We start from the raw sequence: 461373 nt of genomic DNA, 5'->3' as shown, positions 1-461373 counted from the left end.
TTGCTCTTTGGGTAAAAGCTCCCACCATTGCGGCCGTCAGTTCGTTAAACACCTTGCCAAAGGCAAACTCGACCAGTCTGTTGGAGAACTCAAACTCCAGCTTTAACACCACCTTGCAGGCTTGTTCGTTTAAAGGCACAAAACTCCAGCCACCACTTAACGCTTTAAAAGGGCCGGACTCCAGCTGCATACGAATTTCGCTGTTGGGAACCAAGGTATTGCAGGTGGTGAACTGCTGACTGATCCCGGCCTTTTTTACTTCCAGACAAGCCCGCATCTGCTGCGCACTTTGCGACAATACATCCGCTTTACTGCAACCTGGTAAAAACTCAGGATAGCTGGGTACATCGTTTACCAGATTGTACATTTGCTCGGCGCTGTAAAAAACCAGTGCGCTGCGCTCAATTTGTGGCATACTCTCTCCCCTTAATGCAGGCGGCGATTGTAACAGATCTGCGCCTTGCCTCAACGCCTCTGACTGGCAACAGCCATTGCGATGGACTCTTCAGCTTCTTTTTATTTCTGAGCATGAGCAAAAAACAGAACTCTAAAAATCAGGGCGGCACCATAGCCCTGAACCGAAAAGCCCGGCACGAGTATTTCCTTGAAGACAAGTACGAAGCCGGCATCAGCCTGCAAGGCTGGGAACTTAAAAGTATCCGCCAGGGCAAAGTGAACCTGTCAGACAGCTATGTCATTTTAAAAGATGGCGAAGCCTTTCTGTTTGGTGCACAAATTCAGCCATTAAACAGTGCGTCCAGCCACGTCATTTGTGACCCGGAACGTTCACGTAAGTTGTTACTGAATAAAAGGGAAATCAGCCGGCTGATTGGCGCCAAAGAACGTGATGGTTACACCATGGTGGCAACAGCCATGTACTGGAAAGCCTGCTGGGTCAAGCTGGAGTTCTACCTGGCCAAGGGTAAAAAATCCTTTGATAAGCGCGACGACATCAAAGACCGCGACTGGTCTCGTGAAAAAGAACGTATGATGAAGCACACAGCCCGTTAAGCTGCTGTGCTTGAAACTGGTGATTTCATCACCATATAGACTTTAACTGCAGGCCTAAACCAAATTATTGGTTGTGGCCCCTGCAGTGGCGGCGTAAAATGCCGCTGTAACTTTAGTGTTTTATGAACACCTGAATTCGGGGCTGATTCTGGATTCGACGGGATTCACGAACTCTGAGGTGCATGCCGAGGTGCGGTAGGCCTCGTAAAAAAGCCGCAAACTAGTAGTCGCAAACGACGAAACTTACGCAATCGCTGCCTAATAAGCAGTAGATGCTCTCCCCCCCGCGCATGCCTGTAAGCCGGGACTTTGGGAGATCACCCCTAACAGGATCGCATGGAGGCTTTGTCCGGAGCCAAGATGCTAAAACCAATCGGACTCGCCCGACGATAGCCTGCCAGCTGGCGCTCATAGGGTTAACCAAATAACTGGCTAAGCATGTAGTACCAATGGGCTAGGTTTTTCGGACGGGGGTTCAAATCCCCCCAGCTCCACCACATCGAAGACTAAGCAAGTCTATAACAGGCTACGAACCCCGCGTCACTGCGGGGTTTTTTATTGCCTTGTGTTCTGTAGAGGTCTATTCTGGGTTAGCAGATACCCCCGACAATTAGGGGTATATCTGGGGGTTCATTGGGGTATCAGTAAATCAGTACCCCCAAACAGATACCCCCTCACGTTTTTAGCCCAGAACCAGTACACCGGAGCCAGCACATGCCGCTTTCAGCTACACAGGTAGACAAAGCCAAACCCCAGGACAAGGACTACAAGCTTTCCGATGAAAAGGGGCTGTTCCTGCTGGTCAAACCGTCCGGCTCCAGATACTGGCGCATGAAATACCGTTTTGTTGGCAAAGAGCGACTACTGGCTTTAGGTGTATACCCTGACGTATCGCTAAAGGATGCTCGGCTTGCCAGAGACGAAGCTCGCAAACTGCTGGCCCAGGGTATCGACCCCAGCGCAGAAAAGCAGGCACGTAAACTGGCCAGCCACCAATCGGCCACGAATAGCTTTGAAGCCGTAGCCAGAGAATGGCTGCTGGTCAAAATGACAGACAAGAGCAAGACCCATCAAGATCGGACGCGCAGTGCTTTGGAAAAAGACCTGTTCCCGTATATCGGCAGCAAGCCTATAGCCGACATTACCCCGCTTGAGTTGCTTTCCACCCTTCGACGCATTGAGCGCCGGGGTGCCATCGAGACAGCACACAGAGCCAAACAGACAGCTGGCCAGGTTATCCGCTTTGCCATTGCTACAGGCCGGGCTGAACGCGATATCAGCGCTGACTTGAAAGGCGCACTAAAGAACCCGGTCGAAACTCATTTTGCTGCCATCACAACCCCCGCTGACGTTGGCCACTTGCTAACGGCAATAGACGGGTACAGCGGCACCAGCATTGTGAAATCCGCATTACAGCTATCACCTTTGCTGTTTTGTCGCCCTGGCGAACTGCGGCAGCTGGAATGGGCCGAGGTAGACTTTGAGCAAGCACGAATTGAATTGCCTGCCGAAAAGATGAAAATGCGCCAGCCGCACATCATCCCACTGAGTAAACAAGCGCTGGCCGTGCTGGAAGAATTACGGCCATTAACTGGGCACGGCAAGTACGTGTTCCCATCCCCCCGTGGGGCAAGCCGGCCACTATCCGAAAACGGAGTCAGAACCGCGCTCAGAGCGCTTGGCTATGACAATGACACCATGACCCCACACGGTTTTAGAGCAATGGCCAGAACGCTACTAGATGAAGTTCTGGGAATGCGCGTTGAATGGATAGAGCAGCAGCTGGCTCACGCCGTTAAAGATGCCAATGGCCGAGCCTACAACCGGACTAAACACTTACCACAGCGTTTTGAAATGATGCAGCAATGGGCCGACTACCTGGACACATTGCGGATCAGCGCCAGCAGTACCAACGTAATTCCGGCTAGATTCGGCCAGAAATCCAACTAACTCAGAGAGGCTATAGCAATGCAGACTATTGATAACAATGTCAGTCGAATGGAGGTTGTGTCCTTTAATCCGGCAATCAACCAGCGAAAAGAAAAGGTAGCTTTGCAAATGATTACAGAGCTGGCCGAAACCACACATATTGCTCAACAGGTAGAAGCCTTATTTTATGTTCGCCAGATAGAGCAAGGGTGTTTGCCTGGCTCTTTGCTGGCAGGCCCATTTAATGACGAACAAACAGCAAGGCAGCACCAGCAAAACCACAGTAAGTCTGGTGTTTTTCGCGAGACGATAATCTGATGCGCGGTAGTTCTGCCAAGAGGCGAAAGCTGCAACCCCTGTTACCTGTGGAATATTGCAGGCTTGATCGTGCGGCCAGAATGCTTGAGTGTGAAGTGGAGGACTTGCTTCACTGGGGGGCGACCTACGCAATAAAGCTGCATTATCAAGCAACCGGCTTAAAGGCTTACACTACCTTTAATAGTGATCAAATGAATTACATAAGGACTATTGACGGCTTCAACCAAGGAAATGAAATCAATTGGAAGGTTACAGATAAGCATACTTTCCGCTTCCAGGATTTTTACAAAAATATTAACCCAGCGAAACTAGCCGCTTCACAACAAAAACCTGGCTACGAAAGTGAATTAATGCAATTCGTTAGCTTATTTGGTTTGTTTGAAGTGCTTGAAAACTGCTTAGATGAACTATACCGACAAGGAAGTGTTGATCTAATTTTTTTGATTTTGACTAAGCCAGAGACAAAAGAAGAGTTTTTATTTTTTGCTCCTTTCACCATTGAACCCTCCCAACTTTTTATTACAAAAAGTGAACTGGACAAGATTTATCAGTCAATAACAACAGGTAGCCAATTAATTAAGAACAAAGGAACGACAATCTCACCAGCGGCAATGCAGCTCATTTCTAATGCCAAGGCAGCAGCAGAACGAAACAGCGCGCCGAGGGCTGAATTAGTGCTTTCACTGCTGGAGCTGGTGCTGGGCGAAGACAGCTCGCTAATTGATAACCCTTACAAGTTATATGAATGGGTTAACCAGCAATTGCAAAAAGCAAAGATCATTGAGCCGGAAATCACACAACAAGCCTTTGCTGACATTTTAAGCAAAGCAAAGTCGGCAAGAAAAACCAGGCTCAAAAACCCAAGTTAAGCCACTACACAAGTTAAGCGTATCTTTACCCACTAACTTTGGGACTTAGCGTCAGCAATCACAGCACCATACCCATGAAGGCTAAACAAACCTAAAGGGGTTTAATATGAACAACACGCAAGACAAACCACGCCTGATCCGCCGCTCAGAAGTGCTGCAACGAGTGAGCCTCTGTAAAGCGACCATCTACAACCACATGAACGCTGGCACCTTTCCCCGCCCGGTATCCGTAGGTGGGCGTCGGGTCGCATGGCTCGAAAGTGATATTGACCTGTGGATAGCAGAACGCCTGGCCGAAGCTGGCCGGGTTGCGGCATAAGGGGGCGGTATGACAGACAAAAATAAGGCCGCCAACGGCAGCCCAATCAATCAAAACGAAAAGCACCAGCAGTTTACCCACATCAGCCCAGAAACAGCAAAGGCATTGTTGCCCACCCAAAATGAACGGGTGTTGCTGGCCCTGCTCAGCCTTGGCCAGTTAACCTGCCAACAGGCAGAGAAGCCACCTATTAATGCCCGGCACCTTAACAGTGTGATCAGTGAGCTGGCCAACCGCCACCACCTGAACGTTGTGCGGGAAAAGACGGACGCAACAGGCTACGGCGGGGTGAGCTGCCAGTTAACCAGCTACAGCTTGCCGCAGGCAGAGCTTGAACCAGGCTTACGCCTGCTGAATAACTGGCGCACAAAGCGAAAAGCGGCCCCGCTCCAACTAAGTGACATTGAGCATGAACCTATATCGTCACTACTCAACGTAAAAGCGGCGTTCTATGTTCGCTCTATGACCAAAGGACACCGGACCATTGCCGGGCCATTCACTACAGCCAGTGCAGCCAAAGCAGCGGCTATGGCTTCAAATGGCGTTGTTTACTTCGAGCAATGGCTAAGCGATGGTGCCTGATGATAAAAGCCCGACAACGGCCTGATGTGCTGTTTGTTCAGGAACCCCACGTTTCACAGTTTGGCTTACTCCCGGCTTTAATCGCAGCAGACCTGTATTTCTGGCTGGTGCGTCTTGAAAAGCCGGAGCGCTGGGTTGAGCAAGCATACTGGGGAGAACTGTTTGCGGTGTCCTGTGACACGGTAGCCCGCAGCATAGGCAAACTCAGGCCCATAATTAACAAGGCGCGCACCCGGCGCTGCTTACATGGCAGGCTGGTTGCTGGTGCAAATAAATACACACTCAATCCGAAGGGGGATAGTTTCATGGCTGGCGGCAGCAGCAAAAAACTGAACAACCTAGACCCACCCGATCCTCAGGTGTTCCCTATTAGCTTTATCGGCGTGGCTAAGCAACTTAATGCAGGTGTCAGAGTTCCAGAGCTTGCTTGGTTTCTATGCCGGTTAGCCTGGAGAGTTCATATTAACGAACGTAAGACCGGGGAAAGTGGCTGGGGGTATTTTCAAAGCGCAGCGGAGCTGGCCAGGTATTGCGGTGTTGGTTCTGACTCATTGCGTAAGTTCAGCGCTATCGCAAAGAACGCGGGGCTGGTGCTGGTGAATGTGGAGCGAAAATCCATTGTTATTCCACCTGGGCCACCGGAAAGGCTGTTACTGGCTCCCTTTCGCAGCTTGGAGGAAAAGCGCAAAAATGGGCTGAATGCAGTTTTAGAAGACCCGGACTGCTTTTGGCAGTACGACTATGTAGAAGACCAATTGGATCAACTCAAACGGGGCTAGGTCCGCCTGCCCCACTACCGCAATATTAACCCCAAGCACCACAGCAACAGGGTCAAATGCACCAGCCGTTAGGGTCAAATGCACCAACTGTCTGGAGCAAAAGCGCCAGCTTCCACAAAGTGACAGTTTCCAACACCACAACATAAGACAATCACACAAATGCTCAGGGGAAAGTGATCAAATGCTCAGCCCTTTGCCATACGGACGCTGTTAGCAATCCGTCCAGACTGCTCAGCATCACTCCAGAATTATCTGGATTAATCCAGAGTGCTCAGGGCATTAACGGTTAGTTCACGGTTAAATGCCACCACCGGCACCAGCTCAAACCAGCCGAGCACACCAGCTCAAACCAGCCGAGCGCACCAGGTCAACAGCGCAACCAATACGAGGTAAAAGCAGCTACCGCGTATAGCACGCGTGGACCACGCGTTATTGACGCGATAAGCACGCCAGAGCTGTCAGGTTGCCATGTTAACCCGCACGAACAACAGCAGCCGCCACAGGTACTATACAGGTATTGGCGAAATCACTGATTGCTTCCAGCCCACGCGCAGCAAGGCTTACAGCGATTTGTGAATTGTACTAGGTGAACAATTTAAACAGGCAGCGCCCCCCGTTACTCCCGGCACCTGTCACACAAATGCTCAGCCTTTATCGATGCCGATTTTTGCGGTGTTGAAGTGCCGATTTTTGCGGTGTTGAAGTGCCGATTTTTGCGGTGTTGAAGTGCCGATTTTTGCGGTGTCATAAGATAAATAAGTAAGATAGATAAATAAGATAGATAAGTAAGATTGTGTCCAAGAAAAATTAAACAAACGCTCAGCCTTTCGGTAACGACCATCGTCAGCCCTATACAACAAAGAACCCTATCTATCTGCTGATTAACAGCTGGAACATTTTTCATTACAGGCACCCTACACCTGCCGCGCCAGCCTGATCTGAGAGCAAGCACGGCTTGTCATATTTCGTTCTGCAATAACAAACCCGGTCTAACACAAGGCAACCCAGCAGCAGTAATGGCACAGGACATAGAACCCAGGCCCGACCGCAACAGCGTAAGGCTACTTAAAGCGCAGGCAGTATGCAGGCATTGGCGAAAACCCAGAATCGCTGCAAGCTCTGCTACGTGTGGCTTATAAGGCTAATTGGAATTTTACATTGTGGAATATTCGGAACCTCAATGAGAAGGCGCACACACTCCACCACCAGAGGCAACACACTGAGAGCACCGAGTCAGGAGCCGGTGCAAATGCACCGACAGTACGGAGCAAATGCAGCACGTAGCCACCAGGTAAAAAGGTACTGTGACAACCCCCCTTCAAACCGCGGGTGCAAAACGCGCACGGTTTCACACGTAAATGAATTTTAATGTTTTGGGGCTTTTCGTTTTCGCCAAGTATTGCGCAGCAGAATGCAGCACCAGCAAGGGGGGCAGAGGTTCAGTAACACGAAATCACCAGCGCCTTTCGGCCTGATTGGTGTATGGCCTAGGCGCTCAGGTGTGAGTGCATCGAAGGGGCATCAAAGGGGCTTAGAAGCTCGTATGGCCTAGGCGCTCAGGTGTGAGTGTCGGAGGCGCCACGCCGAAGCCTGGGGGTAAGGGGGATCTGATTCTCTGGGAGCTATAGGCCCGGACACCGACCCTTCCATCAGATTTTCATTTTCGCGAAAAATAAAATTAAAACCTGCCCCAGCACCAGCACCTGACCACTCAGCGTATATTGGCGTTACCCTCAACACAGGAGAAAGCAACGGTGAAGCAACTGAGAAAACAGTTAACAGCCTGGGGCACGTTCTGGAGAGAGCGGGAGCAACCAAAAGGCTTTAGCAGTACGTCACCCACTGCCAGTGTTATTGAGCAGGCTAAAACCGGGATATGGGCCACTACAAACCAATATAACGGCCATAGCCTCAGCTCCAGGTTACAAACCCCGCTATGGGTTCAGTTAATCGACGAAATGACAGAGCAGCTTTCCCAGGAACAATGTCGGGTACTCAACAAGCGTTACATTAAGGGCGGTGTATTAACGAACAGCGAAAAGCTGGTGCTGCTTTATGCTGAAATCTCACTCCAAGAAAAAATATTTTTGGCCCTGAATTAATGGTAACACCGTACAGATGGGGGTACTTTTGGGGGTACACAACAGAAAGACAACAACACAAACCACAATAAAACAATCACTTAAACGCAAAGTTCAATAGACCCCAGCCCAATGCAAAACCCCTGTCAGATGACAGGGGTTTTTGTTTTTAACTAGCGCTGCAATGGCGCTTTGTTAATAACACCAGGTGACTGACGCCTGTTATTGGCAGGGAGCACCGTCGGCGTCAACGGGCATCAGAGCCGTACAAGGAAGTGGCATAAGCCGCAGCGCCACTGGCCAGTGTCAGCAACGATAATTGCACCTGGCATGCCGCTGGTGCCCGCTAAAAATCAAGCTTCCTTTTACTCTCTCCCTCTACCCAGAGCTCTGACAAAATGTGCAGGATACGAAGAGCAAACAACACCAATGCAAAACATTCGCAATTGCATGACTTCAGGTTTCAGCGTCCCGATTTTATCCAGCAAAAACAAAAACTTTTTCTGCCGAAGACCTAAGCAGCTGCCCCTAAGCGAAAATTTGACGTTACACTGAAAACACCTTGTAGTTATGAGCTATGGTATGCGGGCAAGTCTCCCCCCCAATGAAGAACAACGCCTGTTGCGTCTGAAAGCACTGAACATTCTGGATTCCGACCCCGAGCAGTCTTTTGATGATCTGGTGCAGCTGGCGGCCTCCATATGTGGCACCAGCTCAGCCCTGATTGGATTTATTGACGAACATCGTCAGTGGTACAAAGCCAAGGTTGGAGTGGAATCAAGTGAAGTCGCGCGGGAACTCAGCTTCTGCAGCCATGCACTGCTGCAACCTAACTCCTTAACCTATGTCAGTGACGCCCGCACCGACAGCCGTTTTGCCGATAATCCAGCGGTGACGTCAGAGCAAGGCCTGAGATTGTACGCCGGTGTGCCACTGCTGCTGGAGCAGCACTATGCCGTGGGCACTTTATGTGTTTTTGATAGCGAAGCCAAACCGCTGAGCCCGGCTCAATTGTCGGCATTGCAACGGCTGGCCAATCAGGTGGTGCATCTGCTTAGTGCCCGGTTACTGGCACACCAAGCTGAATTGCAACGCCGGACATTAGAAACCATCACCAACAATGTACCTATTTTGATTAGCCAGCTCGACCAGCACTACCGCTATCAGTTCTGCAATGACAAATACCGTGACTGGTGGGATCTCGACCCGAAATCACTGATAGGAAAAACACCGGCAGAATTATTTGGCCATGAAAAATTCGCAGAAATTAAAGGCCGGATGGACGCGGCTCTGGCTGGCGAGATCCAAAAGTTTATTGTGCAAATGGACGACGAACGGATATTACAGGTCAGCTATGTGCCTCATCGTGACCAGCATCAGACCATTGCTGGCTTTTTTGTGGTCGGTACCGATATTACCAACGAGCAACAGCAAGCTGAATTAATTAAAGCCGACCGCAACCGCTTCGAATCCATTATCGACAGTACAGGTGTGGGCACCTGGGCCTGGAACTTACAAACCGGCATCAGCCAATTGAACCCACGTTGGGCGCAAATGCTTGGGTATACGCTCTCCGAGCTGGAACCCATGACCTACCAGACCTGGTTAAGCTTGGTGCATCCCGACGACCTTGCTGACACGGAGCAACGGCTACAGGCGCATTTTCGCGGTGAACAGCCTTACTACGACAGCATTTACCGGATGCGCCACCGCAAAGGTCACTGGGTCTGGGTCCATGCCAAAGGTCAGGTAAAACAGTGGGAAGAAGACGGTAGCCCACTGCTGATGTACGGGGTCAATACCGACATCACTGACAGCTTTCAAGCCGAAAAAGAACTGGCGCAAACCAAAGCCTTGTTACAGGCGGTCATCGACTCGTCAACGGAAGCTGCTTTAATTGCGACCAACCTCGAAGGGGAAATCTGGCTATTCAATACCGGAGCCGAGCGGATGCTGGGTTACAGTGCCGCAGAAGTTCTCGGCAAAACACCAGCACGTTTCCACAAGAACAGTGAAATCCAGTACCGTCAGCGGCAAATCCGTCAGTTGTATGGGGTGGAAGTCTCCGACTTTGACAGTTTTGTGTTTACCGCCCGCCAACAAGGCAGCGAGACACTGCAATGGACCTATCTCTGTAAAACCGGCGAAGAAAAGCAGGTACGTATCAGCGTCAGCTCTATTTGCGATCCGGACGGCAGTCCTCAAGGCTATTTGGGCGTCGCTATTGATATCAGCCAACTGGAACAGCTGAACCAGGCATTGCTAAGTAGCGAACAGCGCTACCGTTCCATGGTCGACAACCTGCCCGGCGCCATGTACCGCTGCAAAAACGACGACTACTGGACCATGTTATTTATCAGTGATGAAGTGTCCCAGTTAACGGGCTTCCAGGCGCATCAGTTTGTATTGAATAAAGAGCTTAACTTCGCCACCTTGTATCATCCGGAAGATGTTGTCAGAGTGAATAGCGCGGTGCAGCAGGCATTGCTGCAACAGCAGCGCTTTAGTGTCGAATACCGGCTAAAACACAAAGATGGCAGTTGGCGCTGGGTGCAAGAGCTTGGCCAGGGCGTGTTTGATCGCCAGGGCGAACTGCTGTTTATCGATGGTTTTATCTGGGATGTCACCAGCCAGCATGAAGCCATGCAGGCCTTAAGTGACAGTGAACAAAAACTGTCCTCTTTATACCAGCTTGCGCCGGTGGCTATTGTGCTGCATAGCCTGTCTGATGGCAGTTTTATTGAAGCGAACCCGGCCTTTTTCCGGCTTTATCAGGCTGACTCCGATGCAAAATCCATGTTGGATTTCCAGGAGTTGATCCAATCGCATTATGAGCATTGGCAACAGGACTTACTGCAGGACAGACGCTTCGGCCCGGTAGAAACCGAGCTGCTGACCAAAACAGGTCAAACGATCCCAATCACCTTGTCCAGCGTGTTGATGGATACAGCCACAGGCAAACAACAAATCTGGACTTTACTGCAGGACATGACTGAACAAAGGCGGATTGAACAGTTGAAAAATCAATTCGTCTCGACCGTCAGTCATGAACTGCGGACGCCTTTGACCTCAATTTCGGGGTCGTTGGGACTGATCAGTGGTGGCGCCTTGGGCGAAGTACCACAAGGCATGACTGCCATGCTGAATATTGCCAAAGAAAACAGTTTGAGGTTAAGCAAACTCATCAATGACTTGCTGGATATCGATAAGTTAATAGCCGGGAAGATGCATTTTGACATGCAGTTGTGTGACCTGCCTTCGCTATTGAATGAAGCGCTGCTCAGCATCGAGCCCTATGCCAGCAAATACCAGGTGCATTTCACCGCGTCCCAGGTCGAAGCAGGCTTTATTCTGGTCGACCCACTGCGCTTTCAGCAGATCATGTTGAATCTGATGTCCAATGCAGCCAAATTCTCACCCCCGGGTTCCACTGTGCTATTGCAATGCAGCACTCAAGACCAGCATTGTCTGATTGAACTGCTGGACCAGGGGCCTGGGATAGACCCGCAGTTCGAACAGCGTATTTTTCAGAAGTTTTCCCAAGCCGATAGCGCCGACAGCCGGCGAAATGAGGGCTCTGGTTTAGGGCTGGCCATTGTCAAAGAGCTGACCGAACATATGCACGGCGAAGTCAATTACCGCAACAGACCTGAAGGCGGCTGCTGTTTTTACCTAAGCTTTCCAAAAGCGTCCAGTCTGCCACAGAGCCGGTTATTGGTTGTTGAACCTGACAGCCAGGTGGCAGACTACATGATGCAGCTGCTCAAAGACCAGGATTACCTGTTGGACTGGGCCCGGACTTTAAGCCAGGCGGTGAAAGCCTTGGAGCAACACAACTACCAGGCCATCACGCTGGATTTAAACCTGCCAGACGGCCATGGTTCAGCCCTGTTTGATGCATTGCGGAAACTGGAACTCAGCACGCCGGTCATCATCGTCAACTCAGAGCATCAGGGCGAAAAAGTAGAGCTGTCGGGCGGTTTGGCCACCTTGGATTGGCTGGAAACACCGGGGGCCACCAAAGTATTGCTGGATAAACTGCAGCATCAGCTGTTTAAACGACGCTCGCCCAAACCCAAGATCCTGCATGTGGAAGATGACCCGCATTTAAGTCAGATCCTGCAAGTGCAGTTGGCCAGCGTAGCCTGGTGCCAACAGGCGGTCAGCCTGAAATCGGCCAAAAGATTGTTGCTCAGTGAACCCTTTGACTTGGTGATCCTGGATATCGGTCTGCCTGATGGTTCAGGATTGGAACTGCTGCCCGAGCTGGCAAGCGCTCATTCAGAGGTTCCGGTGATCATTTGGTCTGCGCAGGAACTCAGCCATGAACAGCGAAAACAGGTGAATGCAGTGCTGGCCAAAAGCCGGGTCGATATGGAAACTGTGCTGGCGCAAATTAAAACGCTGCTAAACGGCCGAAACGACGCTAAAGCGCCTTAGCATCGAATATCAGCGTCTGATTGCGGCCCGAACGTTTCGCCTGATATAAGGCCTGGTCAGCTTGCTCAATCAGCTGATCAGTGTCCATGCCATGTTGCCATTCGCTGATGCCGGCACTGAAGGTACAATAAAAATGGCTGTCGCCACAACTGAATGGGATAGCGGCAAAGGCCTTACGCAGCTGCTCAACCACGGTAAAGGCATGCTCTTTTCCACAATCGGACAAAATAACCAGATACTCTTCCCCACCGTAGCGGCCGACAATATCGATTTTACGCAGTTGCTGCTTCATCAGATTCGCTAAGCTGCTGATCACTTGATCACCCACAGGGTGTCCATAGTTGTCATTCACCTTTTTAAACAGATCGATGTCGATCATGATAGTACTGACGACCCCGCCGGTCCGTTCCGCCCGCTGCAACTCATAGGTCAGGCGTTCTTTCACCCTGGCATGTTGCAATAAACCGGTAAGACTGTCTTTGGTCATCATATCCACAACCTGACGCGCCCGTTGAGCCCGGGCAAACACAGCAACAATCAAAGCGGTATCGGACATAGGCTTCGTCAGAAAATCGTCCCCACCTTTCACCAACGCAGCCAACTGTCGGTCACTGTCAGTTTCTGACGATAAATAAATAATAGGGACGCTTAACCATTGATCATGAAGACGGATCAGCTGGGCCAGTTCAGGGCCTGAACAATAGGGCATATTCACGTCCAGCAGCACCACGTCGGGATGAAAGCGGGTCAGACTGTCGTAAATTTTGCTGGGGTCGGACAGAATTTCTGCTCTTAAGCCTGCGCCTTGCAGTACCAGCGCGTAGTGTTCAGCCAGTAACTGATCGTCATCCACAATCAATACTCTGAACGCTTCACGGCTGCGAACAGCCAACAAGCGTTGCAACCGGGCTTCCAGCGCTGTGGTATTCAGCGGTTTCACAAAATAGCCCTGGGCGCCTATGCGAACCGCAGCCAGGTGCTGTTCAAAACTGTCTTCGTCTGCCAGGATCAGCACAGGGATAGGCGTGCTGAGAGACGCTTGTAGTTTGGCAACAAAATCGAGCCCCTCACCTACTTCTGTGTCCGAGCTAATATCCAGCACCAATGCGTCCGGACTTTGGGCGTCTACCAGCTGTTTTAACTCAGCCATCGTGGTTGCTGCATTTACCTTGTAACCAAAAGACGTCAGCGTCAGTTCGATATAACCCGAGGTTTCCTGATTCGATTCGAGCACGTAAATAGCTGCATGACGTTCGGTGTGTTTTTGTTGGCTGGATGACGTAACACTAAGAACCTGATGACTGGCCTGGTGGGTCTGCTGAACCTGCTGGAACAACACGATAAAGTCGCGGATTTGATCCGCATCAGGTGCCGCCGGAGATTCCATCCAACTACGCAGTTCCAATTCAAGATTTTTGGCCAGACGGCCAAGAGCGGGCAAACCAAAAGTACCGGCAGAGCCGGCCAAAGTGTGTAATTTAAATTTCAGGGCTTTGACTTCATCGCGCCAGTTTTGCTTCTGTGACAAAGTCGCCAAGGCCGACACCTGAAGAGCAAGCTCGGGAATTTCCGACTGCAGTCGGGTCAGATACTGTTGGTGCAGCAAAGCGAGTTGCTGCTCAAGTGTGGATTGCTCTGTACTCATGACCTAAAACGTGATTTTCTGGACTGAATTCACTATAACAAAGGCAGCCATAAAACCTAGAAATTTCTTCAAGATTGATAACAGAACCAACCACATAACTACAGCTGGCTCTGCATCGCTTACAAACGGACCGTCAACCCTGATGCCAAGGTGCGCCGGTAAGCCAGATACGCCGGAATAGCCCCCAATAACAGGCTCAAACCGACCACAGCCCCCAGTAAAGCGGCGGTATGAGAGTGCCAGGGCCAGACACTGATAAAGAGGCCATAATCACTGGCCAATAATTCCCGAAAACCCCACAAAGCCGCACTCAGACCAGCCAGCGCCAGCGCTACAGACAACAGCACCAGCAACAACAACTCCAGCTCAATCAGCAGGAAGATGGTGAGAGGTGGCGCGCCAACCGCCCTTAGTATGGCCATTTCACGTTGCCGCTCTTTTAAGCCTGCCAGCAGTGTGGTCACAATACCGACCAGGCTGGCCAGCAGCACCAGCGCCGTGATCACCAGCAACATGCTTTCCACCATACTGAGCATTTGCCAGAGCTCAGCCAGCGCGACCCCGGGTAAAATGGCTGATAGAGGTTCTGCTTTAAATTCATTGATTTGACGCTGCAGCACAAAGGTCGCAATTTTGCTTTTCAGCCCCACCAAAAATGCGGTAATGACCTTGGGCTGTAAGTCCATTTGCAGGCTCTGCTCTGCGCTGACCGTTTTGCCCGGCCGCGGCGCTCCGCTTTCCCAGCCTAAATGAATAGCTTCAATCCCTTCGAGTGGAATATGCACACTTTGGTCTACTGGCGTGCCGGTTGACGCCAGAATTCCCACCACAGTAAAAGGCTTGTCTTTGTGCTGAGTAAAACTGATGCTGCCCACCCCATGCGACAAGGTGATTTGGTCGCCGACTTTGTAGCCCAGCTTGGCAGCCACCACAGAGCCCAAAACCGCTTCATACACAGACGCAAATTCGTTACCTTGCGCCAGCGTCAGCGGCTGCTGCTCGCCAAAGCGGTAGAACTTAAAGTAATCGGTATTGGTGCCAATCACCCGGTAACCGCGATGAGAATCGCCAAGCGATAACGGAATGGTCCACTGTACCTGCGGGTTTTGCTTTAACTGCTGATAATTGACCCAGCCAATATTGTTGGTGGCATTGCCTATGCGAAATACGGTATAGAGCAATAAATTCAACTGGCTGGAACGGGCACCGACGATCAAATCAGTGCCGGACACTGTGCTGGTAAAGCTTTGTTTCGCTTCCTGCCGGATATGGTCAATGCCCAATAACAAACCAATACTGATCACCAAAGACAGCAGCGTCATCAGCACTGTGCCTTTACGATTTAACAAACTGGCTTTGGCCAACTGCATTAACATGGCTGCACTCCCTGGGCTAACTGCTCCATATCCAGCTGCAAGTGAAAATGTCGTTTCAGCGTGGGGTCATGGCTGACAAAGATCACCGTGGTGCCATCGTGCCCGGCTTCGGTCAGCATCAACTGCATAAAGGCGTCGCGGTGTTTGTGGTCAAGCGCAGAGGTGGGTTCGTCGGCAATCAGCAACGCCGGCTTGTTCAATAAGGCCCTGGCTATCGCCACCCGTTGTTGCTGGCCGACACTGAGCTCAGTGGCTTTTTTCTGCCAGAAAGCTTCTGGCAAACCGAGACGGTTCAGCAACTCACCGGCCCGTTGGCCCACGTCAGCCTTAGGACCGCCAAATGCACTGATCAGCAGCACATTTTGCAGCACTGTTAAATAGGGGATCAGGTTTAATTGCTGGAATACCACACCTATTGCGCTGGCCCGCAGCGCATCTCTTTTGCGGGCAGTTAACGCACTGGCCTGTACGCCGTTGACCCAAATTTCCCCTTGTTGATTCGGGTAGATACCACAAAGCAGATTCAGCAAGGTAGTTTTACCGGAACCGGAAGGGCCATACACAAAGAGGTGTTGTCCTTGCTGCAGGGTCAGTTGTGGGATCTGCAGCAATGGGGCCTGGCCAGGCCAGCTGAAGCTCAGATTTTTGAGTTCAAGCGCAGGAAATTTCGGGTTGGTGTGCATTGTCAGCAAAAGGCTCGTGTTATGATAACTGGCAGAATTTGTTACCTTATAACACAAGCAAAGGGCCTGTCTCCAATGGTACGAGCGTTATACATAGCGTTATTTACGACATTAATCGCATTTGCAGCGCCAGCTGCCGTTGCCGATGATTACAAAGCGCTGGAATGGACCGATTTATTACCGGCAGAAGATCTGAAGAAAATGGAAGCACTGCCTGAAATCAGCCATGAAGGTGGTGAAATGGCCGCCAGCAGCCCACTGAACCAGAGCTACGCCAACCAGGATCCAGCCGCAGCGGCCTGGAACGAAGTGCTGCAATCGGCCAATGTAAAAGCCGAGCTGAATAATCAGAAAGTGAAAGTGCCGGGTTTTATCGTGCCGGTGGAATACGATGCGGAGCAAAACGTGACGGCGTTTTTCCTGGTGCCTTATTTTGGTGCCTGCATTCACGTACCACCACCGCCACCAAACCAAATCATCTACGTCACCAACAAACAGCCAATCAAGGCGGATATGATTTACTCGCCATTCTGGATCAGTGGCACCCTGACAACCAACGCAATGCGCCATGATTTAGCCAATTCTGCATATTCAATGAAAGCGGATAAAATCGAAGAGTATGTCTACGAATAAGACCTTGCTCAACGCATAAAAAAAACCGGCTGCAGGCCGGTTTTTTTTATGCTGTGTTTGGTTATTGCAGCTTCACAGGCCCGCTGGCAGCTGTCCATTCAGCGGCGCCCTGCGTGCCGTTAACAATCCACTGCACCGACACCTTTTCAACCCCCTGCCCCAACTCACCAAATTGGATGGTCAGTTGCTGCAGTTGCTCCGGGTCCTGACACAGCAGGCTATAACTGGCATTCAGATCGGCGTGGCCCTGTTCCGCCCCCCGCTCCAGCTCAGAATTGATTTCAGCCGTGCTGACCGCACAACCTGCGGCACTGTCAAAACTAAACCAGGCGCCCGCCCTAAAGCCATCCAGCACCTGCTGCAGCTTTAACTGCTCGGCCTCATCTGCAGGTTTGTGTTCAAAACCAAATACATTCACCGCCGGGCTGTCAAACGCCAACTCTGCTTCATTGCCTTCCAGCACAAAGGTCAGCGTGGCCACACCGTGCTGATGGCTGCCATGGCTTTCATAACCTTCGTCATGTTGATGTTGGTCTGCCATAGCCTGACTTAGCATCACCCCAGACAGCATCAGTATCCCTGTAACCCACTTCATACCCAGACTCCCGCTCTAAAGATCCCACCTAAGATGAACTCAATTCTATCAACGGATTGAAATAAAAATCTGTGAGACTCGCCCCGTATTTTCTGCATTTAAACCTAACTTTTGTGCAAGGACAAGGCTAACGCCTTGATCCACTTTTGCTGCGCTTTACGTAGCAAACAAAAAGCAAAGTGAGCTGGAAGTAAGCTACCCATGGCAACATTAAGAGTCATCTTAGGCGACCAACTCAGTCCGGCGCTGCCAACCCTCAGTCAGGTGGCTGAGGACGATTGGATCCTGATGGCAGAAGTGCAGACAGAAGCTCACTACTGCCCGCACCACAAGCACAAAATCATCGTCATCTTCAGCGCCATGCGTCATTTCGCCGAGTCGTTACGCGGACTTGGTTACCAGCTCAGGTATATCCGTTTTGACGAACAGGTCCGTAGCCTGACTGACGCTGTCGCACTCGCTCTGACTGAAATCCCTGGTTTACAACACATTCTGCTGACTGAACCTGGCGAATACCGGGTCGGGCAGGAAATTGCTGGCTGGGCAGGCAGATTTAATCTGCCGGTCACCAGCTTAGAGGACAGTCGCTTTTTAATCTCCCGTGCTCAGTTCAGCGGCTGGGCTGCGGGGAAGCGGCAGCTACGGATGGAATACTTCTACCGGGAAATGCGCAAACACACTGGCTTGCTGATGCAAGACGGCCAGCCTGCTGGTGGGCAATGGAATTTTGACAGCAGTAACCGCAAAGCCTTACCGGCAGAACTGACTATCCCTGCGCCTCTGAGCTTTGAACCCGACCTGGTAACCCAAGAGGTGCAGGCACTGGTGGCCCGCCATTTTCCAACGAATATGGGAGACGCCAGCCAGTTCAGGCTGGCAGTTAGCGGAAAACAGGCACGCCAGGCATTTCTGCATTTCCTCACCCAGCAATTGCCCCTTTTTGGTGATTATCAGGACGCCATGCGTATCGACCAGCCTTTTTTGTTTCACAGTGTCTGCTCCATCTACCTCAACTGTGGCCTGCTGGACGCTCGCTGGATGTGCAGCAAAGTAGTACTGGCGTGGCAACAAGGCCTGGTGCCACTCAACGCAGCCGAAGGGTTTATCCGGCAAATTATAGGCTGGCGGGAATATGTACGTGGCCTGTACTGGCTGCAGATGCCTGGCTATAAAACGCTGAATAGCCTCAACGCTGCTACAGCATTACCTGAGTTTTATTGGCATGGCCAAACGAAAATGCGCTGCATGCAGCAAGCCATTGAACATACCAAACGCTATGCCTACTCACATCATATTCAACGGTTGATGATCACAGGTAATTTTGCCTTGCTGGCCGGGCTGGACGTGCAACAAGTCTGCAATTGGTACCTGGCTGTCTATGCCGATGCCTATGAGTGGGTTGAATTACCGAACACATTGGGCATGGCCTTGTTTGCAGACAACGGGATCCTGGCCTCCAAACCTTATGCTGCCAGTGGAAAATACATCGCCAGAATGAGTAATTACTGCAAACACTGTCACTATGATGTCAATGACACGACAGGCGATAACGCATGCCCCTTTAATGCTTTGTACTGGGATTTTCTCGCCCGTAATCAGTCTCAACTTCAGACGTCTGCGCGCTTGCAGTTCAGTTATAAAAACTGGGACATGAAAACTGATGCGGATAAACAACGTATCCGGAATAAAGCGCAACAATTGCTGATCCAGTTGGAACAGTTATGAAAACGGCGCAGGTCTTGCTGAAATCACGCCACTGGCTGACACAGTCATTGAACCGGCGACCTCAGCTGGCCCAGCCTGATCCTGTTGCGGTTACACTTTAACAGGCCTCATTTTATTCACTTTTTGCCTGGCAAACTAAGGTATGCTGGGTCAGACCACTTTCAGGGAGCCAACAGATGAAACTCGAACTGACTCAGGATCAACCCGGCCTGTTACGCCAACGGATCCAGATCCGCGACCATCAAATCATTGCCGACCTGGAGACCGCGGCTGGCGGCACAGGCCAGGGGCCTGACCCGCATGATCTATTTGACGCCTCCGTCGCCACCTGTAAAGCCATGACATTGCAGCTTTACGCCAAACGCAAAGAACTACCGCTGGAGGCGGTCAATGTGCTGCTGCGCCGCGACGACAGCGAAGAGCGTAAAGGCATCTACAAACTGCAGATAGAGCTGGAGCTGAAAGGCCCGTTAACGGCAGAACAAAAACAACAGCTGCTGGAAATTGCCGACAAATGCCCGGTGCACAAACTGATGACGCAGGCAGAAGTTCAGGTCAGTACCAGTCTGAAGGCGGAACCGACCCCCGCCACCGTTAATGCGCCGTTGCTGATTGAGCCACAAGTCAGAAACATCGGCTTTGATATTAAACGCCTGCTGCCGTCCAAAGTGCAGCGGCGGGTCGGGCCCTTTATTTTCGTTGACCATATGGGGCCGGCGACCTTTGCCGCAGGCTCCACTGAAGGCGATGTACGGCAACACCCCCATATAGGCCTGGCGACCCTGACCTGGTTGTTCCAGGGGGCGATGATGCACAGAGACACGCTTGGCAGTCTGCAACGTATTGAACCCGGTGCCGTGAACCTGATGCGCGCAGGTTCAGGCATTGCCCACTCCGAGCGGATCCCGGCCGACATCCGCGAACAACAACAGGTGGTGGAAGGCATGCAGGTCTGGCTGGTTTTGCCGGAAGCCGAAGCCGAATCAGCACCGGATTTTCAGCACTACCCTGCCGCTTTGTTTCCGACCATGCAGGTTCCCGGCTGTTCGGTCCGGGTGATCCTCGGCGAATACTTCTCACAAAAATCTGTGGTGAAATTCCCGCTGCGTTGCCTCTATGTTGAACTAAACTTGGCGCCTTGTGCCCAGCTCACCTTGCCTTTTACCGAACAGCAACAGGCAATTTATCTGGCGTCCGGTTCATTAAAACAGCCAGAACTTCAAGCCGGTCAGATGCTGGTGGTGGACGAGGATCTGCAGGTCACTGCAGGTGATGAGGGCGCACAACTGATGCTGCTTGGCGGTGAAGCGGTGCCAGATCCGGTGTTACTGAACTGGAACTTTGTCGCCCGCAGCCAGGAACGCTTGCAACAAGCTAAAGCCGACTGGAATGAAGGCCGCTTTCCCCGGCTGCAGGACGACCCAGAATGGATTGAAGCGCCCTGAGCCTTTAACTGCCATCGCGTCGCGCCGCCAGAAACCAGGCTGGCGGCTGCTGTTCCAAATGCAGAATAATCGGCTGTAGTGTCTGAAATACCCGCTCAATCAGTTCAGGCTTAATGGCCTGCCAGTCGTCGGAGGGACTGTGGTAGTCCTTGTGCATCGCGGTGGCAAAATACAATACAGGGTAACCCGCACGATAAAAAGGCGCATGGTCACTGGCAGAGGCCCAGTCCACTTTGCCGCGGATATAACGGGATCCTTCGCTGCGACGCCACCGCAGCGGCAGTGCCAGTTGTTGCTGAACTAACCAGTCTTTAAAACCGCTCAGCCGGGTTGAACCAAACCAATACAACCGAGGCTGCTGCTGATGCCGCCCCAGCATGTCCAGATTGATCACCAACGCCAGCTCGGCAGGCATCCAAAGTTGAGACGCCAGCAAGGCTTTGGCCCCATGCAGGCCATTTTCTTCTGCGTCTGTCGCGACAAACCAATAGTGATAAGGCCGGCAGCCGGGACTGAGCCAGCGCATTAACGCCAGCAACATCGCCACTCCTGAGGCGTTGTCATCGGCACCATTATGAATTTTTCCGCCGACGACCCCTAAGTGATCATAATGAGCGGAAATCAGTATCACAGGCGCCTGTTCGCTGCAGGCCGGTAACACGCCAATCAGGTTTTCACCTTGCCTGGTCGAGAATCCGGCACTGTAGTCGAAGGGGTGGCTGAATTTTTGTTGCAGCGGCTGCAGCCTTGCAGCGAGAAATTGCTGGCGGATATAGTCCCGCGCCAGCGCGGCACCCGCTGAGCCAGTTTTACGGCCTTCTAACTTATCTGACGCCAGGTACTGCAAATCGGCCATCAACTGATCGGCTGGGGCTGCTGCACTCAAAAAACTCGCCATACCGCAACAAAGGCCGAACCACCACCTCACAATTTGGCCTGCAGTGTCATCAGTGCATCCAGCTTTGCGTTAAAACGTTCCTTGTCGCGCAGGCTTTGTGCATGACGTCCTGCCAGTTTCAGGTATTTCTCAGACTGCTCCAACCGGCCTTGCTGAAAATACAAAGTCGCCAGCCCCGCCATGGCTTCAGTCAGTGTCGGTTCTAACGCTAATGCATGTTGAAACGACTGTTCTGCCTTGCTGATTTGACTGTCACGCATCGCTTCATGACCTAACATCACATGATAATAAGGGTTAGCCAACCGTAAATCCTCAACCTGACGCTCGTACCACTGAGCTTTCTCTTCCATGCCCCTGAACCGGTACAATACTGCCAGATTCGCTTTCATATTTATAGACTTAGGATGCAGCGATATCCCATGCAGATAGACAGCTTCGGCCTCCTCCAGGTAGCCGGTTTGCCGGTACAAAATGGCCAGGTTGTTCAGCGCATCGGACGCCACGCTGTAGAGCGTCAGCGCCTGGCGCAGGTAAGCGTAGGCCAGGTTAAAATTCTGCTCCAACATTGCCTGTGCACTTTTGTTGGCATAAAACATCGACACGATTTCTTGTTGGCTGATGGTGCGCACCGGAAAATGGGACTTGTTGGTTTCTAAATCAAAATCAATAACGTAGCCAGGATTTTTAAACCAGGTGGAGCCGTAGGTGCTGGGGGATTGAAGCTCTTTCACTTTTAAATTCACATGACCATTGAGCAAACTAGCGCCGCGAATTTGCGTCCAGTATTCGGGGATTTGCACATCCTGAAAGGCCACAGTTAAATCTGCCGCTTTCGCCAGACTATAGGACAACACCGTCAGTGACAGGCAATTGGCCTGTTGCATACGCAAGGTTTCCCGGGCCGTTAAGGTCGCGGCATTGTCGTAGTTCAGCCGTTTGCCTTTTAAAAAGAAAATGTAATTCAGCAGCGTATCGGTTTTTTCTTTTGCACCAGGCAGCGGCCTGACCATCTGCTCCATATCCCGCACCACGTCGTCCGGCAAGGCAAAAATGTCTTCTTCGGTTTCCACCGGCTGGCTTTGGTAATTAAAGGCATTGTCGATAAACAACGGCGTTGGGTCGGGTAATTGGTGATTGGCTGTCGTGACACTGCTGCAGCCGATCAGGGAGTAACTCAGGACAAGCAATAAACCGCAATACCGCATTCTCATCACAGCAACCTCAATTGCGTAGCTAATGCAAAAAGTATAATGCGGATTTAAGTAAGAGCCCGGCCCGGCCGCCCCGCAAACGCTTCCACTTATACCAAAGCAGCAACGTTAAACGGACAGCAGGACCGGACTAAGGGTCAATCTGAAGATTAAGACAAATTAGGCGCCAGCCAGCTTTCAGCGGTTTGCTGGCTCCAGCCTTTTTTCGCCGCATAGTCGGCCAGCTGATCCTGGCCAATTTTGCTGACGGCAAAGTATTTGCTGTCCGGGTGAGCGAAGTACCAGCCGCTGACGGCAGCCCCAGGCCACATGGCATAACTTTCGGTCAGTTGGATGCCGGTTTGCGCTTCGACATCCAATAACTGCCATAAACTGCCTTTTTCGGTGTGTTCCGGACAGGCCGGGTAGCCAGGCGCAGGTCGGATCCCCTGATACAACTCACGGATTAACTGCTCGTTATCCAGGTTTTCATCCGGCACATAACCCCAGTACTCTCGGCGCACCTTCATATGCAGGTACTCTGCCAGCGCTTCGGCCAGACGGTCGGCCAGTGCTTTCACCATAATGCTGTTGTAGTCGTCATGGGCTGCGGCAAACTCAGCCGCCAGTTCGTCGGCACCAAAGCCGGTGCTGACCGCAAAAGCGCCAATATAATCGGCCACGCCACTGCCAGCAGGCGCGATAAAGTCTGACAAAGCGCAATTGGGCGCGTCGTTACGCAGCTGCAATTGTTGACGCAGGTTGTACAGGCGACACCGCTCTTCACTGCGGCTCTCGTCGCGGTACACCACTATGTCTTCGCCGTCGCTGGCCGCCGGGAAGAAGCCAAAAATGGCTTTGCCTTTCACTTTGCCCGATTGAATCATCAGATCCAGCATTGCATTGGCGTCGGCATAGACTTTGCGCGCTTCAAGGCCAACTTCCGGGTGGTTCAGAATGGCCGGGAATTTGCCGGACAATTGCCAGGTCAGGAAAAATGGCGTCCAGTCGATGTAATCGCGCAGCGTCTGTAAATCCACGTCCGCCCACAAATGCACACCAGGCTGTTTAGGCGCTGGCGCCACTTTGGTTAAATCCAGCTGAAATTTATTCTGCCGCGCTTCATCAAAGGTAAGTAAGCGCTCACCGGGGCGACTGCGGGCGTGCTGAGCCCGGGCCCGCTCGTATTCGTCATTGACCCGCGCCAGGAAGTCCGGCTTTTGTGCCTGGCTAATCAGCGCCTGTACCACAGAAACACTTCGTGACGCATTGGGCACATACACCACCCCATGCTGATAATGCTGGGCAATTTTAATTGCGGTATGGGCTTTGGAGGTGGTGGCGCCACCAATCAGCAGCGGTACCTCAAAGCCCAGGCGGGTCATTTCTTTGGCCACATGCACCATTTCATCCAACGACGGCGTGATCAACCCTGACAACCCTATCACATCGACATTTTGTTCTTTCGCCACCTGCAGTAACTGGGCGCACGGCACCATCACGCCAAGGTCAATCACTTCAAAGTTGTTGCACTGCAGCACCACACCAACAATGTTTTTGCCGATGTCGTGCACGTCGCCTTTAACGGTCGCGAGTAACACTTTGCCCTGACTGCTGGCGCCGGTGCCGGCTTTTTCCGCTTCGATATACGGCTGTAAGTAAGCGACCGCTTTCTTCATCACCCTTGCCGATTTGACAACTTGCGGCAAAAACATTTTGCCTTCACCAAACAGGTCCCCGACCACGTTCATGCCGTCCATCAACGGGCCTTCAATCACATGCAGTGGCCGTTCGGCCTGCTGACGGGCTTCTTCGGTATCCTGGTCAATAAAGTCGGTAATGCCTTTGACTAAGGCGTGTTCCAGCCGTTTATTGACCGGCCAGCTGCGCCAGGCCTGGTCTTCTTTGACCACCACAGCACCATCGCCTTTAAACTCAGCAGCAATCTCCAGCAACCGCTCTGTGGCGTCTTGCCTGCGGTTGAGGATCACATCCTCCACCCGCTCCCGCAGCAGCGCAGGAATATCGTCATACACCGCCAACTGACCAGCGTTAACAATGCCCATATCCATACCAGCGGCGATGGCGTGGTAGAGAAATACCGAGTGAATGGCTTCACGCACCGGGTCATTACCACGGAAAGAGAACGACACGTTTGATACACCGCCAGAGATTTTGGCGTAAGGGCATGTGGCTTTGATTTCGCGGGTGGCTTCAATAAAGTCCACCGCATAGTTGTTGTGCTCTTCAATACCTGTGGCGACGGCAAAAATATTCGGGTCAAAAATAATATCTTGCGGCGGGAATTTCGCGGTTTCCACCAGTAACTTATAAGCGCGCTGGCAAATCTCCACCTTGCGGGCTTTGGTGTCGGCCTGGCCTTTTTCATCAAAGGCCATCACCACCACAGCCGCGCCATAACGACGCAGCAGTTTGGCCTGGTGCAGGAAAATCGCTTCGCCCTCTTTCAGCGAAATGGAGTTCACTACCGGCTTGCCCTGAATGCATTTGAGAGCGGCTTCAATCACTTCCCATTTCGACGAGTCGACCATAATTGGCACCCGAGAAATATCAGGCTCAGAGGCCAGCAGGTTCAGGTAACGCACCATAGCGGCTTTGCTGTCAAGCATCGCCTCATCCATGTTGATATCGATAATTTGCGCGCCGTTTTCAACTTGCTGACGGGCGACGTCGAGCGCTTTTTCGTACTGACCTTCGAGGATCAGCTTCTTAAAGCGGGCCGAACCTGTGACGTTGGTGCGCTCACCGACGTTGATAAAACGGGCCTGAACTTGTTGCATTACCACTCCAGACTAAAGGCTTCAAGGCCAGACAAACAAAAACGATGCGAAGACGGCTTCGGCTGGCGCGGCTTCACGCCTGCTACCACCTTACTGATGGCCTGAATATGCGCCGGTGTACTGCCGCAGCAACCACCGACAATATTTAAAAAGCCTTGCTTGGCCCAGTCAGCAATTTCTGCCGCCATTTCATTGGCGGTCAGATCGTATTCACCAAATTCGTTCGGTAACCCCGCGTTCGGGTGCACTGAGACATGGCATTCCGCCAGGTCCGATAAGGTCTCAACATAAGGGCGCAATAAATCAGGCCCCAGCGCACAGTTCAGACCAAAGCTGACAGGGTTCACATGAGACAGCGAATGGTAAAAGGCTTCGGTGGTCTGCCCCGACAAAGTACGGCCAGACGCATCAGTAATAGTGCCGGAAATCATCACCGGCCATTCCTGGCCCAGCTCATCAAACACGGCCAGCACGGCAAAAGCAGCGGCTTTGGCGTTCAGGGTGTCGAAGATGGTTTCCAGCATTATGATGTCAGCCCCGCCTTTAAGCAGCGCATGGGTGGATTCTTTGTAGGCACTGACCAGCGTATCAAAATCGACATTGCGGTAACCGGGGTCATTCACATTGGGTGAAATCGACGCCGTCCTGTTGGTCGGCCCTAACACCCCGGCGACAAAACGTGGCTTCTCAGGGCTGCTGTATTCGTCACAGGCCTGACGCGCTAACCGAGCCGATTCGTAATTAATCCGGGCCGATAACGCTTGCATCTCATAATCAGCCATCGCGATAGGCGTGGCGTTAAAACTGTTGGTTTCCAGAATATCTGCGCCAGCCGCCAGGTATTGGCGATGGATGTCGAGGATCACTTCAGGTTTACTCAGCACCAACAGGTCGTTGTTGCCTTTCACATCCACCGGCCAGTCGGCAAATTCGGCACCGCGGTAATCCGCTTCCTGCAGTTTGTATTGCTGGATCATGGTGCCCATGCCGCCGTCCAGCACCAAAATGCGCTCAGATAGCAGAGCTGCCAGCTGAGCCGGCGTAACAGAGGAATACGTCATTTACTGTGCTTGTCCTATCTGTTGCAGATCAAAAGGCGTCGCCTGGTAGACATAATAATTCAGCCAGTTGCTGAATAACAAAAAGGCATGGCTTTGCCAGAGTTTCAGCGGCGCTTGTTGCGGGTCATTCTGCCGGAAATAATTCTCCGGCACTTTAGGGTTCAGTCCTGCCGCCACATCACGTTGGTATTCGTCATTCAGCGTGGTCAGATCATACTCCGGGTGGCCGGTGACAAAGACCCGGCTGCCTTTACTGTTCTGCAGCAAATAAGCGCCGGTCTGGTCGGCTTCGGCCAGCACGTGTAAATCGGGGTGGGACTGATACTTTTGTTTCGGCACCTGAGCGTAACGTGAATGCGGCACCAGAAACTCGTCATCGAAACCACGGACTAATGGACACAAGGGCTGCACCACTTGCTGCCAATAAACCCCTGACAGCTTCTCGCCTCGGATTTCCCGCTGCAGGCCATAGTAATAATACAAAGCCGCATGCGCCGCCCAGCATAAGAACAAAGTTGAGGTGACGTTGTTATCGGCCCAGGCCAGAATTTCCGACAGCTGAGGCCAATAGCTGACGTCTTCGTAGTCCACCAGACCCAGCGGTGCGCCGGTAATAATCAACCCATCGTATTTATGTTGCTGCACGTCAGAAAAATAGCGGTAAAAACAGTTCAGATGACTTTCCGGCGTGTGTTTGCTGACATGGTTGTCCAGCCGGATCAGTTCAATGTCGACCTGCAACGGGCTGTTTGCCAGCAAACGTAATAATTGGATCTCTGTCGCCACTTTGTTCGGCATCAGGTTCAAAATCGCAATTTTCAGCGGACGGATATCCTGCGACGCCGCCCGGCTCTCGGTCATCACAAAGACGTTTTCCACCGATAAAGCTTCTACCGCTGGCAATTGATCGATGACTTTAATCGGCATACCTACTCCACGCCCATGCTTAAATTCCGTTAGTCTGGCTTGCAGACTTAGATATGTCAACTTCTATACGTTTAGACGGCCAAATGAAATCCAAATAACGACAAGCCGCAGCAGGCAGCCTATGCTGTAAACATCAAAACGGCCGCGGAGTGGACGAAGTGCGAGCTATCTGGGCAATGCTGTTCTGCCTGGCGCAACTGCGGCAACTGACCGCGGTTTCCACCCCCAAATGGCACACCGATTGGGCGACCTTGTCGGCCTTACCGCTGAAGCAACTGTTCCGCGAGGATGAATGGTTAAGTCAGGCCAGAATGGTGCATCTGCAATGGGCCGACTTGATGCTGATGCCATTTTTCCCGAATAGCGATCAAAGCTACAGCTTAAAAAGCATTGAATTAAAAGCGGTGCCAGGCATTGCAGTACTGCTGAACGACAGCCGGCACTTTGTGATTAGCCGCAAACACCCGGACGGTGAAGCCGCCTTTGCCGCGTTAAACAAAGGTTTGCAGCAAATGAAACGCCAAGGCACAGTCAACCGCTTGTACTTACAAGCTGGCTTTCTGATTGATAAAACGCAGGTGCATATTTTAAACCCGCCATAAAGCACGCGGTTTTGCGCCAGTTCCCTGTAAAAACAACAACACCCGGGCCAGCCGGGTGATGTTTTGTGTATTTGCTACGAAAGCAATGGTCAGATTACAGATCGGCCTCAGCATCTTCCGGCATCATACCGAAGTCTTCACCACCTGTTGGCGCGCCTTTGCCAGGTTCCAGCAATAACTGGCGACGGATTTCAGCTTCAATCTCCTGAGCTACCGTTGGGTTTTCTTCAAGGTACTTCATCGAATTGGCTTTACCCTGGCCAATCTTGTTGCCTTTATAAGCATACCAGGCACCTGATTTATCAATCAGTTTCTGTTGCACACCCAGGTCAATTAATTCGCCGGTTTTGCTGATACCGGCACCGTACACAATGATAAATTCAGCTTGTTTGAACGGTGGGGCCACTTTATTTTTTACCACTTTGACGCGGGTTTCGTTGCCTGTTACTTCGTCGCCTTCTTTGACTGAACCGGTGCGACGAATATCCAGACGCACAGAGGCATAGAACTTCAGCGCGTTACCACCAGTAGTGGTTTCCGGGTTACCAAACATCACACCTATCTTCATCCGGATTTGGTTGATGAAAATACATAAAGTGTTAGAGCGTTTGATATTACCTGTCAGTTTACGCAGTGCCTGAGACATTAAACGTGCTTGCAGACCCACATGGCTGTCGCCCATATCGCCTTCAATTTCAGCACGAGGTGTCAACGCCGCCACCGAGTCGACGATAATCACGTCAACAGAACCAGAGCGGACCAGCATGTCACAGATCTCCAGCGCCTGCTCACCTGTATCCGGTTGCGATACCAGTAAGTCACTGACATTCACGCCCAGCTTGGCAGCATACACAGGGTCTAACGCGTGTTCAGCATCGATAAAAGCACAGGTCTTGCCCATTTTTTGGGCTTCGGCCACCACTTGCAGCGTTAAGGTGGTTTTGCCTGACGACTCAGGGCCATAAATTTCAACAATACGGCCGCAAGGCAGACCGCCGATACCCAGTGCAATGTCCAGGCCCAAAGAGCCGGTAGAAATGGCTTCGATATCCAGTGCCTGAGTATCACCGAGACGCATGATAGACCCTTTACCAAATTGACGTTCGATCTGGCTTAACGCTGCGCTCAATGCTTTTTGTTTATTGTCGTCCATCTGTGTCTCCGCTGAATTCTGTGAATGCACCAAAGTGCTGTATGCTCATACAGTAGTCTTTTTCATTTAGGCTGTCAATAACAGGCCTGGTTATTTAAACAGCATTTAATCAGCCAGCATCAGAATGAGCTGATCAAGGGCAAAATCGATCGCTTGCTGGCGAATGCCGGCCCTGTCACCGGCAAAGAGTTGTTGGATGCTGACCTGATGACCGTGCAGATGAAAGGCAAACCAGACCAGACCTACAGGCTTAGTGGCGGTCCCACCGCCGGGACCGGCAATACCCGACACGGCTACCGACACCTGACAACCTGCCGCTTGCGCCGCGCCTTCGGCCATCTCCAGCACGCAAGCCTCGCTTACAGCGCCATGCTGCAGTAAGGTTTCTGCTTTGACGTTCAGCAGTTGCTGTTTGGCTTTATTGCTGTAGGTAACGAAGCTGCGGTCCAGGTAGCCTGAACTGCCGGGCACTTCGGTCAGGCTATACGCAATGCCTCCGCCTGTGCAGGATTCGGCGGTGGTGATAGTCAGATTTTTCCGTAATAATAGCGCTCCTAAATCCGCAGCCAGTTGATAGGTAGAAGCCGGAATAGTCATTGTGGACCCCTATAGGAATAAGAAACGTATTATGCCGTCAGAAATTTATGCCGGGCAAGCCGCCAGTCCGCACACCCCGATGATGCAGCAGTATCTGGGCCTGAAAAGCCAGCATCCCGACATTCTGTTATTTTACCGGATGGGCGACTTTTACGAGCTGTTTTATGACGATGCAAAAAAAGCAGCGGCTTTACTGGATATTTCTCTGACCAAACGTGGTCAGTCGGCTGGCCAGCCCATTCCTATGGCCGGAGTTCCGCATCACGCGGTAGAAGGTTATCTGGCCAAACTGGTGCAGTTGGGCGAGTCCGCCGCTATTTGCGAACAAATTGGCGACCCGGCCACCAGCAAAGGGCCGGTTGAGCGCAAAGTGGTGCGTATTGTTACGCCGGGCACTGTCACCGACGAAGCCTTGCTGCAAGAACGACAGGACAACCTGATTGCGACGGTCTACCAGCACAAACAGCAGTATGGTGTGGCCTGGCTTGACCTTGGCAGCGGCCGCTTCCTGACCAATCAGGTCGGCCATATCGACGACTTGCTGGCGCTGCTGCAACGCTTAAGCCCGGCCGAGCTGCTGTACAGTGAAGATCAGCCGTGGCCGGATACAGTGCTGCAGCGCAAAGGCACCCGTCGCCGCCCAGAATGGGAATTTGATTTACAAAGCGCCCAGCGCCTGCTGACTCAGCAATTTGGCACCCGCGATTTAACCAGCTTTGGCGTCGAAGAAGCGCCGGTTGCGCTGATGGCGGCCGGTTGCCTGATGACCTATGTCAAAGACACCCAACGCAGCCAGCTCCCGCATATTCGTGGTATTGCGCTGGAACGACATCAAGACAGTATCATTCTCGATGCGGCTACCCGCCGTAACCTGGAGCTGACCTTAAGTTTGTCCGGTCAGACTGAACACACATTAGCTGCGGTATTGGACCGCTGCCAGACCGCGATGGGCAGTCGTTTATTAAAGCGCTGGATCCACGCACCGCTGCGGGACCAAGCCCGCGTGCGGGCCCGCCACCAAGCGGTGGCCGAGCTGCAAAGCTACTATGGTGAGCTGCAGCCTCAGCTGAAACAAATCGGCGATTTGGAACGTATTGTGGCCCGTCTGGCACTGCGCTCAGCCCGCCCGCGCGACTTTGCCCGTTTGCGCTCGGCGCTGCAGCTGTTGCCAGAATTTAGCCAAAGCCTGCAGCCACTAAGCTCAGCGCTGCTTGGGCAGATTAAACTGGCCACAGTACCGCAACCCGAACTGTGCGCTTTGCTGGAGCGGGCTATCGTCGACAACCCGCCAGTGCTGATTCGGGACGGCGGCGTCATTGCCGATGGCTACCATGCTGAGCTGGACCAGTGGCGGGCATTGGCCACAGGCGCCACCGACTATCTGGAACAACTGGAGCTGCGTGAGCGCGAACGCACAGGCATTGCCTCACTGAAAGTCGGCTACAACAAAATCCATGGCTACTACATTGAAACCGGCCGTTCGGCCTCTGATCAGGTACCCGCCGACTACCAGCGCCGCCAGACCTTAAAAAACAACGAACGCTACATTATTCCGGAACTGAAGGAATACGAAGACAAGGTACTTGGCAGCCAAAGCAAAGCGCTTGCGCTGGAGAAACAGCTGTACGAGCAGTTATTTGATCAGACCGCCGCCTATCTGGATGACTTGCAAAACCTGGCGCAGGCCATTGCTGAACTGGACGTTCTGGCCAACTTTGCTGAACGGGCGCAGCAACTAAACTACTGTCAGCCGACGCTCAGCACAGAGCCGGGTATTGCTATTGAGGCGGGCCGCCACCCTGTGGTGGAACAAGTGATGACAGAGCCCTTTATCGCCAACCCGCTGCAGCTGTCGCCAGAGCGCCGCATGCTGATGATCACAGGCCCCAATATGGGCGGTAAATCCACCTATATGCGTCAGACCGCACTTATTGTGCTGATGGCCTATATTGGCTGTTTTGTGCCAGCGCAAAGCGCCTCGCTTGGCCCGGTAGACCGCATTTTTACCCGGGTTGGCGCCTCGGATGATTTGGCCTCTGGCCGCTCGACTTTTATGGTGGAAATGACCGAAACAGCCACTATTTTGCATCACGCCACGGCGCAAAGCCTGGTGCTGATGGACGAAATTGGCCGCGGCACCAGCACCTATGACGGCTTGTCGCTGGCCTGGGCCTGTGCCGAATACCTGGCGCAACAGCTCAAAGCCATGACCTTATTTGCCACCCACTACTTTGAACTGACTGAACTGGCAGGCCAACTGCCCGGCCTGGCCAATATTCATCTGGATGCGGTTGAGCATGACGAGCACATTGTGTTTATGCATCAGGTGCAGGACGGTGCAGCCAGCAAAAGTTATGGCCTGCAAGTCGCCCAGCTAGCCGGGGTGCCACGGGTAGTGATCCAAAAAGCTAAACAGAAGCTGCAACAGCTGGAGCAACAATCGGCCAGCTCAGCAGCAAGCCCGCAGCCAGCGCCGGTCCAACAGGCATTATTCAGCGAACCGGAGCCACATCCTCTGCTGGAACAACTGGAGAAACTTGACCCAGACCAGCTTAGCGCCCGCCAGGCACTGGATTTGCTCTACCGCTGGAAGAGTTTAGTGTAGGGGTGGGTCTTGACCCACCCGTTCTCTTGATCGGCCCTAAAGCCGCCCCAAGCAAAACTTGCTACACCAAGGCACCAGTGCTACCATAGCGCGCTTTTTTCCGCCAGCCTCCGGCTTGCAGAGAAAAAACCTCCCCAAAACCAGGTCGCGGGTTTTGGGATTACCTTTATTTTGGAGATTAAAATGTCTGACATTTATGTATTAAATGCCGAAGTCCGTACAGACCTGGGGAAAGGTGCGAGCCGCCGCCTGCGTCACGCGGATAAAGTACCAGCCATCATCTATGGCGGTCACCAAGAAGCGCTGTCTATCACTCTGGAACACAACAAACTGATCCAGGCTCAAGCTCACGAAGGTTTCTACACTCACATCCTGACGATCAAAGTTGGCGGTGAAGACGTAAAAGCTATCGTGAAAGCAATGCAGCGTCACCCGTTCAAGCCAAAAGTAATGCACGTTGACTTCCAACGCGTTGAAGCTGGCCATGAACTGCACACTGTGGTTCCAGTACACTTCATCAACGAAGCTGCTGCTGCGAAGAAAGGTGGTATCGTTGCTCACCACATCAACGAAATCGCTATCACTGTGCTGCCACAGAACCTGCCTGAGTTCATCGAAGTTGACCTGGCAAACGTTGAAGTAGGTCAAACTCTGCACCTGTCAGACCTGAAAGTTCCAGCCGGCGTCACTATCGCTGAACTGGCTAAAGGCGCTGGCCATGACCAAGCTGTTGTTTCTGTAAACAAACCAGCTGGTAAAGCGGAAGAAACTGCTGAGTAATGTCTGACTTTGTTCAGCTGATCGTGGGCCTGGGTAACCCAGGCCCCGAATATGAGAAGACCCGCCACAATGCCGGCCAATGGTTTGTTGAACAACTGGCCCGCCGCTATAACGTCCCGTTAAAAGCCGACCCCAAGTACCACGGACTGACCGGCAAATTTTTGCTGAACGGTCAGGAAGTGAAGTTATTGATCCCCACGACCTATATGAATGTCAGTGGAAAAGCCGTGGCCGCGATGGCGCAGTTTTTTAAGATCAATCCGGAGCAGATCCTGGTTGCGCATGACGAGATGGCGATAGCGCCAGGCGTAGCTAAATTCAAGCTGGGTGGCGGTCATGCTGGTCATAATGGTTTAAAAGACATCACCAGCAAATTAGACAATAATGCCAACTTCTACCGGCTGCGCTTAGGTATTGGCCATCCGGGCCATAAAGATTTAGTGACAGGTTATGTGTTGGGTAAAGCCCCACAAACCGAACAACGATTAATTGAGGACGCGCTGGACGAATCCCTGCGCTGCCTCGAGCTGTGGCAAAAAGACGGCCTCGTCAAAGCCCAGCACCGTTTACACAGTTTCACCGCCACGGCCTGAGGGCCCTAGGCATACAGGGCGCTGCAACACGGCGCCAACTCAGTTGTGGCTCAGCACTTAAGGAATACGTCCATGGGTTTTAAATGTGGCATCGTTGGTTTACCAAACGTCGGTAAATCCACTCTGTTCAATGCACTGACCAAAGCAGGTATTGAAGCAGCGAACTTCCCGTTTTGTACTATCGAACCAAACACAGGCGTAGTACCGGTGCCGGACCCACGTCTGAACCAGCTGGCTGCTATTGTCAACCCGCAGCGTATTCTGCCCACCACCATGGAATTCGTCGATATCGCTGGTCTGGTGAAAGGCGCATCCAAAGGTGAAGGTTTAGGCAATAAATTCCTGGCCAATATCCGTGAAACCGACGCTATCGGCCACGTGGTACGCTGCTTTGAAGATGACAACGTCATTCACGTTGCCAACAAAGTGGACCCGGCGGATGACATCGACACCATCAATATGGAACTGGTATTGGCCGATATGGACAGCGCAGAAAAAGCCATTTTCCGGGTCAGCAAAAAAGCCAAAGCCGGTGACAAAGACGCCAAAGCTGAAATCGACGTGCTGGAAAAAGTCAAAGCCCACCTGGAACAAGGCCTGACCTTACGCCAGCTGGAATTAAGCCCAGAGCAGAAAGCGCTGGTGTCTTACATGAACTTCCTGACCATCAAGCCAACCATGTACATTGCCAACGTGCTGGAAGACGGCTTTGAAAATAACCCACATTTAGACGTGGTGCGTGAAATCGCCGCTAAAGAAGGCGCTATTGTGGTGCCGGTCTGTGCGGCGATTGAATCAGAAATCTCTGAACTGGAAGACGACGAAAAAGCCGAATTCTTAGAATCCATGGGCTTAACAGAGCCAGGCTTAAACCGCGTCATTCGTGGTGGTTACTCTCTGCTGAACCTGCACACCTACTTCACCGCCGGTGTGAAAGAAGTGCGCGCCTGGACTATTCCTGTTGGCGCCACTGCACCACAAGCGGCAGGCGTGATCCACACCGACTTCGAGAAAGGTTTTATCCGCGCTCAAGTGGTGTCATTCGACGACTTTATCGCCTGTAACGGCGAAGCCGGTGCCAAAGATGCCGGTAAACTTCGGGTGGAAGGTAAAGGCTACGTCTGTAAAGACGGCGACGTGATGCACTTCCTGTTTAACGTCTAAGCCGTTTCGTTTGATAAAAAACCGGACCTCGAGTCCGGTTTTTTTGGACGGGGTCAGGTCTTGTATTTTGCATCGCGATGCAAAATACAAGACCTGACCCCTTTTAATTAGCAGCAGACCGTTGTTGCGGCAGGACGCTGCTGGCGGCTGCGCATAAACCACAGCACCAGGCCGGTCAGTGCCGTGGCAGCGCCAGCCAGTGGCACATAGTTCAGACTCAGGCCCGCTTTGATAATAGCGGCGCCCAGCACAGCACCCAGCGCATTACCGAGGTTAAAGGCTCCGATATTCATCGAGGCCGCCAGGTTTGGTGCTTCTTTGGCTTCCTGCACCACTAACGACTGCAATGGTGGCACCAAAGCGAAGCTAGCGATACCCCAGAAGAAAATCACTGGCGCAACCAGCCACATCGACGAACTGATCATGGAGAACAGTGCTAATAACATGGTCACTGCCACTAAAGACACAATCAGCGTGGCCGCCAGTGAGCGGTCAGCAAAACGGCCACCCAGCACATTGCCCGCGGCCAGACCCACGCCGTACAGCACCAGCATGCTGGTGACAAAAGCTGTCGAAGCCTGAGTTTGGTCCTGCAAAATCGGCACTATGTAGGTAAACACAGTAAACATCGAGCTGGAGCTGACCACTGTCAGCAGCAGCGCGGCCAGTACAGGCCCTTTACTCAGCACTTTCAGCTCCTGCCGCACATTGGCTTTGCCTTCATTGGCCAGTGGCGGTAATGACAGCCGCAGTGCCAGCATAGTCACCACACCAATCACAGCCATCGCAAAAAACGCCGGACGCCAGCCAATCACTTCGCCGATATAGGTCGCCAGCGGCACCCCACCAATAGTGGCAATGGTCAGGCCTGAGAACATTGCGGCAACGGCCCCTGAGCGTTTTTCTGGCGGCACTATACTCATCGCCACCACAGAACCGACACCAAAAAACGCACCATGATTAAACGAGGTGACTATCCGGCCAATCAGCAACAGATTGTAGCTGTCAGCCAAGGCCGAAATTAAATTGCCGACCGTAAAAATACCCATAGACAACAGCAATAAATTACGACGGCTCATATTGGCGAACAGCAAAGTCATCAGAGGCGCGCCGACTAACACACCAAAAGCGTAAGCGCTGATCAGCATACCCGCAGTCGGAATAGAGACCGCCAGGTCATTGGCAATCACCGTTAACATTCCCATTGGAGAGAATTCGGTGACACCTATACCAAAAGCCCCTAATGCCAGGGCCAGTAAAGGAACATTGATTTTCATACAAAGTCTCGCTAATTTGTGACGGTGCGGAATATAAACAATTCAGAAACTTTGAAAAAGCCGGATCCAGTACATTCACCTTTGCATTTAAATCACAAATGGAGCCTGGTATGAACCTTGGAAAGACGGATCGGACCGCAGAAATGCAAGCGTTTTTGTCGGTGGCCTGTACCGGCAGTTTAAGTGCGGCCGCCCGTGAATTGGACCTGACGCCCTCGGCTGTCAGCCGGATGATGACCCGACTGGAAAAACGTCTGGGAGTGCGCTTGATTGTGCGCAGTACCCGTAAACTACGGCTGACCAGTGAAGGTGAAGCCTATGCACTGGCAGCCCGGCGCATTTTAAAAGACTTAGACGATACCGAAAGTAGCATTGCCAGCCGGGGCAGTCCCAGTGGCACCATTAAAATCACCACCGCCACGGCGCATAGCCGCCTGACCATAGTGCCGCTGCTCAAAGAGTTTTTGCAGCGCTACCCGGATATCCAGATAGAAATTGACGTATCCGACCAAATCCGCGACGTGCATGCAGGGCAAGTGGATGTCGCTATCCGCTTTGGCCCTTTGCCTGATAGTGGCCTGCATGCGCGCCGTTTAGGGGATACCGGCCGGGTGGTTCTGGCTTCACCTGAGTACCTGGCCCAAGCTGGGGTGCCGCAGACGCCAGGGGATCTGGCGCAGCACAATTGCCTGGATTTCAGTTTCCGCCGGCTGGAACCTGGCTGGCCTTTTCGGGAACAGGAGCAGAACTACCTGCTGGCAGTGAAAGGCAATGTGCTGGCGAACAATGGCGAAACTTTGGTCGAGCTGGCGCTGCTGGGCATGGGGATCACTCGTGTCGGACGTTTTCATGTGCATCAGTTGCTTGCGAGCGGCCAATTGGTTGAGCTATTGGAAGACTACAACCCACAAGACAGGGAAGCCATTCATGCGGTGTTTATTGGTGGTCAGAGTATGCCAGCCCGGGTGCGGGTCTTTGTCGATTATCTGGTGGAGAAGATGACCAATGCGTCCAACACAGAAGGCGGCGCTTCACCCTAGCGCCGCCCTGCATCTGTATTAAACTGCCGCTCTGTAGTTATCCAGCATGGTGTAACTGCGGGCGTACAGCGCAAAAACCGCAGCAGCCAACAAAGCAAAACCCGCAAAGAAAAACATCAGGAAGGCGGTTTGCGACAAACCGGTGGCCGCCACATGAGATAAAACGCTTTCACTGCGAATGCTGTTGTTCGCCAGCAACACCCACAGGTTGCCGACAGTGACCGACAACTGCCAGAAACTGGTGATGGTGCCTTTCATCGCTGCCGGAGCCTGGCTGTAAGCAAACTCTAAGCCTGTGGCCGACACCAGCACTTCACCAAAGGTCAGCAGCGCATAAGGCAGCACCTGCCAGACAATGGACATCACAGTACCGCCATCCATCATCAGCTGCACGGAGCCAATCACTATCCAGGCCAGGCCAGCAAAAGCAATGCCTGCTCCCATCCGGCGCAGCGCCGTAATACGCAAACCGCCACGCTCTAACAGCGGGAATAACACTAAATGGTTAAAGGGGATCAGCAGCATCACCAGCAACGGATTCAGCGCCTGCATCATCGCTGGTTCAAACCAGTGCGGTTTGCTCATCTCATTGGCCTGTAAAATCCAGGTGGAGGCCTTTTGGTCGAACAAAGACCAGAACGGCGTCACCAGCGCAAATAAAATTAAAATACGCAAAACAGAACGCACGCCATCCACGGCAGCATCAGGGTGATGACCACGGGCACGTTCCAGTTGCAGTGCAGCTCCCGCACCACCAAAGCCCATCACCAGCACTAAAGCTAAACAGAAAGCGGCCACAAAACCCAGCGTCGGTGCCTGACTTAAACTAAATAACGCCAGCGCGCCGCCGACTAAGGCCAGATACAAACCAGGATTAGCCTGGCCTTGTTGTTTGCTGACTAAAGCAGTTTTCACCACTTTTAAAAAACTGTGTGGGTCTTTTGGCTCTGGCGGTACATGCACGTACTTGTGACGGCCGAGCCAGAAGCAAAATACCGCCAGCGCCATCAGCATACCCGGAATACCAAAAGCCCAGGCCGCGCCCAAATACTTCAGGGTCAGCGGCATCAGTAAGGACGCAAAGAAGGAGCCGAAGTTAATAGTGAAATAAAAGATATCAAAGGCTTTTTGCGCCAGCTGCTTATTGCTCTTATCAAACTGATCGCCCATAAAGGCCGACACCAGCGGCTTAATACCACCGGAGCCAAGGGCTATTAAAAACAACCCTGTGTAAAACCCCTCTTTACTATGCTCAAACAACGCCAGAAACAAATGGCCTACCACATAAATAATGCTCAGATATAAAATAGTGCGGTACTTGCCCAGCACACGGTCTGCCAGCCAGCCGCCCAATAAAGGAAAGAAGTACACGCCAATGACAAAAGAGTGAAACACGTCTTTGGCTTCACCTGAGCGCAGATGCTCTGGCACTGACAACAGCAAGGCGGTCATCAGGAATGGCGTCAGAATATTGCGCATGCCATAGAAGCTGAAGCGTTCACAGGCCTCATTGGCAATAATAAAAGGAATAGAACGCGGCCAGCGCGCTGTGATGGTACTCATGGACTTTTCTCTTTTTGGCGCCTGTAGGGCGTCTTGGTTTTTTTTACTGCACCGGATGCTATAAGAAAAATCAGCATTCACCAAAAGTTAAGCGCTCAAAGCCGTCATTTTTGCTTGTAACAGCAGCAACATGGGCAGAAAATCAGCAAACGATCGAATCAGAGCAGATTGTGGCAAAAAAACGGTTGACGCAAAAAAACCGCATGAGCATAATACGCGCCACTTGCTTAGGACGACTAAGACAACGTGGCTACATAGCTCAGCTGGTTAGAGCACAGCACTCATAATGCTGGGGTCGCAGGTTCGATTCCCGCTGTAGCCACCACTTAATCCTCGTCCAATAAGCCGATGCGGAAGTGGCGAAATTGGTAGACGCACTGGATTTAGGTTCCAGCGCCGCGAGGCGTAAGAGTTCGAGTCTCTTCTTCCGCACCAAGCAAGTAAGATTTCTGCAGTTTGCTGCAGGGGTGTAGCCAAGCGGTAAGGCAGCGGGTTTTGATCCCGCCATTCTGGGGTTCGAATCCCTGCACCCCTGCCATTTAATTAAGTGGCAGTATGGTCATCAAATCATACAAATTAGTCACCTAGTTACTGTAGGGGTGTAGCCAAGCGGTAAGGCAGCGGGTTTTGATCCCGCCATTCTGGGGTTCGAATCCCTGCACCCCTGCCATCATTAAGAACCCAGCCTTTGGCTGGGTTTTTTCTTTTCTGCTTCCCCAAAAAAGAAAAGGGGTCAGGTCTTGTATTTTGCGTTTCAATGCAAAATACAAGACCTGACCCCAATGCATTGCTTTAACAAATTATGGGTTTTTCACCGCCCATAAACTGCGACCCTGATCGGACAATACCGTGAAGGTGACTGCCCAGTTCGTGCGGCCCTGATGCCATTGCTTCGACACCACACCATCAAACTGCCCTGTCCCATCCAGCACCAGTTTTAATTGCTGATTGGAGCCAAGCAGCCAGCTGCCGGTCTGGCTGCCGCTGACTTTGCCGTCAGCACTCAGGGTAAGCGTACTGGCCGTTTTGACCGTGGCAGAAATATCTTTGCCATGGTCGATCAGCTGGTAGGTGCCGGCGACTGCGCTGCTGGCCACACTGGCATCAGCTGGCGGGGCATACCGCAGTGGCGCTACCACAGGCCAGCCCTGACTATTGATAAACATCTGGTGCACCCGCACCTCATGCTGCTCACCACGGCCAGGAAAGCGGCTGTGGAAAATCAGGAAGTACTGCTTTTTCGCTTCGTCGTACCAGGCCGAATTATGGCCTGGCGACACATAACCTGGCGCCGTTGTTTCACCAGTCAGCGCAGTAAACTGGTGGTTCCCCATCAGCTTTTCGGCATAAGGTGCGATGCTGGCGTCATCGAACAAGGCTTTGGTCGGATCGGATTTCACTGACGCCATATCATTGCCCAGCGCATCAAAATAAGGTCCTTCAGGGTTACTGGAGCGCGCCAACCGCACGTTGTAGCCACCAGCCGCGTCCAGGCCGCCGAAGGAGACAAACAGGTAGTAGTAGTCAGTGTCTGGGCTGTACAACACATAACCGCCTTCAATCCGGCTGTGATTACCACCCATTAAATGCTTGCCGTAGCCTTGATCCGGCAGCGGTAAGCCGGTCGCTTTGTCCAGCTCCATGATAAACAGGCCGCCGGAATAAGAGCCATACAGCATCCAGAGCCGGCCGTTTTTATCGAAAAATACGTCCGGGTCGACCACATTAGGATGTTTCTGCGCGTCATACACAGTGCCATCCGGGCTGGCTTCACCCCACATGCCGGACTTCAGTAAAATCTGTTTGTTCTTGTACGGCCCTTCCACTGAATCGGCTACCGCCACACCCAAGGCTGAGCGCGGCGAATCGCCTTTGCAGGCGTTGTAGTACATATAGAACTTGCCATCGGCCAGTTGAATCACATCGGTCGCCCACAAGGTGGTGGCTTCTGCCCAGTCAAAGGTTTCTTTTAATTCGGTCAGCACATTGCTGATCAGCGGGTTCGTATTGTTGACACCGTCCGCCACTTTGGTCCACTTCATCAGGTCGGTGGATTTGGCCGCCGCGAGGTGTGAGCCAAAGATATAAAACTCCGAGCCGACTTTCAGCACTGACGGGTCATGCACCGATACTTCAGTAAAGCCGGGTGCATCTGTCGGTGCTGTCGGAGTTGTTGGTGTGGTGGGTGTCGTTGGGGTTCCGCTGCCGCCGCCCGTGGTGGGTGTGGTCGAGCCACCTCCACCGCCACCACAGCCGATAAACAGGCAGGCGCTGACCGCCAGCACCAAAGGTTGGAACTTCGTCTTCATACTTATCCCCTGTCGTTTTCAAAGACGCGGCTGCTATGCTGCAGCCTGCAATTAAAGTCAGGGTAAGTATTAGATCAACTTATTTGTATTACAATACTATTTTAATAAAAATAAACAAAAGGGGTCAGGTCTTGTATTTTGCGTTTCAATGCAAAATTCAAGACCTGACCCCAAAACGAAGCTCACCAACGGTCCGGTAACTGTTGACCAAACTGCAATTCGCCGTTTGCGGAAATGGGTAACTGGCGCAGCCGGGTGTGGCGATTGCCATCAGCCAGTGGGTTGCCTTGAATGTCTTTGTAACTGCGGGCGTGGTAAAGCATCAGCCAGTGCTGACCACTTTCATCCAACACAAAGCTGTTATGACCTGGGCCAAAACGTTGCAGTTGCTCATTGCTGTAAAACACCGGTTGCGCCGCTTTGTGCCAGTGGCTCGGGTCGAGCAGGTCGGCATCAGCTGACGCCGTTAACAGGCCCATGGCATAGTTGTGGTCGGTGGCGCTGGCGGAATAGCTGATATACACCTTGCCGTGGCTTTGCAGCACAGCCGGGCCTTCATTCACTTTGTAGCCAATGCGCTCCCAGTCCAGCACGGGTTCGGTCAGCAGCACAGGGACTGTGGCCAGTTCAGTCGGGCTTTTTAGCCGCGCTATCCACAGCGCGCTGTTGTAGCTTTTTAATTTATCCTGCTGCGCCCACACCAGATAGTGTTGGCCATTGTGCTGAAAATGGGTGGCGTCCAGATTAAAACTATCCCAGGGCAATTGCAGTGGCCCCAGCTCCCGCCACTCGCCTTGCAGTGGGTTTGCTGCAGTGTTTTTCAGCACGTAAGTGCGGATATGAAAGCTTTCCTCCACCTGCCCTGCGGCAAAATAGATGTACCAGGCGCCGTTTATCCGGTGCAGTTCAGGCGCCCAGATATTCAGGCTCATCGGCCCTTTGGCTTTTTTGCGCCAGACCACTTTAGGTGTGGCCTGAGCCAAACCTTGCACCGAGCTGGCATGGCGCAGCTCAATACGGTCAAATTCTGGCACTGAGGCGGTGAAATAATAAGAATCGCCAGACTCACGGTACACCCAGGGGTCGGCCCGGTTTAGGATCAGCACTGGTGCATCGGCAGCTTGGGCTAAAACACTGCCAAACATCAACACGGCAATCAGTCCTGCAAACAACTTAGGCATTGGCAGCCTCCTCAACCTGGGCCATTAGCTTCTGCCAATGCAGTGACTGCAATGCCGATTCAGGCAAACCGTTGCTCTGGCTCTGGTACACCAGCAACGCGCCGGCCAAAGGCTCGGCGGCACGCTGCTCAGCACTGAGGCCAACATGGGCTGTAGTGACAAAAATAAGGTCCAGCTCAGGCCCACCAAAAGCGAGGCAGGTTGGCTGCGACACCGGCAATGGGTGCAGCTGCAGCAGCTCACCATTTTGCTGGTACTGCGCAAGCGCACTGCCACCCCAAAGTGCGACCCAGAGGTTGCCTTGTGCGTCTATCACTGCGCCATCCGGCTCGCCTTGTGGCACTTGAGCAAAGAGTTCGCCATCCGTGACAGCCGCGCTTGCTGCATCAAAGGCGTAGCGGCGAATGGTGCCTGTCGGAGAATCGCCGTGGTACATCACACGGCTGTCCGGGCTCCAGCATAAGGCGTTGGGAATAGCTAAACCGGCCAGAACTGCCTTAGCGCCAGTTTGGGTTAAACAATACAAAGTACCGCGCTGGCCCTGGTCCTGTTCCACCATAGTGCCAGCCCAAAACCGCCCCTGCCTGTCGACGCGGCCATCATTCATTCTGTTGTCTGGCAGCGTAAGCTCTGGCCTCGCCAGCCAACGCCGCGCTTTGGTCACAGGGTGATACAAGGCAAAACCACTGGCAAAAGCCACCAGCAGCGGAAACTCCGCAGCCAGGCTGTCGTTTTCTGACAGGTGAGCGAAACAGCTGATGCGCTCGTCCAGCTCAAATTTCTGCAGTTGCTGTGACGGCCAGCCCAGCTGATACAAGGCTTTGCCATGAATATCTGTCCACCACAGGCTCTGGCTGAGCGGATGCCAGACCACGCCTTCACCCAGCAGATTGTCCAGACGAAAGCTGGCAACTAACTTCAGCTCAGCCATGTGTTTTGCCCCGCTGTAATACTTTTTGTAATGCAATAAAACCAAACAGCAGCAGGCCAATGACAATTTTGCTCCACCAGCTGCTTAAGCTGCCATCAAAGGTGATGTAGGTTTGGATCAGCCCCATCAGCAGCACGCCAAGCACGGTGCCCAGCACAAAACCGACGCCGCCACTTAATAAAGTACCGCCAATCACCACAGCGGCAATGGCGTCCAGCTCAGTGCCCACTGCCGCCAGCGCATACCCCGAATAGGTGTACAGGCTTAACAGCAAACCTGCTGTTGCCGCCAATAAACTGGACAAGGCATACAACTGGATAGTGGTACGGGCCACCGGCACCCCCATTAACGCGGCCGATTGCGCATTGCCACCCAGTGCATAAATGCGGCCACCAAAGCGGCTTTTATGCGCCAGCAGCGCCACCAGCAACACCAGCAGTAACGCCAGCAAGGAACTAGCCCCTAACCAGCCGCCATCGGGCAGGCTCAGGCCAAATTCAGACAGCTGATCATAAAAAGGATGCTCAATCGCCACCGACTCTTCACTCAATAAAGTCGCGATACCACGGGCCAGAAACATGCCCGCCAGCGTAACAATAAAAGGCTGCAGCTGGTAATAGTGAATAAGCGCGCCCATGCCTGCACCAAAGAGCGCAGCACAGGGCAAAATCAGCGCAAAAGCCAGCAGCGGGTGCCAACCCAAAGGACCAATCAACAAAGCCGCAGCGACGCCAGACAGCGCAATCACAGAACCAACCGACAAATCGATACCACCGGATAAAATCACCAGCGTCATGCCAAGGGCTGTCACCAGCAAAAAGGCATTGTCGCTGACCAGGTTGGTCAGCACGGCCAGGCTGGCAAAGCCATCAAACTGCGCGGCTCCTACCGCAAATAACAGCAGCAACAGTACAGAGCTGACATACAAAGGCAAATAACGGGAGGTCATCACAAGGCTCCTTTGGCTTTGAAGCGGCCAGTCAGGGCACGGAGCTGAACGCGGAATAAAGGCGATTGCAGCAACAGCACCACCAAAATCACCAGGGCTTTGATCAACAAGTTAAATTTGGCCGGCAAGCCACTGACAATAATGGTGGTGCTCAGGCATTGAATAATCACAGCGCCGAGTACCGAAAGCGGCAAACTAAAGCGGCCGCCGGTCAGCGCCGCGCCACCGATCACGACGGCCAGAATGGCATCCAGCTCCAGCCATAAACCGGCGTTATTGGCGTCTGAGCCCTGAATATCGGCGGTGGCCACCACGCCAGCCACAGCAGCGCAGGCCCCGGCCAGCAGGTAGACCATCAGTTTGATTTGCCGATCCGGCAGGCCCATATAACGGCTGGCTTTGCTGTTGCAGCCCACGGCTTCAATAAAAAGCCCCAAGGCGGTTTTGCGGGTCAGCCCCTGCAGCACCACTAACATCAGCAACACTAACCAGACAGGCAGGGGCAGACCCAACCAGTCGCCTGTGCCCAACGCAGCAAAATCCGGGTTCTGAAAGGTGACAATCTGGCCCTGGTTCAACAGCTGCGCCACACCGCGCCCGGCCACCATCAGCAGCAAGGTAGCCACTATCGGCTGAATGCCCAGATACGCCACCAGCACGCCATTCAGTGCACCACACAGCAGACCCGTCGCCAGCGCAGCCAGCAACACCAGCGGCAAAGACCAACCGCTGGCCAGCAACAAGTTGGCACAGACAGCACCACAAATCGCCATCACAGCACCGACCGATAAATCAATGCCGCCTGTGGCAATCACCAGGCTCATCCCAAGCGCCAGCAGCGCCACAGGAGCGGCCCGGTTCACAATATCAATCAAAGGCCCATAGAGCCGGCCATCCTGCCACTGCAGGCTAAAAAACGCCGGGTCTATCACTAAGTTCACCAACAACAGCAAGCCCAGGGCTGCGACTGGCCACAACCACTGTTGCCAGCTTCGGGTCGAGTGGCCTTTGCTGTAACGGGCCGCTTTGGCAGCATCCAGCGGCGGCGTTTTTGTTTCATTCATGGGGCATTCTCCACTGCTCATGCCTGCGCTCCCTGCCCAACTGGCGACGTCCGCGCCGACGGTGCTATACCGGCAATAGCCGCCATAATGGCGTCGGGCCGGATTTGCTCAGCCGTCAGCTCCGCCACTTTTTGACGGTCACGCAGCACCACCACCTTATGGGCAAAAGCCACCAGCTCCTCCAGTTCTGAGGACGTCACCAGCAAGGACATACCCTGCTCGCACAACTCATGAATTAGCTGCAAAATTTCGGCATGGGCACCAATATCAATACCGCGGGTGGGTTCATCCAATAACAACAGCTCAGGTTGAACCGCCAACCAACGCGCCAGAATGACTTTTTGCTGATTACCGCCACTGAGCTGGCCTATCGGCTTGTCGGCGTCCGGCGTGGCAATCTGCAGTTTGTCGATATACAGCTGTGCGAGCTGTTGCGCTTTGTGTTTACTGATAGGGCGCCACCAGCCTTGTTTAGCCTGCAGCGCCAGCTGAATATTTTCCCGAATGGATAAAGGCGCAATAATGCCTTCGGTTTTGCGGTCTTCCGGGCACAACGCAATGCCTGCGGCGATCGCATCGGCAGGTTGCTTCAGACTGAGAGGCTGGCCTTTCCAGCGAATTTGGCCTTGCTGCAGTGGGTCTAGCCCAAACAATAAACGGCAGACTTCGGTGCGGCCCGAGCCAAGCAGCCCCGCCAGCCCTACCGCCTGACCTTTAGGTAAATCCAGATCCAGCTGCTGCACTGAAGCGGCAGCACAGGCTTGTTGGGTTTGTAGCAACGGCATGCCTAAACTGGCTTTTTCTTTGGCGGCACAGGCCTGATGCGGCACCAGTTCACGCCCCAGCATAGCGGCAATCAGCTGCGCCCTTGGCAGCGTATTTGTCATGTACTCGCCGACCAAAGCACCATTACGCAGCACAGTAATACGTTCACACAGCTGATAGACCTGATCGAGAAAATGGGTAATAAACACAATGGCCACGCCCTGCTGCTTGAGCTGATTCAACAGGCGAAACAGCTGCTGCACCTCACCGGCATCCAGGCTGGCGGTGGGTTCGTCCAGCACCAACACCCTGGCCTGTTGCGCCACACCACGGGCTATTGCCACCAACTGCTGCACCGCCATCGAATAGCAGGCCAGTGGCATGTTGACATCAATATCCAGCGCAAAACTTTGCAGCAATTCGCGCGCTTGCAAAGCCATTTGCTTGTGGTCTATCAGGCCCCAGTGTTTAGGCTCGGCGCCTAAATACAGGTTATGGGCCACCGACAGGTTCGGTAATAAATTTACCTCCTGGTACACAGTGGCAATACCAGCCTGCTGCGCATGCAAAGGGGTAGAAAAATGGCAGCTGTGGCCGCCCAGTTGCAACGCGCCGCTATCGGGCTGATACACCCCAGTCATCACTTTCACCAAAGTGGATTTACCGGCACCGTTTTCGCCCAGCAGCGCATGGGCTTCACCGGCAAAGAGCCGCAGGCCGGCGCCTTGCAGTGCTTTGACACCAGGAAAACTTTTGCAGATAGCCTTGAGTTCCAGCAGAGGCTGACTCATTGCAGCCTCCTTAGTTTAAGCGGCGTTTTTCGTATTCCGCAGCCGCAGTGTCCTGGGTAAACAGGCCACCAGTGGTGCGGATAAGCTTAGGAATGGCTTTGTCGCCGTCCAGCACTTTGCCTACCACATCAAAAGCCGGGCCTCCCAGATGCGGGTTCAGCTCGACTGTGGCATTGGCATCACCATCGGCCATGGCTTTAAAATAATCCGGCACGCCGTCCACCGACACCACCCACATATCTTTGCCTGGCGCCAGGCCCGCTTCTTTAATGGCCTGAATAGCGCCGAGCGCCATTTCATCGTTATGGGCCCACAAGGCACAAATGCCTTTGCCGCCGTTTTCAGCTTTGAGCAAAGACTCCATCACTTCTTTGCCTTTGGCGCGGGTAAATTCGGCGGTCTGGCTACGCACAATTTTGGCGTCAGGGTACTGCGCCAGCACTTCGTTAAAGCCTTTGGCGCGGTCAATAGCCGCCGTGGCCCCAACAGTGCCCTGCAGTTCGATAATGCTGCACTGGCCTTTGCTTTGCTGCATCAGCCAGCGCGCCGCGATGCGGCCCTCTTCGGTAAAATCGGAGGCAATACGGGTGACGTACAAGGAGTCGTCGTTCAGCGCCACATTGCGGTCAAGAATAATCACCGGAATACGCGCCCGCTTGGCTTCACGCAGCACTGGCATCCAGCCGGTCTCCACCACAGGAGCGAGCAAAATAGCGTCCACCCGCTGTGCGATAAAGCTTCTGACCGCTTTAATCTGGTTTTCTTGTTTTTGCTGGGCGTCGGCAAACTTCAGCTCAATGCCCCGCTTGGCGGCTTCGGCTTTGACCGATTCAGAAAACTGGGTACGCCAGCCACTTTCAGAGCCCACCTGAGCAAAACCCACAGTGGTAGCCCATGCCGTGGCGGAACAGACAGACAGCGCCAGAGCGCTCAGTACGAGTTTAAAATTCATCACAGTCTCCCCTGTTAAAACCGGCGTCTGTAAGTCTGATTATGGCGGCGCCGGTGCGATGTTAAATTGTTTAGCTGTAACCCAAACGGAACCTCGTCAGATGCCGGTAGGTCTCGCCTTTGCGCAGCAGCACAGACGGAAAGTCCGGCTGGTTTGGCGCGTCCGGGTAGCCATGCGGTTCCAGGCATAAGGCAGCGTATTGCCGGATCAGCTGGCCATTCTGGCCTGGCAACCTGCTGTCAAGAAAGTTTCCGCTGTAAAACTGAATCCCCGGCTGGTCGGTAAACAACTGCAAGGTTCGCCCCGATTGCGGGTCTCGCAAAATAGCGGCAGGTAATTCGGCACTGCGCCCTTGGTTCAGCACAAAATAATGATCATAACCACCAGGCACTAAACCAATGTCCTGCCCTATGGTTTTGCTGATACGAAAATCCATCACGTCGCTAACGGCACGAACCTCACCTGTCGGCAACTGGTCGCTGTCGAGCGCCAGATAATGCGACGCCGAGAGCCAGAGCTGCTGGGTCAGCACTGTGCTTTGCAAAGCGCCGGACAAATTCCAGTAGGCATGATTGGTCAGGCTCAGAGGTGTGTCGGCCGAACTGACAGCGCTGAAACTCAGCTGCACTTCACTCGCCAGCACTTTGTACTGCACCACAACATCCACAGCACCAGGATAGCCTTGGTCGCCGTCCGGGCTATGCAGGTGGTAGTCCACCAGCACCGCATCCGGAAGCTCTGTGGTCTGGCATGACCAAAAGCGCGAGCCAAAGCCATCGGGCCCGCCATGCAATTGTTTTTCGCCTTCATTGGCCTGCAATTCGACCCAGCCTGTTTCTGCCGGATAACGCGCCTGGCGGATCCTGTTGGCGACCCGGCCAATACAGACAGCAAAAAAATACGGGTTGCGGGCAAACTCCGCCGGGTTTTGGTAATTCTGCAACAGCTCGACTTTGCTGTTGCCATCAAATGACGGCATTTGCGCCGACCAGAAACCAGCGCCCAGGTTAGAAAAACCAAAACGGTAACCGGCCGGCGTGTCCACCCAAACCAGCTCCAGTGGCTGCTTCAGCGCAGCCACCTGCAAAGTTTCAGTCTGCAGTACAAAGCTCATGGTCAGGCCTCAACCGCCGCAGTGGTTTTGACGCCATTGATCAAACGAGGCAACTGCCATGGGTTGCTGTTTTGCAGCTCTGCAGGCAGCAGCGCTGCCGGGTAATTCTGGAAACAGATAGGCCGGACGAAACGTGCAATGGATGCAGTGCCTACCGAGGTAAAACGGGCGTCAGTCGCGGCCGGGAAAGGCCCACCATGCATCATGGCGTCACAGACTTCCACACCGGTCGGGTAGTTGTTGACCACCAGTCGGCCGACTTTTTGCCGCAGCTGTTGCACCAGCTCCGGATAAGCCGCCAGCTCGTCAGGCGCCGCCTGAATAGTGCCGGTCAGCTGCCCTCTCAAACTGCTCACCACTTGCAGCAGTTCGGCCTTGTCCTGACAGACCACCAACACCGAGGCATGACCAAAGACTTCTTCCTGCAGATGCGGGTTTGCTAAAAAGGCCTGGGCCTGCACCTTAAACAGCTGCGCTTGTGAGCAGAAACCGGCTTTACCGCCGATCGCTTCGCCAGCAGCCACCAATTCGACGCCCGCTTGCCCGGCCAGATGCGCTGTGCCTTTATGGTAAGCCGCGGCTATACCTTCGTTCAGCATCACACCGGCTGGCACTTTGGCTAAAGCTGTCGCTGCAGCGCGGCAGAACTGATCCAGCTCAGGGCCTTGCAGTGCAATCACCACCCCAGGGTTGACACAGAACTGGCCAACACCCAAGGTCAAGGAGCCCACAAAACCTGTGGCTACCGCTTCTGCGTTCTGCGCCAATGCCTGCGGCAATAACACCACAGGGTTCACACTGCCCATTTCGGCAAATACCGGGATAGGTTCTGGTCTGTTATTGGCCAGATGAAACAGCGCCATGCCGCCGGCTTGCGAGCCGGTAAAGCCAACTGCTTTAACCGCTGGAGCCAACACCAGCTCAGAACCCACTTCACGGCCAGAGCCCATAATCAGAGAAAACACCCCACCAGGTAAGGCAGCTTTTTGCACCGCTTTGGCCAGCGCCTGCGCCACCAGCTCACAAGTTCCTGGGTGGCTGTTATGGCCTTTAACCAGCACCGGACAACCTGCTGCCAATGCAGCGGCGGTGTCACCACCGGCCACCGAAAAGGCCAACGGAAAGTTACTGGCGCCAAACACCACCACAGGGCCAATGGGTTGATTGGTAAAACGGATATCTGGCCGCGGCAGCGGCTGACGATCTGGCAAGGCGGTATCGATACGGATATTCAGGTACTCGCCTTTGAGGATAGTGCTGGCGAATAAGCGCAACTGGTTGCAGGTCCGGGCGCGTTCGCCTTCTGCGCGCGCCTTGGGATAACCGGTTTCTTGCGACAAACGGTCCAGCAGCTCATCACCCAGCGCCATAATCTCGTCAGCGCAGCTGTTTAAAAAGGCAGCACGTTGGGCTAAGGAGGTAGCTGCAAAGATTGGCGCTGCAGCTTCAGCAGCGGCCACTGCAGCAGCCACCTGCACCTTGCTGGCATAACTCATCACCGGCTCAATGGCGGCAGCTGTCGCCGGATTGATGGCCTGATACTGGCCGGCTTCGCCCTGCACCCAGAGCCCGTTGATTAATTGTTTGCCGCTGATGGCCATGTTATTTCCCCTGCAACTCACTGACTACATTTAATAAAAAAGGTGGGGGCCAGCACGGCCCCTGACGCTGAACTAAATCCAGCCACCATCCACGATAAAATCCTGCGCCGAACACATAGCGCTGTCGTCCGACGCCAGAAACAGCGCCATAGCGGCAATATGCTCCGGCATCAGCCGCTGCTTCAGGCATTGGTTTTTCTCAATATCTTTGGCCGTTTCTTCATTGACCCAATGGGTCAACTGACGTGGCGTCATCACCCAGCCCGGAGTTAACGCATTGACGCGAATATTGTCGCCCCCCAAATCACGGGCCAGGCCACGGGTTAACCCAAGCACTGCGGCCTTTGAACTGGTATAACCCGGCATACCGCCCTGACTTTCATGCCAGCTCATCGAACCAAAGTTAATCACTGAGCCCCCCCCCAGTTCCAGCATCTGCGGGTACACCGCCTGAATGGCAAAGAATTTATGCCGCAGGTTCACATTGATACGCTGGTCCCAGTACTCCGGAGTGACGTCACGAAAATCATGGCGGGTGTCGCTGGCAGCGTTATTGACCAGCACGCCTATAGGGCCTAAATCCTGACGGACCTGCGCAATCACCGCTTTCAGCGCAGCAATGTCGAGCAAATCGCAGTGGTAAAACTTCAGCTGCGCCTCTGGGTAGGCAGCCTGCAGACGGTTGACCAAGGCCTCGGATTCCTGAGTCAGAATATCGACAAAGGCCACTTTGGCCTGCTGCGCCACAAAGGCCTGCACCAAAGTTTCCCCTATCCCCGAACCACCACCGGTAATAAACACGGTTTTGCCAACCAGGCTGGGGTAATTGTTGGTTAAATTCATGGTCTTGCCTCGTACAAAATAACCGGTCAGGCTGGCACCACCCACCTGACCGGTCCGGCCTCTTCTGCATCAATGTCATTGATGTTGAAGAGCTTTGCCTAAACCTTACAAATATTCGCCAGACCTAGTGCGAGTGAGCCGGTACGGCCGCACCGCGACAGCCGACCAGGAAATCAAAATCGCAGCCCTCATCGGCCTGCAATACGCGTTCACGGTACATTTCCAGATAACCACCAGTGCGGAAAATCACCTGGCTGGCTTTCAGTTTTTCCAGCCGGGCCGCCAGTTCTTCGTCCGACACTTCCAGCTGCAAAATGCCGTTGTGGGCATCCAGCTGAATCATGTCGCCGTCCTGCACCGCCGCCAGAGGACCTAACTCCATGGCTTCCGGGGTGACGTGCAACACCACAGTGCCGAAGGCGGTGCCGCTCATGCGGGCGTCCGAGATACGCACCATGTCTTTGACGCCTTGTTTCAATAACTTAGGCGGTAAGCCCATATTGCCGACTTCAGCCATGCCTGGGTAGCCTTTCGGACCACAGTTTTTCAGTACCATCACACAGCTGGCATCGATATCCAGCTCCGGGTCATTCACCCGCTGTTTGTAATGGTCAAAGTTTTCAAACACCACAGCACGGCCACGGTGTTTCAGTAAGGCTGGAGTGGCGGCAGACGGCTTCAGCACAGCGCCGCGTGGCGCCAGATTGCCACGCAGCACACAAATACCACCGCTGGCGACCAGCGGATTGTCGACCGGGCGAATCACATCATCGTTGTAGCAGGCCGCCTCTTTGACATTGTCCCAGATGCTGCGCCCGTTCACTGTCAGTGCATCTTTATTCAGCCAGTCGTTTTCACCCAGTCGACGCAGCACCGCCGGTAAACCGCCTGAGTAGTAGAATTCTTCCATCAGGTATTTACCTGACGGCTGCAGATTCACCAGAGTCGGCACCACTTTGCCGTGGTTCCAGTCGTCCAGCGACAAATCCACGCCGATACGGCCAGCAATGGCTTTTAGGTGAATCACCGCATTGGTGGAGCCACCAATGGCTGCGTTGGTACGAATGGCGTTAATAAAGGCATCGCGAGTCAGCACTTTCGACAGTTTTAAGTCTTCATGCACCATATCGACAATACGCATACCGGACAGGTGCGCCAGCACATAACGACGCGCATCCACAGCCGGAATAGCGGCATTGTGCGGCAGGCTGGTGCCCAAGGATTCAGCCATACAGGCCATGGTAGAAGCCGTACCCATGGTGTTACAGGTGCCGGCTGAGCGCGACATACTGCCTTCCATCGCCATAAATTCGTCCAGCGAAATGCGGCCGGCTTTGTATTCTTCGTGCGCCTGCCAGACCAGGGTGCCTGAGCCGACATCCTGACCATGGTGTTTGCCGTTCAGCATAGGACCACCTGTGACCACAATAGTCGGCAAGTCACAACTGGCGGCGCCCATTAGCAGTGCCGGCGTGGTTTTGTCACAACCGACCAGCAGCACCACGCCATCAATAGGGTTACCGCGAATGGCTTCTTCGGTATCCATCGCCGCCAGGTTGCGGGTCAGCATGGCCGTTGGACGTAAGTTGGATTCGCCATTGGAGAACACCGGAAACTCGACCGGAATACCACCGGCTTCGCGAATACCGTTTTTCACCCGCTCAGCGATTTGACGGAAATGCGCATTACAAGGCGTCAGTTCAGACCAGGTGTTGCAAATACCTATCACAGGTTTGTTCTGAAAATGGTGATCCGGAATGCCCTGGTTTTTCATCCAGCTGCGATACATAAAACCGTTTTTGTCGTTGGTTCCAAACCAGCTGGCAGAACGGAGCTGCACTTTTTTCTTATCGTCATTGGCCATAGCTGAATCCACTAGCAACTAATAAAATAATATTGTATTACTAATACATCAAGACAGCGTAGCTCAGCAAGGCCTGTTGAGAAAAATTTTCACCAAAGCAGTGCGTATACTGCACTTGATGATTGATTTAACTCAGATTTTTCTTTGCCCTGCCATTGTGCACCTTTTGCACTGCTGACCTGTTTTGGTTAAATTAGTCATACTATAAGATAATTTAAACAAAATCTCGACAGGGGAAAATGATGAAAAAACATCTCGCTATTACGGCATTTCTGCTGACCAGCACCAGCTTGCTGGCTGCCAACCCGTTGTTTCCTGAAGTTCGCACCGCCGACCCGGCGGCTTTAGTGGTTGGCGATACTGTGTATCTCTACGCTGGTCAGGATGAGGCCAAAGACAACAAGACATTTTTCGTGATGAACCAGTGGCTGGGTTTTTCCAGTAAAGATCTCAAAACCTGGCAACGCCATGGCCCATTGTTAAAGGCCAAAGATTTCAGCTGGGCCAAAGGCGACGCCTGGGCCTCTCAGGTCATTGAAAAAGAGGGCAAGTTCTACTGGTACGTTACAGTGCGCCACGCCAGTATCAATGGTTTTGCTATAGGGGTCGCGGTCGGCGATTCACCGCTAGGGCCTTTTAAAGATGCTCGGGGCAGCGCACTGATCACCAACGACATGACCACCGACACGGAAATTGACTGGGACGATATAGACCCGTCGGTTTTTATTGACGATGACGGCCAGGCCTATTTGTTCTGGGGCAACACCAAACCGCGTTACGCCAAGCTCAAAGCCAGTATGACCGAACTGGATGGCCCCATTCAGAAACTGGATTTACCGAATTTTACCGAAGCCATCTGGGTGCATAAAAAAGCCGACATGTACTACCTGTCCTATGCGTCTGGTTTCCCGGAAAAAATTGTCTATGCCACCAGCAAATCCATCTCAGGACCCTGGCAATACCGTGGCATTCTGAACGAAGTGGCCGGTAACTCACCAACCAACCATCAGGCCATTATTGAGTTCAAAGGTAAAGATTACTTCTTTTACCACACGGGCGCAGCGCAGCCGGATGGTGGCGAATTCCGCCGCAGTGTGGCTGTTGAGCCGCTGTATTACAATCCGGATGGCAGTATCAAGCGCATTATCATGACCAGCGAAGGGCTGGATGCTGTGCAGTAACACCCGCTTTTGCGCTGACGCCACTGCGCCTCTTTTGCACAGCAGTGGGGCTGCCGCCTCTTGACAGTGCAGCTAATTGCCCTCATATTGATCTTATTGTAATACAAATAAGATCGATACGAGGACAAGAGATGCGACTGATCCAATTTCTGACCACCGCCGGCAGCCGGGCTGTCGCGTTGGTCATATCGAACGAACAAGTCCAACTGCTACAAGGTGTCAGCACTGTCTACCAACTGGCACAGCAGGCGCTTAGCACCAACACCCCTATCCAGGCGCTGGTTAGCCAACTGGCTGGCGGTGAAATGGCCGACTATGCCGCGATTCGTAGCCAGGGCCGCTTATTAGCCCCCTTTGATCATCCGGATCCGGCGCATTTGCTGGTGACAGGCACAGGCTTAACCCACTTGGGCAGTGCCGATACCCGCGCCAATATGCATGCCCAAACCAGTGGCAAAACTCAGGCTGAACTGACCGACACCATGAAAATGTTCAAACTGGGTGTGGAAGGCGGCAAGCCGGACGCAGGCCAGACAGGTGTGCAACCTGAGTGGTTTTATAAAGGGGATGGCAGCATAGTGGTCCCCCCCGGTACTGCGTTGCCGTCCCCTGTTTTTGCCTTAGATGGCGGCGAAGAGCCGGAAATTGTCGGAGTTTATATCAACGACGCCGAAGGTCAGCCCTGGCGTATTGGTTTTGCGTTGGGTAATGAGTTTTCCGACCATAAAACCGAGCGGCTGAATTATTTGTACCTGGCGCATTCCAAACTGCGTCCCTGCTCCTTTGGCCCGGAATTATTGCTGGGTGAGCTGCCGGCCCATATTGAAGGGGTATCGCGGATTTACCGCAATGGCGAGTTGCTGTGGCAGAAAGCCTTTGTCAGTGGTGAAGACAATATGTCGCACAGCGTGGCCAACTTAGAGCATCACCACTTTAAATATCCGTTATTCTGCCGCCCTGGCGATGGCCATCTGCATTACTTCGGCACCGCCACCTTAAGTTTTGGTGACGGCATTGAAACTCAGCTTGGTGATGTGTTTGAAATTGAAGCTGTAGCCTTTGGCGCACCGCTGCAAAACAGTCTGGGCCAGGAGCAACAACCGCTTCGCAGCGTTAAAACCCTGTAAAAAGCAAAGGGGTCAGGTCTTGTATTTTGCATTGAGATGCAAAATACAAGACCTGACCCCAATCTATTAGTCCTGCCGCGCCAGGTTCTTCAGCGCGTATTCCAGATTCTCTTTTGACTTGGCCAGTAACTGGAACATTTCAAGTTTGGCTTTAGTGGCGTCACCGCTGGCAATCGCCTGATACACACCCTTATGGCCTGGCAATGAGTCGGTGTACTCTTCGCTAATCGAACTACTTAAGCGGAACAGGCCCATTAATGCCGTCTGGATGGTCATGCCCAAAGAAATCATAAATTCGTTATTGGTCGCATCCAGCACCGCCATATGAAACTCCAGATCACTGGAGAACACCGCATCAGTGCCCAGCTCTGCCTGTTCCATGGCTTCATAGGCTTTGGCCAGCACCAACACCTGTTCTTCGGTGCGGTTGCGTGCCGCCAGTTCTGCTGCAGCAGGTTCGAAAATTTCGCGGATTTCAAACAACGAGATAAAAAACTGCGGTGATGGTTTAGATTCAAAGCACCAGCTCAGAATTTCACTGTCAAACATATTCCAGTGCTTGCGTGGCCGGATGCGGGTGCCCAGTTTAGGTCTGGATTCAAGTAAACCTTTGGACGTCAGAATTTTAAAGGCTTCACGCAGCGCAGTCCGGGACACGCCAAGTTCTTCGCCTATGCTGGTTTCATTTGGAATGTATTCGCCAGGCTGATACACACCACTGACAATGCGGGTGCCTAATTCTTCAGCCACCCAGCCATGAATACTTTGAGGCCGGCTTTTTAACTGATTGGCCATTGAGTTCCCCTGCGCGTCTCACTCAGCCTGAGCGTAATTACTACTACAATAATAGTTATAATATCTTATTTTCAATGCCAAAGTGGAATAAAGACCAGATTTTATTAGCTTTTTGTAAAAAACAGCAAAATCATAGGCATTGGTCTATTAAATAGCAATACAGCTTGGTCGCCATGCATAAGCTGCTGAGTTTATTTGATAAAAACTGCAATTTATTGCTGTAGAGGGTAGAATGCATTTTTTGCGCTTTGATCCGTTCTGTTTTGGAGTTTATTGAATTGCCGGTCAAAATCAGCCCGGCCGACGTGAAAGTCGGTTATGCCATTAAATTACCTGTTGGCTGGATGAAACACCCTTTCCTGACCAATAAGCTGGTGGTAGAAAATCAGCAGCAAGTCCGGATTATCCAGTCGCTGGATCTGGAGTTTGTCTATTTCTACCCGGAGCGCAGCAGCGTGGCGCTGGACAACCCGTCTGAGCCGCAAGAACAAGCCAGTCTGGATATAGCCGATATTCAGGCCAAAACCGAAATGCAACACGAGAAAATGCGCCGGATTGAGCAAGCCAAAGCGCAGCGTCGTGAATTACAGAAAACTGAAAAAGCCTTTGCTCAGTCTGTGGTGCAAGTTCGGCAACTGATGAGCCAGATTGGCAGCCGCCCACTGAATGCGATTCAGGATGCCGATATGCTGGTGGGCCAGCTGGCCGACACTATTCTTGGTGCAGATGCCTTGGTGCTGCACCTGATCTCGCAAGCAGGAAAAGAGCAGGAAGGTTTGTACTACCATGCACTGAACGTATCTATCCTGTCGATGATGCTGGCCAAGCAGCTGAAGTTCAGTGCCGAGCAGGTCAAGCTGGTCGGGTTGGGTGCTTTGTTCCATGACATAGGCAAACTGAAAGTACCGGCGCAAATTCTGCGTAAAACCACAGCACTGACGACACCAGAGGAAAACTTTCTCAAGTTACACGGCAAACTCGGACTGGATTTGTTAAAACTCAGTGACCAGTTTCCTGACGCCGCCAAAACTATTGTCGAGCAGCACCACGAATACCTGGATGGCAGTGGCTATCCTGCAGGCTTAAAAGCGGAGCAAATTGACAAACTGGCCCGGGCTGTGGCGGTGGTCAATGAATTCGACAATTTATGCCACCCGGTCGATCCCAGCAAAGCACGCTCGCCGCACCATGCACTATCGGCGATGTACAAAAGTATGAAGGGAAAGCTCGGCGATGTGGAGATGAAGCTGCTGATCAAAATGATGGGCATCTACCCGCCAGGCACAGTGGTGCAATTAAGTGACCAACGCATTGGCATCGTACTGTCGGTCAACGAAGAAGCCATGCTCTACCCCAATATCCTGATTTATGACCCGGATGTGCCACGGCTGGAAGCACCAGTCATTACGCTGGCTGCAGACGGGCTGAAGATTGAAAAAGCAATACGGGCGAAAAGTTTGCCGCCGGAAGTTTATGGCTATCTCAACCCAAGAGCACAGATCAGTTACTATGTTCAGCAAAAATAATTTTTTAGCTTTCAGTTAGTTAAATAAGAAGTCAGACCTGTTAGCAAAAAACTGCTGCTCTAGTGGCCCTCTTTTGCTATGATGCGCGGCCATTTTTCGTACGAAAAGTGACCGATTGTTGCAGGATTCAGGGATTCAAACTGCAGAATTAATCGCTTTGCACCCTGGCAGGCACCCTGGGGGGAAAGCAAACTGATATTTTGTTATGACCCCAAACCCGCAAGCACAATTATTGATTTGGTTCGTCTTTCTGCTGGCGATTATTGCCGGTATTGCCTGGGCGCTGATGACCAGGCCTTTGCGTGTTGCCCCTAAAGCAAGCGTGCGCTTTTTCATCACTAACGTCTTGCTGGCGATCGGCGTCTATTTACTATTGCTTGGTCAGAATCACAGTTACTGGGGATTCTGGCTGGCTTCTGATCTGTTTATTTTATCCAGCTTCGCCACCTTAGGCTGGGGTATCCAGCACTTGTTTAAACAGCCAACCTCTGCTTTGCGTGACAGCCTGCTGCTGTCAGTCTGTGCCGCTCTGATGCTGATGTTGCATTTAACTGCAAATATAGGTACGGAGCTCGGCGTGTCGTTTTGTGTCACCGCCAGCTACCTGCTCGGTCAGGCTGGCCGCAATAAGTTTATTGCCATTCGTCACCACTTTAATAGTCTGGCCGCCAGTTTGATGGCCATTCCTCTGTTGTTAACCGCCTTACTCTTTGTGGTGCGGGCCTTGCTGTTGCTGGTGTTACCAGCAGATAACCAGGACATGTTAAACCATGCCTCGGAGCAAGGCCTGCCGATGCTATGGTGTTATGTGGTGCTGATCCTTGCGGTCAATGCCACTGTATTTGGTGGCGCTTTGGCCCGCTTAGTCGCCAAAATCCGCACCATGGCGGAACATGACCCACTGACAGGCCTTTACAACAGAGGCGCTGTGTTAAAACGCTTGCAGCAATGCCATGAAAACCTGCAGAAACAGCAAATCCCTTACGGTCTGATCCTGCTGGATCTGGACCACTTTAAACAAATCAATGACAGTTATGGCCATGACGCTGGCGATGCGGCACTGCAACAATGTGCAGCGACGCTGCGCTCGTCGGTGCGGCCCAACGATATTCTGAGCCGTTATGGTGGCGAAGAATTCCTGCTGGTATTGCCAGACTGTGCCGAAGCTTATGTCTGCGCCGTCGCAGAGCGCGTCTGCCTGGCCATAGAGCAATCCCCTTTACAGTGGCAACAACAGCAACTGCAACTTTCAGCCAGTCTGGGACATATCTGGGCCGACCCGGATCTGACCGTCGACCAGCTGCTGTCTCTGGCGGACAAAGCCATGTACCAGGCCAAAGGTGCCGGTCGTAATACCAGTGTCAAAGCGGCACAGCACCACAGCGGCAGTTCAGGTCCGCTCTGAGCTTGTTTCAGATCAAAGCCTGTTGCATAAATTCCGGTAGTCTGTGCGCACTTTATAAGCACAAAAGCCAGTCGGTCCGCACTGACAGAGACCAGCTGGTTCAGTGCCGGATGCGACAGGACCCTTATGCCAGCCACTCCAACCCCGGATCTGACCCAACTCAGCTCCAGCCAGCCTTTAACTGAACTGCTGAGCCGGCAACCTCTGATCTGTTGCCCGCCAGAACAATCAGTGCAACAGGTCGCCTGCCTGATGGCCAGCCGCAATATCAGCTGTGTGCTGGTGGAACAGGGCCAGCGGATCATCGGGATCTGGACTGAATCCGACAGCAAAAAACTGCTGTGCCGTGACCCCGATTGCCTGGACCTGCCGATCAGCCAGGTGATGAGCAGCCCGGTGCTGACCATTAACCATCAGGCCAGCGCAGCTGACGCCACAGAACTGATGAAACGTACTGACATTCGCCGTTTGCTGGTGGTCGATGAACAGCAACAGGCCATTGGTATTCTGACCCAAACGGATCTGATCCGGCAGCAACAGCTGGAGCATTATCTGGTGCTGCGCGATATCGCTTCTTTGCTGAACGATGCGCCTTTAGTGCTGCAAGGGCATCAAAGCCTGTCGACGGCCGCCTATGCCATGGCCGAAAGCCGCACCGACGCCGTGCTGGTCCAGCTGGAAAGCGGTGAATACGGCATAGTGACAGAACGCGATCTGGTCCGGTTAATCGCCGCCAAACGCACCCGGCTCAACCTGCAGCAAGTGGCCAGTTTTCCGCTGTTAACCTTACCGGCCCATGCCAGCCTGATGCAGGCGGTGCAAACGCTGGAACACAATGGCTACCGCCATCTGGGGGTGACTTCGCCCAGCGGCCAGCTCTGTGGTTTGCTGTCGTACAGCCACTTGTTACTGAATATGGAGCACCTGTATATCCGCGAACTACGGGCCGCACTGGAGGCGCATAATCTGGCGCTGCGCAGTTCGGCCGAACACCTGAAGCTGGCCTATCAGGTGATTGAAGCGTCGCAGGACGCTATTATGATCACCGACCGGCACGGGGTGATCCAATCGGTCAATCCGGCGTTTTGCCAGCTGACCGGCTACAGCGTCAGTGACGCCTTGGGCCAAACCCCACGCTTACTCAGCTCTGGGCTGCACAATGGCCACTTCTACCAGCAACTGTGGTTGCAGTTGCAGCAACAGGGCCACTGGCAAGGCGAAATTTACAATAAACGTAAAAACGGCGAAGTGTACCCGGAGTGGCTGTCCATCAGTGCAATTCGCAGTGAAGATGGCATGGTCAGCCAATACGCCGCCATTTTTTCTGACATGACAGAGCGGAAAAAACGCGAAGAGAAAATTCACCAACTGGCGTTTTTTGACGAAATGACCGGCCTGGCCAACCGGCGCTTGTTCCATGACCGGCTGGCACTTAGCCTGGCCAATGCCAAGCGGCACCGCCATTTACTGGCCGTGCTTTTTCTCGATCTGGATTTATTTAAACGTATTAACGACACCCTGGGGCATCAGGCCGGCGACCAGGTGCTGATCCAGGTAGGCAAACGCTTAAGCCAGGTGGTGCGGACCGGCGAATCTGTCGCCCGGCTGGGTGGCGATGAGTTTACCCTGCTCATGCCGGAGTGCAGCTCGGTGCAGGATGCCGAACAGCTGGCCCGCCGCATAGTGCAGCAATTCAGCCTGCCGTTTTTAATTGGCGATCAGGAGCTGGTACTGACCACCAGCATTGGCATCGCCTTTTACCCGGAAGATGCCGACAGCGCCGACGAATTGCTGCGCTGCGCCGATGTCGCCATGTACCAGGCCAAATCGTCCGGCCGTAATCACTACGCCTTCTACCACCACAGTCTGGGCAAACGCCACCGCGACGCACTGGAACTGGAACAGGCGCTGCGCCGCGCTATGGCCGAACAACGGCTGGAGGTGCATTACCAACCGAAAATCTGCCTGGCCGACGGCCGGGTTGACAGCCTGGAAGCCCTGGTCCGCTGGCACGACCCACAGCGTGGCCAGGTACCACCTGATTTATTTATTCCGGTGGCAGAAAACCTTGGCCTGATCCAACAACTGGGGGCTTATGTGCTGCAGCACGTCTGCGCCCAGCTGGCGCAGTGGCCAGCACAGACCAGGGTTGCCGTCAATATTTCTGCCAAAGAGCTGAGTGCCAGCAGCTTTCTGCCCATGGTGCGGCAGTTGCTGCAGCGTTATGGCATTGCACCCGGCCAGCTGGAGCTGGAAATTACTGAAAGCTGTCTGGTGCCGGAGCAGGCAGAGCAGACCTTACGTTTGCTCAGCGCCTTGCGGCAGATGGGTATTCGAATTGCCATTGATGACTTTGGCACCGGCTATTCGTCGCTGTCTTATTTGCGTCATTTGCCTATCGACAGCATCAAAATCGATCGCAGCTTTATCCGCGCCCTTCCCGCAGATGTCAGTGATTGCCAGATCACCAGCGCGATCCTGGCCATGGCCAAAGCCTTGGGTTTGCAAGTGGTGGCCGAGGGGATAGAAACCCCGCAGCAGTTGGAGTTTCTGCTGCAGGCCGGTTGCGATTTAGGCCAGGGCTATTTATTTGCCCGACCCCAACCGGCTGCAGCTCTAAAACTCTGATCGAAGGTGCTGAGGGTCAGTGCTGATGAGCCGCCTCTGGTTGTGGTGGAACAGGCACGCCTTTGCTTTGCCATTTCATCACGACAAATTTCAGCGGCACCTTGCCAGTATTGCGGATGCCGTGCGAATCCCAGGGCGCTGCATACAAAATGTCACCGGCTTTGGCTGGAATTTCTTTGTCGTGCAACGACCAGACGCCGGAGCCTTCAATCACCATCAGGTATTCTTCTTCAGCATGCACATGCGGTGGATGGATTTCCTGACCTGGCTCAATCACCGCCACGCCAGTCAGCGCGTCTTGGGTACCAAAGGTCTGACCGGAAAAATAGGTGCTGAATACATAGCCTTTGCCATGTTCTGCTTTGGCTTGCTCTGCGCTGACAATAGCCGACGGCACAGCGGCGGCAGGCTTCGCCGCGGCCAGGTCCGCAGCGGCAGCTGTACCGGCGGCTAACGCCGTTAGCAGGGTGAAACTCGGGATCATTCGGTTCATGCTGTTGCTCCTTGATTGCAAGTACTGGCTTTACTTTGCCTTCAAAGCCACAGGGAGAACAGGTCAAAAGCGCTGAATACCAATTTTCGTAACATGGTTGGCAGCTGGCTTACAGAGGCCGTATCGCGACTTTACGGAATTTAATCACCCCTTTGCCCCACTGCAGCGCCAACGGGCCCTGCTTGAATTCACTGTCGTCCAGGTCCGCTGTGACCTGACCATTCAGCACCACCTTTAAACGTGTGCCTTTGGCGCTGATCTCAAAGCGGTTCCAGTGGCCGCCCGCTTTGGGCATCGGCTGCAGTGCTTTGGCCACCCGCACTATGGCACCTGTGCCGTAACTGGGGTCTGGCCGCTGGTCAAAAATATTCACTTCGTAGCAGCGCTTGTCATTGATGAGAGTGCTGTCCAGGCAACGCAAAAACACGCCGCTGTTGGCATCCTCACTGGCCCAGAATTCCACCACCAGTTCAAAATCGGCGTAGCTGGCCGGGCTCAGTAAAAAGGCACCGTCGCTGTCGCCTGCACTGGCCTGAACCGCACCGTCCTTTAACTGCCAGTTGGCCACGCCTGAGGGCTGCAGCAGGTTAATGCCGCTCTGACCGTCCAGTAAAACCTGCCAATCAGGCTCAGCCTGAGCCAGTGCCTGACTGCCACAAAGGGCAACACTCAGGCTCAGGCCAAGTCCCTGAGCAAATCCTTTGATCCTGTTCATGTTATGTCCTTTGGTTGTGCCAGAAGGCGGTAATGGTAAAGCGGCCCGTCCAGGGGTTTTCGTCATAGGCATAATCCGCCGGGATATCGCCTGAATGCAAGGACGAACAGCGGTACAGCAGCAGACGGTTTTTTCGCGCCGGAATTTGCAGTACGCGCTGGTACAGCGCGGTATCACCATTGATATAGCCTTTGGGCTCAGGGCTTTGCTGCAATTCAGCGCTTAATTGCTGCTGATACTGCCCAAGGCGGGGCTGGTCGACATACTCAAAACCACTGCTGCGGTGCCGGTAAAAACTGGTGCCGCCATGCTCGGCACCACATAAATACAATACAGCGGCCAATTCCTGCTGCTGCGGCCGGTCAAAGTGCGGCAACCGCTGGGGCAGGCTCAGTTGGTCAGCGGCTGTAGTCACCAGCGAATAAAAGCAGTTCAGCTGACTCAGCCCGGTCGCCGGCAAGCCAAATACCGGTTGCAGCACTGCGGCCAGTCGTTGCTGCATCCACTGCGCAAAACCCGGAGGCGCTGCAGAACGCAGGCCTGGGTACAAGCCGCCAGCCTGTTGCACGTCCTGCTGAGTCAGTGCATAGTCAATCAGCGAGTCCGGTTCGGGCACAAAGTCGTCCACCAGCAGCAGCGGTTGTTGCTCCTGACCAAAACGCATCGCCTGACATTTCACGGCCCACTCCTTATTTCATCGCTGCTTTGCAGTGCTGATTAATAAAGTCCTGATGCGAGGGCATGTAATCCACCGACTTGCGCACCACTGCGCGGATACTGTCCATCCGTTTGGCCAGCTCGTCGTCGCTGAACATATCCGCCAGCGGGTGATAAGCCGTTGGAGTAATGCCCTGCCCCAACATCACTTCGAACCAGCTTAAGTCGCTGAACATTTCCTGGTTAAAACGGAAGATGCGGCCAGAGGCACGGAACTGCTCTATTTTCTGCGTCAGCTCCGCAGGGACGTCCATAGTGCGGCAATGGCGCCAGAAAGCCGAATCGTCGCGCTCAGTGGCGTGGTAATGCAAAATCAGAAAATCGCGGATGCGCTGGTAATCAAAATCCATCTGGCGGTTAAATTCGTCGATATCGGCCGGCTCAAAACGCCGGTCCGGAAAGAAACTAAACAGCTTGGAAATAGCCGCCTGCACCAGATGCAGACTGGTGGACTCCAGCGGCTCCATAAAGCCGCTGGCGAGGCCAATGGCCAGGCAGTTTTTCGACCAGAACTTTTTTCGTTTGCCGGTGGTGAATTTCAGTAGACGCGGTTCGGCCAGGGCTTCGCCGTCCAGCTGCTGCATCAGCAATGAGGTGGCTTCATCGTCCGACATAAATTTGCTGCTAAACACATGACCATTGCCGGTACGGTGCTGCAGCGGAATACGCCAGATCCAACCGGCTTTTTGCGCCGCCGCCCGGGTAAAAGGCCAGGGGTCGCCAACTTTGGCGCAAGGCACCGCCACCGCGCTGTCGCACGGCAGCCAGTGACTCCAATCCTCATACCCGGCCTGCAGTGTTTTTTCTATCAACAGCCCCTGAAAGCCAGAGCAATCAATAAAAAAGTCGGCTTCATGCACGCTGCCATCGTCCAGCTGCAACGAGCGGATAAAGCCATTGTCCCATTGCTGCACCGACTGCACCTTGCCTTCGGTGCGCTCCACTCCCCAGCCTTGCGCCAATTCACGCAAATACAGCGCAAACAAACCGGCGTCAAAATGAAAGGCGTAAGCAATGTTGGATAACGGCGAATTGCCGGCGTCAATCGAACGCATAAAACGTCGCTCATCGCAGGCCAGCGAGGTTAAGGTGTACTCATCCAGCGGAGCTGCTTTACCTTGCAGATGCTGGCGCAGCCAGTAGTGATAAAACTGGATGCCTTCCATATTTTTGCCAACTTCACCAAAGGCGTGGTAATAACTGTGGCCCGGTTTTAACCAGTCTTTAAATTGAATACCCAGTTTAAAGGTGGCCTGGGTGCGGCGCATAAACTCGTCTTCATCCAGACCAATCAGCTGGTTATACAACATAATTTGCGGAATGGTGGCTTCGCCGACCCCAACAGTGCCTATCTGGTCGGACTCAATCAGTTGAATGTGACAAAACTGGTTTTTAAGCACCTTGCCAAGGGCCGCCGCCGTCATCCAGCCGGCTGAACCTCCGCCTAATACGATGATTTTTTTTAGTTTATTCATCTATGTTCCAACAGCGTCTTCAATAGAAAAATGCGCTTCTGTTTTCACAAAAGCGCATTTGGCTTAGTGGCCACACCACAATGTCAGAAATTCGCCCGCATCACCAGCGCCAGGCGGCGGTCAGACACGAACCAGGAACGTCCTGCCTCCATCCCTTCATCGTTCAGCATCATCAGGGTTTCCGACTGCGAGTTGGTCAGGTTGGTCGCCTGCAAACCGACACTGAAATTGTCGCTGATGTTGTAGAACACTGAGGCGTCGACCTGGCCATGATCGTCATACCACAGCGGCGCTTTACTGATCACGTCGCGGGTGGTCAGCAGGTACTTCGAGCGCCAGTTGTACGCCACCCGGGCACTCCAGCCATTTTTCTCGTACATACCCACAATGTTAAAAGTACGGTCGGACTGGCCCTGCAACGGAATGTTGTCCAGGTTGACCCGAATACCGGTGTCGGTGAAATCATCCCCCACCCAGGTTTCGTCATCGGCATCAATCTGGTTGTTTGGCACACCGCTGGCGTCAATGTAGGTAAAGCTCGCCTGCATGCCTAACCCATTCCACGGCTCTGGCAGCATGTCGAAAAACTGCTGATAGGCCAGTTCCAGACCGTCCATTTTGCCGTCACCGGCGTTGGTGGTCGTCGTGACTAACGCCGTCTGACTGGCGCCGGTCACCGGGTTGGTAAAGCTCTGCGGGAACGCGCCCTGCACAAAGTAGTTTTTCAAGTCTTTGTGGAACAAGGTGGCACTTAATTGACCGACGTCGGCAAAATACCATTCCAGTGCAAAGTCATACTGCACCGACTCCATCGGCTTCAGATAAGGGTTGCCACCACTGCCGGTCCAGATCGGTACATAAGCCCGTTGGATCAGGTTGTCCTGCGGAAGTGGCGGGTTGTCCTCATCAATTTCCATAATAGGCCGCACTGTCATAATAGGCTCAGTGCCTAAAGACACTTTGTTGATCACGTCGCCCATATCCGGCAGAGCCACAGCTTTGGACGCAGCAAAACGACCAATCAGCTCGTCGGTCAGCTCCACTTTGATGTTAAAGCTCGGCAAGGTCATAGTGAATTTAGTTTCTGCTTCCAGCCGGCTGTCGGTGTCGTTACCAAAAGCCCGGTCATGGTCTGGCAGGTAGTTCACTGCATCGCTGATCCAGCGGTTTTCAGAGGCGCGCAGCGCATCTTCCACCGTGGCATAGGTACCAGCTGCCACTTGCTGGTTAACATAGTTCAGCACTAATTCCGGCGTCAGCTGGCGGTTTTGCAGTTCAGCCGGCGGCAGGAAATCGGGCAGCAGATCCGGGAAATTGACATAACCATTGGCTTCGCGGGTCAGCTCGACATAACGCAGACCAATATTACCGCTGTAACGCAAATCCCCCTGGCCTTCGAAATTCAGCTTCAGGTACACCGCTTTGTTGGTTTCTGTGGTGTCATTAATTTCACCCGGCTGGAAAATACCGAACTCATCATCCACGCCATCCCGCTGTGGATAGGGCGTCCAGGTGCCACCAGCTGATTTATAGGCCTGCCGGGCCGGGTTGGCGCCCATAATGGAACGGACATAGGCTTCCGTCATCGCAATGGTTTTGCCGCCCTGGATATTAACTACACCACCATTATGAAAATCGGACCAGTCCACCAGCTCATAATCACCCTCTAACTCAGACAGCGTATCCAACCAACCGGCCGGCGCTGCACCGCTGTATTCAGGCGCTAAAGCCCCCCAGTTCCAACTGGTGGCCCGCACTGTCTGTTCACGTTTGGCGTATCGCACACCGGCTTGCAATGAGGTCAGCACCCCCTGACCTTCAAACTCATAGGTACCGTCCAGCCGCACTGCAACAGAGTCGCCTTCGGAGCGCTCATAGTGGTCCATAGCGCTGCGCAGGAAATAAGAGCTTGGATCCTGGAAGTAATTGCTGTCCCCCGCCGGATCACCGCTAAAACCTGGGTAACCGGTGGCAAAATTGGCCGGGTTAGCATCACGATAACCAAACCAGGGCTCCAGTAAGGTCATGCTTGGCGTACTGCCGGTCACATCATACTGCTGGCCAGCGAAAGCGCCGGTCATCACCACCACGTCATCATCCTGAGTATTGGCTTTCACCACCTGAATATCGCCAACCAGCTTCAGTTGGTCTGTGGCTTTCCATTCCAGGTTTAACGAAAAATCTTCCACTTCGGTGTTGGTGTCTTTCACCCGGCTGTCAAACTGGGTGACATAACCAAACTGGTTACGGGCATTGGTGCCCCAGCCACGGGCGACCCGGTCGACGTTGCCATCCGCGGCGCGCCAGCCATCCACACCTTGGGTGATAATGCCGGACTCGAACAGACCGTTGTCGTCAAACTCAAACTCGGTGCCTTCCAGCGGACGGGAACGACGACCGTCAATATTGTAATAACCGCCCTGGTATTTGATGGCCTGTTCATGCCAGGACAAGCGCGCATCGGACCGAATGTACTGGAAGGTGCCGAGGAAAGTATCGTCCGCATTCTGGAACTGGAAGGCGGCAGAAGCGCCATTGCGTTCGCGGTCGTCAAATTTTTTCAGCGCGTTGGCGGCATTCGGCATCCAGACCACGCCTTTGCCATCATCACCAACGAAATCTTCCGCACCGGCCAGGGTATTGGCGTAATACGGCACATAAGCGTCGGACTGGATCCCATGCGATTCACCGTACAACTGCGAATGCGCCAGGTTAAATAACATGCCAAATTCAGCGCCGCTGTCCAGCGTGTAGCGGTCGCTGAATAAACCAGAAATCGTCGGGCTGCCTTTTTCAGCGATATCGCCATAGGACCAGTCACCGCTGATGGCGACCACCCGGCCTGCCGAGTCAAACGGCTTACGGGTGCGTAAACTGACGGTGCCACCAATACCGCCTTCAATCATATCGGCGGTCTGGTTTTTATAAATATCGACGCCGCCCATCAGTTCAGGCGACACATCCTGAAACGACAAGCCGCGGCCTGAGTTGGCGGTGAAAGAATCGCGACCGTTGAATTCACTGCGGGTCTGCGTCATACCACGGATAATGGCGCCACTGCCCTCGACGCTAAAGTGGTCCGGGTCATCCGGGCCGGCAAAACGTTCTACAGATACGCCAGGCACCCGCTGAATAGCTTCCAGCACGCTGCGATCCGGCAATACGCCGATGTCTTCAGCTGAGATGCCATCGACCACAGTGTCGGCTAAACGCTTAATATTTTGCGCGCTTTGCAGGTTGGCTCTGGTGCCCCGGACTTCAATAACTTCGGTTTTATCGTCGGTTTTCGCTGCCGCTTTTTCAGCTTCAGCTTGCTGTTGGGCATAGGCCTGAGCAGAACAACCCAGCATGGCCATTAGCAGCAAGGACGGCCTGAACGCAGGCAAACGAACACTGGTACGGTTCGCAGCTTGTGCAACCATAGTAATCTCCCCGTTGTGTGTTTGTACCCCGGTTAAGTTGCGGCCTGTAGCCTGCTGTTGTTATGGCAACCGGGTCTGTTTTTTTGCAGCTGAGCCTTTGCCAGGACCTCAGATCCCTGAAAGGCAGAAGCTGTCGGTATAGATACTGGAGTGAAGTGTTCTTTAGGTCCAGCCCTCTGAAAAAAAACGGAATAGCGAAAACAGAATTCACACGAAAAAAAATTCACCTGTCCGGCACAGTGGCATTATCTTTCTGTTTAATAAAGAAAAACCTGCTTACCTTCCGGCAAGCAGGTTACTCCGGGTGCGGCAACACTCAGTGCTCTGACGAGTGTTTCTCGGCAGCAAAGGCCGCCAGCAGGTACAGCAGGGGCGCGTTCCAGTTAATGGCAATTTCGTTACTGGCATAACTGCAATAGTCATCCAGGTAAGACAAAGCAGGCTGCCTGCTGGTGTAATTGCATTTATCCTGCTGGCCCGGGTTGGGACCACCAGCCAGCCAGCCGGGTACTGGCGCCTTCACACCGTCCGCTTCCGAGGGTCTGTGGTGGATGTGCTGAGGCGTTTGGCTGCCAACACCTGTCACAAAGGAATAACCGGTTGGGTTACGACCAAACAGATAATCCAGCAAGTTCAGCGCTGCCTGTCGGTACTGTGCTTGACCGCTGAGCAGATAACTCTGATACAACAACACCGCTTTGCCAGCTGCCACCGAATTACTGCCCCAGATAAAGTCTGATTTGATCAGGGCCACCCGATAAGGCGACTGCTGTTGCTGATGCAAAAACAGTTCAGCCTCCGCCAAAAAAGCGGTTTTTAGCGGCTGCTTCTGTGATTCGGTCAGCGTCTCCGAGCGCAACAATTGCCAATAGACCAGCGCCACCGGGTTGTTCCAGGACGCGACCTGCATCGGCACATTGAAGGCGCTGAATTCCAGCCAATACGCCGGGTCCCCGGTCAACAAAAACAGCTGGGCGGCGGCGGTCGCAAACTCATCGGTCAGCTTGTCGTCACCATAGGCACCGGTACTGACATCACTCGGCTGCTGATAAACCACAGCCGGGTTGGCCTTGGCCCAGTGCCAGGCCTGAACTGCGCTTTGGGCATAATCGGCGGCCAGCCCCGGCAACTGGCGGTCAAACTGCTGCAGCACCTGGCTGGCTTTGGCCATCACCGCAGCGTAGTTCAGCGCGGCCGCGGTGGTTTTTTGCACCAGATAACGTGGCGAGTTTGCCTGTGCAGGCATCACAGTGCCGTCAAATTTCAGGTTGGTCAGCTTGTGGTACACCCCACCGTCGGCCGGATCCTGCATGGTGCGCAGCCAGCGCAGATTCCACAGGGTTTCGTCCAGCAGGTCCGGTAACGTATTGCCGGATTCAGGAATAGCCCAGCGCCGCTGCTGATAAAACCCGGCGAAGTCAGTCCAGGCCTGCAGCATCGTTAACAGGGTGACACCTGAATTCACCACATACTTGTTGTAATCACCGGCGTCGTACCAACCTTGTGGCGACGACAGCACAGTCCCTGCTGGCCGACTGGCCGAAGCGGCCGACGCATGAATGCGTACCTGGTCGTCCGGATGCCCTGCGGCCCGGGCCCAGGGCCCTGCCAGCTCTGCGGTTAATGCGGTGGAGGCGCGGTTAAAGTAATAGGCTTTGGCGACGGCATCATGCGCTGCCGCCCATGGTGCCGGGCGGACTTGCACCAGCTGCGCGGCTTGGCAGCCCTCCAGCAGTAAAGAGTAATCTCCTGCCGTTTGCAGCGCCGACAGATCGAGCACTGCGGCTTTACGGCCTGCCTCAGCCCAGAATTCTGGCGTTGCAGTGCGGCCGGACAACAGCAGTTTGCCCTGGCTGTCCAACGCCTGATAACGCACAGCGGACGACGCTTCCAACACCAGTAACTTGGGCTGCTCCGGCGCAAACCCCAACTGATTCATCCGCACTGCCGGGCAACTTGGGCTTGTTGTCGCACAGCCACAAAGCCAGGCTGCCGATGCCAGCGCCAGCAGGCCACGTGCATAACGCCAGGGCTTCATCGGGTGGCCTCCGCCGCCAGCTGCAGCAAGGCGTTAACGACGGCTTTCGGTTGATTCTGCCGGTCAAATAACAAGGCGTAGTCGGTACGGCCTTGCATTGGCCAGCCATTACGCCAGCTTTGTTGATCGTTCACGCCCCAGAGGGTCACCCGGCTGATTTTGTCGCTGTGACGTAAAAAGATGCGGAACAGCCCGCTAAAACGCTCTTGTTGCAACGCAGCCACCTCCGCAGGTAAGCCCTGGCTATAGGGATTAAATTGCTGCTGCAGTTGTTGGTTTAGCGAAATATCTGCGCCTATCGCCTTGTCATCCACCCGTGGCAACACCGTAATATCCAGCTCGGTAATCATCACCTGAACACCTGTGGCGGCAAAAGCCACAATGGAGTCTTCCACTTGCTGTAAGTCGGGATAATCCAGCCCATAATGACCCTGCATGCCAATACCGCTGATCGGAATACCAGCTTTTTGCAGCTGCTGCACGATACGGATAGCGCCCTGCCGCTTTTCTGGGTTATACAGGTTGTAGTCGTTGTAGTACAGCTCAGCTGCCGGATCGGCGGCATGCGCCAGCTGATAGACAGTGGCAATGTAATCGTCCCCTAAAATTTGCCGCCATGGGCTGTCGCGCAAAGTGCCATCTTCATTCAGCGCCTCATTCAGTACATCCCAGCCTTTCACCTGACCTTTGTAGCGCCCCATGACCTGATTGATATGGCTGGTCAGCCGCTGCAACACCAGGGCTTTGGACGCCGGTTTGCCGTCAGGGCCGGTAAAAACCCAGGCCGGTGTCTGCTGATGCCACATCAGGGTATGGCCAATCAAACTGGCATTATTCTGTTTAGCCAGCCTGAGCAGCGCATCGGCCGGACCGAAGTTAAATTGGCCTTCTGCAGGCTGCAACTCTTCCCACTTCATCACATTTTCAGCGGTCAGCGCATTAAAGTGTTGCTGCACTACCTCACGAGCCGCCAGAGCTGCCTGGTCTTGGCCTTCAATCTGGCCCTGACTAAGCGCAGTGCCAATTAAAAAATGACTGGCATAGGCTTGTTTTAAGCCAGGTTGTGCTGGCTTGGCCTGTGGTTCGGCCAGTACCGACTGGCTGAGCACTAAGGCACTTAGCAGACTAATAAGCAATTTCATCGTCGCGTCTCCCTGTGGGGGTATTGTTAGTTTTTAGTTGTTGTACTGCTTTGGGCCCGGTATGGGCTGACCGGTGGCCCGAGATAACTGGGTTTAAGCGCGCCTGTGTTGATCAGAATACGCTCAATCACCACTCCGGGGTCAACCAGATAAATCTTCAATTGATGACTGCCTGCTGACGGTACCTTCAGGCGGCTTTTCACCAGTCGGATCCCGTCCAGCACCCCCTGTTGCCAGGCGGCATTGCTGCGATCCGTCAGGGTACTGAGCAGAACCGGCTCCTGGTCATCCAGGGCCAGCGCCAGGCGCAGCGTGCTGCCAGGCACAAAATCCAGGCTGGGTGCCAGCATCAACTGCAATTCAAACTCACCGGCACGCTGAAAATAGACAGGGTACTGCAGATAAGGCGCCTGACTGACGCTTTGTGGCTGATAGTCGGCTTTAGTGGTCGCCACCATAGCGCCACCGCCCCGGCCATGGCCAGGCAACAGCTGCCAGCGCGCATCCGCTTGCGGGCGTTCGGCACTGCCACTGCTGCCATCCAGCGCTATATAGCCATCGGTATCGAGATAACCGCTGCCGCCAGAGGCCGCTTTGTTCGCCAGCACCGTTACCCGGGCGCCGCCCCAGCCAATGCCTTTAATCTGCACTTCGCCCTGATTTAATCCGTCCGCGGCTTTCGCCCAGTTGACCCGTACCTGGATCACCTGCTGCTGCTTCACGGTACCAGCGCTGTGGCTGAGTTCTATCCAGTCGGCAGAGGCGTTGGCACTAAAGTCAAACGGCGTCTGGCCGCGGTTAAAGACTTCAATGCGTCGCTCTGCCTGACCATCCGGATAGAAGGTGTCGAGCGCCAGCGGCTGCTGACGGTATTCGCTTTCGGGCCAATAAAAGGCCGCCCCTTCGGCCATCACGCCCATATCCGCGCCAGGTGGAGTTGTACGCTGCAATAACGCAGGGAGCTGGTTTTGCGCCGGGTCGTTCCAGTAGTTATACCCCAGGTGCGGCTGCGACATCAGATGGTTCCAGCGGCCGTTGCCAAGTGCGTGATAGGCAGCGGTCAGCTCGGCATCACGGGCAAACCAGAACTGCGCCTGCGCTGCCCAATCATTGGTGCTGGCCCGGCCTTGTTGGCCATGCAACTGATTCATCGCCACAGCGCGGTTAATTTCAAACACCGCCTGACTGGCTTTGAGCGGATGTGCAACCAATTGCACAAAGGCATCCTGATACGCGCTGCCCAGTTGTTGCTGCACCTTGTCAGAGCGCTGCACTAAGTCAGCCAGCTCACGGCTGACCCGTTCGGCTTCGTTATAATGCAACAGGCTGTAAGTGCCGGGTTCAATCGCTTCCGGTTTGCGCCGGCCATTGTGTTTGGTATAGCCCTGTAATAAAGCGGCGATGGTGCTGGCATGGGCCGGGCCAAATTGCTGAGCCGCCCAGTCTGTGGTCCATTGCTGCAGGTTATCAGCGCTAAAGCGTTCCGGGTCCCAGGCCATGCGCAGGAAGAAGTCGGTCGGCAGTTCCATTGGCTTTAAATCGCCGACATTGACTATCCAGATACGATCAGCGCCATAACGCCAGGCCAGCTCCATTTGCTGCCAGATTTTGCTCAGTGGCACTGTGTTAATCCAGCGGTACGAACGTGGCTCACCAACGTAATCAAAATGGTAATAGACGCCAGCGCCGCCGGCACGGTTGCGCTCTGCAGCTGTGGGCAGGCGGCGGATATTGCCAAAGTTATCGTCAGCCCACAGCAAGGTGACATCGTCCGGCACCCGCATGCCGCGCTCATAAAAACCCTGCACTTCTTTATACAAAGCCCAGACTTGCGGCACCTGTGTCAGCTTTGCTGCGCCAAAGGTGTCGCTGAGGATCTGCCGCTGATCGGCCACTATTTGCTCCAGCAGTGCGATGTTCTCGCCTTCCTTCATCGGCTCATCCTGCTGACCGCGCATGCCGAGGGTAAAGATGCTCTCCAGATTTTTGTGCCTTTGTGCGCCCTGCTGCCAGAACTTATACAGTTCTGCTTTATTGCTGGAGTATTCCCAGGGGCCTTTGCCGTAGCGGTTCCATTCTTTGTCAGCCCGCAGCATCGGCTCGTGGTGGCTGTTGCTCATCACAATGCCCATTTCGTCTGCCAGCAGCGGGTTTTGCGGGTCATCGTCGGCAAAGGCATTATTCCACATGGCTGGCCACAAGAAGTTGGCTTTCAGCCGTTGCAGCAACTCAAACACATGCAGGTAAAATTTATGGTTGTAGCCGCCAAATTTTTCCTGCACCCAGCTGCTCAGCGCCGGCGCTTCGTCATTCAGGAAAATGCCGCGGTATTTCACTTTGGGAGCGTCCAGCACTCGGGTGCCCGCCTTTACCCAGAGCGCGGACTTTTTCGTCACCGGCACATCCGCCCACCAGACCCAGGGCGACACACCAATCTGCTCGGCCAGGTCATACACCGCATAAATAGCGCCGCGTTTATCGTTACCGGCCAGCACCAGCGCTTGCTCCACACCGGGCAGCGGCTGTTGCACCAGCTCTATCTGGTAGCCATCCCAGCGGCCACGCAATTGGCTGAAATCCAGTTTGCCGCGTTGTTCCAGCGTGGTGAGCAACCGGCTTTTATCGAGACTGCCAATGATGAGCGCCAACGGCTGGTCTGGTTTGGCGCTTTGCACCAGCCTGACCCCACTGACCTTTTCAATATCCTGCTGCAGGCTTTGCACCGCACGCAGCAGGCCCGGATGATCCTGGGTGTCTATCACAATCTGTGCCTGTTGCGCCGGGCTGACCAAGGCAAAATCACCTGGACCCTGGCCGTCACCAATATACGAAGTGGCCGCCAGCGCCTTGGTGCTAAAGCTGCCGGCCAGCAGCAGATAAAAACCAAACATCAGCGCTTTCATGGTTTGTCCTCCAAACGGCTGTAGAGCCCAAGCGTGCTGCCAACAAAACCGCCAGCCACCTGAGTGCTCAGCACTGTGCCATCCTGCACAGGCCCGAATGCTTGCCAGCCCTGGCCTGGCAGCTGGTAGTAGAAGCTCAGCTCTGCGCCCGCGCCTGTCACTTTCAACTGCAGCTCCTGCGGGCCTGCGGGCAGCTGTTCAGCCAGCAGCTGCGTCGCTTTGGCTCCTTTGGCCTGCTCTAAAAAAACTTCCGCGCCGCTGGCGGTGCGGCGCGCGCCGATATAGTAGTGATGCAACTCGTTTTGCAGCAGTACCAAGCCAGCCGATTGACCAGCCGAAGGCAGCTGAAGCGCCGTACTGGCGGTAAAATTTAAATGCTGCAAGCGACGGCCGATAAAAGCCGGTTGCCCCGAAGACTCCAGCCGGTCGGCTTTGGCCCGCAAGTGCAAAGCCCCATCCTTTAACTGCAGCCAGGACTGGTCAAACTGACGCAGCCAGTTCCAGTTCAGATCCAATACAGTTGAGGCAAACTCATCCCGCCAGACAAAGTTGCCCGTTTGCGGCACAGTCACTGGCTGTGGCTTCAGGCTAGCCGGGCTGGCCAGTTGATAAGGAATAGCCAGGCCTTGGGTTAAAATCTGCGGCCAGCCATCCTGCCAGTGCACCGGCAACAGATAAGTCTCTCGGCCGACATTGGAATACCGCTGCTGATAAGCTCGGGCGGCCAGAAACACCGCCCACCAGCTGCCGTCGTCCAGTTGGATAAAATCGGCATGGCCTGCGGTGGTGATCGGGCTCGCTCGGTCCGGTGCTAAATCCCGTTGGGTCAGAATTGGGTTTTGCACTGCCGGCACAAAAGGTTCACTCAGGCTGCGCGAGCGGAAAATCACCGCCGAATGCTGGTCCGCCGTACCGCCTTCGGCGCACAGCAGATAGTACCAGCCATTGTGTTTATACAAATGCGGCCCTTCAATCCAAATCGGTTGTTGGCGGATATCCACACCACCATTGACCAGCAGGCGTTTTGACTCTGGTTTTACTTTTTTGGCCACAGGGTCAAACTGCCACAACCAGATAGCCCGGTGCCCTTCGTACAAAGGTTCACCCGGTGGCGCGTCATTGTGGCTGATATACACCTTGCCATCCTCATCAAAAAATAAGTCCGGGTCTATGCCACCCACTTCGGGTAACCAGATTGGATCCGACCAGGGCCCGGCTGGATCCGTCGCCGTCAGGATAAAGTTGCCACCCTGATCCACCACAGTGCCAATCAGGTAAAAGGTGCCCTGGTGATAGCGCAGCGTTGGCGCGTAAATACCGCGCGACAAACCGGCACCGGCAAACTCAAACTGCGATGGCCGGGTGAGTGCATGGCCAATCAGCTGCCAGTTCACCAGGTCTTTGCTGTGCAAAATGGGCAAACCGGGCAGGTAGCTGAATGAGGAGTTCACCAGATAAAAATCATCGCCTCTGCGGGTAATACTGGGGTCGGGAAAAAAACCAGCCAGCACCGGGTTGCGGTAGTGCCCGACCTTGAGCGGCACAGCAAACACCGCATCCTCACCCTGATACTGAAACCAGCCAAACCGGGCACTGGCGGCTTCTGCCGCCCAGCTGGACTGCCAAAAACTGCAAAGCAAAGCGCATAACGGCCATAGATGTCGCATTGGATCCCCTGTTGTGTTTTTTTGCTTTCAGCGGATTAAAAGGAAAAACACCCGGCAAGACAATGGGTTGAGGCTTATGAAAACTGGGGGGCGCTGTGCGTTTTTTGGCATCTACCCTGCGTACTTGACGCTGCAGCTTTGTTGGCAGCGCCTTCTCGCCCAGGTGACAAAAAACAACCCCGACTGGCTTGGTTCAGCTGCAGCGGAAAAGGCAAAGCCCACGCAGCCACGCCGTAAACCCATCCCTGGGGGGCAGCGTAGCGTGTTGTTCGGCATCCGGCTCTTTGCAGAGCAAAGGGCGTTCTTGCGGCGATAAGCCAAATTATTGGCTTATCGAAATCCCGCAATCACCCTCACAGGGGCGGCTTAGTTCTTTGCCTTCCCTCGCTTTGGATAGACTCCGTTAGTTTACTGTTTTAGTTCAGGGAAATTTTGATACTGCACCGTAAAAAGTAATGCCAGTCAGCTTAACTGACTGGCATGAATCCCGGCTGGCTGGCCGGGGTTGTGCTGGTATCAAAGTGAGGTTATTCGTTCACCGCCATCGCATTGACTGCAGCGCCCTGACCTTCGCGGAACTCTTTCGGTGTCTGACCGAAGTGGCGTTTAAACACAGCATACATATATTGCAGTGACGGGTAACCACAGATATTGGCAATTTCGGTCGGGCTAACCTGAGTTTCCAGCAGCATTTTGCAGGCGCGGGTCAGTTTCTGATTATGCAGTTCGGTATGAATAGAATGGCCACGCTCCGCCCGGAACCGTTGCTCCAGATTGGAGCGCGAAATGCCGACATAGTCCGTCACCTGCTCCACCTTGACACCCCGGCTGGCATGGCGGCGAATGTAGTGCATCGCCTGAATCACATAAGGGTCACGTAGTGCTTTGTAATCTGTCGATTGGCGCGAAGCCACGCCCACCGGTGCCACCAGCGTGCGTTTTTTGCCGACATCAATATTGTTCAGTTGGGTGTGCAGCAGCTTGGCGGCCTGATAACCCATTTCAAAGCAGCCTTGGGTGACTGAGCTTAAGCTGATGCGGCTTAAGAGGCGGGCAATGTCGTCATCGTCGATGCCGATAATGGACACCTGATCCGGCACAATAATGCCAAGATGCTCACAGGCTTGCAGCAGATGGCGGGCGCGCGAGTCAGTGACGGCAATAATACCGACCGGCTTGGGCAGGCTTTGCACCCAATCGGTCAACCTGTTCATCGCGTATTGCCAGGTTTCAGGCCGGGTGCAGTGCCCCTGATAAATCTGGCAGTCAAAGCCATCCTGGGCTGTTAGTTTGCGCACCGCATTTTCACGCTCTCTGGCCCAGCGGTGGTTGTCGTCTACCGGCACTGAATAAAAGGCGAAACTGTCGAGGCCTTTGCGCTTTAAATGCTCATAAGCCGCTTCAACCAACGCTGCATTGTTGGTGGCGACATAAGGAACAGCCGGGTAGTCTTCCGCATTGGCGTAAGAGCCGCCGACACCGACCACAGGTTTATTCCAGAGCGCCAGCGCCTGCTGAATATTGATGTCATCAAAATCAGCAATGATGCCGTCGCCGCCCCATTCGTGGATATGTTCCAGCCGGCAGGAGAAATCTTCTTCCAGATAGATATCCCAGTCGACTTTGGAGGATTGCAGATAGTGGCCTATGCCTTCAATGACTTGACGGTCATAGACTTTATTGGCGTTAAACAGCAGTGTGATGCTGTGTTTGGCTTTGAACATGATTTCACCATTTTTGTTTTTTTAATTTTGGTGTAGCGACTACCAGAAATAGCTTCGCCCCTGTCGTCCAAAGCCACCTCTCTGATGCACCAACTTGTATCAAATCTGTTCAATCTTAGATCGGTTCAGTTTTTTTCTGAAACGAAAAAACATAATTCAGCAAAGAAATGTGAATTTTCATAATTGCCGCTTAGGCCTGCCGTCACCAAGGATGAATCCAAAGTTCAGCCGCAACACAGAAGGCACCCCATGAGTTACTTAGGCATAGATTTAGGCACATCCGGCATTAAGGTGATACTGCTGGACGAACAAGGCAAAGTCACAGACAGCGCCAGCGCTGAGCTGCAGCTCAGCCGGCCGCAGCCACTTTGGTCAGAGCAGAACCCGCACCACTGGTGGCTTGCACTGCAAAAATGTCTGGACGAACTGGCAGCTAAAAACTATTTGGCTGAAGTCAAAGCTATTGGTTTAGCAGGCCAGATGCATGGTGCCACTTTGTTGGATGCCGCAGGCGAAGTGATACGACCCGCCATTCTGTGGAACGATGGCCGCTCCTTCGCGCAGTGCCAGCAAATGGAAAACGAAATTTCGCAATTGCATGCGCTGACAGGCAATCTGGCAATGCCTGGTTTTACCGCGCCAAAACTACTGTGGTTGCACCAGAATGAACCAGAGCACTTTGCACGGGTGGCCAAAGTGCTACTGCCAAAAGACTACCTACGGTATTGTCTGTCGGGCGATTATGCATCGGATATGTCTGATTCCGCCGGCACCTTATGGCTGGACGTTGGCCAACGCGACTGGAGCGATGCACTGCTGACCGCTTGTGACCTGAACCGCTCACAAATGCCAGCCTTATTCGAAGGCAATCAGATCACCGGCCACTTGAAGCCGGAGCTGGCCAGCCGCTGGGGCATGCAACCTGTGCCGCTGGTCGCTGGCGGTGGTGACAATGCCGCAGGCGCTGTCGGTGCCGGTTTGGTGCGACCAGGTCAAGCCATGTTGTCACTTGGCACATCGGGCGTGTACTTTGCCGTCTGTGATGGCTTTAAAGCCAACCCAGAGTCGGCCGTGCATGCCTTTTGCCATGCGTTGCCAGGCAGTTGGCACTTAATGGCGGTCACCTTAAGCGCGGCCAGTTGCCTGCAGTGGTACGCCGAACAGATTGTAAAAGCCCCGGTCGCCGACTTGCTGCAGCAGCTGGAGCAAGGGCCAGACCCTGTGGCTGATGCGCCGCTGTTTTTACCTTACCTGTCTGGCGAACGCACCCCCCATAACAATCCAAATGCCCAGGGCGCCTGGTTTGGTTTAACGCATAACACAGACCAACGCGCCATGACCTATGCCGTGCTGGAAGGAGTTAGCTTTGCATTAGCGCAAGGCGCTTATGCGCTGCATGACTCCGGTCTGGTGCCGGACGAAATTAACCTGATTGGTGGTGGCGCCCGCAGCCCGTACTGGCGGCAATTGCTGGCGGATGTGCTGAATAAACCGCTGACTTTCCGCGAAAGCGGTGAAGTGGGCCCGGCACTGGGCGCAGCGCGACTGGCCCAGCTGGCGATGAACCCGGATAAGCCACTATCGGCCCTCTGTCCGCCGCCGCCAGTCGTCAGTCAGCACCAGCCGGATGCGACGCGTCATGCCGTGCTCAGCCAGCGTTACCAACGATTTATTGCTTTGTATCAGGCGGTGTCGCCGCTTTTTTAAGCCGCAGCGGCTGTAAAAATTCACTTTTTGCCGCCCTTAAGCAAAAGCACAAACTGGCTCTGAAAAAACATAATTGTTCAGAGCCGCAACCCTACCCAAACTAACGCCATAGCAAATTTTTATCAGCGGTAGTAACAGGAGAGCAGCGTGGCTCAGTATTTTGATCAACTTCAGAAAATTGCCTTTGAAGGGGCGCAAAGCAGCAACCCTCTGGCCTTTAAACATTACAACGCCAGCGAAAAAATACTGGGCAAAACCATGGCAGAACACCTGCGCATGGCGGCCTGCTACTGGCACAACTTCTGCTGGAATGGCCAGGACGTGTTTGGCCAGGGTACCTTTGGCCGGCCATGGCTGGAAGCCGGTGACGCGATGGAAATGGCTAAATTCAAAGCCGATGTGGCCTTTGAGTTTTTTAGTAAACTGACCATTCCTTATTACTGCTTCCACGATGTGGATGTGTCGCCGGAAGGCCGTAACATCCAGGAATATGTGAATAACTTCGCCGCTATGGTGGATGTGCTGGAACAGAAGCAAGCTGAAACCGGCGTGAAACTGCTGTGGGGCACCGCCAACCTGTTCAGCAACCCTCGCTATGCCGCTGGTGGTGCCAGCAACCCGAACCCGGAAGTGTTCAGCTATGGCGCGACGCAAGTGTTCCACGCGATGAACGCTACCAAACGCTTGGGCGGTGAAAACTATGTGCTCTGGGGTGGCCGTGAAGGTTACGAAACCCTGCTCAACACCGACCTGCGCCGTGAGCGCGAGCAATTAGGCCGCTTTATGCAAATGGTGGTGGAGCATAAACATAAGATTGGCTTTACCGGCACCCTGCTGATTGAACCCAAGCCGCAAGAGCCGACTAAACACCAGTACGATTACGACTCAGCGACTGTGTACGGCTTCTTAAAGCAATACGGCCTGGAAAAAGAGTTTAAGGTGAATATTGAAGCCAACCACGCCACCCTGGCCGGTCATTCATTCCATCATGAAGTGGCCACCGCCATTTCGCTGGATATTTTTGGCAGCATTGACGCCAACCGCGGCGACGCGCAAAACGGCTGGGACACCGACCAGTTCCCGAACAGCGTGGAAGAGCTGAGCCTGGTGATGTACGAAATTTTAAAAGCCGGCGGCTTTAGCACAGGTGGCTTTAACTTTGACGCCAAACTGCGTCGCCAAAGCGTAGACCGTTACGATTTATTCCACGGCCATATTGGTGGCATGGACCACCTGGCGCTGTCACTGAAAAAGGCCGCAGCCATGATTGAAAAAGACTTTTTAGCCAACGCCAAACAGCAACGTTATGCCGGTTGGAATGCCGATTTAGGTCAAAGCATTCTGGCAGGTAAACAGTCGCTGGAAAGCCTGGCTGCACTGACACAGCAACAGCAACTGGACCCGAAACCCGTCAGCGGCCGTCAGGAGTTGTTGGAAAATCAGGTGAACCTGGTGCTGTTCAGCTAAACCGAACCCTTGTCCTGTAATGTTCGTAGAGGTAAGTATTGCCCGGCTATTGCCGGGCTTTTTTCAGATAAATTTTTGATTTTTAAATCAAATGAATTGATAAATGAACTTAGGTTTTATCTCACTCGATACTTTAAAGCCTCACAAACAGCTTGGTCATATGAGGCAAGGCCACTAACAATTGTATTCAGGTCAGTATCGACTGCAGTTAGAGTATCTGTCCTTTGAACTTTAAATTTGTGAGCAACATCTCCGCGTTTTGCGCCAAACGAGTGCAAGTTATTCATTAGAACGACATCTATTGCCTCAGGATTCACACCAATAGGGATGAGTAGCTTTTTTTGGTCTCGATCTACTATTCCATTATTTGAAGTCACTACAGAGCGGTACCGATTAAATGCTTCTTTAGAAAACTCTTCAATATCAGAGGATAAATCAGCACTCAATCTTGACTTACTTTTTTCAGAGATATCATCAATGAGTTTTGATGATATGAGAGCCACTAAGGTTTTCGTAATTATGCCGGACCGAGAGTAAATTGCTCTAGCCTCCTGTGCAGCAGCTAATCCAAGATCCTCAATATATTGTTCTAATGCTGAATGACACAGCAATATGTATGATTGCAACTTTAAGTGCTGAAGATCTGTCTCACAGCCAAGCTTGTTTATTCCTCGAGTTATTTTATTAGCTTTTCTCAATGAACTTATCAAAGTTCTATAGTATTGTGTTGGCGACTTCATTTAATTATCGGCAAGGGCAAATTTATACCCGTTAACTGGTTGATTGCACTATACCAAACGTTAAATCTACGTTGAGTAGCCTCTTTAGACTTAGTCGTAGACTCAACTGATTTAACAAAGTCAGGGTTATGCCTACAAATATCTTCATACATCGCTTTCATGGCCCCATTATTGCTATTCACCCAAGCTCGAATACTCGGGTAAGAAAGTGCACCAACAAGGACATCAAACACGGCCCGATTAAACTTATTCTCATAGCCTCCACTAACATATTTTTTACTAAAATCACGTTCTCCAAACTCGACAATGCCAACATTAATAGCTTCGTCCATTTCAGCCAGTAGGCTCATATAACGCTGATGTTCTGAAGGGTTAGAGGAAAAATCAATATTCTTTTTCCTACAAAATTCATCAAGAAATAGTTTTAAGTCACCAACATAAGCGGTCTGCTGATCTCTAAACGCGAGATACCTGATTGCAAGTTCGACATCTGCCATTCGCGGATCGGGCTGCCTCTTTTTGAGCAAGTGATGTATTTCTCCTAAGTTCTCAGTCCACGAAATAATGAACTTTAAAAAGTCGCCAGGATATAACGACATTCGAAGCTCCATCGGAGAAAGCTTTACACTACCTGAGTTTAATCTGTAGAAAATTTCGTATAGCACTGATTCATTTTCCCAGCCTCGAAGAACGGTAGTCCTTAAAGGTTCATGACGTAAACGGTCAGCCAAATCACTATTTTGTTGCAGGTCCGTCCATGTTTTTCCTTCTAGCGAAGTCAAAATCCTTAAACCTTTAAGTTTAAAGACTCGCCCATCAGAAAATTTCCCGTCAATGAACTCTTTTATGGTTGTTAGTCTCTGCTTTCCGTCGAGAACCAAAAATGAGTTTTTCTGACCAGCCTTTGACGCTAGCAATATCTGAGGTATTGGAATTCCAAGCATCAATGATTCAATAAAATGTGATTTTGCTTTAGCCGGCCAGACATTTCGGCGTTGATATTCAGGGTCGAGGTGGAGCTGCTTGCCGATTAATTCGTATATTGTGCTGACAGTCCAATCACTTGGAGCTATTAATAACCGCTCAAAATCCGAATCAGTAACTGTAATATCATCTTCGTTTTCTATAGAACTTTCATCTTCAAACTGGTCACGGTCTTCCCACAAAGCATTAGCAGGCGTGGTATTCATAGATACTCTCTTATATCAATCTTAATTGTCGGCTTCTACAAAACGTGTGTTATGTTCAACAAAATTAGAAAGAACTAAACTTTCGAACATAATTGTAGGTTATTCATATCGGTGGACATATTATTAACGTGTACTTGCCTTCTCGTCTACCTTCGGGACCATTGAAACTAGGCGGCACAGATGCCGCTAGCCTAGTAATTCATTTCAATTATTAATCAATTATTTCAACACCTGAGCTGATAACGAATATGGGCGTGAAATGGCTGGTCCGGTCTGGTGTAGTGAAACGGAAAACAGGGTTGATTGGGGGAGTCGGGGAAAAACTGCGGTTCCAGACAGATGCCTTGCCGGGCTTGAAATGGCGCCGCCAAATGCTCGCCGGTATAGACCTGCAAACCAGGGTAGTCGGAGCTGACTAAAAGCTGCAGCTGGCCGTCCGGGCTGGTCAGCACGGCTGACGCCTGGCGCAAATCGCCCGCCACCACAAAGTTATGGTCCAGCACAGCGCCCGCCAATGTGCGGGCCTGCTGAAAATCAAAGCCTGTGCCCTGCACTTTAGCCAGCTCTCCGGTTGGAATGCAGTCGGTATCGACCACCGCATAATGGGCGGATTTCAGCTGTAGCTGATGCTGATCAATACGCGGTGGCACCTCAGTTGCTGTAACCGCCGCCAGATTAAAATACGGATGCAATGTCGGCCCGACCACAGTGAGCTGCTCAGTGCTGGCCTGAAAGTAGGCTTCCACGGCACCATCGGCGGTTAACTGGTACAGCAGAGTGAACTGCACCGGACCGGGGTAACCGCCCAAAGCGTCAGGCCGGCTGCAGACCAGTTGTACCGCATCTTTGTACTGTTTTTCCAGTTGCCACTGCTGGCAATGCAAGCCGTCCCGACCGCCATGCAGGTGGTGTTTGCCTTCGTTGGCATCCAGCTGGTATGGCTGCTGCTCCAGCTTAAACGACGCCAGGCCAATACGGTTGGCATAAGGCCCGGCCACAGCGCCAAGGTAGCAGCTGTCCTGCAGGTACTGCGCCGGGTCTGGGTAGCCCAAAATCAGCGAACGCTGCTGGCCAGCCACTTGAGCAGACCACTGCTGCAAGGTGGCGCCATAAGACAATACCTGAAGCAGATCGCCTCGGGCATTTTTCAGCTGAAACTGCTGCATCTTTTTGTTCCTTAAATGCTTTGTGGTAACACTAGCCTGCAGCACGGCGCAACTGTATAGCTTTTGTTCCTGCGGCTATTACGGAATTTGGCAGCGGCAATGAAAAAAAATAATTGGCTCTGTACATTCCGTTAGCCAAAAACAAGCGCGGACCTAGTATGGTAAGGCCATAAAAAACATAAAGATGAATCAACAGGTATGACGACACTCACCCGCAACAACAGCCTTTCTGCCAATGGAAGCCAAGTAATGCCACAGACCAGTGCCCGACTCAGCGTGACCGAAAAAATCGGCTATAGCCTGGGCGACCTGGCGGCCAACCTGATTTTCCAAACCTTAATGACCTTTCTGGCGTTCTTTTACACCGACGTGTATCAGATCCCACCCGGTGCTGCTGCCAGCATTATTTTTGCTGGCGGTTTAATAGGCGCCTGTTTTAACCCGGTGATGGGCATGATTGCCGACCGCACCCACACCCGCTTTGGCAAGTTTCGCCCCTGGGTGCTGTGGACCGCCGTGCCTTTTGGGGTCATTGCACTTTTGGCCTTTAGCACACCGGATTTCGGTCCGGACGGCAAGCTGGTATACGCCTTTGTGACTTATGTGCTGCTGGTGTTGGTGTATTCCGCCAATAATCTGCCGTATTCAGCACTGAGCGGCGTGCTGACCGGCAATATGGCTGAGCGCAACAGCCTGTCGAGTTACCGTTTTGTCGCCGTGATGGTGGCGCAGTTTATTATTCAGGCGCTGTTACTGCCGCTGGTGTTGCTGATGGGCGATGGCGACAAAGCCGTTGGCTTTGAGAAAACCATGACGCTGTTTGCCTGGGTCGGCATTGTGTTTTTCCTGATCACTTTTATCACCACCAAAGAGCGGGTGAAAAGCTGCGAAAAAGAAGGCAGCATCCGGCAGGACGTGGCCGACTTACTGCACAACAAACCCTGGGCCATTATGCTGAGCGTGACCATTCTGGTGTTTATTACGCTGGCGCTGAAAGGCGGCACTTACATTTATTATTTTGAGAATTATCTGGACCAGCAGCAAATTGCACTGTTTTTACAGGACATAGGTTTTAACCATTTTATTGCTGGGTTAAACCAGAGCTTAAATGCACTGGGCCTCACCAACTTCAGCTGGCCGGAAGATGCCGCGACTTCGGGCTTTAGCCTGTTTAATGCCGGTGGCATTATTTGCATGATTATTGGTATTGGTTTTTCCAAACCCTTGGCCGACCGCTTTGGCAAACGGGATGTGTTTGCTGTGGCCCTGTTGGTGTCCACCTTGTTTGTACTGGCGTTTTATGTTTTTCCGGCGGACGCTATTGGTCTGGTGTTTTTGGCGCAAATTCTGCACGGCTTTTTTTACGGTATCACCATTCCGCTGTTGTGGGCCATGATTGCCGACGTGGCGGATTTTTCGGAGTGGAAAAACCACCGCCGGGCTACCGCCATTATTTTTTCCGCGATGATTTTTGGCCTGAAACTGGGCCTGAGTATTGGCGGCGCTTTGGTTGCGGCCATTCTGGCCAGCCTGGGTTATGACGCCTCCTTGCCAGAACAAAGCATAACCACAGCCGAAGGCATTAAAACCGCCGTCAGTCTGTATGCCTCGCTACCATTTTTACTGGCGGTGGGTGTCATTTGTCTGTTTGAAATTAATAAACAAAAAGAGCTGCAAATTGAGCGGGAATTGCAAAGCCGCCGCATTGCCGCTGGTGTCAGTGAAACGGAGTAGTGATGACTGAGCCTAATTACCAGGAATTAAAAGCCAAAGCGATTTCCCAGCCTTTGGTGGAGCATATTTATACGGCGGACCCGTCTGCCCATGTGTTTGAAGGCAAAATTTATATTTACCCGTCGCACGACATTGAAGCGGGCATCCCCTTTAATGACAATGGCGACCACTTTGGCATGGAAGACTACCATGTGTTGTCGCTGGAGCAGCCGGGCGGCGCTACTACAGACCATGGTGTGGCCTTGCATGTGGCGGATGTGCCCTGGGCTGAGCGGCAAATGTGGGCGCCGGACGCAGCGAAAAAAGGTGACACTTATTACTTTTATTTTCCCGCCAAGGCGCCAGACGGTTTATTCCGCATTGGCGTGGCCACGGCCAAAACCCCTTACGGCCCGTTCAAGCCAGAAGCAGAAGCCATCGCAGGCAGCTATTCAATAGACCCGGCGGTGTTTGCCGACGACGACGGCGCTTATTATATGTACTTTGGGGGTATTTGGGGTGGCCAGCTGCAAAGCTACCGCGACAACAGCTATAGCTCTTCACACCAGGAACCGAGCGCAGAACAACCGGCGCTGGGTCCACGGGTTGCGCGTCTTTCCGACGATATGCTGCAATTTGCCGAAGCGCCGCGAGAAGTGCAGATCCTGGACTCCGATGGTCAGCCGCTGCTGGCTGGTGACAATGACAGGCGGTTTTTTGAAGCGTCCTGGCTGCATAAATACGACGGGACCTACTACTTTTCCTACTCCACCGGCGACACCCACTTTTTGTGCTATGCCACAGGTGACAACCCATACGGGCCTTTCACCTACCAGGGCCGCATTTTGGAGCCAGTGGTGGGCTGGACCACCCACCACTCCATTTGCCAGTTCGAAGGCAAGTGGTATCTGTTTTACCACGACTCGATTTTATCCGAAGGTGTTACCCACCTGCGTTCCGTCAAAATGACCGAACTGGTGCACCAAGCCGACGGCCGCATCCTCACCATCCAGCCCTATCGGGATTAGGGGTTGAAAAGCCGGGGGAGGCGATTTTGTTCATAATCCGCTCCCCCAAATGACGGAAGGGGCGCACCTTGGTGCGCCCTTTGTTTTAATCTGCATATTGGTTTGGATAGAAGGTTAATCGACAACAGCCAATTCGCCGGTAAGCAAACCTCTGGCGGAATTCCAGAACAAAAACAGTGGTAGGCAACCCAGCCCCCGGAGACTACTGCGTTCGCCCGTTCGCGCCTCCCGCGCTCACTGTTATATCGCTCACTACGCAGTCACCGGGAGCTGATTGCTGAAATTTCAGCCTAATCACTCCCCTTATGCCTATGTATACTCAACATCGCAAACGTCATTTGCAAAATGATGATTTATCGTAAACATCAGTTAAAAAAGGTGATTCAATTCCATGAATACACAAATGAACGAATTTCATCTAAAAATTTATCTAAGTGAAATATCTTTTCAATGCCAACTAGTACTGCAAGCGAACGATGGCGTAATGCATTTTTTGAAACAATTACCCAACGCAAACAGAGTCGATGCATCTCAATTTTTGCAAAATGAAGTTTTCAGAAACTTACATAGCTTGTTAACACATACAAGTAATGTGTCTCGCTTGTTATGGCATCCAAACAAAAAGGGGAAATCAAAAGATCGAGCTGAATACTTAAGGAGCTATCTAGGGCTCACCGAACATCATGTGGTTGCCGATCGGAGATTAAGGGATCACTTAGAACACTTTGATGAGCGGCTAGACAACTGGAGAGAAGGTAGTAACGCAACTATGTTTGCTGATGCCACCATAGGACCGCAGGGGAAGACATTTGGCGGTATTGAGGAAAAGAGCATCATGCGATTCTTCGATCCTTACTCTTTTATTTATGTTTTCAGAGGTGAACCTTTCAGCATTAAAGAGATATCAAAGTCAGTTTGGGAACTGAATCAGCTGATTCGTTCCCAAATCCACTAGTCGCGGTAACTTTGAGATGCATCTAATACACCAAAACCCCCAGCCCCTTATGCGCCACTAAATTCAGCAGCTTTAACGAAGCACCTTTGGGGCTTTTGCCGCCTTGCTCCCAGGCGCGCACTGTGGATGGGCTGGTATTTAAGTAGGCTGCAAATACGGCCTGACTGACGCGGGCACTTTCTCGGATGGCTTTGATGCGGGCGGCATCGAAATGCTCAACCTCTGGCAAACAGAGCGCATCGAACTTGCGCATGGTTTGCACGTCCATCACGCCAGCCTTGTTTAACCCTTGAGCTGTTTGGTGTACTGCATCTAAGATGCTGTTACTCATCGATTTTCACCTCTATAAGCTCGCCAGCCTGTATGGCTCGATTTAACGCCACGGCAGTGTAAGCCAATAAATTTTTTGCCAATAACTTTAAAGCGTTTAGTTCTTTTCGGCTGATATTGTCTTGCTGGCTCTTTGCAAAACCAAAGATAAAAAAGGCTTTGTCACCATGCTTAACGGCTAGCAAAGTGCGGGCCCCGCCCCTTTTACCTTGCCTTCGCAGCCCAACCCGCTTTTTTATCACATGGCCGCCGAGGTCAGCATCCATCAGTCCTGCTGTAATTTCTTGCACCGCATTGTATAGATCGCAGTCCGTCAGCCCTTCTTGCTCAGCCCATTTACTAAACCATTTTGATTTATAGGTCTGCATAGCGTCCTCGCCTTTCAAAACTATACCACCAAGTGATACAGATTGCATCCTGCAATAAAGGTTAGAAGTATAGTTGCAGGAGAACGTGAGCTGCTGTTTCAAGTTTTTCCAGCAGCCATAGAGCTATGAAAAAGGCGACTTGACGTCGCCCATAAGTTTGCAGAAACGAGCAAAACTACCAATTAAACAAGGTGCCATCTTCCAGCCGGTTGACCGGCAGGTAGGCGCGTTGGTAGGGGTATTTAGCCGCCAGCTTTTCGTCAATAGTCACACCATGGCCCGGAGTTTCGCCGCAGTAGAGGAAACCCGCGTTAAAGTGGTAGTCGTGTGGGAAGACTTCATCGGTCGCTTCGGTGTGACGCATGTATTCCTGAATGCCGAAGTTCGGCACCCAGCTGTCAAAATGCAGCGCCGCGCCCATAGTCACTGGCGATAAGTCGGTCGCACCATGAAAGCCGGTCCGCACATGGTACAGCTCCGCCAGTGCGGCAATACGGCGTAAATGGGTAATACCGCCGCCGTGCACCAGGGTCGTGCGGATGTAATCAATCAACTGTTCGCTGATCAGCTGCTGACAGTCGTAAATGGACGAGAACACCTCGCCCACAGCCAATGGTGTGGTGGTGTGCTGGCGGATCAATCGAAAGCCTTCCTGCAACTCGGCCGTGACTGCATCTTCCAGCCAAAACAGTTTAAAGGGCTCCAGCTCTTTGCCAAGCCGGGCCGCTTCAATGGGTGTCAGCCTGTGGTGCACGTCGTGCAGCAGGTGAATATCGTCCCCCACTGCGTCACGCACCTTGGCAAATAACTTCGGCACATGGTTCAGGTACTTGGTGGTGGACCAGAGGTTTTCCGTTGGCAGGTCGGCATCGGCAGGTTCATAAAACAGTTTGTCTTTCGACACGCCATAGGTTGAGGCCAGACCCGGCACCCCAGACTGCGCCCGAATGGCGACATAACCCTGCTCTTTGTAGCGCAGCACCGCCTCGACCGTGTCGTCAATGTCCTTGCCGTTGGCATGGCCATAGACCATGACTTTTGAGCGGCTGCGCCCACCCAATAACTGATAGAGCGGCATACCGGCCGCCTTGGCTTTAATGTCCCACAGCGCCATATCCACTGCCGCGAGCGCGGTCATGCCGACAGGCCCACGCCGCCAGTAAGCGCCCCGGTAGAAAAACTGCCAGATGTCTTCAATTTGCGAGGCGTCTTTGCCAATCAGGCAAGGGATCATATGCTCGGTCAGGTAACTGGCCACGGCCAGTTCGCGACCATTGAGCGTCGCATCGCCAATGCCGGTCAGGCCTTGGTCCGTCTCAATCTTTAAGGTGACAAAATTGCGGCCCGGGCTGCAGACAATCACGCGGGCAGAGGTAATTTTCATCGGTGGATACTCCTTTAAACACAATGTTTTACAGCATACCCAACTCGTCTTTCGCCACAATTCTGAAAGCTGGTAAGGCCGTTATGCTTTGTGCTCTGCAGTGCCCGGCCGTGCGGCTGACCTTATGTTTTTTCGTATCAGCCTCACCTTTACTGGCACCCGGCTTTGCCATAGCCCTAAGGCACAGTAGGCTGGACAAAAAACCACAACAGGGAACTTCGTGATGCGTATCCTCTTGTTTGCTCTTGCTTTTGTGTCTGGCCCGCTGCTGGCCGAGGTCTCATTGCCGCGCCTGATCAGTGACGGCGCCGTGCTGCAACGTGATAAAACCATTCCACTGTGGGGGTATGGCGCCGAAGGTGAAGCGGTTGAGCTTCGGCTGGACAACCGCCTGATTGGCCAGGCGGTGACCCGCAATGGCCGCTGGCAAGTACAGCTCCCAGCACAAGGTGCCGGCGGGCCGCATCAAATCAGTGTGAAAGGCCAAAATGAAGTACAGGTCAAGGACCTGTATTTTGGTGATGTCTGGGTGGCGTCCGGTCAGTCCAATATGGAGATGCCGATGGCCCGGCTGGCGGAGGCGTATCCGGCCGATCTGGCCGCCGCCCATTTTCCGCTGATTCGCCAGTTTGGCGTGCCGCAGAAGTACAATTTCAAAGCGCCGCAGCAGGACCTGACTGATGGCCGCTGGATGCAGGCCACCGCCGCCGACATCCAGCATTTCTCGGCGCTGGCCTATTACTTTGCCCGCGACTTGCAGCAACAAATTAATGTACCTGTGGGTATTTTAAATAACGCGCTGGGCGGCTCGCCGGTGGAAGCCTGGCTCAGTGAAGAAGCGCTGCAGGCCTTCCCGGAGGCGCTGGCCGAAGCGAAAAAGTTTAAAGATGATGCCTATATTGCCGAAATCACAGCGGCGGATGCGGCAAAAAACCAGGCCTGGTATGGCGATTTAGCCGCCCGCGACCAGGGCCTGCATGCGGCCACGCCATGGTTTAGCCAGGACTTTGATGACAGCAACTGGAAAAGCATCACCCTGCCCGGCTTTTTACCAGAGCCCTTTACCGGCGTCTGGTGGCTGCGCCAGGCGATCACACTGAGCGAACAGCAAGCTAAACAAGCCACCGTATTGCGCCTGGGCAGCATAGTGGACGCCGACGAAGCCTATTTAAACGGCCAGAAAATTGCCGAAACCACTTACCAGTATCCGCCGCGTCGTTATGAAATTCCTGTCGGCTTACTCAAAGCGGGCGTGAATCAGCTGGCGGTGCGAATCACCTCCACTCAGGGCAAAACCGGCCTGATGCCGGACAAGCCCTATTGGATTGGCAGCGATCAGCAGCAGATAGCACTGAGTAAAACCTGGAAAATGCAATTGGGAGCCGCTGCCAAACCTTTGCCTGGCGATACCTTTATCCGCTGGAAACCGCTGGGGCTGTATAACGGCCTGACCGCGCCTTTAACCTGGCTGCCAGTGAAAGGCGTCATTTGGTATCAGGGCGAATCCAATGTCGGGGCTTATGCCCAGTACCAGCAACGTTTTGAGCGGATGATTGCGGATTGGCGCCAGGCCTGGCAGCAGCCCGACTTACCTTTTTTGTATGTGCAGCTGGCCAATTTCCTGGAAAAAACCAACCAGCCAACCGACAGTAGCTGGGCCGGCCTGCGTGAAGCGCAGCGCTTAACACAACAAGTGCCACACACTGCTATGGTAGTGGCGCTCGATACCGGCGAGTGGAATGATATTCACCCTGTGGATAAACGCACCTTAGGACAACGTTTGGCGCTGGCGGCCCGGGCAGTGGCTTATCAGGAAAAACTGCCTTATCGCGGGCCAGAGATTGCGTCCGTCACCGCCGAGGCTCAGCAACTCAGGTTGAGCTTTCAGTTTGCCGAGCAAGGCTTAGTGCTGAAACAAGGCGGCAATGCTTTTGCCATTGCCGGCAAAGACGGCCGTTATGTGTGGGCCAAGGTGCAGCAACAAGGCGATCAATTGCTGTTATCTGCGGCAGAAGTCCCACAACCTGTGACGGTGCGTTACGGCTGGGCAGATAACCCGGACGCGGTGCTGTATAACGGAGTGGGTCTGCCGGCCAGCTCTTTTGAAGCCAAGCTTGGGTTTAAGGCAAGCAATCAATAAAACTGCTGATGGTCAGCCGGCCCTGTCGTGGGTCGGCTGATAAGCAGGTGTCAGGCCCTATCTGAGCGCTGTGCAGCAATTTGCGCCGGTACAGCACCAGACGGTTAAAGCAACCGTCCACCCGACCCAACTGACTGAATAAGGCGGTGTCCCCCTGAATATAACCGGCATCGGCTGGCGGTAAATCCGGCCCGCCATTTTCACTTTCCAACGCGCGGTAATAGGCCTCTGTGCGCGTTTCATCAATAGTTTCAAAACCTGTCTTGCGATGGCGGTAAAACGCTGTGCCACCCTGGTTGCCCTGAAACAAATAATGCACTGCCGCCAAGGCATGCGGCTCTGTGGTATCAAAATGCGGAATACGCTGCAGCAGTTTCAGCTGATCTGGTGCTGTGGTCACCAGCGAATAATGGCAAACCGAAAAGTGCAAATTAGCCGACGGCAAGGCAAAGACCTGGCACAACGTACTCTGCAGGCTTTGCAAAAAGCGCTGCCGGTAAGCCTCTGGCGCGGCTGCCCGCACGCCGGGGTAATACGGCGAATTGGCGGCAAACTGCTGGTTACCGGCATCCTGCAGCAACAGGTCTGGCCGAGCATGAAAATGATCCACCACCAGCACAGGCTGTTGCTCCTGGCCCAGCCTTAACACCTGCAACTGCATTTGTGGTGCAAGTTTTAACATCAGCCCGCCATAGCCCGTACAGGTTTGGCAAAACCAGAAGGGCAATACTGACGGATAAACTCCTGATGCGACGGCAAGCGCTCGACCGCCTGGCTGATGCTGCTACGAATTTGTTGCAAGTGCGCGTTCATCTCGGCGGCTGGCACGCTGGCCACTAGTTGATGGTAGCTACGCGGCTGCAGCCGCTGGCCCAGCATCACATGGGTCCAGGACTCCAGCCGGAACATTTCGTCGCCGGTCTGAAAGGCCAAAGCGCTGTCACGGAACAGCTCGATACGGTGCGCCAGGCTGTCGGGGATGGGCATAGTGCGGCAGTAATTCCAGAACTCGCTGTCGCTGCGTTCAGTTTGGTGGTAATGCAAAATAATAAAGTCACGGATTTTCTCCAGCTCACGAATGGACTGCTGGTTGTATTCATCGGCCAAAGCGTCGGTCACCCCGGCAAAAGGAAACAACCGCAATAACCGAATGACCCCATTCATAAACAGGTAAATACTGGTCGATTCAAGCGGCTCAATAAACCCACTGGATAAGCCAAGCGCCACACAGTTGCGGTGCCAGAACTTTTTCCGCCGCCCAGTGGTGTAACTGAGCACACGGGGCTCCATCAAGGGCGCCGTTTCCAGGTTGCCGAGTAGCTGCTGGCGGGCCTGTTCATCCGACAGAAAATCGGCCGCGTAGACCAGGCCGTTACCGACCCGACTTTGCAGCGGAATACGCCACTGCCAGCCTGCCTGATGCGCCATGGCTCTGGTGTAAGGGGGCAAGGTCGCTGCGGACTCCGTTTGCACCACCACAGCTTTGTTACACGGCAACCAGTGGTCCCAGCGCTCAAAGCCGGTTTTTAACGTTTGCTCGATCAGCAAGGCGCGAAAACCGGTGCAGTCAATAAATAGATCGCCGTCAATGCGCTGACCATCGGCCAGCACCAACGCGCTGATATCGCCATTGGGGTGCTGCTCCACCTGCTGAATGTTACTTTCAATTCGCTTCGCGCCCAAAGCCTCACTGAACTGGCGCAAAAAACGCGCATAGCGGCCTGCATCCAGATGATAGGCGTAGCTCAGGCCACCTTGGCTGCTTTTGCCAAATTTATGCGCCAGCGCCGCCTGCAGCTCATAGCAATAGTCACCAAAAGGCGCCTCGATGCCTAAGCGTTGGCCATGCAGGTAATAATGCTGAAAATCGGCCAGAAAACTGCCGCGACCTGTGGTGCCAAAAGGGTGCATATAACGGTCGCCCTGCAGCCCCCAATGCTCAAAGGAAATACCGAGCTTAAAGGTCGCGTCGGTCGCCCGCATAAACTCCTGTTCATCAATGCCCAGCAGGTTGTGGAACAAGGCCACAGGCGGAATGGTCGACTCGCCTACCCCGACTGTGCCTATCTCTTCCGATTCCACCAGTACCAGCTCAATCTGGTCCTGTAAACGTTTAGCCAGCGCCGCCGCCGCCACCCAGCCGGCGGTGCCACCGCCTGCCACCACCACTTTTTTTACGTTGTTTTGCATGGTGAAAATCCCTGTCGATTGATTGGCTTAACGGTTCAGCCGTTGCAGCAACATAGCTCGCAGCTGCCTGGCCTGTTGCTCGTCCAGTTCGCCGAGCAGCCCTTTGACCGCATCAGGTAAATGCGCCACCGACTGCTCAGGCTCAAAAATGTAGTAATCGAGAATGGCGCGCCAGGCGCGGCGCTCATGCTCTGGTTTGTCTTTTAAGGTCAGCAGCGCATGGTACAGCAGGTTAGAGCCAGAGCCGGTGTAACGTGGCGCTTCACTCCACCAGTAATTCAGCAGCAGGTTAAAGGGCTGCAGCGCTTCGACCTGATGCCACCACATGGCTGGTAAATACAAAGCGTCGCCCGGCTCTAACTCCACCACCTGCGCCACTTGCTGCGCTTTGGCAAAGTTAGGAAAACGCTGCAGGTCCGGCTTGGCAAAATCAACCAGGCTAATCACCTGACCGCCAGGCGTTGGCTCCAGAGGCCCCGGGTATAAATTGGCAATTTGCTCAGGCGGAAATAAGGTAAAACGGCGTTTGCCGGCAATACAGCAGGCCAGGTTGTCGGACGAGTCATAATGGCAGGCCGCCAACGAACGATTACCCAGCCACAAACTGACCCGCTCCGCTTCAGTGGCATAAGGCAATGCCGTTTTCGGCCAATCCAGCTGGTTTTGCTGCAGCAGCAATGGAAAATGACTTTGGATTAAATTGGAGGCGATATAAAGCGATGGCGGCTCTGGGTCCTGTTGCCACTGCAGCAGTTGCTGCAGCACATCATCAACCCGGCCAATCCGGGCTTCAAAGTTCAGCGCCGTGTAATCGTCATTGTAAAAATAGCGGCCATTCAGGCCAGGCTCGCCGTAATACACCTGAGTGCTGCGGCCGTTGTAATGGGTCAGTAAATAGTCGGCTACGGACGCCGCACTGTGCTTGCCAGCCTGCAGTAAAGGCCAGTGGCTAAGCAGCCCTTTGATCAGTACCGGGCCCTGACCATCCAGCAAATCGACCGGCACCTGACCCGGATCGCACTGGACTTGCCGTACGGTGATGAGTGTCGCCGCACTCATCCGGCAACCCGCGTCGCCAGCGAGCCTTTGCTCAAGTCGTTCTTCCGCTCAATTAAGGTCTGAATGTTACTCATCGAACTGACTTGGGCAAACAGCAGCGCCAGCGCTCCGCTCTGGTTCAGGCGTTCCAGCTCAGCACCACTGAGCTGTGCCAGCCGCTGCTGGTCGATGCAGTAATTACCGAGCAGGCGGTGTTTTTCGCCATTATCCAGACTGAATTCAATGCTGATTGGCCGCAATAAACCCAAAGGTTCAATGGCGGCGAAAAAGGCCGGTTGGCTCTGATGGCCCAGATGCAAGCGCTGCAACAGGTCAATCATATGCTCCAGATAAGGGCTGTGGCCGCCTTCTGGCAAAAACAGCGGCTGACCCCGCTGCGTACTGACTTTCGGATGCGCCGGATCCACATGGATCACCGGCGTCGGCTCAGCCTGGCCAGGCTGGCGCTGAAAACCAATCAGAAAGGGGCCTTTTTCAATGCTGGCTGGCAACTGCCTGGCGTCCCAGCCGGAGGGCAACTGATCGTTCAGGTACAGGTTTTCACCCGCAGCAAAACCCAACAATACGGTGGAATAGAACTGGCCGTCCTGCTGGCGAAATAAAATGGCGTATTCTTTTTGTAACTGCAGAAATTCGGAGGGATAAACCGCGACCGCGGGCTGATTGTCACCAAAAGCGGCGGCAAAACGATGCTGTACCCGAAGATCCTGATGCTCGAGATTGTTCAGTAATACATGGCTGTGCATAGAGTTCGTCCTGTTACTGCCAAAAGGTCATAGCGGACCTGGGTCTGCCGACCCAAGCCCGCTCAATTCAGACCGACCAGGTTAGAAACTATACCTCATGCCAATCTGATAACGGGCATCCAAATCAGTCAGATACCACATCATCGCTTCGTTACGGGCATGCGAACGGCTGTCTTCACCGGTCAGGTTCAGTCCTTCAAACGACACCGTCAGCCGTTCGTTGACCGCATAACTGACGCTGGCGTCGATTTGCCAGTAAGCTTCTTCGAAGCGAGGGTTATTGGAACCGCCTTTGTTCACCTCGGCCAGGTATTCGTCACGCCAGTTCCAGGCCAGACGAGCCTGCCAATCGCCGTTTTCGTAAATACCAACCAGGTTGGCAGTGTCACTCAGGCCCACCAGAGCAAACTGCGACTGGCTTGGGTCTGCGGCCACATCGAAGCCAACATCACCGCGCACTATGGTGTAGTTGGCCTGAACACCAAAACCACTTTCGCCGAAGAAATGTTGCATCGCAAGCTCTGCCCCATAAATCTTCGCTGATCTGTTGTTGTCTGGCGTACTGGTACGGAACACCACTTCAGGATCATCCGCAGTGGCGCGCAGGTCGAAGCCGGCGTGGTTGGCCAGGAAGTCAATTTGCGCCTGGCTGCCGGTAAACTGCGGGTTATTACCATACTGTGCAATCATATCCGGATGGCTGCGGTACTCATTAAACACCATCATGGCGTACAAGTAGGTGTCGTCGATTGGGTAACCGCCAGCACGTAAGTCTTCCACCGCCGCTAAAGCGCGTGGCCCTGAGGTGACATCCTGAATGCCCAGCAGTGGCTGATCCACCTGACGGCTGCCGATAAAGTTAATCACGTCTTTCTGGAATAAACCGATAGCGGCGTAGCTGTCGTCTTTGTAGTACCACTCCAGTGACAGGTCGTAGTTGGATGATTCCAAAGGCAACAGGCCAGGGTTGGACGCATTGGCTGTGGGCTGAGCACCAAACAAGGTGGATCCACCGCCACCACCGAAGTTAGACGCTGACACCCCTAAGCTGCCTAAACCAGCGCGGGCCAGGGTTTTACTGAAGGAGAAACGGCTGATTAAATCATCCGACAGGTGCAGGGTGACGTCCAGGCTGGGTAACAGGTAATCGTATTTGTTATTGGCAGTAAAAGGTGCGGCTGGCACGCTGCCGTCGACATACGACACGATGTCGTTGTTATCTTCCCATTGGAAGTAGACTTTACTGACCAGTGAGCTGGATTCGGTTTTGGTCTCTTCGTAACGCAGGCCGGTTAACACATCAAATGGCATTTTGCCCAGCTCGCCTTGCAACGCCACCTGGAAGTAGGCAGCCCTGGTGTCTTCTTTAACAATATTGTCAAAGGACAGCGTCGATTCGGATGCGGTCGGAATACCAGAGTACAAACCCAGAGCTGCTTCATACAAAGCGCGTGGGTCAGCCGTAAAGCCATAACCGCCTGGTTTGGCCGTGTAATCGTCAAATTCACCTGGCACGTCAAATGGCTGAATTAAGTCACCAAACTCGCCCGGATTGCCAACGTTCCAGTTGCCCAGTGCAATATTGTTACCGGCGGTTTGCATGGAGCGGGACTCCATATTGCGCGCTTCAATACCAAAGTCAAAGTAACCGGCATCCAGCGCATAACGGCCATCAAACTTCACCTGAGTAATGTCGCTGCGCTGGCTGGCGTTGCGGATACGGGCAATGGATGAACCCACATCACCACTATCCACCATGCCATTGGCATTGGCGCCTTTGCCCGGCACTGTATCGTCATACACATTGAGATAAGTAGGTAAATCGGCCCCCCAGAACCATTCACGTGAGGTGACAATAGGCGCACCTAAACCCACCGCCAGCTCACCGGAGTTGCGTGGACCCGTACCGCGGCTGAACATGCTGGAATCATGCGCATCCAGCTTCAGGGTCAGCTCGTCGTTAACGTCATAGTCCAGGTTCAGACCGGCAGATTTCAAGGTGTTGGTTTGTTCACGCCACTGCTGTTCATAACCTTCGTCAACCGCACCGCTGTACACCTCTTTGATGTAAGTCGGCGTTTTGACGATATTGTTGTCGAACTCGACGATTTTGGTGTTGCTGCCAGTTTGCATCCAGTTACCCACTTCACCACGATGTTCGGCAATTTCGTTTTCAGCAAAGGTGTAATCGGCGGTGACTGTAAAGTTTTCTTTCGGTCTGTACTGCAAGGTCAGCTGGGCATTATCACGTTCACGTTCTGTGTTGGAAAACGCATAACGGATGTCATTCGGCCGTGCATACAGCTGGCCTTGGGATGGCGCATTAATCACTTCAGTGCTGGTATTGTTCCAGCTGCGATCCAGATCAGCAATATCATCCCAATAAGCCACTTGCCAGTCGTTGACCGTTGCTCCTGTATAGCCGGAATCCCGCTCCTGGTGACTGGCAGACAAGCTGACACCAAAGGTGTCGTCGGCCGTGACTTTGCTGAAAATACCGGAAATTTCCGGCGTGACATCATCACCTGTTCTGTTGGTGGTGTCGTGTGCCGCTTTGACGCCTATGCTGGCCACGTCCTGATCACTGTCCAGCGGACGGGCGGTTTTAATGTTCAGCGTGGCGCCGATACCGCCTGTAGCAATATTGGCTTTACTGGTTTTATAGACTTCAACACCACTGATACTTTCAGAAGCCAGGTTGGAGAAGTCGAATGCGCGGGCACTGCCGCCGCGGGTAGTGCCGTCTGCGCCAGAACCCGCCGCATAGGTAGTGGCAGAAGGCATGGTACGACCATTCAGCGTCACCATATTGTTGTCGCCGCCAAAACCACGCACTGTGACCTCGGCGCCTTCACCATTGGTGCGGCTAATCGACACCCCGGTAATGCGCTGTAAGGATTCAGCCAGGTTGGTGTCTGGGAATTTACCTATGTCTTCAGCCGAAATGGCATCGACCACACCAATGGATTCTTTTTTGATGGCGGTAGCCGCCTGCATACTGGAGCGCAGGCCTTTGACCTGTATTACTTCAACTTGCGAAGTGTCTGAATTGTTTGCCTGTTGTGCGAGAACCGGAGTCACCACTGTCCCACCGAGCAGCAGAGACAAAGCTCTGGCTACCGCAGTCTGGGTGAACCTGCGTTGATTTGTCATTATCGTACCATCCCTATTGATTTGTGCTGGCGAAGTCAACCAACTACCAGGCTTGCCGGCTTGTATTTACTGCCTGCGCCGGTTTTTACCTGGAGCCTGTCGGTCACCGATGTAAGGCCTTACATAAAGCCATTTCAGAGGTGACCGCCACTGATTGTAGTGGGGGAAATTGCAGCGGGAAGTTGCCAAAATACGTTAGCTTTTTGCTTTTTTTGGTAGCGCAACCATTGAGGGATGAACACCTAAGCTGAGACCAAAGGCGCCACCAGCGCGCCGAATAGCCGCGCAGGGCTTTGTTTTGTTACACTAGAGGTGTCTTCTGTTATGGCTGTTGCTTTATGAAATATTGTGCTTTGCTGGCGTTCTCTTTGACTTGTTTGCAAATTCTGGCCGCGCCGTTGCCAGACCGGCTGCTGACTTCAGAAAAACGCCCTTACAACTATCAGCAGCAGCACACTCAAGGCCTGACCATTGATCTGCTGCACAGCATGTACCCTCAGGGGTTACCAGCAGAGGTGGAACTGATGCCCTGGCCTCGCGCCCTATACACAGCGCAAAGCACCCCGAATGTGCTGCTGTTTACCATGGGAAAAACTGCCGAGCGTGAACAACAGGGCTTTCATTTTATCGGCCCGGTATCGCGACGGGAGCACTGGCTTTACAGTGCAGAACCAGGGTTTCAGCCGCTGCTGAATCTGGCACAGCTGAAAAGCCGTAAATTATTGATTGTTGGCTTGCGGGCCGGCTGGCTTAGCGAACGTCTGCAACAGGAAGGCATTGCCGTAGAAACAGTCGGAGACTACGAACAAGGTATGCAGATGCTGATGAAAGGTCGGGCCCAGCTGTGGTTGTCGACTGAACTGGAAGAGCAGGTTCTGAAACAAAACAGCGACATTGGCAAGACATTGCGCCCTGTGTTCAGACTTGGCTGCTCGTACAACTATCTGGCGCTGTCCCCTGGCAGTAAACCAGAGCTGATTGCCGATACCGAAGCACGCTATGAACAAGCGATCCGTAGCCCACACTTGCACCAGCAAAAACAAAAGTGGCAACAGCAGCTGGGATTGGCGCTGGGGTTATCCGCCAGCACCGGTTTTTATCTTTTGTCTGAAGCAGGTACACACTGCGCTATGGGGTTTTCTGCCACATCAGAGATGTCGATAGCGGCAGCACGGTCGCAGAGCGAAAAATAAAGTCGCTGCAAAGATCAGGCTTTGCGAAACACCACCTGCACTGTGCTGGTGGCCCGTTCCAGAAAGCCGCCTTCACAATACGCCAGGTAATACAGCCACAAGCGTTTAAAGCGTTCGTCGTAACCAAACTGTGGCAACTCAGGCCAGCTCTGCAAAAAATTGCTGCGCCAGTCGGCCAAAGTCCGGGCATAGTCCAGGCCTATATCCTGTACCGCTTCAATCACCATGGCACTGTTGGCTGTGCTGGCTTTGGCCAGTTCAGTCATGGACGGCAGGAAGCCCCCCGGGAAAATATAACGCTGAATAAAGTCGACATTATTGAGGTAATAGCCAAACCTCTGGTCGGCAATGGTAATGGACTGCAGCAGCATTTTACCGCCTGGTTTCAGCAGCTGATTACACTGGCGGAAAAAGCCGGGCATAAACTCGTAACCCACAGCTTCAATCATTTCAATTGACACCAGCTTGTCGTACTGGCCGGTTAAATCGCGGTAATCCTGTTTCAGCAAGGTGATTCGGTCCTGCAAACCGGCGTCCTGCACCTGTTGCTGCGCATACTGATACTGCTGCTCAGAAATAGTGGTGGTAGTGACGCGGCAGCCAAAATGCTGTGCAGCATAAAGAGCCAAACCGCCCCAGCCGGTGCCGATTTCCAGCAGATGGTCCTCCGGGCTTAATTGCAGTTTCTGACAAATCAGCTCCAGCTTGTGCTGCTGCGCCTCGGCCAGACTGGCAGTGGCATGCGGGTACACAGCGGCCGAATACATCATGCTTGTATCGAGAAACCGGGTGTACAGCTCGTTGCCTAAATCGTAATGGGCTTCAATATTGGCTTTCGAACCGGTTTTGGTGTTGCGGTTGGCTCGGTGCAAAAAGGCGTTTTTCAGACGGCTCCACCAGCCCTGATGCTGTTCCAGTTGGTCGGTCAGTTGCTGCGCTCTGGCAAACAGACGGATCACGGCGGTCAAATCCGGTGAGTGCCATTTTCCGGCAATAAAGGCCTCAGCCCCGCCTATGCTGCCGCCCAGCACTATGTCTTTATACAGACTGGCATCGTCCACTAACAAAGTCGCCTGCAGCAGATCGGGCTCGGATTGGGCGCTGCGGCTTTGACCAAAATAAAAAGTGCCGTCTGGCTCCACCAGTTGCAGGCTGCCCTCACGGATCTGTTCCAGTGCCTTGAAAACCAGGCTGCGGCAGCGTTTTTCAAACCAGCTCAGCGGCTGTGCTGTCGCTATACGTGTGATTTGTTCCACCTGTCACTCTCCGTTGTTGCTTCGTTGGTTCTGGCTTTGTGCTGATTTTTGATAAGGTACAAAAGGCACGCGCTTGGCAAACAGCTTTAACGCCTGCCAGTAAATAGCTGCGACGACTTTGAGCGTCATCAGCGACAATGACCATCTGACCTGCAGCTTTGCGGCGTCACTGAGTGGCCGTCTGGTCATCGTCAGGGTGGCATCGAACAGCTTAGGGCCACGCAGCTCTTGTTCTTTGGCTGGCCGTCGGTTTTCTATATGGATCAACAGCCTGTCACTGTCGGGCTGCGGAGCTTTCAATTGCCAGTGGTAATTCATTAACAAGTCCATAAATGGCGACACGTGAAACGCCTTGACGGTCACAGGCGCCGCTTCCTGCATAGACAACAGGTAATAATGCTTTTCCAGCCAGGGTGTATTACTGACTTCTACCAACACAGACTGACACTGCTGTGCATCGTCATAACAGAAATAAAAATTGGCCGGGCTGAAATAGAAACCAAAACAGCGGACCTGCACCAGCATCAGCACTCTGGCGATGTGGCTGTCGCCGCCAAGTGTCCTGACTTTTTCAGTAATACGCTGCTTCAGTGGTGCTGGATCACCCGGCAGATAATCTTGCTCTCGAAAACGCAGCGGCGACCACCACTGGCGGCCCAGTAATCCCGCTGGCAACTGGCCTGCGCTCAACTCATCTGCATCCAGCGCCAGCATCTGCAGCTGATAAGCAAATTGGTGATCTATAGGGCTAAAGCGACGATGCCGCACCTCGCCGCTATATAAACAGCTGTGCAGTGGCTGCAGCTCTGCGCCCGCTTTACCAACATCAGCCATGCTATGACGACTCCGGCGCGGCGAAATCACAATCAAAACGGCGGGCAACGTCCAGCGCACTGCGAACCCCGTCTTCATGAAAACCGTTGTACCAATAAGCCCCGGCAAAGTGGGTCTGGCCTTGGCCACAAATCTGCAGCCGTTGCTGTGCTGCTGCCAGCGACTGCACCGAATAGACCGGGTGGTGGTAGACGAAACTGCGCAGGATTTTCTCCGGAGCTATCTGCTCAGTTTGATTCAGCGTGACACAAAAAGTGTGTTCCGATTCAATGCCTTGCAAAATATTCATGTTGTAGGTCACACAGGCGGGTCTGTCCTGATCAGCACCCAGTTGATAATTCCAGCTGGCCCAGGCTTTACGCCGTTTCGGCAAGACGGATTCATCGGTGTGCAGCACCACCTGATTCGGGCTGTATTGCAGGGCAGACAGGATGCGCTTTTCATCCTCTGACGCATCTGCCAGCAACGCCAGTGCCTGGTCGGAATGACAGGCCAGCACCAGCTCATCAAACAGCTGCTCCGAACCATCAGCAAAACAAAGACGAACCTTGCCCTGCTCGCGGAAAATCTGCCGGATGTTGGCGTTGCATTGAATGCGGTCTGCAAAAGGCCGGGTCAAAGGCCCCAGGTAGCTGCGCGATCCTTGCGGGATCACGTACCACTGGGGTCTGTCTGTCACATTCAGCAAGCCATGGTTATGGAAAAACCGGATAAAAAACTGCAGCGGGAACAACTCCATCGCCGTTAAGGAGCTGGACCATATGGCGGCCCCCATCGGCAAAATATAGTTTTCTGCAAAAAAACGTGAAAAGCCCTGCTGCTGCAAAAACTGCCCTAAAGTGGCGCCGTCTTGCAGCGAAGGCCCCTGATACAAGGCTTTGCATAACGAATTAAAGCGCAGGATTTCTCTCAGCAAGCTCCAAAATTTCGGATTGAGCCAATTGCGTTTTTGCGCAAACAGCGTCGACAAGCTGTGGCCGTTGTACTCCAGACCAGTCAGGGTGTTTTTTACCGAAAAACTCATTTCAGTGGCCTGACGGCCTACGCCAATTTCGGCCAGCAACGCCAGAAAATTGGGATAAGTTTTGTCGTTAAACACAATAAAGCCGGTATCGATAGCGTACTGGCGTCCCGCCAGCTCCACATCGACAGTGGCGGTGTGGCCGCCAATCGCGGCGGCCTGTTCGAACACCTGCACCTGATGCTTCTTCGACAACAGATAAGCGGCGGTTAAGCCAGAGATTCCTGCTCCTACAATGGCTATCGTCTTCATAGTCACCCACGTTGAATGGCAGCAGCTCGCCTTGCTGGATTACTGCTTGCCGAGGTTAATGCTTTTGTGTGGCCTGTCCCATCCTCAGTGCCAACCAGAACCAAAGGCGTTCCGGCAGCAAGGCCATAGTCTTCAGTAACAAGGTCAGTCGCTTTGGAAAATGCAGATAACGCTTGCGCTGCAGCACGCCTTGATAAATCCGTGCCGCTGCCTGTTCAGCACTGAGTAAAAACGGCATGGAAAAATCATTTTTATCGGTCAGCGGTGTTTTGATAAACCCAGGATGCACCAAGGTCACGCCTATGCGATGTCGCACCAAATCCAGCCGCAAACTGGCCGCCAGATAATCCAGACCGGCTTTGGACGCGCCATAGGCCTGAGCCCGGGTAAAAGGCAACAAGGTGGCGCTGGAGCTGACCAGCACCAGCTGGCCACCGGGTTTTAATTTCGGTAGTAAATACTGCAGCAGGTAGCCGGTGGCGACGAGATTGGTTTGCAGCACAGATTCAAACAGCGCGCCGTCAAACTGCATCACGTCATCCATATAACGGCAGTCCCCGGCGTTGAGGATCAACAGATCAAGTTCGCTGACTTGCGACGCCGCCTGAGCGATCTGTTCAGGCTCTGTGATATCAAACAGCAGCGGCTGCACCGCCGTATTCGCCAGTGCCAGTTGCTGTAGTTTGGCGGCATTGCGACCGCAGGCCAGCACAGTAAACCCGTGCTGCAGGTACTGGCCAACTAAAGCTTCGCCAATGCCAGAGCTGGCGCCAGTGATCAGAACCCGTTTCATTGGCTGGCCCGCCGTTTTACCCAGCGGATCAGCGCACCAACCGCTGGCAAATGTTCGTATAACATCTGCCCTGCATCCAGGTAATCCCGGTGATAATGCACTTTGTCTGCCTCACCGCGGATCAGTGAATGCCCTTCCACCCGAATGGGCAGGCCCTTATTGAGCTGCGGATGGGCATAGGTCATGGTCCAGTAGAGCGCTGCACTGTTGCCTTGATAAATCACGGAGTCAATCTGGAAATCACATTGGCTCAGCTTGCTGTATAAGCCCGAAAAGTAGGCCAACAGCGCGTCCAGTCCCTGCAGCTGATGCAGTGGATCCCGAAACTGAATATCGGCACGGTAGAGCTGCGCCAGAGGCTCCAGAGAGGCAACCCCCAGCGCTTGATAAGTTTCGGTAAAGCGTTGTAACCACAGTGGGTAGGCTGCCGACTCAGTATCGGCGGCGTCACTGGTCTGAAACTCTGCAGGCATGATCTCTCCTTCGCACCATCATTTGACACATTAACATAACAATACGCTCAATGATTGGAGTCAGATCAATTAATAGATAAAATTACCTATTGGATTCAATAATCTGTTCATTCCCTGGGTAAAACGCTGCGGTGCATCTGCCACGGTGAAACACAGACAGCCGGTCGCTGACACGGGTTGGTGAGTGTGGCTACCGTCAAGCAAAATAAAGTCACCCGGACCATAATCACCATCAGCGTCACTGAAATGTCCACTGAGTAACAAGGTCAGCTCAAACCCTTTATGACTATGCTGTGGCACACCACCGCCTGGTTGGATGTACAACAAGCTACTGTGCAAAGCTCCTTCATCCAGCCCAAAACGTGCCCTGGATAACTTGCCAAACTGGCTGAACGCCCCTAATGGCAGGGAATGCAAGGCTCTGGGTAACTGATACTGCTGCCCTGCCACCGCAATCTGTTTTGCTTTTGGCTTCTGCTCTGCAGCAGGCGCATCGTCCAGCACCATCGCATCCAGCATTTGCTCCAGTTCCGGGTCCAGTGTTTCGGCTGACCAGTCGGGCTCTTCGCTTTGCGGCCGGGCTGCATCCAACCAGCGGTTGGCTTGCATTTGGGTTAGCTGTTCAATACGCAAGGCGCAGCAACTGCACATTTCAGCATGCACAGCCACCGCAGCCGTTAAAGAAACCGGCAGCTCTGCTGCCACAAAAGCAGTCAACATCTGCTCTGTCGGGTGATGGTTAATCATGGCCTTCTCCCAGTTGCTGTTTTAACTTCGCCAGCGCTAATCGCAATCTGGACTTCACAGTGCCCAAAGGCAAACCAAGCTGCTCAGCCAGCTGCTGTTGGGTCAGTTCCATAAAGTACACACCGTGCACCACCTGGCGCTGTTGCTCAGACAAGCAGTCGAGTCCGGCAAGAATAGCGTCTTTGGCCAGATGGTCATGCGCGGCAGGATCGGCACTATCGTCATCGTCCAACAAAGGCCAGAAATCGTCGCTGATGCTGTCTTCCTGATTGGCTTTAATTTTGCGCAGTAAATCGAAGGTCACGTTACGCATCACCCGGTACACCCAGACAGTGGCGGAGCCTTTGTCCGGATCAAACAGGTGGGCTTTACGCCAGATGTTGCTCATAGTGTCCTGCACCACGTCATTGGCCAGATCCGAATTAATCAATCTGGCAGCCGCCATCCGCTTTATCCGGGGTGCAAAAAAACGAAACAGTGCAGTAAATGCCTGCTTGTCCCGTTTCAGTGCAACCGCGGTAAGCAGTTGACTTAATTCCTGATTATCTGAATCTGCGCTCATAAGCCTAGATGTAATGCATCCTGCGGCCTTTTGCAATTCTGCTGTGCTTTGCAACATAGTTCGCGCCCCGTTGAACTCCTTCTTGCAGTTACGTTGCCTCTCGCAAGTTGGATCACTGAGCGCTACTTTTTGTCAGCAAAATTTCTGCCAGCAAGGTCACGGCATTGGCATAACTGTCGGCAGGGTAAAAAAGGACTTTGTAGTGATTGGCGATTGGCGCCAGCTCCAGCCAGCGGGCGACCACCCAATTTGCCTGATCCAGTAAAGGTTCTGGGTAAAGCGTGCTGAGCAGCTCGTTGTCCCGCAAGCATTGGCCTAAGGCGTCAGCAAAGGCCTGGCTTTCAGCACTCTGTGCTTCTGTAGCCCAGTGATCCGTCAGCTGCGCCCGGGCCCAAAGCAGTTGGTCAGCGTCACGCGTCGCATCAGTGAGCCGCACCAGGCCGCGGCACTGCACGTCAATTTGCAGCAGGCCGTTTGGGCTTTGGCCGAAATTGCTGATCATGACCCAGGCACCCAGCTCCGACAAGGCTCCTGAGCTCGTAGTCGTCTGGATCACAAAGCCCTGGCCCTGACTGGCCAGTCGGACCATTTTAAGGTAACGGGGCTCAAAGATATTAAGCCGCGTCATACCACCTGGCAGTAAAAACACCGGTAACGGAAATACCGGTATCTGCATGGCCTCTGTCAACGGGTCTCTCCTCAGCTCACAACGCTGTGCTTTGGACAGTGGCAGGCTGACACTGCCGGAGCGGCGCTTCTTTATCAAAAAACAGCGTAATTTCGGCCACTGTCACACCAAACTTCTTCATTTTGGTGCGGTTAAACAGCCGGTATTGATCCAACTGATACATCCAGTCATCCAGGTCAAACTGGTAATCCTCACCGTCAATCGCCACCATCAGCTGATACTGCCATTGCAGCGCAAAGCCCTGCTGCTGACCGACGGCAGTGCCGACCACATCGTCGGCTTCCCCTGTGTACTGGTTCGGTGCCACCCTGGTCAGACGCCAGGTGCGTTGGTCTGTCTCACCGTCATCAAAGTAGAAGGTCTCCGCCAGCGTGCCTTGCTGCTGTTGCCATTGGCCGTTCAGCTCAACACAAAAACGCCGGGTCACTTTTTGGTTGTAGTCCTGCACCATGCCCCAGGCTATCGCCGGACCGTCAAAATAAGCGGCCAGGTCAAACCCAGGTTCAGTCCCGCGGTACTGCGAAATGGACGTACTGCAGCTGCTCAGCATCAAGCCAGCAGCGCCCACCGCAGCCAGCAACACCCAGTTAATTTGACGCATTTTTCACTCCCAGTAATTGCTGCCGCAGTTGAGGTTCAGAGGTCTGTGGCGATAACCAGATATCGAGAAACAGCGCCGCAAAATCAGGACTGGCGATCACCCCGGCTGGCTGTTGATTAAAATAGAATTCTGTGTGACCGGCCCCGACCTTCAGCGTCAGGACGTCTCCTTTGCGGATATCCGGCCAGACCTGTTGCAGCTGTGGCAGATACGCTTGATACCGCTCTGGTGGCACCTTCAGGTGTTGCCACTGCTTCACCGTATTCTCTATCAGATCGTCTTTGCTGATTGTGCGTAAGTAGCGGATTTCAAACAACAGGCCCGGCTCCACACCAGTGAACCGACCGCTCGGACTGTACAACCAGCTTTGATACAGATCCCAAAACAGCACACTGAACTCTGCGCTGCCAATGAGCTTAAGTCCGGCTTTGAGATCTGGCTGTTTAGCGGAGTCTGCCACTGCCGAGTGACACAGTACCGACAGCAGCAAAAGACTGCACAGCCGTCTAGCCTGCGCCAAAAAGAGTCTTCTCATGCGTCACTCCATACACTCGTTGATTAAGTAAAAATAAAGCTGGTAACAAAGCGGCCCAGGCCAGACTTAACATCAACAGTACCCAAGGCAAGGGCGCACCAAACTGCACTGCGCCCAGCTGCTGGCCAGCCCAATAACTGAAAGGTCCAGCTAGCGCGCCGGCCAGACTCTGCAGCCAGACACGGCCTTTGAGCACAGACAGGTAGCCATTGAGCGTCATCGCAAACGCCAGCCATAGCATCAGTAACCAAAAAGGCAGCAACCAGGGCTGACCAGGGAATATAAATACTGCCGTCAGCATCCACAGCGAATCCAGCAAGGCGCCGCCGACCATCACACTGATTAACAGCAAAGCTTCGGCCTTGGGCCTGGCGCTCTGCCACAGGTGCAGGCCAGCCCAGACAGGCACCAGCAGCGCGGCCCCATTGCCCCAATACACACAACCAAACCAGGCCAGGTTAAATAAGCAGGAATTGAGCAGTAAGCGCATCTGGTCATACTCCGCAGCGGATACCAGCGGGCAGGCTGGCGCACTTTAAATTTCGTGCGATTCAATACGAAGCAGATCAGAATTTGGTTCACCTGATGCCGGCTGGTCAGCAGAAAGTGCGTTCTTTTTCGGTTGCGGGTGAAAACAGAAAGGCGACTAAATGGGTTAACTTAAAGCGCACAAAAACATCTGGAGTGTTTTTGGACGGCCGAAGGCTGGTCCCGCAGGGATTTTTTGCAAGGACGCAAAAAACACAAAAACATCTGGAGTGTTTTTGGACGGCCGAAGGCTGGTCCCGCAAGGATTTTTTGCAAGGACGCAAAAAACACAAAAACCAGCACTTGGCTGGTAATGCCAGTCAGTTAAGCTGACTGGCATTATTTTTTACGGTGCAGTATCAGGCTCCCCTGAACTAAAACAATAAACTAACAGAGTCTATCCAAAGCGAGGGAAGGCAAAGAACTAAGCAGCCCCTGTGAGGCATGGAGCCGAACAGGAGCCCCCAGGGATGGGTTTACGGCGTGGCTGCGTGGGCTTTGCCTTTTCCGCTGCAGCTGAACCAAGCTAGTGAATAGATAAGCAGTTTTTGCATAAAAACTGCTTATCTGACTGGCATTAGCACTTGGCTGGTTCTTGTTTTACTGATTGTTCAGGTCAGTAAAGTGGCGGAGCGGACGGGACTCGAACCCGCGACCCCCGGCGTGACAGGCCGGCCATGCTTTAACAGAGAGCAACCGACTGAACTGCTGTCATCAGACAGCCGAATAAAAGACGTAAAAAAACCAGCGCTAGGCTGGTTGTTTTGATTACCGAGTCACAAACCCAGTAAAGTGGCGGAGCGGACGGGACTCGAACCCGCGACCCCCGGCGTGACAGGCCGGTATTCTAACCGACTGAACTACCGCTCCGCAGAGTGAGCTTTCTGCTCAAGGGCAAACTTACTGAAGTGGCGGAGCGGACGGGACTCGAACCCGCGACCCCCGGCGTGACAGGCCGGTATTCTAACCGACTGAACTACCGCTCCGGATCAGGAAGCTTTATCGATGCATGTGGCGGAGCGGACGGGACTCGAACCCGCGACCCCCGGCGTGACAGGCCGGTATTCTAACCGACTGAACTACCGCTCCGGTGTGCATCGAAAATTGGCGGAGCGGACGGGACTCGAACCCGCGACCCCCGGCGTGACAGGCCGGTATTCTAACCGACTGAACTACCGCTCCGCGCCAATACACTACAGATTTCAGAAGGGTATCCTGTAGTGCGGCGGGAATAATACGGATAAGGCCCAAGTGCGTCAAATCTTTTTTTGTCGCTTTTGCCTATTCCTTAATCATCCGGTAATGAAAGTTCCAGAATGTCGTCTGACTTGCTGTTTTTTTGCGCCGGTTTGGCTGTTTTTGCAGCGGGCATCTCTGACTGATTCAGCGCAGACAAATCCATTTGCGACTTTTTAGCTGGCAGCAAATCTTTAAACGAACGCTCCGTCATCACCATCCAGACAGCCATGCCCCCGCCGCCCAGCAAGACTATATTCAGCACCACAATTAATGCCCAAGGTGGGCCGCTTTCAGGTTCAGGCTGTGGCTTGTTGACTACGACTTCCGCTTTGGCTCCGGTTTTTGGGGCGGCAGTCTGATCGGGGCCAGCCGCAGGGTCTGCTTCCGGCTCTTTGGCGATAGCTTCGGCTAAAAAGGTGGTTTCAGGTAAGTTGATCACCAGGTCTCTGCCATTGATAGTCTGGGCAAACAAGGTACTTTCCACTTTGTAATAACCCGGGGCAAAGTTCACGATCTTTAGTAACCGTTGATCGCCGGCAGCTTCACCTAAAGTGAAACTTTGGATCTCGTTATTCGGAAAACGGATCTTTCCTTGTAAGGCCAGCGACTGAGGCACAATCTCCGGGTCAGCCAGTTTAAACACCAATTGGTGCATCTCGCCTTCCAGGGCTGCCGGGGTTGCAATAAATTCGATTGGCGATTTGTGCAACACCACAGCGTCCTGTACCAGCTCACGAGTGTAAAGAGGCGTTTTGACGATGTATTTAGGCACCCATTGTCCAGGCGCCATCTGCAAGCGGAATTCACCGGTGAAAATGCCATCTCTTGGCCGCTCATCAAAGTTACGGCCATCGTCAGCCAGTGTGGTGACTTCTACGACGCCAGCGCCAAAGTTGGCAAAGTCAGAATTGTTGCTGCTGATAAACAACACATCCAGTCGCAACAGATCTCGAAAATCTTTCGCCACAATAGGCTGACCGCCGTTAGTCAGACGGGCAGTCACTTTAATGGTTTCACCAACCATCAGGTGCTCGGGCAACGGGTCAACCTGTAACTCAATATCGGTCAGCACCATAATCCGGCTTTCTGGCAAAATCTGTCCCACAGCCTGCCAGGGCCCCGGCGTTGGGTTCTTAATTTTAATCAGGTCGTAGCTTTGATCGTCGTACCAATCCACGCCTTGCCGCGACGCATTGGCGACATTAATTTTGCTGCCATCGGGTTTGACCAGAACCACGGAAGCTGAGCCACGTTTGCGGAAAAACACCAAAGTGATTTCAGCCACTTCGTAATCAATACGAAATCTGTTGTCCAGCAGCGGGATCTGATTTTTATCGTTCAGCGGAGGTAACAGGCTCAGGCCCGTTGGATCAGGTTGAGATTCAGTTTGTTGGGCTAGTGCCGGAAACAGCACCAGCAGGAACAGCAGTATTAGTTTCGCCACAGACAGGATCCTCCTTTTTTCTGCACCAGATCCAGTCGTTTTTCATGTGCCGCCAGCTCATCATCGCCGGCAAAAATCACAGGTAAGGCGCCAGTACGTTTCAACTGGCCTACTTCTGTCGCCTGCTGCCCTGAGCTCTCTTCAGTCGCAAGATTCAGACTGACCTGGCCGCCCGTCATCGCCAGATAGACATCCGCTAAAATTTCGGCGTCCAGTAAAGCGCCGTGCAGTGTGCGGTGGCTGTTATTAATGTCGTAGCGGCGACACAAGGCATCCAGGTTATTTTTCTGGCCCGGATGGCGTTGGCGGGCCAGCATCAGGGTATCCAGCACGCCACAAATGCTGTCGACTTTGCCAAGCGGCGGCGTCAGCAGGTTAAATTCGTGATTGATAAAACCGACGTCGAACGCCGCATTGTGGATCACCAGCTCAGCGCCTTGAATATATTGGTAAAATTCTTGCGCCACCTCACGGAATCTGGGTTTATCCAGCAGATATTCATTGGTGATACCGTGCACCGCAATGGCCTCTGCGTCGATCAGACGGTCCGGCTGCAAATAGACATGAAAGTTATTGCCGGTCAGTCGTCTGTTGATCAGCTCAACACAACCAATTTCGATAATACGGTGGCCTTCCTGCGGGCTTAAACCTGTGGTTTCTGTATCCAGAACGATTTGGCGTTTTAACATTATTCTTCGTATCAACAGCTGTTTTACGTTAGATTATACGCCGTTTTAGTTTGTGGGAAGCGATGATGCAGAAAAGTGTAACTATCTATACCGATGGCTCGTGCCTGGGAAATCCCGGGCCAGGTGGTTACGGAGTAGTCCTTATCTATCAGCAACATCGTAAAGAATTATCCGCCGGTTATCAGCAAACCACCAATAACAGAATGGAGCTGATGGCAGCCATCGCCGGGCTGGAATGCCTGACGCAGCCTTGCACCATAGATTTAACCACCGACAGTCAATATGTCCGGCTCGGTATCACCCAATGGCTGCAAAACTGGAAACGCAACAACTGGAAAACCAGCCAGAAAGAACCGGTGAAGAACAAAGACTTATGGCAACGGCTGGATGCGGCCTGCCAGCGTCACCAGGTCAGCTGGCATTGGGTGAAAGGCCACGCCGGGCACCCGGAAAACGAACGTTGTGATGAACTGGCCCGAGTGGCAGCGACAGAACAAGCCACCCTGCCCGACGAAGGTTTTGTCAGCACAGTCTGAACAGGCAGCACTGTTTCAGACGAAAAACAGCGAACCGGCAAGCAACAGCAATACCACAGCAAACACGCGTTTGAGCAGCTGCTGTGGTAAGTGCTCTGACAACAGTACGCCCGCCAGACTGCCTACAGCCCCCAAGCCACCTAACCAGAAAATGCTGCTCCACGGCAGATGAATGCCCTGCTGTTGTAACAAATAGCTATGGCCGGCAAAAGCCAACCAGCTTTGCAGGCAGATTAACGCCAGGCTACAGGCCACTGCAGACACTAGCGGCAGGCTGGTGACTGTCAACAGTAAAGGCACAATCAGGAAACCACCGCCGACACCTACCAAACCGGTTAAACCACCTAAGGTGAAAGCCACGGCAGCAAGCGCCCAGCCAGAGCTGATCGGCCACTGCCATAACTTCTGTTGCCACATATTCAATGCGCTCAGCAACATCAAGGCTGCCAGAACCAGCAATTGCCAGTCTGCCGACAGATAGCCAGATAACCAGGTGCCCGACACAGTACCCGCCAAAGCTGGTGCCACAAAGCGTTTCAATAAGTCGAGCGGAACCCGTTTACGCAGCAGGTAAGGAATTAGTGCAATCAGACTGATTTGGCCAACCACTCCCAGCGAAGCGGCTATCGCAACTTTTTCCGGCAATTTAAGCATATGCAGCAGCACAGGCACAGTCAGAATGGAGCCGCCAGAACCAAGCAGGCCAACAGCAGCACCAATAATCAATGCAGCCAGCAAGACCCAAATTGTCATAACACCTCCGCCCCACTAATAACTAAAAGAAATAATATTCTTCAATTTAGTAATAAGCAATGTCCAGCGGGAATGTGCCATAAAAAAACCGGCTTGATGCCGGTTTTTTTATGCGGAGCTTGTTAAGGCTGAAGCATAGCTTCAACCTCTTTGACAAAGGCCGCATCATCCGGCGCTGTCTTGCTGCCAAAATGTTTCACGGTTTTTTCGTCGGCACTGACCAGGTACTTATTAAAGTTCCAGGACGGTTTTTCACCGGTTTTAGCAATCAAGGCTTTAAACACCGGGTTCACGTCTTTACCACGCACTGCCGTGGTGGCGAACATCGGAAACTTCACACCGTAATTGATGTAACAGACCTCTGCGGTTTTTTCTTCGTCATCGTATTCCTGCATAAAGTCGTCAGACGGAAAACCTAACACTACCAGACCTTTATCCTGGTATTTCTCCTGCAGCGCCTGCAAGGCCTTAAACTGAGGAGTGAATCCACACTTACTGGCGGTGTTGACGATCAGCAGGGTTTTCCCCTGATAAGCGTCACATAAATCAACGGTTTCTTTGCTGCGCAATTGTGGCATTGAATGGCTGAGAATTTCGCCGCAGCTGTTCGCCAGCGCATGTGCACTAAAGCCCAAAGCTGCGATAAGCAGTACTAATTTCATCATGGCTCCTTGTTGTTGAGTCTGCAGTTTAGCTACGCAAACACCTCGCCTTTGGATCTGTTGCAACGGATGTCGTTATTGCACCAACGCCAGGGCTTCCAGAATTTCACGCGGTTCCACTTCCGGGCCGTTTAACTGTTCGTCCCAGTTGGTGCCGATCAGCACGCCGTCGTCATACATTTCCTGCAGCCAGCCTTCAACAAACACATCCAGCGGCACCGCTTCCGGATGGTATTCCGACCATTCTTCACTGCAGTGCGCCTGTGCAGCTTCTTTGGTTGACCAGACTGGCATCACATCCGTGTCTTCAAAATCGACCGACTCCACCACCAGTAAGTCTTCACCGTTGGCCAGCACATACACCACTGCGTGAGTTTTCGCATCGGCAATAAACCCCTGAAATACCGGATCGTGACTGAATTCACCCATAACTGATTCCCTCAAAAGCTGTTGTTGCCTGGGCGCTATTACAGCAGATTTGCCTGGCAAACACGAATTTAATCTGGCGCGGGCTGCCGCATTTGAGAAAATCACGTACAATCCCCGCATTCTTATTCACTTGCACACAGCAGGAACTGATATGGCTCAGTACATTTACAGTATGTATCGGGTGTCGAAAGTGGTGCCGCCAAAACGCACCATTTTAAAAGACATCTCTTTATCCTTTTTCCCTGGCGCAAAGATCGGTGTTCTCGGTCTGAACGGCGCCGGTAAGTCGACCTTATTACGCATTATGGCTGGCGTAGACACCGAATTTGAAGGTGAAGCCCGCCCGCTGGCCGGCACTAAAATTGGTTACCTGCCACAGGAGCCACAGCTGGACGAACAGAAAACTGTGCGTGAAGTGGTGGAAGAGGCCGTAGCCGACGTGAAAAACGCCCTGACCCGTCTGGATCAGGTGTATGCCGCTTATGCCGAAGAAAACGCCGACTTTGACGCCCTGGCCCGTGAGCAAGGCGAACTGGAAGCCATTATTCAGGCCAAAGACGGTCACAACCTGGACAACATTCTGGACCGCGCTGCTGACGCGTTGCGCCTGCCGCCTTGGGATGCCGTGATCAAACATTTGTCGGGTGGTGAACGCCGCCGTGTCGCCATTTGCCGCTTGCTGCTGGAAAAACCAGACATGCTGCTGCTGGACGAACCGACCAACCACCTGGATGCTGAATCTGTGGCCTGGTTAGAACGCTTCCTGCACGACTACCCAGGCACAGTGGTGGCCATTACCCACGACCGTTACTTCTTAGATAACGTGGCGGGCTGGATTTTGGAACTGGACCGCGGTGAAGGTATTCCATGGGAAGGTAACTACTCCAGCTGGCTGGAGCAAAAAGATGCCCGTCTGGAGCAGGAAGAACGTGCCGAAAACGCCCGTCAGCGCTCCATCAAGCAGGAACTGGAATGGGTTCGCACCAACCCGAAAGGTCGTCATGCCAAATCCAAAGCCCGTATGGCACGTTTTGAAGAACTGCAAAGCCAGGAATTCCAGAAACGTAACGAAACCAACGAGCTGTTTATTCCGCCAGGACCTCGCCTGGGCGACAAAGTGCTGGAAGTCAGCAACCTGCGTAAGTCCTTTGGCGACCGCGTACTGATTGACGACTTAAGCTTCAGCATTCCGAAAGGCGCTATCGTCGGTATTATCGGCCCGAATGGTGCCGGTAAGTCCACGTTGTTTAAGATGATCAGCGGCACCGAACAAGCCGATGGCGGCACTATCTCTGTCGGTGACACAGTGCAGCTGGCCAGTGTGGATCAGTTCCGTGACAAGCTGAACCCGAAAAATACCGTGTGGCAGGAAATATCCAACGGTCAGGACATGCTGCAAATCGGCAGCTTCACCATTCCAAGCCGGGCTTATGTTGGCCGTTTTAACTTCAAAGGCAACGATCAGCAGAAGTTTATCGGTGAGCTGTCCGGTGGTGAGCGTAACCGTGTGCATTTAGCAGCGCTGCTCAAAGCCGGTGGCAACATGTTGCTGCTCGACGAACCAACCAACGATTTAGACGTTGAAACCCTGCGCGCGCTGGAAAACGCTTTATTAGATTTCCCAGGCTGTGCCATGGTGATCTCGCACGACCGTTGGTTCCTCGACCGTATCGCCACCCACATCCTGGACTACCGTGACGAAGGCAAAGTGAATTTCTTCGAAGGGAACTACTCGGATTACGAGACCTGGATGAAAGCCACTTATGGTGCCGATGCGATGCAGCCACACCGGATTAAATACAAGAAAATCTAACGGCCTCTAAGGTTGGATAGAGCTAAAGGCGGGAGTTCAAACCTAATGCCGATCAGATAAGCAGTTTTTATTCAAAAACTGCTTATCTATTCACAAGTTGATTCAGCTGCTGCGGGAAAGGTAAAGCCCACACAGACCCGCCGTAAACCCATCCCTGGGGGCTCCTGTTCGGCCTCCATGCCTCACAGGGTCTGCTTAGTGCTTTACCTTCCCTCGCTTTGGATAGAATGTGTTAGTTCACTGTTTGCGTTCAGGTGAATCCTGCTACAGCACCGAAAAAAGTAATGCCAGTCTGATTAACTGACTGGCATTAGGTGTTCAAACCCGCTTTTTATATTTATTTTTTACAGACAAATGCCAGTTGTGTGGCGGTGCTATTAAAGGCAAAACGGCTGACTTCGGTTTTACACCAGGCGGATAAATCCAGGTACGGCTGCCAGCCTTTGGCGTTCTCTGCCCATTGAGATAACGATTCGCCGGAGCTTTGCAGCCGGTAGATACGCTGCCCCGCAGACACCAGTAATTGATCCGCTGTTAACCAGAGCAAATCCTGGCCGCCCTTTGGCAAGGCCAACTGCGTCGGGTATAGCTTATTCGCGTCTGAAGCAAAAAACGTCAGCCGGCTTTCCCCCTGCTGCTGAGTCACAAAAGCCGCAACCTTGCCACCTTCTCTCCAGCTGATGCCTCGTCCGACATTGGTCGCCAACACGGTCAGACTGCCGTTCGGAGCCAGATAGCGCATGGTGTGGTTGTCTTCTTTGTCACCGAGGATAAACAGCAAGGCGCTGTTCTGTGCTCCCCAGGCATGATAACCGACGCCTTTGACTTCGGCGTTCAACAGCGACGCTTTGCCATGCCAGTCGATTTTCCATAAACGCTGTGAGCCGTCCGCCTCCACCACCACAGTGGATAAACCGGAACCATCCGCCAGCAGCGTTGGTGAATACTCACTTAAACTGGTTTTGGCCAACACGCCATGCTGACGGTCAGACAGCTGATAATAGCCAATATCAGTTTTATCTTCGGTTTGTTCCAGCGTGTAGTACAACCGGCTACCGTCTTTGCTGAAAGTCGGCTGGTTAATGTAAGCCGCTTTTGGGCTGATCAACTGAGCAGAACGGATGGCGCCCTGACTGACATCAGCCAGATAGAGGTCAAATTGTGGCATGGCGGCCTGAGCTGCAGTAGTCAGCAAGCCGGTCAGCAGTAATGATAAACGCATCGGTTTTCCCTGTTTCCTTTCTTGTGTTCAGTCCACTTTATCCTTTAAGGTAAAGCCCTGACAACGATAGAAAGTGACGGCTATGTCTCATAAGAATCCAATTATTGCCGTGACAGGCTCGTCCGGCGCTGGCACCACCACCACCACAGGTGCCTTCTCCCATATCTTCCGCTCTTTGGGAATGGATGCAGCTTTTGTCTCGGGGGACTGCTTTCACCGCTACAGCAGACCGGAAATGGACCTGGCGGTACGTAAAGCCAAAGAGCAAGGCAAACACATCAGTTACTTTGGTGTAGAGGCCAATGACTTTGGCGCTTTGGAACAACTATTTGCCAGTTATGGCGAAACCGGCACCGGCAAAGTGCGGCAGTACCTGCATACCTTTGATGAAGCGGTACCCTATAACCAATTACCCGGCACCTTTACGCCCTGGCAGGATTTACGGCCGAACACCGACCTGCTGTTTTATGAAGGCTTGCATGGCGGCGTGGTCACCGAACAGCACAATGTGGCGCAGCATGTGGATTTGCTGATAGGCATGGTGCCGATCGTCAACCTGGAGTGGATCCAGAAAATTATCCGCGACACCAGTGAACGCGGTCATAGTCGCGAAGCTGTGATGGCCAGCATAGTGCGCAGTATGGACGACTACGTTACCCACATTACGCCGCAGTTCTCCCGCACCCATATTAACTTTCAGCGGGTTCCTACTGTTGATACTTCGAACCCGTTCAGTGCCAAAGATATTCCGTCACTGGATGAAAGTTTTGTGGTAATCCGTTTTCGAGGCATCAAGCATGTTGATTTCCCGTATTACCTGCAAATGATCAATGGTGCTTTTATGTCTCGGGTCAATACACTGGTGGTGCCGGGTGGCAAAATGGGACTGGCGATGGAGCTGATCCTAACGCCCTTAATTGAACAGTTACTGACCAAAAGACGGCAGGCACGCGGCCAAATTAACTGGCTGGAATAACACTGTCGTTGTGCGAAAAATGCAAAAGCCAGGCTAGAGCCTGGCTTTTTTGTCTGTAGGAAACAGCGTCTTAATTCATTTCCGGCAAATTACGGCCATAAAAGATTTCGCGCATTTCACGTTTCACCTTTTTATTAATAACCCGACGCTCTTCGTCATTTAATGACTCCACGCCGGTGCCAAACAGGTAGTTGTTCAAATCATACTCTTTGAGCATCATTTTGGTGTGGAACAGGTTTTCCTGGTACACATTCACATCCACCATCTGGAAGGCCTGCTTGGTCTGCTCATCCATAAAATTCTGGATCGAGTGGATCGGGTGATCGATGTAATGCTTCACCCCATTCACGTCTCGGGTAAAACCGCGCACCCGGTAGTCGATGGTGACAATGTCGGATTCAAAACTGTGGATCAGGAAATTCAGCGCCTTTAACGGCGAAATCAAACCACAGGTCGACACTTCAATATCGGCACGGAAAGTACAGATGCCATCGTGCGGATGCACTTCCGGATAGGTATGCACACAGATATGGCTCTTATCCAGATGCGCCACCACAGAATCCGGCAGCGGACCCGGGTTTTCTGAGTTATCCGGAGAACCTTCAATCGGCTCTTCGCAGACCAGAATGGTCACACTGGCACCTTGAGGGTCGTAATCCTGGCGCGCCACATTCAAAATGTTAGCGCCGATGATATCCACCACTTCACTTAAAATATCGGTCAGCCGGTCCGCATTGTACTGTTCATCGATATAGGAAATATATTCCTGGCGATGCTGTTCGGTTTTGGCATAACAAATATCGTAAATGCTAAAACTCAGGCTTTTAGTCAGATTGTTAAAGCCATGCAGTTTTAATTTTTCAAAAGGTTTAACCACTTATTCTTACCCTAAGTTGGCCGGTAAGGCTCCGGTATATGTTCAAATCAAACCAGCCGCTGGCTGGTCCTCGTTACTCAGCCTGTGGCAGGAAATCAGCCTGCTTCACGCTGAACGAATGCGTCACGTCCACTGCTTTGGATAACATAATAGACACTGAGCAGTATTTTTCCGCCGACAGGTTCACTGCACGCTCCACATGCTTTTCACTGACATCAAAACCAGTGACTTCAAAGTGCAGGTGAATTTTGCTGAACACGCGAGGTACGGTGTCCACGCGCTCACCCGTTAAGGTGACTTCGCAGCCTGTTACTTGCTGGCGGGCTTTTTTCAGAATGCTTACTACGTCCACAGAAGAGCAGGTTCCTGCTGCCATCAGCACCATTTCCATCGGGCTTGGCGCCGCGCTGTCTTCTTTGTTGGCGTCAAACACCACGTTGTGACCACTGGCAGAACGGCCGATAAAGGTCTCATCACCTGTCCATTTCACTTTGGCTTGCATAAAAATCCCGCTATCTGCTGCAGAAAGAGGGGCGTATTCTACGGAAAACAAGGGGGGTGGAAAAGAAAAATCTCAGCAGGGTGCGATCCGTGGCGGGGATTAATCCATCAGATCGGCAATCGCATTGTCGAACAGGTTCTTAATTAATAGCGCCACTTCCTGAATCAATTCTGTCTGCTGAGCTGTTGCAGGGCGTTTTAGCACGGACGCCAGCACTTCCTGAAAATCATACATAATGCCATCGACTTCCCGCACAATCAGGCTGCGATGGTTCATTTCAAGTTCGGTATGCTGGGTACAGAGCTGGATAATTTGTTCAGCAATGGCTTCTTCCAGTACTTCGCCTAAGGTTTTACCAGAAGCGCTGTTGTCGCCGCGCTCAAATAAAGCCAAGTTTTCTGTCAAAAACTGGATCAGATGTTCGTACCCTGGCTTATCTGTCACCATAAAACGCTGCTACCCCTGAGCTGGACTGACTGAGCAAAATCCGGTTTGTCGTGCAGACAATAGGCTGGAAAACTCGGATAAGTGAGTGTCATTTAAGCAAATTTTAGTTTAGAAAACAAATCGGGCTCTACGACCCCGACAATTAAATTTTCAGTCAGTGTCAGAACTCCAACCCCGGAGACAAGGTCGCCGGAAGCTGCACCGAATCAAGTTCCACTGAAGCCACAGGGTAAGCACAATAATCCGCAGCGTAATAGGCACTGGCTCTGTGGTTGCCACTGCCACCAATACCACCAAAAGGTGCGGCTGAGCTGGCGCCTGTAATGGGCCGGTTCCAGTTCACAATACCAGCGCGAATTTTGCTGAAGAAGCGCTGATACACCTCAGCATTATCTGACAACAAACCTGCGGACAAACCATAACTGGTTTGATTGGCCAGACGCAGCGCTTCGTCAAAACTGGCATAACGGAACACTTTTAGTAAAGGACCAAAATGCTCCTGATCGGGCATCTCCCGGATGGATGTGCAGTCCAGAATACCAGGGCTTAACATCGCAGGACTCTGCGGCAAAGGTTGCATCTGCAGCAATGCAGTGGCGCCCAAGTTCACCAGCTGTTGTTGCGCTTGCAACAATTGGTTAGCGGCCCGTGCAGAGATCAGCGTGCCCATAAAAGGCTGCTCTTCATCATCGTAGCCGCCCACTTTGATCCGTGCGGTTACATCCAGCAGACGGGCCAATACCGCGTCGCCTTCAGCCGTTTTTGGTAAATACAAACGGCGCACACAGGTGCAGCGCTGGCCAGCCGACAAAAAGGCCGACTGAATAATGTCATGCACGGCTGCATCGATGTTGTTGACCTGCTCGACAATCAATGGGTTATTGCCGCCCATTTCCAGCGCCAGAATTTTATGTGGCTGGCTGGCAAACTGCTGATGCAGGTAATGGCCTGTGCCAGAGCTGCCGGTAAAAAACAAACCGTCAATGCCCGGATGGCTGGCAAGCGCCTTACCGGTGTCCACTTCCCCTTGCAGTAAGTTCAATACGCCGGCAGGCAAACCGGCCTGTTGCCACAATTCGACCGTCAACTGCGCCACTTTCGGGGTCAGCTCACTTGGCTTAAACAGCACCGTATTGCCCGCCAACAAAGCCGGCACTATATGACCGTTTGGTAAGTGACCAGGGAAGTTGTAAGGACCAAACACCGCCACCACACCATGAGGCTTATGCCGCACCCAGGCTTTGCCTACCGGCATCGGGTTTTCCCGCACACCAGTGCGTTCCTGATAAGCTCTGGCAGAAATCTCGATTTTGCCAATCATCGCCGCTACTTCGGTGCGGCTTTCCCATAAGGGTTTGCCAGTTTCACTGGCAATGCAGTAGGCCAGTTGCTCTTTATTCGCCTCTAACTGGCGGCCAAACTGGCGCATCAGCTCAAGCCGTTGCTCGAAACTCCACTGCGCCCAGCCCTCAAAGGCAGCTCGGGCCGCCTGTACCGCCAGTTCAACCTGATCAGCACCTGCGCTCTGTCCCTGCCAGATCACCTGCTGTTTGGCTGGGTCCAGCGATAAGAATTCCTGGCCAGTGCCTGCGTGCCACTGACCATCAATAAATTGTACCTGTTGCATAGTGTTATCCTGATTAAATCCGTGCGAGACGCACCCAATCGCCGTTTTGCACCTGCAGCAGCTCGGCTGCCGCCGCCGGTAAGGTGACGACGGTGTCGTCCTCACGCAGTTGCAGGTAGAGCCAGGTGGCGCGGAAATCCTGCAACTGCGTGTTGCTGATCATCCAGGGCTGGCCCCCCTGCACTTCGCCAATCTGCACCTGTACACGACGGCTATTGCGGACACTGCGAATATGTTCAACTTTGGCTTCTACCGTTGGGCCTGCATCAAAAATATCGACATAACCGGTATTGGAGAAACCTTCAGATTGCAGCATCGCCAGCGCAGGCCGGGTTTTGTCATGCACTTTGCCAATCACGGCTTGCGCTTCTTTGCTCAGCAGGCTGACGTAGATTGGGTACTTCGGCATCAGTTCAGCAATAAAGACTTTCTGACCTATGCCAGTCAGGTAGTCTGCAGTTGGGAAGTCCACCGAAAAGAAACTGTCTTGCAGCCACTGCCAGAACGGCGAATTGCCGGCGTCATCGGAAACACCGCGCATTTCAGCAATCACCCGCTCAGCAAAACGCTGGCGGAATTCGGCCATAAATAAAAAGCGGATTTTGGATAATAGTTTGCCGGCGTTGTTTTTACGGCTGTCTTCACGGACAAACAAGGTACAGAGTTCGGAAACTCCGGTGTAATCATTACAGAGCGTCAGAATATCCACGGCTTTGTATACACCCAGTGCCCGCGAGCTATGCACCACCTTGCCCAGATGGTAATGATAAAAGGCATCATCCAGCCCGACCGCCGCTTCAATAGCACTGGTGCCGAGCACCCTGCCGGTTTCGGCGTCTTGCAGGACAAATAGATAGCCTTCATCGCCAGGGCTCTGGATAGTTTTGGCGAACGAGTTCTCAGATCGATTGATTTTACGTTGCAGCAATTCTTCGTTCACTGGCAACGAGGTAAAACCATGCCCCGACTCGACCGCAATTTGGTAGAGCTCGGGGTAATCTTCGGCTCGGATTGGGCGAATCAGTAACATGGTCGCTTACTCCAGTTTTTTTGCTTCATAGGCGCTTTCTCGCGCCGTTATTTTTGCTTTAAATTTTATCGTACAACTCGGTTCCCACCGCCCCAGCCTCGTTGTAGCAAGGACGGCGGGTAAAAGCTTGGACAGCCCAGTCTTAGTGCTGGTTCAGTACCTGTGCCACAGCTTTGGCAAAACGTTGCATGCCTTCCACAATATCCTGCTCTGGGATCACCAGTGATGGCGCAAAACGGATCACGTCGGGGCCGGCGACCAAAGCTAACAAACCTTGATCAGCCGCTGCCAGGAAAAACTCGCGGGAACGGCCTTTGAATTGATCATTCAGTACAGCCCCCAACAACATGCCTTGGCCACGCACTTCACTGAACAGCTGATACTGCTCGTTGATCGCGGCCAGCTCACGCCGGAAGAGTTGATCACGTTGCAGCACACCGTTCAGCACTTCCGGGGTATTGATAGTGTCCAGCGCCGCTTCTGCCACAGCACAAGCCAGCGGGTTGCCGCCATAGGTACTGCCATGAGTCCCCACTTTCAGGTGGCTGGCGATCGCCGTGCTGGTCAACATGGCGCCGACCGGGAAACCTCCACCCAGAGATTTAGCCGTGGTCAGAATATCCGGCGTGACGTCGCTGTGCATATAAGCGTAAAGTTTGCCGGTACGGCCCACCCCAGTCTGCACTTCATCGTAAATCATCAGTGCATTGTGCTGGTCGCATAATGTACGCACACCACGCAGGAAGGCCGGATCGGCCGGAATAATACCGCCCTCACCTTGCAAAGGCTCGAGGATCACAGCACAGGTGTTGTCTGACATCAGTGCTTTCAGGCTGTCCAGATTGTTGTATTCGGCGTGATCAATAGCTGCTGGCTTAGGACCAAAACCATCAGAATAAGACGACTGGCCACCGACAGTAACGGTAAAGAAAGTACGGCCATGGAAGCTTTTACCAAAAGAGATGATTTGCTGCTTCTGCGCACCAAAGTTTTCCAGCGCCCAGCGCCGCGCTAACTTCAGCGCCGCTTCGTTGGCTTCGGCGCCTGAGTTGGCAAAATAGACTTTTTCGGCGAAGGTGGCGTCAGTCAGTTTTTTCGCCAGCCGCAGCGCAGGCTCATTGGTCATCACGTTGGACAAATGCCATAACTGGTCGGCCTGATGTTTCAGCGCAGACACTAAAGCCGGGTGGCAGTGGCCTAACGCATTGACGGCGATACCACCGGCAAAATCGATGTACTCACGTCCCTGTTGGTCCCAGACCCGCGATCCCTGGCCACGTACCGGGATCATCGGTGCTGGCGCATAGTTAGGCACCATCACCTGGTCAAACAGTGCTCTGTCAACCTGCATATATTCAGACATATTCACATTCCTCTGGCTATGTTTTGGCGGATCGCTCAGGCGCAACTCTTGGCATCCGCAGTGCTACTGTTGCAGGCATTATTGCAGATAAAAAATGAAAAGTCTTGCAACGGAAAATCACGCTAAGCCTTGAAAATTAAGGCTTAGCGCTAGATTTGCAGGGGTTTTGAATAACTAGGCAATTTGCGGAAACAGTGGGTTTTCTGAATGTTTCAGGTCCAGCCTTAGCGTGCCGCATGACGGCTTAAAATGAAATCAGCAGCAGCGCATCACTAGAACGCTGAATGGTTATTCAAACTGTAATTTTCGTAAATCCGTTTGCGACAACACTTTACGCAGTGCGGTATGAATTTCAACCTGTTCAAGGTAGCGAACGGCATCTTCCATCGCCAGTTTGTTGTCGTTCAGTAAAAACTTAACCTGCACAAAGCAATTGGCCTGCAACAAAATCCGGGTTAAATCCATGCCGCTCTGATAGGCAGTGCCGTCTGCCAGTTGGTCGAGGATGCCTGCCAGCGGCATGCGTTTGAGCTGCCAGCGGGAGACCAGATCGGCGCTGATGATTGCAGCAAACTCTTCAATACCGCTGGACAGGAAACCGGCATCGGCATCCAGAATTTCCAGCGCGTCGATCAATTCTACATCCCGGGCATCCTGTGCACGCATCTGTTCATTCAGTTTGACTTGTTTGTAGCTGCGCAGGTAATTGCGGATCACCACCATATGGCCCAGGGTCTGGAACAAAGCGGCGCAAAACGCCACAAAGGCATTATGGCCCTGCTCTTCAGCAATTTTTTTGGCCGCTATAGCTGTTGCCAGTGAATAATCCCAGATCTTGGTTTTAAACTGGACAAAAGGCTCAGTTGAGTGAGGAATACAACGGCGAAATGCATAGACTGGCACCAACGACTGCAAGGACTCAATGCCCAAAAACCGCAGTGCCGTTTTGACATCTTTGACCAGGTTGGCACTGCCAATTTTACTGCGGTAACGCGGTGAGTTAATCAGCCGCAAAATGTCTTCCGTCAGCCAGTCAATGCCGGAGATCAGCGGGTCCAGTTGGTTTAACGTCACCGCCTTCGCACTTAAAGCGTCAAGCAGTGCCGGAAAACCAGGCCCCAAATCAAACAAGGAGCTGCTGATGACCTCAATGCTACTTAAGCGCTGCAACATCTCCTGCGCCACTTCGTCATGCAAATGGGCCTGAGTGAAATCCAGAAACATGCTTTTGGCATTGGCGTCCGACTGACGGGCTTCCATCGCCTTACGTTCGATATCCAGCATGGGTCGGTGATTTTGCTGCTGCGCCAGCTTTTGGCTGTAGCGCAGCTTTTTCTGGTTTGGATCCACTCCAATCAGGTTGTCGATAAAAAGTTGCTCTAACGGACTAAACGACATGGGGCCTCAGATGGTTTCAGTGCAGTGGCTGCAGTTTTTATCATTATGCGTCAGTCTATCTGTATGTGTCAGAAAATTCTGTAATAACTGATGTCCTTGCTCCGTCAGTATAGCCTCAGGATGAAATTGTACCCCTGCCAGCAACAGATGTTTGTGCTGCAAGCCCATGATATCGCCGGAGTCAGTCCAGGCAGTGACTTCAAAGCAATCAGGCAGGCTCTGCCGCTCAACAACTAAGGAATGGTAACGGGTGACGCTCAACGGGTTGTTCAGACCGCGGAAAAGACCTGTCCCCAGATGCCCGATAGCGCTGTTTTTGCCATGCATCACTTCAGGCGCCCGCACCACTTTGGCACCAAACACCTGGGCTATGGCCTGATGGCCGAGGCAAACTCCGAGGATGGGGATCTGGCCGGCAAAATGCCGGATGGCATCCAATGAAATGCCGGCGTGATCTGGGCTGCAAGGGCCAGGTGAAATCACCAGATAGTCGGGCTTCATAGCCGCTATTTGGGTCAGACTGACTTCATCGTTGCGACGTACCACCACCTGTTGACCCAGTTCAGCAAAGTACTGAACTAGGTTGTAGGTGAACGAATCGTAGTTATCCAGCAGCAGTAACATCAGGCAGGTAACACAAAACCTACAGCGTCATACACTTGTTTCAGCGTGATGGCAGCTCGAGCTCGCGCTTGCTCAGCACCTTGACGCAGCACTTGGTTCATCAGGCTCTGATCCGCACGGATTTCTTTGAATTTCTGCTGCACGGGCTCCAGCAGCGCCACTACAGCATCGGCCACATCAGTCTTCAGATGGCCATACATTTTGCCTTCATATTCAGCAACCAGCGCGTCAATGGATTTGCCGGTCACACCACTTAAAATACTCAGCAGGTTGGCAACACCGGCTTTATTTTCCAGATCAAAGTACACCCGGGGCGGGTCTTCTGAATCCGTCATCGCCTTTTTGAATTTTTTGCTGATCATTTTCGGGTCTTCCAGCAAGCCAACGAAATTCCACGGGTTTTCATCCGATTTGGACATTTTTTTCGTCGGGTCCTGCAAGCTCATCACCCGGGCAGCCACAGGCGGAATATAAGGTTCTGGCACCACAAAGGTATCGCCATGCAAGGCGTTAAAACGCATGGCCACGTCGCGGGCTAATTCCAGATGTTGTTTCTGGTCATGACCGACAGGCACCTGATGGGCGTTGTACACCAGAATGTCCGCCGCCATCAGCACAGGGTAAGTAAACAAACCGGCGTTGACGTTATTGCTGTGACGCTCCGATTTGTCTTTAAATTGGGTCATCCGGCTCAATTCGCCAAATTGGGTGTAGCAGTTCAACACCCAGTTCAGCTGACTGTGCTCAGGCACATGGCTTTGCATAAAGACGGTAGAGCGCTGAGGATCAATACCGCAGGCCAGGTACAGCGCCAGACTGTCCAGTGACGCATTGCGCAGCGCTGCAGGTTCCTGCCGCACGGTAATAGCGTGCAAATCGACAATGCAGTACAGGCAGTCATAGTCGTCCTGCATTTTATCCCATTGCCGCAAAGCACCCAGGTAATTACCAATGGTAAGCTGGCCTGAAGGCTGAGCCCCGCTCAGTACTGTAGGTTTAGAGGCTGAAGAAACTGCTGACATTTAACATTCCTGTACATATTGCCGGATCGCTTGGGGTAACTGGCGAAAATCATCCAGTACCAAATCCGGTTGACTAAGTTCGATAGATTGGCCGTGATTATACCCGTAGCTCAAGGCAAAAACAGGCAAAGCAGCCGCTCTGGCGGCAAATATATCGTTTTCTGAATCCCCGACCAGCAACAACTGAGTAGGAGCTAACTGCTCAAGCTCAGCCAGTTTCAGCAGCATATCCGGCGCAGGTTTGGCTTTGGCCACCTCATCGGCGCAGACCAGTTGAGAAAAATAAGGTGCGATGCCAAGGCTTTCTAATAAAGGCAAGCTGAACTGACGGGGTTTGTTGGTGGTAACCGCCAGCCGGTAGCTCTGACTCAGTTCCGACAGCACTTCTTTGACTCCCGGAAACAACACTGTGTGCTGACCATTGGTCTGATGGTAGTGCTCAATAAAGTAGCCCTTCGCCTGCTCCAGCAACTGAAGATCTACAGAGCACGGTTGCATCTCGCCAGTTAAAGCTCGTTTGAGCAGCATCAGCATGCCGTTCCCCAACCAATGCTGCACTTGCTCCAGCCCGACCGGCGCCAGACCGAGTTGGGCCAAGGTCTGGTTTAATGCAGGCAAAATATCCGGCGCACTGTCGACCAGGGTGCCATCCAAATCAAAAGCTATACAACGAAGCGCCGTCACGACAATGACACCTTAGCCAGCTCAGCCCGCATTTGTGCGATGACCGCCTGGTAGTCGGGCTGACCAAAAATGGCCGAGCCCGCCACAAAGGTATCAGCCCCAGCCGCGGCTATTTCAGCGATATTGTCAACTTTGACCCCGCCATCCACTTCCAGCCGGATAGCCAGGCCGGACTGATCAATCAGGGCTCTGACTTGTTCCAGCTTCTTTAAAGTCGACGGAATAAATGACTGGCCACCAAAGCCCGGATTCACCGACATCAACAACACCATGTCTACTTTGTCCAACACATAATCCAGATAACTTAAAGGCGTGGCTGGGTTAAATACCAGCCCCGCCTGACAGCCGTGCTGGCGGATCAACTGCAAGGTCCGATCTATATGCTGAGAAGCCTCAGGATGGAAGCTAATCATCGATGCTCCGGCTTCGGCAAAAGCAGGCACCAGACTGTCAACATTCTCCACCATCAGATGCACATCCACTGGTGCCTGAATGCCGTACTGACGCAACGCCTGGCATACCATCGGGCCAAAAGTCAGGTTCGGCACATAGTGATTGTCCATTACATCAAAATGCACTACATCAGCGCCAGCGGCCAACACCGCGGATACATCCTGACCCAGGCGCGCAAAATCGGCAGATAAAATAGAGGGTGCTATCCAGAAAGGCTGACGCATCTGATTTCCATACTAAAAGAATGAACTGGCCGAGACTTTACTGAATTTGCAGAAAAAAATCACCTGATTGCCCTGCCCCATTTCTGCACAAAAAAAAGCGACAACGCACCAAAATTGGACATTATTTCATCGCACAATTAATACATTCATGTCATCTAAATGATTTATAAAGGTTTTTAGCTATGGCACAAAAATGGAATAGCTTGATCGGGAACTATCAGATAAGGGCATATAAAATGACAAAAACATCCAGTATGGGAAAACACGCAACAAGTCGTTGGTTGAAACTGAGTTTACTAGCCACTGCATTAACCGCCAGCCTGACTGCACATGCAGCCACCATTAGCGGTAACGTGGCTTTTACAAACGATTATTTATTCCGCGGTATCTCGCAAACCAACGAAGGCCCGGCTATTCAGGGCGGTTTTACTCTGGCTGGCGAGTCAGGTTTCTACCTGTCGACCTGGGGTTCCAATATCAAGTTTGGCGAAGGCAGTATGGAGCTCGATGTACTGGTTGGCTGGACTGGCGCATTAAACGACGAATGGAATATTGACGTCGGGGTCATGGAATACATGTACCCGGAAGGTGACAACGGCGAAACTGAGTTTAACTTCTACGAAGGTTATGCCAAGTTCTTCTATGACAAATGGACTTTAGGTCTGGCTTACTCACCGGATTATTTTGGTGCTGGTGTTGAAGACTATTACTACCTGTCTGCGGACTACAAATATCCATTAGTGGAAAGCATGGCGCTGGATCTACATTTCGGTTACAACTCTTTTGAAGATGCTGGCGAGTTTGAAACTTTCCTGGCCGCAGGCCCCACCACAGATGACTCCTATATTGACTGGAGTGTTGGCGTCAGCGGTGAAATTTTGGGTACAGGTGTTGCGCTGAAATATGCGGACACCAGTGTAGATGATTCAGCCGAATGCTACCTGTGTGACAGCCGTATTGTGCTGACCATCAGTAAAAGCTTTTAATCGTCCTCCGAAGCTGGCCTGCCTACAGGTCAGCTTCGCTGTGTTGCCTTTTCTTTCTGCACTGCGCATAAGTTAACCAGTTGTATACTTCGCGAAAGTTGAGTATGATTCGGCACACTTATTGACCAGCGAGGACCGCAGATGAATACCCGAAGCAAACTCCGTTGTGGTGCCCTGGTAACCATCGCTGCGACCGCCTTTCTGCTGATCCATGTCAAAAATCCTCAGCTGGCTCCTTGTGTGACCCAGTTTTCGACTGACAGCAATGTAACCACTCAATGCCAACCGCAACAAAGCTGGTTCAACTGGTTACAGGGCAACAGCCGCTCAACCCAGTTTCACTTTGTCGATTTATTAGAGTTGTTGAATCGGTTCGGCCACAACAGGAATTAACGTGGCAGGCCCGACGCTGAAACAGCTGGGTAAAGCGATCATCGGTGCACTGATAGGTGTGCAATCAGAACAACAGCGTCAGGCTGACTTCCAGCAACACTCGATGTGGCCTTATTTAATTGCCGGGATCCTGGCGACTGCACTTTTTGTTGGCATGCTGCTACTGATTGTCACGGCTGTGTTGTCCTGACACGCCGGATACAAGGCAAACAACTCCGCCACTTTGCCTCTGCTGCTGCCTTTCTGACTGATCGAACGCCCCACCTGAATCGAACTTAAGGTCGAGTTTTCATAAAGCTTGCGGGTCAGCGTGGTGTCATGGTTGCTGATCATCACCGTCATGCCATCGCGCTGTGCCTGTTCAGCCAGATTCGCCAGTTGCGCCTGGTCGTCCAGGTTAAAACTGTTTTTGGCATAAGAGGTAAAACTTGCCGTGCGGCTAAGCGGCACATAAGGCGGGTCACAATAGACCACAGCAGGTGCCGTTAAACTGGCAAACAGCTGTTCGTAAGACATGCAGACAAAACGGGCCTTCTGCGCTTTTTCGGCAAAAAACCACAGCTCCTGCTCCGGGAAATAAGGCTTTTTATAGCTGCCGAAAGGCACGTTAAACTTGCCACTGCTGTTGTAACGGCACAGACCGTTGTAGCCATGCCGATTCAGGTACAGAAACAACAACGAACGTTCGTAGCTGTCCTGGCTTTGGTTAAATTGTTCGCGAAATGCCAGGTAACTGCTTTTCTGGTTTGCACTGTCATTAAACAAACCGGCAGCATCCCTGATAAAGGCTTGCGGCTGCTGCTGCAACAACTGGTACAAATGGATCAGATCCGCATTGATGTCATTGAGCAGATAAGACGGATAGTCTGTATTGAGAAATACCGAGCCGGCGCCGACAAATGGCTCCACCAGCAATGGGCCTGCCGGCAACTGCAGGCTGATGGCATCCACCAGATTAAACTTGCCGCCTGCCCATTTCAGAAAAGCCCTGCTTTTTGCGTGACCTGCTTTATCTTTGGTGCTTTTACTGGCCGGCAAAGTTTCGGATCTCCCGCTGGATGTCGGTCAGGCTCTTCACAAAAGGGGTTTGCTGGCGTAGCTCTTCCGGCAGGGTTTTCACTTGCTGCCGGGCCGCAGTGCCATTGACGTAAGAGGCGGACACCACCACAAACTGGTTTTTGCCCTGCTGCTGACGCTGGTACATCTGCAAATTCAGGTTTCTGTATTTGTTGATAAAGTTCTGCGCTGCGCTCAGCTGAGAGTAAACCCCCAGTTGAATGGCTACAGTGTCCGGTAACATCGCCAGCAACACTTGTTCATCCAGTGCGGCAGCCTTTGCTGGAGCCGCGGTGACCTGAGCAGGTTGAACTGCGTTTTCTTCTGCCATCTCAGCCAGCAATTCATCGTTTTGGGCCGGGCTGGCTGGCTGCTGAGCTACAACTTTGGATTGCTCCCTGGCCACCGTCTCAGGAACAGATTGGGCGGTCGGTTCTGGCTCTGGCTTGGAAACCACAGGTTCGGCTTCTGTGCTTTCCGGCTGTTCATGCTGCGCAGTATCATCCGCCACAGGCTCTGGCAGCACTTCAACAGCAGCAGGTTCATCGGCAGCTGCACTCGCTACTTGCTGTGGAGCCTTTTCAGCGTTCACTGACGTTTGCTGCACTTCACTCACCACGTTGTCCAGCTCTGTCTTCTCGGTAGCCGGTGTCACGGTTTTTGGCAACGCCATTTGTGGCATTGCATTGTCACTGAAGGCTGGCCTGCTAATGGTGCCCACTTCGGTGCCAGCCACTGCTTTCGCTTGTTCCAGCTGATCCTGCACATCAGGCCCTTTGCTGACGGCCGCAGTAGAGGCCAGACGCTGCTCTGACGTACTGTTGGCACTGGTGTTCGGGTAATAAGGGACTAAATCGGGAGCCACTGGCTGACGGAACTGTTGCTCCGACCATAACCAGAACATGACGACCGCTGCAATCAGGCTGAAGCCAATGCTCATCACCAAAAAGGGTGAAAAGAACTGACCGGACGCAGTGGACGCTTTCACTGGCGCATGGGCGGTTCTGGGTGGCCGCACTTCGGCTTCAAACGATAGGCTTTGTTCTTGCTCGGTGCGCATCGCTCTCAGACCTACAGGGTCCGGACTGTCATTGCTGCTAATAAAGACCGGCACGGCTTCGTCATCCTCCACCGAACTAAACCCCTTGGCAGCAGGCGCTTCGGCCGCTTTGACTGCAGGTTTGAACTGGCGTTTTACCGGGTTACGGGAAAGGCCGACAAACAGCAAATGCAAGTCTCCGGCACAGTCATCGATGCGTTCCAGCAGCTCGCGCTCAGGCAAGCTATATGGCAGCAGTAAATCGCGACACTCCTGCTCTGTCACCGGCAGTAAATGCATCGCCAGACGAACTTCCGCCTTGGGCTGCAACACAGAGATAAACACGCTGACCGGTAATTGTTGCACCAGTTGCCAGCATTCATCCGACAACTGGTCGGCATCATCAATCAGCAGTAAAAAAGATTCTTTCGGCTGCAACTGCGCAAAAAACTCAGGCAAAGCGCGGGGCAATGGCTGCACACCAAACCAGTGCTGCTGCATTACTTTAAGCATATCCACTGGTTTGAGGCCAGGTTCAGCCTGTAGCAGCGCCAGATTAAAATGCTCGGAGCAAATCTCTGCCAGCGCCAACATCAGTGTACTTTTGCCACTTCCGCTGCTGCCAACCAGTTGTAAGCGTTCCGGCCGGTTAAATTCCAGTTGCAACAATAAGCGTTGCAGCAACTGACGCTGAGAGTCCAGCAAACCGGAGTGCTGAGTCAGACGCTGTTGAAGTGCAGGTTTGTTCATAAACTGAAGATAGTCAGTAGTTCAGATTCAGTGACGTTGTCGACAATAGCACTTTGCCCTAAAGCAACAGGTAAAATAAAGCGCATTTTACCTGCCAGTACTTTTTTATCGGTTTTCATATAAGGCATAAAATCCTGAATGCGCATGGCTTCAGGTGGGGAAACAGGTAAATCAAAAGCTTGCAACAGATTCGTCACTCGTTTCAACTCGTGCGTGTTCAAGTCACCACGGCTGTGCGCCACTCTGGCCGCCATCACCATGCCGGCAGCAACGGCTTCACCGTGCAGCCAGTGGCCATAGCCCAGATGCGCTTCAATGGCATGACCAAAGGTGTGCCCCAGATTCAGCAAAGCACGCTCGCCCTGCTCAGTTTCGTCCCGGCTGACGATATCGGCCTTCATCTGGCAGCAATGACGGATCATTTCCGCCAGCACTGCTTTGTCTCTGGCCTGAATCGCCTGCTGCTGCTGTTCCAGCCAGTTAAAAAAAGCCAGGTCGGCAATTAAGGCGTACTTCACCACTTCGGCCATACCAGCGGCAAATTCACGCTTCGGCAAGCTGTCCAGCACCGAGGTATTAATCAACACCAGATCCGGCTGCTTAAACGCGCCGATCATATTTTTACCCAACGGATGGTTCACAGCGGTTTTACCGCCGACAGACGAGTCGACTTGCGACAGTAACGTGGTCGGGACCTGGATAAAACGCACACCGCGTTGATAGCAGGCCGCAACAAAACCCGTTAAATCGCCAATGACACCGCCGCCCAAGGCAACCAGCACCACGTCACGGTTAATTTTATGTTCAAGCAAAAAGCAAAGCGCCTGCTCAAATGAACTCAGGGTTTTGTAGGCTTCACCATCGGGGATCAGAAAATGTCGTACGTCAGCCTGGCTGAACAGCGCCTGCACCTGGGCTAAATACAATTCAGCGACGAGCGGGTTGGAAAGAATCACCACCTGTCGGGCGGGCGGCAGAACCTGCTGCAGGTTCTGTTGAAATAACTCAGATTGGATCAGGATAGGGTAGCTGCGCTCTCCAAGTTGGACTTCAACTTTTTGCATTCACAGCTCTCCTTTCCTGTCAGTAGTCGTCGTTAAAAACCCAGTTGATCAACAATCTGGTTGGCCACGGCACGGGCACTTTGCTCGTCGGTGCGAATAGTGAAATCGGCGATTTCTTCATATAGCGGGTTACGTTCATCCGCTAACCGCACCAGCACTTCACGTGGTTCTTCTTTGGTTTGCAACAGTGGACGGCGCTTATCCCTTTGGGTGCGGGCCACTTGTTTTTCGATCGGGGTTTCTAAGTAAACCACGATACCACGTGCCGATAAACGGTTACGTGTTTCTTTGCTTAATACTGAACCACCACCTGTGGCCAGCACTATGCCTTGTAATTCTGTCAGATCCGAAATCACGTTCTCTTCGCGGACACGGAATCCGGCTTCACCTTCCAGGTCGAATACCCAGGCAATGTCTGCACCTGTGCGGCGTTCAATTTCCTGATCAGAGTCGTAGAATTCTAAATGAAGCATTTCTGCTAAATGACGGCCAATTGTACTTTTACCTGCACCCATTGGGCCTACAAGGAAGATATTGCGTTTTTCTGCCATACGTAATGCTGCTGCGCTAACTTTGAAGGTTAATTATCAGGACGCGAAAGCTCCCACGAAAATTTGAAGCGGTGAATTATGTCAGCAATGGGTTTGGCTTGGCAAGTGAATTTTGGCGCAGCCCACGCCGTTGGCAGTGCCGGTTCAAGGCTGCTCCGTCAGTATTCTCGGGGTGACAAAAATCAGTAATTCGGTTTTTTCATTGAAGTCACTATTACGTCGAAACAGTCGGCCCATCACAGGGATATCGCCCAGTACCGGCACCTTGGACGTGGTGTTGGTGTATTGCTGCTGATAAATGCCACCCAGCACGACAGTGGCCCCATTGTCGACCAGCACCTGGGTCTGAATACGTTGGGTATCGATGGCCTGTGCCGGTCCGTTGCCTGTCGATACCGTCTCGCCTCTGGTATCCTGAGTGATTTCCAGGTCCAGGATAATTTTGTTATCCGGCGTCACCTGCGGGGTCACTTCCAGGCTTAACACCGCCTTTTTAAAGGTCACCGTAGTGGCACCGCTGCTGGACGCTTCCAGGTAAGGGATCTCAGTGCCCTGCTCGATGCGTGCTTTTTTCTGATTGGCCGTGGTAATACGAGGGCTGGCAATAATCTCGCCTTTATTTTCCTGCTCCAGTGCAGACAGCTCCAGATCAAGCAAGGTGCCGTCGGCAAACTTAGTGACATGAAAAGCCAGACTACCGGCTGGATTGGACACAGGTAAATTCACATTCCAGCGATCGGCCAAATCAGGCACAGTGCCGCCGGCCAAATCATTGGCGCCACTGGCATTACCCGACCAGGCTTTGTTGTTTTGCTGATCGCTGAAGCCCCAGCGAATGCCTATTTCGTCCCGGACATTATCGCGCACCGTCACCATACGCGACTCAATCAGCACTTGCTTGACCGGCACATCCAGCCGTCGCAACAAACGGCGAATATTGTCGATACTGCGCCGGGTGTCTTTCACCAGTAAGGTATTGGTGCGCTCATCAACAGACACATTGCCGCGTTCGCTCAATAAGGTCGCATCTTTGTTATTCAGCAAAGCGGCCAAATCGGCTGCTTTGGCATAATTGACAGTCAGAAACTCGGAGGACAGAGGCTCCAGCTGCTCCACCTGTTGTTGAGCCTGCAGCTCACGCGCTTCGCGTGCAGCCAGTTCGTCAGAGGGCGCGATCAGCAGAATATTGCCTTCCAGCCGTTTATCCAGACCCCGCACCTTCAATACCATATCCAGCGCCTGGTCCCAGGGGGTGCCATCCAGTCGCAGCGTGATATTGCCAACCACAGAGTCACTGGTCACCAGATTAAAGCCGGTATAATCAGCAATGATCTGCAACACAGTACGCACAGGAACATCCTGAAAATTCAACGAAATAGCTTTACCAACATAAGGCCCTGGCGCCGAAGCTGAGCGTTCGGACTTTTTCTTCAGAATCAGCTCAAAATTCCGGTCCAGTTGCTGGTAGCTGTATTCCACCTCAGCCAGATTACTGATCACCAGCCGGGCCACCTCCCCCTGACGGAAGGTTTCAATGCCTTGCACCACAGTGGCAAAATCCAGCACATCCAACTGATACAACAACTCATCCGGCAAAGCGGTTTGCTGGAAATCCAGCTGGACCCTGCTGCCGTCCGAGCTGACATCCACTGCAGCAGACGCATTGGCCAACAGCACCAGCACCTTGCCTTCGCCTTCCGCGGTGCGGCGAAAATCAATGGCTTCAATCTGGTTCAAAGGCTGCGCCACGGCTGCGATGCTCAGCAGCAGCGACAGGGCCACCATCCATTTGTTCATGCTCCCCTCCCGTTCGTCTGCGGCTCGGGCTGTGCCGCAGGTAACTGCAGTTGCAGCTCGGTTTCACGCCGGATAAAACAACCTGAACCGTCAGGCACCAGCTCACGAATTTGAATTTTGTCTGGCCTGACCCGGCTGATTTCGCCATAAAACAAACCCAGTTTGTCACCCGCAGTGACCCGGTGCAGTTTCTGACTGCCATCCAGCAACAGGGCCCACAGCTGACCATTCGCACCCAGGGTGCCTTTCATGGTCAGGGTATCCAGCGCCACCAGCTCCAACGGCTGTTTAGTTTGGCCTGGTTCCGGCTGCAGACAGCCCGCCCGGCTTTGACTGCTCTGTGCCCCTTGCACCGGTTCAGGCATCACAAAAGGGCTGCGACCTTGTTCGCTTTGGTAAGGCTGATGCACAAAGGCATTCACAGGTTTGAGTGGCGGTATTTTCGCCACCGCCTGTTGTTGCACTTCTTGCATAAAAAACCGGATATCGTCGCTGTTATCAAAGCACGCGCTCAGTGTCAGGCTGATCAGTAACAACACAGCAATCCTCATAAGCTGCTCCCGCCTTTGGCAGGCGCACTCACCGCGGGAGCTTTGGCCTCTTTGTATCTGTAGGTTTTTGCTACCACCGAAAAATTAAGTTGTTCAGTCTCTGTGGTTTTCAGCTGAAAATCATGCAAAGTGACAATTCTGGGCAAAGCCGCCACCGCACTGACAAACAAGCCGACCTGGTGATAGGTACCCAACACTTCAATTTGAATGGGCAACTCGGTATAAAACTCCTTTTCAATCTCCGGTATCCAGTGAATACGGACGAAACTTAAGCCCACCGAGGTGCCAGCAAAGGTAATGTCGTCCAGCATGCCCGGAGTTTCCCGGCTACAGGGAAGCTGTTGCAGCAAGCCCGCCAGCATCTGCTCCATTTGCTGCATCTGCTGCTGGTACAAGGGTAAATTCACTGCCATCGAGTATTTGCTGCGATAACTCTCCCTGAGCTCTTTTTCTTTTTGCTGCTCAGCCTGTAACTGCACCAACGCCGGGTCCACCAGAAACAGATAACTGCCAATCAGCACTAACAGAGCTAACACCACAGCCACCACAACACGTCCAGCCTTAGGCCAGGATCCCATGTTGCTAAAATCCAGCTCAGCTAAATCCAGTTCAGACAAGTTCATCTTCAGATTCATGATTTGCTGCCTGCTTTTTTCGCTTTAACGCCTTTGCCTTTCACTGGCTCTGGCGGAGGCGCTACGGGTTCGGCGCCCAGGATCAACATATGCATTTTGAAATCACTTAAACCACGCTGGTCATCGGCATCGGCCTGAATAAACTCCAGCAATGGCTGACGCAGCAAACCAGACTGCTCCACCTGACGTAACATGGTCGATAATCTGTTGTTGGATTCACTGCGCCCGGTCAGCAACAACTGATTGGCTTTTTTATCCATGCCGGTTAGATAGACGCCATCCGGTACCACGTGCGCTATCTGGTCGAAGATTTGCGTACCCAGGTTGCGACGCTGTTGTAGCTGCTCGATAAGCGCCAGCCGCTGCTCCAAATCCTTTTTCTTTTGATTCAGCAAGCGAATTTCATACAGCTTTTTATCCAGCAACTGATTTTCCGCTTCCAGCACGCTGTTCCGCACTTTCTGGCCTTCTGTTCTGGCCTGCACCAGCCACATCAGCAAAAACATCAGTACAAATGCCACTAACGCAACTTGCGCCAGCTGCTGCAGATACTTCAGCTGGCGCTGCTTGCGGGCGGCTTCACGCCAGGGCAACAGGTTTACAAATGACATGGCGAAAACCCTCGCAATGCCAGACCGCAGGCAATTAACAAACTGCAGCTCTGCCCGGCAAACCGGCTCTTGTCGGCCGCAGCGCCCCATTGCATCTGACCAAGCGGGTCCGCCAGTACCGTATGAATAGCCAGTTCATCCGCCAACAGCTGGGCCAACCCAGGCAGGCAAGCGGAGCCACCGGACAGCAGAATATAATCCACCTGCTCCACCCCACTGGTGGTCAGGTACATTTGCAATGCCCGTCGCAGTTGCTGCAACAACTGGGTCTGAAAGGGGGCGGTGACTTCAAAACTGGCACTGGGCGGAAGGTCAAACAATTGCTTGGCACGCTCCGCCTCTGCCGGTGTTTTGCCATAAAAAGCGGCAATGGCATTGGTGTAGTGCAGCCCGCCAAAAGCCAGGTCCCGGCTGTATAACAACTGATCGCCCTGCACAATGCATAACAGGGTCAGGCTGGCGCCTATATCCAATACCGCCACTCGCTTTGTCATTGCATCTGCCGGTAGCTGGGCATAACACAAAGGCACAGCTCGGCTTAAACTGGCACTCTCAACATCGACCACTTTGGTGACAAAGCCTGCCTGCTCCAGCGCACTGACCCGACTTTGCACCGTCACAGTGCGGGCAGCAGTCAGCAGCACCTGCGACTGCCCGGTTCTGCTGTCGCTCCCCTGCACTTCAAAATCCAGGCTCACTTCATGCAGCGGGTATGGGATCAGGCTTTCCGCGTCCAGTTCTATCTGTCGCCAGAGGTCGTCATCATCCAGCTCTGGGTTCATCAGAATCACCTTGCTGATCACCTGAGCACCGGACACCGCAGTGGCCACGTCCCGAATCGATTTATCCAACTGACGCCGCAGCCGTCCGATAGCCTGACTGACGGCTTCAATGTCACGAATATCCCTGTCGACCATCACATCTGCAGGCATAGGTTCTATTGCAATGGCTTCTACTTTATAATGTCCGGCTTGCTGGCTGAGCAGTACAGCTTTGATGCTGTGGGAGCCGATATCGACACCCAGCATCAGGTTTTTTTTAGGTGGAAAAAGCCGGTTTAGCATAAGCTCAGGTGATACAGGTGAATGATTTATCTGGACTTGTGAACTGAGCTTAGTCGGTTTCTGCCAAAGTAGCGGCCTTGTTGGCTGAAGTTTGCTGAAAAACATTCCGTTTCAGTGCAGTTGCCTGAAGTGGCCTGACAGAGGGTACTGATGTCCTGGTTTAAAAAAATAACACTGCTGGTTCTGGCGGGTTTGATGTTTGGCGTGCTGGCCGTTGCTGGTGCTTATCTATATGTCAAAGACGATTTACCCAGTGTGGCCACCTTAAAAGAAGTCAAACTGCAAACCCCGATGCGGGTCTTCAGTCAGGACGGCCAGCTGATTTCACAGTTTGGTGAAAAACGTCGCATCCCGCTAAAGCTGGAAGAAATGCCAGAGCTACTGATTAAAGCCGTGCTGGCCACCGAAGACAGCCGTTTTTATGAGCACCCAGGTATCGACATCATAGGTATGTTCCGTGCCGCTACAGTTGTGGCCCTGAGCGGTGAAGCCCGTCAGGGTGCCAGTACCATTACCCAACAGGTGGCCCGGGAGTTTTTCCTCAGCCGGGAAAAGAGAATTCTGCGTAAGGTCAAAGAGATTTTCCTGGCGATCCGGATTGAACAACAACTGAGCAAAGACGAAATTCTCGAGTTATACCTGAACAAAATTGAACTGGGCCAACGTTCGTTTGGTGTCGGTGCAGCCGCACAGGTGTACTTTGGTAAAGCCATTCAGGACCTGACCTTATCCGAGATGGCGATTATTGCCGGTCTGCCGCAGGCGCCTTCGGTATTAAACCCGGTCCGTTCACCCAGCCGCGCCCGCACCCGCCGTAATATAGTGCTCGGCCGGATGCTGTCTGAAAAATACATCACTAAGCAGCAATACGAAGAGGCCGTGCAGGAGCCTATTATTTCTAAACTGCACGGTGCCCAAATTACCGCTTCAGCACCTTATGTCGCCGAAATGGTGCGGCAAGAAATTGTCGCTAAGTACGGTGAAGAAGAAGCTTATTCCAAAGGCTTCCAGGTCTACACCACTGTAGACTCCCGCTTGCAGGCCAAAGCAGTGGAAGCCGTGCAGAAAAACGTGGTGGGTTACGATGAACGCCACGGCTATAGAGGCCCGGTGGCTACCCTATGGCAAGCCAATGCCGAAACTCAGGCAGACGGTTCAGTGCAATTTGCCGAACAAGGCCGGCTATCCGACGCAGAAATTCTCGCCTACCTGGATGAACAGGACGGACTGGAAGATTTAACCCCTGCAGTGATCACTGCAGTGTCAGGTCGCGAAGCCAGTGCCATCCTGTCTGGCGGCCGTGCCATTCAGATCAACTGGCAAGGATTGAGCTGGGCCAGAAAATTTATCAGTCACGATCGCCAAAGTCATGCCCCTAAATCGGCCGCTGAAGTGGTGGCACCAGGTATGCACGTACTGGTAAGGCCTCAAGGCGCAAACTGGCGCTTAGGCCAAATCCCGAATGTCAGCAGTGCTTTGGTGGCCATCAACCCAACCGACGGCGCACTGCAGGCGCTGGTCGGTGGTTACAGCTTTGCCATGACCCAGTTTAACCGCGCCACTCAGGCCAATCGTCAGGTCGGCTCCAATATCAAACCTTTTATTTATTCAGCTGCGCTGGACAACAAGCTGACGCTGGCCACTGTGATGAATGATGCGCCAATCCACGAATGGGATGAAGGGGCCAACCAGGCCTGGCGGCCTAAAAATTCTCCTGAGGTGTACGACGGCCCAATCCGGATCCGCGAAGCGCTGGCCAAGTCGAAAAACGTAGTGGCAATCCGCTTGTTACGCACTGTGGGTATAGAAAAAACCCGTCAGCATCTGACCAAGTTTGGTTTCAGAGACAAAGATTTACCGCACAGTGAGACTCTGGCCTTGGGTTCGGCCTCCCTGACACCGCTGGAACTGGCCACCGGCTATGCGGTCTTTGCCAATGGCGGTTACCTGGTCAAACCTTATTTCATCAGCAAAGTTCTGGATGATGAAAATAACCTGATTTTTGAACACAAGCCGGTTCCGGTCTGCGCTGAATGTGAAGCCCGCGATCTGGCTGGCCAGCAGGCCGTGTTGCAGGCAAGGCAACACGAAAAAGCGCAGCAGCAAGCAGCAGCCGAAGCACTTGCCGCCGATCCGGAAGCTCAGCTGGAGGCTCAGTTTGCTGCACCAGTAAGCCCAAACCAAACCGCGATTGCTGACTTTGTGTCGGCAGAAGTCCCGTACGCACCACGGGTAATTTCAGCGCAAAACGCCTTTCTGGTCGCCGACGCCCTGAAAAGCTCCATTTGGGGCGGCCGTGGCTGGGTGGGGACAGCACACAGATTACGTGATCTGAAACGGCAGGACTTGTCAGGCAAAACCGGCACTACCAACGACGTGAAAGACGCCTGGTTCTCTGGGTTCTCACCTGAATTGGTCGTGACTACCTGGGTGGGTTTTGATGACGCCGAAAGCCGGTTAGGCAAAACGGCCTGGAACAGCAACCTTGGTAAAGATCAGACCACTGGCAGCGAAGCCGGCGCCAAAACCGCCCTGCCGGCCTGGCAGGAGTTTGTTGGTTTTGCGCTGGAAGGAAAACCGCAGATCATTACACCGCCTCCGGTTGGGATCAGCTCAGTCCGCATCGACCTGGCCACAGGCTTACTGACTCAAGCGACCGATAACAGCAGCACCTTTGAATACTTTATTCAGGGCACTGAACCCAAGACCTATGCCAATTCCTCAGTGTCACCTGTTCCGACTGAGTCGAAAGAAACTCAGGAAGACATAGAACTGTTTTAATCACTTGTCTTGCCCTCCGGTTTTGCTGACTATACTTCAGCAAAACCGGAGGTGTTATGCGTCTGATTTATCTGGTCTGTCTGAGTTTTCAGCTGTCAGCACAACCCGTGCTGAAAGCTGGTTATCCAGATCGCTTCAGTGACGAGTTGCCCGGTTCTGCAGGCAAAAGCCTGCGCTCTCAACTACTTTATTGCATTGAGCAGCACTCCAGGCTGCACTGGTCCTGGCAATCCTACCCTACCACCCGCTTATTTCATTCCCTTGAATCCGGCGATCTGGACCTGGTGTACCCGGCTATTTTTTCACCCGAACGAGAGCAGTACGCGATCGCCAGTGACGTGCTGTTTTATGTTCGTAATCTGTGGCTTAGCACAGCTAAAGCACCGAGTCCGCTAGCAGAGCACAGTATTGTGGTTAAACGGGGGGCCTTGCAGGTCGAACAGCTGAAGGCTAAAGGGTTTGACCAACTTGTGCTGGTGGAAGATTTCCGTACCCAGCTCGACATGTTGGATGCAGGCAGAGTGGACTTCGCCTTGATGCCCCAGGAAACTTTCCTCATTTTGCAATCTCAGCGCAAGCAGCAGTACTTCAGCAGCGAGTTCAATAAAGTGCCGGGGGGCTTTTACCTGGGCAAACAGGCCAACCCCACCTTTTTACCCGCGCTGAATCAAGCGCTCCAACTCTGTTTAGCTCAATTTAATCCAGGAGAACTTTGATGTATGTCGACGGCTTTTTAATTCCTGTTGCCAGCCACCGTCTGGAGGAATACAAACAAATGGCAGCGGACGCTGCAATAGTGTGGAAAGAATACGGCGCTTTGGATTATGTCGAAACGGTTGGCGATGATATGCAGATTGACGGCGTGGACAGCTTTTTAAATAAAGCCGGCTGCAATGCCAACGAAGTGGTGGTGTTCAGCTGGATCAGCTACCGGGATAAAGCCCACCGGGATGCCGTCAACGAAAAGGTGATGGCCGACCCGAGGTTGCAGCAGATGATGGAGCAGAAAGACCCGGTATTTGATTGCCGCCGTATGGCCTACGGCGGCTTCCGGTTACTGGTTAAAGCCTGAGATTAAGGCCGGACAGCAATCACTTCAATTTCAACCAGCATGCCTGGTGCCACCAAACCTGCTATTTGAAAGGCAGAGCGGGCTGGTAAATTAGGCTGCGCTGCAGTACCAAAAAACTGCGTGTAGCCTTTCATAAAGCCGGTGAAATCCATCTTGCCTTCCAGCGCAGGGTCACCGACCAGGAACACCGTCATTTTCACCACATCGCCCATGCCCAGGCCTTTGGCTTTCAGTGATGCTTCAATTTGTGACAATACGCTGACCGTCTGCTGCTCTGTGTTGCCCCAATAGGCCGCGGATGTTTTGTCTGCCTTTGGATCCGCCGGCGCAGGCACTTTACCACTTTCAAACACCAGTTTGCCGACTTCGACTGCACTGGCGATAGGGAAAGTACTGTTGCCAGGTAACGGATAGCGCTTCACCTCTGCCTGCGCTGAGGCTGCGACCAGCAACAAAGCCGCCGTGGTTATCACTGCTTTCATTGATTATCCTTCTGTTGATTGATTGAACTGATATAAGCCACTACATCCTGAACATCCTGGCTGCTGGACAAACCAAGCGCCATTTGCCGCATCAGCGCACCTTGCTGATCGGCAGCATTGACACCACGCTCCCCGGCGCGGAAAGACTCCAGTTGCCGGCTCAGGTACCAGGCATGCTGCCCCGCCAATGGTGGCGCTTTCATCGTCTCATTGCCTTGCGCCTCAGCGCCATGGCAGCTCTGACAACTCTGGTACAAAGACCGGCCTTTGGCGATATCACCGCTGGTTTCCGCGACAGCCGCCACCGGCTGCAAACCTTTGATAAACGCCAGCGCCATGTCGACGTCCTTTGGCTCCATACTTTTGGCAACCGCCATCATCTCTTTGCTGTAGTTATCTTTGGCATGGTCACCACGCCAGCCAGCCTGAAAACTATGCAATTGCGCTTGCAGATACCACTCTGGCAACACCGTCAGATTAGGCGCCTGAATAGCCGCATTACCCTGCGCATTGCTACCATGGCACACCAGGCAGTACTGCGCATTGGCCTGAAAGGTTTCGGCGGCCAGTCCATAACTGAACAGCGCGCCTATCAGCAAGACCAGTCTTTTCATACGGCGCTCCTTTTCTTCAGTTCCTGCTGCTGAATATGCTCCAGCGCGAACCAGGCCGAACGCACAGCCCCTTCTTGCCAGCCGGGATGGAAACTGACCTGATCGCCCACCAGATAATGCTGGCCGACCGGTTGCTGCAACACGCTGAAACTGCGCTCCAGCAGCTCGTCACTCCAGACGGCACCACAGCCCAGCATATGGTTCATCCGCTGCCAGCAGATACTGTTGCCTTGTTCGATATACTGCCGGTAGTTCGGATGCACCGCTTCGCCCTGACGCAACGCCAGTTCGATCCGCTCTTTGTGCGGCAAGGCTGAGATCCGGTCAACGATATCCGGATCCCAACTGTAAGCGCCAAGCAAAATGCCTTTTTGTTTGAACACGCCATGCGGCGGGTACCAGATTTGCGTAATGTCCTGATTGGTCCAGGAAATACCGGCATAAATCTGCTCACGCTCCCAAAAACGCTCTTTGGCCTGCAAAGCAATTTTGGACAGCTTGCCGCGCCGCAATTGCCGCATCACCTGCAGATAAGGCTCAGGGAAGTTATTTTCGATGCCACAGAGCAAGTGGCTTGGAATGCAGTTCAGGCAATAATCGGCCCGCACTGTCTGCTGCTGCCCGTTGGCAAAATAACTGACCTCCACCCCTTGTGGCAGTAACTGCACCCGTTTGACCTGAGCCTTCAGCTGAACCAAAGATCCCACCTGCTTCAGCAAGGCGTTGACAATCTGGTCCATGCCACCAGTCGGGGTCATCAATGCCGACGATTGATCGGCAATTTCAGCAAAATGCATGGCGCCCAGCACAAAGTTACTGCGCAATAAATCGGCCAGCGCCCGCGGTTGTTTCAGCTTGCCATGCGACAGAATGCCACCACTTAAATAACCGGCCCGCTCTGTGCCCTGATAGGTCATATCGGCCGACAAGTCGCCAAAGGCCTGGGTAAACTGCAGCAACTGCTCAATAGCAATGTCATCAAAGGGTTGGTCCAGCTGCGATTTGCCTTGCACCGATTTAGCCACCAGTTCGGCGTAAAGCCCACGCACGTCGGCTTCGTATTCACGGATCCGCACTGGTTTGCCGTCAAACACGGCCGGGTCCTGGGCGTAGCAGTTTTTATTGTGGTTGGTGAAGAGTTGCATCTCCACGCCCAGTTCTTTGCAGTAATGCAAAATGGCCGTGTGATGCGCCGGGATCCTGGCCGCGCCGGCGTTAAAGTACAGGTGCGGTTCGTTATCAAACTGGCAATGCTGCGGATTGCCCAGCTCATCAATTAAATCGCCATGGCGAATGGTGAAGTTACGTCCACCAGCCCGGTGCGAAGCTTCGAGGATCTGGCACTGATAACCCGCTTTGGTCAGCTCATAAGCGCTGATTAAACCACTGATCCCAGCCCCTAAGATCAGTACTTTCGGTCCACCTTGTCCGGCAGGTTTTAATGCGGTTGGCTGGCTGCTTTCATTGGCGTTGGCAGGCCTTGCCAGTCCGAATAAGGCGGCCCCTTGCATCAAGGCCGCACTTCCTCCCAGTTTACCCAGCAAGGCCAACGCCTGACGCCGGGTCATCTGATCTGTTGTCATACCCTGTTATCCTGAATTCTGAACCGCAAAAGGCGCGCAAGCGCGCCTATCAGAAGGTGTATACCGCACGAATGTAGTAATAACCGCCGTTAAAACCATACGGAGAGGTGGTTGGGTATTTCGCCCCAACCGAATCACCGTAAGGGTTCAGACCCGGATAGGTATCAAACAGGTTTTGTGCACCAACACTGACTTCCAGTTGAGAAGTCAGCTGATAGCCCAGCTCGACATCCACCAGTACCTTGCTGCCTTCGTTCATACCTGTGGTGATGTCATAGTCGTCGTCCACTTCCCACCAGGAACCGAAGTAATTCAACCGCACCAGACCACGCCAGCTCTCTTCACTATGGTTAAAGGTGACGCTGCCACGAGTCTTCGGCAGATTCTCTTCCAGTGTTTTAATTTTGACGTCGTCGATATTGGTGGTTAGCGGATCGGCCGAGACTTCGGTTTTGTTGTAGTTCAGTAACAAGGACAATTTGGACTGGCCGGTACCAATATCCACATCCTGACTGACCACTAAGTCAGCCCCTGTGGTTTTGGTATCAAAGTCGTTGGTAAAGAACAGGATGCTTGAATAGCTGAGCGCATCGCGAATACCCATATCCAGCAGGGTCTGAATATCGTCTTCGCTCAGGGTCAGTGGTGAGGTCTGGCTCAGACGGTCGGACACGTCAATACGGTACATATCCAAAGACACATGGGTTGTGCCCAGGTCCAGCACAGCACCAAAAGAGTAGTTGTCCGATTCCTCCGGCTTCAGCGGTTTGCCGCCTTTGAGCACGGAGATTGGGTTATCCGGTGGCAGGGTCGCCTGGTCTTCCAGACCATTCACACCAAAAGCAGTGGTCACGTTCAGCACTTTGGTCTGGCCAACCGTTGGCGCACGGAAACCTGTGCCCGCCGCCGCACGCAGTGACAGCGCGTCAGTGACTTTATACAAACCGGACACTTTCCAGTTGGTGGTGTTACCAAAATCGGTGAAGTCTTCATACCGCACAGCACCGGTTAACATCAGTTGCTCAGTCACCCAGGCCGATACATCGCTGTAGAACGACAGGTTGCTGCGGGAGAATACACCGGCGGCTTCCGGCTTAAAGCCAGGGAAACCGTTGGAGCCGATGCCAAAGCCCTGATCGGCCAGCACACCAATTTCATAAGACGCCGGGTCGCCTGCTTTCACTTCAAAGGTATCCTGCCGCCATTCCACACCACCGGCCAATACCAGCGGTTCGTAAAAACCAACGGCAAATTCACGATAAACGTCAAAGTTCACCCCCACTTCGCTTTGCACATAAGTACCAGGTTTAAAGCTGGTTGGGCTGTCGGCGCCCATTGAGGCGTTCACAGTATTGTTAATTGCAAAGGCGGCTTCGTTACGGCCATAGGAGGTGCTGAAATCAAAAAACACCTCTTCCACCAATTTCCCTTTCACCCCACCGACTATCGAACTGTCGGTGACGATGCCGCCAAAGCGTGGCGTGAAACCACCAGGGAAGAGTTCAGCAAAGGTCCAGCAATTTGGATCGGCGGTTACTACAGCCAGATCAGACGCAATAGGAATACCGTTGGCATCCAGCCGCACTATCGGGCAGCCAGCAGCATCGTCAGGCGTCATATCGCCCACCAGCAATGTGTCGTAAACCGTGCCGCCGACATTGACCTCAGGGCCATTGTACACGCCGCTACGGTTGGTTGGGTTGCGGTAATAAAAACCGCCTTCCACTTCACGCTTGGCATAGTTACCAAAACCATAAGCTTCTTTTTCGTTGCCTAAATCCAGTTTCAGGTTGGCAAAGAGTTTGAGGTCGTCCTTAATCTCAGGCGAACCCCAGATTTGCGCAGGATCAGCAATAGCTGTGTTACCTGCGGCAATCAGCGCTGCGGCGTCACCGCGCTGGACGCTGCGATCGGTAGGGTCTGAACTTTTGTACTCGAAGCTGAAGTTGGCCGAACCGTTTTGCGTCAGTGGTAACCCAATATTACCGGCCACCTGTTCAGCAGCACCGTCGCCCTCGTAATGCTGACCCCATTTGGCTTCCAGCATGCCGCCGTCAGCGTCATCTTTCAGCTCAAAGTTCATCACACCGGCAATGGCGTCTGAGCCGTACTGAGCCGCGGCGCCATCTCGCAGTACTTCCACCTGTTTAATGGCCGCTGACGGGATCACCGAAATATCTGGCCCCTGCGAGCCATCTGCCAGACCACCACCCAGGAACGAAATAACCGAAGCGCGGTGACGGCGTTTGCCGTTGACCAGCACCAGCGTTTGGTCCGGGCCCAGACCCCGCAGGTTTGCCGGCCGGATCAGGGTTGCTGCATCACTGATCGGCTGTGTATTGACGTTAAAGCTGGGCACCAGGGTGCTCAGCATATTCAGCATGTCTGAGTTGCCTTGTTTGGCGAATTCTTCTGAACCGATAATATCCACCGGCACAGGGGATTCACCCACCGAGCGCGGCGCAGCGCGGGAACCCACCACCGCAATTTTTTCGACATCTTTGTCTTTTGCTGCGGCATCATCTTCCGCCATAACCAGAGGTGAATGTGCTGCCATTCCCATGCAGCAGGCTGACACTAAAGCCGATAACCATGTTCTTTTTGTTTTTAGTTGCATTCTTGTAGTCTCGTTTCTGATTCTGTTTTTAACTAAGGAAAGGCGACTACCCGCTGACTCTCAGCTGACTGCCCACACACTCTTAATCCGAAGAGTTAACCCACAATCACCCAGCAGACAAAAAACCGTCAATTGAAAAAAAGTCACCTTTAAGGGTTAACTTTTTTCATCTATTTCAATTAGTTAGCTAATTAAAATTAAGTCTCATCTGATGCACCAGCACAAGGCAAAACAGCGATAGCAAATGGCGCTGCAGGCAGCTTGGTGTGCAAAAATGAGGCGCGTCGTTACAAAAGAGGGCGCTAATGTGCGCAAAAAACGTGCAGTAAGTTTCGGAGAGTTTCAGGGCCACGCCGGGCAAAATTAAAAAAAGAAAACCGGCACAAGGCCGGTTTTTTTAATCAGAGTCCATCAAACCAGAGTTTGGCGCTTGCCAATGCCTCCCCGACCCGAACCGGGCAGGTGCCCCCCAAGGCGGCTCGTTTGGCTAAGCCTGCTTCAATGGTCAGTGCCGGGTAGACATCGTCGCCTATCAAGGGGCAGACTTGTTGCATTTGCGTGAGGCTCAGCGCCTCCAGCGGCTTTTTCTCCCGTGACGCCAGCAGCACTAACTCACCAGAGATTTCATGGGCGTCACGGAACGCAATGCCTTTGCCCACCAGGTAATCAGCCAGATCAGTGGCGTTGCTGTAGCCCAGTTCAGCAGCTTCACGGCAACGTTCGATATTCACCGACAAATGCGGCAGCACGGTGGACAGCACCAGCAAAGATTGCTGCCAGGTGGCTATCAGGTCAAAAAAGCCCTGTTTGTCTTCCTGCATATCTTTGTTATAGGCCAGCGGCAGGCCTTTTAAGGTATGCAGTATAGCCACCAGGTGGCCCAGCACCCGGCCTGTTTTACCGCGTAGTAACTCAAACACATCAGGGTTTTTCTTCTGCGGCATTAACGACGAGCCAGAGCTGATGGCGTCACCCAGTTTAAAGAAGCCAGCTTCACCTGAGCAGAAGAAAATCACGTCTTCTGATAAACGCGATAAATGCGTCATACAGATGGATGCAGCGGCAGACACCTCGACGACATAATCGCGGTCTGACACCGCGTCCAGGCTGTTCAGCGCGGCGCTTTGAAAACCCAGACGCTGTGCAAGTGCCGTACGGTCCATCGCCACACCGGTTCCGGCCAAAGCACCGCACCCCAGCGGACAAACGTCCAGCCGTACTAATGCATCATCTAAACGGCTTAAATCCCGTTTAAACATTTCCACATAAGCCAGCGCCCAGTGGCTGACCAGCACAGGTTGCGCACGCTGCAGGTGAGTGAAGCCCGGCATCACGGCGCCCTGAAAGCGGTCAGCAAACTGAATAAGCGACCCTATGGCCCCCACCAGCAAGCGACGGACTTGTTGGCTGTTCAGTTTGGTCCAGAGCCGTAAATCAGTCGCCACTAAGTCATTTCGGCTGCGGCCAGTGTGCAGCTTTTTCGCAATCACACCAATTTTGGCCTGCAGCTGCGCTTCCACCCAACTGTGAATATCTTCTTCCTGAGTTTCCAGTGGCAACTTAGGATTCGACTCCAGCGCCAGCGCCAAATCGGCCAATGCATGATCCAGCTGAGCCGCTTCATCGGCGTTAATAATGCCCGCTTCCAGCAGGCCGGCAGCCCAGGCGCGGGAGGCCGCAATATCCTGCTGCGCCAACTGGTAATCAAAACTTAACGAGTCGTTAAAATCACGGAACTCGGCCAGACTGGCTTCGGTAAAACGTCCACCCCACATTGCCATGGTTGTTACCCTCTGAGAATTCATAAAAAAGGGCCGGACTAAAACCGGCCCTGCAGTCAGACTACAACAAAGCCTCTGTTAGTCGATACTGCCTTTTAAGGCACGGATGCGGCTGGCCAGGCTGTACAGACGGATAAAACCGGCTGCATCTTTCTGGTTGTACACTTCGTCCCCTTCGAAGGTGGCGAAGGCTTCCGAGTACAGGCTGTTGCTGGAACGACGTTGCGTCACCGTCACGTTACCTTTGTACAGTTTCACCACGATGTCACCGCTCAGTTGATCGGCCAGCGAAGTCGCCGCCGCTAACAGGGCATCTTTTAATGGGGTGAACCAGCGGCCGTCATACACCAGCTGAGCGAACTCCAGACCCACTTCTTCACGGTATTTCAGTGAGGTACGGTCATAGACTAAAGATTCCAGCGCACGCAGGGCCGCCACTAAAATGGTACCGCCAGGGGTTTCATAGCAACCGCGGGATTTCATGCCCACTAAACGGTTTTCGACGATGTCGATACGACCCACACCGTGCTCTGAACCAATGGCGTTCAGCTGTTCAATGGCTTTGACCGGATCCACAGCTTCGCCATTTAATTGCGTCAGTTCACCTTTTTCAAAACTCAGCTGAATATATTCTGCTTTGTCCGGCGCCTGCTCTGGTGATTTGGTCCACATCCAGATTTGGTCAGACGGTTCATTCCACGGGTTTTCAATCTCGCCACCTTCGTGCGAGATGTGCCATAAGTTGGCATCGCGGCTGTAAATTTTGGTCGCTGAAGCCGTGGTAGGAATGTTTTTCTCAGCCAGGTAGTTCAGCAATGACTGACGGGAGTTGAAGCTCCATTCACGCCAAGGCGCAATCACTTTTAAGTGCGGAGCCAGCGCAGCAAAGGCGCCCTCAAAACGAACCTGGTCATTGCCTTTACCGGTACAGCCGTGACAAAGCGCGTCCGCGCCCAGCTCCAGCGCCAGTTTCACCTGGGCACGGGCAATCACAGGGCGGGCCATTGAGGTACCTAACAGGTACTGGCCTTCATATACAGCGCCTGTTTTCAGCGTTGGGTAAATCACTTCTTTGATCAGCTCTTCGCGCAGATCCACCACGTAGCAGCTGCTGGCACCGGATTTAATGGCTTTTTCTTCCACACCGACCAGTTCTTCATCGCCCTGACCCACATTGGCCACAAAAGCAATGACTTCACAGTCATAGTTTTCTTTTAACCAAGGCACAATGGCCGAGGTATCCAAACCACCTGAATAGGCCAGCACAACTTTTTTGATACTCATCTTCAACCTCAACTGAATAAACTGACTAACACCGCGTTTTGCGCATGCATGCGGTTTTCCGCCTGCTGCAGTACCAGCGAACAGTCGCTGTCCAGCACTTCGCTGGTCACTTCCTGGCCGCGGTGAGCTGGCAGGCAGTGCATAAAATGTTTCACGGCCAGGCGTTGCATCACGGCCGTATTAATCTGATAAGGGGCAAACAGCTTTTCGATCAGCGCAGGGTCCGCCCGGCCGCCCATCGACAACCAGGTGTCAGTGTAGATGGCGTCAGCGCCTGCTGCTGCAGACACATGCTGACTTAAGGTCAGCTTGGCACCGCTTTGTTCCGCCAGCGCCTGGGCTTTTAGCAGCACATGCGCATCCGGGCCAAAGCCCTGCGGCGTCACCACTGTTAACGTCATGCCCAGAATAGCTGCACCTAACATCAGTGAATGGCAGACATTATTGCCATCGCCGACAAAGGCCAGATGCACTTTAGACAAGTCGTCATACTGCTCTTTTAACGTCAGTAAATCGGCCAGCGCCTGACAGGGGTGATACAAATCACTTAAGGCGTTAATCACCGGCTTTTTACTGCTTTGCGCCAGCTGCACTAATGTTTTTTGTGAATAAACCCGGGCCACTATGGCGTCTGTCCAGCAGGCGAGGTTGCTGCCAAAGTCTTCCACCGATTCCCGCACGCCCAATGCACCGTTTTGCTGATCCAGATAGACCGAATGACCGCCCAGTTTGTGGATGCCGACATCGAAGCTGACACGGGTACGCAGCGAAGGTTTCTCAAACAGCAGAGCAATGCTGCGGCCTTTTAAGGCAGTGGAGAATCGGTCTGGGTCACGTTTAATTTCGAGGGCTAAATCCAGCAGGTGGGTCACCTGTTCCTGACTTAAATCAGCTAAGCACAGCAGCTGGGTCAATTTACTCATAAATCACACTTTATGCGCTAGGCGCTTTCCTTTTTAAAGGCCAGAGCCCAATGCTCCGGCGTCTGTTGAACCTTACTGTTAATACTGAATGCAGGTGCCAACCGGCTCATTGCGCATCAGCTTTAATAAATTGTCCGGGTCCTGCCAGCCTGCCACAATAATGGTGCGTTTCAGGGCTGCCGCAGTTTCCAGCGCCGCATCCAACTTCACTTTCATACCGCCTTTAATCACACCAGCTTGCACCAGCTGGTCTGCCGCTTCTGCGGTTAAGGTTGGGATCAGTTGCATCTGGGCGTCCAGAATGCCTGGCACGTCGGTTAATAAAATCAGTTGTCCCTGCACCAGCTGACAAATAGCCGCAGCAGCAATATCGGCGTTCACATTCAGTAACTGGCCTTGCTGGCCAATACCGATGGAGCTGAATACCGGCGTAAAACCTTGCGCCAACAAGCTGTTGACCAGAGTGCCATCATTCGGTTTAGCAATGCCTACTGCGCCAAGCCTGGTGTTGACGTCAAAACTTAAGCTGCCACCAGCAGCCAGGTTTAAGCCGACAGGCTTTAACCCTGCCAGTGTGGCGCGACTGACCATTTCAGCGTTTACGGCGCCGTCCAGAGCCCCGGTAATCACCGGCATTTGTTCGGCCGGAGACACGCGCTGCCCATCAATTTTTTCGGTGGTAAAGCCAAATTTAGCCAACCACTGATCCACCTGATCGCCGCCGCCATGCACCAGCACCAGCGGGTGTTTTTGCTTAAGTTCAGCACAAACGGCTAACAGGGCGTCCAGAGCAGCCTGGTCTTGCAATAAGCGGCCACCCATTTTGAGTACATAGACGTTATTCATTCGGCACCCCGGCGAATAAACCAGCGGTTTCTGCAAAACCGAACTTCAGGTTAGCGGCTTGCAATGCCTGCGCAGCAGCACCTTTGAGCAGGTTATCAATCGCCGACACAATCACCAGTTGCTCAGCATCCTGCTGCCAGTGGATATCACAAAACGGGGTACCGGCCACATCGGCGACATTAGGCGAATGACTAACCAGGCGTACCAGCGGCTTACCGGCATAGGCGCTGTCAAACGCCGCTTTCACTTGCTCAGCAGTCACACCAGCTTTTAGCGTCACTACAGAAGTTGCCAGAATGCCGCGTTTGAAGTTACCTAAATGCGGGGTAAACACCACTTTGCGGCCTAAGTTCTGCTCAATCTCAGGTCTGTGTCTGTGTTTAAAGAAGCCATAGGCATTCAGGCCCACTTCACAGAATGAGGTATTCAGCGCCGCTTTACGACCGGCACCAGACACGCCACTGGTGGCATTAATCACAGGAATGCAACCATCCGCAACCAAACCGGCTTTTAACACTGGCAGCAAAGCCAGCGAACAGGCTGTCGGGTAACAGCCAGGCACAGACACCAGCTGTGGCAGCGGCTTATCCAGCCACTCCACCAGTGAATACACTGCTTGCTCCAGCAAATCTGTATGCAGATGCTCGTAGCCGTAATACTTCGGATACAAAGCAGGGTCTTTCAGACGGAAGGCGCCGGATAAATCAAATACAGCAATGCCTTTGGCCAGCAGTAACGGCGTAACCGCCTCACTGACTTCATGGGGTAAGGCCAGAAAAGCCACGTCGGCGTCCAGCGTTTCGGCTCTGTCATCGGTCCAGGGTTCTACCTGAATATCCACCACGGCTTGGTGACGTGGGTAGAGTTTAGAAAAAGGTTCTGCCGCGCGGCCTGCGGAAGCAAAAGCATAACTCAGTTCAAAATGTGGGTGGCGTGACAGCATCACAGCCAGCTCTGCACCACTGTAACCTGCCGCACCCAGTACTGCAGCTTTGAGTTTGCCTGAAACAGATAAAGTCGTCATAAACAGCGAAATCTCCGCGACTTAAAACAAAAAATAAGGCCACGCCCGAAAAAGTGAGGCCAGTGTAGAGGGTTCAGCATGCACATTCAAGAATTTTTATGCTGAATTTATGAATTTTTATTGTCATAAAATTCATTTTCAACATCCTGACTGCAGTCACCCAAGGGTGGGGACAGCTTAGACCAAGTCGCGGACAGACTAAAGTAAAAAGCCCTTTTTACTGCCCGCTGTTTTGCCAGCCGGGTTCAGATGCAAGGCCCGGCAACTGCTGCAGCGCGTCAGCCAGCCCAGAATAAAAACTCAGGATCCCGGGCAGCGGCAGAACCCCGGCCTTGGCCAGAGTACGCAGCGGCTGGAACTGCAAATCCGTCACCAGCAAATGCACCTTTTGTTTTTCCGCCAAACTGATCAATTTGTCGAAAGCCGCCAAGCCACCGGCGTCCATTAAGGTCACCGCATCCATCATCAGAATAGCCCCCTGCTGGCCCTTAAGTTTTTGTGATAGCTCACCAAAGACCCGATCGGCAGCTGCAAAAAATAACGGGCCACTGATGCGAAATACTTTCCAGCCTTCGGGTAAAGGCGTGGACAAAAACTTGCGGTTGTGGCTGATATCAACAGCGCGGGTCATATCGGCCACTTGTTTAACGAATAAAAAGGCCGCAATCACCATGCCCAGACTAATCGCTACCACCATATCAAACAGCACAGTGCAGCCACAGCAAATGCTGAAGATCCAGATATCATTACTCGGCGCTGTTTTTAGCAGATGCACAGCTTTAGGGGCTTCACTCATAGTCCAGGCGACAACCAGTAACAAAGCGGCCATTGCAGCCATTGGCAAATACGCCAGCGCGGGCGCCAGCAGCACTAACGCCAACAACACAGTGATTGCATGAACCATAGCTGCGACCGGAGACTGAGCACCAGAACGCACATTGGCCGCCGAACGGGCAATAGCTGCAGTGGCTGTAAAGCCACCAAAAAAAGGCGTGACCAGATTGCCGATGCCCTGCCCCAACAATTCACTGTTGGCACTGTGGCGTTTGCCCGTCATGCCATCGAGCACCACAGCACACAACAGGGATTCAATAGCGCCGAGCATGGCCATCGCAAAGGCTGCGGCCAGCAAGTCTTTCGCCATTTGCATGCTCCATTGCAGTGGCTGTCCGCCCGGCCCAGACTGCAGCCAGGGCAACTGCAAGGCAGGCAGCTCTGACGGAATACCAAAGCCAGTCGAACCATCAGGAAGCAGATAACTGAAACGCGAACCTATAGTGTCCAGACTGAACCCCAGCTGCTGCAGTGCAATGGCCAGAAAAGTCGCCAGCGCCAGTGCTGGCAAATGCGGAGGCGCAGGCCAACCCAGCTTAGGCCAGTACAGCATCACGGCCAATGTGGTCAGCGCAACCAACAAGGATGGCCAGTGCCACTGTGGCAGGTTCATCAGCAGCAACTGCAGTTTTTCCAGGTAATGCTCCGGCATCGCTGCCAGCCCAAGACCCAACAGGTCATTGAACTGCAAGGTGGCAATCACAATGGCAATACCGCAGGTGAAACCCAGAGTGACGGCTTCAGGAATGTATTCGATAAAACGGCCAAAACGGATCACTGCCATCAGTACTAAAAGTACGCCCGATAACACGGTGGCCAGCAACAAACCGGCCAGCCCATAGTGCTGAGCCACCGGATACAGCACCACCACAAAGGCCGCCGTAGGGCCGCTGATGCTAAAGCGGGAACCGCCACAGAGTGCAATGACAAAACCAGCCACCACCGCAGTGTACAAGCCGTATTGTGGTGGAACCCCAGAGGCAATGGCCAGCGCCATCGCAAGCGGTATCGCGATAATGCCCACTGTAACGCCTGCCAGCAGATCCTGCTTCAGGTGCCAGAGCCGGTAGCCTTCCGCCAGGCTTTGTCGCAGGGCATGACCAATACGCAGTGAAAACAGATAAGAACGATGTGACATAGCCCCTCCCTGAATCAAAGCTTGAGTGTAACAGAGCAGACAGATAATTTTTTTGTTTCAGAGCAAGGTGTTAGACCAAAGTCTGACGCTCTTTACACAGATAGCGCACACCGGAGACTGTGCTGACGGAATGGTAAAATCCCACTTCAGTGCAGCGAAGCCGGACTGGGCCGGCCGGCTGGCGGAAGCTGAACTCCGGCCGGATTTTGCGGGCCAGGGTGACATGAGGGAGAAACTGTTCCGGCTGAGGACCGGTTAAGACCGGCTGGCAAAGCGCTGATAGCTGTTGTTGCAACGTCATTAATGCTGGGACTTCCGTCTGCAGCCCCAAAAACAGCACTTTGGCCTGATGAAATTGCGCCAGATGGTCAAAACAGAGTTCAAAGGCCGGGGTATCGTTGAGCAAAGGTAAGGCGTTCTGCCACAACTGCTGCTGGGTTTCTTCGCTTTGTTGGCCCAAAAATACCAAGGTCAGATGTAAATTAGCAGGTGGATGCCATAAGGCTTCGGGGTACTGGTCGACGGGCTGGCAGGCGGCCAGCTGCTGTTGCTGTGCCGCATCAAAACTCAGACTGAAAAAACAACGTTGCATCACTCATACCAACACAAAAAGCAGTTCAGTGCTTAGTATGCCAAGCCCCAGTCATTCAGACTACCGCTACCTCAGGCCGGACCCCTAATAAATGGCAAATGGCGTAGGTCAGTTCACTGCGGTTTAAGGTGTAGAAGTGGAAGCAGTTTACGCCTTCCCGGCTTAATACCTTGACCATTTCCATCGCAATATTGGCTGCCACCAGATTACGGGTGGTTTCGTCTTTTTCCAGCCCTTCATAGGCTTTGTGCATCCAGGATGGGATAGCCACATTGGTCATGCCGGCAAACTTCTGTAATTGCTTGAAGTTGGTCACAGGTAAAATGCCCGGCACAATTTCCACATCAATGCCGACCGCAGCGCAGCGGTCGCGGTAACGCAGGTATTTTTCCGGTTCAAAGAAAAACTGGGTAATAGCCCGCGACGCCCCGGCGTCCACTTTGCGTTTTAAATTCAGCAAATCGAATTGCGCATTGGGTGATTCCGGATGCACTTCCGGATAGGCCGCTACCGAAATATCAAAGTCAGCCACTGAACGCAGAATTTCTACCAAATCAGCGGCATACAAAGCCGGCTTTTCCGTGGTGCCTGGCGGTAAATCACCGCGCAGGGCCACAATATGGCGAATACCATTGTTCCAGTAGTCACGGGCAATAGCCTCAAGCTCGGCACGGCTGGCGTCAACACAGGTTAAGTGCGGCGCCGCAATCAGCCCGGTCCGCTGCTTAATGGATTTAATAATTTCGTGAGTACGGTCACGTTCGCCTGAATTCGCGCCATAGGTCACAGAGACAAAGGACGGCGCCAACGGCGCCAGCCGCTCAATGGACTTCCACAGCGTTTGCTCCAGCTGCTCGGTCTTTGGCGGAAAAAATTCAAAACTGACATTCACCTTGCCCTGCACATCCTGCAGGTTGCGGTTAATCGACTCTAAATACTGTGCGCTGACAAAAGACATAAAATTCTCACTTTACCCAGGCTGCGGCCTGTGCCTGACTGTGTTGAGCGGCTTTGGCCGCGGCTATTTTTTGTTTGGCCAACAGGGCCAAATCGGCATGTACGCCGCCGGCCGTCACCTGACGACCCGCACCAGGGCCTTTGAGCACCAACGGGTTTTGCTGGTACCAGTCACTTTCAATCACAAAAACATTGTCGCAAGGAATAATAGCGGCCAGCGGATGCTCAGGCGCTACGGACACCAGACGGACCTGCGCCTTCGCCTGCCCTTGCTCTATCCTTAACTCTGCCACATAACGCAGCACCTTGCCTTGTTGCTGCGCATCGGCCAGCACAGGCGCAAAGGCCAGGTCCAGTAATTCAGCTTGCTGCCAGAACGCCTCAACAGAGCCCTCAGCCAAAGCTGCAGGTAATAACGGCTCCAATGCAATCTGCTCCAGTTCCAGTGGTAAATCCAGTTCACGTGCTAACACCAGCAGTTTACGTTGTACATCTTTGCCGGATAAATCGTCGCGCGGGTCCGGTTCGGTAAAGCCTAATTGCTGCGCTTGTTTAAGCAATGCAGAAAACGGCACCGAACCATCAAACTTCGCCAGCAACCAGGACAAGGTACCAGAGAAAATACCGCTGACCGCATGCACTGTGTCGCCACTGCTGCGCAGCTCCTGCAACAAACGTTGCACCGGCAGACCAGCCCCAACTGTGGTGTTGCTCAGCCACTGCACTTGCTGCTGGGCCGCCAGTTGTTTGATCTGCTGGAACTGCGCTAGCGGCAAGGTCACACCTTGTTTGTTGGCGCTGATCAGATCAAAGCCGGCCTGAATAAACTGCGGATAACGCTCGGCAAAAGCGCGGCTGGGTGTCAGGTCAATTAATACTTTCGGCTCGGCCAGCTCTTGCAACGCCAGTTGCAGGCTTTGTTCGGTGTAAAGTGGCGCCCGCTGCAATTGTTCTGCCCAGTTATCCAGGCTCAGGCTTTCAGCAAACAGCGCCTGGCGTGAATTTAATAAACCGGCCAGATTCAGTTCAATCTGCCCGGCCAGCGCCTGCTGCTGGCGCTCGAGCAGCTGCAAAAATTCAGACCCGACATTACCGGTACCTGCCACCACCAGGTTCAATTGCACCACGGAGGGTAACAAGGCCTGATGCAATTCTGTCAGCTCCAGTGAGCTCAGCGGTTGTTCAAATAACCAGACCGCCAGTTGCTCATCATTAAATACCGCCGCAGGCGCCTGACGCTGCAACCAGTGCTGCGCTTGAGTACTGACCTGCTTTTGTCGGCGGGCAGCCGGTTTTACCCAGGCCACCAGGTGATACAACTGCGGGCTGACCCGGGCGTACACCTGCTGACTGGCCAGTAAACTTAACAGCGGATCCACAGCAGCAGCCGGTACTAACCACTGCTGCGCCTGACCCGGTGCCGCTATCACTGGTTGCTGCAGCTGTGCCGCAACCTCATGGGCATTCAGTAGGCAATTGGCTGGCAGACTGACCAGCGCAGCCTGCTGAATATCGGTTAAAAACTGCACTTCAATGGCACTTTGCTGGCTAACTTTGCAGCCCGGATGCTCTGGATTAAAACTGCTGCGCACCACCAAATCGGCCGGTGCATCCAGCAGCGGACTTAAAGTTTTGGCATGCAACACCGGGTTGCCTAAGGCCGCCAGGGTTAACGCCTGCTGCCATGGCACTTGTTTATAAGCGCGGGCAGACGGCACTTTGCGTGGGTCTGCACTGTAAATCGCATCTACATCTGTCCAGATATGAATGGCTTCAGCGTTTAGCAAACGGCCCAAAATAGTGGCGGAATAGTCGCTGCCATTGCGGCCCAGCGTAATGCTCTGGCCTTGAATAGTACGGGCTATATAGCCAGTCACCACATTCAAACCAGGCTGCTTTAACGGCTCCAGCAATTGTGCAGACAAATGCCAGTCCACCACGGCAGCATCCAGACGCAGAAAATCACGGGCGTCCAGTGCCTGACTGCGCAGACCACGTTCGTTCAGCAATGCTGCAAGCAGCTGACTGGAGAAACGCTCTCCAATCGCCAGCACATCATTCAGCTGCTGTGCCGCCAGAAAGCCTGCTATCTCGGCAATCCAGCTGTCGACTAACTGCAGTAAAGCCTCAGGCTGCTTCAGCGTGCGCCGGGCCAACAAATGCAGTTTTTGCTGCAGTTCGCTTAATTGCGTACGAAAGCATTCTGGTTGCTCACGAAGCTCCGCCAGCGCTAACAATTCATCTGTGGTATCGCCAGGGGCCGACACCACCACCCAGGCGGTGGGTTCTTTTTGCAAAATATCCGCCACAGCAGCAAAACGCTCTGCGCTTGCCAGGCTGCTGCCACCAAATTTATGGACTACCAAACTCATAAACTCACCATAATGCCGTGAAGGCCGGGTTTAATCGAAACTGGGCGTCAGAGCCCGCTGTACTTTGCCCGCCTTGCGCTGCAGCTGCTGACGCCTGAGCAGTCGGATCAGACTGTTGCTGCACTGCAGCAAAACCTTGCGCCAGATCGGCAATCAGCTCTGCGGCATCTTCAATCCCCACAGACAGGCGGATTAAGGTCGGGCCTATGCCCGCAGCTTTTTGGGTGGCGGCATCCAATGAGGCATGTGTCATGCTGCCTGGGTGGCAAATCAGGCTTTCAATACCGCCTAATGACTGCGCCAGCGTGAAGCACTTCAGTGCGCTGAAAAACACCGGCAATAGCGCCTCGTCGGCGGCCAAATCAAAACTCAGCATGGAGCCAAAACCAAATTGCTGCGCTTTGGCAATGGCGTGACCTGGATGGTCTGGTAACCCAGGGTAATACACCTTATTGACCAGCGGTTGCTGCTGCAGATAATCCACCACCAAAGCGGCGTTATGCTGGTGTTGTTTGATGCGGGGTAACAAGGTACGCAGGCCACGTAATGTCTGATAGGAATCGAATGCACCTGCGGTCACGCCCAGGCAGTTCGCCCACCATTTCAGCTCATCACCAACACTTTGTTCTTTGGCAATCAGCGCACCACCAATAATGTCGCTGTGGCCATTAATAAATTTGGTGGTGCTGTGCACCACAATATCTGCGCCTAAATCCAGCGGCTTTTGCAGCACTGGCGATAAGAAAGTGTTGTCTACCACCACTTTGGCACTGAATTCTTTCGCCAGAGCCACCACCGCCTGAATGTCGGTAATTTGCAGTAATGGATTACTTGGCGTTTCCAGCCAAATCATCGCCGGCTTAGCCGCGCGCACTTCCTCGGCCCACTGCTCCAGCTGAAAATTGACCACTTTCAGCTTGAACGCTCGCTTGCGGCTGGCCAGGTTAAAAAACAACCGGTAGCTGCCACCGTAACAATCATGCGGGATCACCAGCGTATCATCCGGACCTATCAGCTGCAGCGCCAGTAAACAGGCTGACATGCCAGTATTGGTCACCAGCCCTTTAGCCCCACCTTCCAGCTCAGCCAGGGTTTCGCCCAATAAATCACGGGTCGGGTTATTGGAACGTGAATAGTCGTACTGGCCGGGCTGCTTAAAGGCCTTTAATTCGTAAGTAGAGGTCAGGTACAAAGGGGGGGTCACAGCCCCAAAAGCCGGGTCTTGCGCTATCCCCGCTCGGGCTGCAATGGTTGCTGAATGACGCTGGCTCATATCAAGACCTTTAGATGTTTAGACGTCCAAAAGTATAACTCCCAAAAATAAGATGTCAAAACATTTAGACGTCTGTATGATGAATTACTGTGCAACGTTTGTAGTGCGCAGCAATAAGAAGTAAAATTTGCGACCTTGCGCCAGGCAACAGCCTGACGCTCTTCAATCGATAATTTCAAGGTAACCCTATGGCAAAGTGGAATGGTGAATACATTCACCCTTATGCGGAGCACGGTAAAAAATCTGAACAGGTCAAAAAGATTACCGTTTCGATCCCGCTGAATGTACTGAAAGTGCTCACTGACGAGCGCACCCGTCGCCAGGTAAACAACCTGCGGCACGCCACCAACAGTGAATTGCTGTGTGAAGCGTTTTTACACGCCTTTACCGGCCAGCCGCTGCCGGCAGATGAAGATTTACGCAAAGACAACCCACACCAGATCCCAGCGGAAGTCCGTGACATTCTGGTCAGTATGGGTAAACCAATTCCTGATATTCAGGAAGCTGAAACAGACGAAGAATAAACCAACAACATTCAGTCTGCTGAACCACGTACGACCGATTAAAAACAAAACCCGCTGTAAAGCGGGTTTTGTTTTGAGGGCTTAGCCTTTCAGGTAATGCTCAGGCAGCGGCAGGCGCGCCACACCTGAGGCCACCGCCGCTTCCGCCACCGCTTTGGCCACCCGTTGCAATAAACGGGGGTCCATTGGCTTAGGAATAATATAACCAGGACCAAATTCCAGATGACTGACCTGCGCCGCATCTAACACTGCCTGAGGCACAGGCTCTTTGGCGATAGAACGGATGGCATGCACAGCGGCAATTTTCATCTCATCGTTAATAACCCGGGCCCGCACATCCAAAGCACCACGGAAAATAAACGGGAAACAGAGCACGTTGTTCACCTGATTCGGGTAATCCGAACGGCCGGTCGCGACAATCAGGTCGGAACGCTGTGCCAGTGCCAGTTCAGGTTTGATCTCAGGGTCCGGGTTGGAACAGGCGAAAATCACCGGCTTATCCGCCATCAGCTTCACCGCTTCAGGCGGTAAAGCATCAGGCCCAGACACCCCGACAAACACATCGGCCCCTTCCATCGCCTCTTCCAGCGTGCGTTTGTCCGTGTTATTGGCAAACAGCTTTTTGTACTGGTTTAAGTCATCACGGCGGGTGTGGATCACGCCCTTGGTGTCGAGCATATAAATATGCTCACGGCGGGCGCCACATTTAATCAGCAACTCCATACAGGCGATAGCAGCAGCACCAGCCCCCATACAGACAATCACCACTTTGCCGATTTCTTTGCCCTGAATTTCCAATGCATTGAGCAAACCGGCCGCAGTGACAATAGCGGTGCCATGCTGGTCGTCATGGAACACCGGAATATTGCAGCGTTTGATCAGCTCTTTTTCAATTTCAAAGCATTCCGGCGACTTGATGTCTTCGAGGTTAATACCACCAAAGGTGTCGGCAATATTGGCCACTGTATTGATAAAGTCTTCGGTGGTTTTGTGGCTGACTTCAATATCAATGGAGTCCAGTCCGGCAAAACGCTTAAACAATAAGGCTTTGCCTTCCATCACGGGTTTAGACGCCATAGGCCCTAAGTTACCCAGCCCCAGAATGGCGGTGCCGTTCGAAATCACCGCCACCAGATTACCTTTGGCGGTGTACTTGTACACATTGTCGATGTTGTCGGCAATTTCCCGCACCGGTTCAGCGACGCCCGGGCTGTAGGCCAGCGCCAGATCTTTCACCGTTTCAGCGGGTTTACTGATCTCAATAGATATTTTGCCCGGCTTGGGCTCGGCGTGATACTTCAGCGCCTGTTCGCGTAGGTCTGACATGGTAAGAGGTTCCTGCTTTTTTATAGGGTTGCCCTGTGGGCTATAGATTTTTTTATTGGTAGTTATGGCTGTGGTGCCGGCCGAAAAGGTGCCTCATTCTAAAGAGCGCAATGCAACTTTAGTACAGGAAATTTTCAGATCGTACCAGTGACCCGTCCGACGCGGACAAACAGAAGGATCACCGAGCCACTAGTGGTTATAACAAGTTTTTAAACTAACGCCAAGCAGCAGGTCGGAGCAGTGAGAAATATCGTGGCCTTTTGGCAGAAAACGCAGGCAGCGGGTGACAGCAGATGCGGACGGTACAAAAAAAAGAAACCGGGCCAACACCCGGTTTCATCTCTGACACTCTTCTTATAAAGACGGCGTATTTTCGCCTTCTTTTTCAATCACCTCAGGCAGCAAGTCTTCACGGCTTGCCCCCAGGATCACCGCCACTGAACTGGCGACGAAAATAGACGAGTAGGTACCAATGCCGATACCGAATAACAGGGCTGCCGAGAAGCCTTTTAACAGTGGGCCGCCCAGGAAAAACAAGGCCACCAGCGACAAGGCCGTGGTTCCGGACGTGATCACAGTACGGCTCAAGGTCGAGGTCACCGCATCATTGACGGTTTCTTCCACTGTCGTATCCCTTAATTTGCGGAACATTTCGCGGATACGGTCAAATACAACGATGGTATCGTTGATGGAGTAACCCACCAAGGCCAGCAAGGCTGCCAGTACCGTCAGGTCGAACTCCATACCGGTCAGCGAGAACATGCCCAAAGTGATAATAACGTCATGCACCAAGGCCATCACCGCCCCCACCGAGTAACGCCATTCAAAGCGGAATGCCACGTACATCATGATACCGATAAAGGCGGCGAGCAGTGCCAGCATCCCGTCTTCTTTCAGTTCATCCCCCACAGCCGAACCGACCACATCGACCCGGCGTTGGGTGACGGTGCCCTGCTCGACCGTTTGCACCGCCTGCAGAATTTGTGCGCCCACCTGAGCCTGATCTTCCCGTGGTGTAATACGGATCATCACATCTGTCGTGGTGCCAAAGTACTGCACCACCGCATCAGGGAAGCCATTCTCAGACAACGCAGTGCGGATCTTATTCAGATCGGCCTGCTGCTCAAAGCCCAGCTCCACCACAATGCCGCCGGTGAAATCCAATCCAAAGTTAATGCCTTTAGTGCCAATACTGATTAAAGACCCCAGAATAAGCAGAGTCGACAGCACCATGGCTGGCCACTTCAGCTTCATAAAATTCAGCGGCTCTTTAAAATTTAAAATTTTCATCAGCTGTCCTTAAATTGGTAAGCGGTCAATTTTACGACCACCCCAAATCATATTCACAAACAACCGCGACACTGTTACCGCCGTGAAAATGGAGGTCACAATACCCAGAGCCAGAGTGACCGCAAAACCTTTCACCGGGCCTGAACCTAAACCAAACAGGATCAGCGCCACCAGGAAGGTGGTCAGGTTGGAGTCAGTAATAGTGGCAAAGGCTCGGTTGTAACCTTCGTGGATGGCTTGCTGCACTGAACGACCTGAAGCCAGCTCTTCACGGATCCGCTCGTTAATCAGTACGTTGGCGTCAATCGCCATCCCTATGGTCAACAGGATACCTGCCATACCAGGCAAGGTCAGTGTGGCGCCAGGCACCATCGACAGTACACCAATCAACACCACCACGTTACAGGCCAGCGCCAGGTTGGCCACCAAACCGACGGCTTTGTAGTAGATACCCATAAAGATCACAGTGACAATCATGCCCCACATAATCGCATTGGTACCCAGTTCAATATTTTCCTGACCCAGGCTTGGACCGACAGTACGCTCTTCCACAATCTGGATAGGCGCAATCAGCGCACCAGCACGCAGCAGCAGCGCCAGGTTCTGAGCTTCCGCCGGGCTGTCTACACCAGTGATCCGGAAAGAACGGCCTAAACGGGCCTGAATAGTCGCCACGTTAATGACTTCTTCTTTCTTCTCCAGGATGGTACGGCCAGTCTCGTCTTTTCTATCGGTTGGCTTGTATTCAATGAATACGGTCGCCATGGACTTCCCAATAGCTTCTTTGGTGGCTTGAGAGAAGGTGTTACCCCCTTTGGCATCCAGGTCGATATTCACCTGAGGACGGCTGTATTCGTCGAAGCTGCTGTTGGCACCGATAATATGGTTACCCGTCAGCATCACACGTTTTTGCAGCAACACCGGGCGGCCCTGGCGGTCATGGTACAGTTCGGCATTCGGCGGTACACGGCCTTCCAGCGCACTGGCTAAGTCAGCATTTTCATCGACCATGCGGAATTCCAGCGTGGCTGTTGCACCCAGAATCTCTTTGGCTCGTGCCGTGTCCTGAATACCAGGCAACTGCACGACAATACGTTCAGCGCCCTGGCGCTGTACCAGCGGCTCTGCCACACCAATGGCGTTCACCCTGTTACGGATAATGGTAATGTTCTGTGCGACAGCATCTTCACGTAACGCCTTGATTTTGATCTCGCTGAAGGCTGCAATCAGAGTCAGCTCATCTGAAGCCGTAAACTGCATATCGCGGTCTTTGACAGACAAAGCTTTTTCGGCAGCCGCCAGATCTTCAGCATTACGGAAACTCAGTACCACCCGCTGGTTAGCCAGGTCGGCCGTAATAGCGCGGTAGCGCACTTTGGCTTCACGCAAATCCGTGCGGTACACCGCCACTAAATCGTTAACGTTCTTTTCCATCGCGGTTTTCATATCCACTTCCATCAGGAAGTGCACGCCACCGCGTAAGTCCAGACCCAGCTTCATCGGCTGAGCACCAATCGCATCCAGCCAGGCTGGAGTGGCAGGGGCCAGGTTCAGTGCGGTCACGAAGTTATCACCCAAAGCAGCAATGGCGACTTCACGCGCTTTCAGCTGGTCTTCAGTGCTGAGAAAACGCACCAGTAACTGGCCTTTTTCCAGCTCAGCTGCTTTGGCCGTTAAGCCTTCTGCCGCCAGCGCTTTGGTCAGCTGATCGACATTTTCCTGTGTCACTTCGCCACCGCGGGTGGCATTAATTTGCAAGGACGGGTCATTGGGGTAGATGTTTGGCAGTGCGTACAACAGACTCACCACCAACACACCTATCACCAACAGATACCGCCAGATTGAATTCTGGTTTAACACGGGTTGGTCCTTATTACAGTGATTTCATGGTGCCTTTCGGCAGCACTGCAGCAATAGAGGCTTTTTGTACTGTCACTTCCGTGGTGTCATTCAGTGCAATCACCACAAAGTCTTTGTCATCCGCAATTTTGGCAATACGACCTACCAGACCGCCCTGGGTCAGCACTTCGTCACCTTTACCAAGCGCAGACATCAGGTTTTTGTGGTCTTTCACCCGTTTGGCCTGTGGGCGGTAGATCAGGAAGTAGAAGATCAGACCAAAGGCCACCAGCATAATCAGCAGGTCCCAGCCACCACCTTGTGGAGCAGCTACTGGTGTGTCGGCGTAAGCATTGGAAATTAATAAACTCATTACATGTCCCCTAAAGTTAAAACTAAAAATTTATTCTGTTATTGCAGTGTCCAGCGCAGGAACCTGCATACCGCGTTTTTGATAAAACTCGTCGACGAAGGCGGCCAGTTTGCCATCTGCAATGGCCGCACGTAAGCCCTGCATCAACTTTTGATAATGGTGCAGGTTGTGAATGGTGTTCAGCCTGGCGCCCTGTATCTCATTGCAACGGTCTAAGTGATGTAGATATGCACGGGAATAGTTTTTACAAGTGTAGCAATCACATTCTTTATCCAAAGGCGAGATATCGTCTTTGTGTTTGGCATTGCGGATCTTAATAACCCCGGTACTGACAAACAAATGGCCGTTACGGGCATTACGGGTTGGCATCACGCAGTCAAACATATCAATACCACGGCGCACCGCTTCAACAATATCTTCCGGTTTGCCGACGCCCATCAGGTAACGCGGTTTGTTGGCCGGCATTTTGTCTGTGGTGTGGTTGAGGATTTTAATCATATCCTCTTTCGGTTCGCCCACCGACAAGCCGCCGATGGCGTAGCCGTCGAAGCCAATCTGCTCGAGGCCTTCTAACGAAATGTCACGCAGGTGCGGGTACATACCGCCCTGAATAATACCAAACAACGCCGACTTGCTGTCGCCATGTTCGTCTTTACTGCGTTTCGCCCAACGTAACGACAGCTCCATCGACTTTTTCGCCTGCACCTCAGTGGCTGGGTACGGCGTACATTCGTCGAAGATCATCACGATGTCAGAGCCAAGGTCGCGCTGCACCTGAATGGATTTTTCCGGCGTCAGCAGAATTTTTTCACCGTTCAGTGGCGAGCGGAAATGCACACCTTCTTCTTTGATTTTGCGCAGCTCACCCAGGCTGAACACCTGAAAACCACCAGAGTCGGTCAGGATCGGTTTATGCCAGTGCATAAAGTCGTGCAGATCGCCGTGTTTTTTAATGATTTCGGTGCCAGGACGCAGCATCAGGTGGAAGGTATTGCCCAAGCAAATCTGGGCACCAGTGGCGTCCAGTTCTTCCGGAGTCATGCCTTTGACGGTGCCGTAGGTTCCTACAGGCATAAAGGCCGGAGTCTCGACCACACCGCGGTCAAAGGTCAGACGGCCACGACGGGCCTTGCCGTCTGTGGTTAATAATTCAAATTTCACGTTGTTACCTCATAAGGCCAGAAAAACAGTCCGGCTCGACGGGCGATTGTAGCAGAAGGCAAGGCCAATCCCTACCCTGCTTCAGCGCATCAAATGATCAGCATGGCGTCGCCATAAGAGTAGAACCGGTATTCCTGCTGTATCGCATGTTGATAAGCCGTCATCACATAGTCTTTTTGACTGAATGCACTGACCAGCATAATCAGCGTCGACTCCGGCAGGTGGAAATTCGTCACCAGGCCATCAATCACCTGGAACTGATATCCGGGGTAGATAAAAATCTGCGTGTCGCCCTGATAAGGTTGCAACGATACACCCTTGGCTTTGGCAATTTGCGCGGCAGACTCCAGTGAACGCACCGAGGTGGTCCCTACAGCAATTACCCTGTTGCCACGCGCTTTGCAGGCGGCAATGGCGTCCACCACCTCTTGTTCCACTTCGATGTACTCGGCATGCATTTTATGCTCAAGCACATTGTCGACCCGCACCGGCTGGAAGGTTCCGGCGCCAACATGCAGAGTGACAAAAGCGGTATGCACGCCTTTGGCTTTCAGCGCCGCCAGCAAGCTTTCATCAAAGTGCAGTCCAGCCGTGGGTGCCGCCACGGCGCCGGGCTTTTCGTTGTACACCGTCTGGTACCGTTCTTTGTCTTCTTCGCTGTCAGGCCGGTCGATGTAAGGCGGCAGCGGCATATGCCCTAAGCGCTCGAGCATGGTCAGCAACGGCTCATCACCTTGCAGTTCCAGCTCAAACAAGGTGTCGTGCCGCTGTAGCATACGCACCACGGTCTGCTCGTCCAGCAAAATGTCGACGCCCGCTTTGGGGGCTTTACTGGCGCGGCAATGCGCCAGAAAACGTTTATCGTCGAGCATACGCTCCAGCAAAATTTCGACTTTGCCACCAGAGGCCTTCTGACCAAATAACCGGGCAGGGATCACGCGGGTGTTGTTAAACACCAGCAAATCACCGGCCTCAACCTGGTCCAGTAAATTGGTGAAGACTAAATCCTTTAACTCGCCACTACGGCGGTCCATTTTCAGCAAACGGCTGCTGGAACGTTCAGATTTAGGGAAACGGGCGATCAGCTGCTCGGGCAGCTCAAAAGAAAATTCTTTGATGTGCATTGGGTTCAGTCCGCTTTACCGACAAACTAAGGCCCATACCGGATGCATGGGCGGGCGCAGTGTACAAAGCTCAGACGGGAACAACAAGCCTTTTACCGGGCAGTGTCGGCACATTTCACCTGCAGAACGTCGGCAATTAATTGCGCCATCTGGCGATAACTGCGCAGTTTGCTGGATGTCGGCCGCCAGGCAATGCCGATATCTCGGTGCGCCTGGCTGGCCCCAGGGTTCTGCGCCACCAGTTCAGTGCCAGCGAGCAGGCCACTGTTGATGGCCATTTGCGGCATAAAAGTCACGCCCAGTTTGTTGTTCACCATCTGGGTTAAGGTATGCAGACTGGTGGCAAAAAACGGGTTCACTTTGCGATTGTCTTCCAGCTCGCAAGCTTTCACCGCATGACCTGTCATGCAATGCTCACGCTCCAGCAGGAAAATACTTTCATCCGGCCACTGGCTGATATCCTGCTCAAAGCCGCGGTCCAGCCAATCCTGGTGCAACACCAGTTTAAATGGGTCTTGTGACAGCACCTGGGTATGCAGAGTGCCAGTATCATAAGGCAGCGCCAGCAGCACCATATCGAGCCGGCCTTCAATCAGGGAGCGTAATGAATTCTCAGTGGTGTCTTCACGCAACAACAATTGTAATTCCGGGAAACGTTCACGGGCCAATGCCATGACTTCACTGAGCACAAAAGGGGCAATGGTTGGAATACAGCCCAGCCGCAGCGGCCCGGCCATAGGTTTACCCTGGCATTTGGCAAATTCAGCCAGCTCCTCACACTGCTCAACAATGTATCTGGCCTGGCGTACCACATCCTCCCCTAACGGAGTGAAGATAAAAGTCTTGTGGTCACGCTCCAGCAACTGAGCATCCAGTGTCTCTTCCAGGTTGGCAATGGCCGCACTTAGCGTAGACTGACCTATATAACAGGCCTCGGCGGCTTTACCAAAATGCTGATGTTCGTGCAGAGCTAACAGGTACTGCAACTGCTTAATACTGGGTACACGCTTCATCTTTAATTCCAATCAGAAACTGGCTTTTCTGCAATTTAATCGAATACAAACTAAATTGCCAGCGCTCTGTCGCTGCCATCGGCTGCGGTTACCTGCTACTGTGACAGCCAAAAAAAAGCCCGGACAATGCCGGGCTTTTTCAATCAGTGCGCTTATGCACCAACGATCGTTTTAATAATGTAGAAGAACACTATCGCCAGACCAGCGCCCACAGGCAAAGTGACCACCCAGGACACGAAAATATTGCGGATCACGCTCAGGTTCAGCGCAGCAATACCACGGGCCAGACCCACACCCAACACAGCGCCAACCAGCGTCTGAGTGGTTGAAATAGGTAAGCCTAAACCAGAAGCGATCACCACAGTGCTTGCTGCGGCAATTTCAGCCGCAAAACCACGGCTTGGCGTCAGGTGTGTAATGTTTTCGCCAATGGTGCGGATCACTTTCGCGCCTAAAGTCGCCAGACCCAGCACGATACCGATGGCACCTAAAGGCAGGATCCACCAATCCAGTGCCACTTTATCCAGAATTTGACCACCAGATTGGATAATACCCACCACTGCAGCCAAAGGACCAATGGCGTTGGCTACATCGTTTGAACCGTGGGCAAATGCCATACAGCAAGCGGTGAAAATCATCAGAATACCGAAGATTCTTTCCACGTTGTTGAAATGCATTTCTTTGTCGGCTTCAGGGTCAATCTTCAGGCGGCTAATCGCCAGTTTGCCAACCAGACCAACCACCAGCGCAATACCTAAGCACAGCAACAGGCCTTCGCCGGTACTCAGCTTCAGACCGACGTGTTTCAGGCCTTTGCTGACGGTGACAAACGCCATAATAAAGGCCGCAAATACCATATAAAAAGGCACGTACTTCTTCGCGGCCGCTAATGGATTATCGGTATCGAAGATTAAGCGTTGTGCGCTCATAAAAATCAGGTACGCCAGAATACCGGACAATACCGGGGTCACGACCCAGCTGCCGACGATGCTGCTGACTTCTTCCCAGTGCACATATTCAGTGCCCACACCAACAGAAGCGAAACCAATAATGGCGCCGACGATAGAGTGCGTCGTCGACACAGGCCAGCCGAAGTGGGTAGCCACCAGCAGCCAGGTACCGGCGGCCAATAAGGAACCAATCATGCCGTAAACCAGCAGTTCAGGCACAGCTTTAAAGGCTTCAGCATCCACAATGCCACTACGGATAGTTGAGGTCACTTCGCCACCAGCTAACCAGGCTCCCGAAGCTTCGAAGATGGCCGCAATCACCAGCGCTTGTTTCAGCGTCAGTGCTTTGGAGCCCACAGAAGTACCCATGGCGTTGGCAACGTCGTTCGCGCCCACACCATAAGCCATAATAAAACCAAAAAACGCGGCCACCAGCATCAGGATGAAGCCGTACTGAGATAAAATTTCCATCGCTAAAAATTCCCCGGAGTTAACGCGCTAACATGATTTCAAGGCGCGATCCCACTTTCAGTGCCGTATCCGCCAGATCACCGACCCATTCCAGGGTGCGGTACAGGAACATCACGTCAATAGGGTTCAGTTGAGCTTCGGCTTTGCGCACAAACTTACGCAGGCTGATTTGCAGTTGGTCGGTGTCGTGTTCAATTTCATCGATACGCTCAACCATCTTGATGACCAAATCAACTTCACGGCCACGGAAACCAGTTTCCAGTAACTCGTCCAGCTCGTTGATGGCTTCACTTGCCAATGCCACCGCATCTAAGCAGCGTTCCAGGTAGGCTTTAAACTCAGCCTGAATAGGGGCAGGAATTTCCAGCTCACGGCCTAATACACGGCCTGTGATGTCTTTTGCCTTGTTGGCGATTTTGTCCTGCTGGGACACCAATTCCAGAATATCCGTTCTGTCGACTGGTAAAAACAGGCCACGTGGCAAATGCACACGAATATCCCGTTTTAATTTGTCGGCTTCTTTCTCCATAGCAACAATAGCTTTACGTACTTCAGCCGCCTGGTCCCAGTCTTTGGCATAAGCTGCATCAAAAAACGGAACCAATAATTTACTGGCTTCATGGACTTTACGAATGTGTTCCTCAATAGGTTTTATCGGGGACTTCGCAAAAACCGCCAAAAAATGATTTGGCATAAAAAAGTGCCTCATGTTGTTAGGTTGACCAATGTCGGCGCGCATTGTACTGCAATCAAACCGCAATAAAAACGTCAAAAAGCATGCCTGATTTAATTTAGCTAAAGTCAATGCTTTTGCTGTTTGTATACATGTTTTATATGACAAATTGACGGCAAAGAAACAAAAAACGCCTTGAAATCAAGGCGTCTTTTTAAACCAGACAGATTAACTGCGGGCGTCTTGTTCTAGCTTTTCATCATCGGCATGGCGTACGTCTTTGCCTTTGACCAGAAACACGATGTACTCCGCAATGTTTTTACAGCGATCGCCAATACGTTCCATCGAGCGGGCAGACCACAACACATTCATAATTTTCGGAATAGAACGTGGGTCTTCCATCATATAGGTCATCAGCTGACGGGTGATAGCTTCGTACTCGCGGTCGACTTTTTTGTCTTCACGGTGCACAGCCAACGCCGCTTCCACATCCATCCGGGCAAAGGCGTCCAGCACATCGTGCAGCATTTGCGCAACATGACGGCCCATATTGTCCAGATTCACCAGTAAATCCTGCTGGGCACTGTTAAAAGATTCCAGTGCCACTTTGGCAATACGCTCAGCTTCATCACCAATGCGTTCCAGATCTGAAATGGTTTTGATAATGGCCATGATCAGGCGCAAATCGCTGGCCGCCGGCTGGCGTTTGGCGATAATGCGGGTGCATTCATGGTCAATTTTCAGTTCCCAGTCATTGACCATCAAATCATTGGTGATCACCTGACGGGCTAAATCCGAATCACTGCTCGCAATCGCATTCAACGCATCGGCCAGCTGCTGCTCAATCAAACCGCCCATGGCCATGACGTGATTGCGAACCTGCTCTATCTCCTCATTAAACTGGCTGGAGATATGTTTTGTTAAATTCATCTTATCCATCGCGCTCTCCTTTAAACAGGCTCAGACCTTAACCAAAACGACCTGTGATGTAATCTTCGGTTTGCTGCTGCGATGGGTTGGTGAACATCTTATTGGTCGCATCAAACTCAATTAAATCACCCATATACATAAAGGCAGTATAGTCAGAGACTCGGGCTGCCTGCTGCATATTGTGGGTAACAATAACAATGGTGTACTTATCTTTGAGCTCATAAATCAGCTCTTCAATTTTCAGGGTCGAAATCGGGTCCAACGCTGAAGCTGGTTCGTCCAGCAGCAGTACTTCTGGTTCAATCGCAATAGCGCGGGCAATCACCAGACGCTGTTGCTGACCACCCGACAAACCAAAGGCGTTGTCATGCAGACGGTCTTTCACTTCGTTCCACAGTGCAGCACCCTTCAACGAGTTCTCCACCACTTCGTCCAGAATACGTTTGTCTTTCACACCTTGCAGACGCAGGCCATAGGCCACGTTTTCGTAAATGCTTTTCGGGAACGGGTTTGGTTTCTGGAACACCATGCCCACCTGACGGCGCAACTCAGCCACGTCCACCTTCGGGTCATAAATGTTCTGATTGTCCATCAGGATCTGGCCTTCAATGCGGCAGATATCCACCAGGTCATTCATCCGGTTAAAGCAGCGCAGCAAGGTAGATTTACCACAACCTGACGGGCCGATAAATGCGGTGACCCGTTTCTCAGGAATTTGCATATTGATGCTTTTCAGTGCCAGCGAGTCACCGTAGTACAGCTTCAGGTCGTTGACCTGCAGCTTAATTTTTTCGTCCGCCAGACTGATTTCTTTTTCTACCGGTACTGTCAGATTGTCTTGTGTCATGTTGTTTACCATCTAAAAAGTCGTTTAATTCGGGTCGTTTTCGGCGTATCTGCGCAGTTTAATCTGAATCGCTGCGGTATTTTTCACGCAGACGGTTACGCATATAAATGGCCGACATATTCAAAATCACAATCAGCAACACCAGCACCAGGGCTGTGGCATACAGCAAAGGCCGGGACGCTTCCACATTCGGGCTCTGGAAACCCACATCAAAGACATGGAAACCCAGGTGCATAATTTTTTGCTCCAGGTGCACAAAGGGGAAATTGGTATCTATTGGTAAAGTCGGGGCCAGTTTGACCACCCCCACCAGCATCAGCGGCGCCACTTCGCCAGCAGCACGTGCCACCGCCAAAATAAGACCCGTCATCATCGCAGGTGTTGCCAGCGGTACCACCACTTTCCATAAGGTTTCGGACTTGGTCGCGCCCAGTGCCAGACTCCCCATCCGGATGGTGCTTGGAATACGGGATAAACCTTCTTCGGTCGATACAATCACCACAGGCAGAGTTAACAACGCCAGGGTTAATGAGGCCCAGAACAAACCTGGCGTACCAAAGGTTGGTGATGGCAAGGCTTCCGGATAGAACAACTGGTCGATACTGCCGCCCATAATGTACACGAAGAAGCCCAGACCAAAGACGCCGTACACAATGGACGGTACACCAGCCAAGTTATACACGGAAATACGGATAATCTTCAGCAGTGGCCCTTGTTTGGCGTACTCACGCAGGTAAATAGCGGCCAGCACACCAAAAGGTGTGACGATAATCGACATCAGGATCACCATAGTCACAGTACCGAAAATAGCAGGGAAAATACCGCCTTCGGTATTGGCTTCACGTGGCTCATCCCACAAGAAATTCCCCACTGCCACAAAGTAATCCAGCAGTTTTTCAGTTACCGACATATCGTTTGGCAAATGCGCCCGCACAATATTGGCCAGAGAGATAGTCACTTCGCGGCCATCACCGGTACGGGCAATCAGCTGATCCCGGTTTGACTCTGTGCGCAGCTCATCCAGGCGTTTCTGAATCACTTCATAGTCGGCATTTAACGCTGCACGCTCTGCATCGGCTTCGGCGCGAAACGCCGCCAGTTCCGCTTCACTGGCCTTACTCAGTACCAGCTTGCGGTCTTTAAGGCGTAATTTTTCGATGTCGTTGTTAATCTGCGAAATCTCATTTTTTTCAATGGATTTCATTTCATCAAAAATCTTATTTGCCCGCTCAATACGTTGTTGCAGCTGCGCCCATAACGCAGAACCTTCAGCAACCAGCTGGCCATTTTCGGTCAGGCGCAGCGGGAAACCATAGAAGTTGCCGCGCTCACGACGTTCCAGCGCAATAGCGCCTTGTGGAATGGTCCAGCCACTGATTTCGTAATCCATGTACCAGGCAAAGTCGCGGCCATAAATGTCCCGGTTGCCCACTTTCACCAGGTAACGGGTCACGCTGTCGCGGCCTTCTGGCACGCTAGCACCAGCTTCACGCACCATAGTGGCAGACACCAGCTCAGAACGCACCAGCTCACCTAAAATGGTTTTTTTCTCGCCTTGCTCAGGTGTCCATTCGGTCTGCTGTAAGTCGGCAGGCCAGAAATGGCTGCCACCTCTGACCGCGATCAGTCCGAGAATACCGATCACCATCACCAGACAAAGTGCAATGGCTCCGCCATTTAACCAGATCCAGGGGGTTCCTGATCTAAACCAAGCTCTCATGAATGCGACCCCTTACAGATTGCTAAAACGTTGGCGTAAACGTTGGCGAATGACTTCCGCCAGCGTATTAAATACAAAGGTAAAGACAAACAGCACTAAGGCGGCCAGGAATAACACCCTAAAGTGAGTGCTGCCCACTGCAGTCTCAGGTAATTCCACGGCAATATTGGCCGACAAAGTCCGCATGCCTTCGAAAATATTGAAGTTCACGACTGGGCTGTTACCTGTGGCCATCAGCACAATCATGGTTTCCCCGACTGCACGGCCAAAACCGACCATCACAGCGGCAAACACACCCGGGCTTGCCGTTGGCAGTACGACACCCACCATGGTTTGCCAAGGCGTTGCACCCAGCGCCAAAGAGCCCTGAGTTAAATGGCGTGGCACGTTGAAGATAGCGTCTTCAGCAATAGAGAAGATGTTTGGAATGACCGCAAAGCCCATCGCAATACCCACAATCAGCGCGTTACGTTGGTCGTAGTTCATGCCGTTGTCGGTAAACCACTGGCGCAGGCTGCCATTAAAGAAGGCATGGTCAATCACCGGGCTTAAGGTCACGGCCAGGTAACCAAACAGCATAATCACCGGCACCAGAATGGCGGCTTCCCAGCCTAAGCCCAGCTTGTTGCGCACGACTTCCGGCATATAGCGCCACAGGTAAGCCACCAGTAACATGACTATTGGCATCAGGAATAAAATGGCGAACACCGCGCTTAAATACTCTTCAACAAAAGGCGCTAACCATAAACCAGCCAGGAAACCCAAAATCACGGTTGGCAGCGCCGCCATAATTTCAATGGTCGGCTTGACCTTGCCACGCAGGGCCGGTGTCATAAAGTAGGCGACATAAATCGCGCTCATAATGGCCAGCGGTGTGGCAAACAGCATGGCGAAGAACGCCGCCTTTAAAGTCCCAAGCGCCAGTGGAACCATACTCATTTTGGCTTCAAATTCGTCCGAACCAGCCGATGCCTGCCAAATATAGCGGCCACTGTCACGACCTTCGTACCAGACTTCGTTCCATAAGGCTTTATACGACACATCCGGATGCGCATTTTCTAAATCGTAATTGATGGTCTGGCCTTTTGGCGTCATCACCAGCAGGCTGGTGTTGATTGGCGACACCGCAATGCGACTGGCCTGCACATCACCATCCAGCGCGTCTAAAAACAAAGTGCGGGCTGAGGTGCCATAGTGAATACCTAAAGTGCCTTTGGCATCAATGGCCAGAAAGCCTTTACGCGAATACTCAGGTTCAATTTGTGTAATAGCCGCCGGGTGCTGCTCAAAGCTGCGGATATGCTTTAAATCAAAATTGTTGTGCTCATCACGCACCAAAAACCACTGGCTCAGCTGGCCATCCGACGAGCCGACAATCATCGACACTGTGCCAACTAAAAACTCCAGTGCGGTAATTTTCTGGCCTGAGGCCACCGCAGCGATAGTCTGCACCAGCCGGGCATGAGCCGGATCCTGAATGCTGTAATAGTGAATTTGCCCTTCCTCATCGGCAACAAACAGACTTTGGAAGGTGCTGTCGATCAGCATTTTGCTGGCCGATGCAGGCGCGTCCGGTAACTGGTAATCAGTGTTGACCACTGTGGTCTCACCGGTCAGAAACGCGGTTTCAGCCACCAGCGTGGTCAGTAACAAACGACCGTCAGCAGTGTAGGCCGCCAGCACGCGGTTTTCGTCTTTTTCCTGAATCGCGACTGTAGTGATGGCCTGGCCAGCCGCATCCAGTTGAACTGGCGCTTCACCCAGCGGGTAGCTGACTTTCGGATTGATCTGACGCTGGTCATTCGGGTAGCTCAGCAAGTACTCGTGCTTCACCACAAAGGCTTTACCGTCCGATAAACCCAACACCAGAGTGCCGGTTCTTGGGTCTGCTTTGCCAAAAGCGGTCACTGTGACACCAGCTGGCAAAGGCAGCTGGACTTTCTGCTTCACTTCACCGGTTTGCGCGCTGTAGAACACCAGCTCAGCCTGCTCTGTCACCGACAAACCAATTTCGCCGTAACGCTCAAGGCTGCTAAACAGCGGCTTTTGCACCGGGCTTTGGTATTCCTTGTTTTGCTCCACCGAAGCAGAAGAGAACATTGGGCCTACCTCAGAAAACAGGTAGACAAATATAGTAGCAAAAGCCAGCACCACACTGATGCCGGCAAAGCTGATACCGTATTTGGAAATTTTATCTTTGGCCGAGCGCCAGCGCCGTAAACGGGCCCGGCTCTCCCCTTTGGGCAACAGGGACTGCACAGAAGCCACTTCTGTCTGGCCCTGATTAGCTTGGGTTGAATGCATAGTTGCGATACCACCAGTGACTAGTTTAATGGTCGCAACTATAGTTCAGTTTTGTGTCAGAAATATTACATAGGGGCATTTTTGTCACACAACTGACATCTAACTGAAATATTAACCGCCCGCGCCAAAAGCAGCGCAGCGGCCCCATCTGTCCGTTGTAAAAAAGCCAGCTGGGAACGCAGGTGGCTTTGCCGCAAACCGGTAGCCGGGCTTTTTTTACCGGGTACGCTCGAGGAATGTGGCGACAGCCCAAAGGTTGTCGCCTCAAGGACCTCGCTCAGTTACCCGACGAACTGCAGGCTTCAGCAAAAAAGCGGCTGTGCTTTTTCAGCACTTCTGCGCTTTGCCCGTCGGTCAGCAGCAGCTGAAAATCTTGCTGCGCCGGGCTTTCACACTCAGGCAAGGTGATAGTAACAATAAACTCTTTATCTTCCATCGGCTGCAGCTGCAACGCACTACTGAGCAATAAAACAGCCTGCTCAGGCAAACCTGCTGTCTGCAGTTGATAACTGCGCACCGAACTGGTCTTGTTGCTTAAACGCAGGACAAAGGTGTTTTCAATGTCCCCTTGTGCACTGAACCTGTACAGCTGCTGGCGGTCCCGGCTAATGCTCATGTCAGTGCTGCTTAGTTGTGTCAGCCAGAGCGCCATCGCCACCAGCACAGCGGCAATAGCGCTGCCATAGGCCAGATGATAAGGCAGGCCGCTGGCCGCCGTTGTGTCGCTATCTCCGGCATAAGCAATTAACTGAGTCGGGTAATTAAACTGCCGCATGGTGTCGTCGCAGGCATCAATACAAAGGCCACAATTAATGCATTCGTACTGAAGGCCATTGCGGATATCAATGCCCACAGGGCATACCTGCACACAGAGTTTGCAGTCGACACAGTCGCCCAAACCCTTCACAACCTCATGTTTTTTTCTGGCGCCGCGCGCCTCGCCACGTGCAGCATTGTAGCTGACCTGGCGGGTGAACTTATCAAACATCGATGACTGAAACCTGGCGTACGGGCACATGTGCTGACAGACTTTTTCCCGCACCAGGCCGGCATTCAGGTAAGTGCACAAGCTAAAAAGACTGAGCCAAAACCAGACTGCACCGGATAACTGGCCCGCAAAGAAGTCGGGGTACAGGCTTCTGGCCGGCACAAAATACGAGACAAAGGTCAGTGCAGACAGCAAGGCGACCAATGCCCAACTGCCGTGTTTGGCAGCTCTGAGCAGCAGCTTGTGCCCGCTCCGCCAGGAGGTGGCATCCAAAGCCCGGCTTTTGGCCGGTGGCCCTTCAATGCGCCGCTCTATCCAGATAAACATCAGGGTCCAGATGGTTTGCGGGCAGGTATAACCACACCAGACCCGACCATAAAATTTGGTGACGTAAAACAGCACAAAAGCAGCCAGCGCGAACAACAAAGCCAGAATGGCAAAGTCCTGCGGCAGGATCAGCCGGCCCAGAACTTCAATGGCAAAACGGTCGGTATCAATCCGAAAGGCTTGCCGCCCCTGATACTGCAACCAGGGAATACCGACAAAAGCCGCCATCAGCAGCCAGCTCAGGGAGCGACGGAGCCGCTGGTAATAACCCGTTTGCTCGCGGACATAAAGCTTTCCGCTGGTGTCCTTGGTGGTCATGATGATCAGATCAGAGGATGGTTGTGGCATAACTCAGCTCGGCTGCAGTATGAAAATTGGCAGGAGCGAAGTCTAAAGATGCAGAAAAATAAATACAGACACAGATTTGATACTTAAAATAGATACAGATTTTCACTCATGACTGTGCGCGATGGCATTTAAATACCAACATCTGACTAAAGAACTTCGCGACAAAATCAACCACAACTGGTGGGCAGCGGGCGAGCGTTTACCGTCCATCCGGCAGTTGTGCCAGTCTTACCAGGCTTCACTGGCAACGGTCCGCCATGCGCTGGCCGAACTGGAAGCCCAAGGGTATCTGGAGGCACGCGACCGCTCCGGCTATTTCGTGCGGGCACGGCAACGTCGTGTGCCGGTGACAGCAGATCTCAGCCCCCTGCCCGGCCAGCCGCAGCCGACTGCGGTGACCCTGCCAGATTTGCTGTACGACATTATGCAGCGCAGCGCCGCCTTTGATTTTTATCCACGTGGCCCGCTGGTGCAGTTGCCGCAGTTAAAAACACTGCAGCAACTGCAAACAAAAGTGACCAAACAGCTTGGGGCCGCGCCAGCGCTGCAGTATGAAGAACCTTTTGGTGCACTGGAGTTACGCCAGCAACTGGCCACCAGCTACCAAAGCCATGGTTTAACCCTGGATGCGCCTGACTTGTACCTGACTGCCGGCTGTCAACATGCTTTATTTTTGGCGCTGCATGCCATCTGCAGCCCAGGCGATATAGTGGTAGTCGAACAGCCTGGCTTTTATGGCGTGCTGCAGCTATTGCAGCAGTTACAGCTTCAGGTGATTGAAGTGCCGACCGATCATGCCGGCATGGACATCAGCGCGCTGGAGCTGGTGGTTGCGCGCTGGCGCATTAAAGCCTGCATAGTCAGCCCGTCTTTTGGCACCCCTTCCGGGCAACTGATGCCTGAGGAACGCAAACAACGGCTGGTCGAACTGGCCAACAGTAACGATTTTGCGTTGATTGAAGACGACATTTATGGCGACCTGGGTTTTTACCAGCGCCCTACGCCGTTAAAAGCACTGGATACCGAAAACCGGGTGGTGCTTTGCAGCTCCTTGTCCAAATCCCTGTCACGCGATTTGCGCATTGGCTGGATAGCGCCAGCCCGCTGGAGTCAGCAGATTGGCCGGCTGAAGCTGACCAGTCAGCTTGCCGGCAGCCAGGGCAACGCCATTGCTGTGGCCCGTTTTATTGCAGAGGGCCATTACCGGCGCCATTTGCAGCAGTTCCGAACCTTGCTGATCCATCATCACAATCAGTTGCATCAGGCGTTGCAGCAGCTGTTTTTACAAGACCCACAAGTGCAGCAGTTGGGCAGTATTGACTGGAACAGCCCTCACGGCGGCTTGTCGTTGTGGCTAAAACTGCCTCCGGCCATTGATGCACTGCAGTTATACAATAGGGGGCTGAATCAGGGGCTGGTGTTAACTCCGGGAGCGTTATTTACCGCCAGTGATCAGTTTAAGAACTACCTGCGGGTTCCTTTTGTCAATCCGGTCGCAGGCCCTCGCCTGGACGCTTTGCAGCAACTGAAGCAATTGATCCTCGCCGTCTGAGTCAGTCAGCAAAGCGCAGGAACCAACAGGCTTTATGTGCTGAACATAAAAAAGGCGCCATCAGGCGCCTTATTATCAATCCAGTCGAAACGGAGCTTAGTTGATGCCCAGTTCTTTCAGTGCTTTTGCCGCTACTGAGCTTGGAACCGGTACATAACCGTCATGAGCCACTACGTCCTGACCATTTTTAGACAGGATAAAACGGACAAACTCACGCTCTAACGGCTGCATTTCTTTGTTTGGGTGCTTGTTCACGTACACATACAGGAAACGTGACAGTGGGTACTTACCATCCAGAGCGTGCTCTGCGTTAGGTGCGATAAATGGCTCGCCATCTTTCTTCGACAGAGGTAATGCACGTACGCTTGAGGTCACATAACCGATACCAGAGTAGCCGATACCGTTGATAGACTCGCTGATGCCCTGCACGACTGAGGCAGAACCCGGTTGTTCATTGATGGTTGATTTAAAGTCGCCGCCACACAGTGCAACGTCTTTGAAGTAACCATAGGTCCCTGATACGGCGTTACGGCTGTACACGGTAAAGTCGCGGTTAGCCCATGCGCCTTCCAGACCCAGTTGACCCCAACGGGTGACGTCTTCTTTGTAACCACATTTGCGGGTTGCAGAGAAAATAGCGTCCACTTGTTGCAGGCTTAAACCTTTGATTGGGTTATCTTTGTTGACATAAACAGCTAACAGGTCAATCGCCACTGGAATAGCCGCTGGCTTGTAACCATATTTGGCTTCAAATTCCTGCACTTCAGAAGGCTTCATTGCACGGCTCATTGGGCCAAAGTTTGAGGTGCCTTCAGTCAGCGCTGTTGGTGCTGTAGAAGAACCTGCACCCTGGATTTGAATGTTCACGTTTGGATACTGCTTGCGGAACTCTTCAGCCCATTTGGTCATCAGATTGTTCAGCGTATCTGAGCCAATGCTGGAGATATTGCCGGACACCCCAGTCGCTTTCACATACGCAGGTAATTTCGGATCCGCTTCAATAATAGCAGCCTGAGCGGTCAGACCAAAAGCGGCGGCGATCAAGCTCATAGACGTTAATAATTTTGCGACTTTCACGTTGCACTCCTCACAACAGTGGACACTGTTCGTGGTTCAGGTTGTTGATGCAGGCATAGTAAGTAAGAAATATGACACTAATATGACTGAGAGCAGGCAATACAAAGATATTTTTGTTTAGTTTTTAACCGGAAGGTACAAAAATGAGACCAGCTGGCTGTTAAAACAGAAAGCGAAGTCTACAATGGGGTTGTTGTTGTTTTCGTTGCATTTTTTTAATTTTTTGATGAAGGGTTTTCTATGAAGCAGTTAATTTTAACCTTGATTGGCCGGGACAAAGCCGGATTGGTCGAACAACTGGCGACCGTGATTGCCAGTCATCATGGTAACTGGATGGCCAGTAATTTGAGTCACTTAGGTGGCTATTTCGCAGGCATTCTGCAAGTCGAAGTCGCAGAAGAACATTTAGCCTCACTGACCACTGAACTTGAACGCATGACGGATTTGGATATTCGGATCCAGCATGGCATGCAGTCAGAGCATGCACCGGAGCAACAGCTGCAGTTTGTCATCACCGGCAATGACAGGCCTGGCATAGTGAAAGAATTGTCCGCAGTGATCAAACACAAAGGTGCCAATATTGTGCACTTTGAGAGTAATAAGCAAAGTGCACCGAATTGGGGAGTGCCGCTGTTTCATGCCATCGCGACCGTCGAGCTGCCGCAAGGGCTGAATAAAGACGACGTGGTGGCCGCACTGGAAGCCATCGCCTCGGATGTGATGGTCGATATCGAACCGTAACGGATCAGAAGAAGTTGTACAGCTTCATCCGGCTGTCATAAATCTGCCATAGAGTAACGACATTCCCAGGATCCGGAGTGCCCTATGGTTGTGTCAGAGCTTAAGAAAAATATGAGTCATGTCATGCATTTTCCCCGAGAACTCAGTTGGTTGTCTTTTAATGGCCGGGTGTTACAGGAAGCCGAAGACGAACGTAACCCGCTGATTGAACGTTTACGTTTCCTTGGTATTTATTCCAACAATATGGATGAGTTCTTCCGTGTTCGGGTGGCCGATGTGAAACGCCGCATCCTGCTGAAAAAATACCATTCGGATGAGCAGGAAGATGCTGAGCAATTGCTGCAGGACATTCAGCATATCGTACTGAAGCTGGGCGAACGTTTTAATAAAATTTACGACCATCTGCAGCAAGAACTGAAAAAGCACAATATTGAGCTGATTGATAACTACAAGCTGACCGAAAACCAGGCCGCCTGGGTAAAAACTTTTTACCGCCAAGAAGTACAGCGGCATATTTCCCCTATTATTTTGTCGTCCGATGAAGTGGATTTAGGCAAGCAGCTGGAAGATAACGCCACCTACCTGATGGTAGAAATGACCGGCTCGGGCAAACCGGAATACGCCATAGTGCAGGTGCCGACCGACGCCTTGTCCCGCTTTATCGAATTGCCGGTGCATTTGAATAAAAGCAAAAAACGCGGCCGCTTCCGTCGTCAGATTATTTTACTCGACGACATTATCGTGCACTGCCTGACCGACCTGTTTGCCGGTTTCTTTGATTTTTGCGAAGTGCAGGCCTTTTCGCTGAAACTGACCCGCGACGCGGAATACAACATCAGCGACACGTTGGACCAGTCCTTGATCGACAAAATGTCCAAAGGCATTAAACAACGGCTGAAATCTGAACCAGTGCGGCTAGTGTATGACGCCCATATGCCGGACCATATGCTGAAAATGCTGAAAAAGCTGTTGGGCTACAGCTCGAACGATGCGTTAATTCCTGGCGGTAAATACCGCAACTTTAAGGACTTTATTGGTTTTCCCAATATCGGCCACGCCTCGCTGGAATTCCCGCCGATGCCAGCGCTGAAAAGCCCGCAGTTTGAGGCTCACACCACCAGTTTTGATGCCATTCGTTCTGGCGATATTTTGCTGCACTACCCCTACCATAGCTTCGGTTATTTTACCGAGTGGATCCGACAGGCCTCGTTTGACCCGAAAGTCAGCAGCATTAAGATGACCATGTACCGGGTGGCCAAACACTCACGGGTGATCCAGTCGTTGATCGATGCCGTGCGCAACGGCAAACAAGTGACAGTGGTGGTCGAACTCAAAGCCCGCTTTGACGAAGAAAATAACATTCATTGGTCACGGCGGATGACCGAAGCTGGTATCCAGGTCATTTTTGGTCTGCAGACCTTAAAAACCCACTCGAAGCTGTGCCTGGTGAGCCGGCAGGAAAAAGGAAAACTGGTAAAGTATGCCCATGTAGGCACAGGTAATTTCAACGAAAAAACTGCCCGTATCTATACCGATATGAGTTTATTTACCTGCCACAGCGATATTTGTGATGAAGTGGACCAGGTGTTCGAGTTTATTCAGTACAGCTACAAACCCTATCAGTTTAATCATCTGATTGTGTCGCCGACCTGGAGCCGCCCCAAACTGGTCGAACTGATTGAACGCGAAATTCGTTATGCCACCTCCGGACGCAAGGCAGAAATTCTGTTAAAGGTGAACAACCTGGTCGACCAGCAAATCGTCGATCTGTTGTATAAAGCCAATATGGCTGGAGTGAAAATTCGCATAATTCTGCGCGGCATGTGCTCACTGATCCCGGGCATCAAAGGCCGCAGTGAAAATATTCAGGTGATCAGTATTCTGGACAGATTTCTTGAGCATGCCCGTGTGTACGTCTTTCATAATGGCGGCGAAACCGATCTGTATTTATCATCAGCAGACTGGATGACGCGTAACCTGGACCAGCGGGTCGAAGTGGGTGTGCCTATTTATGATGCCTCAATTAAACAGCAGGTGTTGACCATGCTGGACATTCAGTGGCATGACAATGTAAAAGCCCGGGTTATTGATCGCGATCAGAGCAATCATTATGTCAAACGTGGTAATAAACGTTCGATCCGCAGCCAACAGGAGATTTATGATTACTTTGCCAGCTTGCATCAGGACCTTAGCTAATGACTGAAACCTGGACAGCGAGCCCGGACGATTCCGGCTACATGGCCGCAGTGGACCTGGGTTCCAACAGCTTTCATATGGTGATAGCCCGGGTGGTGGACGGCGCACTGCAGCTGCTGCACCGGGAAAAACAAAAGGTGCAGTTGGCCGAAGGCCTGAATGACGAACTGATTTTATCGGAAGACGCCATTAACCGGGGCCTGGCGGTGCTGGCCCAATTTGCCGATACCTTAAAGCCTGTACCAGCACAGTCGGTGCGGGTGATTGCCACCTACACCCTGCGTCGGGCTAAAAACAGCGCGGTGTTTTTACACCGGGCTCAGGCGATGTTTCCTTACCCTATTGAAGTGATTTCAGGCCAGGAAGAAGCCCGCTTTATTTATCAGGGTGTGGCCCATTTTGAGCATTACGACAGCCGCCGGCTGGTCATGGACATTGGCGGTGGCTCGACCGAGTTCGCCATAGGGGAAGGCTTTAGCCCGCTGCGGCTGGCCAGCCGTAATATGGGCTGCGTCAGTTACGCCAATCAGTTTTTTGCCAATGGCAAAATCAGTAATAAACGCTTCGAACGCGCCATCATTCAGGCTGAACAGGAACTGGAGCCTATTGTTTCTGCGTATCAGGAGACCGGTTGGCAACAAGCTGTCGGCACCTCCGGCACTATTAAAACCATTCGCGACATGATTGTCGGCCTTGGCTGGCATCCGGTCTGTATCACCCTGCCCGATTTAATCCGCTTGCAAGAGTTGCTGGTGGCCCAGCAAAACAGCTTTCAGCTGGATTTACCTGGCCTGGCAGACGACCGTAAACCACTGATTTGCTCAGGGTTGGCCATACTGATTGCCGCCTTCCAGTTGCTGGGCATAGAGCAGATGTATTATGTAGACGCCGCTCTGCGTGAAGGGGTGCTCTACGAAATGAGTGACCGGCTGCACCACCATGATATTCGCGAACACACAGTCCACAGCCTGATTAAACGCTACAGCATTGATATTGCTCAAGCCGGTCGGGTCCGGCAGACCGCACTGGAATTATTCAGTCAGGTCCGCCTTGACTGGCAGCTGGAAGACGAACATGCCGATTTATTAGGATGGGCAGCCACTGTTTATGAAATAGGCCTGCATATCAACTCGTCCAGTGTTCAGCGCCACAGTGCGTACATTTTACGCCACGCCAACTTGCCCGGTTTTAACCAGGAACAACAACTGCTGTTGTCGGCTCTGGTGCGGTTTCATCGCCGTAAAATCAAAGCCGATGAACTGCCTGCTTTCCATTTGTACCAGATGCCTGCAGTGTTAAACCTGCTGGTGTTATTGCGACTGGCGGTGCTTTTAAACCAGAAGCGACAGGATGATTTTTTACCCCCTCTGTTGGTGTGCGCCCGGCCACACCAATTAACGTTGGACCTGCCAAAAGACTGGCTGCTGCAACAGCCTTTGTTGCTGGCGGATCTACAGCAGGAACAACAATTGCTGAAAAAAATCACCTTCCATCTGGATTGCCCGGTGCTAACCGAATGCGCCGCTCTGGCCGATAGCTTTGATCCCACCGATCAGGACGACTGACGCGCTTCATCTAAAAATGCTTTGCAAATCAACATACAGACTCTAAGGTGGTAAAAAAGGTCATTTTGGAGTCTGTGATGCGTTTCTCTCTGTTCGCGCTGGCGATGCTGACGTTACCTGCGGTTGCCGCTGATTTAAAACCTCAAACCGAAGCCGCCATTGCCGCTATCCAGCCGCAAATGATCCAGTGGCGACGGCATTTCCACCAACACCCCGAACTGTCCAACCGTGAAGTGAACACCGCTAAAACAGTGGCGGCCCATTTGAAATCTTTGGGTTTAGAGGTTCGCACCGGCATTGCCCATCATGGTGTATTGGGGGTACTGAAGGGGAAAAAGCCAGGCCCTGTAGTGGCGCTGCGTGCAGATATGGACGCCTTGCCGGTAACCGAAAAAGTGGACCTGCCTTTTGCGTCAAAAGTCCGCAGCACCTTCAATGAGCAGGACGTCGGTGTCATGCATGCCTGTGGTCACGACGCGCACACTGCCATGCTGATGGCGGCCGCTTCAGTGCTCACATCGATGCAGGAAGACCTCAGCGGCACCGTGTTATTTGTATTCCAGCCAGCAGAAGAAGGTGCACCGGCCGGCGAAGAAGGCGGCGCCATGCTGATGCTTAAAGAAGGGGTCTTTGCCGACTACAAACCAGACGCCATTTTTGGTCTGCACGTCTGGCCTGGCCCTCCAGGCCAACTGCAAGTGAAAAGTGAAGGCATTATGGCCGCCGCCGACAGTTTCAGCATTACAGTTAAAGGCAAGCAGGTGCATGGCTCCAGCCCATGGCGTGGCATAGACCCTATCGCTGTCACTGGCCAGATGATTACGGCGCTGCACCAAATTCCGGCCCGTCAGCTGGATGTCACCCAGGCACCAGCCGTGCTGTCGATTGGCCAGGTGCATGGCGGGGTACGCTGGAACATTATTCCGGATGAAGTGAAACTTGAAGGCACAGTTCGTACCTTTGACCCACAAATGCGCGAACAATTACTGAGCAAAATGCAGCACACCGCTGAGCATATTGCCGCCGCCAGCGGCGCCACCGCTGATTTCCACCTGCATGGTGCAGCTGCTGTGACCTGGAACGATCCGGTGCTAACCGAATGGGCGATGCCAAGTCTGCGCTGGGCAGCCAGAGATGCCGGAGTGACCAGCACCAAACCTATTACTGCGTCAGAAGACTTTTCGTTATTCCAGCAGCAAGTGCCTGGGGTGTTTTTCTTTTTGGGCATAGCACCGGAAAATACGCCATTGGATGACGTCGCACCTAACCATTCACCGTATTTTGCGGTGAATGAAGCTGCGCTGGAAAACGGCGTCAGAGCCCTGACGGCACTGACACTGGACTACCTGCAACAGCCAGCCAAACAAAAAACCAACTAAATAACAGCAGCAACAACGACAGCGCCAGCAGCAGTACCTTCACACTGCCCTGGCGCATCGCCCGCCAGTCAGTCTGCACGCCGGCCAACCAGATCGCCGACACCAGCAAAGCTTCAGCCGTGCCTTTACTCAGCGGCAGTAAGAGCGCAGGGACCCAGCCGGCCTGAGACAGTCCGGCAGCGACTAACACCGCCAGCGGAAACCAGGGCAATTTGGTTTTCACCTGACCTTTGGCCTGTGACCACGGCAACCAGACTAAAAAGGGTATCAGGAGCAGCACCCGGCTGAGCTTCAGCACTATCGCGAGCAGCGCACAACTCGCCGGTAACAGGCTGCTGGCCGCCACCACCTGCGAGACTTCAGGCGCCGAGGCACCAATCAGCAGTGCCGTGGCTTCAGGCGCCAGTGGCAGCAACCCGTAGAGCAGCAACGACAATAAGCCCATCAACAGCACAGCCGCCAGGCTCTGACTCAGCTCGCCTGGCGATGCTTTGCGAACCGTCTGGGTCGCAAACAGTGCCGAGGTGCCGCAAAACGCCAAACCGGCACTGACCAGCCAGCTGATATTGGCGCTCAGCCCCAGTTGGCGCCCAAACCAGACTCCACTCAGCAGCATCAAGGGCACAGCAAGCAATAATGGCCACAAGCGCTGTAACAAGGCCAGGTCCAACACGCCGGCAGGCAATTGCAGGCAAAACAGCACCAGCCCGGTGCGCAGCGCCCATGGCTGATAACGACTCAACCAGCCCGGATAGCTGGTGCTGGACGTCCCTCTGTGTTGCCAAAGGCTCCAGAGCATGCCACTGACCAGCGCCAGTAACACAGGGCTCAACCCTATTGCCGGTGCCACGCCAAAAACCAGCGCCCCTAACCAAAACACAGTGCCCAGCACAAAACGCATTGTTGCTACTCCGCAAATTCAACAAAGAGATTGTACTGGCCAGAAAATATAAGAATAATGGATTTACTCAATAGAAAAAATTCAAAATAATTATGAATCACCCAAGCCCCCGCCATTGGTTGTTGCTGGATGCGATATGCAGGTTGCACAGTTTGAGCAAAGCGGCCGAAGAGCAGCACCTGAGTCAACCCGCAGCCAGCCAGGCGCTGAAAGAGCTTGAGCAACGACTTGGCACGCCGCTGTTTTTGCGCCAGGGCCGTCAGCTGGTACCAACCCAACACACGTTGGATCTGTTGCCAAAGCTGCAGCAATTGCTCGACTTGCAATCGGAGCTGATCCAAAGCTCCGGCCAAACCACTGAATTACGGCTGGTGGCCAGCGAAACCACCGGCTGCTATTTGCTGCCGCAATTGCTGGCAGAGTTCAGCCAGTTACAACCGGGCTTTGAGTTTAAACTGCAGCTTTGCAACAGTTCCGAGGTGCTGCAATACATGACAGCGCAGCAGGCTCAACTGGGGTTTATTGAAGGGCCGGTACTGACCGACGCTTTTGATATCCGGCTCTGGCGCGAGGATCTGACGGTGTTATTTGGTCAACCTCAGTTGCACCAGTCACTCAAGACGGAGCAGCTGCTGCAACAACGCTGGATAGTAAGGGAGCGTGGCTCGGGCACCCGGGCTGTCTTGGAACATGAACTGGCACGTCTTGGCTGGTCACCGGCCAGAATTCTGGAGTTACAACGGCCTGAAGCGATCAAACAAGCGGTTTACCATGGTTTGGGGATTGGTTGCCTGCCCTTGCTGGCGATAGAACAGGAACTGGCTTCAGGCCAGCTGATCCGGCTGGACAGTCCGCTGCGACTGCAGCGGCATTTTCGAATTGTGCAGCACAAGGGCTACCAGAGCCCTGTACTGACAGGCTTTATTGAGTTTTTATTTTCAGCTTCGGCGTCTTCGCTTCGCGCACCGGCTCCAGCGGCAGGCTAAAAGAGAAGGTGCTGCCGTGTTTAGGTTCGCTGAAAATCATCAGCTTGCTGTTATGGCGCTGCAATACATGTTTCACGATCGCTAAACCTAAACCCGTGCCGCCGGTGGCGCGGGTACGGGCCTGGTCCACCCGGTAGAAGCGTTCGGTCAGACGTTTCACATGCTGCGGTGCTATCCCATCGCCATTGTCCTGCACCGAAAATACTGCTTTGTGGTGCTGACGCTGCCAACTGACTTTGATATGGCCGCCTGGCGGGGTGTATTTAATCGCATTGGTAATTAGATTGGAGAAGGCGCTGCGCAGCTCATCCGTGATGCCATTGATGCAAAGGCCCGCCTCAATAAGAAACTCGATCTGGTGCTGCTTTTCACGGTTCAGGCTTTGCGCTTCCTGTTCCAGCATCGCCAGCATGGCTGGCACATCCACTTTTTCATCAAATTGCACTTTGGTGGCCGCTTCAATACGGGACAAGGTCAGCAGCTGTTGCACCAGCGCATCCATACGTTTGGTCTGCTCCAGCATGACAGTATGCGCCTTTTGCCAAATCGCCGCCTGTGGCAACTGCTCTGGTTCCATTACTTCCAGGTAGCCCTGCAAAACCGTCAGTGGTGTCCTTAATTCATGCGACACGTTGGCAACAAAATCCTTGCGGATTTGCTCCAGCTGTTTGAGTTGGGTGATATCCCGCACAATCATCAGGTACTGATTATGGCCATAAGAAAGCACACGGTATTCCAGCGTCAGCTCGTCATTGACCGGTGAGCTCAGTTCCAGTGCCTGACTGAATTGCTTTTGCTGCACATAAGCCAGAAATTCCGGATTGCGGATTAAATTGTCGATACGCTGACGTTCGTCCAGCGGCCAACGTAAACCTATCAGTTGTTGCGCCAGCTTGTTACACCAGATAATGGTCCAGTCATTACTCAGCACCACTAAGGCATCAGGCAAGGCTTCAGCACCATCGCGGAAACGACGGATCAGCGAACGTAATTCTTTGTTTTTCTTGCGGGCTTTACGCTGACGGTAATAAATACCATCGTAAATCTGCCGCCAGCTGCCATCACCGGCGGGCGGAGAAAGCTTTTTATCCCGCCACAGCCATTTATCCAGCATCAGCAGGTGTTTGTAATGCCAGCCCAGCAGCACCAGACAGGTCAGAAATAATAACGGGAACAGCAGGTCAACTAACCAACCCAGCAGGGTCACCAAAAAAAACAAAAGGAAGATTTTGCTGAAGATCTCCCTTTTGGACAATAACAGTCGCATAGCACCTACTTGGCTGAAAAGCGATAACCTGAACCCCGGACTGTCTGCACCAGACGATCATGCCCTTCCACCGAAATCGCTTTGCGCAAGCGGCGGATATGCACGTCAACAGTACGGTCTTCTACATAAACATTGGTGCCCCAGACATGATCCAACAGTTGTTCACGACTGTAAACCCGTTCCGGGTGCGTCATAAAAAAATGCAATAAACGAAATTCTGTTGGCCCCATATCCACCGGCTGCTCTGACGCCGTGACACGGTGTGAGACCGGATCCAGTTTCAGGCCCTGCACTTCAATCACTTCGTCCAGTGACGTCGGTGCAACGCGGCGGATCACCGCTTTGATCCTGGCCATTAACTCTTTAGGTGAAAAAGGCTTGGTGACGTAATCGTCTGCGCCCACTTCCAGACCACGGACCTTGTCTTCTTCTTCGCCCCGGGCCGTAATCATAATAATAGGAATGCTTTTGGTCAGATCATGACTTTTCATTTTCTTGGCAAACTGAATACCACTGCCACCAGGCAACATCCAGTCTAACAAGACAAGATCAGGGTAAGGCTCGACCAGCATATTTACAGCGGAATCAAAATCTTCTGCTGTACTGGCCTGATAACCGTTTTGCTCCAGCACAAAACACAACATGTCGCGGATTGGCGCTTCGTCCTCGACCACCAGGATCTTTCTTGACATACCTTCTACCCAAATTAGTGAATATTTTATGCGAGCCAGTATGGGTGAAGTTTATGACAGTTTTATGAAATAAACAGTGTAAAAAGCGATGAGCAGACCAGACTTTATTCTGCTTTGCCGCATATCGATAACAAATTAATAACCTGAAAAAAGTCAGTTACATGACACTTCAATGAATGTTTTTTGACATGACAGGCTACAGGCCGCGCCATTGCTGCATGCTTCAGAATAGTTCCCTGACAGGACCAGTCACTGTAATAAAACAGTCATCATCCCCACTTAAGGTATCCGCCCAGCTTCTTATAACAACAGCATTTTTCTGCTTACGGAGACTGAGTGATGGCTTTACGCAAGTTTTTACAACTGAGTGCAGTAGCAACAGCCCTGGTTCTGGCTGGCTGCGGTGGCGGCGATATCAACATCAACACTGGTAGCGGTGGTGATGATGGCGGTGGCACCACTCCTCCTCCAACCAGCGTGTGTCCTACATTCGCGACTCAGGGCAGCAGCCTGGCCGGCGTGACTTTACCTGTCTGTGAAATCACCGGAACCATTACCTCGAACATCACGCTGACCACAGACGCCGTATGGGCCCTGTCAGGTAAAGTGGTGGTTGGCGGCGACAACGTCAACAGCGCCACACTGACGATTCAGCCTGGTGTAAAAGTATTTGGTAAGAGCGGCGCGGATTACCTGGTCATTTCCCGCGGTTCGAAAATTCAGGCGGTAGGTACAGCATCTGCACCAATCGTCTTCACCTCAGTGAACGATATGCTGGGCCTGTCCGACGAAGAATCTGCCGGTCAATGGGGCGGCATGGTGTTATTGGGGAATGCACCCACCAATAAATGCCCTGACTTAACCAACTGTGCAGTGGAAGCAGAAGGGGAAGCCGGTAAATACGGTGGTAACAATCCGGAAGACAACAGCGGCGCCCTGAAGTATGTGCAGGTGAAATACGCCGGTTATGAAGTGATCCCTGACAACGAATTAAACGGTATCACCTTTGCCGGTGTAGGCCGTGGCACCACAGTGGAATACATCCAGGTGCACAACAACGTCGACGACGGCGTTGAGTTTTTCGGCGGCACCGTCGATCTGAAACACGTGGTGCTGACAGGCAACCGCGACGACTCGCTGGACTGGGCCGATGGTTGGACAGGCCGTATGCAACACGTGCTGATCCGCCACAACCCGAATGACAGCAAAGCCAACCGTGGTATCGAAGCGGACAACCAATCCAGTAACTTCACTGCCACACCAGTGTCGAAACCACAAATCTCTAACCTGACCATTATCGGCAACAACTTTGACGGTGACGAAGACTCTGAAGGTATCCTGCTGCGTGCCGGCACCAACGCTGAGCTGTACAACATTATCGTGACTGGCCCGGAAAAAATGGGCGAATGTTTCGAAATCAACACCTCAGAAACAGCGGCTTTTGCTAACAGCGGCCAGCTGATTTTCCGCAACTCGATCATTGATTGTGCTGAGCCTTTTGCCAATATCAAAGACTCTGCCGGCAACGTCACGTTTAACGCCGGAGACTGGTTCCGTGCTCAGCCAGGCAACATCGTCGGTGATGCCTTATTGGGTGGTTATATCCCGGCACCTAACTCTGTGGCGCTGAACAACGGCTACAACGTGGCCAACAACGTCAACGGTTGGTTCGACGATGTAACTTACATTGGTGCTTTTGACGGCACAACCGACTGGACCAAAGGCTGGACTTATGGTCTGCACGCCACTTCAGGTTCAAACCTGACTCAATGTCCGACAGGGACTACAGAAACAGCCAGCTTAACTGGCCGTCTGAACTGTCAACTGACCGGCGATATCACCAGCAACGTCACCTTACAGGCCGGCGCTGACTACGTATTAAGCGGCCGTGTCCGTGTCGGTGGTGATAACACCAACAGCGCCACCCTGACCATTCAGCCAGGTGTCACTGTGTATGGTAAATCAGGTGCTGATTTCCTGGTGATCAGCCGTGGTTCAAAAATCAATGCCAGCGGTACTGCAGCCAACCCAATTACAATGACCTCTGTACAGGACGTGATTGGTTCACCAACTGCTGCTGGTCAATGGGGCGGCCTGGTATTACTGGGTAACGCCATCACCAACAAGTGCCCTGACATCAATAACTGTTCTGTTCAGGCCGAAGGTGAAGCCGGTCCATACGGTGGCGCTAACGCAGCAGACAGCAGTGGTACCCTGAACTATGTGGTGGTGAAACACGCGGGTTACGAAGTGATTCCGGATAACGAATTAAACGGTATCACTTTCGCTGGCGTCGGTTCAGGCACTCAGTGCTCCAACATTCAGGTGCACCAGAACGTGGACGACGGTGTGGAGTTTTTCGGTGGCAGCGTGAACTGTAAAAACGTGGTGTTGACCTCAAACGGCGACGATAACGTCGACTGGGCGGACGGTTACAACGGTAAACTGCAGTTCGTGCTGGTAAAAATGGATCCAAACAATGCCAAGGCCAACCGCGGTATTGAAGGTGATAACCAGGCCGGTAACCTGACCGCAGCTCCGGTGTCGAACCCGACAGTGGCCAACATGACTATTATCGGTAACAGCTTCGACGGTGACGACGATTCAGAAGGCGTGTTATTGCGTGCGGGTACCAATGCGCAACTGGCTAACTTTGTCATCACTGGTCCTGCCGGTATGGGTGAGTGCCTGGAAATTGAATCCAACGAATCACGCGCCTTTGCTGCAGCGGGTCAACTGACCATGACCAACTCTGTGATTTCCTGCCAGACCGAAGCCGTGAAAGGCACAGTGGCGACTGGTGTCACCACTGAAGCCTGGTTCCTTGGTCAGACAGGTAACAAAGTGCTGAAAGACGGTACTGCAGTGCTGAACGGCATCTTCACTACCGACACCACAGCAGCCAAAGATATGAAAACTGTAGATTCATTCTTTGACACTGTGAACTTTGTTGGTGCGGTATCACAAAGCAATAACTGGACAGCTGGCTGGGCTGTAGGTTTAGACGATTAATCAGCCTGAAGCTGTCGGACACCAGTCCGGCAGCTTTTTTTATGGGCCGGAATTGACCGGCCTTTGATGTAGCAAAAAGATTCCGCTGATAGGACCCAGTTCAGATGAACACTAAACAAAAATTTCGTATCAGTCAGTTAGGTCTCCAGGTGATGCTGGCTTTGACCTCTGCTTCAATGCCGTTGCTGGCCACTGCACAAGAAGCAACTGCCTCTGCAGCTGAAGCAACGCCAAGCAAAGAACAGGACGTTGAACGTATTTCCGTCTCAGGTCGTCTGATGAGCTCAGCGGCGTCTGCTGCGGCCGAACGTCGTGAACAGCCTTATGTGGCTGAATTATTGGGTATGGAACAAATCTCGCGTGCTGGCGACAGCAACGCAGCTTCTGCCCTGCGCCGTGTCACAGGTCTGACACTGGTCAAAGACAAGTTTATTTATGTGCGTGGTTTGGGTGAACGTTACTCCAGCACCCTGCTCAATGGCGCCATGGTGCCAAGCCCGGACCCAACCCGTAACGTGATCCCGCTGGATATGTTTCCGGCCGGTATTATTGAAAGCTTAGTGGTGCAAAAGGCCTATTCACCTGAACTGCCGGCCGCCTTTGGTGGTGGTAGTGTAAATATCCGCACTGCGTCCATTCCACTGCAGGAAAGCTTTAATGTTGGTTTCGGTTTGGGTTACAACAGCCTGAACAGTGACGACGCTTACACTTACAACGGTGGAGGTGACGACTGGCGTGGCAGTGACGACGGTAAACGTGGCATGTCGCCTGAACTGCGCACAGCGCTGGATCAATACGGCACCATCAGCCAAATCAATATTGCCGAAGCCTTAGGTGGCATCACCGCCGGTAACCTGGCGCAGGCCAGTACCATTGTGCGTGAGCTGGGCCTGGCCTTTAACCGTGATATTGATGTGCAGCGTGAGAACATCAAACCGGATTTCGACGGCAGCCTGTCGTACGGCAATAAATTCGATATCGGCAGCTCAGTCTTTGGTGTGATGGCGGGCGTCAGCTATGACCGCTCAACTCAAAACATTGAAGAACAAGAACGTTACTTCTCAGTGTCAGGCGACAGCCTGGTGCCGCTGAATATCTGGGACGATATCAAAGGCACTGAGCACCAGGTCAAACTGTCAGGCATGCTGAACTTTGGTCTGGAACTGAACGAAGATCACCGCATTGAAACTTCGACCATTTACCTGCGTGATACCAAAGACGAAATCAAAGTAAAAAACGGTGAAAGTATCGAAACGGTGAATGAAGAAAACCGTTACAACACCGACACCTCCATTCGTTACGAAGAACGCACAATGCTGTCCAACCAAATCCGCGGTCGTCATGACCTTCCCTGGTTATATGACATCAGCGTCGACTGGCAATACACAGACGCCAAAGCTGAACGTTACGCACCTGGTGAAGTGGAATACCGTTATCTGAACGAAATTGGCGATGATGGCTCTGTGACCCGCTTTATGCGCCGTAACCAGAACGCGGTGAACTACAGCTTCGCCCGTATGGATGACGAAACTGAAAACGGTAGCTGGAATGCCAAACTGCCACTGACCTTCGGTAAAGCCGAAGTGGTGCTGAACGGTGGTTACTCTTACTTTGAGCGTCAGCGTGATTCCAGCACAGACTTCTTCAACTTCAGCACTGTAGGTTACAGCCTGGAAGAACTGGGTGGCAGCTTCTCGCAAATTTTCTCTGACGCCAATATTCTGGACGCCAGCAAAGGCTTCCAGGTGTCCAACGTCACCACTCAGGCGGACGATTACCTGGCCGCACAAATGATTGATGCTGGTTATGTCGGCATGGAGATGAACTACGACTACCTGTTCCGTCTGAATCTGGGTGTGCGCTATGAAGACTTCCGTCAGGTATCGCTGCCACTCAATGCTGACGGTGATATCAGTGGCGATCCAGCAGACTCAGTGCTGATGGAAGATGGGTACTACCCATCACTGTCGTTCACCTACTTCGTGACCGAAGACCTGCAGGCCCGTTTTGGTTTCAGCCAGACCGTGGTTCGTCCGGACTTACGTGAAGTCACCCCTGTGCTGTTCGTCGACCCGCTGACTGACTTTAAAGTGACTGGTTATTCTGGCCTGAAGAGCACAGACGTGACCGCCTATGACGCCCGTCTGGAATGGTACTACGACGACAGCAACTACAGCATCGGCGTATTCTACAAAGACCTGGAGAACCCGATTGAATCCATTGAGCTGAGCGGCTCGGACGGTAACCTGCTGATGTCCTTCCGTAACGCGCAAAGCGGTGAAGTGTATGGCGCTGAAGCAGAATTCCTGCAGCAGCTGAATATCTTTGATGGTGACAGCCGCAGCTGGCTGAGCAATTTCTTTGTGGCTGGTAACTTCACCTGGTCTGAATCCGAAATTAACATTCAGCCAATCACAGGGGCTGACCTGACCAACCTGGTGCGTCCGTTAAACGGTCACTCGAAAAACGTGGTCAACTTCCAGTTGGGCTTCGACTCGGATAATGACAAACACAACGCCACCCTGACCTACAACGTGTTTGGGAAGCGTATTGCGTTTGCCGGGGTGAACTCGAAAGATGACGCGTACGAGCAGCCGTTTAACTCACTGGACTTCGTCTATTCCTACACACCGTGGGAAGCGACGTCAGTGAAATTCAGCATGAAAAACATTCTGGATGAAGATGTGGAAATTATGCAACAAGGTGAACTGTTGCAACGCCGCGTTGAAGGCCAGAGCTTCGGTTTAAGCTTCAGCTACAAATACTAAGCGGAACCACCGTGAATCAAAGGGGCTGCAAGGCTCCTTTGTCATTTCTGTTGCTGTCTCACAATTCCGGCTGATAACGACCCCATTTCGCCAGCATAGGCTCCAGCTCGCCCGCCTTTTTCATTAATTCAAACTGCTGTTGAATTGCAAGCACCAGCTGAGGTTTGGCCGGATTCAGGCCACAGTACACCGCAACAGGTTCGGCCCACAGAGGATCCGCCTCCAGCTCCGGATCCGGAGCAGTTTTTTGCAGATAACCATAACTCAGATCGACCGACATCACTAAATCCACCCGCCCCTGCTTCAGCCGTTGCAAATTACTTTCCAGTGACGCGGCGTCATCCCGTACGGCCTGACCTGTGCTGAACGACAGGCTGAGCTCTGGATAAACAAAACCCCGGGTGGTACCAATACGTTTGCGGCGCAAATCGACGGCGGTATACACCCTGGCGCTGCCTTTACGGCGAATGATCAGTTGTTGGGTATGAAACAGCACAGGCGTCCAGGCCAACCCCGGCACCCGGACCCAGTCTGGACTGAGGAAACAGCCAATATCCGCCCGCCCATCCAGCAACCAGTCGGTCACCCGGCCGCGAGGTAAATTCAGATAATTCAGCCGGGCATCCAGCCGGACTGCCAGCCGGTCGAGCAGATCTTTGGCCAGGCCCGCAGTCAGCGTGCCGGACTCAGAAAAGATGGCATAAGGGGCGGTGTTGGTCTCACTGACGGCCGCATTCAGGGTCAGGTCTGCATAAGCACTGCCGGCCAAACCAAGCCCCAACAGCAGGCTTAACAGGTCACGGGCGCGACGCTGAGTCATCCATTTCTTCCCCAAAAAACAGCCTAATTTTCTATGCTACTGCGTCAAGATGAAACTTCAATCGCTTCCCCCTGGTGCTGGTCGCTCAGGAAGGGACATCGGCCGAATCGCCGTTGCCCGGTAGAAAATGAGCACCAACCCCCTGAGTCGCCAGTTGATCGTGCGGATTACGCAGCGGGCAATAATGCAAAGACAGGCAGCCGCAACCAATGCACATACTGAGCTGATCGCGCAGCTGGCTCAGTTGCTCAATGCGACTGGTCAAGTCCTGATGCCATAACTCAGACATCTGCTGCCAATGATGCTGCAGCGCGGGTTGCCCTTGCGGCAATACGGCAAAGGCCTGCTTAATTTGCTCCAGACTGATGCCGGTGCGCTGGGCTACTTTGATAATGGCAACACGGCGCAAGACATCGCGGGCATAACGCCGCTGATTGCCCTGATTACGAACACTCTGGATTAAACCTTTTTGCTCGTAAAAATGTAACGCCGATACTGTCACACCAGTGCGGTTCGCCACATCACCGACAGACAGCCAGTTTTTTTCAGCAACGGATGCATTCATCACTTGACCTCAAGTTAACCTGAGGTTTTAGCATAACGGCAGTTCAACTCAGGGAGCAACCCAAATATGTCCGCACTTGTTCAGGCTGTCGCCACCCCAGTCATTCAGTCCAATCCGGTTCCTGACGCTGTCGGTCTGCTGTTAACTCAGCTGGCTGACGCCATAAATCAGCAGCACTGGCTGAGCCTGGCCGGTTTATTTGAACCGGATGCGTTATTGGTGAATTTGTTAGGGCAACGGGTGTCCGGCGACAGGGCCATAGTGCAATACCAGCAAGGCATGGCAGACTTCTACCCACAGCGTCAGGTGCACTACCGCCTGCTGTCCTGTCAGCCACTGGGCAGCGCCTTGTATTTATTAAATGTGCAGCAGATATGGCTGAGTGCCGAACGCAAACAACCTGAAGGGGTCAGCAGCTGCCCGCTCTTTGTGGTGCGTCTGCATGGCGATCATGCCCGTATTGTCGGATGCAACAGCCTTTAAGGCCACAAAAAAACAGGCCGCTGAAGCGGCCTGTCCGGAGTTCTGATCGTCGACGATCAGAACTTATGTTCTAAGCCGATGGCGACATAGTTACTGTCAGTGGCCGTGTCAAAATCAAAGCTGCTGTACCAGCCATAAAGCTTGGTATTTTTACCCAGCTTGTAATCGGCACCTACAGAGATACCGTTATCATCTTCCTGCACCTGATACTGGGTTTTCAGCTCGACGTTATTCAACGGATAAGCCAGGCTGGCCAGGTAGCCGTCTTTTTCATCGCCAGTGGCAACATTCTTTTGCTGTTGCAGCATGGCACCCAGTTTGAAGCCGGCCAGTTTGGTTTGCACGGCCAGACGGGTCGCGTCGTAGCCGTTCACGCGGTTATCCAGTGCCACAGCAGCATACCAGGCGGATTCTTTTAATTCTTCGTCACCATAACCAATGGCATAGGATTGGGCGCTGTCTGCGTCCGGCTCATCAGCCATAATTTGTTGTGCGGTGAATTTAAAACCCAGAATAGATGGGCTTTGGTAGATCACCGTATCGCTGACCCGGTTTTCACCTTTCCACAAGCTTTTCACATCGCCTTCGTAGTCATTGAACTGGTCAATTTTGCCCTGAGCTAACTTCAGCGCTGTATCGTGGCGGCCAGCCAATACAGTACCAAAATCACCTTTTAAACCGATAAACTGGTTACGTGACTTCAGGTTTTTTTCGTTGGCTTCGTCGGACAGATCCACTTCCCATTCCAGCTGATAAATCAGGGTCAGGTCATGTTCCAGCGCATAGTCGCCTTTGACACCAATACGTGAAGCATTGCTTTTTAACTCACCAAAGGATCCTTCCCCCTCATCGGACTGCTGAGCCGACACATTAATTTTGCCGTAAATTTCCCAGTCCTTTGCTTCTGCAGCCGAAGTGGCCGCCACAGTCAACGCCATAGCAACGAGAGTTCTTGCAAACATAATTCAGTTCCTGATCCGGGCCAAAGCCACCGATAGTGTTTACTATTTTTCAGTGATGCCACCCACAGCCGTCAGGCTGCGATGGCATTGCTCAATGGTGTGTGCAGAGTGCAAAAAGAATGACATTTTCATGTCTTCTTTATGACCATTTGAAGGCTATTTTATGACTATAATATTTCAGTATCATGACAAGCTAAAATACTGCCGAGAGTTCTTTGCAGACGGGATCGCGTTTGGCGGTATCAAAATTGATGCCCTGCTGCAGCACGCGCGGGCCAGGCTGCCAGAGCGGGTTCACCCAGCTTTGCTGCAGTTGCTGCTCCGGATAACTCAGGTTGGCTAAATCCAGCAAGGTATCAAAGACTTGAGTTGTCATCAGTGGTTGCTGCCGGCGGCTTTGCGCCAATTGGGTCTTTTGTGGTTGCTGTGCTTTCAGCGCTTCAGAAAACCACAATAAGGCCGCTACCCGGTAATCAAATTCGGTGTTGTGGCCATGGCCGCTTTTGCCGCACTGGCCATCAAAAATATTTTCACCATGGTCAGAAACAAACAACAGCGCCGAGCTGGCCTCTGTCTGCTTCAGCTGATTAATCAGATTAAATAACACAAAGTCGGTATAGGCGACGCTGTTGTCATAGGCATTGTTCAGCAGTTGCCGGGCGGAACTGTCGTGCATGCTGATGCTTTGTCCTTTGCCCGACGGTGTGAACAAATCGAATTGTTTTGGGTAACGGTCAGCGTAACTGAAATGGCTGCCGAGCGTATGCAATACGATCAGCTGTTTCTGCTCATCTTGCGCCAGTACCCGCTCTACCGCTGGCAATAAAATTTCGTCGTAGAAGCCTTCCTGCCTATAACCGACCGGGTTCAGGTACTGCACCTGGTCCGCTTCACTGGCGTGCAGCGCAATGGACGAATCATGCACACCCAACGGGCTTTGCGTCGACAACCAGTAGGTGCTGAAACCAGCTTCTTTAAACGCAGTCACCAGCGAGGCCTCCGCTGGAAAGTAGCGCTGGTCGGTACCGGCTTTGCGCGACAAAATCACCGGCACCGACATTCGGGTCCAGGCCCAGGGACTGATCATATCCGGGTAGCTGATCAGGTTGTCCGTGCCAGCCAGTCGTGGCGTAGTGGAGCGTGCATAGCCATTGAGCTGCAGCCGGTCAGGCCGCAGGGTTTCTCCAACGACTAAAACATAGATTTGTCGCCCAAACAGCTCCGGCTGTTGTTTGGCGCCAAAACGAAAGTGTTCCATTTGGGATGCCACCTGAGCTGTGGCTTCGCGCTGCACCCTGAACTCATTCAGTGCCACCAGCAAATTCAGTGGGTAGGTCGCATGAAACTTTTCGTAGCTGTACGGCAAAGGACGGCTGGCAAACACCGTTTCCTGTGGGTTCTTGCGCTCTGCCGCTTTGTTCAACTGCTGATACTGCCACTCATGCCAGCTGGTCGACGCTGCCAAACCGGCAAAGACTAACCACAAACAAGGCCGCCAACCCGGCCCCCACTGCCATTTCTGCAACCAGGCAAAACGTAAGGTATACCCCCACAAAGCGATTAGCCCAACCACCAGTGCAGCTAACAGCAAGCCGATGCCGGTCAGGTACCCGGCGGCTTCGGCTAAATCCGTTTCGGCGACTATCGCCAGTGCATGGGCATCGGTGGATTTCTGATAGGTATAGAGATAAAACACTTCCTGCGGCACCAGCAGCAAAAACGGCAGGAGCAGGATCAACCCCCAGCGGATTTTACTAAACAAACTGCATAAAAACAGATAAAACGCCGCTGCCGGCAGTAGCTTCCAATACAGATAATCCCACTGCCAGACCGCTGGCCACTGCACCAGCACTGGCGCCATCAAGGCCAGCAGCAACAGCAGAACCACAAGACCACGACAACAGAGCAAAACCAGTGGGTGAATCATTTTCGTTTCCCGTTTACAGCCAGGGGGTTGAGGGCGCGTATTCTGAGGATTTCATCAGGCTAACGCCATAGGTCTGCCGCCAAAATCTGCTCACAGGCGCCTTAACCATTCATTACAAAAGTAACACTTGATTGCAATTTCTTCGCAGAAATTAGCCCTTGCTTATTTACAGGCAATTGCCGCCTGTACTATATCTGGTGCACCAACACTGTTGGTTTATTAATAACTTATAAAGAATGCAACAAGAAAAATCCAGTTAGGAAGGTAACACATGAAGAAGAATAAAATCCGGGTGAGTCCCTGCGCTTTGGCCATAAGCGCCGTACTATTCAGCCAACCTCTGTTTGCACAACAAGACGAAAAAACCGCTGACGTGGAACGTATCCAGGTGACGGGTTCGCATATCAAACGTACCGATCTGGAAGGACCATCGCCGGTCACTGTGATCAGCCGGGATGATATCGACAAATCAGGTTTTGATAACCTGCAACAATTACTCGAACGTTTACCATCATCTGGTGCCGGTACCTTCTCTACCCGGGGTAACAGCCAGGACTCAACCGCCAACGGTGCGGCCGCTATCAGCTTACGTGGTTTTGGCGCTGATGCCACTCTGGTGTTAATCAACGGTCGTCGTGTGGCCAGCAGTCCATTCGCCGAAGGCATCGTCAACAGCTTCGTTGATATCAACAGCATCCCGATGGCCGCCATTGAACGTGTCGACATATTAAAAGACGGTGCGTCCGCCATTTACGGTTCCGACGCCGTCGCCGGTGTAGTGAACATTATTCTGCGTAAAGATTACCGCGGCACCGACGTGACCCTGGGTTACGGTGGCACCACAGGGCCTAACTACAACGAAAAAACCTTTTCGACCGTCTGGGGCACCGGCGATGATAAAAGCAACATCACGCTGATCCTGGATTACTTCAACAACTCGCAAATTGATAACTCTGAACTGGGCCGGTTTGGCACCGCCAACCAGACGCCTTACGGTGGTGAAGATTTCCGCTCCTCCCGTGGTTACCCTGGCCGCTTTATTGTCGATGGCGAGCCAACAATAGACCCTGGTTGCCCTGCAGGCAGTCGCAATGGCGCTACCTGTCTGTATGATTATGGTCCGTCCTCTATCGCAGTACCGGAAGCCGAACGTATCGGTGCCATTCTGTCACTGAACCGGGAAGTCAATGACAACGTGACTCTGTTTGCTGAACTGTCAGCGCAGCACAACACCTCAACCGCAGGCGGCGCAGCGACACCGCTGGATGAAGGCGCCGGTTTAACGGTGTCTGCGTCTCACCCAAACAACCCCTTTGGTAAAGATATACAAATCAGCCGTTACCGTACGGTTGACGCTGGCAACAGACGCTGGGATATCAGCTCTGACACCCTGCGCGCTCTGGTCGGCTTACGCGGCCAGGTCAGTGGCTGGGATTGGGAAGCTGCAGCTCAAAAAGGCCGCAGTGAATCCAGCCAGACTGGCGATAAATCACAGGGCTGGGTACGCACCGACTTCCTGCAACAGGAAATTGATGCTGGCCGTTACAACCCATTTGGAGGAGTGCAAAACCCTCAAAGCGTGATTGACGCCATTACCACCAGCCTGGTGCGCCAGGGTAAATCCCATATGACCTCAGCCGACGCCCGCATCAGCGGCGAGTTATTTGACGTCAGCCATGGTGCCGTATCACTGGCCGCAGGTATTGAATACCGCAAAGAAGACGCCGTCGACGAGCCAGACGATCAATTCAAACGCGGTCTGATTTTCGGTACTGAGTCTGTATCTGCCGCCGCCAGCCGTTCACAAAAAGCGGCTTATGTGGAAATCTCTGTGCCACTGCTGGAACATCTGGAAATGCAACTGGCCGAACGTTATGACCACTACAGCGATTTCGGTGGCACCGCCAATCCGAAAATTGCCTTCCACTTCACGCCAACGGATGAACTGTCGTTCCGCGCCTCGTGGAGCCAGGGTTTCCGCGCGCCATCACTGGCTCAGGTTGGTCTTGGCCCATCGCAGGAATCTCAATTCTTCGTCGACACCTACCGCTGCCCAACGCCAGACGCGAGCAACCCAGCCTGTGCGTCAACCGACTACACCATAGTGTTTGCCGGTAACCCGAACCTGGAAGCGGAGGAATCAGAAAGCTGGAACGTCGGTACTATCTGGCAGGCGACCGAAGACTTTGACATCAGCCTGGATTTCTGGAGCATTACGCAAGACAACAAAATTGATGAAGTGCCATTCGGCGACGTCTACATGGCCGAATGTAACAACCAGGCCAGTACCATCTGTGTGCGTCGTGCACCACTGCCAGGCCAGACGCTGGGTGAACTGGATCAGCTGAACAATACCTTCTTTAACGTCAGCTCACAGGAAGCTTCAGGTGTGGACTTAAGTGCCAACTACAAATTCGACCTGAGCAGCATGGGTCTGGTCAAAATGCGTGGTGAATACACCTACCTGAATAAGTTTGAGAAAGATGGCCAGGATTACACCGGTGAATACCGTTATCCACAGCACCGCTGGACAGCGACTGCGGACTGGTCGTTAAACGATTGGGGTCTGGCCACAGTACTGACCTATACCGGCGAGTTTGAAGACACGCCGGATATCGACTTTGACGGTGTACTGGATTTCGAAGAAAACTCCTCACGCAAAGTCAAAGCTCAGCTGCTGGTCGACTTACAGGGCTACTACAACCTGAACGCCAACACCAAGCTGACCTTAGGTGTGAACAACCTGTTCGACGAAGATCCACCATTTGCTATCGGTGATGGCGACGGCGACCTGTACGGTTATGTCACCAGCATGTACAACCCTCGTGGTATGTATATCTACGGTAAGCTGAACTACAAGTTCTAATCTGTTGATTGCCAAAAAGGGCCTGCGGGCCCTTTTTTATTCGTCGAGCATTCTGTACAGCTCCACCCGGTTACGACCATTGCGTTTGGCCTGATACAAAGCCGAATCCGCTTCAATATACAGCGCTTCAAAACTGCTTTGGCCCTGACAAAAGGCCACGCCGATGGAGGTGGTCATACAGAGCTCAACGCTGCCGGCTTTCATCGGGTAATCGGCCAGTAAAGAGCGAATGCGTTCGGCCACCTGCAAGGCAGTTTTCGGTGTAGTTTCCGACAAAAACACCGCAAATTCTTCGCCGCCGATGCGGCCAACAATATCGTATTCCCGCAAAGCCTTTTTAAAACGAACCGCTGTGGCTTTGAGAATTTCATCACCAGCCTGATGACCATAGGTATCATTGACTGATTTAAAAAAGTCCAAATCAAGCAGCAGCAAGGCTGATGGTTTGTGCTGGCGTTGACAACGCGCCAGTTCGGTATCCACCGATTCGACAAAGCTGCGCCTGTTGGCCACTTTGGTCAGCTCATCCGTTAATGCCAGCTCACTTAAAGTCGCGACTTTGGAATTGAGCTGGTGTTCCAGTACTTTTTGTTTGGTAATTTCTTTGGCTTGGATCAGCATTTCCCCGCTGTCCAGCACCTGTTCGGAAAACAAAAACCAGCGACCATCCAGCAAATCCACTTCAAACAACCGAAATGGGTTGTGCCGGCGTTTTTGATGCGCTTCCTGCAACCACTGTTCGATGTCATTGGTCTCTATACGAATGCCTTTACGCCTGGAATACGACTGCCGCATCAGGTCATCAAAACGGATGCCCTGCATCAACGCCATATCCATGTAAAAGATGTCACAAAAGGCCAGGTTACAGCCCATCAGCCGATCATCGGCATCCAGAATGGCGTAACCGTCTTTACAGACTTCGATAAATTCGATGAGTTTCAGTTGGAATTTTTGGTCAACAAAAGTCATGAACAACATGCTCAATACAGACATTTTGTTAACACTAGCAGAGACTTAAGCCGCTGCCAGCATTCAGGAAGAACTTTGTCTGGCCAGAACAGACAGCCAAAGGTTGAGCTGTCTGCTCCGCCGAAGTGGTCACCCGGTATTACTTTTTACCAGGCCAGGCCTGCAGCACAGTGTCTGCCACCATCCGCAGGTCGGTGCAACTGGCACCGCTGGTGGCCTGAATGGCCATGCCTTGCAGTACAGCACCAATATAACGGGCGAGCGCCGCCGGATCGGCGTCTGCCGGTAAGTCACCTTCAGCTTGCGCTTTTTCCAGCCGTTCACGCAAAGCCACTTCGCCTTTCTGACGTTTTTCAATCAAGGCCTGTTTCACCGAAGCTCCGGCCTCACTGCAGGAAATGGCACCTTGTACAATGACGCAACCCGGTGGGCTGTTCGGATCGGCATTGGCTTTGGCAGCGCCACAAAGCATATGCTGCACCACCTGATAAGAGGTTGGCAGCTCAAGCGCCGGGTAGAAAAAGGCACAAGGCCGGTTTTCATACAGCTCAATGGCTTTTAAAAACAGCTGTTCTTTGTTGCCAAATGCCGCATACAGGCTGGGCTTGTTAATGCCCATGGCTTCGCATAAATCAGGCAACGAAGCGCCTTCATAGCCTTTCAGCCAGAAAACTTCTAAAGCCTTTTGCAAAGCGGTGTCCATATCAAAAGCGCGCGGGCGTCCTACAGATGGCGCTGCAGTAGAGGCAGTAGCTGACATCTCATACTCCGGACTATTAAAGTGGCTACAGGATAAACAGCTTTACAGCACTTGTCCAGCAAGGGATATTTACTACACGGTACATTATTGTATAGAATAGCAACCAGCTCAGTGCGTCTTCGCCTTGGCATATAACGAAAACCTGTTGTCACGTCTAAAAATGGTCTATTAATTTTTTACTACCCAGTACAAAAATAAATTGACTTCTTTTTCGCCTCCCATATATTTACCGACCAGTACAAAATTAAGTTGTATTGTGCCGCATCACCTCAAGGTAAATTTATTAAGGAGCAGGCCATGAGCCAGAAACACCGCATTCGACCCTTTTTACTGGGAGCTTTGGCTGCCGCAGTGTTAAGCGCCTGTGGTCAACCAACAGAGCAAACCCCCGGTGCCATGCAGGCCCCTGCGGTGCAGGTGGCTGAAGTAGTGTATGAAACCATCACCCACTGGGATGAATTTACCGGTCGCCTGCAGGCACCACAGACTGTCACCCTGATGCCACGCGTCTCTGGGTATATCGAAAAAGTCTATTTTGAAGAAGGCGCCCTGGTGCAACAAGGCGACCTGCTGTTCCAGATTGACCCTCGCCCGTTTCAAGCCGAAGTCAGCCGGTTAAAAGCCGAACTGCAAAGTGCCCAAACCGCTGAGCGTTTAGCCAGCAATGACTACCAGCGTGCCGCCAAACTGGAACGCAAAAGTGCCGTGTCTGAAGAAGTACTGGACACCCGTCTGGCCCGCAAACAACAAGCCATTGCCACTGTGGCTTCGGTCAAAGCCGCACTGGATAAAGCCGAGCTGGATTTGTCCTTCACCGCAGTGAAAGCACCCATCAGCGGTAAAGTGTCTTATGCACAAATTACCGCCGGTAACTTTGTCACCGCAGGCAGCAGCGAGCTGACCCGCTTAGTCAGCACCAGCACTATGTATGCGTATTTCGATGCCGACGAACAAACCTTCTTAAGTTATCAGCGCCAGGCGCAGCAAAGTAAAAACGCTGCCGGATCCGGTACTGTCTATATGGCTCTGGCCGGTGACAGCAATTTCAGCCATGTCGGCCGTATCGACTTTATCGACAATGCGGTGAACCCGCAGACCGGCACTATCCGTGCCCGCGCCAGCTTCGATAATAAAGATCAACAGCTGATCCCAGGTTTATTTGCCCGCATCAAACTGGCCGGTCAGGCCAGCAGCCAGGGCGTACTGATTGATGACAAAGCCATTGGCACCGACCTGTCGAACAAGTTTGTGCTGGTGGTGGACGCGAACAATCAGCTGCAGTACCGCGCTGTCACTCTGGGTGAAAAGATCAATGGCCTGCGTTTGATCAAAGACGGCCTGAATGCCAAAGACCGCATTGTGGTGAACGGGCTGCAACGGGTACGCCCCAGCATGGCCATCAGCCCACAAACAGTGCCTATGGCCAGTGACGAGCAGATAGGCCAGTTGCGTACCGAGCAGCAACAACTGGAACAGCATCAGAAACAACTGACTGCTGCCGCCGCCAATCAACCTGAACACGGGTAAGCACCAGCATGTTTTCGCAATTTTTTATCAAAAGACCCATCTTTGCCGCTGTGCTGTCGCTGCTGATTTTTATCGGCGGCGCGATCAGCGTCTGGCAATTGCCAATTACTGAGTATCCTGAAGTGGTGCCACCTACTGTGGTGGTCACCGCCAACTACCCTGGCGCCAACCCGAAAGTCATCGCCGATACCGTGGCATCACCTTTGGAGCAGGAAATTAACGGCGTGGAAAACATGCTGTATATGTCCTCCCAGGCCACTTCAGATGGCCGCATGACGCTGACCATCACCTTTGCCATAGGCACCGACGTGGACCGCGCTCAAACCCAGGTGCAAAGCCGGGTTGACCGTGCCAAACCACGTTTGCCACAAGAAGTGCAGCGACTGGGTGTAGTCACCGAGAAGTCCTCACCGGATTTAACCATGGTGGTGCACTTAACCTCACCGGACGATCGTTACGACATGCTCTATCTGTCGAACTATGCCGCGCTGAATATCAAAGACGAGCTGGCCCGGATTAAAGGTGTCGGCGAAGTCCGTTTATTTGGTGCAGGTGAATACAGCCTGCGGGTCTGGCTGGATCCCGATAAAGTGGCTGCGCTTGGCTTATCCCCGGCTCAGGTGGTGGCGGCAATTCAGGAGCAAAACCAACAGGCAGCTGCAGGCAGTCTGGGCGCTCAGCCTAGTGGTGACAGCGAATTCCAGTTGCTGATCAATGTCAAAGGCCGCTTGAGCACAGAACAGGAATTTGCCGACATTATTGTTAAAGTTGGTGACAACGGCGAAGTCAGCCGCCTGCGTGATATTGGCCGGGTTGAGCTGGGTGCGCAAACCTACGCGCTGCGCTCTTTGCTGAATAACAAAGGCGCTGTGGCCATTCCTATTTTCCAGGCCTCGGGTTCCAACGCTATTCAGATCTCTGAAGACGTGCGGGCCACTATGGCTGAACTGGCCAAAGGTTTCCCTGAAGGCCTGAATTACGACATCGTTTACGACCCGACAGTGTTCGTGCGCGGTTCGATTGAAGCCGTGGTGAAAACCCTGCTGGAAGCCGTGTTATTGGTGGTATTGGTGGTGGTGCTGTTCCTGCAAACCTGGCGCGCCTCCATTATTCCATTGGTTGCAGTACCAGTCTCGCTGGTCGGTACTTTTGCCATGATGCATCTGTTTGGCTTCTCGTTAAACGCGCTGTCGCTGTTTGGTCTTGTGCTGGCCATAGGTATTGTGGTCGACGACGCGATCGTGGTGGTTGAAAACGTCGAGCGGAATATTGCCGATGGCTTGTCGCCAATGGCGGCCACGCAAAAAGCGATGAAAGAAGTGACTGGCCCTATCGTCGCCACCACCCTGGTGCTGGCAGCAGTCTTTGTGCCTACGGCCTTTATGTCTGGCCTGACCGGTCAGTTCTATATGCAGTTTGCGCTGACCATTACCATCTCTACCTTTATCTCGGCTCTGAACTCACTGACCCTGAGCCCGGCCTTGTCTGCCCTGCTGTTAAAACCGCATGGTGCGAAACCGGATGCGCTGACCCGTGTACTGAACAAAGCTTTCGGTGGCTGGTTATTTGGTCCTTTTAACCGCCTGTTTGCCCGCGCGTCCAACGGCTACCAGCTGATGGTGCGTAAAGTGATCCGCATGGGCGCACTGATTGCGGTGCTGTATGTCGGTCTGGTTGGCTTAACTGCGGTGCAGTTCCAGCAAACGCCAACAGGGTATGTACCTGGACAGGACAAACAGTACCTGGTGGCTTTTGCTCAGCTGCCCGACGCGTCCTCTTTGGATCGCACTGAAGCGGTGATCAAAGAAATGTCGCAAATTGCTTTGGACCACCCAGGTGTGGCCAACTCCATTGCGTTCCCTGGTCTGTCGATTAACGGTTTCACCAACAGCCCAAGTGCAGGCATTGTGTTTGTCGGCCTGGATGACTTTGACCAGCGCACCAGCCCTGAGCTGTCGGGCAATGCGATTGCGATGCAGCTGAACCAGAAGTTTGCCGGTATTCAGGACGCCTTTATTGCGATTTTTCCACCGCCACCTGTGATGGGTTTAGGCACCATAGGCGGCTTCCGTCTGCAAATTCAGGACAGAGCGAATCTGGGTTATGAAGCCTTGTTTGGTGTGACCATGCAAGTGATGCAAAAAGCCTGGGCCACCCCGGAACTGGCTGGTGTGTTCTCCAGCTATCAGGTGAATGTGCCGCAACTGGATCTGGACGTGGACCGCACCAAAGCCAAACAACAGGGAGTGGATCTGGACGAAGTGTTCCAGACGCTGCAAGTGTACCTGGGCTCGACCTATGTGAACGACTTTAACCAGTTTGGCCGTACCTATCAGGTCAATATTCAGGCCGACGAGCAGTTCCGGCAAAACCCTGAGCAAATCCGTCAGCTGAAAGTGCGTAACAACAAAGGCGAGATGATCCCACTGGGTTCTTTTGTCAGCGTGAAGCATGTGGCAGGCCCGGACCGGGTGATGCATTACAACGGCTACACCACAGCTGAAATTAACGGTGGCCCGGCCCCTGGTTTCAGTACAGGTGAAGCGCAGGCTGCTATTGAGAAAATTCTGGCAGAAACCCTGCCACCAGGCATGACCTATGAGTGGACTGAGCTGAGTTACCAGCAAATTCTGGCTGGCCATACCGAGCTGCTGATTTTCCCTCTGGTGATCCTGCTGGTGTTTATGGTGCTGGCTGCGCAATACGAGAGCCTGACTTTACCACTGGCGATCATTCTGATTGTGCCTATGACCCTGCTGTCGGCGATGACTGGTGTCTGGATCTACGGCGGTGATAACAACATTTTCACCCAAATTGGTTTGATTGTACTGGTGGGCCTGGCGACCAAAAACGCCATCCTGATTGTCGAGTTTGCCAAAGAACTGCAAGACCACGGCATGAAAACCATGGATGCCATTCTGGAAGCAGCGAGGCTGCGGTTACGCCCCATTCTGATGACGTCTATCGCCTTTATCATGGGTGTGGTGCCTATGGTGTTCTCTTCAGGCGCCGGTGCTGAAATGCGTCAGGCTATGGGCGTGGCGGTATTTGCCGGCATGATTGGGGTCACTATTTTTGGTCTGATTTTAACCCCACTGTTTTATTACGCCTTAGCACGTCGTCGTGACCGTCAACTGGCTCAGGCTGACACTTCGGAGGAATCTGCCCATGCGTAACAGCATCCGACTGACCAGTCTGAGCCTGGCACTGGCGTCCACCCTGTTTGGCTGCGCCTCAGTTGGCCAGCCTTATCAGGCTCCAACCCTGTTTGCAGCACAAAGCCTGCCGCAGCGGTATCAGGTGGCTGAACAGGCCAGCGACTGGTTTGCCCAACTCGGTGACGCTGAACTGAACCGACTGATAGAACAGGCACTGCTGGCCAGCCCGACCCTGGCCGCCGCCAAAGCCAATGCTGATCGGGCTTATGCGGTGTTTCAGGATGCAGACAATGACGACTGGGCCCGGATGGACCTGGTCGCCAGTCAGCAGAACCAGCAAATTCCGGACAGTGCGGCGCAAAACGCCGGACAAATCCAGCGTCAGGCCAGCTTAGGTGGCCAGTTAAGCTGGGATCTGGACTTATTCGGTAAACTGGAGCAGGCCGCGGTGGCGGCCAATGCCCGGGCCGAAGCAGCAGGCTTAGCCTGGCAGCAGGCGCGTATCGCGCTGCTGTCTCAGGTGGCCAGTAGCTACGGCGATTACCGCGGCGCTGAACTGCGCCTATCGGTCGCCGAGCAGGACCTGCAGAACTTAAAACGCACCAAGCAGATTATTCAGGCCCGTCGCGACGCGGGTGTGGCTTCGGATTTGGAGCTGAGCCGTATTGATGCGCAGATTTACCAGCAACAGGCCTTTTTACCTGCACTGCGTCAGTTGAAAACAGCAGCACAGGCCACGCTGGCCGCCCTGCTGGCACAAAGCTCGCAGCAGTTGGTCGTCGCCAGCCAGGCCACTCCGGCCTTGCCGGCTTTTGATAACCCGGTGCAGCTGGACAGTCAGCTGAACTACCTGCAATTCCGGCCTGAAGTGGCGCAAGCCGAACGTGAGCTGGCCGCCAGCCATGCTGACATTGGCGTGGCCACAGCCCAGCTTTACCCTGAATTGTCGTTAACTGGCTTTTTGGGCTTTTTAGCCGCACCAGGCCTGAGCCTTGGCAGCGCCAACGAAAGCTGGAGCATTGCGCCAACCTTACGCTGGCAAGCCACTGAACTCAGCTCGATTCAAGCCCGCATTCGGGGTGCAGAAGCCTCGCAGCAACTGGCCGTCGCTAACTTCCAGAAGGCGGTGTTTGATGCGCTGGCCCAAATGCAAACGGCAATTCATGGCTACAAGAGCAGCCGCGAACGCGAACTGTGGCTGAGCCAGCAAGTGGCGGCAACCCAACATGCGGTGGAGCTGACCCGGGCGCAATACGACGCCGGTACTGTGGAATTTCTGCAGTTATTGGATGTGGAACGCGACTGGCTGCAAAGCCGGGATGCCCAGGCGCAACAAGCGCTGACCCACTACCAGCAGTTGGTCAGCCTGTACCAGGCTTTTGCCGGTGCCTTGCCACTGGCCGGCAGCCAGCAAGTGGCGATGCTAAAAGATTAACTTCAGGCCATCAAGCCTTGATGTTGTACCACCAGTCAGCCCTGCTGACTGGTTTTTTTATCTGAGAAACTGAATGGGGTCAGGTCTTGTATTTTGGGTCAGTTGGGGTCAGGTCTTGAATTTTGCGTTTCAATGCAAAATTCAAGACCTGACCCCAGCCCCCCAGACCTGACCCCAATATAGCTTTTAGACCGCTTCTTCGTCTTCTTCGCCGGTACGGATGCGGATCACCCGCTCCACATCGAACACAAAGATTTTACCGTCGCCAATGCGGCCGGTCTGGGCTGTTTTCATAATCACGTCGATGCAGCGGTCAACCTGGTCGTCCGACAGCACCAGCTCCAGTTTTACCTTTGGCAGAAAATCGACCATGTATTCGGCGCCGCGGTACAGCTCGGTGTGGCCCTTCTGACGGCCAAATCCTTTTACTTCGGTCACTGTCATGCCGGTGATATTAATTTCCGCTAAGGCTTCGCGTACATCGTCCAGCTTGAAAGGTTTGATAATGGCTTCAACTTTCTTCATAGGGTCCTCACCGCTGTTTCCGCATCCATGATGTGATGGGATATCGTCTGTCCTTGCCAAAGTTACGACGGGTCACTTTCGGACCAACCGCCGACTGGCGTCTCTTATATTCATTAATATCAATCAGATGCAGCACCCGGCGCACCGTTGCTTCATCATAACCCAAAGCGACAATCTCCGGCAGCGATTTGTCCTGCTCGACATAAGCGTCGATCATCGCGTCCAAATCGTCATAAGGCGGCAGGTTGTCCTGATCGGTCTGATCCGGCGCCAGCTCGGCAGAAGGCGGCCTGTCTATCACCCGCTGCGGGATCACAGGTGACAGGCTGTTGCGGTAAGCCGCCAGCCGGTACACCAGGGTTTTCGGCACGTCTTTAATCACAGCAAAACCACCACACATATCGCCGTACAAGGTACAGTAACCCACGGCGTTTTCACTTTTGTTGCCTGTGGTCAGCAACATACGGCCGGTTTTGTTCGACAGCGCCATTAACAGCACACCACGTAACCGCGCCTGCAGGTTTTCTTCGGTGGTATCTTTACCGCGGCCGGCAAAAAGTGGCGTCAGCTGCTGCATAAAGCTGTTGTACATAGGTTCAATCGACACCGAGCCAAACTCAATACCCATGGCTTTGGCCTGAGCTTCAGCGTCTTCCACACTCATGCCTGAGGTGTAAGTAAAAGGCAGCATCAGTGCCTGTACTTTGTCTGCGCCGAGCGCGTCCACCGCGATGGCCAGGGTTAACGCCGAATCGATACCACCGGACAAGCCCAACACAGCACCGGGGAAACCGTTTTGCACTACATAGTCGCGGGTGGCCATTACCAGCAGTTGGTACACTTCGGCTTCCAGACTAAGTGCCGCCCGCGGCTGAGGTTGTGGGTACAGGGTGTCGCGTGGCAACAGCTCCTGGGTATGTAACTCCGCTTCCGCATTGGCGCCACGGAACAACACCTCTGCACTTGGGCTGACCACCAGCGACTGGCCGTCGAACATCAGTTCGTCCTGGCCCATCACCTGGTTCACGTAGACAAAACCAAGCTTTAAGCGTTTGGCCAGCGTGGTCAGAATTTGCTCCCGCTGCGCCGGTTTACCCACACAATAAGGCGAGGCATTGAGCACCAATGCCCATTCTGCCCCTTCGCTTTTCGCTAGGGCAGCCGGGCCACCGTGCCAGATGTCTTCACAAATCAGCACCGCAAAGGTCTGGCCTTTCAGCTGGAAGGTGCAAGCCTTGTCACCCGGCGTGAAATAACGCAGCTCGTCAAACACACCATGGTTCGGCAATTCCTGCTTGTAATAACGGGCCAGCAACTGGCCGTTCTGAATCACTGACGCCGCATTGTACAGCGCTTCACCGTCACGCCATGGGTGGCCCACTACTAAAGTAACGGCCAGTCTGGCGTCCAGAATTTGCTGCAGGCCCTGCTCGACCAACTGCTGAAAGTCCTGCCGTAACAACAAATCTTCCGGCGGGTAACCTGTTAAGGTCAGTTCAGGAAACAGCAGTAAATCGGCACTGCTGGCTTTGGCAATACTCAGTACTTTTTCGGTGTTTTGTGACACAGCACCCACAGTAAAGGGCTGCTGCACCAGCGTGACTGTAACAGCGGAGGACATCTGGACCTGCCTGGATGGCTAAAATTGCGCTTATGGTAACTAGTTTTGCCTGCTGGCTCAATGAAGACAATGAGCAACAGCGCTTGCTGGATCCACGGACGCGTAAATTTTTATCCCGCTGGCGTCATAACCTCTAAACTTAAGCTCTGCCTGTCTCACAAGGAGTGTGAAGCCATGCAAGCCGCCACTAAATCTACTGCCGCCTTTAGCCTGATTGAGCTGTTGCTGGTGATCGTCCTGCTGATGTTGCTTGCGCTGTCAGCCAGTCCAAACCTGCGCGAACTCTGGCTCAGGCACAAAGCCCAGAGCTTTATGCATCAACTGGAGCAGCAACTGCGCTACAGCCGGGTCTATGCCATCAGCCAGCAGCGTCAAGTGCGGGTCTGCCCTCAGCTCGGCTCTGTCTGTTTAAACAACTGGGATTTAGCGCCACTGACCAGCACTGTACTGGCAATGCCTGGGGTCAGCGGTTTTGCGCTGCAGCAACTGGCGCCGGACCCGGCGCAGTTCAGCTTGAGTTACAGCAGGGAGCAACTGATTTTCCGGCCGGATGGCAGCCTGGACCTGTTGGGCTCAGGCAGTTTTATTCTCTGTGCCCGTCAACAGATGCCCTGGCATTTTCGCCTGAGCCTGTCGCAGGCCGGGCGCTACCGTGCCAGCCTGGTGCAAGGCCTTTGCCCGCGCTAAGGCGCCACCCCTTCGTCACCTGTTCGGCCTGACGCCGAGCCTAATGCATCCAGCAATTGCTGCGGGGGGCGCTCTGTTTTTGTCCCAGGCTGGTCAGCGAAAACCGCTGGCAATCGAGGTCCTGCTGCTGCACCGACACCGCCAACGCTTCCAGTTGATAGCCTTGTTCGGTCAGTTCAGCACTGATGCGGTAACGCCCCGAACTGGTGGTAATGACTTTGGCGGCTAAACCAAGCTCCGTCAGATCCGGGGTGTAGCGCTGTTGGTCGGCCAGCAGCAGCTCCTGCAAACCAGCCACTTTTAGCAGCTCCTGTTGCGCTTCCAGCCGGTAGCTGCGCAGCACATCCTGCTGGTACGCCGGCAGCATCACCGACGCCAGAATACCCAGCACCGCCAGTGCAACTAACAATTCAATAAGCCCGATGCCCTGCGCTTTCATCATTGGCCTCCTTGCTCTGTCTGGTACACAGCGAGCAACTTCTGCCGCGGAAAATGTTCGCGTAACAAGGGGCTGGCGCACTCAGCGCAATGCGCTTTTATCTCCAGCAATTCAGGCAACAGCACCAGCCCTGAGCTGGCATCCTGTAGTGAAAAGCCGCTATCCGACAAGCGCACTTTCAGCTCCCTCGCGCCATGTTCCATGTTCAAACGCCTGTTGCTGTACACTGCAGTACCATAGTGCAAATGCAGCGCCAGCAATGCGGATGTTACGGTTTGCCCACTGCAAGAGGGCCCGTTATCCAACCTCAGTTGCTGGTACCAAACACCGGCCGCCAGGGTAAAACGGCCATACAAAGGCTCGGTGAATTCTGCATACCAGCCGTCAGCATCCAGCAACTGCTGAAATGCAGCGCTTTGCCCCAGCTGCTCTTGCTGTTGATGCAGCAACAAAGGTGAATCAGCATGCTGTGGGTTCAAACGCAGCATCAGCAGCAAAGCCCCGCTGTCTTTTTCTGCACTGAGCAATAACAATGGCTGTGGTCTACGCCAGTGCATGCCGGCCGAAGGTTGCAGTGGCACCAGTGCCTCAATCAGCTGCAATTGCTGTAACCGGAACGCCCCCAGCTGACTCAAATTCGCCAGCAGTTCAGCCTGCGATAACTGGGTCGGGCTGTCATCGAGTAGCCAGATTTTCTGGTCGGCACTGGCCAGCAGTAAACCGGATGACGAGTGCTCAGCCCAGACCAGCGGCTTTGCAAATTGCAGCTCGCCAAGCGATTGTCCGGTCTCGGGGTTCAGCCGCAGCAATAAATGCTGCTCGGCCAACCACAGACTGTGCGGCGAAGCGGCCAGCAAACGAAGGTCCGACCCGGCTGACTGCCACAATGGCTGCAGCTGGTCTTGCTCCAGCCTGAGCGCATAAACACCAGCAGCATGTTCAGCAAACAACAGCCCCGCCGCGTGCTTTAAAGGCGCCGCAACGGCCTGGTGCGGGTTCGGCGCCTGATCCAGCAAAAACCAGGGCAGATACCACCAGCTTTGCGACTCACCTTTTTCAATATGCAACAAGCCCTGCAGGTTGGTTAGCCGTGTCCGCTCTGGCTGCAGCGGCAATTCAAGACTGGCGGCTTCCGGCTGACAAGGCGCAGTCTGCAAAACGTGCTGTAACTCCGACAACCAGTCCTGTGCCGCGGCATCGCTTAACCGCAACTGGGTAGCCAGTTGCTGATGCTGTGCCTGACTCAGCTGGAATAAATCCTGCCAGCCTGTCTCTGGCCAGTGGGTGTAAAGCGACAGGCTGCAGGCTGGCCAGCTCAGCAACAGCCACAACCAGCTAAGGGATTTCATCTGTGGCTCCGCTCAGTTGCTGGATTTGGACCAGACTCACCACCGCAAATTGTTGCTGTTGTTGCGTCAGGCTGGTGGTGGCGCAGCGAAATACCGGCTCAGACCAGGGGGCATAATCAGGCGGACATTGCTCAAAAACCAGAGCTGCTGGCTCGCCCTCCAGGGCCGCAGTTTGCTGATACAAACGAAAGATTTGCTGCTGCGCACTGATCCCAGCGCTGGCCATTGCCAGACTCAGTCTCGATTGATACAAGACAGCGCCCGCCATCATGATCAGCACAGCCCCTAACACCAACGTGCAAATCAGTACAAACCCCTGTTGTTTCATGATCCACTCCTTGTCATAACCTGCTGTTGTGAACCAATACCGCGCTGCTCAGCTGCAAACGGCGGTATGGGTCGCCCGGTGCTTGAAAACGCACCGCCCCTAACTGGTACGACACTGTGTTGCGATACCCCGGGTCCGGCTGCAGGCTTCGCAATAACAGGTAATAGCGCACACTAATGACAGGCTGCTGCCACAGCTCTGGGGTCATCTGGCTGCTGCTGAGCCATTGGTCGGTCTGCCCATCGGCGTTCAGGTCCAGCCCAAGTTCCAAATGCAGGCGCTCGACGCCATCCAGCACCGACTCCGCCGCCATCACCAGTTGACCGCTACTGCTGCGCAGCAGCCGTTTCCTCATCAGCACCGGCAGCTTGCTGCCATTCCAGCTTTGCTGCTGGATGTAATACACCACATGGTGATAGGGCCACAGCAGAAGCGCAGCCCCGGCCTCCCGACTGGGGACAAAGCGGCCGCGGCCTGCCGGGTCAAAATACACTTTGTTGGCCAACAACTGAGCAGAGGGCTCCGGGGAGCCCAGCAAACGGCGGATTTGCACCAGCTCAGAACCCGGGCTGGCTCCGGGCAAACAGTCCGGTGGCGTCAGCCCCACCATAGCGCTGTACAAAGGGCTGAACCGCTTGTCTGGCTGCGGAAAACTGCCCGCCTGATCGGCCAGCGCACAATCTGCCGCCGGAGCTTCGGCCGGCACCTGAGCCTCCTGCAATTCAGCCCAGCTTTTGCCAGCGACAAACCACAGGTTTTGCAATTCATTCTGCAGCAGCCGGTGTGCCAGTTGAGCCTGATGCTGCAGTTGCACCAGCTGTTCGGTTTGCAGCGCCGATTTACAACCTGTGACCACAGCCCCAATTAAAAAGCTCAGCAGGACCAGCGCCAGCCCCATGCTGATGCAAAGTTCGATCAGACTATATCCGGCACTGGACCTGTTCATCGGGTGCTCGTCAGGCTGGTACTCAGCCGCATCGGGGCAAGTGGGCATAAGTCCGTGGAGCGGGCCAGTTTCAACTGGCTACGCCAGCTCAGCTGCAACCCTGTTGGCCGCAGACAAAGCTGAGGATCCGGCAATAACGGCAATTGGTTGGGATCGAAACGTTGCTGCACGGCTTGCTGCACTGCGGCACTGGCTCCGCAACCTTCGTCAGCACAGGGGCCCATAGCCTGCGACGCTGGTTGCCAGTCACGGCCAGCCGCAACGCTGTCGGCATACAGAGTGGCCAAATCGGCCAGCGCAGCACTGGCCTGAGTGTATTGCGCAGCCAGCATCACCTGCTGACGGGCGGTTAACAAGGCGAGTAAGGAGCCCAACGCCAGCACAGCAGCCAGTGTCAGGCTGATCAGAAGTTCAATCAGAGTAAAACCAGAACTGCACGGCATATCCTTTGCCCCTGTTCACGATCCACTCAACTAAGCCTACTTCGGGACAGCTAAAGATCAATAGCGGATCCGATGGTCACACCTCGGAGCTTACCAACAGGCGTTGACCGCCTCGGCACTGCCGGAGCCATTAGCGGTTTTAATCCCGGCCTGGTTGTAGCTGAATGAAGTGCAGCTGTCGCTGGCCTGATGGCCTTCGGCAGCGGCATTGAGAGTAAAAGTGCGGCTATCCAGATTCGTCAGTTCAAAGCTGAATTTGCCCGCCAGGTCACGGCTGCACTGCAAGTCGGGTAAGGCGGTGTCTTCGCCGTTGTTGCTGGCATAGGTCAGGTTGGCACTGTACACCTGCTCCATAAACTGCGCCTGCTCCAATAAGCAGGCGGTCACAGCAGCCCGGCCGCCGCGCAGCACATAGTCGGTATAACTTGGATAAGCGATAGCGGCCAGCATCCCCACTATGGTGACGGCCACCAATAACTCGATCAGCGAAAAGCCGCTGACCGGCCGCTTTATTGTTCCACTTCGCGCCATGACATGCGGCCCCTTCGCAGCTGAGTATTGACGTCCAGATTCACCACATTGGTGTCGGCCAGCCCTACCGCCATCTGGTTTTCGAAAAATAACGGTTCGGTCGGCATGCTGTCAAAACGCAGGCCGGACAACACCCAGACCTCGTCGCCCTGCACCACGCCGTCGGCGTCGGTAAATTCGGCATCGTCGGTAAAATCAAAAAAGTGAATCTTCAACCGGCTGCCACTAAAGGGATCCACCGTCATCACATAACCATCGCCTTGTGGATTACACAGGTTGCTGTCTGGAATAATGCTGGTGACCACCAGCGCATCCCCAATTAAACGCGGCGACGCGACTATGCGTTCGCGGTCGTCCGGCAGGTTCATGTACCAGCCACGCAAACCGGCCATATCATTGGCGCTGGCAGGTGATACCAGACGGGCGGCCGCGCCGGACGAATGCAAGACATTGGTCAGGGTACGCTCTTTTAGCTGGGCCCGGCCGGACAGCACTTCACCGTCCATAATGCCGTACCAGCTTTGCTCGCTGTCCAGCTGCGGGTCTTGCTCTTCCAGATAACGGCCAGTGCCAAAAAAGGCCCACAACTGGCCGCTGGCAGGCTCTGTCGCTAACACCACTCCGCCGGTAATAGGCTGGGCATTATTCAGGCTGTCCCGCGCCCTGAACAGCGGTTGGCCACTGTAAGCCACAGACCACTGCGCTGGATTGCTGGCCGACAGATCGAATTTCCACAAATTGCCCTGCAAGTCACCGGCAAAGAACCAATCGGTATTGCCGTTGCGGTCATAGTCCCAGCCTTCTGCTGCGCCTAAGCCATTGTCCCCGCTGCTGCTGGCTTCCAGGCCATTCACTATCGGCTGGCCTGTCGCCAGGTCCAGCACCAGCAAACCCACTGTGCCAGTACTGCTGTTGTAACCATAGCCGGTCACCAGTGCCCAGCTGCCGTTGTTCAGGCGGGTAATCAGTGCTTTGCTGGTACTGATCCCGAGCTGACTGAAGCTGCGGTCCCACAGCAATTTACTGCCGTCAAATTGCGACGGGTCTGTCACATCCAACGCGAATAAGTGCGAGCCCCCCCGGCCAGCGGAGCCAATCAAAATAGTGCGCCACTGGCCATTGATATAGACATCGGCGGTCACTGAGGTGCCATCCACATAGTAATCCTTGCGCACCACGCCACTGACATTAGGTTCGCTCAACTGCTTCAGGTTGGCTTCTGCGGTCAGCATGGCGCGTGGCACATAGGCAAACAGTTCACTGCCGCTGTCAGCAGAAAATGCGTGCAAAATGCCGTCATTGGCCCCCACATAAATCACCGGGGTCCGGTTGCGCTGTGCGGCGACAAAAGCCCGGTAACTGCTGGCTTCCGGCCAGTTGTACTGGTGGTAGTTGTAATTCACCGCCGCCCCAACATAGACAGGGGACGAGTTGGCAATGTCGCCCAGCGGCGTGCTGCGGTTGCGGAAGTTGCCGCCGTTTTGCTGCTCATTGCTGCGGTCTCCCTTCAGGTAATCCAGCACCAGACTGCTGCCAAGCGCCGCCTGCTGGCTGTTGGCACCGGAACTCAGGTTGGCCCAGCTAAACTCTGCGGCCGCGGTTTCGGTGCGGCCAAAATAAATCTGCCGGTCTTGCCAGTCGGGCAACTCTTCAGCGGCGCTCCAGACATAAGTTGTGGTGTCATCAATAGTGAAGTTCACCAGGTCGCCACTCCAGTCGCCGCTGTTAAAGCGGCCCTGATACACGTTTTGTTCGGCCTGCAGTGAGGTGGTGGTCCCGGCCAGATTAGAGCCCGATGCCACCCTGGCGATAATGGCTGACAAAGTGTTGGATAAACCAGCCGCAAAAGTGTCCGGGTCGGCGGCACTGAAAAAACCGCCCCGGCTATTCACGGCGGCATGCAATAGATCATCAATTTTCGCCGGCTGAGAGTTCAGCGGATTAGGCCAGGCAATGCTGCTGGCTGCGCCAATCGCATTAAAGGCAGTCGAACTACTGATGGTGCCTTCCACGCCAAGCCCGACACCAAAAGTCACCATGTGCTGCCAGAAGGCTGGGTTCACCGGGCTGGTCGGCACCAGATTATCCAGGTCGGTGCGCAGGTCGCGCTTCCAGTAATACATCGCCACATCGGCCAGCGTATTGCTGTAACTGTCAGAAAAAGGCCCGGCCACGCTGTACTGATAGGACTGGCCGCCAGGCTTGCTGATGGTCTGGTTATTGCTGGTACTGCCGTCGTTATTGCTGCGGGCTCCTGACGTATCCGCCTGTGACGCCGAGTCTTCACTCCAGTAGCCGTCCGTCATCAGAATGCTGTAGCTTTGCCGGCACATAATGTGTTCCGAATCGTCGTTACTGCCTGGCGTTTTGCCCCAGGGGCCGGCGTTGTCAGCGCGGGAAAAATACAAGCCGGCGTTGTTCAGCGCTTTGCGCAGCGGCGTGCCCTGATAGTCATAAACCCGCTCGTACAGCTGCTGATAAAAGGCACTGCGCTCAGCACCACTGAAGTTTCTGACGCCGGACACCAGGGTGCTCATACTGACCCCATCCACAGAGGAGCTGCCTTTATTAATGGCACCAAAGCCAACCCGCAGTGCTGCCGTTTGGGTCGAAAATGCCCGGCCTATACCTGCCTGAGCGGCCAACAAACGCGAGCGGTAATAGGTGTACCAGTTAGCAAAGTTCTGAATTTCTTCGGCATAAGTGCAGACTCCGGCACTGCAATCGGTGCGGTTGTCCCTGCCCTCGCCGGAATAACTGGCGGTGCCAGCTGTGATATCCACCCGCGTATAGTTGGTGTAAGTGAATAAACTGCCCCCAGTGTGTCGGTAATACACCGCAGGATAAAAGCTGCGGCTGCCGCTGCTATTCTGGCAATTGGTTTTACTGGTGGCGCCGATGGTGCAGTAGCGCCAGGTCACGCTCTGAGTTTGACTGGTTGTCAGGTTGCGGCTGCCCAGTGAGGTGCGTACCGGATGATGATAGGCCGCCGTCGGGCTGGCATTGGGGTAAGAGCTGCCGTCTGCTTTAATCCAGGGTCTGTAAGTGATGGCCGGGTTGTAGTAGGACTTGTTCAGACTGAATGAACGCATCGCTCTGGCATACAGCGCTTCATTGCTGTTGGCGGCGTTGTAAGTGCCGGTATCACTTTCATCCCGGAACGACACCACCACATTACTGGTATCACTGGCGCCATAGATACCATCGGCGCGTGGGTAGAGGTAATACGGATTATCCGTGTACAAATCCGGGGTGATCTCCCAGTGCATCGAACCGGAATCATCAATCAAAAACAAAATATTCGGTTCAACCGAGCTGCCGGTTTGCAGCGGTGGCGAGGTTAAATCCAATGCCGCGCGGGCAATCGGCATCTGCAGCAGCAGGGTCAGTCCAACGAACCTGGCCCTGCGCGTCCATGATGAATAGTGCGGCATCTATCCCTCCTCAACGCCTGAACAGGCTTTGCAAGGTCACAGCGGAGCGTCCCGGGCTGCTGACCGAACGCGCGGTGATCCGAAAGGTCGGTGACAGGCAGCCGACCGAGATCCGATCTTTACTGGCGACATTGGCGCAATCCGGCGGGTGTGGCCAGTCTCCGAGGTATTCAATCAGGTACTGCGCCTGTTCCCCGACACCTTCAGCAGGCGGGGTTGCCGCAATCCACACCGAATCAGCATCCAGCCAGCGCTCCACAGCACCTGGCAGGGCCAGATCATAGATCCCGGCGTTATCAATCAATGCCACCGGATCCGCCACATTCAGCCGCTGCTCAGCCTCCAGCAAGGCGGCTTCCACTTGTTGACTTGTACTGAGCTGGTCGTACAGATTGGCGGTAATTTTTTCCTGAATTAAGCCCCCTTGCATACTGGAGGTCGCCACCACTGTGATCGCCAGCAGCAGTAACAACACCACCACTAAAGCCACACCTTGCTGCTTGCCATGCTTCATCGGCTCACCCCCGGTTTCGCAGCGTGATGTTGTACGACAAGGTCCGGCTGGCCGGAGCGAGCTCTGCGCCTGCTGGTGGCTGCAGCAACAGACTGACCCGCACCGCCAGCACCTCAGCCCAGTCCGCAATGGCATCCGCGTCTTGCCAAACGTCATCGGGCCCGGCCAGAAACTGCAGCTGAAAATCTTCCACGCCGTAAACCACCTCTTCAGCCTCTGCATCGTCCTGTGCGCGGTACAGCGACAAGGTCAGGCCATCAGCACTGGTGGCGACATACCAGCTGACAGAATCCAGCCGCATCAGGCTTGCATTGGTGGAAAACTGCCTGATATTACCGGCCGTCCCATCACACAGCCGCGGAAAGCCCAGGCCTGAACTGCAATTCACCACCCCGGCCTGATGCTCCACCCTGTCACCTGCCACGGCACTGGCAACAAAAATACTGCTCAGGGTTTCATCGCACAGTAGCAGTAAGTCACCGGCGACAAAACCGGTGTCGGCATTGAGCTGCAGGCTGGCAGCTGCCGCGTCATGAGCCACCACCGCGTAGCTGCGGCCAGCGGCAAACATCAGCCTCAGCGCATCCGAGTTTGGCTCTGGCGTCACCCCATTGATGGCCGGAGCCGGTTGTTCAAACCCCTGAATGCCCAGGTTCCAGACCGCCCACGGCTGACCCGCCACCGCATTCAGGCTCAGATTCACCAGCCGCACTGAATTGCCACAACCTGAATAGCCGGCACGCCGGATATCCTGCGCCAGCAAGGTATAACCTGAGCGGGTCGCTTCATTCAGTGTGGTCAGTTGCTGATTCAGCTGACTGGTTTTATCGCCCGACAGATACAGGCTAAGGGTCACGCCGGTTAAAAACAGCCCCAGCACCAAAGCAATCATCAATTCCGTCAGGGTGAAGCCGCTGGCCTTTTGTGTCATGGCCGCACCTGCACCACCAGTTGCTGACTGGCCTGAGTCCGTTCGTCCTCCCAGCTCAGCGACACAGTGTAAAAGCCGGAGGCAGCATCCCAACTCAGTTCAGGGCAAAGCGATGAAGCTGAGGCTTGCTGCAATTCGGCAACCCAGTCTGCCAACAGCTCTTGCTGGCAATCTCCGGCGTATGCCCCGGTTCTTGCCCTGCCAGCGTCCGCCCGCAATAACTCGGCCAAAGAATTCACCGCCAGCAGCAACTGGGTTTTCTGTTGAGCGCTTTGGTTCAGCCGCACCGAGCTGCTTTGCAGCGCCACCACACCCAGTACCCCGGCAGCCAGCACCAGCATCGCGACCAGCACTTCCACCAAAGCCACCCCGGCACTGCGTTGGCTGCGTGCTGTCATCAGGAACCTCCACAGGGATTCAGGCTGATTTCGGTCCGCCCAGCGGACCAAAGCCGCAGCATCCGGCCCGGACCATTGGGCGTTGGGCAGAGTTCGAACTGGTCATTCAACGGCTGGTTGGCAGCGGTGCGAAAAAAGCCTTGTGGGTTGAACCTGAGCTGAGCGGGCGCAAAAGACACGCTGGCATGGGTACTGAAATGACCAGCGCTCAGCACTGTGGCAGGTTCAGCCATATCGGCCAGCACAAACCCCTGCCACTGGCCGCCTTGCCCGGAGCAGGCAGTCAGCTCCGCATTGGCGTTACAAAGCACCAGCGTCTGATTTTGTTTAATGGCCTCGGAGCGGCCAAGCTGAAGTGCAGAGGCCAGCAGATGGGTATCGCTGCGGATGCGATTGCTGGCCACCAAGTCGTTAAATGCAGGCACTGCCAGCGCCAGCAGCACCAACGCCACTGTCACAGCGACCATCAATTCAAGTAAACTAAAGCCATGAACCTGACGACTCAAAACTCCCTCCAGTTCATACCGCTGAAGCACAAAGCTGGCTCCAGACTTAACTGTAGCAATAAAAAAACCGTCAGCAACCACAGGGCTCTGGTCGCAAATTCATTGAGCATCTATTGATAACTATTCGTATCCGCACTACTATCTAACGCCTTTTTCTGTGAGTGGTGCCTTGTTTATGTTCAAGCTGAAACAACGTTTCTGGTTTATGTTGCACGGTTGGTTGTCGTTGCCTGTCTGGCTGATCTTCTGCGCCGTGTGTCTGACCGGAACTATAGCGGTGTTCAGTCATGAGCTGACCTGGCTGACCAACCCCAATGCCCGCGCTGAAAACCCACAGCAATTGCAGGCTAAAGCCGTACCGGAACTGATCCGGGCTGTGCAACAAAAAGTACCGGACGCCGAAGTCAGCACAGTAATGGTAATGGAACCTTACCTGGTCAATGCCGTGCTGTTCTCCACCAAAGGCATGCCACCTGGCATTGCTTATGTCAATCAATACACTGGCGAAGTGCAGGAGCTGAATTACGGCCTGAACTTCATCAGCTTTATGCGTGCTCTGCACGGCTGGTTATTGTTTCCATGGGAAGCCAGCTACAGTGTCGGTTATTATCTGGTTTGCGCCATGGCGGTGGTGATGCTGGGTGCGTTAATCACAGGCCTGGTCATTTACAAAAATTTCTGGCGTGCTTTTACCGCACCTAAAATCCGCCTGAACCAAGGCCGTAAAACCCTGCTGACCGACCTTCACCGTTTGGCTGGCGTCTGGTCCATCTGGTTTTTACTGCTGATGAGCCTGACCGGCTTGTGGTACCTGGTGCAGGCTATTTTGTGGCACAACAGCGTGGAGTTTTATAAAGAACCGCCCATGCTGACCCAGCAACAATTACCAGCCGCCGGTCAGCAGCACCCGCGCTTCAGTCTGGACGATGCGTTGCAAAGTGCACAAAGCCAGTTTCCGCAGATGAAACCCTCCTATATAGGGATGCCGGAACATCATCGCGACGTGTATAAAATTTCCGGTTCAGGCGACTCTGTATTTTTTGATCAGTATTCCTGGTCTGTTTATGTCAGCCCATGGACAGGTGAAGTGCTGGACACCTATAGCCCGGAACAAATGACTGGCCTACAAACAGTGATGCATATTGCCGACCCGCTGCACTACGGCACTCTGGGGGGGATCTGGACCAAGGCCATCTGGTTTCTGTTTGGCCTGATTTTATCCGGCATGTCGATCACCGGCTTTATGATTTGGGGCAGTCGCACCGTGCGGGCCGCCCGTCACTCCACCGAGGCGCAAGCCACCACACAAGAGGTATTGTCCTGATGGCGCAACGTGAGAACAGCTGGTGGCAACGCCACAAATTTAAACTCAATGGCCTGGTGCTGATCCTACCGTTCTGGTTTTTGTATGAGTCGATGAATATGACCTTCCCTGCTGCCTTACCGCAGCAGCAAGTGGGGCCATTTACCGTCACCCCTTCCCCACTGACCAACAAAGCACCTTATCAGCATGACGGCGACTGGGTGAAAGACTTTATGCTGCAATTCTGTGATGACTGTGTGCCGCAAATTCGACAGGCCTATATGACCATTGCGGCTGAGCAGCCGAGTCTGGAACAGTTTGCCGAAGCCCATCTGGGTATTTTGCATGGCGACAACCATATGCAGCATGTGCATGCGTTGGTGCAATCGCCGACAGCCGCCAACCAAAAGCTGTGGTTATTGATTGAAGACTGGCAAGGTGAGCAACACATCGCCAGCTGGGAATTCACACTGCCTCAGTCCTGATCGTTTTTAAGCGGGTCTGCCGTTCACCGCAGGCCCGACAAAAAAATTTCCTCCACTGTCGATTTCCTTTTGCCCCACCCGACTAAGCTCTGAATCATCACTGAAACAGGAGCTTTACCATGTCAGCTACTCATCCGGTTTATGCGTTGCAACAAGCCTGGGCTTTAGCGGCCAAACGCCAGGACTTGCCACAAATCCAAAGTTTTTATCAATCAGAGTTCCTCGCTTTTGACGCCGTCAAACAGCTGCAATTTAATGCCAGCGACTACTTTGTGCATTGGGGCCAGTGCATGGAGTTCTGCCCGCAGCACAGCCACTTTGACCTGCATCAGGTGCAGCTGCACAGCAGCGGCGACCTGGCGGTGGTAACAGCACTGCTGTATTGCGCTGGGACCGACGAGCAAGGCAACACCCAAGGCTGTTGGTTGCGACTGACTCAGGCCTGGCAACTGCAGCACACTAACTGGCAGATTATTCATGACCACTTTTCAGTGCCTTTTGATATGGTAAGCACTCAAGTGCTGTTCCAACTGACACCCGAGCACGGAGAGTCCGCATGAAATACCTCTGCCTGGTCTACAGCAACGAACAGTTGCTGCACAGCCTGCCGGAAAGCCCACAGGACAGTGAGTGCATGGCTTATGCCCAGTCGGTGCAACAAAGTGGCCGCATGCTGGCTGCCGAAGCATTGCAAGGGGTAGCCACCGCCACCACTGTGCGGGTACGTCAGGGTCAGCTGCTACTGACCGATGGGCCTTTTGCAGAAACCAAAGAGCAGCTGGCCGACGCCGGTGTGCTGCTGGATTTAAATGGTCTGCACCCGCCCGCAATGGGCGCCCGGGTCAGCTTTGACAGTGGCAAGCCCGTGGTCACGGACGGTCCTTTTACTGAAACCAAAGAAGTGCTGGGTGGCTACTGGATGCTGAAACTGAACAGCCGGCAGGAAGCCATTGACTGGGCCTGCCGCTGCCCGGCCTCCGCCAACGAAATTATCGAGATCCGCCAGGTGCAGGAGCTGGAAGATTTCCCGCCAGATATTCAGAAAATAGCCGCAGATTTCCCGGATCTGCAGGCACAATGACCCCAGCCCATCTGCAAATAGCCCAGCTTTATCAGCAGCATCAGCGTGCCGTGCTTGCCACGCTGATCCGACTGCTGGGCGATTTTGATCAGGCCGAAGACGCCTGCCACGAAGCCTTTATTGCTGCGTTGGCCCAATGGCCGGAACAAGGAGTTCCGGCCAATCCACGCGCCTGGCTGGTCAGCACTGGCCGCTTTAAAGCCATCGACAAATGGCGCCGTCATCAGCATGAACACAGCATGGCTGAACTGCCGGAACTGGCCGACGAGACAGAAGAGCAAGACAGCACCTTGCTTAGCGATGACGAACTGCGGCTGATCTTTACCTGCTGTCACCCGGCGCTTTCGGTCGAAGCCAGATTGGCGCTGACCTTGCGTGAGGTCTGTGGCCTCACCACAGAGCAAGTGGCGCGGGCCTTTTTACAAAGCCCGGTCACTGTGGCGCAGCGTATCGTGCGCGCTAAACAGAAAACTCGTGCCGCCGGCATTCCTTATCAGGTGCCGTCCGATCAGCAATTACCTGAGCGGCTGGATGCGGTGCTGAAGGTGCTCTACCTGTTGTTTAACGAGGGTTACCATCAAAGCAGCTGAGAACAGCTGCTGTCGTCTGAACTGACAGTGCAGGCGATCCGGCTGGCCGAACAACTGCTGCAGCTGTTTGCCGACGCCGAAGTCAAAGGCCTGCTGGCATTGATGTGGCTGCAGCAAAGCCGCAGTCAGGCCCGGCTGGATGCCGCCGGTGATGTGGTGTTACTGGCCGAACAAAACCGCGCCTTGTGGGACCAACAGCTGATCCGCCAGGGCATTGAGCTGATCGAGCAGGCGCTGCAAGCCGGCCGGGTGGGCCCTTATGCGCTGCAGGCCGCCATCGCCGCCGTGCATGCTGAAAGCCCGTCCGCCGGGCAAACCGACTGGGCGCAGATAGTGGCACTCTACGATCTGCTGTATCGCCTGCAGCCCAGCGCCGTCGTTGCGCTGAACCGCGCTGTTGCCATCTGCCAGCAGCAAGGGGCTGAAGCCGCATTGGCGCTGTTGCTGCCACTACAACCGCAGCTGGCCAGTTATCACCTGTATTATGCCGCGCTGGCCGACTGTTATAAAAAGAGCCAACAACCAGAGCAGGCGCAACAGGCGCTGAGCCAGGCACTGGCGTTATGCCAGCAAGAACCTGAACGGCGCTTACTGCAACGCCAGTTGCAGCAGCTGCAGCGCTGACAAAGCCGCGCTGGCGCAGTACACTCTGGCCATCACCAGGCCACAGGTAAACCACCATGTCTTATACACTGCAGGACCAGGCGCTGCTCAAGCACAGCAGCTTTATTCAGGGTCAGTTCTCCCCCGCCTTCGCCGGGCACTTTGCCGTGCACAACCCGGCCGACGGCAGTCTGGTTGCTTTGGTTGCCCAGGTGGACAGCAGCCAGGTGCAACAGGCTATTCATGCCGCCGACCAGGCCTTTGCGCTTTGGCGTGAGACGCCCGCCGCACAACGCGCCGCATTGTTGCGGCGCTGGCAGGCGCTGATGCTGCAGCACCAGCAAGACCTGGCCATTCTGCTGACCCTGGAACAAGGCAAATCCCTGCAGGAAGCCACAGCGGAAATTGCCTATGGCGCGTCTTATGTCAGCTGGTTTGCCGATGAAGCGCTGCGGATGAATGGTGCAGTTCTGCCGGCACTGCAATCCAGCCAGCAAATTCTGGTGCTGAAAGAACCAGTCGGTGTGGTCAGCGCCATCACGCCGTGGAACTTCCCCAATGCGATGATTTTACGCAAAGCCGCTGCCGCATTGGCCGCCGGTTGCAGCTTTATCGTCAAACCTTCTGAGCTGACACCGTTGTCAGCGCTGGCGCTGGCTGAACTGGCACAGCGCGCTGGTCTGCCCTCCGGTGTGTTTCAGGTGCTGGTCGGCACTCAGGCCGCCATGATAGGTCAACACCTGACCAGCGACGAGCGCATCGCCAAATTCAGTTTCACCGGCTCCACCGCCGTCGGCAAACTGCTGTTGGCACAGTGTGCCAGTACAGTCAAAAAAGTCTCGATGGAACTGGGTGGCAACGCGCCTTTTATTGTGTTTGACGATGCGGATCTCGACGCAGCAGTCAAAGGCCTGATGGCAGCCAAATTCCGCAACTCAGGCCAGACTTGCGTCTGCGTCAACCGGGTTCTGGTGCATAGCGCCGTCTACGAAAGCTTTTTGGCCAAACTGGTGAAAGCCACCGCCGCTTTGGTGCTGGCGCCAGGGCTGGACCCGAACTGCCAGCTCGGCCCGCTGATCAACCAGGCAGCAGTCGACAAAGTGCACCGCTTGCTGGATGACGCACTGGAACAAGGCGCCGAACTGCTGCTCGGCGGTACTATTGATGCAGACCTTGGGCCTTTGTTCTTCCAGCCGACTATTCTGGCCGACGTTACGCCGGATATGGCCGTCAGCCAGCAAGAGATCTTTGGTCCTGTGCTGGCCTTGACGGTGTTTGATACCGAGCAGGAAGCCATCGAGCTTGCCAATAATAGCCCGACCGGTTTGGCCGGTTATTTCTACAGTCAGTCGGTCGCGCGGGTGTTCCGGGTGGCCAAAGCCTTGCAGCTGGGTATGGTTGGCGTCAATGAAGGCCTGATCTCAAACGCCGCCGCACCTTTTGGCGGCGTGAAAGAATCAGGTTTGGGCCGGGAAGGTTCAGTGTACGGGCTGGACGATTATTGTGAACTTAAATACCTCTGCCTTGGCGGGTTGTCTTAACGAAACACATCGTGCAACACATCGGCCACCACTTGAGTGGCGACGGATACCAGAATTAAATCGGTGCCTACCAGTCGCCATTCATAGCCCTGATGCACAGGCAAACGGGAAACAAATTCGGCCGGCACGGCTTTTTTCTGGATACCAGGCGGTAAAGGTTTGCCTTTGGTCAAATTCTTGCGAATGCCCGCTGGTAAATCCTGCTGGCCCACCAACTGAAACTCCACCGCCAGTTTACGGGCATCAGCCTGAGCCAGACCACCGCCGACCAGCGCCGGGCTGTACTCTTTGTGTTTAGCTTTCGCACTTTTTTCCCATTGCTGGGCCTGCTGTTTTTCCTGCGATTTGTCGTTGCCTTTGTCTTTGTCAGGCCCTGCCAGCGCTGGCGCGGTCAGCATAGGAACAATCAGTAATGCCCAGAGTTTATGTCTGTTATTCATAACCAGTCTCCTCTGTAAGAACTCTGGACCAGTATAAACCGGCTTACTGAACCTGACCTGACTCCGTTGTTTCTGGCTCTTTCATCTCAGCAGAAGCAACCTTATTGGTTTCAGCGGCCGCCTTGCCTGTCTCAGTCGCTGGCTTTATCGTTGCAGGTAGCGGTAAGAACAATTGCACTGGGTTTTGCCTGGCCTGTTCCAGCACTGACTTCAGCAGGGCAGGAATACGGCTGAGGCGGCTGCCTCGGGCCCGCAGCGCTACCGCCAGCGCCAGAGTGAAGCTGACCCATAAATTAACAAAACCAATCAGCAGCACCAGCAACAGATGCATCACAAAGCTCAGCACAGACAAATCACCACTGACGGTGCTGTAGCCCAGATTCGCCGACGCAAAGGCCACATGGCGGATGTCCAGCGGCAGGCCACTCAGGTAACCGATATAGCCGGTCATGCCCAATAAAATGCCAAAGAAAAAGTTACCGGCCAAGGCGCCATAGTGCTGATGCATATAAGCCGCAAAGCGTTTGCGTGCGCGTTCCGGCAGGATTTGTTTCAGGCCGGGGTGCTGGTACAAGCGCACCCGCAAATCCAGGTAATTGGCTCTGTTCTCAAAAAAGCCGGCGATCAGACCGGAGCAGAACAACCAAACCCCGGCAATAGCAGCAAAGAATAACGATCCGGCCAACGGCGAGACCGCATTGAGCTGATAGCGAACCTGTTCAGCATTCAGCAATGGCTGGCCTTGCCACCACCAGGCCAGCCCGGCAATAGCGCAGGCAGTCAGTACCGCAATGGTGACGTTGCCCCAGACCGCCGCCCACTGTGAACGGTTTACGTCTATCAGCAGACCGGCCAGCTTTTTATGCACAGCGCGGCCATTTTCACCACGCTCTACCTCCGAGGCAAAACTGGCCGCCGTCATGGCTGGCTGTTTGGTTGCCACAGTAAAACCCAGCATATGGATCAGCACAAAACCCAGCCCGTAGTTCAGGCTGACCAGCGCCGCATTGTGAAAGGGGCTGTAACCCTGGCTTTCAATGCAGATCTTCAGCAGTGCCATCAGTGCAATAATGACGCCGGCCCCGGCGGCAGATTTCACCAAATGAAAAAACTGAGACTTGGTGCGGGCAATGTAGTGCTCGCCATGGCCGCTTTTATTCACCGTAATACTTTTGGACAGCATCTGACTGCTGCTGCGCCACAGAGCAGACACCGAGTTCTTTTCAATACCTGCAGTCACCAGAGTACGCAGCACCACAAAGAGTTTTTGTTGCCATAACTCAGGGTCGGCTTCGCGCCATACCGCCACCAGCAGTTCAATCCGATCCAGCGTCTGCTCAAGGCGCTCCAATAAATGCGCGACAGACACCGAGCTGCCCACCCCGGCGCCACGGCGCCGCAAACGGTCAACCTGGTCGCGGCACTGGCGCAGCATCACGTCAAAATGCGCCAGGTCGTAACAGGGCAATTCCGTTTCAGCCAGCTGGCGTTTGCCTTGTTCGACAAAAAGCGTCATTTCACGGTGCAAAGCAATAAAAGGCGAATCGATGCTGATCAGGCGTTTATCCATCCGCATCAGCTCGGGTTCAATTTCTTCCGCCGCCACCCAGATCCCCAGCATCTCTAAGGCGTACAGGGTTTCTTCCCTGCAATGCAACTGCAGGTTTTGCATCACTTCTGCCGGGCAATAACTGGCCAAATCCAGTAACACCTGCACCAGTTCATCGGCACCACCACGCTCCAGCCACTCTTCATGGTCACTGGACTTAAACAGCTGCACCAACACATCTTTCAGGTCGGCAAAGTCCTTGGGAGCTGGGTTCATTTTTTCATAAATGCGGGAAGCCATTTCACGGAAAAAACCACGGCGGGAGAAGATACCCAGGCTGACCAGCGCTGGGTACAAATGGGTCTGGCAAATCCACTGGAATAACAGCGCGGCTAACTGCGCGGCATGTTTAGGATTGGACGCCATCGCCTCTTCAAATTTGGCGGCCCGACTTTTCTGTTCAAACCCAAAGTGCTGCTCACTGAGCCAATGCACCAACTGGCTTGCAACCAGCTGGCCATCGGTTTGCCCGGCCAGGCTGCGCAGCACACTGACTGCGCTTGATGTAGTCATACTGAATCCTCTTCACTGCAGCAGACACTGCTGGTCATTGGATGAAAGACAGGTCCGCTTTTGGACACCATGCCGGATAAGAGGGTAAAAAGTAAAGCAGAGTTCCGTGAAGGCACAATGAAGTCAGGCATGCGGCGAAAACGGCAGCAACGGCTGCCGGTTAAACCGGCAGCTCGGGCTGTCGCCTCAGGATTTAGTGGTTTTCAGGTACTGGAACAACTCTGTGGCTGGCATGGCCTGAGCGTACAGGAAGCCCTGCCCTTCCTCACAGCCCATAGCGGCTACCAGCTGCTGTTGCTCGGCGGTTTCTATACCTTCGGCAATAGTGGCCAGCCCCAGCTTTTGCCCCAGGTGTACAATGGTTTCGGCAATCAATGACCCTGTCACGCCCTGAAAATCTTTGATAAAGGTGCGGTCAATTTTAATACGGTCCAGCGGTAACTGCTGCAGGTAACTCAGCGACGAGAAACCAATACCAAAATCATCAATCGCCACTTTAATGCCAAAGGCTTTCAGTTGCTCCAAAGCGGCAATGACCGCTTTCGGGTCGTCCATCACCACAGATTCAGTGATTTCCAGCTCCAGCCGGGCCGGTTCCACCTGGTACTGTTCAATGCAGTCGATCACTGACTGCACAAAACGGTGGTGGCGGAATTGCGGCATCGACACATTGACCGCAATACGCACCCCGGTGTAACCGGCATGCGTCAGTTGCTGCAGCATCAGACAGGCTTGTTGCAACACCCAATCGCCAATTTCAATAATCAGGCCTGAATACTCGGCCAGCGGAATAAACGTGGCTGGTGAGACAAAACCGCCTTCGGTCTGAGGCCAACGCAACAGCGCTTCCAGGCCAATCACCTTGCCGGTTTTCAGGCAGACTTGTGGCTGATACCACAACTGCAGCTTGTTACGCTGAAAATCAGAACGCAGGCTACGCAGCATCACCAGACGTTCCATCATCATGGTTTCCATCTGGGCGTCGTAGTATTCAAAATTTTGTACCAGGTGTTTTTTCGCCCGGTTCAGCGCAATGTACACCTGCTTCAGAATACTGATGCCTTGTTTGGCACTGTCTTTCAAACGGCAGAAACCAAAAGTCGCATTCACCTGCAGCGCATGCTCAGAACACTGGAATGGCATATCAAAAATGCTGGTCAGGCTTTCTGGCGTCAATGCCGATTGCGGGCCAATCAAGCCAAATACGTCAGCGCCAATGCGGCCAATTTGAGCAATTTCACCAAACTGGGCGACCAGACGATGGGTCACCGCCACCAACAGCTCGTTGCCAATTTCCTGGCCCAGGCCGTCGTTGACGTCAGAGAAGTGGTCAATATCCACCAGCACCGCCACGGTTTGCTCCGGGTCCAGCCGTCGGGTGTCCTGCAGCAACACAGTAAACTCGTTACGGTTTGGCGTTTTAGTCAGCGGGTCAATAAAAGCGGCGTGCTTGAGCTGCTGAAACAAGGTGACGTTTTCATAACCAATGGAGATATTGCTTAAGAACACTTCAATCAGCTGACGGTCGAAATCCTCCACCGGCCTGTTAGTTTCCAGGTAAACCGCCGCCGCATGTTCAGAATTGCCCAGGTAGAGCACGGTATCGCGGTCGGTGAAAATATGCTGGCGCTGGTCCAGACACCGGGTAATTTGCTGAATAATACGGTCGTTATTCAGCCGCTCCAGCCGGCATTTAATGTAAGGCGCATAGTTGCCTGCAGCCCCCAACACGTAGATGTTGTCACTGGCGCTGCCATCGTCTTCAATCTGGGCGCACAACACCCCTTCGGCATGCAGGCCAATCAGTGACGAAATCTGCGTCACCACACCTTCAGAGAATTCGTGTAACGAATGCTGTTCCAGCAGGTTGGAGCCTGCATTGATAATTTTCTGCAAACCCAGCCGGTTTTGATTAATGGTGCGAATTTGCTGGTAAGAACGAATAGACGCGATGATGGTGGTGACCAGCTTATTGCGGGTCAGCTCGGTTTTGGTTTTGTAATCATTGATATCGTACTCTTTGATCACACTTTCTTCCGGCGCATAACCAGGTTGACCGGTGCGCAGCACAATCCGCACTTCATCCAGCTTCAGTTGCTCACGGATTTGTTGCACAACCTGCAGCCCGGCGTTGTCGGATTCCATCACCACGTCAAGCAGAATCACGGCTATGTTGGGATTGGTTTTCAGAAAGGCCAGTGCTTCCTTGCCGGAATACACATGGTGAAACACCAGTTTGCGGTTGAGCACCAGCAGATCGGACAATGCCAGCCTGGTAACGGTATGAATTTCTTCATCATCATCCACGATCAGCAGGTGCCATTCGCCGCTGTGTGGTGATTCTGGTGCTGCTTCCTGCTCTTCTTCTGCCAGAAACAGGAACTCTTCCTCTGTCGCTTTTGACACCATTTTCCGACCATCTACTACTCTGCCCAGGGGGAGAACCGGTCTGATTGAATAGCGCCTTGCTCCATGTGAGCAACCGCAGCTTTTCCCGCCCCGTCCAGCATCCATTGCAGTTTTTTTACCCAGTCAGCTTACACTATACCCTTAGCTAAAAAAAGCAATTCATTTTGTTAAAGTTCTCTTAAATCATGCAGTTAACATTTCAATATCATGACGGTCACTGTCCAGGTACAAAAGTGCGTTATGGTAGAGATGATGGATTAACAATCAACGCACAACGCAGTGGAGTAAAACCGGATGCAGCGCATTGGCTCAGGTCGGGGTTTTGAACGGTTACAACGGCTGGTTCGTCAGCAGTTGGGGCATGAGCTTGCCGCTGAATCAGACAAAACCAACACGACCGCCAAAGCTGAGGTTTCTGGCGCAGATTTCAGTCAACGCCACCAGCAACTCGCCAGCCGCTCAGGTGCCGAGCTGGAGCTGCAAACAGGCTACCAGCAATTAACTGTGCTGCAGCGGGCGCAGCGGCGCGAGCGCATGCAAAAAGAACGGCAACAGAACAATCTGGAGCAAGTGATGCGGCTGACCCAGGATTATTGCCCTGAACATGTCGCGTCATTGGAAGTCGACCCGGACTGGTTCCAGCAGTACTGCGACCTGGTGCTGAATATCTCCAACCCCGGCATGCAGCAACTTTGGGCGAAAATTCTGGCCGGTGAAATAGGCCGGCCCGGCAGCTTTTCACTGCGAACCTTATTTCTATTGCATCAAATGAGTTACAAAGAAGCGCTGGCACTGCAGCGGGCCGCCAGCCTGACCTGCAAAGTGCGGCAACAAGACAGTGGCCATATTTATTTTGGTTACCTGCGTAGCCCTTCGGTCTGGCAGTTTTTAACTGGCCGCAGCAAAGCGGTGCTGAACCTGAGCCAGTTTGGCCTCACCTACCCGCAAATCCTCAGTCTGATTGAAGTGAATTTATTGCACCCCAGTGAAATTGAAAGCGGTGCGTTGGACCCGGCCACCTCACTGGATCTGTGGTATCACCAGCAGCAACTGCAGTTAAAAGCCAAAGTGCCAGGCCTGGTGCTGCAGTACTATAAATTCACCCCTATGGGCACCGAATTGCTGCCACTGCTGAGCAGCCAGCCCAACAGCAACTACTTACAGGCACTGAAACAGCTGCTCGGCCCGGTGATCCAGTTCGACTAAGCGACGACCTGGTTCAGGCCATCTCAGCCAGCGCTTTACAGCGCTGCAGCAAGTCGGCAATTTTATGAATATCCAGAGGTTTAAGCACCACATCATCCATGCCTGCCGCCAGAAAGCTGTCCCGCTCTGCCGGTAATGCATGCGCAGTAAAGGCCAGGATCAGGCTGTGCTGATGATGCGGCAACTGACGGATCTGCTGAGCCACTACAGTGCCTTGCATATCCGGCAACTGAATATCCAGCAGGATCATCTGGTAATGGTTGGTTTTGGCCAGCTGAACCGCTTTCTGGCCTGTGGTGGCGGTATCCAGTTTTAATGACTGTCGGGCCAACAGCGCCTGCACAAAGGCCAGATTGGTTTCGTTGTCATCCACCAGCAGAATTCGCGGTTGGTGCTGCTGTTGTTGCGGTAACTGCCGCACAGGCCGGATTTGCAACGGCTGGCTCAGCACAGGGCAACTCAATTCAGAACGCCATCTGGCCTGGTAGTGAGGAGAGGCAAAAGCCACCACAGGGCAATCCAGCTGCAACAGCACCTGACGCAACTCTTCACCGTCACCGTCATCCGGCAGTTGGATCACCACCAGGTCTAATAAACGCAGTTTACGCTCCAGCAAGAGTTCGGCCGGGCGCTGCACCTGAAACACCTGCTCCGCCAATGCGTACAGCGCAGGTTTTAAAATAGCGCTGCGGGCTGGCTGCGCGTCCAGATAAGCCATGGTTTGTGTAACGTCAGACGGTTGCGGCCAGACTTTGTGCAGCGGAATTTCCAGCACCAGCGAGCAGCCCAGCTCTTCCAGGCAAGACAAACGCACCTTGTAACCCGCTTGCTTAATCAACTGCAGCACCAGTCGCTGCGCCGGTAATAAGGGCTGCTGCGGGTCGTCAGACTGTAAAAATTGCAAAGCAGTGCTGCGTCCGGCGAAATCCCATTGCAACAGCAGACTGTGGTCCTGGAAGTTCTGCACATACCAGTGCCAGGTCAGTGACTGGCCCTGCATACCAGTGCAGACCAGCTGCATAATGGCGCGGCAGGTCCAGGTCAGTACGGGTACATCCAGTTCAAAACCGGCCTGATGCAGCGCCGGGTCTTCCACCAGCACCAGCTCGGCGGACGCTTTTTGCAAATAAGGCCGCCATTGCAGCGTTTCGGCCTGAAACCAGTTGCCAGGAGACCAGAGCTCGGGCTGTGCCTGGCGCTGTAAAAAATGCAGCTGCATCTGGCCAAATTCCAGCTGGCTTTTCAGCTCCGCCTCTGCCACACCTTGCAGTAAACCCAGGCTGTGCTGCCACTGCCGCTGCCAGGCTAATTCCTGTTGCTGCAGCTGCTGGCTTTCGCTCAGTTGTGCTGCCAGCGCAGTGCAATGCGCCTGCAATTCGTCAAATTGTTCTTTGCTGGGCCCGGCCAAGGCCAATCGTTCAGCTACCTGGCCTTTTAAGCTGTGATGAGTCCAGTTCAGTTCAGTCAGCGCATTTTGTAATTCGGCCCACAGCGCGTCGCCAGCCACCGCAGGGGCTGGCCGTTGCAGCAACAAGTGCAGCTCACGGTTCAGGTCCATCATCATACGCTGCTGGTTTGTTTTGTATTTGCGCGCCATCAGCGCCAGCATTGCAGCGGTCAGCAATAGCGCAACCAGCCAGTACGCACTTTGGTGGTACCAGCTGGCATGCAGCTGCAACGGCGCGATTTGCAGCGCCACATAACCCAGCACTTCGCCTTCGGCTTTGGCGGCGCCGGGTTCAAAAAACACCATGCTGGCCGGACTGACCAGCACCGCAGACCAAAGCAAGTCGGAGCCATCCGGCAACGACTGCCGTCCGGTCATGTTTTTCGACAACGACCAGGTCACGTTCGAGGTATAGCCCTGACTGGCGGCAAATAACTGGCCACCGGCGTCAAACACCAGAATGGATTTCAGCGGTAAGGTACTGGCAAAACTGGAGGACAGCAGGTTGGCTTTAATCTGTTCGGCCGCGCCTTTGACCAATAACGGCTCCACCATTAACGACAGGCTGGTCAGTAATTGCTGCTCGGCTTCACTGCGACTGCGCTCCTGCTGTTGCCATTGGCTGTGCCAGCTCAAAGTCCCTGCCAGACCAATCAACGCCATGGCAAACAAAGTAGTCAGCAGTAAAGCACGGAGTTTCATCAATAAGTTCTGCAAGGAAAAATACAGCAGCCACTATAGGACGGACCTGAATGCAGAACAACAGGAATTCTGCATCAGGTGAGTCGGGTCGTTAAAAATGCAGCTGAATACCAGCAAAAAACCCTTCGAAGCTCAGATCGGCATCCACATCGTCGACGTCATCCAGTTGCATTTTGCTGATTTTGTAACCAGTCTGCAGCTGCAGGTCGAACGCCAACACGTCAATCAGCTCATAGGACAAACCGTATTTGAGATCCGACACGGAGCTACCGTCATAACTGGCGTAGTTCGCTTCGGCAAACAGCGTTACGCCGGTACCTAACAAACCAAAGCTGCCGTAGCCGTACAACATGGGGACGATCGTCGAAATATCCTGACGGCCACTCTGGCCATTTTGCAGGCTGGTCACACTCAGCTCACCATCGATGTACTTAGCCGTTACACCTAAATCGAAGGCAAACAGCTCGTTATCCAGCAACTCGTAATAAAAGGTGGCGTCGAAATTGCTCAGGTCCGCGTCCTGCATCACTCTGCTGGCTACAGCAAACTGCTGACCATCAAACATAAAAGTGCGGTTCAGTTCTGTACCGCCGCCAGATTTCAGATTGTTGTACTGCAGACGGATATTCGGCATCAGCGGCAGCGGGTGCTCTATTTTCAGCCCATAGCTGCTCAGCGTTTTATTGAAAAACAGAAAATCCTGCTGCTGACCTGGCTGGCCAAAACCGCCGTCTACCGACGCATCCATCACTTCTGCGTTCAGGTACAGGCCACCTACTGTGTCGGCCCAAACCAGTGGGGACATCAGCGCAGCGCCACAAAGCCATGCCTTCATCGAAAATTTCATCGTAGAATCCTTATTCTTTTAGTGAATACGTCAAAGGTCGTTATTGTGTCACTGCAACCACATCGGCTTGCTGCTGCGCCGAGCTACCGTCACTGAACTGAAAACTCAGCGACACCTTGTCACCTGCCTTCAGCGCACTTTTGGCATCAAACATCATCAGGTGTAAACCGCCTGGCTGAAAAGTCACGCGCTGGCCAGCCGCCACTTCCACCTGCTGCAGTTGCTGCATTTTCATCATACCGTCCTGGTGCACATGTTCGTGCAGCTCAATCTCAGCAAAAGCCGGACTGGTCACTCCGGTCAGCACAACGGCTTCTTTGCCGGTGTTTTCCAGTGTCAGATAACCCGCCGTCATCATGCGGCCAGGTAACAGCTCACGCACTTTGACGTCAGTCAGCTGAACTGTGGCTGACAACGCCGACGCAGAAAATACCAAAGCAGAAAAAAAGCTCAGCGCCGCAGTCAGGCTTCGTTTATTCATTACAGACTCCATCATCAAGGGCTGTGGTCATTCTAACGGAAGCCGCCGCCGCGTCGTCAACGCCTTTTTCCTGCCGAGCAGTGATGCAAAAAGCAACACCAGTACAATTATCTATAAAAGCATTTGCTGATTTTGCTGAGGTTTCGCTTTTTGAAAGTCGAAATTTCAGCCCTTTAGCGATTGTCAACCCAGCAAACCACTATAAAACAGAAATTTTGTTTAAATAATAACCTTTGCATTGTTGGCAAAAATCCGTAAACTTGGCGCCCCTTCAGGGTCGAGCCTTGGTTTTAGCGGTGCGCATAGGTCCATACCAACTTGAAAACAATGTCATTTGTGCTCCGATGGCCGGAGTCACAGATTACACTTTTCGTGAGCTTTGCCGACGTTTTGGCGCAGCTTTAGCTGTGTCAGAAATGATGTCGAGCAATCCTTTGGTCTGGCAAAGCGAAAAGTCGCTAAATCGAATGACACATCAGGATGAAAGTGGCATTCGCTCGATTCAGATAGCAGGAGCGGACCCGGAACAGATGGCCGAAGCGGCGGTGTTTAATGTTGAACACGGCGCCCAGATCATCGACATCAATATGGGATGTCCGGCAAAAAAGGTGAATAAAAAACTGGCGGGCTCTGCCCTGCTGCAATACCCGGAGCTGGTCGAGCAAATCGTCCGAGCTGTGGTCAATGCAGTGAAAGTACCAGTCACCTTAAAGATCCGCACCGGCTGGGATCCGGAGCACCGCAACGGGGTGCACATAGCCCGGATAGCACAAGACAATGGCATACAGGCGCTGGCTGTGCATGGTCGCACCAAAGCCTGTATGTATAAAGGGGAGGCGGAGTACGACACGATCCGCACTATCAAACAAAATGTGTCCATTCCGGTGATCGCCAATGGCGACATCACCACAGCGGAAAAAGCCAGGTTTGTGCTGGATTACACTGGGGCCGACGCCATCATGATTGGTCGTGCGGCTCAGGGGCGTCCCTGGATTTTCCGTGAAGTGGTGCACTATCTGGCCACAGGCCAGACGCTGGCGGCTCCGGCCATCAGCGAAGTGCGGGATATCATGCTGGAGCATGTCCGCGGTTTACACCAGTTGTATGGAGAGGTGTTAGGCCCGCGTATAGCCCGCAAACATGTGGGTTGGTACCTGGCAGAACATGACAGCGAAGGCGTGTTCCGCAGTGAGTTTAATGGCATCGAGCAGGGCAATGTCCAGCTGGATGCACTTAATGTGTATTTCGAACAACTAGCAGCAACCTAACGTAAAAGAGAATAGGCAATGTTTAATCAAAACGTGACTTCGCCATTTATCACCAATGCCCATGTACAGACTCAGGAAAAACCGCAGCCTCTGAGCAACGCGGTTCAGAAGGCAGTGGCGAACTACTTACAGCAATTAAATGGTCAGGACGTCAACGACCTGTACGAGCTGGTGTTATCTGAATTAGAAAAGCCATTGTTAGAAGAAGTGATGAAGTACACCCGCGGCAACCAGACCCGCGCCGCCAACCTGATGGGCATCAACCGCGGTACGCTGCGTAAGAAGCTGAAACAGTACGGCATGAGTTAATGCCCCTGCGGGAGAAGTCCCGCACTGAAAGCACCTTCGGGTGCTTTTTTGTTTTTTCCCGTCGTACTTGACACTGCAGCGTTGTTGGCTGCGGATTCTCGCCCCAGTCACATAGTGGACTATGCTCCTGGGGACTCGAATCCTTGCCGCCTTGCTGCAACGCCAGTTACTTAGGGAAAAGCCTGCAGTAGCAGATTAAATAAGGGATGTCACCAGCGATCCCAGCGACACAGCAAAGCCTTTTTCTCTATGCTTATGTCCAGGCTGTTTTGTTGTCCCAAAGCTGTGAAACACAGTAGCGCTGGTCCGAATTAACCATTACAGCGGAGAATGATCCAATGAACGCAGCTCGTCCAATCCGTCGCGCTTTATTAAGTGTGTCTGACAAAACCGGTATTGTTGAGTTTGCCAAAGCGCTGCACCAGCGCGGCGTGGAATTACTGTCCACCGGCGGCACCGCCAAACTGCTGGCCGAACAAGGCATTCCAGTGATTGAAGTATCTGACTACACAGGCCACCCGGAAATTATGGATGGCCGGGTGAAAACCCTGCACCCGAAAGTGCATGGCGGCATCTTAGGCCGTCGTGGTACTGACGAAGCTGTGATGAACCAACACCAAATCGCGCCTATCGATTTAGTGGTGGTGAACCTGTATCCCTTTGCTCAAACCGTAGCGAAACCAGGCTGCAGCCTGGAAGACGCGGTCGAAAATATCGATATCGGCGGCCCGACTATGGTGCGCGCTGCCGCGAAAAACCATAAAGACGTCACTATTGTGGTGAATGCCTCTGACTACGCCAAAGTACTGGCCGAGCTGGAAGCCAATAACGGTGCCACCACGCACGCCCTGCGCTTCAGCCTGGCCATCAGCGCCTTTGAACACACAGCCCAGTACGACGGCATGATTGCCAACTACTTTGGTACTATGCTGCCAGCTTACGATGTAGCCGACGCACAGCCAACTCAGTTCCCACGCACCTTTAACGCGCAGTTTGTGAAGAAACAAGACCTGCGTTACGGCGAAAACAGCCACCAGGCCGCAGCCTTTTATGTGGAAAACCAGATCCAGGAAGCCTCTGTGGCCAGTGCCACTCAGCTGCAAGGCAAAGAGCTGTCGTACAACAACATTGCCGACACCGACGCCGCGCTGGAATGCGTCAAAGAATTCGCTGAACCTGCCTGCGTGATCGTCAAACACGCCAACCCTTGTGGTGTGGCCATTGGCGACAGCATTCTGGCAGCTTATGAGCGCGCTTACAAAACCGACCCAACCTCAGCCTTCGGTGGCATTATTGCCTTTAACCGTGAGCTGGACGCGACCACGGCCGAAGCCATTGTCAGCCGTCAGTTTGTTGAGGTGATTATTGCGCCAACAGCCACTGCCGAAGCCGCTGCTGTGGTTGCGAAAAAGCCAAACGTGCGCCTGTTGGTTTGTGGCGAGTGGAATAGCAAAACCACGGGTTTTGATATCAAACGCGTGAACGGTGGTGTACTGGTGCAAGACCGTGACCAGAAGATGGTCAGCGCCAGCGACTTAACAGTCGTAACCAAACGCCAGCCAACCGCAGACGAGCTGCGTGATTTAATGTTCTGCTGGAAAGTGGCCAAATACGTTAAATCCAACGCCATTGTCTATGTCAAAGACAGCATGACCATTGGCGTCGGTGCCGGCCAGATGAGCCGCGTTTACAGCGCGAAAATTGCCGGTATCAAAGCCGCGGACGAAAATCTGGAAGTGAAAGGTTCAGTGATGGCGTCTGACGCCTTCTTCCCGTTCCGCGACGGTATCGACGCCGCAGCTGCCGCTGGTATCACAGCCGTGATCCAGCCAGGTGGTTCCATGCGCGACGCGGAAGTGATTGCCGCAGCCGACGAACACGGCATGGCGATGGTATTTACCGGCGTGCGCCACTTCCGTCACTAATCCTGACGTAAAAACGAAGGGCAGAGTTAAACTCTGCCCTTTTTTATTGGCGCTCAGACCTCTCACAGCCTGGCGGCGGCCTCTAACTCAGCACAATCAAAGCGTTGTACTGCCCCCACATAAGGCCCTTTACTGCCGGTATTGCCACCTATCAGGTACAGGCTGTTCTTCACCTGCACTGCGGCGGCATGACGCGCCGGTATCATCGAAACTGGCAGTTGGTGCCAGCCGGCAGTGCCCGGCTGCCAGAACAGGATCCTGTCCATCTGCTGATAATCACCAAAACTCACCAGCGCATTGTCACAACTGGCCACCGCATTGGCACTGGTGGCCTGCGGCAATTCAGGCTCGGCATGCCAGCTTTGGCTGGATGTATCCAGCCGCTCGACCGTCTTTAAGCCCGTCTTGCCATTAAAACCGCCGACCAGATACAGCTGACCATTCAGTGCAGCCAGTTCTACATCCTTGCCAACCGACATGGCGGGGCCACGTCGCCAGCTGCCGTGCTGTAAATTGTACACGGCCACCAAATCGCGCTGCGTTATCCCTTCTGCGCTGGCCACTGCACCACCAAAGACCCAAATCTCGCCGTGGCTAAGGGCAGCGGCATTCATCCGGGTTGGTTCTGGTAAATTCGGCGCAAAGCTTACGTCGCCGGTGCGGATATTCAGTACTTCAACCCGCCGCTCTAAGTGCAGGCCGTCTTTGCGCTGCACCTCGCCACCCAGAATATAAATGGATTCTTTACCATCCCAGACCGCAGAAAAATAGCGCCGAGGCAACAATGTGCTGCTGAGCTGGCGCACCTGGCCGTTCTGGGTGTCTATTACTTCCACATCGCCAAGAAAACCACTGTCGTTGCTGCCCCCCAGCACATAAATCTGGTCGCCAATGGGCACAGCGGCGTGACCCATGCGGGCCCTGTGTAACTGACTAAAGTGTGGGTTGGATTGCGGCGTACTGCTACAGCCCGCCAGCAGAAACAATACAAGACAAAACGCATACAGCTTTTGCATCTAGATATCCTTATCAGAGGTAAAATGTTAACAGCGCGTAACTTAACACAAGACTCGGTCACAGCAACAACCAATCAGCCCATTAAGCGTGCCGGAATGCTCCAGGCCAGGCGCACTGGCAAACCGGGTTCAGTCTCAAACTCCAGGCAACTGAGTGAGGCTTTTTTCAGCTCAACAAAAGCTGCCGACAAGCCCAGCAGTTGCTGAATTAACATGGCAAGTTCAGGTTCATGCCCGACCACCAGCAGCGCCTGGCCATCAGCAAGCTGTGCTTTCAGCTGCTCGGCCATTTGTGTGGCACTGGTACCCGGAGCCAGCCAGTCCTGTTCGGCCACGGCTTCGGCCAGCTCTAAATCTTTGCGCAGCAAAGCTGCCGTCTGCACAGCCCGGGCAAAAGGGCTGCAAAGAATTTTGTCCGGGATCAGCTGGTGTTTGTGCATAAAAGCCGCCACCCGCCGGGCCTGCAAGCGGCCTTTTTCATTCAGGCAACGGTCAATGTCTTCCACCAGGCCGGAACGTACATCGGCAGTCGCATGCCGCATCAGGTACAACACAGATTTCATTGTGCTTTCGCCTCCAGTTTTGCTGCGCGGCACTCTAACCAAGCTAAATGACAGCCGTATGACCAGCAAGGTTTCGGTTGCCTCTGCGACTTTTTGCCGCATTCCCCCGGCGCGTTGGATCCGCTAGACTGCTGTCAGTTGTGACCCACTGTGTTTTCGGAGCCCGGCTTTCGGCATGCCAACCTCAGATCACCCGCTACGACCTTTGATCCGCTTTCGCTGGGGCCTGCTGGCACTGGAAGCGGCCGCCTTGCTGTTTGCCTGGCTGATCCAGCAACCCATCTGGTCCTGGCCTTTGATGCTGAGCCTGGCGGCGCTGCATTTGCTGTCAAACCCGCTGCTGGACCGGCTTAGCCGCCACGCCAGTTATCCGCTGCGGCTGGCGGCTCTGGCACTGCTGCTGGATATTGCAGTGATGACCTTACAGCTGGCACAAAGCGGCGGTGCCAGCAATGGCTTAACCGCAGTATTGCTGTTGCCCGTTGCGGTCAGCGCCATCTTGCTGCCGCCGCTGTCCAGCCAGCTGTTTGCAGCGCTGGCCATTTGCTGTTACAGCCTGCTGACCCAATGGCAACTCAGCAACGACCCTCACGCCGCCCATCATCAGGCCGACGCCATGGCCCAGCATTTACAGCAAATGTGGTGGGGTTTTACCTTTTCGGCGCTGATTGTCAGCTGGTTTATCAGCTCGCAAACCCAGCAAATTCGCCGTCAGAACAGCCAGTTGGCGCAGTTACAACACCAGCAGGCGCAACATGAACAGGTGCTGGTGGTGGCCACTTATGCCGCCAACGCCGCCCATGATCTGGCTACCCCGCTGCAAAACCTCACCTTGCTGGCCGACGAGCTGCAGGACCACCCTCTGCCCACTGAGTTGAAGCAAGATATGCTGGCCCAGCTGGATAAATGCAGCGCACTGGTGCACCAGCTACGCCACAGCGCCCAGCAGCTGCGGGACGAACAATCGCAGGATCTCAGCCTGTTATTGTCACACAGCCTGCAGCTGTGGCTGGTCAGCCGACCGGAAATCAGCAGCAGCCTGAACTGCCAGACCGATGGCAGCCAGCTGCCGGTCAGTGAGGCATTAAGCATTACCGCAGCACTGTTTAATGTGCTGGATAACGCCGCTGCCGCCAGTGCAGCACAAGGCAGTAACCAGCTGGAGTTTGCGCTGCAAAGCCAAAACGGCACAGTACTGTTGCGCATCCGCGACTTTGGCCCCGGCTTGACTGAACAACAGCTGCAGCAGCTGGGCCAGGTGGTGCAGCCCAGCGAACAAGGCCTGGGGCTGGGCCAGTTTCTGGCCACAGTGTCATTGCAGCGCCTGGGCGCACAGGTAAAGCGCTACAACCTGCCGGACGGCGGCAGCTGCACAGAGATCCACTTTGCCGGAGCCAGGCTGGGATGAAACTGGTATTAGTGGACGATGATGAAACCTTACTGCGCACCTTAAGCCGCCGGCTGGAACAGCAGGGCCACCAGGTGCTCTGCTTTAGCCAGCCGCAACAAGCGCAGCGCCTGGCCGATTGCCAGGCCGACTGTTACCTGCTCGACTTACGTTTTGGCCCGCAGTCCGGGCTGGATTTTATTGCCCCCCTGCGCCAGGCCTTACCGCACTGCCGCATAGTACTGCTGACCGGTTTTGCCAGCATTGCTACCGCAGTGCAGGCGGTAAAAGCCGGTGCCGACGATTACCTGACCAAACCGCTGGACTTTTCACTGCTGCTGGCCGCGCTGCAAGGCGCACCGCAGCCAGACGACAGCACCGCATTGTTGTCGCCCGAACAACTGGAGTGGGAGCATATTCAGCGGGTGCTGGAGCAGCAACAAGGCAATGTGTCGCAAACCGCGAAATTACTGAACATGCACCGCCGCACCCTGCAGCGAAAACTGCAAAAACACCGCCCCTGAATTTGCTTTACTTTTTGTGCTGAGCCGCTACAATACGCGCCGCTCTTTTGACTGTTCTTTATACAATAAGGTAATCGCTTATGCATCCGATGTTAAACATCGCCATTCGTGCTGCGCGCAGCGCGGGTAATATTATCGCCAAAGCTTATGGCGAACTGGACCGGGTACAGACCAGCCAAAAAGGCACCAACGATTTTGTCACCAACGTTGACCAGGAAGCAGAGCACGCCATTGTGGCCGTACTGCGCAAGTCGTTCCCAGACCACGATATTATCGGCGAAGAGTTTGGCGAACACAGCAACAACAACAGCGATTACCAATGGATCATCGACCCGCTCGATGGTACCGCCAACTTTATCAAAGGTATTCCTCATTTTGCCGTTTCTATTGCTCTGCGTGTCAATGGCCGCACCGAGCAAGCTGTGGTATTTGACCCACTGCGCGGCGAAGTCTTTACCGCCAGCCGTGGTGCCGGTGCCCAGTTAAACGGCCGCCGTATTCGTACCACCAACCTGCCAGACCTGAACGGCGCCCTGTTAGGCACAGGTTTCCCGTTTAAACAAAAGCACCATATGGATGCCTACCTGGCCACCTTTAAAGCCTTTATGACAGACGCTGCCGACGTGCGCCGCGCTGGTTCTGCCGCGCTGGATTTGGCTTATGTGGCTGCTGGCCGTATGGATGGTTTCTGGGAAATTGGCTTAAAGCCATGGGACATTGCAGCAGGCGATTTACTGGTGCGTGAAGCTGGTGGCCTGGTGAGCGACTTTGCCGGTGGCAACAACTACCTGCGAAGCGGCAATACAGTAGCAGCCAGCCCGAAACTGCTGGGCAATATGCTGAAAACCATGCGTCCGCATTTAAGCGATTCTCTGCTGAAGTAATTCGGCGTCAGTTCGGGAGGGTTAAAACCCTCCCCTACACGCCCGCTCTACAGTCGTTACGCCCCAGGCTGATGCAAAGGTAAACCGGCGGCAACCCAGGCGCTGTAACCTCCGGCCAGACTGAGCACGTCTTTGTAACCCATTTTTTGCAATACATCGGCCGCTAAGGCCGAGCGGAAACCACCGCCGCAATACAGCACCAGGGTTTGCTGCATATCAGGCACTGCCTTTTCAATATCGCGTTCAATAATGCCTTTGCCTAAATGCAAAGCGCCGGGTAAGTGCCCGGCTTGCCATTCATGGTCTTCGCGTACATCCACCAGCACATAAGGCCGGTTAAATTGTTGCAGCTCCGTAATGCTAAGCTCAGTCACCCGGTTTTTGGCGTCATTCACCAGCGCCAGAAACCCGGCAGAATGTTGTTTACTCATCAGAAGGCCTTGTGTATTACCCCAAAGCCTTCGATTGTAACGGCCCGCCTTTATTTGGCAACAGGCGCTATTTAGCAACAGCTGCAGCACGACTTGGCAGCGCTGGCTGTTGCCAGGCTTGCTAGCAGCTTTGGCCGATCCGGTCGCGGCCTTCGCTTTTGGCGCGGTACAGCGCGGTGTCGGCCGCTGCCAGCAAGGCCTGGGCGTTGGGGTACAAACCGCGGCTTTCAGTGGCAATCCCCTGGCTGACCGACACAGTGACATCGGCGGTCAGGCCCTGCTCGCAGAAATCCAGTTGCTGCACCTGACGCTGCACATTCAGCGCCACCTGCTGCGCCATTTCGGCATTGTGGTGCGGCAGCAGCATGGCAAATTCTTCACCGCCATAACGGGCCACTAACCCCACCCCGGCCGGTAAGGCCAACGACAAGGCCGCCGCCACCCGGCGCAGGCATTCGTCGCCCTGCATATGGCCATGTTGGTCGTTAAATTGTTTAAAAAAGTCGACATCAATCACCAGCACACTGAGCGGGCTTTGTTTGCGCTGGCATTCCTGCCACAGTTGCTGCAATTGCTGGTCAAAGAAACGGCGGTTTGGCAGTGCGGTTAACGCGTCGGTAGACGCCAGCATATGCAGCTTCATACATTCTTCTTTGTAAAAGCTTAAATCGCGCATCAGCACCAGCCAGGTTGGCTCGGCAAGCGGCAACCGCGACACACTCAGCTCTACATCTTTCAGCTCGCCATTGACTTTAATCAGGCTAACTTCGGCCAGGCCATGCTGTGGCGACGACAAGTCTTTTAACGCCGAATCGACCAGGCTTAAATAGCGCGGCTGGTGACGCTTAATCATAAAGTCTGGCCAGCAGTGGCCCATTAACGCGTCTGGCGTCGTGCCCAGGTAACGGGCGGCAAAGCGGTTAATACCTAAAATTTTGCCTTTGGCATTCACCAGCACTGCCGCGTCCACCATGGCATGCACCCACAGCAATGCAGTGTTTAGCTGCTGTTGGGCTGGGCTGACCGGCTGTTGCGGTGCCGGGCCAGGTTGCGCTGCAACAGCTGCTGTGCTGGCGGTGGTTTTGCCGGCTGTTTTGCTTTTAGGCTCTGTTGGTAAATCGGCCAGGCTGCCTTGCTGCGGATGAAAAGCCAGCACATTGGCGCCGGCATCGGCGGTGGTTTTTTCCGGAAAGGGTGGAAAAGTTTCTGTGGATGTTTTCATCTGCTGTGCTCCCTGGGCCCTGTTGGCCTTGTGTTGATAAGCACACTATAAAAAATATCCCCCCTTTCTACCTTCTGGTTACCTTCTAATTTAAAATATTGATTTTAAATGATAAAAAATGTGACCTCCACACTCCCGACGACACTTTCACCTGACAGCTGTATCTCTTCAGCTAAATATCACTCATGCGAACCAATAAAAAAAGCCCCGGCTGGGGCTTTCAAAAACTACTTATGACAGCGGAGGTTGCTCATCTTTATTGATAACCTGCGGATCTGGGCTTAATAACAACAGGCTATTGGTTGGGTTGGTAAAAATCAGCTGGAATTTGGTTATGCCTTTCACCTGATCTTCATCCATTAATATCAGTTCCTGACCATCAGGAGAAACCTGTACTGCATCAATAATATTGTCATAAGGAGTTAAAAACCCCGCGCCTTTAAAAGCATAACCAGGTGAATTGACTAAACGATAAGTAATGGTTTCACCACAAGTCACAATAATACTGCCTGAGGCGACCGCACCATCCTGCATATAAGTGATCTGCGGTTCCTGGTTGTCGTTCAGGCTAATAAGAACCTCAATAACTGGGCCTTGAATTAAGTTGATTGGATTCATTATGTTCTCCTTGGGTTATAAAAAACTAAAGCTCGCCTAACACCAAGCCTGATTGCTGGACAAGCTGCTGCACATCAGAATGCTGATCCAATTCATTCAAACACTTAAGGGCTGTGGCATATGGCTGAATAAGATGCGGCTTTTTATCTTTTTGCTGCAAAGGTGCAAGTAATTCTTTTGCTCTGGTACAGGACTCTTGGCGTTGTTTTAATTGCTGTTGTTGCTTGTAATTGAATGCTGCTAACAATTCAGCCTCGGCCAAAGCAACTGCTACACCTTGGTTTTCAGAATCATCAGCATAAAGCTGCCGGTATATAGCGACAGCCTGCGGCACTAACTCAGTCCCCTTCTGCCGCAGCCCCTTTGCAAAGTAATAGTTTATAGACTCCATTAGCAGGCTATTTTTAAGCCTACGGTAATGTCGTTCGTTGCTAAATTTGTTTCTTTTCATTTCTAGCTCATTCTTGAGCAATTCTGGTGTGTAGTTGATTCGAAGATCATTCACACCTGCATTTAGAACCATTAACTTAATTTTTTGATTGAAAAAGTCATTTTGCCAACCTTGGTTCTGTGGATCCTGAGAGAGGGCCTCCCCTAGCAGTTCGTGCGCTTTATAAAGTAATTCAATAGCGTCTTTCGTAAGCCCTTGATAGGTGTAGATCGTGGACAATATTTCATAGCTGTTAAAAGCTCTTTCTAAGACGTAAGGATCAACTTTAGCTTCATTATTACGCTGTTCGAATTCCCCTTGAATATATCGATGCTCTGTAATCGCATTTCGCAAATCCCCTTTCGCCATAGATGCGCCAGCCAACCAAGAGCGGGTATCAGCAATATCTCCAACTAAGGTTTTATGGTCAGGTGACAATTGCTGTGCTTTTAGCTTTAACTCCAGTGATTGCTGAAAATAAGCCTCGGCCAGATCAAACTGCTGTTGCTTCATTGCCACTGAGCCTAATGAATTGGTGGCGTAGGAGAATTCCATTATTGCATCCAAATCATTGGGGGCCAGCTGGTACATACGGGCACTATAATCATGATACAGCGTAAAATAGGGCAAGGTTTTCGCCCAATCTGACACATCGTATTTCATTTGCCCCAACCAAAAGGCATTAGCACCAAGGGTTTTTAGCAAAGACAGGTTATTGGGTTGCTGCGCCAGTACAGCAGTCAGTTGCTCGCGCGCTGCCAATAAAGCTGTGGTGGCTTCGTCGGTTTTGCCGCGGGAATAGGCCACTTCGCCCATGGCTTCCAGCGTTTGGCCGTGCAGCAGGCGTGATTCCAGGCTTAAATACTGGCCCGAGCCTGCGCTGGTAAAGTCGGTAAAATACTGCAGCGCTTTATTGCTGATACCGTCGAGCAAGTCCATGCGGCCTATTTGTCGCAGCTTGTCGGCAAAACCACCCACCATAAACCCCACCAGGTTTTCGGCCGCCAGCCGCTTTTGCTGGGCGTCTTTTTCAGCCTGAAAACTGCGCAGGCTCATCAGCACCGCCACCAGAGTTAACAGCGACAACAGCAGCACCAGGCCACGCCGGGCCCAACGTTTGTTGTTAGCTTTGCTGGCGGAGGCCTGAATATAACGGCGAATGTCGGGCTCCAGCAGCACTGAGCCCTGCGCCTGCACCCACTGCGCTTCCTGCAAAGGTTTGCCTTCAGCCAGCAAATAGGCGCTCTGTTGTTGCTCTTGCTGCCAGCGTTTGCTTTGTTGCACCAGCCGGCTTTTTACTGCCAGCGCCTGGTAATGGGCAGCTATCCAGTCGCTGGCGCGCGGCCAGCGCCGCAGCAGCGCTTCATGAGCAATGCTGAAACTGGGGTTGTTGTCGTCCAGGTGTGACACCAGCAGGCGCTGATTCACCAGCGCCTGCACCAGCTGCTGTTGTTCAGTGTTTTGCAGGGCTGACCAGGGCGCGCTGCGGCTGGTGACCACCTGCTCGTCGTCACGTAAGGTGACCAGCAGCGACAACACAGTGGGCAAGGCGGCTTGCTGGCTGCTGCTGAGTTCACTTAACACCTGCTCGGCGGTTTGACCAATAGCGCCTTCAATACCGCCCAGCTGTTCGTACACAGCCCATAGCAGCTGGTTGTCGCTACTGCGCTGTAAATACAGCTGTTGCAGCAGGTATTGCAGCATCGGCAGGCCGTCCGGGTTGTCGGCAGCTTCGTTGCACAGCTGTTCGTCCAGTGCAATGCCGCTCACCGGGTCGGTTTGCCAGCTAAGCCCGGCCGCCAGCGCCGGCTGGCGGATCATTTGCTGCAGTTCCAGCGTGCTGGGTGGCGCTAAGTCAAAATGCGCACCGCGCTGTTTGTCGACCATCAGCGCCGGATAGGTGGCAAGCTCTGGGTAAAATTCGTTACGGCAGGCACTTAGCACCAACACAGCGCCACTTTGCGCCAGTTGGTCCAGCAGGTTAACCAGCTGCTGGCGCTCGTCGGCACTAAATTGCGGCGACGCCAACAGCACTTCCAGCCGGTCAATAAACAGCGCCAGCCGGCTTTTATGCTGTTGGTAAGGCTTCAGCGCCGCCTGACAACGGTACAGCACCTGTTCGGAGGAGAACGCCAGTTTTTCCGCCAGGCTGTCGGTGCTTTCGCCAACAAACACAGGTTTGTCGTCCAGCTCCCAGTCCAGCATGACGCTGGCCAGTTCGGTCAATAAACGCCCTGGCGCTACGTCGGCTAAATCCAGACTGCTGGCCGACAATACCCGCACGCCGTTGTAGCCGGTTTCCTGCTGCAAATTGGGCAGCACACCGGCCTGAATTAACGACGATTTACCGCTGCCGCTTGGCCCCAACACCAGGCAAAACGCCCGGCCTAAATTGACCTGGCGGGCTATGGCCTGCAACACGGCTTCTATGGCTTTGCCGCGGCCAAAAAACACCTGGGCCTGGCTGGCATTAAAAGCCTGTAAGCCAGGAAAAGGCGAGCCTTGTTGCCAGTGGTTGTCGGGTGCCAGTTGCAGTTGCCCCACAGGAAAGCGCACTGGCGCCAGAGTGCGGTAGCCGCGTTTACGGATGGTTTCGATATACACCGAATTGGTGGCACTGTCGCCCAACGCTTTACGCAAGGCGGTAATGGTTTTGTGCAGCGGGTTGTCGCCGGTCACGTCAGGCCAGCAGTGTTGGGTAATTTGCTCGGCGCTTAACACCTCGCCAGCATGACGGCATAAAAACACCAGCACATCCATGGCCTTAGGCTCAACGGGGATTTGCTGTTTACCGAAGCGGATTGTGTTGGCTTTGGGGTCTACCTGGCAGTCACCAAAGAAAAAAGTTGTATCCATACCGTCATTATTATTGCTGTTGTGCTTTTACTATATCGGACTGAACCGCCGAACACAGCAGTAAAAATGGTAAAGATTTGATGAAAGTTTCAATTTGGATCAAAAAATTCGGCAAAAATGAACATTTTTGCGGCCAATGTCGCACGTCCCTGGGCGCAGCAAGCTACGCCCCTACGCCGTTGTATGCTGAGGTTCGAATGCTGGTTGTAGGGGCGGGTCAAGCGAACAGCTGGCGCAGGTTCAGACTGCCGCGCACTTGCGCCTGGCATAAATAAGACCCCACACAGGCAACAGGGACACCAAACAAAACAGCACGAGGAAGCCGATTAAACTTATTAGCTGGTAGTAAGCCAACAGGCCACTAAGCGCCATCAACAGGCCGGATAACATCATGCTGTTGCCCAGAATGCGGCCAAATTTATTCACGTCTGTCAGACTGGAGAAATCAACGCCGTTGATGAGCTGATGCTGACGCTTGACCCCAACCAGATAACCAAGACCTGCAACCACCAAAGCGGTGCTAAGGCTAACCAGCAGAACGATCAAAAGCACATTCATCTTCGACTCCTTGTCCGGCTGGTTACTGAGCTGCCGGTTTGTTCCTATTTAATCAAGCCCTCAAACTACTGGTTGGCTTATTGATTTTCAAGCAGTTTTTTTAACCGATAATTCACAACAGGTGGCAAAGTGACGACGTTACTGATGATCTTGAATGGGCGCAGCAAGCTACGCCCCTACGCCGTTGTATGCTGAGGTTCGAATGCTGGTTGTAGGGGCGGGTCTTGACCCGCCCGCTGCTGTCTGCCAGGGATGGCAGACATAAAAAATCGTCAGGAACGATTTTTAACAACGCAACGCGTTGGCCCGGAGGGTTGGCGCCATGGACGGCGCAAATAAAAAATCATCTGGAATGATTTTTAACAGTGCGAAGCGCTGGCCCGGAGGGGGTCTGCCAGGAATAGCAGAAATAAAAAAAGCACCTTGCGGTGCTTTTTTTATTTCGGTCGCCAGTATTAACGGGCACCCAGAACGCTGAAGCGTTTTTTGAAGCGGTCAACACGACCACCAACGTCAGCAACTTTCTGCTTACCAGTGTAGAACGGGTGGCAAGCTGAGCAAACGTCCAAGTGGATGTCTTTGCACAGAGCTGAGTGCGTTTTGAAGCTGTTACCGCAAGTACAGGTTGCAGTGATTTCTTTGTATTCCGGGTGGATACCTGGTTTCATGGCGTTACCTCGTTAGGCCGTATCGCTATCTGATCACCCATGTGTCAGACACCATACGTATTACAGTTAATTTAGGGCGCGTAGCTTAATGGATAGCTGTTGAAGTTTCAACCTAAAAAACAACGCCGCCCGGCATTTATTTTCGATGGCGTTCAGAGCGCAGCCTCAGTAGACTAAACGCCTGTTTTTAGGCGGGAAAGCTGTTGTGATTGTGCTTAGGGTGGCGTTACCGCTGCCGCTGCGTCAGCATTTTGATTATCTGTTACCAGAGTCTGAACCTGTCAGTCCGGGCTGTCGGGTGCTAGTGCCTTTTGGCAACCGCGAGCTGATCGGCATTGTCTGGCAATTGCAGCCAGCCGACCACTACCCTGCCGAACAATTAAAAACCGTGCTGAAGGTGCTGGACAGCGCCCCGGTGCTGGCGGCTGATTTACGCCAGTTATTGTCGTTTGCCGCCGATTATTACCATCACCCGCTGGGCGAAGTGCTGACCAGCGCTTTACCAGCGCTGCTGCGTGAAGGCAAAAATGCCGACCCCATCCGCACTGTGCGTTACCAGCTCACCGAAGCCGGGCGTGCCCTGGACGAACAGCAATTTAAGCGCGCCCCGAAACGCCTGGCACTGTGGCAGCTGCTAAAAACCGCGCCTGAACAGGCACAACTCAGCGGCCAGTTCAGCCGCACTGACCTGAATTACTTTTTAGAGCTGCAGTACGCCGACGCAGTTGCGCTGCCTTATGGGCCTTATACACCCCAGCCTGAAACGCAAAAAGCGCTGCCGCTCAACCCGGCGCAGGCGCTGGCGGTCAGCCGGGTCACCCAAAGCCTGGGCCAGTTTGCCAGCTTTTTATTGGACGGAGTGACTGGCTCGGGCAAAACCGAAGTTTACCTGCAAAGCATTAGCCCTGTGGTAGCCGCCGGCGGCCAGGTGTTGGTACTGGTGCCAGAAATTGGCCTGACGCCACAAACTCTGGCGCGTTTTGAGCAGCGCTTTGGCGTGCCGGTTGGCGTCTGGCATTCCAATATGACGGATCTGGAGCGTTTTACCGTCTGGCAGCGCTGCCAGACCGGCGATTTAGCTATTTTAATTGGCACCCGCTCGGCGTTGTTTTTACCCTTTTTAACGCTGCAACTGCTGATTTTGGACGAAGAACATGACGCCTCTTTTAAGCAGCAGGATGGCTTTCGTTACCATGCCCGCGACTTAGCCATTAAACGCGCAGCGTTACTGAAGCTGCCGGTGCTGATGGGCTCGGCCACACCCAGCCTGGAAAGCCTGGCCAATGTGCAGGCCGGCCGGTTTTTCCCGTTGCCATTGCCTGAGCGGGCCACAGGCCAGGCGGTGCCGAAAGTAGAGCTGGTGGATTTAAAACAACAGGTGATGCAGGCAGGTCTGGCCGGACTCACCCGCCAGCGTATTCAGCAAAGCCTCGACAAAGGCCGCCAGGTACTGCTGTTTTTAAACCGGCGCGGCTTTGCTCCGGCACTGATCTGCCATGAATGCGGCTGGCTGACCGAATGCCAGCGCTGCAGTGCCTTTATGACCTACCACAAACAAAGCCGCCAGCTGGTGTGCCACCACTGCGGCACTATTAAAGCGGTACCACGCCAGTGCGGCGGCTGTGGCAGCACTCAGTTATCCACCGTCGGCCAGGGCACAGAGCAATTGGAAGAGCAACTGCAGTTGTTGTTCCCGAACGTCACTATTACCCGGCTGGACCGGGACTCCACCCGGCGCAAAGGCAGCCTGGATCAGGCATTACAGCAAATTCAGCAAGGTGAGCCGCAGCTGATTGTGGGCACTCAAATGCTGGCCAAAGGCCACCATTTTCCCAATGTGGCACTGGCGGTGATTGTCGATGTGGATGGGGCCTTGTACAGCAGTGATTTTCGCGCCCCTGAACAACTGGCGCAGCTGCTGACGCAGGTGGCTGGCCGTTCTGGCCGCGGCGTTGAAGCCGGCACCGTGTTGCTGCAAACCCACTACCCCGGCCATGCGCTGCTGCAGGACGTAATTCAAAACGGCTATGCCTCCTTTGCCCGCAGCGCCTTACTGGAGCGGCAGTACACCCAGTTGCCTCCTTATATACATCTGGCGCTGTTTCGCGCTGAGTCGCTGCAACTGGAACTGTGCCAGCAGTGGTTACAGCAGCTGACGCAGCTGCTGGGCGCTTTCCCAGCCCTACAGTTACTCGGCCCTTTGGCTTGCCCAATGGAGCGCAAAGCCGGCAAATATCGCTGGCAGCTGCAACTGTTTTGCAAAGACCGCAAGGTGCTGCATCAGGCCTTAGCGCAGGCCGTAGCGACAGTGAAAGACTGGCCGCTGTCGCGTAAACTGAAATGGCAGCTGGATGTCGATCCGCTGGATTTAAGTTAATGCGACTTCACCAGGCGTGATCGGATAAAGGCACACAATAGACCGCTGACCTGTCTTTTTCATAAAACTTCAGTAGAATGCCTGTTTTAGGTTGTTTTAGTAGTTGTTATGCCTCAACGCGATTATGTCAAAGCTGGCCGGGCCAAGCCCAGGCCAAAGAAAACTGCACCACCGCCAAAAAACTATCCCTGGCCTTTGATGGTGCTGGCTGCTGTTCTGCTGCTGGCGTTCGCCTGGTTTTTGTACCATTTAAGCACCCGCGACCCTGTGGCTATTCCGGAACCGGAAAAAAGAGCCGCCATTACGCCGCAAAAAGAGCTGCCACCTAAGCCAAAAGCTGAGCCTTACCAGTACATTAAAGAGCTGGAAAACAAAGAAATTCAGGTGAAAGTGGAAGAGCTGGAAAACAAAGGCCCCTTTGAAATGTACTGTGGGGTGTATCGGGTTGAAGAAACCGCTGAGCAGTTAAAAGCCAAAATTGCCTTTGCCGGTTACCCGTCCACAGTGCGGCGTATTGAAGGTAAAAACGGCGTGTTCTACCGCGTGACCTTAGGGCCTTACGCCAGTAAGCGCCAGGCCGAAAGTGAAAAGAACCGATTGAACCGCCAGAAAGTGGCCGACTGCCGCATTGCGGCTATTTAACCGGCAAAGCCACCGCGTACAGCTCTCGCCTGACCGATAAATAGCGCCGGCCGCCTTGAAAAGCGGCTGGCCCTGCCCCACTAACCCGGTATTGTTCTGTCCTTACCGGATTTGTTATGACCACTATTGTTTCTGTACGTCGCAACGGCCATGTGGCCTTAGGCGGTGATGGCCAGGTGTCACTGGGCAACACTGTGATGAAGGGCAATGCCCGTAAAGTACGCCGCCTGTACCATGGCAAAGTGCTGGCAGGTTTTGCTGGCGGCACCGCCGACGCTTTTACCTTATTTGAACGTTTTGAAGCCAAACTGGAGATGCACCAGGGCCACCTGATGCGCGCAGCAGTAGAGCTGGCCAAAGACTGGCGCACCGACCGCATGCTGCGCAAGCTGGAAGCCTTGCTGGCGGTGGCTGACGCCAATTGCTCGCTGATCATCACCGGCAACGGCGATGTGATTCAGCCCGAGCACGACCTGATTGCCATTGGCAGCGGCGGCCCGTACGCTCAGGCCAGCGCCACGGCACTATTGCAGAATACTGAATTGTCAGCACGCGACATTGTCGAAAAGAGCCTGACCATTGCCGGTGATATTTGTGTGTTCACCAACCATCACCAGACCATCGAAGAATTGTAAGAGACTGCCTTATGTCTGATATGACACCCCGCGAAATAGTACACGAACTGGACCGCCATATTATTGGTCAGAGCAACGCCAAACGCGCTGTGGCCATTGCGCTGCGTAACCGCTGGCGCCGGATGCAACTGGAGCCGGCACTGCGCCAGGAAGTGACACCGAAAAACATTCTGATGATTGGCCCAACAGGTGTAGGTAAAACTGAAATTGCCCGCCGCCTGGCCAAACTGGCCAATGCGCCTTTTATTAAAGTGGAAGCCACCAAGTTCACTGAAGTGGGTTATGTGGGCAAAGAAGTTGAAAGCATTATCCGCGACCTGACCGACAGCGCGGTGAAAATGTTCCGCGAGCAGGAAGTGGCAAAAAACAAGTTCCGCGCCGAAGAAGCCGCCGAAGAACGTATTCTGGATGTATTACTACCACCAGCCCGCGACAGTTGGGGCCAGACGCAAGCGTCCGACACCGACAATTCAACCCGTCAGGTGTTTCGTAAAAAGCTGCGCGAAGGCCAGCTGGACGACAAAGAAATTGAAATTGACCTGGCCGTGCCACAAATGGGCGTGGAAATTATGGCGCCACCGGGCATGGAAGAAATGACGTCGCAGTTGCAGTCGATGTTCCAGAACCTTGGCAGCGACAAAAAGAAAAGCCGCAAACTGAAAATTAAAGACGCCTTTAAGCAGCTGGTGGAAGAAGAAGCTGCCCGGTTGGTGAACCCGGAAGAGCTGAAACTGAAAGCGCTGGATGCGGTGGAGCAAAACGGCATCGTCTTTATTGATGAAATTGACAAGATTTGCAAACGCGGCGAAAGCAGCGGCCCGGATGTGTCCCGTGAAGGGGTGCAGCGCGACCTGCTTCCGCTGATTGAAGGCTGCACCGTGACCACCAAACACGGCATGGTGAAAACCGACCATATTCTGTTTATTGCCTCTGGCGCGTTCCAGCTGGCGAAACCGTCGGATTTAGTCCCAGAGCTGCAAGGCCGTTTACCTATCCGGGTCGAGCTGGAAGCGCTGAGCGCAGCCGATTTCGAGCGTATTCTGACCGAGCCTAAAGCCTCGCTCACCGAGCAGAGCATTGCGATGCTGGCCACCGAAGGGGTAAGGATCAGCTTCACCAGCGACGGCATTTCCCGTATTGCCAATGCCGCCTGGCAGGTGAATGAGCGGCTGGAAAACATTGGTGCGCGCCGCCTCTATACCGTGATGGAAAGGTTGCTGGAAGATATTTCCTTTGACGCCGCTGACCATCAAGGCCAGCAGATCACCATAGATGCCGCTTATGTCGAAAGCCACCTGGACAGCCTGGTGCAAGACGAAGACTTAAGCCGTTTTATTCTGTAATGAGCCAGGCACCTGCACATGCAGTCGTGACCCGGCTGCATTACCACCGCCAAAGCAAAACACTGGACCTGCAGTTCAGTGACGGCCAGCAATTTTCCTTGCCGGCCGAATTGCTGCGGGTGTTTTCGCCCTCAGCCGAAGTGCGGGGCCATGGCCAGGCCACTTTGGTGCTGCATAAAAAGCAGGTGGGCATCCAGTCGATTGTGCCTGTTGGGCATTACGCGGTAAAACTGGTGTTTGACGACGGCCACTATACCGGCCTGTACAGCTGGGCCTATTTACGCGAACTGGCCGGGCAGCAACAGCAGTTATGGCAGCAGTACCTGACGCAGGTAAAACAGGCCAATGGCAGCCGCGACGACCAGATCGCGGTGAAGTTTATTCCATAACTTGCTGGTAAGCCTGTTGCAAGCGCTGCACCAGCGCCGGTGAGGTGGCCAGACTGGCGGCCAGATAGGCACTGGAGCTCAAATCTGCAATGGTCATATCCACCACCAGCGCGCCTTTGTCCAACTGAGTACGCCGTTCAATTTCCGGCAAAAAGCGCGGGTTCTCCACCACGTAATCCACTTTGCCGTTAGCCAGCAAGGCCCAGCTTTGCTCGGAACTGGCGGCGACTATCAGTTGGTTCCCTTCGCTAAAACCAGCTTTGATTAACCATTGGTAAACGGAATCGTCCCGCTGCACCGCGATGGTTTTGCCTTTCAGTTGTTCCAGTCGTTGGATCGGCTCGCCGCGTTGTTGCAGCCGCACCAGCCCCAACTTAAACTCCACAAGCTTGCCTATCCAATAGAAGCGCTTTTCCCGCTCCGGCGTACGCGCCATCGCAAAGATCAGGGTATTAGCTTGCTGCTGAGCCATTTTGTAGGCGCGGGCCCAGGGATAAAGCCGGAACTCAGCCGACAACCCGGCTTTGCTGACAATCTGCTGCACCAGCTCGACATTTTCGCCGCACACCTGCCCATCCAGCTCCTGCTGCATCGGGGGCATGGATTCAGTGACGGCAATAAAATCTGCAGCCTGACAGGTCAGGCTGCAACACAACACGAGGATACAGAGGGTTTTCATACTCAGGCTTTGAACCGGTCGACCGTTTGATGCAACACACTGGCCTGGCTGGCCACCTCTTCGCTGGTTTGCGCATTTTGCTGCGCCAGCTCCAGTGAGTGTTCGGAGATATCGCGAATGCGCACCACGTTTTTATTCACGTCGGCGGCTACCAGGCTTTGTTCTTCCACCGCGGTCGCGATTTGGCTGGTCATGTCCATGATCAAACCAACGTCGGCAGTGATCTGGCGTAGCAAGCCAATGGTGGAACCAGCTTGTTCAGCACTGTCTTTGCCCTGCTGCTGACAGCGCTGCATCACCTGCACTATATTGCCGGTGCGTTGCTGCAGGCCGAAGATGATCTGCTCTATCTGGCCTGTCGACTCCTGGGTGCGCATGGCGAGCGAGCGCACTTCATCAGCCACCACGGCAAAACCACGGCCCTGCTCACCGGCCCGGGCCGCTTCAATAGCAGCGTTCAGCGCCAGCAGATTGGTTTGTTCAGCAATACCGCGGATCACGTCCAGCACCTGACCAATGGTGCTGCTGTCGCGTTCCAGCTCAGCCAGCACTGTCGAGGTTTGCTGCAACTGTTCCGCCAGTTGTTGAATACGGCTGACCGTCTGCTCCACTGCGTTTAACCCCTGCACCGCATTTTGGTTGGTGTTTTGCGCCTTCAGTGCAGTCTGCTCTGTATTGGCGGCAATTTCGTTCACCGTCGCGCCCATCTCGGTCACTGCAGTGGCGACCATATCGCTTTCCAGTTGCTGCTGCGACATGCCTTTGCTGGTGTCTGCGGTGGACTGCGCCAGTTCAGCTGTGGCCTGATCCAACATAGTCAGTGCCTGGTTCACACTGCGCACCAAGTCCTGTACGTCGGACAACATATGGTTCACGTCGCGCGCCAGAGTGGTCATTTCGTCCTGACCTTCTTCGTCAATACGCAGGCGGAAGTCGTTGTCCTTGCGCACCAGGCCTATGGTGGCACAGACTTTTTCGATAGGTTTCAGAATGCTGCGGCTGGTCAGCAGCACCAGACTGATCACCGCCACCAGCACCAGCACAAACAGACTGATCGCCAGGTTTTTGCTGGCGGCAGTGGCATTGTCCACCGCGGTTGAAGACTGCAGCGACATTTGCTCCAGACTTTGTTCGGTCTGGTGAATGGCCTGACGCATTTGTCCCATCAGGCCTGTGTCATGTGCCAGGCCTATTTGCTGCTCGCCCTGCACCAGTTGCTCAAAGGCTTTGCCGTAAGACGCGGCTTTTTCCACCAGGCTGGCCGCCTGCGCCGGATCGGTAATTTTCTGCTGCAGCAGTTGGTTAAACTGGCTCAAGCCCTGCTGAAAGCTTTGCAGGTACTTTAAGTCCAGCCGCAACATAAAATCTTTTTCGGCGCGGCGCAGTTGCAGCAGCTGAGTGCTCAGCTCGAAATCCTGCGTGCTGGCAAAGGCTTGTTCCAGCTCATGCGCACTTTTGCGCAGCGCCCCGTACAAGCCTGATTGCGGGTCCAGCCCGACTTGCTCAGACACTGCCACCAGTTGGTTAAACAAGGTACGGTAGTTGTCAGTCAGCTGCAAAAAGTTCTGTAACGCGGCCGTGTCCAGCCCCAGCGCCTGCATGTCCTGCATTAAGCTGTTGCCCTGGCTGGCGAGCAGATCGGCCTGCTGGTTAAAGCTTTGCTGGTACTCCAGTTCAGAGCGCAGCAAAAAGTCTTTTTCAGAACGGCGCAATTGCAGTACCGACAGTTGCAACTGTTCCACCTCCAGCCGCAGCCCAGCCAGTTGCGTCAGTTTTTGCCCTTGAAACAACAGCAGGGCCAGCATCACCAACATGGCGACCCCAACAATCAGTGCATTCAGTAACAGGCGCTGCCGAATACTAAATCGACGTAATGCAAGCATGAGGCTTCACTCCAGGTAAGTGTCGGGGCTAACTACTTTGATTATAGAGAGGAATTTCAGTAAAGCAGGTGGCAAGCAAGCCAGAAATGAAAAAAATGGCACCAAGCAAAAAAACGGCCCTGTTAGTGCAACAACTGCAGAGCCAACAGGCAACTACTGCTGCCTAACAAAGCACCAGCCAGGATATCCAACGGAAAATGCACCCCGAGCAGAATGCGCGACAGGCCAATCAGGCAAGCCCAACCAAACAACATGCCACTCCAGAGCGGGTAATACAGACTCAGGCCACAGGCCATCACAAAAGCCGCTGCGGTATGGCCAGACGGCAGGCTGAATTTATCGGACGCTTCAATATGTGCCTGAATGCTGGCCGCCAGACGCTGGTAAGGCCGTTGCCGGCGAATGGAGTTTTTCAGCAGAAAATACAGCGGCAGCTCAATAGCGAAACTGAGCAGCAACAATTCGGTTAAGGCCGAAGCATGTAGGGCATCGGCCAGCCAGAAACTGCCGACGACGATCAGGTAAAGCGGGCCGTCGCCGGTTTTGGAGCACCACAAGCTGAACTTGTGCACCGACTGACGCTCACTCCGGCTAAACACCCAGTGAAAGTATTTCTGATCCCAAAGACGGACACGTTCAAGCCACATAACTCAGCCGCCACTCTGTAGAAGTTATCAGCAGCTTAAAAGCCTTGGGTGACAAAACTATGACAGCAAATTATCTGTTGCTAATAAAGCCAGCGCGTCCTGTTCAGGTAAAGGTTTGGCCAGCAGGTAGCCCTGAATGGCGTCGCAGGACAAGGCCCGCAGTACTTCCAATTGCGCCTGATTTTCCACCCCTTCAGCCAGAATGCGTTTACCCAGCCCATGCGCCAGCGTGACCATGGTTTTGATAATCATCATGTCGGAGTCGTTGGTGGCCATTTCGGTGACAAAACTGCGGTCGATTTTAATTTTATCGATAGGCATTTTGCGCAAATACCCCAGTGACGAATAGCCGGTGCCAAAATCGTCAATGGATACCCGGATTCCCATTTGCTGCAGCTCAGCGACATAGTTGGAGCCTTTTTCCATGTCGTTCATCGCGGTGTTTTCGGTGATTTCCAGCTCCAGCATGGCCGGCGATACCTGGTAGCGCAGCAACAATTGCTGCAGCCGCTTTTTCAGGCCGTCCAACTGAAAATTCACCGGCGACATATTGACCGCCAACGGCACCGTAATACCCTGCCGTTTCCAGTCAGCCAAAGTGGCCACTGCTTTTTCCAACAGCAACAGGTCCAGCTCCTGTGACAAGCCAACCTGCTCGACCAGCGGTAAAAATTGCCCTGGCATCAACAAGCCTTTGTCCGGATGGATCCAACGCACCAGCGCTTCATAGGCTTCAATACGGCCGTCACGCAAATTCCACTGTGGCTGGAAGTAAAAAATAAACTGGTCTTGCTCCAGCGCTTGCAGCAGGTCTTTTTCCAGGCTCAGCAGTCGGGCCGATTCCTCCTCCATGCCAGGCTGGTAAAAGCTGCAGTTCTGCTGGTGGCGCTTGCAGTGGTGGAAGGCAATATTGGCGCGACGCAATAACAGTTCGGCATCGTCACCATGCAAAGGCGCTTCGGCCACGCCAACACTGGCAGTCAGTTTGATCAGGCCTTGTTCAGAGCTAAAGGGTTTTTCAATCAGCTGCTCCAGGTGCTGCAGCAGAAATAACTTTTGCCGATCTGTCGTGCAGTCCTGCACCACCAGGGCAAAAATATCGCCGCCGGTGCGGGCGACCAGCACAGGTTTAATAATGGAGGATTCCAGCCGCCGGGTGACTTCGCGCAAGATACGGTCGCCTTGTTTAAGCCCGACGGATTCATTGACCACTTTAAAGCTGTCGAGCCCAATCATCAGCAGCAAACAGGGCTTTTGCCCTGCCAACAACGGGCCCAGCTGCAGCAATAAAGCATCGCGGTTCAGTGCACCAGTCAGCGGATCATGAGAATCCAGGTACTGTGTTTTCGCGGCGAGCTGCTGATTGGCCTGACGTTCGTCTTGTTGCAGCCAAATGACCAGCCCCAGGCTCAGCACCATTTGGACAAAGAGCTCCAGGTATTTGATCACAAAGCTGACTTTGATGGTCTCGGAGGGCAACAGTTGTAGCAGCAAGGGCGTCAGTAAAAACAGGCTGCCCCATAACAGCATGGCACTGGCGACGATACGCACCGCCAGTTGTTGTTTGTTTAAGGTCCAGAGCCAGGCCCCCGACACTGTGACTGACAACCCAATCAGCAGCAGCCGCAAGTTGACCTGTAAAAAACTGGCCCAGTCGCGGGTGACAGACCACCATTGCACAGGCCAGACGGAAATAAAGGCCAATAGCGCCAGGCCAGCCAGCAATTGATTAACCCGGCGGCTGGACGTGCGCTGCGCGGTCACGGTTTCATGCACCCCGACCAGCAACCAGACCGCAAAGGCGTAACAAAAGCCAATATTAAAAAAGCTGTTGAGCTGGCGCAGCCACAGCGGTGCCTGTTCGGCTGCCAGTTGCACACCGGTCAGAATAAAGCCCACAAACAACGCAAAGCAGCTAAAGGCAATGGCCCAGGATTTCAGGTAGTGGCGCTGATAAATGGTGTAAAAATGCCAGAGCAGACCCGCCATCGCACAAGCGAAACCAATTTGGGTGAAATAAAGCAGAAACCTTGCAAGTAGTTCAGTGCTCAACAGATCCTGCCCTGTGACAACAAATCCAGCCGATGAATTTTCACCTTAGCACCGCCAAGGCTGCATAACAACTGCGGCCGGATTGGAAAATTCAGAATGAGAGCAAAACCAGAATCCGCTTGAGCTTAGCCGCGATAAAGTTATACTCTTTTTTTGATCAAAGACTTATCTAACGGAGCCCGCCATGGAATACAACACCTCAGAATTATGTGACTTGTACGCCGATATGATTGATGTGGTGGAACCGATTTTTGCCAACTACGGCGGACGTCGTTCTTTTGGTGGCCAAATCCTCACCGTGAAGTGTTTTGAAGACAATGGTCTGGTGCGTAAGGTACTGGCGGAACCAGGCGTCGGCAAAGTGCTGCTGGTCGATGGCGGTGGCTCAGCCCGTCGTGCGCTGATTGATGCCGAACTGGCGTCACTGGCGGCCACCAAAGGTTGGGAAGGTATTGTCTGTTATGGTAGTGTGCGCGATGTCGATACGCTGGAAGATTTCGATATTGGTATTCAGGCGGTGAACGCCATTCCGGTCGGCGCTGACGATCAGGGCTTTGGTGAAACTGAGGTTCCTGTCAATTTTGGCGGTGTCACCTTTTTGCCAGGTGACCATTTGTATGCGGACAGCACAGGCGTGATCCTGTCACCTGAACCTTTGGATCTGGAATAAACATCTTGCTTCCATTCACTTTTTATCAGGCCGCCGATTTGGCGGCCTTTCAACAACTGCGTGCCGGCGAACAACGTATAGGTGAAGCCTTGTTCTGGCCTGAGCCACACCTGGACCTGACCCAACGCTTGCAACAGGCCAAAGCCGCCGGGGTACGTATTGTGCTGCTGGGCGTGCCGGAAGATATTGGCCCACGTGCGAATTTGGGCCTGGGCGGCGCCACTCAGGGCTGGACCGCTTTTGTCCGCAAGTTTATTAACCTGCAAGCCAACCGCTTTCTGGACGCCAGTCAGTTGATGCTGCTGGGTGAACTGGACTGTGCCGATTTGCAGCAACAAAGCCAGTCACTGGACCCGACAGACCCAGTGCAACTGCAGCAACTGCGCCAGTTATGTGCGCAGTTGGACCAGCGGCTTGAACCTGTGCTACGGGCTATCTTCGAGACAAAACTGCGGCCTGTCGTGATAGGCGGTGGCCATAACAACGCACTGCCGTTACTGGCCGCGCTCAGCCAAAGCCGTCAGCAGGCCGTCAATGCGATTAACCTGGACCCGCATGCTGATTTTCGTCTGCAGGAAGGCCGCCACAGTGGCAATGGATTTAGTTATGCCAAAGCCCAGGGCTACTTGCAGCACTATCTGGTGATGGGGTTACACGAGCTGAAGAACTCGGCAGCCGCGCTTGCCAGTATTGCCGCCGAAGGGGTGGATGTGCTGAGTTACCAGCAGCTGTTTGTGCGACAGCAAGCCGACTGGCCAGCTTTGTTGCAGCAATGGCAGGCGAAACATCCTGGGCCTTTTGGTATTGAGCTGGACACTGACGCCATTACCGGCATGCCGGTCAGTGCCTATAACAGCTGTGGTGTGTCGGTGCAGCAGGCCGAACATTTTGTCTACCTGCTGGCCAGCTCATCTGACAGTCAGTACCTGCATTTGGCTGAAGCGGCCCCTGAGCGGCACCCGGCAGGCGTAGCAGCCGGAATGAACGACGCGGGCCAGATCCTGACTGCATTGGTCTGTGCTTTTGTGATGGCAAAACAGCAACGTCAGTAATTGGCTTTGCTGTAACCCCACTGCTGCATCCAGGGCACAAAGGTGTCCAGCGCAAAAGGTTTGGCATACAAATAGCCCTGGCCACGGCTGCAGCCCATTGCCAGCAGCTTTTGCTCCACTTCCTGCTGCTCTATCCCTTCAGCCACCACGGTAAACTGCAGGTTTTTCGCAATGTCGATAATAGCGCCGGTAATGGCGCTGTGGGTGTCAGAGCGGTGCAGGTCAAACACAAAGGAACAGTCCACTTTCACCTGTTGGATCGGCAGTTCGCGCAGATACGCCAAAGACGAAAAGCCTGTGCCAAAGTCGTCCAGCGCCAGCTCAATGCCAAGCTGAGACAGATGATGTAAGGTACGCAGCGCCAATTCAGGCTCGGCCACCAGGGCGCTTTCTTTCAGCTCCAGAATAAGCAGGCTGGCAGGCACCTGATACTTTTTCAGCAGTAATTCGACGGTATCGACCAGTTCGTCCTGCAGCAGATCTTTGCTCGACAGGTTGACGGCGATTTGGCAATGCAATTGTTGTTGCTGAAGCTGCGCCAGTAACTGCACTGCCCTTTCCAGCACCCAGCGGGTTAGCGGATAAATCACGCCCATTTGTTCGGCCAGCGGTAAAAACTGGTCGGGCCCCAATAAGCCACGTCGTGGGTGATGCCAGCGGATCAACACTTCGCCCGCCAGCACTTTGTGGTCAGTCAGGCTCAGCTGCGGCTGAATATGCAGTTTCAGTTGCTGCGCGTCGATGGCCTGTTGCAGTTCGGCCATCAGGCTGAGTTTGTCCTGATCGTATTGGGTCAGTTCAGGTTGATACACCAGGCTGTGGCTATGACCAAACTGGCGGTGTTGCAGCACCAGCAGCGCTTTGTCAAGCAGTTCGTTCAGTTGCTCACCGTGGTCCGGGTACAGCGCAATACCACTGATCAGTTGGTAATCGATGGCACAGCCATGGATCAGCAGCGACTGAGGTAACTGGTACTCCAGTTTATGCGCCAGCTGCTCTGCACCATGCTGTTTTTCGGAGGCGTCCAGCCAGAGCGCGAAATAAATGCCGCCCAGATGCGCCACCTTACTGTCGCCGCCGACCAAGGTAGCTTGCTCTTCTTGCGCCAGCCGTTGTTGCAAACGCTGGGCAATTTGCACCAGCAATAAGTCGGCGTTTTGCGCGCCTATCGCCTGATTAACCCGGTCGAAATGCTGGACCTTGCACACCAGTAAGGCGGCTTTTTTTCCTCGATGCTGTTTGGCCCAGCGCTTCACCACCTGGGTTAGCCGGGCTTTATTAGGTAAACCACTGAGCTCGTCATGCAATGCGTCTGAGGTTTCAGGCCGTGCCTGCATCCCTTTCGGCTGCTGGGACTTGGCCTTACGAAGCAGCCATAGGCTCCAGAGTAGCGCCAGCGCCAATACAGCACTAAGCCACCAGCCAAGCTGCTGTGGCAGATCCTGTTGGGCCAATGCAGGTGCCGACCAAAGCGATACCAGAGTAACAGCCATAAAAATACGTCGCACAGCCACCCCTTATAAGACGCTAACTTCTTAATCCTACTTTAGATTTTACTATTGTCTAGACAGTTAAAGGCAGTACCCGGCCATCTTTCACCAGCTGGCGCAGTGGATCCACCCCAAACTGGTAACAGAGCTCTGCCGGCTGGCTGATCGCATAGAGACCAAAATCTGCTTTTTGCCCCACCGCCAGCTGGCCCCGATCGGACAAGCCCAATGCCGCCGCCGCGTGACGGGTCACCCCAAGCAAGGCTTCTTCCGGCGTCAGACGGAATAAGGTGCAGGCCATATTCAGCATTAACGGCAAGTTGCAGAAGGGTGATGTTCCCGGGTTTAAATCGGTCGAGATAGCGATAGGCACGCCATGCTGGCGCAGCAAGGCAACCGGAGGTAACTGGGTTTCACGCAGGAAGTAATAAGCACCAGGCAACAACACCGCGACTGTACCCGCCGCTGCCATAGCGCTGACATCCTGTTCGGTGAGGAATTCAATATGGTCAGCCGACAGGCCACTGAATTCGGCGACCAGCTTGCTGCCGCCCAGGCTGGACAACTGCTCGGCATGGGCTTTGACCGGCAAGCCAAGGCGGTTGGCTTTCTCGAACAACAAACGGCTTTGCGCCACCGAAAAACCAATGCCTTCGCAAAACACATCCACCGCATCCACCAGCCCTTGGGCCGCCAGCTCTGGCAGCATCTGATCAACGACCAGTGCCATATAGTCGTCCGCCCGGCCCTGGTATTCCGCAGGCACCGCATGAGCACCAAGGAAAGTTTTTTGAATATCTATCGGGTGCAGCCTGCCCAGCTCAGCCGCCACTTCAAGAATTTTCTGCTCTGTGGCCAGGTCCAGCCCGTAACCGGACTTAATTTCGACTGTAGTAACGCCCTGACGCAGCAGCGTATTGAGGCGGTTTTTCGCCAACACAAATAACTCTTCATGGCTGGCCGCTCGGGTGGCCGCCACTGTGGATTTAATTCCGCCGCCTGCCTCAGCAATTTGCTGGTAGCTGGCGCCATTGAGCCGCATTTCAAATTCATTGGCGCGGCTACCGGCATAAATCAGGTGGGTGTGACAGTCAATCAGGCCCGGCAGCAGCCACTGACCCTGTCCGTCGTATAACGGCGTGCTGAGCAGGTCAGTTGCTGGCAAGTCGGCCTTTGGACCTAACCAGGCAATACGACCCTCTTTGACCGCCAGCACACCATCCGCGATAGTGCCGTACGGCTGGCCATTGTCGGTCATGGTCGCCAGTTGCACATTGATCCACAGTGCATCAAACACCTGCATAATCACCCCAATTAAAAAGCTGTGTTGTTGCGCTTAATTCTAACCGAACAACTTGTCTATACAAGAGATAGCTTCTAGAGTAAGGCGAAATTGAGTGCAGCAGGTGTCCTAATGGCTAATCCGGGTTCCCACAGAAAATTTGCCACCATTAAAGATTTTATTCTGGCTCAGGTGGAAAGTGCCGCCTGGCCCGAGCATAGCCGTATTCCGTCGGAAAATGAGCTGGCCAGTCAGTTTGCTGTCAGCCGGATGACTGCGCGGCGGGCACTGCAGGAACTGACCGAACAAGGCGTGTTGTACCGTACTCAGGGCGTCGGCAGTTTTGTCGCCTCGCCCAAGTCACAGTCGTCCTTACTGGAGATCCGCAATATTGCCGACGACATTAGCCGCCGTGGCCATTTTCACAGTGCAGAACTGGTGCAGCTGACCAGCCTGCCTTGCCCGGCGGTGGTCGCCTCTGCACTGGGTATGCTGCGTAACCAGCCGGTGTTTTTTTCGCTGATTGTGCATTACGACAACCAGACGCCATTGCAGCTGGAAGCCCGCTATGTGAACCCGGCGATGATCCCCGAGTACCTGGCACAGGATTTTCGTTACCAGACGCCACACGAATACCTGAGTGCGGTGTCCCCTCTAACCGATGCCGAACACCTGATTGAAGCGGTATTGCCGGATGAACTGTGCCAGAAGCACCTGAAGATCCCGCCGTCAGAACCTTGCCTGCGTCTGACCCGCCGAACCTTCAGCCGCGGCGGAGCCGTCAGTTTTGCTTATCTGACATCAGCAGGCAGTCGTTACCGTTTAGGTGGCCAGCTGAATGTGACGCCCAAAAAAACCGACTGATTTTCCTGTTGAAGCACCAAACTGGTGCTTTGACTGGAGCGGGCAGGCCAAACTTTAGCCAATTGTGTTAATTGGCCGCCCGAACGCTGCACTTTATCGCAACTTTAAGCCATCAGCGCTGCTCCAATCTGGCTAGACCAGTTCTAAAAACTCTGTTAGTGTCCAAGCGTTGTTATCGTCTGCGACATATTCTAAAACTAATAACAAGAACAGAAGTTGAGAACGATTTATGAAACTCAGGGTGGCTCACAAGATTTATCTGGGCTTTGGCTTTATTGCCTTGCTGTTACTGATTGCCAGTTTGTCGTCGTTGTGGAGTTTTGCTGTGGTCAGCAGCTCCAGCAGCCAGATCAATGAAACCGCCGTGCCGGTGCAACAGCAGAGCAATAAAGCTCAAATTCAGTTGCTGCGCTTAGCCAAACTATCTGCCATGGGCTTTACCGTTGAAAAAGCTGACGAAATTAAAGCCATTCAAACCGATTTCACCAAAACCGCGGAAAGCTACCAACAGCTGATCGATACGCTCACGCAACTGGTCCAGCAGGATGTGCAGTTGAAAAGCCAGCTGAGCTCCGCCACTGCGCATTACCAGAACTACCAACAAGCGGTCGCTGCGTTATTCAGTGCCCGCCTGGCTGCCCTTGAGCAGGGTGAGCAGGCCCAGGCCGAATTAAAAGAACTGGAACAGCTGATCGATACCGCTGGCGCTACTCTGGTGGATTTGTCCTTTCTGGAAGTACCGGGCAAAGCGGCCCAGGTGGAGCTGATCGCAGGAGCCGCCAGCCGGGTGGATGGTCAGATGTTACAACTGCTGCAAACGGTGCGGGAAACCGCGACTTACACCACGGCAGAACAACTGGCCAGCAGCCAGGAGAACCTCAGTTTTACGTTCAGTGATATGCAGGGCAACCTGGATTACATTGCCAACCTGATCCCGCAGGTGAAAGCCGGTGATTTATGGCAAGATTTTCTCAGCCAGCTGGAGGACACCAAAGCCCGCATTAACGCCACACCGAACCTGGTCAGTATCAAACAGCAACAAGCGGTGCAGTTACTGCAGGCCCGCCAGCAGTTTACCCAATCGGAGCAGGACGTACGGGAAGCCATTGCCGCGCTGGACCAGCTGATTTTGGGAGCGGAACAGCAATTTAACAGCCTGCAGCAGGACCTGTCCTCTTCGGTTAACTCTGGCACAGTGCGCACTATTTTAATGATGGTGGTGCTGGTGGGCCTGGCGCTGGCCGCTGCTTACCTGACCATCAAAGCGATGATCCAGCCCCTATCTGGCATCAACAAAGTGCTGGCCGATATTGCGTCTGGCAATTTGAGCCGCGAGCTGGATATTCGCTCACAGGACGAGTTTGGCGAGTTGTCGGCCAATGTGAACCGGCTGACCAGCGCTTTACGGGTACTGATTGAGCAAATTCAACAGGGCGTGCTGGAGCTGAACCATAGCGCTCACCGCTCCAGTGAAGAAATTACTGCCATTCACCAGGCATTGAGCACCCAGAACCAGCAAGTAGCGACCGTGAACCAGATCACTGTGCAGCTGGCCGGCCAGACCGAACAAATCGCTTCACAAGCCGATCAAGCCCAACAACAGATGCAGCAAGCGCTGACCCAAAGCCAGGCCATTGACCGGATTTCAGCCATGAATAACCAGGCGGTAATCCAACTGGCAGGCCAGCTGGACCAAACCAGTCAACTGATGCAGCAGGTCAACAGCCAGTCCAATAATATTGGCGGCATTTTGCAGACTATCCGGGGCATTGCGGAACAAACCAATTTACTGGCGCTCAATGCCGCCATTGAAGCCGCCCGGGCCGGTGAGCAAGGCCGGGGTTTTGCCGTGGTGGCCGACGAAGTCCGTTCCCTGGCCGTACGCAGTCAGCAGGCCACGGATGAAATTCGTGACATGATTAGCCAGTTGCAGCACCAAAGTGTGGAAGCCGTCAGCTCTGTGGAAAAAGGCCAGCAGGATGCCAACCTCTGTGTCAGCCAGAATGAGCTGCTGATGCAGGCGTTGCAGGAGATTAATCAGGCGATCAACAGCATGCACCAGATCAGTGACCATATTGCCACGACCAGTTCGAAACAACGGCAGTTGGGTCAGGCGATAGAGCAACGAATGCATAGCATGGTGGAACTGGCAGAACAGAGTACGACACGGGCGACCAGCACGCTGGAGCAAAGCCAGCAGGTGGCTACGGCGGCTGACCGGCTGGAAGCTTCGGTACAACACTTCAGTTTGCACTAAACCTATTCCCAATTCGCCACACTTTACCTGCCAACAAAAAAACGGCCAGAGTAATTCTGGCCAGGCAGGAAGTGTGTCATCCTTTATCTTTGTGTATTCCGTTAATCAGATTGGTAACTACCTGAACATCATCATATTTTTAGTCTAAAAAAACATGACGAAAGCCTTACTTCGCCGTTATATCAGCGCTAGCTGGCCGCTTTGCTCCGTGCTCAGGTACCTTTTCAATTTTTGATGGTCAAACAATTCGATGCCGGCTTCATTGGCAAACAGCCGCACCTGACTGTTAATGCGCTGGCAGCTGACAATCAGGCCACGCTGACAATTTTGCATCAGCATTTGCTGAAACACCGAACGCACCAGCGACACCGTCAGCGGTTCTTCCGCATCTTGCTGGATATACACCAGCAGCGCCTGATGGCGGTTACGGACCAGATAATGCGAGTCATGCCGCTCCAGGGAATCCATATCCCGTTGCAGGTGCTCCAACAATAAATCCGTACTGTATTTGTACTGCTGCTGCGACCGTGCCCCTTTGCCTTCATTCAGCCAGGCCATTGGGTTCAGCAAATCTTCCTGCCGCTCCAGTTCAAGAAACGCCAGTACGTTGAACACCAACGCCATTAAGAACATCACGACAAAGGTCCAGAGCAGTAAGTTGGACCAAAAGCTGCTGAGTACCCAGTCCTGATAACCGGATAACACCGAATACTCAGAAAACATCAGGTAACCTGCGCCGGCGAGAATACCGACACCTGTTGCAATACAGGAGCAAATCAGCCACTTGTTGTTCATCACCAACTCTCCTCAAAAAACGAGGTCTAAGTCTGGCTTTGGCAAGGGCTGATTACCTGATCAACTGTTGATAAAGGATTAATAAGGCGGTGTTTCTGCTTAATTGTTAGGCAACACCGCAAACTGGCCATGAAACTCTGCGGCCAGCACTGCGTCTGACCAGAGCTCAACTTTGACTGGAATGCGCACCTTCCTGCCCTGACCCAGCGCCGACCAATCGGCCTGATGCAGATAGCGGTAACAACGGGCTGTGGCGTTGCCAGTCACAGGTTTGAGGTAACGGATTTGCGCGTCGGCCAACACAATGTTGCCTTGCAACCCGGCTTCACGCAGCAGCAACCAGACCATACCCCAGCCTGTCAGAGTGGCGGTGGTGTAAATACTGCCGGCAAACATGGTGTGATGCAGATTGATATTAGGAGCCAACGGCGACTGGGTTTCCAGCAGCCATGGGGTCAGCTGCGAAATGCTTAACTGCATATAGTCAGACAACGGAATGGTCTGATGCCAGGTTTGTTGCAATTCAGCCTGCAACGCGCTGTGTTGCTCTGGAGCAAACTGGAAACTTAAGCTTTTGCCGTACCTGTCATGCGCAATGCCAAATAAGGCCTTGGCTGGCTCCAGGTACTGGTAACCCAATTTGCGGTAAAAACCGGCCGCGCTTTCTCTGGCATTGAGCACCAATTGCTGTATCTGCCACTGCAGTGCCTGCTGCTCCAGTTGTTGCAGCACCAAGGCACCTAACCCATGGCCCTGCCAGTCCGCAGACACTGCCATATAACGCACTTGGGCCTGCTGCTCATTGAGTTTGTGCACGCGCCCCACAGCCACCACTTCCCCTTGATCTGTCCAGGCGGCGGCATGAAAAGACTGCTGTTCCAGTTCGTCCTGCTCCGAACCTTTGGGTTGTTGCCAGGGGGCACGCAGGACCTGCCAGCGCAATTGGTAATAGGCTTGCCATTCAGCAGGAGTTTGTGGAGAGCGTAATTGCCATTTCATCAACTCACCTCAGCTTTGCAGTAAAAAGGTGACAGGGCCGTCATTGGTCAGACTGACCTGCATATCGGCAGCAAACTGACCGGTTTGTACTTCCATCCCCTGGCTACGGCAGTACTCAACAAACTGCAGGTACAGGCTGTTAGCCAGCTCAGGCTGCGCCGCCGGCGTAAAGCTGGGTCGCAAGCCTGACTGGGTATCGGCCGCCAGGGTGAACTGCGACACCACCAGCAAGGCACCACCTGCCTGCTGTACATTTAAATTCATTTTGCCGTTTTCGTCAGAAAACATTCTGTATTTCAGTACTTTATCGGCCAGCTTTTTCAGCTGAGCTTCGCTGTCTTGCTGCTCTACACCAAGCAGTACCAATAAACCAACCCCAATTTGCCCAACGATCTGGCCCGACACTTCCACTTTCGCCTGCCGGACCCGCTGCAATAACGCTTTCATTTAGTCTCCCAACTGCTGTGCCATCCGCACCGATGCCTGATACAAAGCAGCGGCAATGCCAGGCTCTGACGCCGAATGCCCGGCATCTTCCACCCAAACCAGCTCAGCGGCAGGCCAATGTTGTGCCAGTTGCCAGGCATTTTCCGCTTTACACACCATGTCGTAGCGGCCATGCACTAAAATGCAGGGCAAATGTGCAATAGCACCGACGCCCTGCAACAACTGGTTTGGCTTTAAAAAGCTCTGGTGCATAAAGTAATGGTTTTCAAGCAGTGCCAGCGCCAGAGCGGCGTCTTCTTCCTGCTCACCGGCAAAGGCCGCCGGATGAGTGCGCAGGCTGGCAATTCTCGACTCCCATAAACTCCAGGCTAAGGCCGCATCCAGCCGGACCCGCGGCTGGTCCGAATGCAGCAACTGGTGATACGCCGTCACCGGGTCAGGGATCTCAGCGTTTTCAATCTGCCGATAAAAATCGCGATAAAAATCCGGAAACACCTGAGACGCACCACCATCTGGCCCATAAAGCCATTCAATATCTTCATCCCTGCCAAGAAAAATGCCACGCAGAATAAAGCCAAGGCAACGCGAAGGGTGGGCCTGACCATAGGCCAGCGCTAAGGTACTGCCCCAGGACCCACCACAGACCAGCCAGCGTTCAATACCCAGCGCTTCACGGATCAGCTCCATGTCGGCCACCAGGTGCTGGGTGTCGTTATTGGTCAGACTGTACAGAGGTTTTGACTGGCCACAGCCACGCTGGTCAAACAAAATAATGCGGTAACGACGGGCATCGAACAGGCTACGATGAAACGGCGAGCTACCGCCGCCAGGGCCACCATGGCAATACACTACCGGAATACCGTCCTGCGCCCCGCTTTGTTCCAGGTACAGCTGATGGCCGTCCGCAGTAGGTAACCACTGCACTGAATAAGGTTCAGGAATTTTCGCACTCATTGACCGCACCTTCCCGTTGTTGCTGTTGTTCCGACGAATTCAAAGGGTAAAGCTGCTGCAGCAAGGCGGTAAACTCGACGCCTGCCAGCACCAGCAACCAGACCAGGTAAACCCATAAAAACAGAATAGGCACCAACGCCAAAGCACCATAAATGGTCTGGTACGACGGAAAATAGGTAATGTACAAGGCAAAGCCTTTTTTCAGTAGTTCAAACAGCAGACTGGCCAACACAGCACCACCCAACGCATGGCGGTATTTCACTTTGGTATTTGGCACCAGTAAATACAGCAGATAAAAAGCGGCAACCGAAAAGAAAAACGGCGTGAGTGCCAGCAGCAGGCTGCTCAGGCCCGGCGTGTAGTCCTCAGCATAGGCCGACAAGGTCAGCAGATAGGACGACACGGCAATGGAGGCTCCCAATAAAATAGGGCCAAAGGTCAGCAACATCCAATAAATGGAAAACGAGATAATCAGCCGCGGCCGCTTTTCAATACGCCAGATTTTATTGATGGTTTTGTCGATATTGTGGATCAGCATCAGCGCCACCACCACCAGAGCACCAATGCCCACAGCAGTCATCCGGCCTATGTTTTCGACAAAACCGGCAATATAAAGCCGCAGTTCATCGCCTTTGGACGGCACCACATTGGCATAAATAAAGGCTTCCAGCTCACCTCGCCATTCAGTAAACATCGGGAAAGCTCCCATCACCGAAAACATCACGGCAATCAGCGGCACCAGCGATAACAACGAGATATAGGCCAGATACCCAGCCACCACATTAATTTGGTCTTGCTGGCAGCGCTGCAGATACAAAGTAAGTACGCGTTTGCTGGTTTCCAGATGCTGTTGCCAAAGCGGCTCGGCTGACGTCATTGGTTACTCCACAAAACTGAATGTCTTTTTGGATGCCAGAGCTTCGGTCAGCGCCCGGCTCGGTTTTTCGACAAAATCGTTCCCTTGCTGGTCAATAAACAGCACCGGCAGTTTTAATTTGTTGGCCAATGGCAGGCCTTGTTCACTGCCCAAACATAAAAAAGCAGTGGACCAGGCATCGGCCCAGCTGGCGTCTGGGATCAGAATGGTGGTGGATACCGTATGGTGCGTGACTGGGGCACCGCTGCGGCCATCCAGCACATGGCTGTAGCGTACTCCGGCATCATCATAAAAATGCCGGTAGGTACCTGAGGTCATAATGGCAAGCGGTTCCGCTTGCTTGACCTCGATAATTTTCTGCAAGCTTTGCGAATCTGGCAGCGGTTTTTCTATCGCAATGCGCCAGGGTTTCTGGCCAGGTTTATGGCCACGGCTGATCAGCTCGCCACCCACTTCGACCAGGTAATTTTCGACACCAGCTTGCTCCAGCAGTTTAGCCAGTTGCGCCACTGTGTAGCCCTGGGCAATAGACGACAGATCAATTCTCAACTCTGGTTGCAGTTTCGCCAGCTGATGTGTATTGACAGTCTGTACTTTATCCAACCCGACCAAAGCTTTGGTTGCCCTGATTTGTTCAGCGGTTGGGATTGTCAGTTTGTCACCACGAAAACCCCAGAGCTCAAACAAGGGTTTAATGGTCAGATCGTAACAGCCCTGACTCTGTGCCGACACCTCGCGGGCTATCTGCACCAGCTGCACCAGCTCGGGCCCAACCTCTTTGGTGGCGGTACTTTGTTGCGTGTTAAAGGCTTCAATGACAGAGTCTTTTCTGTAGTTCGACATCAACAGGTCGATACGGTCCAGCTCCTGCTTTAATTGCTGCTCCAACACGGTATTGTCGGCCTGCTTATCCGACCAATAGCTGACCATAAAGGTGGAACCTTGCGCCGGACCCGAGATACGCTGAATGGGATCCGGCTCAGAACAGCCGGCCAGCAGTATCAGCAACACAGTAAAACAACTTAGTCGATTCAATAACATAGCATCAGAACTGACAAAAACAGGATGGGGCCAGTGTAATTTATCAGTCCGCTAAAATCCAGCCGAAGCCCAGGCCAAACACCGGATTAGCCGCCTGTAGCGGGGAGCTGGTCGCTGTGCTTATGGGCAAATGCCCCACTCTGAGTTAGGGTAAGCAGGATTATAAAAATACCGAGGTTTCTTCTATGCAACACCCTGTTTTGTTCCGTCATGCCCTGCTGGGGTTAAGCCTGCTTGCGGCTTTGCCTCAAGCCGCTGTCGCCAGCAGCTCCAACTACTTTGAGTCTGAAGATATTTTTGCGCTGGAGTATGCGGCGGATCCTCAGGTTTCGCCGGACGGCCGTTATGTGGTTTATGTACGCAACAGCAATGACATTATGACCGACGGCACCCATAGCAGTCTGTGGCTGATTGATGTCAAAACAGGTGCACAAACGCCTCTGTTTGCCGACCAGTTTAACTATGGCCAACCACGCTGGTCAGACGATAGCGCGCGCATTGCCTTTATTTCTGACCGCAGTGGTTCGCGCCAAATCCATGTGCATTACCTGAAAGAAAATAAAACGGCGCTGGTCAGCCAGTTACAGAAAAGCCCGGGCAACCTGAGCTGGTCGCCTGACGGCAAACAGCTGGCTTTTACCATGAGTGTGCCAGCCGCACCGACCGCGCTGGTCAAAAGTGCCAAGCTGCCGAAAAAGCCTGAAGGTGCCAAATGGTCCCCCGCCTTTAAGGTGATTGAACGCGCCAATTACCAGGCCGACGGCGCTGGCATTCTGAAATCCGAATACCGGCATTTATTTGTGGTGCCTGCCATTGGCGGCAAAGAGCGTCAGCTGACCGAGGGTGAATTCAACTATGGCGCAGACCTGACCTGGACACCAGACAGTCAGGCGCTGGTGTTTAGCGCCAACCTGAATAACGACTGGGAATACCAGCCACGTGACAGTGATTTACATCAAATCAACCTGCAGACCGGCGTGCTGACCAGCCTGACCTCGATGCCTGGTCAGGAAAGTGCAGCGGTATTCTCTCCAGATGGTAAAAAGCTGGCCTTTGTCTGGGGTAACAACGAGAAAGTACCTTACACCAATGGCAAACTAAAAGTAATGGACCTGAAAAGCGGCAAAGTGACCGACCTTCAGGCCGGGCTGGACCGCGACATTGAAAACCCGCAATGGCTGGGTAACGACGAGCTCGTGGTACAGTATGACGACAAAGGTAAGCGCACGCTGGCCAAAGTCAGCCTGTCGGGCAAGCTGAACCAGCTTACTGACGAATTGTCCGGTGCCGGTTTGCCGCAGCCTTATTTAAGTGGCGAGTACAGTCTGAACAACGAAGTCATCGCCTTTACGCGCGGCACCGCACAACGCCCTGCTGACGTTGCCCTGCTGGTGAATGGGAAGACCCGGGTGCTGACCGACCTGAACGAAGACCTGCTGGGTCATAAAAAGCTTGGTCAGGTGCATGAAATTAACTACAAATCGTCCTTTGACGGTGAGCCGATCCAGGGCTGGTACATTACCCCGCCAGACTTTGACCCAAGTAAAAAGTACCCGCTGCTGCTGGAAATTCACGGTGGCCCGCACTTAGCTTATGGCCCACATTTCAGTGCCGAGATGCAGCGTTTTGCCAAAGAAGGTTATGTGGTGTTTTACGATAACCACAGAGGCAGCACCTCCTATGGTGAGCGTTTTGCCATGTTATTAAACGGCAAATACAGCTCAAAAGAGGATTACGCTGACCACGACTCTGGCGTAAACGCAATGATTGAACTGGGTTTTGTCGACCCGGATAACCTGTTTATTGCCGGTGGTTCTGCCGGTGGTATCGCGTCCGCTTATGCCGTTGGTTTGACCGATCGTTACAAAGCCGCAGTGGTAGCCAAACCTATTATTAACTGGCTGAGTAAAGTGCTGACCGGTGATTCCTACCTGTACCAGACTTACCATCAGTTCCCTGGCGCGCCATGGGAAAATGTCGAGCATTACTGGCAGCGTTCGCCGTTATCTCTGGTCGGCAATGTGAAAACCCCGGTGATGCTGATGACTGGTGAAGAAGACAGACGCACGCCTATCAGTGAATCAGAACAGTTTTATCAGGCACTGAAGCTGCGGAAAATTGACACTGTCATGGTACGCATCCCTGGATCGCCTCACGGTATTTCCAACAAACCAAGCCGGATGATCGGCAAAGTGGAATACAGCCTGGCCTGGTTCGCCAAGTACCGCACTCAAGACTAACAGCGATTATTACCAGGAAAAAGCCCGGTATCCACCGGGCTTTTTTAATGATGCACCACTCAAAGCTTTAACACTGAGTCGCTGGCATCATAAAAGAACCTAACAGCTGCTGCTGTTGATGAATTTCCACCACACAGAGCTGGCTTGGCAATAACTCGTCGCTGAGTTTCAGCTGCTTCACCGCTTTGCCTGCTACTTTAAGTTCCACCTGCTCGGCTTTCATTGCTGCATTCAGCGTGGTGACCAGGCAAGGGTTGTTCACCATCCGCTGGTTCAGCGCCAGGTCTAAATCTGCCACACCGGCGACCCGGCTGAGATCTTTATTTAAACGAATGCGTAAGTCCGGCGTTTGCGGGTTAATAAAACCAGCAAACTCCATGTCAAACACCAATACATCCGGAAACGCCAGATTGGCCTGTTCAGACTGGTCAAATTCATACTGATAACGGTAGTTGTCGCCAAGCCGTGCCGCTTTTTTCAGCCGGTGCTGTTGCGGAAACAACTGATGCTCAAAACGGCTTAACCAGTCCGGACCATAAACCCAATGGTAAAGCGCCGACTGCCGATCGCTGGCGGCCTGCTCCTGCCAGTAGTGTTGCCAGAGTTGTTGCTTTTCAGCATCCAGTAACACCGACAACGCGGTGTCGTCCGGGCAGGTGCTGATTGACGTGGGCTTAAAAGGTTTCGCCACTTTCAGCGCATACGACAAGGCATTGCCTTCTGCATTGGCCTGACCGGTTTCTTCTGCCATCAGCACTGCACTGCACAACAGCAGAGGGAGCAAAAAAATTCGCATCAATAAGTATCCAGCCTGTGGTTAGGGTTGGGGTTAGACAGGCAGCCAGCCAAAAGGTGCCGTCTGTCCGGATATCGTCAGAGGGGCGGCAGTGTAGCAAAAACACCGCGCCGGGCCTAATTCTGCGTTTCTCAGGCTGTACCGCAGCTGAAGCAGCGTCTTAAAAAAACAAAACCCGGCACATGGCCGGGTTTTATAAAGCGCGTAAACAGCAGGGCTTACATCATGCCCATGCCGCCCATGCCACCCATATCTGGGGCAGCTGGCGCATCTTTCTTCGGTAACTCAGTCACCATTGCTTCGGTAGTGATCATCAGAGAACCGACTGAAGCAGCGAACTGCAGCGCAGAACGGGTGACTTTGGTTGGGTCCAGAATACCCATCTCCACCATATCGCCGTAAGTGCCGTTGGCTGCGTTGTAACCGTAGTTACCTTCGCCGCCTTTCACAGAGTTCACGACAACTGATGGCTCTTCACCAGCGTTATCAACGATTTGACGCAGTGGCGCTTCCATCGCGCGCAGCGCAATTTTGATACCGTGCGTTTGGTCTTCGTTAGCACCAGTCAGGCCAGCGATCTTCGCAGCCACGCGAACCAGCGCTACACCACCGCCAGGCACCACGCCTTCTTCAACGGCAGCACGGGTCGCGTGCAGCGCGTCTTCAACGCGGTGTTTCTTCTCTTTCATTTCGATTTCAGTGGCTGCGCCTACTTTAATTACGGCCACACCGCCAGCCAGTTTGGCCAGACGCTCTTGCAGCTTTTCTTTGTCGTAATCTGAAGTGGCTTCTTCCACTTGCTGACGGATTTGTTTGATACGACCGTCAATAGCGTCTTGCTCACCAGCACCATCGATAATGGTGGTGTTGTCTTTAGTCACTACTACACGTTTGGCAGTACCTAAGTCTTCCAGTGTGGCCTTTTCCAGGTCCAGACCGATTTCTTCAGAAATCACCACACCACCTGTCAGTACAGCAATGTCCTGCAGCATGGCTTTACGGCGGTCACCGAAACCAGGAGCTTTCACGCCTGTCACTTTAACGATACCGCGCATGTTGTTCACAACTAAAGTCGCTAAGGCTTCGCTTTCGATGTCTTCAGCGATGATCAGCAGTGGCTTGCCAGATTTAGCCACGCCTTCCAGTACTGGTAACAGTTCACGGATATTGCTGACTTTCTTGTCTACAGTCAGGATGAATGGGTTGTCCAGTTCAACCTGGCCCGCTTCCTGATTGTTGATGAAGTACGGAGACAGGTAACCGCGGTCAAACTGCATACCTTCAACCACAGCCAGCTCGTTCGCCAGGCCCTGGCCTTCTTCAACAGTGATCACGCCTTCTTTGCCCACTTTGTCCATGGCGCTGGCAATGATTTCACCAATTTCAGTGTCAGAGTTGGCAGAGATAGTGCCCACCTGAGCCACTGACTTGCTGTCTGCACACGGCTGAGACAGTTTCTTTAACTCTTCAACAGCGGCAACAACAGCTTTGTCGATACCACGTTTCAGGTCCATCGGGTTCATACCAGCAGCAACAGCTTTGACACCCTCGTTGATGATGCTTTGCGCCAGTACTGTGGCCGTAGTGGTACCGTCACCGGCTTCGTCGTTGGCTTTAGAAGCAACTTCTTTTACCATCTGCGCGCCCATGTTTTCGAACTTGTCGTCCAGCTCGATTTCTTTGGCTACGGACACACCGTCTTTGGTGATCAGCGGAGCGCCGAATGATTTGTCCAGAATTACGTTACGGCCTTTCGGGCCTAAGGTAACGCGAACGGCGTTCGCCAGAATGTTCACGCCTTTTAACATCTTATTACGGGCGTCATCGCCAAAACGTACGTCTTTTGCTGCCATGATTACTAATCCTCAAATTTGGTTTTCAGACTGGAAATTCAGTTATTCAGTGATAATGCCCAGGATGTTGTCTTCTTTGGTGATGACATATTCCTGACCGTCGATTTTTTCTGAGCGTTCTACATAAGCGCCGAAAATTACTTTGTCGCCTACTTTGACGTCGAGGGCTTTCACTGTACCGTTTTCCAGAATACGGCCGTTACCTACTGCAACCACTTCGCCACGGGTCGACTTTTCAGCAGAAGCGCCAGTCAGCACAATGCCACCAGCGGATTTGCTTTCAGCTTCCAGACGCTTGATGATCACGCGATCGTGTAATGGACGAATGTTCATGCTTTTTTATCTCCTAAAAGCGAGTTTGTTTATAAATTAGCTGACGCTAAAAATTGGTTATTGGCTATATGGGGCAAAGCCCTTACATTCCCAAGGGCTGTTGCTTGAAAAAAATGTCGGCATTGCTCTGATTGCACATTTTTCGAGCATCCTGCACGCTGCGTTGCAATAAAAAGTCGCCAGCCAGGGTCTGTTAATGCAAATCCATCTGAGGACCACCTGATGTTACTTATTCTGTGCAACTGCCCTACCGCAGCATTGGCTGAACAGATCAGTCACCAGTTACTGCAGCGTCGATTAATCGCCTGTGCCAATCTGTTGCCGTCAGTGCGCTCCATTTATAGCTGGCAAGGTAAGATAGAACAGGCTGAAGAAGTGCCTCTGCTGCTAAAAATCCGGCAACAAGATTATACCGAGGTGGAGCAAGCCATTCTGGCCTTGCATCCATACCAGGTACCGGAGATCATCGCTTTACCTGTAGAATCGGCACTAACGTCGTATCAGAATTGGCTGTATGAGGTAACTCAACGTGATTAAGCATCTGTTTTTTGTCTTTCTTTTGAGCTGTTCCTGGCTGAGCCATGCTCAGGCGCAACCAGGTGGAGTGCTGGCTCAGCTAACTCAACAACCGCAGTTTTTACCTGTTGAACAAGCCTTTGTGGCCGATTTTCGTCAGGACGGCAATCAGCTGAAACTCAGCTTCACCATTGCCGATGGGTACTACCTGTACAAAGACAAATTTAAGTTTGCCGGCGTCGATTTAAGTTTCTCTCATCCACAGTTCCCACAGGGCCGGATTATTACCGATGAGTACTATGGCGAATCGGAGGTGTATTTTCATCAGGTCATTCTTGAGTTTCCGCTCAGCCAGGTCGGCCCGGACGGCCTGCTTAAAGTGCGCTATCAGGGCTGTGCGGAAGCCGGTCTTTGTTACCCGGTGCAGACCCTGGAAATTCCGCTGACCGCAACCACTGCGGCCACCACAGCGCCAGCTCAGGCGACAAGCCCGGCGGCAACAGAGGCCCCAGTGTCTGAACAACTACAGCTGCTGGGTCAATTGCAGGGCGATAACCTGCTGACCACGCTGGCGCTGTTTTTCCTGTTGGGCTTGGGTCTTGCCTTTACGCCTTGTGTGTTTCCGATGTACCCCATTCTGACCAGCATTATTGTCGGTCAGGGCCAGCAGCTCAGCGGCAAACGGGCCTTTAGCCTGTCGATGGCTTATGTGCAGGGCATGGCGATCAGCTACTCATTGCTTGGTTTGTTGGTGGCCAGCTTGGGCCTGCAATTTCAGACTTACTTTCAGCACCCCGTGGTGTTAGTGGCAATCAGTGTGCTGTTTGTTGCTTTAGCGCTGTCGATGTTTGGCGTGTTTAACCTGAGCCTGCCGGAGCGCTGGCTCAGCAAAGTGAATCAACTGTCGAATAAGCAGCAAGGGGGCAGCCTGAAAGGGGCTGTAGTAATGGGCGTATTGTCCGGCCTGGTCGCCTCGCCTTGCACCACAGCACCACTGACCGCGGCACTGCTGTATGTGGCGCAATCTGGCAATCTGGCACTTGGCGCGTTGACGCTGTACATCCTGAGTATGGGCATGGGCTTACCTTTATTAGTGCTGGGCAGTACTGGCGGTAAATTCTTACCTAAAGCCGGAGCCTGGATGAACGCCGTCAAAACCATTTTTGCGTTTTTGCTGCTGGCAGTGCCGGTCTGGCTGTTATCCCGTTTTGTGCCGTTTTCCGCCGTGGTGGTTGCGTCGAGCCTGCTGCTGTTGATGCTGGCGGTGTATCTGCATGCGTTATCCCGTCAGTTACAGCAGCCTCTGGCTCAAAGCAGCAGCTGGGTGCTGGCCCTTAGCCTGGTGCTCGGTAACGTCGGCGCAAACTTATGGTACTGGCTGCCAGCACCTGCTGTGACCGCCGCTCAGCCTGTGGCGCAAGCCGGCTTCCGGACACTGGATACGCTAGAAGAGTTGCAGCAGGCCGTCCAACAAGCATCACAGCAAGGCAAACCTGTGCTGGTGGATTTGTTTGCCGAGTGGTGTGTGGCCTGCAAAGAATTTGAACACATTACCTTTGCTGACGCTGAGGTAAAAACCCTGATGAACCAGTTTGTGCTGCTGAAAATCGACGTGACAGAAGCCAACGAGATTGATCAGCAAGTGCTGGATCATTTTCAGGTGATTGGCCTGCCTACCCTGCTGCTTTTTGACAAAAATGGCCAGGAACTGACCCAATCCCGGGTCACCGGCTTTATGGGACCTGCAGATTTTCAGCGTCATTTAACCGCAATACTGAACCAATAATCTGGGTGTTGGTCTGAAGCAAAGTCAGTTCTGTACTGGCTTTGCGCTCTTTTAGCTGCCATCGTCCAAAACCAGCCAAAAAAGTTCCGCTCTGCTGATAAGACCAGTATTTTGCTGCCATTTGCAACGATTTCACTATAATAAGGCGCAAAACTGCAGGACCACCCGGTCACTGCTTAAAAAAGATGCAATTGTACAGCTACTCTGGCAGGATAAACTGCACAATAAGAATTTTTGGGGAACTTCGCGTATTATGGCGTCAAAATTAAAGATTTTGCTGCTCAATGGCCCAAATTTGAACATGCTCGGAAAACGTGAGCCTCAGATCTATGGTTCCCAGACTCTGGCCCAGATTGTCAGCCAACTGACAGAACAGGCTGCCAGCGTCAATGTCGAGTTGTGCCACCTGCAATCCAATGCCGAGCATGAGCTGATCGATGCAATTCACCAGGCGATGGGCGAGCAGGATTACATTCTGATCAACCCGGGCGCTTTCACTCATACCAGTATTGCACTTCGTGATGCGCTGCTCAGTGTCGCTATCCCTTTTATTGAAGTGCATTTGTCCAATGTACATGCCCGCGAAGCCTTCCGGGCGCATTCGTATTTATCCGATATAGCCAAAGGGGTGATCTGTGGTTTTGGCGCCATGGGTTACCAGTTTGCTTTGCAAGCAGCTGTATCGCAGTTATCAACAAAATCAACCATTTAACTATCCACTACTATTACAGGCACTCATGTCATGGATATCAGAAAAATTAAAAAATTGATCGAACTGCTGGAAGAATCAGGTATTAACGAACTGGAAATCACCGAAGGTGAAGAGTCCGTTCGTATCAGCCGCAACGGCCCTGTGCAGCAGTACGCTCCGGTTCAATATGCTGCAGCTCCTGCCCCTGTTGCAGCCCCTGTAGCCGCCGCTGCAGCCCCGGCTGAAGCAGCAAAACCAGCCATCACTGGTTATCAGATGCGTTCACCTATGGTCGGTACCTTCTACCGCGCCGCTTCTCCAACAGCCAAATCTTTTGTGGAAGTAGGCCAGAGCGTCAAAGTCGGCGATACCCTGTGTATCGTTGAAGCAATGAAAATGATGAACCAGATCCAGGCTGACAAAGCGGGAACTGTGACGCAAATCCTGGTCGAAAACGGCGAGCCGGTTGAGTTTGACCAGCCACTGTTCGTGATCGAATAACAGAAGGCAGTCTCATGCTAGAAAAAGTCCTGATCGCCAACCGGGGAGAAATAGCGCTGCGTATCTTACGCGCCTGTAAAGAACTCGGTATTAAAACGGTGGCGGTGCATTCGACTGTCGATCGCAACCTGAAACACGTGTTGCTGGCCGACGAAACCATTTGCATCGGCCCAGCACCTTCACCACAAAGTTACCTGAACATTCCGGCATTGATTGCTGCCGCAGAAGTGACCAACGCCCAAGCGATTCACCCAGGCTACGGCTTTCTGGCAGAGCGTGCAGACTTCGCGCAACAAGTGGAAGAAAGTGGCCTGATTTTTATCGGCCCACGCCCTGAATCCATCAGCCTGATGGGTGACAAGGTATCTGCCATTGAAGCGATGAAGAAAGCTGGTGTGCCTTGTGTACCAGGTTCAGACGGTGCAGTTGGTGACGACCCGGAAACCAACAAAACCATTGCGAAGCGCATTGGCTACCCGATCATTGTCAAAGCCGCGGGTGGCGGTGGTGGCCGTGGTATGCGGGTGGTGCGTGCCGAAGAAGAGCTGGTGTCGTCTATTGAGATGACCAAGGCAGAAGCCAAAGCCGCATTCGGCAATGACATGGTGTATATGGAGAAATTCCTGGAAAACCCACGTCACATCGAAATTCAGGTACTGGCCGATGGCCAGGGCAATGCGATCCACTTAGGTGAACGTGACTGTTCTATGCAACGTCGCCACCAGAAAGTGGTGGAAGAAGCGCCGGCTCCGGGTATTACCCAACAGCAACGTGACTTTATCGGTGGCCGTTGTGTGCAGGCCTGTATTGATCTGAATTACCGCGGTGCGGGTACCTTCGAGTTCCTGTATGAAAACGGCGAGTTCTACTTCATTGAAATGAACACCCGTATTCAGGTTGAACACCCGGTGACAGAAATGATCACTGGTGTGGATCTGATCAAAGAGCAACTGCGTGTTGCTGCCGGCGAGAAACTGCGTTTAAAACAAAGTGATGTAGTGATCCGCGGCGCCGCAGTGGAATGCCGGATCAACGCTGAAGATGCCAAGACCTTTATCCCGTCGCCTGGCACCATCACCCGCTTCCACCCACCAGGTGGCAACGGTGTGCGTTGGGATTCACACATCTACGCCGATTACACAGTACCGCCGAACTACGATTCAATGGTCGGCAAGCTGATCACCTACGGTGAGAACCGTGACATTGCGTTAGCCCGCATGCGCAACGCACTGAGCGAGCTGGTGGTCGGTGGTATCAAGACCAATATCGAGCTGCATAAGCTGATTATGAACGACGAGAATTTCAATAAAGGTGGCACCAATATCCACTATTTAGAACATAAACTCGGCCTGAAGTAATAGGGCACACAGGGGGCAGAGCAGAATTAAAATATGCTCTGCCTCCTTTTTTATTGCTACAATTCTCCCCCTGCTTTTACCGCTGAACGAGTTTTTGTATGCCTTGGATCCAACTTCGTGTGCACAGCACAGAAAAACAAGCTGAACAGGTCAGCGACATGCTGATGAGCTGGGGAGCCCAGGCCGTCAGTTTTGTTGACGCTGCAGACACCCCGATTTACGAACCTATGCCTGGTGAAGTGCTGTACTGGACCAATACGGTTGTAGTGGGTCTGTTTGACGCTGAACACCCGATGCCCAAAGTGATCCGCCAGCTGGAACAAGCCGCCATTTTTAAACAAGGTGTGCAGTACAAACTGGAGCAGTTGGAAGACAAAGACTGGGAACGCGAATGGATGGACAACTTCCACCCGATCCAGTTTGGCAAACGGCTGTGGGTCTGCCCAAGCTGGCGTGATATTCCAGACCCGGCTGCGGTCAATGTAATGCTGGACCCGGGCCTGGCCTTTGGTACCGGCACCCACCCGACAACAGCGCTTTGTATGGAATGGCTGGACGCACAGGACTTAAGCCAGAGCACTGTGGTCGACTTTGGCTGCGGCTCCGGCATTTTAGGCATAGCCGCACTGAAGCTGGGCGCTGCCCGGGTGATTGGTATTGATATCGACCCTCAGGCCATCGAAGCCAGCAAAGCCAATGCTGAGCGCAATGGTGTTGCAGGACAAATTGAGCTGTACTTACCAAAAGACCAGCCAAGTCTGCAGGCTGATGTGGTGGTGGCAAATATTCTGGCGGGGCCTTTGGCGGAACTGAGCACTATTATCAGTGCTTATGTACGCAGCGGAGGTTTACTTGCATTATCCGGTATTCTGGAAAGCCAGGCAGAGTCAGTGATTGCTGCCTATCAGGCTGAATTCGACTTTGACCCTGTTGCGGTAAAAGAAGAATGGATCCGGCTTACAGCCCGCAAGCGTTAATGTATTTGGCAGGTGGCCACAGCCACCTGCTGTACCGCACATCATGTTAAATTACCCAGCGAGCCGGCAAAAACACCGCGGCCGCTACATAAGCTACCAGCACAGCCACTGGAAAACACAGCGCCAGCAGCACTACCAGAGCTCTGACTAACCAAACAGGTTGGTCATAATAACTGGCAAAACCAGCACAAACCCCAGCAATTTTCCTGCGTGCTTTGTTGATAAACCACGAGCCATCATTGATTGTTTTCATTTGTCTTACTCCCCGGTCCGTTGCCTGACCTTCTGGTCCAGATACCACATTACAGCTGCCAGAGCCCAGACGACCGCAATGTTAAGCATTACCAATGTCATCGTATTTGCCTGCAGTCGTTAACTTATTAACACTCGTCGTAAGCCCAAACAGCCACAACACTTAACCAAGCCATCACCACAGCGAATGCAACCATTTCCATTTTATCTCTCCTCAAGTTAGTCGGTTTAGTCATCAGTAATTTACTGATATCTATACAATTCAACTCTTGTGCCAGATCTGATAATTATTTATTTTTGTTTAATTTTAATAACTTACAAATACGTGATTCTGTGTCGGCTTTGAAAAATGCATGGCCAGATATCGAACAAAAGTAAATTTGACCACTTTTTAGTCAAAAATAAAAACGGGCTAAATTGAGTAGGTTCGGCGGACTTTGCGCGAGGAAATCGTCTTGATCAAGGCCTTTAAAGATGAAGCTTGCTGCAGAACAGAAGAGGACGTAACAGAACGTTTAGAGGAGAAGCGGCAATAAAAAACCCGGTACTGCTAAGACCGGGTTACCGAGGGAAGTTTAAGCGGATGGCTGAGCCAGTGCCACAACAAGGAGATCACTCCGACACTGGCGACTGGCAATAAAAACAGCCCTAACAACCAGACAGTAAGTATCAGCATCCATTAGTCTCCGGTTTGGTCGATAATTTTGACCACCGGCGCTTTTTCACTAACCTGCTGTTCGTTTTGCTGTGGCGTAGCAGCCGCAGTTAGCTCAGCCAGGCTTTGTTCAGCTTGCATCAATACTGAATATTTGATGTCGGTAATTTGTCTGGCAATAAAATCGGCTGTCAGTGCTTTCACGCTAAAGTCGGTGAAGGTTGCTAAATCGACTTGAGTAGCCTGAGCTGGCGCAGCCAGAGCAGAAACAGACAATACAGCAGCAGCAATTAAAGTTTTCATCATGATTCTCCATTGGGTTAAGGACAATCAGGTATTTCAATTGCTGTGCCAAACTGAAAATAATTTTAATCACTTAAAAAACAACAACTTACAAATAACTGAAAATACTGCGTACCGATAGAAAAACTGAGGCATAAAAAAAGTGGTGAAATTCACCACTTTTTAGTTATCTGTTCGGCACTTTGGCCAAAGCATCCAGCAACACTTGCGGTCCGCTCTCTGACAAGTGGCCCACTTCACTTAAATGACGGCGCCATAAGCGGGCACCTGGTACGCCCTGAAACAGGCCCAACATATGCCGGGCAATGTGCCAGAACCGCGCACCTTGCGCCATTTGCCGCTCGATATAAGGGATCATCAGCTCTACGACTTCATGTGGTGATGGAATAGCCCGACTGTCTTGATAAACCGCATGGTCAATTTCTGCCAGCAATAACGGGTTGGTGTAAACCTCACGCCCTACCATCACCCCATCTACATGTTGCAAATGAGTCAGACAGTCGTCTACCGTTTTTACACCGCCATTAATACTGATATCCAGCTGCGGAAAGTCCTGCTTTAACTGGTACACACGCGGGTAATCCAGTGGTGGAATTTCGCGGTTTTCTTTCGGGCTTAACCCGCTAAGCCAGGCTTTACGGGCATGCACAATAAACTGCTGACAACCGGCTTCACTGATGGTACCGATAAAGTCGACCAGAAACTGGTAACTGTCGAGCTCGTCAATGCCAATCCGGCTTTTCACCGTGACCGGAATATCCACCACATCCGACATGGCTTTCACGCAGTCGGCAACCAGCTGCGGTTTCGCCATCAGGCAGGCGCCAAACATACCGTTCTGAACCCGGTCTGACGGACAACCAACATTGATATTAATGGCGTCATAGCCACGCTGCTCCGACAATTTGGCACAACGCGCCATATCCGCCGGGTCGGATCCACCCAATTGCACCACCAACGGGTGCTCTTCTTCGTTGAAACCCAGGTAATCTCCCTGGCCATAAATAATGGCACCTGTGGTCACCATCTCGGTATAGAGCACAGCATGCTGCGACAACAGCCGGTGAAAATAACGGCAATGTTTGTCTGTCCAGTCCAGCATGGGTGCAACGGAGAAACGGTGGGAAATGGGCTTTGGTGTATTGGTCATCAGTCGGCTCGTATCATTCACTATCACTGCGGCCCCGATGGGGACAGCAGGGCGGCGATTCTAGCCGATTTTCACAAAAGTTTCAGCTGTGCTGACTAGCCAGCAATAGACTGTAGCGCTTAAACAATCGCCAGCAGGCCACCAGATGCTCCCCGTGCAGTAACGGCAGCTGACCGGATCTGACTTTGTTCCGCTTCAATAACGCCAGGCTGTATCCAGTCATACTGAACAGCGGCTTGCGCTCGTATTCCGGAAACCAGGAGCCATTGAAGTGGTGAATAGCATAGTTTGGCAAGCCAGCTTCCGGAGTGCAGAAGTAATGGCTGGGGTAAATGACGGCGCCTGGTTCCAGCTGCGTCGGGTTCGCGCCCTGATAAGGTGGCTGCAGGCCAAACTTTTGAGCAAAGTGTTGGGCAATCAAGCCGGTATTGGGCGTTAAATCAAAAGAGCCGTCGCTGCGGATAAATGAACGCTGTTGGTACATAGCCAGCATATCGCTGATCATTGAATGCCCTGCTTCAGCGCCCATCAAGGCGGTAAGCGGCGCGTAGCGGTTTTTAAAGCGCTCATAGCCTGTAACAAACTGGTGTTGACGGAATGGCTCCAGATCGCCGGTCAGTTCCAGGTCGGTATCCAGGTAAAAACCACCCTGAGTCGCCAGGGCATAGAGGCGCAGGTAGTCGGAAACAAAGGCCCACTTATTGGCGGCAAAAGCCTGACGGGCATACTGGTTGTCAGTCTGGTGAAATTTTTCGTTATTCCATTCAACCAACTGGTAGTCCGGGGCATAACGCCGCCAGCTGGCAATGCAGCGCTCGACCAATTCAGGCTTTTCGCCGTCACCTACCCAGACATAATGAATAATCTTTGGAATAGCCATAATTCGCTCCTTTGCATCATCGCTATGGTATAAAACTGCCGTGCGGCCAGGAGTGAACATTGTTTACTTGATGTGATGAAGTGTTACTGAACAGTGCCGCTGCAACCCACAGCAGCAGGGCTCTGGCATCAGCAGTCATCTGTGTTACACTGCCACAGGTTTTTATGGAGTCTGTTATGTCGATTGAGTCTCTCGTCAGCCGGGCCCGCCATATCTGTGAAGTGAATGGCGCCCGTTTTACCAGCATTCGCGAAAAGGTGTTCCGTTTGTTGGCAGGCACTCATGGTGGTATTGGTGCCTATGAATTGCTGGATCAGCTCAAATTAACAGAACCTGCCGCCAAACCGGCGACCATCTACCGGGCACTGGACTTTCTGACCGAACAAGGCTTTATCCATAAGATTGAATCCAGCAATGCGTTTTTGCTGTGTCATCATTTTGAAGAGCATCACCCGGCGCAATTATTGATCTGCGATCGCTGTAACCATGTGGAAGAATTGCACTCCACACCACTGCAGCAAGAGTTCCATCGGCTGGCGTCTGAAAAAGGCTTTTTAATTCAACGGCAAACTATAGAAGCCCATGGTATTTGCCAACTTTGCCTGAAAAAAGAGGCAAACGGCTGAATATGCTTGACGCTGCTTGGCGTCAGTCGTTATTTTAGTGAACAGTATCGTATTTTTTTGTAAACTGACGCGAAAAATTTCATACCAAAACAATAAGCTAGACTTGAGTTCTGATTGAGACAGACCTAACCTTTCTGAGAAGCCAGAGACAAGTCCGGTTCTGAACAGGCAAATTACATGAATGTTGAGTATGTAAACCCATTTCTTTCTTCGCTGGTCAATGTGCTGGCGACTATGGCCAGTACCAAGATTGTTCCAGGTCAGCCTCGCCTGAAAAAAGACGAAGTGGCCCGCGGTGAAGTGTCTGGTTTAATAGGTATGATTGGCCCCACCACCAAAGGCTCATTTTCAGTGACGTTCGAAGAGTCGCTGGCACTTGAGATTATGGCCAGAATGTTGGGGGAGCGCCCTGCAGCCATTAATGAAGAAGTGACCGACATGGTGGGCGAAATTACCAATATGGTGACTGGCGGCGCCAAGCGTATTCTGGGTGAAAAAGGCCACGAATTTAATATGGCTACGCCTGTGGTGGTGTCTGGTAAAGGCCATACCATTACCCATAAAACCACAGGTGCCAAAATTCTGATGCCGTTTGACTCAGACCACGGCAAAGTCTTTATTGAAGTCAGTTTTGACGAATAAATCACTCAAATAAAAAACCGGCTACTGCCGGTTTTTTTATTGCGGTATTGTCTCTGGCCAAAATGACCAAATCCGATTCTACAGGTAATGCATTTCCACCCGACTGGTGATATTGCACAGCAGCTCATACGGAATAGTCTGCACTTTGGCGGCAATTTCTTCCACCGGCAGGCCCTGCCCCCACAACACCACTTCATCACCTTGTGATATCGGATCGTCCCCAATATCTATGGTAGTCATATCCATCGAAACCCTGCCCACGATAGGGTAACGCTTACCGTTGATCAGCACTTCACAATAGTTGCCAGCGTTGCGTGGGTAACCGTCACCATACCCTATCGCCACCACGGCGAGATGGGTCGGTTTGGTTGCAGTCCAGCTGCCGCCATAGCCTACTTTATCGCCTGCCTGCACCGCGCGAATAGCAATCACACTGCTGCAAAAAGTCATCACTGGGCGTAGCTGCAGGGCCGCAGCATCGCCGTCCTCTAATGGAGAAACACCGTAAAGCGCCAGACCAGGCCGCACCCAATTGCCATGGCTTTGCGGCCAGGCAAAAACGCCGGCTGAATTGGCCAGACACAGCTCGCCATCCAGTCCTTCTGTGGAGTTGAAAAACTGCTGCATTTGCTGGGCTGTCGCCGGGTTTTCCAGCTCATCTGCACAGGAAAAATGCGTCATCAAGCGCATAGGTTTGATCACATTCGGGCTTTGCTTTAACTGCTGGTAGGCATCGGCAAATTCATCCGGTAACAGCCCCAGGCGGTGCATACCCGAATCCAGCTTCAACCAGACTTGCACCGGCGCATCCAGCTGAGCCTGTAAAATGGCATCCACCTGGGAAGGATGATGCACCACAATTTGCAGATTACTGGCGACCACTTGTGGCAATTCATCGGCGTGGAAAAAGCCTTCCAGCAGTACTATGGGTTTTACCACGCCGCCAGCACGCAGCAGCAAAGCCTCATCAATACGCGCCACCCCAAAAGCATTGGCGTCTTTTAAGGTCTCCGCCACCTTCAGCAAACCGTGACCATAGGCATTGGCTTTCAGGACAGCCAGAATTTTTGCAGCAGGCGCAGTGTCCCGCACCCGTTGCAGATTATGCAGTAAGGCCGCTGTATCAATGCGGGCCTGAGGACGACGACTCATTAATACTCATCCTCAAAACGCGCGGTACCTGCGTAGTTGTCAAAGCGGGAAAAACGGCCGTGGAAGGTTAGACGAATACGGCCGATCGGACCGTTACGCTGTTTACCGATAATGACTTCCGCCGTGCCTTTGTCCGGGCTGTCGTCGTGATACACCTCGTCACGGTAAATGAACATAATTAAGTCAGCATCCTGCTCGATAGAACCGGATTCACGCAAATCCGAGTTGACCGGTCGTTTATCTGCCCGTTGTTCCAATGAACGGTTCAGCTGCGACAGTGCGACTACCGGCACTTTTAACTCTTTTGCCAGCGCTTTTAATGAACGGGAGATTTCGGCAATTTCCAGGGTACGGTTGTCGGACAAACCAGGCACCGTCATCAGCTGCAGGTAGTCGACCATGATCATGCTCAAACCGCCATGTTCACGCGCAACCCGTCGGGCCCGTGAACGCACTTCGGTCGGTGTCAGGCCTGAACCATCATCGATATACATTTTGCCTTTGGCGTTTAACAGCTCAATAGCGGATGAAAGCCGGGCCCAGTCTTCATCGTCCAGCTGGCCTGTCCGCACTTTGGTCTGGTCAATTCGGCCTAGGGACGCCAGCATACGCATCATAATTTGTTCGGATGGCATCTCTAAGCTGAAGATCAGCACCGGCTTGTCGCTGGTTATCGCGGCATGCTCACAGAGGTTCATCGCAAAAGTGGTTTTACCCATGGATGGACGGGCAGCCACAATGATCAAATCCGACGGCTGCAGGCCATTGGTCATTTTGTCCAGGTCCATATAACCTGTTGAAACACCGGTAATACCGCCATTGCTGGGGTTACGGAACAGCTCGTCAATTTTGTCGATAGTTTTGGCCAGAATGTCGTGAATAGGCTCTGGCCCTTCATTGGCATTGGCGCGCTGTTCGGCAATTTTAAACACTTTGGTTTCAGCGAAATCCAGCAGCTCAGCGCTATTGCGACCTTGCGGGTCGTAACCGGCATCGGCAATATCATGCGCGACCGCGATCATATCGCGCACCACGGCCCGCTCCCGCACTATGTCGGCATAGGCCAGAATGTTAGCAGCACTTGGGGTGTTCTTGGCAATCTCCCCTAAATAGGCGAAACCACCTACGTCACTGAGCTGTTGATTGCGTTCCAAATCTTCAGAGACCGTAATCAGGTCTATCGGTTGATTGGCTTCCGCTACACGCGCCATCGCAGAGAAAATAAAGCGGTGCGAGCGCAGGTAGAAATCCTGCTCCACCACTTTTTCCGCTACTTTGTCCCAGGCGTCATTGTCCAGCATCAGACCGCCCAGCACGGACTGTTCGGCTTCAATAGAATGAGGCGGCATTTTAACCGCGGCGACTTGTTTGTCTTTTTGTTTGTCCATAGACCTGAAGTTCAGGCAAAACGCCCGATAACGAAGAGTCAGTAAAGGTGCTTAGCCTACCATAGGCAGAGGGCGGCAGCAGAGAGATTTTCTAGCGGATATTTCGAAACAGAAAAAAACAGGCCGGGTTGCCCCGGCCTGTCTTGGCAATTACGCCTCAGCAACAACAACCAGTTTGATGGTTACTGTTACTTCTGCGTGTAATTGCAGGTCGATGTCGAACTCACCAACTTCGCGCAGAGCGCCATTTGGCAGTTTAACTTCAGCTTTGCTCACTTCAACGCCAGCTGCAGTTACAGCGTCAGCGATGTCACGAGTGCCCACTGAACCGAACAGCTTGCCTTCGTCACCGGCTTTAGAAGCAACAGTTACGTCAGTCAGAGCAGCCAGCTTCTCAGCACGGGCTTGAGCAGCAGTCAGGTTAGCAGCCAGTTTGGCTTCTAACTCAGCACGGCGAGCTTCGAATTTTTCGATGTTAGCTTTGGTTGCTGGAACTGCTTTTCCTTGTGGGAATAAGAAGTTACGGGCATAACCAGATTTAACAACCACTTTGTCGCCTAAACCACCCAGGTTAGCAACTTTATCCAACAGAATAATATCCATTGTTTAATCCTCTCTGTATCGTTGAACCAGGCTTATGCGTGTGAATCGCTGTATGGCAGCAGAGCCAGGTAGCGTGCACGTTTGATAGCGCGGGCTAACTGACGCTGATACTTAGCGCTGGTACCAGTGATACGGCTAGGAACAATTTTGCCACTTTCAGTGACATAATTTTTTAAAGTAGCGGTATCTTTGTAGTCGATCTCTTGCACGCCTTCGGCAGAGAAACGGCAGAATTTACGGCGACGGAAATAACGGGCCATGAACTTTCTCCTAACTTAAAATTTCAATCTGTTGGGCATGCAGCACCAGTTTTGACTGACCGCTGCGGTTCTGATGCCGGTTTAAAAAGCCTGACACCCGAACTGTATTCCCCACTGTCAAATTGTGAGTGACTGAACTGAATGCCTGCCCTGCGCACACGACCTGTAGTCGGACATAGGTTTGGCGATTCATGCCGGCTTCCTGCTGTATGGAGCGGTGCTCCAAGACCAGATAACTGTGCGGGATACCGGCCGGACTTTCGCTGTGCTCCACCTGACGGCACAAAGTGCCTGTGAAGACTAAGCTGTTGTCCATTCAATTACTCGTCGTTTGCTACCTGCTCTTCAGAATCACGAGGAGCACGTTCACGACGTTCTTCACGTACTTTAGCCATTGGTGATGGCTCAGTCACAGCACCGTTAGTGCGCATGATCAGGTTACGTAATACCGCGTCGTTATAGCGGAAGTTAGTTTCCAGCTCATCGATCACTGCTTGTGGCGCTTCTACGTTCAGCAGAACATAGTGAGCTTTGTGCAGCTTCTCGATTGGGTAAGCCAGTTGGCGACGGCCCCAGTCTTCTAAGCGGTGAATTGAACCACCAGCTTCTTTGATCGCGCCAGTGTAACGCTCGATCATGCCTGGAACTTGTTCACTCTGATCAGGGTGAACCATAAAAACGATTTCGTAATGACGCATGGTAGCTCCTTACGGTTAATTAGCCCCGGCTGAGCTCGACCAGACTCGCATAGAGGCAAGGAACATTCTTGGGTGGTCGAAGGGGGCATATTCTAGGGAGTTTGTGCAAGCAGCACAAGGCATTGCTGTAAAAATACACGACAGCAATGCCGGATTAGCGCACAAAGCTGGAGTTAGTTGGCATTACTGCGCTGACGTACCGCTTCAAACAAGCAAATACCAGTGGCGACGGACACGTTCAGACTGGAGACAGAGCCGGCCATTGGGATTTTCATTAACGAATCACACAGCTCTTTGGTCAGGCGACGTAAACCATCCCCTTCAGCACCCATGGCAATAGCCAAAGGCCCGGTCAGACTGGTCTGGTAAATGCTGCTGTCGGTTTCACCGGCTGCACCTACCACCCAAACACCTGCGTCTTTCAGTTCACGAATAGTCCGTGCCAAGTTGGTCACTGTAATAAAAGGTACCACTTCAGCAGCACCGCAGGCCACTTTGCGTACCACAGGGGTTAGTTTGACCGAACGGTCTTTGGCCGCAACCACTGCATGCACGCCGGCGGCGTCGGCACTACGTAAAATAGCGCCGAGATTATGTGGATCAGTAATGCCATCAAGAATTAACAGCAGCGGATTGGCTTGCTGCTCAATAATCAGCGCCAGGTCTTTTTCATCGCCGCTTTGCTGCATCCGCGCCTTGGCAACTACGCCCTGATGCTGAGCGCCGTCGACTTTGTCATCCAACACCCGGCGCTGGCAGAACTGCACCGATACACCAAACTGACGGGCCAGCTGCAAAATAGGCTGCAACCGCTGGTCGTCGCGGTCCTTGAGCACAAAGAGTTCCAAAACATCTTCCGGGCTGCGCTCAAACAGGGCCTTGACGGCGTGAATACCAAACACAAATTCTGCGCTCATGATGTCCTCAGCTTTGGGCGCCTCTGCGCCTCAGAAACAACAAGGCCCGGAGCTCCGGGCCTGAAATGTCGGCAAGTTTAGCAAATTTCAGTAGTGAATGCTGTTACTTGCGTTTACGGGCAGGTTTGGCCGCTGGCTTTTTGCCTGGTCGCTTGGAAGCCGCTTTAGGCACACCGCCGGATTTTTCCGCTTTACGGGCGCCTTTTTTGCGCATCTGCGCTTTTTCTTCCTGCGGGCTTTGTGCAGCTTTTTTGCTGGCTTTGATTTTGCGGCCCGACACTTTGGCTGGCGCACCGACTACACCCAAATCAATTTTGCGTGCTTCCAGGTTCACAGCCAGTACTTTCACTTCCAGCAGGTCGCCCATCCGGTAACCGGCACCACTGTGTTCACCAATCAGCTGCTGCCGCTCCGGATCGAAACGGTAATAGTCATTTGGTAACGAAGTCACATGCACCAGGCCTTCGATATACAGGTCCACCAAGCGCACAAAGAGACCAAAGTTGGTGACCGTAGACACCACGCCTTTGAAGCTGTCGCCGACATGGTCTTGCATGTATTCACACTTGAGCCAGTCCGACACTTCCCTTGTAGCGTCATCAGCCCGACGCTCGGTCATCGAACACTGTTCGCCCAAAGGCGCAATTTGCTCGGCACTGTAACCGCGAGCACCGGTCACCTGCTGGCCTTGCCCTGCCAAAATAGCTTTGATGGCACGGTGCAGAACCAAATCCGGGTAACGACGAATAGGCGAGGTGAAATGCGCGTAGGCTTCCAGCGCCAGACCAAAATGGCCCAGATTGTCGCCCTGATACACCGCCTGCTTCATCGAGCGCAGCATGGTGGTTTCAATCAGTTCTTTATCCGGTCTGTCTTGCAGTGTCTGCAGCACTTGCATCAGTTCCAGCGGCGTGGGTTCGTTGGAGATATCTGCGGTGACGCCCAGCTCCGCCAGAAAACGCTTGAAGTTGGCAAAACGATCGCCATCCGGCCGCTCATGCACGCGGAACAGAGCATGCGCTTCATGTTTTTCAATCAGCTGTGCCGCAGCCACGTTGGCCAAAATCATACATTCTTCAATCAGCTTATGTGCTTCGTTACGGTGCACCGGCACAATCTGTTCAATCTTGCGGTGGCTGTTGAAAATAAAGCGGGTTTCGACGGTTTCAAATTCAATAGCGCCACGCTCCGCTCGCGACTTCGCCATTTGTTTGTACAGCGAATTCAGCGTCTCAATATTGGTCAGGTTGGCTTCGTACTGCTGACGCAGCTTCGGGTCGCCTTGCAAAATGGCGTGTACTTTGTTGTAGGTCAGCCGCGCCGACGAGTGCATGACTGCTTCATAAAAACGGTAACCTTCCAGTTTACCTTTGGCACTGATATGCATATCCGCGACAAAACAGAGCCGGTCAACATGCGGGTTCAGTGAGCACAAGCCATTCGACAGCTGCTCAGGCAGCATCGGCACAACATGGTCCGGGAAATACACCGAGTTGCCGCGGTCCAGCGCTTCTTTGTCCAGCGGCGTATTCGGCTGCACGTAAGCACTGACATCCGCAATAGCGACCCATAAATGCCAGCCGCCATCTTCTTTGCGCTCACAATACACGGCGTCATCAAAGTCACGGGCATCTTCACCATCAATGGTAATAAGTCCGAGCTGGGTCAAATCGACGCGGCCCACTTTGGCTGCAGCCGGCACTTCCGGGCCGTAGGCACTGACCTGTTGTTCCACCGCAGCCGAAAATACATGGGGGATTTGGTGATTACGAATAGCGATTTCGATTTCCATACCAGGCGCCATATGCTCACCCAGTACTTCAATCACTTTGCCCACGGCGTTAATGCGTTTGCTTGGACGCTGTACCACTTCGGTCAGTACCACCTGGCCATGGCGGGCGCCATTTTCATCGCCCGGCGGGATCACAATATCCTGGCCAATGCGCGGGTCGTCCGGCACCACCACACCTAAAGCGAAATCTTTAAAATAACGTCCGACCACGGGTTCAGTACGAGGCTCCAGCACCCGGACCACACGGGCTTCAATTTTATCTTTACCGGAAAACTCCGACACAGACGCCAACACCACGTCACCGTGTAATAAGCGTTTCATTTCGAACTGCGGAATAAACCAGTCGGGCCCGCCTTTTTCCATTTTCAGAAAGCCGTAGCCTTCACGGTGGCCAATCACTGTGCCTTTGTGTAAATCCAGATCATCGACCAGGCCATAACGTTTGCTTTTGTTAAACAGCAACTGGCCGTCGCGCTCCATAGCACGCAAACGCTTTTTCAGCGCAAACAATTGGTCTTCGTCGGATAATTTCAGCTCAGAGGCCAGCTCTTCAAAATAAGCCGGCTGTTGACGCTGTTTTAAATGCTCGAGAATAAATTCCCGGCTTGGGATAGGGTTTTCGTATTTTTCCTGCTCACGCGCAAGATGCGGATCATTGACCGTCATGGTATCTCTTTTTGTTTATTTCAGAGCGCAGTGTAGCAGGGGCAGGTGAAATTTTCACTACAGTGGTTTTTTCGCCCTCTCAAGCACGGCACCCGGCATTTTTTCAGCCAGCTGGGTAAGCAAGTGCGTAACCTGCGCATGTTTTTTCTCATCAGCAATGACAGTGTGGTGTAACCAGCGGTACGCTTGTTCCATATCCACCGGGCTGGCATCTCCTTCCACCAGCATCTGGCCGAAACGCAGCTGGGCATTTAAATTGCCCAGGCCTGCGGCTTCGCGCAGATAGAGGATGGCTTTCGCCCTGTCCTGCTGCACAAATTTGCCGGTGTGATAATAGCGCCCCACCTGCTCCAGCGCTTCCGGCAACCCTTGAGCCGCCGCTTGTTGCATCAGATCCCAGCCCCGCTCCACGTCTTTACGCACGCACACACCATAAGCCAGCATGTCGCCATACAGAAACTGGTAAGCCGGAACTTTCATTACATCAGAGCGGGCCTGAATGTCGTTCACCAGCTGACAATCATCAGCCTGTACCCGCTGTAAATGCCTGTTTTGTTTAATCAGGTCGAGTAATTCATCCTGAGTGTACAGCTGCACCACTTCCAGCTCTTGAGCCTGGACAGAGTGCAGGCCAAACAGCAGTGTGGCTATCAATACCAGTTTGTTCATCAGTGCCGTGGGTCCTGCTAAGGGTGATTCAGTATCTGGCAGTTTTTATACAAAATCTACGCCAATCTGACTGTCAACAAACTGGCAGGCCATGAAAAGTAAAAACGCTGCCGAAGCAGCGTTTTTTTATCAGACGTCGTACGGATGACGCAGGGTGATGGTTTCCACCCGGTCAGGTCCAGTGGACACGATGTCGATAGGCACGCCTGTGACCTGCTCCAGTCGCTGAATGTAATCGCGGGCAGCCTGAGGCAAGTCTTCCAGCTTCTGCACACCAAAGGTGGTGTCGCTCCAGCCTGGCATTTCTTCGTAAATAGGAGTGACGGCTTCGTAGCCTTCAGCAGCCATAGGTGGCACGTCTGTCACTGTGCCATCAGCCAGCTGATAGCCAGTACAGATCTTCACTGTTTCCAGGCCATCCAGTACGTCCAGCTTGGTTAAACAGAAACCAGAGATGCTGTTCAGCTGCACAGCACGTTTGACCGCAACTGCGTCAAACCAGCCACAACGGCGTTTACGGCCGGTCGTCGCGCCAAACTCGTGGCCTTTCACACCTAAGTGTTCACCAATAGCGCAATCCAGTTCTGTTGGGAACGGGCCTGAACCGACACGGGTGGTGTAGGCTTTGACAATGCCCAGCACGTAGTCGATGTAACGTGGGCCAAAACCAGCACCTGTGGCAACGCCGCCAGCCGTGGTGTTAGACGATGTCACGTATGGATAGGTACCGTGGTCGATGTCCAGCAGCGTCCCCTGGGCACCTTCAAACATGATTTCCTGACCTTCTTTGCGGGCTTTGTCCAGCAGGTCAGTTACATCCACCACCATTGGCTTCAGAATTTCAGCAATAGCCAGTGCATTGTCCAGAGTGGTCTGGTAATCCACTGCATCCACTTTATAATACTGAGTCAGCGTGAAATTATGCAGGTCCATCAGGGTTTTCAGCTTTTCAGCGAACAGCTCTGGATTGAACAGATCGCCAACACGTAAACCACGACGGGCCACTTTATCTTCATACGCAGGACCGATACCACGACCTGTAGTGCCGATTGGCTTGTCGCCACGCGCCACTTCTCGGGCTTTATCTAAGGCCACATGGAAAGGCAGGATCAGTGGGCAGGCTTCGCTCAGCACTAAACGCTGTTTTACTGGAACACCTTTTTGCTCCAGCATGCTCATTTCTTTCAGTAAAGCTTCTGGTGACAACACCACACCGTTACCGATCACACATTTGACGTTGTCGCGCAAAATGCCGGACGGAATTAAATGCAATACTGTTTTTTCACCGTTGATCACTAAGGTGTGACCGGCGTTGTGACCGCCCTGATAGCGTACGACAAAGCTGGCTTTGTCAGTTAACAGGTCAACGATTTTACCTTTACCTTCGTCACCCCATTGGGTGCCGAGCACTACTACGTTTTTGGCCATGGTTCCTACATCATGGTAAAAAATTAGGCGGGGATTCTAGCAAATTCGCATTCAAACTGCATCTGGACGTCCGAAAAAAAAGCAGAAATTTTGTTTCTGCTTTTTGATCAGTAAGTTAGCTCCGGTGTCTTTGTCACAGCAAAAAGAAGTACAACAACAAAACCCCGGCCAGCACTAAAACTCCCCCCAGTTGCTGCATGGCTGCACTGTCCTGAGCCGCTATTTTCAGCAGGTAGCGACGCCAGCGGTTGGGAAACAACAAGGGCCCAATGCCTTCCACCAGCAGCACCAGACCCAAAGCAGCCAACCAGAACTCAGACATGACGGAGCTCAGCCAGACAAGATAAATCCAGCTGCTCCGGCCTTTGGTAAAGTGCAAAGCCAAAACGCAGCCGATCACCACGGTAGTCTGTATGGATGCCGCGTTGCTTCAGCGCATCGGCCAGTGCGGCCACTTTATCTGCCGCAAAACGGAAGGTGAGGAACTGGCCTTGCACCTGCCCGTCCGGAGCCAGCAAATGCTGCCGGTTCAGCAGCGGATGTTGCAGCTGCTCCAATTGCTGCAGGAATTTCTGCTGCAGTTGCCTGATGTAAGCTTGTGTCACTTCGACCGTTAAACCTTCGCGCTGAAACAGCTCAAACACTGACAGAACCCGGTACAGCGCCGAACAATCCATTGTCGCACCGGCAAACCGCTGACCATTGCTGGCGTACTGCACTTCACCGGCTTTGGCCTGACTGAGTTCACCAAACTCAGCAAACCAGCCGGTGTAATAAGGGCGCAATAAACAACCTGCCGGTACCGCCATAAAACAGCCACCTTCGCCGCCCTGCGCATATTTGTAGCTGCCCGCCAGATAAAAAATCCGCTCAGCAATGGCCGACAAATCAGTCGGAATGGCCATAAAGCCATGGTAACCGTCCACCACAATCATGGCGTCAGTCAGTTGATCTAAACGCTGCACTAATCCGGTTAAATCAGCAATGCCGACCCCGGAGTTAAAAAACACCTGGCTGAAAAACACCAAATCGGTGTTTGCGGCGGCGACCGCTGCGCAGAGGCGCTCAGGCAGGCTGGCAAAAGGCTCACTTGGCACCCGCACCAGCTCAACCTCAGCATATTCATTCAGTCTGTTGATCTGACGGGTAAAGCTGTGAAACTCGCTGTCAGTAGTGACCACCCGCAGCGGCTGGCCGGGTTGGAAACAACTTAACAACCGCATTACAAATTCATGAGTATTGGGTGCAAACACAATTTGGCCAGGCTCAGGCAAGCGCAAAATGCGGGCGATATGCCTTTGTACTGCCGGCATTTTTTCGCCAAATACCAGCTCCCACTTATCATCCACCAGCCGGGCACTGTCGTCCCAATAGGCCAGCATGGCGTCGCGGGTGACGTCCGGCCAATAATGGTGCGAATGGCAGGCAAAATGCTGGACCCCGGGGTTGGCTTGTAAAAATCCTTGGTATAAATGCTGGTACATAACGGCCCCATAGAAAAAAGGCCGGAACACAGTGCACTGTACGCCGGCCTTTGATATCGCTGTTTAAGTTAGTTTTGTACTTTGTCTGACTTCATGTATTTAAAGAAGTCATTGTCTGGCTGGATCACCAGCACATCATTTTTGCTCTGGAAGCTGTTTTTATAAGCATCCAGACTACGGACAAAACTAAAGAACTCGCCATTTTTGTTGTAGGCATCTGCGTAAATTTTCGCAGCTGACGCATCCCCCTCACCACGTACGGTACGAGAATTACGTTCTGCATCGGCCACCATAACGGTCACGCGGGCATCCACGTCAGCACGGATAATTTCAGCTTGCTCCATACCGCGGGCACGGTGTTCTTTTGCCACTGCAGTACGTTCCGCCCGCATACGTTGGAAAATTGAGGTGCTGATTTCGTCCGGCAGGTTAATTTTCTTCACCCGCACGTCGAGGATTTCAACACCCAGTTCCTGCGCACCATCTGAGGCCTGGGCCATAGCCCGCACCATCAGTTGAGTCCGTTCACCAGAGACGATCTCCTGGATAGTCCGGCTACCAAACTCTGTACGCAGCCCGTTGTTAATGTATTGCTTTAACAGGGTTTCTGCCTGATTCAGGTTGCCGCCTGTGGACAGGAAGTATTTGCCAAAATCGGCAATACGCCATTTCACGTAGCTGTCGACCAATAAGTCTTTTTTCTCAGCGGTCACAAAACGGTCTGAACCTTCGCCCAAGGTTTGCACCCGGGCATCCAGCAAACGCACGGTTTCAATCAATGGCACTTTGAAATGCAGGCCAGGTTCAAACACTGTAACGGCTTCCTGAGTATCGCGTTGGATTTTACCAAAGCGAATCACAATACCGCGCTCACCTTCCGGCACCACAAAGACCGAAGAAACGACCGCAATGCCGACCAGAGCGGCGATAGCTATTACTAAATTTTTCATCGCTTATCCTCTGCCTGTTCTGCTGTTATCACCGCGACCAGAGTCACTGCGACCGGCTGGCACACTGCGGGTATCCAGCGGCGTCACTCTGTTGTCAGGCAGCACAGGATTAGTCACCGCACCTTTGGCGTCAGACTGGTTCAGCATTTTATCCAGTGGCAGGTACATAATGTTGTTGCCATTTTTCACGTCCACCAGCACTTTAGAGGTGTTGCCATAGACCTGTTCCATCGTTTCCAGATACATCCGGTCACGGGTCACTTGCGGAGCCGCCAGATACTCAGGTAACAGTTTGTCAAAACGAGCCACTTCACCCTGAGCCTTTAAGGTGATTTGCTGTTTATAGGCATCCGCTTCCTGCATCATCCGGTTCACCTGACCACGGGCACGCGGTTCGATTTCACGGGCATAAGCTTCGGCTTCACGGATAGAACGCTGTTCATCTTCCTGCGCCGCTATCGCGTCATCAAAAGCTTCTTTCACTTCTTCTGGCGGACGGGCATCACGGAAGTTAACATCCACCAATGCCAAACCCAGATTGTAAGGTTTGATAATGGATTCCAGTTCAGTACGGGTATTCTGACGAATAGACTCACGGCCTTTGGTCAGCACGTCATCCATCAGTGAATGCCCCACTACGTAACGCAGTGCGGCGTCTGTGGCTTCACGCAAACTGGTGTCCGCATCGACCACGGAGAACTTGTAAGCGCGGGCGTCAAAGACCCGGTATTGAATCTCAAAAGTGACCCGTACCAGGTTTTGGTCCTGAGTCAGCATAAAACCGTCTGTGCGCAGCGAGCGCACCGAAGTAACGTCTACCGGGATTACTGAGTCAATAAAGGTTGGTTTCCAGTGAATACCAGGAGTCACTTCGGTATGGTACTGGCCAAAACGCAGCACCACACCACGTTCAGATTCTTTAATGGTGTAGAAGCCACTGAACGCCCAGACCAGCACTGCAACCAACAGGATCAGTACCAGAGCAGCCGAACCGCCACTGTTACTGCTGTTGTTGCTGCTTTTGCCTGAACCAAACAGGCCTCCGAACTTCTTGCTTAAGTTGCGGAATACTTCATCTAAATCGGGCGGGCCATCGTTACGACCACCACCGCTACGCCAGGGGTCGTTATCTTTGCCATTATTGCCCGGCTCATTCCAAGCCATGCTTCACTCCATCTCACGTTGTGATATTGAAACTAATGTACCAAAAAAAATGTTTGGCTGTCTGGTCACTGGCGCTATTTATATCGCTGATCGTCTTAACTTTATACAGCAGCCTGCAGATAGTTTTGTAACAAGCCGTCACTTTGCTTCAGCAGCCGCGCCCACTCAGTGCGGTGCAGCGCCAGCTTCAGTACAGCTTCTCCTTGTTCAGTAAATTGCTCTTGTTGTACTGCACAAAGTTGATGCAGACGGGAGCGCCAGACACTGAGCTCTGGCGGTAATATGAGGGTCAGGCGGATAAAATCAACCGACAGGCGTTGCCGGATGGCCTGACGCAACAGCTCCATGCCCTCGCCGGTTCTGGCCGACAGCCATACGGCAACAGGCTGCAACTGCTCGTTGTATTCAATACGGGCCGGTTGCTGATTCTGATCAATTTTGTTAAAGACCTTCAGCTGAGGAACCTCCGCAGCGTCAATCTCTTCCAGCACCAGCTGCACCTGACGGATATTGTCATCCAACCGTTCATCCGCACAATCAATCACATGCAATTGTAAATCGGCGTCACGGCTTTCCTGCAAGGTGGATTTAAAGGCCGCCACCAGATCATGCGGCAAATGCCGGATAAAACCGACCGTATCCGCCAGCACTAAATCACCAAATTCAGCTAGTTGAATTTGCCTTAAGGTCGGGTCCAGTGTGGCAAACAGCTGATCGGCGGCATACACATCGGCCTGGGTCAAACGGTTAAATAAGGTGGATTTGCCAGCATTGGTATAGCCCACCAGAGAGACCACCGGCACTTCGGCCTGCTGCCTGGCTTTGCGGCCCTGTTCACGCTGCTGGCTGACTTTAGACAGCCGCAGCTTCAACACAGTGATCCGTTCTCTTAACAAACGCCGGTCGGTTTCCAGTCGGGTTTCCCCCGGCCCCCGCAAACCAATACCACCCTTTTGCCGTTCTATATTGTCCCAACCGCGCACCAGACGGGAGGCTAGGTGTTTGAGCTGAGCCAGCTCAACCTGCAACTTGCCTTCGTAACTGCGGGCACGTTGGGCAAAGATATCCAGGATCAGACTGGTGCGGTCAATGACCCGGCACTGACACAGACGTTCCAGATTGCGGGTTTGAGCTGGGGATAACGCGTGATTGAAAATAATCAGATCGGCTTGCAGCTCAGCGACAGCTTGCGCTAGTTCTGCCGCTTTGCCACTACCTAAAAAGAACTTGGCGTCAATACTGTTACGGCTGGCGGTAATCACCGCTTTATTCTGCACTCCGGCAGACGCCACTAACATAACCAGCTCATTTAAATCTTCGCTGGCACTGTCTTGACTTAGATAGAGATGAACCAGGATCGCTTGTTCGGCTACCTTTGTATGTTCAAACAAGCTGTCTGACCCTGTTACTCAGTCTCTTCACCTTCAGAGCTACCTGCATGACCTGCCATGGTGTTTACCGCACGGGCTGGTACCACAGTAGAAATTGCATGTTTGTACACCATCTGGCTGACAGTGTTTTTCAGCAGAATAACAAACTGATCAAATGATTCGATTTGGCCTTGCAGCTTAATGCCGTTCACCAGATAGATAGAAACCGGGATGCGCTCACGTCTCAATGTGTTTAAGAATGGGTCTTGCAACGATTGGCCCTTTGCCATTTTCGCTTTCCTTATTTTTTATTAGTCTTGCCGGATATTGTGATTATTATATTATTTTCAAGTCGTTAAATAACAACTTTTTTTCAATTACTTTCTTAGCGTAGCGAAGTTAAAAGCAGTTGCAAGTTTTGTGCTGTGCCCGCTTCGGTTTTTAACCAGCATAAATCAGGCCAGCTTCGCAACCAGGTTAATTGGCGCTTCGCCAACTGCCGGGTCGCGGCAATCCCCTGCTCTGTCATTTCCGCTTCGCTGATTTGTCCACTCAGATACAACCACATTTGCCGGTACCCAACACAGCGCATTGAAGGAAGATCCAGATGCAGATCGGGACGCTGCATCAGCCTTTGCACTTCGTCCGCAAAACCCTGCAGCAGCATCTGCCGGAATCTGACCGCAATGCGCTGATGAAGTTCAGCTCTGTCATCCGGTACTATGGCAAATTGCTGCACCGGATAAGGAAAAGCTTCGCCTTTGTCTGCAGTCAATTCGGTCATGCTTTTGCCGCTGATCCGGAACACTTCAAGGGCTCTGTTAATCCGCTGCGGGTCGTTTGGATGAATCCGAGCTGCAGACACAGGATCGATCTCAGCCAACTGACGATGCAATGCGGCCCAGCCCTGCTCGGCCGCTTCCTGCTCAATCTGCAGACGGATCTGCGCGTCTGCTTCAGGCAAAGGCGATATCCCCTGCAGCAAGGTCCGGTAGTACAGCATGGTGCCGCCAACCAGTATCGCGGTTTTTCCTCTGCTGTGGCTATCCGCTATTAGTCGAAGAGCGTCGGTACGAAAATCAGCGGCGGAATAGGCCTGCACCGGGTCAAGAATATCAATCAGCTGATGTGGCGCCAACGCCTGTTCTTCTGCCGTTGGTTTAGCGGTACCAATATCCATGCCCCGGTAAATCAGCGCACTGTCGACACTGATAAGCTCGGAAGGAATACGCTGATACAACTCCATCGCCAGCGCAGTCTTGCCGCTGGCCGTTGGCCCCATCAGAAAAATTACACCAGGCCGGTTCATACAAGCTCCTGCAATTGGGCCAATGCGCTTTGCAGATCCAGCTCGACTGCGCCAGCGTCAGGTTCAGCCGTCAGTAACTCAGGAAAATAGCGGCCCAGACCGGCTGCGTCCAGGTACTGCTGCTCCAGCAACAGCCGAAGCAGCTGGGTGACCAGCTCGCCGGCGTCCTGCCCAAGCCCCTGTTGCCACCACAAAGGTAACCAGCTTGCTACGGCACTTTGCCGCAAAAACGCCGGTACAGCGCGCACAATCAGTTGCTGATCAGCGACTAATAAATCAAAACCAAGCCCTGCCATCAGGTCGGCATGACCGAGCAACATCTGTTGCTCGGCCGCTTTAACGGTAAAACGAACCGGCATCAGCAGTGGCAAGGCCTGTAAAGCCTTCTCCTGCCATAAGCGGCCCAGCACAGGCAGCAAATCCTGCAGGTAGAGCTGCTCACGCACAAAACACAGCATAAAACGGTTTTGCAGCACCCAGAGCCGGGTTTCAGCCGGATTAGCCTGCCCGCTGGCATCCGTTGTCGGCGCGGAAAAAGGCGCAGGCTGGACTGGCGCGGCAAACTGCATCGTCCAATTCTGCCCTGCCGGACGCTCAGGCCTGGCTGCAGCGCGATACACAGGGCTGGTGTAGGGACCAGGCCGGACCGCAAACTGCTCTGGCAGACTGTAACGACTGCGGCTGGCAGGTGCGGTTTCATGCACCATCGCCGCGTTGGGCAGCAGCTCAGGCTCGGCAGCAGCCTGCAGTTGCGACAAGGCGTTTTGCAGCGCACTGACCACAAAATCATGCACCAGCCGGGCCTGATGGAAACGCACTTCATGTTTCGCCGGATGCACATTGACGTCCACCTGGCGCGGGTCGAGCTGCAGATACAACACAAAGGAAGGTTGCTGCTCAGGGCGCAGTAAATGGCCATAGGCTTGCCGAATCGCGTGGTTCAGCAACTTATCCCGCATCATGCGGCCATTGACGTAACAATACTGCACCGCCTGCTCACTGCAGGCCGCTGGCTGCACTAGCCAGCCGTGCAATGACATGCCATCGTAATCCACATTGACCCGGGATGCGTGCTGCGCAAAGGCTTTGCCACAAAGCGCGGCAACCCGTTTTTGTTGTTGGTCAGTATCTGTCGCCTGCCGCAGCTGCCGCACCGGCTGGCCGTTATGTACTAAGGTCCAGCTGACATCAAAGCGGCTCAATGCCAGGCGTTTGACCAGCTCATCAATATGAGAGAATTCGGTCTTATCGCTGCGTAGAAATTTGCGCCGTGCCGGGGTATTAAAAAACAGATCCACTACTTCAATACTGGTGCCAACAGGGTGAGCTGCAGGTTTAATCTCCACCTGCATATCCCGGCCTTCGGCGCTGGCTTGCCAGGCGTTGTCCTGATGCGCAGGTTTAGAGGTGAGGGTCAGGCGGGAAACTGAACTGATACTGGCCAGCGCTTCACCGCGAAACCCCAGGCTGACAATTTGCTCCAGGTCGTCCAGTGTGCTGATTTTACTGGTGGCGTGGCGGCACAGCGCCAGTTGCAACTCATCCCGCGCGATGCCACTGCCGTTGTCCCGGATCAGAATTTTTTTACAGCCGCCTTTTTCGATATCAATCAGCAGCTCAGTGGCACCCGCATCTAAGCTGTTTTCGACCAGCTCTTTGACCACGGAGGCTGGGCGTTCAACCACTTCACCAGCCGCTATCTGGTTCGCCAGCTGAGGCGATAAGATCTGAATCGGCATCAGGGGATCCTCAGCACCTGACCAATTTGGATGTTGTCGTCGCGCAGCTTATTGTACTGGCGCAGTTGCGCCATACTGACACCGTATTGTCGGGCTAACTTAGATAGAGATTCGCCCGCTTTCACCCGGTGAATACGATCCGCTGTGGCCGCCGTTTGACCGACAGAAGCACTTTGCGTTGGCACAGCACGGCCTTGCTGCTTCAGCGCGGCAAACATTGAATCGGCCGGCGGTTGCTGTTCAAAATAGCTTTTGACCGCACCAAATATCGCACTGGCCAGCTTGCGCTGGTGGCCGCTATCTTTAAGCAACCGTTCTTCGTTGTAGTTAGAGATAAAGCCGGTTTCAATCAGAATGGACGGGATATCCGGCGCCTTCAGCACCGCAAGACTGGCCGCCTGAGGTTCCTTTTTATGCAGGTGTGCCACTTTATCCAGTTCACGCAGTACTTCTTTGGCCACTTCAAAGCCTGTCACCATAGAGTGGTTCATCGACAAGTCCAGCACGGTTTGCGCCAGGTAACGTTCGTTGGCGGAATCCTTTATGACTTCGGCGACACCGCCCAATAACTCTGAATGCTGCTCGGTCTGTTCCAGCATCCGGCCGACTTCCGTAGTTGCCCGTCGCATTGATAAAACCCACACCGAAGCGCCATGCGCTTTACGGTTTTTGACTGCGTCGGCGTGCACCGAAATCAGCAAATCAGCTTGTTTTTGCCGGGCTACATCCGGCCTTTTACCCGGATGAATGTAGTAATCACCGGTGCGGGTCAGCACCGCCTTCAGGCCAGGCTGCTGATTGATCATTTGCATCAGCATCTGAGAAATCGCAAAGGTCACTCTTTTTTCGTGAGTGCCATTAGGACCAACGGCCCCGGGGTCATTGCCACCATGGCCAGCATCAATGGCAATCACAATATCGCGGCCTGTGGCGTGGCTGGGGGTGACAATTTTTGGCGCCGGCAGCGGCGTTACTGACTTCACCTCTGTTACTGGCGCCGGTGACTGACTGCGGTACGCCTGAGGCTTCAAATCGATAACCAGCCGATGGCCATAAGGTGGCGACGGCGGCAGGCTGAAAATACTCTCTGCAGCCGATTGACTCAGCTCAATCACAACGGCAGTGGCCGCACTGGGTGTGCGGGTGGCGTAGACCCGCTTTACCAAGGCCGCCGAGCCACTGACCGGGCCCAAATTAAGACTGCTGACGTCCGCCAGTTCAATTTCCAGCCGCTCCGGGTTCGTCAGGCGCCGGCTTTTATGCGAAGGCGCTGCAGACAAATCCAACACCAGCCGGGTATTGTCCGGGCTGGCCCAGATCCGTACACCTTTGACTGTGGTTGCAGCCTGTAACCAGGGGCTGAGCAGTACACAACAGACAACAAGAGCAGCAGGCCATAGCCTCATGCTTGCAACTCCTGCTGCAGCTGTTCAAGCCAGGCTTCAGCTTTTGCCGTCGCTGCGGTCAGGCAGACCGAGCGCTGGCCCTGAATTAGTTGCAGTTTCAACTCCAGATCCGCAGGCGCAAGCAAGCCATAACCACGTTCAGGCCATTCAATCAGGCATAAAGTTGATGCGGAAAAATAATCGCGGATCCCCATAAACTCCAGTTCTTCCGGGTCACGTAACCGATATAAATCAAAGTGATAGGCTGTTAACTCACCCAACTGATACGGCTCAACCAAGGTATAAGTCGGGCTTTTGACATTGCCCTGATGACCGAGCGCCTGCAGCAAATAACGACTGAAAGTGGTTTTGCCGGCACCCAAGTCTCCATGCAGGTAAAGCACCGCGCCTGGTTGCACCAAAGGAGCCATAGCCCGGGCCAAAGCCGCCGTGGCCTGTTCATCATCAAGAGCCAGAGTCAGTACTGAAGTTGTCATCTCTACCTGTGCCGGGTTTAAGTCGTCGGGCCGGACCGCAATGCGGAAGTTAAATTGCCACCCATGCTACCAAAAGACGTGTTAGGCAGCCAGTTTCTTTGCCCAGCTTGCGCCACGGCTCTGTGATAAACTGCCGCCAGTTTTTTCTGCAATTGACTGACATGCAACCAGATTGGTCCGAACTCGCTGCACAAATAAAGACCTGGGGTCTGGAACTTGGTTTCGGCCAGGTCGGTATTTGTGACACCGACCTGCAGGCAGAAGAACCTAAACTGCAGGCCTGGCTGGACGCAGGCTATCAGGGTGAGATGGCCTGGATGGCCAGCCACGGCATGAAACGGGCCCGCCCCGCGGAACTTGTGCCAGGCACCTTGAGGGTGATTTCGGTCCGCATGGATTACCTACCGGAAGATGCCGCCTTTGCCTCCAACCTGGCCGACCCGGACAGTGCCTACATTAGTCGTTATGCGCTGGGCCGTGATTACCACAAACTCATTCGAAACCGGCTCAAACAATTGGGTGAAAAAATTCAGGCCCATGTTGGCCCTTATGGTTTCCGGCCTTTTGTCGACTCAGCGCCGGTATTGGAGCGGCCTTTGGCGGCCAAAGCGGGTTTAGGCTGGCAAGGTAAACATTCATTGCTGCTCAATCGCGACGCTGGTTCACTGTTTTTTCTCGGTGAGCTTTTTGTCGATTTACCCTTACCTGTCGACGCCCCCATAGACGACAGTTGCGGCACCTGTGTCGCCTGCATGACCATCTGTCCAACTCAGGCCATTGTGGCTCCTTACACAGTGGACGCACGTCGTTGCATTTCCTACCTGACCATCGAGCTGCAAAGCGACATTCCACAAGAGCTGCGGCCACTGATCGGCAACCGGATCTATGGCTGTGACGACTGCCAGCTGGTGTGTCCGGTCAATCAGGCATCGGCCGTCAGCGCAGAAAGTGATTTCCAGCGCCGGCCGGTCTGGCTGAACAAAAGCCTGGTTGAATTGTGGCTATGGACGGAACAAGAGTTTTTGCGCCACACCGAAGGCTCAGCTATCCGGCGTATTGGCCATGAACGCTGGTTACGCAATATAGCGGTGGCTTTAGGGAATGCGCCGTTCAGTGAATCTACTGTGCAGGCGCTGCAGCAGCGTAATGGCTGCGTCAGCGAACTGGTCCAGCGGCATCTGGAGTGGGCGCTGGCACAGCAGCAGGACAAACAACAGAAGCAACAGTGGCAGCAGCAAAACTTGCTTAGTCGTCAGACCGAGCGTTTAGTCCGGGTGATCCAAAAAGGCTTGCCGGATCATGCCTGAGCTGTTGTTTGCGCTGTTGCTGTCTTAGACTGGCACTGTCGAGGATCTGTTGCTGCCGCTGCTCGTCGGCATTGCTCCAAGCCTTAATTTCATCCAGAGAACGGCCACAGCCCAGGCAAATATCCTGTAAATCCAGGCAACAAATCCGGGTGCAGGGGGAAGGCAGCATCACAAGTCTCTTCGGTGGTGACTGCCTTTAGTATGACTTAGTTACGCTTTTTCGGCACCCAGGCCCAGACAAACTCGGCCAATACGGGTTCCACGTTCACCGAATCGGTGATCTGCACTTTGATGCTGATTTCACCTTTTTCTGTCGAGCGAATAAATTGAATTTGCTCTTGTGTCAGCTGAGCCTGCGCCGTTAAGTCACCGCTTGCGCGCTTTACATAGTCCAGGTGCATTGATTTCAACAGCGGAATACGGTCATCTGGCACATGCACACCCACTAGGAAGCCGCTGGCCGATTCACCTAATAACGACATGGCCGCGGCGTGCACAGAGCCAATATGGTTCTGTACCTTGGTTTTGTTTTTTAATTTCAGCAGCGAATGCGAAAAATCCAGCTCTGCCACCTGCACCGAGGCCGTGCCGGCGAATTTAATGGCGCGGCCAAATAACTGGGTCAGCAGCCAACTGCGCAGCCAGGGGCCCTGCTGATTGATTTTGTGCACATAACGGCCAAGTTTATTCACTGGACTCATACTGGTCATACCTCTAAATGCAATGCTGCAAAACTAGCAGTAAAGCGCCCGGCAGGCAAGCCGTTCAAGGCATGAAGCTGAAAGCAACAAACGAAAAAATCCGCTAACTGCGGCTGGGTCATCAGAAAATTCTTTGTGTAGTGAATCAGTGTTCCAACCGAAATTGGAGCGGGCAACGAGGCTCGAACTCGTGACCTCGACCTTGGCAAGGTCGCGCTCTACCAACTGAGCTATGCCCGCACTGAAGATGTCTTGCAGAACTGTACGTGGAGCGGGTTACGAGGCTCGAACTCGTGACCTCGACCTTGGCAAGGTCGCGCTCTACCAACTGAGCTAAACCCGCGTACAGTGTCAAACCGCTTCTTTCAGTTTTCCGTCAGAAGCGGCGCGCATTTTACAAAAAAAATCGTACTGTGCAACAGCTTTTATTCAGGAATTTTGAAAAAATGCTGCCGATAGACCATTAATTCAGCAATGGATTCACGGATATCATCCAGCGCCAGGTGAGTTGATGATTTCTTCACCAACTTAGTGACAGCTGGTGCCCAACGTTTGGCCAGCTCTTTCACTGTGCTCACATCAAGATTACGGTAATGGAAATAGGCTTCAAACTCGGGTGCGTACTTCACCAGAAAACGGCGGTCCTGGCCGATACTGTTACCACACATCGGCGACTTCCCTGCGGGCACATAGTCGCTTAAAAATGCGATAGTCTGACGCACGGCTTCGGCTAAGTCAGTCTGGCTGTCGCGGCAACGCTGCGTTAAGCCACTTTTGCCGTGAGTTTCTGTGCACCAGGCGTCCATCCCATTTAACACCTCGTCTGGGGTTTTAATGGCAAAGACCGGACCTTCCGCCAGAATGTTCAGGTCACTGTCGGTCACTATTGTCGCCATCTCCAGAATGACGTCGGTTTCCGGTTCCAAACCTGTCATTTCCAGATCGATCCAGATCAGATTGTTTTCATTTGCTGCCATAGGTCTGCCTTCTCCTGCAGGTAATAAGCTCTGCGCTTTGTAACTTAGCTGAATAGCGGTATCATACCAAGCCCCGGTGCCAACAACCAAGTCAGCACCGAACTTACAGCAGACAGTAACAGCGACATTACGTGACCAAAAAGAAACACCTGACAGAACGCCAGCACCAACGCATTGCGGCGAACCAGAAAAAACGCTTTGTGCGGGCTGAAAAGCCAGAAGCCGCAGAGCAGGATCTGGATTTATTTGCTGAATCTGAGCCTGGACTGGTGATCAGCCGTTTTGGCCAGCATGCTGATATCGAAGCCACAGATGGCAGTGTGCACCGTTGCAGCCTGCGTCGGGTGATTAACAGCCTGGTCACAGGCGATAAAGTCATCTGGCGCCGCGCTAAAGCAGCAAACAGTACGCCGGCTGGTGTAGTGGAGGCGGCAGCAGATCGCGAATCTGTGTTGGTCCGGCCGGATTTCTACGACGGTTTAAAGCCAGTTGCTGCCAATATTGACCTGATGATTATCGTCTCTGCGGTACTGCCGGTGTTTTCCAGCAATATAGTGGACCGCTATCTGATAGCGGCCGAAGCCATGCATATCAAGCCTTTGTTGTTGTTAAACAAAGTCGATTTGCTCACTGCTGAAGAGCGCGCTGCGCTGGAACAGCAGCTGCAGATGTACACCAGCCTGGGTTACGACTTTTTGCTGCTAAGTGCGAAAACCGGCGAAGGTACAGCGCAACTGAATAATTACCTGCAACAGGGCTGCAGCATTTTTGTTGGTCAGTCTGGTGTCGGTAAATCATCGTTATTGAATGCCGTGTTACCCGGCATTGACGCTATTACGAAGGAAGTTTCTGAAGTGTCCGGCCTGGGCCAGCACACCACCACCACAGCACGGCTTTACCACTTGCCGCAAGGCGGTGATTTGATTGACTCACCGGGGATCCGCGAATTTGCCTTGTGGCATTTAGAACCGGAGCAGGTGGCAGCCGCCTATCCGGAATTCCAACCCTGGTTAGGCCGCTGCAAGTTCCGCGACTGTAAACACCAGAATGACCCTGGCTGCGCGCTGCAGCATGCAGTCAGCCAAGGCGACATTCACCCGGAACGTTTTCACAACTACCATAAGATCCTGCTCAGCATGCAGCAGGACAAACCTAATTACTTTTCTAACTGAGGTGTTTCCTGCCATGGACAAACTGAAAATTGCCCTGCAATACATTCTGCCTAAGCATTTAATTTCCCGTCTGGTGGGCTATCTGGCGGCGGCCAGACTGGGTTTTATCAGCCATGCGCTGATTAACCTCTTTATCAAAGCCTTTAGAATTAATATGGCGGAAGCGCAGTTTGAAAAGGCCTCAGACTACAGCAACTTCAACGAGTTCTTTACCCGGCCATTAAAAGAAGGCATGCGCCCGTTAAACCAGGATCCAAGCATTGTTGCCCATCCGGTGGACGGCGCCATCAGCCAGTTGGGCGCTATTGTTGACGGTAAACTGATCCAGGCGAAAAACCACAATTATTCACTGCAGGCTTTATTGGGCGGCGATGCCGCGACTGCAGCGCCTTTTGCCGGTGGCGAGTTTGCCTGTATTTATCTGGCACCAAAAGATTACCACCGTATTCATATGCCGGTTGCTGGTACCTTACGTGAAATGATTTATGTGCCGGGCGATTTATTCTCGGTGAATCCGCTGACCGCGGAAAACGTGCCGGATTTATTCGCCCGCAATGAACGTGTAGTGACCATTTTTGACACCGAATTAGGCCCGATGGCATTGGTGCTGGTCGGTGCCACTATAGTCGCCAGTATCGAAACTGTTTGGGCAGGCACAGTCACACCTCCGGCAGGCAAGGATGTGTTCCGCTGGACCTACCCGGCCTCAGGGCCGCAGGCTATTCAGCTTGAGAAAGGCGCAGAAATGGGTCGCTTTAAACTGGGTTCCACCGTGATCCTGGCCTTCCCGGCTGGACAGGTTGAGTTTTTACCTAATCAATACCCCACCAGCGTCACCCGGATGGGCGAAGCCTTTGCGCGGATTTGCAAAAACAGCTAAAACTGCATTTACTCCCAGTTCAAGCGAAAGAGCGGCCCTGAAAGCCGCTCTTTTTTTAAGGATGCGTGTTATGAAAGTTATAGCGCACCGCGGCTACAGCGGTCATTACCCGGAAAACACCTTGCTGGCCATCGCCAAAGCACTGGATGCGGACTGTGACGGGATTGAAATCGATCTGTACCGGGTGGAGGATACGTTAGTGGTGATCCACGACTCAGATGTCAGCCGCACCACCAATGGCAATGGCTTATTGAGCCAGTTCAGTCTTCAACAGTTACTGCAATTGGACGCCGGTAACGGCGAATCGGTGCCCACCTTATGGCAGGTGCTGCAACTGGTAAACAATCAATGTCTGTTAAATATTGAACTGAAAGGCGCAGATACCGCTGAATTATTCCTGCAGGAGCTGGCTCATGCTGAACAGCAATTGGGGGTCAACCCCGGGTTACTGCTGATTTCCTCGTTTAATCATCATCTGCTGCGGTTGATTCAACAGCACAGACCAGACCTTAAACTTGGCGCGCTGACCGCCAGCCTGCCATTGGATTACGCCGCATTTGCCAGCGCACTGGGGGCTTACTCGATCAACTGTGATAAAGATTTTATTAATGAAGCCTTGGTGCAGGACGCGCATCGCCGAGGTCTCGAAGTCTGGGTGTACACGGTCAATTCAGTACAACGGGCGCTGCAACTGCAGCAGATGGGAGTTGACGCCATATTCTGCAATTACCCGGCAGAAGCCAGAGGCTGGTTACAGGCGGGAAATTAATGCTGTTCGCAGCTATGGCAATGATTGCACAACCGTAAATTCAGCACATGCGCCAGAATCACAAAAGCAGCACCGACAATCAGAATTGCATGTTCATAATCGTGGCCAAACACATCTTTGTGCCAGTAAATAAAACCACCTAAAAACAGCGAATAAAATGGATAAAGCTTTTTATGGTAGCGGTGAAAGCCAGCAAAAATGGTGATAAAACCCAATACCATGGATGCCAGCAGGATCACCCGCTCCATGGCATGATTATGCCAGGCTGTCAGGCCAAACAAAGGTAACACAGGCAGCAGGACAGGCAGCATGATGCAATGAATGGCGCACAATGATGTAAGCGCAATGCCAGCTTTGTCGAGCGTATTTCGCAGAAAGTCCACGGCCTGTAACTCCAGCCAATCAAAAGGGTCGTTATAATATAACAAATCGGAAAAAACTCAAGACTTCGCTGGGGCGCCTCGTCACCTTATGGCAAAATGGCGGAAATTTTTCTGAGGTGAGTTATGGATCAATTACTGGAACAACTGGATCAGAACTTAAAAGAGTTGTATCGCAAAGCGTTGGATGCGGACGCGCTGCTGGAACAACTGCAACAACAAGGCCATGCCAAACACCAGAGTATTTTCGCAGAAGAGCTGTTTACTGTGCAGAGCAACAGGTTTATGCCCTATCTGAGCGAGACCGCAGAACAAATTGCCGCAATGCGCCAGACTCAACAATTTAATACCGCCACCCTGCAGCGGGTAGTACAGCAATTACAGCAGTTACATAAAACCTTGGCCGAGTTCAAAGCCGCGCTGGCTAACTGATTAAATAATCTGGCAAGTCTCAGGCGGTGCGCTAGTCTAACAAGCATAAGGGGTGACTTATGACTGAACTGACCAGCACTAGCCTGACATTCAATCAACCTGCCGAATTTCGCCAGGCCACCAGTCGTCTGACCCCAACCCAGCAAGCCAGCAATACCCTCGTCCGGCAAGTACAGCTACAAAACACCACCCCTACCTTGCCTGGACCTGTCGAACAGATAGCAGAAACGGATGTGGTAAGGGTTAGCAGCACTATTGGTAAAGCAGCTTCCAGCGGCCGCTTAAGCCGCGAGGAAGCTTTGGATATCTACCGGGAGATTGCTAGCCTGCTGTAGAGGAAGTGCTGGTGGCGGCAACAAAAGCAGGTTCAAATTTCTCTTTAAACCAACGCTCAAGCATCTCGCGCTCATAAGAAAGGACCTGGCTCCGGTTCAAATGAGTGCGGCTCATAAACGCCATATCACGCAACTTCAACTCTTCTGTTAATACCACTTTTTGACTCTTATCAAGCAACTGATAACTGAAGTTAACCCGGGGCGCGAAGATTTCTTTAATGACCCGAATGTCCTGCCCACTTTGAGTGAACATGTAATTGACATCTCCGGCCAGATCGATGTCCGTAACTGTGATTTTCCAGACATAACCATCAGGCAGTTTGGCAGCCAAATCAGCGAAAATTTTATCGAAACCAGCCAGAGTCCTTTTTTCGAAAGAACCTCTGGGTTCGTTGGCAGGTTTAATATCGGTAAATTTCTTCTGATTGACGTAGTCGACTTTGACGTCCGCGGCCTGCACTGTCGCCACAGCACAAAACGCAGCAGCAACCAATGCCCTATTCAGTTTACGCATATCTACCTCCGGTTTTTAATGCATTGCAGTGTGAACGACCATGCGATTCAGTACTGCTGTTTGTACTATAGACCAGCCCCCCTGTGCAATTGAAGTGAAGATTTGTGCCCTCTGGTGTCATTCTGTAACGACACACTGACTTCAATTGACATTGCCATACCTGGCGGTAAAACAAGCCGATAAAAAAGCCAGCGACTAGCGCTGGCTTTTTCAATCAAGTTAGCTATTACTCACCGGCTGCACGGCTGGCACGCTTACGGTCATTTTCTGTTAAATGACGTTTGCGGATACGAATAGACACTGGCGTTACTTCTACCAGTTCGTCGTCATCGATAAACTCCAGCGCCTGCTCCAGTGTGTAACGGATTGGCGGAACCAGGTTGATCGCTTCATCAGTACCAGAAGCACGCACGTTAGTTAACTGCTTACCTTTCAGACAGTTTACCGTTAAGTCGTTGCTACGGCTGTGAATACCGATCACCTGACCTTCGTACACTTCGTCGGCGTGACCGATAAACATACGACCACGTTCCTGCAGAGAGAAAATCGCATAACCAGCAGCTTTACCCATTGCGTTTGAAATCAGTACGCCGTTGTTACGCAGACCGATAGTGCCGCCTTTGTACGGACCATAATGGTCGAAGCTGTTGTACATCAGACCAGTACCTGACGTCAGCGTCATAAACTCAGTACGGAAACCGATCAGACCACGGCTTGGCATCTGGAAATCCATCCGGATACGGCCTTTACCGTCTGGCTGCATATTGGTCATTTCAGCTTTACGCTCACCCATTTTCTCCATGATAGAGCCCTGGTGTTGCTCTTCCACGTCGATGGTGACGTTTTCCATTGGTTCCATTTTCTCGCCGTCGATCACTTTCATGATGACTTCAGGACGAGATACGGCCAATTCGAAGCCTTCACGGCGCATGTTTTCGATCAGAACGCCTAAGTGCAGTTCACCGCGGCCTGATACTTTGAATTTGTCACCGTCTTCTGTTTCTTCAACACGCAGAGCCACGTTGTGCTTCAGTTCGTGTTGCAGACGTTCCAGAATTTGACGTGAAGTCACGAACTTACCTTCTTTACCAGCAAATGGCGAAGTATTGACCTGGAAAGTCATAGTCACTGTTGGTTCGTCAACTTGCAGAGCTGGCAGTGCTTCTAACTTGGTTGGAGCACAGATGGTGTCAGAGATTTTCAGCTCACCCAGACCTGTAAACGCGACGATGTCACCAGCGCCGGCTTCAGCAGCTTCAATACGCTCCAGACCTAAGTAACCAAACACCTGGCCAACTTTACCGTTACGTTTGCTGCCGTCAGCACCGATGATGGTCACTTGTTGGTTTGGCTTTAAAGTACCGCGCTTGATACGACCGATACCGATAATGCCCAGGTAGCTTGAGTAATCCAGCTGAGAAACCTGCAGCTGAGTTTCACCATCCAGTTCTACCTGTGGCGGAGCCACGTGCTTCACGATAGCTTCGAACAGGTCATTGATATCTGTTTTTGGCTCGTTGTAGTCCAGTGATGCCCAGCCGTTGATGGCTGACGCGTACACGATTGGGAAATCTAACTGCTCGTCAGTGGCACCCAGGTTGTCGAACAGGTCAAATACCTGGTCAATCACCCAATCCGGACGTGAGCCAGGACGGTCAATTTTGTTCACAACAACAATTGGTTTTAAACCGTGTGCGAAGGCTTTTTGCGTCACGAAACGAGTCTGAGGCATTGGGCCTTCTACGGCGTCTACCAGCAGTAATACAGAGTCAGCCATTGACAATACACGTTCAACTTCACCACCGAAGTCCGCGTGACCTGGTGTATCCAGGATGTTGATATGGTAGCCGTTCCAGCGTACTGAAGTGTTTTTCGCCAGGATGGTAATACCCCGCTCAGATTCCTGGGCGTTAGAGTCCATCATACGTTCCTGCAGTTTGGCGCGGGCATCAAAAGTGCCTGATTGCTGCAGTAACTTGTCTACCAGGGTGGTTTTACCATGGTCAACGTGAGCAATAATGGCGATATTACGCAGTTTTTCGATAGCTGAAGCGGTTCCGCTCATCTGTATTTCCTCTGTGGCGCTAGCTGACCATAACCTGACCACTAGGCATTGACTAAAAGTTGTCCGAATTCAAGGGCGCGTATTCTACTCTTTTTTTCAGCAGAAAGAAAAAAATCCTTAAAGCGCTTCTATTCGCTGTCAGTCTGGCAGGCCAACTTTAAATAATGATGAACAGCATCACCGAATCTTCACGTGATTAATTTTTCAGCAACTCTCGCATCAGCCGCACCGCAGAAGGGGCTTGCTGCTCCAAACCACTGGTACGATAAGCAACTTTCTCCAGTCCACGGACAAAATCTACCACCACTCCGTCCCCTGCATTCTGCCCAGCAGACTCCCGGTAATGACCTGCATAGCTCGAGCTCCAATAATCCCCGTTGTAAGCAGACGGAAATACCATTTCATTCAGTGCAGGTGACCAGCAACTGTGTTCAACCAATGACAATAACTCTTTAGCATTGGGCAAACGCCAGCCCGTCAGGCCCTGGTATTCATAAGTTTCAGCGCTTTGCAATGCGGACTGCCACTGTGCAAACAATGTCGCATCACCCACACAAGTAGTGCCGTCCCAATTTTGCCCCAGACTGCAACGCATCCAAAGCAACCCTTTGGCAGGGTCCGCAACCAGGCCGGACCGGGATAAATCAAAGTTGCTGGCCGCAGTACTTGGCACCATCGCCATATTCTGATGATCACATTGCACTTCTGCCGCCTGCGCACTGGCAAGCCCCACAAACAACACACCACAAACTAACTGGCTTATTGCTTTCATCTGCATCATCCTCTGCAATACATTCAGTGCCGCAGTCACTGAAGGTCCTCTCTGACTAATACAACACCGTTAAACACTGTGGTTTTAGTGGCCGTGCCAAAATCTGTTTTGATTTGGTCCGGGCTCGCAGCAACACTGGTCGAGCTCGGGACCGCCATCAAATACCAACTAAAGAAGAGCTGGGGATCTCTGCGGGCGGGGCCACCTGGTGAAGCGTAACCCACCCGGTCATTGATACTCACAAGCTCCTGAAACGAAGGTAGTCTCCAATCAGAAAATCCCCCCAGAGCCTGCAGATTTGCACTCTCAATCAGGTGATTCGTATCGCATGGGGCATCCAGACATTGACCACCATTCGCCACCCCGGCATTGCCGCCATTGCTTGCAGAATCGGGATTGTACCAGGTGTAGGTACCTTTCAATCCTGAGGCTGAATCGATGTACAACCACACCAGACCTGTGACGTTATCTCTGACCGAATGCCATTGAGTGCCAGCACTTTCGCTGCCTGCGCTACGATCAACGGCTAAATGCTGAATAAACAGCGGCTTACCATCCGAACCCAGCTTGGTGAAATCAAAGCCAGCGCTGCCAGTTCCTTGCTTGACTAATTGGCCAGTCTGCGCAGCATAATCACGGCCTGATTCAGCGTCTTGGCCGGGAAAACCCGCGACGGGGCATGCTGAACTCAGCACCAAATTAAAGCAGCGGCCAATCCCGGTATCGTTCAACCCTCCGATCTTCTTAAATACCGGATAACTGCTTAACTCTTTACTTTCCGCACTTTCGGTCTGTACTGTCACGGCAGTCAGCACAACATAGTAGTTCTTCGCCTTGTCCAGGCCAGTTACCACATAAGGCAATTGCAAGCCATCCAGCTTTTTGCCTTCTGCTTTGCTTTGATAATTTTATTTTGTGAGGCCAGCTTCGGTAGCCAGGTAGAGGTTGTAACTGACTGCACCAGCGACAGCATCGGCACTAATCAACAAGTCACCGTGATGCGCCTGAACTAAAAACCGCTCAGGTCCTGCAACTTCAGGAGCGGGAATGGCCGCAAATGTGGCACTCAGCTGGCAATCGGCATAAATAGGTGCAGTCTCAAATTGCAGCCCGGTTAAACTCCCCTCACAGCCGGTCACACTGTCCAGCTGATAACCAGCATCAGGCGTTAACGCAAAGGATGCTTTGCCACCATAGCTGACCGTTTGCTCTGTTGGCGAAACCAAGCCCCCTGAGCTTGCCAATGCCGTCACTTTGAATTGCACCGCAGCAAAACTCAGGCTAACCACGCAATTGGCTGTCACCGCATTAATCTGGTAACCAGTTCCTGATAAAGACCCGCCACAACCTGTGGCACCAGTCAATTGATAACCTGGGTTAATGTTGATGCTAAGGCTGAGTGGCTTGTTTTCTTCCACTTGGGAGCTTGACGGGCTAACTGTCCCTGCTGCGGGGATATTAACCTCAGTAGACACTTGGTAAAACTGAGTCATTTGCGGGTCGCCACCTTCGGTCCCCCCGCCACACCCCACTGACACAACAACGACCAAAAGGTACAGTAGATGTATTCGAATCCATTGATAGAACTTCATAACTAACCATCCATTAGTTAAATAATGACGGCGAAACCCTCATACAGCTCAGGATTTTACCTTTTAAAGGAAATATCATTAACATAAAGAAATTATCAAAACAATTATGTTGCGGCTGTTATCTTTAATGGCGGATAAACGGAAGCACCAGCTTGGTGCCATAACGCCACAATGGTGCAGAAGAGCTCCAAATTGGTGCATAAAAACAATTCATTTCGCCAGGCGATTGAATAAATTCTATAGAGATCAATGCTATACATATCTGGCATAAGATTAGCATTACTGAGCGCAACGCTATGGCGAATGCCAGCAACAAAAAAAGTGGCCGCAGGGCCAGTCAACAGACAAACCGGAGGAATGCATGTCTGCTTCTACAGTTATCAGTTACATGAAAGAGAATGACGTTAAGTTCGTTGATTTACGCTTCACCGATACCAAAGGTAAAGAGCAGCACGTGACTATTCCTGCCAGCCAAATCAACGAAGACTTCTTCGAAGACGGCAAAATGTTTGACGGTTCTTCCATCGCGGGTTGGAAAGGCATCAACGACTCTGACATGATCCTGATGCCTCAGGCTGACACCATGGTACTGGACCCGTTCTCAGAAGAAACCACGGTGAACATCACCTGTGACGTTATCGAACCAAGCACTATGCAAGGTTACGAGCGTTGCCCACGTTCTATCGCGAAGCGTGCTGAAGAGTACCTGAAATCAACTGGTATCGCTGACACCGTACTGTTTGGCCCAGAGCCAGAGTGGTTCATGTTTGACGACGTACGTTTCAAAAACACGATGGGGACTGCTTTCTTCGCTATCGATTCAGCGGAAGCGGCCTGGAACTCAGACAAAGTGTACGAAGGTGGTAACAAAGCGCACCGTCCTGGTATCAAAGGCGGTTACTTCCCGGTACCACCAGTAGACCAACACCATGACATCCGTAGCGCCATGTGTGTGGTACTGGAAGAAATGGGTCAGACCGTTGAAGCACACCACCACGAAGTAGCCACAGCAGGTCAAAACGAAATCGCAACCCGTTTCAATACGCTGACCAAAAAAGCGGATGAAATTCAGGTCCTGAAGTACGTTATTCACAACGTTGCCAATCTGTACGGCAAAACCGTGACCTTCATGCCAAAACCAATGGTTGGTGACAACGGTTCAGGTATGCACTGCCACCAGTCATTAGCAAAAGACGGCGTGAACCTGTTTGCTGGTGATAAATACGCTGGTCTGTCTGAAACTGCCCTGTACTACATCGGCGGTATCATCAAACACGCCAAAGCAATCAACGCCTTCACCAACCCAAGCACCAACTCGTACAAGCGTTTAGTGCCACACTTCGAAGCTCCGGTAATGCTGGCTTACTCAGCCCGTAACCGCTCTGCTTCTATCCGTATCCCTCTGGTACCAAGTGCGAAAGCACGTCGTATCGAAGTACGTTTCCCGGATCCGGCTGCGAACCCGTACCTGGCATTCGTGGCTCAGTTAATGGCTGGTCTGGACGGTATCCAGAACAAGATCCACCCAGGCGATGCGATGGACAAAGACTTGTACGATCTGCCACCGGAAGAAGAAGCACTGATCCCTCAGGTTTGCGGTTCTCTGGACGAAGCTCTGGATGCTCTGGACGCCAGCCGCGCTATCTTCACCAAAGGCGGCGTGATGTCAGACGCGATGATCGATGCCTATATCGATATGAAACGCGCTGAAGCTAAACGCGTTTCTGTGGCTGTACACCCACTGGAATACGAACTGTACTACAGCGTGTAATACCGGCTGCTTTGCCAAAAACCCGCGCCTGTCGCGGGTTTTTTGTTTGAGGGGGTCAGCACTCTATTTGGCAAAAACCGGCAGCAGGTTTAGAGTTAACAGGACATCTCAAAGGGTTGCTTATGCGCTTGCTGCTTACACTTTTGTTGCTCAGCCCGCCACTTGTCGCCCAGCAAGTGTATCTGTCCTATGACAAAGACGGTACGCCGGTTTATTCAGATCAGCCCACGGCAGGCGCGCGTTTAGTCGAGTTGAATGTCAGCCCGCCTTCGGCAAGCGCAGCTCCGGCAAATCCACCTGCCGATTTGCAGCTCAGCCAGGCCCAGACCCAAATCCGGTTGCAGATCCTGGAACCTGTCGCCGAGCAAAATCTGCTGTCCAACTCGGGCGAACTCAGAGTGCAAACCCGGGTGGAGCCTGAACTGCCAACCGGACATCAGTTACGCTTAGTTTTTGACCAAAACCAGCTCAGCCCACCACAACGGACCTCTGGTTTTTTGCTTAAAGGCATAGAACGTGGTGAGCATCAACTGCAACTGCAGCAGATTGACCAAAACGGCAAGCTAATTGCAGAAAGTCCTGTCACACGCTTTTACTTGCGTAAAAGCTCATTATTTTCACCAAATTAGTGCAACATCACTAGTCACAATACAAAGTTACAGTAGACTGGGGAAAAGAAAGCACTAAATTGGTGCATTGACGTAAAAGGCTTTGTAATGGAATGGACAGCGGCCAGTCTGACTGATCAACTCAGCACCGCCGTATTGGTACTGGATACGCAACTGCAGGTTCAGTATTTCAATACCGCCTGTTGTGCTTTGTTTGGTATTGGCGAAAAGAAATTAAACCAACAATATTTCCCGACCCTGTTTCAGCACACTGATCTGTCAACCAGCTTTTTTCTGACCGCGATCCAGAACCGGCAAGGTTTTGGTATCAGCGATGTTCAGGCCGTGTTGCTTGATGGTCGGCATATGCTGCTGGATGTGACCGTCAATCTGATGGAAGAACCCACTTTGTTGCTGCTGGAGATCCGTCAGGTCGACCAACAACGCAAAATCAGCCAGGAAAGCCTGCAGCAGCATCAGCACCTGGCAGCCCGTGAATTGATCCGCGGTCTGGCGCATGAAATTAAAAACCCCTTAGGTGGTTTGCGTGGCGCCGCGCAGCTGCTGGAAGAGTCCCTTAACGACGAACAAAAAGAATACACCCAACTGATCATCGCGCAGGCTGACCGGCTACGAAACCTGGTCGACCGCTTATTGGGCCCCTACAAAGCGCCGCAAAAGAAAATGCAGAATGTGCATCAGGTGATTGAACAGGTGGTGCAACTGGCGCAGATGGACAACCCGCACCAGGTGTTGTTTATCCGCGACTACGACCCCAGTATTCCGGACTTTCAGTTTGACCCTGAGCTGATAGAACAAGCACTGCTGAATATTGTCGGCAATGCCCAGCAAGTGCTGGAACAGGCTGGCGGCCAAATTACGCTGCAAACCCGGGTGCTGAACCAGCATACCTTGCATGGCCGCCGTCACCGGCTGGTGGCGGCAGTCAAAGTCACTGACAATGGTCCTGGTATACCACCTGAAATTAAAGACACCTTATTTTTCCCAATGGTCAGCGGCAAAGCCGGTGGCACAGGCTTAGGGCTATCCATTGCCCAAACCTTAATTCATCAGCATGGCGGCTGGATTGATTGCGAAAGCTGGCCAGGCCAAACCTCATTTACTTTGTATCTGCCCCTCAATAACTCTGGAGATTAATATGCAACAAGTGGTCTGGATTATTGATGACGATAACTCGATCCGATGGGTGCTGGAAAAAGCGCTGGCACGAGCCGACATCGCCTGTGAAAGTTATGCTTCAGCCGACCTGATGCTGCAGCGTTTACAGTACGAGCAGCCCACTGTGGTGGTGTCCGACATCCGGATGCCAGGCACAGATGGTATGGCGCTGTTGGGTAAATTGCAGGAACTCAGCCCTGAATTACCCGTGATTATCATGACCGCGCATTCCGACCTGGACAGTGCGGTGAATGCCTTTAAAAAAGGCGCTTTTGAATACCTGCCGAAACCTTTTGATGTGAACGAAGCGGTGGCGCTTATTCAGCGTGCGCTGGAACATGCCAAAGCCAAACAACCCAAACATCAGCCAGTGCAAGCGACGGAAGTGCCTGAAATTATTGGTGAAGCTCCGGCCATGCAGGAAGTGTTTCGTGCTATCGGTCGTTTGTCACGCTCCAGCATCAGCGTGTTAATTAACGGCCAGTCCGGTACGGGGAAAGAGCTGGTGGCTCATGCGCTGCATAAACACAGCCCACGTTCCGAGCAGCCCTTTATTGCGCTCAACATGGCTGCTATTCCGAAAGACCTGATTGAATCAGAACTCTTTGGCCATGAAAAAGGCGCCTTTACCGGCGCCGCCAATCAGCGTAAAGGCCGCTTTGAGCAAGCTGACGGCGGCACCTTGTTCCTCGATGAAATTGGCGATATGCCGCTGGATGTACAAACCCGGCTGTTGCGGGTGTTGTCGGACGGCCAGTTCTATCGCGTCGGCGGTCACCAGGGCATCAGTGTTGACGTGCGGATCATTGCCGCCACTCACCAGAACCTGGAGCAACTGGTGGCAGAAGGCAAATTCCGTGAAGACTTGTTTCACCGCCTGAACGTGATCCGTATTCATATTCCGGCGCTGAAAGACCGCCGTCAGGACATTGCTAAACTGGCGCAGCACTTCTTACGCCAGGCCGCCCGCGAACTGAACGTCGAAGCCAAAAGCCTGGCCTCAGACACTGAGAAGTTTCTCGCCTCACTGGACTGGCCTGGCAATGTGCGTCAGCTGGAAAACATCTGTCGCTGGCTCACCGTAATGGCCAGTGGCAAACAGGTGCTGATGTCAGATTTGCCCCCGGAACTGACCCAGGCACCGAAAATTATTCATGCCAATAGCGCAGGGGTGGCGCAAAGCTGGCAAGATGCGCTGGCAACTTGGGTGCGCGACAAATTGCAGGCAGGCGAAGAAAATATTCTGGCCGAAGCCAGCCCTGAGTTTGAAAAAATTGTGCTGAAACAGGCGCTGCATTTTACCCATGGCCATAAGCAAGACGCTGCCCGCCGTTTAGGCTGGGGTCGCAATACGCTGACCCGCAAACTAAAAGAACTGGATATGGAATAAAGCGAAACCTGGAGAGGGTTAGTACCTCTCCAGTGCCAGTTCAATGCGACGGTAGTACAGCTGGGTCAGACCTTCATAGCCCGAATCAGTGCCAAGAAAAACCCAGACCGCGCCTGTGGCGTCGGTGTGCAACTGCAGCCGCTCTGAGGTCGAGGTCTGAATGGTTTTTTCTGCAAAGCGACTGCCATCACAAAGCGCATCTTTACTGCCCACATGACCAATCACAGCCGCCTGGCTGCCACCTTGTGACTGCTGTCCCTTATCAGCATTCAGGTAATAACCTTCTTGCTTAGGTTCAGATTGGTGGTAGCCCAACTTCATATAGACGCTTTCCCCTGGCGCACCACCAACCCCCATACAGTTTTCACCTGCATTGGTCAGAAAGCTGACGCGCAGACGAGCGTAATACCGGGTGGAAGGCTCAAGCCCAGTCAGCCGCTGCTTTAAAAACATAAAGAGGTCGTCACTGCGGTTCATGCCGGACAACAAATACCCTTGACCGTTAAATCCGGCAGGTAAAGTGCGAATACCGGACTCAAGCTGATAAATCGGCGCGTTATCAACAGGATAATCCGAAAAACCTGCAGTCCACCCCGATTCTCCTTGCTGGAAATCTGAGTTAAAGCCTTTGCCATCTCCATTAATTAATTCCACATCACAGCCACTGAACAGCAACGCTGTCAGGGCCAGGCTTATTCCGCTTACTATTTTCATTGCTGCTTTTCACTCCAGGCAACTGTTGACTCAACAGCGCTTATTGTAAAAAGCAGCATGGCCGGGGCTGTGACCATTTGTAATGCTTCAGTGTGAAAACGTCACCGGAGTGTGAAAGCCGTCAGAAGCCGAACGGGTTCTCAATGCTATGTGCCGGTTCGCTAAACCAACGAGGCCCCTGCGCCGTCATATAGAAGTGATCTTCCAGCCGCACGCCAAAATGGCCGGGTACACAAATCATCGGCTCATTGCTAAAGCACATACCTTCGGCCAGCGCAGTCTGTTCGCCGCGCACCAGGTAAGGTCCTTCGTGGATATCCCGGCCAATACCATGCCCGGTACGATGGGGTAGACCCGGTAATTGATAGTCAGGCCCCAAACCATGGGACATCAGCACCTCACGCGCTGCATAGTCAGGGAGCTCACAAGGCTGGCCCAGCTTTGCGGCGGCAAAGGCGGCAGCCTGCGCCTGCTTTTCAATGTTCCAGATACGGCGCTGCTCAACCGTCGGCTCGCCAAACACATAACTGCGGGTAATATCGGACACATAACCCAGCAAGCGACAACCAGTGTCAATCAACACCATGTCCCCTTGTTCGAGCACCTTCGGTGTTTTCACGCCATGCGGATAGGCCGAATCCGGACCAAATAACACAATACAAAAATACGAACCTGAGGCGCCGACCGCCTGGTGAGCCTTATCGATAAAGGCTTCAACCTCAGCCGTGCTGATGCCCTCATATAAAATGCTGGCAACAGCCTTGTGCACTTCCAGCGTCATGTCCATCGCCCGCTGCATAATGGCCAGTTCAGCCGCCGATTTTTGCGCCCGGCAGCCCTGAGTCACGGCTTTACCACTCTGGATCTGCCAGTCCGGTACCTGTTGACGTAAGCCTTCAAAGATAAAGAAACTGCTGCTGTCATCCAGTGCCAGCCGGGGATTCGGCAGGCCACTGAGCCGGCGGGCTTGTTCAACCAATAGTTGATAGGGGTTTTCATGTTCATGCCAGCCGGCAATCTCGGCTTTGACCTGCTGGTAGCCCTGTAACGTCGGCACTTCAAACACCGGGCTGATATACAACAGTTGCCCTGTTGCCGACAGCAAAGCGCCGACCAGGCGTTCACTGGGGTACCAGTCGGTGCCGGTAAAATAACTTAAATTAGTGCCTGCATTCAGATACAACAGGTCCAGCCCCTGTTGCTGCATCAATTCGCAGGCTTTGGCCAGTCGTTGCTGGTATTCAGCCAGCTGAATTGGCTCCACAGCTGTTGTCATTACCGTCAAACCGGCCAGAGCTGCCTCTTGGCTTACGCCGCCTATACCTTTCATGTATGACCTCAAAATTGCCACGTGGGCCGCCACTCATCTGCATGACCCGCCACTGTGGTTTGGATTATTAACTGTTGTTACCTGGTTTGTTTTCACCGCTCTTTTCACAGCGGCCTATTAACGGCAACTGCCGTAGAATCAGCATCTGCGGATCCAGCAGCAACTGGTTGTCTGCTGGCAGCCAGACATCGCCCTGGCTGAAATCCAACCACTGCATCTGCCCATTCACCTGTGCGGGTACTGGCATTGGGAACGGCAGATTGCCCGGTACTTGCCAGTGCAAACGAATTTTCCCTTCTTGCTGTTGCTGTACCAGCTCAGGCAATTCGGCCTGATACAAATACACATCAAACATCCATTGGTAATCTTTGCCGGTCAGGCGGTTTACAATGGCAATAAAGTCTTCTGTAGTTTTGTAGGACGGCGCGATAGGATAAACCAGTTTGGCGGTGTCCGCTGTACCGTAGAGTAACTCGCGGGTGGCTTGCCAGAACAACTTGTCGCCAATCAATGCCCGCAAGGTATGCAGCACCCAGCCACCTTTGCCGTAAATGTCCGAATTAAACGCCTGCTCCGAGGTCACAATACCACTTCGTACCACAGGGTCGCAGTTTTTCAGCCCCAGATAAGCTTTATACATCTGGTAGCGGTAAGCCGCCTCACCCAGTTTATCCAGTGCATAGGCCGGTTGCATGTACAGTCCAAAACCTTCATGCAACCAGGCGTGATTCAGCGTTTTATGGGTCAGCAAGTTACCAAACCATTCATGCGCCAGTTCATGTTGTGCCAGCCAGTCATAGCCATTTGGGTCCAGCCCGTAGCCTTTGCCATAAGCATTGATGGTCTGGTGTTCCATGCCCAGATGCGGGGTTTCGACAAAACCTATTTTTTCGCTGCCCCAGGGGTATGGACCCAGTGTTTTTTCATACCAGTGAATTTGCTGCTGTAAATCATCCAGCCAGAGTTTGCGGGCAGCCTCTTTATTTTGTGGCAAGGCCCAGAACTCGACAGGAATGTTACTGCCATTAATACCGTTAAAGCTGAAGCGCTCCAGCACATAAGGGCCAATATTCAGCGCAATATTGTAATCGCTGGCTGGGACCGACAGCAGCCAGTCAAACTCAGTGCGGCCATCCGCCAGACTGCGCTGGTGCTGCAACACTCCATTGGTCGCTGCAGATAACCCTTTTGGCACCCGCAGTTTGATGCGCATGGAGTCAGCTTTATCGGCAAAATGATCTTTGCACGGCCAGAATAAATCACAACCTTCGCCTTGCACCGCGGTCGCTATCCATGGCTCGCCTGTCGGGGTATTGGCCCAGACAAAACCACCGGACCAGGGTGCTTTCAGCGCAATATGGGGTTTGCCCTGATAATACACCTGCACCCGCACTTGCTGACCTGTTTTATACAGAGCAGGCAAGGCCATGGTCAGCACACCAGCGTCACGCTGGTAACTGGCCACCTTGCCATCCACCTCAATGCGATCGATGTGGAAGCGGCTGTCCAGCTTCAGCTCCACACTGGCACTGTCAGCAACCAGCTCAAACACTGAGGTACCAGAGCCGCGGATCGACTGATGCTCCGGGTCTATATCTAAATCCAGTTCATAATAACGAACATCTGTGGCCTGAGCCGTCGCCGATAGAGGCTGGCCTGTGTCTCCAATAACAGGATCAAGTGGTGCCGGGCTCTGACAGGCACCCAGCAGACAGGCAGACGCAATCAAGGTCAGACGGGAAAAAACAGAGGGGACGTAAGTCAACATAAAGCGGTCATGCCATTGTGTTTTATCGGAAGCCGATCATGGCAAGCGCTCAGCGGAAGCACCAGAGGACCCATCGGTTCAAAGCTGCCGTTAATCGCGTTTCACTGATAAGAAAAAAGCACTGGGATCAGTGCTTTTTCATGGATACTGCAGTTATTCCTGCATGCGCGCTTCACGTTTCTGCTCACGCTCAGCCAGTTTAGCTTTTTGCTCGGCAGTCAGCAGCTGATAAATATCGTGCTGCAAACGGGAGCGGCTAACCTCCGCTTCAAGGCGTTGGCTTTGTTGACTTTGCAGCACAGTGCGGACTGCTGCTTCATCAAAGTTCTCAGCCTGGATCAGCGTTTTCAGCTGTTCGTGCTGCGCCTGCATATCTGCTTTGGCTGGCATCGAGGCACGAGCCTGCTCCATCAGAGTTTTTACTTGTTCTTTTTGCGTATCGGTCAGGTCCAGACCTTTCAGTTGCATCATGGCACCAGGCATGGGGCCGTGATGACCACGATCCTGGCCTGCAATGGCTGTCAGGCTGGTTGCAGCAACTAAGGTACTGAATAATAATGCGGTCAGGGTTTTAGCTTTCATCGTCAATCTCCTGTGTTGGGACCATTACAGCTTACCCAACCCAATGCAAAGCAGCGCAAAGCCTACGTAAAGATTGAGTAAAGCCCTGCAAGCAATTCTGTCCGGCTTTTACAATGGCGAAAAAACAGGAGGCACAATGACCGCAATTCTTATGATTGATGATGATCAGGCGCTGACTCAGCTGGTCGCCGAATACCTGCAACCTGAAGGTTATCAGTTCACTGCAGTGCACGAAGGTGTCGCCGGATTGGAACGCGCCAAAAGCAATGAATTTCAGCTGATCCTGCTCGATATTATGTTGCCAGGCCTGGATGGGTTAAGTCTGCTGCGGCAGTTACGCCAGCATAGCTACTGCCCGGTATTAATGCTGACAGCGCGCGGCGACGAAATTGACCGGGTGCTGGGCCTGGAACTGGGTGCAGACGATTACCTGGCCAAACCTTTTAGCCCACGTGAACTGGTGGCCCGCATTAAAGCCATACTGCGCCGTGTTGAACTGCTGCAACAGCAGCAACAAAGCCAACCCGCGATACTGACCATCAATCAGCTGACTCTCGACAGCGCGCGCCGGCAAATCAGCGTGGCGCAACAGGCACTGACCTTAACCGCCACCGAATACCAAATTCTGGAACTACTGATGCGCCATGCCGGCGAGGTCGTCAGCAAAGAAGACTTAAGTCAGTTAGCTTTGGGCAAACGACTGCAGATTTATGACCGTAGCCTGGATATGCATATCAGCAATATCCGGAAGAAAATCAGCCAGTACGACAGCGCGGAAAAAATTCAGACCTTACGTGGCTTAGGCTACTTGCTGCTGCAAGGCAGCCCACTATGAACTGGCACAGGTTTCATCCTTTTAATTATCTGGCGGGCCGGATTTTTCTTTGGTTCTGGCTGGTGCTGTCGGTCGCCGTTGCTGGCACTATGCTGCTGACGGAAAACTGGTTGTCTCAAACTGAACTGCACAGGCCGCCGCCGCATCTGGCCGAGCCAATGCGGCAAATCAGCCGGCAGCCGCCGGTGTTTACCACAGAAGCAGAGCTACAACGTTTTCTGAAACGCCAGTTTGATGGCGTCTGGCTGCTGGTGCGGCTCAGCGACACCAAAGTACTGAACCGCGAAGCCATTCCACCCAAGCTGGATCCCAGCTGGATCACTGAACTTGCTCAGTTGCAACGCCCCCGTTTATTGACGCACAGAAACTACCTGCTGCTGGGGCCAGCCCTCGTGAGACTGGGAGACGAGCCTGTCGCAGCCTTTCAGTTGCGACAAAAGCCGGAGCGGCCCTGGTGGCACCTGGCTGCGCTGCCGGAAGAGTTGCTGGTGCCGTTTTTAATTGCCGTCTCCGCCATTGCCAGCCTGATTCTGGCTTTTTCGATCACCAGACCGCTGCGTGAACTCAGCCAAAGCCACCTGGATTTTGCCCGCGGTCAGTTGCAAAGCCGGGTGGCCGATCTGGCAGCTCGCCGTGACGAATTAGGTGCGGTCGGGCGCGGTTTTAATACCATGGCCCAGCAAATAGAAGCTCTGATAGAAAACCAGCAACGCCTGCTCCGCGATGTGTCGCACGAGCTGCGCTCCCCGCTAACCCGCTCGCAACTGGCGCTGGCATTGCAACAACGTCAGCAGGACAGCCCGCAGTTACAGCGTATTGAGCAGGAACTGCAGTTGCTGGACCAGTTACTGGACGAGCTGCTGACCTTTAGCCGGCTGGACGCAGGCCAGTACCCGCTGGATAAACAACAGTTGGATTTAACGGAGCTGGTGCAGGCAATACTGGAGCTGAATCAACTGGAGGCGGACGCCAAACAGCAGCAGTTTGTGTTTAATGCTCCTGAACAGGCACCTTATTGCGCTGACCAGCGCCTGCTTGGCCGGGCCATTGAAAATGTGGTGCGTAATGCCATGAAGTACAGTCCGGCGGGCAGCCAGATCCAGCTGGATCTGGCTGCTGACGCTGGCGGATGGCAGCTTCGCATCAGCGACCAGGGGCCAGGGGTTCCGGCAGAACAACTGCAACAAATCTTTGCGCCCTTTTTCCGGGTGTCACAAGTGCGTGAACATCAGCAAGGCACAGGTCTGGGTCTGGCCATTGCGGCCCAGGCCATGCGACAACATCAGGGCCTTGTCAGCGCCAGTCTGCCGCCAGAAGGTGGTCTCTGCGTGCGTTTTGAGTTCAGATAACAATGAGCGCCTGGCAACTGCAAGCCCAGTTCTCCGAGCAAAACCTGCTGCAACGCCAGCAGGAATTGCGGCAATTCTGGCGCTCGGGACACCATCAGCACTTTGCCGCTAAAGATGGAACACAACTGGCCTGCAGCCAGTTTATTCAGCCGAATGCAAGGGCCGATTTAGTCATATCCCCCGGGCGGATCGAAGCGGCTGAGAAATACATGGAAAGCTGCTTTGACCTATATAAAGCGGGCTTTAACCTGCATTTGCCCGATCACAGGGGTCAGGGCCGCTCGGCCCGGCTTTGTGCCGACCCGCATCTGGGTTATGTCGCAGACTTTGACGATTATGTGCAGGATTTAGAACTGTTTATTCAGAGCAAAGTGCGGCCTTTGGTTCGCGGGCCTTTGCTGGCGCTTGGCCACTCCATGGGCTCAGCCATCCTTTGCCGTTACCTGCAAAGCACTGCACAGCATGGCATTCAGGGCGCCGTGTTCTGTTCGCCGATGTTCGGCCTGCCGATGGCGTCACTGCCCGAACCTGTCGCACTCTGGCTATGCAAGGCGTTACGCTGGTGGCAAGGCACACCGCAGTATTTCCCCGGGCAAAAACCGTACAGACCAGTGCCTTTTGCCGACAACCATTTATGCCAGAGCCAAGGCCGCTATCAATGGTTCCGTGATTTGTATCAACAACAACCTGAACTGCAGTTAGGTGGCGTCTCCAGCCACTGGTTGGTACAGGCATTGCTGGCCTGTCGACAGATCCAACAAGCGCCACCACTGCGGTTACCCCAGCTGATTTTACAAGCCGGAGCCGACGATGTAGTGGCCAATCCGGCACAAAACCTTTATGTCGCAAGGCAACCCGGCGCCCGACTGCTGCGGATCGACAGAGCAAAGCACGAGCTTTTTCTGGAAACCGACAGCATTCGCGCTGAGTTGTATCAGCAGTTGCAGTTATTCTGGCAACAGCTCGGCATCTGATCGCGGTTCCGGGTGGATCATCACTTCGGCACCCACATAAAGTGCCTGCAGTTTCAGCTCCACCTCGTCGACAATCTGATGTGCCTGCTTTAAAGTCCAGTGGTCGTCTAACACCAGCACACATTGAATAAAGACTTTAGGCCCGGCTCTGCGCGTGCGTAACTGCAGACAGGCCAGCACATGAGCGTGCTGCAGCACCAGTTGCTTAATCTGCAGCAGCTCTTCAGGCGGCAATTGCTCGTCGAGTAAATGCTGTAAGCTCTCCCGCGCCAGTTGCATCGCGTTCCACAGCAAATAAAGTGCAATCAGCACGGCCATCAGCCAGTCTGCCCACAGCCAGCCGAGCCAAACCATGCCCAGCGCCAGCAGCACGGCGGTATTCATCAGTAAATCACTGCGGTAGTGCAGTGAGTCGGACTTCACCGCCAGTGACCCAGTGCGGCGAATAATCCAGTGCTGCGCCAGCACTAACAGTAAGGTCAGCGCCATGCAGCTCAGGGTAATCACCATACCAAAGCCCGGCGCCTGTGGTGTCACCTGCCCTTTGGCGCCACTGATCGCTTGCAACAACACCAGCAGCGCCGCTCCGGCTAAAAAAGCGGCCTGCAACAGCGCCATCACGGCTTCCGCCTTGCCATGGCCAAAGCTGTGGTTGTCATCGGCTGGCCGCAGTGCATAACGCAGCACAGCAAAATTAAGCACCGAGATCAATAAATCCAGTGCGGCGTCGGTAAAAGAGGCCAACATGGCGCTGGAGTCCGTCAGCAGCACGGCCCAGAGTTTCAGCACTAAAATCAACACCGCAACACAAAGTGTCAGGTAAGCTGAGCGTTTAACCCACAACTGATAGTCAGCCTGCATAGGATCCTCTTGGTGGCGGATAGGCACCCGATATGAAAATTGCTACACTCTGCGGCCTTTGTCTGGCCTTCTGGAGTCTTTGATGCTTGATATTGTGTTGTACGAGCCTGAAATTCCCCCCAATACCGGCAACATCATCCGGCTTTGTGCCAATACGGGTTACAGATTGCATCTGATTGAACCTTTGGGTTTCGCCTGGGACGACAAGCGGATCCGTCGGGCCGGTCTGGATTATCATGAGTTTGCTTCGGTACAACGTCATGCCAACTATCAGGCCTTTCTGGACAAAGTGCAACCCAAGCGCCTGTTTGCCTGCACCACCAAAGGCCAACGCCATCATTCAGACGTCAGTTACCAGGCTGGTGATGTATTGATGTTTGGCCCGGAGAGCCGTGGCCTGCCGGTTGAAGTCCGTGAAAGCCTGCCACTGGAACATTGGTTGCGCATTCCAATGGCACCAGATAGCCGTTCGATGAACCTGTCGAACGCGGTTTCTGTTTTTGTCTACGAATCCTGGCGTCAGCTTGGGTACGAGGGCTCCGTCTAACCGGCCGAACCGGGTTTGCCTGCAAACCTTAGTTATGGCTATAGTGTGCGTTTAGCATTCTGATTTTTAGTTGTTTTTTGCGTAAGAGCAAAGGAATGAGTTTATGTCAGCCTGGACAAAATTCTGCGTCTGTTGTGTATGGATGCTCAGCCTGCAGGTTCAGGCTTACATCTCTATCCAACCTATGGTGCAGGCCAGAGACAATCAGCACCTGAGAGCTCAGCTGTTCAGTCAGGACACAGATGGTTACCTCTGGTGGACCACCAGCAGTCAATTGCATCAGTTTGATGGCCATCTGCAGCACAGTGTCGCGCTGCCGCCAGCGTTGCACCACCCCTTAACCGCCTTAGGTCAGGCCGGTGCCGACTTGCTCTGGCTGGCTGATAAACGGGATCTGTGGCAGTTTCAACCTTCCACCGGGCAATTCCGGGAGTTGTGGCAAGCCGATTTCCCAATTCTGCGGCTTTGGTCCACGGCGCAATCCAGGCTGATCCTGACCAGCCACAGCCTGTGGAGCTGGCCAGCCGGCCAACAGGCCCCCACCCTGCTGTGGCAAAACCCGCCAACTGCAGCGCCCTGGTTACAGGCCAGTGTCCACCAGGATGCACTCTGGCTGTGGAATCAGGAAGGATTGCAGCAGTTTTCACTGGCCAGTCAAAGCTGGCAACGCATTAGCCTGCCGTTTCAGGGCATGCCGTTGTTGCAGGCCGGTCCAGACCAGCAACTGTGGTTACTCAGCCCACAAAAGCAACTTTACCTGTGGCAGCACAGCCAGCTGCAGCCGATCGCCGCTGAACAACCATTCGCCGCCAGCCAGCTACAGCTCGATAGCCTGGGTCAGCTCTGGTTATTGCAAGCCAACCGCCTCAGTCTGTACCAGCCAGATCAGCAGCAATGGCAGCATCAACGCCTGCAAAAAAACTGGTCCGGGCTCTTTGCCGACCGGCACCAGAATTTATGGTTAAGCGATCCGGCCGGCAATATCGCGCTGGCCAGTCAAAGCGCGCTTGATGCACAACCGGATGCGCAGCTGCAACTGCCCGCTTCAACACTGGTGTGGCAACAAGGTGTACTGGGCAACGCAGATCAACAATGGCAGGCCCCGGCAGAGGCCAGCCAGGCTGAACAGGCTGGTGTGCAACAAAACAACCCCTGGTTCCTTACCAGCCAGCAGTTATGGTTCAAGACCCCGGAACAGCCGCAGTGGCAAGTACTGCCGCAGCGTATCCGCGCCTTGCAACCTGGGACGGCTGGCTTATGGTTTGTTGACGAAAAAGGCTTATGGTTACTGAACGTATTGGGGCAGGCACCTGAATTAATTCAACAAAACGCCGGCTGGTATTTTCTTAGCCTGAACCAGCATCAGCTCTGGCTGGCCGGTCATGACCAATTGTATTTGTACGACCTGTCCGCACAGGAATTAAGTCGCTGGTCCGCCGAGTGCGGAATGCAGAGCTGCCCTGCACTCAGTCAGCTGATTGCGATGCGCGCAGGAGACCGGCAACTGGAATTACTGCTGACCGGCAGCTTAGTTAATTTTAAACCAGATGAACAAGCGCTGGTACTGCGCCAGCAATCGAAACTGGCAGTGCCACCACAAACACAGCAATTCTGGTCCAAACCCGATCAGCTCTGGCTGGTCAGTCAGGACAAACTGCAACTCTTTTCAGCCAACACGGGCTCCAACCCAAGCTGGACGTTGAATGAAGGTGAGTTTTTTACCGCAGCTCCCTGGCTGTCGCCGCAAGGCGGGCTGCGACTGCGGACCAATCAGGCTAGTTACCAGGTTGTGCCGGGTCAGGACTCAGCCAGACTGCCCGTCAATCCGGTGCGCTTGCAGCTGATTGCAGACCCGGGCCAGCATTTACGCCGTCATGGCAACGAGCTTCGTCTGGACAGCAAAGGCAGCAGCAGCCGCTGGCAACTCAGCCACTACCCGACGGCAGGCAAACAATGGCAGTATTTCCGCTACCAACTGGACCAAGAACCCGCGCGGTTGCTGGATTACCCGACGCAACAGTTTGTCCTGGACTTACCTGCTTCAGGCTCACATCAACTGAAGCTGGAAGCCAGCTATGACGGCATTCACTGGCAGCAGGCGGCTCAGTACCAGCTGCAACTGCAGCGGTACCTGAATCTGCCGACCATTTGGCTTGGCCTGCTGCTGCTGTGCTCCGCTGTCACGTTATGTTTTGTGTTGTGGCGGGTACGGCGCTACCAACAACATCTGGCCAGCACCAATGAGCAACAGTTACTCATTGGCTCACTGTTTAACAACACGCAGGACGCCGTCTGGCTGGCCGATCAGGAGCTGCAAATCCAGAAAGTAAACCAGGCCTTCACTCAGATCACTGGCTATCCGCAGGGGACTATTGAAGGCAGGGTGATGCCGCTGTTTACCGCCCAGGGCCACCAGACCGAATTACTGAAAAGCATCCGTGAGCAGTTGCAGCAGTTTCAGTTCTGGCGTGGCGAAGTCTGGAGTCAAAAAGCCAATGGTGACCGGATTGCCGTGTCATTAGCCATTACGCTGCTATCCCCCACAGGAGCAGGTAAAGACGAGCTGTACCTTGGCATATTCTCTGATGTGACCAACCGTAAACTCAATGAAAAAGAACTGCGTAAACTCAGTACCCGTGACGCCCTGACCCAATTACCGAACCGCTCCTTGTTTCTGGAACACCTGGAGCGGGCGATCAGCAGTTGTAATAGCCGCTTCCCGCAGTTCGCCGTAATACTGCTTGATCTGGACCGATTCGCTAAAATCAACGACTCGCTGGGCCATCAGCAAGGTAATCAGCTACTGCAATTGGTTGCCGCCCGCTTACAACAACAACTGCCGGCCGGTTATATCCTGGCCAAAACCGGCATTGATGAATTCGCCATCCTGGTGCCTTCCCATTTTTACACTGAGCAGTTTGACGCGTTATTAAACCGGCTGGCGAATCAGTTGCTGCTACAAATACGGGAGCCGCTGCAACTGGCTGAACTGCAAGTCACACAGACCGCCAGTGTGGGCATTGCCGTGTATCCGGCTGACGGCGAAGCCAGTGATTCGTTGCTGCGCAGCGCCGACACCGCATTGCACCATGCCAAACATATGGGACGAAATAATGCACAGTTTTTCAACGATAAAATGCTGCAGCGCACCCCTGAGTACCTGGCGTTGGAAAGCGATTTATGGCGTGGCCTGAATCAGCAGGAATTCCATGTGTTGTACCAGCCAAAATACAACATCAGTCAAAACCAGATTGTCGGTTTCGAAGCCTTGTGCCGCTGGCAAAACCCGCAGCGCGGTCTGGTATCGCCGGCCGTTTTTATTCCGATTGCCGAAGAAAATGGCGTGATTATTCAGCTGGACCGGCTGGTGTTCAGCCAGGTCTGCGCGCAAATCCGCCTCTGGCAACAACAAGGTGTGATGCGCGGCCGCGTCGCCGTGAACTTGTCGGTGCAGCAGTTGCAACAAAAAGACTTGCCTGACTTTTTAGGCCAGCAGTTGCGCTTGCATGGTGTGGATGCCCAATTTATTGAGCTGGAAATCACTGAAACCGCCATGATGCGGGATGCTGAACATTGTCTGCAGATGATGCATCAGTTAAAAGCACTGGGCTTTACGCTGGCACTGGATGACTTTGGCACCGGCTATTCGTCTTTGGGCTATCTGAAACGCTTCCCAATCGATACGCTGAAAATTGACCGTGCTTTTGTTAAAGACATGGACAGCTCAGAGCAAGACCGCAACATCACCTCCACCATTATCCGGCTGGCTGGTTACCTGAATATCGCGATAGTGGCCGAAGGCGTCGAAACTGAGATGCAGGCTTACCTGCTACATGTAATGGGCTGTGAAGTGGCGCAAGGTTATCTGTTCAGCGCCCCGGCAAGCCCGGAGCAAGTTAGCCTGTTGCTGCAGAAAGAAACAGAAAAGGCGTAGTCTCCTACGCCTTTTTATCTGAACCAGAACTCTGGTTTACTCGTCGCGCTTTTCACGCCCCAGCAAATCAAGTGCCGCCAGTTTGGCATCTTTGCCCTGGTACAACACCTGGTAGATTTGTTCGGTAATCGGCATTTCCACCCCGACACGGGCTGCCAGATTGAATACCTCTTTGGCATTGCGGTAGCCTTCGACCACCTGACCAATCTGACTCATGGCCTGCTCAACTGACTGACCTTCGCCCAGCAACAGACCAAAACGGCGATTACGCGACTGATTGTCAGTGCAGGTGAGCACCAAATCACCCAAACCAGCCATGCCCATAAAGGTTTCTTTTTTGGCACCCAAAGCGCAGCCAAGCCGACACATTTCGGTCAGGCCTCTGGTGATCAGCGCCGTACGGGCGTTGGCACCAAAGCCAATGCCGTCGGCCATACCGGCCCCTATAGCAATCACATTTTTCACCGCGCCACCAAGCTGCACTCCGATAAAATCAGGGTTGGTATAAACCCGGAAGGTTTTGGTGCAGTGTAGCTGATCGGACAAAGTCTTAATAAACTCTGGGTCTGTGGACGACAATGAAATGGCGGTCGGCAGCCCTTTGGCCAGCTCTTTTGCAAAAGTCGGGCCTGACAGCACCGCCAGCGACACTTGCTCACCGAGGATCTCTTTGGCCACATCCTGCAGCAACCGGCCTGTTTCCGGCTCCAGGCCTTTAGTGGCCCAGGCCACCCGGGCATCAGGCTGTAAATAAGGTTTGATCTGTTGCAGGGTTTGAGCAAAGGCGTGGCTTGGCACCACCACTAAAATATCGCGGCAGGAACGGACAGTTTCAGCTAAATCGGCACTGACCACCAGCGCATCCGGCAAGCGGATATCCGGCAGATAGCGCTGATTGGTTCTGTCGCTGGCCATCTGCGCAATATCATCGGCATTCCGCCCCCATAACAGGGTTGGATTGCCATTACGGGCCAGAGAAATAGCAAGGGCGGTCCCGTAAGAGCCCGCCCCTAAAACAGCGATAGCCGCTTTCATTTACGAATGCGTCACTGCGCCCTGTTGGGCCTGCGCTTCTGCCTGGCGTTTCTGCAGATATTGGGCAAACAGAGCATCAAAATTAACAGGTGACAGGTTCAGTTGTGGGAAAGTACCACGGTTCACCAGGCTGGCCACAGCTTCACGGGCATAAGGGAACAGGATGTTCGGGCAGAACGAAGCCAGCATATGTGCCATTTGAACTTCCTCTTCCACTGCTGGCAGAGCGAAAATACCGGCTTGCTGCACTTCACACAGGAAGGCCACTTCTTCACCTAAACGGGCAGTCACGGTCAGTGACAGCACCACTTCAAAACTACCGTCATCCAGCTTTTCGCTGCGGGTGTCTAAATCCAGCTGAACCGCAGGTTGCCATTCTTTACGGAAAATTGCCGGAGCCAGAGGCGCTTCAAAAGAAACGTCTTTTACATAAATACGCTGAATGGCAAATTGTTCAGTAGCTACGCCGTTGGCTTGTTGTTCTGACATGATAAATCCTTAGTTATTCTTAATCTATTTCAGGCGCTTAACAGCGCATCCAGACCACCTGCTGCGTCCAGCGCAACCAGGTCGTCACAACCGCCAACGTGGCGGTCACCAATAAAAATTTGTGGCACTGTAGTACGGCCGTTGGCACGCTCAATCATTTCCGGCCGGCGCTCAGGCTGACGGTCAATCTGAATCTCTTCAAACTGCACGCCTTTGCTGCTGAGTAGCGACTTTGCGCGGACACAATAAGGACAATAGTCTTTAGTGTAAATAGTGACGTTTGCCATCTGTACCTCGTTATTTCTTCACCAGCGGCAGGTTCGCACCTGTCCAGCTATTCATCCCGCCCTGTAACACAAATACCTGGCTGAAGCCTTGTTTATTCAGGCTGTCTGCCACACCTTGTGCTGACATGCCGGCCTGACACACCACAATAATGGGGTTGTCTTTCTGGTTTTCAAGACCAGGCAAGCCCGCCGCCTGAATTTGGCTGGCGGTAATGTTACGGGCACCGGTGATATGGCCTTTGCGGAAATCTGCGTCTGAGCGGATATCCAGCACAGTGGCATCTTTACGGTTGACCAGCATCGTCAGTTCAGTCGGGCTGATTTGTTTGATTTTAGAGGTTAAAGATTTCATCCAGCTGACAACCAGCGCCAGAAACAAAACGACCCAGGCCGCCGTCAGGTAGGGATGATTCGATAAAAAGTCGATATATTGCTGCATAAAGAGCCATCTGGTTAGCGGAAAACGGGCCCGAGTATACCCAGTTTCAGACCGGATTACAGCCCTGGACTCCCTTGTGTACTATTCCAGCACTGTTTTCACCGATAAAACAGGGTAAGATAGCCAGATTAGATGATGCAGAACAGTCGGTTGCGGAGAGCAGGTATGGCGCAGAAAAAACCTTTAGTGTTAATTATTCTGGATGGATGGGGTTACCGCGAGGAGCGGGACTATAATGCTATAGTGCAGGCCCGCACCCCAGTGATGGATAAACTCTGGGCCAGCTACCCTCATACCCTGATCTCCGGTTCTGGCATGGACGTGGGTCTGCCGGACGGTCAGATGGGTAATTCTGAAGTCGGCCACGTCAACCTGGGCTCTGGCCGGGTGGTGTATCAGGACTTTACCCGCATCACCAAATCAATCAGCGACGGTGACTTTTTTGAAAACCCTGTGTTGACCGACGCCTGTCAGGCGGCTGTTCAGGCGGGTAAAGCGGTGCATATTATGGGCTTGCTGTCGCCAGGTGGCGTGCATAGCCATGAAGATCATTTAATTGCGATGATTGACCTGGCCAAACAGCAAGGTGCCAGCCAGATTTACCTGCACGCCTTTCTGGATGGCCGTGATACGCCTCCCCGCAGTGCTGAAGCATCATTGGCGCGGGTTGAAGCTCACTTTAAAGCCATTGGCACCGGTCAGATTGCGTCTGTAATTGGCCGTTATTATGCGATGGACCGCGACAAACGCTGGGATCGGGTGCAGGCCGCCTACGACCTGCTGACGCAAGGCAAAGCTGATTTTCAGGCCGACAGCGCCGTTGCCGCGCTGCACAATGCATACAACCGTGACGAAAACGACGAATTCGTTAAAGCCACCGCCATTCTGACCCCGACAGGCCAGGTGGTCAGCATGAACGACGGCGACAGCCTGATTTTTATGAACTTCCGTGCCGACCGTGCCCGCCAGTTCAGCCGCGCTTTTACTGACGCGAACTTTAATGGCTTTGTCCGCAGCAAGACCCCTGCCCTCAGCCGCTTTGTGATGCTGACGGAATACGCTGCCGATATCAAAGCGCCTTGTGCCTACCCGCCTGAGAGCCTGAATAACGTATTGGGTGAGTGGCTGGCCAAACATCAGAAAACCCAGCTGCGGATTTCCGAGACTGAAAAATACGCTCACGTCACCTTCTTCTTCAGTGGTGGCCGCGAAGAGTTGTTTGACGGCGAACAACGCATTCTGGTCGAGTCACCCAAAGTAGCAACCTATGATTTGCAGCCTGAGATGAGCTCTACTGAACTGACCGACAAGCTGGTTGGTGCTATTCAGGGCGGCGAGTTTGATGTGATTATCTGTAACTACCCGAATGGCGACATGGTGGGCCATACTGGCGTGCTGGACGCCGCCATTGCTGCGGTTGAAGCGGTAGACCACTGCATCGGCCGGGTGGTGGAAGCACTGCAGCAAGTCGGTGGTGAATGCTTGATCACCGCAGACCACGGCAATGCCGAGCAGATGATGGACCCTGAATCTGGTCAGGCCCATACCGCTCATACCAGCGACCCTGTGCCGTTGATTTACGTTGGCCGCGCAGCCGAAGTGACGCAGGGTGGCATTTTAAGTGACATAGCTCCAACCATGTTGCATCTGATGGGCATGCCGGTGCCGGCAGAAATGACTGGCAAAGTGTTGATGAAAACCCACTGATGCAAAAATCCTTTCGACATGCAATGACACAGCAGAGCCTGGCTCTGCTGTGTTGCTTTGGTTTGCTTGCACCTGCTGCTGCCCAGCAGCAACAAGAAGTGCAACAAGAGCTCAACCAGCTGAAGGATCAAATCCAGCAAACCGAAAAAGAGCTGAAGCAGCAGCAACAAGCGTTTAGCAAAGCACAGGAGTTGCTGAAATCAGCTGACCAGTCGTTGGCGAAACTGGCCGCGGCACTTCGCAGCAGCCAACAGCGCCTGGCGGAGCTGAATCAACAGCAGCAACAACTTGAATTGCAACAGCAGCAGTTACAACAGGAATTTGAACGACAGAAGTCATTGCTCAGTCAGCAATTGCGCGGGGCTTTTGTCGCAGGCCAGCATGACTACAGCAAGTTGCTGTTAAACCTGAACGACCAACAGCAACTGGAACGGGTACTGACCTATTACCAGTACCTGAATAAAGCACGCACCACTGCCTTAACAGGGTTGTCGACCACGGCAACAGAACTGAAGCAAGTGCAACAAGAGTTGCAGGTTCGCACAGAGCAACAACAGCAGGCTCAGCGTGAATTGGAAGAACAACAAACGGATTTACAACAGGCTCGGGTCAGTCAACAGGCGTCAGTGAAGAAAATACAGGCCTTCCTGGTCAGCAACAAGCAGCAACTGGATTACCTGAAGCAGAACGAGCAAAGTCTGCAAAGCACCCTGAGCAAGCTGAAAGCGGCCGCGCTTGCCGCCAAACAACGGCTGGATATTCCAAAAACCAAAGGCAACCTGCCCTGGCCTGTGCGCGGCGACATTCTGCAAAGCTATGGTGAACAGCGCCTGGCGGGTGTCAGCTCGCGCGGCATCCTGATAGCCGCCGCTGAAGGCACCCAAGTGAAAACGGTTGCCGCCGGGCAGGTGTTGTACGCCGACTGGTTAAAAGGCTATGGCTGGGTAATTATTGTCGACCACGGCAGCGGCATCATGAGTCTGTATGGTCACAACCAGGCTCTGCTGAAGAAACCCGGCGACGCAGTCCTTGCCGGTGAAGCTGTTGCTTTAGTCGGTGCCAGCGGAGGTCAAACCCAAAGTGGCCTTTATTTTGAGATCCGGCAAAAAGGCAGCGCCATTAATCCGGTCAGCTGGTTACAGAAAAAGGCTGGTTCTTAGATGAAATGGTTGTTGGTATGGTGTGCCCTGTTGTGCTCTTCCTCTCTGCTGGCTCAGCCCCGGCTGGTAATCGTGATTGATGATATAGGTTATCACCAGACCGATTACCGCCTGCTGGAGCTGAAATACCCGCTGACCTATGCGGTGATCCCGCATACCACCCACAGCAAAGCGATGGCGCAGGCAGCCATGCTTAAAGGCCGGGATGTCATTCTACACATGCCGATGGAATCGGCCCGCCGCGCGGATTTAAGCAAAAATGCACTGAAAGTCACGATGGACCGACAGCAAATAGAGCAGATGCTGGATGCCGCTTTTGCCGACGTACCGCAGGCCATTGGCATGAACAACCATATGGGCAGCTACTTCACTGAGCAGGACCAGGTGATGGACTGGACCCTTGCGTACCTGGGGCAGCGTAAACTGTTTTTCCTCGACAGCAAAACCACAGCCAAAAGCACCGCAGCCCGTTATGCCAGCCTGCATCAGGTGCCGTTGCTGACCCGACAGGTGTTTTTGGACAATGACCGCAGTTATGCGGCACTCGACAAACAGTTTAAGCAGGCTTTGCAGCTGGCGAAACAGCATCAGCAGGCCATTGCCATAGGCCACCCTTACCCGGAAACTTATCAGTATCTGCAAAAAAACCTGGCGACTATCGCCAAAGCGGGAGTTCAACTGGTGCCGTTGTCGGCCTTACTACCAGCAGATTACCCTTTGGTGAGAGCGGATCAGAGCCTACCATTGCACGCCATTGTGCAAACAAAGCCGTCACCAGCAGAACACAACTCAGAGCTTGCAAAGGTGTCCAAACCTGCAGAGCAAGAGCTGATGACTCCAGCCATGGCCGAACAGCTTATCCTGCAGCAGGAACAGGCGCTGAACCGCGATTACGTTATTCCTGAGTGGCTGAATCCGCTGACGTTGCCAGCCGAACAAAGCCCGAGAGTGCCACTCTATAAACACTACCAGCCGCAACAACAGCCGAAACCCGTCACGCCACCATTCTTTCAGCTTGGGCGCAGCCACAGCCGCTAGTAACAAAAAAGCCGGAGCATCAGCTCCGGCTTTTTAAATTCAGCACTGCTCAGGCTGCCATAGCGGCCTGCAGTTTTTTCATTGCATTTTTTTCCAACTGACGCACACGTTCGGCAGACACCTGATAACGGTCAGCCAACTCTTGCAGCGTCATTTTGTTCTGGTCCAGCCAACGGGCACGGATAATGTCCTGGCTGCGCTCATCCAAAGTGCGGACTGCAGCTTGCAGACGATCAACTGCGGCATTGTCCCACTGGTCTTCTTCAATCCGGTTGGCTAAATCAGAGCCTTTGTCTTCCAGAAAGTAGACAGGTGCAGTGTAGCTTTCGTCGTCATCGTCCGGCGCATCAAATGGCATATCGTGGTTGCTCATCCGGGCTTCCATCTCCAGCACTTCGTGCTCAGGAACCCCTAACGACTCCGCGACATTTTTCACTTCTTCCTGACTAAACCAGCCTAAGTGTTTTTTCGCCTTACGCAGATTAAAAAACAGTTTGCGTTGTGCTTTGGTGGTCGCCACTTTGACGATACGCCAGTTCTTTAACACAAACTCATGAATTTCTGCTTTGATCCAGTGCACAGCAAAGGACACCAGGCGAACACCCACTGCCGGGTCAAAACGTTTGACTGCTTTCATCAGGCCTATATTGCCTTCCTGAATTAAGTCGCTGATTGGTAGACCGTAACCTGAGTAGCTGCGGGCAATGTGCACAACAAAACGTAAGTGCGACATAATCAACTGGCGGGCAGCTTCCAGATCACCATCCTGATGTAAACGTTCGGCTAAAGCGCGTTCTTCTTCGGCGCTAAGCATAGGGATGGTACTGACTGCATGAGTATAAGCTTCCAGGCTACCGCTACCGGCCACTGTCAGCGTCATCAACTGTGCTGTTTGCGTCATCTTAAACCCCTTTCATTTCTGAAGTGCGACTGATGTTAGCACTCTTTACCAGAGAGTGCTAAATGTTTTTTTCAGGCTTTTAAGATCCAAATTTTCTAATACTGCTATTTTAATAATATCTGCTCATATAGAGTGGTCAGGCAACAAAATAGGATAAGTTTAAAGCTCGGATCAGCAGACTCAACGAATAAAAAGAACAGAGGCGGTACGATGTATTGTTATGTAGCCAGGCAACCCATTTTTAATCTGCAAAAAGAAGTGATGGGTTATGAGTTGTTATTCAGGGATGGCGTAGACAACAGTTTTCCTAATATCAACGCCGATGAAGCCACCTCAAAGTTAATTACCCAACACCACTTAATGTTGGGCGTCGAGAAAATAACTAGCGGTAAACAAGCTTTTATTAACTTTTCGGCAGATACACTGATCCACCATTTTCCAACCTCCATCGACCCCAACGCCATCGTTATTGAGATCCTGGAAACAGTAACGATCAGTGATGAGCTACTGCTTGCCTGTAAAGAGTTACATAAAATGGGCTATCGTCTGGCGTTGGACGACCACGATTTTGATCCAAAGTGGGATGTGTTCTTACCCTATATACATATTCTGAAAATAGATGTCCGGCAATTTAATGTGCTGGAAATCAGCCGTTACCTGCGCAGGGTCAGCCCCTACCCTGTCACCTTGCTGGCAGAGAAAGTAGAAACCGCAGAGGAATATGCTCAACTACAAACTCTGGGTTTCACTCTATACCAAGGCTATTTTTTTGCCCGCCCAGAGATGATTAAACATAAACAGCTTGGGTCCAATAAGCTGAATTTACTGACTCTGATTGGGGAGTCCAGCAAAGTACAGCTGGATTTCGATAAGCTCGCAGGCATTATGCAGCGTGACCTCGACATGTCGTACAAGCTGCTGCGTTTTATTAACAGTGCCAACTTCGGCCGTAAACAAAGCATCGGCTCGTTAAAACACGCCATGGTGTATATGGGTGAGGCTGAACTGAAGAAGTTTATCTCGCTGCTGGCGCTGGCTAATCTGGCCGAAGGCCAATCGGATGAATTACTGGTGATGTCGCTGATCCGGGCACGTTTTTGTGACCAGTTGGCATCCATTCGTGGTGATCACGACAACCCGCCCGCAGCCTTCCTGACCGGTTTGTTTTCCCTGGTAGACGCACTATTAGAACAACCTCTGCCTGAATTGCTATCCCAACTGCCATTACTGGATGAAATCAAAAGCGCATTACTGGAAGGCAAAGGTATGTTAGCGCGTTATTTAGCATTGGAAGCCACCTTTGAGCAGGGGCAATGGAAGCAACAAATCGAATTGTCGGCCAGCCTGGTGGCTGCCGACGTCGACCTAAACAGAATCTATCTGGACGCCGTCGAATGGGGGCAAAGCCTGCTTAATGCACGCTGAGCTCAAACCCCGACGGCATCGATCTGCGCTATGGTACGGCGCACCGCCAGGTAAGATCCCAATAAGCCCAAGAGTATCGCACCAAGCAATAAGTAACCCAGTTCAGCCAGGCTCATCGGTTGCAATTGGAAGCTGCCTTCATACAGCTGAGTGACGGTCGCAATACCTTGCTCCAGCCACCACATCAGCACTTCTTCAATCAGAAAGGTTAACACGCCACCAAACAAGCCCAGCCAAATCCCGGTATAAAGGAAAGGCCGCTGAATATAAGAGTCGGTCGCACCAACCAGCTTCATCACTTCAATTTCGCCTTTTTTACTCAGCACCATCAGCCGTATGGTATTGCCCACCACCAGCAACAACGCCAGCACCAACAACACAGCCACAGCGATAGCGGCCTGCCGCACCAGCGACACTATGGCATCCAGCCGCTCCAGCCAACCTATATCCAGCTTGGCGATGTCGATGTACCGTTCTTGCTGCAACTGCTTCAGCAACGCAGAGGCAGCAGCGGCCGAGGTGTCAGCCGGTGTCACCAGCATCACATGAGGCAGCGGGTTTTCATCCAGGTAATCCAGCGAATCGCCAAAGCCCGAGCTTTGTTTAAACTCATTCAGCGCCTGGCCTTTATCAATAAATTCAACCTGGGCTATTTGTGGGTCTGCTTGCAGCAATGCCAGCAGCTCAGCAATTTGGGTTTCATTGGTGTCTTGTTGCAAAAACAAACTGATTTGAGCCGCTTTGTCGACGCCCTGCCCCACTTGTTGCAGGTTTTTCACCATCAAATGCAAGGTGACTGGCAAAGTTAAACTGACGCCAATTACGGCCACGGTCAGTAATGAGGAGGCCGGCGTCAGCCAGATTTCACCCAGGCTGGTCACAGCCTGGCGTAAATGCGCCACCCAAAACATGACAAACTTGCGCCAAAGGCTGACTTTTGCTGCGGTTGCACCTGTGGCACGGCCCTGAAACAGAATGCTCATTCGTCGGCCCCCCAGCTCAGGCCGTCATTAATCATCCGGCCATTACGCAGTGTCAGAGTACGGTAACGCATCCGGGCCAGCAGGCTTAAATCGTGGCTGGCAATCAGCACAGACACACCAACCTGATTAAAAGCTTCGAACACACCCATAATTTCTTTGGATAATTCCGGATCCAGGTTACCTGTCGGCTCGTCCGCCAGTAACAAAGGTGGCCGGTTCACCACGGCGCGGGCAATGCCCACCCGTTGCTGTTCACCACCAGACAAGGTGTGTGGCAAGCAACGGACTTTGTCGAGCAGGCCCACTTTATCCAGGGCAGCGTGCACCCGCTTGGCCATATCTTTGCCACTAAAACCTTCAATCACCAAAGGCAAAGCCACGTTGTCAAACACCGTATGGTTCATCAGCAGTTTGTGATTCTGAAAGATCATGCCGATATCCCGACGGATGTACGGCACCTGGCGTTGACGAATTTTGCTTAAATCCACGCCGTTGATAAAGACTCTGCCCGCACTGGGGCGTTCGATCAGGCTGATCAGACGTAACAAGGTACTTTTGCCAGCCCCGGAGTGGCCAGTCAGAAAGGCCATCTCGCCTTTTTCCAGTTCAAAGCTGACCCTGTCTAATGCGACAAAACCACCACTGTATCCTTTGGTCACCTGTTCAAAACGCAGCATGTTCAGAGATCCCGGTTAAACAAGGCTTTAATAAAGTCATGGCTATGAAACACCCGCAGGTCATCAATGCCTTCGCCCACCCCAATGTAACGGATAGGCAGGCTGAACTGGTCGGCGATGGCGAAAATCACCCCACCTTTGGCGGTGCCGTCCAGTTTGGTCAGACTGATACCAGTAATATCCACCGCTTCTTTAAATAAACGGGCCTGACTTAATGCATTCTGACCTGTGCCAGCGTCCAGCGTCAGCATCACTTCGTGTGGTGCGGCGCCGTCAATTTTTTTCATCACCCGGACAATCTTTTTCAGCTCTTCCATTAAGTGTGTTTTGTTTTGCAAACGGCCCGCGGTGTCAGCAATCAGCACGTCCACATTGCGCGCTTTTGCTGCCTGGTAGGCGTCAAAAATCACCGAGGCACTGTCGGCGCCGGTCTGCTGGGCAATCACCGGGATCTGGTTACGCTCGCCCCACACCTGCAGTTGTTCAACCGCAGCGGCACGGAAGGTATCACCGGCTGCCAGCATCACAGTTTTGCCTTGCTGTTTGAATTGCTGGGCCAGTTTGCCGATGGTGGTGGTTTTACCTACGCCGTTCACCCCCACCATTAAAATCACATATGGGCCATCAGCGCCGTCCAGCTGCAGAGGCTGCTCCACTTTTTGCAGCATGTCAGCCATTTCCTGCTGCAGCTTGTCGTACAAGGCTTCGGCGTCACGCAGTTGTTTTCGATCGGCATGCAGCACCAGCTGCTTAATCAGTTTCTGGCTGGTTTCCACACCCACATCAGCCAGTAACAGCTGGGTTTCCAGCTCTTCATACAATTCATCATCAATTTTTTTGCCACGAAACAGACTGGCCAGGCCATTGCCAAGGTTCTCGCTGGTTTTGCTGAGTCCCTGGCGTAACCGGGTAAAAAAACCCACTTTGGCTGTTGTTGCTTCGATCACTGCGGGTTTTGCGCCGACTTCGGGCTGTACAGGTGTATCCAGCTCAGCAGCAGGTGTTGGCAGAATCTCGGTTTCAACGGCGCTTTCCATCGGCGCCGTCACCGCAGCTTCTTCTAAAGTTTCCTTTGCAGCCACAACAGGCTGTTCTGTTGGCACATCGGCTGCGACTGTGGTTTCTTCTGCAGCGTGCTCCTTGCTTGACGCTTGCTCTGGCTGAGCCACTGCTGGTAATTCTTGTTCTGCAGGCGCAGGCTGTTCGTTTTGAGACTTTTTGCCGAAACCCAGCCAGGAAAACAGTTTATTTTGCGTAGTCATAAAGCTCGATGCCAGAAGATTGGAAACTAAGGTAAAATCGCCGCTTATAGTACCATCTTTAAGATGCAGGGCAAAAACTCAATGAAAACAGCTCGTCAGAAACCAAGCCCCTCTCACAATGGTCCGGGTTATGTGCGCCTGATCAGTGGCCGCTGGAAAGGGCGGCGCTTACCCGTACTTGACACGCAAGGGCTGAGACCCACGTCAGACCGGGTGAAAGAAACCTTATTTAACTGGCTGATGCAGGATGTGGCCGGTGCTGCTGTACTGGACTGCTTTGCCGGTTCAGGCAGCCTGGGGCTGGAAGCCTTGTCACGTTATGCGGCGTCCGTGCTGATGCTGGAAAAAGATGCGTCAACCGCCACCCTTTTGAAAAAGCACCTGCAAAGCCTGAACACCACTGAAGGCTCAGTGCTGCAGACCGATACCCTGCTTTGGCTGAATAAGCAGGCCAACCAGCAGTTTGATCTGGTGTTTATCGACCCGCCATTTCGCCAGCAGCTGGCACTGCCGACCTGTCAGGCGTTGACAACTAACGGTTGGTTAAAACCGGGCGCCTTGGTGTATCTGGAAACCGAAAAAGAATTAGCACTGCAGGACATACCAGCAGGCTGGACACTGCTGAAAGAAAAAATTGCCGGGCAACTGGCCTACCGTTTGTGGCAGACCGCTGGCTAATCAATAAAAAAGCCATGCAGTTGCATGGCTTTTTTAACAAAGAATTCTGAATTAGCTGGCGCTACGAGCCTTGATCACTTCCAGGATTGGAGAGGCTGCGAAACCATTGCTGTTCGCCCACTCGATATCACCTGACTGAGCAACCTGGCTACCTGGTAACTGCTTGATGATGAATTCTGCAGTGTCAGCGGCGTTGTTTTTAATCGCGAAACGTACCAGAGGTAAACCATCACAGCTGATGCCATCGTACACAGCTTTTAAACGCAGACGGTTGTCTGACAGTGTCTTACGCAGGTTGTTTTTGTTGTTGTCAGCGACATAAGCACAGATAGACTGAGCTAACTGGTCATTGGCAGAAGCAACAGGGGCAACGAATTGGGCGGCAACAGCAGTAGCAACTAAAGCAACAAATTTGAATTTCATGTCAAAAGCTCCGGGTTTAGCTAAGCCTGAATTCAGGCAGAATCATGGTTTTTCAGGCTGACTACCACCACAGCAACAACGCTACTGTCATATCAGCAAACACGAAAGAAGGAGCTTTGAACATCAGTATTCTGATGGGTGCGCGTCCTACGTAACCTGACCGGTTACGGCAGCCCAGCTATCATAGGTTTCCCCTTAGATCTGAAGCTTTGCGTGTGCTCCTTTTCAGGAGACTTGCCTTTCGAGCGGTGCGCATTGTAAATAGCGAATAAAAATCGCGCAACACAATTTTTTAAGGTTTTTTAATTAGTTAAACTAATAGTACCGAAAACTCACTGATCGGATTGATTATTTTCTGAACTAAACTCCATCCCTAAATTGGTCAGACCTTGTTCTTTCACCCAGGCTTTCAGCTGCTGCACATCGTTTTTTTCAAAGCTTTGGATAGGCCGTACTAACTCAATCAGTTCAGCAAGACAATCCATTTCATACTGCATCAGTTCGTGATCGCGCACATGTTTCTTCAGCTCCGCTTCTGAACTGATGTCCAGCTCTTCTGCTTCCCATTCAATCAACCGGGCCACTGTTGCCTGCGAAATTTTTGCCACATTAATAAATTCAGCCGCGTCCTGGGACGAAATACCATTGAGCATAGTGTCCAGTGCTGTCGCGGTATCAATGGCCGGAAACACCCCAAAAACATCAAAATTGGCCTGGTCTGGTGTGGCCAGCTCCAGCTCTTCTGCCAGCCGCTCGAAGTTAATCTTCACCCGGCGTACAAACAACCATTCCCACACCATATTCAAAATATCGCGACACAATTTGGCATCACCAAATTCAGTGACTTCGGCAAATAGCTGGTAATTCGGTAACATACGCTCGAGCAAAGCGGCCGCAATTGCCGCTTGCTGGTAGTACCCAAGTTCACGCATCATCTGGAAATTATTGGCTTTTTGTTTCATGCTGGAGACTCCGTGCGGCTATCGGCTGGCATCATACACAACAGCCGGAGTTTATGCCAAACCCTCAGACTGACAGGCTGGCAGGTTTTCGTTCTGAACTGGAGTTTTTATGGATTTATCATTGATGACAATCACCACCCCGGCATTATTATTTCCGGCCATCTCCCTGCTGTTACTGGCCTACACCAACAGGTTTCTGGTGCTGGCGCAATTAATCCGCCAACTCAACACCCGGGAAGGCGATCAGGTGCGTGAGCTGGCAAAACGTCAAATCGAGAACCTGCGTAAACGGGTCTTTCTGATCCGCTCCATGCAGCGCTGGGGCGTGATTAGTTTTGTGCTCTGTACCTTGTCGATGTTTTGTCTTTTTATGCAGTGGCAGCTCGCCGGTCAATGGAGTTTTGCCGCCAGTCTGGCCAGTTTAATGGGCAGTTTGCTGGTATCACTTTATGAAATTCAGATCTCCTGTAACGCCATTCAAATTGAACTGGAATCACTGGAGCATCAGGAGCAAACGGCTCATAGCCCGCTCAATCTGCCCTAAAGCTGCTATCAGACTGAGGGAAACTGCACCAAAAAGTAGCGCCCTCGCCAGGCGAGGAGCTAAAGCCAATTTGCCCGCCCATGCTTTCCACCAGTTCTTTGGAAATCGCCAGACCAAGGCCAGTGCCGCTGCTGTGCCTGCTGTCTGATGAATCTGCCTGTGAGAAGCGCTTGAACAAACGCTGATGAAATTCAGCGGCAATACCGGGGCCCTGATCCGTCACCGCAATGCGGGCGTTGCCGTAGTGTTCTTCAAGCCGCACCAGCACCTGAGCACCAAGGGGTGAAAACTTAATGGCATTGCTCAGGAAGTTCGACAGGACCTGGATAAAACGCTTTGCATCCAGGTCAACACGCAATTCGTTGTTGTCGGCACAAAACTCCAGCCGGATTTGTTTGTCTTGTGCCATCAGCCGGTTCAGCTCCAACGCCTGATGCACCAAAGGCAGCACTAACTCAGTCTTTTGTTCAAACTGCATTTTGCCCGCCGCAATTTTTTCGATGTCGAGTAAATCGTTGATCAATGAGGTCAGGCGTTGACTGTTTTTATGCGCAATACGCACCAGTTCTGCCGCCTGTGGCTCCAGCACTCCAACAATGCCATTGTCTAGCAGGCCCAAAGCGCCAGCAATAGATGTCAGTGGGGTTCTGAGTTCGTGGCTGACGGTAGAGACAAACTCATTTTTCAAGGTTTCTACCCGTTTCCGATCGGAAATATCCCGCAGCGTGCAGATATAAAGCAACCGGCCCTGACGGCGTATTTGTGAGACCGCCAGTTCCATTGCAAACAACTGGCCGTTGGCTTTTTGGCCTTCCAGCTCCCGGCTTTGTCCCAACACTGGCGCCTGGCCAGGCAAAGGGAAAAACGCCGCCTGCTTTTGCTGCAATCTGGCATCAGCCGACAACAACTCAATGGCATAGCGTCCGGTAAGCTGGTCCGTACTGCTGTCAAACATCTGCTGAGCGGCTGGGTTGACGCTGGCGATCCGACCACTCTCATCAATGGTAATAATGCCGTCCACCACGTTGTTCAGTACGGTTTGTGTGTGCTGTGCGTGTTCTTTGCTGATTTGCTCAGCGTCTTTGCGTTGTGCCACCGTCAGGGTTTGCGCCATCACTGCAGCCACCGCACTGACAAAAGCTTCTTCATCACTGTGCCACTGTCGTGGCGGACCTATATGCTCCAGACACACCACCCCAACGACTTTGCCTGCCAGCAGAATGCCACCGTCCAGCATGGAGGTGATCCCCAAAGGTTTTAAATAGACCGAACTGAACTCACTGGTGGCTGGATCAGACTGAGCATAGTCAGCGCAAATCCAGCCCTTGGCCGCAATGGTATCGAAGTACACAGGGAAATCACTTTTTCGAAGCACCATCTGATCCTGCCGCACCGAACCACCTTGCTGATACAGTGCCAGGCAAAACATTTCGTCCCCTGCATCTGACAGCATCCAGACACTGACTCTGTTACACAGCACAGCGACAGAGGTACTTTTGGCCAGCACCTGCGCAAACACCTGGCGATCACCCAAAGACACAGCTTCATTCAACACCAATTGGGTGAGCGCACTGCGTTGTCGTTCGGTCCGTTGCTGCCCTTCCTGTGCGGCCGCTTCAGACTCCTTACGGCTGTGAATATCCTGACAAAGGATCACAAAACCGCCCGGCTCGCCCTGCTCATTCTGCACCGCGTCGCATTCCAGGCTCAGCCAGCGCGCTTTGCTATGGCCCAGATTACACAGGCATTCCAGCGTAAAACTTTGGCCTTTTGCCAACGACTGCTCCATCAGCATAAGCTTGCTGTCGGCATCAATCCATTGAAAACTTTGGCTGAATCCCCGCCCTTGTAATTGAGCCAGACTCTGACTGGCCAGCCGTTCAAACGCCTGATTCACCCATTCAATCTGTCCAGAGGCGTTTAGCACCACCACGCCATTACTGGTGCGGCTTACCGCCAGTGACAAACGCTGCAATGAAAGGGAATCGACCTCAATACGTTGTTCCAGCTGCATAAAGGACTGATCCAGCCGCAGCGCCATCTGTGCCAGGGCCTGACTGAGAATATTCACTTCCCGTACTGCACTTTCCGGCATAGGGACATGCGCTGTCGAGCCTTGCTCCAGTTGCTGCGCCCAATCTTTTAAGGCCAGCACAGGCTGTGACAGTTGCCGGCTTAACAGCCAACCCAATACGGCAAATACCGCTACGGCGCCAATCATCAGCATGCCGCTCTGACGCTGGCTGGCATAGGCCTGTTGCATCAAATGCTGATTATTCACCAGCACAAGAATGGACAAGGTTAATCCGGCAGGGTCCTGAAATGATTGAAAAAATGTCTGATAATCCTGCTGCTGCCAGCGCAATTGACGCTGACCTGGCTGACCGTCTGCGAAGGCAGCCAGCAACGGCACCACAGATTCAGCGGCATCCGTGCTCTGACTGCTGGCCAGCAACCGCTGGTCAGCACTGACAATAAAAATACTGGCCTCAACCTGTTGCGCCAGCTTGGCTACAAAATTCTGCAACAAGTCCAGACTGATATCCGCAGCAACCACTCCCTGGAACTGGCCATTCAGACTGTACCAAGGGGTAGCCAACCCAATCCCCTTGCCACTGAAATGACTGTAAGAATACAAGGGATACCAGCTGGTTTTACCTAGCCGCAGCGCCTGCTGAAACCATTCCCGCTGGCGCACATCGTAGAAGGCCGGGGCTTGCAGTCTGGCCTGCGCTTTGCCTGTGGCATCCAGCTCATACTGACTGCGCTGCAGCTCTGGATTGTCCCAGGACGAAAGTAGGGTCACAGAGCCTTTCACCGGATTACGTTGAATTCCCAGATAACGGCCGTCAGCAGCGCCGAGCGACAGATAGGTCAATTGGGGGTAATGCTGCATTTGCCAACTGAAAAAGCCGGATAACAACTCAGTCTGTTCGGAGGAGATCAGGCCGGACTGCAGCATTTGCCGGCTCGACTCGGCAGCCAGCCGGGGCACGGACAGCAACTGATCCAGTTGGTCCTGTACTTGTGCCGTGGTTTGCCGGGCCAATTGAGAGGCGTAACTGGTTGCAGCCTGATTGGCGTTGTAATAAGAAATCAGGATTAATAAAGCGCCGAAGAGTACAAAAAGCCCAAGTACAGGCCAGGAAAAAAAAGCCCGCAGCGGCACGCCAGCTAATGATTTGGACTCTGAACTCAACCGCTATACCCTCATTTCCCTGGTTGCCTTTGATCCGATACAGGACAGTCGGCATCCAGTATAGCGGGTAAAACGTATTCAAGAATAAAATTCAAACAAAATGAGCGGCTTAGCGCTGCTGGATTAGCCCCAATTCCAGGCCGAGCAACACAGCTCTGGTTCGGTCTCTGACCCCTAATTTCTCCAGAATGCTGGAGATCTGGTTTTTAATGGTGCCTTCCGATTTATACAGTGCGCTGGCGATTTCTTTATTGGAATAACCACCAGCCATCAATTGCAGTATCTCCAGTTCTTTCTCCGACAATGCGTCAATGCCATGGCGCACAGCCGGCTGTGCCGCAGGTTTGATGCCAGCCAGCAAGCGTTCCGTCACGCTGCTTTGAAAACAGCTGCCGCCCTGCGTCAGAGTGACAATAGCCTGGGTCAGGGTCTGCAAGGACACGTCTTTGAGCAGATAGCCTTTAGCCCCCAGTTGAATACTTTGCAACACCAGCTCGTGCTCCTCGAAGGTGGTCAGGATCAGTACCGGCACTGTTAATCCTGTTTGACGCAATAAACGCAGAGTGCCGATGCCGTCACAGACAGGCATCGATAAATCCAGCAGAATTAAGTCTGGCTTATGCTGCCGGACCGCAGGCACAACCTCAGAACCGTCTTTGCATTCGGCCACCACAGTCACCTGGCCGGACAATGCCAGCAGGCTTTTGATCCCTTCGCGGATCAGCGTCTGATCGTCCACCAGCAGAACCCGGATCATACAGCCTCCAAAGGCAATCTGAGCTGAAGCTGCATATGGCCCTGCGCTTCTTTACACTCTAGTTCAGCTCCCAGCAAAGCCGCCCGCTCCTGCATACCCAGCATGCCATTGCCAGCCACCCAATCTGAATGAAGCTGACCATTGTCACTGATTTGCAGCAGCACGCCTTGCGGCTCCTGCCGCGTCAGCAACTGCACTTGCGTGGCCCCGCTGTGTTTCAGGCTGTTGGTCAGTGCTTCCTGAATAATCAGCAGCACCTGTTCGGCCTGCTGCACGGACGTCAGCGGCAGTTCGGCCTGCCAGTCGCTGTGCAGTTGCAACCGCGGCAAAGCGGTTGCCAGCTCAGTGACCGCCTGTTGCAAGTCCAAAACCCGGTGCTGCCTGAGCTCCGACACGGCTTCACGCACATCGGCCAGTAACAGCCGGGCCAATTGCTGGCAGGTCGCCAGTGTCGGCTGACTCTCTGAATTGCTCTGATGTTCTGCCACCTGCAAATGAATGATCAGGCCGGTTAAATGGTGGCCCAGCACGTCATGCAAATCCCGCGCAATCCGGCTGCGCTCCTGCTGCTGCGCACTGGCTTTCAGTAGCTGCTGCGCCAGCACCAGCTGTTGATGCTGCTGTTCCAGTTGCTGGCGCGCCTGCTGCTCTGAACGCGCCTGTTTAGTCATCAGCAACGCAAACAGATGAAAGCTGCCATACAGCAGTGCCGGGATCAACAGTGAGCGCTGCTCCAGGTAGGCATCCACACTAAACCACAGTGCCAGAACCAGCACAGCAATCAACAGGGCCCGGCTAAAACGGACCAGATGAGGCAATAAAGACACCCAGATAATGCTCAGAATGGCCAGGTAATCTAAAGGCAACAACCAGTTCAGTGCCAGCGCACTGCTTAACTGCAGCATATAAATGACCAGGCCAATGCCTTGATCCGCGGCTAACCGCTCACCAGGTCTGGTGATCAGCAGAAAGCAGGCGCCATAAAGCAGAAATAGCGGTATCGCCCAAGGCAAACGTGCATTGAGTGCAGGATCCGGCCAACATAAATACAGGCTTAAACCAAAGACCAGCAGCCAGGTTAATACCCCGGCCAGCACATCCCAGCTCAGACGTTGTTGAAGTTTCATCAACGCAGTATGCCTGATACCAGCCGGTACTCAATAGGCCAAAAGTCACAATGAAAAATCCTCACTTTTGGCACCTGCATCACATCCACTGTGCGAGCTAACCTGAGCAGGTCTAACAACAAGGAGATTTCCTATGCTGGCCTCTGTGTATCAATCGATCAGCCTGACACATATTATTCTGGGCAGCCTTGCGCTGCTGCTGTTCTGGGGCCCGCTACTCAGTAAAAAAGGCGGCCCTGTGCATCGAAAAACAGGTCGTTATTACAGCCTGTGCATGCACCTGGTCGGCGCATCCGGCATCTTAATGACGGCGCTGGTCTGGGCCATGCCGATGGCGGTGAAACCTGAGCTCATGAGCCGTGCGGTGTCAGACCCGGCACTGTATCAGCGGGTGATGGATCAGAACGCTTTTTTGTTTCTGCTCAGCCTGCTGAGCTGGGTGACTATCCGGCATGCCCAGCTTTCGCTGAAAACCAAACAGGAACGCTCCGTTCTGCGCCATTGGTCAGTGTTGGGTCCGGTGGCACTGTTGCTGGCGGTCAGCCTGAGCGAACTGGCGTATTTTGGCTTTAGCCAGCCGCTGGTCCTGGTGTTTGCCTTCATCGGTATTGGCACGTCCACAGGGATTTTACGTTACAGCTTTGTCACCACTGTAGATACGCGCGCCTGGTTGGTTGAACATGCCGCCTCGATGCTGGGTTCAGGCATTGCCGCCTACACCGCCTTCAGTGCATTCGGTGGCCGGGCACTATTCAGCGCCATATTGCATGGCTACTGGCAGTTGTTGCCCTGGTTGTTACCCACCCTGGTTGGATTTCCGTTGATCCTCTGGTACCGCCGCACACTCAGCAAATAATGTTATCTTCAGCCCGGTTGATAAAAGCCGGGCTCTATTCAAATATTTTTTTGTTTACTTCTCAGTACCTTAATAAATATCCTTTCATTATTTTGTAATTTATCTCTCCCAGAGCAAACTATTTACCACACCAGTCCGACTTACTAACAACTTCAGCGGATCCGAAAAACAACGTGTTTAAACGCAGCGACGAAACATTAATAGAAAAGGCCATAGCGGGAGACGCCAAAGCCTGGCAGCAGCTGGTGTCCAGATACCAGGCGCCTTTGTACTACTACGCCCTGCGTTTGTTAGGCTCGCCGGACGACGCCCGTGATTTGTTGCAGGACGTACTGATGGTGCTATGCCGCAATCTGGCGCAGTACCGCGGTGACAGCAGTTTTAAAAGCTGGTTGTTTGGCATTGCCAACTACAGAGCCATGGATATGCTACGCAAACGCAAGAATCACCAGGAACTGGCGGAAGATTACGATTGCCCGGACGAGGACACGCCCAGTTATGAGCTGCAACTGTACGGTCAGCAAACTCAGCGGCTGGTGCAGCAACAATTAAGGTTATTACCGCCGGAACAACGGCTGGTGGTTGAATTGAGGTTTTATCAGCACTTTACCTTTGATGAAATTGCTGAGCAGCTGGCTTTGTCCAGCAATACCATTAAATCCAGGTTTTATGCGGCCTTAGATAAACTGCGTACGCAGTTGGAGTTAGCAGATGTCGAACAGTCAGCAAATTTTTGAAGCCTATCTGGCGGGGAAAATCACCGCCGACGAATGTGAGCAACAGCTGCAGCAGGAGCCTCAGTGGCTGGCCCGGCTACAGATGAGCCGGATGCTGGAGCGTCAGGCCAAAGCCCCCTTTTATGCGCCGATACCTGAAGTGGACACGCTAAGCATGTTCCAGCAGCAGTGGCAGCGCAACAGCCCGGCGAAAAAGGACTGGTGGCCGCGTTTGAGCGTGGCGTTTTCCAGCCTGGCTCTGGTGGTGAGTTTATCGCCGCTGCAATTTCAACTGGGAGAAACTGGCCTGACGCTGAGCTGGAACAACCAGCAACAAATTCAGCAACAACAGTTGGAAACCCTGCTGGCCAGCTACCGTAAAGAACAACATGACTATCTGCAGCAGCAGCTGAACTCCACGACGCAACAACAGGCCTCGCAGCTGATTCTGCTGAAAGATTATTTAACTGAGCAACAAAACAAAGATCGCCGAACAGACATGCTGGAACTGGTGGAATACCTGAACCAGCAACGTCAGGCCGACTGGAACTACTGGCAGGAAAACTACCAGCCGAGCCAGGCACGGCTGGATGTCAATGCGATCTACCCGAATCAACAGCGTAACGGAGCGGTAAACCGATGAGAACTTTGCGCACTATCAGCCTGATGGCTGCTGCAGCTCTGGCAGTTCCTGCCATGGCTGCCACTGAAGTGAACCCCAAACTGGGGCAAAACCTGAGCATTATGCAGGACATTCTGAAAAAGTCCTTAGGCGGCGAAGAGCACAGCGTCGGCCGGGTCAGCCACAGCTACCTGCTGGGCCAGGGCGTTGCCTTTAAAATTGACAGCAGCGGCGGCTGGTTCCGGCATATGCTGCTGGCGCCGACTGCGCCTGTAGCGCCGGTTCCGCCACCAGCACCTGTGGCCGCGGTCAGCGCTCAGGCCGCCAAAGCGGTGACAGTCATCAGCACCGGCGACAGCTTCAGTTTCAGCATCGACGAAGACGCTATTGAAGACATGGCCGAAGCCGCTGAAGCGCTGGCGGAACAACAACGCGACCAAAGCGACAAACTGCGTGACCTGCGTGATCAGCGCCGCGATCTGGAACGGGAGCTGCGCGATTACGAGCGCACCAAACGCGATTACGAGTTCCAAAGCAAAGTCGGTAAACTGGACAGTGAGCAACAAAAAGAGCTGAATGAAGCCAATCAGAAAGCGCAGCAAGTGCAAAGCAAGCTGGTTGAACTGCAAAAAACACTGGCGGTTCAGGAACAGGAATACCAGAAGAAGCAGCAGGAGCAGCAAAAATTGGCGGCCCAGCGCCAGGCGGAACTGGTGGCCAAAATGGGCACTGTGTTTACCACCACACTTTGTGATTACGGTGCCAGCCTGCGGGAGCTGAAAGAAGACGAGTTTGTCTCCTTACAACTGAGTTTGTCCGGCCGCAGTAACGCCAAGGATCACTATTGGCTGGTGCGTAAAGCCGATATCAACCAATGCGTCACAGGCCGGATTAATGCAGCCGACTTGCTGAAGAAAGCCAGTTACTACCAGTACTAGTTGACAGCGCTGTACAGACTGAGTAAAAAGCCGCCATTAATCCTGGCGGCTTTTTCATTCCTTATGCACAGCACCCCGTACCATTGGCCCACCTCCGACAACTGGCTGGACAGCCTCAGCACGCCTTTTTATCAGCAAGGTTATGTGGTGCTGCCGCAAGCGCTGCCAGCGGACTTGTGCTGGGCCTTGTATCAGGACGTGCAACAGCAGCCGCTGACGCCAGCCGGAGTTGGCCGCAGCGGTCAGCATCAGCTGAATAACGAGGTACGGCGCGATCAAACGCTCTGGCTGTCTGAGCAAAACCCTGTGCAGCAGGCGTATCTGGCCCGCATGGCAGAGCTGCAGCAATGGATGAACCGGCGGTTTTTCCTTGGACTGGTCGATTTTGAAGCCCATTACGCCCGTTATCAGCAAGGTGATTTTTACCGCACCCACCTGGATGCCTTTGCCGGCCGTTCCAACCGGGTACTGTCCAGCGTCTGTTACCTGAATGACTGCGACAGCGGCGGTGAGTTAGTGATCTATGATGGACAACAGCAGCAGCTGGAAGTCGTGCAACCGAAAGCCGGTACCCTGGTGTTGTTTGAAAGCTGCCGTTTCCCGCATGAAGTGAAAGCAGCGGACAGCCCTCGGTTCAGCATTGCCGGCTGGTTCCGCCATAACACCAGCATTCAGGGCCTGATTGACCCGTCCCGTTAATCGCTGCTGGTTCCGCGAGCTGCGACAACATGACGCATGTCGACTGCCGCCTCCTGTTATGGAGTTTTTAGTTCCACTCAGGCACTCTGGGGAAAAAACACTGGGGTGATCAGATGAAGTTAGGGTTACGTGCGCCCTTATGGCGCACTTTGCATAAATATCTGGGCTGGCTGTTGCTCTTCCAGTTGTTGGCCTGGTTTGGCAGCGGCCTGATCATGACCCTTCTGCCTATCGATCAAGTCCATGGCGACCATCTGCGTCAGGCATTGCCTGCAGCCAGCTGGCAGCAGGCCGTAGCTCCAGCGGCCATATTGGCTGGCAAGGCGGATGCCAGCCTGAGCCTGAGCCAACGTGGCACTGAACCTGTGTATTTGCTGAATCGCCAAGGAGAACAAAGCGCTTATTCCGCACTGACCGCAGAGCCATTGGCTTTACTGACGGAAGCTGAAGCATTGCAGCTGGCGCAAGCGCAGTACAAGGGCCCGGCACCCGCAGCAACGCTGGCCTTACTGCAGCAGGCACCTTTTGAAGTCCGCCACTTGCGCGGCCCGCTGTGGCAAGTAAGTTGGCAAGACCAAGAGCACAGTGCGTTTTATCTGCACGCCTTTACCGGTACTGCACTGAGTGTGCGGACTGACAACTGGCGCTTATTTGATTTTGTCTGGATGTTGCACATCATGGACTACCAGGAGCGGGAAAACTTCAACAGTCCGCTACTGATGCTGTTCTCCGCCACTGCCCTGCTGTTTACCTTCACCGGCCTTGTTTTACTCTGGCCCAGAAGCAGGAATCAACGCGCCAGACTATCTACAGCAATGGCCAGAAACAGCAGCAGGCCGCTGTAATGGTTATTTAAAAACGCCTGAAAGCAGCCAGCCCGGCCTTGAGTAGAGGCCTGCCAGTGCTGATGGGCGAAACTTAACGCCACCAGCACCAGCCCTGTGTAATACCAAACGCCAGCAAACGTTTCCGTCCCTACCCAGGCCATCAGCAACAAAAACGCCACTTGCAACAACGCGATGGCCTGATGGCAATAAGGGCCGAACAATAACGCAGTGGATTTCACCCCGATCCGGATATCATCGTCCCGGTCGACCATGGCGTAGAAGGTGTCGTACGCCACTGTCCATAACAAGTTGGCCAGGTAAAGCGCCCAAATCCAGCCAGGGATTGTGCTCAGGCTGGCCATAGCGGCCATCGGAATGCCCCAACTGTAGGCCGCCCCCAATACAAATTGCGGCAGGTAGGTCACCCGCTTCATAAATGGGTAGGCAATCGCCAGCACCACAGCCACCAGCGCCAGTAAGCGGGTTTGCCAGTTCAGCCACAACAGCAGGCTGGCAGCGACCAGCAATAACAGAATAAACAACTGCAGCGCTTCGGCAGCCTGCACCCGCCCGGCGGCCAGCGGCCGTAGCCGGGTGCGCTCCACATGGCCATCAAAGTTACGGTCTGCGTAATCGTTAATCACGCAGCCAGCTGAACGCATCAGCACCACACCCAGACTAAAAATGATGACCAAGTACCAGTCAGGCTGGCCTGCAGATAACAGCCACAAAGCCCACCAGGTTGGCCAGAGCAGCAGGTAACTGCCTATCGGCCTGTCCAACCGCATCAGTAACTTGTATTCGGGCCAATGCGACAGTTGCAACATCCATTTCATAGGTCTTTGACTCCGGGTAAAAACACCTCTTGCACCAGAAAAGGCTGTTGCAACAGACTGAATACCGAACGTCGCCCCCACAAACCATGCTGCAAACCCAGCCGGGGCAGCTCTAATTCTGGCCAATAGGCGACTTCGATCGGACCACGTTGCAAGGACGGGTGCTGGAAAATCACATCGCCCAGCGGTTGCTGGCCCAAAGCAGCCAGATACTGCAGTTGAGCAATAGTGGTTGCTGGTAACCAGCTTTGGGCATAGACCACCGGCTGATGGTCACAGTACAGAATCACCTCGCGGCACAAGGCATGCTGCTGTTGCCATTGCTGTTGCCATTCAGGCGGTAAAATGCTCTGCCGCTCTGTCACCACTTCCAGCGCAAAGTGCTGGCAGTGCAGACGCAATAAAGCCGTCAGCGAACCGGCTTCCAGCAACCAGGGTTGGTAATGGGGCGGAAGTAATTCAGTGTGGGCAGGTGACCATTGTCCCTGCAATAAAAATTCGGGCTGCTGTTCCAATGCCAGGTTCCGGACCAGTCATGATGGCGCGCATCATAACAAGGCCAGCAGGCGGAACTCAAAAAAACTCTGCAAATGGCTGCACTTTATGCGATAGGATGAACAGGTCTACAGCTCAGGCTGGTAGCTTCTGATGTTGTTACAGCAACTTGCAGCTTTTCTTAAGACTGGAAAAATGCACTTACAGCGGCTTAGATTAGCAAAAGAATTCGCGGTGCTGATAGCCTAAGTCAATGTCATCAGGTAAGATCACCGCAGTTATTTGATAAAAATGAAAGAGAAACCGGAATGAAACGAGCGCTGATTTTTGCGGTTTTAATGGCAGTTCAAGGCCCGCTGTTCGCGCAGGATGCGGCACCAGCAAAACCTAAAGCGGAAATTGCTTATTATCCTTTTGACCCGGATATAGTCACCAACTACGTGACACCCAGCACCGAAGAGCTGGGTTATGTGCGGGTGTCTATGCAGCTGATGCTAAGTGACAAAAAATACATCGAAGTGATTGAGCACCACGAGCCACTGCTGCTCGACATTATTGTGGATATTCTGAGCAAAGAAACTGCGGACAAACACAAATCACTGACTGGCCGTGAAGAAATCCGTTTAAAGATTTTAAGCGAGCTGAAAGATGCAATGCGTCGGGAGACAGGTCAGGACGTGATCCGTGACGTGCTCTACAGCAAATACCTGTACCACGGACCGGTATAACTCAGCTTCTGCCAGTAGAAGGGCGGAGTCAGCGCCGCCCAGTCAATGCCAGCACAGCAGCCAGCCCCATGCCGCCGAGCAATCCGCCTAAATGCGCCCAGTTGGCCATTGGGATCCACAACAAATCCGCAAAGCCAATCACCAGCCACAGCAACATAAAGCCGATTAATCCCGGACTTAACTGATACCCCCAGGCCGGTTTTAACCAACCGCAAATCCAGTAAAAGCCAAACAGCCCGTACACCAGGCCGGATAAACCGCCAAAGTTCGAACCGGCCAACACAAACTGGAGCAGGTGTGATGGCAACAAAGCGGCCAATACCAGTGCGGTGGCCAGCAGTTTGCCGGAGCGTTTTTCTACCGGCCCCAGCAAGTACCAGACCCAAATCAGGTTAAATACCAGGTGAGCCCCGGAGAAATGCAGCCAGGCTGGGGTCAGCCAGCGCCAGCCTTGCGCCAGCGACAAGCCATAGTCCGCCTGCAACTGCAGCGCCGAAACGGCCTGCCAGGGCGCCAGTTGCTGCCAGCCAAACACCAGCACAGCAGCCAGCCAAATCAGATGGGTCAATACGCCCCCCTGAGCCCATAACTGCTGCCAATAGCCGGATAACCCTGAACGCCCGGAGCTAAGTGCAGGTTCCGCCTGCTGCCAGGCGGCGGCCTGATAACGCGGATGGCCAGGCTGCTGGATAAACTCCAGCCATAGCTGCTCTACCTCGGCTTGTTGCTGCTCATCACACCAAAGCTCAGCCTGTTGCGCTGACTGCACCACCACACTGACCTGCAACTTCAGGCTGTGGCAATAACTGGCAAAGAGTTGGGCAGCCTGAACTGAGTGGATCTCAAGCAGCTTAATCATTGTGGCCTGTGACATAAGGTTGCGTCTGGCGCCAGGCTTCAAAACCACCGTCCATGCTGTATACCGTATCGAAGCCTTGCTGGGCCAGGTACTGTGCAGCCCCCTGACTGGAATTACCGTGATAACAAACCACCACCACTGGTGTGCTGAATTCAGTTTTTTGCATAAACTGGCCCAGACTGGTATTGGTCAGATGAAAAGCGTCTTGCATATGGCCAGCTGCAAAACTTTGTTCGTCCCGGATATCCACGACAACCGCTTGGTCTTGCTGGATTTTTTCGATGGCCTGCGCCACAGAAATACGCTGAAACTCAGTCATAACTCACCTTCAAAGCAAAATATTTGCCCGTATACTAACCCAGACCCAGGCAAAACCCGAACCATTCATTTACTCCTGCCCGCCAGATTGCTCAAATTTTACCTTTAGCTCAGCCCCACAGTCGTATAGAATAGCGGCCCGTTTTTACCGAGGACACCGGCCCATGTCAGACAGCTCACTCATACTTATCTACGATCCTGCTTTTGATGATATGGACGCAGAGGGCTGCCCGGGTTTTGGTTATGTGCTGCTGTTCAGTGACGAACATGCAGAGCAATACGAGAGCGGTGACAACCCGCCGTTTCCTGCGGTGTCTATGCTGTTTACCGACCATGCAGAAGGCAGCATCAGCGGTGATTTATTAGGCTGGGCTCATCTGGACGCGCCTATTTTCCAGAGTTTTCCGTTAGGGCAGTTTTTCCAGTTGATGGAACAGGCTGCGCAAGTGGCAATCAATGCCTACCGCCAGGTCGGCCAGGTGCCAGACCGGCTGATTGCCGAGCTGATGCCGGACGAAGATTTAATTCAGTTTGATGTGCAGTTTGGCCAGCTGGAACTGTCGGACGCCGAAGCCGAACAGCAACTGGCCAAACAAATGATGGCTGGCCGGCCTTATCTGGACTCCTAATCCCAGAGTTGTGACTTCCGGCCTATTGCTGTTCACCTTTCGTTCACATCTAATACGCTTCCATAGCCTGTCTTCAACCCAATGGAAACTACGATGCGAACTCTTGTTTTGTTATGTGCCCTGCTGATTGGCAGTACAAAGGCCTCCACCTTAACCCCTTACCAACTGGCGTTTGAGCAGGATAAATGGCAGTGGTTAGCCGAACAGCTGGCCTCAGACACCGAACTGAGCAACACCGAAAAACTGCAATGGCAGGCCAGAATCCAGCTGGCCAACAACAGAGCCGGGCAGGTGGTTGAGCTGCTCGGGCCCAGCCTGGATGCCAACAGCCCCGATGCAGAACTCTGGTATCTGGCAGCGATGGCGAAACTGCAGCTGGCACAAAGCAGCAGTATCTTCAGTAAAGCCAGCCATGCCAAACAAGGTCTGGCCTGGTTGCAACAAGCCAATCTGCGCGCACCGGATCGTCTGGACATACTGACCACCCTGATTGGCTTTTACCGACAGGCACCGGCCATTGTCGGCGGTGATGACGAAAAAGCCGACGTATTCATGCATGAGCTGGAAAAAAAATCCCCGGTACACGCGGTAGTGCTGCAAGCCGGGTTACTGCTGCCGGACCACGCCCAACAGGCGCTGGTGCTGTTGGAACAACAGCCTCAGCCACAGCAAGCCCGCTGGCAGGGCGCTATGGCGCAGGTCCGACTGGCTCTGAAACAACCCGAAGTTGCATTCAGCCATTACCAGCAGGCTGCCGCCCTGGAAACGGATTTGTCCGACCAGCAGGGTTATCTGTATCAATTGGGCCGCCTTGCGGCTACAGAGCAACAAGATCTGCAGATCGGTGCCGAAGCCCTGCAGCGTTACCTGCAGTTTTATCAGGACAGCCAACACCCAAGGCTGGACTGGGCCAAACTGCGCCTGGCCGAAGTTCTGCTGCGCCAGCAACGGCCTCAGGCCAGCGAGCTGTTGGGGTCACTGAAAGCAGGGGAGGATAAAAAGTTCAATGCCGAACTGAAACGGGTCAAAAAGCTGCTGAACAGTTGAAAGAAACAGCCCCTTGAGCTGCTGGCTTTTGCTTTTTCAAGGCGGCCCTTTTACTATAAGCGCTTTGTTTCATTCAATCGTCAGAACAGGTTTGTGGTATGGCCAAAGCAATCAATATGGCAGTGGTAGAGCAGGCGCTGAGTGGTTTTACTATTCCGCCTCAGCCAGGCGTGTTACTAGCGATTAAAGCTGAAATAGAAAGCGACGATCCGAATATCCACCGCATTGCCGAACTGATTAATCAGGACGTCGGCATCGCCGGATTTACGCTGAAAGTTGTAAACTCGGTGTACTTTGGCCTGCGCCGTAAAGTCAGTTCTGTTGAGCATGCCTGCAAGTACCTGGGCCTGAACCGGGTGATCAAGCTGGTCAGCTCGGTGGTGCTGCGTTTTACCCTGAGCCAGGGCAAAACCGACAGATTCACCACAGCCCTGTGGCACAGTGCCACTCAGGTGGCCAATGCCGCCATGTTGATTGCCCAGCAATTGCGACTGGGTTCAGACACAGTGGACGATGCCTACAGCCTTGGGTTATTCCACAATGCCGGTATGGCACTGATTGCCGGTCAGTTCCCGGATTACGCCAAAGTACTGAAGCAAGGGTTACAACAAGGCCACAGTGTGCCAGAAAGTGAGCAGCAGCATTTTGAAACCAGCCATGAGTTGCTGGGCTATATGATTGCCCAGTCCTGGGGTCTGGCGCCTGAGCTGGCCAATGTGATTGCTTACCACCACAGCCCGGCGCTGATGCTGGTGTCGGACGACTTGTATGAAAAACGCCTGTTTGCGCTGCTGAAACTGGCCGAACATATGACCGAAGAAAACCGCATCCTGCTGGAATCGGACCAGGATCCGGAATGGCAGCAGTACAAAACCACCCTGCTGGACCTGCTGGAACTGGATGAGCTGAGCCTGCACGATTTAGGCGATTACCTGGCCCAACATGAAGTGCCAAACTGTTACCACCACTGAGTGTCCCTCAGCCATCGAGCCCTTATGCGAATAGTCTTAGCCCCCATGGAGGGCGTGGTCGACCACCTGATGCGGGACATGCTGACCCGTATCGGTGGCTTCGATTTATGTGTCACTGAATTTGTCCGGGTGGTGGATATGAAACTGCCACGCCGGGTATTTTACCGGCTTTGCCCAGAGCTGGGCCAAGGCGGAAAAACGCCGTCCGGGGTGCCGGTGAAAATCCAGCTGTTAGGGCAAGATCCGAACTGGCTGGCAGAAAATGCGCTGAAGGCGGTGGAACTGGGGTCACCCGGCGTAGACTTAAACTTCGGCTGCCCGGCCAAGATGGTCAATAAAAACAAGGGTGGCGCCGTACTGCTGAAAGAAACCGACACCCTGTACCAGATTATCAAAACAGTGCGAGCCGCTGTCCCCGCCGCTTTTCCGGTCACCGCCAAAATCCGGTTGGGCTTTGATGACACCAGCCTGACACTGGACAATGCGCGCGCCTTGTATGAAGCCGGTGCAACTGAGCTGACGGTGCATGCCCGTACCAAAGCAGACGGCTACCGGCCACCGGCTTATTGGCCCTGGATTGAAAAAATCCGTGCCGTGGTGCCCATCAATGTGATTGCCAATGGCGAGATCTGGACACCGGCCGATGCCGCTTTGTGCCAGCAACAATCTGGCTCGGCCGATATTATGCTGGGCCGTGGTGCGCTCGCCAGGCCAAGCTTAGCCAAAGAGATAGTGGCTGCACGCTCAGGCACAGCGGAACAGGCGATGCCCTGGCCTGAAGTGCTTGAATTGTTGTTGCAGTATTCCGACTACGAAATTGCCGGCGACAAAGGCCTGTATTATTCCAACCGGATCAAACAGTGGTTCAGCTACCTGAAACTGCAGTACCCGGAAGCTGAGTTGCTGTTCAGCGAGCTGCGCTTGCAGCGCAAAGCGGAAGAAATTGTGCAGACATTGCAGCAGGCGCTGCGCCAGTTAGAGTGAAAAGAACCAGCCTAGGCTGGTTCTGCTTTAGTGAGCGGCGGTACCGGCTCACTGACCACCTCGGCCTCAGCGTCAAGGCTGGTCAATACCAAAGCAGACGTTGGCTGAATGCAGCACGCCAGCACTTCATCATCGCCACAATGCACAGCAGCATCCAGCACCTGTTTATACTCACCACTGACCACCCGCACTTTGCACAAACCACAGGAGCCACCTTTGCAGTCATAACTCAATGGCACAGACGCGGCAATCAGCGCATCCAGCACAGACCTTTGCCCCATGCTGTCGGCCTGCTGACCATCCATCTCAATACTGAAACTCTGGATACTGGCTGCGGCACTGAAGGGTTCGTTAAAGCACTGATGCGCCCCCAGAATGGACAAATCGCAAATCAGTTTTTCCGTCATCAGGGCTTTGCAGCAAAAATAATACTGGGCAGAAACACCACCCAATTTAAACAACAAACCAGCATCAATACGACCCGCTCTCCCTGCCCAGCCCGCCTCAGGCTGGCTCAGACAAGGCACCAGTGTGAATGCCGGTAAACGCCGCAGCATTGGATAAAACAACAAATCAGCCTGATTGCGCGCCTGGTACACCAAGGTCACATGACGGCGCTGGCGAATGGCCTGAAATGCCATTGCGAGCAGCGGCGTAATACCAACCCCTGCCGCCACCAGCACCACAGGCGCGCGGCCCGGTTTCAGGCTGAAATGGCCACGGGGGTAAGAGCACAGCACGCTGTCCAGCCGCGCCGCTTTTTGGAATAAGGCCTGGCTTAACCGGCCATCTGGCTCGGCTTTAATTACCAGCTGGTAATAACGTCTCTGGTTGCAGTCGCTGGCAATGGAATACGCGCGGGACACCGCTTTACCAGCCAGATCCGTGCCATACAACAGCAGATGCTGACCAGCCCCGGCTTTGGGCAACACCAAGCCATCCGGCTGCCGCAGCCACAGTTTCAGGTAAGCACCCTGCCGTTTCACCCGGTACAGTTGCAAATTCAGACGCCGCGCTTCGGCATAAGGCTCATACCAATGCCACCAAAGCCCACGACCCAACCAGAATAACGCTAGCAACGACAAGGCAAATACCAGACCCCACATGCCCGGGACTCCAAATACGAATAATTCTCAAATGATAACTTATCTCAGTGACGCCGCCAAGTCGTTCTGTCTTATCTGATATTTCATTCGTCAAAAACTTATTTTATTTAACTTTTCTTCGGATAAACTTTCGCTCAGTAACTCAAAAAGGGGTTGATGATGAAACGTATCTTCTTGTTCCTGGTCACTAACCTGGCGGTCATGCTGGTGTTAAGTGTGGTGCTGAGCATTGTGTTCAGCGTGTTTGGTCTGGACCGCAGCAGCATGAGCGGCTTGTTGGTGATGGCTGCAGTGTTTGGTTTTGGTGGTTCTTTTATTTCGTTGGCGATGTCCAAGTGGATGGCCAAACGTTCTACCGGTGCCGTGGTGATTGAACAGCCACAAAATTCAACTGAGCACTGGTTGGTCAATACAGTCCGCCGTCAGGCAGAGCAAGCCGGTATTGGTATGCCAGAAGTGGCCATTTACGATTCACCGGAAATGAATGCTTTTGCTACCGGCATGAACCGCAATAATGCGCTGGTCGCGGTCAGTACCGGCCTGTTACACAATATGAGCCAGCAGGAAGTAGAAGCGGTATTGGCGCACGAAGTGTCACATGTCGCGAACGGTGATATGGTGACGCTGACCTTAATTCAGGGCGTAGTAAACACCTTTGTGATCTTCTTTGCCCGTCTGGTGGCCGGTGTAATCGACAACTTCTTCCGCTCCAGCGACGACGAAGAGAGCGCCAGCGAAGGTGGCTTCAGCTTCAGCTATATGATCACCGTATTTATCCTGGAAATGATTTTTGGTGTATTGGCCAGCATTATTGTGATGTGGTTCTCACGCCAGCGTGAATACCGCGCCGACGCCGGAGCTGCCCGCCTGGTAGGTGCGCCAGCCATGGTTGCCGCACTGGAGCGTCTGCGTCATAACCATGAAAGCCAGTTGCAAGGGTCGATGATGGCTTTTGGTATTGCCAGCAAAACCGCCAGCACTGAACTGTTTTTAAGCCACCCTCCGCTGGAAAAACGCATTGCCGCGCTGAAAGGTACCTCCAGCGTTTAAAAGCGCAGCCCCGCGCACGGGGTCATGCACTCAGGGGGTCAGGTCTTGAATTTTGCATTGAAACGCAAAATTCAAGACCTGACCCCATGGGAGTAAATATGACCCCGAGCGGTTAAGTACTGACCCCGAGCTGTTTTTATCTGAAATTCAGGGAATTATCCGAAAACTGACCAGTCCAAGCTGCATTCGTTAACAGGAGCAGTGGTATGAAAGGATGGTTGGTTTCGGTTGGGGTGCACCTGCTGCTGTTGTTGGTGTTGTGGTGTTCCACCTACCCAACCTCCCCCAAAATCATCCCGAAAAAATCCATTCAGGCCTTTACCTACACGCCGCCCAAAGCTGCTGTGCCCGAACCGCTGCCACCGCCGATGAGTGCAGCTGAACCTGCTACACCATTGCCGACACCAGCAACGCCAGTAAAACCCAAAACCGACGCGCCTTCCCGAGCAAAAACCACACCGGCGAAGCCAGCCAGAATCGCGACAGAACCAAAGAATGAAGCTGCGTCACCGGTGCAGACCACGCCCGTCACGCCACCAGCCAAACGCGGTTCTTTGGCCAGCCGGGCTTTGTCTTCTGCCACAGGAGCTGCGCCGATACCAGCGACCAGCTTCAGCGTACAGCAAGCGAAACAAGACGCCCGGCTGACGGAGCCATCCAAAGCTCCGGCAAACCAAACACCGGCCAAGACCATTAAAAAGCTGAGTAACGGCGCAGAGCTGGTAAAAACGGCCGATGGCAGCTGCTGGCAACTTCCCTCAGCAGAACAGCGTAAATCAGGGATCTGGACTCGCAGCAGCATTCCCTGCGAGCCAGACACCACTATAGAGCAGTTAAACGAAATCTTTAAAAAGCGCCGCGAGCTGCGGCGGGATTAGTAGCAATTACCCCTGAACCGCTGCCGGGTCCATCCAGAAAAACTCCCAGATATGGCCGTCCAAGTCCAGCGCGCTGCGGCCATACATAAAGCCCAGGTCCTGTTTTGGGTTCACGTCCGCTGTGCCACCGGCTCCACTGGCGGCGGTGCAAAGCTGATCAACTGCAGCTTTGTTAGCACAGTTCAGAGCCAACATCACTTCGCTCGAGCTTTTGGCAGGAATAGGCCGCTTGGTAAAGGTTTGCCATTTCGCATGGGTCAGCAGCATGACAAAAATGCTGTCACTCCACACCATACAGGCCGCGGTGTCGTCACTGAATTGTGGGTTTTTTACAAAACCCAACGCTTGATAAAACTGAATTGACGCCGCTAAGTCCGCGACGGGTAAATTGACAAAAATCATTTTCGACATCCGTATTCTCCGTTTGATAAATCACTGAGCTTTATCAGAATGATGCAGCAGTCTTCCATAGTCGACAACAGAGACGCATTTTCGACAACTGCCTGAAAATTTTTTTTGCCGCCAAAACACAAAGGGGTCAGGTCTTGAATTTTGCGTTTCAATGCAAAATTCAAGACCTGACCCCCAACCTAAACCCAACCTTAGCTCCAGTTCAGTACCACTTTGCCGGATTGGCCTGAACACATAATTTCAAAGCCTTTCTGGAAGTCTTCCATCGGCATTTCGTGGGTAATGATCGGGCTTAAATCCAGACCAGACTGGATCAGGCTGGCCATTTTGTACCAGGTTTCAAACATTTCACGGCCATAAATGCCTTTGATCACCAGGCCTTTGAAAATGACCTTGTTCCAGTCCACCGCCATATCAGACGGCGGAATACCCAGCATCGCAATTTTGCCGCCATGGTTCATGGTATCCAGCATATTGCGGAAGGCTGAAGGCACACCGGACATTTCCAGACCGACGTCGAAGCCTTCCGTCATGCCGAGCTCTTTCATCACGTCCTGCAGGTTTTCTTTGCTGACATCCACAGCGCGGGTAGCCCCCATTTTACGCGCCAGCTCTAAGCGGTATGGGTTTACGTCTGTGATCACAATATGACGGGCACCCACGTGACGGGCCACGGCCACAGCCATAATGCCTATAGGACCAGCGCCGGTGATCAGCACGTCTTCACCAACTAAATCAAACGACAGTGCGGTGTGCACGGCATTACCGAATGGGTCGAAAATCGAGGCGATATTGTCAGGAATATTGTCTGGAATTTTAAACACGTTAAAGGCCGGAATCGACAGATATTCAGCGAAAGAGCCTTCGCGGTTTACACCCACACCAATGGTGTTGCGGCATAAATGCACCCGGCCGGCACGGCAGTTACGGCAGTAACCACAGACCAGATGTCCTTCACCAGAGACGCGGTCGCCTTTGACAAAACCACGGACTTCCGAGCCCATGTCCACCACTTCGCCGACGTATTCATGGCCAACCACCATGCCGTGCGGAATGGTTTTCTGAGCCCATTCATCCCATTTGTAAATATGCACGTCGGTGCCGCAAATGGCGGTTTTCTTAATTTTGATCAGCACATCATTGGGACCAACGGTTGGCATCTCAACTTCGGTTTGCCAGATCCCAGGTTCGGCTTTTAATTTGGCTAATGCTTTCATCATCATTCCTTACGCAATAATGCCCATGTCTTTGCCAATACGGATAAAGGCATCAATGGCTTTGTCTAAATCGGCTCTGCTATGTGCAGCAGAAATCTGGGTACGAATACGGGCCTGACCTTTTGGCACCACAGGGAAGGAGAAACCCACCACATAAATGCCTTCGGCCAGCATGCGCTGCGCCATCTCAGACGCCACTTTGGCATCACCTAACATCACAGGAATAATAGCGTGGTCTTTACCCGCCAAGGTAAAACCGGCCGCACTCATGCGCTCGCGGAAATAATTGGCGTTTTCCCACAGCTTGGCGCGCAGCGCATCGCCGTCGGCCAGCAGCTCCAGCACTTTAATCGACGCAGTGACAATAGAAGGCGCCAGGGAGTTGGAGAACAGATAAGGCCGTGAGCGCTGACGCAGCCATTCAATAATTTCTTTTTTGCCCGAGGTGTAACCGCCTGACGCGCCACCTAAGGCTTTGCCTAAAGTACCAGTGATAATGTCGACCCGGTCCAGCACGTCGCAGTATTCGTGGGTGCCGCGGCCGTTTTGACCGACAAAGCCAACGGCGTGGCTGTCATCCACCATCACCAGTGCGTTGTACTTGTCGGCTAAATCGCAGACAGATTTTAAGTCGGCAATCACGCCGTCCATCGAAAACACACCGTCGGTAGCGATCAGCTTAAAGCGGGCGCCATCGGCGTCGGCCTGTTGCAGCTGAGCTTCCAGCTCTGCCATATCGTTATTGGCGTAGCGGTACCGTTTGGCTTTGCATAAACGCACACCATCAATAATGGAGGCGTGGTTTAACGCATCTGAAATCACTGCGTCTTCCGGGCCTAAAATGGTTTCAAACAAACCACCATTAGCGTCAAAGCAGGACGAATACAAAATGGTGTCTTCAGTGCCTAAGAAGGCGCTGATTTTGGCTTCCAGCGTTTTGTGAATATCCTGGGTACCGCAGATAAAGCGCACTGAGGCCACGCCAAAACCATGCGAATCTAGACCTTGTTGCGCCGCTTGAATCAGTTCTGGGCTGTTGGCCAGGCCTAAATAGTTGTTGGCACAAAAGTTTAAAACCTTGTCACCGGCTACTGTCACAGAAGCCTGTTGTTGCGAGCTGATAATACGCTCGCCTTTGTATAAACCCTGGGCTTTCACGTCGTCGATTTGTTGTTGTAAGTGTGCCAGGAATGGGGTGGTGGACATGCGACCCTCCGCTTGGGTAGTAGGACTTTGGTAAAAAGCGGGCCTATTGTAATCAGGTTTGTATCGCGGTGCAGCCCTTTTGCGTTGGGGCTTGCAGCAGATCGGACTAGTCAAACATAAAAGGCTGCGGGCGCAGCCTTTCGAAAGGTGCCCAGCTTACAGCGGAGCTTCACCCGCTAATTCAGTAAAATGGCGCTGCAGACGTTCGAAACGGGGCAAAGCTTGTACGGTGGCATAAGGTTTCACCAGCAGTAAAACTTTTATTACCCCCCAATAGGCATGTTGCTTATCCAGTTGATGCTCAGGGCATTGGGTTTTCAGATAACTGACCCAAAACGACACCACCATCTTAATGGTATGGGCCAAATCCGGAATGTCGGCTTCAGAAATCGCCACCACCTGCGCCTGGTTCAATGCCTGCAATACCGACACTACCCGGCTTTGCACCACCTTTTGTACGTTCAGATAGTCCTGCTGCAAAGCAGCGTCGCGCGACAAAATATCCGGCAGGTTGGCGTAAAAAAAGTGGAAGCGCCACACCAGCTCAAACACTACATCCAGGTACTGCGCCAATGAATCCAGCGCTTCAGACTGGCCTTTGGGCGGCTGTACCCGGCTTTCCAGCAACTTGGCGTATTCCTTAAAGATATGACGCACAATGTCTTCTTTGTTGCGAAAGTGGTAATACAAATTGCCCGGGCTGATGCCAAGGTGGGCGGCGATATGATTGGTGGTGACTGCACGTTCACCCTGTTGATTAAAGAGCTCAATACTGGCTTGCAGTATTTTGTCTCTGGTCCTGAGTTTCTTGTCCATCCGCGTTGTTCTGTTTTGTTTTATGTTATTTTTTTCAGTCTGGTATAGTAACGCCAATTGGATTAAAAACTCTAGTCATGCAGACAATGCGCAAGGATCCAGACTAAACCCATGAAAACTAAAGCCATTTACCCAGGTACCTTTGACCCAATCACCAATGGGCACAGCGATTTAGTGATCAGAGCCTCTCGCCTGTTTGACGAAGTGATTATGGCCGTTGCAGCCAACCCCAGTAAAAAACCCTTGTTCAGCCTGGATGAACGGGTTGCACTGGCCAGCGCCTGCTTTGCCGATTTACCCAATGTTAAAGTGGTTGGTTTTTCTGGTCTGCTGGCCGATTTTGCCAAACAGCAACAAGCCCAGGTGCTGCTGCGCGGCGTGCGCGCCGTGGCCGATTTTGAATACGAATTCCAGCTGGCCAGTATGAACCGGCAACTGAACCCGAATCTGGACAGTCTGTTTATGACCCCTTCGGAAAAAAATACCTTTATCTCTTCTACTTTGGTGAAAGAAGTGGCCCGGCATGGCGGTGACGTCAGTAATTTTGTCGCAGACCATGTCCGCCAGGCGCTGATCCAGCGTTTCACCAGCCAAGCTGACTAACACAGGATTTGTTGTGAGCCAATTCGCTAAATTATGTTTGCTTTCGTTGTCGCTAGCAGCGGCTGTTGCACAGGCCACGCCTTGGGTGGATACCCAGGATAACTATCTGCGCCAGTCGCTGCAGACTTTATCCCATGCTGGCTTGTTGTCCGGCCCGGTGAATACCTACCCGCTGATGTGGAAAAACATCGCCGCCGATTTACAAGCGTTGAAGGACGATGACTACAACAACGAAGTACGCTTTGCACTGGCCCATGTGCGCCATGTGCTGCAAACCAACAAAAGCGACAAGACGTCTGGCGTTAAACTCAAAGCCAACACCGAAGTAGCCGGTATTCAGAGCTTTGGTGAAACCTACCCAGATCAGGCCGGTGTAACGGTATTTAATGAGTTTCAGGACACCTTGTTTGCAGGGCGGATGGAAGTGAGTTACCGCGACTTAAATGACACCAGCACTGAGCAGGATGTGGTCTATGACAACAGCTACCTGGCCGCCTTGCTGGGCAATTGGGTGCTGTCGGTCGACCAAATCTCCAACTGGTGGGGCCCTGGCCAGCAAAGCAATTTATTACTCAGCAATAACGCCCGGCCTGTGCCTTCCTTGCGTGTCAGCCGTCATGGCTGGGACGCCATTGATCTGCCAGTGCTGAACTGGCTCGGCCCCTGGAGTTTCAGCTCTTTTGTCGGCATTGGTGAACACAGCAGCGCGGTGCCGCAAACCCGTTTCTGGGGCGCGCGCTTTAACTTTCGCCCTGCTGCCGCTTTGGAAGTGGGTGTATCCCGTATCAGTCAATGGGGTGGCCAGGGCCGTGGCAACGATTTTTCCGACTGGTGGGACATGGTGCTGAATAATGACGACCAGCAGCCCAACAGTGACCAGCGTGCAGGACTCGACTTTAGCTACCATCTGCATCAGTTGCCTTTACCTCTAACCTTGTACGGCGAAATTGCCGACGATGACAACGCCGACGGCTGGCCGGAAAACCCGTTGCTTTTGTTTGGTGCCCGCAGCTACTGGGGGGACGACAACGCCATTCATACGGTGAACCTGGAATACTCAGACACTTACATTGATTGTGATGGTACGGATATCAAAGGGGAATGCGCTTATCAGGGCGAGTTGTACCCGCAAGGCTATACCCGCTACGGCCGGGTGATTGGCAGTGGTTATGGCCAGGACGCCCGCGTGATCAGTGCTGGCTACCATTACCAAACCTTCGACGGCATCAGCTGGTCTGCGCATTTGTACCGCGCCACCTATTACGACCAGGGTGCTGGCAGCAGCAGCTGGCAACTCAAAGGCGAACACCGCCGCCCGCTGTTTAACGGTTTGCTCAGCCTGCAACTGCGTTACCTGCAAGATTCGCCATTATTGGTGGCAGGTGGCGACAACCTGGCCGCCGCTGGCACCTGGGAATACCGCTTCTAAGCCTGGCTTTGTGAGCTGGATTTAGCTTGGATGTCTTGAATTTCTTGGATTTGTTGGATTTGTGTAGGGGCGCAGTTTACTGCGCCCGCTGCACCTGAGCAGAACTGACGTATCTAAATTCTCATCAGGTGGCAAGCAAACCAGCCACCGGCAACTACTGCGTTCGCCCGTTCGCGCCTCCCGCGCTCACTTTTGATTGCTCACTACGCAGTTACCACTATCTGTTTTGCTCTAAGTTGGTTTTGACGCGATATGCCAATTAATGAGTTGCACAGACGCTCATATTGGCAATATCTCCCCAACCATAGGCTTAAAATTGTGACACTTTGTTATATGCATTCGTCAAACTTAGTTCTGGCGTTTTTGTAGCTTCCATTTATGTCCAGGAAACTCTGATCGATTCACCGTTTATCTCACACTTGAATGATGAGAGACGCTCTCTAACCTTTCTGCCAACCAGATTTTAATGATTGATTGACGTGTTACACCAATACGACTCGCTTCTCTGTCCAAGGACTCAAGCATCCATGCCGGAAAATCTACATTGACTCGTTTTTGCTTATGCATCGGTCTTTTGGCTTGCGATAAATCCAAGTCCATTAGGACATCATCGTCGTCACTTTCAAACTTGGCATCAAATTCATGCGCTTTCATAAAGGCTTACCTCCGCTTTCCGTGAACGCCGAACTGAGATGATCCTGATATTCGTGCCTCGGTAGGTAATTACTCCTGACCAATGCATGCCGTTTAGCAACCCGACAACCAAATATCTTGGCTCATCACTCGTGTTAGCAGGGATCTCGATAAGATCTGAATCATTCCACAGCCCTTGAGCTGTATGAAAATCAATACCGTGCTTTTTGAGATTAATTCTGCTTTTGTTTTCATCAAATTCAAATTTAATCATGAGTAAAAATTACACCTTTTTTACTCTTTAGACAAACTTTGTTTATTGACGACAGCCAACGCCGCCAGCAGGGGCCGCAGTTTACTGCGCCCTTGGAACCTGCGCAGAACTGCAAATATCTGAATTCGCTAAGGCGGCAGGCAACGCAGCAAGTATCTAAATTCTTATCAAGTGGCTTGCAAACCAGCCACCTCAATCGAATTCCGATAGAACCCTCGACTGGTTTGCCTGTCACCTCAACCGAATTCAGATAGAACCCACGGTTGGTTTACCTGCAGCCTTAGCTAAATTCAGATTGGGGCTGGATCATTTAATAAGCCGAACATATAATAACGTCACGTTATTACTTTGCGAGCCAGCCGATGAACGACTTATCCACTCACAGTTGCCTGGACGGATTGCAGCACAGGCCAGAATGGCGCGACAGCGTTGGCTTGTTGATTGCCGAGCTTGGCCGGTTATTCCGTGTCAGTTTTGCCGAGGAATTAGGCCAGGGCTCATTAACCTTTGCGCAGGCCAAAGCACTGATTGGCGTGGCCCGAATGGAAGGTGCCCGGCAAGTCGATTTAGCGCAGCGCGCTGAACTGCAACCGATGACCATGGCGCGGCTGATTGACGAACTGGTTCAGTTACAACTGGTCGAGCGTCGCCCCTGCACGCAGGACCGGCGCGCCTACCGCATTTATCTACTCCCAGCGGCCGAAGCCGAATTGCTGAATATCCGCCAGTGCGGTGAACGTATTCAGCAAAAGGCATTACAAGGCCTCGACAAGACCCAGGTGCTGCCACTGCTGCATCTGATGCGACAAAACATGCTGGAGACTGGCAATGATGCAGACTCCTCAGCACAGGACAATGCAGTATGACTACCAACTCAAATGCCTCTAAACGCTGGATCCTGATGGGTCTGATCCCTGCTATTGCCGCTGTTGCCGGTGGCTTTTTCTATTTACAGGGCGGCCGCTTTGTCGAAACCGACAATGCCTATGTCAAAGCCGATAAAATTCCGTTAAGCGCCCAAATTGCCGGTCCGGTGACCCAAGTGCTGGTCGCCGAAAACCAGCAGGTACAGGCGGGCGACCTGCTGTTTAAAATAGACCCAGCGCCTTTTGAACTGGTACTGCAAAAAGCCGTTGCGCAGCGCTCGCAGGTAAAAACCGAGCTGCTGGCGCAAAAGGCGTCTTACCAGGAAAAGCTGGCCGAAATCAGCCTGGCCAAAACCAAGCTGGAATATGCGCAAAAAACTCAGCGCCGTCAGGCCGATTTGCTGAAAAAGCATTATGTGGCCACCAATAACTTTGATGACGCCGAGCAGCAGGTGCGGTTGGCCGAACAACAAATTACCGCGCTGCAACAGGACTTAAACCGCATTTCGGAAAGCCTGGGCGGCGACCCGACCCTGCCGGTTGAGCAGCACCCAAGCTATCAGGTTGCCGAGGCCGCTATCGCACAGGCACAACTGGACCTGAACTACACCCAGGTGACAGCCAGTGTGACAGGTGTGGTCAGCAACCTGCCAAAACCTGGCCAGTATATTAAAGCCGGTCAGAGCACGGCTACCCTGGTTGCCAGCGAGCAGCTGTGGGTGGAAGCCAACTTCACCGAAAAAGAGCTGACCTATATGCAGCCAGGCCAAAGCGTGGAAATTACCATCGACCGCTTTCCGGACCGCACCCTGACCGGCCAGGTACAAAGTTTAAGCCCGGCGACAGGCGCAGAGTTTGCGTTGATCCCGGCACAAAATGCCACAGGCAACTGGGTGAAGATCAGCCAGCGCGTACCGGTCCGTATCGAACTGCAAGGCTCTCAGTCCGCCGATCTGCTGGCCGGTTTAAGTGCTGAAGTGAAGGTGGATACCGGTCACCAACGTCAGTTATTTGGTCTGCATTTATGAGCCAGGCCCAAGCAGTCTCAGGCAGTGAGGCTGTCCCTAACCGGCTTTGGATCACCCTGGCCGTGATGCTGGCTACCATTATGCAGGCGCTGGACACCACCATCGCCAATGTGGCCTTGCCGCATATGCAAGGTTCGGTGGGTGCCAGCCAGGACCAAATTTCCTGGGTGCTGACCTCCTACATAGTGGCGGCGGCTATTTGTATGCCGCTGACAGGCTTCTTGTGTGCCAGGCTTGGCCGCAAACGGGTGTTTGTCTGGTCGGTGATTGGCTTTACCCTGGCGTCCATGCTTTGTGGCGCTGCGCAGGACTTAAACCAACTGATCCTGTTTCGCTTACTGCAAGGGGTGTTTGGCGCCAGCCTGGTGCCGCTGTCCCAATCGGTATTGCTGGACAGTTACCCGCCGGAAAAACATGGCTCGGCCATGGCGATGTGGGGCGTGGGGGTGATGGTTGGCCCTATTCTTGGCCCTACGCTGGGTGGCTGGCTGACCGAGTATTACAACTGGCGCTGGGTGTTTTATATCAACCTGCCGTTTGGCATTCTGGCCTGGTATGGCATCAGCCGTTATGTGAAAGAAACCACACTGGATAACAGCCGCCGCTTTGACCTGTTGGGGTTTGCCTTACTCAGCCTGGCCATTGGCGCGCTGCAGATGATGCTGGACCGTGGCGAAAGCCAGAACTGGTTTAACAGCCCGGAAATTGTGGTTGAAGCTTTGTTGGCCGTCGGCGCTATGTATTTATTTGTCAGCCATATTCTGACCAGCAAAAAACCTTACATAGACCCGGCCATGTTTAAAGACCGTAACTTCAGTGTCGGCCTGGTGTTTATCTTTTTTGTCGGTATCAGCCTGCTGGCCACCATGGCGCTGTTGCCGCCTTACCTGCAAAATCTGATGGGCTACCCGGTGATTGATGTAGGCTTGGTGATGGCACCGCGTGGCCTTGGCACCATGACCGCCATGATGCTGGTCGGCCGGTTGGGCCAGAGAGTAGACGCCCGCAAAGTCATTTTTGTCGGTTGTATGCTGATGTGCCTGTCGCTGCATATGATGACGCAGTTTGGCCCGGACGTGATTCAGGCCGACATTATCCTGACCGGGGTGATTCAGGGGCTGGGGCTGGGGCTGATTTTTGTGCCGCTGACCACAGTAGCCTTTACCACCCTGCCCGGCCATTACCGTACCGATGCGTCGTCCTTGTTCAGCCTGCTGCGCAATATTGGCAGCAGTATCGGCATTTCGGTGGTGGTCAGTTACCTGACTGAACACACCCAGGCGAACCATGCGCATTTTGCTGACTTTATTCAGACCGGCAATCTGGCGCTGCAACAACTGACCGATCAGGGTGTGCTGAGCACAGAGACCACCGAAGGCCTGGCGCAGATTAACCAACAGGTGACCCGACAAGCGCTGAATATGGCGTACCTGCAGGACTTCCGGTTGATGATGTGGCTGACCGTCGTGGCAGTGCCGTTGTTGTTTTTACTCAAAGCGCCGAAACGCCAGGCCGCCGCTCAGGCCCAGGCACCGGCAGCTGCGATGGAATAAGCATATCCCTGAGTCACTTGAAGTTGCTGGAAGGCGACAAGCCAGTGAACCCCCGGCCACAAAGCCGCAGCTGCAAGTACGATCGCAATAAATACGCCGGACTGTGGCCGCCGCAGGACAGAAATTGTCAGCACTGCGCTGCGCCATGCTAAGGTGGTGGCTACTTACACCACCATAGCTTCCGGAGCCTTTTGTGTTTCATTTGCGCCACTATCTTTGCATTTTATCCATCACGCTTTGTGGCTGGACTGCCTCGCTGCAGGCCGCCACCGCCACAGAACAGCTAAAACAAGTCATTGACGACCACTGGCAATACAGCTTGCAGGAAGACCCAATCACCGCCGGCCGGATGGGGCTGAGCGGCTACAATAACCGCTTACCTGGGGTAACGGCACAAGACCGCAGCCGCCGGCTGAAAGCCGAACAGCAGCTGCTGAGCCGGCTGAATGGCATCGACAACAGCAGCTTAAGCGACGCCGACAGGGTGAATCAACAACTGCTGGCCTGGGTGCTGAAAAACTCCATCGACGCCAACACCTTGTTTCTGGACCGTATTCCGGCCAATACCTTTTACAGTTTCTGGAGCGCGGCTCTGGACGCCAGTAGCGGCCTGCGCATGAGTAAAGTCGCCGACTATCAGGACTACATCGCCCGTATTCAGGACTTTGGCCGTTACTTTGACGAGAATATCGCCAATATGCGTGCCGGTATCAAAGACGGTTTTGTGCTACCGAAAATCGTGGTGCAAGGCATAGCGCCAACGGTTCGGGCGCAAGTGTACGCCGACCCAACCCAAAGCAGCCTGTATGAGCCCTTTAAAAAGTTGCCAGCCAGCTTTAGTGCGGCTCAGCAACAAGAGTTGCAACAAGCCGGCCGTGACGCCATTGCAAAAAGTGCCATTCCGGCCTTCGCCCAACTGGCTGATTTTCTGGAAGGCGACTACATGAAAGCAGCCACTGACAGCCTGGGTGCAGAGCAGCTGCCTGGCGGCAAAGCCTATTATCGCCATACCATTAACACCTATGTGACGCAGGACCTGGACCCGGCCAGCATTCACCAGACCGGTCTGGCGGAGGTTAAACGCATCAGGGCCGAAATGGATGCGCTGATTAAGCAAACCGGCTTTAAAGGCAGCTTTGCTGACTTCACGCAATTTTTACGGACAGACCCGCAGTTTTACGCCAAAACCCCGGTCGACTTACTCAAAGAAGCCTCGTACATTGCCAAACGTATTGATTACCGCCTGCCTGAGTTTTTTGGCAAGCTGCCCCGCCTGCCTTATGGCGTGGTGCCAGTGCCCGACGAAATAGCGCCCAACTACACCACAGCTTCGTACAACCCGGCCGCTATAGGCGGCATTCGTGGCGGTGCTTATTGGGTCAATACCCATGCGCTGGACCAACGGCCATTGTACGAGCTGGTAGCGCTGACCCTGCATGAATCTGTGCCTGGCCACCATCTGCAAAACGCCATTTCGCAAGAGCTGGACAATGTGCCGCAGTTTCGTCGCAACCTGTATTTAAGCGCTTATGGCGAAGGCTGGGGCTTGTATGCCGAGCGTCTGGGCGTGGAAATGGGCGTGTACGACACGCCTTACCAGCAGTTTGGCCGCCTGAGTTACGAGATGTGGCGCGCCTGCCGTCTGGTGATCGACACTGGCATTCACTCGCAAGGCTGGAGCCGTCAACAGGCGCTGGATTTCCTTGCTTCCAACACCTCCTTGTCACAGGCCAATGTGCGGGCTGAAGTAGACAGGTATATTTCCTGGCCGGGACAGGCGTTGTCCTACAAAATGGGTGAAATCAAAATCCGTCAGCTGCGCGCCAAAGCCGAACAAGAACTGGGCGAGCAATTTAACCTGCGCGATTTCCACGACGCTTTATTGGCCAACGGCGCCTTACCGCTGGAAGTGCTGGAAGCAGAAATGGACAGATACATCCGCAAAGCGAAGCACCACTAATTCTTAAAAAGGGGTCAGGTCTTGTATTTTGCATTGAGACGCAAAATACAAGACCTGACCCCTTTTGTTTGACCCCTTTGTTTAACTTAACTGCTTTTGCGCCAGCAGCTGTTCAATCTCCGCTAGACAGGCCGGGTCGTCGATCGTAGACGGAATACTGTAGCTTTGGCCATCCGCAATTTGCCGCAGCACTTTGCGCAGGATTTTGCCGGAGCGGGTTTTCGGCAGTCGTTTAACCAACACCGCTTTTTTAAAGCAAGCCAGAGCGCCAATTTCTTTGCGCACCAGAGCGGCCAGTTCCTGCTCCAGCTGAAGCTCACTGATGCTTTCGCCATTTTTCAGCAGCACCAGCGCTAAAGGTTGCTGGCCTTTGATCGGCTCTGCAACCCCAATGACACAACATTCCGCCACCGCCGGATGCGCGGCCACCACCTGCTCCATCTCGCCGGTGGATAAACGGTGCCCTGCCACGTTGATCACGTCGTCGGTGCGGCCCATCACAAACAAGTAGCCGTCGTCATCCAGGTAACCGCCGTCGCCACTGGCGTAATAGCCGGTAAAAGTGCTGAGGTAGCCATCAACAAAACGCTCATCATTGCCCCAAATGCTGATCAGGCAGCCCGGCGGTAACGGCAGCTTCAGTGCGATATAACCTTGCTGGCCAGTTGGCACTGGCTGACCGGACTCATCGAGAATATCCACCTGAAAGCCCGGTACCGGCACAGTCGACGAACCAGCTTTGGCAGGAAATAGACCTAAACCTGCCGGGTTACCAGCAATAGGCCAGCCGGTTTCAGTTTGCCACCAGTGGTCGATCACAGGTTTGCCAATTTTATCCGTCACCCACTGGTAAGTGGCCGGATCCAGCCGTTCACCCGCCATAAAGATGTAGCGCAGTGCAGACAGGTCATACTGCTGCAGCGTCGCCTCAGGGTCTTCTTTGCGAATAGCACGAAAGGCAGTGGGCGCTGCAAACAGCACTTTGACTTTGTATTCGGCACACAGACGCCAGAAGGCACCGGCGTCGGGCGTAAAGACGGGTTTGCCTTCATACAGCACTGTGGTGCAGCCCGTCAGTAAAGGGGCATAGACAATATAGGAATGGCCGACCACCCAGCCGACATCAGACGCTGCAAAAAACACATCGCCGGGCTGCACGCCATAAATGGTCTGCATGCTGTAACGCAGTGCCACGGCATGGCCACCGTTGTCTCGCACCACGCCTTTGGGTTTTCCTGTGGTGCCTGAGGTGTACAGAATATACAAAGGGTCTGTGGCTTTGACCGGCACAGGTTCTGCCGGGCTGGCACCTTGCAGCAGTTGCTGCCAGTCCAGATCGCGACCGACAGTCATCTCCGCCTGCAGCTGTGGCCGCTGCAGTACCACGGAATGCTGCACCTGATGCTGCGCTTTGCTGAGTGCTTCATCCAGCAGTGGTTTATAGGCAATCAGCCGGTTGACTTCGATACCGCAGGAGGCTGACAGCACCAATTTTGGCGTGGCGTCGTCGATACGCAGCGCCAGTTCATGCGCTGAGAAACCGCCAAACACCACCGAATGCACGGCGCCCAGCCGCGCCACTGCCAGCATGGCGATCACCGCCTCGGGCACCATGGGCATGTAGATCACCACCCGGTCGCCTTTTTCCAGCCCCAGTTGCTGCATCGCCCCCGCCAGCAAGGCGACTTCGTCGCGCAGCTGAAGGTAGCTGTACTGCTGCTTGTGGCCTGTGACAGGGGAATCGTAAATCAAGGCCGTTTGTGCCCCTCTGCCCTGAAAAATCTGGCTGTCGAGAGCGAGAAAGCTGGTATTGAGTTCGCCGTCAGCAAACCACTGGTAATGATGGGCATCCTGCTGGTGCAGGATGGAAGCCGGCGCTTTGTACCACTGCAACTGAGCAGCCTGCGCCGCCCAAAACTGCTCAGGCTGTTGGCTGGCCTGTTGGTACTGCTGAAGGTGAGAGGAGCGTTCTGGCCTTGTCATGGGACACCTGTTGTTTTGCTTGTTATGCAGATACTTTAGTCAAACTGCTCAACAAACAAACTTAGACATAAGGTGTAGAGACTTTAGTTGTACAAATAACAAAAGGGGTCAGGTGTCAAAAGGGGTCAGGTCTTGTATTTTGCATTGGAACGCAAAATACAAGACCTGACCCCAAAGCTCATCACAGCTTGATAATGATATTGCGTTTATAGAGCCATAACGACAGCGCCCAGAAGCTGGCTACATGGCCCAGTGCGAACACCAGCGAGGCCAGTTTTTCCGGCATCAGGCTGGCCAATTTCAGGAAGGTCCACTGGTAAGCACTGACCGCTCCGTCTGTGCTCTGCTGCATTGTGACCAGGCCAAACAGCACGGCCCAGACCCAGGACAACACATAGATAAACAGCGGGTTGGTGCCATAGACAGTTAAAGGCGACGCCAGTTGATGGTGGCCTTTGATATCCACCAGCCAAATCAATGCCGCCAGCAACCACAGAATAAGCCCAGTGCTGAGCGCCAGATAAGAGCCGGACCATAAAGCTTTATTGATAGGCCACAGCCAATGCCAAGCCAGCGCAAGCAGAATCAGCCCAAGCCCAGCCAGACTCAAGCCTTTTACCGCCGCCTGCTGCGACTGGCTCTTCAGCCACAGCACAGTGGCATACCCCAGTATGACTGCAGTCACACAAGGCAAAGTGCTTAATAAGCCTTCAGGGTCAAAGGGCATACCGAAACCATGGTAGATATGCGCCGCGCCAAACAGCGCTAAATCCAGCTGGCGCACCAGATTGTGCTCCAGGCTGTATGGCTGGTCTGCACCCAGCACTAACAGCGCCCAGTACCCCAGCACTAAGCCAACAGCCGTCAACCACAAGGCACGCTTGGGCAGGTAGACCACCAGTAAGGCCGCCGCCCAATAAGCCAGACCAATACGCTGCAACACACCAGGCAAGCGCAGCTCGGCCAGTGGTTCAGTAAAAGGCAGGTAATTCAGCAGAATACCCAGCGCAATCAGCTTCAGCGCCCGTTCGCTGATCCGCCAGACGGCCGCAGGACCGGGCTGCAGTTTGCTTAATGAAAAATACATCGAGGCGCCGACCACAAATAAAAAGGTGGGAAACACCAGATCGGCAAAGGTAAAACCGTCCCAGGCCGCATGCAATAACGGGCTGTAGACATGGGACCAGGAACCAGGGGTATTGACCAGGATCATCAGTGCAATGGCTAAGCCACGCAAAGCGTCCAGAGCGTAAAAGCGGGAAGAAGCCATATCACCTCAACAAAATTCGGCAGGCCACTAAAAAACAAACTCCGGCCAAGAGTTTACCTCAGCCGGAGTGCGTGTAGCTGTCAGTTCCAGCGTTGCAGCTTATGGCCTTTGACGGCATAAAACAGAATAAGCAGATAACAAGGCAGCATCGCCAGGTAAGCGCCTTGTTGGCCCAGGCCGGTGCCGCTCAGTAAACCCCAGAACAGCGGGCCAAAAGCACCACCAGCGATGCCCATAATCAGCAGCGCCGAACCAATGCTGGTCAGAGCGCCTAAACCCGACAGCGCCAAAGGCCAGACCGCAGGCCAGACAATGGCGTTGGCCAGGCCCAGTACCGCAATAAACAGCAAGGTATCTGGCAAGGCAGTACCACCAAAAGGCACCAGCAGTGCATTGGAAATAGCGTAGGAGCTGCTGTCGCCAAAGGCCACTATTAGCGTTAACACCAAGCCCAATACGGCAGAGATCGCCAGCGCTTTTTGCTGCGACAACACCTGGGGGATCAGCACAATACCCAGCACATACCCCAGCACCATACAGACCATGGTGTAAGACGTCATCACGGTGTAGCGCTCTACTCCCAGTGACAAAGCAAACAAACCAATAGTGTCACCGGCAATCACTTCCACCGCGACATAGACAAATAACGACAGCACACCCAGCACCAGCGACGGTTTGGCCAAAGCCGCCTTTAACTGCGCCATACCACGGGTACCGTCTTGCTCTTTTGGTAACTCAGGTAATGGCGAATACTTCACCGCCAGCGCCAGTAAGGCCAAAAAGGTAGCCAGCCCCAGGTACGGACCAACTAAACCAGAGGCCATGTCATTAATTTGCTCTGGAGTTAACACCGTGTCGGCCGGGGCCGAGAAACCACTGACAATCAAGGCGGTAAAGACCAATGGCGCTACCACACCGGCGGTTTTATTCAGAATCCCCATAATGCTGATACGCACAGCTGCAGTGTGTTCCGGGCCAATTTTTACCACGTAAGGATTAACCGCTGTTTGCAGCAAGGTCTGACCTGTGCCAATCACCAGCTGAGCCAGCAAAAACAAGCCAAAGGTCTGGGTTTGCGCGGCAGGAATATACAGCAGGCCAGCCAGCATCATAATGGCCATACCCAACGCCATGCCGTTTTTGTAACCGACTTTGCGGATCACCCAAGCCGATGGCAAGGCCGTAAAAGTGACGGCGATATAAAAGGAAAACAGCACCAACGACGCCTGAAATGGCGACAGTTGCAACATCTGTTTTAAATAAGGCATCAGCGAGCCATTCAGCCAGGTGGCAAAACCCAGCACAAAGAACAGCAATGCGACTATCGCCATCGGCACCACACTGCTGCGCGCCTTAGAGGCGTCAACTGTCATTTCCATGTTTCCTTCCTGTTGTTTGTCGTTCTTATTGGATGCCTGCAGCCAGCAGCGCAGGTGGCTGACCGCTGGCTTGGGTCGAAAATTAACTCAGTTGCTGGCCAGCGAGATAGCAGGCAGCTACCGCTCCCTGCTCGTTCAGCAACACCAGATCGGCAATATAACCAGGTTGCAGCCGGCCACGTTCAGCGGCAATACCTAAAAACTCAGCCGGGTACAACGACGCCATGCGCAGTGCTTCGCCCTGTTCCAGCCCCAGCACCTGCACGGCATAACGCACGGCGTCGGCCATATCCAGCACTGAACCGGCCAGGTTACCTTCGAGGTTGGTTAGCTTATTGCCCTGACGGATCACCTTGCCTTCAAAAAAATCAAACTCGGTCTGGCTGGTACCGACCGGCGACATGGCGTCAGTCACAATCAGCAGTTTGCCTTTAGGTTTGGCTGCCAACGCCACTTTCACCGCCAGTGGGTGAATATGATGACCATCTAAAATCAGGCCACACCAGCTATGAGGATCAGCCAGTGCTGCGCCCACCACCCCAGGCTCACGCGAGGTCAATGGCGACATGGCATTGTATAAATGGGTAAAACCGCTCGCTCCGGCGTCCAGCGCCGCCAGCACCGTCTCCGCGTCTGTATTGCTGTGGCCCAGACAGACAATCACGCCAGCGTCCACCAGCTGACGAATTTGCGCCGGAGTCACGTTTTCCGGTGCCACTGTGACGACTTTGATGCCTAAATCGGTGCGCCGGTAAATGGCCATCTCAGCGTCAGACAACTGACGGATATGCGCGGTTGGATGCACGCCGCGTTTAGGCACCGATAAATGCGGGCCTTCGAAATGCACACCTGCGATACCGGGTTCTTTAGCGGCCAGTGCCTGTGCAATGACATCCGCGGCAGCTTGCATGGTGCCGACCGAATCGGTGATCACGGTCGGCAACAGCAGGGTACTGCCAAACTGAGCATGCGCTTTGACCATAGTACGCAGCGCCGTCAGGCTGGTGTCGGTGTTAAACAAAGCACCACCGCCGCCATTCACCTGCACATCAATAAAACCTGGTGCCAGAGTCAGCGGCAGCACCTCGCCTGCTGCCGGTTCAACCCGGACTATACGGCCGTCCTGCCAGCTCAGGCATTGGTTGTTCAGCCACTTTTCACCGTCAAACAGACGGGCCACTGCAAGCTGCTGCATGAGGCTGCTCCTAAACTGTTTTGGTCACTTTATTCAGCCCTGGCGGGGCATCCGGGTTCACACCGCGGGCGCGGGCCACGGCTTCGACGTCCAGATAAAAACGCTGCAGTAATAACAACGGCAGAATACGTGGGTTGGCACTTAATTCAGCATGGTGCAGATGCAAAATGCGGGCACCACGGCTACGCACTTCGGCAATTTGCGCCTGATGAGCGGCATTGGCCTCGTCGGCAATGCTGACATCGATAATGGCGAACTGATCTTTCACCAGGGTCACAGGGCCATGTAAAAACTCGGCACTGGAGAAAGCTTCGGCATGAATACCACACACTTCTTTTAACTTGAGTGCAATTTCACGGCTGACGGCGTAGCCCGGACCACGGCCCAACACCACACAGTGTTTGACGCCGTCCAGCGCAGAGGCGGTCAGCTGAGCAGGCAGCGCTTTAGCCTGCTCCATCAGTTCTGGCAAGGCAACCACAGCATCTTGCAACTCTTTGCGACCCGACCAGGCCGCCACCAGCTGCAATAAAGCACTTAAAGTGGCCAGATAGCTCTTGGTGGCCGCCACCGCTTTTTCAGCGCCGACATTCAGTGGCAATACCTGATCGGCCTGCTCTGCCAATGGTGAGCTGGTGTCATTGACCAACGCAATCACCGGAGCGCCAGCGGCTTTAGCCATGGCCACCTGCGCCAGAATATCCGGGCTGCGGCCCGACTGGGAGATCACCAGCACCAGAGCGCCGGTCAGGTCGAGCTGCTTGCCATACACACTGGCAATGGACGGTGCTGCCGCCGTGACCGGCAAGCCAATTTCAATCTCAATCAGGTACTTGGCAAACACACCGGCGTGGTCAGACGAACCACGGCCGACCATATACACATAACGGGGTTGGCGCTGCCGGATCAGATCCACCACAGCCTGAATAGCGCCGGCGTTGGCCTGAAGTTGTTGCTGAATACGTTGAGGAGCTTCGGCCGCTTCCTGCGCCATAATGGTACTGGTCATACAAAGTTCTCTTTCACTACGGTTAAATTCAGGCCGGATGCCGCTGGCGGGCAAACCAGATGGCACCAAACTCAGGTGCCTGCAATGCCGGAGTAACCCGGCTTTGTACCTCGGTGGCCAGATATGGCACTAATTTTTGCGCCAGACCGCCAATCAGCGACAGCCGTGGTGGGTTCAGGCTCAGCAGTCGCAGCGCAATGGCATCAATATGCGCCGCTGCCTGGCGGATAATCTCTGCAGCTATCAGGTCGCCCTGTTCTGCGGCAGCAAACACCAAAGGAGCATACTTCGCGTAAGTGGTTGGGGTGGCATGCATAAAGAAATCGACCAACGCCAGCGTTTCAGTCAGCTTCAGCTCTTCGCACAATAAATCGGTCAATAAGGTGGCTGGGCCCAATAAATCTTTCGCCAGCAATACATGATGCACCAGTTGCAATCCCATCCAGGCACCACTACCATTGTCACCATAAGGAAAGCCATGGCCGCCGACTTCAATAATTTCGCCTTTGACATCAGCCAGACCACAGGAACCAGTTCCGGCAATAATCACTGCGCCATCACCGCCCTGATGCGCCCCAATACAGGCCACATGCAAGTCGCTGGTCAGGTACATGGCCTTAAACGGGTGTTGCCAGTCTGAGAAAATACGAAAATATTCCGGCATATTGACGCCGGCAAGGCCGGCACCAACGACCAGCTGATCAATGTCTCTGTGTGCCAGGCCGGCACAGGTCAATGCCTGATGGGTGGCCGATAAAATAGAGTCAGTGGCGACTTTCATGCCACGTAACGGGTTGGCGGGGCCAGACAAGCCCTCTCCTACCACCTGATTGTCTGCTGTGGTCAGAATGACGCGACATTTACTGCCACCGCCATCAATCCCCAAAAACAATGGGCCTTCATAGCCTACTGCTGTCGTCATCCCATCAACCTCGTTGCATCGTCATTCCCATTCAGCAGCCCTTTGCCAGCCACTGAACGCTGCTGTTTGTTATTTCAGCAAAAAGCTGAATTGACAGCGTTGTCATTTTTCCAGTTCAGCATATAATAATTTTGACAAATAACAAGACCCTTGTTTAAAAATCGAACTTTAATTTTTACAAAGCCCCGGCTTATTTAAAAATTATTAAATTGAATCAAATAATTATACACTCCAGCCACTGAAGATAGCAGTGTCATGGCGAGTGGTCTGCGTTCTTTGTCCTCTGTCTGCGCAGGCAGGGAAATCCAGTAAGCCGTACCGGGCTGACTGAACAACAGTTGAGGGAGAGAGCAATGCGTTACCTGTTATTACTGCTGTGTATCTGCAGCCAGCCAGTGTTGGCCTTTCAGAACCAGCAGCAACTCTACCAGTTTGCTGCAAAAACCCGTTTGATGTTTGCGGTAAAATCGAATTTTGGCGCTAACCAAAATGCATTCAGCGGCGAAATAGCGCTGCACAATGACTCCAAACAAGCCTTGCCAAAAGGCGAAGCCCCCTGGCGGATTTATTTTCATTCGATCCGTAAAATTAATACCACCCTGAGTGCAGGCTTAGAGATCAGCCATATTCAGGGAGACTTGCATCAGATTAAAGCCAGCAAAGACTTTGCCGGTTTAGCCGCCGGGCAAAGCATACGCCTGGAATTCAGTTCGGCGCCCTGGATTGTCAGCTACAGCGACTGGATGCCACGGGCCTTTATTAGCAGCGGCAAACTGAAACCGGCAATATTTGCCAATACCAATACCGAAGACTTCAGCGCTTTCGTCGAAGCCTCCACCCGTCCTGAGCAGTTGCTGCGCTTTGATCAGCCCAGTCAGGATTTATACCCGGTGGCAACCGCAGAGTCGCGCTTTGCACAAAACCAGCACCAGCAAAGCAGCAAAAAGCAAAACGCCCGCTGGTCGGTGATCCCGACACCACAACAACGTGAAGACGACGACGAATCGATCACCTTGGGTGCTGGCTGGCAGCTGTTCCATCAGGGTCGCTTAAAACAAGAAGCCGTCTACTTACAACAACAGCTCAAAGCACAGTTTGGCCTGGATTTGCCATTAACCAGCCAGCCTGGTCCACGTCAGATCCAGCTGGTCACCTCTGAGGATCTGCCACAGGCTGAGAGCTACCGCTTAACAGCACAGCCGAACCAAATTCTGCTTGCCGGAACCGACAATGCCGGTGGTTTTTATGCCGTGCAAACCTTGTTGGCCTTGCTGGAAAAACAGGGCGACAGCATTCAGCTGCCGCAGACCAAAATCAGTGACTGGCCGCGTTACCGCTGGCGCGGTATGCATTACGACATGGCGCGCAACTTCCACGGCAAAGCAGTGACCTTGCGGCTGATTGAACAAATGGCCCGCTACAAACTGAATAAACTGCACCTGCATCTGACCGAAGATGAAGGCTGGCGTCTGGAAATTCCGGGTTTGCCTGAGTTGACCGATATTGGCGGAAGCCGTTGCTTTGACCTGACCGAACAGCAGTGCCTGCTGACCCAGCTGGGAACAGGGCCGGACAAATCCGGTTCAGGCAATGGCTATTACAGCACCGCAGATTTTATTGAGATCTTAAAGTATGCCGCCGAGCGTCATATTGAAGTGATCCCTGAAATTGACATGCCTGGCCATGCCCGCGCGGCGGTGAAAGCCATGCAGGCCCGCTACACCAAACTGAAAGCCAAAGGCCAATTGGAACAGGCAAAACAATTTTTGTTGTCAGACCCGGCGGACCAGTCGGTGTACCTGACAGTGCAGAACTACAACGACAATTCGGTGAATGTTTGCCTGCCTTCGGCCTATGCCTTTGCCGACAAAGTGCTGTATGAACTGCAGCAGATGTACCGCCAGGCCGGTGTAAGGCTGAACACCTTCCATATGGGCGGTGATGAGGTTGGCGCTGGCTCCTGGACTGCCTCGCCTGCCTGCGCTGCGTTAATTGCCGAAGCCGACAACGGTGTGTCTGGTGTGGCAGATTTAAAACCCTACTTTGTCAGCAAAGTGGCCATGCTGGCGGCCAACCGCCAACTGGCACTGGGTGGCTGGGAAGATGGCCTGATGTATGACGCCAAAACCCCCTTTAACCGGGCGCAGTTTGCCAACCCGGCGGTAATCGCCAATGTCTGGGACAATATCTGGGAATGGGGTGTGGCGGATCGTGCCTACCGGCTGGCCAACGCGGGTTATCAGGTGGTGCTGTCGCATGGCACCCACCTGTATTTCGACCACCCGTACGAAGCCCACCCGGATGAGCGCGGTTATTATTGGGCCGCCCGTTTTACCGACCTGGCCAAAGTATTCGGTTATATGCCGGACCATCTGTATGCCAATGCCGATAAAACCCGCGAAGGCCAACCCATTTACGATTTAGAAGCCTTGCTTGGCCGCGAGCTGCCAAAACTGGAACAACCTGACAATATTCTGGGCATTCAGGGCCAGATTTGGAGCGAAACCATTCGCACCGCTGAGCAGCTGGAGCAGTTGCTGTACCCACGCTTGCTGGCTTTGGCTGAGCGGGCCTGGTACCAAGCGGAATGGGAGTCGGATGAGCCTGATACCGCAGCTCGCAACGCCGATTATCAGCGTTTCAGCCTGGCCTTGGTGCAACAGGAGTTACCAAGGTTACACGCCGCTGGTGTGGCACTCTACCTGCCGCCTCCTGGCGCCGTGCGGCAAAATGGCCTGCTGCTGGCCAACAGTGCCTGGGACGGCTTAACCATTGAATACAGTACAGACAATGGCCAAAGCTGGCAGCCGTATCAGGAAGCCGTCAGTGTGCCGGCTGGCCCTGTGCAGCTGCGCACCTCAGCGCAAGGCCGCCAAAGCCGGGTGACTCAACTCGACTGAGTTGAGGTTGTACCACAGCGTTTAAACAAGGCCGGTACTGTACCTAATGCCAGTCAGTTAAGCTGACTGGCATTGTTTTTTACCCCACCGTATCAGAATTCACCTGAACTAAAACAATAAACGAGCTGAATCTATCCAAAGCGAGGAAAGGTAAAGAACTAAGCAGACCGTCTTTGGCAGGGATGCCAAAGCCGAGCCTACAGGGAACGTATTCACGGCGTGTCTGCGTGGGCTTTGCCTTTTCCGCTGCAGCTGAACCAACTCGTGAATAGATAAGCAGTTTTTGCATAAAAACTGCTTATCTGACTGGCATTAGGTTCTCTACCGGCCTTTTTAGTGCGGCTTACCGGCAGAGTGCTTTATGCCTGCGCCAGGATCTGATCCATCACCCAGTTGGCGCGCAGCGCTGTTGTGCCGGTCGAAGGATGGCCACTGCCCTGCAGAATGTCCTGCACCATAGTGGCAATATGTGGCTGCTGAATATGCTGCGGATGTGCAATGCGCAGCTCTTCGATGCCGTCAGCAGTCTGCAGCCGCAGCGGTTCATCATCAAACACGGCGCAGTCAATCCGGCCCAAACTGCCAATCAGGCTTAAGCTGTCTTGCCGCTGTGCCGACACAAAGTTCCAGTAGCCACTACCAAGCACACCTGACTGAAAACGCCAGATGGCGGTGACGGCATCTTCGGCGGGGTACAAGGCTGCTTGGCGCGCGGTAAAACCTTTTACCTCGACGATGTCGCCGAGCAGGTGCATCAGCAAATCCAGACCATGGCTGGCCAGGTCGACAAAATAACCCCCACCGGCCTGCGCCGGGTCGACCCGCCAGTGGGCCTGCCCGCTTAAATCCAGCTCAGAGGCAATACGGCTGAAATTCCAGTGCACCTGCCGGACCTTGCCAATCCGGCCTTGTTCCAGCCAGCTTTTTAGTTGCAGAAAACGTGGCAGGCAACGGCGGTAATAAGCCACATAAAGCGGTAAACCTTGTTGTTCAAAGGCCTGCACCATCCCGGCGCACTCGGCGGCATTCAGCGCCATGGGCTTTTCAACACAACAAATTTTGCCCGCAGCCGCTACTTTCAGCGCCAGCTCTTTGTGGCTGGCTGGTGGCGTCGCGATATAAACAGCATCAACCTGCGGGTCGGCAATCAACGCATCCGCATCGCTGTACCAGACCGGCACCTGGTGCCGGCGGGCATAGTCCGCGGCTTTGGCTGCGTCGCGGCGCATTACCGCCACTAAAGCCGACCCCTCGACTTTCGCAAAAGCCGGGCCGCTTTTCAGTTCAGTCACATTGCCGCAGCCCAAAATGCCCCAACGCACCAGGCCAGGAATAGGCAAATTGATCAATGGTTTCAACAGAGTTCTCCATAGGCTTGATGAGGAAGCAGAATCGAGGGTAAATAAAAAAGCAGGATAAGCGCAAAGCGTTATCCTGCAAATACCCGGGAACAAAGTCCAGTCGAAAATCAAAGCGGCTTGCACCGCCTGATCAACCCTACCTTGCAGATTGGGCGAGATTGGCAAACAAAAAAACACATCCTTGTCATCACACCTCTGCAGCGCAACTACCACACCACAGAGAAACGACCTATTAAACAGTTCCAATGCCAGCACATTGAAGCTGCATGTTTACAACAACAGATTGCCGCATTGGACTGCTTAAAATACATATGACAACGCTGTCATGAGTACTATGACGCGGTTAACTCACCAGTTCAAGCACTATTTTGTTTTATTTTTAAGCAATCTAGTCCGTCGCATCCGGGTCACCTTTGCAGGTCAACAGGCATAGAATTCAACCCGGACAAATAACGAATAACACGGACCTGAGGGCATAAAAAAACCCGGCTTGTGCCGGGTTTTTATCAAGGCTTTTAATGCAGGCGATTAAGCAGCTGCAGTCGCGTTCAGTTGACGCTGACGCTCACCCAAACGCTGCACTTGTTGCAGAGACATCAGGTGGGCATAGATTGGCGGTAACATGCCTTTGCTGCGCAGCAGGGCAAATTTGTCAGCATCCAGCTCGTTCAGTTTGGCTTCGTCAATGACGTAGAAACCAGTCAGCTCACGCTTGTTGCCATCCAGTTCGATAGTCAGGCTCTGTGGGCTCAGCAGGTCCAGTTCAGCCAGAGTGCGGTTGAACTCTTTGGTTTGCTCCATCTGACGTAAGAAGTCAGCCATCGCTTCTGAGCGCTTTTGTAAAAACTCAGACTGGCTGCCGTCTTCATTAAACAGCGCGTAACCTTTTTCTGTGTTGACCATAGGGCTGCCTTCAGCCACGCAGATGTACAGATTGTCTTTATCTGCCGGGTCATTTGGGTTGGCCATCAGTGCCAGCGGGAAATTGCGGAACGCGCGTGGTACGTACAAACCCAACCACTTGCCGTCATTCACCATCATATTGGAACCCTGCTGCAGTGACAGCATCGCAATAGCTTCAAAAGCACCAGCTTTTTCGTTTTTCAGGAAAACCACTGGCAGCTCAGCACCCACACGAACAAACTCATGCGCTGACACCGGCACTAAATGTTCTTCTTTAATATGAAGAAAGGCTTGCTCCACATCGATTTTGGTATTGGCGTGTTTTTCTTTGTTTAATGGAGCGATTTGCAACGACATAACTAACCTCTGTACAACTTTTAATAATGGGGCCATTTTTATCATGTTCGGCCCGGACCTGTGACACCGACACTACCACTATTTGCCCCTGAACTGCAATCAGCACAGTAGCAATGGAAACTGTCGATGTTTAGTTCTTTTCCAGATGTTTTTGTAACTGACCGACCAGCCAGCTTAACAGCTCTTTTTGACGTTTTGATGTAAGGTCTCTTTGCATCGCATTCACCGTTGCCGGTATGTGCGAAAACTGATCTGCACCTTTTCGAAGCACAAAGTAGTCGAATAAAGAGGCCCATGCACTACGAAGATCGTCCGGTAAACCGTTTAACGCCATCATGCTGTGCAACATGGCATCATAAGGTGATTGTTCAATCGCATCTGAGCCTATGCTGCCACCCCACCAGTAATTCAGCAGCAAATTCACATCATCCAGAGACTCCACCTGGTGCCACCACAAGGCGGGCAAAAACAATACATCGCCAGGCTCTAACTCGGCGCGCCAACTGGCTGCAGCAGCTTGCTGAAATTTAGGGTAACGCCCGTCTGCGCTATCGGTTTTCCGTACCATGCTGATTGGCGCGCCCGTGGGCGCAAAATCAACCGGGCCTATATAGAGGTTTTCCACTTGCTCCGGCGGATACAAAGTAAAGACCCGTCGTCCGGCAACCACACAAGCCAGATTATCAGCGTGGTCCAAATGGGTGGGTACCGTGATTCTATTGCCAAGCCAAATGCGCCCGCCAATATCTGGCGACAAATAAGGATTTGGATTCTGTTCCATTAAACCCGGCAGGCAGCGTTTTAGTTCGGCACTTTGCAGCGCTATATGAATAGCATCCGGTTGACCGGCAATTTTCAGCAGTTGCTGTAACACCACCGCCACAGGATATTTGCGGCGCTCAAAGTTAAAGCCGGTCATTTCCGTGTTGTAAAACACTTCACCTTTTGTGGTCGGGTCCAGCAATAAGGTGTCCACTTCCAAGCCTTTGTCAAAAGGCGCGAGATAGCGGTGCAACGCAGCAGGGCTTTGCTTCGCCGCTTGGGTCACAGGCCAGTCCGCTACCAGGTCCGACAGTATGACAGGCCGTCGTGCCGGTACGATTTCCTGAAAAAACTGCTGTTGGCTTATCCCTTTAAGCCGTTTCACATTCTGCACCCTGTACCTCCATTGCAGAAAAAAGGGTTAACCTAAGTTAACCCTTTCTATCAGCTCTTCCCAGAGAACTGCTCGGATTAGAACGCCATTCTGGCGCCTAATACAAAGCGACGACCGTTCTGGTACAGTGAGAACAGACGGTTTTCATCTGTATTAAACTCACGCACTTCTTCATCTGTCAGGTTAATGGCTTCCAATGTCAGAGAAATGTTCTCTGTCAGGTTATAACCGAAGCTGGCGTCCCACTGACCGTACGAGTCGTTCCACAGTTCTGAACCGTTAAAGTGCAGGCCTTTGTACCATTCAGTTCTGTAGTTATACATCAGACGGGCGCTGAATAAATCATCTTCATAATAACCGGTCAGGTTATACATATGCTGCGAAGTCCCTTCCACCAGGCCTGAACCCGGTAAATCCAGGTTACGCTCTTCGTCGCGGTCCGCATCTGTGTAGGTATAGTTCGCCATCACGCCAAACTGACCGAAGGATTGCTGATAGCTCAGCTCCATACCTTCAGTGGTGCCACCTGGGCCATTTTCAGGACGGGTAAAGGTTACATCCACCCACTCATCCCCTTCTTCCCAGTACCGTTGGTCCACAAAGGTCGAGAAGCTGGTGTAGCTCTGCACATCTTTAAAGAACCAGGTTGCAGCCAATACAGAAGATGGATTGAAGTACCACTCGTAGCTGACATCAAACTGGTCTACCAGCATTGGTTTCAGATAAGGGTTACTGGCCGAACCAGTAGGCTGGGCAACATTCAGTGAACCATAGGTAATGGAGTTGGAGATTTTATTCCAGTCCTGGCGGGCCATTACACGGGCTGCACCCACACGTAAGATGGTGTCTTGCGCCACATCGAACGCAATGTTCAGGCTTGGCAGCGCTTCTTTGTAGTCATTGTCAGTTTCAACCCAGGCTAAGTACTCTGGATCTAACCAAACACGGTCAATAGTTTTCAGGCCCCAGCTGTCACCAGAAAACTCGTAACCACCTGAAGTCTGAGCGGTATCGACATAACGCAGGCCGATGTTACCGCGGAAGCCTTCCCCTTCAAAATCACCCTGCACGTAGAATGCAGTAATGTCTTCTTCCACGGCCCAAATCTCAGCCAGGTTTTGTGAGCGGGCATAGTCGGCTTGTACCCCGTTCAGGCTACCAAAGGCAATTTCTTCCATACGGTATCTGTCATGCAGTACCTGCTGTGACAGATTGCCGTTCACCACGCCGTCTACATTCACTGCACCCGTGGTTAAACCACAGGCTGACAAGTTCGGGCAGGTACGGAAGATATAGTTCAGGTAGTTATCAGTCGGATCGTCCATCGTCTCCGGACCATGCCAGCTATAAGCAATACGATCCTGAGTCCGCTCTGCCTGACGCAGTTTAACGCCCGTCTTGATCTGATTGAACACGCCAAAATCGACCGGAATTTCCAGGTCAACCTGAGCATATTTTTCTTCATCAGTCGTCGGCTTCTCGCCACCCCAAATCCAGCCAGCGTTAAAGGCGGCACCATCACTGCCTAAGGTGTCCGTATTGACTGTTGGTTTTGAACCGCGTAAATCGAAGTCATAGTCGGTTGTCGTACCGTATTCCCAAGATGTCTCACGTAAAGTACCGCCGTCGGCGTCGGTACTACCAACCTGCACATGCAGCTTGGAGTGACCTAAATCGTATTTAATATCTAAATCGACCGATTTGGTTTCTGTGGACGCGACACGGTTAATGAAGTTGTAAGCCACAGTACCGTCTGCCACCTGACCGGCCACCAGGCTGTCGTTCACATAAGTTTCGTCCGATAAAGAAGCGACGTTGTTGTTCACAAACAATAACAGATTGGCGTTATGGTTATCTGCATCCACCTTGGATGACAGCAGGTTCAGCGTCATCTCCAGAGCTTCGGTAGGACGGTACTGGAAAGAACCGAATACGGTTTCACGTTCACGTTTTTGCTCAAAACGCGGCACCCCGATATGGCTTGGTACTTTGGCGTCAACGTCAGGATTGGTTGGCCAACCTAAGACTTCGAAACCTTCACGCACTAAAGAACGGTCTTGTTTAAACACAGAAACCAACGCACCAAAGGTTTCTTCATCGTTTTTCCACGAATACAACCCAGCCAGTTGCGGATCGGTTTCTTCAGACAATTCTGAATACTGACCTTCCACCAACAGGTTGATGGTGTTCTGCTCCATCTCGAGCGGCTTGCGGGTTTTCAGAACCACAGTACCACCGATAGAACCCTCATCAATGCTGGCAACCGGCGACTTATAGACTTCTAAATCTTTTACCAGTGCTGAAGGCAGCATGGTGTAGTTGAAGCTACGGCCTGGGTTATCCAGAATAAACCAGTCGGCAGTGGCGACGGTTTGACCATTTAATAAAGTTCGGTTTGTGGCAGAACTGGCACCACGGATGGTGATTTTTTCACCTTCACCAAATTCACGGCTGACACCAACACCAGTAATACGGGATAAGGACTCAGCCACGTTTTTATCCGGAAACTTACCAATATCTTCTGACGTCACCACGTCGACAATGCTGTCGCTGAAACGCTTGGCATTCAGGTTCGCCTGCTGCGATGCGCGGATACCTTTGACCTGAATCACTTCAACCTGTTGTTCTTTTGCAGCGGGTTCAGCCGCCTGATCGGCCCAGACTACGCTGGACAGTGCGCCTGCACCAATCAGCAGACCCATTTTGACCGCTAAAGTGCACTTATTCATTTTATTGTGCAGCATAAGCTCCTCTCCCATTCCTGATGTGTTGTGCGATGTTTATTTTTGTACGTCCTGAAACAACAGTCGTTTTGACTTTCGCCATGACAACGCTGTCATTAAAAATTAACATACACAAAAAAATTCGCCTTTGCAAACTCCTTTCGTTGAAAATTTAGACGAATTTTTGAAATCAAAATTGTGGTTTTAAAATTGACTGGTCAGTAAATTTTGGCGATTGGTCGTGAGTTCGTTAACAGAGACAACAATTAAATCACTGATTTTATTGAATAATTAATTCAACGCTTAAAGCAGGTACAGAAACGGCGCCTTTTCTGTACAAAAAGCTGTAAATTTAGATTTGCTGTTTGGCGTAAAAACAGTTATCCCTAGACTTAATCTTTGTTACAAATTGACCAGCGTTGTCATCTTAGGCTTCAGGTTCTGCTGAATTGCCTGAAAACACGTTGTTTTTCTGCCGACGGATTTGCCGGGATAACCATGAAAGTAACGATCCACGATGTAGCCGCCAGAGCTGCGGTTTCCATCAAAACTGTGTCGAGGGTGATGAACAATGAACCTTCGGTCAAACAGGCCACTATAGATAAAGTGCATGCGGCCATGCGCGAGCTGAACTATCAGCCCAACGCTGCGGCCCGCAACCTGGCCAGCACCAAGTCGTACAGCATTGGTTATCTGTACGACAACCCAAACGCTTATTATGTGATTGATATGCAACGGGGCTTGCTGGATGCCTGTCGCAAGAATGGTTACGAGTTGCTGATCCACCCGACCAATGCCAAATCGCCCGGCATAGTGCAGGAAGTGATTGATCTGGTGCAGCACGCCCGACTGGCCGGTTTGGTGTTGACACCACCTTTTTCTGAGATGGCGGAAATTGCTGAAGCCCTGACCAGCATTGGTGTGGACTTTGTGCGTATTATTTCAGGCTCCACCCCGTCACCGAAGCTGACCAATTGTGTACTGGTCGACGACTTTACCGCCGCCTTTAAGATCACCAACCACTTACTGGAGTTGGGGCATACCGAGATTGCGTTTTTGTGCGGAGACGAAGAACACAGTTCCAGTGGCGAACGTTTAGCAGGGTTCAAAGCGGCGCTGAATAAGCGCGGCCTGAATGCGAACCCTAAGTTTATTCTGCCGGGTAGTTACTCGTTTGAATCAGGAGTGAAAGGAGCAAACCAGCTACTGGCCATGCCACACAAGCCGACCGCTATTTTTGCCTGTAACGACGAAATTGCTGCAGGTGCGCTGTTTGGCGCCCGGCTGCAACATATTGAAATTCCGCAGCAGCTGTCGATTGTTGGCTTCGAAAACAGCCCGTTCTCACGCCAGACCTGGCCACCACTGACCACCGCGCATCAGCCTAACCCAACCATAGCCCAGCGCGCCGCCGAGTTGCTGTTTAAACACACCCGTACCGGCAGCCATGTAACCGCCGAAGACCAGCCAGTGTTTATTCCGGAGTTATTAGTACGGGAGTCCAGCGGACAGGTTCAAGCTTAACCTTGCTTTGTCCTGATAGAAAAAGGCCGGTCCCAACGTACATGGGACCGGCCTTATCATTTTCAGGGCCAGGCCGACAATGCCGCCAGCCTGACGAGGATGACGGCGCGGTCGTAATCACCTAAATCATCGGCTGGCTGGCAAAGCCGTCAAGCTAGGCTGTGCCGGGAGCATACACCCAGTATGTGACCGGCCCACTCAGAACAGAAGGCGGCGAAGACAATGCCGCCAGTCTGGCCGAGGATGACGGCACGGTCGTAATCACCTAAATCATCGGCTGGCTGGCAAAGCCGTCAAGCTGGTCAGGGCCAGGAGCATACATACAGTATGTGACCGGCCTGGCCCGCGAAGACAATGCCGCCAGCGTGGCGAGGATGACGGTGAATTAAGGCGCCACTTGTTGCAGTAGCAAACCTGCAATATAACCCCCATAAGTCCCCAACGCATACCCCAACACCGCCAGCAACACACCGACAGGTGCCAGTGACGGGTGGAATGCCGCAGCAACCACAGGTGCAGAAGCAGCGCCACCGACGTTAGCCTGACTGCCAACCGCCATATAAAACATCGGCGCTTTGATCAGGCGGGCAACAAAAATCAACAGGCCGGCATGCACCGACATCCAGATAATGCCAACCAGGAACATCAGTGGGTGGTCCATAATGGCGGTCACATCCATATGCATACCAATGGTCGCCACCAGAATATAAATAAACACCGAGCCCAGCTTGGATGCACCAACTGCTTCTAAATTACGGGCTTTGGTAAAGGACAAGGCCAGACCCAAAGTGGTGGCAATCAGCACTATCCAGAAGAATTTACTGGTCAGGCTGTACATGGCCAGTTGCGGCGCATGCAGTTCAATCCAGGGGGCCAGAAAATCAGCCAATAAATGCGAGACACCCGTCACCCCAAAAGACACAGCCACCAGCACCATCAGGTTATTCAGCGTCGGGTTGCGCGAGTTCTCGGCCTGGTACTTTTCCACTTTCTCACGCAACGCTTCAATACCACTGACATCGGCGCCATTGGCTTTATCAAAACGGTTGGTATTGGCCGCTATCCACAGCAGCACCGCCATCCAGATATTGGCGACAATCACATCGACCGTGATCATCACAGAGAAAATCGGCCCACCAACACCAAAAACTTCTTTCATCGCTGCCTGGTTAGCGCCACCACCAATCCAGCTTCCGGCAATAGTGGTCATGCCGCGCCAGATAGCGTTTTCGCCTTCACCACCCAGCGACTCCGGCGCAAAACTGCCAACCAGCGCCAAGGCGACCGGGCCGCCAATGACAATACCGGCAGTACCGGTCAAAAACATAATCAGTGCTTTCGGGCCCAGGCCCAGAATGGCTTTAAAATCGATGCTCAGCGTCAGCAACACCAGACTGGCAGGCAGCAGGTATTGCGACGCCATTTTGTAAAGGCCGGACGCATTGCCATCAATCACGCCAAAGCTGTTAAACAGCGACGGAATGAAATAACACAGCAGCAGTGCAGGTATATATTTGTAGAAGGCCTGGCAGGCTTTGTTCTGGCTGTGGCTGGTGTGAAACACCAGGCCAAGGATCAGCGCCAATAAGCCCAGCACCACCGCATCATTGGTGATCAGGGCGGAAGAATGTTCCATAAAAACCTCGGTTGTCTGTGCTGCGGCAGTTTCTTTGAACCGCTTCATTTGCCTGTTTGATGCCAAAATTACACTGAACTTTGCAAAACATCATGTTTCTACCAGGCTGAACTGCAGCTTTATTAAATTTATCTTTTACGTTTCGCCGCTAATTTACCACAGCCGCGAGGGCTGGCAAAGCAAGGCCATCCCATCGGACCAGCTTCAGGCCGATTTTAGCGCGAAGCTCCGCAAGCAGCTTTATAACACTAAAGCACTGTTGCCCGGTTGCGGCTTCAGCTCTAGCATCACCTTAACAGATGTAATAAGGGCAGCAGCATGAAGGTATTGATCACAGGTGGTACTGGCGGGATAGGTTTTGCAGTGGCGCAGCAGTTCGGCAAAGAAGGGCATCAGGTGATCCTGGCTGACCTGAGCCCGGCGCTGCTTCACAGCAAACAACAAGAGTTGGTGGCACAAGGCATTGACGCCCTTGTGCAGACGCTGGATTTAACCAGCCAGGCCTCCATTGACGCCTGCGCCAGTCTGGAAGTGGATGTGCTGGTCAATAATGCCGGCATTCAGCATGTGGCACGGCTGGACGACTTTCCGCCGGAGAAATGGGCGCAGCTTCTCCAGGTGATGCTGACCGGCCCGGCCATGCTCAGCAAAGTGCTGTTGCCGGGGATGCGCCAGCGTGGTTTTGGCCGCATTATTAATGTCGGCTCCATTCACGCTCTGGTCGCTTCGCCCTTTAAATCCGCTTATGTGGCGGCCAAACATGGCCTGCTGGGTTTTAGTAAAGTGGTCGCGCTGGAGAATGCCGATTTTGACTTTACCATCAACACCATTTGCCCGGCTTATGTACGAACCCCACTGGTCGAATCACAAATTGCCGATCAGTGCCGCGAACACGGCCTGACCGAACAGCAGGTGATTGAACAGATTATGCTCGCCCCTATGCCACAAAAAGCTTTTATTGGTGTCGATGAAATTGCGGCAACCGCCAGCTTTTTATGTCAAAACGCAGCCCGTCATATCACGGCCCAGACACTGGTGCTGGATGGCGGCTGGACAGCACGATAAGGCCACAGGCAGAATAAAGCCAAAGCCTTTATGGAACATGCGCCTCTGATGACTATCGCCAGCAGCAGTATTGGTCTGGGAACCATTGCCGCCATTTCGTTGCTGTATTTGCTGGTGTTGCTTGGCGTCGGCACTTTGGGGCGGCGGATCAGCCGTCACCATAAAGTGTCGCCCTGGATCTTCAGTTTTGCCTTGTCCATTTACTGCACCTCCTGGGCTTTTTATGGTGTAACAGCTCAGGCCGCCAGCAATGGCTGGTGGATCCCGCCCACTTATATCGGCTCCATCCTGTTGTTCTGGTTTGGCTTTGGCCTGATTGCCCGTATTGCCATTGCCTGTCGCCGCTACAAAATTACCTCGGTCGCCGACTTTATTGCCACCCGTTATGGTCATTCCCGTTTATTGGCCATTCTGACGACCCTGATCGTGCTGGTGGCGATCATTCCTTATATTTCGCTGCAACTGCAGGCCATCAGCACCAGCATTCAGGCGCTGGTGTTGCTGCAGCCAACCGAAGACTGGTATCGCGACACCGGCCTCTATGTCACCTTATGGCTGGCGGTGTTTGCGCTGCTGTTTTCCGGCAAAAGCGCCAAAGCGCACCAGCCTAATCCAGGGTTGATGGCGGCCATTGCCTTTGAATCACTGGTCAAACTGCTGGCGCTGCTGGGTATTGGTTTTTTTGTCTGTTTTGGTTTGTTCGACGGCTTTGGCGATATCTTCAACCAGGCGGCACAACACCAGGCGGTGCAGCAGCTTCAGCAGCAGGCGTCGCCCACTTATGTGTATTGGCTGCATGTGCTGCTGGGCTTTTTGGCCACTTTATGCCTGCCACGCCAGTTTCATGTCAGCTTTGTCGAGAACCAGCAGTTGAGCCAGTTACACCACGCCCGCTGGGTGTTTCCGGGTTACCTGCTGCTGATGAGTCTGTTTACCCTGCCGCTGGCGCTGGCCGGCATCATGTTGCTGGGGCCGCAAAGCAATATTGATTTGGTGGTGTTGCAACTGCCGCTGGCGGCCAACCGCACCGACATGGCGCTGCTGGCTTATCTGGGTGGCTTCAGCGCTGGCACCAGCATGGTGATAGTGGCCACAGTAGTGCTGGGTATTATGATCACCAATGACTTGTTAACCCCCTTGATCTATAAAGCGCAAAGCGCAGAACTGCAGGGCAAACAACGGATTAAAGTGGTGACCTTGCGGCGCTGGTCCATGCTGGCGGTGTTGCTGCTGGGGTATCTGTATTACCGCTGGATAGGTTCAGGGGCAGGCCTGGCCGGGCTAGGCCTGATGGCTTTTGCGCTGATAGCCCAGCTGGCGCCGGCGCTGATCATTGGCCTGTTCAGCCAGAGGGTGAATAAACAAGGGGCTGTGGCTGGCTTGCTCAGTGGTTTTGTCATTTGGGCTTATATGCTGCTGTGGCCTGAGCTGGCGCGGGCTGGTTTTATCTCCAGCAGCTGGCTGAACAGCGGGCCTTTTGGCATCAGTGCGCTGGCGCCCAATTCACTCTCAGGCAATCAGCTCGACCCCCTGAGTTTAGGGGTGGTGCTGAGCCTCTCCATCAACACCTTCACCTTACTGCTGGTCAGCCATTTCAGCAGCACACGCCTTGGCGAATGGCTGGAAAGCCAGCGTTTTTTACGCCGCGCCCCAGATAAAAACAGCGAACCACAGCCTCATAATTTATCGGTGCAGGACGCCTTGTTATTGGTGCGGCGTTTTGCCGGCGAAAAAGAAAGCCGCCGCCTGTTGCAACGTTACCATCTGAGCGAACACAACTTTGGCCAACATGCCAACCCGGCGCTGATGCAGGCGGTGGAACGCAGCCTGGCGGCTGTGGTTGGTGGTGCGTCGATGCGCTTGTTGCTGCAGGCCAGCAGTAAACATGCGCAACTGCCCATCGACACAGTCGCGCGTTTTGTCGACGAAGCCAGCCAGGTGTTTCAGTTTAACCAGGCGCTGTTGCACGCCACCATCGACAATATCAGCATGGGCATCAGTGTGGTGGACGCCGATCTGCGTATTATTGCCTGGAACCAGCGTTATCTGCAGCTGTTCGATTACCCGGCAGGCCTGGTGGAAGTGGGCCGCCCGGTGGAAGACTTATTGCGTTTTAACCTGCAGCATGGTCGTGCCGGACAACGCCTGACCGAAAAAGAAATCTGCACCGAAGTGCAAAAACGGCTGGCTTATCTGCGTCAGGGGTCCAGTTATAAATTCCAGCGTCAGCAGCAGGACGGCCGGGTCTTTGAGATGCAGGGCAACCCCTTGCCCGGCGGTGGTTTTGTCACCACTTACAGCGACGTCAGCTCCTTTATTGAAGCGCAGCGCGCTCTGGAATTGTCCAACGACACGCTGGAACAACGGGTGCAATTGCGTACCGCTGAACTGGAACAACTGAATCAGCAACTGCAGCAGGCCAAACAGCAGCTGGAGGCCAGCACCGCGACCAAAACCCGCTTTTTTGCCGCCGCCAGCCATGACCTGATGCAGCCTTTTAATGCAGCAGCCTTGTTTTGTGGCCTGATCCGCGAACGCAGTCACCAGGCCGACGTCAAACAACTGGCGCAAGACCTGAACCTGTCGCTCAACAGTGCCGAAGAGTTGCTGTCCGGCATTCTGGAACTGACCAAACTGGATGCCGGAGTGATCCATGCGCAAGCCGAACCCTTTGCGCTGGCTGAACTGTTGGAACACAGCGCCCGCGAAGCTGCGTTGCTGGCACAAAACAAAGGCCTGAGTTTTCATTACCAGGCCACTAAACTGGGCACCTGCAGCGACAAAAAGCTGCTCAAACGACTGGTGCAAAACCTTCTCAGCAATGCCATTCGTTACACCCACAGTGGCAAAGTAGTGTTGGGCGTGAAGCGCCATCAGGGCCAGCTGCGGCTGCTGGTGGCCGACACGGGGGTCGGCATAGCGGCCGACGAGCGACAACGGATTTTTGAAGAATTTCACCAGGGCAAACAGGCCGACCAAAAAGGCCTGGGTATTGGCCTGGCCATCAGTCAGAAAATCAGCCAGTTGCTGGGCCATCCGCTGGGCTTTTATTCGGTGGAAGGCCGCGGCACAATCTTTTATCTGGACCTGCCCCTGTGCCGGGTGCAACAGAAAAAGCAGCTGCAAACAGCCGTCAGTCCCAAGGCCTTTTTCCAGCAGAAAAAAGTGCTGCTGCTCGACAACGAGCCGGTGTTATTGCAGGCGGTCAAAGAGCTGCTGTGCAGCTGGCAACTGGACGTGCAGACTGTGTCTGGCCCGGCCCAGGCCCTGGCTGCGGTGCAAGCCGGTTTTTCACCGGATTTATTGTTGTTTGACTATCACTTAGACCAGGGTGCGACTGGTGTGGAAGTGGCAACTCAGCTGCAACAACACTTTGGCATTCAGGCCCATGTGGTGGTCAACTCAGCCGACCCCAAGCCAGAGATCCGCGCACAAGTGCTGAATGCCGGCTTCCACTTTATGCTCAAACCCCTCAAAGAAGCAGCGCTGAAAAGGTTGTTTCAGCGCTTGTTGACCTAACCTGGCTTGGATCCAGTGTCAGCCAGGTCAGCCCCCATCTGTCGCAGCACAGCTTCAACCTCAGCAATCACCCTCAGTGCTGATGGGGACTGGCTTCGGTGTTTCATCCGGATAACACCAAAGCTGGATAACAACTCAGGCTGATCTGACACTTGCAGCTCCACCAATTCTCCTTCAGCCAGAGCCGCAGCTACTGACCCATGGATCACCCCTAAAATGGTGTCTGACTGCATCGCCACAGTGCGCAACAACGCAATATCATCGCACTCCAGCACAACGGGCAAGGGGTCACCCGATGCCAGACCAAAAGCTGATGCCACCAAAGCCCGGGTTTCCGCCGGCAGCCTGGTTGTTGCAACGCCAAAAGGCAACAGCTGCTGCATTCGGATATTCTGACCTGCCAGGGGGTGATCAGGTCGGACAAAAAAACCTCCGGGCACAATGGCCAGCGGCTGAATCAGCACATCCTGTTCAGCAATAAAGCTCCGGCTGTCTGCAATAAAAAACTCTATATCTTCCTGACGTAACCTATCCAGCAAAATGTTCCAGTTGTAAATCTCAATTCGCAGGGCTAACGCTGGTAGTTGCTGACGCAGTTTTGGCACCACCTGATGCATCACCATAGCTGCGGGAAAAGGCCCAATGCCAAAAGCCAGACTCCCCAGTTGCGACCGACCGTACAGCTGCAGATCGTTCTGCAGCCCCCTGCTTACCAGCAAAATTTGGTATGCCCGTTCCAGCAGAAACTCACCAGCAGGTGTCGGCCGGACCTCAGCAGCTTCCCGCTCAAACAACCGTAAATTGGTTTCCTGTTCCAACGCCTGAATACTGCGACTGAACGCAGGCTGGCTCAAATGCACACGTTCAGCGGCACGGCCGAAATGCCGCTCTTCCGCGAGCGCAACCAAATGCTCCAGTCTGCGTAGGTTCATAGATCACCATGCTGTTTTTGCATTAAATTGATGTAAATAATGCATTAGAAACATACCATGCTTTTGACTAGGCTGCCATTAGCATCACAGTGGGTGGTGTAACCGGAGCTTTTGTTATGCGTCAACTGATGTGCCTGTTTATCCCCATTGTGTGTATCACTCTCAACGCCTGCAACCAGCCAAAGGTGTCTCCCCAGACAGGGGCTACCGCAGCAACAGCGCAAGCCATGGCCGAGTCCATCCAGTCGCTGGACCTGACCGACCACAAAGATACCGAAGATGCGAGCCGTGGCCTGATTGCCCGACCTAGCGGCACTATCAAAGGCCCTGATGGTCAGGTGCTGATCGACTTTTCTGAATTCGGCTTTATTCAGGGCGACGCCCCGGCCACAGTGCACCCCAGCTTATGGCGACACGCCGGGCATAATGCGCAGGCAGGCTTGTTTAAAGTGACGGATGGGATTTATCAGCTGCGGGGTTTTGATTTAGCCAACCTGACCCTGATTGAAGGCAAAACCGGCTGGATCCTGATCGATCCGCTAACCAGTGCTGAGACAGCATCAGCCGCACTTGCCTTTGCCCGACAACATCTGGGCAACATTCAAGTCAGCGCCATTATTTATACCCACTCTCATGTCGACCACTTTGGTGGTGTGCTGGGGGTGATCACTGAACAGGAAGCCAGAGAACGAGCCATTCCTATTGTGGCTCCAGCCGGTTTTATGTCGGAGGCCACCAGTGAAAATGTGCTGGTCGGACCCGCTATGGCAAGGCGCTCTATATACCAGTTCGGCAAAAACCTGAGTGCAGGTCCAACCGGCCTTGTAGACACAGGTCTTGGTAAAAGAGTGGGTTATGGCAGTATCGGCATTCTGCCGCCTACTCACAGTATCGATCAGCCCCGGCAATCGATGCTGCTCGATGGCGTCGAGTTTATTTTCCACAATATGCCTGGAGCTGAAGCACCGGCTGAGCTGACCTTTTCCTTACCTGCTTTTAACGCCTACGGCGGTGCTGAACTGCTCTCGCAAACCATGCACAACTTTTTACCTGTACGTGGCGCCAAAGTGAGAGATGCACTGCTTTGGTCATCCTATATGCAGCAGGCGCTGGATCAGCTCGGGACAGCAGAGGTGTATTTTGGCCAGCACAACTGGCCTTTATGGGGTCATCAGCGTATCCGTGAATTTATTACCAAACACCGGGATCTGTACAAGTACCTGCATGATCAGACCATCCGGCTGGCCAATGCAGGTTACACCCCCAGAGAAATTGCAGACGAGATCAGCTTGCCGCAATCACTGGCCAGCTATTTTGGCACCAGAGGCTACTATGGCGACCTGCGCCACAATGTGAAAGCTATCTATCAGTTGTACCTGGGGGCCTACGATGGCAACCCGGCCACACTCAACCTTCTGCCCCCAGCTGAATCGGCCAGCCGTTATATTGATCTGATGGGGGGCAGCGATAAGGTTGTTCAGGCTGCTCAGAAAGCGTTTGACCATGGGGATTACCGTTGGGTGGCAGAGCTGCTAAACCATGTGATGTTTACCGACCCAGGACATAGCGCAGGCAAAGAGTTATTAATCCGTACCTACCAACAATTAGCTTTCCAGTCAGAAGCTGCAACTTGGCGTAACAGTTACCTGACCGCCGCAGACGAGCTGTTGCAAGGCCCGCCAACACAAGGAGTGAAACGCCAACATTTGTTGGAGCTGATGCAACATACCCCGACTGAACGCTTTCTGGAAGCAATGGCCGCCAGCCTGAATGGGCCTGCCGCGGACGGCAAACAGCTGATCATCAATCTGGTTCTGACCGACACCCGTGAGTCTTACGTGTTGTGGCTGGAAAACGCTGTGCTGCATCATAGATCCGGCACAGCTGCAGCCGACGCCAATGCCACGCTGAAGATCAGTAAACTATTGTTAGTGCGCCTATTGATCGGTGCAGTTGGTGTCGCTGAACTGATGAAAACTGATGAAATGGAGTTAACAGGCAGTCGCCTGGACTTTCTCAGCTTGCTGCGTCTGATAGAAAAAGCACCTGACAACTTTGCCATTGTCACAGCCAACTGACAACAACCGGACTGGATGCGGCCTGAGATGACGACCTCTGATTCTCAAGCAGCACTGCCATTGCCGCAGCGGTTTCAGCTGCAGCAACAGGCTTATCGGGCCCAGCTAACCACTGGGCTGCAACTACACAAAGCAAACCAGCACTCATTCAGTGTGCCGGTAAATTGGTCCTTCAGGCTTAACGCCTGATTTCTAAAAACATTCTGGAGCCTGTGCTCATGCATTTGATCAGCCGTTTACGAATAGTACTTACCCGAATAGCCCTGAAACATTTACAGTTCCCCGTCCCTTTATGCCTGGTTGGTCCCGACAGTGCACTGGCGCTTTGTGACACCATTGCCCAGGCCGGTATCCGTCGTTTACTGTTGATCACAGACGGCTTTTTGCTGCAATCCGGTTTGTTACAACCTTTACAGGCGCAGTTACTGCAGCATGGCGTTGAGCTCGAGATTTTTAGCGATGTCGAACCAGACCCAGGTTATGAGCTGGTCTTACGGGGTGTAGAGGTAATGGAGCACAGCCAGGCTGAGGCCGTTCTGGCAGTGGGAGGTGGTTCCTCCATGGATTGTGCCAAAGCCATAGTACATACCCACGCCAACCGCTGCCATCCAGCCAAATTAACAGGTTTATGGTTATACGCCTTGCCACGCCGGCACGGATTGCCATTGTATGCAGTCCCTACCACGGCAGGCACAGGGTCAGAAGTCACAATAGCGGCCGTTTTGTCGGACAAAGAGGCGCAAACCAAAAAAGCCATTATCGACCCCAAAATTACACCAAAAATGGTGGCCTTAGATGCCAGACTCACTTTAAATCTGCCGGCGTTTTTGACTGCATGTACAGGTATGGATGCATTGACACACGCCATTGAAGCCAGTATTTCCACTATGGCTACACCCGAAACGGATCAGATGGCCAGGACAGCGTGCAAACTTTTGTTGCAGCATTTGCCTGTTGCTGTCACTCAGGGCCAGCAATTGCAGACCCGCCAGCAGATGTTACTGGCCTCTAGTCTGGCCGGCATGGCATTTACCCGAGCCGGAGTCGGTTATGTGCATGCCTTTGCCCACCAGTTGGGCGCGTTGTACCAAATCCCTCATGGTTTGGCCAACGCCTTATTGTTGCCTGATGTCCTTGAGTTGATGCTACCGGCCTGCAGCCGGAAACTTGCTGCTCTGGCTGAAAACAGTGGTATTGGGGACGCAAAGATGTCAGCGGAGCAAAGGAGCCAATGCCTGATCATTCATGTGCGTCAGCTCAGATGTTCGTTGCAGATCCCCAGTCAAATCCAACAATTATGTCGGGAAGACTTACCGCAGATTATCCGGCGCGCCTTTGCCGAAGCTCATGGAACTTATGGCGTCCCTCGGTATTTAACCTATGCAGAAGCCTTGCAAATGTTAGAGTCCTTGCTCCCTGACCGGCAGCAACACCAGTCAGAGGACAGGTTTTCAGCAAGCTCGGCCAACAGTGCTTAGCTGGTGTGACAGGAACTGGATCACGACTTTCAACCCGGCCTTCATATGCTGGCGGTGCGGGTACACCAAATGGAATGGCGACGGCTTCGGCATAAAGTCGGGCAACAGTTCCACCAGAGCACCAGACGCCAGTTCCTGCTCTACCTGATAACGGCTGACAAATAACAGCCCCAAATCCGCCAGCGCCGCATGCAGCATGGCCCTGTTGCTGTTACAGCGCAAAGGCCCGTCCACCAGTACGTCGATTGGCGTGCCCTGATGCACAAAGCGCCAGCTGCGTTCCGCCAGCGAACCAAAGGTCAGGCAACTGTGTTGCACCAGTTCATGTGGGTGTTCAGGTCGGCCATGTTGTTGCAGATAACCGGGTGAAGCCACCAGGACTATAGGCAAACCGGGCAAGGAGCGGGCGATCAGGCTGGAGTCAGCCAATTTGCCAAAACGCACCGCCAAATCAAACTGATCGGCAATTAAATCCACCAGATTGTCATCCAGATTCAGCTCAATCTGCAGCAAAGGGTACTGGCGGTGTAACTCGGCAAACAAAGGTGCCAGCACCATAGTTCCAAAGGTAATAGGGGCCGACAGCCGGATCAGGCCTGAAGGTTCGTCGCGTAACTCCGACAAATGATGTTCGGCCTGATCGGCCTGTTGCACCACCTGCTGGCAGTAAGCAAAAAACGCCAGCCCTTCCGCCGTCAGGCTGAGCTGACGGGTTGAACGCTGCAACAGCCGCACTTTCAGGTGTTGCTCCAGCCGGCTGATGGCTTTACTGACAGCGCCTTTGGACATGTCTAAAGCCAGCCCGGCCTGAGTAAAGCTGCGGCACTCCACCACCCGGGCAAACACCGCCATATCACTTAAACGTTGTAATAAAGACACTGCGTCCTCCTGTCTGAATACGCCGATTTTACCTCGCCCACTAGAGCATAATTGTTTCTTTAAGGAAACAATATGTCGCACATAGGCTGGCTAATCATTAACCATGGGCGCTGACTAAAATGTGCTCAGCGATAAACGCAAATGGAGGTGAATATGAAGTGGCAGTACTTAGTTAAAGTTTTTGCACAACTGGCTGAATTTCATGGTTATACCGACCGACGACCTTCGTTTTTGTTGCGAGAGTCCAAGCCGAATACAGCGCAAGATGCCGATTCAGACCCGGCGTGTTGCAGCAAATTACCGACGCAGCAGTTGTGCTGCTAAAGCGCAGACTGTTTCCACGAAACAGATGCGGTGTTTGCAAAGTGATAGTTCCTAGCGTGGTGTGTTGCACCGCTTTGGCTCAGCCGTTTGGCTGGGCCTTTTTCGTTTTAAGCGGCTCAGGTTTCAGAACTGCTCGGGCAGCTTCAGCTTTTCAAACAGAATACCGGCCAAAGTGCGGTTATTCACATTCAGTTTGCGCAGAATAGCCGACACATGTTGCTTCACCGTGGTTTCCTGCACCTGCATTTCAAAGGCAATCTGCTTATTGAGCAGTCCATCGGCAATCATTTTTAACACGCGGAATTGTTGGGGTGTCAGTTGTTCCAGCCGGCGGGCGAACTCGGCATCAATCAGATCCTGCGCCTGATTCACCTCATCAATCAGCTCCTGCGGCACCCAGCTGTCACCGTCCAGCACGGCGCTTACCGCTTCACCAAGAATATCCAGCGGTGCTGATTTAGGAATGTAGGCCAAAGCGCCCAGCTGCAATGCCTGCTTAATCACTGCAGGCTCTTCAATGGCCGACACCATCAGTACATTAATGTCGGGGTATTCCGTACGCAGCGCGGTTAAACCAGCAAAACCTTCCGCATCCGGCAGTTTTAAATCGAGAAAAACCAGCGCTGTGGTGGGGTGCTGCGCCAGCAATTGCCAGAGCTGCGCCATGCTATTGGCCTGCACCAGCTGCACATCAGGCCCAAGAATTTGCTGCAGCGCCTGCACCAGCGCCACCCGAAACAACGGATGATCATCAGCAATAATGGCAATTTGACTCATGGGGCTTTTTTCCTGCATAGCTGACAACAGCAACACAGCCACCATACACCAGCCGTTACAAAATCGCACCCTGCAACGGACTGTACCAAAGTAGTAGAAATCGCTTTATTTTTCAGCGGAATGGGGTCAGGTCTTGTATTTTGTGTTTCAATGCAAAATTCAACACCTGACCCGATGGAACTCAAGGATGAAACCACTGGCCTGTGGCCTGCTGTTAGTCAGTGCCGCCTTTACCTGCCAAACCCCAGCGCAAAGCATCAGTTTTCTAACCCAGCTTTGCCCTGACTTGTTACCAAACTCCAGCCCGGAGCAATTCGAACAAAGCTGGGCCTGCCCTGAGCGACAGCGCCCGTTATTGCAGGAAAAATTTGACCAGTTGGTTAAGCTCAGCCCTACAGGACTCAGTATCAGCAGCCAAAGCGCGCCACCTTTTCAGTTTCGGCATCATAAAGTTGACGGCGAGCAATTTCGGCTGTTTGCTTTTGATGGCTGTACGGAAGACGAGCGGTATTGTTTAGTCTTTGCTGCCGGCTGGGAAAGCTGGCAACACCTGCTGCTGGACCGCAAAACCGGCAACACATACAGCTTTACCGGCACCTTGTACCTGTCGCCGGATCAGCGCCACCTGCTGGAGTTACAGGACAGCCGCCTGTCCGACATATTCAGCCGGAATATCATCAAGTTATATCAACTCAGCGACAACGCACCACAGCTGCAACTGGATTTATCCGACTCAGACTTTGGCGGCCATCAACCCCAATGGCTTAACGCAAACGAAGTGACACTGCAGCTGTGGTACCACAACGCAGAAGACCCGCAGAAGCTGGAGTATCGAAACCAGTTAACCATTCAGGCTGAAGGCAGACAATGGAGAACGCACATTAGGGCCAAGCCAGAGGCGGTGGCTGAGGTGGCCGAGTCAAAACAGCAGTGAGGGTTAAGCAGGCTTTGATCACTCACTGTTAGCAAAAAACAAAGAACGATGATGGGCTAGATAATCTTGTTGTGCTGTCAGGCTTTGCCGGAGCCGCAGCGCCGAGTTTATCCCCAGCACTTCGGGTCTCTCCAGCCTCGAAGAGATTAAAATGCCTCCCTGCTCATCGAAGGAAATAAAACCTTTATCAAAGGCTTTATCGAGATTCGGGATCAACATCAAACCATTATTTGGATCAAGCCTCTCAACATCGCTAGCGTGCCGCCACGGTTTTATATGAGAAGCAACTAGTACAGTTGGGGTTTGGTAACCTGTTACAGCGCATCCATTCCAACGAGATAACACTTGTTGCCTGAAAACACCTTGTCCCATTCTGGCTTTGATAAGTGCCAGCTTTTCCGTTTGAACAAGACCTGGCCTGTGCAAAATGTCATCAATATCCTGAGTCATATCAACCTGCGCCAGCTCAGCCAGAAAATCACTATAAGATCCTAATGCACGGCTCAATACGTAGTTTTCTTGATAATCTGCTTCCTTAAACTCCTGCAATTCACGTAGCGGAGTGACCAGTTTTTCATACTGATGCCAAGAGCCCAGTTCAGTCATTGGCTTAACCGCCAAATGCGCTTGCTGAGCCATAGCACTGAGCCTGAACTGAATTAGTTGTAAGTACTGCTGAGCAGTCTGTTCAGTCAGGCCCCAGGCTTTAGCCCAACGCAGATACAGCTCAGGTAAATTGGTCAGGTTCTGAGTCAAGGCGTAGCGCAGATCTGGGCTGACAATAGGGCTTTTCATATAACCAAACAAGCCAGCGTCCAAATATGCATAAGCAACTTTGCTTTTGCTATACCTGTCCAGTTTGACCTGTTCGTATCCAGGCCTGGCCTGCAAAAACCAAAAGCCTTCGGAGGTTAAATAAAAAAAAGGGTTTTCCGGACTGTCCTGATCGTCACCGGCCCGAAGGCGTTCAAAGTGTTTACTGAAGCTTTGGCGCAGTTGATCGGTAAATTCAATTTTGTTTTCTGTGATGACGCCTGAACCAATTAAATCCATCACAGCCAGCAACATACAAACCTTATGCGGTTTGTTATGGCCCGCCAGACGCATGGTGTTCAGATTCTGAAATTTACCGACGTAATACTCCAGCGGTGCATCATTCATGGGTCATCATCCTTGCAAGCACTATTGTTTCCCATTTCACATTATTCCGGCCCAACAGATCAGCTTGAGACTCCTCCGAGGCTGTTCTCAGCACCAACTGCAAGCCAGCATGCATTGCCAGTGTACTGATCTCATCGGCTGAAACTGCATAACCAATACGGCCATCAGTAAATTCACCATGGCGCAGCGTGATCACGAGATGCCCACCTGGGTTAAGCAGTTGGCTGAGTTTTCGAATAGCCAGCTCGCGCAGGCACGGCTCAATATGCATCCAGACTGCACTTAACAAAATAAGCTCAAACTTTATCTGTAAAGCAAACACCTGTTTCAGTTCGGGTAAGCTGTCGTCTACCCAGTGGATGCAGTGCTGCTTATGCAGTTCACACGCCAGATCCCGCATTGGTTTCGCTGGTTCGACAGCAACGACACTCAGGCCTCGTTGAGCAAAAAAAGCTGCATCGCGGCCAGATCCTGCACCCACATCCAACAGCCAACCTTTTTCGGGCAAAAGGTGCAGCCACGACTGATGCAATTTCTCTGAACTCAGACTTTCATATTGGGTTACAAAATGTCCCGCCACCTGATGGTAAGGGTTTTGCTGATGCTCCGACAACGCAAGTCCTTGGCTAACTGAGCAATAAAGATATCTTCAGCCTAAAAGAACGCGCTACAAATGGCAATTCAGCTTGTGACGCTTTGGCAGCGCTGATGAATACGCAGAAGCAATAAAACGATAGCGGGGTCAGGTCTTGAATTTTGCGTTTCAATGCAAAATTCAAGACCTGACCCCAACAGCAGAGGTTTAGAAACGGTACCCCAGGCTCAGGCTGTAAGTGCGCGGGTCCAGGTAATAACCGGTGATGGTTTGCTCGCCAGCCAATAACGGGAAGTTGTAACCGGCAATACGTGCAATTTTGTCACCGGCGTTTTTCACCTGCAGCGCAACGTCCCAGTGGCCATCATTGCTGTACCAGGTCGCTCCGGCGTTAAAAATGGTGTAGCCGCCAAAATCCAGCACCGAAGGCACTTCAAAGATCTGGGTGTCTGAGCGGTAGGACCCCATCGCGTTGTAGACGATGTCACCGAAACTGGTGCCCTGGGTGTATTTCAACCCGGCAGTGGCTGTCCATTCCGGCGTATTGGCAAAGGACCATAAGTCCGACACATCCACCACGGTCTGGCTGGCCGGATCGAAGTACTCCACTTCATTAAACTCGGCGTTGGTGTAACCCAATACTGTAGTGAACTCCAATTGCGGCGTAATAGCGGCAATCATTTCCATTTCAAAGCCTTCAATATCGGCGCTGGCTGCGTTTAACACCTGTGAAGCCACCGTGTTATTGACCGCACGCTGCACTGTCACCTGCATATCGTCGTAACTGCTCTGGAACGCGGCTACGTTCAGGCGGATACTGTTGTTCCATTCGCTTTTAAAGCCCACTTCGAAGGTATCAACAGTTTCTTCCTGGTACGGGTCGCCGGCATTAGGGTTAATGGCCTGATTGCCGCGCATATCAAAACCACCGGACTTAAAGCCGTCGGTGTAAGAGCCGTACCACATAAAGCTGTCGCTGCTCTGGTATTCAAACCCGACACGGGGCGAAAAGTGACTGAAACTTTCAGAGCCGGCAAAGTCAGACTGCACAGCAATGGGGGTGCCCGGATCACGAGGCCTTTTGTTACCTAAGTACACATAACGGTAGACGTCTGCATCTTTGTCATCTTTGGTGTAACGGCCGCCCAGAGTGAACGACAGTTCATCGGTCAGGTGGTACGATCCCTGGGCGTACGCTGCCACACTTTTGGTGTCAACACAGCCGCCGTTTTCAGTGGTCAGGCCCAAACCTGCCACCAGCACAGTGCCAAAGGCACCACAGGCATCGCCTTCAAAGTAATACAGGCCGGACGCCATCGTCAGCTTGTCGCCGCTGTACAGCAGCTGGAATTCCTGGGAATCCTGCGAGTCTTCGTAAAAGGCCGGTACGTCCAGTGATGCCAGCTCGGTGGAGTCAAAGTCGATGTTGGTATCAGTCACACCTTCGCGGTGCGCCGTAATTGACTTAAAGGTCCAGTCAGCATTGATATCCCAGGCAATTGTCAGTGATTGCCCTTCAGTGACCACCGAGTTGTCCACCGGCATGCTGGTATTGGAATCAAACACATTGCTTGGCGGCGCTTCACCTGTTAACAGACTGGTCGTTAAACGATGACCACCTTTGGAGTTGGAATCATCATCAGTGCGGTCCGCCGCCAGGCTGATACGCAGATTGTCAGTGGCCTGATACTGCAGGTTCAACCGGCCAGTCAGAATGTCTTTGTTGTAGTTTTCATCGCCGGTGTTCAGGTAAGTACCAAAACCGTCGCGGTTCAGCGTAGCCACCGCAGCACCAAAATACAGTTTTTCGGTCAACGCTGTCTGGCCGGAAATCTTCAGATCTTTCTGACCATAGTTACCTAATGTGCCGCGGACGTAAAAATCATTGTCGCCAGTTAAGGCTTTGGTCACGTATTTCACCGCACCACCTATGGTATTGCGGCCATACAGAGTGCCTTGCGGGCCACGTAATACTTCGATACGTTCCACGTCGTACACTTCCATAGCCGCGCCCTGCGGCCGCGCCATATACACATCGTCCAGGTAAATACCCACACCTGGTTCAAAACCCCATAACGGGTCCTGCTGACCGATACCGCGGATATACGCCGTTAAGGTGCTGTTGGTTCCCCGCGACACCTGCAACGTGGTGTTAGGTGTATAGGCCTGAATAGCGGTCAGGTTTTCAATACCCCGTTGTGCCAGCGCTTCTGCGCCAATAGAGGTCACCGCCACTGGCACATTTTGCAGGTTTTCTGCCGTTTTACGGGCCGTCACCTGGATCACTTCCAGTGCCACTTCATCCTCTTTTACCTGTTCTGTCGCTTGCTCTTCCGCCCACACCGGAGCTGTCATGAATGCTGAGCCTACCAGCAATGCCAGCGTGCTGAACTGAAACCTTGTCATGCTATTTTTGTAGTTATTGGCCATATGCCTTCTCCTGCTGATTTTCCACTCCACTCTAGGCGGTGTTGGCGGAAAGTTAAGCTGTACCTTAGTACTATGCCAGGCAAAGACTACAGATAAACCAATGAATATTAAAGGTTTACAGCAAAAAACCCGTACCTGTCTGTACCTTAGTACTATGGTGAGGGTGCCCGCCTTGCCCCAGACTAAACCAAAACACAACAAGGGTCGTTTTATGTTGAGTCTGTTCGGTTTAGTACTGGGGTTGCTGCTGCTGATCTGGTTAACCATGCGCGGCGTGAACCTGTTTATTCTGGCGCCTTTATGCGCCTTGCTTGTGGCGGTGCTGAACGGCGTCCCCTTCTGGCTGGCGGACAACCCGGCTAATTTTGTGCAGGGTTATATGGCTGGTTTTTCAGGTTTTGTTTCCAGCTGGTTCTTAATGTTTTTGCTCGGCGCCCTGTTTGGCAAGCTGATGGAACACACAGGTGCCGCCGACGCGGTGGCGCTGGCCATTGTGCGCAAACTCGGCAAACAACGCGCGGTAATGGCGGTGGTGCTGGCCTGCGCTGTGCTCACTTATGGCGGCGTCAGTATTTTTGTGGTGGCCTTTTCCGCTTACCCTATGGCCGTCAGCTTGTTTAAAGACGCTAACCTGCCACGGCGTTTTATTCCGGCCGCTTTGGGGCTGGGCTCCGTCACTTTTACCATGACCTCCGCCGGATCGCCGGAGATCCAAAATTGGATCCCTATTCAATACCTGAAAACCAGCCCCTACGCTGGCTGGGAAGTCAGCATTATCGCCGCCATTTTTATGGGCGTTCTGGGGTACAGCTGGCTGATGACGATGATCCGCAGCGCTCAGGCCAAAGGCGAAGTGTTTGAAAGCCGTCCGACCGACCCGGTACTGACCGACAAAGCCTTGCCGCATCCGCTGATGGGCATAGTGCCGCTCTTAGTGGTATTGCTGTTGTCATTTCTGCTGCACGACCATATGCAACAGGCCGCCTTAATTGTGGCGCTGACCGGCGGTGTGCTGAGTTTGTACCTGCTGAACCGTAAGTTTCTGAATAGCTTAAGTACTGCGCTGGACCAGGGCGCCACAGGTGCTCTGCTGGCGATAGGCAACACAGCGGCCGTAGTCGGTTTTGGTTCTGTCGCTAAACTGACGCCGGCTTTTGCCGCTGTGGTGCAAACCATGACACACCTGCCGGGCCCGGAGCTGATAGGCGCCGCTGTGGCGGTCAGTGCCATTGCGGGCCTGACCGGCTCAGCGTCAGGCGGCCAGGCCATAGCGCTACCAGAAATTGCGCCTGTCTATCTGGACCGCGGCGTCGACCCGGAACAATTGCACCGGGTGGTGGCTATTTCCTCTGGCGCTTTGGATTCTTTGCCACACAATGGCTATGTGGTCACTACTATTCGCGCCATCTGCGGCGAATCGCACCAAAATGCTTACTGGCCTGTGGCAGCTGTGACTGTTGTGGTGCCGCTGCTGGGCACTATACTGGCCATTCTGTTATTCCAGTGGGGGTTGTAATGAAGTGGTTGGTGGCGTTGTTCTGTACTGGTTTAAGTGTTTTGGCGACAGCGGCCGAACTGCCGCTGGTGCAAAAACAACAGTTTGATTTAGCCGAATTCAGCACCCAAAGCGGAGTGCAGCTCAAGCAGGTGAAGGTCGGCTGGGAAGCTTACGGCACACTCAATGCCGATAAATCCAATGCCATTCTGATCACCCATTATTTTTCCGGCAGCTCGCATGCCGCCGGTAAATACCGCAGCACAGACGCGGCGCCCGGTTATTGGGACGCCATTATTGGCCCGGGCAAAGCCATTGATACCAATAAATTTTATGTGCTGAGTGTCGACTCGCTGGCCAATATCAATGCCTTTTCGCCCGACGTGATCACCACGGGCCCAGCCAGCATCAACCCGGCCACTGGGAAGCCGTACGGCCTGAGTTTCCCTGTGGTGACTATTACCGATTTTGTCGAAGTACAGCGCGCTCTGCTCGATACGCTTGGCATTAAAAAATTGCATGCCGTCATTGGCCCCTCGATGGGCTCCTTTCAGGCCATTGAATGGACGGTGCGATACCCAGAGCGGGTACAGCGCTTGGTGCCGGTGATAGGCACCGCCTATATCGATGCGTACAGCGCAGTGCGGCTGGAGCGTTGGGCGCAGCCGATTAAACAAGACCCGTCCTGGCAACAAGGCCAGTACCCGCTTAACCAGCAACCGGCAGGCCTGGCACTGGCGCTGGCTTATGTGATTCAGGACGCCCTGCACCCACAAGGTTTTAACCAAAGCTACCCGGCCCCAGCGCAGGACAGCGCGATTCACCACAGCATCAAGGCGGAGCTGCCGGCTTTTAGCCAACTGCTCAGCGCCGCCAAAGGCCGCTCAGCGCAGATGGATGCCAATTCACTGCTGTATCTGGTGCGCGCTTCACAGCTATGGCGCGCCGGTATGGGCGACAACTGGCCGCAGGCTTTAGCACAAGTGAAAGCCAAAACCCTGTGGCTGCCAGCAACCGGCGATTTATTGCTGACCCCTGCCATGGCCCAAGCCAGCCAGCAGCAACTGCCCAGCAGCCGCTATCAGGAAATTGCCGGTAAAAAAGGCGTCAGCAATGGCCATTATGACGGCTTAAGCAATATCCAGTCGGTCAGCCAATTGCTGAGTGACTTTCTCAGCCATTAAGGCCCAGCAGCGGCGTGATGGCCTGTTACTCGACCGCAAACAAGGGCTGTGAGTGTATTACCGTGTCAACCCAAACTTACCCGACCGGGCCAGGCAATGCCTGCAGCAAACCGCAGCCGCGAACCTGCAACTGCTGGCTCCGTTGACCCCAAATTTATGCGCTATGGGCGACCGACCAGCCCGTCAGCAAAGCTGCTGCTAACCCAAGGAATTCAGATGAGCACTATAAAAATTGGTATCAATGGCTTTGTGGTGCTGTCCGCCTGCTGCGCCCGCTGGCTACCCAAATCCATCTAGCCTCTTGGGGTCAGGTCTTGTATTTTGCATTGGAACGCAAAATACAAGACCTGACCCCCAATAAAATGCCCCCAATAAACCAAGCGCAAGCCCCAGAAAAAATTGTTTAAAAACAGTTAACGTACTGCTATAAAGAGCGCGTTTTCTAAATGACTTCCCACAGGATTTTTACTAAGGACAGCCCATGAAAGTTTTCCTTGCGCTGGCATTGAGCCTGCTGCTCAGTGCTTGTGTCAGTACCTATGTTCCACCAACTCCCAGCCTGAATTTACCGGCTAAGACCAAAATCGGTGTATTGGTAATAGCTGGCGACAGCACCAAACACAGTCACGTCGGGACCACCATCTTCAATAACTTCGACACCAGCTATGCCCACAACTGGCAGATGGCAGACAGCATCTTTGACACTCTGAAAAGCCAGCTGGAACAGCCGGAACGCTTTGAAGTGGTGAACCTGAGCCGATGGAATCAAATGCCATTACAGCCACTGAACTTTGTCGATGTGCGGGATAAAAACTGGCAGTTCAACCCGGAGCCCGAGGTCCTGCGGCAACGACTGCTGGCGGAAGGCATTCAGGTGGTGATCAGTATCTACGAAACACCGTCATTGGCATTTTTACAATGCAGCAGCTACGGCTGCAGTGAGTTTTACAGCCAGGGCTATGGCCTGTTTACCCGCAGCTTTTTAGGCATGGATATGTATTTTAGTTCAGCTGCCTTTGCCATCAGCGTTGAAACCATTCATCAACCAGTTGACCTGACATTGATGCCAAAACTGGAAGCACTGACCAACTACCAGGCCAAGCACCATGAACTGAGTGATTTCGATGACCCGAAAGATTTTAAAAACATTACCGCGCAAGAAATGGAACCGGTTCGGCTGAGCATTCTGAATTACTTTTCGGCGCTGGGCAGCCAGATTAAAGCCTACCTGAATGGCGAAGTCAGCGGTACCGCCAGCTAAGCATCAGGGGTCAGGTCTTGAATTTTGAATCTCAACTCAAAATTCAAGACCTGACCCCAATCACAGACGAAGAGTAAAACATGAGACTAAACGCATTGATTACACTGCTGGCACTGCTCTGTTCCTTGCCATTGCAGGCGACTGAACTTAACGGCAGCTGGCAGTTGGTGGAAGGGGAATACCTGGATGCTGACGGCAAGATGGTGTCTTACCAGGATGTTGGTATGAGCGCACAAAAAGTGCTGTCAGACCAGCATTTCAGCTTTACCTCCATGCGAGGCGATAAATTCTGGGCGGCCGGTTCAGGCAGCTACAGCGCCAAAGCAGGTCTGTACACTGAAACCCTGGCGCTGAATTCTTTTGGCGAGGCCAAAGGCGCACAGTTTTCCTTTCGCTACAAAGTTGAAAACGGCGTCTGGACCAACTCACGCTGGAAAGAGGGTAAACGGGTGGAGCATGAAGTTTGGCGTAAGCTGGATTAAGCAGGCTGATTCCACTGCCCCTCCTCTATCGATGCAATCTCTTCACGAAAAAACAAAGGAAGGCTTAGCCTTCCTTTGCCTCTTCTGCGCTGTCCAGGTAAAAATGCAGTTGCTCAGGCAACAAATACCCATCAAAACTCAGCAATTGCACATAAGTTCTCCAGAATGCTGCACTTAACATAGCGACCTCTCAGACTGGTGATGACGCTTTAAAGTATAGCCCGCCGCCATACCCGAGCGCTGAAAACACCAATAGCAAAAGAGCCAGAGGCCCCTTTGCTATTGGTTTTCCACCACAATGCCCTCAGTGCGATGCACCTGCCGGTTTCACCTGCACCCGCTCCATATCTGTCTATGGTGCTTCATCCAGCATATAATCCAGCTGCACTGTGGCCCCTTTTACGCCTGTTGCCGACGCCTGATAACGCCACTGCGCTAACGCCGTAAGGCTGACTTTGTCAAAAGTTGCTTCAGGCACCGACTTGGTGATCACTATATTGCTGACCGAACCATCCGGGTTGATATCAAATTTGGCCTGCACATAACCGCTGATGCCCTGCTGTGCCGCCTGTACCGGGTATTTAGGCTCCACACGGTGGATTGGGGCTGCTGGCTCTGCTTTGTCCACCGCCGCATAAAGTTGCTGCTGCCAGCCAAAAGCTAAGGTACTGACCAGTAACACCGCCGCCATGACAGCAGACTGGCGCACTGGTTTATGCTGTTTTAATTCAGTTAAACGTTGTTTCATCTGATTCTTCGCTCCGTAATAAGTGGTCGAACATAACCAACCTGCACCAGGTTGAAAGGTATTGCTGTCAGCGGCGTTTTTTAAGAACGCCTCTGCATAAGCAATTCGTTGAGGGGTGTCGGCCGCAGCCAGCACCTGCGCATCACAAGACAATTCCTGATCCTGCCGGAAGGCATATAGTGCCAGCCAACAGAGTGGGTTAAACCAGCTCAGCGCCAGCAGGCTGTAGCCCAGTAAATTGAACCAGGGGTCACGCCGCTGCCAGTGCACCAGTTCATGGCGGATCATCTGTTGCTGTTGCAGCGGGCTGAATCGTGAAGCAAAACCAGCCGGCAGAATAATGACGGGATCAATAAGCCCGGTCAGCATAGGCCCGACGCGGGCTTCATGCTGCAGCGCCTTGACGCCGGATTGAGCCGGGTAAGCTGAGCCCTGTTGCAGCACTTGCCGCAGCTGCCATTGCTGCACCAGTAACAACACCACAAAAGCCAGCACGCCAAGTGCCCAGAGGTAAGGCATCAGTTGAACCTCTCGCACTGTGTTACTCAGTTGTTTGGCCAGCACCTGGTAGCTTTGCATTGCTGGCGCCTGCAGCCAGTTCAGATCCGGCAACATCGCCACCAACAGCACTGCAGGCACCAGGGCCCACAGGCGGTACAAGGTTAAAGCCCCCAAACGCTGCAACAGCCAGGGCCGTGCACATAGCAGTGCCAGTAGTACCAGGCTCAGCGGCAGCTGCAACTGCAGCCATTGATTAAACATCCTTATTCTCCTGCTCCCATTGGGCGATCAGCGCTTTTAGCTCGGCCACATCCTCTTTGCTGAGTTTGTCATGGCGGGCGAAACCCGCCACCAACGGCGCCAGCCGGCCGGCAAACACCCGCTGAATAAAGCTTTGGCTTTCTTTCAGCTGGTAATCGCCTTGCTGCACAGCAGGGCTGTATAAATAAGCGCGACCGTCTTTCTCAAAACTGACAGCGCCTTTTGCGACCAGCCGGTTCAGCAAGGTTTTCACGGTTTTTTCATGCCATTGGCTGGCATCGGCAAGCGTGTCCACCACCTGGTTTGCCTTTAATGGCGCTTGCTGCCACAACACTTTTAATACTTCCAGTTCAGCCTGACTGACATCTTTCATTGCACTTACCCTTTCGATTACACTCGCAATACTTAAACAATTACACATGTAATCTATGTATGCAAGTCTGCCAATATAAACTTTTCAAGGTGCCGTGCCTGTCAAAGCGGTGTTCGCAGAAGAATGACCAGGATTTGCGTTACGCAAACCCTGGTTTTGGCATTAGCCTGTGAGGAATTTAAAGGGTTAGCAACCTTGCCATGCCGCCCGCCATTGGCGGAAAAACTCCGGATAACGCTCCGCCGCAGGCCTTGGGGGGGTAAACAGCGGTTGATGCACCTGGCCGACACTGGCGGTCTGCACCGGCGCTTTACTCTGATGGAACTGCAGCATCGCCGCTTCAAATGGCAGCTGCAGATGCTGACAAATACGCCGTAGCGTCTGTTCGGGCGAGTGCAGCAAGTCGGCATACTCGACGCTCAGAATGCGCTCCGGGTACAGGGCCAACCAATGCTGCATCAATTGCCGTTCCAGCTTTAGATAACTGGCAATGTCGTCAGCTCGCCAGCTCCAGTCTGCCTGCTGACGGAAATTGGTTTTGTAACAGGACCAGGCCGTTTCAGCGTCGTCACGGCGGATATAAATGGCTTTGCCTTGCGGGAACAAGGTGGCCCAGATATCAAAGTATTGGGTCAGGTTCAGCGCTTTATCGACAATAGCACCCTGCCCCGGCGTGCGTTCGCCAGCCAAACGCAGGTACAACTCAGCCATATGCTCCAGCGCCGCGTCCGGGGCGCCATGCACCGCCAGGTACTGGTTAAACTGACTGATTTGCGTCCGGCTTAAATGCATGCAGCTGACGGCCAGCGCCGGATGTTCAGCCGCAGCATTGAGTGCACTGTGACAACCCAGCATTTGCCCAAGCAAGGTGGTGCCACTGCGCGGTACACCCAAAATAGCCACAGGTGGTTTTTCGGCGACAAAGCGATGTTGGCGCCTTGGATTTGGCCAAAGATGGTCGGCCACCAATTGGTTTACAAAACTCTGGTGCTCTTGCTGCTGGTAACGGCTTTGTGCCGCCGCTACCGCCGCACCTTGCTGGTAGCAGTGCCAGGCTTGCAGGTAGTCGCCACGGTCATCCCAGGCTTTGGCTAACGCATAATAAAAATGCCGACTTTCGGCCTTTTCAGACTGCGCCTGTTGTTTACAAGCGTCTGACAGGCGGATAAAGGCTTGTTCGTCATTGGCAAAATTCACCAGGCTCGCCAGGGTCAGCCAGCTAATGCCTGATTGAGGGCTTAAACTCAGTGCTTTTTTCAGTTCAGTGACCGCGATGCTTACAGCACCCACCTGAGCCTGGGCTGTGCCCAGTAAATGATAAATACCCGGATAAGGCAGGCCTTGCTGCGCCTGAGGCTGCACCAGCTGAATTGCTTGGTCAGGCCGGCCTGCTTCAGCGTATAAACCAGCACATTGCAGCAGCTCATTTAACGTCATTTGGTGGCGTCGGCTAAACCTGTCCAGCAACTGCCTGGCCAGTTGCACCTCAGCAATACTTACGGCAATTGCAGCCAGCTGCAACAAATTAACCTGTTCCACAGCTGTGGCCAGATAGTCCAGAATAGCTTGGGCTTCGGCTCTGCGACCTGCCCGGACCGCCGCAATTAAATCGTCGGTCTGATAAAGAGGGTGATCTTGAGTCACCTGTGTACTCCGCAAAAAAAGCCGGAGAGGGAGAGCTCCGGCTTTGTCTTCACTTTTTATAGAATCAGAACTTCACTTCGGCACTTAAACGCACATAACGTGGTGTCTGGAAGGCCGTTGGCAGGCCATACAGCGCACTGCGTGTACCAATGTATCTGCCAGTGTCCGGATCTTCATCCGCATAAATCTCGTTGACCTCGTTAAACTCAGTCGCACGCAGATTATTAAACACATTAAACACATCCGCACGCAGGATCACGTCGGTGCCAGATACATCCAGCGCATAAGTTGCGGTCAGATCCAAAGTCCAGTTGCTTGGCGTTCTGCCCTGTGAACCACGAGGCGAAATCTGTCCGTCGTAAACAAATGATTCGGCTTCATATTGCGAAGCGAATACATCAGTCGGGTGGAAGCCGAATGAACTCAGTGGGCGGCCTGATTCCCAGCGGAAGTTGGTACCAATAGAGAAATCTTCGGTCAGCGCATAAGACGCCTGAATTTTCACCATATGGCGACGGTCATTTGGCAGGTTACCATAAGCGCCATCGACCAGACCTGGTTGGTCATAGTTGGTTGTCAGGCCTGCGTCGTCCTGACCATTGTCGGAACGAACGAAACCTTCATTGTTACCCCAGCTGTGTGACCAGGTGTAGGTCGCATCTAACATCCAGACTTCGTCAAAGCTGCGTTTGACGTTAAAGTCGATGGCGGCATACTGACGCTCAGCTTTCGGATAACCCAACAGGTCTGCAGGAATAGTGTATTCCTGGTATGGCAGCGCACCGTCACCGTCAGGATCCGTGGTGATAGTCACGTCCTTACCCGGGTTGGTCAGCACATAGTAGTGGAAACCAGAACACATGGTGCAGCTTGCACCAAATTGCTGCTCCAGATACTGGTTAAAGCCGTAGTCGATAGCCACGTCTTCCAGCGAGCTTTTCAGCTCACGGTAAGTCCCTTTTACGCCAACTGACCAGTCGTCATCCAGCATGGTTTCAAAGCCCAGAATAAACTCATCCTGGTACATTGGATCAACGTCCGCATTAACTGTCTCGCCAGTGCCTTTTAAGGTGCCGTCTGAGTAAATCGTTTTACCGATTGGCGAATCCAAATCAACAATAGGTGAGAAGTCAGGGTTTACGCCTAACAGGTTGTATGTGGTCAGGGTATACAGCTCATCACCGGCCAGACGGATGTTGGTGTTGGTGGCTACAGGCAGGAAATAACGACCGTAGTTAAAGAACACTTTGCTGTCGCCTTCGCCGTTCAGGTCGTAGACCAGACCGATACGAGGTGCCCACTGATCAGACACATCGATAAACTTCTCGCCAGCTTTGTTGAAGTTTTCAAAGGTTTCGTTACGTAAACCAATACGGGCAGTCAGCTGGTCAGTGACAGACCAGGTGTCTTGGATGTAGTAAGCATTTGACTTGGTTTCAAAGTCACCTGAGTTGTTGTATTCGTTAAAACGAACACGGGTACATTCAGCGTTCACCAGATCGCGCGCAGCAATAGCTTCACGGTTAGCACAACCAATGTATTGGTAAATAGCACCACCGGCACGCACGGTCGACTCTTTAGCCGTCATGTCTTCATAGTCCAGACCAAAACGCAGGCTATGGTCTTCATGTACATACCAGTCCACGTCAAAACGCATGGCTTCACGCTTATCGTTTTGCATGGTTGGTGTAGACAGTGCGTAAGGCGTTAACTGGATACCTGAAGTCAGGTCCGTGGCGGCGACACCGGAATTGCCCGCGTTCAGTTCACTGTAAGAGGTTTTGTTCACGCCATATAAAGCGCTGATGGTCAGCTCATCGCTAAGAATACCAGTGTACTGTGCAGCATAAGACTGGCCGCCGCGCTCAAGCACATAGTCACCAAACAGATCACCACGTGTGTTGGTCGCGAAATCGTAAGCGTATTTGCTTGATTCCAGTTCAGTTGAGTTATCCCAGCCGGTAAATTCCAGGATATGGTTCTGGGTGATGTACCAGTCAATTTTGGCAGCATACAGCACGTCACCTGAATCACGGTCATATGCCAGCGTATCTGATGAATAATCACTGACGCGGTCTTTGTAGTTCACCAAACCGAAGAAGAACAACTTGTCTTCCACCAGTGCACCACTGGCCCAGGCGTTGTAGTTGTTTTCGCCGATATCATCGTTGCTGTTGATCACGTAATAAGGCGTACCGTTTTCGTCGATCTGGGCAGCATCGCTCAGGATCACGTCCGGACGGCTGGCACGCAGTGATGAAGGCTCAAAATAAGCACTGGCACCGGCTTTAAATTCATTGGAGCCAGATTTAGTGCGGGCATTCACCACACCACCGGTTGAACGACCAAACTCAGCAGAATAACCACCGGTTTTCACTTCGAACGACTCGTACATTTCAAATGGCAGCTCTGAACCACCCAGACCATTACGGAAGTTCGTCACGTTCAGGCCGTTGACGTAAAAAGCGTTTTCGCCAACAGAAGCACCGCCGAATGAAGCCAGGTTACCGAAGGCGGAATCACCTTTGGTGGTACCTGGTGCCAGCAAAGCCACAGAGGCCAGGTCACGAGGTACTGGTACTTTTGACAGGAAATCAGCATTGACCACAATTTCCGCTTCAGCGGAACGGGTGTCAATGGCAGCTACGCGTGAGCCACGAACCTGGATAGATTCGACATTACCTTCAGGTAGCATGGTCAGGTTTAAGCTGGTGTTGCCACCAGGACGAACATCAAATTTTTCTTCAGCCACCACATCAAAACCTGACTTGGTCGCTTTCAGAGAATAGGCACCTGGTGGTAACAGCGGGAAGCGGTACGCGCCACTGCTGTTGCTATTCACTGTACGAGTCAAACCGGTTTCCAGGTTAACGATGGTAATAACCACGTCACTAACAACCTGACCATTCTGATCCTGGGCTTGGCCTATCAAAGTTCCGCGCGATGCATCTTGTGCAAAAACAGGGGCAGCTACCCCCAAGGACGCAGTAACAGCCAAGGCGGTCAGCGTCTTGCTAAACATGTTTTTTGTCATTTTGAGTTCACTTTGGATTGTTTTTTAGAAAATAAACTGCGTAAAAGGACTTTTACGCTTCTACCGGTTTATCATCCGAAACAATTGGTTACAACTATGAAGACCTCAAAATCGGTACTTTCCAGCGCAAGTCACGCTCCATTCGGCGCAAAAATTTGCCTGTAGCCCAATAAAAACGGGGCCGACCAGACAACACAAATGGCCAGAAGTTCAAACGGCTGGATTTAGCACAACTTGACTAACATCCGACCAGTTTGGAGGAGTTCAGCCTGCCCTGAATGCAACAGGCAGCAAAAGCCGCGGCAGAAGGTAGGCAGCCCCCCAATGCTGTGTTAGTTTCTGCCACACCAATGCGTAACGGGATAACCAATGAAAGTTTTTGCATTTTGCGCCGCCCTGCTGGCGGCAGGCGGTCTTCAGGCGGCTGAACCTATCACTGCAGAATACCTGTGGCAGGTGGCCCGGCCTGGCAGCCTGGCCTTGTCACCTGACGGTAGCCAGTTAGCTTTTACCCTGACCCGCTTTGACACGAGCACAGATAAAAGCAACGCCGATATTTATCTGCTGAATTTACGCAGCAATCAGCTGCAGGCACTGACTTCGCATCCGGACCCGGATACCAGCCCGATCTGGAGTCCAAATGGCCAGCAACTGGCGTTTTTATCCAAACGCGGTGCTGATAAGCCGCAGTTATTTGTGATGCCCCTGACCGGCGGCGAAGCGAAAAACCTGACCCAGCTGCCTGTCGCGGTGCAGCAGCCGGTTTGGTTTCCGGACGGCCAGCGTATTTTGTTCCTTGCTGATGTGCCTAAAGGCTTTAATGGCGATTTCACCGCACTGGCAGCGCAGTTAAAGCAGAAAAAGCAGCAGCATGTCACAGCCAAGGTGACCGAAAACCGGGTCTACCGTTACTGGGACCACTGGCTGACCGATGACAGCTACCCGCATTTATTCAGCCTGAATGTGCAAAGCGGCGAGATCACCGATTTAACCCCAGGCTGGGACCGTTGGTTCAGCCTCAATGGCGGCGCTGAATTTGAGTTGTCACCGGACGGCCGCCATGTCGCGGTCAGCGCCAATACCAGCCCGCCGCCTTACAACAAACTGAACCAGGATATTCTGCTGCTGAAAACCGACGGCTCAGGCCAGTTTACCAACCTGACCGCCGACAACCCGGCCGACGACAGCAAACCACGCTTCAGCCCAGACGGTAAGTTTCTGTATTACGGCGCCCAGAAAAGCAGCAGCTTTTCGTCTGACAATGTGCAGTTAATACGGCTTGAACTGGCCAGTGGCGAGAAGCAAAACCTGACGGCTCAGCTGGATTTGTCTTTGCAGGACTGGCAAACAGACCCAAGCGGCCAAATCGTGTATTTTGCCGCCGCTGACCGGGCCAAAACCGCGCTGTACAGCCTGCCAGCCGCCACTAGCGCCACACCGGGCAAAGTGCAGCAAATTTTCCGGCAAGGCGACAGCCAGGACCTGATTGTCGCTGGCGGACAACGGCTGTACTTTATCCACCACAGCCTGAACCAATTGCCTGAACTCTATAGCCTGGACAACAAGGGCCGCACCCTGAAACAGCTGACCCGCATCAACGCCGAGCTGCAGCAAAAACTGGCCTGGGGCAAAACCGATGAAGTCAGTTTTGCCGGTGCCGATGGTAAGCAAGTTCAGGCCTACGTAACTTATCCACCTAATTTCGACCCGGCGAAAAAGTGGCCCTTACTGAACGTGCTACATGGCGGCCCACACAGTTACAGTGCCGACAGCTTTGGCTACCGCTGGAACCCGCAGGTGTTTGCCGCAGCCGGTTATGTGGTGATCCAGCCGAATTTCCATGGCTCCACCAGTTTTGGCCAGGCCTTTGCCGAATCCATTCAGGGCGACCACGCCAGTAAACCTTTTGCCGACAGCGAAGCCGCTGTGGACTACATGATTTCGCGTGGCTTTATTGACGCCACCCGACTGGCTGCCGCTGGGGGTAGCTATGGCGGTTACCTGGTGAGCTGGATTGCCGGCCACACCGATCGCTACAAAGCACTGATCAACCACGCCGGGGTGTACAACCTGATGGCGCAGTTTGCCTCTGATTCCACCGAACACAGAGTAAACGCCTACGGCGGTGCGCCATGGGACGGCCTGCCAAACCTGCTGCAGTCGAGCCCTGCCATGTTTGCCGACAAATTTGTCACCCCAATGCTGATTATGCACGGCGAGCAGGATTACCGGGTGCCGGTCACTCAGGGGCTGGAGATTTACGGTGTGCTCAAAGGCAAAGGCGTCGACGCCCGGCTGGTGTATTTCCCCAATGAAAACCACTGGGTGTTAAAGCCGAATAATTCACTGTTCTGGTACCGGGAATTTACCGGCTGGTTGCAGCGTTACGTACCAGCAGGCCCAACCGACTAAGCCGGTATGATCCAACTGTCCGAACGTTATCAGCAGCAGGTGCAACAAGGCCTGCTGCGCGCCGATGCGGGCCAGCAGCAAGCGCTGGCTCAGCTGGAGCTGCGGCTGCAGACACTTATTCAGCAGCGGCCTATGCAGGGCTTGTATCTGTATGGCCCGGTCGGCCGTGGAAAAACCCTGCTGATGGACTGGTTTTATCAGGCTATTCCGGGCGAGCGGAAAAACCGGCTGCATTTTCACCACTTTATGGCTGCCGTTCACAAAGCGTTATTCAAGCTGCAAGGCCAGAAAAACCCGTTGCAACAGCTGGCGCAGGATTGGGCCACACAGTACCAGGTGCTGTGTTTTGACGAGTTTTTTGTCACCGACATTGCCGACGCCATGCTGCTGGGTAATTTATGGCAGGCGTTGTTTGATGCTGGCGTGATGCTGGTGGCTACCTCCAACTGCGCCCCTCAGCAGTTGTACCAGAATGGCCACAGGCGCGAACGCTTCGAACCCTTTATTGATTTACTACAACAGCATTGCCAGATACTGCAGCTGGACGCCGGCCAGGATTACCGCCGGCTGGGTGCCGCTTTGCCGCAGTATTACTGGCTGAACACCGACACTCAGACCACGCTGCAACTGGCCGCGCCTTACACAGGTCAGCTGTCAGCGCCCACCGAATTCCTGCTGAACCAGCGCCGGTTGCCCTGCCTGGGTCAGAATGAGCAGGCCATCGCTTTTGACTTTTTCAGCCTGTGCGGCGAAGGCCGCAGCCAGCTTGATTACATGCAGCTGGCCAGCCATTACCGGCTGCTGCTGATTTGCAATGTGCCAGCCTTTCGCGCCAGCGTTCAGGCAACAGTCACCCAGGGCACGGAAGATGGCTATCAGCGTGACGCTGTTGCTGGCCAAAGTGCCCTGCTCGACAATGAAGCACGGCGTTTTATTGCACTGGTGGACGAATGCTACGACCGGGACTGCCTGCTGCTGTTAAGCGCCGAAGTTCCGGTCGAGCAGTTATACCAGGCCAGCCAGTTGCAATTTGCCTTTGAGCGCACCATATCCAGGCTGATTGAAATGCAGCGCTGGACAGCACCAGCCCCCTCGGAGCTCAGCAGGAGACGTTAATGGAGCAGTACTTACATCAGCTCTTGGAACAGTACCAGCATCTGGCCTTGCTGATCCTGTTTGGTCTGGTATTTTTTGAGTCTGTGGCTGTGCTTGGTTTGTTGCTGCCAGGCACCGCGCTGATGTTTAGTTTCGGCTTGCTGATTGGCTCAGGTCAGATTGGTTTCTGGCAAGCATGTCTGGTCGGTGCCGCCGCCGGTATTTTGGGGGACGGCTTGTCTTATCTGGCTGGCCGGCATTTTGGCCCTCAGTTGCAGCGCTGGTCCTGGTTGGCCAAACAGCAAAAGCAACTGGATAAAGTACGGGTTATGCTGGATAAAAGCGTCTGGGTAGCCATTATCGCCGGTCGTTTTATTGGCCCCAGTCGCCCGCTGCTGCCGATTTTGTCAGGCATGTTGCGGCTACCGCCGTCACGGTATTTCCCTGCGGCCATAGTCGCCTGTAGCCTCTGGCCCGTGGCTTATTTTCTGCCCGGTATTCTGGCCGGTGTAGCCTGGCAACTGAAGGGCACCAATCTGAGTTGGTTTTACCTGCTGCTGGCAGGCTCAATAGCGCTGGCACTGTTATCCGCCTGGCTGATTAAAGGCTATATTGACCCACAACCTCAGGCGAAAAACAAACGTCAGCCCTGGTTTTGGAGCTCCTTGCTCAGCGCGCTGCTGACGGCCGTCTGCCTGTTCGAACTTAGCCAGCATCCGGCCACGCCAGTGTACCTGAAGCAGCTATCTGGCCTGATGTTTTGACCACATAACGGGAAGTCAAAGACACTGTTGAGACCACTACAGCGTCTCAATGCAGTACGGAGAAAAATAGGAACAAGCTGCTATTATTAAGCTGATGTTGCTGGTAGCTTATGAGCGTTTTTGCAGTGATTAAACGCCTACTGGCTTAAGGAAAAGCTAAAAAATGAGATTTCTCAATTACCTCATCCCTTACACCCCATTCCTGGTTTACTTTCTGTGTTTCCTGCTCAATTGGTATTTTGAATGGGAAATTACCGGATCACTCGCGGGCACACTGTTGACCCTGCTGTTGGCTGGCGGCTGTTTTTATAGTGGCCTGAAGCGCCAGTCATTAGGCACAAAACGCTTAGTAAACAAATGGCTAGGATTATTGCTTCTGAATTACCTGTTTGGCCCTGTGGGGAAAGACTGGAATGTCGAATCGCATTTCCGCTCGGGTTCACATCTGTATTTTGTGCAAACCAATAATCTGGCGGGGGCAACATCCGGCGTCGACGCCAGAATCAGCGTCATGGACGGCCATTTTTTATTGCATAACAAACGCACATTAAAAAATGCCTACAACTACAACACTGCTGAGTTTATCCAGAACGACGATAAGTTAGTTGTGAAGCTTGGAAGAACTTATGAAGTAGGTAATGACGATTACCCACCCCATCTCTGTTTTGAACTAAGCCCAGAACAGGCAACAGAAACAGACTGCGCTTTAATCACCACCCCACTGAACTAGTGGGGTGTTTTTTATCTTGGCTTTACAGTCGGTTATTGTGCGCTGAGAAATCCGGCACAGTGCGCTGGTAGTCTTGCGCCACTAAGGTGGAATGCACAATAAAGTCCGCAGTGGCTTTGTTACAAGCCACCGGAATATTCCACACCACGGCCAGCCGGATCAGCGCTTTGACGTCCGGGTCGTGCGGTTGTGATGACAACGGGTCCCAGAAAAACACCAGCCAGTCGATTTGTTGTTCGGCAATTAAGGCACCAATTTGCTGGTCGCCGCCCAGTGGGCCGCTGGCCAGGCATTTCACCGGCTTTTGCAGCACCTCGCCCAATAAGCGCCCTGTGGTGCCCGTCGCCACCAACTCTTTGTCCTGGAAAAAGGCTGCATGCACCTTCACCCATTCCAGCAATTCCGCCTTTTTCCCGTCGTGCGCCACCAAAGCTATTGTTTTCATTCTGAGTTCTCGTCATCCGCTAATCAGGCTTGTTGTACCACAGCCCATCATTGGGAAACAGCGTCTGCTGGTTTTACCAGAACAACAGGTAATCGCTTTCTCAATTTATATCCATAAAAAACATGCAGTTGATAAATATTAACCCGTATAAACCAAATATTTTTTGGTAAACGTTTTCCTTAAGTGGTATAAATAAACACCAGTCAGGTTCACAACCTGCAAAACAACAACAAACATCACATCCGTACGACAGGGGTAGGCAATGACAGCTCGATTCCAGAAGACTGCTGTAGCGCTCGCTATGGCACAGATTTTAGTCGCAACTCCGCTGCTGGCTCAGCAGCAAACCACTGAACAAGCACAGAAAAAATCCGAACCCTCGGTTGAGGTGATCGAAGTTCGTGGTTTTGGTGCGTCACTCAGTAAATCCTTAATGCAGAAAAAACTGGCTGAATCCACAGTGGAAATTGTCACTACGGACGATTTAGGCCAACTGCCTGATGTGACTATTACCGACTCGCTGGCTCGCCTGCCAGGCATCGCCGCCGAACGTGACCGGGGTAATGCCAGTAGTATTTCCATTCGTGGCTTGGGTGCCCGTTTAAATGCGGCGACCATGAATGGCCGCGAAATTGTCAGCGCCGAACCTAGCCGCGACGTGCGTTATGAGCAGTTCCCAGCTGAACTGATCAACTCTGTTGAAGTGTACAAAAGCCCGCTGGCATCCAATCTCGAGGGCGGTATCGCCGGTCTGGTGAATATGAATTTCATCAGCCCGCTGGCCAAAGACAAGCGCATGATCACCATCACAGGTAACCTGATGGATTACCCGCTGGCGGACGATCTGCCAGGTGCCGATGGCACCGGCAAGAAAGGCTCATTCTCTTACGTTGACCAGTGGACCGACAATTTTGGCGTGGTATTTGGCCTGACCTACCAGGATCAGCCTTCGGTACAGCGTGAAACCGCTTCGTATTCGTACAATAAAACCGACGCCGACATGGGCGACGTCAATGGCGATGGCATCAAAGAAGCCGCACCTTGGGGCGGTAAAGCCGGCACCAAGATGGGTAACAACGAACGTGTTGGCAGCCTGATGATCCTGGAATGGCAGCCGACTGATGCATTGAACTTTAAATACGACCTGTTTTACTCTGAGTTCGATATTAAAGAACGGGAAGACCAGTTCTGGTTTGACGGCTGGGGTAACTGGCAGAACAGCAGCACCTGGGGTTACAACAATTCAGCCTCAGCCCCAACTGTGGTGACAAAAGCAGACGGCAGCCAACAATTGACCGGTGGTAGCCTGTTATGGGGCACACACTCCGCCAACAATTCTACCTGGTTCCAGAAAAACGATTTACTCAGCACAGGTCTGAAATCAACCTATACCGGTGATGTCTGGACCTCTACGCTGGACATAGGTTACTCCGAAGCCGGTATTGAATCACGCTGGGTGAACCTGACCTCCGCCTATAACGGCCCTACACCACTGGATATCGCCTGGAATACGGAAGGCGGTCGACTGAATATTCTGCCAAATGCCGATGTCAGCAATGCCGCAAACTACAGCCTGGGCAGCATGTCGGTAGACAATGACCGGGATCTGAAAGATGAAATGGTCAGCATCCGCACCGACTTTGAACGTTCTCTGGATTGGGGTGTGGTTGAGGGGGTGGTGCTTGGCCTGCGCTACAGCGATCGTGATAAAAACAACGACGTGGTCAGCTGGACACAGAACCCAACCAACAGCAGCCTGAGCGGTTATGGTTTCAGCTACAACATGGGTGGCGACTTTATTGCGCCTGCTTTGTACGGCATGAACAACTGGGATCAGGTGGTAACCGACGGCTTTGGCGGTATTGATAACCGCTCAGCCCACAGCAAAACCAACACCAACTTTGTCGACAGCTGGAGCATTAACGAAACCAATAGTTCAGCCTATGCCATGTTCAGAATGTCCGGCGAGCTGGCCGACCTGCCGTACACAGGGAACTTCGGTATCCGTTATGTTCGCACTGAATCCACCTCGGAAGGTTATGAGCTGGTTAATGACAACAACCTGACCCCGGTGTCAGCCGAGCATGACTACGACGAAGTGCTGCCGTCATTGAACCTGGTGTTCAATTTGTCTGACGAAGCACAAGTGCGTTTTGGTCTGTCGCGTGCCCTGTCTCGCCCGCCACTGATTGAAATGCGCTCAGGTTATTCACTCAACACCTCCAGCACTGTGAATACAGGATCAGGCGGTAACCCGCTGCTGAACCCCTTTGTGGCTAATCAGCTGGATTTAGGTTACGAGTACTACTGGTCGGAAAAACACGCGTTTTCGGTGTCCACCTTCTTCAAAGACCTGACCACCCATATCGGCACCATGACAGAACCGCGGACTGTGGACGGCGTGCTGTACCAGTTCAGCCTGCCTATTAACGGCGACGGCGGTCAGATCAAAGGCATTGAGCTGATGTACCAACAAGCGCTGGATATGCTGCCAGAGCCATTCGATGGTTTAGGTTTCTACGCCAACTACTCACTGACCGACAGCAATGTGTATGAGTTTGTGCCGGCCGACAACCCAATGCCATTGGGTGGTTTGTCCAAGCATGTTGGCAGCCTGACGCTGTGGTACTACAAAGCGGGTTATGACGCCAAACTGTCGTACAACTACCGCAGTGCCAACACCCGCGTAGGCAGCTGGACACCAACTGAACTGACCCGTGCTGAAGCCGAAGCAACGTTGGACGCCAGCTTGTCGTACGAAGTGACCGAAAACTTCAAAGTGATGCTGCAAGGTCAAAATCTGACCAACGAACCGGCAATCACCTACTTTGATAACGATCCAAGCCGTCCGGCCAACTACACCGAATGGGGTCGTCGTTTCCTGCTGGGCTTCCAGCTGAATATGTAACCCCAGCGATGTAACCAGACTGGCCCTGCACTGCAGGGCCAGCTTTTCGAGGTAAATGTTGTGACTCTGCCCTCCCCCCACGTATTACTGACAGGTGCTTCCTCCGGGCTTGGCCGTACCATTGCGCTGCGTCTGGCTCAGGCCGGTTACCGGCTCAGCTTGTGTGGCCAAAGTGCAGAGAAACTGCAGCAAAGCCTCGACCTGTTACCCAGCCAGAGCCCGCTGTACGCCAGGGCTTTTAATCTGGCGGACCCACAGCAGACCGAAGCCTTTTACCAGCAAGCCTGCGCCACTTTTGGCCCGGTCGATGTGCTGATCAACTGTGCCGGGCTGAATAACAGCCGCACAGCAGCCGACCAACCGGATTGGCCCGCCCTGGAGCTGATGCTGCAGGTGAATTTCAAAGCCCCTGTGCAGCTGATGAGCCTGGTATTGCCGGCCATGCGCCAGCAAGGCCAGGGTGACATTCTGAATGTACTGTCGACTGTCTGTTTATTTTCCAACCCGGGCATTGCCGCCTACACCGCCAGTAAAGCCGCGCTCGACAGCTACAGCAAAGTGCTGCGCAAAGAGCTGACCGGCACAGGTGTACGGCTGATGTCGCTGTATCCGGGTGGCATTAATACCCAATTTCGCGCCACAGCACGGCCGGATTATTTGTCGGCCGATGAAGTGGCCGGCGCCGTACTGATGATGCTGCAAAGCGCCCGCACCAGCCAGTTGCACGAGCTGGTACTGCGGCCCGCCGCCGAAACCAATTACGGCTGAAGTCAGCAGCAATGGCCCATATCAAAAGGAATAACCCAGTGTTAACACGAGTGATGCAGATCTTATGCTTCAGCGCCATGATGGCCGCCTGTACCCCCCAAACATCGACTGAACAACCTGCCGCCGTCAGCGCAGCCACAGAGCTGAAGCTGAATCAGCACTGGCAGTTTTTTAAAAGCCAGGCTGCGAATGCCGATTTAAACCAGGCCAGTTGGCAGAACGTCACCCTGCCACATACCCCACAAATTGAGCCTTTACTGGTAAATAACCAGTGGCAGGGCTTTGCCTGGTACAAACGCGAACTGGCCATTGAACAGGGCTGGCAGGGTAAAACCCTGTTACTGCGCTTTGAAGGCGCGATGAACCATGCCGAAGTCTATCTGGATAACCAGAAAATCGGCGATCACCTGGGCGGTTACCTGCCTTTTACCCTGGATCTGACCGATAAAGTCAAAGCCGGCCAGAGCTACCAGCTGCTGGTGAAACTGGACAACAGAGACAATGCAATCACTGGCCCTAAGCCACTGAACTTACTTGACTTTAACACCTATGGCGGCCTGTACCGTGATGTGCGTCTGCTGGTAAAAAACCCGGTGCATATCACCGACGACATGCTGGCCAATCAGGTGGCCGGTGGTGGCATTTTTGTGCGTTACCCAAAAATAAGTGCGGATCAGGCCGAAGTTTCAGTGCAAACCGAACTGGCCAACAGCGGCAGCACCGCAGCCGTTGTCACTGTGCAGCAGCAGCTGTTTTTTAAAGACCAACTGGTCAGCAACAGTACTCAGGAACAAACCTTAGCGCCAGACAGCAAACAACAGCTGACTCAGCTGTTGCAGGTGAAACAACCGGCACTCTGGAGCCCGGACGCCCCCAACCTGTACCGGCTGGAAACCAGCGTCTGGCAACAAGGCCAGTTACTGGAGCAGCAAACACAAAAAATTGGCCTGCGTCAGTTCAGCTTCACCGCCGATCACCAACTACAGATCAACGGCAAGCCAACCTTTTTACGGGGTGTGAACCGTCACCAGGAATACCCGCATGTGGGTTATGCCACCTCCGCCAATGCCGATTACCGTGACGCGGTGCTGATTAAATCAGCCGGTTTTGATTATGTCCGTTTGTCGCATTACCCACACTCCAAAGCCTTTATGCAAGCTGCAGACGAACTGGGCCTGGTGCTGATGAATGCCATTCTGGGCTGGCAGTATTACAACCCGGATCCGGCTTTTAGTGCCCAAACCATTCAAAGCTGCCGCGATTTAATTCGCCGCGACCGCAACCACGCCAGTGTGCTGGCCTGGGAATGTTCGCTGAACGAATCTGACATGCCGGCGGACTTTATCGCCACGCTGCACCAGACAGTAAAACAGGAATACCCTGGCGCCTATTCTGCCGGCTGGCAGCATGGCTACGACATGTACCTGCAGGCCCGTCAGCACCGTCAGATGCACTACGAAACCCCGACTCAGCCCTACAATGTGTCTGAGTACGGTGACTGGGAATACTACGCGCAAAATGCCGGTCTGGCGCAGGACAGCTGGGCCGATCTGAAAGAAGAAGAACGCACCAGCCGTCAGCTGCTGAGCCATGGCGAAAAACGCCTGCTGCAACAGGCGCGCAATGTGCAGGAAGCCCATAACGATAACCTGAGTACGCCCGCTTATGCCGACGGTTACTGGGTGATGTTCGATTACAACAGAGGTTATGCCAACGACCTGGAAGCATCCGGCCTGATGAGCATTTACCGCCTGCCGAAATACAGTTATTTCTTCTACCAAAGCCAGCGTAGCCCGGCAATTCAGTCCAGCGCCTACCAGGCCGGTCCTATGGTGTACATTGCCAGCGACTGGACCGCCAGCTCGGCGTTGGATTTGCGGGTGTTCAGTAATGCTGAGGAAGTGGAGCTGTTGGTAAACGGCCAGTTGGTGGCCCGGCAGAAACCCAGCCAGGACAAGTACTCCAGCCATCTGCAGCACCCGCCTTTTGAATTTAAGCTGCCGGCTTTTGCTGCTGGTACGCTCACCGCCCGCGCCTATATTGGCGGCAAACAGGTGGCAGAGCATCAGGTCAGCACCCCGGGTCAGGCCAGCGCCATCAGGCTTGAGCTGGACACTCAGGGTATTGCCCCTGTTCCGCACGACGTGATCTTTGTCCGGGCTTACCTGAAGGATGCCAAAGGCAGCACAGTGCCTATGCAAGGCCAGCACGTGCAATTTACCAGCTCAGGGGACGTGCAGATTTTAAACCCGGATGTCACAGTGACAGAACAAGGTATTGCTACAGTGTTAGTGCGGCTTGGCGAACACTTTCAAGGGGCCAGCATTCAGGCCGGTGTGACAGAGCTGTCGATACCGGCACAACAAATCACATTTGAGTAAAAGGACTGAACAATGAAGATTTTAGTGACAGGCGGTGCGGGTTATATTGGCTCTCATACCTGCGTTGAGCTGCTGCAAAGCGGTCATCAGGTGCTGGTCGTGGATAACTTAGCCAACAGCAGCCTGGAAGCCATCAGCCGTATTGAACAACTGGCAGGTAAAGCGGTGCAGTTTATTCAGGGTGATGTTCGCAACGAGGCGTTGCTCGCTGAAATCTTTACGGCAGCGGTCGCTACTGGTCAGCCGGTTGATGCAGTGATCCACTTTGCCGGCTCCAAAGCTGTTGGTGAGTCGGTGCAATTCCCGCTGGCCTATTACGACAATAACGTCAGCGCCAGCCGCACCTTAATGGCAGCCATGCAGCAGCATGGCGTGAACTGCCTGGTGTTCAGCTCCTCTGCCACAGTCTATGGCGAACCAGACCAGGTGCCAGTAACAGAAGACTTCCCGACCCGGCCTTTTAATCCTTATGGCCGCACCAAACTGATGGTGGAGCAGATGATGGGCGATCTGGTCGTCGCCGCGCCTGCCTTCAGTGCTGTGGTGCTGCGGTATTTTAATCCGGTCGGTGCGCATCCGTCAGGCCGCATTGGCGAAGACCCGCAAGGCATTCCAAATAACCTGATGCCTTTTATTAACCAAGTGGCCGTTGGCCGTCGGCCTTTCCTGTCGGTGTTTGGTAATGACTACGACACACCGGATGGCACAGGCGTACGGGACTATATCCACGTCTGCGATTTAGCCGAAGGCCATGTGCGGGCGCTGGAACAATTAGCGACTAAGCCAGGTTTGCATACCTATAACCTGGGTACAGGCAGTGGTATTTCGGTACTGCAAATGGTCGAAGCCTACCGCCAGGCCTCTGGCCAGCCGATTGATTACCAAATTGCACCGCGTCGTCCGGGCGATATTGGCTGTTACTATGCCGACGCCAGCAAAGCCGCCCGCGAACTGAACTGGCGTGCCAGCCGCGATTTAACCCAAATGGTGACAGACGGCTGGAACTGGCAACGCCAGAACCCCAGCGGTTACGCCAAAAATTAAGTTTTGACTCAAGAACAACCCGGAGTTTTCAGACATGTCTGAATTTGAAGCCAAAGATCACCCGCACCGCCGTTATAACCCGCTGACCGGGGACTGGGTGCTGGTGTCGCCGCACCGTGCCAAACGCCCCTGGCAGGGCCAGATTGAAAAAGCAGAAACGGAGCAGAACCCAAGTTATGACCCGAGCTGCTTTTTATGCCCGACCAACACCAGGATCTCGGGCGATCTGAACCCGGATTATCAGCAGCCTTTTGTGTTCACCAATGACTTTGCTGCGCTGATGAACAATACGCCATTCGCCCATCAGGCCGACGACGAGCTGTTTCAGCTGAAATCCGAACGTGGCACCAGCCGGGTGATTTGTTATTCACCGGATCACAGCAAAACCATGCCAGAACTGTCCACCAGCCAGATTGAAGCCATAGTGCGCACCTGGATTGGTCAGTACCAAGAGCTGTCACAGCAGTACAGCTGGGTGCAGGTATTTGAAAACAAAGGCGCCATTAACGGCTGCTCCAACCCGCACCCACATGGTCAGATTTGGGCCAGCAGCACAGTGCCTACCCTGCCCGCCAAAGCCGACGCGGCGCAGAAAGATTACTTTGAGCGCCATGGCCGTTCGCTGTTATTGCACTACGCGAAAACAGAGCTGCAAAGCGCTGAACGCACTGTAGTGGCCAATGATGACTGGCTGGTTGTGGTGCCGTTCTGGGCCAGCTGGCCATTCGAAACCCTGCTGTTACCTTTGTTCCCGGTGGCCCGCATGGAACAGTTAACACAGGCGCAACAAGCCAGCCTGGCCGATATTCTTAAGCAGCTGACCATTCGTTACGACAACCTGTTCCAGTGCGCTTTCCCTTATTCGATGGGTTGGCACTGCGCCCCTTACAACCCGGGTCAGGCCGAAACAGACCACAGCCACTGGCAGCTGCATGGCCACTTCTACCCGCCACTGCTGCGCTCGGCCACCATCAAAAAATTTATGGTCGGCTACGAAATGCTGGCCGAAACCCAACGTGATATGACCCCGGAACAGGCCGCAGAACGTCTGCGGGAGCTAAGCCCTGTCCACTACAAGCAACAAGCTCAACAGTAAGGTACCCACTGATGTCTCTGATTGAACAGGTAAAAGCCGAATTCCACCGCCATTATCAACAGCAGGGCGAACTGGTGTTCCGTGCCCCGGGCCGGGTGAACCTGATTGGCGAACACACCGACTACAACGACGGCTTTGTGTTGCCTTGCGCTATTAACTACGAAACCGTGATTGTGGCCCGCCCACGTCAGGACGACTTAGTACGGGTACTGGCGCTGGATTACAGCAACCAGACCGACGAGTTCAGTCTGAGCGCTCCGCTTTCGCACCACGCCACCCAGCAGTGGTCAAACTATGTGCGCGGTGTGGCCAACAGCCTGCTGCAAAAAGGCCATACGCTGAAAGGCTGTGACCTCGCCATCAGCGGCAACGTGCCACAAGGTGTGGGCCTGAGCTCCTCTGCCTCACTGGAAGTCGCTTTGGGCCTGGCCTACAGCCGTATTGCTGGCATTGAACTGTCCAGCCGCGACAATGCATTAAACGGCCAACACGCCGAAAACACCTTTGTCGGCTGCAACTGCGGCATTATGGACCAGCTGATTTCAGCCCAGGGTCAACAAGGCCACGCGGTGCTGATTGACTGCCGCAGCCTGGACAGCAAAGCCGTGCCACTGCCTGCAGGCCTCGCCGTGATGATCATCAACTCCAATGTGAAACGTGGCCTGGTCGACAGCGAATACAACACCAGACGTCAGCAATGTGAAGCGGCCGCCGCCAGCTTTGGTGTCAAGGCGCTGCGTGATGTCAGCACTACACAACTGCAAAGCCGCATCGGCGAGCTGGACCCGCTGGTGGCCAAACGCGCCCGCCATGTGGTGACCGAAAACGCCCGCACTGAACAAGCCGCGGTGGCGCTGGCAAGTGGTGATATTGCCCGCTTAAGCGAGCTGATGGCGCAGTCACATGTCTCGATGCGTGACGATTTTGAAATTACCGTGCCAGCCATTGATTACCTGGTGGAGCTGGTCGGTGCCGAACTGGGCAAGACCGGCGGTGTGCGGATGACAGGCGGTGGTTTTGGCGGTTGTGTGGTGGCACTGGTGCCAGAAGCTCAGGTTGAGGCCATCAAAGCGCTGATTGCAGCTAACTATGCCGCCAAAACTGGCTTAACTGCCGATGTGTTTGTCTGCACCGCCAGCCAGGGCGCGGAGCAAGTAGCGTGAGTGCGGCCTTCACGCCCATTCAGTTAACGGATGGCGCTGGCCTGGAGCTGGAGCTGCTGCCTTTTGGCGCCAGCATCCAGCGCATTCGCTTTTTTGGCACTGAAGTGACGGTCGGATACCCAGACCCGGCGGCGTATCAGCACAACCCCTTTTATTTGGGTTCGACGGTTGGCCGTTTTGCCAACCGCATTGCCAAAGGCCAGTTCAGTCTGAACAACCACCAGTATCAGTTGCCGGTGAATAATGGCCCCAACCATTTGCATGGCGGACCGGACGGCTGGCACCAACGCCCGTGGCGCGTACTGGACCAGAAAGCGGACTCTGCCCTGCTGTATCTGTGCGCGGAAGATGGCGAAAACGGTTACCCGGGCACGGTCGAAGTCTGGCAACGCATTGTGCTGCAACAGGGCGAAGTACGGCTGCTGTTCAAGGCCCAAAGCAACAAAGCCACACCACTGAGCCTGACCAATCACAGCTATTTCAACCTGAATCAGAGCGCCGCAGATATCAGCAATCACCAGCTGCAGATCTTCAGTGAAAGCTACCTGCCCACCACAGCAGACGCCATTCCAACCGGCGAGCTTGCCCCAGTGGCAGGCACCGCCTTTGATTGGACCCAAGGCCAGCAGGTCGGCCAGGCCTTAGCAGCCAGCCACCCACAACTGGATCTGGCCCGTGGTTTTGACCACAGCTATGTTTGGCCAGAGTGGCAAGCCGACCAGTTACCGCAACGCCAGGCCAGGCTCTATTCGCCAGAGTCCGGCATTGCGATGGAGCTTTGGTCCGATTTGCCAGCGCTGCAACTCTATACCGGCAACTACCTGAGCAGCCCCTTTGCGCCGCGTCAGGGCTTGTGCCTGGAAGCTCAGCACTGGCCGGATGCGCCGAACCAGCCGCTGGCCCCATCGGCCATGTTATGGCCAGGCGAGCTGTATCAGCACTGCATCTCTTTCCGCTTCAGCCAACAACAATAAATCTTATGACGTACAGGGTATAACTTATGTTAAGTAACTTGGATCTCAGCATTCTGGTCATCTATGTGATTGGCCTGCTGGTTTTAGCCTGGTGGATTTCCCGCGACGACGGCAATCACCAGAAAGACACCAACGATTATTTCCTGGCGGGCAACAGCCTGCCCTGGTGGGCCATTGGCGCCTCGTTAATTGCCGCCAACATCTCCGCCGAACAGATCATCGGTATGTCAGGCTCAGGTTACGCCATAGGTTTGGGTATTGCGTCCTACGAATGGATGGGCGCGCTGACGTTGATTATTGTCGGTAAATACTTCCTGCCTATTTTCCTCAAACGCAAAATCTACACCATGCCGCAGTTTCTGCAGCAGCGCTTTGATAACCGCGTGCGCACCACGCTGGCGCTGTTCTGGTTGGGTGTCTATGTGTTTGTTAACCTGACCGCTGTGCTGTGGTTAGGCGCACTGGCCATTAACACCATGACCGGACTGGATTTAACTGCCAGCATGCTGATTTTAGCGCTGCTGTCGGTGGCCTATTCGTTGTACGGTGGCTTAAAAGCCGTGGCCTACACCGACATTATTCAGGTGGTGCTGCTGGTAGCTGGTGGTTTGTTCCTGTCGACCTTAGCACTGCAACAACTGGGCGACGGTGCTGGTGTGCTGGCTGGTTTAGACCGCCTTTTTGCCGAAGCGCCGGACAAATTCGATATGATCCTTACACCAGACAACCCGCATTATGTCAGCCTGCCGGGCATCTCAGTGCTGGTCGGTGGCCTGTGGGTGATGAACCTGTCGTACTTTGGTTTTAACCAATACATTATTCAGCGCACCCTGGCAGCAAAAGACCTGCCTGAAGCGCAAAAAGGCATTGTGTTTGCCGCCTTCCTGAAGCTGTTAATGCCCATTATTGTAGTGCTGCCTGGTATTGCCGCCGTGCTGATCCTGCCAGAGCTGAGCAAACCAGACCAGGCCTACCCGCAACTGATGAGCCTGATGCCGTCCGGTGTCAAAGGCCTGATCTTTGCCGCCCTGGTGGCCGCCATTCTGTCCAGTCTGGCCTCCATGACCAACAGCGTCGCCACCATTTTCACCATGGATATTTACGCCCAGCTCAAACCCAACCAAAGCCAGAAGCAGTACGTACTGGTCGGCCGGGTAGTGAGCCTGCTGGCACTGGTGCTGGCACTGCTGACCGCTGAACCGCTGTTAGGCAAATTTGAGCAGGCGTTCCAGTATATTCAGGAATTCACCGGTTTCTTTACCCCGGGTATCGTGGTGTTATTCCTGCTCGGGATGTTCTGGCGCAAAATGACCGCCACAGCGGCCCTGGTGGCGGCAGTGGGCTCAGCGGCACTGTCGCTGCTGTTTAAGTTTAATCTGCCAACACTGCCATTTATGGACCGGGTCGGCCTGGTGTTCCTCTGCTGTCTGGGCCTGGCCATACTGGTCAGCCTGCTGAAACCGGAAGATACCAGCGGCAAAGCCGTTGAGCTTGCCGATATTAAATTCGACACGCGTGCCAGTTTTAACTGGGCGTCCATTGCCGTCTGCCTGGTGCTGGTGGCCTTATACGCAACCTGGTGGTAAGTATGAAACAACGGAAAACTACAGCCTGGCGCCCTTCCCTGCTGCTCACAGCACTGGCTTTTGCCAGTGCAACCGCCGTAGCTACCCCAACTGCGGCCCCAACAGGGCCAGTCAAGGTCGACAACGGCGTGATGCACTGGGCTGACGGCTCAGAAGTGGCGTTATTTGGCGTCAACTACAGCGCACCTTTTGCTTATGGTTACCGCTCACTGAAGCGCCTCGGCGTGGACCACAAAGCGGCGATCCGGATGGATGTGGCTCATATGGCCCGATTGGGGCTGGACGCTTACCGCGTGCATTTATGGGACCGCGAGCTGGCCGATGATGAAGGCAACCTGCTGCAAAATGAGCACCTGGAGCTGTTCGACTATTTGCTGGCCGAGCTGGAAAAGCACCAGATCAAAGTGATCATTACGCCCATTGCCTGGTGGGGCAGCGGCTATCCGGAGCCCGACCCGGTGGAAACCGGCTTTGCCCGCCACTACAGCAAAAACCAGATGAACGAAGTGCCGAAAGCCATTGCGGCGCAACACCGTTATCTGGCCCAGTTGATGGCACACCAGAATCCGCTCACCGGCAAAACCTATGCACAAGACCCGAACATTATTGCCTTTGAGCTGTTTAACGAGCCCAAACATGGCCAGGCTCCAGCCCAAAGTGCGGCTTATATTCAGGGGCTGATTGATGTGGTGCGTCAAGCCGGCGTCACCAAGCCGCTGTTTTACAACACCAGCGAACAGGGCAACCAGCCAGACTTTGCCAAAGCACTTTGTGAAACCTCAATCGATGGTGTGGCGTTTCAGTGGTACCCAACGGGTCTTCTGAAATACAGTGCTATTAACGGCAATATGCTCAGCGCAGTGGCGGCTTACTACAACCCCTTTGCAGACATTGCTGCCTGTCAGAACAAAGCCAAAATGGTGTATGAATTTGACGCCGCCGATGTCGCCGCCAGTACTATGTATCCGGCGATGGCCCGCAGCTTCCGCACTGCGGGTATGCAATGGGCCACGCAGTTTGCCTATGACGCTGCCTACGCGGCGCATACCAATTCGGAATACAACACCCACTACCTGAACCTGCTGTACACGCCGTCCAAAGCCATCAGCCTGATGATTGCTGCCGAGCAGTTCCGCCAATGGCCACGGCTGCAGCAACCTGCCGCGTATCCGGCCAGTAATAAAGCCGGCCATGTGACTCTGGACCCACAGGCGGACGTCGCGCTGCTGCAAAGTGACAGCCAGTTGCTGTACAGCAACAGCACGGACGCCAGCGCCAAAAACATCCGCCAATTGAAGCAGATTGCCGGTGTGGGCTCGTCGGCTTTGGTGCAGTATCAGGGCAATGGCGCTTATTTCCTCGATAAACAGCAAGACGGCCTGTGGCGGTTAGAACTGTACCCGGACGTGCTGGAATTACAGGACCCGTACCAGAATTCCAGCCTGCGCCGTGAAGCGCGCCGCCTGTACAGCGCCAGCCGAAGTATCACAGTGCAATTGCCGGATTTAGGCCAAAGCTATCAGCTCAAAGCCATCAATGCAGGCAACAGCAGCAAACAGCAGGCGAAAGCGGGCACAGTGCAGATCCAGCCTGGGGTGTACCTGCTGGCGAAAACCACCGACCAGTTGAACAGCGCAGCTGTCGACAACACCTATTTACTGCCTGAAAGCAAAACCAGCAACCTGGAAGTGGAACACCACAGCGTGCGTGAAGCGGCGCTGAAACAAGGGTTGCCGCTGAGCTTACGGCTAGGCAGCAGCAAAGCGCCAGAAAAAGTGGAGCTGTTGGTGCGTTATCAGGGTGATCAGCAGTTCACGGCGTTGCCATTGCACAGCGCCAGCAGCGGCTTTAGCGGCGATTACCAGCTGGAATTAAACACCACAGAGCAATTTAACCGCCCTGGTGTGCTGGAGTATGCACTGGTGGTGACAGAAAATGGCAAGCAGCAGAGCTTCCCGGGTAATGCCCAGGGCAGCCCGCAAGACTGGGACTTTGTGCAGACCCAAGCCTACTGGCAAACCCGCCTGGTCGAAGCTGGTTTACCGGTGCGGCTGTTCAGCGCCGCGCTGGACCAGAGCGCCAGCCAGTACCCACAACAAGCCACTGTGATACCTAAATGGCTGACCACCTCTGAAGGTATGGCACTGCAGCTGGGTATTGCCGATATCAAAGCACAAGCCACCGACGCGGTGCCGCTGCTAAAAACCACCTTAAGCCCCAACCTGAAGCTGGACCGCTTTGCCCTGCAGGGCTACAACAGCCTGTCGGTAAAACTGCGCAGCTATCAGCCACAGCAGCTACGCCTGGCACTGTTGGATGCCGACGGCTTAGCCCATGGCGCTGAGTTTGCCGTAAAAGCAGGCTGGCAGCAGGTGTTGATCCCGCTGAGTCAGCTGAAATCAGTGGATACCTTGCTACCGCAAGCCTACCCAACCTTCTCGTCGCCGTTGTTACCAGCAGCGCAGAGCAGCCAGCCATTGCAGCTGAACCAACTGCAAGGCCTGCAACTGCAGTTGCTGCGACAAAGCGGCCAGAGCGGCTGGCAAGGCGTGGAGTTAGCAGAAGTCAGTCTGCTGAAGCGTTAAGCCCAAAAAGGCCGGTTGCTGAAGAAATTCAGCCCGGCCTATAATCGGCTTTGCTTCAAAGCCAGAACCCGCAACTTATGACCCCAACTTCAGCCCCGACTGCGTTGCCTACAGGCCCTAAGCTGGCATTGGGTTTTGGTTTTTTATCCACCTTTTTTGCCAGTCAGTCGGTGGCGGTGCTGGCGATTCCTTATTACCAGATGACCCTGGGGCTGGACCCTTTTCTGCTGGCACTGGCGCTCACTTTGCCGCTGTTACTCGGCAGCTTATTGGGCCCTTGGGTGGGCCATTTGTCTGACCACAGCCAGAGCCGCTTTGGCCGGCGTAAGCCCTTTATTTTGCTCGGGTCCTGGGCCAGCTGCATCAGCTTTGGCCTGATTTGGCTGGTACCGGCCGGTTGGGCCGACTGGGCGCAGCTGCTGTATTTCGTGTTCTGGTCTTTGTGTTTTTATGTCTGTGCCACTCTGGTGGCCGTACCAATGACCTGCCTGGCTTATGAAATGAGCCCGGACTACCACCAGCGTACTGAAATTATGGGCTTTACCAGTTACTTTCTGAAACTGGGGTCCTTGTTATACCAATGGCTATTCCCGCTGGCACAGCTCAGCCTGTTTGGCTCGGTGTTTTTTGGCATTCAGGTGGTGGGTTGGGGCGTTGGCATTGTATTGCTGGGCGCACTTGGCACAGTTGCGGCGGTCGGCTGCACAGAAAAAGTTCGCGTCAGCGCCGTAGCTGCGCCTCGCCCACCGCTGCTGACCAGCCTGAAAACATTGTCCGGCAATACCGGCTTGAAGGTGCTGTTAGGCCTGACGCTACTGCAAATGGCCGGTGGAGCTGCGGTCGCCAGCCTGGATTATTACCTGCTGGTGTATGCAGTCAGCGCTGGCTCCATTGAGCAAGGTGCTGTACTCAAAGGCTGGCTGTCGATGGCCTACGCCGCCAGTGGCATTTTATCCATTCCGCTGCTGGCCAGCCTGGCCAGGCGAGTGGGGAAAAAACGGGCTCTGCTCTGGGTGTATTGGCTCACGCTGGCGGGCGGTATCGCCAAGTGGTTTGTCTACACGCCAGCAGGCGTAAACTGGTTATGGCTGGATGCGCTGCTATGCACCGCCAGCTGGACCGCCATGACCATGCTGATCCCATCGATGATTGTGGATTTGTCCGACCAGGACGAGCTTCAGCATGGTCAGCGCCGTGACGGCGCTTTTGCTGCTGTGCATGGTTGGGTCACCCACTTCAGTGCCGCACTGGCCTTACTGGCTACCGGGCTTTGCCTGAACCTGATCCACTTTGACGCCCACTTAGGTGCCGCCCAGCCACAAAGCGCGCTGGACTGGATGCGGGCCATTTTATCTGGCGGCACTGTGCTCTTTGCTTTGCTGTCGTTGTGGCTGCTGCGTCACTACCAACTGGACGCCACCCAATGCAGGAAAAACCGCGAGCAGCTGCAGTTACGTCAGCAGCAGCAAACTGGTACTATCGGAACAGAAACAGCAGGAGCTGAATAAGAATTTTATGGTCACAATCAAAGACGTAGCCAAAGTTGCCGGCGTATCCATTGCCACAGTATCGCGGGTGATCCATGACGGCGGCCAGGTGGGTGAAGCCTGCCGGGCCCGGGTAAAAAAAGTGATTGCCGAGCTGGGCTACAGACCCAACAGCAATGCCCGCGCTCTGGTCAGCAAAACCACCAATACTCTGGGCGTGGTGACGCCCAAAATATCGATGCCATTTTTTGGCAGCTTAGCCAGTGGTGTGGAAAAAGGCGCACGGGAAAACAACTACAAATGCCTGATGAGCAACTCTTTGTATGAGACCAAATCGGAGCTGGAAGCCATTGAATCGCTGCGCGACCATAACTGCCGCTCTATTATTTTGCACAGCGAATATTCCGACGAAAAAACCTTATTAAAACTGGCGGAAGAAATTCCTGGCCTGGTGCTGATTAACCGCTACATACCGGCTATTTCCAACCGCTGCGTCTGGCTGGACAATCAAACCGGCGCTAAACACGCCACCGACTACCTGCTTAAACGCGGCCACAAAAAGTTTGCCGTGATCACCAGTATTTACCAGAACGGCGACCCGGGCTTCCGGTTGCAGGGCATTCGCGAGGCGTTAAAGACAGCCAACGTGCCGCTGCCTGAAGCGGCGATTGAGGAATCCACCGCCAACCTTGAAGGTGGCGAACAAGCGGTAAAAGCGCTGCTGGCTAAAGGCGTAAAATTCACTGCGCTGCTGGCCTACAACGACAATATGGCGATAGGCGCCATTCACGCCTTATTCGAAGCCGGCCTGCGGGTGCCGGAAGACGTGTCGGTGATTGGTTTTGACGATTTGATTGTCAGCCGCGTCTGCCGCCCCCGCCTGACCACAGTGCATTACCCGGTAGAGGAAATGGCCAGCTACGCCACCAAACTGGCTATTGAACTGGGTGAACACCCCGACGCCAGCCACCACCGCACCCATTTGTTTATTCCGCATTTGGTGGAACGGGATTCAGTGGCGGATGCGCCGGGGGTTTAGGTCTGTTGCCAGGCTTAGCTGAGCACGACAAAGCTAAGCCTGAATAGCTTTTGCTGAATCATTTTCATCTGCTTTCAATAACTTGGTTATTACTAAAAGCTTTCGCCTTTGGCGAGATACTTTCTTTTGTCTCGACAAAAGAAAGTATCCAAAGAAAAGCGACCCCAGGTCGCCGCGAAATCCCGGCCCAAAATCGTGCGTCCAAGGCGGCTGGGCAACTCGCTCGTCACTACCGTTCCTCACTCAAACACTCCCAGCCTTAAAACCTTGGCCCCCCAATTTTGTCCGGCTCGCACCCTAATGGGGAATTATTGAATTAGTTGGTTCAGTTCAGCGAACAACCGCTTTTGTCAAAAGCGGACGTTACAGAGGTGACCTTTCACCCTAAAATATACTTGGGTTCTGAAAATACAAAGATACTTGCTTTCTATATATCCCGTATTAATTTTTCAAGAGCGACCCCATTTAAACAAGCCACTATTGATATCGAACAACACTTTATCCGACAAATCATTCGGTTGATTATCACCGAATATTTTATACATAACCTCTCGTTTAAACCGCGTCCTGCGAGATGAAATAAGTGGAGAATAATCCTGTTGATAGTCAAAAACAACAAGCCTACAGTTTCTGTTACGAACTTGTTCTGCTACTAAATCCCACCAAATCTGATCTGTCTTACCCAGTGATGAACCAAAAATGCATATAATATCAGCGACTTTAATTAAGTTAATGCATTTCAGTTCCACCCCGTGATCTTGCGCAAGATTGCATTCAGCCTTAATAAATTCGCTTCTGATATCTCGATTCTCTCGAAAATTCAAATTATTGATTTGTTCATCATCATTAACACCAAGCACCATATCTTCAAATACAGTTCCATGAACATGATAAAGTGCATTCAATACCCGCTCTGAGTTCCCAACATTTACTTTGTGATTCATATTTATATATTCATTTGAAAATCTAGTAACACCAAGTATTTGTTCTATAGTATTCGTGTAGTTAAAATTAATCACATTGTAGTAGATAGGTCTTTTGTTAATAGAACTATAAAACTGACGTAAATTTTCTTTACTCCTTCCTCTTAATTGTTCCTCCGGCCGGAATAAATGCTCTAAAAAAATGTGACGGGACTCTTTTAAATTTGATTCGGAACTGAAATCATTTTGAATACTTTTAAGGTAAGTAGACAATTGAGAGCGAATATCTCCTGTGAGCTCATCAAACTCTTTGTTATCAGATAGATTTTCTAGGTACGAGCCAAGAGCCAACTCAAAATCTGACCACTTATCGGCTTCCTGCATGCCTTTGGCAAGATCAGTCTTAAATCTATTAACTAAAGCGCTATCCGATTCTACAGTGATGTAATAATCATAAAAGTCTGAATATCTGGTTTTTAACCCAAGGGCGATATCAAAACCGTTTCCGATTAAATAAGCTATTTGCATATAAAAATTCGCCCTATCAATACTAAACCCTTTTATTCTTAGTATGTTAAAGTAGATTTTTTCTTAGGTCGACATCTATGTTGGTCATACAATTTACCTGCCGGGCTAATTACAATAAATAAACCTAACAAGTCCCTCGCTTGGCAATACTTCGACATGTCTACTGTACGCTCTTTACGAATATCCAGACAAAATTGCGTCAACTACCGGCACCAATTCCCCATTAGGGCGCGAGCCGGGCAAAATTGGGAGGCCAAGGTTTTAAGGCTGGGAGTGTTTGAGTGAGGAGCG

General features: G+C 53.1%; 406 protein-coding genes, 10 tRNA genes, 1 other RNA gene and 1 riboswitch (1 of these 418 cut by a window edge). Of the genes, 160 read left to right on the top strand and 257 right to left on the bottom strand.

From position 1 onward, the window contains the following. Positions 1 to 415 carry the 5' portion of a type II toxin-antitoxin system RatA family toxin gene (locus ACFO3I_RS12005; RefSeq protein ID WP_377334220.1) on the bottom strand. Its footprint begins 29 nt before the window's first position, so the window shows 415 of its 444 coding nt (coding positions 1-415); the start codon lies at positions 413 to 415; its stop codon lies off the left edge, out of view. 113 nt (positions 416 to 528) lie between these two features. Here ACFO3I_RS12005 and smpB point away from each other — a divergent pair, with 113 nt between their 5' ends. From smpB to ACFO3I_RS11955, 10 genes are all read left to right on the top strand, one after another. Further along, entirely contained in the window at positions 529 to 1011 is a 483-nt protein-coding gene (gene smpB / locus ACFO3I_RS12000; protein WP_377334219.1) for an SsrA-binding protein SmpB, read from the top strand. Positions 1012 to 1149: 138 nt separating this feature from the next. Next, positions 1150 to 1508, top strand: a transfer-messenger RNA (tmRNA) gene (ssrA, locus tag ACFO3I_RS11995). A 217-nt stretch (positions 1509 to 1725) separates the two neighbouring features. Continuing rightward, the gene (locus ACFO3I_RS11990) at positions 1726 to 2961 is read left to right on the top strand and encodes a tyrosine-type recombinase/integrase (protein WP_377334218.1); all 1236 of its coding nucleotides are present in this window, start codon (positions 1726 to 1728) and stop codon (positions 2959 to 2961) included. Between the two features lie 18 nt (positions 2962 to 2979). Next, positions 2980 to 3258, top strand: a complete 279-nt coding sequence (locus ACFO3I_RS11985; RefSeq protein WP_377334217.1) for a hypothetical protein — start codon at positions 2980 to 2982, stop codon at positions 3256 to 3258. Next, positions 3258 to 4127, top strand: a complete 870-nt coding sequence (locus tag ACFO3I_RS11980) for a hypothetical protein (protein ID WP_377334216.1) — start codon at positions 3258 to 3260, stop codon at positions 4125 to 4127. Before ACFO3I_RS11985 ends, ACFO3I_RS11980 begins: the two co-directional genes overlap by 1 nt. Positions 4128 to 4233: 106 nt before the next feature. Continuing rightward, entirely contained in the window at positions 4234 to 4446 is a 213-nt protein-coding gene (locus tag ACFO3I_RS11975) for a helix-turn-helix transcriptional regulator (protein WP_377334215.1), read from the top strand. Between the two features lie 9 nt (positions 4447 to 4455). Beyond that, entirely contained in the window at positions 4456 to 5028 is a 573-nt protein-coding gene (locus ACFO3I_RS11970) for a hypothetical protein (RefSeq protein WP_377334214.1), read from the top strand. Continuing rightward, entirely contained in the window at positions 5028 to 5807 is a 780-nt protein-coding gene (locus ACFO3I_RS11965; RefSeq protein WP_377334213.1) for a hypothetical protein, read from the top strand. Before ACFO3I_RS11970 ends, ACFO3I_RS11965 begins: the two co-directional genes overlap by 1 nt. Before the next feature lie 1754 nt (positions 5808 to 7561). Further along, positions 7562 to 7909, top strand: coding sequence for a hypothetical protein (locus tag ACFO3I_RS11960; protein WP_377334212.1), 348 nt, complete (start codon positions 7562 to 7564; stop codon positions 7907 to 7909). A 561-nt stretch (positions 7910 to 8470) separates the two neighbouring features. Beyond that, on the top strand, positions 8471 to 12328 hold the full coding sequence (locus ACFO3I_RS11955; protein WP_377334211.1) for a PAS domain S-box protein: 3858 nt from the start codon (positions 8471 to 8473) through the stop codon (positions 12326 to 12328). Here ACFO3I_RS11955 and ACFO3I_RS11950 read toward each other — a convergent pair. The 3 genes from ACFO3I_RS11950 to ACFO3I_RS11940 all read right to left on the bottom strand — a co-directional run bounded on the left by ACFO3I_RS11950 (position 12315) and on the right by ACFO3I_RS11940 (position 16032). Continuing rightward, positions 12315 to 13973, bottom strand: a complete 1659-nt coding sequence (locus ACFO3I_RS11950) for a diguanylate cyclase (protein ID WP_377334210.1) — start codon at positions 13971 to 13973, stop codon at positions 12315 to 12317. The genes ACFO3I_RS11955 and ACFO3I_RS11950 overlap by 14 nt on opposite strands. A 119-nt stretch (positions 13974 to 14092) precedes the next feature. Beyond that, positions 14093 to 15349 carry an ABC transporter permease gene (locus tag ACFO3I_RS11945; protein WP_377334209.1) on the bottom strand — a complete coding sequence of 419 codons (1257 nt, stop codon included), beginning with the start codon at positions 15347 to 15349 and terminating at the stop codon, positions 14093 to 14095. After that, on the bottom strand, positions 15343 to 16032 hold the full coding sequence (locus tag ACFO3I_RS11940; RefSeq protein WP_377334624.1) for an ABC transporter ATP-binding protein: 690 nt from the start codon (positions 16030 to 16032) through the stop codon (positions 15343 to 15345). Before ACFO3I_RS11940 ends, ACFO3I_RS11945 begins: the two co-directional genes overlap by 7 nt. A gap of 75 nt (positions 16033 to 16107) precedes the next feature. Between ACFO3I_RS11940 and ACFO3I_RS11935 the strand changes: the two genes are divergently transcribed. Next, entirely contained in the window at positions 16108 to 16665 is a 558-nt protein-coding gene (locus ACFO3I_RS11935; protein WP_377334208.1) for a DUF3299 domain-containing protein, read from the top strand. Between the two features lie 61 nt (positions 16666 to 16726). Here the strand turns inward: ACFO3I_RS11935 and ACFO3I_RS11930 are convergent, their stop codons facing one another. Continuing rightward, positions 16727 to 17260 carry a ZrgA family zinc uptake protein gene (locus ACFO3I_RS11930; RefSeq protein WP_377334207.1) on the bottom strand — a complete coding sequence of 178 codons (534 nt, stop codon included), beginning with the start codon at positions 17258 to 17260 and terminating at the stop codon, positions 16727 to 16729. Positions 17261 to 17461: 201 nt separating this feature from the next. On the opposite strand from ACFO3I_RS11930, the gene ACFO3I_RS11925 reads away from it, so the two are divergent. Next, positions 17462 to 18985 carry a cryptochrome/photolyase family protein gene (locus ACFO3I_RS11925; RefSeq protein WP_377334206.1) on the top strand — a complete coding sequence of 508 codons (1524 nt, stop codon included), beginning with the start codon at positions 17462 to 17464 and terminating at the stop codon, positions 18983 to 18985. A 176-nt stretch (positions 18986 to 19161) separates the two neighbouring features. After that, on the top strand, positions 19162 to 20430 hold the full coding sequence (locus tag ACFO3I_RS11920; protein WP_377334205.1) for a pirin family protein: 1269 nt from the start codon (positions 19162 to 19164) through the stop codon (positions 20428 to 20430). Positions 20431 to 20434: 4 nt separating this feature from the next. Here ACFO3I_RS11920 and ACFO3I_RS11915 read toward each other — a convergent pair whose 3' ends face one another. From ACFO3I_RS11915 to metA, 5 genes are all read right to left on the bottom strand, one after another. Beyond that, positions 20435 to 21316, bottom strand: a complete 882-nt coding sequence (locus ACFO3I_RS11915; RefSeq protein WP_377334204.1) for a M28 family peptidase — start codon at positions 21314 to 21316, stop codon at positions 20435 to 20437. Between the two features lie 38 nt (positions 21317 to 21354). Continuing rightward, positions 21355 to 22539, bottom strand: coding sequence for a tetratricopeptide repeat protein (locus ACFO3I_RS11910; protein WP_377334203.1), 1185 nt, complete (start codon positions 22537 to 22539; stop codon positions 21355 to 21357). 149 nt (positions 22540 to 22688) lie between these two features. After that, positions 22689 to 25319, bottom strand: a complete 2631-nt coding sequence (gene metH, locus ACFO3I_RS11905) for a methionine synthase (RefSeq protein ID WP_417714986.1) — start codon at positions 25317 to 25319, stop codon at positions 22689 to 22691. Then, on the bottom strand, positions 25319 to 26380 hold the full coding sequence (locus ACFO3I_RS19125; RefSeq protein WP_417714985.1) for a homocysteine S-methyltransferase family protein: 1062 nt from the start codon (positions 26378 to 26380) through the stop codon (positions 25319 to 25321). The genes metH and ACFO3I_RS19125 overlap by 1 nt, the downstream gene beginning before the upstream one ends. Continuing rightward, positions 26381 to 27307 (bottom strand): homoserine O-acetyltransferase MetA, encoded by a 927-nt coding sequence (gene metA, locus ACFO3I_RS11900; protein ID WP_377334202.1) that lies wholly within the window; start codon positions 27305 to 27307, stop codon positions 26381 to 26383. A 158-nt stretch (positions 27308 to 27465) separates the two neighbouring features. On the opposite strand from metA, the gene ACFO3I_RS11895 reads away from it, so the two are divergent. Then, complete coding sequence (locus ACFO3I_RS11895) at positions 27466 to 27909, top strand: hypothetical protein (protein ID WP_377334201.1); 444 nt, start codon at positions 27466 to 27468, stop codon at positions 27907 to 27909. Between the two features lie 94 nt (positions 27910 to 28003). Here the strand turns inward: ACFO3I_RS11895 and recA are convergent, their stop codons facing one another. Both recA and ACFO3I_RS11885 read right to left on the bottom strand, forming a co-directional pair. Next, complete coding sequence (recA, locus tag ACFO3I_RS11890; protein WP_377334200.1) at positions 28004 to 29062, bottom strand: recombinase RecA; 1059 nt, start codon at positions 29060 to 29062, stop codon at positions 28004 to 28006. Positions 29063 to 29167: 105 nt separating this feature from the next. Beyond that, positions 29168 to 29659: a CinA family protein gene (locus tag ACFO3I_RS11885; protein ID WP_377334199.1), complete on the bottom strand. Its 492-nt coding sequence runs from the start codon at positions 29657 to 29659 to the stop codon at positions 29168 to 29170. A 31-nt stretch (positions 29660 to 29690) separates the two neighbouring features. On the opposite strand from ACFO3I_RS11885, the gene mutS reads away from it, so the two are divergent. From mutS to ychF, 4 genes are all read left to right on the top strand, one after another. After that, positions 29691 to 32264 (top strand): DNA mismatch repair protein MutS, encoded by a 2574-nt coding sequence (gene mutS, locus ACFO3I_RS11880; RefSeq protein ID WP_377334198.1) that lies wholly within the window; start codon positions 29691 to 29693, stop codon positions 32262 to 32264. A gap of 171 nt (positions 32265 to 32435) precedes the next feature. Then, positions 32436 to 33044 carry a 50S ribosomal protein L25/general stress protein Ctc gene (locus tag ACFO3I_RS11875; protein ID WP_377334197.1) on the top strand — a complete coding sequence of 203 codons (609 nt, stop codon included), beginning with the start codon at positions 32436 to 32438 and terminating at the stop codon, positions 33042 to 33044. Next, positions 33044 to 33637: an aminoacyl-tRNA hydrolase gene (gene pth, locus ACFO3I_RS11870; RefSeq protein WP_377334196.1), complete on the top strand. Its 594-nt coding sequence runs from the start codon at positions 33044 to 33046 to the stop codon at positions 33635 to 33637. The genes ACFO3I_RS11875 and pth overlap by 1 nt, the downstream gene beginning before the upstream one ends. Positions 33638 to 33709: 72 nt before the next feature. Then, positions 33710 to 34801 (top strand): redox-regulated ATPase YchF, encoded by a 1092-nt coding sequence (ychF, locus tag ACFO3I_RS11865; protein WP_377334195.1) that lies wholly within the window; start codon positions 33710 to 33712, stop codon positions 34799 to 34801. A gap of 107 nt (positions 34802 to 34908) precedes the next feature. Here the strand turns inward: ychF and ACFO3I_RS11860 are convergent, their stop codons facing one another. Next, positions 34909 to 36078, bottom strand: a complete 1170-nt coding sequence (locus tag ACFO3I_RS11860; protein ID WP_377334194.1) for an MFS transporter — start codon at positions 36076 to 36078, stop codon at positions 34909 to 34911. A gap of 110 nt (positions 36079 to 36188) precedes the next feature. On the opposite strand from ACFO3I_RS11860, the gene ACFO3I_RS11855 reads away from it, so the two are divergent. Beyond that, a complete protein-coding gene (locus ACFO3I_RS11855) occupies positions 36189 to 37118 on the top strand; it encodes a LysR family transcriptional regulator (protein ID WP_377334193.1) in 930 nt (309 codons plus the stop codon). Positions 37119 to 37136: 18 nt separating this feature from the next. On the opposite strand, the gene ACFO3I_RS11850 is transcribed toward ACFO3I_RS11855, so the two are convergent. Then, complete coding sequence (locus ACFO3I_RS11850) at positions 37137 to 38681, bottom strand: POT-type proton-dependent oligopeptide transporter (RefSeq protein ID WP_377334192.1); 1545 nt, start codon at positions 38679 to 38681, stop codon at positions 37137 to 37139. A gap of 248 nt (positions 38682 to 38929) precedes the next feature. Here ACFO3I_RS11850 and ACFO3I_RS11845 point away from each other — a divergent pair. From ACFO3I_RS11845 to ACFO3I_RS11830, 4 genes are all read left to right on the top strand, one after another. Beyond that, positions 38930 to 39006 (top strand) — tRNA-Met (locus ACFO3I_RS11845). 25 nt (positions 39007 to 39031) lie between these two features. Beyond that, a tRNA-Leu gene (locus tag ACFO3I_RS11840) sits at positions 39032 to 39116 on the top strand. Positions 39117 to 39144: 28 nt separating this feature from the next. Beyond that, positions 39145 to 39219, top strand: a tRNA-Gln gene (locus ACFO3I_RS11835). Between the two features lie 57 nt (positions 39220 to 39276). Then, positions 39277 to 39351: transfer RNA gene (locus ACFO3I_RS11830), tRNA-Gln, on the top strand. 130 nt (positions 39352 to 39481) lie between these two features. Here ACFO3I_RS11830 and ACFO3I_RS11825 read toward each other — a convergent pair. The 11 genes from ACFO3I_RS11825 to ACFO3I_RS11775 all read right to left on the bottom strand — a co-directional run bounded on the left by ACFO3I_RS11825 (position 39482) and on the right by ACFO3I_RS11775 (position 53045). Continuing rightward, positions 39482 to 40990 carry a glycoside hydrolase family 43 protein gene (locus tag ACFO3I_RS11825; protein WP_377334191.1) on the bottom strand — a complete coding sequence of 503 codons (1509 nt, stop codon included), beginning with the start codon at positions 40988 to 40990 and terminating at the stop codon, positions 39482 to 39484. A gap of 182 nt (positions 40991 to 41172) precedes the next feature. Beyond that, positions 41173 to 42171 (bottom strand): glycoside hydrolase family 43 protein, encoded by a 999-nt coding sequence (locus tag ACFO3I_RS11820; protein ID WP_377334190.1) that lies wholly within the window; start codon positions 42169 to 42171, stop codon positions 41173 to 41175. Continuing rightward, positions 42164 to 43102 (bottom strand): SMP-30/gluconolactonase/LRE family protein, encoded by a 939-nt coding sequence (locus tag ACFO3I_RS11815; protein WP_377334189.1) that lies wholly within the window; start codon positions 43100 to 43102, stop codon positions 42164 to 42166. The genes ACFO3I_RS11820 and ACFO3I_RS11815 overlap by 8 nt, the downstream gene beginning before the upstream one ends. Beyond that, the gene (gene yjfF / locus ACFO3I_RS11810) at positions 43095 to 44051 is read right to left on the bottom strand and encodes a galactofuranose ABC transporter, permease protein YjfF (RefSeq protein WP_377334188.1); all 957 of its coding nucleotides are present in this window, start codon (positions 44049 to 44051) and stop codon (positions 43095 to 43097) included. Before yjfF ends, ACFO3I_RS11815 begins: the two co-directional genes overlap by 8 nt. Further along, positions 44051 to 45115: an ABC transporter permease gene (locus tag ACFO3I_RS11805; RefSeq protein ID WP_377334187.1), complete on the bottom strand. Its 1065-nt coding sequence runs from the start codon at positions 45113 to 45115 to the stop codon at positions 44051 to 44053. Before ACFO3I_RS11805 ends, yjfF begins: the two co-directional genes overlap by 1 nt. A 17-nt stretch (positions 45116 to 45132) precedes the next feature. Beyond that, complete coding sequence (locus ACFO3I_RS11800) at positions 45133 to 46671, bottom strand: sugar ABC transporter ATP-binding protein (RefSeq protein WP_377334186.1); 1539 nt, start codon at positions 46669 to 46671, stop codon at positions 45133 to 45135. A gap of 10 nt (positions 46672 to 46681) precedes the next feature. Next, on the bottom strand, positions 46682 to 47623 hold the full coding sequence (locus ACFO3I_RS11795) for an ABC transporter substrate-binding protein (RefSeq protein WP_377334185.1): 942 nt from the start codon (positions 47621 to 47623) through the stop codon (positions 46682 to 46684). 70 nt (positions 47624 to 47693) lie between these two features. After that, complete coding sequence (locus ACFO3I_RS11790) at positions 47694 to 48737, bottom strand: aldose epimerase family protein (protein ID WP_377334184.1); 1044 nt, start codon at positions 48735 to 48737, stop codon at positions 47694 to 47696. Positions 48738 to 48739: 2 nt separating this feature from the next. Further along, on the bottom strand, positions 48740 to 50338 hold the full coding sequence (locus tag ACFO3I_RS11785; protein WP_377334183.1) for an aldehyde dehydrogenase (NADP(+)): 1599 nt from the start codon (positions 50336 to 50338) through the stop codon (positions 48740 to 48742). Between the two features lie 72 nt (positions 50339 to 50410). Then, a complete protein-coding gene (locus ACFO3I_RS11780; protein ID WP_377334182.1) occupies positions 50411 to 51181 on the bottom strand; it encodes an SDR family NAD(P)-dependent oxidoreductase in 771 nt (256 codons plus the stop codon). Positions 51182 to 51305: 124 nt separating this feature from the next. Further along, positions 51306 to 53045, bottom strand: a complete 1740-nt coding sequence (locus ACFO3I_RS11775; protein ID WP_377334181.1) for an IlvD/Edd family dehydratase — start codon at positions 53043 to 53045, stop codon at positions 51306 to 51308. Between the two features lie 242 nt (positions 53046 to 53287). Between ACFO3I_RS11775 and ACFO3I_RS11770 the strand changes: the two genes are divergently transcribed. Beyond that, entirely contained in the window at positions 53288 to 54226 is a 939-nt protein-coding gene (locus ACFO3I_RS11770) for a glycoside hydrolase family 43 protein (RefSeq protein ID WP_377334180.1), read from the top strand. Positions 54227 to 54357: 131 nt separating this feature from the next. After that, complete coding sequence (gene araD1, locus ACFO3I_RS11765) at positions 54358 to 55353, top strand: AraD1 family protein (protein WP_377334179.1); 996 nt, start codon at positions 54358 to 54360, stop codon at positions 55351 to 55353. A 66-nt stretch (positions 55354 to 55419) separates the two neighbouring features. Here araD1 and ACFO3I_RS11760 read toward each other — a convergent pair whose 3' ends face one another. Then, the gene (locus tag ACFO3I_RS11760; RefSeq protein WP_377334178.1) at positions 55420 to 56148 is read right to left on the bottom strand and encodes a FadR/GntR family transcriptional regulator; all 729 of its coding nucleotides are present in this window, start codon (positions 56146 to 56148) and stop codon (positions 55420 to 55422) included. A gap of 248 nt (positions 56149 to 56396) precedes the next feature. Here ACFO3I_RS11760 and ACFO3I_RS11755 point away from each other — a divergent pair, with 248 nt between their 5' ends. The 3 genes from ACFO3I_RS11755 to ACFO3I_RS11745 all read left to right on the top strand — a co-directional run bounded on the left by ACFO3I_RS11755 (position 56397) and on the right by ACFO3I_RS11745 (position 61707). Continuing rightward, positions 56397 to 57674 carry an HD-GYP domain-containing protein gene (locus ACFO3I_RS11755; RefSeq protein ID WP_377334177.1) on the top strand — a complete coding sequence of 426 codons (1278 nt, stop codon included), beginning with the start codon at positions 56397 to 56399 and terminating at the stop codon, positions 57672 to 57674. A gap of 205 nt (positions 57675 to 57879) precedes the next feature. After that, positions 57880 to 59079 carry a GGDEF domain-containing protein gene (locus ACFO3I_RS11750; protein ID WP_377334176.1) on the top strand — a complete coding sequence of 400 codons (1200 nt, stop codon included), beginning with the start codon at positions 57880 to 57882 and terminating at the stop codon, positions 59077 to 59079. A 126-nt stretch (positions 59080 to 59205) separates the two neighbouring features. Next, positions 59206 to 61707 carry an EAL domain-containing protein gene (locus tag ACFO3I_RS11745; protein ID WP_377334175.1) on the top strand — a complete coding sequence of 834 codons (2502 nt, stop codon included), beginning with the start codon at positions 59206 to 59208 and terminating at the stop codon, positions 61705 to 61707. Between the two features lie 16 nt (positions 61708 to 61723). Here the strand turns inward: ACFO3I_RS11745 and ACFO3I_RS11740 are convergent, their stop codons facing one another. The 10 genes from ACFO3I_RS11740 to ACFO3I_RS11695 all read right to left on the bottom strand — a co-directional run bounded on the left by ACFO3I_RS11740 (position 61724) and on the right by ACFO3I_RS11695 (position 78003). Then, a complete protein-coding gene (locus tag ACFO3I_RS11740) occupies positions 61724 to 62200 on the bottom strand; it encodes a cupin domain-containing protein (protein ID WP_377334174.1) in 477 nt (158 codons plus the stop codon). Between the two features lie 109 nt (positions 62201 to 62309). Then, positions 62310 to 62915 (bottom strand): 3-keto-disaccharide hydrolase, encoded by a 606-nt coding sequence (locus tag ACFO3I_RS11735; RefSeq protein ID WP_377334173.1) that lies wholly within the window; start codon positions 62913 to 62915, stop codon positions 62310 to 62312. 1 nt (position 62916) lies between these two features. Further along, complete coding sequence (locus ACFO3I_RS11730; protein WP_377334172.1) at positions 62917 to 63594, bottom strand: DUF6445 family protein; 678 nt, start codon at positions 63592 to 63594, stop codon at positions 62917 to 62919. A 10-nt stretch (positions 63595 to 63604) separates the two neighbouring features. Continuing rightward, positions 63605 to 65107, bottom strand: coding sequence for a tryptophan halogenase family protein (locus tag ACFO3I_RS11725; protein ID WP_377334171.1), 1503 nt, complete (start codon positions 65105 to 65107; stop codon positions 63605 to 63607). 83 nt (positions 65108 to 65190) lie between these two features. Then, positions 65191 to 68529, bottom strand: coding sequence for a TonB-dependent receptor (locus ACFO3I_RS11720; RefSeq protein WP_377334170.1), 3339 nt, complete (start codon positions 68527 to 68529; stop codon positions 65191 to 65193). A 316-nt stretch (positions 68530 to 68845) separates the two neighbouring features. Beyond that, positions 68846 to 70567, bottom strand: a complete 1722-nt coding sequence (locus ACFO3I_RS11715) for a glycoside hydrolase family 9 protein (RefSeq protein WP_377334169.1) — start codon at positions 70565 to 70567, stop codon at positions 68846 to 68848. Then, positions 70564 to 71709 carry an endo-1,4-beta-xylanase gene (locus ACFO3I_RS11710; protein ID WP_377334168.1) on the bottom strand — a complete coding sequence of 382 codons (1146 nt, stop codon included), beginning with the start codon at positions 71707 to 71709 and terminating at the stop codon, positions 70564 to 70566. The genes ACFO3I_RS11715 and ACFO3I_RS11710 overlap by 4 nt, the downstream gene beginning before the upstream one ends. A gap of 26 nt (positions 71710 to 71735) precedes the next feature. Next, a complete protein-coding gene (locus tag ACFO3I_RS11705; protein WP_377334167.1) occupies positions 71736 to 74612 on the bottom strand; it encodes a glycosyl hydrolase 115 family protein in 2877 nt (958 codons plus the stop codon). Continuing rightward, entirely contained in the window at positions 74609 to 76279 is a 1671-nt protein-coding gene (locus tag ACFO3I_RS11700) for a glycoside hydrolase family 43 protein (protein ID WP_377334166.1), read from the bottom strand. The genes ACFO3I_RS11705 and ACFO3I_RS11700 overlap by 4 nt, the downstream gene beginning before the upstream one ends. 527 nt (positions 76280 to 76806) lie before the next feature. Then, positions 76807 to 78003 carry a XylR family transcriptional regulator gene (locus tag ACFO3I_RS11695; protein ID WP_377334165.1) on the bottom strand — a complete coding sequence of 399 codons (1197 nt, stop codon included), beginning with the start codon at positions 78001 to 78003 and terminating at the stop codon, positions 76807 to 76809. Positions 78004 to 78252: 249 nt separating this feature from the next. On the opposite strand from ACFO3I_RS11695, the gene xylB reads away from it, so the two are divergent. Together xylB and xylA are read left to right on the top strand one after the other, a co-directional pair. Next, on the top strand, positions 78253 to 79710 hold the full coding sequence (gene xylB / locus ACFO3I_RS11690; protein WP_377334164.1) for a xylulokinase: 1458 nt from the start codon (positions 78253 to 78255) through the stop codon (positions 79708 to 79710). 147 nt (positions 79711 to 79857) lie between these two features. Further along, a complete protein-coding gene (xylA, locus tag ACFO3I_RS11685; RefSeq protein WP_377334163.1) occupies positions 79858 to 81177 on the top strand; it encodes a xylose isomerase in 1320 nt (439 codons plus the stop codon). A gap of 116 nt (positions 81178 to 81293) precedes the next feature. Here xylA and ACFO3I_RS11680 read toward each other — a convergent pair whose 3' ends face one another. The 3 genes from ACFO3I_RS11680 to ACFO3I_RS11670 form a co-directional block, all read right to left on the bottom strand. After that, a complete protein-coding gene (locus tag ACFO3I_RS11680) occupies positions 81294 to 81917 on the bottom strand; it encodes a HEPN domain-containing protein (protein WP_377334162.1) in 624 nt (207 codons plus the stop codon). Then, a complete protein-coding gene (locus tag ACFO3I_RS11675; RefSeq protein ID WP_377334161.1) occupies positions 81914 to 83107 on the bottom strand; it encodes a DUF262 domain-containing protein in 1194 nt (397 codons plus the stop codon). The genes ACFO3I_RS11680 and ACFO3I_RS11675 overlap by 4 nt, the downstream gene beginning before the upstream one ends. Before the next feature lie 224 nt (positions 83108 to 83331). Next, the gene (locus ACFO3I_RS11670; RefSeq protein ID WP_377334160.1) at positions 83332 to 84273 is read right to left on the bottom strand and encodes an aldose epimerase family protein; all 942 of its coding nucleotides are present in this window, start codon (positions 84271 to 84273) and stop codon (positions 83332 to 83334) included. A 249-nt stretch (positions 84274 to 84522) separates the two neighbouring features. Here ACFO3I_RS11670 and ACFO3I_RS11665 point away from each other — a divergent pair, with 249 nt between their 5' ends. From ACFO3I_RS11665 to ACFO3I_RS11655, 3 genes are all read left to right on the top strand, one after another. Further along, on the top strand, positions 84523 to 86007 hold the full coding sequence (locus ACFO3I_RS11665) for an MFS transporter (RefSeq protein ID WP_377334159.1): 1485 nt from the start codon (positions 84523 to 84525) through the stop codon (positions 86005 to 86007). Between the two features lie 2 nt (positions 86008 to 86009). Further along, positions 86010 to 87014 (top strand): glycoside hydrolase family 43 protein, encoded by a 1005-nt coding sequence (locus tag ACFO3I_RS11660; protein WP_377334158.1) that lies wholly within the window; start codon positions 86010 to 86012, stop codon positions 87012 to 87014. A 391-nt stretch (positions 87015 to 87405) separates the two neighbouring features. Then, the gene (locus tag ACFO3I_RS11655) at positions 87406 to 87969 is read left to right on the top strand and encodes a hypothetical protein (protein ID WP_377334157.1); all 564 of its coding nucleotides are present in this window, start codon (positions 87406 to 87408) and stop codon (positions 87967 to 87969) included. A gap of 22 nt (positions 87970 to 87991) precedes the next feature. Here ACFO3I_RS11655 and ACFO3I_RS11650 read toward each other — a convergent pair whose 3' ends face one another. From ACFO3I_RS11650 to manD, 3 genes are all read right to left on the bottom strand, one after another. Continuing rightward, positions 87992 to 88300 (bottom strand): helix-turn-helix domain-containing protein, encoded by a 309-nt coding sequence (locus ACFO3I_RS11650; RefSeq protein ID WP_337880784.1) that lies wholly within the window; start codon positions 88298 to 88300, stop codon positions 87992 to 87994. Continuing rightward, on the bottom strand, positions 88293 to 88667 hold the full coding sequence (locus tag ACFO3I_RS11645) for a type II toxin-antitoxin system RelE/ParE family toxin (RefSeq protein WP_377334156.1): 375 nt from the start codon (positions 88665 to 88667) through the stop codon (positions 88293 to 88295). Before ACFO3I_RS11645 ends, ACFO3I_RS11650 begins: the two co-directional genes overlap by 8 nt. Positions 88668 to 88842: 175 nt before the next feature. Further along, the gene (gene manD / locus ACFO3I_RS11640; protein WP_377334155.1) at positions 88843 to 90051 is read right to left on the bottom strand and encodes a D-mannonate dehydratase ManD; all 1209 of its coding nucleotides are present in this window, start codon (positions 90049 to 90051) and stop codon (positions 88843 to 88845) included. A 223-nt stretch (positions 90052 to 90274) separates the two neighbouring features. On the opposite strand from manD, the gene ACFO3I_RS11635 reads away from it, so the two are divergent. Then, positions 90275 to 92191 (top strand): sialate O-acetylesterase, encoded by a 1917-nt coding sequence (locus ACFO3I_RS11635; protein WP_377334154.1) that lies wholly within the window; start codon positions 90275 to 90277, stop codon positions 92189 to 92191. Here ACFO3I_RS11635 and ACFO3I_RS11630 read toward each other — a convergent pair. From ACFO3I_RS11630 to ACFO3I_RS11610, 5 genes are all read right to left on the bottom strand, one after another. Beyond that, positions 92172 to 92873 carry a DUF6445 family protein gene (locus ACFO3I_RS11630; RefSeq protein WP_377334153.1) on the bottom strand — a complete coding sequence of 234 codons (702 nt, stop codon included), beginning with the start codon at positions 92871 to 92873 and terminating at the stop codon, positions 92172 to 92174. The genes ACFO3I_RS11635 and ACFO3I_RS11630 overlap by 20 nt on opposite strands. Beyond that, positions 92873 to 94381 (bottom strand): tryptophan halogenase family protein, encoded by a 1509-nt coding sequence (locus ACFO3I_RS11625; RefSeq protein ID WP_377334152.1) that lies wholly within the window; start codon positions 94379 to 94381, stop codon positions 92873 to 92875. Before ACFO3I_RS11625 ends, ACFO3I_RS11630 begins: the two co-directional genes overlap by 1 nt. Before the next feature lie 27 nt (positions 94382 to 94408). After that, on the bottom strand, positions 94409 to 95440 hold the full coding sequence (locus ACFO3I_RS11620) for a cupin-like domain-containing protein (RefSeq protein WP_377334151.1): 1032 nt from the start codon (positions 95438 to 95440) through the stop codon (positions 94409 to 94411). After that, positions 95437 to 96186, bottom strand: coding sequence for a SapC family protein (locus ACFO3I_RS11615; protein ID WP_377334150.1), 750 nt, complete (start codon positions 96184 to 96186; stop codon positions 95437 to 95439). The genes ACFO3I_RS11620 and ACFO3I_RS11615 overlap by 4 nt, the downstream gene beginning before the upstream one ends. Positions 96187 to 96267: 81 nt before the next feature. Next, on the bottom strand, positions 96268 to 99339 hold the full coding sequence (locus ACFO3I_RS11610) for a TonB-dependent receptor (RefSeq protein ID WP_377334149.1): 3072 nt from the start codon (positions 99337 to 99339) through the stop codon (positions 96268 to 96270). A gap of 338 nt (positions 99340 to 99677) precedes the next feature. On the opposite strand from ACFO3I_RS11610, the gene ACFO3I_RS11605 reads away from it, so the two are divergent. Beyond that, positions 99678 to 100532, top strand: a complete 855-nt coding sequence (locus ACFO3I_RS11605; protein WP_377334148.1) for a substrate-binding periplasmic protein — start codon at positions 99678 to 99680, stop codon at positions 100530 to 100532. A gap of 14 nt (positions 100533 to 100546) precedes the next feature. On the opposite strand, the gene ACFO3I_RS11600 is transcribed toward ACFO3I_RS11605, so the two are convergent. The 11 genes from ACFO3I_RS11600 to ACFO3I_RS11550 form a co-directional block, all read right to left on the bottom strand. After that, entirely contained in the window at positions 100547 to 101788 is a 1242-nt protein-coding gene (locus ACFO3I_RS11600; RefSeq protein WP_377334147.1) for a class I SAM-dependent methyltransferase, read from the bottom strand. A 3-nt stretch (positions 101789 to 101791) separates the two neighbouring features. Then, the gene (locus ACFO3I_RS11595; protein WP_377334146.1) at positions 101792 to 102622 is read right to left on the bottom strand and encodes a DUF1365 domain-containing protein; all 831 of its coding nucleotides are present in this window, start codon (positions 102620 to 102622) and stop codon (positions 101792 to 101794) included. A gap of 1 nt (position 102623) precedes the next feature. Next, the gene (locus ACFO3I_RS11590) at positions 102624 to 103895 is read right to left on the bottom strand and encodes an NAD(P)/FAD-dependent oxidoreductase (protein WP_377334145.1); all 1272 of its coding nucleotides are present in this window, start codon (positions 103893 to 103895) and stop codon (positions 102624 to 102626) included. Between the two features lie 55 nt (positions 103896 to 103950). Continuing rightward, entirely contained in the window at positions 103951 to 104688 is a 738-nt protein-coding gene (locus tag ACFO3I_RS11585; RefSeq protein WP_377334144.1) for an SDR family NAD(P)-dependent oxidoreductase, read from the bottom strand. Continuing rightward, positions 104685 to 105161, bottom strand: coding sequence for a nuclear transport factor 2 family protein (locus ACFO3I_RS11580; protein ID WP_377334143.1), 477 nt, complete (start codon positions 105159 to 105161; stop codon positions 104685 to 104687). Before ACFO3I_RS11580 ends, ACFO3I_RS11585 begins: the two co-directional genes overlap by 4 nt. A 69-nt stretch (positions 105162 to 105230) precedes the next feature. Next, complete coding sequence (locus ACFO3I_RS11575; RefSeq protein WP_377334142.1) at positions 105231 to 105908, bottom strand: ChrR family anti-sigma-E factor; 678 nt, start codon at positions 105906 to 105908, stop codon at positions 105231 to 105233. Next, positions 105901 to 106470 (bottom strand): sigma-70 family RNA polymerase sigma factor, encoded by a 570-nt coding sequence (locus ACFO3I_RS11570; protein ID WP_377334141.1) that lies wholly within the window; start codon positions 106468 to 106470, stop codon positions 105901 to 105903. The genes ACFO3I_RS11575 and ACFO3I_RS11570 overlap by 8 nt, the downstream gene beginning before the upstream one ends. A gap of 112 nt (positions 106471 to 106582) precedes the next feature. Continuing rightward, entirely contained in the window at positions 106583 to 107158 is a 576-nt protein-coding gene (locus ACFO3I_RS11565; RefSeq protein WP_377334140.1) for an LON peptidase substrate-binding domain-containing protein, read from the bottom strand. A gap of 16 nt (positions 107159 to 107174) precedes the next feature. Continuing rightward, a complete protein-coding gene (locus ACFO3I_RS11560) occupies positions 107175 to 107759 on the bottom strand; it encodes a DUF3833 domain-containing protein (RefSeq protein WP_377334139.1) in 585 nt (194 codons plus the stop codon). After that, positions 107746 to 108294, bottom strand: a complete 549-nt coding sequence (locus ACFO3I_RS11555) for a chalcone isomerase family protein (protein ID WP_377334138.1) — start codon at positions 108292 to 108294, stop codon at positions 107746 to 107748. The genes ACFO3I_RS11560 and ACFO3I_RS11555 overlap by 14 nt, the downstream gene beginning before the upstream one ends. Continuing rightward, positions 108266 to 108784 (bottom strand): DUF2878 domain-containing protein, encoded by a 519-nt coding sequence (locus ACFO3I_RS11550; RefSeq protein ID WP_377334137.1) that lies wholly within the window; start codon positions 108782 to 108784, stop codon positions 108266 to 108268. The genes ACFO3I_RS11555 and ACFO3I_RS11550 overlap by 29 nt, the downstream gene beginning before the upstream one ends. Before the next feature lie 83 nt (positions 108785 to 108867). On the opposite strand from ACFO3I_RS11550, the gene ACFO3I_RS11545 reads away from it, so the two are divergent. Then, on the top strand, positions 108868 to 109155 hold the full coding sequence (locus ACFO3I_RS11545; RefSeq protein WP_377334136.1) for a hypothetical protein: 288 nt from the start codon (positions 108868 to 108870) through the stop codon (positions 109153 to 109155). A gap of 460 nt (positions 109156 to 109615) precedes the next feature. Here ACFO3I_RS11545 and ACFO3I_RS11540 read toward each other — a convergent pair. From ACFO3I_RS11540 to dnaQ, 6 genes are all read right to left on the bottom strand, one after another. Beyond that, positions 109616 to 109692 (bottom strand) — tRNA-Asp (locus ACFO3I_RS11540). A gap of 39 nt (positions 109693 to 109731) precedes the next feature. Next, a tRNA-Asp gene (locus ACFO3I_RS11535) sits at positions 109732 to 109808 on the bottom strand. Between the two features lie 26 nt (positions 109809 to 109834). Continuing rightward, positions 109835 to 109911: transfer RNA gene (locus tag ACFO3I_RS11530), tRNA-Asp, on the bottom strand. A gap of 16 nt (positions 109912 to 109927) precedes the next feature. Next, positions 109928 to 110004 (bottom strand) — tRNA-Asp (locus ACFO3I_RS11525). A gap of 106 nt (positions 110005 to 110110) precedes the next feature. Then, positions 110111 to 111505, bottom strand: a complete 1395-nt coding sequence (locus ACFO3I_RS11520; protein ID WP_377334135.1) for a TIGR03503 family protein — start codon at positions 111503 to 111505, stop codon at positions 110111 to 110113. Beyond that, on the bottom strand, positions 111493 to 112194 hold the full coding sequence (gene dnaQ / locus ACFO3I_RS11515) for a DNA polymerase III subunit epsilon (protein WP_377334134.1): 702 nt from the start codon (positions 112192 to 112194) through the stop codon (positions 111493 to 111495). The genes ACFO3I_RS11520 and dnaQ overlap by 13 nt, the downstream gene beginning before the upstream one ends. A 65-nt stretch (positions 112195 to 112259) precedes the next feature. Here dnaQ and rnhA point away from each other — a divergent pair, with 65 nt between their 5' ends. Then, positions 112260 to 112730 (top strand): ribonuclease HI, encoded by a 471-nt coding sequence (rnhA, locus tag ACFO3I_RS11510; RefSeq protein WP_377334133.1) that lies wholly within the window; start codon positions 112260 to 112262, stop codon positions 112728 to 112730. Between the two features lie 15 nt (positions 112731 to 112745). Here the strand turns inward: rnhA and ACFO3I_RS11505 are convergent, their stop codons facing one another. From ACFO3I_RS11505 to ACFO3I_RS11495, 3 genes are all read right to left on the bottom strand, one after another. Then, the gene (locus ACFO3I_RS11505) at positions 112746 to 113483 is read right to left on the bottom strand and encodes a sulfite exporter TauE/SafE family protein (RefSeq protein ID WP_377334132.1); all 738 of its coding nucleotides are present in this window, start codon (positions 113481 to 113483) and stop codon (positions 112746 to 112748) included. A gap of 122 nt (positions 113484 to 113605) precedes the next feature. Beyond that, positions 113606 to 114145, bottom strand: coding sequence for a glutathione peroxidase (locus tag ACFO3I_RS11500; RefSeq protein WP_377334131.1), 540 nt, complete (start codon positions 114143 to 114145; stop codon positions 113606 to 113608). 75 nt (positions 114146 to 114220) lie between these two features. Continuing rightward, positions 114221 to 114574, bottom strand: a complete 354-nt coding sequence (locus tag ACFO3I_RS11495) for a DUF2750 domain-containing protein (protein ID WP_337842147.1) — start codon at positions 114572 to 114574, stop codon at positions 114221 to 114223. Between the two features lie 151 nt (positions 114575 to 114725). Here ACFO3I_RS11495 and ettA point away from each other — a divergent pair, with 151 nt between their 5' ends. Further along, the gene (gene ettA, locus ACFO3I_RS11490; protein WP_377334130.1) at positions 114726 to 116387 is read left to right on the top strand and encodes an energy-dependent translational throttle protein EttA; all 1662 of its coding nucleotides are present in this window, start codon (positions 114726 to 114728) and stop codon (positions 116385 to 116387) included. Between the two features lie 337 nt (positions 116388 to 116724). Here the strand turns inward: ettA and ACFO3I_RS11485 are convergent, their stop codons facing one another. Next, positions 116725 to 117609, bottom strand: coding sequence for a TolB family protein (locus tag ACFO3I_RS11485; RefSeq protein WP_377334129.1), 885 nt, complete (start codon positions 117607 to 117609; stop codon positions 116725 to 116727). Positions 117610 to 117691: 82 nt separating this feature from the next. On the opposite strand from ACFO3I_RS11485, the gene ACFO3I_RS11480 reads away from it, so the two are divergent. Next, a complete protein-coding gene (locus tag ACFO3I_RS11480) occupies positions 117692 to 118585 on the top strand; it encodes a phosphoribulokinase (protein ID WP_337842150.1) in 894 nt (297 codons plus the stop codon). Between the two features lie 70 nt (positions 118586 to 118655). Here the strand turns inward: ACFO3I_RS11480 and speD are convergent, their stop codons facing one another. The 11 genes from speD to rpe all read right to left on the bottom strand — a co-directional run bounded on the left by speD (position 118656) and on the right by rpe (position 128836). Next, positions 118656 to 119462 carry an adenosylmethionine decarboxylase gene (speD, locus tag ACFO3I_RS11475; RefSeq protein WP_377334128.1) on the bottom strand — a complete coding sequence of 269 codons (807 nt, stop codon included), beginning with the start codon at positions 119460 to 119462 and terminating at the stop codon, positions 118656 to 118658. Positions 119463 to 119535: 73 nt separating this feature from the next. Continuing rightward, positions 119536 to 119964, bottom strand: coding sequence for an OsmC family protein (locus ACFO3I_RS11470; RefSeq protein ID WP_377334127.1), 429 nt, complete (start codon positions 119962 to 119964; stop codon positions 119536 to 119538). Positions 119965 to 120063: 99 nt separating this feature from the next. Next, positions 120064 to 120411 (bottom strand): DUF3802 family protein, encoded by a 348-nt coding sequence (locus ACFO3I_RS11465; protein ID WP_377334126.1) that lies wholly within the window; start codon positions 120409 to 120411, stop codon positions 120064 to 120066. A gap of 160 nt (positions 120412 to 120571) precedes the next feature. After that, positions 120572 to 122038, bottom strand: coding sequence for a succinylglutamate-semialdehyde dehydrogenase (astD, locus tag ACFO3I_RS11460; RefSeq protein ID WP_377334125.1), 1467 nt, complete (start codon positions 122036 to 122038; stop codon positions 120572 to 120574). Positions 122039 to 122051: 13 nt separating this feature from the next. Further along, positions 122052 to 123068: an arginine N-succinyltransferase gene (astA, locus tag ACFO3I_RS11455; protein ID WP_377334124.1), complete on the bottom strand. Its 1017-nt coding sequence runs from the start codon at positions 123066 to 123068 to the stop codon at positions 122052 to 122054. Positions 123069 to 123210: 142 nt separating this feature from the next. Further along, positions 123211 to 124431 carry an aspartate aminotransferase family protein gene (locus ACFO3I_RS11450; protein WP_377334123.1) on the bottom strand — a complete coding sequence of 407 codons (1221 nt, stop codon included), beginning with the start codon at positions 124429 to 124431 and terminating at the stop codon, positions 123211 to 123213. Positions 124432 to 124719: 288 nt separating this feature from the next. Next, positions 124720 to 125829, bottom strand: coding sequence for an HDOD domain-containing protein (locus tag ACFO3I_RS11445; protein WP_377334122.1), 1110 nt, complete (start codon positions 125827 to 125829; stop codon positions 124720 to 124722). 6 nt (positions 125830 to 125835) lie between these two features. After that, entirely contained in the window at positions 125836 to 126453 is a 618-nt protein-coding gene (locus tag ACFO3I_RS11440; RefSeq protein ID WP_377334121.1) for an anthranilate synthase component II, read from the bottom strand. Then, positions 126453 to 127475: a tryptophan--tRNA ligase gene (trpS, locus tag ACFO3I_RS11435; RefSeq protein ID WP_377334120.1), complete on the bottom strand. Its 1023-nt coding sequence runs from the start codon at positions 127473 to 127475 to the stop codon at positions 126453 to 126455. The genes ACFO3I_RS11440 and trpS overlap by 1 nt, the downstream gene beginning before the upstream one ends. Continuing rightward, a complete protein-coding gene (locus tag ACFO3I_RS11430) occupies positions 127476 to 128159 on the bottom strand; it encodes a phosphoglycolate phosphatase (RefSeq protein ID WP_377334119.1) in 684 nt (227 codons plus the stop codon). It abuts the gene before it with no gap. Beyond that, on the bottom strand, positions 128156 to 128836 hold the full coding sequence (gene rpe, locus ACFO3I_RS11425) for a ribulose-phosphate 3-epimerase (RefSeq protein ID WP_377334118.1): 681 nt from the start codon (positions 128834 to 128836) through the stop codon (positions 128156 to 128158). Before rpe ends, ACFO3I_RS11430 begins: the two co-directional genes overlap by 4 nt. Before the next feature lie 236 nt (positions 128837 to 129072). Here rpe and ACFO3I_RS11420 point away from each other — a divergent pair, with 236 nt between their 5' ends. Together ACFO3I_RS11420 and ACFO3I_RS11415 are read left to right on the top strand one after the other, a co-directional pair. After that, positions 129073 to 129822: a TorF family putative porin gene (locus ACFO3I_RS11420; RefSeq protein ID WP_377334117.1), complete on the top strand. Its 750-nt coding sequence runs from the start codon at positions 129073 to 129075 to the stop codon at positions 129820 to 129822. 394 nt (positions 129823 to 130216) lie between these two features. After that, positions 130217 to 130405: a DUF2970 domain-containing protein gene (locus ACFO3I_RS11415; protein WP_377334116.1), complete on the top strand. Its 189-nt coding sequence runs from the start codon at positions 130217 to 130219 to the stop codon at positions 130403 to 130405. Here the strand turns inward: ACFO3I_RS11415 and ACFO3I_RS11410 are convergent. The 9 genes from ACFO3I_RS11410 to pilM form a co-directional block, all read right to left on the bottom strand. Then, positions 130327 to 131253, bottom strand: a complete 927-nt coding sequence (locus tag ACFO3I_RS11410) for a Dam family site-specific DNA-(adenine-N6)-methyltransferase (protein WP_377334115.1) — start codon at positions 131251 to 131253, stop codon at positions 130327 to 130329. The two genes, ACFO3I_RS11415 and ACFO3I_RS11410, sit on opposite strands and share 79 nt — an antisense overlap. Continuing rightward, complete coding sequence (locus ACFO3I_RS11405) at positions 131240 to 133060, bottom strand: SPOR domain-containing protein (protein WP_377334114.1); 1821 nt, start codon at positions 133058 to 133060, stop codon at positions 131240 to 131242. The genes ACFO3I_RS11410 and ACFO3I_RS11405 overlap by 14 nt, the downstream gene beginning before the upstream one ends. Continuing rightward, positions 133057 to 134124 (bottom strand): 3-dehydroquinate synthase, encoded by a 1068-nt coding sequence (gene aroB, locus ACFO3I_RS11400; protein ID WP_377334113.1) that lies wholly within the window; start codon positions 134122 to 134124, stop codon positions 133057 to 133059. Before aroB ends, ACFO3I_RS11405 begins: the two co-directional genes overlap by 4 nt. Positions 134125 to 134156: 32 nt before the next feature. Beyond that, positions 134157 to 134675, bottom strand: a complete 519-nt coding sequence (aroK, locus tag ACFO3I_RS11395) for a shikimate kinase AroK (protein WP_377334112.1) — start codon at positions 134673 to 134675, stop codon at positions 134157 to 134159. Positions 134676 to 134819: 144 nt separating this feature from the next. Further along, entirely contained in the window at positions 134820 to 136472 is a 1653-nt protein-coding gene (locus ACFO3I_RS11390) for a type IV pilus secretin PilQ (protein WP_377334111.1), read from the bottom strand. Further along, positions 136469 to 137023, bottom strand: coding sequence for a pilus assembly protein PilP (locus tag ACFO3I_RS11385; RefSeq protein ID WP_377334110.1), 555 nt, complete (start codon positions 137021 to 137023; stop codon positions 136469 to 136471). The genes ACFO3I_RS11390 and ACFO3I_RS11385 overlap by 4 nt, the downstream gene beginning before the upstream one ends. Next, positions 137020 to 137646 carry a type IV pilus inner membrane component PilO gene (locus ACFO3I_RS11380; protein WP_377334109.1) on the bottom strand — a complete coding sequence of 209 codons (627 nt, stop codon included), beginning with the start codon at positions 137644 to 137646 and terminating at the stop codon, positions 137020 to 137022. The genes ACFO3I_RS11385 and ACFO3I_RS11380 overlap by 4 nt, the downstream gene beginning before the upstream one ends. Positions 137647 to 137654: 8 nt before the next feature. After that, entirely contained in the window at positions 137655 to 138269 is a 615-nt protein-coding gene (locus ACFO3I_RS11375; RefSeq protein ID WP_377334108.1) for a PilN domain-containing protein, read from the bottom strand. Next, the gene (gene pilM, locus ACFO3I_RS11370; RefSeq protein ID WP_377334107.1) at positions 138257 to 139297 is read right to left on the bottom strand and encodes a type IV pilus assembly protein PilM; all 1041 of its coding nucleotides are present in this window, start codon (positions 139295 to 139297) and stop codon (positions 138257 to 138259) included. Before pilM ends, ACFO3I_RS11375 begins: the two co-directional genes overlap by 13 nt. A gap of 186 nt (positions 139298 to 139483) precedes the next feature. On the opposite strand from pilM, the gene ACFO3I_RS11365 reads away from it, so the two are divergent. From ACFO3I_RS11365 to ACFO3I_RS11355, 3 genes are read left to right on the top strand one after another with little or no spacing between them, the layout of a single operon-like run. Continuing rightward, positions 139484 to 142114, top strand: a complete 2631-nt coding sequence (locus ACFO3I_RS11365; protein WP_377334106.1) for a penicillin-binding protein 1A — start codon at positions 139484 to 139486, stop codon at positions 142112 to 142114. A 56-nt stretch (positions 142115 to 142170) separates the two neighbouring features. Then, positions 142171 to 142830 (top strand): substrate-binding periplasmic protein, encoded by a 660-nt coding sequence (locus ACFO3I_RS11360; RefSeq protein WP_377334105.1) that lies wholly within the window; start codon positions 142171 to 142173, stop codon positions 142828 to 142830. Beyond that, positions 142830 to 143186, top strand: a complete 357-nt coding sequence (locus ACFO3I_RS11355; RefSeq protein ID WP_377334104.1) for a DUF1428 domain-containing protein — start codon at positions 142830 to 142832, stop codon at positions 143184 to 143186. The genes ACFO3I_RS11360 and ACFO3I_RS11355 overlap by 1 nt, the downstream gene beginning before the upstream one ends. Positions 143187 to 143188: 2 nt before the next feature. Here ACFO3I_RS11355 and ACFO3I_RS11350 read toward each other — a convergent pair whose 3' ends face one another. The 14 genes from ACFO3I_RS11350 to metB form a co-directional block, all read right to left on the bottom strand. Next, positions 143189 to 143668: a RidA family protein gene (locus ACFO3I_RS11350; RefSeq protein ID WP_377334103.1), complete on the bottom strand. Its 480-nt coding sequence runs from the start codon at positions 143666 to 143668 to the stop codon at positions 143189 to 143191. After that, positions 143665 to 144282, bottom strand: coding sequence for a c-type cytochrome (locus ACFO3I_RS11345; RefSeq protein WP_377334102.1), 618 nt, complete (start codon positions 144280 to 144282; stop codon positions 143665 to 143667). The genes ACFO3I_RS11350 and ACFO3I_RS11345 overlap by 4 nt, the downstream gene beginning before the upstream one ends. After that, positions 144279 to 145865 carry a flavin monoamine oxidase family protein gene (locus ACFO3I_RS11340; RefSeq protein WP_377334101.1) on the bottom strand — a complete coding sequence of 529 codons (1587 nt, stop codon included), beginning with the start codon at positions 145863 to 145865 and terminating at the stop codon, positions 144279 to 144281. The genes ACFO3I_RS11345 and ACFO3I_RS11340 overlap by 4 nt, the downstream gene beginning before the upstream one ends. Positions 145866 to 145914: 49 nt before the next feature. After that, positions 145915 to 148422, bottom strand: a complete 2508-nt coding sequence (locus tag ACFO3I_RS11335) for a TonB-dependent receptor plug domain-containing protein (protein WP_377334100.1) — start codon at positions 148420 to 148422, stop codon at positions 145915 to 145917. A gap of 461 nt (positions 148423 to 148883) precedes the next feature. Next, positions 148884 to 150263: an argininosuccinate lyase gene (argH, locus tag ACFO3I_RS11330; RefSeq protein ID WP_377334099.1), complete on the bottom strand. Its 1380-nt coding sequence runs from the start codon at positions 150261 to 150263 to the stop codon at positions 148884 to 148886. A gap of 78 nt (positions 150264 to 150341) precedes the next feature. Next, positions 150342 to 151553: an argininosuccinate synthase gene (locus ACFO3I_RS11325; RefSeq protein WP_465269140.1), complete on the bottom strand. Its 1212-nt coding sequence runs from the start codon at positions 151551 to 151553 to the stop codon at positions 150342 to 150344. 2 nt (positions 151554 to 151555) lie between these two features. Continuing rightward, positions 151556 to 152470, bottom strand: a complete 915-nt coding sequence (locus ACFO3I_RS11320; RefSeq protein ID WP_377334097.1) for an ornithine carbamoyltransferase — start codon at positions 152468 to 152470, stop codon at positions 151556 to 151558. A 78-nt stretch (positions 152471 to 152548) separates the two neighbouring features. After that, complete coding sequence (argB, locus tag ACFO3I_RS11315; protein WP_377334096.1) at positions 152549 to 153316, bottom strand: acetylglutamate kinase; 768 nt, start codon at positions 153314 to 153316, stop codon at positions 152549 to 152551. Further along, a complete protein-coding gene (argC, locus tag ACFO3I_RS11310; RefSeq protein WP_377334095.1) occupies positions 153309 to 154340 on the bottom strand; it encodes an N-acetyl-gamma-glutamyl-phosphate reductase in 1032 nt (343 codons plus the stop codon). The genes argB and argC overlap by 8 nt, the downstream gene beginning before the upstream one ends. A gap of 217 nt (positions 154341 to 154557) precedes the next feature. Continuing rightward, positions 154558 to 156312 (bottom strand): C4-dicarboxylic acid transporter DauA, encoded by a 1755-nt coding sequence (dauA, locus tag ACFO3I_RS11305; RefSeq protein WP_377334094.1) that lies wholly within the window; start codon positions 156310 to 156312, stop codon positions 154558 to 154560. Between the two features lie 70 nt (positions 156313 to 156382). Next, entirely contained in the window at positions 156383 to 156904 is a 522-nt protein-coding gene (thpR, locus tag ACFO3I_RS11300) for an RNA 2',3'-cyclic phosphodiesterase (protein ID WP_377334093.1), read from the bottom strand. A gap of 55 nt (positions 156905 to 156959) precedes the next feature. After that, positions 156960 to 157862 (bottom strand): methylenetetrahydrofolate reductase, encoded by a 903-nt coding sequence (gene metF, locus ACFO3I_RS11295; protein WP_377334092.1) that lies wholly within the window; start codon positions 157860 to 157862, stop codon positions 156960 to 156962. A 7-nt stretch (positions 157863 to 157869) separates the two neighbouring features. Beyond that, a complete protein-coding gene (gene metL, locus ACFO3I_RS11290; RefSeq protein ID WP_377334091.1) occupies positions 157870 to 160233 on the bottom strand; it encodes a bifunctional aspartate kinase/homoserine dehydrogenase II in 2364 nt (787 codons plus the stop codon). 4 nt (positions 160234 to 160237) lie between these two features. Next, on the bottom strand, positions 160238 to 161506 hold the full coding sequence (metB, locus tag ACFO3I_RS11285) for a cystathionine gamma-synthase (protein ID WP_377334090.1): 1269 nt from the start codon (positions 161504 to 161506) through the stop codon (positions 160238 to 160240). A gap of 188 nt (positions 161507 to 161694) precedes the next feature. Here metB and metJ point away from each other — a divergent pair, with 188 nt between their 5' ends. Beyond that, complete coding sequence (gene metJ / locus ACFO3I_RS11280; protein ID WP_377334089.1) at positions 161695 to 162030, top strand: met regulon transcriptional regulator MetJ; 336 nt, start codon at positions 161695 to 161697, stop codon at positions 162028 to 162030. Positions 162031 to 162111: 81 nt separating this feature from the next. Here metJ and ACFO3I_RS11275 read toward each other — a convergent pair whose 3' ends face one another. The 14 genes from ACFO3I_RS11275 to ccoG all read right to left on the bottom strand — a co-directional run bounded on the left by ACFO3I_RS11275 (position 162112) and on the right by ccoG (position 179714). Further along, complete coding sequence (locus tag ACFO3I_RS11275) at positions 162112 to 163356, bottom strand: malic enzyme-like NAD(P)-binding protein (protein ID WP_377334088.1); 1245 nt, start codon at positions 163354 to 163356, stop codon at positions 162112 to 162114. A gap of 354 nt (positions 163357 to 163710) precedes the next feature. After that, complete coding sequence (gene secF, locus ACFO3I_RS11270; protein ID WP_377334087.1) at positions 163711 to 164646, bottom strand: protein translocase subunit SecF; 936 nt, start codon at positions 164644 to 164646, stop codon at positions 163711 to 163713. 9 nt (positions 164647 to 164655) lie between these two features. Continuing rightward, the gene (gene secD, locus ACFO3I_RS11265) at positions 164656 to 166506 is read right to left on the bottom strand and encodes a protein translocase subunit SecD (protein ID WP_377334086.1); all 1851 of its coding nucleotides are present in this window, start codon (positions 166504 to 166506) and stop codon (positions 164656 to 164658) included. A 13-nt stretch (positions 166507 to 166519) separates the two neighbouring features. Beyond that, positions 166520 to 166858 (bottom strand): preprotein translocase subunit YajC, encoded by a 339-nt coding sequence (yajC, locus tag ACFO3I_RS11260; RefSeq protein ID WP_377334085.1) that lies wholly within the window; start codon positions 166856 to 166858, stop codon positions 166520 to 166522. 30 nt (positions 166859 to 166888) lie between these two features. Next, a complete protein-coding gene (gene tgt, locus ACFO3I_RS11255) occupies positions 166889 to 168019 on the bottom strand; it encodes a tRNA guanosine(34) transglycosylase Tgt (protein WP_377334084.1) in 1131 nt (376 codons plus the stop codon). Between the two features lie 89 nt (positions 168020 to 168108). Beyond that, a complete protein-coding gene (queA, locus tag ACFO3I_RS11250; protein ID WP_377334083.1) occupies positions 168109 to 169143 on the bottom strand; it encodes a tRNA preQ1(34) S-adenosylmethionine ribosyltransferase-isomerase QueA in 1035 nt (344 codons plus the stop codon). Between the two features lie 92 nt (positions 169144 to 169235). Next, on the bottom strand, positions 169236 to 170156 hold the full coding sequence (locus tag ACFO3I_RS11245) for a hydrogen peroxide-inducible genes activator (protein WP_377334082.1): 921 nt from the start codon (positions 170154 to 170156) through the stop codon (positions 169236 to 169238). 152 nt (positions 170157 to 170308) lie between these two features. Beyond that, a complete protein-coding gene (locus tag ACFO3I_RS11240; RefSeq protein ID WP_377334081.1) occupies positions 170309 to 171577 on the bottom strand; it encodes an inorganic phosphate transporter in 1269 nt (422 codons plus the stop codon). A 19-nt stretch (positions 171578 to 171596) separates the two neighbouring features. After that, positions 171597 to 172271, bottom strand: coding sequence for a TIGR00153 family protein (locus ACFO3I_RS11235; protein ID WP_377334080.1), 675 nt, complete (start codon positions 172269 to 172271; stop codon positions 171597 to 171599). A gap of 207 nt (positions 172272 to 172478) precedes the next feature. Beyond that, on the bottom strand, positions 172479 to 173189 hold the full coding sequence (phoU, locus tag ACFO3I_RS11230) for a phosphate signaling complex protein PhoU (RefSeq protein ID WP_377334079.1): 711 nt from the start codon (positions 173187 to 173189) through the stop codon (positions 172479 to 172481). A gap of 28 nt (positions 173190 to 173217) precedes the next feature. After that, positions 173218 to 174039: a phosphate ABC transporter ATP-binding protein PstB gene (pstB, locus tag ACFO3I_RS11225; RefSeq protein ID WP_377334078.1), complete on the bottom strand. Its 822-nt coding sequence runs from the start codon at positions 174037 to 174039 to the stop codon at positions 173218 to 173220. A 46-nt stretch (positions 174040 to 174085) separates the two neighbouring features. Further along, complete coding sequence (pstA, locus tag ACFO3I_RS11220; RefSeq protein ID WP_377334077.1) at positions 174086 to 175747, bottom strand: phosphate ABC transporter permease PstA; 1662 nt, start codon at positions 175745 to 175747, stop codon at positions 174086 to 174088. A 12-nt stretch (positions 175748 to 175759) separates the two neighbouring features. Then, positions 175760 to 178051 (bottom strand): ABC transporter permease subunit, encoded by a 2292-nt coding sequence (locus ACFO3I_RS11215; protein ID WP_377334076.1) that lies wholly within the window; start codon positions 178049 to 178051, stop codon positions 175760 to 175762. Positions 178052 to 178328: 277 nt separating this feature from the next. Continuing rightward, the gene (ccoG, locus tag ACFO3I_RS11210; protein WP_377334075.1) at positions 178329 to 179714 is read right to left on the bottom strand and encodes a cytochrome c oxidase accessory protein CcoG; all 1386 of its coding nucleotides are present in this window, start codon (positions 179712 to 179714) and stop codon (positions 178329 to 178331) included. Between the two features lie 121 nt (positions 179715 to 179835). On the opposite strand from ccoG, the gene ACFO3I_RS11205 reads away from it, so the two are divergent. Further along, entirely contained in the window at positions 179836 to 181266 is a 1431-nt protein-coding gene (locus ACFO3I_RS11205) for an aminotransferase-like domain-containing protein (protein ID WP_377334074.1), read from the top strand. A gap of 96 nt (positions 181267 to 181362) precedes the next feature. On the opposite strand, the gene ACFO3I_RS11200 is transcribed toward ACFO3I_RS11205, so the two are convergent. Beyond that, on the bottom strand, positions 181363 to 182316 hold the full coding sequence (locus ACFO3I_RS11200; protein ID WP_377334622.1) for a PstS family phosphate ABC transporter substrate-binding protein: 954 nt from the start codon (positions 182314 to 182316) through the stop codon (positions 181363 to 181365). 267 nt (positions 182317 to 182583) lie between these two features. On the opposite strand from ACFO3I_RS11200, the gene ACFO3I_RS11195 reads away from it, so the two are divergent. The 4 genes from ACFO3I_RS11195 (at position 182584) to ACFO3I_RS11180 (ending at position 188224) form a co-directional block, all read left to right on the top strand. Beyond that, positions 182584 to 183084, top strand: coding sequence for a glycine cleavage system transcriptional repressor (locus ACFO3I_RS11195; RefSeq protein WP_377334073.1), 501 nt, complete (start codon positions 182584 to 182586; stop codon positions 183082 to 183084). A gap of 123 nt (positions 183085 to 183207) precedes the next feature. Then, the gene (ppk1, locus tag ACFO3I_RS11190) at positions 183208 to 185280 is read left to right on the top strand and encodes a polyphosphate kinase 1 (RefSeq protein ID WP_377334072.1); all 2073 of its coding nucleotides are present in this window, start codon (positions 183208 to 183210) and stop codon (positions 185278 to 185280) included. Beyond that, the gene (locus ACFO3I_RS11185) at positions 185280 to 186845 is read left to right on the top strand and encodes a Ppx/GppA phosphatase family protein (protein ID WP_377334071.1); all 1566 of its coding nucleotides are present in this window, start codon (positions 185280 to 185282) and stop codon (positions 186843 to 186845) included. Before ppk1 ends, ACFO3I_RS11185 begins: the two co-directional genes overlap by 1 nt. A gap of 77 nt (positions 186846 to 186922) precedes the next feature. After that, positions 186923 to 188224 (top strand): amidohydrolase, encoded by a 1302-nt coding sequence (locus ACFO3I_RS11180; RefSeq protein ID WP_377334070.1) that lies wholly within the window; start codon positions 186923 to 186925, stop codon positions 188222 to 188224. Here ACFO3I_RS11180 and ACFO3I_RS11175 read toward each other — a convergent pair. After that, on the bottom strand, positions 188160 to 189125 hold the full coding sequence (locus tag ACFO3I_RS11175) for a putative sulfate exporter family transporter (protein ID WP_377334069.1): 966 nt from the start codon (positions 189123 to 189125) through the stop codon (positions 188160 to 188162). The two genes, ACFO3I_RS11180 and ACFO3I_RS11175, sit on opposite strands and share 65 nt — an antisense overlap. 92 nt (positions 189126 to 189217) lie before the next feature. Here ACFO3I_RS11175 and ACFO3I_RS11170 point away from each other — a divergent pair, with 92 nt between their 5' ends. Next, positions 189218 to 190111, top strand: a complete 894-nt coding sequence (locus ACFO3I_RS11170; protein WP_377334068.1) for a LysR family transcriptional regulator — start codon at positions 189218 to 189220, stop codon at positions 190109 to 190111. Here the strand turns inward: ACFO3I_RS11170 and phoR are convergent. Continuing rightward, on the bottom strand, positions 190047 to 191378 hold the full coding sequence (gene phoR / locus ACFO3I_RS11165; RefSeq protein ID WP_377334067.1) for a phosphate regulon sensor histidine kinase PhoR: 1332 nt from the start codon (positions 191376 to 191378) through the stop codon (positions 190047 to 190049). The two genes, ACFO3I_RS11170 and phoR, sit on opposite strands and share 65 nt — an antisense overlap. 5 nt (positions 191379 to 191383) lie before the next feature. Further along, entirely contained in the window at positions 191384 to 192070 is a 687-nt protein-coding gene (gene phoB / locus ACFO3I_RS11160) for a phosphate regulon transcriptional regulator PhoB (protein WP_337880564.1), read from the bottom strand. A 339-nt stretch (positions 192071 to 192409) separates the two neighbouring features. Here phoB and ACFO3I_RS11155 point away from each other — a divergent pair, with 339 nt between their 5' ends. Next, positions 192410 to 195082, top strand: a complete 2673-nt coding sequence (locus ACFO3I_RS11155) for a hypothetical protein (RefSeq protein WP_377334066.1) — start codon at positions 192410 to 192412, stop codon at positions 195080 to 195082. 104 nt (positions 195083 to 195186) lie between these two features. After that, entirely contained in the window at positions 195187 to 197850 is a 2664-nt protein-coding gene (locus tag ACFO3I_RS11150; RefSeq protein WP_377334065.1) for a TonB-dependent receptor domain-containing protein, read from the top strand. A gap of 58 nt (positions 197851 to 197908) precedes the next feature. On the opposite strand, the gene ACFO3I_RS11145 is transcribed toward ACFO3I_RS11150, so the two are convergent. After that, positions 197909 to 198670: a substrate-binding periplasmic protein gene (locus ACFO3I_RS11145; protein ID WP_377334064.1), complete on the bottom strand. Its 762-nt coding sequence runs from the start codon at positions 198668 to 198670 to the stop codon at positions 197909 to 197911. A gap of 85 nt (positions 198671 to 198755) precedes the next feature. Then, on the bottom strand, positions 198756 to 199235 hold the full coding sequence (gene soxR, locus ACFO3I_RS11140) for a redox-sensitive transcriptional activator SoxR (RefSeq protein WP_377334063.1): 480 nt from the start codon (positions 199233 to 199235) through the stop codon (positions 198756 to 198758). Between the two features lie 66 nt (positions 199236 to 199301). On the opposite strand from soxR, the gene ACFO3I_RS11135 reads away from it, so the two are divergent. After that, on the top strand, positions 199302 to 199718 hold the full coding sequence (locus tag ACFO3I_RS11135; protein WP_377334062.1) for a hypothetical protein: 417 nt from the start codon (positions 199302 to 199304) through the stop codon (positions 199716 to 199718). Between the two features lie 56 nt (positions 199719 to 199774). Here the strand turns inward: ACFO3I_RS11135 and ACFO3I_RS11130 are convergent, their stop codons facing one another. Together ACFO3I_RS11130 and ACFO3I_RS11125 are read right to left on the bottom strand one after the other, a co-directional pair. Then, positions 199775 to 200680 carry a porin gene (locus ACFO3I_RS11130; protein ID WP_377334061.1) on the bottom strand — a complete coding sequence of 302 codons (906 nt, stop codon included), beginning with the start codon at positions 200678 to 200680 and terminating at the stop codon, positions 199775 to 199777. A 193-nt stretch (positions 200681 to 200873) separates the two neighbouring features. Further along, entirely contained in the window at positions 200874 to 202607 is a 1734-nt protein-coding gene (locus ACFO3I_RS11125) for a phosphoethanolamine transferase (RefSeq protein WP_377334060.1), read from the bottom strand. A 271-nt stretch (positions 202608 to 202878) separates the two neighbouring features. Between ACFO3I_RS11125 and ACFO3I_RS11120 the strand changes: the two genes are divergently transcribed. After that, positions 202879 to 205473 carry a TonB-dependent receptor gene (locus tag ACFO3I_RS11120; protein WP_377334059.1) on the top strand — a complete coding sequence of 865 codons (2595 nt, stop codon included), beginning with the start codon at positions 202879 to 202881 and terminating at the stop codon, positions 205471 to 205473. A gap of 36 nt (positions 205474 to 205509) precedes the next feature. On the opposite strand, the gene ACFO3I_RS11115 is transcribed toward ACFO3I_RS11120, so the two are convergent. Both ACFO3I_RS11115 and ACFO3I_RS11110 read right to left on the bottom strand, forming a co-directional pair. Further along, positions 205510 to 206442, bottom strand: a complete 933-nt coding sequence (locus tag ACFO3I_RS11115) for a GGDEF domain-containing protein (RefSeq protein WP_377334058.1) — start codon at positions 206440 to 206442, stop codon at positions 205510 to 205512. 139 nt (positions 206443 to 206581) lie between these two features. Further along, entirely contained in the window at positions 206582 to 207202 is a 621-nt protein-coding gene (locus tag ACFO3I_RS11110; RefSeq protein WP_377334057.1) for a TetR/AcrR family transcriptional regulator, read from the bottom strand. 297 nt (positions 207203 to 207499) lie between these two features. On the opposite strand from ACFO3I_RS11110, the gene ACFO3I_RS11105 reads away from it, so the two are divergent. Genes ACFO3I_RS11105 through ACFO3I_RS11095 form a run of 3 tightly spaced genes read left to right on the top strand, consistent with a single transcriptional unit; the run spans position 207500 to position 213322 of the window. Further along, positions 207500 to 208729, top strand: coding sequence for an efflux RND transporter periplasmic adaptor subunit (locus ACFO3I_RS11105; RefSeq protein WP_377334056.1), 1230 nt, complete (start codon positions 207500 to 207502; stop codon positions 208727 to 208729). An 8-nt stretch (positions 208730 to 208737) separates the two neighbouring features. Beyond that, positions 208738 to 211905 (top strand): efflux RND transporter permease subunit, encoded by a 3168-nt coding sequence (locus tag ACFO3I_RS11100; RefSeq protein WP_377334055.1) that lies wholly within the window; start codon positions 208738 to 208740, stop codon positions 211903 to 211905. Further along, positions 211898 to 213322 carry an efflux transporter outer membrane subunit gene (locus ACFO3I_RS11095; RefSeq protein ID WP_377334054.1) on the top strand — a complete coding sequence of 475 codons (1425 nt, stop codon included), beginning with the start codon at positions 211898 to 211900 and terminating at the stop codon, positions 213320 to 213322. The genes ACFO3I_RS11100 and ACFO3I_RS11095 overlap by 8 nt, the downstream gene beginning before the upstream one ends. 186 nt (positions 213323 to 213508) lie before the next feature. Here ACFO3I_RS11095 and glnB read toward each other — a convergent pair whose 3' ends face one another. Both glnB and ACFO3I_RS11085 read right to left on the bottom strand, forming a co-directional pair. Then, positions 213509 to 213847, bottom strand: a complete 339-nt coding sequence (gene glnB, locus ACFO3I_RS11090; protein WP_377334053.1) for a nitrogen regulatory protein P-II — start codon at positions 213845 to 213847, stop codon at positions 213509 to 213511. Between the two features lie 7 nt (positions 213848 to 213854). Continuing rightward, positions 213855 to 215468 (bottom strand): NAD+ synthase, encoded by a 1614-nt coding sequence (locus ACFO3I_RS11085; protein ID WP_377334052.1) that lies wholly within the window; start codon positions 215466 to 215468, stop codon positions 213855 to 213857. Positions 215469 to 215642: 174 nt separating this feature from the next. On the opposite strand from ACFO3I_RS11085, the gene ACFO3I_RS11080 reads away from it, so the two are divergent. Beyond that, positions 215643 to 216155, top strand: coding sequence for a GspH/FimT family protein (locus tag ACFO3I_RS11080; RefSeq protein WP_377334051.1), 513 nt, complete (start codon positions 215643 to 215645; stop codon positions 216153 to 216155). A gap of 40 nt (positions 216156 to 216195) precedes the next feature. On the opposite strand, the gene ACFO3I_RS11075 is transcribed toward ACFO3I_RS11080, so the two are convergent. The 11 genes from ACFO3I_RS11075 to ACFO3I_RS11025 all read right to left on the bottom strand — a co-directional run bounded on the left by ACFO3I_RS11075 (position 216196) and on the right by ACFO3I_RS11025 (position 225974). Next, complete coding sequence (locus ACFO3I_RS11075) at positions 216196 to 216597, bottom strand: type IV pilin protein (protein WP_377334050.1); 402 nt, start codon at positions 216595 to 216597, stop codon at positions 216196 to 216198. Then, complete coding sequence (locus ACFO3I_RS11070) at positions 216594 to 217943, bottom strand: hypothetical protein (RefSeq protein WP_377334049.1); 1350 nt, start codon at positions 217941 to 217943, stop codon at positions 216594 to 216596. The genes ACFO3I_RS11075 and ACFO3I_RS11070 overlap by 4 nt, the downstream gene beginning before the upstream one ends. Continuing rightward, a complete protein-coding gene (locus ACFO3I_RS11065; protein WP_377334048.1) occupies positions 217930 to 218271 on the bottom strand; it encodes a hypothetical protein in 342 nt (113 codons plus the stop codon). Before ACFO3I_RS11065 ends, ACFO3I_RS11070 begins: the two co-directional genes overlap by 14 nt. A 13-nt stretch (positions 218272 to 218284) precedes the next feature. After that, positions 218285 to 219217, bottom strand: coding sequence for a PilW family protein (locus ACFO3I_RS11060; protein WP_377334047.1), 933 nt, complete (start codon positions 219215 to 219217; stop codon positions 218285 to 218287). After that, on the bottom strand, positions 219214 to 219660 hold the full coding sequence (locus ACFO3I_RS11055) for a prepilin-type N-terminal cleavage/methylation domain-containing protein (protein WP_377334046.1): 447 nt from the start codon (positions 219658 to 219660) through the stop codon (positions 219214 to 219216). The genes ACFO3I_RS11060 and ACFO3I_RS11055 overlap by 4 nt, the downstream gene beginning before the upstream one ends. Positions 219661 to 219750: 90 nt before the next feature. After that, complete coding sequence (locus tag ACFO3I_RS11050; protein ID WP_377334045.1) at positions 219751 to 220191, bottom strand: type IV pilin protein; 441 nt, start codon at positions 220189 to 220191, stop codon at positions 219751 to 219753. Further along, on the bottom strand, positions 220170 to 223562 hold the full coding sequence (locus ACFO3I_RS11045) for a pilus assembly protein (RefSeq protein WP_377334044.1): 3393 nt from the start codon (positions 223560 to 223562) through the stop codon (positions 220170 to 220172). The genes ACFO3I_RS11050 and ACFO3I_RS11045 overlap by 22 nt, the downstream gene beginning before the upstream one ends. A gap of 73 nt (positions 223563 to 223635) precedes the next feature. Further along, on the bottom strand, positions 223636 to 224139 hold the full coding sequence (locus ACFO3I_RS11040) for a pilus assembly PilX family protein (protein ID WP_377334043.1): 504 nt from the start codon (positions 224137 to 224139) through the stop codon (positions 223636 to 223638). Between the two features lie 4 nt (positions 224140 to 224143). Continuing rightward, positions 224144 to 225070, bottom strand: coding sequence for a PilW family protein (locus tag ACFO3I_RS11035; protein WP_377334042.1), 927 nt, complete (start codon positions 225068 to 225070; stop codon positions 224144 to 224146). Continuing rightward, complete coding sequence (gene pilV, locus ACFO3I_RS11030) at positions 225067 to 225468, bottom strand: type IV pilus modification protein PilV (protein WP_377334041.1); 402 nt, start codon at positions 225466 to 225468, stop codon at positions 225067 to 225069. Before pilV ends, ACFO3I_RS11035 begins: the two co-directional genes overlap by 4 nt. Then, positions 225468 to 225974: a GspH/FimT family pseudopilin gene (locus tag ACFO3I_RS11025; protein WP_377334040.1), complete on the bottom strand. Its 507-nt coding sequence runs from the start codon at positions 225972 to 225974 to the stop codon at positions 225468 to 225470. The genes pilV and ACFO3I_RS11025 overlap by 1 nt, the downstream gene beginning before the upstream one ends. Positions 225975 to 226149: 175 nt before the next feature. Between ACFO3I_RS11025 and ACFO3I_RS11020 the strand changes: the two genes are divergently transcribed. The 7 genes from ACFO3I_RS11020 (at position 226150) to ACFO3I_RS10990 (ending at position 231577) form a co-directional block, all read left to right on the top strand. Continuing rightward, positions 226150 to 227298, top strand: a complete 1149-nt coding sequence (locus tag ACFO3I_RS11020) for a PepSY-associated TM helix domain-containing protein (protein WP_377334039.1) — start codon at positions 226150 to 226152, stop codon at positions 227296 to 227298. Then, complete coding sequence (locus ACFO3I_RS11015; protein ID WP_377334038.1) at positions 227298 to 227762, top strand: hypothetical protein; 465 nt, start codon at positions 227298 to 227300, stop codon at positions 227760 to 227762. Before ACFO3I_RS11020 ends, ACFO3I_RS11015 begins: the two co-directional genes overlap by 1 nt. 119 nt (positions 227763 to 227881) lie before the next feature. Next, entirely contained in the window at positions 227882 to 228322 is a 441-nt protein-coding gene (locus ACFO3I_RS11010; RefSeq protein WP_377334037.1) for a YybH family protein, read from the top strand. Next, positions 228319 to 228843: a YciI family protein gene (locus tag ACFO3I_RS11005; RefSeq protein WP_377334036.1), complete on the top strand. Its 525-nt coding sequence runs from the start codon at positions 228319 to 228321 to the stop codon at positions 228841 to 228843. The genes ACFO3I_RS11010 and ACFO3I_RS11005 overlap by 4 nt, the downstream gene beginning before the upstream one ends. After that, positions 228840 to 229433 carry an RNA polymerase sigma factor gene (locus tag ACFO3I_RS11000; RefSeq protein ID WP_377334035.1) on the top strand — a complete coding sequence of 198 codons (594 nt, stop codon included), beginning with the start codon at positions 228840 to 228842 and terminating at the stop codon, positions 229431 to 229433. Before ACFO3I_RS11005 ends, ACFO3I_RS11000 begins: the two co-directional genes overlap by 4 nt. A 6-nt stretch (positions 229434 to 229439) precedes the next feature. After that, complete coding sequence (locus tag ACFO3I_RS10995; RefSeq protein ID WP_377334620.1) at positions 229440 to 230057, top strand: DUF6596 domain-containing protein; 618 nt, start codon at positions 229440 to 229442, stop codon at positions 230055 to 230057. A 56-nt stretch (positions 230058 to 230113) separates the two neighbouring features. Beyond that, complete coding sequence (locus tag ACFO3I_RS10990; protein WP_377334034.1) at positions 230114 to 231577, top strand: NAD-dependent succinate-semialdehyde dehydrogenase; 1464 nt, start codon at positions 230114 to 230116, stop codon at positions 231575 to 231577. Here ACFO3I_RS10990 and ACFO3I_RS10985 read toward each other — a convergent pair. The 3 genes from ACFO3I_RS10985 to ACFO3I_RS10975 form a co-directional block, all read right to left on the bottom strand. After that, the gene (locus ACFO3I_RS10985; protein WP_377334033.1) at positions 231574 to 232017 is read right to left on the bottom strand and encodes an anti-virulence regulator CigR family protein; all 444 of its coding nucleotides are present in this window, start codon (positions 232015 to 232017) and stop codon (positions 231574 to 231576) included. The genes ACFO3I_RS10990 and ACFO3I_RS10985 overlap by 4 nt on opposite strands. Positions 232018 to 232060: 43 nt before the next feature. After that, a complete protein-coding gene (locus ACFO3I_RS10980; protein ID WP_377334032.1) occupies positions 232061 to 234139 on the bottom strand; it encodes a site-specific recombinase in 2079 nt (692 codons plus the stop codon). 186 nt (positions 234140 to 234325) lie between these two features. Next, complete coding sequence (locus tag ACFO3I_RS10975; protein WP_377334031.1) at positions 234326 to 236548, bottom strand: two-component system response regulator; 2223 nt, start codon at positions 236546 to 236548, stop codon at positions 234326 to 234328. 294 nt (positions 236549 to 236842) lie between these two features. On the opposite strand from ACFO3I_RS10975, the gene ACFO3I_RS10970 reads away from it, so the two are divergent. Continuing rightward, positions 236843 to 237754: a TIGR03899 family protein gene (locus tag ACFO3I_RS10970; RefSeq protein WP_377334030.1), complete on the top strand. Its 912-nt coding sequence runs from the start codon at positions 236843 to 236845 to the stop codon at positions 237752 to 237754. Between the two features lie 13 nt (positions 237755 to 237767). Here the strand turns inward: ACFO3I_RS10970 and ACFO3I_RS10965 are convergent, their stop codons facing one another. The 3 genes from ACFO3I_RS10965 to ACFO3I_RS10955 all read right to left on the bottom strand — a co-directional run bounded on the left by ACFO3I_RS10965 (position 237768) and on the right by ACFO3I_RS10955 (position 241231). Continuing rightward, positions 237768 to 239903 (bottom strand): response regulator, encoded by a 2136-nt coding sequence (locus ACFO3I_RS10965; protein ID WP_377334029.1) that lies wholly within the window; start codon positions 239901 to 239903, stop codon positions 237768 to 237770. 91 nt (positions 239904 to 239994) lie between these two features. Beyond that, the gene (locus ACFO3I_RS10960) at positions 239995 to 240750 is read right to left on the bottom strand and encodes a TIGR04219 family outer membrane beta-barrel protein (protein WP_377334028.1); all 756 of its coding nucleotides are present in this window, start codon (positions 240748 to 240750) and stop codon (positions 239995 to 239997) included. Between the two features lie 40 nt (positions 240751 to 240790). Further along, a complete protein-coding gene (locus tag ACFO3I_RS10955) occupies positions 240791 to 241231 on the bottom strand; it encodes a copper chaperone PCu(A)C (RefSeq protein ID WP_377334027.1) in 441 nt (146 codons plus the stop codon). Positions 241232 to 241314: 83 nt separating this feature from the next. Between ACFO3I_RS10955 and ACFO3I_RS10950 the strand changes: the two genes are divergently transcribed. From ACFO3I_RS10950 to purH, 4 genes are all read left to right on the top strand, one after another. Then, entirely contained in the window at positions 241315 to 241458 is a 144-nt protein-coding gene (locus ACFO3I_RS10950; protein WP_377334026.1) for a hypothetical protein, read from the top strand. A 117-nt stretch (positions 241459 to 241575) separates the two neighbouring features. Beyond that, the gene (gene dusB / locus ACFO3I_RS10945) at positions 241576 to 242499 is read left to right on the top strand and encodes a tRNA dihydrouridine synthase DusB (RefSeq protein WP_465269138.1); all 924 of its coding nucleotides are present in this window, start codon (positions 241576 to 241578) and stop codon (positions 242497 to 242499) included. A gap of 18 nt (positions 242500 to 242517) precedes the next feature. Further along, positions 242518 to 242808: a DNA-binding transcriptional regulator Fis gene (fis, locus tag ACFO3I_RS10940; RefSeq protein WP_008897208.1), complete on the top strand. Its 291-nt coding sequence runs from the start codon at positions 242518 to 242520 to the stop codon at positions 242806 to 242808. Between the two features lie 338 nt (positions 242809 to 243146). Next, positions 243147 to 244733: a bifunctional phosphoribosylaminoimidazolecarboxamide formyltransferase/IMP cyclohydrolase gene (gene purH, locus ACFO3I_RS10935; RefSeq protein ID WP_377334024.1), complete on the top strand. Its 1587-nt coding sequence runs from the start codon at positions 243147 to 243149 to the stop codon at positions 244731 to 244733. A gap of 62 nt (positions 244734 to 244795) precedes the next feature. Here purH and ACFO3I_RS10930 read toward each other — a convergent pair whose 3' ends face one another. Further along, positions 244796 to 245749: a Kelch repeat-containing protein gene (locus ACFO3I_RS10930; RefSeq protein WP_377334023.1), complete on the bottom strand. Its 954-nt coding sequence runs from the start codon at positions 245747 to 245749 to the stop codon at positions 244796 to 244798. Between the two features lie 74 nt (positions 245750 to 245823). Further along, positions 245824 to 246312, bottom strand: a complete 489-nt coding sequence (gene sixA / locus ACFO3I_RS10925; RefSeq protein ID WP_377334022.1) for a phosphohistidine phosphatase SixA — start codon at positions 246310 to 246312, stop codon at positions 245824 to 245826. 175 nt (positions 246313 to 246487) lie between these two features. Between sixA and ACFO3I_RS10920 the strand changes: the two genes are divergently transcribed. From ACFO3I_RS10920 to suhB, 3 genes are all read left to right on the top strand, one after another. Beyond that, entirely contained in the window at positions 246488 to 247720 is a 1233-nt protein-coding gene (locus tag ACFO3I_RS10920) for an ATP-binding protein (protein WP_377334021.1), read from the top strand. Next, the gene (locus tag ACFO3I_RS10915; RefSeq protein WP_377334020.1) at positions 247717 to 248223 is read left to right on the top strand and encodes a response regulator transcription factor; all 507 of its coding nucleotides are present in this window, start codon (positions 247717 to 247719) and stop codon (positions 248221 to 248223) included. Before ACFO3I_RS10920 ends, ACFO3I_RS10915 begins: the two co-directional genes overlap by 4 nt. Positions 248224 to 248303: 80 nt before the next feature. Continuing rightward, complete coding sequence (gene suhB / locus ACFO3I_RS10910; protein ID WP_377334019.1) at positions 248304 to 249107, top strand: inositol-1-monophosphatase; 804 nt, start codon at positions 248304 to 248306, stop codon at positions 249105 to 249107. 56 nt (positions 249108 to 249163) lie between these two features. Here suhB and ACFO3I_RS10905 read toward each other — a convergent pair whose 3' ends face one another. From ACFO3I_RS10905 to rpmE, 6 genes are all read right to left on the bottom strand, one after another. After that, a complete protein-coding gene (locus ACFO3I_RS10905; RefSeq protein ID WP_377334018.1) occupies positions 249164 to 249538 on the bottom strand; it encodes a rhodanese-like domain-containing protein in 375 nt (124 codons plus the stop codon). 121 nt (positions 249539 to 249659) lie between these two features. Then, the gene (locus tag ACFO3I_RS10900) at positions 249660 to 250760 is read right to left on the bottom strand and encodes a sensor domain-containing diguanylate cyclase (RefSeq protein WP_377334017.1); all 1101 of its coding nucleotides are present in this window, start codon (positions 250758 to 250760) and stop codon (positions 249660 to 249662) included. 231 nt (positions 250761 to 250991) lie between these two features. Then, entirely contained in the window at positions 250992 to 251378 is a 387-nt protein-coding gene (locus tag ACFO3I_RS10895; RefSeq protein WP_377334016.1) for a DP-EP family protein, read from the bottom strand. A 25-nt stretch (positions 251379 to 251403) separates the two neighbouring features. Further along, positions 251404 to 254664 (bottom strand): nSTAND1 domain-containing NTPase, encoded by a 3261-nt coding sequence (locus ACFO3I_RS10890; RefSeq protein ID WP_377334015.1) that lies wholly within the window; start codon positions 254662 to 254664, stop codon positions 251404 to 251406. A 240-nt stretch (positions 254665 to 254904) separates the two neighbouring features. Then, complete coding sequence (locus tag ACFO3I_RS10885) at positions 254905 to 255222, bottom strand: DUF3784 domain-containing protein (RefSeq protein ID WP_377334014.1); 318 nt, start codon at positions 255220 to 255222, stop codon at positions 254905 to 254907. Positions 255223 to 255677: 455 nt separating this feature from the next. Further along, entirely contained in the window at positions 255678 to 255890 is a 213-nt protein-coding gene (gene rpmE, locus ACFO3I_RS10880) for a 50S ribosomal protein L31 (RefSeq protein ID WP_337842260.1), read from the bottom strand. 205 nt (positions 255891 to 256095) lie between these two features. Between rpmE and priA the strand changes: the two genes are divergently transcribed. The 5 genes from priA (at position 256096) to ACFO3I_RS10855 (ending at position 261276) form a co-directional block, all read left to right on the top strand. After that, the gene (gene priA, locus ACFO3I_RS10875) at positions 256096 to 258267 is read left to right on the top strand and encodes a primosomal protein N' (RefSeq protein WP_377334013.1); all 2172 of its coding nucleotides are present in this window, start codon (positions 256096 to 256098) and stop codon (positions 258265 to 258267) included. Between the two features lie 108 nt (positions 258268 to 258375). Continuing rightward, on the top strand, positions 258376 to 258909 hold the full coding sequence (locus ACFO3I_RS10870; protein ID WP_377334012.1) for an SPOR domain-containing protein: 534 nt from the start codon (positions 258376 to 258378) through the stop codon (positions 258907 to 258909). A 116-nt stretch (positions 258910 to 259025) separates the two neighbouring features. After that, positions 259026 to 259544 carry an ATP-dependent protease subunit HslV gene (hslV, locus tag ACFO3I_RS10865; RefSeq protein ID WP_377334011.1) on the top strand — a complete coding sequence of 173 codons (519 nt, stop codon included), beginning with the start codon at positions 259026 to 259028 and terminating at the stop codon, positions 259542 to 259544. Between the two features lie 11 nt (positions 259545 to 259555). After that, positions 259556 to 260887 (top strand): HslU--HslV peptidase ATPase subunit, encoded by a 1332-nt coding sequence (gene hslU / locus ACFO3I_RS10860; RefSeq protein WP_377334010.1) that lies wholly within the window; start codon positions 259556 to 259558, stop codon positions 260885 to 260887. Continuing rightward, the gene (locus ACFO3I_RS10855; protein WP_377334009.1) at positions 260887 to 261276 is read left to right on the top strand and encodes a gamma-butyrobetaine hydroxylase family protein; all 390 of its coding nucleotides are present in this window, start codon (positions 260887 to 260889) and stop codon (positions 261274 to 261276) included. The genes hslU and ACFO3I_RS10855 overlap by 1 nt, the downstream gene beginning before the upstream one ends. Here the strand turns inward: ACFO3I_RS10855 and ACFO3I_RS10850 are convergent. The 4 genes from ACFO3I_RS10850 to ACFO3I_RS10835 form a co-directional block, all read right to left on the bottom strand. Beyond that, positions 261266 to 261955: a substrate-binding periplasmic protein gene (locus tag ACFO3I_RS10850; protein WP_377334008.1), complete on the bottom strand. Its 690-nt coding sequence runs from the start codon at positions 261953 to 261955 to the stop codon at positions 261266 to 261268. The two genes, ACFO3I_RS10855 and ACFO3I_RS10850, sit on opposite strands and share 11 nt — an antisense overlap. A gap of 2 nt (positions 261956 to 261957) precedes the next feature. Then, positions 261958 to 263838: a methyl-accepting chemotaxis protein gene (locus ACFO3I_RS10845; protein WP_377334007.1), complete on the bottom strand. Its 1881-nt coding sequence runs from the start codon at positions 263836 to 263838 to the stop codon at positions 261958 to 261960. Between the two features lie 122 nt (positions 263839 to 263960). Then, on the bottom strand, positions 263961 to 264485 hold the full coding sequence (locus tag ACFO3I_RS10840) for a phosphatase PAP2 family protein (RefSeq protein ID WP_377334006.1): 525 nt from the start codon (positions 264483 to 264485) through the stop codon (positions 263961 to 263963). Between the two features lie 57 nt (positions 264486 to 264542). Continuing rightward, positions 264543 to 266537 carry a putative bifunctional diguanylate cyclase/phosphodiesterase gene (locus ACFO3I_RS10835; protein ID WP_377334005.1) on the bottom strand — a complete coding sequence of 665 codons (1995 nt, stop codon included), beginning with the start codon at positions 266535 to 266537 and terminating at the stop codon, positions 264543 to 264545. A 184-nt stretch (positions 266538 to 266721) separates the two neighbouring features. Here ACFO3I_RS10835 and rraA point away from each other — a divergent pair, with 184 nt between their 5' ends. Next, the gene (rraA, locus tag ACFO3I_RS10830; protein WP_377334004.1) at positions 266722 to 267207 is read left to right on the top strand and encodes a ribonuclease E activity regulator RraA; all 486 of its coding nucleotides are present in this window, start codon (positions 266722 to 266724) and stop codon (positions 267205 to 267207) included. A 5-nt stretch (positions 267208 to 267212) separates the two neighbouring features. Continuing rightward, the gene (locus ACFO3I_RS10825) at positions 267213 to 268259 is read left to right on the top strand and encodes a formimidoylglutamase (protein WP_377334003.1); all 1047 of its coding nucleotides are present in this window, start codon (positions 267213 to 267215) and stop codon (positions 268257 to 268259) included. On the opposite strand, the gene ACFO3I_RS10820 is transcribed toward ACFO3I_RS10825, so the two are convergent. Then, positions 268253 to 269767, bottom strand: a complete 1515-nt coding sequence (locus tag ACFO3I_RS10820; RefSeq protein ID WP_377334002.1) for a putative bifunctional diguanylate cyclase/phosphodiesterase — start codon at positions 269765 to 269767, stop codon at positions 268253 to 268255. The two genes, ACFO3I_RS10825 and ACFO3I_RS10820, sit on opposite strands and share 7 nt — an antisense overlap. Before the next feature lie 55 nt (positions 269768 to 269822). Then, positions 269823 to 271052, bottom strand: coding sequence for an imidazolonepropionase (gene hutI / locus ACFO3I_RS10815; protein ID WP_377334001.1), 1230 nt, complete (start codon positions 271050 to 271052; stop codon positions 269823 to 269825). A gap of 111 nt (positions 271053 to 271163) precedes the next feature. Here hutI and hutC point away from each other — a divergent pair, with 111 nt between their 5' ends. Together hutC and ACFO3I_RS10805 are read left to right on the top strand one after the other, a co-directional pair. Next, complete coding sequence (gene hutC / locus ACFO3I_RS10810) at positions 271164 to 271895, top strand: histidine utilization repressor (protein ID WP_377334000.1); 732 nt, start codon at positions 271164 to 271166, stop codon at positions 271893 to 271895. Between the two features lie 229 nt (positions 271896 to 272124). Next, the gene (locus ACFO3I_RS10805; protein ID WP_377333999.1) at positions 272125 to 274152 is read left to right on the top strand and encodes a methyl-accepting chemotaxis protein; all 2028 of its coding nucleotides are present in this window, start codon (positions 272125 to 272127) and stop codon (positions 274150 to 274152) included. A gap of 177 nt (positions 274153 to 274329) precedes the next feature. Here ACFO3I_RS10805 and ACFO3I_RS10800 read toward each other — a convergent pair whose 3' ends face one another. The 6 genes from ACFO3I_RS10800 to ACFO3I_RS10775 all read right to left on the bottom strand — a co-directional run bounded on the left by ACFO3I_RS10800 (position 274330) and on the right by ACFO3I_RS10775 (position 279265). Beyond that, a complete protein-coding gene (locus ACFO3I_RS10800) occupies positions 274330 to 274947 on the bottom strand; it encodes a restriction endonuclease (RefSeq protein ID WP_377333998.1) in 618 nt (205 codons plus the stop codon). Positions 274948 to 275046: 99 nt separating this feature from the next. Further along, entirely contained in the window at positions 275047 to 275946 is a 900-nt protein-coding gene (locus tag ACFO3I_RS10795; protein ID WP_377333997.1) for a bifunctional GNAT family N-acetyltransferase/hotdog fold thioesterase, read from the bottom strand. Positions 275947 to 275955: 9 nt separating this feature from the next. After that, positions 275956 to 276393 (bottom strand): D-aminoacyl-tRNA deacylase, encoded by a 438-nt coding sequence (dtd, locus tag ACFO3I_RS10790; protein WP_377333996.1) that lies wholly within the window; start codon positions 276391 to 276393, stop codon positions 275956 to 275958. Beyond that, positions 276394 to 277347: a prolyl aminopeptidase gene (pip, locus tag ACFO3I_RS10785; RefSeq protein ID WP_377333995.1), complete on the bottom strand. Its 954-nt coding sequence runs from the start codon at positions 277345 to 277347 to the stop codon at positions 276394 to 276396. Further along, entirely contained in the window at positions 277328 to 278224 is an 897-nt protein-coding gene (locus ACFO3I_RS10780; RefSeq protein ID WP_377333994.1) for a virulence factor BrkB family protein, read from the bottom strand. Before ACFO3I_RS10780 ends, pip begins: the two co-directional genes overlap by 20 nt. Positions 278225 to 278227: 3 nt before the next feature. Then, positions 278228 to 279265: an FAD:protein FMN transferase gene (locus ACFO3I_RS10775; RefSeq protein ID WP_377333993.1), complete on the bottom strand. Its 1038-nt coding sequence runs from the start codon at positions 279263 to 279265 to the stop codon at positions 278228 to 278230. Positions 279266 to 279450: 185 nt separating this feature from the next. On the opposite strand from ACFO3I_RS10775, the gene ACFO3I_RS10770 reads away from it, so the two are divergent. Then, positions 279451 to 281505 carry a S9 family peptidase gene (locus ACFO3I_RS10770; RefSeq protein ID WP_377333992.1) on the top strand — a complete coding sequence of 685 codons (2055 nt, stop codon included), beginning with the start codon at positions 279451 to 279453 and terminating at the stop codon, positions 281503 to 281505. Between the two features lie 67 nt (positions 281506 to 281572). Here the strand turns inward: ACFO3I_RS10770 and ACFO3I_RS10765 are convergent, their stop codons facing one another. The 3 genes from ACFO3I_RS10765 to ACFO3I_RS10755 form a co-directional block, all read right to left on the bottom strand. After that, positions 281573 to 282301 carry a hypothetical protein gene (locus ACFO3I_RS10765; RefSeq protein ID WP_377333991.1) on the bottom strand — a complete coding sequence of 243 codons (729 nt, stop codon included), beginning with the start codon at positions 282299 to 282301 and terminating at the stop codon, positions 281573 to 281575. A 218-nt stretch (positions 282302 to 282519) separates the two neighbouring features. Further along, positions 282520 to 284154 (bottom strand): chaperonin GroEL, encoded by a 1635-nt coding sequence (gene groL, locus ACFO3I_RS10760; protein ID WP_377333990.1) that lies wholly within the window; start codon positions 284152 to 284154, stop codon positions 282520 to 282522. Between the two features lie 42 nt (positions 284155 to 284196). Next, positions 284197 to 284487, bottom strand: coding sequence for a co-chaperone GroES (locus tag ACFO3I_RS10755; protein ID WP_377333989.1), 291 nt, complete (start codon positions 284485 to 284487; stop codon positions 284197 to 284199). 222 nt (positions 284488 to 284709) lie between these two features. Between ACFO3I_RS10755 and cutA the strand changes: the two genes are divergently transcribed. The 6 genes from cutA to prmA all read left to right on the top strand — a co-directional run bounded on the left by cutA (position 284710) and on the right by prmA (position 290316). Further along, positions 284710 to 285024, top strand: a complete 315-nt coding sequence (gene cutA / locus ACFO3I_RS10750; protein ID WP_377333988.1) for a divalent-cation tolerance protein CutA — start codon at positions 284710 to 284712, stop codon at positions 285022 to 285024. Further along, positions 285017 to 286789 (top strand): protein-disulfide reductase DsbD, encoded by a 1773-nt coding sequence (locus tag ACFO3I_RS10745; protein WP_377333987.1) that lies wholly within the window; start codon positions 285017 to 285019, stop codon positions 286787 to 286789. The genes cutA and ACFO3I_RS10745 overlap by 8 nt, the downstream gene beginning before the upstream one ends. A gap of 253 nt (positions 286790 to 287042) precedes the next feature. Continuing rightward, positions 287043 to 287501: a type II 3-dehydroquinate dehydratase gene (gene aroQ, locus ACFO3I_RS10740; RefSeq protein ID WP_377333986.1), complete on the top strand. Its 459-nt coding sequence runs from the start codon at positions 287043 to 287045 to the stop codon at positions 287499 to 287501. 30 nt (positions 287502 to 287531) lie between these two features. Next, positions 287532 to 287981, top strand: coding sequence for an acetyl-CoA carboxylase biotin carboxyl carrier protein (accB, locus tag ACFO3I_RS10735; protein ID WP_377333985.1), 450 nt, complete (start codon positions 287532 to 287534; stop codon positions 287979 to 287981). Between the two features lie 14 nt (positions 287982 to 287995). Further along, complete coding sequence (gene accC, locus ACFO3I_RS10730; protein ID WP_377333984.1) at positions 287996 to 289339, top strand: acetyl-CoA carboxylase biotin carboxylase subunit; 1344 nt, start codon at positions 287996 to 287998, stop codon at positions 289337 to 289339. A 98-nt stretch (positions 289340 to 289437) separates the two neighbouring features. Continuing rightward, positions 289438 to 290316, top strand: a complete 879-nt coding sequence (prmA, locus tag ACFO3I_RS10725; protein ID WP_377333983.1) for a 50S ribosomal protein L11 methyltransferase — start codon at positions 289438 to 289440, stop codon at positions 290314 to 290316. 46 nt (positions 290317 to 290362) lie between these two features. On the opposite strand, the gene ACFO3I_RS10720 is transcribed toward prmA, so the two are convergent. The 5 genes from ACFO3I_RS10720 to ACFO3I_RS10700 all read right to left on the bottom strand — a co-directional run bounded on the left by ACFO3I_RS10720 (position 290363) and on the right by ACFO3I_RS10700 (position 293616). Beyond that, positions 290363 to 290569, bottom strand: coding sequence for a PspC domain-containing protein (locus ACFO3I_RS10720; RefSeq protein WP_377333982.1), 207 nt, complete (start codon positions 290567 to 290569; stop codon positions 290363 to 290365). A gap of 549 nt (positions 290570 to 291118) precedes the next feature. After that, positions 291119 to 291244: a hypothetical protein gene (locus ACFO3I_RS10715; protein ID WP_377333981.1), complete on the bottom strand. Its 126-nt coding sequence runs from the start codon at positions 291242 to 291244 to the stop codon at positions 291119 to 291121. A 3-nt stretch (positions 291245 to 291247) separates the two neighbouring features. Next, positions 291248 to 291526, bottom strand: a complete 279-nt coding sequence (locus ACFO3I_RS10710; RefSeq protein WP_377333980.1) for a hypothetical protein — start codon at positions 291524 to 291526, stop codon at positions 291248 to 291250. 166 nt (positions 291527 to 291692) lie between these two features. After that, the gene (dusA, locus tag ACFO3I_RS10705; protein WP_377333979.1) at positions 291693 to 292676 is read right to left on the bottom strand and encodes a tRNA dihydrouridine(20/20a) synthase DusA; all 984 of its coding nucleotides are present in this window, start codon (positions 292674 to 292676) and stop codon (positions 291693 to 291695) included. Between the two features lie 82 nt (positions 292677 to 292758). Further along, positions 292759 to 293616 (bottom strand): glycosyltransferase family 32 protein, encoded by an 858-nt coding sequence (locus ACFO3I_RS10700; protein ID WP_377333978.1) that lies wholly within the window; start codon positions 293614 to 293616, stop codon positions 292759 to 292761. A gap of 116 nt (positions 293617 to 293732) precedes the next feature. On the opposite strand from ACFO3I_RS10700, the gene ACFO3I_RS10695 reads away from it, so the two are divergent. Both ACFO3I_RS10695 and ACFO3I_RS10690 read left to right on the top strand, forming a co-directional pair. Then, entirely contained in the window at positions 293733 to 294182 is a 450-nt protein-coding gene (locus ACFO3I_RS10695; RefSeq protein ID WP_377333977.1) for a transcriptional repressor, read from the top strand. A gap of 177 nt (positions 294183 to 294359) precedes the next feature. Beyond that, positions 294360 to 294824 (top strand): chemotaxis protein CheX, encoded by a 465-nt coding sequence (locus tag ACFO3I_RS10690; RefSeq protein ID WP_377333976.1) that lies wholly within the window; start codon positions 294360 to 294362, stop codon positions 294822 to 294824. 78 nt (positions 294825 to 294902) lie between these two features. Here ACFO3I_RS10690 and alr read toward each other — a convergent pair whose 3' ends face one another. From alr to tsaE, 20 genes are all read right to left on the bottom strand, one after another. Then, positions 294903 to 295976, bottom strand: coding sequence for an alanine racemase (gene alr, locus ACFO3I_RS10685; RefSeq protein ID WP_377333975.1), 1074 nt, complete (start codon positions 295974 to 295976; stop codon positions 294903 to 294905). Then, positions 295976 to 297364, bottom strand: coding sequence for a replicative DNA helicase (dnaB, locus tag ACFO3I_RS10680; RefSeq protein WP_377333974.1), 1389 nt, complete (start codon positions 297362 to 297364; stop codon positions 295976 to 295978). The genes alr and dnaB overlap by 1 nt, the downstream gene beginning before the upstream one ends. Positions 297365 to 297514: 150 nt before the next feature. Then, on the bottom strand, positions 297515 to 297967 hold the full coding sequence (gene rplI / locus ACFO3I_RS10675; RefSeq protein ID WP_377333973.1) for a 50S ribosomal protein L9: 453 nt from the start codon (positions 297965 to 297967) through the stop codon (positions 297515 to 297517). 32 nt (positions 297968 to 297999) lie between these two features. Then, positions 298000 to 298227: a 30S ribosomal protein S18 gene (gene rpsR, locus ACFO3I_RS10670; protein ID WP_031568572.1), complete on the bottom strand. Its 228-nt coding sequence runs from the start codon at positions 298225 to 298227 to the stop codon at positions 298000 to 298002. 10 nt (positions 298228 to 298237) lie between these two features. Then, positions 298238 to 298543, bottom strand: a complete 306-nt coding sequence (gene priB / locus ACFO3I_RS10665) for a primosomal replication protein N (RefSeq protein ID WP_377333972.1) — start codon at positions 298541 to 298543, stop codon at positions 298238 to 298240. A 4-nt stretch (positions 298544 to 298547) separates the two neighbouring features. Next, entirely contained in the window at positions 298548 to 298925 is a 378-nt protein-coding gene (gene rpsF, locus ACFO3I_RS10660; RefSeq protein ID WP_337842303.1) for a 30S ribosomal protein S6, read from the bottom strand. A gap of 173 nt (positions 298926 to 299098) precedes the next feature. Continuing rightward, positions 299099 to 299842, bottom strand: coding sequence for a 23S rRNA (guanosine(2251)-2'-O)-methyltransferase RlmB (gene rlmB / locus ACFO3I_RS10655; protein ID WP_377333971.1), 744 nt, complete (start codon positions 299840 to 299842; stop codon positions 299099 to 299101). A gap of 103 nt (positions 299843 to 299945) precedes the next feature. Then, positions 299946 to 302300, bottom strand: a complete 2355-nt coding sequence (gene rnr / locus ACFO3I_RS10650; RefSeq protein ID WP_377333970.1) for a ribonuclease R — start codon at positions 302298 to 302300, stop codon at positions 299946 to 299948. A 57-nt stretch (positions 302301 to 302357) separates the two neighbouring features. Further along, on the bottom strand, positions 302358 to 302969 hold the full coding sequence (locus tag ACFO3I_RS10645; protein WP_377333969.1) for a tetratricopeptide repeat protein: 612 nt from the start codon (positions 302967 to 302969) through the stop codon (positions 302358 to 302360). A gap of 129 nt (positions 302970 to 303098) precedes the next feature. Then, positions 303099 to 304397 carry an adenylosuccinate synthase gene (locus ACFO3I_RS10640; protein ID WP_377333968.1) on the bottom strand — a complete coding sequence of 433 codons (1299 nt, stop codon included), beginning with the start codon at positions 304395 to 304397 and terminating at the stop codon, positions 303099 to 303101. A 133-nt stretch (positions 304398 to 304530) separates the two neighbouring features. Next, positions 304531 to 304719, bottom strand: a complete 189-nt coding sequence (locus tag ACFO3I_RS10635; protein ID WP_377333967.1) for a DUF2065 family protein — start codon at positions 304717 to 304719, stop codon at positions 304531 to 304533. Next, on the bottom strand, positions 304712 to 305881 hold the full coding sequence (locus ACFO3I_RS10630; RefSeq protein ID WP_377333966.1) for an aminotransferase class V-fold PLP-dependent enzyme: 1170 nt from the start codon (positions 305879 to 305881) through the stop codon (positions 304712 to 304714). The genes ACFO3I_RS10635 and ACFO3I_RS10630 overlap by 8 nt, the downstream gene beginning before the upstream one ends. A 68-nt stretch (positions 305882 to 305949) precedes the next feature. Next, positions 305950 to 306831, bottom strand: a complete 882-nt coding sequence (gene hflC / locus ACFO3I_RS10625; RefSeq protein WP_377333965.1) for a protease modulator HflC — start codon at positions 306829 to 306831, stop codon at positions 305950 to 305952. A gap of 3 nt (positions 306832 to 306834) precedes the next feature. After that, positions 306835 to 307995, bottom strand: coding sequence for an FtsH protease activity modulator HflK (gene hflK, locus ACFO3I_RS10620; RefSeq protein WP_377333964.1), 1161 nt, complete (start codon positions 307993 to 307995; stop codon positions 306835 to 306837). A gap of 101 nt (positions 307996 to 308096) precedes the next feature. Beyond that, a complete protein-coding gene (gene hflX, locus ACFO3I_RS10615) occupies positions 308097 to 309386 on the bottom strand; it encodes a ribosome rescue GTPase HflX (protein ID WP_377333963.1) in 1290 nt (429 codons plus the stop codon). Positions 309387 to 309400: 14 nt separating this feature from the next. Next, on the bottom strand, positions 309401 to 309655 hold the full coding sequence (gene hfq / locus ACFO3I_RS10610) for an RNA chaperone Hfq (protein ID WP_377333962.1): 255 nt from the start codon (positions 309653 to 309655) through the stop codon (positions 309401 to 309403). A 95-nt stretch (positions 309656 to 309750) separates the two neighbouring features. Next, positions 309751 to 310674 (bottom strand): tRNA (adenosine(37)-N6)-dimethylallyltransferase MiaA, encoded by a 924-nt coding sequence (gene miaA, locus ACFO3I_RS10605; protein WP_377333961.1) that lies wholly within the window; start codon positions 310672 to 310674, stop codon positions 309751 to 309753. Then, positions 310671 to 312413: a DNA mismatch repair endonuclease MutL gene (mutL, locus tag ACFO3I_RS10600; protein ID WP_377333960.1), complete on the bottom strand. Its 1743-nt coding sequence runs from the start codon at positions 312411 to 312413 to the stop codon at positions 310671 to 310673. Before mutL ends, miaA begins: the two co-directional genes overlap by 4 nt. Beyond that, positions 312413 to 313819 carry an N-acetylmuramoyl-L-alanine amidase gene (locus tag ACFO3I_RS10595; protein ID WP_377333959.1) on the bottom strand — a complete coding sequence of 469 codons (1407 nt, stop codon included), beginning with the start codon at positions 313817 to 313819 and terminating at the stop codon, positions 312413 to 312415. The genes mutL and ACFO3I_RS10595 overlap by 1 nt, the downstream gene beginning before the upstream one ends. Beyond that, the gene (tsaE, locus tag ACFO3I_RS10590; RefSeq protein ID WP_377333958.1) at positions 313816 to 314295 is read right to left on the bottom strand and encodes a tRNA (adenosine(37)-N6)-threonylcarbamoyltransferase complex ATPase subunit type 1 TsaE; all 480 of its coding nucleotides are present in this window, start codon (positions 314293 to 314295) and stop codon (positions 313816 to 313818) included. Before tsaE ends, ACFO3I_RS10595 begins: the two co-directional genes overlap by 4 nt. Positions 314296 to 314456: 161 nt before the next feature. Between tsaE and queG the strand changes: the two genes are divergently transcribed. Further along, positions 314457 to 315602, top strand: coding sequence for a tRNA epoxyqueuosine(34) reductase QueG (queG, locus tag ACFO3I_RS10585; protein WP_377333957.1), 1146 nt, complete (start codon positions 314457 to 314459; stop codon positions 315600 to 315602). On the opposite strand, the gene ACFO3I_RS10580 is transcribed toward queG, so the two are convergent. The 5 genes from ACFO3I_RS10580 to orn all read right to left on the bottom strand — a co-directional run bounded on the left by ACFO3I_RS10580 (position 315541) and on the right by orn (position 317280). Further along, a complete protein-coding gene (locus tag ACFO3I_RS10580; RefSeq protein ID WP_377333956.1) occupies positions 315541 to 315771 on the bottom strand; it encodes a DUF1289 domain-containing protein in 231 nt (76 codons plus the stop codon). The genes queG and ACFO3I_RS10580 overlap by 62 nt on opposite strands. 37 nt (positions 315772 to 315808) lie before the next feature. Further along, positions 315809 to 316303: a DUF4442 domain-containing protein gene (locus ACFO3I_RS10575; protein WP_377333955.1), complete on the bottom strand. Its 495-nt coding sequence runs from the start codon at positions 316301 to 316303 to the stop codon at positions 315809 to 315811. A gap of 164 nt (positions 316304 to 316467) precedes the next feature. Further along, positions 316468 to 316543: transfer RNA gene (locus ACFO3I_RS10570), tRNA-Gly, on the bottom strand. A gap of 27 nt (positions 316544 to 316570) precedes the next feature. Continuing rightward, a tRNA-Gly gene (locus ACFO3I_RS10565) sits at positions 316571 to 316646 on the bottom strand. 82 nt (positions 316647 to 316728) lie between these two features. Next, positions 316729 to 317280 carry an oligoribonuclease gene (orn, locus tag ACFO3I_RS10560; protein WP_377333954.1) on the bottom strand — a complete coding sequence of 184 codons (552 nt, stop codon included), beginning with the start codon at positions 317278 to 317280 and terminating at the stop codon, positions 316729 to 316731. Between the two features lie 131 nt (positions 317281 to 317411). Between orn and rsgA the strand changes: the two genes are divergently transcribed. The 3 genes from rsgA (at position 317412) to ACFO3I_RS10545 (ending at position 320101) form a co-directional block, all read left to right on the top strand. Further along, the gene (rsgA, locus tag ACFO3I_RS10555) at positions 317412 to 318452 is read left to right on the top strand and encodes a small ribosomal subunit biogenesis GTPase RsgA (protein WP_377333953.1); all 1041 of its coding nucleotides are present in this window, start codon (positions 317412 to 317414) and stop codon (positions 318450 to 318452) included. A gap of 13 nt (positions 318453 to 318465) precedes the next feature. Continuing rightward, positions 318466 to 319332, top strand: coding sequence for an archaetidylserine decarboxylase (gene asd, locus ACFO3I_RS10550; RefSeq protein WP_377333952.1), 867 nt, complete (start codon positions 318466 to 318468; stop codon positions 319330 to 319332). 70 nt (positions 319333 to 319402) lie between these two features. Beyond that, complete coding sequence (locus ACFO3I_RS10545) at positions 319403 to 320101, top strand: glycerophosphodiester phosphodiesterase (protein ID WP_377333951.1); 699 nt, start codon at positions 319403 to 319405, stop codon at positions 320099 to 320101. On the opposite strand, the gene ACFO3I_RS10540 is transcribed toward ACFO3I_RS10545, so the two are convergent. Next, positions 320098 to 320484, bottom strand: a complete 387-nt coding sequence (locus tag ACFO3I_RS10540; protein WP_377333950.1) for a MerC domain-containing protein — start codon at positions 320482 to 320484, stop codon at positions 320098 to 320100. The two genes, ACFO3I_RS10545 and ACFO3I_RS10540, sit on opposite strands and share 4 nt — an antisense overlap. A gap of 123 nt (positions 320485 to 320607) precedes the next feature. Between ACFO3I_RS10540 and priC the strand changes: the two genes are divergently transcribed. Together priC and ACFO3I_RS10530 are read left to right on the top strand one after the other, a co-directional pair. Then, the gene (gene priC / locus ACFO3I_RS10535) at positions 320608 to 320913 is read left to right on the top strand and encodes a primosomal replication protein PriC (RefSeq protein WP_377333949.1); all 306 of its coding nucleotides are present in this window, start codon (positions 320608 to 320610) and stop codon (positions 320911 to 320913) included. Positions 320914 to 320972: 59 nt separating this feature from the next. After that, on the top strand, positions 320973 to 321248 hold the full coding sequence (locus tag ACFO3I_RS10530; RefSeq protein WP_377333948.1) for a hypothetical protein: 276 nt from the start codon (positions 320973 to 320975) through the stop codon (positions 321246 to 321248). On the opposite strand, the gene ACFO3I_RS10525 is transcribed toward ACFO3I_RS10530, so the two are convergent. The 5 genes from ACFO3I_RS10525 to ACFO3I_RS10505 all read right to left on the bottom strand — a co-directional run bounded on the left by ACFO3I_RS10525 (position 321235) and on the right by ACFO3I_RS10505 (position 326092). Next, the gene (locus ACFO3I_RS10525) at positions 321235 to 321762 is read right to left on the bottom strand and encodes a DUF3016 domain-containing protein (RefSeq protein WP_377333947.1); all 528 of its coding nucleotides are present in this window, start codon (positions 321760 to 321762) and stop codon (positions 321235 to 321237) included. The genes ACFO3I_RS10530 and ACFO3I_RS10525 overlap by 14 nt on opposite strands. Positions 321763 to 321988: 226 nt before the next feature. After that, complete coding sequence (typA, locus tag ACFO3I_RS10520) at positions 321989 to 323827, bottom strand: translational GTPase TypA (RefSeq protein ID WP_377333946.1); 1839 nt, start codon at positions 323825 to 323827, stop codon at positions 321989 to 321991. A gap of 196 nt (positions 323828 to 324023) precedes the next feature. After that, the gene (locus ACFO3I_RS10515; protein ID WP_377333945.1) at positions 324024 to 324599 is read right to left on the bottom strand and encodes an Lcl C-terminal domain-containing protein; all 576 of its coding nucleotides are present in this window, start codon (positions 324597 to 324599) and stop codon (positions 324024 to 324026) included. 35 nt (positions 324600 to 324634) lie between these two features. After that, the gene (locus tag ACFO3I_RS10510) at positions 324635 to 325468 is read right to left on the bottom strand and encodes an Lcl domain-containing protein (RefSeq protein WP_377333944.1); all 834 of its coding nucleotides are present in this window, start codon (positions 325466 to 325468) and stop codon (positions 324635 to 324637) included. 39 nt (positions 325469 to 325507) lie between these two features. After that, positions 325508 to 326092, bottom strand: coding sequence for an InlB B-repeat-containing protein (locus ACFO3I_RS10505; RefSeq protein ID WP_377333943.1), 585 nt, complete (start codon positions 326090 to 326092; stop codon positions 325508 to 325510). A 460-nt stretch (positions 326093 to 326552) separates the two neighbouring features. Between ACFO3I_RS10505 and glnA the strand changes: the two genes are divergently transcribed. The 4 genes from glnA to glnG all read left to right on the top strand — a co-directional run bounded on the left by glnA (position 326553) and on the right by glnG (position 331139). Continuing rightward, entirely contained in the window at positions 326553 to 327962 is a 1410-nt protein-coding gene (glnA, locus tag ACFO3I_RS10500) for a glutamate--ammonia ligase (protein WP_377333942.1), read from the top strand. Positions 327963 to 328084: 122 nt separating this feature from the next. Continuing rightward, positions 328085 to 328591: a DUF4124 domain-containing protein gene (locus ACFO3I_RS10495; protein ID WP_377333941.1), complete on the top strand. Its 507-nt coding sequence runs from the start codon at positions 328085 to 328087 to the stop codon at positions 328589 to 328591. An 87-nt stretch (positions 328592 to 328678) separates the two neighbouring features. Further along, positions 328679 to 329728 (top strand): nitrogen regulation protein NR(II), encoded by a 1050-nt coding sequence (gene glnL, locus ACFO3I_RS10490; RefSeq protein ID WP_377333940.1) that lies wholly within the window; start codon positions 328679 to 328681, stop codon positions 329726 to 329728. 1 nt (position 329729) lies between these two features. Further along, positions 329730 to 331139 (top strand): nitrogen regulation protein NR(I), encoded by a 1410-nt coding sequence (gene glnG, locus ACFO3I_RS10485; protein ID WP_465269137.1) that lies wholly within the window; start codon positions 329730 to 329732, stop codon positions 331137 to 331139. Positions 331140 to 331157: 18 nt separating this feature from the next. Here glnG and ACFO3I_RS10480 read toward each other — a convergent pair whose 3' ends face one another. The 4 genes from ACFO3I_RS10480 to ACFO3I_RS10465 form a co-directional block, all read right to left on the bottom strand. After that, on the bottom strand, positions 331158 to 331853 hold the full coding sequence (locus tag ACFO3I_RS10480; protein ID WP_377333939.1) for a hypothetical protein: 696 nt from the start codon (positions 331851 to 331853) through the stop codon (positions 331158 to 331160). A 121-nt stretch (positions 331854 to 331974) separates the two neighbouring features. Next, positions 331975 to 333129 carry a M24 family metallopeptidase gene (locus ACFO3I_RS10475; RefSeq protein WP_377333938.1) on the bottom strand — a complete coding sequence of 385 codons (1155 nt, stop codon included), beginning with the start codon at positions 333127 to 333129 and terminating at the stop codon, positions 331975 to 331977. Positions 333130 to 333250: 121 nt separating this feature from the next. After that, positions 333251 to 334951 carry a M1 family metallopeptidase gene (locus ACFO3I_RS10470; protein ID WP_377333937.1) on the bottom strand — a complete coding sequence of 567 codons (1701 nt, stop codon included), beginning with the start codon at positions 334949 to 334951 and terminating at the stop codon, positions 333251 to 333253. Between the two features lie 153 nt (positions 334952 to 335104). After that, the gene (locus ACFO3I_RS10465) at positions 335105 to 335533 is read right to left on the bottom strand and encodes a Spy/CpxP family protein refolding chaperone (RefSeq protein WP_377333936.1); all 429 of its coding nucleotides are present in this window, start codon (positions 335531 to 335533) and stop codon (positions 335105 to 335107) included. Positions 335534 to 335669: 136 nt separating this feature from the next. Between ACFO3I_RS10465 and ACFO3I_RS10460 the strand changes: the two genes are divergently transcribed. The 3 genes from ACFO3I_RS10460 to ACFO3I_RS10450 are packed head-to-tail and all read left to right on the top strand — an operon-like array spanning position 335670 to position 338691. Then, positions 335670 to 336368, top strand: a complete 699-nt coding sequence (locus ACFO3I_RS10460; RefSeq protein WP_377333935.1) for a response regulator transcription factor — start codon at positions 335670 to 335672, stop codon at positions 336366 to 336368. Further along, on the top strand, positions 336365 to 337717 hold the full coding sequence (locus ACFO3I_RS10455; RefSeq protein ID WP_377333934.1) for an ATP-binding protein: 1353 nt from the start codon (positions 336365 to 336367) through the stop codon (positions 337715 to 337717). Before ACFO3I_RS10460 ends, ACFO3I_RS10455 begins: the two co-directional genes overlap by 4 nt. 2 nt (positions 337718 to 337719) lie before the next feature. Further along, positions 337720 to 338691, top strand: a complete 972-nt coding sequence (locus ACFO3I_RS10450) for an alpha/beta fold hydrolase (protein ID WP_377333933.1) — start codon at positions 337720 to 337722, stop codon at positions 338689 to 338691. On the opposite strand, the gene ACFO3I_RS10445 is transcribed toward ACFO3I_RS10450, so the two are convergent. Further along, positions 338665 to 339552: a cation diffusion facilitator family transporter gene (locus ACFO3I_RS10445; protein WP_377333932.1), complete on the bottom strand. Its 888-nt coding sequence runs from the start codon at positions 339550 to 339552 to the stop codon at positions 338665 to 338667. The genes ACFO3I_RS10450 and ACFO3I_RS10445 overlap by 27 nt on opposite strands. A gap of 82 nt (positions 339553 to 339634) precedes the next feature. On the opposite strand from ACFO3I_RS10445, the gene trmL reads away from it, so the two are divergent. Both trmL and ACFO3I_RS10435 read left to right on the top strand, forming a co-directional pair. Beyond that, on the top strand, positions 339635 to 340099 hold the full coding sequence (gene trmL, locus ACFO3I_RS10440) for a tRNA (uridine(34)/cytosine(34)/5-carboxymethylaminomethyluridine(34)-2'-O)-methyltransferase TrmL (RefSeq protein ID WP_377333931.1): 465 nt from the start codon (positions 339635 to 339637) through the stop codon (positions 340097 to 340099). A 103-nt stretch (positions 340100 to 340202) separates the two neighbouring features. Next, positions 340203 to 344033: an EAL domain-containing protein gene (locus tag ACFO3I_RS10435; RefSeq protein WP_377333930.1), complete on the top strand. Its 3831-nt coding sequence runs from the start codon at positions 340203 to 340205 to the stop codon at positions 344031 to 344033. A gap of 36 nt (positions 344034 to 344069) precedes the next feature. On the opposite strand, the gene gpsA is transcribed toward ACFO3I_RS10435, so the two are convergent. Genes gpsA through ACFO3I_RS10415 form a run of 4 tightly spaced genes read right to left on the bottom strand, consistent with a single transcriptional unit; the run spans position 344070 to position 346283 of the window. Beyond that, on the bottom strand, positions 344070 to 345068 hold the full coding sequence (gpsA, locus tag ACFO3I_RS10430) for an NAD(P)H-dependent glycerol-3-phosphate dehydrogenase (protein ID WP_377333929.1): 999 nt from the start codon (positions 345066 to 345068) through the stop codon (positions 344070 to 344072). Then, positions 345069 to 345557, bottom strand: coding sequence for a protein-export chaperone SecB (secB, locus tag ACFO3I_RS10425; protein WP_377333928.1), 489 nt, complete (start codon positions 345555 to 345557; stop codon positions 345069 to 345071). 29 nt (positions 345558 to 345586) lie between these two features. Next, positions 345587 to 345844 (bottom strand): glutaredoxin 3, encoded by a 258-nt coding sequence (gene grxC / locus ACFO3I_RS10420; protein ID WP_377333927.1) that lies wholly within the window; start codon positions 345842 to 345844, stop codon positions 345587 to 345589. 10 nt (positions 345845 to 345854) lie between these two features. Further along, positions 345855 to 346283, bottom strand: a complete 429-nt coding sequence (locus tag ACFO3I_RS10415) for a rhodanese-like domain-containing protein (RefSeq protein WP_377333926.1) — start codon at positions 346281 to 346283, stop codon at positions 345855 to 345857. Between the two features lie 165 nt (positions 346284 to 346448). On the opposite strand from ACFO3I_RS10415, the gene gpmM reads away from it, so the two are divergent. Genes gpmM through ACFO3I_RS10400 form a run of 3 tightly spaced genes read left to right on the top strand, consistent with a single transcriptional unit; the run spans position 346449 to position 350188 of the window. After that, positions 346449 to 347990, top strand: a complete 1542-nt coding sequence (gene gpmM / locus ACFO3I_RS10410) for a 2,3-bisphosphoglycerate-independent phosphoglycerate mutase (RefSeq protein ID WP_377333925.1) — start codon at positions 346449 to 346451, stop codon at positions 347988 to 347990. Further along, on the top strand, positions 347990 to 349150 hold the full coding sequence (locus ACFO3I_RS10405) for a murein hydrolase activator EnvC family protein (protein WP_377333924.1): 1161 nt from the start codon (positions 347990 to 347992) through the stop codon (positions 349148 to 349150). The genes gpmM and ACFO3I_RS10405 overlap by 1 nt, the downstream gene beginning before the upstream one ends. After that, positions 349151 to 350188 (top strand): divergent polysaccharide deacetylase family protein, encoded by a 1038-nt coding sequence (locus tag ACFO3I_RS10400; RefSeq protein ID WP_377333923.1) that lies wholly within the window; start codon positions 349151 to 349153, stop codon positions 350186 to 350188. Positions 350189 to 350237: 49 nt separating this feature from the next. Here ACFO3I_RS10400 and rpoH read toward each other — a convergent pair whose 3' ends face one another. Further along, positions 350238 to 351089, bottom strand: coding sequence for an RNA polymerase sigma factor RpoH (rpoH, locus tag ACFO3I_RS10395; protein ID WP_377333922.1), 852 nt, complete (start codon positions 351087 to 351089; stop codon positions 350238 to 350240). 210 nt (positions 351090 to 351299) lie between these two features. On the opposite strand from rpoH, the gene ACFO3I_RS10390 reads away from it, so the two are divergent. Beyond that, positions 351300 to 352514 carry an EAL and HDOD domain-containing protein gene (locus ACFO3I_RS10390; protein ID WP_377333921.1) on the top strand — a complete coding sequence of 405 codons (1215 nt, stop codon included), beginning with the start codon at positions 351300 to 351302 and terminating at the stop codon, positions 352512 to 352514. Positions 352515 to 352516: 2 nt separating this feature from the next. Here ACFO3I_RS10390 and ftsX read toward each other — a convergent pair whose 3' ends face one another. Genes ftsX through ftsY form a run of 3 tightly spaced genes read right to left on the bottom strand, consistent with a single transcriptional unit; the run spans position 352517 to position 355436 of the window. Beyond that, the gene (ftsX, locus tag ACFO3I_RS10385) at positions 352517 to 353497 is read right to left on the bottom strand and encodes a permease-like cell division protein FtsX (RefSeq protein ID WP_377333920.1); all 981 of its coding nucleotides are present in this window, start codon (positions 353495 to 353497) and stop codon (positions 352517 to 352519) included. Then, the gene (ftsE, locus tag ACFO3I_RS10380) at positions 353494 to 354174 is read right to left on the bottom strand and encodes a cell division ATP-binding protein FtsE (RefSeq protein WP_377333919.1); all 681 of its coding nucleotides are present in this window, start codon (positions 354172 to 354174) and stop codon (positions 353494 to 353496) included. The genes ftsX and ftsE overlap by 4 nt, the downstream gene beginning before the upstream one ends. Before the next feature lie 2 nt (positions 354175 to 354176). Continuing rightward, on the bottom strand, positions 354177 to 355436 hold the full coding sequence (ftsY, locus tag ACFO3I_RS10375) for a signal recognition particle-docking protein FtsY (RefSeq protein ID WP_377333918.1): 1260 nt from the start codon (positions 355434 to 355436) through the stop codon (positions 354177 to 354179). Between the two features lie 81 nt (positions 355437 to 355517). On the opposite strand from ftsY, the gene rsmD reads away from it, so the two are divergent. After that, positions 355518 to 356114, top strand: coding sequence for a 16S rRNA (guanine(966)-N(2))-methyltransferase RsmD (gene rsmD, locus ACFO3I_RS10370; protein ID WP_377333917.1), 597 nt, complete (start codon positions 355518 to 355520; stop codon positions 356112 to 356114). 51 nt (positions 356115 to 356165) lie between these two features. On the opposite strand, the gene ACFO3I_RS10365 is transcribed toward rsmD, so the two are convergent. Then, a complete protein-coding gene (locus ACFO3I_RS10365; protein ID WP_377333916.1) occupies positions 356166 to 356537 on the bottom strand; it encodes a DUF3718 domain-containing protein in 372 nt (123 codons plus the stop codon). Positions 356538 to 356702: 165 nt separating this feature from the next. Continuing rightward, a riboswitch (cyclic di-GMP riboswitch) is annotated at positions 356703 to 356786 on the bottom strand. An 83-nt stretch (positions 356787 to 356869) separates the two neighbouring features. Further along, positions 356870 to 357499 (bottom strand): YjaG family protein, encoded by a 630-nt coding sequence (locus ACFO3I_RS10360; protein ID WP_377333915.1) that lies wholly within the window; start codon positions 357497 to 357499, stop codon positions 356870 to 356872. A gap of 109 nt (positions 357500 to 357608) precedes the next feature. Here ACFO3I_RS10360 and ACFO3I_RS10355 point away from each other — a divergent pair, with 109 nt between their 5' ends. Beyond that, positions 357609 to 358043: a DUF2721 domain-containing protein gene (locus ACFO3I_RS10355; protein ID WP_377333914.1), complete on the top strand. Its 435-nt coding sequence runs from the start codon at positions 357609 to 357611 to the stop codon at positions 358041 to 358043. On the opposite strand, the gene ACFO3I_RS10350 is transcribed toward ACFO3I_RS10355, so the two are convergent. The 3 genes from ACFO3I_RS10350 to ACFO3I_RS10340 all read right to left on the bottom strand — a co-directional run bounded on the left by ACFO3I_RS10350 (position 358030) and on the right by ACFO3I_RS10340 (position 363126). Next, positions 358030 to 361242 (bottom strand): ATP-binding protein, encoded by a 3213-nt coding sequence (locus ACFO3I_RS10350; protein ID WP_377333913.1) that lies wholly within the window; start codon positions 361240 to 361242, stop codon positions 358030 to 358032. The two genes, ACFO3I_RS10355 and ACFO3I_RS10350, sit on opposite strands and share 14 nt — an antisense overlap. Before the next feature lie 109 nt (positions 361243 to 361351). Further along, on the bottom strand, positions 361352 to 361999 hold the full coding sequence (locus ACFO3I_RS10345) for a response regulator (protein WP_377333912.1): 648 nt from the start codon (positions 361997 to 361999) through the stop codon (positions 361352 to 361354). Then, positions 361996 to 363126: a sensor histidine kinase gene (locus ACFO3I_RS10340; protein ID WP_377333911.1), complete on the bottom strand. Its 1131-nt coding sequence runs from the start codon at positions 363124 to 363126 to the stop codon at positions 361996 to 361998. Before ACFO3I_RS10340 ends, ACFO3I_RS10345 begins: the two co-directional genes overlap by 4 nt. Before the next feature lie 133 nt (positions 363127 to 363259). Between ACFO3I_RS10340 and ACFO3I_RS10335 the strand changes: the two genes are divergently transcribed. The 6 genes from ACFO3I_RS10335 to ACFO3I_RS10310 all read left to right on the top strand — a co-directional run bounded on the left by ACFO3I_RS10335 (position 363260) and on the right by ACFO3I_RS10310 (position 367802). After that, a complete protein-coding gene (locus ACFO3I_RS10335) occupies positions 363260 to 363982 on the top strand; it encodes a hypothetical protein (RefSeq protein ID WP_377333910.1) in 723 nt (240 codons plus the stop codon). A 173-nt stretch (positions 363983 to 364155) separates the two neighbouring features. Then, positions 364156 to 364719 (top strand): RNA polymerase sigma factor, encoded by a 564-nt coding sequence (locus ACFO3I_RS10330; protein ID WP_337879264.1) that lies wholly within the window; start codon positions 364156 to 364158, stop codon positions 364717 to 364719. After that, positions 364694 to 365341, top strand: a complete 648-nt coding sequence (locus tag ACFO3I_RS10325) for a hypothetical protein (protein WP_377333909.1) — start codon at positions 364694 to 364696, stop codon at positions 365339 to 365341. Before ACFO3I_RS10330 ends, ACFO3I_RS10325 begins: the two co-directional genes overlap by 26 nt. Continuing rightward, positions 365338 to 366258, top strand: a complete 921-nt coding sequence (locus tag ACFO3I_RS10320) for a hypothetical protein (protein ID WP_377333908.1) — start codon at positions 365338 to 365340, stop codon at positions 366256 to 366258. The genes ACFO3I_RS10325 and ACFO3I_RS10320 overlap by 4 nt, the downstream gene beginning before the upstream one ends. 63 nt (positions 366259 to 366321) lie before the next feature. Continuing rightward, positions 366322 to 366957, top strand: coding sequence for a 2OG-Fe(II) oxygenase (locus tag ACFO3I_RS10315; protein ID WP_377333907.1), 636 nt, complete (start codon positions 366322 to 366324; stop codon positions 366955 to 366957). A gap of 113 nt (positions 366958 to 367070) precedes the next feature. Continuing rightward, a complete protein-coding gene (locus tag ACFO3I_RS10310) occupies positions 367071 to 367802 on the top strand; it encodes a PepSY domain-containing protein (RefSeq protein WP_377333906.1) in 732 nt (243 codons plus the stop codon). Here the strand turns inward: ACFO3I_RS10310 and ubiA are convergent. Both ubiA and ACFO3I_RS10300 read right to left on the bottom strand, forming a co-directional pair. Next, positions 367748 to 368620, bottom strand: a complete 873-nt coding sequence (ubiA, locus tag ACFO3I_RS10305; protein ID WP_377333905.1) for a 4-hydroxybenzoate octaprenyltransferase — start codon at positions 368618 to 368620, stop codon at positions 367748 to 367750. The genes ACFO3I_RS10310 and ubiA overlap by 55 nt on opposite strands. Beyond that, a complete protein-coding gene (locus tag ACFO3I_RS10300; protein ID WP_377333904.1) occupies positions 368617 to 369135 on the bottom strand; it encodes a chorismate--pyruvate lyase family protein in 519 nt (172 codons plus the stop codon). Before ACFO3I_RS10300 ends, ubiA begins: the two co-directional genes overlap by 4 nt. A gap of 288 nt (positions 369136 to 369423) precedes the next feature. Between ACFO3I_RS10300 and ACFO3I_RS10295 the strand changes: the two genes are divergently transcribed. Next, on the top strand, positions 369424 to 369843 hold the full coding sequence (locus ACFO3I_RS10295) for a flagellar basal body-associated FliL family protein (protein ID WP_377333903.1): 420 nt from the start codon (positions 369424 to 369426) through the stop codon (positions 369841 to 369843). A 28-nt stretch (positions 369844 to 369871) separates the two neighbouring features. Here ACFO3I_RS10295 and ACFO3I_RS10290 read toward each other — a convergent pair whose 3' ends face one another. Continuing rightward, positions 369872 to 370717, bottom strand: a complete 846-nt coding sequence (locus ACFO3I_RS10290) for a rhomboid family intramembrane serine protease (RefSeq protein WP_377333902.1) — start codon at positions 370715 to 370717, stop codon at positions 369872 to 369874. Beyond that, positions 370695 to 371021, bottom strand: a complete 327-nt coding sequence (gene glpE, locus ACFO3I_RS10285) for a thiosulfate sulfurtransferase GlpE (protein WP_377333901.1) — start codon at positions 371019 to 371021, stop codon at positions 370695 to 370697. Before glpE ends, ACFO3I_RS10290 begins: the two co-directional genes overlap by 23 nt. A 163-nt stretch (positions 371022 to 371184) precedes the next feature. Here glpE and ACFO3I_RS10280 point away from each other — a divergent pair, with 163 nt between their 5' ends. From ACFO3I_RS10280 to ACFO3I_RS10265, 4 genes are all read left to right on the top strand, one after another. Then, on the top strand, positions 371185 to 371649 hold the full coding sequence (locus ACFO3I_RS10280; protein ID WP_377333900.1) for a hypothetical protein: 465 nt from the start codon (positions 371185 to 371187) through the stop codon (positions 371647 to 371649). A gap of 93 nt (positions 371650 to 371742) precedes the next feature. Next, a complete protein-coding gene (locus tag ACFO3I_RS10275; protein WP_377333899.1) occupies positions 371743 to 372696 on the top strand; it encodes a hypothetical protein in 954 nt (317 codons plus the stop codon). Positions 372697 to 372794: 98 nt separating this feature from the next. Next, positions 372795 to 373667, top strand: a complete 873-nt coding sequence (locus tag ACFO3I_RS10270; RefSeq protein ID WP_377333898.1) for an HDOD domain-containing protein — start codon at positions 372795 to 372797, stop codon at positions 373665 to 373667. Between the two features lie 24 nt (positions 373668 to 373691). Continuing rightward, on the top strand, positions 373692 to 374651 hold the full coding sequence (locus ACFO3I_RS10265) for a tRNA-dihydrouridine synthase (protein ID WP_377333897.1): 960 nt from the start codon (positions 373692 to 373694) through the stop codon (positions 374649 to 374651). Between the two features lie 11 nt (positions 374652 to 374662). On the opposite strand, the gene ACFO3I_RS10260 is transcribed toward ACFO3I_RS10265, so the two are convergent. Further along, a complete protein-coding gene (locus ACFO3I_RS10260; protein WP_377333896.1) occupies positions 374663 to 375757 on the bottom strand; it encodes a 2Fe-2S iron-sulfur cluster-binding protein in 1095 nt (364 codons plus the stop codon). A 159-nt stretch (positions 375758 to 375916) separates the two neighbouring features. On the opposite strand from ACFO3I_RS10260, the gene htpX reads away from it, so the two are divergent. Together htpX and ACFO3I_RS10250 are read left to right on the top strand one after the other, a co-directional pair. After that, the gene (gene htpX, locus ACFO3I_RS10255) at positions 375917 to 376807 is read left to right on the top strand and encodes a protease HtpX (protein ID WP_377333895.1); all 891 of its coding nucleotides are present in this window, start codon (positions 375917 to 375919) and stop codon (positions 376805 to 376807) included. Between the two features lie 206 nt (positions 376808 to 377013). Next, the gene (locus ACFO3I_RS10250) at positions 377014 to 377685 is read left to right on the top strand and encodes a hypothetical protein (RefSeq protein ID WP_377333894.1); all 672 of its coding nucleotides are present in this window, start codon (positions 377014 to 377016) and stop codon (positions 377683 to 377685) included. Positions 377686 to 377691: 6 nt separating this feature from the next. Here the strand turns inward: ACFO3I_RS10250 and ACFO3I_RS10245 are convergent, their stop codons facing one another. The 4 genes from ACFO3I_RS10245 to ACFO3I_RS10230 all read right to left on the bottom strand — a co-directional run bounded on the left by ACFO3I_RS10245 (position 377692) and on the right by ACFO3I_RS10230 (position 381335). Next, on the bottom strand, positions 377692 to 378096 hold the full coding sequence (locus ACFO3I_RS10245; protein WP_377333893.1) for a VOC family protein: 405 nt from the start codon (positions 378094 to 378096) through the stop codon (positions 377692 to 377694). A 191-nt stretch (positions 378097 to 378287) separates the two neighbouring features. Then, entirely contained in the window at positions 378288 to 379313 is a 1026-nt protein-coding gene (gene tdh, locus ACFO3I_RS10240) for an L-threonine 3-dehydrogenase (protein ID WP_377333892.1), read from the bottom strand. Positions 379314 to 379322: 9 nt separating this feature from the next. After that, positions 379323 to 380519 carry a glycine C-acetyltransferase gene (locus ACFO3I_RS10235; RefSeq protein WP_377333891.1) on the bottom strand — a complete coding sequence of 399 codons (1197 nt, stop codon included), beginning with the start codon at positions 380517 to 380519 and terminating at the stop codon, positions 379323 to 379325. Between the two features lie 156 nt (positions 380520 to 380675). Next, the gene (locus ACFO3I_RS10230; RefSeq protein ID WP_377333890.1) at positions 380676 to 381335 is read right to left on the bottom strand and encodes a TetR/AcrR family transcriptional regulator; all 660 of its coding nucleotides are present in this window, start codon (positions 381333 to 381335) and stop codon (positions 380676 to 380678) included. A 111-nt stretch (positions 381336 to 381446) separates the two neighbouring features. On the opposite strand from ACFO3I_RS10230, the gene coaD reads away from it, so the two are divergent. Then, complete coding sequence (coaD, locus tag ACFO3I_RS10225; RefSeq protein WP_377333889.1) at positions 381447 to 381938, top strand: pantetheine-phosphate adenylyltransferase; 492 nt, start codon at positions 381447 to 381449, stop codon at positions 381936 to 381938. A 13-nt stretch (positions 381939 to 381951) separates the two neighbouring features. Next, positions 381952 to 383367, top strand: a complete 1416-nt coding sequence (locus ACFO3I_RS10220) for a capsule assembly Wzi family protein (RefSeq protein ID WP_377333888.1) — start codon at positions 381952 to 381954, stop codon at positions 383365 to 383367. Positions 383368 to 383775: 408 nt separating this feature from the next. Here ACFO3I_RS10220 and brnA read toward each other — a convergent pair whose 3' ends face one another. Next, positions 383776 to 384021: a type II toxin-antitoxin system BrnA family antitoxin gene (gene brnA, locus ACFO3I_RS10215; RefSeq protein ID WP_377333887.1), complete on the bottom strand. Its 246-nt coding sequence runs from the start codon at positions 384019 to 384021 to the stop codon at positions 383776 to 383778. After that, on the bottom strand, positions 384008 to 384274 hold the full coding sequence (locus ACFO3I_RS10210; RefSeq protein WP_377333886.1) for a BrnT family toxin: 267 nt from the start codon (positions 384272 to 384274) through the stop codon (positions 384008 to 384010). Before ACFO3I_RS10210 ends, brnA begins: the two co-directional genes overlap by 14 nt. 362 nt (positions 384275 to 384636) lie before the next feature. Here ACFO3I_RS10210 and ACFO3I_RS10205 point away from each other — a divergent pair, with 362 nt between their 5' ends. The 4 genes from ACFO3I_RS10205 (at position 384637) to ACFO3I_RS10190 (ending at position 389681) form a co-directional block, all read left to right on the top strand. After that, entirely contained in the window at positions 384637 to 385140 is a 504-nt protein-coding gene (locus ACFO3I_RS10205) for a MarR family winged helix-turn-helix transcriptional regulator (RefSeq protein WP_377333885.1), read from the top strand. After that, positions 385137 to 386168 (top strand): HlyD family secretion protein, encoded by a 1032-nt coding sequence (locus ACFO3I_RS10200; protein WP_377333884.1) that lies wholly within the window; start codon positions 385137 to 385139, stop codon positions 386166 to 386168. The genes ACFO3I_RS10205 and ACFO3I_RS10200 overlap by 4 nt, the downstream gene beginning before the upstream one ends. Continuing rightward, a complete protein-coding gene (locus ACFO3I_RS10195; protein WP_377333883.1) occupies positions 386165 to 387721 on the top strand; it encodes a DHA2 family efflux MFS transporter permease subunit in 1557 nt (518 codons plus the stop codon). The genes ACFO3I_RS10200 and ACFO3I_RS10195 overlap by 4 nt, the downstream gene beginning before the upstream one ends. A 193-nt stretch (positions 387722 to 387914) precedes the next feature. Further along, positions 387915 to 389681: a DUF885 domain-containing protein gene (locus ACFO3I_RS10190; protein ID WP_377333882.1), complete on the top strand. Its 1767-nt coding sequence runs from the start codon at positions 387915 to 387917 to the stop codon at positions 389679 to 389681. 81 nt (positions 389682 to 389762) lie between these two features. Here the strand turns inward: ACFO3I_RS10190 and ACFO3I_RS10185 are convergent, their stop codons facing one another. From ACFO3I_RS10185 to nagK, 6 genes are all read right to left on the bottom strand, one after another. Then, complete coding sequence (locus ACFO3I_RS10185) at positions 389763 to 391664, bottom strand: acetate--CoA ligase (RefSeq protein ID WP_377333881.1); 1902 nt, start codon at positions 391662 to 391664, stop codon at positions 389763 to 389765. Between the two features lie 181 nt (positions 391665 to 391845). Next, on the bottom strand, positions 391846 to 392934 hold the full coding sequence (locus tag ACFO3I_RS10180) for an acyltransferase family protein (protein ID WP_377333880.1): 1089 nt from the start codon (positions 392932 to 392934) through the stop codon (positions 391846 to 391848). An 80-nt stretch (positions 392935 to 393014) separates the two neighbouring features. Next, positions 393015 to 394313 (bottom strand): N-acetylglucosamine MFS transporter NagP, encoded by a 1299-nt coding sequence (gene nagP / locus ACFO3I_RS10175; protein WP_377333879.1) that lies wholly within the window; start codon positions 394311 to 394313, stop codon positions 393015 to 393017. 82 nt (positions 394314 to 394395) lie between these two features. Beyond that, entirely contained in the window at positions 394396 to 395508 is a 1113-nt protein-coding gene (nagA, locus tag ACFO3I_RS10170; protein ID WP_377333878.1) for an N-acetylglucosamine-6-phosphate deacetylase, read from the bottom strand. 10 nt (positions 395509 to 395518) lie between these two features. Continuing rightward, on the bottom strand, positions 395519 to 396517 hold the full coding sequence (gene nagB-II / locus ACFO3I_RS10165) for a glucosamine-6-phosphate deaminase NagB-II (RefSeq protein WP_377333877.1): 999 nt from the start codon (positions 396515 to 396517) through the stop codon (positions 395519 to 395521). Between the two features lie 28 nt (positions 396518 to 396545). After that, positions 396546 to 397439 carry an N-acetylglucosamine kinase gene (nagK, locus tag ACFO3I_RS10160; RefSeq protein WP_377333876.1) on the bottom strand — a complete coding sequence of 298 codons (894 nt, stop codon included), beginning with the start codon at positions 397437 to 397439 and terminating at the stop codon, positions 396546 to 396548. Positions 397440 to 397792: 353 nt separating this feature from the next. Between nagK and ACFO3I_RS10155 the strand changes: the two genes are divergently transcribed. Beyond that, entirely contained in the window at positions 397793 to 400339 is a 2547-nt protein-coding gene (locus ACFO3I_RS10155; RefSeq protein ID WP_377333875.1) for a family 20 glycosylhydrolase, read from the top strand. A gap of 79 nt (positions 400340 to 400418) precedes the next feature. On the opposite strand, the gene ACFO3I_RS10150 is transcribed toward ACFO3I_RS10155, so the two are convergent. From ACFO3I_RS10150 to ACFO3I_RS10130, 5 genes are all read right to left on the bottom strand, one after another. Then, complete coding sequence (locus tag ACFO3I_RS10150; protein WP_377333874.1) at positions 400419 to 400628, bottom strand: hypothetical protein; 210 nt, start codon at positions 400626 to 400628, stop codon at positions 400419 to 400421. Positions 400629 to 400698: 70 nt separating this feature from the next. Beyond that, a complete protein-coding gene (locus ACFO3I_RS10145) occupies positions 400699 to 401697 on the bottom strand; it encodes a Gfo/Idh/MocA family protein (protein WP_377333873.1) in 999 nt (332 codons plus the stop codon). A 531-nt stretch (positions 401698 to 402228) separates the two neighbouring features. Beyond that, positions 402229 to 402960 (bottom strand): SapC family protein, encoded by a 732-nt coding sequence (locus ACFO3I_RS10140; RefSeq protein ID WP_377333872.1) that lies wholly within the window; start codon positions 402958 to 402960, stop codon positions 402229 to 402231. A gap of 130 nt (positions 402961 to 403090) precedes the next feature. Further along, positions 403091 to 404116 (bottom strand): cupin-like domain-containing protein, encoded by a 1026-nt coding sequence (locus ACFO3I_RS10135; RefSeq protein ID WP_377333871.1) that lies wholly within the window; start codon positions 404114 to 404116, stop codon positions 403091 to 403093. A 77-nt stretch (positions 404117 to 404193) separates the two neighbouring features. Further along, positions 404194 to 406845, bottom strand: coding sequence for a TonB-dependent receptor (locus tag ACFO3I_RS10130; RefSeq protein WP_377333870.1), 2652 nt, complete (start codon positions 406843 to 406845; stop codon positions 404194 to 404196). A gap of 492 nt (positions 406846 to 407337) precedes the next feature. Here ACFO3I_RS10130 and ACFO3I_RS10125 point away from each other — a divergent pair, with 492 nt between their 5' ends. Then, entirely contained in the window at positions 407338 to 408363 is a 1026-nt protein-coding gene (locus tag ACFO3I_RS10125; protein WP_377333869.1) for a LacI family DNA-binding transcriptional regulator, read from the top strand. A 385-nt stretch (positions 408364 to 408748) separates the two neighbouring features. On the opposite strand, the gene ACFO3I_RS10120 is transcribed toward ACFO3I_RS10125, so the two are convergent. After that, positions 408749 to 409999 (bottom strand): DUF819 family protein, encoded by a 1251-nt coding sequence (locus ACFO3I_RS10120; RefSeq protein ID WP_377333868.1) that lies wholly within the window; start codon positions 409997 to 409999, stop codon positions 408749 to 408751. Positions 410000 to 410033: 34 nt separating this feature from the next. On the opposite strand from ACFO3I_RS10120, the gene ACFO3I_RS10115 reads away from it, so the two are divergent. The 3 genes from ACFO3I_RS10115 to ACFO3I_RS10105 are packed head-to-tail and all read left to right on the top strand — an operon-like array spanning position 410034 to position 414583. Then, on the top strand, positions 410034 to 410321 hold the full coding sequence (locus ACFO3I_RS10115; RefSeq protein WP_377333867.1) for a hypothetical protein: 288 nt from the start codon (positions 410034 to 410036) through the stop codon (positions 410319 to 410321). After that, positions 410318 to 411064 (top strand): 3-hydroxybutyrate dehydrogenase, encoded by a 747-nt coding sequence (locus ACFO3I_RS10110; RefSeq protein ID WP_377333866.1) that lies wholly within the window; start codon positions 410318 to 410320, stop codon positions 411062 to 411064. The genes ACFO3I_RS10115 and ACFO3I_RS10110 overlap by 4 nt, the downstream gene beginning before the upstream one ends. Positions 411065 to 411112: 48 nt before the next feature. Further along, entirely contained in the window at positions 411113 to 414583 is a 3471-nt protein-coding gene (locus ACFO3I_RS10105; RefSeq protein ID WP_377333865.1) for a PAS domain-containing hybrid sensor histidine kinase/response regulator, read from the top strand. Here the strand turns inward: ACFO3I_RS10105 and ACFO3I_RS10100 are convergent. Next, complete coding sequence (locus ACFO3I_RS10100; protein WP_377333864.1) at positions 414580 to 415515, bottom strand: LysR family transcriptional regulator; 936 nt, start codon at positions 415513 to 415515, stop codon at positions 414580 to 414582. The genes ACFO3I_RS10105 and ACFO3I_RS10100 overlap by 4 nt on opposite strands. A 116-nt stretch (positions 415516 to 415631) precedes the next feature. On the opposite strand from ACFO3I_RS10100, the gene ACFO3I_RS10095 reads away from it, so the two are divergent. Then, positions 415632 to 417593 carry an alkyl/aryl-sulfatase gene (locus ACFO3I_RS10095; RefSeq protein ID WP_377333863.1) on the top strand — a complete coding sequence of 654 codons (1962 nt, stop codon included), beginning with the start codon at positions 415632 to 415634 and terminating at the stop codon, positions 417591 to 417593. Positions 417594 to 417811: 218 nt separating this feature from the next. Then, positions 417812 to 419071, top strand: coding sequence for an iron-containing alcohol dehydrogenase (locus tag ACFO3I_RS10090; protein ID WP_377333862.1), 1260 nt, complete (start codon positions 417812 to 417814; stop codon positions 419069 to 419071). On the opposite strand, the gene ACFO3I_RS10085 is transcribed toward ACFO3I_RS10090, so the two are convergent. Beyond that, entirely contained in the window at positions 419045 to 419950 is a 906-nt protein-coding gene (locus ACFO3I_RS10085; protein WP_377333861.1) for a LysR family transcriptional regulator, read from the bottom strand. The genes ACFO3I_RS10090 and ACFO3I_RS10085 overlap by 27 nt on opposite strands. A gap of 153 nt (positions 419951 to 420103) precedes the next feature. Here ACFO3I_RS10085 and ACFO3I_RS10080 point away from each other — a divergent pair, with 153 nt between their 5' ends. Next, positions 420104 to 420274, top strand: a complete 171-nt coding sequence (locus ACFO3I_RS10080; RefSeq protein ID WP_377333860.1) for a hypothetical protein — start codon at positions 420104 to 420106, stop codon at positions 420272 to 420274. A gap of 123 nt (positions 420275 to 420397) precedes the next feature. Here the strand turns inward: ACFO3I_RS10080 and ACFO3I_RS10075 are convergent, their stop codons facing one another. Next, a complete protein-coding gene (locus tag ACFO3I_RS10075; RefSeq protein ID WP_377333859.1) occupies positions 420398 to 421051 on the bottom strand; it encodes a response regulator in 654 nt (217 codons plus the stop codon). Between the two features lie 187 nt (positions 421052 to 421238). Between ACFO3I_RS10075 and ACFO3I_RS10070 the strand changes: the two genes are divergently transcribed. Next, complete coding sequence (locus tag ACFO3I_RS10070) at positions 421239 to 421985, top strand: hypothetical protein (protein WP_377333858.1); 747 nt, start codon at positions 421239 to 421241, stop codon at positions 421983 to 421985. Between the two features lie 18 nt (positions 421986 to 422003). On the opposite strand, the gene ACFO3I_RS10065 is transcribed toward ACFO3I_RS10070, so the two are convergent. From ACFO3I_RS10065 to ACFO3I_RS10055, 3 genes are all read right to left on the bottom strand, one after another. Beyond that, positions 422004 to 423146 (bottom strand): HNH endonuclease, encoded by a 1143-nt coding sequence (locus ACFO3I_RS10065; protein WP_377333857.1) that lies wholly within the window; start codon positions 423144 to 423146, stop codon positions 422004 to 422006. Beyond that, a complete protein-coding gene (locus tag ACFO3I_RS10060; protein ID WP_377333856.1) occupies positions 423139 to 423726 on the bottom strand; it encodes a class I SAM-dependent methyltransferase in 588 nt (195 codons plus the stop codon). The genes ACFO3I_RS10065 and ACFO3I_RS10060 overlap by 8 nt, the downstream gene beginning before the upstream one ends. Positions 423727 to 423948: 222 nt before the next feature. After that, positions 423949 to 426171: a TonB-dependent receptor gene (locus ACFO3I_RS10055; RefSeq protein ID WP_377333855.1), complete on the bottom strand. Its 2223-nt coding sequence runs from the start codon at positions 426169 to 426171 to the stop codon at positions 423949 to 423951. 211 nt (positions 426172 to 426382) lie between these two features. Between ACFO3I_RS10055 and ACFO3I_RS10050 the strand changes: the two genes are divergently transcribed. The 4 genes from ACFO3I_RS10050 (at position 426383) to ACFO3I_RS10035 (ending at position 430593) form a co-directional block, all read left to right on the top strand. Continuing rightward, positions 426383 to 427687, top strand: coding sequence for a GntP family permease (locus ACFO3I_RS10050; RefSeq protein WP_377333854.1), 1305 nt, complete (start codon positions 426383 to 426385; stop codon positions 427685 to 427687). Further along, complete coding sequence (locus tag ACFO3I_RS10045) at positions 427687 to 428850, top strand: E22 family MetX-like putative esterase (RefSeq protein WP_377333853.1); 1164 nt, start codon at positions 427687 to 427689, stop codon at positions 428848 to 428850. Before ACFO3I_RS10050 ends, ACFO3I_RS10045 begins: the two co-directional genes overlap by 1 nt. Positions 428851 to 429331: 481 nt before the next feature. Next, positions 429332 to 430111 carry a hypothetical protein gene (locus ACFO3I_RS10040; protein ID WP_377333852.1) on the top strand — a complete coding sequence of 260 codons (780 nt, stop codon included), beginning with the start codon at positions 429332 to 429334 and terminating at the stop codon, positions 430109 to 430111. Positions 430112 to 430191: 80 nt separating this feature from the next. Further along, entirely contained in the window at positions 430192 to 430593 is a 402-nt protein-coding gene (locus tag ACFO3I_RS10035; protein WP_377333851.1) for a hypothetical protein, read from the top strand. Positions 430594 to 430945: 352 nt separating this feature from the next. Here ACFO3I_RS10035 and ACFO3I_RS10030 read toward each other — a convergent pair whose 3' ends face one another. From ACFO3I_RS10030 to ACFO3I_RS10015, 4 genes are all read right to left on the bottom strand, one after another. After that, positions 430946 to 432103 carry a M56 family metallopeptidase gene (locus ACFO3I_RS10030; RefSeq protein WP_377333850.1) on the bottom strand — a complete coding sequence of 386 codons (1158 nt, stop codon included), beginning with the start codon at positions 432101 to 432103 and terminating at the stop codon, positions 430946 to 430948. Next, positions 432096 to 432476: a BlaI/MecI/CopY family transcriptional regulator gene (locus tag ACFO3I_RS10025; RefSeq protein WP_377333849.1), complete on the bottom strand. Its 381-nt coding sequence runs from the start codon at positions 432474 to 432476 to the stop codon at positions 432096 to 432098. Before ACFO3I_RS10025 ends, ACFO3I_RS10030 begins: the two co-directional genes overlap by 8 nt. Positions 432477 to 432662: 186 nt before the next feature. After that, entirely contained in the window at positions 432663 to 434120 is a 1458-nt protein-coding gene (locus ACFO3I_RS10020; RefSeq protein ID WP_377333848.1) for a sulfotransferase family protein, read from the bottom strand. Between the two features lie 64 nt (positions 434121 to 434184). Beyond that, a complete protein-coding gene (locus tag ACFO3I_RS10015) occupies positions 434185 to 437142 on the bottom strand; it encodes a TonB-dependent receptor (protein WP_377333847.1) in 2958 nt (985 codons plus the stop codon). Positions 437143 to 437523: 381 nt separating this feature from the next. Here ACFO3I_RS10015 and ACFO3I_RS10010 point away from each other — a divergent pair, with 381 nt between their 5' ends. From ACFO3I_RS10010 to ACFO3I_RS09995, 4 genes are all read left to right on the top strand, one after another. Beyond that, positions 437524 to 439566 carry a prolyl oligopeptidase family serine peptidase gene (locus ACFO3I_RS10010; protein ID WP_377333846.1) on the top strand — a complete coding sequence of 681 codons (2043 nt, stop codon included), beginning with the start codon at positions 437524 to 437526 and terminating at the stop codon, positions 439564 to 439566. A 6-nt stretch (positions 439567 to 439572) separates the two neighbouring features. After that, positions 439573 to 440682 (top strand): cell division protein ZapE, encoded by a 1110-nt coding sequence (zapE, locus tag ACFO3I_RS10005; RefSeq protein ID WP_377333845.1) that lies wholly within the window; start codon positions 439573 to 439575, stop codon positions 440680 to 440682. After that, a complete protein-coding gene (locus tag ACFO3I_RS10000) occupies positions 440682 to 441425 on the top strand; it encodes a DedA family protein (RefSeq protein WP_377333844.1) in 744 nt (247 codons plus the stop codon). The genes zapE and ACFO3I_RS10000 overlap by 1 nt, the downstream gene beginning before the upstream one ends. Before the next feature lie 163 nt (positions 441426 to 441588). Beyond that, positions 441589 to 442155, top strand: coding sequence for a hypothetical protein (locus ACFO3I_RS09995; RefSeq protein ID WP_377333843.1), 567 nt, complete (start codon positions 441589 to 441591; stop codon positions 442153 to 442155). Positions 442156 to 442177: 22 nt separating this feature from the next. Here the strand turns inward: ACFO3I_RS09995 and ACFO3I_RS09990 are convergent, their stop codons facing one another. Beyond that, entirely contained in the window at positions 442178 to 442600 is a 423-nt protein-coding gene (locus tag ACFO3I_RS09990) for a methylglyoxal synthase (protein WP_337842861.1), read from the bottom strand. 262 nt (positions 442601 to 442862) lie between these two features. Between ACFO3I_RS09990 and ACFO3I_RS09985 the strand changes: the two genes are divergently transcribed. The 11 genes from ACFO3I_RS09985 to ACFO3I_RS09935 all read left to right on the top strand — a co-directional run bounded on the left by ACFO3I_RS09985 (position 442863) and on the right by ACFO3I_RS09935 (position 459631). After that, positions 442863 to 445508, top strand: a complete 2646-nt coding sequence (locus ACFO3I_RS09985; protein WP_377333842.1) for a TonB-dependent receptor — start codon at positions 442863 to 442865, stop codon at positions 445506 to 445508. Between the two features lie 60 nt (positions 445509 to 445568). Next, positions 445569 to 446276, top strand: coding sequence for an SDR family NAD(P)-dependent oxidoreductase (locus ACFO3I_RS09980; RefSeq protein ID WP_377333841.1), 708 nt, complete (start codon positions 445569 to 445571; stop codon positions 446274 to 446276). A gap of 38 nt (positions 446277 to 446314) precedes the next feature. Beyond that, positions 446315 to 448657 (top strand): glycoside hydrolase family 2 TIM barrel-domain containing protein, encoded by a 2343-nt coding sequence (locus ACFO3I_RS09975; protein ID WP_377333840.1) that lies wholly within the window; start codon positions 446315 to 446317, stop codon positions 448655 to 448657. 12 nt (positions 448658 to 448669) lie between these two features. Then, entirely contained in the window at positions 448670 to 449701 is a 1032-nt protein-coding gene (gene galE / locus ACFO3I_RS09970; protein WP_377333839.1) for a UDP-glucose 4-epimerase GalE, read from the top strand. 34 nt (positions 449702 to 449735) lie between these two features. Continuing rightward, entirely contained in the window at positions 449736 to 450797 is a 1062-nt protein-coding gene (locus ACFO3I_RS09965) for a UDP-glucose--hexose-1-phosphate uridylyltransferase (RefSeq protein ID WP_377333838.1), read from the top strand. Positions 450798 to 450808: 11 nt separating this feature from the next. Then, entirely contained in the window at positions 450809 to 451960 is a 1152-nt protein-coding gene (galK, locus tag ACFO3I_RS09960) for a galactokinase (RefSeq protein WP_377333837.1), read from the top strand. After that, positions 451957 to 452934 (top strand): aldose epimerase family protein, encoded by a 978-nt coding sequence (locus ACFO3I_RS09955; RefSeq protein ID WP_377333836.1) that lies wholly within the window; start codon positions 451957 to 451959, stop codon positions 452932 to 452934. The genes galK and ACFO3I_RS09955 overlap by 4 nt, the downstream gene beginning before the upstream one ends. Before the next feature lie 26 nt (positions 452935 to 452960). After that, complete coding sequence (locus tag ACFO3I_RS09950) at positions 452961 to 454520, top strand: sodium/sugar symporter (protein ID WP_377333835.1); 1560 nt, start codon at positions 452961 to 452963, stop codon at positions 454518 to 454520. A gap of 2 nt (positions 454521 to 454522) precedes the next feature. Beyond that, positions 454523 to 457105, top strand: coding sequence for a glycoside hydrolase 5 family protein (locus tag ACFO3I_RS09945; RefSeq protein ID WP_377333833.1), 2583 nt, complete (start codon positions 454523 to 454525; stop codon positions 457103 to 457105). A 77-nt stretch (positions 457106 to 457182) separates the two neighbouring features. Then, entirely contained in the window at positions 457183 to 458613 is a 1431-nt protein-coding gene (locus ACFO3I_RS09940; RefSeq protein ID WP_377333831.1) for an MFS transporter, read from the top strand. Positions 458614 to 458620: 7 nt separating this feature from the next. After that, entirely contained in the window at positions 458621 to 459631 is a 1011-nt protein-coding gene (locus ACFO3I_RS09935; RefSeq protein ID WP_377333829.1) for a LacI family DNA-binding transcriptional regulator, read from the top strand. Between the two features lie 449 nt (positions 459632 to 460080). Here the strand turns inward: ACFO3I_RS09935 and ACFO3I_RS09930 are convergent, their stop codons facing one another. Next, positions 460081 to 461082 (bottom strand): bacteriophage abortive infection AbiH family protein, encoded by a 1002-nt coding sequence (locus tag ACFO3I_RS09930; protein ID WP_377333828.1) that lies wholly within the window; start codon positions 461080 to 461082, stop codon positions 460081 to 460083. Positions 461083 to 461373: the final 291 nt, after the last annotated feature.

Origin of the sequence: Rheinheimera marina, assembly GCF_042654345.1 — a bacterium.
In the GTDB taxonomy this organism is placed as follows: Bacteria; Pseudomonadota; Gammaproteobacteria; order Enterobacterales; family Alteromonadaceae; genus Pararheinheimera; species Pararheinheimera marina.
The sequence above is the reverse complement of the archived record's forward strand: the minus strand, read 5'-3'. Positions and strand labels throughout refer to the sequence as shown.

Coding starts and splice junctions, on each gene's coding strand:
- smpB (WP_377334219.1), top strand. CDS start 529: ATGAGCAAAAAACAGAACTCTAAAAATCAGGGCGGCACCATAGCCCTG.
- ACFO3I_RS11990 (WP_377334218.1), top strand. CDS start 1,726: ATGCCGCTTTCAGCTACACAGGTAGACAAAGCCAAACCCCAGGACAAG.
- ACFO3I_RS11985 (WP_377334217.1), top strand. CDS start 2,980: ATGCAGACTATTGATAACAATGTCAGTCGAATGGAGGTTGTGTCCTTT.
- ACFO3I_RS11980 (WP_377334216.1), top strand. CDS start 3,258: ATGCGCGGTAGTTCTGCCAAGAGGCGAAAGCTGCAACCCCTGTTACCT.
- ACFO3I_RS11975 (WP_377334215.1), top strand. CDS start 4,234: ATGAACAACACGCAAGACAAACCACGCCTGATCCGCCGCTCAGAAGTG.
- ACFO3I_RS11970 (WP_377334214.1), top strand. CDS start 4,456: ATGACAGACAAAAATAAGGCCGCCAACGGCAGCCCAATCAATCAAAAC.
- ACFO3I_RS11965 (WP_377334213.1), top strand. CDS start 5,028: ATGATAAAAGCCCGACAACGGCCTGATGTGCTGTTTGTTCAGGAACCC.
- ACFO3I_RS11955 (WP_377334211.1), top strand. CDS start 8,471: ATGCGGGCAAGTCTCCCCCCCAATGAAGAACAACGCCTGTTGCGTCTG.
- ACFO3I_RS11950 (WP_377334210.1), bottom strand. CDS start 13,973: ATGAGTACAGAGCAATCCACACTTGAGCAGCAACTCGCTTTGCTGCAC.
- ACFO3I_RS11945 (WP_377334209.1), bottom strand. CDS start 15,349: ATGTTAATGCAGTTGGCCAAAGCCAGTTTGTTAAATCGTAAAGGCACA.
- ACFO3I_RS11940 (WP_377334624.1), bottom strand. CDS start 16,032: ATGCACACCAACCCGAAATTTCCTGCGCTTGAACTCAAAAATCTGAGC.
- ACFO3I_RS11935 (WP_377334208.1), top strand. CDS start 16,108: ATGGTACGAGCGTTATACATAGCGTTATTTACGACATTAATCGCATTT.
- ACFO3I_RS11930 (WP_377334207.1), bottom strand. CDS start 17,260: ATGAAGTGGGTTACAGGGATACTGATGCTGTCTGGGGTGATGCTAAGT.
- ACFO3I_RS11925 (WP_377334206.1), top strand. CDS start 17,462: ATGGCAACATTAAGAGTCATCTTAGGCGACCAACTCAGTCCGGCGCTG.
- ACFO3I_RS11920 (WP_377334205.1), top strand. CDS start 19,162: ATGAAACTCGAACTGACTCAGGATCAACCCGGCCTGTTACGCCAACGG.
- ACFO3I_RS11910 (WP_377334203.1), bottom strand. CDS start 22,539: ATGAGAATGCGGTATTGCGGTTTATTGCTTGTCCTGAGTTACTCCCTG.
- metH (WP_417714986.1), bottom strand. CDS start 25,319: ATGCAACAAGTTCAGGCCCGTTTTATCAACGTCGGTGAGCGCACCAAC.
- ACFO3I_RS19125 (WP_417714985.1), bottom strand. CDS start 26,380: ATGACGTATTCCTCTGTTACGCCGGCTCAGCTGGCAGCTCTGCTATCT.
- metA (WP_377334202.1), bottom strand. CDS start 27,307: ATGCCGATTAAAGTCATCGATCAATTGCCAGCGGTAGAAGCTTTATCG.
- recA (WP_377334200.1), bottom strand. CDS start 29,062: ATGGACGACAATAAACAAAAAGCATTGAGCGCAGCGTTAAGCCAGATC.
- ACFO3I_RS11885 (WP_377334199.1), bottom strand. CDS start 29,659: ATGACTATTCCGGCTTCTACCTATCAACTGGCTGCGGATTTAGGAGCG.
- mutS (WP_377334198.1), top strand. CDS start 29,691: ATGCCGTCAGAAATTTATGCCGGGCAAGCCGCCAGTCCGCACACCCCG.
- pth (WP_377334196.1), top strand. CDS start 33,044: ATGTCTGACTTTGTTCAGCTGATCGTGGGCCTGGGTAACCCAGGCCCC.
- ychF (WP_377334195.1), top strand. CDS start 33,710: ATGGGTTTTAAATGTGGCATCGTTGGTTTACCAAACGTCGGTAAATCC.
- ACFO3I_RS11860 (WP_377334194.1), bottom strand. CDS start 36,078: ATGAAAATCAATGTTCCTTTACTGGCCCTGGCATTAGGGGCTTTTGGT.
- ACFO3I_RS11855 (WP_377334193.1), top strand. CDS start 36,189: ATGAACCTTGGAAAGACGGATCGGACCGCAGAAATGCAAGCGTTTTTG.
- ACFO3I_RS11850 (WP_377334192.1), bottom strand. CDS start 38,681: ATGAGTACCATCACAGCGCGCTGGCCGCGTTCTATTCCTTTTATTATT.
- ACFO3I_RS11825 (WP_377334191.1), bottom strand. CDS start 40,990: ATGAAGACGAAGTTCCAACCTTTGGTGCTGGCGGTCAGCGCCTGCCTG.
- ACFO3I_RS11820 (WP_377334190.1), bottom strand. CDS start 42,171: ATGCCTAAGTTGTTTGCAGGACTGATTGCCGTGTTGATGTTTGGCAGT.
- ACFO3I_RS11815 (WP_377334189.1), bottom strand. CDS start 43,102: ATGGCTGAGCTGAAGTTAGTTGCCAGCTTTCGTCTGGACAATCTGCTG.
- yjfF (WP_377334188.1), bottom strand. CDS start 44,051: ATGACCTCCCGTTATTTGCCTTTGTATGTCAGCTCTGTACTGTTGCTG.
- ACFO3I_RS11805 (WP_377334187.1), bottom strand. CDS start 45,115: ATGAATGAAACAAAAACGCCGCCGCTGGATGCTGCCAAAGCGGCCCGT.
- ACFO3I_RS11800 (WP_377334186.1), bottom strand. CDS start 46,671: ATGAGTCAGCCTCTGCTGGAACTCAAGGCTATCTGCAAAAGTTTTCCT.
- ACFO3I_RS11795 (WP_377334185.1), bottom strand. CDS start 47,623: ATGAATTTTAAACTCGTACTGAGCGCTCTGGCGCTGTCTGTCTGTTCC.
- ACFO3I_RS11790 (WP_377334184.1), bottom strand. CDS start 48,737: ATGAGCTTTGTACTGCAGACTGAAACTTTGCAGGTGGCTGCGCTGAAG.
- ACFO3I_RS11785 (WP_377334183.1), bottom strand. CDS start 50,338: ATGGCCATCAGCGGCAAACAATTAATCAACGGGCTCTGGGTGCAGGGC.
- ACFO3I_RS11780 (WP_377334182.1), bottom strand. CDS start 51,181: ATGAATTTAACCAACAATTACCCCAGCCTGGTTGGCAAAACCGTGTTT.
- ACFO3I_RS11775 (WP_377334181.1), bottom strand. CDS start 53,045: ATGGCCAATGACGATAAGAAAAAAGTGCAGCTCCGTTCTGCCAGCTGG.
- ACFO3I_RS11770 (WP_377334180.1), top strand. CDS start 53,288: ATGAAAAAACATCTCGCTATTACGGCATTTCTGCTGACCAGCACCAGC.
- araD1 (WP_377334179.1), top strand. CDS start 54,358: ATGCGACTGATCCAATTTCTGACCACCGCCGGCAGCCGGGCTGTCGCG.
- ACFO3I_RS11760 (WP_377334178.1), bottom strand. CDS start 56,148: ATGGCCAATCAGTTAAAAAGCCGGCCTCAAAGTATTCATGGCTGGGTG.
- ACFO3I_RS11750 (WP_377334176.1), top strand. CDS start 57,880: ATGACCCCAAACCCGCAAGCACAATTATTGATTTGGTTCGTCTTTCTG.
- ACFO3I_RS11745 (WP_377334175.1), top strand. CDS start 59,206: ATGCCAGCCACTCCAACCCCGGATCTGACCCAACTCAGCTCCAGCCAG.
- ACFO3I_RS11740 (WP_377334174.1), bottom strand. CDS start 62,200: ATGAACCGAATGATCCCGAGTTTCACCCTGCTAACGGCGTTAGCCGCC.
- ACFO3I_RS11735 (WP_377334173.1), bottom strand. CDS start 62,915: ATGAACAGGATCAAAGGATTTGCTCAGGGACTTGGCCTGAGCCTGAGT.
- ACFO3I_RS11725 (WP_377334171.1), bottom strand. CDS start 65,107: ATGAATAAACTAAAAAAAATCATCGTATTAGGCGGAGGTTCAGCCGGC.
- ACFO3I_RS11720 (WP_377334170.1), bottom strand. CDS start 68,529: ATGGTTGCACAAGCTGCGAACCGTACCAGTGTTCGTTTGCCTGCGTTC.
- ACFO3I_RS11715 (WP_377334169.1), bottom strand. CDS start 70,567: ATGAAGCCCTGGCGTTATGCACGTGGCCTGCTGGCGCTGGCATCGGCA.
- ACFO3I_RS11710 (WP_377334168.1), bottom strand. CDS start 71,709: ATGAAATTGCTTATTAGTCTGCTAAGTGCCTTAGTGCTCAGCCAGTCG.
- ACFO3I_RS11705 (WP_377334167.1), bottom strand. CDS start 74,612: ATGAAAGCGCTGATGTTTGGTTTTTATCTGCTGCTGGCCGGCAGCTTT.
- ACFO3I_RS11700 (WP_377334166.1), bottom strand. CDS start 76,279: ATGCGACATCTATGGCCGTTATGCGCTTTGCTTTGCAGTTTTTGGCAG.
- ACFO3I_RS11695 (WP_377334165.1), bottom strand. CDS start 78,003: ATGTTCAAAGCCAAACACAGCATCACACTGCTGTTTAACGCCAATAAA.
- xylB (WP_377334164.1), top strand. CDS start 78,253: ATGAGTTACTTAGGCATAGATTTAGGCACATCCGGCATTAAGGTGATA.
- ACFO3I_RS11680 (WP_377334162.1), bottom strand. CDS start 81,917: ATGAAGTCGCCAACACAATACTATAGAACTTTGATAAGTTCATTGAGA.
- ACFO3I_RS11675 (WP_377334161.1), bottom strand. CDS start 83,107: ATGAATACCACGCCTGCTAATGCTTTGTGGGAAGACCGTGACCAGTTT.
- ACFO3I_RS11670 (WP_377334160.1), bottom strand. CDS start 84,273: ATGCAGCAGTTTCAGCTGAAAAATGCCCGAGGCGATCTGCTTCAGGTA.
- ACFO3I_RS11665 (WP_377334159.1), top strand. CDS start 84,523: ATGCCACAGACCAGTGCCCGACTCAGCGTGACCGAAAAAATCGGCTAT.
- ACFO3I_RS11660 (WP_377334158.1), top strand. CDS start 86,010: ATGACTGAGCCTAATTACCAGGAATTAAAAGCCAAAGCGATTTCCCAG.
- ACFO3I_RS11655 (WP_377334157.1), top strand. CDS start 87,406: ATGAATACACAAATGAACGAATTTCATCTAAAAATTTATCTAAGTGAA.
- ACFO3I_RS11650 (WP_337880784.1), bottom strand. CDS start 88,300: ATGAGTAACAGCATCTTAGATGCAGTACACCAAACAGCTCAAGGGTTA.
- ACFO3I_RS11645 (WP_377334156.1), bottom strand. CDS start 88,667: ATGCAGACCTATAAATCAAAATGGTTTAGTAAATGGGCTGAGCAAGAA.
- manD (WP_377334155.1), bottom strand. CDS start 90,051: ATGAAAATTACCTCTGCCCGCGTGATTGTCTGCAGCCCGGGCCGCAAT.
- ACFO3I_RS11635 (WP_377334154.1), top strand. CDS start 90,275: ATGCGTATCCTCTTGTTTGCTCTTGCTTTTGTGTCTGGCCCGCTGCTG.
- ACFO3I_RS11630 (WP_377334153.1), bottom strand. CDS start 92,873: ATGTTAAAACTTGCACCACAAATGCAGTTGCAGGTGTTAAGGCTGGGC.
- ACFO3I_RS11625 (WP_377334152.1), bottom strand. CDS start 94,381: ATGCAAAACAACGTAAAAAAAGTGGTGGTGGCAGGCGGTGGCACCGCC.
- ACFO3I_RS11620 (WP_377334151.1), bottom strand. CDS start 95,440: ATGAGTGCGGCGACACTCATCACCGTACGGCAAGTCCAGTGCGATCCG.
- ACFO3I_RS11615 (WP_377334150.1), bottom strand. CDS start 96,186: ATGCACAGCCATGTATTACTGAACAATCTCGAGCATCAGGATCTTCGG.
- ACFO3I_RS11610 (WP_377334149.1), bottom strand. CDS start 99,339: ATGACAAATCAACGCAGGTTCACCCAGACTGCGGTAGCCAGAGCTTTG.
- ACFO3I_RS11605 (WP_377334148.1), top strand. CDS start 99,678: ATGAAATATTGTGCTTTGCTGGCGTTCTCTTTGACTTGTTTGCAAATT.
- ACFO3I_RS11595 (WP_377334146.1), bottom strand. CDS start 102,622: ATGGCTGATGTTGGTAAAGCGGGCGCAGAGCTGCAGCCACTGCACAGC.
- ACFO3I_RS11590 (WP_377334145.1), bottom strand. CDS start 103,895: ATGAAGACGATAGCCATTGTAGGAGCAGGAATCTCTGGCTTAACCGCC.
- ACFO3I_RS11585 (WP_377334144.1), bottom strand. CDS start 104,688: ATGAAACGGGTTCTGATCACTGGCGCCAGCTCTGGCATTGGCGAAGCT.
- ACFO3I_RS11580 (WP_377334143.1), bottom strand. CDS start 105,161: ATGCCTGCAGAGTTTCAGACCAGTGACGCCGCCGATACTGAGTCGGCA.
- ACFO3I_RS11575 (WP_377334142.1), bottom strand. CDS start 105,908: ATGATTAACCATCACCCGACAGAGCAGATGTTGACTGCTTTTGTGGCA.
- ACFO3I_RS11570 (WP_377334141.1), bottom strand. CDS start 106,470: ATGAGCGCAGATTCAGATAATCAGGAATTAAGTCAACTGCTTACCGCG.
- ACFO3I_RS11560 (WP_377334139.1), bottom strand. CDS start 107,759: ATGCGTCAAATTAACTGGGTGTTGCTGGCTGCGGTGGGCGCTGCTGGC.
- ACFO3I_RS11555 (WP_377334138.1), bottom strand. CDS start 108,294: ATGAGAAGACTCTTTTTGGCGCAGGCTAGACGGCTGTGCAGTCTTTTG.
- ACFO3I_RS11550 (WP_377334137.1), bottom strand. CDS start 108,784: ATGCGCTTACTGCTCAATTCCTGCTTATTTAACCTGGCCTGGTTTGGT.
- dnaQ (WP_377334134.1), bottom strand. CDS start 112,194: ATGTTAAAACGCCAAATCGTTCTGGATACAGAAACCACAGGTTTAAGC.
- rnhA (WP_377334133.1), top strand. CDS start 112,260: ATGCAGAAAAGTGTAACTATCTATACCGATGGCTCGTGCCTGGGAAAT.
- ACFO3I_RS11505 (WP_377334132.1), bottom strand. CDS start 113,483: ATGACAATTTGGGTCTTGCTGGCTGCATTGATTATTGGTGCTGCTGTT.
- ACFO3I_RS11500 (WP_377334131.1), bottom strand. CDS start 114,145: ATGAAATTAGTACTGCTTATCGCAGCTTTGGGCTTTAGTGCACATGCG.
- ACFO3I_RS11495 (WP_337842147.1), bottom strand. CDS start 114,574: ATGGGTGAATTCAGTCACGATCCGGTATTTCAGGGGTTTATTGCCGAT.
- ettA (WP_377334130.1), top strand. CDS start 114,726: ATGGCTCAGTACATTTACAGTATGTATCGGGTGTCGAAAGTGGTGCCG.
- ACFO3I_RS11485 (WP_377334129.1), bottom strand. CDS start 117,609: ATGCGTTTATCATTACTGCTGACCGGCTTGCTGACTACTGCAGCTCAG.
- ACFO3I_RS11480 (WP_337842150.1), top strand. CDS start 117,692: ATGTCTCATAAGAATCCAATTATTGCCGTGACAGGCTCGTCCGGCGCT.
- ACFO3I_RS11470 (WP_377334127.1), bottom strand. CDS start 119,964: ATGCAAGCCAAAGTGAAATGGACAGGTGATGAGACCTTTATCGGCCGT.
- ACFO3I_RS11465 (WP_377334126.1), bottom strand. CDS start 120,411: ATGGTGACAGATAAGCCAGGGTACGAACATCTGATCCAGTTTTTGACA.
- astD (WP_377334125.1), bottom strand. CDS start 122,038: ATGCAACAGGTACAATTTATTGATGGTCAGTGGCACGCAGGCACTGGC.
- astA (WP_377334124.1), bottom strand. CDS start 123,068: ATGTTACTGATTCGCCCAATCCGAGCCGAAGATTACCCCGAGCTCTAC.
- ACFO3I_RS11450 (WP_377334123.1), bottom strand. CDS start 124,431: ATGTCTGAATATATGCAGGTTGACAGAGCACTGTTTGACCAGGTGATG.
- ACFO3I_RS11445 (WP_377334122.1), bottom strand. CDS start 125,829: ATGTCGTTTAGTCCGTTAGAGCAACTTTTTATCGACAACCTGATTGGA.
- ACFO3I_RS11440 (WP_377334121.1), bottom strand. CDS start 126,453: ATGTTACTGCTGCTGGATAACTACGATTCGTTCACCTACAACCTAGTT.
- trpS (WP_377334120.1), bottom strand. CDS start 127,475: ATGTCAGCAGTTTCTTCAGCCTCTAAACCTACAGTACTGAGCGGGGCT.
- rpe (WP_377334118.1), bottom strand. CDS start 128,836: ATGCGTCAGCCTTTCTGGATAGCACCCTCTATTTTATCTGCCGATTTT.
- ACFO3I_RS11420 (WP_377334117.1), top strand. CDS start 129,073: ATGACAAAAACATCCAGTATGGGAAAACACGCAACAAGTCGTTGGTTG.
- ACFO3I_RS11405 (WP_377334114.1), bottom strand. CDS start 133,060: ATGAACAAACCTGCACTTCAACAGCGTCTGACTCAGCACTCCGGTTTG.
- aroB (WP_377334113.1), bottom strand. CDS start 134,124: ATGCAAAAAGTTGAAGTCCAACTTGGAGAGCGCAGCTACCCTATCCTG.
- aroK (WP_377334112.1), bottom strand. CDS start 134,675: ATGGCAGAAAAACGCAATATCTTCCTTGTAGGCCCAATGGGTGCAGGT.
- ACFO3I_RS11390 (WP_377334111.1), bottom strand. CDS start 136,472: ATGAACAAATGGATGGTGGCCCTGTCGCTGCTGCTGAGCATCGCAGCC.
- ACFO3I_RS11385 (WP_377334110.1), bottom strand. CDS start 137,023: ATGAGGATTGCTGTGTTGTTACTGATCAGCCTGACACTGAGCGCGTGC.
- ACFO3I_RS11380 (WP_377334109.1), bottom strand. CDS start 137,646: ATGAACTTGTCTGAACTGGATTTAGCTGAGCTGGATTTTAGCAACATG.
- ACFO3I_RS11375 (WP_377334108.1), bottom strand. CDS start 138,269: ATGTCATTTGTAAACCTGTTGCCCTGGCGTGAAGCCGCCCGCAAGCAG.
- pilM (WP_377334107.1), bottom strand. CDS start 139,297: ATGCTGGGTGTCGATATCGGCTCCCACAGCATCAAAGCTGTACTGCTC.
- ACFO3I_RS11365 (WP_377334106.1), top strand. CDS start 139,484: ATGTCCTGGTTTAAAAAAATAACACTGCTGGTTCTGGCGGGTTTGATG.
- ACFO3I_RS11360 (WP_377334105.1), top strand. CDS start 142,171: ATGCGTCTGATTTATCTGGTCTGTCTGAGTTTTCAGCTGTCAGCACAA.
- ACFO3I_RS11355 (WP_377334104.1), top strand. CDS start 142,830: ATGTATGTCGACGGCTTTTTAATTCCTGTTGCCAGCCACCGTCTGGAG.
- ACFO3I_RS11350 (WP_377334103.1), bottom strand. CDS start 143,668: ATGAAAGCAGTGATAACCACGGCGGCTTTGTTGCTGGTCGCAGCCTCA.
- ACFO3I_RS11345 (WP_377334102.1), bottom strand. CDS start 144,282: ATGAAAAGACTGGTCTTGCTGATAGGCGCGCTGTTCAGTTATGGACTG.
- ACFO3I_RS11340 (WP_377334101.1), bottom strand. CDS start 145,865: ATGACAACAGATCAGATGACCCGGCGTCAGGCGTTGGCCTTGCTGGGT.
- ACFO3I_RS11335 (WP_377334100.1), bottom strand. CDS start 148,422: ATGGCAGCACATTCACCTCTGGTTATGGCGGAAGATGATGCCGCAGCA.
- argH (WP_377334099.1), bottom strand. CDS start 150,263: ATGGCAATGTGGGGTGGACGTTTTACCGAAGCCAGTCTGGCCGAGTTC.
- ACFO3I_RS11320 (WP_377334097.1), bottom strand. CDS start 152,470: ATGAGTAAATTGACCCAGCTGCTGTGCTTAGCTGATTTAAGTCAGGAA.
- argB (WP_377334096.1), bottom strand. CDS start 153,316: ATGAATAACGTCTATGTACTCAAAATGGGTGGCCGCTTATTGCAAGAC.
- argC (WP_377334095.1), bottom strand. CDS start 154,340: ATGACGACTTTATCTGTTTCAGGCAAACTCAAAGCTGCAGTACTGGGT.
- dauA (WP_377334094.1), bottom strand. CDS start 156,312: ATGTCACATCGTTCTTATCTGTTTTCACTGCGTATTGGTCATGCCCTG.
- thpR (WP_377334093.1), bottom strand. CDS start 156,904: ATGCAACGTTGTTTTTTCAGTCTGAGTTTTGATGCGGCACAGCAACAG.
- metF (WP_377334092.1), bottom strand. CDS start 157,862: ATGTCTTTTGTCAGCGCACAGTATTTAGAGTCGATTAACCGCAACCTG.
- metL (WP_377334091.1), bottom strand. CDS start 160,233: ATGAGTTTGGTAGTCCATAAATTTGGTGGCAGCAGCCTGGCAAGCGCA.
- metB (WP_377334090.1), bottom strand. CDS start 161,506: ATGAGCCAGCGTCATTCAGCAACCATTGCAGCCCGAGCGGGGATAGCG.
- metJ (WP_377334089.1), top strand. CDS start 161,695: ATGGCAAAGTGGAATGGTGAATACATTCACCCTTATGCGGAGCACGGT.
- ACFO3I_RS11275 (WP_377334088.1), bottom strand. CDS start 163,356: ATGTCAGACCTACGCGAACAGGCGCTGAAGTATCACGCCGAGCCCAAG.
- secF (WP_377334087.1), bottom strand. CDS start 164,646: ATGAAAATTTTAAATTTTAAAGAGCCGCTGAATTTTATGAAGCTGAAG.
- yajC (WP_377334085.1), bottom strand. CDS start 166,858: ATGAGTTTATTAATTTCCAATGCTTACGCCGACACACCAGTAGCTGCT.
- queA (WP_377334083.1), bottom strand. CDS start 169,143: ATGCACATCAAAGAATTTTCTTTTGAGCTGCCCGAGCAGCTGATCGCC.
- ACFO3I_RS11245 (WP_377334082.1), bottom strand. CDS start 170,156: ATGAAGCGTGTACCCAGTATTAAGCAGTTGCAGTACCTGTTAGCTCTG.
- ACFO3I_RS11240 (WP_377334081.1), bottom strand. CDS start 171,577: ATGGAAATTTTATCTCAGTACGGCTTCATCCTGATGCTGGTGGCCGCG.
- ACFO3I_RS11235 (WP_377334080.1), bottom strand. CDS start 172,271: ATGCCAAATCATTTTTTGGCGGTTTTTGCGAAGTCCCCGATAAAACCT.
- phoU (WP_377334079.1), bottom strand. CDS start 173,189: ATGGATAAGATGAATTTAACAAAACATATCTCCAGCCAGTTTAATGAG.
- pstB (WP_377334078.1), bottom strand. CDS start 174,039: ATGGTAAACAACATGACACAAGACAATCTGACAGTACCGGTAGAAAAA.
- pstA (WP_377334077.1), bottom strand. CDS start 175,747: ATGAGAGCTTGGTTTAGATCAGGAACCCCCTGGATCTGGTTAAATGGC.
- ACFO3I_RS11215 (WP_377334076.1), bottom strand. CDS start 178,051: ATGCATTCAACCCAAGCTAATCAGGGCCAGACAGAAGTGGCTTCTGTG.
- ccoG (WP_377334075.1), bottom strand. CDS start 179,714: ATGCCACAACCATCCTCTGATCTGATCATCATGACCACCAAGGACACC.
- ACFO3I_RS11205 (WP_377334074.1), top strand. CDS start 179,836: ATGGCATTTAAATACCAACATCTGACTAAAGAACTTCGCGACAAAATC.
- ACFO3I_RS11200 (WP_377334622.1), bottom strand. CDS start 182,316: ATGAGCTTGATCGCCGCCGCTTTTGGTCTGACCGCTCAGGCTGCTATT.
- ACFO3I_RS11195 (WP_377334073.1), top strand. CDS start 182,584: ATGAAGCAGTTAATTTTAACCTTGATTGGCCGGGACAAAGCCGGATTG.
- ppk1 (WP_377334072.1), top strand. CDS start 183,208: ATGCATTTTCCCCGAGAACTCAGTTGGTTGTCTTTTAATGGCCGGGTG.
- ACFO3I_RS11185 (WP_377334071.1), top strand. CDS start 185,280: ATGACTGAAACCTGGACAGCGAGCCCGGACGATTCCGGCTACATGGCC.
- ACFO3I_RS11180 (WP_377334070.1), top strand. CDS start 186,923: ATGCGTTTCTCTCTGTTCGCGCTGGCGATGCTGACGTTACCTGCGGTT.
- ACFO3I_RS11175 (WP_377334069.1), bottom strand. CDS start 189,125: ATGCGTTTTGTGCTGGGCACTGTGTTTTGGTTAGGGGCGCTGGTTTTT.
- ACFO3I_RS11170 (WP_377334068.1), top strand. CDS start 189,218: ATGAATCACCCAAGCCCCCGCCATTGGTTGTTGCTGGATGCGATATGC.
- phoR (WP_377334067.1), bottom strand. CDS start 191,378: ATGCGACTGTTATTGTCCAAAAGGGAGATCTTCAGCAAAATCTTCCTT.
- phoB (WP_337880564.1), bottom strand. CDS start 192,070: ATGTCAAGAAAGATCCTGGTGGTCGAGGACGAAGCGCCAATCCGCGAC.
- ACFO3I_RS11155 (WP_377334066.1), top strand. CDS start 192,410: ATGGCTTTACGCAAGTTTTTACAACTGAGTGCAGTAGCAACAGCCCTG.
- ACFO3I_RS11150 (WP_377334065.1), top strand. CDS start 195,187: ATGAACACTAAACAAAAATTTCGTATCAGTCAGTTAGGTCTCCAGGTG.
- ACFO3I_RS11145 (WP_377334064.1), bottom strand. CDS start 198,670: ATGACTCAGCGTCGCGCCCGTGACCTGTTAAGCCTGCTGTTGGGGCTT.
- soxR (WP_377334063.1), bottom strand. CDS start 199,235: ATGAATGCATCCGTTGCTGAAAAAAACTGGCTGTCTGTCGGTGATGTG.
- ACFO3I_RS11135 (WP_377334062.1), top strand. CDS start 199,302: ATGTCCGCACTTGTTCAGGCTGTCGCCACCCCAGTCATTCAGTCCAAT.
- ACFO3I_RS11130 (WP_377334061.1), bottom strand. CDS start 200,680: ATGTTTGCAAGAACTCTCGTTGCTATGGCGTTGACTGTGGCGGCCACT.
- ACFO3I_RS11125 (WP_377334060.1), bottom strand. CDS start 202,607: ATGATTCACCCACTGGTTTTGCTCTGTTGTCGTGGTCTTGTGGTTCTG.
- ACFO3I_RS11120 (WP_377334059.1), top strand. CDS start 202,879: ATGAAGAAGAATAAAATCCGGGTGAGTCCCTGCGCTTTGGCCATAAGC.
- ACFO3I_RS11115 (WP_377334058.1), bottom strand. CDS start 206,442: ATGACTTTTGTTGACCAAAAATTCCAACTGAAACTCATCGAATTTATC.
- ACFO3I_RS11110 (WP_377334057.1), bottom strand. CDS start 207,202: ATGTCAGCTACTGCCTCTACTGCAGCGCCATCTGTAGGACGCCCGCGC.
- ACFO3I_RS11105 (WP_377334056.1), top strand. CDS start 207,500: ATGAGCCAGAAACACCGCATTCGACCCTTTTTACTGGGAGCTTTGGCT.
- ACFO3I_RS11100 (WP_377334055.1), top strand. CDS start 208,738: ATGTTTTCGCAATTTTTTATCAAAAGACCCATCTTTGCCGCTGTGCTG.
- ACFO3I_RS11095 (WP_377334054.1), top strand. CDS start 211,898: ATGCGTAACAGCATCCGACTGACCAGTCTGAGCCTGGCACTGGCGTCC.
- glnB (WP_377334053.1), bottom strand. CDS start 213,847: ATGAAGAAAGTTGAAGCCATTATCAAACCTTTCAAGCTGGACGATGTA.
- ACFO3I_RS11085 (WP_377334052.1), bottom strand. CDS start 215,468: ATGTCCTCCGCTGTTACAGTCACGCTGGTGCAGCAGCCCTTTACTGTG.
- ACFO3I_RS11080 (WP_377334051.1), top strand. CDS start 215,643: ATGCAAGCCGCCACTAAATCTACTGCCGCCTTTAGCCTGATTGAGCTG.
- ACFO3I_RS11075 (WP_377334050.1), bottom strand. CDS start 216,597: ATGATGAAAGCGCAGGGCATCGGGCTTATTGAATTGTTAGTTGCACTG.
- ACFO3I_RS11070 (WP_377334049.1), bottom strand. CDS start 217,943: ATGAAATCCCTTAGCTGGTTGTGGCTGTTGCTGAGCTGGCCAGCCTGC.
- ACFO3I_RS11065 (WP_377334048.1), bottom strand. CDS start 218,271: ATGAAACAACAGGGGTTTGTACTGATTTGCACGTTGGTGTTAGGGGCT.
- ACFO3I_RS11060 (WP_377334047.1), bottom strand. CDS start 219,217: ATGAACAGGTCCAGTGCCGGATATAGTCTGATCGAACTTTGCATCAGC.
- ACFO3I_RS11055 (WP_377334046.1), bottom strand. CDS start 219,660: ATGCCGTGCAGTTCTGGTTTTACTCTGATTGAACTTCTGATCAGCCTG.
- ACFO3I_RS11050 (WP_377334045.1), bottom strand. CDS start 220,191: ATGGCGCGAAGTGGAACAATAAAGCGGCCGGTCAGCGGCTTTTCGCTG.
- ACFO3I_RS11045 (WP_377334044.1), bottom strand. CDS start 223,562: ATGCCGATTGCCCGCGCGGCATTGGATTTAACCTCGCCACCGCTGCAA.
- ACFO3I_RS11040 (WP_377334043.1), bottom strand. CDS start 224,139: ATGAAGCATGGCAAGCAGCAAGGTGTGGCTTTAGTGGTGGTGTTGTTA.
- ACFO3I_RS11035 (WP_377334042.1), bottom strand. CDS start 225,070: ATGACACAAAAGGCCAGCGGCTTCACCCTGACGGAATTGATGATTGCT.
- pilV (WP_377334041.1), bottom strand. CDS start 225,468: ATGACAGCACGCAGCCAACGCAGTGCCGGGGTGGCTTTGGTGGAAGTG.
- ACFO3I_RS11020 (WP_377334039.1), top strand. CDS start 226,150: ATGTTCAAGCTGAAACAACGTTTCTGGTTTATGTTGCACGGTTGGTTG.
- ACFO3I_RS11015 (WP_377334038.1), top strand. CDS start 227,298: ATGGCGCAACGTGAGAACAGCTGGTGGCAACGCCACAAATTTAAACTC.
- ACFO3I_RS11010 (WP_377334037.1), top strand. CDS start 227,882: ATGTCAGCTACTCATCCGGTTTATGCGTTGCAACAAGCCTGGGCTTTA.
- ACFO3I_RS11005 (WP_377334036.1), top strand. CDS start 228,319: ATGAAATACCTCTGCCTGGTCTACAGCAACGAACAGTTGCTGCACAGC.
- ACFO3I_RS11000 (WP_377334035.1), top strand. CDS start 228,840: ATGACCCCAGCCCATCTGCAAATAGCCCAGCTTTATCAGCAGCATCAG.
- ACFO3I_RS10990 (WP_377334034.1), top strand. CDS start 230,114: ATGTCTTATACACTGCAGGACCAGGCGCTGCTCAAGCACAGCAGCTTT.
- ACFO3I_RS10985 (WP_377334033.1), bottom strand. CDS start 232,017: ATGAATAACAGACATAAACTCTGGGCATTACTGATTGTTCCTATGCTG.
- ACFO3I_RS10980 (WP_377334032.1), bottom strand. CDS start 234,139: ATGACTACATCAAGCGCAGTCAGTGTGCTGCGCAGCCTGGCCGGGCAA.
- ACFO3I_RS10975 (WP_377334031.1), bottom strand. CDS start 236,548: ATGGTGTCAAAAGCGACAGAGGAAGAGTTCCTGTTTCTGGCAGAAGAA.
- ACFO3I_RS10970 (WP_377334030.1), top strand. CDS start 236,843: ATGCAGCGCATTGGCTCAGGTCGGGGTTTTGAACGGTTACAACGGCTG.
- ACFO3I_RS10965 (WP_377334029.1), bottom strand. CDS start 239,903: ATGAAACTCCGTGCTTTACTGCTGACTACTTTGTTTGCCATGGCGTTG.
- ACFO3I_RS10960 (WP_377334028.1), bottom strand. CDS start 240,750: ATGAAATTTTCGATGAAGGCATGGCTTTGTGGCGCTGCGCTGATGTCC.
- ACFO3I_RS10955 (WP_377334027.1), bottom strand. CDS start 241,231: ATGAATAAACGAAGCCTGACTGCGGCGCTGAGCTTTTTTTCTGCTTTG.
- ACFO3I_RS10950 (WP_377334026.1), top strand. CDS start 241,315: ATGCAAAAAGCAACACCAGTACAATTATCTATAAAAGCATTTGCTGAT.
- dusB (WP_465269138.1), top strand. CDS start 241,576: ATGGCCGGAGTCACAGATTACACTTTTCGTGAGCTTTGCCGACGTTTT.
- fis (WP_008897208.1), top strand. CDS start 242,518: ATGTTTAATCAAAACGTGACTTCGCCATTTATCACCAATGCCCATGTA.
- purH (WP_377334024.1), top strand. CDS start 243,147: ATGAACGCAGCTCGTCCAATCCGTCGCGCTTTATTAAGTGTGTCTGAC.
- ACFO3I_RS10930 (WP_377334023.1), bottom strand. CDS start 245,749: ATGCAAAAGCTGTATGCGTTTTGTCTTGTATTGTTTCTGCTGGCGGGC.
- sixA (WP_377334022.1), bottom strand. CDS start 246,312: ATGAAATCTGTGTTGTACCTGATGCGGCATGCGACTGCCGATGTACGT.
- ACFO3I_RS10920 (WP_377334021.1), top strand. CDS start 246,488: ATGCCAACCTCAGATCACCCGCTACGACCTTTGATCCGCTTTCGCTGG.
- ACFO3I_RS10915 (WP_377334020.1), top strand. CDS start 247,717: ATGAAACTGGTATTAGTGGACGATGATGAAACCTTACTGCGCACCTTA.
- suhB (WP_377334019.1), top strand. CDS start 248,304: ATGCATCCGATGTTAAACATCGCCATTCGTGCTGCGCGCAGCGCGGGT.
- ACFO3I_RS10905 (WP_377334018.1), bottom strand. CDS start 249,538: ATGAGTAAACAACATTCTGCCGGGTTTCTGGCGCTGGTGAATGACGCC.
- ACFO3I_RS10900 (WP_377334017.1), bottom strand. CDS start 250,760: ATGAAAACATCCACAGAAACTTTTCCACCCTTTCCGGAAAAAACCACC.
- ACFO3I_RS10895 (WP_377334016.1), bottom strand. CDS start 251,378: ATGAATCCAATCAACTTAATTCAAGGCCCAGTTATTGAGGTTCTTATT.
- ACFO3I_RS10890 (WP_377334015.1), bottom strand. CDS start 254,664: ATGGATACAACTTTTTTCTTTGGTGACTGCCAGGTAGACCCCAAAGCC.
- ACFO3I_RS10885 (WP_377334014.1), bottom strand. CDS start 255,222: ATGAATGTGCTTTTGATCGTTCTGCTGGTTAGCCTTAGCACCGCTTTG.
- rpmE (WP_337842260.1), bottom strand. CDS start 255,890: ATGAAACCAGGTATCCACCCGGAATACAAAGAAATCACTGCAACCTGT.
- ACFO3I_RS10870 (WP_377334012.1), top strand. CDS start 258,376: ATGCCTCAACGCGATTATGTCAAAGCTGGCCGGGCCAAGCCCAGGCCA.
- hslV (WP_377334011.1), top strand. CDS start 259,026: ATGACCACTATTGTTTCTGTACGTCGCAACGGCCATGTGGCCTTAGGC.
- hslU (WP_377334010.1), top strand. CDS start 259,556: ATGTCTGATATGACACCCCGCGAAATAGTACACGAACTGGACCGCCAT.
- ACFO3I_RS10855 (WP_377334009.1), top strand. CDS start 260,887: ATGAGCCAGGCACCTGCACATGCAGTCGTGACCCGGCTGCATTACCAC.
- ACFO3I_RS10850 (WP_377334008.1), bottom strand. CDS start 261,955: ATGAAAACCCTCTGTATCCTCGTGTTGTGTTGCAGCCTGACCTGTCAG.
- ACFO3I_RS10845 (WP_377334007.1), bottom strand. CDS start 263,838: ATGCTTGCATTACGTCGATTTAGTATTCGGCAGCGCCTGTTACTGAAT.
- ACFO3I_RS10840 (WP_377334006.1), bottom strand. CDS start 264,485: ATGTGGCTTGAACGTGTCCGTCTTTGGGATCAGAAATACTTTCACTGG.
- rraA (WP_377334004.1), top strand. CDS start 266,722: ATGGAATACAACACCTCAGAATTATGTGACTTGTACGCCGATATGATT.
- hutI (WP_377334001.1), bottom strand. CDS start 271,052: ATGCAGGTGTTTGATGCACTGTGGATCAATGTGCAACTGGCGACCATG.
- hutC (WP_377334000.1), top strand. CDS start 271,164: ATGGCTAATCCGGGTTCCCACAGAAAATTTGCCACCATTAAAGATTTT.
- ACFO3I_RS10805 (WP_377333999.1), top strand. CDS start 272,125: ATGAAACTCAGGGTGGCTCACAAGATTTATCTGGGCTTTGGCTTTATT.
- ACFO3I_RS10800 (WP_377333998.1), bottom strand. CDS start 274,947: ATGAACAACAAGTGGCTGATTTGCTCCTGTATTGCAACAGGTGTCGGT.
- ACFO3I_RS10795 (WP_377333997.1), bottom strand. CDS start 275,946: ATGAAATGGCAATTACGCTCTCCACAAACTCCTGCTGAATGGCAAGCC.
- dtd (WP_377333996.1), bottom strand. CDS start 276,393: ATGAAAGCGTTATTGCAGCGGGTCCGGCAGGCGAAAGTGGAAGTGTCG.
- pip (WP_377333995.1), bottom strand. CDS start 277,347: ATGAGTGCGAAAATTCCTGAACCTTATTCAGTGCAGTGGTTACCTACT.
- ACFO3I_RS10780 (WP_377333994.1), bottom strand. CDS start 278,224: ATGACGTCAGCCGAGCCGCTTTGGCAACAGCATCTGGAAACCAGCAAA.
- ACFO3I_RS10775 (WP_377333993.1), bottom strand. CDS start 279,265: ATGTTATTGAATCGACTAAGTTGTTTTACTGTGTTGCTGATACTGCTG.
- ACFO3I_RS10770 (WP_377333992.1), top strand. CDS start 279,451: ATGCAACACCCTGTTTTGTTCCGTCATGCCCTGCTGGGGTTAAGCCTG.
- ACFO3I_RS10765 (WP_377333991.1), bottom strand. CDS start 282,301: ATGCGAATTTTTTTGCTCCCTCTGCTGTTGTGCAGTGCAGTGCTGATG.
- groL (WP_377333990.1), bottom strand. CDS start 284,154: ATGGCAGCAAAAGACGTACGTTTTGGCGATGACGCCCGTAATAAGATG.
- ACFO3I_RS10755 (WP_377333989.1), bottom strand. CDS start 284,487: ATGAACATTCGTCCATTACACGATCGCGTGATCATCAAGCGTCTGGAA.
- cutA (WP_377333988.1), top strand. CDS start 284,710: ATGTTACTTATTCTGTGCAACTGCCCTACCGCAGCATTGGCTGAACAG.
- aroQ (WP_377333986.1), top strand. CDS start 287,043: ATGGCGTCAAAATTAAAGATTTTGCTGCTCAATGGCCCAAATTTGAAC.
- accB (WP_377333985.1), top strand. CDS start 287,532: ATGGATATCAGAAAAATTAAAAAATTGATCGAACTGCTGGAAGAATCA.
- accC (WP_377333984.1), top strand. CDS start 287,996: ATGCTAGAAAAAGTCCTGATCGCCAACCGGGGAGAAATAGCGCTGCGT.
- prmA (WP_377333983.1), top strand. CDS start 289,438: ATGCCTTGGATCCAACTTCGTGTGCACAGCACAGAAAAACAAGCTGAA.
- ACFO3I_RS10720 (WP_377333982.1), bottom strand. CDS start 290,569: ATGAAAACAATCAATGATGGCTCGTGGTTTATCAACAAAGCACGCAGG.
- ACFO3I_RS10715 (WP_377333981.1), bottom strand. CDS start 291,244: ATGCTGATACTTACTGTCTGGTTGTTAGGGCTGTTTTTATTGCCAGTC.
- ACFO3I_RS10710 (WP_377333980.1), bottom strand. CDS start 291,526: ATGAAAACTTTAATTGCTGCTGCTGTATTGTCTGTTTCTGCTCTGGCT.
- dusA (WP_377333979.1), bottom strand. CDS start 292,676: ATGACCAATACACCAAAGCCCATTTCCCACCGTTTCTCCGTTGCACCC.
- ACFO3I_RS10700 (WP_377333978.1), bottom strand. CDS start 293,616: ATGTTCACTCCTGGCCGCACGGCAGTTTTATACCATAGCGATGATGCA.
- ACFO3I_RS10695 (WP_377333977.1), top strand. CDS start 293,733: ATGTCGATTGAGTCTCTCGTCAGCCGGGCCCGCCATATCTGTGAAGTG.
- ACFO3I_RS10690 (WP_377333976.1), top strand. CDS start 294,360: ATGAATGTTGAGTATGTAAACCCATTTCTTTCTTCGCTGGTCAATGTG.
- alr (WP_377333975.1), bottom strand. CDS start 295,976: ATGAGTCGTCGTCCTCAGGCCCGCATTGATACAGCGGCCTTACTGCAT.
- dnaB (WP_377333974.1), bottom strand. CDS start 297,364: ATGGACAAACAAAAAGACAAACAAGTCGCCGCGGTTAAAATGCCGCCT.
- rplI (WP_377333973.1), bottom strand. CDS start 297,967: ATGGATATTATTCTGTTGGATAAAGTTGCTAACCTGGGTGGTTTAGGC.
- rpsR (WP_031568572.1), bottom strand. CDS start 298,227: ATGGCCCGTTATTTCCGTCGCCGTAAATTCTGCCGTTTCTCTGCCGAA.
- priB (WP_377333972.1), bottom strand. CDS start 298,543: ATGGACAACAGCTTAGTCTTCACAGGCACTTTGTGCCGTCAGGTGGAG.
- rpsF (WP_337842303.1), bottom strand. CDS start 298,925: ATGCGTCATTACGAAATCGTTTTTATGGTTCACCCTGATCAGAGTGAA.
- rlmB (WP_377333971.1), bottom strand. CDS start 299,842: ATGAGCGCAGAATTTGTGTTTGGTATTCACGCCGTCAAGGCCCTGTTT.
- rnr (WP_377333970.1), bottom strand. CDS start 302,300: ATGACGGTCAATGATCCGCATCTTGCGCGTGAGCAGGAAAAATACGAA.
- ACFO3I_RS10645 (WP_377333969.1), bottom strand. CDS start 302,969: ATGAACAAACTGGTATTGATAGCCACACTGCTGTTTGGCCTGCACTCT.
- ACFO3I_RS10640 (WP_377333968.1), bottom strand. CDS start 304,397: ATGGCCAAAAACGTAGTAGTGCTCGGCACCCAATGGGGTGACGAAGGT.
- ACFO3I_RS10635 (WP_377333967.1), bottom strand. CDS start 304,719: ATGTCTGAGTTCTGGTTGGCTGCTTTGGGTCTGGTGCTGCTGGTGGAA.
- ACFO3I_RS10630 (WP_377333966.1), bottom strand. CDS start 305,881: ATGTACCAGCATTTATACCAAGGATTTTTACAAGCCAACCCCGGGGTC.
- hflC (WP_377333965.1), bottom strand. CDS start 306,831: ATGAAAAATTTAGTAATAGCTATCGCCGCTCTGGTCGGCATTGCGGTC.
- hflK (WP_377333964.1), bottom strand. CDS start 307,995: ATGGCTTGGAATGAGCCGGGCAATAATGGCAAAGATAACGACCCCTGG.
- hfq (WP_377333962.1), bottom strand. CDS start 309,655: ATGGCAAAGGGCCAATCGTTGCAAGACCCATTCTTAAACACATTGAGA.
- miaA (WP_377333961.1), bottom strand. CDS start 310,674: ATGAACCGGCCTGGTGTAATTTTTCTGATGGGGCCAACGGCCAGCGGC.
- mutL (WP_377333960.1), bottom strand. CDS start 312,413: ATGCCGATTCAGATCTTATCGCCTCAGCTGGCGAACCAGATAGCGGCT.
- ACFO3I_RS10595 (WP_377333959.1), bottom strand. CDS start 313,819: ATGAGGCTATGGCCTGCTGCTCTTGTTGTCTGTTGTGTACTGCTCAGC.
- tsaE (WP_377333958.1), bottom strand. CDS start 314,295: ATGACAACTTCAGTACTGACTCTGGCTCTTGATGATGAACAGGCCACG.
- queG (WP_377333957.1), top strand. CDS start 314,457: ATGCAACCAGATTGGTCCGAACTCGCTGCACAAATAAAGACCTGGGGT.
- ACFO3I_RS10580 (WP_377333956.1), bottom strand. CDS start 315,771: ATGCTGCCTTCCCCCTGCACCCGGATTTGTTGCCTGGATTTACAGGAT.
- ACFO3I_RS10575 (WP_377333955.1), bottom strand. CDS start 316,303: ATGAGTCCAGTGAATAAACTTGGCCGTTATGTGCACAAAATCAATCAG.
- orn (WP_377333954.1), bottom strand. CDS start 317,280: ATGGCAGCAAATGAAAACAATCTGATCTGGATCGATCTGGAAATGACA.
- asd (WP_377333952.1), top strand. CDS start 318,466: ATGGACAAACTGAAAATTGCCCTGCAATACATTCTGCCTAAGCATTTA.
- ACFO3I_RS10545 (WP_377333951.1), top strand. CDS start 319,403: ATGAAAGTTATAGCGCACCGCGGCTACAGCGGTCATTACCCGGAAAAC.
- priC (WP_377333949.1), top strand. CDS start 320,608: ATGGATCAATTACTGGAACAACTGGATCAGAACTTAAAAGAGTTGTAT.
- ACFO3I_RS10530 (WP_377333948.1), top strand. CDS start 320,973: ATGACTGAACTGACCAGCACTAGCCTGACATTCAATCAACCTGCCGAA.
- ACFO3I_RS10525 (WP_377333947.1), bottom strand. CDS start 321,762: ATGCGTAAACTGAATAGGGCATTGGTTGCTGCTGCGTTTTGTGCTGTG.
- typA (WP_377333946.1), bottom strand. CDS start 323,827: ATGAGCGGAACCGCTTCAGCTATCGAAAAACTGCGTAATATCGCCATT.
- ACFO3I_RS10515 (WP_377333945.1), bottom strand. CDS start 324,599: ATGAAAGCAATAAGCCAGTTAGTTTGTGGTGTGTTGTTTGTGGGGCTT.
- ACFO3I_RS10505 (WP_377333943.1), bottom strand. CDS start 326,092: ATGACTCAGTTTTACCAAGTGTCTACTGAGGTTAATATCCCCGCAGCA.
- glnA (WP_377333942.1), top strand. CDS start 326,553: ATGTCTGCTTCTACAGTTATCAGTTACATGAAAGAGAATGACGTTAAG.
- ACFO3I_RS10495 (WP_377333941.1), top strand. CDS start 328,085: ATGCGCTTGCTGCTTACACTTTTGTTGCTCAGCCCGCCACTTGTCGCC.
- glnL (WP_377333940.1), top strand. CDS start 328,679: ATGGAATGGACAGCGGCCAGTCTGACTGATCAACTCAGCACCGCCGTA.
- glnG (WP_465269137.1), top strand. CDS start 329,730: ATGCAACAAGTGGTCTGGATTATTGATGACGATAACTCGATCCGATGG.
- ACFO3I_RS10480 (WP_377333939.1), bottom strand. CDS start 331,853: ATGAAAATAGTAAGCGGAATAAGCCTGGCCCTGACAGCGTTGCTGTTC.
- ACFO3I_RS10475 (WP_377333938.1), bottom strand. CDS start 333,129: ATGACAACAGCTGTGGAGCCAATTCAGCTGGCTGAATACCAGCAACGA.
- ACFO3I_RS10470 (WP_377333937.1), bottom strand. CDS start 334,951: ATGTTGACTTACGTCCCCTCTGTTTTTTCCCGTCTGACCTTGATTGCG.
- ACFO3I_RS10465 (WP_377333936.1), bottom strand. CDS start 335,533: ATGAAAGCTAAAACCCTGACCGCATTATTATTCAGTACCTTAGTTGCT.
- ACFO3I_RS10460 (WP_377333935.1), top strand. CDS start 335,670: ATGACCGCAATTCTTATGATTGATGATGATCAGGCGCTGACTCAGCTG.
- ACFO3I_RS10455 (WP_377333934.1), top strand. CDS start 336,365: ATGAACTGGCACAGGTTTCATCCTTTTAATTATCTGGCGGGCCGGATT.
- ACFO3I_RS10450 (WP_377333933.1), top strand. CDS start 337,720: ATGAGCGCCTGGCAACTGCAAGCCCAGTTCTCCGAGCAAAACCTGCTG.
- ACFO3I_RS10445 (WP_377333932.1), bottom strand. CDS start 339,552: ATGCAGGCTGACTATCAGTTGTGGGTTAAACGCTCAGCTTACCTGACA.
- trmL (WP_377333931.1), top strand. CDS start 339,635: ATGCTTGATATTGTGTTGTACGAGCCTGAAATTCCCCCCAATACCGGC.
- ACFO3I_RS10435 (WP_377333930.1), top strand. CDS start 340,203: ATGTCAGCCTGGACAAAATTCTGCGTCTGTTGTGTATGGATGCTCAGC.
- gpsA (WP_377333929.1), bottom strand. CDS start 345,068: ATGAAAGCGGCTATCGCTGTTTTAGGGGCGGGCTCTTACGGGACCGCC.
- secB (WP_377333928.1), bottom strand. CDS start 345,557: ATGTCAGAACAACAAGCCAACGGCGTAGCTACTGAACAATTTGCCATT.
- grxC (WP_377333927.1), bottom strand. CDS start 345,844: ATGGCAAACGTCACTATTTACACTAAAGACTATTGTCCTTATTGTGTC.
- ACFO3I_RS10415 (WP_377333926.1), bottom strand. CDS start 346,283: ATGCAGCAATATATCGACTTTTTATCGAATCATCCCTACCTGACGGCG.
- gpmM (WP_377333925.1), top strand. CDS start 346,449: ATGGCGCAGAAAAAACCTTTAGTGTTAATTATTCTGGATGGATGGGGT.
- ACFO3I_RS10405 (WP_377333924.1), top strand. CDS start 347,990: ATGCAAAAATCCTTTCGACATGCAATGACACAGCAGAGCCTGGCTCTG.
- ACFO3I_RS10400 (WP_377333923.1), top strand. CDS start 349,151: ATGAAATGGTTGTTGGTATGGTGTGCCCTGTTGTGCTCTTCCTCTCTG.
- rpoH (WP_377333922.1), bottom strand. CDS start 351,089: ATGACGCAAACAGCACAGTTGATGACGCTGACAGTGGCCGGTAGCGGT.
- ACFO3I_RS10390 (WP_377333921.1), top strand. CDS start 351,300: ATGTATTGTTATGTAGCCAGGCAACCCATTTTTAATCTGCAAAAAGAA.
- ftsX (WP_377333920.1), bottom strand. CDS start 353,497: ATGAGCATTCTGTTTCAGGGCCGTGCCACAGGTGCAACCGCAGCAAAA.
- ftsE (WP_377333919.1), bottom strand. CDS start 354,174: ATGCTGCGTTTTGAACAGGTGACCAAAGGATACAGTGGTGGTTTTGTC.
- ftsY (WP_377333918.1), bottom strand. CDS start 355,436: ATGACTACGCAAAATAAACTGTTTTCCTGGCTGGGTTTCGGCAAAAAG.
- rsmD (WP_377333917.1), top strand. CDS start 355,518: ATGAAAACAGCTCGTCAGAAACCAAGCCCCTCTCACAATGGTCCGGGT.
- ACFO3I_RS10365 (WP_377333916.1), bottom strand. CDS start 356,537: ATGAAATTCAAATTTGTTGCTTTAGTTGCTACTGCTGTTGCCGCCCAA.
- ACFO3I_RS10360 (WP_377333915.1), bottom strand. CDS start 357,499: ATGAAACAAAAAGCCAATAATTTCCAGATGATGCGTGAACTTGGGTAC.
- ACFO3I_RS10355 (WP_377333914.1), top strand. CDS start 357,609: ATGGATTTATCATTGATGACAATCACCACCCCGGCATTATTATTTCCG.
- ACFO3I_RS10345 (WP_377333912.1), bottom strand. CDS start 361,999: ATGATCCGGGTTCTGCTGGTGGACGATCAGACGCTGATCCGCGAAGGG.
- ACFO3I_RS10340 (WP_377333911.1), bottom strand. CDS start 363,126: ATGAAACTTCAACAACGTCTGAGCTGGGATGTGCTGGCCGGGGTATTA.
- ACFO3I_RS10335 (WP_377333910.1), top strand. CDS start 363,260: ATGCTGGCCTCTGTGTATCAATCGATCAGCCTGACACATATTATTCTG.
- ACFO3I_RS10325 (WP_377333909.1), top strand. CDS start 364,694: ATGTCGAACAGTCAGCAAATTTTTGAAGCCTATCTGGCGGGGAAAATC.
- ACFO3I_RS10320 (WP_377333908.1), top strand. CDS start 365,338: ATGAGAACTTTGCGCACTATCAGCCTGATGGCTGCTGCAGCTCTGGCA.
- ACFO3I_RS10315 (WP_377333907.1), top strand. CDS start 366,322: ATGCACAGCACCCCGTACCATTGGCCCACCTCCGACAACTGGCTGGAC.
- ACFO3I_RS10310 (WP_377333906.1), top strand. CDS start 367,071: ATGAAGTTAGGGTTACGTGCGCCCTTATGGCGCACTTTGCATAAATAT.
- ubiA (WP_377333905.1), bottom strand. CDS start 368,620: ATGAAATGGATGTTGCAACTGTCGCATTGGCCCGAATACAAGTTACTG.
- ACFO3I_RS10295 (WP_377333903.1), top strand. CDS start 369,424: ATGAAACGAGCGCTGATTTTTGCGGTTTTAATGGCAGTTCAAGGCCCG.
- ACFO3I_RS10290 (WP_377333902.1), bottom strand. CDS start 370,717: ATGTCACAGGCCACAATGATTAAGCTGCTTGAGATCCACTCAGTTCAG.
- glpE (WP_377333901.1), bottom strand. CDS start 371,021: ATGACTGAGTTTCAGCGTATTTCTGTGGCGCAGGCCATCGAAAAAATC.
- ACFO3I_RS10280 (WP_377333900.1), top strand. CDS start 371,185: ATGTCAGACAGCTCACTCATACTTATCTACGATCCTGCTTTTGATGAT.
- ACFO3I_RS10275 (WP_377333899.1), top strand. CDS start 371,743: ATGCGAACTCTTGTTTTGTTATGTGCCCTGCTGATTGGCAGTACAAAG.
- ACFO3I_RS10270 (WP_377333898.1), top strand. CDS start 372,795: ATGGCCAAAGCAATCAATATGGCAGTGGTAGAGCAGGCGCTGAGTGGT.
- ACFO3I_RS10265 (WP_377333897.1), top strand. CDS start 373,692: ATGCGAATAGTCTTAGCCCCCATGGAGGGCGTGGTCGACCACCTGATG.
- ACFO3I_RS10260 (WP_377333896.1), bottom strand. CDS start 375,757: ATGTGGGGTCTGGTATTTGCCTTGTCGTTGCTAGCGTTATTCTGGTTG.
- htpX (WP_377333895.1), top strand. CDS start 375,917: ATGAAACGTATCTTCTTGTTCCTGGTCACTAACCTGGCGGTCATGCTG.
- ACFO3I_RS10250 (WP_377333894.1), top strand. CDS start 377,014: ATGAAAGGATGGTTGGTTTCGGTTGGGGTGCACCTGCTGCTGTTGTTG.
- ACFO3I_RS10245 (WP_377333893.1), bottom strand. CDS start 378,096: ATGTCGAAAATGATTTTTGTCAATTTACCCGTCGCGGACTTAGCGGCG.
- tdh (WP_377333892.1), bottom strand. CDS start 379,313: ATGAAAGCATTAGCCAAATTAAAAGCCGAACCTGGGATCTGGCAAACC.
- ACFO3I_RS10235 (WP_377333891.1), bottom strand. CDS start 380,519: ATGTCCACCACCCCATTCCTGGCACACTTACAACAACAAATCGACGAC.
- ACFO3I_RS10230 (WP_377333890.1), bottom strand. CDS start 381,335: ATGGACAAGAAACTCAGGACCAGAGACAAAATACTGCAAGCCAGTATT.
- coaD (WP_377333889.1), top strand. CDS start 381,447: ATGAAAACTAAAGCCATTTACCCAGGTACCTTTGACCCAATCACCAAT.
- brnA (WP_377333887.1), bottom strand. CDS start 384,021: ATGAAAGCGCATGAATTTGATGCCAAGTTTGAAAGTGACGACGATGAT.
- ACFO3I_RS10210 (WP_377333886.1), bottom strand. CDS start 384,274: ATGATTAAATTTGAATTTGATGAAAACAAAAGCAGAATTAATCTCAAA.
- ACFO3I_RS10205 (WP_377333885.1), top strand. CDS start 384,637: ATGAACGACTTATCCACTCACAGTTGCCTGGACGGATTGCAGCACAGG.
- ACFO3I_RS10200 (WP_377333884.1), top strand. CDS start 385,137: ATGACTACCAACTCAAATGCCTCTAAACGCTGGATCCTGATGGGTCTG.
- ACFO3I_RS10195 (WP_377333883.1), top strand. CDS start 386,165: ATGAGCCAGGCCCAAGCAGTCTCAGGCAGTGAGGCTGTCCCTAACCGG.
- ACFO3I_RS10185 (WP_377333881.1), bottom strand. CDS start 391,664: ATGACAAGGCCAGAACGCTCCTCTCACCTTCAGCAGTACCAACAGGCC.
- ACFO3I_RS10180 (WP_377333880.1), bottom strand. CDS start 392,934: ATGGCTTCTTCCCGCTTTTACGCTCTGGACGCTTTGCGTGGCTTAGCC.
- nagP (WP_377333879.1), bottom strand. CDS start 394,313: ATGGAAATGACAGTTGACGCCTCTAAGGCGCGCAGCAGTGTGGTGCCG.
- nagA (WP_377333878.1), bottom strand. CDS start 395,508: ATGCAGCAGCTTGCAGTGGCCCGTCTGTTTGACGGTGAAAAGTGGCTG.
- nagB-II (WP_377333877.1), bottom strand. CDS start 396,517: ATGACCAGTACCATTATGGCGCAGGAAGCGGCCGAAGCTCCTCAACGT.
- nagK (WP_377333876.1), bottom strand. CDS start 397,439: ATGACGACAGCAGTAGGCTATGAAGGCCCATTGTTTTTGGGGATTGAT.
- ACFO3I_RS10155 (WP_377333875.1), top strand. CDS start 397,793: ATGCGTTACCTGTTATTACTGCTGTGTATCTGCAGCCAGCCAGTGTTG.
- ACFO3I_RS10150 (WP_377333874.1), bottom strand. CDS start 400,628: ATGCAAAAACTGCTTATCTATTCACGAGTTGGTTCAGCTGCAGCGGAA.
- ACFO3I_RS10140 (WP_377333872.1), bottom strand. CDS start 402,960: ATGTCGTTGCAAATCGCTCCATTAAACAAAGAAAAACACGCCAATACC.
- ACFO3I_RS10130 (WP_377333870.1), bottom strand. CDS start 406,845: ATGAATAAGTGCACTTTAGCGGTCAAAATGGGTCTGCTGATTGGTGCA.
- ACFO3I_RS10125 (WP_377333869.1), top strand. CDS start 407,338: ATGAAAGTAACGATCCACGATGTAGCCGCCAGAGCTGCGGTTTCCATC.
- ACFO3I_RS10120 (WP_377333868.1), bottom strand. CDS start 409,999: ATGGAACATTCTTCCGCCCTGATCACCAATGATGCGGTGGTGCTGGGC.
- ACFO3I_RS10110 (WP_377333866.1), top strand. CDS start 410,318: ATGAAGGTATTGATCACAGGTGGTACTGGCGGGATAGGTTTTGCAGTG.
- ACFO3I_RS10105 (WP_377333865.1), top strand. CDS start 411,113: ATGACTATCGCCAGCAGCAGTATTGGTCTGGGAACCATTGCCGCCATT.
- ACFO3I_RS10100 (WP_377333864.1), bottom strand. CDS start 415,515: ATGAACCTACGCAGACTGGAGCATTTGGTTGCGCTCGCGGAAGAGCGG.
- ACFO3I_RS10095 (WP_377333863.1), top strand. CDS start 415,632: ATGCGTCAACTGATGTGCCTGTTTATCCCCATTGTGTGTATCACTCTC.
- ACFO3I_RS10090 (WP_377333862.1), top strand. CDS start 417,812: ATGCATTTGATCAGCCGTTTACGAATAGTACTTACCCGAATAGCCCTG.
- ACFO3I_RS10080 (WP_377333860.1), top strand. CDS start 420,104: ATGAAGTGGCAGTACTTAGTTAAAGTTTTTGCACAACTGGCTGAATTT.
- ACFO3I_RS10075 (WP_377333859.1), bottom strand. CDS start 421,051: ATGAGTCAAATTGCCATTATTGCTGATGATCATCCGTTGTTTCGGGTG.
- ACFO3I_RS10070 (WP_377333858.1), top strand. CDS start 421,239: ATGAAACCACTGGCCTGTGGCCTGCTGTTAGTCAGTGCCGCCTTTACC.
- ACFO3I_RS10065 (WP_377333857.1), bottom strand. CDS start 423,146: ATGAATGATGCACCGCTGGAGTATTACGTCGGTAAATTTCAGAATCTG.
- ACFO3I_RS10055 (WP_377333855.1), bottom strand. CDS start 426,171: ATGGCCAATAACTACAAAAATAGCATGACAAGGTTTCAGTTCAGCACG.
- ACFO3I_RS10050 (WP_377333854.1), top strand. CDS start 426,383: ATGTTGAGTCTGTTCGGTTTAGTACTGGGGTTGCTGCTGCTGATCTGG.
- ACFO3I_RS10045 (WP_377333853.1), top strand. CDS start 427,687: ATGAAGTGGTTGGTGGCGTTGTTCTGTACTGGTTTAAGTGTTTTGGCG.
- ACFO3I_RS10040 (WP_377333852.1), top strand. CDS start 429,332: ATGAAAGTTTTCCTTGCGCTGGCATTGAGCCTGCTGCTCAGTGCTTGT.
- ACFO3I_RS10035 (WP_377333851.1), top strand. CDS start 430,192: ATGAGACTAAACGCATTGATTACACTGCTGGCACTGCTCTGTTCCTTG.
- ACFO3I_RS10030 (WP_377333850.1), bottom strand. CDS start 432,103: ATGTTTAATCAATGGCTGCAGTTGCAGCTGCCGCTGAGCCTGGTACTA.
- ACFO3I_RS10025 (WP_377333849.1), bottom strand. CDS start 432,476: ATGAAAGATGTCAGTCAGGCTGAACTGGAAGTATTAAAAGTGTTGTGG.
- ACFO3I_RS10015 (WP_377333847.1), bottom strand. CDS start 437,142: ATGTTTAGCAAGACGCTGACCGCCTTGGCTGTTACTGCGTCCTTGGGG.
- ACFO3I_RS10010 (WP_377333846.1), top strand. CDS start 437,524: ATGAAAGTTTTTGCATTTTGCGCCGCCCTGCTGGCGGCAGGCGGTCTT.
- zapE (WP_377333845.1), top strand. CDS start 439,573: ATGATCCAACTGTCCGAACGTTATCAGCAGCAGGTGCAACAAGGCCTG.
- ACFO3I_RS10000 (WP_377333844.1), top strand. CDS start 440,682: ATGGAGCAGTACTTACATCAGCTCTTGGAACAGTACCAGCATCTGGCC.
- ACFO3I_RS09995 (WP_377333843.1), top strand. CDS start 441,589: ATGAGATTTCTCAATTACCTCATCCCTTACACCCCATTCCTGGTTTAC.
- ACFO3I_RS09990 (WP_337842861.1), bottom strand. CDS start 442,600: ATGAAAACAATAGCTTTGGTGGCGCACGACGGGAAAAAGGCGGAATTG.
- ACFO3I_RS09985 (WP_377333842.1), top strand. CDS start 442,863: ATGACAGCTCGATTCCAGAAGACTGCTGTAGCGCTCGCTATGGCACAG.
- galE (WP_377333839.1), top strand. CDS start 448,670: ATGAAGATTTTAGTGACAGGCGGTGCGGGTTATATTGGCTCTCATACC.
- ACFO3I_RS09965 (WP_377333838.1), top strand. CDS start 449,736: ATGTCTGAATTTGAAGCCAAAGATCACCCGCACCGCCGTTATAACCCG.
- galK (WP_377333837.1), top strand. CDS start 450,809: ATGTCTCTGATTGAACAGGTAAAAGCCGAATTCCACCGCCATTATCAA.
- ACFO3I_RS09950 (WP_377333835.1), top strand. CDS start 452,961: ATGTTAAGTAACTTGGATCTCAGCATTCTGGTCATCTATGTGATTGGC.
- ACFO3I_RS09945 (WP_377333833.1), top strand. CDS start 454,523: ATGAAACAACGGAAAACTACAGCCTGGCGCCCTTCCCTGCTGCTCACA.
- ACFO3I_RS09940 (WP_377333831.1), top strand. CDS start 457,183: ATGACCCCAACTTCAGCCCCGACTGCGTTGCCTACAGGCCCTAAGCTG.
- ACFO3I_RS09935 (WP_377333829.1), top strand. CDS start 458,621: ATGGTCACAATCAAAGACGTAGCCAAAGTTGCCGGCGTATCCATTGCC.
- ACFO3I_RS09930 (WP_377333828.1), bottom strand. CDS start 461,082: ATGCAAATAGCTTATTTAATCGGAAACGGTTTTGATATCGCCCTTGGG.